Here is a 456,067-nt window from a genome sequence, read left to right as displayed (position 1 = left end):
GACTGCATGCGACCGGACCGCATCGTCATCGGCTCATCGGAGCCAGGGGCGGTCGAACAGTTGCGGCGCCTGTACGGGCCATTCGTGCGCAACCACGATCGTTTCGTGGTGATGGACGTGCGCTCGGCCGAGCTGACCAAGTACGCGGCCAACGCGATGCTTGCCACCAAGATCAGTTTCATGAACGAGATCGCCAACATTGCCGAGCAGGTCGGGGCGGACGTGGAGATGGTGCGCCTGGGCATCGGCTCGGACCCGCGCATCGGCTGGCATTTCATCTATCCAGGTGCCGGTTATGGGGGCTCGTGCTTCCCCAAGGACGTGCAGGCCCTGGCGAGGATCGCCCAGGCACACGGCGTGGAGCCGGAGCTGCTGACCGCCGTGGAATCGGTCAACCATCGCCAGAAGGGCCACCTGTTCGACCTGGTGCAGCGGCATTACGAGGGGCCAGTGGCCGGCAAGACGTTTGCGGTATGGGGCCTGGCCTTCAAGCCCAATACCGACGACATGCGCGAAGCCTCCAGCCGCCGCCTGCTGGAGCAACTCTGGGATGCAGGGGCGAACGTGCGTGCGTACGATCCCGAGGCGATGGACGAGGTGCGTCGCATCTACGGGCGCCGCGAGGAACTGGTGCTGTGCGAGTCCGAGTACGAGGCCGCCGAAGGCGCCGATGCACTGGTGATCGTCACCGAATGGAAGCAGTTCCGAAGCCCCGATTTCGGGCGATTGCGGAAACTGCTGGGTGACCGCGTGGTCTTCGACGGGCGAAACCTGTATCCCCCCGGCCAGGTCGAAGACGCGGGCCTGGCGTACTACGGCATCGGTCGCGGACGATCAATCGCGAGGGGCCGGTAGTGATGTCGATAGATGCAATGCAGGCCTCGTTCGAGGCGCGCCTGACCGAGCTGGAAACCCGGCTGTCCTTCCAGGAGCATGCGATCGCCGCGCTCAGCGACGCCCTGGCCCAGTCGCGCGACGAGGAGGGCCGCAACGCGCTGGCGCTGCATCGTGCGCTGGAAGAGTTACGGCAGCTGCGGCTGGCCGTTTCCAGCAATCCGCTGTCGGCCGATCCGGCCAGCGAACCCCCACCCCCGCACTACTGAGCCGATGACCGACACACTCCGAAACCAGCTGCTGGGGCTGGGCTTCAAGCCCGCCCCCAAGCCTGAGCGTCCGGCCGACAAGGCCAATCGCGGTGGAAAGCCCAGGCGCGACCGCGCGGCGAACCCGCGCAAGTCGGCGCCGCCGGGCACGCCAACCGGGGGCCCGGCAAAGCCGCGCAGCCGCGAGGACATCGACCTGGCGAAGGCCTACGCGATCCGCGCGCAGAGGGAAAAGGACGAGCGCGTGCGGGCGGAACAGGCGCGCCAGGAGGCCGCCCGCCAGCGGCGCGAGGGGCGCGCCAGGGTCGAGTCGATGGTCAAGGACGGCGTGCTCAACGTCGCCGATGCCGACATTGCCCGGCATTTCCAGTACGGCGGCAAGATCAAGCGCGTCTACGTGACGGCCGACCAGCTGAAGGCGCTCAATGCCGGCGAACTGGGCGTTTTGCAGCTCAACGGCCACTACAAGGTGGTGACGGCGGGGCTGCTGGCCCAGGCCGAGGCCATCTTCCCGGAATGCGTGGCGCTGAAGGTCGACCCGGATGCACCCGCCGGCGACGACCCCTACGCGGATCCCCGCTACCAGGTGCCCGACGACCTGGTCTGGTAATCGCGGCGCCACGGACGTGCCCGGCGCCCGGGTGGCTCACTCGGGGTCGTAATCCAGGTTGGACGCCAGCCAGCGTTCGGCCTGCAGCAGGTCCACGCCCTTGCGCCGGGCGTAATCGGCGACCTGTTCCCTGGTTACCCGACCGACCACGAAGTACTGGCTGCGAGGGTGGCTGAAGTAGTAGCCCGACACCGCCGCCGCCGGATACATCGCAAAGCTCTCGGTCAGTTCCAGTCCCGTGTTGCGTTCTGCATCGAGCATCGCGAAGAGCGTCGACTTCTCGCTGTGCTCGGGACAGGCCGGGTAGCCCGGCGCCGGCCGGATGCCGCGGTAGGACTCTTCGATCAATGCGGCGTTGTCCAGGCCTTCGTCGGACGCATAGCCCCAGTGCTCGCGGCGTACCCGGGCGTGCAGCCACTCTGCCTGCGCCTCGGCCAGGCGATCGGCCAGTGACTTGAGCAGGATGGCGTTGTAGTCGTCGTGGTCGGCTTCGAACCGGGCGACGTGCTCTTCGATCCCGAGGCCCGCGGTGACCGCGAACGCGCCGATCCAGTCCTGCTTGCCCGTGGACCTGGGCGCGATGAAATCGGCCAGGCAGAAGTCGGGGCGCTCGGCGGGCTTGTCGACCTGCTGGCGCAGGAAATGCAGCATCGTCGATCGCGCGGGACCCGGGTCGCTGGGCTGCAGCTGGACTTCGACGTCGTCGCCGACGCTGTTGGCCGGCCACAGTCCGAACACCGCCCTGGCCTGCAGCCACTTCTCCGAAACGATCCTGGCGAGCATCGCCTGCGCATCGTTGAGCAGCTCGCGCGCCTGCACGCCCACCACGGCGTCGTCCAGGATGGCCGGGTAGCGGCCCGCCAGTTCCCACGTACTGAAGAACGGCGTCCAGTCGATGTACTCGAGCAACTCCCCGAGTGGCACGTCGTCGAAGGCATGCAGCCCGGGCGAGCGCGGTGCCGGCGGGTCGTACGCATCCCAGCCCCCGTCGAACCGTTGTGCGCGCGCCTTCGCCAACGGGACCAGGCGCTTGCCGTCGCCGCGGTTGCGGTGGCGCTCGCGGATCTCGGCATAGTCCGCATCGTTGGCGGCCACGAACGCCGCACGCGAAGACGCCCCCAGCAGGGTCTGGGCGACGCCCACCGCGCGCGAGGCGTCCTTCACCCAGACGGTGGGCGAGGCGTAGTGCGGGTGGATCTTCAACGCGGTATGGGCACGTGACGTGGTGGCGCCGCCGATCAGCAACGGCATGCCCAGCCCCTGCCGCTGCATCTCGCGCGCAACGTGGCTCATCTCCTCCAGCGAGGGCGTGATCAGCCCCGACAGGCCCACCAGGTCCGCGCCTTCGGCTTTCGCCCGGTCCAGGATGGCCTGGGCGGGCACCATCACCCCGAGGTCGATCACGTCGAAGTTGTTGCAGGCCAGCACCACGCCGACGATGTTCTTGCCGATGTCGTGGACGTCGCCCTTGACGGTGGCCAGCACGATCTTGCCCTTGGACCGCCCGGTGTCGCCGGTGCGCAGTTTCTCGGCTTCGATGAACGGCAGCAGGTGGGCCACGGCCTTTTTCATCACCCGGGCGGACTTGACCACCTGCGGCAGGAACATCTTGCCGGCACCGAACAGGTCGCCCACCACGTTCATGCCTTCCATGAGCGGGCCCTCGATGACGTCCAGCGGGCGCTCCGACGCCAATCGCGCGTCCTCGGTGTCGACTTCGATGTACTGGTCGATGCCGTGCACCAGCGAATGGGCCAGCCGTTCGCGGACGGGGCGCTCGCGCCAGGCCAGGTCCTCGACCGCCTGCTCGCCCTTGATGCCCTTGAACCGCTCGGCGGCTTCCAGCAGCCGCTCGGTGCCATCGTGGCGGCGGTTCAGCACCACGTCCTCCACCCGCTCGCGAAGGTCGGGATCCAGGTCGTCGTACAGCGGCATCGCGCCGGCATTGACGATGCCCATGTCCATGCCCGCACGGATGGCGTGGAACAGGAACACCACGTGGATCGCCTGGCGCACCACCTCGTTGCCGCGGAACGAAAAGCTGACGTTGGAGACACCGCCGGAGACGTGGCAGAAGGGGAAGCGCTCGCGCAGTTGCCGGGTCGCCTCGATGAAGTCCACCGCGTAGCCGTCGTGTTCCTCGATGCCGGTGGCGATCGCGAACACGTTGGGGTCGAAGATGATGTCCTCGGGGGGGAAGCCGATGGTGCCGGTCAGCAGGTGGTACGCCCGCGAGCAGATGTCTACCTTTCGCTCCACCGTATCGGCCTGGCCGTCCTCGTCGAAGGCCATGACCACCACGGCCGCGCCGTAGCGGCGAACGAGACGCGCCTGGCGCAGGAATTCGGCCTCGCCTTCCTTGAGCGAGATCGAATTGACGATGCCCTTGCCCTGCAGGCACTTGAGCCCGGCTTCGATCACGCTCCATTTGGAACTGTCCACCATCACCGGCACGCGGGCGATGTCGGGCTCGGCGGCGATCAGGTTGAGGAATTCCACCATCGCCTTTTCCGAATCCAGCAGGCCCTCGTCCATGTTGACGTCCAGCACCTGCGCACCGCCTTCCACCTGCTGGCGCGCAACGGCCACGGCCTCGTCAAGTCGGTCGTCCTTGATCAGCTTGCGGAACCTGGCGCTGCCGGTGACGTTGGTGCGCTCACCGACATTGATGAAGTTCGACTCGGGGGTGATCTGCAGCGGCTCGAGGCCGCTCAGGCGGGTCTGGCGGGGCAGGGTGGTCATCGGGTCCGGGGCCCCTCTCGCTGAACGCCGCGCTGCGACTTCGACGGCGCCCACCCGGCAGGTCCCCGGGGACGGGCTTCATCGTGCATCGGGACACCCGCCCTTCCAGACGTGTCCCTGGGCGGGGCGCGGCGACAGCACCTCATGCGGCATCCGGCATGCGTGGAAGCGTGCGCGGCGGGACGCCGTCGATCGCTGCTGCAATCGCCGAGATATGCGCCGGCGTAGTGCCGCAACAGCCGCCCACGAGGTTGAGCAGCCCGGATTCGGCGAACTCGCGCAGGACGCTGGCCATGTCTTCGGGCGTTTCGTCGTAGCCGCCGAATGCATTGGGGAGGCCCGCATTCGGGTGTGCGCTGACATGGGTGTCGGCGATCTGCGACAACACGTCCACGTGCTGGCGCAGATCGCGCGCGCCGAGCGCGCAGTTCAGGCCGATCGCCAGCGGCGCCGCATGGCGGACTGAAAACCAGAAGGCCTCGGCGGTCTGTCCCGACAGTGTGCGGCCGGAGGCGTCGGTGATCGTGCCTGACACCATGACCGGCAGGCGAGCGCCGAGCACGTCGAATACCTCCTCGATGGCGAAGAGTGCGGCCTTCGCATTGAGGGTGTCGAAGACGGTCTCCACCATCACCACGTCCGCACCGCCCTCGATCAGGCCCCGGGTCGCGTCCCGATAGGCCTCGCGCAGCTCGTCGAAGGAGGTGGCGCGGAATCCGGGACGGTTGACGTCGGGGCTCAGCGATGCGGTCCGGTTGGTCGGTCCCAGCACGCCGATGGCGAAGCGCGGACGTGCAGGGTCGCGCAACGTCGCTTCATCGCAGGCCTGCCGCGCGAGGCGGGCACCGGCCTCGTTGAGTTCGCGCGCAAGGTGCTGCAGTCCGTAGTCGGCCATCGCGATGGACGTGGAGTTGAAGGTGTTGGATTCCACCAGGTCCGCCCCGGCCGCCAGGTACTCGGCATGGATGCAGGAGATCAGTTCCGGCCGGGTCAGGCTGAGCAGGTCGTTGTTGCCGCGCTGGTCAAGGGCTGCGCGTTCCCTGGGCTGCTGGCGGTCATGCCCGTCGGCGAAGCGCTCGCCACGGTAGTCGGCCTCCGACAGGCCGTGCTGCTGGATCATCGTTCCCATTGCGCCATCGATCACCAGGATCCGCTCGCAAAGGGCACGTTGCAGGGCTTCGGCGCGATCCCTACTGTGCCAGGGGAGGGGGGGCATCTGGATCTCCTGCCGGGGGCAATGCCACGGATTGAAGTGGAGGAAGGGCAGCGCGGGCGGTCACTCCGGTCAATCGGTTCGCCGCATGCAACGGCAGCGGCTGCCATCCCCGGAACGACTCGCGAGCGTCGTGTGCCCCGCCCATGTCCGGGGTGCGTCAGACCGCTGCGTTCATGGCTTCCTGCCGATCAGCGCGATGACTTCGAAGTGGGGGGGGCGGCGCTCGCGGGTAACGGTGCCGCAGCTGAGGATGTCCAGCCCCGCCCGGGTCACGAAACGGCGCAGGTCCTTCTCCGAGAAACCCAGGTTCAAGTGGCCGAAGGACTCGACCACCGCACGATGCTCGTGCCGGGCCAGGCTGGTCAGCAGCATCCGGCCGCCGGGACGCAACACGCGGGCGGCTTCGGCCACGGCCTGGGCGGGGTGCGCGGCATAGGTGAGCGCATGCATCAGCGCCACCAGGTCGAAGCTGGCGTCGTCGAGAGGCAATGCATGCATGTCGCCTTCGCGGACTTCGACGTTGGGGAGGCGACGCAGGCGCTCGGTGGCCGCCGCCACCACCTTGGAGCTGGCGTCCAGGCAGACGTAGCGGTTGGAATGTGGCGCCATCAGCTCCGCCAGCACGCCGTCACCGGACGCGATGTCCAGCATGTCGCCCGGCTCCAGCAGTGGCAGCGCCGACCGGGCCATGGCCTCCCATGTGCGGCCGGGCGAATAATGGCGTTCCATGTCGCCGGCCACCGAGTCGGCCCAGTTCTGGTCGGCCGCGCGCATCGCCAGCACACCCGGGACACGCTCGGCGTCCTGGCGCAGCAAGGGGTCGTCGCTGCCTTCGCGCAGGGTCTGCCACAGCGCACGTTGCGCGTTGTCGAGCGCGGCGTCGTCGAACCGGTAGTAGGCCGAGACGCCCGAACGGCGGTCCCGCACCAGCCCGGCTTCCTTCAGCTTGGACAGGTGGGTCGAGACACGCGGCTGGGCAAGCCGGGTGATGGCCGAGAGCTCGGCCACGGTCAGCTCCTCGTGTTCGAGCAGGGCCAGCAGCCGCACGCGGGTGGCGTCGGCGAACACCTTGAGCCGGGACGACCAGCCTTCCAGATCCATGCAGTCCTGCCTTTATCGACGTATCGCGATACAGCGATAAGTCTCTGCCTGCTGCCCGCGGCGGTCAACCCCGGCGCCCTGACGCGCGGGCAGGCAGTGGGGTTCCTTCGCCGCCGGGGCTACAATTCGGGTCTTGTCCGAAACCGACAGACCGAGGGTGCCAACGTGGATTTTCGTTTCACCGAAGAGCAGTTGATGATCCAGGACGTGGCCCGGCGCATTGCGCAGGAAAAGATCGCGCCCAGTGCCGAGCACCACGACCGCACCGGCGAATTCCCCCTGGAGAACATCCGCACCCTGGGTGAGAACGGCCTGATGGGCATCGAGGTGCCGGCCGAGTACGGCGGCGCCGGCATGGACCCGATCAGCTACGTGCTGGCGATGATCGAGATCGCCGCGGCCGACGCCGCCCACTCGACCATCGTGTCGGTGAACAACTCGCTGTTCTGCAACGGCATCCTCAAGTTCGGCACCGAGGAGCAGAAGCAGACCTACGTGCGGGCGATCGCGGAAGGGCGCGAGATCGGGGCCTTCGCACTGACCGAGCCGCAGTCGGGCTCCGACGCCACGGCCATGCGCTGCCGTGCGGTCAAGCGCGACGACGGCGGCTACACGATCAACGGCAAGAAGAGCTGGATCACCTCGGGCCCGGTCGCCAAGTACTTCGTGCTGTTCGCGGTGACCGATCCGGACAAGGGTGCGCGCGGCATCACCGCGTTCCTGGTCGATGGCGACCGCGAGGGCTTCCACCGCGGCAAGACCGAGCCCAAGCTCGGCATCCGCGCCTCGGCCACGTGCGAGATCGAGTTCCAGGACTACGTCGCCCGGGCCGAGGACGTGCTGGGCGAAGAAGGGCAGGGCTTCAAGATCGCCATGGGGGTGCTGGACGCCGGCCGCATCGGCATCGCCAGCCAGGCCATCGGCATCGCCCGCGCCGCCTACGAGGCCACGCTGGACTACGTCAAGGAGCGCAAGGCCTTCGGCCAGCCCATCGGCGCGTTCCAGATGACCCAGGCCAAGATCGCCGACATGAAGTGCAAGCTGGATGCGTCGATGCTGCTGACCCTGCGCGCGGCCTGGCAGAAGGGCGAGGCCGACCGTACCGGGGGCCGGTTCAGCAACGAGGCCGCCATCGCCAAGCTCACCGCATCGGAGGCGGCGATGTGGATTGCCCACCAGGCGGTGCAGATCCACGGTGGCATGGGCTACTCCAAGGAGATGCCGATCGAGCGCTACTTCCGCGACGCCAAGATCACCGAGATCTACGAAGGCACCAGCGAGATCCAGCGCCTGGTCATCGCCCGCAACGAGACCGGCCTGCGCTGAACATGCGCGCACGGCGCGGCCCGCTGCACACCGGAACGCCACGTGGCGTGCCGGTGCCGCGTGGGCCGCTTTGCAACGCGAAGTCCGCCACCTCCCGAATCCCCCCTGGCCCGTGCGAAAGCGCGGGCCTCATTGCATCGGATCCCACGATTCCATGAGCACTGCACGCAAGGCCCCGAACAAGAGCAGCCGCCCGGTCGCCAAGAAAACCGGCAAGGCTGCGTCCGTCAAGAAGGCGCCCGCCCCGAAGAAGGCAGGCAAACCTGCGACCCGCGCGGGTGGCCGCGCGTCGGGCAGCGTTCCGCTGTCGCCCATCGTCGCCGCCATGCGCAAGCGCATGCCGGCCGCACGCCAGGCCGAAGCCGAGGCGTTCGTCCGCGCGTTCTACCAGCGCATGGGCGAAGACGAGTTGCCGCAGCACAGCGCAGAGGCCTGGGCGGCACTGGCGGCCGACTTCCTCGAGTTCGCCCGGACCCGCAAGCCGGGCACGGCCCGGGTGCGCCTGTTCACCCCCGGCCTGAAGAGCCATGGCTGGGAGTCGCCGCACACCGTCCTGCAGATCGTCAACGACGACATGCCGTTCCTGGTCGACTCGGTGACGATGGCCCTTTCCGAGCTGGGCATCGGCGTCCACGTGATGGGCCACCCCGTGGTTGCGATGGAGCGCGACAAGGCCGGCCGGCTGGCGGAAGTCGGACGCGGCGAGGCCGAATCCCTGATGCACCTGGAAATCGACCGGCAGGCGCCCGATGCGATGCCGGAGATCGAACGCGCGGTGCTGGCGGTGCTGGCCGACGTGCGGGCGATCGTGCGCGACTGGGCGGTCATGCGCGGCCGCATGGTCGAAGTGGCCGACGCGCTGGACAGCCAGCCGTTGCCGGGTACCGAAGCCGGTCGCGCCGAGGCCCAGGAGTTCCTGCGCTGGGCCGCGGGCGAACATTTCACCTTCCTGGGCTATCGCGAGTACCGGGTCGCCGAGCGGGACGGAAAGGAAGTGCTGTGCGCGGTGGAGGACACCGGCCTGGGACTGCTGCGCGGCAAGGATGCGGGCAAGCCGCGCCCGCTGACGTCGCTGGCGGCGCATTACATGCCGCAGTCAGGCGCCGTGGACGCGTTGATCCTGACCAAGACCAACGCCCGCTCCACCGTGCACCGCCCGGGCTACATGGACTACATCGGCGTGCTCGAGTTCGACGAGGCCTGCAAGCCGGTGCGCGAGCACCGCTTCCTCGGGCTGTACACCTCCAGCGCGTACAGCCGGCGGCCGTGGGACATCCCGGTGGTGCGCCAGCGGCACGAATTCGTCATGGAACAGTCCGGGTTGCCGGCCAACAGCCACAGCGGCAAGGCGTTGCGCCACATCCTGGAGACGCTGCCGCGCGACGAGCTGTTCCAGTCCAGCGGAGACGAGCTGCTCAGGACCGCTACCGGCATCCTCGGCCTGCAGGAGCGCGTGCGCAGCCGGCTGTTCCTGCGCCGGGACCGCTACGGCCGCTTCTTCTCCGGTCTGGTCTACATCCCGCGCGACCGGTTCAACACCGACGTGCGCCTGCGCATCGAGGCGATGCTCAAGCGCGTGCTGCACGGCGAGCACGTGGACACCACGGTGGTCCTTGGCGAGTCGCCGCTGGCGCAGTTGCACCTGCTGGTCCGGCCCAAGTCCGGCGAGGCCATCCAGGTCGACAACGCCGCGATCGAAGCGGAACTGGCCGAGATCGTGCGCAACTGGCAGGACGACCTTCGCGAACAGCTCGTCGCCCGTAATGGAGAGGAGCGCGGCCTGCAACTGGCCAGCCTGTACGGGAAGGCCCTGCCGGCCGGGTACATCGAGAACATCTCGGCCAAGGTGGCGGCCACCGACGTGGAGCACCTGGCCGCGCTGGCCCAACCCGGAGACCTCGGGCTGAGCCTGTTCCGGGCCCACCACGGCACCGGCGGGCTGCGCTTCAAGTTCTACCGGCAGCAGGACGACATCCCGCTCTCGGACGCGCTGCCGATGATGGAGAACATGGGCCTGCGGGTGATCACCGAGCACCCGTACCGCCTGTATGCCAATGGCATGCTGATGTACATCCAGGACTTCGAGGTCGAGACCACGGTCGAGTTCGACGTGGAGTCGCTGGACGAGAACTTCGAGGAGGCGTTCGAGCGCATCTGGCGCGGCGAGGCCGAGAACGACGGCTTCAACCGGCTGATCATCGCCGCCGGGCTCTCGTGGCGGCAGGTCGCGATGCTGCGTGCCTACTGCAAGTACCTGCAGCAGTTGGGCGTGCCGTTCTCCCAGGCCTACGTCGAGGAAACGCTGACCCGCTATCCGCTGCTGTCGCGGCTGCTGGTGGAACTGTTCGAAGCCCGGTTCGACCCTGCAACGGGCAAGGAAAGCAAGGCCGAGGTCAAGGCCGGGATCGCGGCACTGCAGCAACAGTTCCAGGCGCTGGCGTCGGGCGACGAAGCCACGCAGGCAGCGCTGGACCGGGTCCTCGCCTCGCGTAGCGGCACCCGCGACGAGCAGGTGGAAGCCACCCGCAAGGCCCTGTCCAAGCTGATCGACAACGTCTCCAGCCTGGACGAGGACCGCATCCTGCGCAGCTACATCGGCGTGATCGACGCCACCCTGCGCACCAGCTATTACCAGGCCGGCGCCGGTGGAGCGGGCAAGGGCTACGTCAGCTACAAGTTCGACTCCGCGCAGGTGCCTGACCTGCCCAAGCCGCGCCCCTACCGCGAGATCTTCGTGTACGGCCCGCGGGTGGAAGGCATCCACCTGCGCTTCGGTCCGGTGGCACGTGGTGGCCTGCGCTGGTCGGACCGCCGCGAGGATTTCCGCACCGAGGTGCTGGGCCTGGTCAAGGCGCAGATGGTCAAGAACACGGTCATCGTCCCGGTCGGCTCCAAGGGCGGTTTCATCAGCAAGCGCCCCCCGGTGGGTGGTGACCGAGACGCGATCTGGGCCGAGGGCGTGGCCTGCTACAGGATGTTCATCCACGGCCTGCTGGACATCACCGACAACCTCGTCGATGGCAAGGTCGTGCCGCCGGCGGACGTGGTCCGCCACGACGGCGACGACCCGTACCTGGTGGTGGCCGCCGACAAGGGCACGGCCACCTTCTCGGACATCGCCAACGGCATCGCCCGCGAGCACGGCTACTGGCTCGACGACGCCTTCGCGTCCGGTGGTTCGGTCGGCTACGACCACAAGGGCATGGGCATCACCGCCAAGGGCGCGTGGGAGTCGGTCAAGCGGCACTTCCGCGCCATGGGCCGCGACAGCCAGAAGCAGGACTTCACCGCGGTCGGCATCGGCGACATGTCCGGTGACGTGTTCGGCAACGGGATGTTGCTGAGCCGGCATATCCGCCTGGTGGCGGCGTTCGACCACCGGCACATCTTCCTGGACCCCGATCCGGATGCGGCGCGCACGTTCAAGGAGCGCCAGCGGATGTTCAAGCTGCCGCGATCCAGCTGGGCCGACTACGACACCTCGCTGATCAGCAAGGGCGGCGGCGTGTATGCGAGGTCGCTCAAGTCGATCCCGGTCTCGCCGGAAGTGCGCGAGGTCCTGGGCATCGAAGGCACCGCAAGTGCGTTGAGCCCCAACCAGTTGATGGCGGCCATCCTCAAGGCGCCGGTCGACCTGTTGTGGAACGGCGGCATCGGCACCTACGTGAAGTCCAGCAGTGAGACACATGCCGATGTCGGGGACCGTGCCAACAACGCCCTGCGGGTCGACGGACGCGAGCTTCGCAGCAAGGTGGTGGGCGAGGGTGGCAACCTGGGCCTGACCCAGCTCGGCCGTATCGAAGCGGCCCAGCACGGCGTGCTGCTCAATACCGACTTCATCGACAACTCCGCAGGCGTGGACACCTCCGACCACGAGGTGAACATCAAGATCCTGCTCAACGGCCAGGTACAGAAGAAGAAGCTCGCCATCGAGGCGCGCAACAAACTGCTTGCCGCCATGACCGGCGAGGTCGAGCAACTGGTGCTGGTCGACAACTACCGGCAGAACCAGGCCATCAGCCTGATGGAGCGCATGAGCATCCCGCGGCTGGGCTCCAAGCAGCACTTCATCCGCACGCTGGAGTCCCAGGGGCTGCTGGACCGGCAGATCGAGTTCCTGCCTTCGGATGCCGAACTGGCCGAACGCAAGGCGCGTGGCCAGGGGCTGACCCGGCCGGAGCTGGCGGTGCTGCTGTCCTACGCCAAGCTGGTGCTGTTCGACCAGCTGGTGCAATCGAACGTGCCCGAGGACCCCTACCTGTCCAAGGAACTGGTGCGCTATTTCCCCCAGCCGTTGCAGGAGAAGTATTCCAAGGCCATGGGCGACCACCGCCTGAAGCGCGAGATCATCGCTACCGCGGTCACCAATTCGATGGTCAACCGCATGGGCGCGACGTTCGTCATGCGCATGCAGGAAGACACCGGTCGCAGCCCGGCGGAGATCGCCGAGGCCTACACCATCGCCCGCGAGGCGCTCGACGCACGCGATCTCTGGGCCCAGGTCGATGCGCTGGACGGCAAGGTGGCCGAGGCTGCGCAGATCGATGCCCTGCAGACCATCTGGCAGTTGATGCGCACGATGTCGCGGTGGCTGCTTTCGCGCCCGGGTCCGATGCCGGAGATCGCCACGGCAATGGCGCGCTACGGCGACGGCTTCAAGGCCGTGCGCGCGGCGCTGCCGGCGGTGCTGTCGCAGGTACGCCGGGAAACGTTCGATTCCCGGCTGCAGGAGTGGAAGGACAAGGGCTTTCCGTTCGCACTGTCCAACGAGCTGGCCGCGCTCCCCTTGCTCGAGTTCGGCTGCGACATCGTCGAGATATCGCGTTCGCGCAAGCTGCCACCGGCGGAAGTGGCGCGGGGCTACTTCGCGCTGGGTGCGGCGTTGCACCTGCCCTGGTTGTACGAGCAGGTCGATGCGCTGACCGTCGACGGCCGCTGGCAGGCACTGGCCCGCGGCGCGTTGCGCGATGAGCTGGGCAACCAGCAACGCCTGCTGGTCAGCCAGATCCTGTCCAGCGGAGGCAAGCTGCCGCCGGAGGAGAAAGTCACCGCCTGGCTGCAGCGCGAAAACCCCGCGCTTCGCTTCACCCAGGCGATGCTGGCCGACCTGCTCAGCCAGAAGTCCCTCGACTACCCCACGGTATCGGTGGCGGTCAGGCGGCTGGCGCAGATCGCGGCGGAAGGCGAGTAACGGGTCGGGGCCGGAGGCCGAAGTGCCACCGGCTCTGGATTGCACTCGCGCGGCGCAGGGGGTCGGACCCGATGCCGCGGGAGTCGTCATCCGGAGGGGCGGCTTCAGCCGCGAGCCCGGACCGGTTGGTTTCAATCGTGACGGTCTAGGCTGAAGCCGCTTCGGCAGCCGACCGGGCGCCAGGGCATCCTGGCGCCCCGGGTTATCCTGCGGCCTTCGTCCACGGAGCCGGCCATGACCTCGACCCCGCGCATCGCCTTCCTCGCCAGCCGGACTGGGGAGGCGCAACGCGCCTGCGAAGAGCTGGTCAAGCTGCATGGGGACCACGCCCCGGAGGACGCCGACATGCTCGTCGCGCTGGGCGGCGACGGCTTCATGCTGCAGACCCTCCACCGCCATGGCAGCCTCGGCAAGCCGGTGTACGGCATGAAGCTGGGCACGATCGGCTTCCTGATGAACCAGCAGCGGATGGACCGGCTGGTCGAACGCCTTCACGCGGCCGAGCCGGCGGTGTTGCGCCCGCTGGAAATGGTCGCGCAGACCGAGTCGGGCGCCACCGTCGGCTCCCTGGCGTACAACGAGGTCTCGCTGCTGCGCCAGACCCGCCAGGCCGCCCACTTGTCGATCGAGTTGAACGGGCAGGTCCGCCTTGACGAACTGATCTGCGACGGCGTGATGGTCGCGACGCCTGCCGGCAGCACGGCCTACAACTTCTCGGCCCACGGCCCGATCCTGCCGCTGGGCACCAACGTGGTGGCGCTGACGCCGATCGCCGCCTTCCGGCCGAGGCGCTGGCGCGGCGCGGTGATCAAGGCCGATACCGAAGTCCGCTTCCGCGTACTCGACCCCTACAAGCGCCCGGTCAGTGCGACCGCGGATTCCCACGAAGTGCGCGACGTGGTCGAGGTGATGATCCGCGAGTCCCACGACCGCACCGTCACCCTGCTGTTCGACCCGGAGCACAACCTCGAGGAGCGGATGCTGGCGGAGCAGTTCACCAGCGGGTGAGAGTGAGGCAGGCTCCTGCCGCCGTGCACAGATCAGTCCAGCGGGCGCTCGCTGGTACGGCACCACCGGGCACGCGCAGGCTTGCGGGCTTCGGGCCCGACAGAGACCCTGCGCATGCCGTGCCCGTGTCCCGTCCGTACAGATGGGTGGCAGGAAGATGCGTTCCCGTCGCACGCCCTGCGACCCGCCGGGTGCAGAATGGCGCCATGCCAGACGCCAATGCCGACCCCCTGATCGTCGCGATCTCCTCGCGCACCCTGTTCGACCTGGAGGACAGCCACGCGCTGTTCGAGGCCGAGGGCATCGACGCCTATGCGGCTTTCCAGCGCCAGCGCGAGGACGACCTGCTGACCCCGGGCATCGCCTTCCCGCTGGTGCGCAAGTTGCTGGCGCTCAACGAAGGCTCGCCGGCGGAGGCCCCGCGCGTCGAGGTGATCCTGATCTCGCGCAATTCCGCCGATACCGGACTGCGGATCTTCAACTCCATCGCCCACCACGGGCTGGCGATCAAGCGTGCGGCCTTCAGCAACGGCGCGCCGCCGTTCCCGTACATCCGTCCGTTCAACGCCGACCTGTTCCTGTCGACCCATGCCGAAGACGTGGGCAAGGCACTGGAAGCGGGCGTAGCCGCCGCGACCCTGCTGCCGGCGCGGGCGCCACAGCACCGGTTCGACCAGCTGCGCATCGCCTTCGACGGCGATGCGGTGATCTTCGACGACGAAGGCGAGCGGGTGTCGCGGGAGGGTGGGCTGGCGGCCTTTGCCGAGCACGAGCGCAGCCGCGCCGGCGAGCCTTTGTCGGGCGGTCCGTTCCGGGGCTTCCTGGATGCCTTGCATCGCCTGCAGGCGGCGTTCCCGCCGGGGCTGGACTCGCCGATCCGCACGGCCCTGGTCACCGCCCGATCGGTCCCTGCGCATGAGCGCGTGATCCGGACCCTGCGCGACTGGGGCATCCGCCTGGACGAGGCGCTGTTCCTGGGCGGGCGCCCGAAAGGTCCATTCCTTGAGGCCTTCGGCGCGGACATCTTCTTTGACGATTCAGAGCACAACATCGCGTCGGCGCAGGGCCTGGTCGCCGCCGGACACGTACCCCACGGGATCGCCAACCGGCCCTGAGCGGCCGGGCGCCGTCCGGCAGGCTCAGTCGGCCGTCCGGCCGGCTAGTCGGCTCCGGTCGGCTCGGACAGCGGCAGGCGGATATCGGTCAGGCGCCAGGCCAGGCCGTTCCGGGTCAGCACGAAGACGGTCGGGTTGCCGGCCGGGTCCTGCACCGTGGCGGTGAAACGCGAGGCTGATTCGAAGCCGTAGCTGGCCCCCTCCATCGGGTCGTCCGGGGGCTCATGGGCGACGCTGTCGTTGCGGTCGATGCCGCCGCCGGTGATGCGATGCAGCACTCCGCGGCCCTCCATCATCGCCCCCACGCCCGCCGGGGTGGTCAGTGCGTCGACCGCACCGCCCGCGACGCCGCTGGCGATCTGCACCGCGATCGAGCCGAAGGGATGGGACTGGACGTCGGGCCCCGCCTGGCGGACCACGTAGTCGTCGACCTGGACCTTCAGGTTGCGGCGCAGGACGGGGAAGTCGATGTGCTTGGACAACTCGGCGCTGTTCTGCGTTTCCACCGCCTTGCGCATCGCGTTGATGGTCAGGAACGGACCCGCCGCGAGATAGCCCAGCAACGCCAGGCCCAACACCACCAGCACCACGACGACCTTGTTCATCCACCGCTCCGCTCGGTCAGCAAGGCGGGCAGCTTAGCCAATCGCCGCGCGCCATGGCCATTCCCCGCAGGGCGCGGTAGAGACGCGGGCCGGCGCCATGGCCGGCCCGCGACGCCTGTCAGTCCACGATGCGCGCGGCTCGCTCGCGCCGCTCCACCGGTGCCATCCTCGACTGGTCGTTGAGTTCGAGCTGGCGCAACTCGTAAGGCGCGCCGTAGCCCGGGGGCAGGTGCGCGCGATCGAACGCAAGCACCAGCTCGCCACGACCCGGCGCCATCCACCGGGCCGAGTGGGCCACCGACACCGGACGTGCCACGCCGTCGGGCGCGGTCGCGTAGAGCGTGCCGCGCGCCTCGTAGCGGCCTGGAGCGGCGGCATCCACCGGCAGCGCGAAGCGCAACCGGCGTGCATCGAACCGGTAGCCGCCGTCCAGGCGCGCGGTGGGCAGTGCCACCGAGAAGGCCGTGCGTGCATCGCGCTGGACCTCGCCGTTGCCGGCGAACACCTGCACCTCCCACAACCCCGGCGCGTCGCCCACGTCGGCCGGCACGGGTGCGCGTCCACGCAGGATGCCGTCGCGACCGGGCTTGAGCTGGACCGGCCAGGTGCGGCCGTCCGGCGCCACCAGCAGACCCTCCGCCCGTGTTCCGCGCAATCGCCGCGCGCCTTCCTGCAGGTTGACCGCGATGTCGGCGCGCCCCCCCGCCAGTACCCGGTCACGGCCAAGTGCCGCGAACAGGCGGATATCGCTTTCGGGCTCGTATACATGCACGACGTAGCGGCCGCGGGCATCGGGCGCGCGCAATGCGAATGCCCCGGCGCCCGCGCGGCGTTCCAGCTGCACCGCCGCCGAGCCATCGGGCACGGCCAGGCCGGCGGCCTGCAGCTGGGCGGCAGGCGTGCGGCTCGCCAGCGGCACCGCGCGCCCACCCCGGGTGACCTGCAGCGCCCGGGCATCGACGGGTGTGGCGCCCGCCGCAGGGCTGACGCGCACCAGTGCGCCGGGCGCGCTGGCCTGCAGGGACACCCCGCGCCGCAGCTCGGCGGCGTCCACGGTGCGCCAGTATTCGCGGCTTTCGGTGACGTGGGGACGTGGCGGGGTGATGTCGGTGCCCGGGTCCACGCGCCAGCTGTACTGCACTGGCTCGCGTTCGACCGTGTGGGAGGGCGGGGGTGCCTGGATGGCACGCTGCGGCGTCATGTCGCGGCCACCGCTGGGCAGCATCGGGGTGGTGGGCGCCTGTGCGTGGATGGCTCCGGTGCAGGCGAGCAGGGCAATAGCGCAGAGAGTGGTGGTCGTTCGCATGGTCGGTGTCCTCATTGGCCCAGGTCGTTGCGCAGGACGGTGTTGAGCCCGAAGCACGGTCGTCGGCTCTGGTTGTGGCTGAGCGGTTCGCGCCCGGCCATGCGGGTCTTGTCGGTGAACCACACGGTGCCGGCCGCCGACTGGCTGGCGCACTCCAGGAATCCGTCAGAGCACGAGTCCAGCCACCACTGCGTGGTCTCAAGGCCAACGTTCTCAGCGTATCCCCCGCAATAGCTGTCCGCGTCCCACACCGCGCTATCCACGTCGGTGCCGACGACGCTGCGGAAGGCGCGGGGCAAGGTGGGCCGGCCGGCGGTTCCGTAGAGGTAGTTGCCGTTGTAGTAGGCCATCCAGCTTTCCTGCTGCTGGCGCACCGCGTCGGAGGCGTAGCCCAGCAACCAGCCCAGCGACCGTTCGAAGGTGTTGCCGTTCATCACCGCGTCGGCCAGCGGGGTACCGGCCGAGGAGGGCGCCAGCGCGTTGACGCGAACGACGCGATCGATGATAGCGGGGTAGCGGCTGTCCCAGGTCGGGTTGGACAGGATCCAGCGCATCACGTTGCCGCCATTGGAATGGGTGATCACGACAAGCCGGGTGATCCCCCGTGCCTGGATGAAGCTGCTGAGCTGGCCCGCCAGGCACCCCGCGGCACCCTGGTCCCACATGTAGCGGCTGAAATCGCAATTGACGACGGTGTAGTTGGCCGGGTCCGGCAGGCCCTGGCGGACCGAATCGACCATTTTCGGCGTCCAGTAGTCCTGGTAGGCATTGGACTGCTGACCGGTGCCGTGTACGAACGCGACGCCGGTATTGGCCTGGACGGCCACGGTCGGCAAGGCGGCCAGCGCGGCCGCCCACAGGTACTTGCGCATGATTCCTCTCCCTGAATCCCCAAAGGCGCAGTCCGTTGGCCTCCTGCCATCCGTTGCGCGGTCCCGCGGCGGTCATCCATGCGCCGGCGTATCGAGACGGACTATCGGCGCCGGCGGCGCCGAAGTCATGTCGCAGTGCGGGAAAGGGTCAGGGTGCGCGCGGTGGCGAAGCCGCCTTCAGAACTCCAGGTCCAGGGCCGCACACAGGTAGTCCACGAACGGGGCGAGGGTGGCCAGGTCGCGTTCCAGCGCCTCGAGCAGCCGCGGACCGGTCATTACGACGTCGTCAAGGGATGCGACGGCCACATGGTTCTTTCGGCGCAGGTCGTCGTCGAACCCGGACCCCGCCGGGTAGCCGCGCGGCACCCGCACCAGCATGTTGCCCTGGTCCAGCTCGAACCTCGTTCGGAACGCCTCGCCGCGGCTGGCGGCCTTCCAGCTGTCGGGGTTGTCGAGGATGAACTGCCGGATGCGGCGCAGCGTCGGCGTATCCGGGCGCCACAAGCCCCCGCCGATGAAGCACCGACCCTCCTGCAGGTGCAGGTAGAACGAGGGCGCGGTGACCTGCCGGCTGCGCTCGTGGAACAGCCGCGCGCCCTGCCAGGACTTGTACGGGGTCTTGTCGTTGGCGAAGCGGGTGTCGCGCTGGATCCGGAACAGCGAGCCGCCTACTGTCTTCGGCTCGGCCCGGTAGTGCGTACTGACCCCCGCGAGGAGCGGTTGCAGGTCGCCCAGCAGGCGCTGGAACGGTTCGCGCACATGCGCTTCGTAGTCAGCCTTGTGCGCCTGGAACCAGGGGCGGTTGTTGTTGCCCGCCAGTGCTCGCAGGAAGCCGAAGCTCTTGTCGGTGAAGTACGCGGCCATGGTCGCTCAAGGACGGAAGTCGGCGCCCAGTCTGGCCCGCCTCAGGTCAGACCGGCGTCGAGGTCGCGGCGCCAGGCCTCGATGTGGTCCAGCAGCGCCAGCCCGCGGCCGTCACCGGCGTTCGCGCAGCTGGCGCGAAGCGTGGCAAGTTCCGCGTCGAAGCGTTCGAACGTGTACTCCGAGAGGCCGGCGTCGGTGCGCAGGCGCCGGCGCCGGTATTCGTCCCAGTGGGCCTTTTCGTCGGCAGACAGCGTATCGGGCCAGTTGCGGGCGCGGTAGCGCAGCAGCAGCTCGGGCAGGCGCGTGTCGCGGAAGCCGAACACGCGGCGGGCCAGCGTCCCCGGCGGGGTGGTGCGCACCTCGGCCAGGACACGCCGATCGCCCTCGGCGAGGAAGCCGTCGTAGAGCGCGGCGTCGGGGTCGGACGGCGCGCGGTCGCGCTGGACGCCGAAGACCTGGCGGACCTTCTCAGCCAGGGCCGGGCCGGCAGCACGCAGCTGCCGGGCATGGTCCTCGATCCGCACCGCGTCAATGCCTAGGCGCTCGAAGTCGGTCGGGCGCAAGTGCGTCCAGTCCACGAGGGCGGGGCAGCGGTTGAAGTGGATTTCCTTGAGCGCGATTCGCTCTTCGCCTTCTGGCAGGTCGGCGGCCGGGGTGTACAGCCGGTCGGCGATTTCATCGGGCGCGAGCGCCAGCAGCCGTTCGGGTGATTGCCCCAGGTCGAACACGATCACCCGGCTGTCGATGAAGGGGTGGCGTGCAATGGGCAGGACCGGGGCGGCGCACAGGCGGCTGGCCGGGAAGCGCTGCGAGACGTGGAGTACCGGCTGCATCGCCGTGGGGTCGAGCATCCGCGCAGCGAAGCGCTTGTCGCGCAACTTGAGCGCGTAGTCCCAGAGCCGCGGCTGCGCCTGGCGCAGCTTTCGCGCCAGCCCGATCAACGCCCGCACGTCCGACAGCGCCTCGTGTGCGTCGCCCTCGCGCACCCCGTTGGCCATCGCCAGGTGCTCGAGCTTGAACGAGGTCGCGCCGTCCTCGCGTTTGGGCCACACCAGGCCCTCCGGGCGCAGGGCGTGCGCAAGTCGCATCACGTCCAGAAGGTCCCAGCGCGAGTTGCCGCCGCGCCATTCTCGCTCGTACGGGTCGTGGAAATTGCGGAACAGGCCGTGGCGGATGAACTCGTCGTCGAAGCGCAGCGAGTTGTAGCCCAGCGTGCAGGTTTCCGGCCGCGCCATTTCATCGACGATGCGCGAGAACGCCTCGGCCTCGTTGACGCCCTCGGCCATCGCCCGTTGCGGCGTGATGCCGGTGACCAGGGTGGCGCCGGGCGAGGGCAGCAGGTCATCGGCGGGCTTGACGAAGAAGCTGACCGGCTCGTCCACAGGGTTGAGTCCGGCGTCGGTGCGGATAGCCGCGAACTGCGCGATGCGCGTGGTGCGCGGATCCGCGCCGAAGGTTTCCAGGTCGTAGAAGAGGAAGCTGGCGGGCATTGCTTACGTTCCCTGTTTGCGGGCGCGACGTGGGTCAGGATCTGTTCTGAGACCCGCTGGCGTGTCGTGGTCGCGACTCACGTCGCTGCTACAGGACGTTGTCGGCGGGGAGGGGCGACAGGCGTTCGCGCACCGCCTCATCCACGACGTCCCAATCAAGCGTGTCGAGGCTGGCGTGTCCGCGCGTCAGCTCGACCAGCAGCTCGCGCTGGACCTGGCCGCGCTCGAAAGCCACGCCATACGGGATCCGACTGAACGTGACCATCCAGTAGCGCGGCACGAAGCGGTCCGGGTGGCGCTCGGCGAGGGTCCGCTCCAGCGTGCGTTGCAGCAGGAAGTCGTCGTCATCCACCCGGTCGCGCATCTCCAGGTAGTTCTCGAGCGCCATCGCCTGGATCGCGCGGGAGTCGGGCAGGCGCTCGGCCTGGAACGCAGCGAATGCCCGGCCGCAGTCGTCGGCGTGTTCCAGGTGGTCGGCCAGGGCCACGCAGTCCTCGAACGCGCAGTTCATGCCCTGGCCATGGAACGGCACCATCGCGTGCGCCGCGTCGCCCACCAGCACCGCGCGGCCCTGCAGGTGCCAGCGGTCCAGGTAGAGCGTGGCCAGCAGGCCGGCCGGGTTGCGCTCGAAGTCCTGCTCCAGATCGGGGATGAGCGCGAGCGCGTCGGCGAAGTCGCGTTCGAACAGCTCCCGCGCCGTGGCGCCATCACGGACGGTCTCGAAGCTCGGATCGCCCGGCCGCTCGGACTCGTTGGGCAGGAACAGGGTGACGGTGAAGGTGCGCTCGTCGTTGGGCAGTGCGATGCACATGTACCGGCCGCGCGGCCAGATGTGCAGCGCGTTGGGCTCGATCCGGAACGCGCCGTCTTCCGCGGGCGGGATTTCCAGCTCCTTGTACGAGTGGCCAAGGAAGTCGGTGCGCTCGCCCAGTTCAGTGCAGGCCGCCATCTGGCGACGCAGCGTGGAACCGGCCCCGTCGGCGCCAACCAGCGCCGAGAAGTCGACCGGGTGTTCGCTGCCGTCCCTCGGGTCGAGGAAAGTCGCCGTATCGGTATCGAAGTCGACGCGCTCAAGGCCCCGGTGGAAGTGGATGCGCGCGCCCGCCTGCCCGGCGATATCGAGCAGGGTGATGTTGAGCTCGCCCCGATGGACCGACCAGATCACCTCGCTGTCGTCGCGCCCATAGCGCTGCAGGTCGGTCCGGCCATCGGCGAAGTGCACCATCCGCCCGCGCATCATGACCGCGTGGGCCATGACCGCTTCGTCCGCGCCCGCCAGCTGCAGCGCGTGGCGGCCACGCTCGGCCAGCGCCAGGTTGATCGATCGCCCCCCTTCGTACCCCTTCAAACGCGGGTCACCGCGCTTCTCGTACACGTCGACCGACCACCCCCGCCGGGCGAGCAGGGTGGCCAGCAACGCCCCCGCCAGGCCAGCACCGACGATGGTGATGCGGCGATCAGCCATGGCGCCATTCCCCCACGGTGCGCGCGAACCTGAGGACGTCGGCGTGGGTGTTGTAGAGCGGGGCGGGGGAGATGCGGATGACGTCGGGCTCACGCCAGTCGCCCAGCACGCCGTGCTCGGCGAGGTGGGCGAACAGGGCGCGGCCGTTCTCGCGGCCGCCGGCCACGCGCAGCGAGAGCTGGCAGCCGCGCTGTGCCGGGTCGGCGGGGGTGAGGATCTCCAGCCGGTCGGACAGGCGTTCGCGGATCAGCGTTTCCAGGTAGCCGGTGAGACGCCTGGACTTCGCACGCAGAGCCGGCATGCCGACGCGGTCGAACAACTCGAGCGATGCGCGCAGCGGCGCCAGCCCGAGGATCGGCGGGTTGCTGAGCTGCCATCCCTCGGCGCCGGGCGTGGGCACGAACTCGGGTCCCATGCGGAAGCGGCTGTGCACGTCGTGGCCCCACCAGCCGGCGAAGCGTGGCCGCTCGGTTCGTGCATGTCGCGCGTGGACGAAGCAGCCCGCGACCGCGCCGGGCCCGCTGTTGATGTACTTGTAGTGGCACCACACCGCGAAGTCGGCGTTGCTGTCGTGCAGTGCCAACTCCAGGTTGCCGGCGCCGTGGGCCAGGTCGAAACCGCACACCGCGCCCTGCGCATGCGCCAGGCGGGCGATCTCTTTCAGGTCGAACGCCTGGCCCGTGCGGTATTGCACGCCGGGCCACAGCACCAGCGCCAGCCGCGCGCCGTGCTCGCCTATGGCGTGCGCAATTGCGTCCATCGTGAACGTACCGCCGGGGCCGTCGGGCGCCAGCTCGATGAGGTCGGTCGCCGGGTCGAAGCCGTGGAACCCGACCTGCGAGGCCACCGCGTGGCGGTCCGACGGAAATGCACCGGCTTCGATCAGGATCGCCGGCCGCTCCCGGGTGGGGCGGTAGAAGCTCGCCATCATCAGGTGCAGGTTGGCGGTCAGCGAATTCATCGCGACCACTTCGATCGGCTCGGCGCCGACCAGGCGCGCCAGCGGCTCGCGCACGAGCTCGTGGTAGGTCATCCACTGCGCGTTGCCGGTGAAGTGGCCCTCCACCGCCTCGGTGGCCCACTTGTCCAGCACCTCCTCCACATGCGCGCGTGCGCCCCGCGGCTGCAGGCCAAGCGAGTTGCCGACGAAGTACGCCTGCTCGCTGTCGCCGAGGCGGGGGATGTGGAACTCGCCGCGCAGCGTCGGCAGTGGGTCGCTTGCGTCGAGTGCTTCGGCGTGGGTGTCGGAGAAGGAATCGGTCACGGGTATCGGAGTTCCATCGGTTGCAGCGGGTCTTCCTCGCTCGGCAGGCCCGCAGGCGTACGGGGGCTGCGGAGATCCTTCAGGCGGGTCGGAAGGGCGAATCAGGCGAACCGCGATTTCGGCAGCCCCAGCCACTCCAGGGCAGTGCCGTGGTACAGCCGCGCCTGTGCCTTTTCGTCCAGGCCCAGGGAGGCGATGCCCGCACCGGGCTCCTGTTCGCCCAGCGGGAACGGGTAGTCGGTGCCCAGCATGACCCGGTCCACGCCGCAGGTGTCGAGCAGGTAGCGCAGGGCACGGTCGTCGGCCACCCACGAATCGAAAAAGAACCGGCCCAGGTACTCGCGCGGATTGCGCGGGTTGTCGGTGGCGACAAGGTCGGGGCGCATGTTGAAGCCGTGCTCGATGCGGCCGATCGTGTACGGGAAGCTTCCGCCGCCGTGCGCCATGCACACCTTCAGCTTGGGCAGTCGCTCCATCACGCCGCCGAAGACCAGGCTGCACGCCGCCCGCGACTGTTCGGCCGGCATCCCCACCAGCCACGGCAGCCAGTACTTGGGCATGCTGTCGGTGCCCATCATGTCCCACGGATGGACCAGGATCGCCGCGCCCAGGTCGTTGGCGGCCTGGAAGAACTCGAACAGCTCGGGCGCGTCCAGGTTCCAGTGCTGGCCCGAGGCGCAGTTGACGTGGCTGCCGATCTGCACGCCCTGCAGGCCCAGCTGGTCCATGCACCGCTCAAGCTCCTGCACGGCCAGGCGCGGCGACTGCAGCGGCACCGTACCGATGCCGGCGTAGTGGCGTGGGTGGGCGCGGCAGGTCTCGGCCATGTGGTCGTTGAGCGCCTGGTGCAGTTCCAGCGCGTGGTGCGGCTTGGCCCAGTAGCTGAACATCACGGGCACCGTGCTGATGACCTGTACCTGCACGCCGAACCGCGCGTAATCGTCGATGCGCTCCTGCGCGTCCCAGGTCTTGGACCAGATCTCGCGGAAGAACTTGCCGTCCTTGTAGATGCGGTGCCGCCCGTCCTCGGTGTGGTGGATGACCGGGAAGCGGTCGTCGCCGTACTTGCGCGCGAGGTCGGGCCAGTCGCGCGGCAGGTAATGGGCGTGGATGTCGATCTTCAGCATGGAGTGTCCAGTCGGGGCGCCGGCTCAGGTGATGTCGGCCTGCGAATCGGCCTGCATCTCGTAGCGGCCGGGGCGCGGGTTGAGCGTGCCGCATTCGCTGCAGGTACGCAGTGCGTCGTCGCGGTAGAAGCGCTCGAACACCTGGAAGAAATCGCGCTCGATATCCACCAGGTGGAACTGCTCCTCGTAGAGTTTGTGGTTGCATGCCACGCAGAACCACATCAGCGCGTCGTCCTCGTGGGCCAGGCGCTTGCGCTCGATGACCAGGCCGACCGAGCCGGGCATGCGCTGGGGGCTGTGCGGGATGCGCGGCGGCAGGTAGAACATCTCGCCGGCGCTGATGCGGATGTCGCGCGCGACCGGCTGGCCCGACGCATCGTCCTCCTGGACGCGCAGCACCATTTCGCCCTCCAGCTGGTAGAAGAACTCCGGGCCTTCCTCCCAGTGGTAGTCGGTGCGCGCATTGGGCCCGCCGACGATCATGACGATGTAGTCGCCGTCGACGATGCACTTGTTGCCGACGGGCGGCTTGAGCAGGTGCCGGTGCTCGTCGATCCAGGCCTGGAGGTTGATGGGGGCGGGCAGGGACATGGGGGTGATCCTCCGGGCGGGCGCATGGCCGCCCTTGCTTCAATCGCGCAGCGCGGCCACGCACTTGAGTTCTACGGCGATCTCCGTCGGCAGCGCGGTGATGCCCAGCGTTGTGCGGCACGGCGCGGTTTCGATGTCGGGGAAATATTCGGCCCAGACCGCGTTGTAGGCCTTGAAGTCGTGCTTCATGTCGGTCAGGTAGACGGTGACGTCGACCAGGTCCTCCCAGCGGGCCCCGCTGGCTTCCAGCACGGCCCGCACGTTGGAGAACACGGCGCGGGTCTGCGCATCGACGTCGTAGCTGATCAGCCGGCCCTGCGCGTCATGCACGTTGCCCACGACGGCGTTGGTCAATGCGTCGCGCGGGCCGATCCCCGACAGGAACAGCAGGTTGCCGACGCGCCGGGCGTGCGGGTACCGCCCGACGGGCGCGGGCGCGGAATCAGTGCGGATTGTGTCGGTCATGGTCGGGCTCAGCGGTCTTCGCGGTCCACGCGGATACGTGCGAGGGCCTGGGTGTAGAGCGCCCCGTCGTCGTCGGGCCGGTCGATATCGATTCCGAGGTCGTGCACGCGACCATCGCGCAAGGTATAGACCCAACCATGGACAGCAAGCGATTGCCCGCGCAACCAGGCGTCGCGGACGATGGTGGTCTGGGTGACGTTGACCACCTGCTCGAGTACGTTCAGTTCGCAGAGCCGATCGTGCTGCAGTGCCTCGTCCCCTGCGTCCACCAGGCACCCGGCGTGCTTCTCGGCCACGTCGGTGACATGCCGGATCCAGTTGTCGGCCAGGCCGACGCGGAGGCGGGTCAGGGCGGCATGGACGCCGCCGCATCCGTAGTGCCCGACCACCAGGATGTGCTTGACCTTCAGCACGTCGACGGCGAACTGGATCACCGACAGGCAATTCAGGTCCGTGTGCACGACCACGTTGGCGATGTTGCGGTGGACGAACACCTCGCCCGGCGACATGTCGATGATCTGGTTGGCCGGCACCCGCGAATCCGAGCAGCCGATCCACAGGTATTCGGGCGCCTGCTGGCCCGAAAGCCGCTCGAAGAAGCCGGGGTCTTCAGCACGGACGCGATCGGCCCAGCCACGGTTACGGTCCAGCAAGTCGTTCAGTGCGGTCATTGGGCCTCCTCGAAGGCGGTTTCGAATTTCATTCGGCGCACCAGTGTGCGCGTGGCGGCAGACACCCAGGCCAGTAGCAGTCCAGTGGCTACCAGCAAGACCAGCGGCGCAGCCAGCGGGGTGGTGGCCAAGGGCGCACCGACCCGGGTCAGCACGAAGCCGACCAGGATGATCGCTGCGGCCACCAGCGCCAGTGAATACCCCAAGCGCTGCACCACCCCCAGGACATTCAGGACGTCATGCCGCTTCATCAAAGCTCCAGGTGGATACCGACGTTGGTCGGCTCGGTAAAGAATCGCATCGCTTCCACGCCGCCCTCGCGACCCATGCCGGAGGCGCCGGTGCCGCCGAACGGCGTTCGCAGGTCACGCATCAGCCAGGTGTTGATCCAGACCATGCCCACGCGCAGGTCGGCGGCCATGCGGTGCGCGCGATCGAGGTCGCGGGTCCACACCGACGCGGCCAGTCCGTAATCGCCGGCATTGGCCAGCGCCAGCGCCTCGTCGTCGCTTTCGAACGGCTGCAGCGTCACCACCGGTCCGAAGACCTCTTCGCGGTTGGTGGCGCAGCCAGGGCCGAGGCCTTCTATGACCGTGGGCGGCACGAACCAGCCGGGCCGGTCGAGCGCCTGCCCGCCGCACAGCACCTTGCCGCCCTCGCTGCGCGCGCGCTGGATCGCCGCCACCACCTTGTCGAAATGGGGCTGCGATACCAGCGGGCCGAGACGGTTGTCCTCGTCGATCGGGTCGCCTACCCGCAGCGCGAGCGCGTGCTCGACCAGGGTGTCGCGGAACTCGCAATAGATGCTCTGCTCGACCAGGATCCGCGACCCGCACAGGCAGATCTGGCCCGAGTTCTGGAACGCCGAGCGCACCAGCGTGTCGATATTCTCGCGCCAGCGGCTGTCGGCAAACACCAGCGTGGGGTTCTTGCCGCCCAGTTCCAGGGAGACCTTCCTGAGCAGCGGCGCGGCGACACCGGCGATGTGGCGGCCCACCGTGGTGCTGCCGGTGAACGACACCGCGCGCACGCCCGGGTGCGCCACCAGCGGCTCCCCGGTGGCCGGGCCCGTGCCGTGGACGAGATTGAGGACCCCATCGGGGAAGCCAATCGACGCTGCCAGCTCGGCCAGCATGGTCGCGGTGACTGGCGTGACTTCGGAAGGTTTGGCCACCACGGTGTTGCCGGCAGCCAGCGCCGGCGCGATCTTCCAGGTGAACAGGTAGAGCGGCAGGTTCCAGGGTGAGATCGTCGCGACCACCCCCAGCGGACGGCGCAGGGTGTAGTTGAGCCCTGCCTCGCCGTGGTGCGACTCGCTGGCGAACTGCGTGGCGGCGTGGGCGAAAAACCTCAGGTTGGCGATCGCCCGTGGGATCTCGGCCTCGCGCGCCAGCCGCATCGGCTTGCCGCCGTCGCGCGACTCGGCGCGGGCGAAGTCGTCCAGGCGCGCCTCCAGCGCATCGGCCAGCTTTTCCAGCCATCGGGCACGCTCGCTGTTGGGCAGGGCGGACCAGGCGGGGAAGGCGCGGGTGGCGGCATCAACCGCGAGGTCAACCGCCTCGGCGCTGCCGGCGGGAACCTCGGCGAACGCCCGGGCGGTGGCGGGGTCGTGCACGTCCAGCCATTGGCCGTCCGTGGCGTCCCGGGGTTTGCCGTCGATCCAGTGGGAAAGGCGCATCGGGCAAGCTTAGCGCGCCCGTCGACAGGTTGCGTCCGGTACGCGCTAGATCGACTGCATGCGACCGCCGTCCACCGCCAGGCTCACGCCATTGATGTAACCGGCGGCGGGCGAGCACAGGAACGCGATGGCCGCCGCGACTTCTTCGGGGCGGGCAAACCGGGCGGCCGGCACGGTGGCCTTCATGGCATCGGCGACCTGCTGCTCCGACTGGCCGCTGCTGCGCGCGCGGTCACCGACGATCTGGGCGATGCGACCGGTTTCGGTGAACCCGGGCAGCACGTTGTTGACCGTCACGCCCTGCGCGGCCACCTCGCGCGACAGCGTCTTGGCCCATGCGGCCACGGCGCCCCGGGTGGTGTTGGATACGCCCAGCCCCGGGATCGGTTCGCGCACCGAGGTCGAGACCACGTTGACGATCCGCCCCCAACCCGCCGCCTGCATGCCCGGCAGTGCGGCCTGCGCCAGCCGCTGGTTGGCGAGCAGGTGCCGGGTGAACGCCTGCACGAATGCCTCGGCCGACGCCTCTGCCACCGGTCCGCCCGGGGGGCCGCCGGTGTTGTTGACCAGGATGTCGATCCCGCGGTCGGCCGCCAGGGCGCCGACCTTCGCGGCCAGCGTGTCCAGTTCCGATACATCCGCCGCAATACAGCCGTGGCGCTGGCCGTCGCCGACGGGCAGGGCATCGACGACCGCCTGCAGGGCATCCGCGCGGCGGGCCAGCACGGTCACGCTGGCGCCCAGCAGGGCCAGTTCATGGGCAGCGGCGCGGCCGATGCCCTCGGATGCGCCGCACACCAGCGCGTGCTTGCCGGAAAGGTCGAGGTCCATGCCGTATCTCTATGAAAGTGAAGTAAATGTCTAGTGGCGCGTTGCCAGCTTGCGCACCATCAAGGGTTGCAAGCGGTCGTCGTCCGCGGCCTCGGGCGGGTCCAGTTCGGCCAGCGCGAAGCCGCGCGCCTGCGCGTCGTCTTCGTCCATGCCCGCGTGCTCCACGAACTCCGCATCCATCAATGCCGCGCGGGCGCTGTCTTCGCTGTCGTAGGGCAGGGTGTTGCCATCGCTGTCGAACACCTCGGCCGTGCCCGCATCGCGCACGCGCAGGCGCGCCCACACCACGGTGCGGCCAAGCGTGGCCAGCCACCAGCAATCGTCGGAATCCGGGGTCATGGCAGCACCATCGCGAGAAGCCAGAGCAGGGCGGAACTCGCCAGCGCGCCTATCAGCGTCACCAGCGATAGCCAGGCCGGCGTGGCCAGTCCGTTGAGGTTGTGGTCGCGCGCGGCGCGGTAGTCCTTGCGCAGCAGCCAGGCGATCACTTCCGGCCTGGCGAACGCGCCTTCGCCCAGTTCGGCGGCCAGCGCCGGGTGGCGGTCACGGATGTGCACCAGCGTCAGCGGCCAGAAGATGACGAATGCGGTAAAGCCTGCGATGGCCACGCCAACGAAACACAGGGCGGCGAACAGGATCACGGCAAGATCACCGGTAGCGGTTCAGAGCGCACGCGGGCGGTCAGTATTCGGCGCTGCCGGGCGCGCGCGGGTAGGGGATCGCGTCGCGGATGTTGGACAGCCCGCAGACGTAGACCACCAGCCGCTCGAAACCCAGCCCGAAGCCGGCATGCGGCACGGTGCCGTAGCGGCGGAAGTCGCGGTACCAGCCGTAGTGCTCGGGATCCAGGCCGAACTGCGCCATGCGCGCGTCCAGCACGTCCAGGCGCTCCTCGCGCTGGCTGCCGCCGATGATCTCGCCGATCCCCGGTGCCAGCACGTCCATCGCCGCGACCGTCCGGCCATCATCGTTGAGGCGCATGTAGAACGCCTTGATGTGCTCGGGGTAGTTGTAGACCACCACAGGACGCCCGACGTGCTGCTCCGTCAGCCAGCGCTCGTGCTCGGTCTGCAGGTCCAGGCCCCATTCGACCGGGAACTCGAACGTGTGCCCGGACGCCTGCAGCAGGTCGATGGCGTCGCTGTAGTCGATGCGCTCGAACGGTGCGTTGATGAAGGCCTCCAGCCGGGTGACCGCATCCTTCTGCACGCGTTCGGCGATGAAGGCCATGTCGTCTTCGCGCTCGTCGAGCACCGCCCGGAACAGGTACTTGAGGAAGTCTTCCGCTACCTGCGCGTTCTCCATCAGGTCGGCGAAGGCGATCTCCGGCTCCACCATCCAGAACTCGGCCAGGTGGCGGGTGGTGTGGCTGTTCTCGGCGCGGAAGGTCGGACCGAAGGTGTAGACCTTGCTCAGCGCGAGGCAATAGGCCTCGACGTTGAGCTGGCCCGACACCGTCAGGAAGGTTTCCTTGCCGAAGAAGTCGCGGCTGAAGTCGACGTTGCCGGCCTTGTCGCGCGGCAGGTTGGCCAGGTCCAGGGTGGACACGCGGAACATCTGGCCGGCGCCTTCAGCATCGGAGGTGGTCACGATCGGCGTGCTGATCCAGTAGTAGCCACGCTCGTGGAAGAACCGGTGCACCGCCTGCGACAGGCAGTGGCGGATGCGGGTGACCGCGCCGAACAGGTTGGTGCGCGGGCGCAGGTGCGCGACCTCGCGAAGGAACTCGAGCGAATGCGCCTTGGGCTGGATCGGGTAGGTTTCCGGGTCCTCGACCCAGCCGACCACCTCGATGTGCGACGCCTGGATCTCGAACGACTGGCCCTGGCCCTGGGAGGCCACCAGTTCGCCGCGCGCGATGACCGAACAGCCCGCGCTGAGCCGCTTGATCTCGTCCTCGTAGTTGGCCAGTGTGCTGGGCGCCACGACCTGGATCGGGGCGAAACACGAGCCGTCGCTGACATTGACGAAGCTCAGCCCGGCCTTGGAATCGCGTCGGGTGCGCACCCAACCGCGCACCGTGACTTCACCACCGGCGGGCACCTTGCCCGCGAGCGCCTGCTGGACGCTGACCACCGTCATGCCTTGATTCCTCGCCTGTCCGGACCCATTAGGGAAACGCCTGGGAAACGCCGCAGTCTACTTGAACGGGCCGTACCGCAGGCAGCCCGGGCGGACAGCCGGCGTACAATCCCGGCCTGCCGCGCCATCCAACGCCGGAGTTCAGATGAGCATCACCCTCACCCCCGCCGCATTGGCCCGAGTCCAGCGCTACCTGTCCGAAACGCCCGATGCACTCGGCCTCCGGTTCGGGGTGACCCGCACGGGTTGCTCGGGCTGGCAGTACATCGCCGACCTGGCCAAGGAGCAGCGCGACGGTGACACGGTGTTCGAGCAGGACGGCGTGCGCGTGCTGGTCGATGCACTGAGCCTGCCGATTGTCGCCGGGACCACCATCGACCTGGTGCAGCAGCGGCTCGGCGAGCAGTTCGTGTTCCGTAATCCCAATGCCGCCGACGAATGCGGCTGTGGCGAATCGTTCACCACCGACCAGAGCCGAATCGCGCTGGTTTGACCGCTCGGCAGGACGGGCACGTGCGTGCCCGGCAGTCGCGGGCACGGGCCTTGGGCCGGGGTCCGGACGTCGGTCACGGTTAACTGGGGGCAGGGCGGGGATAGACTCGGGGCTTCGTTCCACGGGAGCCCGCCATGATCCGTACCCTTCTGCTGTCCGCCGCCGTCGCCACCGCATTGGCCGCGGCCGGGCTGCCTGCGCCCGCCCACGCGCAGGCCGCCGCCAGCCAGACCCGCGCCACGCTCGCGGACAACACGCCTGCAAGCCGCGCCCTGCATGCCTTGTTCGACTCAGAGTGGGAGCGGGGCATGCGCGAGAGCCCGGAGACCGCGAGCTACCGGGGCGACCACCGTTTCAACGACCGCTGGAGCGACCTCTCCCTCGCAGCCGTCCAGGCGCGCCAGGCCGCCGATCGGCGCGCCCTCGACCAGTTGCATGCGATCGACCGCGATGCACTGTCGGAAGCCGACCGCCTGAGCTACGACGTGTTCGCCTGGCAGCTGGAGCGCTCGGTCGAACGGCAGAAGTACAACGAATGGCAGCGACCGGTGAGCCAGCGTGGCGGCGTACAGACCGCCGAGGGCATCGCCGAGGTGCTGCCGTTCCGCGATGCCGACGACTACCGCGACTGGATCAAGCGGCTGGAGGCAATCCCCGCGCTGGTCGAGCAGACCGCGGACCTGATGCGGGCCGGCATTGCCGCAGGCAACACGCCGCCGCGCGTGCTGATGGAGCGGGTGCCCGGCCAGATCGAGTCCCAGCTGGTCGACGATCCGACCGAAAGCCCGTTCTACAAGCCGTTTACCCGCATGCCCGACAGCATCCCTGCCGCCGAGCGCGCAACCCTGCAGGCCCGCGCACGCAAGGTAATCGGCGAGACCGTCATCCCGGCCTACCGCGGATTCCACGCCTTCTTCAACGACGACTACCTGCCCGGCACCCGCGAAACCATCGCCGCGGCGGACATGCCCGACGGCAAGGCGTACTACGACTTCCTCGTCGGCCAGTTCACCACCACCGACCTGACCGCCGACGAGGTCCACCGGATCGGGCTGAAGGAAGTCGCGCGCATCCGCGGCGAGATGGAGCAGGTGAGGGCGCAGATCGGGTTCGACGGCGACCTGGCCGCGTTCTTCGAACACCTGCGCACCGACCCGGCGCTGTTCTACGACAGCCCGGAAGAGCTGCTCGAGGCCTACCAGGCGATGTCCAAGCGCATCGACCCGGAGCTGGTGAAAGTCTTCAAGACCATCCCGCGCCTGCCATACGGGGTACGGCCGATCCCGGACAACATCGCCCCCGACACCACCACGGCGTACTACCAGCCCGGCGCGGTGGACGGCACGCGCGCCGGCTACTACTACGTCAACCTCTACAAGCCCGAGGTCCGGCCCAAGTGGGAAATGATGGCACTGAGCCTGCACGAGGCGGTGCCGGGCCACCACTTCCAGTTCGCGCGCGGCCAGGAACTGGGGGACGTGCCGATGTTCCGCAGGGTGGGGTACTTCACCGCCTACGGCGAGGGTTGGGGCCTGTACGCCGAGCGGCTCGGTTACGACATGGGCCTGTACGACGACCCGTACGACCGCATGGGCCAGCTGGCCTACGACATGTGGCGCGCGGTCCGGCTGGTGGTCGACACGGGCATCCACAGCAAGGGCTGGGGCCGCCAGAAGGCGATCGACTACTTCATGGCCAACGCACCCAAGACGCTGCAGGACGTCACCAATGAAATCGACCGCTACATTGGCTGGCCTGGCCAGGCGCTGGCTTACAAGATCGGCCAGCTGAAGATCTCCGAGCTGCGCGCCGACGCCGAGCGTGAACTGGGCGAGGACTTCGACCTGCGCGCGTTCAACGACGCGGTGCTGTCAACGGGCTCGGTACCGCTGGAGACGCTTGAGCGGCATATGCGCGAGTGGATCGCCGGGCAGAAAGCCTGACGGTCCGCGGAGCGTTGCGACCAACGGCGGTGCTTATGCAGCGCCGCCGTAGGCGCTGTGAGGCATGCGACTCGTTCTATCCCGTGGTAGCGGGCGAGTACGTGGTCGGGATCGACTCAAGGGGCGGAGGCGGCAGGCGGAGCGCCGCCTGCGTTTCCCGGGAGGACGGGCGAGGGCAGGGCCTGCGTGACCCGCCAGACGGCGTTTCCCACGTCATCGGCGACCAGCAGCCCCCCGCGCCCGTCTGTCAGCACGCCCACGGGCCTTCCGCGCGCATTTCCCTCAGCGTCCAGAAAACCTTCAAGGATCGTCCGGATCCGACCCTCCGGGCGGCCGCCACGAAAGGGGATGAAGACCACTTCGTAGCCGCTGGGCGGACGGCGGTTCCATGAGCCGTGCAGGCCGACGAACGCGCCTTCGCCGTACGCGGGCAGGTTGCCGCGATTGAAGTCCAGGCCGAGCGGAGCGACGTGCGCCCCCAATGCGAAGTCCGGTGCAATGGCACGCTTGACCAGGTCCGGTCTCGGCGGGGTCACCCGGGTGTCCACGTGCTGGCCGTAGTAGCTGTAGGGCCAGCCATAGAATGCGCCCGGAAGGATCGATGTCAGGTAGTCGGGCACCAGGTCGCTGCCCAGTTCGTCGCGTTCGTTGACCACGGCCCACAGGGCGCGCGTGCGGGGTTCCCAGGCAAGGCCAACCGGGTTGCGAAGGCCGGTCGCAAATTCGCGCACGGATCCGCTGTCGGGGTCGACTTCGAGGATCGCCGCGCGCATGTGCTCGGCGTCCATTCCGTTTTCCCCCACGTTGCTGTTGGATCCCACCCCGACGTACAGGCGCTCGCCGTCGGGGCCGGCCAACAGGCTCTTGGTCCAGTGGTGGTTGAGCTCGCCACCCTTGCCGGGCAGGTCGACGACCCTGACGGGCGCCTCATCGATCACGGTCTGTCCCGTGCGGTAAGCGACCCGGACCAGCGCGTCGGCGTTGGCGATGAACAGCGTGTCGCCGACCAGCGCCATGCCGAAGGGCGACGTCAACCCTTGCAGGAAGACGCTGCGCATCTCCGCTTCGCCGTCTCCGTCCGCGTCTCGCAGCAGCGTGATCCTGTCCGCGCTGGGCACGGCTGCGCCCGCGCGTTTCATCACCTGTTTCATGACCAGCCCCTTGAGGCCATCGATACCGCTCTTGCCGGGCGGGGCATTGCTCTCGGCCACCAGCACATCGCCATTGGGCAGCACGTGCATCCAACGCGGATGGTCCAGGCCGCGGGCGAACGCTGTGACCTTCAGCCCGGGGGCGGCAACAGGGGTGGCGCCTTGTGGCCAGCCCACGGCCGGCGCGATGTCCACGGTCGGCAATGGCGAGTCCACGGGCGCCAGTAGCCTGGGATCGGGGCCCGTGCCGGCGACCAACGGTTGTCGAGCCTTCTCCGTGCAACCCGTTGCCGCGGCGATCAGGGCCAGGCTCATCAAGGCGGAGTGCAGGCCGATGCGGGCCAGTCGGGACCGCGGCTTGGCTGGTACCACTTGGGAGTCGGGCAGTGGCATCGCTGGCCTCGAGGCGGGTAGCGGAGTGTCGAATGATGCCGGAGCATGGCCCAATCGGACGGGGAAACGCGAGGTTGCCCGACTCCCTCGGGGTTTGACTTCGCAATCTTCGTATTTGTGAACCAATGGTGCGCAACCTGTAGCCGAGGGCATGCAGTGTTTCGAGCGGGTTGGAGACCACCGGTGCTGCTAGACCCGGCGTCCAGCGCCGAGAGAACCCGCAGCACTCCCCGCCCAGCTCGAGCATCTGCTGCACCCCGTGCGATGCAGACAGGAAGACGCCCACCGAAGTGGGCGCTCCCTTTTGGATCACGGCCTGTTCCCCGTCAGGCGTACTGCTTCAGCACCCACGTGAGCGCCTTGCGGGGGTAGGGCTTCACATTCGCATCGATATCAGCCGAGCACGAGGCTCAGACCGTAGGCGCTGAGTACCGGGTTGATGCGCTCGAAGTACGTCTGGCGCTGCGAGCTCGACAGGCTGCAGTTATCGTTGCTGCCGGCCGGCAGGTTGCCGCCCGAAGTCAGGCCCTGCGCCTGGTTGCTGCCGGTGATCCAGGAGCCGCCGGAATCGCCGCGGCCGGTGCAGACATTGGTCTGTGTGAGGCCGTACACCGCGCCCACCGAATAGTTCACGGTCACGTTCTTGGCGGTGATGGATCCGCACTTCCAGCCGGTGGTCCGACCCGAACGGCACAGCGCGCCGCCGATCCCCGACTCGTAGCTGCCGCGCACCGGCACCCAGTTCTGGGCGCTGTAGTTGTAGACGAGGCCCCACAGCCTGTGGGAGCTGCTGACGCTCACCCACGCGCGGTCGTTGTACGGGAACCGCGAGGCCTTGAACGTGCCCACGGACTGCCCGCTCACGGCCACGCTATCGCCGACGTCGCCGCAGTGACCCGCCGTCGCAAAGCCACGCGTGCCGCTACGCGTCACCGAGAAACCGATCGAGCACAGCGACGAACCATTGACGCGGTACTCGTAGCCTCCGACGATATCGGCAAGCGTTTCGATCGTGCCCGGCACCGTGTTGAAGCGAACGGTCGCGGTGTCGATGCCGCTGACAGCGACGAAGTCGACCGCGTTGTCGGTGCCGTCCGGCGCCACGTTCACGACCACGCTGTTGGTGATCGGGTCGACGTGCCAGGACTGCACGCCACGCAGCATCTGCTGGCGATTGGCCGCAACGCGCTGCAGGTCATCCAGGCGCGACTTCGCGCTGTCGAGCTGCTTCATCGAGAAGCGGACCCGGCGCATTTCCGCGCCCGGGATCGCCGCACCGGCGCGGCTGCTGGCGACGACATAGCGGAAGGTGCCGTCAGACGCGCGCTCAATCCAGCTGCCGGCGAAATTGGCGCCCAATTGACGACGGGCGTTGTGTTCCTGGGCTGCGGCGAGGCGCTCTGTCCGCAGGTACTGCGCCACCTGGTGCGGGAAGATGCCGAGGTCGCGCTGCATGGCGAACTGCAGCTGCGGGTCGAACGAATCCGTGGCTGAAGCGATGCCAGCGGACAGGAGAGTGGATGTCGCCAGCGCAACTGAGGCCAGTGCGGAGCGGGATCGGCGGGGCGATGCGTGCATGCGGTGTTACTCCTTGAGTACGTTGGAGGATGGATACGGCTACGTCTGCACTTCGATGGCTTGCACCCGGGCTCGGAGAGAGCCGCTGCACCGGGCCCGGCGGAGTCAACCGACGGTGGCCATGTAAAAACGTGCGCTCCATCCCACTTGTCATGCATGACCCGTCACATCCAAGCTGAATTGACCCTTTTCTGCCTTTCAAGCGACTGGATCGGCTCCTCACAGGCTGATGTGCGCTGCAGCAGAACGCGGTTTCGCTGCACTGCAGAACGCCGTGGCGCGGCCCGGCTGGTCATCGAGTTGCGATTAAAGGGTGCTGCCCGGCCCGATAGCCATCTCTCAGCGAGGCGGCGCGCTCGTCGGTGTGGGTTGTTCGACCAGGCGCGTTTCGGTGTGGACGGCTCGACGCTAGTGCTGCGCGGCGCAGGTGTTGGGGCAGGCGTGGCCTTCAGGCCAGCAGGGAGGGCGTTGCATGGCGTCGTCCGTGAGGAGGGAGCGGAACGCATGCGACGTGCTCTGCGTCCATTGCAGGACAACCTTTCGCGATCTTGAACTTCGCATAATGCATATTATGTACAGCGAACCTTGATCCGGCACCCTTGCGCGGGCACCCTTGCCGCCTCATCTAATGCTGACGCCATGCATCGCTTCCTCGCCCTGGCTCTACGCGTTTCCCTGATCCTGGCCCTCGTGCTGGCGGGTCCGGGGCTGTCTGCGCGCGCGGTGGCATTGGACTCGGACCATGCGACCCATTCGATGGAACCCACCGGAGAGTATCCGCGGGCAGCGGCATCGGATCTGCAAGACGCCCGCGCCGCCAGGCCATGCCATGACTCCGGTCCGTCCATGGCGTCGAAAGTGACCCCGGAGACCGGTTCCGAGGCCGCATGTTGCGGCGGCGAGCAGGGCTGTGACTGCAGCTGCATGCATGTGGCTGCCCCGATGGTGGTCGCATCCGCTGGAGCCTTGTCCCGTGCATACCGGGCCGCACCTGCGAGTTCCCTCCTGACGTGGGACATTGCGAGCCGCCTCGCGCGGTTGAACCGCCCGCCGATCGCTTGAGCCCTGGGCTGTTGCGGCCCGCTTCACCGAAACGTCCGCCTTCATGGTGAAGGCTCTCCCGGCCTCCGCAGCTGCGATCGGCCTGGGCAGCGACCCGTCTGGTCCGCCTGCCCGCACACCAATCATCGTGGGACCCCCCATGAAATCCGATTTCCGAATTCCGCCCGATATCGGGCGCCGCCGGTTTGTTACCGGCCTCGCAATGGGTGGCGTCACCGCGGGCCTGGGTCTGTGGCGTGGCCCGGCATGGGCGGCCGCGGGCCACTCCCAAGGAAACGCTCCGGTGCTGACGGGTACCGAGTTCGACCTGTCGATCGGCACCTCGCCGGTCAATTTCACCGGCCGCACGCGGCCCGCCCTCACCGTCAACGGGTCGCTGCCGGCGCCTACGTTGCGCTGGCGCGAGGGCGACACGGTCACGCTGCGGGTTGCCAACCGCCTGCGTGATGCCATGAGCTCGATCCACTGGCACGGCATCCTCCTGCCGGCCAACATGGACGGCGTGCCGGGGATGAGTTTCGACGGCATCCATCCCGGCGAGACCTACCAGTACCGCTTCCGCCTGAAGCAGTCCGGCACCTACTGGTACCACAGCCATTCGCTGTTCCAGGAACAGGCGGGGCTGTACGGCGCCATCGTGGTCGACCCCGCCGAGCCCCTGCCCTATGCCTTCGACCGGGAGCACGTGGTGCTGCTCTCGGACTGGACCGACCTGGACCCGGGCGCCCTGTTCCGCCGGCTCAAGAAGTTCTCCGAGTACGACAACTACTACAAGCCGACCGTTGGCGACTTCATCCGCGACGTGCGGCGCATGGGCCTGGCCGAGACGATCGAAGACCGCAAGATGTGGGGCGAGATGCGGATGACGCCGACCGACATCTCGGACGTCAACGCGCACACCTACACCTACCTGATGAACGGGACCGCGCCCGACGGGAACTGGACCGGCCTGTTCCGGTCCGGTGAGAAGGTGCTGCTGCGCTTCATCAACGGCTCGGCCATGACCTACTTCGATGTCCGCATCCCCGGCCTGAAGATGACCGTGGTGGCGGCGGACGGGATGCCCATCCACCCGGTGTCGGTGGACGAATTCCGCATCGCCGTGGCCGAGACGTTCGATGTCCTCGTCGAGCCCAGTGGCCAGGATGCGTTCACCATCTTCGCCCAGGACATGGGCCGCACCGGATACTCGCGAGGCACCCTGGCGGTGCGCCCTGGCCTGCAGGCGCCCGTCCCCCGACCCGACCCCCGACCGCTGCTGACGATGGCCGACATGGGCCACGGCGGCCACGACATGGGTGCGATGAAGGGCACGGAAGCCAGCTGCGGGGCCAGCATGAAGGGCATGGAAGGCGGCTGCGGCGCGGCAATGGGCCACGGTGCCCATGGGGCGCAAGGCAGCGGTGCCATGCAGTCGCACCCGGCCAGCGAGGACGGCAACCCCCTGGTCGACATGCAGACGATGACGCCGGAGCCCAAGCTCCACGACCCCGGCATCGGCCTGCGCGACAACGGCCGCAAGGTACTGACGTACGGTGACATGCGCAGCCTGTTCCCAGATCCCGACGGCCGCGATCCCGGCCGCGAGATCGAGCTGCACCTGACCGGGCACATGGAAAAGTTCGCGTGGTCGTTCGACGGCCGGAAGTTCGTGGACGCCGAACCCCTGCGGCTCAATTACGGCGAACGCATGCGCATCGTTCTGGTCAACGACACGATGATGACCCACCCCATCCACCTGCATGGCGTGTGGAGCGACGTGGAGGACGAGAATGGCGAGTTCATGGTCCGCAAGCACACGGTCGACATGCCGCCCGGTACCCGCCGCAGTTATCGCGTGCGCGCCGATGCACTCGGCCGCTGGGCCTACCACTGCCACCTGCTCTACCACATGGAAGCCGGGATGATGCGCGAAGTGAGGATCGAGGAATGAGCACGCGCCCGGTCATGCGGCCCCTCGCCCTGCTTCTGTTGCTGTCGTCGGCTTCCACCGCCATGGCACAGCAGCACGACCACCATCCACCGTCGCCCGTACCGGAGGCCGACGCGCCGCCCGCCGCCCCCAGCCCGCATGCCGATGCACACGACTCCGCGAGCGGTGTTCCGTCGCGCACCGAGGCAGAGGGTGTGGATCACTCGGGGATGGACCACGGTGGTATGGAGCACTCCGAAATGGCTGCCCCGGAGGCGGAGCAGTCCGGAATAGATCATTCCGGGATGGATCACTCCCGAATGGATCACTCCGGGATGGATCACTCCGGGATGGATCACTCCGGGATGGATCACTCGGGGATGGACGACCCGGAAGTGGATCACCCAGCGATGGATCACTCGGGAATGGATCACCCGCAAGTGGAAGGCCCAAAGCCCCCTGCCCCGTCCCAGCCGATTGAGCCGATTCCCCCGGTCACCGATGCCGACCGCGCCGCTGCTTTCGCGCCGCTTGAGCACAGCATGGAGCACCCCTCGGAATTCAACAGCTTCGTCCTGTTCAACCGCCTGGAAGCCACCAAGGGTGATCACGGCCAGGGCCAGGCGTGGGAGGCGCAGGGGTGGTTCGGCACGGACCTCGACCGCCTGTGGGTACGCAGCGAGGGCGAGCGTGCGGAAGGTCAAGTCGAGTCGGCGGACCTCGAGGTGCTGTACGGCCGCAGCGTGACGCCCTGGTGGGACGTGCTGGCTGGCGTGCGCCATGAGTTCGAGCCCGGGCCGTCGCGGTCGTGGGCCGCGATCGGCGTGCAGGGCCTGGCGCCCTACATGTTCGAAGTGTCGGCCACGGCGTACGTGGGCGAATCGGGCCGGACCGCGGCCCAGGTCGAGGTCGAGTACGAGGTGCTGTTCACCAACCGGCTGATCCTGCAGCCGCTGGTGGAGCTTGAATTCCACGGCCAGGATGACCCCGCCCGGGGCATCGGGTCGGGTCTGTCCAGGGCCGAGGCGGGGTTGCGGCTCCGGTACGAAATCCGTCGCGAGTTCGCCCCCTACATCGGCCTGGTCCGCGAGCGCGCATTCGGCGGTACCGCCGACTATCGTCGAGCAGAAGGCGAGCCGGTCGATGACACCCTGCTGGTCGCCGGCGTGCGCGTCTGGTTCTGAGCGCGATCGCCACCCGTCCCAACTTCCCGAACATTCCGAACAACCTCGAGGACACCGAAATGAAGCACCCAACCACATCGATCGTCGCGCTGGTCCTGGCAGGCGCTGCCATGACGGCTTGCGCACGCGCGCCGGAGACAGCCTGCACCGTCGCCGAACCGGCAACCCCCGTGACCCAGGCCGCGCCCGAGGCTGCGCAGGTCACCGAAGCCAGTGTCGTCCACGTCCACAAGAGCGCCAGTTGCGGTTGCTGCACCTTGTGGGTCGACCACATGCGCGAGGCGGGTTTCACCGTCGAGGTGACCGACAGCGACGACGTCGGTGCGGTCAAGGAGCGGGTCGGCGTGCCGCTGGGCAAGGGCTCGTGCCACACCGCCGAGGTAGGCGGCTACTTCATCGAAGGCCATGTCCCGGCCGGCGACGTGAGGCGGTTGCTTGCAGAGCGTCCCGACGCCAAGGGCTTGGTGCTGCCGGGGATGCCGGCAGGTTCGCCCGGCATGGAAATGCCGGACGGCCGTACCCAGCCCTACACGGTCGAACTGGTGCACCGGGACGGCACCACAACGGAGTTTTCGCGCCACCAGCAGACGCCGGAACCCTCCTCCGCGGCGAACGACGGAACCTGATCTGGCCGCAGACGGGGCCCGTCCGGGTCGCGTCGCACTCGGCCCGCGCACGAAAAAAACGAAGGCCACCCGGAGGTGGCCTTCGTTGCGCTGCGTAAAGTGGCGTCCCCACGGGGATTCGAACCCCGGTCGCAACCGTGAAAGGGTTGTGTCCTAGGCCTCTAGACGATGGGGACGCAGTGGTCGATCGCACCGGGTTCGGCTGCTTTCACTCAGCCGGGCAACGAACAACCTTTGAAGTGGTGGAGCCAGCCGGGATCGAACCGGCGACCTCTACAATGCCATTGTAGCGCTCTCCCAGCTGAGCTATGGCCCCACGTGCTGGAAAGTCGACAAGCTTAGGGACGGTTCCGGTGGCCGTCAAGCGGTCTTTGCGAGTCCTTCGGAAATTTCCCCGGTGCGCTGCAGGGTCCCTGCGCCATGGCCCTGCTCGGCCAGGTATTCCAGCCACTTTCCGAGGAAGGTGTTCATGCGCATGCGATGCCCGATGACCTCCAGCGGCGGCGGATACATGCCGATGGCGTCCTGCCAGCGACGCCCCACGTAGCAGTGGGTCGCCTCTGCCTGGCGGGTGTCGTTGTACAGGCGCAGGTAGGCCGAAGGATCGGGCTCCCCGGTCACCGGGTCGGGCATCGCATACGTCAAGCGCAGCTCGGTGGTGAAGCGATGCTGCTCCAGGATATCGACGCACACGTCCAGCCCGTCGCCGACGCTCGAGTCATGCCGGCCCCGGGCAAGCGATGCGGGGTCGAACAGTGCCTGCAGGCGAGCATGGTTCTCGGCGTACAGCCCCATCAGCCAGCCAAGGCGGCTGAGCCGGGGGATGCGCGCGACGCGTACGGAAGAGATTGAACCCATGCGCCGATGCTACACGCGCGCCACGCGCCGCGGCAGCGTTGACGAAGGCTATCGCGCGCCCTACGTTAAGCGTTCACCCGGCCAGCCCTTGGCGGCTGCGGGCACCCGAGGTGGCTAGAACATTTCCCTGCGCAACCCGAGGGTCGACAGCACCTTGCTGGAGATCTCCTCGATCGACGTATGCGTGGTACTGAGCGTCGGAATGCGCTCGGCGCGGAACATCATTTCGGCTGCCGCCACCTCGCTACGGCACGTTTCCAGGCGAGCGTAGCGCGAGTCCGGGCGACGCTCCTGACGGATCTGCTGCAACCGCACCGGGTCGATGGTGAGCCCGAAGAGCTTGCTGCGATGCGCGCGCAGGCGCGGCGGCAACCGGTCGTGCTCGAGGTCTTCCTCGGTCAGCGGGTAGTTCGCCGCACGCACCCCGTGATGCAGTGCCAGGTAGACGCAGGTTGGCGTCTTTCCGGCGCGTGACACCGCGACCAGGATCAGGTCGGCCTCGTCGTAGTCGATGCTGGCGCCGTCATCGTGGCTGAGTGCGTAGTTCATCGCGTTGATCCGGCGATGGTAGGTCTCGAAGTCCACCAGGCCGTGCGCGCGGCCGACCGTGTGCTGGCGGGTTTCCCCGAGCTCCTGCTCGAGCGGTTCGATGAAAGGCGCGAACACGTCCAGCATCAGCGCTCCGCTTTCCGCCAATGCCGACCCCACCGTGACGTCCATGCAGGAGTTGATGACCACGGGACGCACGCCATGCAGTTCGGCGGCGGCGCGGATCCGGTCGGCCGCCTCGTGGGCCCGCTCGACGCTGTCCACGAAGGAGATCCGGTCGCTGACGAAACGCGTGGTCGTGAACTGGGTCAACAGGCTGTGGCCAATGGTTTCGGCGGTAATGCCGGTGCCGTCGGATACATAGAACACCGGGCGCAATCCGGTCATCGGAAACCTCCGCCATGCCCGCCGCGCGGGCCGCTCCATACGAAAAACCCCGTCGAATCAACCTTGTATGCATTCGACGCCCGGGCGATCATAGCGGCTTGGCCGCGTCCGCTGTCGGCGCCAACCCATTCCACCCCCTGCCCTCGCCCCGAACCCCCGGGAGATCGACGCCTTGAACGAAAACATCCTCTGGCTGCACGCGCTGCGCCTCAACGACCTGGCCCGCGTGGGCGGCAAGAACTCGTCGCTCGGCGAGATGATCGGCCACCTCGCAGGGCTGGGCGTATCGGTGCCCGGCGGGTTTGCCACCACGGCCGAGGCGTTCAAGGACTTCATCGCCCACAACGACCTGCATCACCGCATCTTCGACCGGCTTGCCACGCTGGACGTGGAGGACGTCGCGGCCCTGACCGCGGCAGGCGGCGAGATCCGCGGCTGGGTGATCGATGCCCCGCTGCAACCGGGGCTGGATGCCGACATCCGCACGGCCTACCGTCAACTGTGCGCCGAGAACGGCGGCGGCGAGGTCGCGGTGGCGGTACGGTCGTCGGCGACCGCCGAGGACCTGCCGGATGCGTCGTTCGCCGGCCAGCAGGAGACGTTCCTCAACGTCACCGGCGAGGACGACGTCGTCCGCAAGGTCAAGGAGGTTTTCGCCAGCCTCTACAACGACCGCGCCATTGCGTATCGCGTGCACCATGGCTTCAAGCACGAAGACGTGTTCCTGTCGGCGGGCGTGCAGTTGATGGTGCGCTCCGACGTGGGCGCGTCGGGCGTGCTGTTTACCCTGGACACCGAGTCCGGCTTCCGCGAGGTGGTCTTCATCACCGGCAGCTACGGTCTTGGCGAAATGGTCGTCCAGGGCGCGGTCAACCCGGACGAGTTCTATGTCTACAAGCCGACCCTGGCGCAAGGAAAGCCGGCCATCCTTCGCCGCTCCATCGGAGCCAAGCAGCTGCGCATGGTCTATTCGGACGCGCCGGGCGAGCGCGTCCGTACCGAGGAGACGCCACTCGCCCTGCGCAACGCGTTCTCCATCACCGATGAGGACGTGCACGAACTGGCGCGGCAGGCCATCACCATCGAGAAGCACTACGGCCGTCCGATGGACATCGAATGGGCGAAGGATGGCGTCAGCGGCAAGCTGTTCATCGTCCAGGCCCGCCCGGAGACGGTGAAGTCGCGCGGCAAGCCCACCCAGCTCGAGCGGTTCCAGCTGGGTGAGCGCGGCCCGGTGATTTGCGAAGGGCGCGCCATCGGCCAGAGGATCGGCAGCGGCGTGGCGCGCGTGGTGCGGTCGCTGGCGGACATGAGCCGCGTGCAGCCGGGCGACGTCCTGGTGGCCGACATGACCGACCCCGACTGGGAGCCGGTGATGAAGCGCTCGGCCGCGATCGTCACCAACCGTGGCGGCCGCACCTGCCACGCCGCGATCATCGCGCGCGAGCTGGGCGTACCGGCGGTGGTCGGGACGGGCAACGGGCTGGACACCATCAAGGACGGGCAGACCGTCACCATCAGCTGCGCCGAAGGCGACACAGGCTTCATCTACGACGGTGCCCTGCCCTTCGAGCGCCACGTGGCGGACCTGGAGAAGATGCCCGAGGCGCCGCTCAAGGTGATGATGAACGTCGCCAACCCCGAGCGCGCATTCGACTTCGCCATGCTGCCCAACGCGGGCGTCGGGCTGGCGCGGCTGGAGATGATCATCGCCAGCCACATCGGCATCCATCCCAAGGCGCTGCTCGAGTACGCGAGCCAGGACGCGGCGACGAAGAAGCAGATCGATGAGCGCATCGTCGGATACGGCGACCCGGTCGACTTCTACGTGGACCGGCTGGCCGAGGGCATCGCGACGATCACCGCATCCTTCGCACCCAACCCGGTCATCGTCAGGTTGTCCGACTTCAAGTCCAACGAGTACGCCAACCTGATCGGCGGCAGCCGTTACGAGCCGCACGAGGAGAACCCGATGATCGGCTTCCGCGGCGCCAGCCGCTACGTCGACCCGAGCTTCACCGAAGCCTTCGCGCTTGAGTGCCGCGCGGTGCTGAAGGTGCGGCAGGAGATGGGCCTCACCAACTGCTGGGTGATGATCCCGTTCGTGCGCACCCTGGACGAAGGCCGCAAGGTGGTCGACGTGCTGCGTGCAAACGGTCTGGAGCAGGGTAAGGACGGCCTGAAGATCATCATGATGTGCGAGCTGCCGTCCAACGCGCTGCTGGCCGACGAGTTCCTGGAAATTTTCGACGGCTTCTCGATCGGTTCAAACGACCTCACCCAGCTGACGCTGGGGCTGGATCGTGATTCGGCGCTGGTCGCGCACCTGTTCGACGAACGCGACGCGGCGGTCAAGAAGCTGTTGTCGATGGCGATCCAGACCGCGCGCGCCAAGGGCAAGTACGTGGGCATCTGCGGACAGGGCCCGAGCGACCACCCCGACCTGGCCGAGTGGTTGATGGACCAGGGCATCGAGTCGGTGTCGCTGAATCCCGACACCGTGGTCGACACCTGGCTCCGGCTGGCCAAGGCCAAGGCCAGATCCGGTGCGAAGGACGCCTGATGCAGGCCTCGTGACACCGCGATGACCCGTGCCCCGCCTGCGGGCGGCGCACGACCCACGCCCCGCCCTGTGCGGGGCGTCGTTTTTCAAGAGACTGGCTCGAACGGGAGGTGAGACGTGCAGGCATGGTGGAGTACGGCGCAGGACGCCGGTTGGACCGCGGCAGCGGCCTCGATTGGATTGCGCGTGCTGGGCGCGCTGGTGCTGCTCGCGATCGGCATCCGCATCGCCAAGTGGATCGCCGGGCTGGCCGAGCGGGGCCTTGCCCGGGCGGAAGTGGAGCCCACCGCGGTACTGTTCCTGCGCAAGGCCGCCTACATCGCGTTGCTGGTCGTGCTGGTGCTGGCGGCGCTGCAGGTGGTCGGGGTGCCGATGACCTCGATGATCGCAGTGCTGGGTGCGGCGGGCCTTGCGATCGGCCTGGCGCTGAAGGACTCCCTGTCCAATATCGCATCGGGCGTAATGCTGGTTTCGCTGAAGCCGTTCCGGGTCGGCCACGTGGTCACCATTGGCGGGGAGACCGGCAAGGTCGAATCGGTCAGCATCTTCCAGACCGTGCTGCGCGGGCCGGACAACCAGACCATCGTGCTTCCCAACAGCCTGATCACCACCGACTCGATCATCAACCTGACGCCGGACGTTATGCGCCGTATCGAGCTGGTCATCGGCATCGGCTACGGCGACGACATCGATGCCGCCCGGGGCGTGGCCCTGGGAATCATGCGTGAGGACGAACGGGTGCTGTCGGAACCGGAGCCCGACGTGCTGGTCTATGCGCTGGGCGATAACAGCGTCAACCTCGGCATCCGCTGCCACGTGGCGAATGCCGACTTCTTCGTGGCCAAGTGCGAGTTGACCGAGCGCATCAAGAAGGGCTTCGATGCAATCGGCGTGAGCATCCCTTTCCCGCAGCGCGACGTGCACATGTACCACCATGTCGCGGCCAACGCGGCAGCCGGCGGTGCCTACAGGCTGGTGGAGGATGCGACGGCCCGGCCGGCAGCGGCCGACCAGGCGCCGGGACGACGGGCCGTCGGGGTCGACGACCCGGGGCACATACCCAGCGAAGACCCGAAGTAGCCTGCCTACCCCTGCGGCAGGCCGCTCAAGCGCCCCATGAAATAGCGGTAGTGGCGCAACTCGGCGATGGAGTCCTGCACGTCGCTGAGCGCGGTGTGCTTGGCCTCCTTGCCGACCCCGGCCATCACCTCGGGCGCCCACCTGCGCGCCAGCTCCTTGAGCGTGCTGACGTCGAGGTTGCGATAGTGGAAGTGGCGCTCGAGCGCCGGCATCTCGCGATGCAGGAAGCGCCGGTCCTGGCAGATCGAGTTGCCGCACATCGGCGAGGCGCTGGCCGGCACCCACTCGTTGAGGAACGCCAGCGTGCGCGCCTCCGCTTCCTCCGCGGAAACCCCCTGCTCCAGCGAACGGTTCCACAGCCCGGACTTGCGGTGCTGGTTGCGGTTCCACTCGTCCATGGCCTCCAGCCGCTGCAGCGGGTGGCGGATCGCCAGCTCCGGCCCCTCGGCCAGCACGTTGAGGTCGGGGTCGGTCACCACCGTCGCGATCTCGAGGATCGAGTCGTTGACCGTGTCCAGCCCGGTCATCTCCAGGTCGATCCAGATCAGCCGCTGATCGTTTGCATTCTTCCCAGCCATGGGCTCCCCGCCGTGTCCGTGTAGCGGCATGATAGCCGAGCCCCGACCCCGCAAGAGCCGCCACGGATGTTCCAGAACACCCATTACGCAATCCTGACCGCCATGCTGGCACCGGCCTTCTTCCTGACCGCGACCGCATCGCTGCTGATGTCCGCCAACAACCGCCTTGCGCGGGTGGTGGACCGGCTGCGCGCCCTGCTGCGAGAGCTGGATGAGGGCGACATGGACGCCACGGCGGCGCGTCGGATGGATCGCCTGATAGAACTGCAGCGCCGTCGGTCCAACCTGGTACTGCGGGGGAGCCAGCTGCTGTACGCGGCGATCAGCTTCTTCGTCGGCACCAGCCTGTCGGTTGCGATCGACGCGTTCCTGGACTACCGGCTGGGGAGCCTGCCCACGATCCTGGCGGTGCTGGGCGTATTGGCGATGTTCGCCGCCAGCATCAACCTCTCGCGCGAGTCGGCGATGGCCGTGTCCGCGCTCAACGAGGAGATGGACCATGCCCACGGGCTCGCGCGGGCGAAGCGACGGGACCTGGCGGAGTAAGCGTCGTACCTCGCGGGACGGGATCGGCGGTGGTTCGCCGCCGCCGGGGGCGGCGCAGTCGCGCTCGACGCATGGCTGGCGATGCCGGATCCGTAACAGACGGGCGCCTTCGGCCGCGAACGTGACCTGGACGTGCGTCCACCGCGCCGATCGCCGCCGAAGCCGCGCCTACAGGTCAACGCACTGGCCGCGGTCAGGCGCCGCCTTGCCCCGCGGCCGGCTTCCGTCGCTTGCGCCGGAAGTATGCCGTGAGCTTGCCCCCGGCTTCCTCGCCCAGCACGCCGCCGACCACTTCGACACGGTGGTTGTGGCGTGGGTCGGCCAGCAGGTCGAACACGCTGCCAGCCGCGCCGGTCTTCGGGTCATGGGCGCCGAATACGACACGTGCGATGCGCGCATGCACCATCGCCATGGCGCACATCGCACACGGCTCGAGGGTGACGTAGAGGGTGCTGCACAACAGCCGGTGGTTGCCGAGCCGACGACCGGCCTGCCGCATGGCCACGATCTCGGCATGTGCGGTCGGGTCATGCTCGGTGATATTGCGATTCCAGCCTTCCCCAAGCACCTCTCCATCGGCGGAGACCAGGACGGCTCCGACCGGGATCTCGTCGTCCTCGCGCTCGGCGCGGTCGGCCAGCGCCAGCGCGTGGCGCATCCAGTGCTCGTCGGCAGCGGCTACCGCTCCTGGATTCGACACGCTCACTCCGAAGGGGCTTGGTCAAGTTCGGAACGGCCATCCCTGGCGCTGCACTTTCCTCTTCGGATCGTCCGGCCCGGCCATCCATGGCCGGTCAGTCGTCGGCCTGCGAGCATGTGGCTCGCGAGCAGGCCGACTACTCCCACTCGATCGTCGCGGGCGGCTTGCCGCTGATGTCGTAAACAACGCGAGAAACGCCCCGCAACTCGTTGATAATCCTGTTTGAAACGCGTCCCAGGAATTCGTAAGGAAGGTGTGCCCAGTGGGCGGTCATGAAGTCGATGGTCTCGACCGCGCGCAACGCGATCACCCATTCGTACGCACGGGCATCACCGACCACGCCGACCGAGCGCACCGGCAGGAACACCGCGAACGCCTGGCTGGTCTTGTCGTACAGCCCGGCCCGGCGCAACTCCTCGATGAAGATGTTGTCGGCCTTGGCCAGCAGTTCAGCGTATTCGCGCTTGACCTCGCCGAGGATGCGCACGCCCAGCCCGGGACCCGGGAAGGGATGGCGGTAAACCATCGACTCGGGCAGCCCCAGTTCCACTCCAAGCCGGCGCACCTCGTCCTTGAACAGTTCGCGCAGTGGCTCGACCAGGCCCATCTTCATGTGTTCGGGCAGGCCGCCGACGTTGTGGTGGCTCTTGATGACGTGGGCCTTGCCGGTCTTGCTGCCGGCCGACTCGATCACATCCGGGTAGATGGTGCCTTGCGCCAGCCACCGGGCGTTCTTCAGCCGGCCGGCTTCCTCGTCGAATATCTCGACAAACAGGTTTCCGATGATCTTGCGCTTGGCTTCCGGGTCGGACACGCCCTCAAGGGCCTTGAAGTAGCGGTCGGCGGCGTCGACCCGAATCACGCGAACGCCCATGTGCTCGGCGAACATCGCCATCACCTGGTCGCCCTCCTTCCACCGCAACAGGCCCGTGTCGACGAACACGCAGGTCAGCTTGTCGCCGATGGCCTTGTGCAGGAGCGCGGCGACCACGGACGAGTCCACGCCGCCGGACAGGCCGAGGATGACCTCGTCGCCGCCCACCTGCTCGCGTACGCGGGCGATCTGGTCATCGATGATATGGGCCGCGGTCCAAAGGGTCTGGCATCCACAGATTTCGGTCACGAACCTGCGCAGCAGGGTCTGCCCCTGCAGCGTGTGGGTGACTTCGGGGTGGAACTGCACGCCGTACCAGCGCTTGGCCTCGTTGGCCATCGCAGCCACGGGGATGCGGTCGGTCCGGGCGGTGACGGTGAACCCCGGCGGCGCGGTGGCGACGTGGTCGCCGTGGCTCATCCAGACGTTGAGCCGCGGCTCGCCGCCGTGGTCGCTCAGGCCGCCCAGCAGCGCGTCATGCGCGACCAGCTCGACTTCGGCGTGGCCGAACTCACGTGCATCCGCGGCCTCGGTGGTGCCGCCCAGTTGGGCAGCCAGTGTCTGCATGCCGTAGCAGATGCCCAGGATCGGCAGGCCGCTGTCGAACGCCTGCTGCGGCGCGTGCGGGGCATCGGCCAGGGTCGTGGACTCGGGCCCCCCCGACAGGATGATGCCCTTGGCGCCGAACGCCGCGATCTCGTCCGGGTCGTGGTCCCAGGCCCAGATTTCGCAGTAGACCCCTATCTCGCGCACCCGCCGGGCGATCAGCTGCGTGTACTGCGCGCCGAAGTCGAGGATGAGGATCTTGTCGGAATGGATGTCGGTCATGGGGCTGGTGCAGGAGATGGGGAACAGGGGGGGGAGAAGGAACCAGAAAAGTCCGGCAGGGCGTTTCGGGGGATGGAGGGAATTCCTGCTCCCCGCCCTCGCCTCACCCTGCCCGGTAGTTCGGCGGCTCTTTGGTGATCTGCACGTCGTGCACGTGGCTCTCCCTCGAGCCTGCACCGGTGATGCGGACGAAGCCGGGCTTCTTGCGCATGTCCTCGATCGTGGCGCATCCGACATACCCCATCGTCGCGCGCAGGCCACCGGCCAGCTGGTGGACCACGCTGCGCAACGGGCCGCGATACGGCACGCGGCCCTCGATGCCTTCCGGCACCAGCTTGTCGGCGTCGGATGCGTCCTGGAAGTAGCGGTCCTTGGAGCCCATCTCCATGGCGCCAAGGCTGCCCATGCCGCGGTAGCTCTTGTAGCTGCGGCCCTGGAACAGTTCGGCTTCGCCGGGCGCCTCCTCGGTGCCGGCAAACAGGCCGCCGACCATTACCGTGGAAGCACCGGCGGCCAGCGCCTTGCCGATGTCACCCGAGTACCGGATGCCGCCATCGGCGATCAGCGGAATGCGGTCCTGCAGTGCCTCTGCGACCATCGCTACCGCGGTGACCTGGGGTACGCCCACGCCTGCCACGACGCGGGTCGTGCAGATCGAGCCCGGTCCAACGCCCACCTTGACCGCGTCCGCGCCGTGGTCCATCAGTGCCAGGGCGGCGTCACCGGTGACAATGTTGCCGCCGATCACCTGCAACTGCGGGAAGCGCGCCTTGACCCACTTCACCCGGTCCAGCACGCCCTGCGAGTGGCCGTGGGCGGTATCGACCACCACCACGTCAACGCCCGCCGCGGCGAGTGCTTCCACCCGGGCTTCGGTGTCGCCGCCCACGCCGACCGCCGCACCGACCAGCAGCCGCTCGCTGCTGTCGTACGCGGCGTTGGGGTTGTCCGACTTCTTCTGGATGTCCTTGACGGTGATCAGGCCACGCAGCTCGAAGCCGTCGTTGACCACCAGCACCTTCTCGATACGGTGCTTGTGCAGGAGTTGCACCACCTCCTCGTCGCTGGCGCCTTCGTTGACCGTCACCAGGCGGTCGCGCTTGGTCATGATGTGGCGAACCGGGTCGTCGAGCTTCTTCTCGAAGCGCATGTCGCGGCTGGTGACGATCCCGACCAGTTGCCCCCCGTCCACCACCGGCACGCCGGAGATGTTGCGCGCACGGGTGAGCTTCAGCACTTCGGCGATGGTGGTCTCGGGGCCGACGGTGAACGGCTCCTTGATCACGCCGGCCTCGAACTTCTTGACCTGCGCCACGTGCGCGGCCTGCTGCTCCAGGCCCATGTTCTTGTGGATGATGCTCAGGCCGCCCAGCTGGGCCAGCGCGATGGCGAGGCGAGCCTCGCTGACGGTGTCCATCGCCGCCGAGAGGATCGGCAGGCGGATGACCAGGTCGCGGGTGACGCGGGTTTCGAGCGAGACGTCCTTGGGCAGGACGGTGGAATGCGCGGGGACGAGCGATACGTCGTCGTAGGTCAGCGCTTCAGCCTGGATGCGCAGCATGGGGCGGCCCGGGGAGATGAAGCGCGCCATTGTACGCCGTCCGGGCCCTGCCCTGCTGGCCGTGGCCCACCCCGCGGAAAAGCCGGGCGCGGCGGCGCAGGCTGCCCCCGGCCCATTGCTAGGGGTCCGACGCCTCGGCTGCTTCCAGGGTGTTCTGCATCAGCGTGGCGACGGTCATCGGCCCGACCCCGCCCGGCACGGGCGTTATCCAGCTGGCACGCCCGGCCGCGGCGGCATAGCCCACGTCCCCCACCAGCCGGCCGTCGTCCAGCCGGTTGATGCCCACGTCGATGACCACCGCGCCCGGCTTGACCCACTCGCCGGGGATCAGCTGCGGCCGCCCGACCGCCACCACCAGGATGTCGGCGCCGCGAACGGCGGCTTCGAGTACGTCAGGAGGCGTGAACTTGTGGCAGCTGGTGGTCGTGCAGCCCGCGATCAGCAGCTCCAGCGCCATCGGGCGGCCCACATGGTTGGACACGCCGACGATGGTGGCGCTCTGGCCGCGCACCGGCCGGTCGGTGTAGCCCAGCAGCGTCGTGATGCCGCGCGGCGTGCACGGCCGCAGTCCGAACTGGCGCAGCGCCAGGTGCCCCACGTTCTCGGGGTGGAACCCGTCTACGTCCTTGTCCGGGTCGATGCGATGGATCAGGGCGGTGGCGTCCCGGCGGTCCGGCAGCGGCAATTGCACGAGGATACCGTGGACGTCCGGGTCGGCGTTGAGGCGATCGATCAGCGCGAGCAGCTCGGCGTCGCTGGTGTCGGCCGGCAGGTCGTGGTCGATCGCTCGGATACCCACCTTTTCCGCTGCACGCCGTTTGTTGCGCACGTACACCGACGATGCGGGGTCGTTGCCCACCAGCACCACCGCCAGCCCCGGTGGCCGCTTGCCCGCCGCGAGCCGCTCGTCGACCCGGGCCTTGAGGTTGTCGAGCAGGTCCTCGGCGATGCGCTTGCCGTCGAGGATGCGGGCCGTACCTGTCTGGGTCATTGGGATGGTGGGCGCTGCGCTAGAGTCGGGCCGCGCATTATCGCCCATCCCGCCCGCCCTCCTGGAGACTGCCATTGAACCAGCACGACATTGCCACCACGGCTATCGAGGCCGCCGTCTTCCGACGCCTGCGCCAGCACCTGCTGGAGCAGCGTCCGGACGTCCAGAACATCGACCTGATGATCCTGGCCGGTTTCTGTCGTAATTGCCTTGCCGACTGGTACCGCGAGGCGGCCGAGTCGCAAGGCATCGCCATGAGCCGCGACGATGCCCGCCAGACCGTGTACGGCCAGCCATTCGCGGAATGGAAGGCCAAGCACCAGGCCGAGGCGACGCCTGCGCAGCTGGCCGCGTTCGAGGCCGCCACGCGCGGCCCTGGTGGCTGAGTCCGACCGGGCCGTGACCGCCAGACCCCCAGGGCCGTGGCCGATGCTGATCCCCCTGTTGCTGGTGGTGGCCGTCTACCTGGCGATGTGCGTGCTGGTCGCCCTGCGCCAGCGCGACCTGATGTACTTCCCCGCACTGACCCGTGCACCGGCCAACGAGACCGACCTGACCCTGGTTGTGGAAGACCTGAAGCTGCGTGCCTGGGTCGTCAACCCGGGCCAAGCGCGCGCGATCGTCTATTTCGGGGGGAACGCCGAGTCCGTCCAGTTCAATCGCGAAGCGTTCGCGAAGTGGTTCCCGGGGCACACCGTCTACCTGCCGGCATATCGCGGCTACGGTGCCAGCGAGGGAGAACCCCGCGAGGCCGCATTGCAGGGCGATGCGCTGGTGTTTTTCGACCACGCCGCGTCGCGCCACGCCACCGTCGACCTGATCGGCCGCAGCCTGGGCAGTGGGGTCGCCGCGCACGTGGCCTCCATGCGGCCGGTCCGCAAGCTGGCGCTGGTGACCCCGTTCGACCGCATGGCGTCGGTTGCAGGCCACCACTACCCGTGGCTGCCGGTGGAGCGGCTGCTCACCGAGCGGTACCAGACGGCTGCCGCGCTGACCGGCTTCGGAGGCGAGGTGCTGGTGGTGCGTGCGCAGCGCGACGACGTCGTCCCGGCCGCCAGCACGCGAAATCTCATCGACACCCTACCCGCGTCATCGACCCGCGTCGTCTCGCTGGCCGAGGCCGGGCACAATACGGTGGATCGTGATCCCGCCTACGGCGAGTCGTTGCGGGCCTTCATGGATCGCGACGGCGACACGCGCTAGTCCCCGGTGGCGGGCGCGCTGCAGCGGGGAACGCCCGAGCCCACCACGCAATTCACGCAGCAGGCCTGCGGCAGCGGAGCCGCCTGTGGGACAAACGCGCGCGAAGGCCCCATCGGCAGGCCCGGCTTCAGCTTCAACAACGTCGCCCAATGCTTGCGGTTGAAGTCGCAGGCGGCCGGATTGGCGGGCGAACAGTTGGCCGTGTCGCCTTGCGGAAGTCCCCAGAACCGCCCGTCGCGGTTCAGCGGAAGGATGCGCATGGTGACTGCCTGCAGCACGTTGCCCCCGATGAGGTGCGCTTGGCCGCCGCGACCGGCCTGGACGACCACTTCGCAGTGCATCGCCAACGATGCCCCCGGGTTGCGCGTGAACCATGCTGACAACGCCGGATGGCTGTCGGCGCCGGCGCCGGTGCCCCGCACGTAACACAGCAGGTCACCTACCTCCGGGCGCGCGGTGCGTGGATCCTGGGCCGTGTAAGGACTCGACTCCGGTCGCTGGTACGCCTCACGTACGTAGTCGACGTGGCCCGGGGAGGGGCGGAAGCCCGGCACGCCCGCCTGCACCATCACGTATGACATGAAAGCTGCGGACCATGGCTTGTCCACCACGAACGTCCGGCATCCGGGTATCGGGCCGCCCCCGCGCCGGGCGTATGCGCAGGTGCTGGCGCCTGGCGCGAACGCCATCGAGCCCAACAGCCCGCTGCCCTGCCAGTAGTCCACCACGCGCAGCCACGCCGGGGTGGAACCGTCGGCCAGCCGGGTGTCCTCGGCCTCGGCGACGGTGGTGCTGGCCAGGCGACCCTGCGCATCGATGAAGGGCTGGAACCACAACGCGTGTTCCCGACATGCGACCGAGGCAATGCGCGAGGGCAGGTCCCGAGCCTGGAGCGGATCAGTCGAGGTACACCCGGCGCTCGCAGCTACGGGCCAGAGCGCCAACACCGCCAGGGCCACCGGCAGCCCCAACCAACGCGCGTGCTGCATTGTCCGCTCCTCGTCTATCCGCGTGTCGAAATAGCTTACGGACCGATGGACGCGGGGGTCACTGGCCGGCGCAGAACCGCGCGTAGTCGATATAGCCGGGGAACGGTGTACCGGGCGTGCATACCGGGCACTGCGGGTCGGCGTGCAGGCGGGTTTCCCGGAAGCGCATGGCCAGCGCATCGAAGTGCAGCAGCCGCCCACGCAGCGGATCGCCTAGGCCCAGGATCAGCTTGATCGCCTCGGTGGCCTGCAGCAGCCCGATCACGCCGGGCACCACGCCCAGGACGCCGGCCTCGGCGCAATTGGGCGCGGACTCCGGCGGCGGCGGTTCCGGGAACAGGCAGCGGTAGCAGGGGGCATCGCCTCGGTGGCGCCCCGCATCGAACACGCTGACCTGACCTTCGAACCGGTGCACCGCCCCATACACCAGCGGCTTGCGCAACTGCACGCAGGCATCGTTGAGCAGGTACCGGGCCGGAAAGTTGTCGGCGCCGTCGATGACGACATCGGCCGACGCGATCAGCCGCTCGACGTTGCCGGCGCCAATCCGCTCGGGGAAGGCGTCGACGTCCACCGAGGGGTTCAGTGCGTTGAGAGCGATGCGTGCCGACTCCACCTTGGGCACGCCCACGCGGGCATCGGTATGCAGGATCTGGCGCTGCAGGTTACTTCGGTCGACGACATCGTCGTCGGCCAGTACGAGCGAGCCCACGCCTGCGGCGGCAAGGTAGTAGGCCGCCGGCGAACCCAGTCCGCCGGCCCCGACGATCGCCACCCGCGCGTCGTGGAGTCGCCGCTGCCCCGCTTCGCCCACTTCCGGCAGGCGCAGGTGGCGGGAGTAGCGTTCATGGAAGTCCACGTCGCCCTCCACTGCCGACACCGGCAAGCCTTCGGCGACCCAGCGGTCCGTCCCGCCATCCACCGAACAAACCGCCCGGAACCCGGCTTCCACCAGACTCTGTGCGGCCTGCAGGGATCGGCCACCGACCTGGCAGATCAGCATGACCGGCGTGGACCGGGTCGGGATCACGGCGTCCGGATTGGCCTCCAGCTCTGCCCGCGAGACGCCGGTCGATCCCTCGGCACCGCCCAGTGCCCGCTCGTGCGACTCGCGTACGTCGATCAGCAGGACGCCCTCCGCCTGGCGTCGATGGGCCTGGGCCGGGGTGATGCGGTCCACGGCGCTGGGGGAGGAGTCGTGATCCATGCCGGGACTATCGTGCGGGGCCGTCATGCATACGGCAATACGTCCACCACCGCACCGGCCTGCAGCGACTGCGCGCCTTCCGGCACCACGATCAACGCGTTCGAATCGGCGGCTGCACGCAGGCGATGCGACCCGGTCGCCCCGCTCGGCACCACCTGCAGCCCGCCCTCTCCGTCTGCCATCAAACGGCCCCGCACGAACTCTCGGCGGGGGTGGGTCTTCTCGATGGGCGCCGAAAGGCGGGCACTCCAGCTTTGCCGGGCCTCGGTCCGGCCCTGCAGTCCGTCAACCAATGCCCGGCCAAGGGTCAGCCAGGTCGCCAACACCGACACCGGGTTGCCCGGCAGCGCCAGGATGCGCGCCTGGTCGATGCTGCCAAGCAGGACGGGCATGCCCGGCTTCATGCGCACCTTCCAGAAGTGGATCTCGCCGAACTCCGCAACGACAGCAGGGATGTGGTCTCTTTCCCCGGCCGACACCGCGCCACAGGTCACCACCAGGTCGAAGGCACAGGCGGCGTCGCGCAGCGCGATTTCCACCTGGCGCGAATCGTCGGGCAGTCGCGGCCAGGCGGTGGGCTCCAGGCCTTCTGAGCGCAGCAGGCCCATCAAGAGCTCTCGGTTGCTGTCATGGATCTGGCCCGGTGCCAACGGCATGCCGGGTTCGACAAGCTCGTCGCCGCTGGTGAACACCGCCACGGTCGGGCGACGACTGACCGGGAGCGAGGGAAGACCGAGCGAAGCGGCGAGCGAGACCCGGGCGGGAGTGAGCCACTGGCCGGCCGTGAGCACGAGGTCACCCCGGCGCACGTCTTCGCCAGCGCGGCGCACGTGGCTGCCGGCCGGTTCGTCTTGCGGCACGTGGACCTGCCCGCCTTCCAACCGCGCCCGCTCCTTTATGACCACGGTGTCGGCGCCTCCGGGCAACGGTGCGCCGGTGGTGATTCGCCAGCACTCCCCCGGGCCCAAAACCGCTGAAGCAGCGTCTCCGGCAAACTGCTCGCCCGACAGCCGGAACCCCCCGCGGCAGGCCGCCAGGTCGACATGGCGATAGGCGAAGCCGTCCATCGCGCTGTTGTCGAAAGGCGGCAGCGGCATGGGTGCGACCACGTCCCGGGCAAGAACGCGGCCATGCGTACGGCCAATCGCCTGCACCTCGATTTCCAGGCGATGCGCCTGGGCCAGGTTCGCAGTGACTGCCAACGCCTCCGCGTGGCTGATGGAGGTGGGGTATGTGGCCGTTGTCATCGGTCTTTATCCTTGCGGAAGCACGACGTGGGCCGCGTGCAGGTCGCCCAGCGTATTGAGATTGCCCAAGCGGCGCCCCGGCAGGGGGAGCGTCGCCAGGCCGGCCACCGCAACCAGGTCCCGGACCGCCAGCCGACCGGCATCGAGTGCACGTCGCGCATGCTCTGCGAGGACCTCCCTTCGCCACAGGGCCACCAACGGCTGCAGGCCGCCATCGTCCTGCACGACGATCCCGGGTACGCCCGGGTCCTGACGCGCGGCTGCGAGCAACCACCCGGGCAACTCCGGGGAAGGGTCGAGCACGTCCACCGGCAAGGTCATCAGCCAGGGTGTGCGGCACCGCGCCGCCAGCTCCGAGAGCCCCGCAATCGGGCCCCACCCCACGGCCGCATCCCGCACGGTGTGGAACCCAAGGGCGGCGTATCGAGGGTCATGCGAGTTGCTGCTGACCAGCACCTCGGCGATGCCATCGAATGCGCCTGCCAGGCGCGCCACCTGGGGCTGCCCGTCGCGGAGCAGCCACGCCTTGTCGACACCGCCCAGCCGGGTGCCCCGACCACCGGCGATCAGTCCGAGCGTCACCGGCAGCGCAGCCCTGCCACGCCCCATGCCCACGCCGGGCGCGACCGGGGTCACTTGCCCTTGACGTGCCGGAGCATCCGCCGCTTGCGGGCGACCTGGCGGTCGGTCAGCACGTTCTTCTTGCCTTCGTAGGGGTTGGTGCCTTCCTTGAACACGAACTGCACCGGGGTCCCGACCAGCTTGAAGCGCTTGCGGAAAAAGTTCTCCAGGTAGCGCTTGTAGCTGTCGCTCAACGTGCGCAGCCGGGTGCCGTGCACGGTGAAGGTGGGCGGATTGGTCCCGCTGGGATGGGCGAAGCGCAGCTTGGGCACGTGGCCACGGACCACCGGTGGTGGGTTGGTCTGGTAGGCGATCTCGACCGCCTTGGTCACCTCGGTGGTGCCGAACTCCCGCGTGGCCGATGCGTGGGCCCGGTGGATGGCGTTGAACAGTTCGCGCAGGCCCGATCCGTGCAGGGCGCTGATGCGCACCGCTTCGGCCCACTCCACGAATGCCAGTTTGCGCGACAGCAGGGCTTCGGTCTGCTGGCGCTGGTAGTCGGTCTGGCCGTCCCACTTGTTGACCGCCACCACCAGCGCCCGCCCGGCTTCCAGGGCGTAGCCCAGCACGCTGGCGTCCTGGTCGGTCACGCCCTCGCCCGCGTCCAGCATCACCACGGCCACCTGGCAGTGCTCGATCGCCTGCAGGGTCTTGATGATGGAGAACTTCTCGACCGCCTCGTCCACGCGTGACTTGCGACGTACGCCCGCGGTGTCGACCAACCGGTACAGGCGGCCGTCGCGCTCCATGTCAACCGAAACGGAGTCGCGCGTGGTGCCCGGCACTTCCGAGGCGATCATGCGCTCCTCCCCAAGCAGCCGGTTGACCAGGGTCGACTTGCCGACATTGGGGCGCCCGATGAAGGCGACGCGGATACGGGAGGGGTCGGTATCGAGTTCCGCCGACGTGCCCTCCTCGGGCAACGCCCCCAGGATCTCGTCGATCAGGTCGTCGATGCCCTGCCGGTGCGCGGAAGAGATGGCCAGCATCTCGGCGAAGCCGTAGCGGGCGAACTCGGCGCGAACCGCGTTGGAGTCCAGCCCTTCTGTCTTGTTGATGACCAGCATCGTGGGCCGCGAGGCCTTGCGCAGCCAGCGCAGGATGTCGTCGTCCAGGGCCGAAGCCCCTTCCCGGCCGTCGACGATGAACAGCACCAGGTCCGCTTCTTCGGCGGCGGCACGTGCCTGGCGCGCCGTGGCGCCCGCAAGGCCCTCGTCCTTCCCTGCGATGCCGCCGGTGTCCACGACCGCGAACGCCGGCAGGTCTTCCGGCCGGCACACGCCGTAGTGGCGGTCACGGGTCACGCCCGGCTCGTCATGCACAAGCGCATCGCGCGTGCGCGTCAACGCATTGAACAACGTGGACTTGCCTACGTTGGGACGGCCGACGAGGGCGACGAGGGGCAGCATGGTTGGACCTTGAAGCGGGAACGGAGCTGGATGGGGAACGGGGGTGTCCCGGTCTCCGCGTTCAACGCCCGACGCCCGGCGCGGACGTCAAGGCATGGGTGGCGCGGAGCACCGCGCCACGGGCAACTACTGGCCCAGGCGATAAGCGCTCAGGCGGCCATCGGTGTCCTGCGCCAGAAGGATGCCATCGACCACGACCGGCGCGGCGCGCAGTGCTTTGCCCGACAACCGTGTGCGGGCAGCAAACGAACCGTCCTGCAGGTCCAGCCAGTGCAGGTAGCCGTCGAAATCGCCGACTACGGCATAGCTCCCCTGGACGGCAGGCGCAGTCAGGTTGCGCCGCGCCAGGCCGGGTTGCTGCCACAACGCGCTGCCGCCGGCCTTGTCCAGCGCATAGACGGTACCGTCAGGTGCGGATACGACCAGCCGGTCCGGCCCCAGTCCGATCCGACCCGCGCCGCCGTGCTGGCTGGCCCACATCGGACGCCCCGTGGGGCCATCGATCGCGATGGTCTGCTGCTGGAAGCTGCTGGCATAGATGGCGGCGCCGTCCAGGACCGGAGCGCCGTCGACGTCGGCCATGCGGTCGAGTTCGGTGCGACCCTCCTGCCCGCCGACCACCTGCTCCCACAGCGGCGCGCCATCGGTGGCGCTCAACGCACTCAGGGTGCCGTCATCGTTGCCGACGAACACGTAGCCCGGCCCTAGCAGAACACCGTCGTTGCCGCGGACCGACAATGGCGGGACATCATGGTTCCAGAACCAGCGACGCTGGCCGCTCGTCGCGTCGAACGCGGTCACTCGGCCGTCGTTTGAACGCACGAACACCATGCCCTGCCCGATGACCGGTGGGGCGATGACCTCGTTGCTGACCTTGGCTTCCCACCGCTGGGTACCGGTGGCGGCGTCCAGGGCAATCACTTCGCCATCGAGTCCCCCGGCCACGACCAGGCCTTCGCCCGCACCCGGGCCGCCACTGATTCGGACGTCCGTGGGGTAGTGCCAGAGCTGCCCGCCGGTTTGCAGGTCAAGCGCCCGGACACCCCCGTCAACCGCGGCGGCGTAGACACGCCCGTCCGCTACCACGGGCCCCTGGCGTAGGCCCAGCCGTCCTTCACCCTTGCCTACGTTCGTCGACCAGATCTGCACCGGGGATGCGCTGGCGGCGAAATCGGTCAACGCCACCGGCTCGCCGGCCTTGTCGTCGCGGTCAAACCAGCCACGGACCGTGCTGCAGCCTGAAAGGGTGGCAAGGCACGCCGCGATGGCTGCGGTGCGCAGGAGGATGCGGTGCGATTGCAGTGCTGGCTTCATCAAGACTGGGCCTCGGTACGGTCGACGGACCCACCGGCATCGGTGAGCTTCAATTCAAGGATTCCGCGCTGCGGCGATGCCACGTCCATGCCGGCCAGCGCTTGGGTGTAGGCCTCCCGCGCCAGCTCGGCCTTTCCGAGCGCCAGCTGCGCGTCGCCGCGGATCTCCAGCGCCGCCGGGCTGTCGGCCGTGCCGAGAAGCTCCAGTGCCTGGGTCGGCTCTCCGGCATCGATCAGCAACCGCGCGAGGCGGCGGGCGACCACGTCTTGCAGCGCGGGGTTGTCGCTGCGGATGCCGCGAAGGGTCGTGACCGCCGCTTCCGACTCGCCGGCCTCCACCTGCGCCGCCGCCAGTTGCAGTGCCGCCAGCACCTGGAAGGTGCCAGGCTCGAGCGCCGCGACCTGGCCGGCCGCGGCCGCCTCGCCGGCTTCTATACCGTTGACGACTGCTTGATAGCGGTCGGCGGCGGCCGACTGGCGGGCGTCCTGGTCGCGCTCCCACCACTGCCAGCCGCCGATGGCCGCCAGCCCCAGCAGGACCCCGCCGACCAGTCCTGCACCGTTACGGCGCAACCAGTCCTGTACGCGTTCGCTTTGTTCGTGTTCGTCGAGAATATCGTCTAGCGCCATGCCGGCCTGCCGTGCGGGGGCCCGCGCAATGGCGGGCCGGATCTGGAAATGCAATCGGCCGGACTACGCCGGCCGATGCAGGGCGTGGAGCCGCGGCGTGGTCAGTCGCGAACCGGCGCCAGCGAGCCGTCAGAGGATAGCGTAAAGCGCGCGACGTTGGCTCGGCTGAACGGCTCCAGGTCGATGAGCTCACCCCCCCTGCGCGCTTCCACTGCGGCCGAGTTGCCGAGTACCACGCGACCCACTTCGCCCTTGTCGTAGCTCAGCCGCTGCCCGGATTCCATCATTCCCTGCTCCAGCGCTTCGCCCTGCGCCGAGAACACCTGGACCCAGCTGTCGTCGCTGAAGCGCAGGGACAGGCCGGTCACCGCCGGGGCTGCGGCCTTGCTCCTGGGCGGCAAGGAGGCCATGGAGGCGACTATTGGGGTTCGTTCACGGACGGCCGGAGCGCTATCGGGCTTTGGCGCTGTGCCGGGCGCGGCCTCGATACCCGGTGACGGGTCGAGCGACTCCACCGCCAGTCCTTCCGAAAGGTGGGGGCGCGTGGCAAGCCAAACCGGCAGGGCGATGGCCACCGTCAATACCACGTAGACCGCGCGGCGTGCCATTTGCTCGCCCATTACCCGGTAGCGCGGGACGTGGGTGTGGCTGACCAGCTCCGGCTGCGCTACAGGCTCGATCGGCGAACGCAGCAGCTCCTGCTCGATGTCCAGCCCCAGCAGTCGGGCGTAACTGCGCAACTGTCCGCGCACGAACACAGGCGCACCCAGTGGTCGCCAGTCGTCGGCTTCCAGCGCACGGACCACGCGCACCGGCATCTTGAGCCGTGCGGCGACGTCCTCGTGCGTGAACCCGGCTGCCTCGCGGGCGGCGCGAAGCCGTGAACCGCAGCCGTCGCAACCGGGTGCGATTTCGTTGGAATTGGTCATCGCCTGCCTTCTTTCCCCGTACCGGAGCCCGATGCATTCGGGAACTCCGCCCTCATTCGCTGAACGTATCGGGCAGCTGCAGCCCTGTCGCCGAGCATTTCCTCGATTTGTGACGCAAGCAGCAATGAATGCGCATCTGCCGGCGCCGCAGTCAGCCGACGTTCAGAAAAGGCGCGAGCCTGCATTCCATCGCCCCGACGGTAAGCGCGCTCGGCCAGGGTCGACAGTGCCACCGGGTCGGCAGGGTCGAGCCGGATCGCCAGGCGCAGGTACGCGTCCGCACGCTTGTCCAGGTTTGCGCGGTCCGCGCAGCGACCCGCGTTCGCCAAAGCGCCGGCGCGCGTGGCATACCCGGGGGTCTTCACCGCCCGCTCGAACCAGGGCAGCGACTCGGCCTCGCGTCCATTGGCACACAACCACGTGCCGTAGTTGTTCAGCGTTCCGCCTCGCGTGGGTGCCAGTTCGGCGGCCTTGCGGTAGTGGTCTCCGGCGCGGGACGCATCGCCCTGACGGTCGTACACCACCGCAAGCAGGGTATGGGCGCCCTCGGAACGGGAGTCGATCTTCAACGCCTCCCGCGCCAGGCGCTCGGCGTTGACTAGGTCTCCCTTTACAAGCGCAGCCCTCGAATTGGACACATGCGGCAGCGCGTCCCGGGCAGCCATGCGCTGGGCCGACTCCCTGACATGGATATCGGGCGCCACCCGCTCGAAGTCACCGCGTCCGGTGTCGGGACGCACGAACGACAACCGGCTGCAGCCCGCCAGCACAGCCAGGCAGGCCACGACCGCAAGTGCGCGGGCCCAGCTTGGCCGGTAGTCGCGTTCCGATACCTGGGAAAGCCTACGCCGCATCGCTCACCCCTCCGTCCTGGGCGCCCTTTTCCTGCAGCGCCCTGTCCTCCAGGCTCTTGCGGAAATCTGCCTGGCGGCGCGTCCGGTCCATGACCTGCCCCTTCAGCTGGCCGCAGGCGGCGTCGATGTCGTCACCTCGGGTGCGTCGCACCGTCGTCAGAACGCGGGCGTCCTGCAGCAGCTTCTGGAAGGCGCGTATGTCGGTTTCCGGCGACCTTTCAAAGCGGGTCCCCGGGAACGGGTTGAACGGGATCAGGTTGACCTTGGCAGCATCCTTCATCTGCACCGCGTTCTCGAACTGCCGCATCAGGCGGGCCAGTTCACGCGCATGCTGGGGCTGGTCGTTGACTCCCTTCATGAGCGTGTACTCGAAGGTGATCGACGAACGGGGCTTGCGGCGTACGTAGCGCTGGCATGCCGCCATGAGATCGGCGATCGGATACTTCTTGTTGAGCGGTACCAGCTCGGTACGCAGCTCATCATTGGCGGCGTGCAGCGACACCGCCAGCGACACATCGCTGACCTCGCCGAGCCTGTCGATCATCGGGACCATGCCGGCGGTGGAAAGCGTGACGCGCTTGTTGGCAAGGCCGTATCCCAGGTCATCGCGCATGATGCTCATCGCCCGCACGACGTTGTCGAAATTGGCCAGCGGCTCGCCCATGCCCATCATCACGACGTTGGTGAGCTTGCGCTGCTGGTGCGGCACGTTGCCCAGCTCACGCGCCGCCACCCACACCTGGCCGATGATCTCGGCGGTGGAGAGGTTGCGGTTGAAGCCCTGGGTCGCGGTGGAGCAGAACTGGCAGTTCAGCGCACAGCCGACCTGGCTCGATACGCAGAGCGTGCCCCGGCCCTTGTCGGGGATATAGACCGTCTCGATCGCGTTCTTCGGGTCCATGCCGAGCAACCACTTGCGGGTGCCGTCGGCCGAAGGCTGGTCGTGCAGCACCATCGGCGCCCGGACCTGGGCATGCTCGTGCAGCTTGGCGCGCAGCGCCTTGCCCAGATCGGTCATGTCGTCGAAATCGGTGACATGCCGGTGGTGGATCCACTTCATGACCTGGTGGGCGCGGTAGCGCTTCTCGCCCAGCGTCTGCTCGAAGAAGTCCTCCAGCGAAACGCGGTCGAGGTCGAAGATGTTGCGCTTCGACCCCGACCCGATGGCCTCCCGCTCCCCCGCGCGCGCGCGCGCCGCGCCGGAGTCCGGTGCAAGCGTGATGTCGATGCGTTGGTTCGGGGTGCTCATGGAAACCTGTAGTGCCTGTTTGGAGCCGCGATCAGCGGGTGTAGACGTCCGTGGCCGGGAAGAAGTAGGCGATCTCGATCGCCGCATTCTCCAGGCTGTCCGAACCGTGCACCGCGTTGGCATCGATGCTGTCGGCGAAGTCCGCGCGGATGGTGCCCGCGTCAGCGTCCTTCGGATTGGTGGCGCCCATGAGGTCACGGTTCTTGAGTACCGCGCCCTCGCCTTCCAGGACCTGGATCATGACGGGGCCGGAGATCATGAACTCCACCAGCGCAGCGAAGAACGGACGCTCGCGGTGGACCGCGTAGAAGCCTTCTGCCTCGCTGCGGGACAGATGCTTCATCTTGGAAGCCGCGACCTTCAGGCCGGCCTTCTCGAAACGGGTGTAGATCTCACCGATGACGTTCTTGGCAACGGCGTCGGGCTTGATGATCGAAAGGGTGCGCTCCAGCGCCATGGGATGTCTCCAGGTAGGCGGGCCGCGGACCCTGAAAGAGCAGGAACCTCGCGCCCGAGGATAACAGAAAAACCCGCGTCGGAACGCGGGTTTAGCCGATATGGCTGAGGTAATGCTATCGGATTGCGGAGCGCTTTTGCAGTGCTTGGTCATATTGGCCGGCGGGAGGCGCGGGTCGCGCGTTGACGTCCAGCACGCCAAGGCATAGGATCAAACAAGCGTTTGAATAACCTCTTCCCGACAGCGGACCGTTCCGATGGCCACCCATTTCTCGACCAAGGACCGCATCCTCGGCGCTGCAGAGGAGCTCTTTGCCCAGTTCGGCTTCAGCGGCACGTCGCTGCGCCAGGTCACCAGCCGCGCCGACGTCAACATCGCCGCGGTCAACTACCACTTCGGCAGCAAGGAGAACCTGGTCAACGAGGTGTTCCGGCGGCGCATGGACGGCATGACGGCCGACCGGCTGACTGCGCTCAAGCGCGCAGTGGAGGAATCACCGGGCGAGCTTGAACCGGTGCTTGCCGCATTCGTCGAGCCCGCCCTGGCCCTCGCGCAGGACCGGCAAGGCGGCGGCGCGTTCGTTCGAGTCGTTGCGCGCGCCTATGCCGAGAAGAACGACAGCCTGCGCAAGTTCCTGTCTGACCACTATGGGCACGTACTGCGGGAGTTCGCCAAGGCCATCTCCGTCTGCGTGCCGTCGCTGAGCAAAGAGGAGCTCTACTGGCGCCTGGACTTCCTGGCAGGGGCGTTGACCTATGCCATGGCGGATTTCGGCCTGATCAAGCGTCCACCCGACGTCAGCGAAAAGGCCCACCGCGAGCGTGCGGCGCGTGAGCTGATTCGCTTTGCGGCGGCCGGTTTCAAAAGCTGATCCACCCACCCCCGGTCTTTGGGGATCGCAATACTCCGCCGGCTAGCGCAAGACGAACCGAATTCAATAGCTACAGAACATCAAGGAGTTACCGAACATGGCTGAGAAATTGCTTGTACGGCGTGCCGCCGTCCTGGGGGCAGGTGTCATGGGGGCCCAGATCGCCGCCCACCTGACCAACGCCGGCGTGGACACGGTGCTGTTCGACCTGGCCGCCAAGGACGGAGACCCCAACGGGATCGTCACCAAGGCCCTCGCCAACCTCGCCAAGCTCAGCCCGGCCCCGCTGGCCGACAAGGCGCTGGCCGAGCGCATCGTGCCGGCCAACTACGAGACGGGCCTGGAGTTGCTCGAGGGATGCGACCTGGTCATCGAGGCGATCGCCGAGCGCATGGACTGGAAGCAGGACCTGTATCGCAGGATTGCGCCCCATGTCGCGGACCACGCGGTCCTCGCCAGCAACACCTCGGGCCTGGGAATCAATGCGCTGGCCGACGTGTTGCCAGAGGGCATGCGGCCGCGTTTCCTGGGCGTCCATTTCTTCAACCCGCCGCGCTACATGCACCTGGCCGAGCTGATCCCCGCCAAATCCACTGATCCTGCCGTGCTTGGCCAGTTGGAGGCGTTCCTGACCACCACCCTGGGCAAGGGCGTGGTGATCGCCAAGGACACGCCGAACTTCATCGGCAATCGCATCGGGGTGTTCTCGATGCTGGCGGCCATGCACCACACCGAGCAGTGCAAGCTCGGCTTCGACACCGTGGACGCGTTGACCGGCCCTGCCATCGGCCGCCCCAAGTCGGCCACCTACCGGACCGCTGACGTGGTCGGCCTGGACACGATGGTGCATGTGATCAAGACCATGGGCGACACGCTGCCCGAGGACCCCTGGCACCGGTACTTCAAGGCGCCCAAGTGGCTGGCCGCGCTGGTCGAGAAGGGCGCGCTGGGGCAGAAGACGGGCGCGGGGTTCTACACCAAGAAGGGCAAGGACATCCTGGTGCTCGACCTGGGGACCCAGGACTACCGGCCCGCCTCCTTCGAACTGGCCCCCGAGGTCGCCGCACTGTTGAAGGAGCGCGACCCGGCCCGGAAATTCGCCGCGCTTCGGGCCAGCGAGCACCCGCAGGCGAAATTCCTCTGGGCCTGCTTCCGCGACACCTTCCACTACACCGCCTACCACCTCGAGAGCGTTGCCGACACCGCGCGCGACGTGGACCTCGCGATCCGATGGGGCTATGGCTGGTCGATGGGTCCGTTCGAGACCTGGCAGTCCGCAGGCTGGACGCAGGTCGCGGAGTGGATCGCGGAGGACATCGTCTCAGGCCACGCGATGAGCAGCGCCGCCCTGCCCGACTGGGTCTTCGACGGACGTGACGGCGTGCACATGTCCGACGGCAGCTACAGCCCCTCCAGGGAAGCCAAGGCGCCGCGTTCTTCCAACCCGGTCTATACCCGCCAACGATTCCCCGACCCGCTGGTGGGCGAGCGTTTCGCGCAGGGGCGGACGGTGTTCGAGAACGAGGGCGTGCGGCTATGGGCCGACGAAGGCGACGACATCGCCGTCGTCAGCTTCAAGACCAAGATGCACACCGTGAACGACCACGTCCTGGACGGCCTGCAGGAGGCCATTGGCGTGGCAGAGCGCGACTTCACCGGACTGGTGGTGTGGCAGCCGAAGGAGCCGTTCTCGGCCGGTGCCGACCTGGCAGGCGCGCTGGGCCTGCTCCAGGCCGGCGACGTCGCCGGTTTCGAGGCGATGGTCGCCAACTTCCAGGCAACCAGCCAGCGGATCAAGTATGCGCTGGTGCCGGTGGTGGCGGCGGTTCGCGGCCTCGCCCTGGGCGGCGGGTGCGAGTTCCAGATGCATGCGGCGCGAACCGTATTCGGGCTGGAAAGCTACGTTGGACTGGTCGAAGCGGGCGTAGGCCTGCTGCCGGCAGGCGGCGGCCTGAAGGAGTTCGCGGTGCGGGCGTCGGAGAGCGCGGGCCCGGGTGGCGATGTCTTCGCCGAGCTGAAGGTTGCATTCGAGAGCGTCGCGATGGGCAAGGTGTCCACCTCGGCAATGGAGGCGCGCAACCTCAAGCTCGCCCGCGACTCGGATCGGATCGCCTTCAACGCGCACGAATTGCTCCACGTCGCCAAGGCAGAGGCCCGTGCCCTCGCCGAGGGCGGGTACCGCCCGCCCTTGCCCGCCCGCAGGATCCAGGTGGCGGGCGACGTGGGTATCGCCACCTTCAAGATGCTGCTCGTCAACATGCTGGAGGGGCGTTTCATCTCACCGCATGACTACGAGATCGCCAGCCGGATCGCGACGGTGATGTGCGGTGGCGAAGTCGACCGGGGCGCGCTGGTGGACGAAGAGTGGCTTTTGCGGCTCGAGCGCGAACACTTCGTCGCCCTGGCGCAGATGCCCAAGACCCAGGAGCGCATCGCGCACATGCTGAAAACCGGCAAGCCGTTGCGGAACTGATAACGGCGCGCCGCCCCTGACCCGGCGCGCTCCACCGCCAAGGTCGAACGACAAATCACCATCCGCCGGGACTTCAGTGACGGATTTCGGCTGCTCGCAACCGACCGTCACCAGCAAGGCCCAGCCTCCGGAGAACACCATGAAGCAGATCCAGGACGCCTACATCGTTGCCGCCACCCGCACCCCCGTGGGCAAGGCGCCGCGTGGCGTGTTCCGCAACACCCGCCCCGACGACATGCTGGCGCACGTGCTCAGGTCCGTTGTCGCCCAGGCGCCGGGAGTCGACGTCAACCGCATCGACGACGCCATCATCGGCTGCGCAATGCCCGAGGGCGAGCAGGGCATGAACGTCGCGCGCATCGGCGTGCTGCTTGCAGGCTTGCCCGATACCGTTGCCGCCCAGACCATCAACCGGTTTTGTTCCTCCGGCCTGCAGGCGGTCGCCCTGGCCGCCGACCAGATCCGGCTCGGCAACGCCGACCTCATGCTGGCCGGTGGAACGGAGTCGATGTCGATGGTGCCCATGATGGGTAACAAGGTTGCCCTTTCGCCGGCGGTGTTCAAGGACGACCACGTCGCGATCGCCTACGGCATGGGGATCACGGCCGAGAAGGTGGCCGAGGAATGGAAGATCTCGCGCGAAGATCAGGACGCATTCGCCCTCGCCTCGCACCGGAAGGCCATCGCCGCGATCCAGGCAGGAGAATTCAAGGACGAGATCAGCCCCTACGAAATTGTCTCCGCCCTGCCGGACCTTGCTGGCAGCAGCGTCCGGACCCGCCAGCGCGTTGTCGACATCGACGAAGGCCCACGCCAGGACAGCTCGCTTGAAGGCTTGGCCAAGCTGCGGCCGGTGTTCCGCAATGGCCAGTTCGGCGGCACGGTGACCGCGGGCAACAGCTCGCAGATGAGCGATGGCGCCGGCGCGGTCCTGCTGGCGTCCGAACAGGCGGTCAAGGACTACGGCCTGACGCCGCTGGCGCGCTTCGTGAGCTTCTCGGTGGCCGGCGTTCGACCCGAGGTGATGGGCATCGGCCCGATCGCCGCTATCCCGAAGGCGCTCAGGCAAGCCGGCCTCACCCGCGACCAGTTGGACTGGATCGAGCTCAATGAGGCCTTTGCCGCCCAGGCTTTGGCCGTTATCCGGGACTGCGAACTGGACCCGGCGAAGGTCAACCCGCTGGGCGGCGCGATCGCCCTGGGCCATCCACTGGGCGCGACGGGCGCGGTGCGCACGGCCACGATCATCCACGGTCTGCGCCGGCGGCAGCAGAAGTACGGCATGGTGACGATGTGCATCGGCACCGGCATGGGCGCTGCTGGCATCTTCGAAGCGCTCTGACCCGGGGCAGGCGATGGCATGCAGCCGCATGCCATCGTCGCGGATCGATAGAGTGCTGCCTTGCGAGTCCCCGCCGCCGTCAGGTTGGGGTCCGGCTCGTGGACTCGCGCCACGCTTTCCAGGCATCGCCGGCCTGGTGCCACCAGTAGCTCGCCTGCGCCCCGACGTAACCGGCCGGCTTCATCGCCGATACCAGGCCGTAATGTTCGAATTCGCGCCACTGTCCGTCGCCCTCGGCAATCGCCGAGGCGAGCACTTCACCGGCGAACGTGGTGGGCGCGACGCCGTGCCCTCCGAACGCCTGCGCCAGCCATAGACCTGGCTCGATCCGCCCGACCTGGGGCATCTGGTGGCGCGCATAGCTCATCAGGCCCGACCAGGCGTGATCGATCCGCACACCGTGCAGCTGGGGAAACACTTTCAGGAGGTCTCGCCGGAGCAGCCGCTCCACGGCATCGGGCGGGCGATCCAGCACCGATATGCGGCCGCCCCACAACAGGCGTGTGTCCGGCAGGGGACGGTAGTAATCGAAGGCGAAACGGGTGTCATAGACCGCTGCCCCTGTCGCCATGGCTGAGCCCAAGCGGCCGCCCAGCGGCTCGGTAACCATCACATAGGTGGCGATGGGCATCACGCCCGCGTCGACGCGGCGGCGCAGCCCCGCCAGGTAGCCCCCACACGACAGCACGACCTGTTCGGCCCGGACCGATCCGCGCGGGGTCTTGACCAGCCAGCCCGACCCCTCCCGCTCGAGCGACAGCGCCGGGCTGTTTTCATGGACCCTGCCGCCACCCGCGACCACCAGCTGGGCCAACCCACGTGCGTAGCGCAATGGGTTGAAGTGGAACCCGCGTACCTCCAGGAGCCCGCCGTGGTACCGATCCGTATGAAGGCGGTCGCGCAGCACGCCGGGCCCGATCCGCTCCCAATGCACTCCGAAGGAATCCGCCAGCAGTCGCTGCCGCTGCAACAGTATGGCCGGGTCGCGGAACCAGTTCGCCCAGAGCACGCCCTCCTCTACCGGTTGGCAGTCGATGTGGTGGGTGTGGATGCGCTGGCGGATCAACTCCACCGCATCCAGCGTCCCCTGGTAGAGCTTGCGGGCGCGGTCGGGCCCGAGTCCATCCAGCAGGGCCTGCTCGCCGCGAGAGAAGCCCCCGAATACGAAACCCCCGTTGCGGCCTGATGCGCCGTGGCCGACGCCATGGGCTTCCAGGGCAACCACATCGTGGACGCCCCGCTCGACCAGGCCCAACGCGGTGTTGAGCCCCGCGAAGCCGCCCCCGATAACGCACACCTGCGCATCAACCGGCTCTTGCAGCTCGGGATGGCCTGCGGCGCTGGCGATCTGGTGGTAGTAGCTACTCATGCGTTTGGCAAAGGGAATCGGATCGCGTCCGACGGCCATCCGGAGCGGCAGTCTTGGCAGGAAATCCGCTACGCCGGTCGCAACGGCAAGGGAGCGACGTCACTCCAGCTCGGTGACGCCGAGCTCCTTCAGTGCATCCTGCATCAGCCGTTGGGCGGCTTCGCTGAGCTTTTCGTGGTCAAGCGCATATCGGATGGTCGCTTCGATGAGGCCCAGGTGCGTTCCGCAGTCGAAGCGCGTCCCGCGGAACCGGAAGGCGTTCACCGTCTCTTCCTTCAACAGGGCGGAGATGGCATCGGTCAGCTGGATTTCGCCGCCCGCACCGGGACGGGTCGCCTCCAACAGGTCGAAGATACGGGGAGTCAGCACATAGCGCCCTACCACCGCCAGTGTGCTCGGCGCCTGGTCGGGGCTGGGCTTCTCGACCATCCTCCGGATGCGACCCTGGCGGTCGGCGAACTCTTCGGTGGCGACGATGCCGTAGCTGCCGGTCTTCTCGCGAGGCACGTCCTGGACCGCGATCATGCTGGCACCCGTGCCGGCCGCGGCGTCGGTCATCTGCTTGAGTGCGCCCGGCCCTCGGTTCCAGATGACGTCGTCGGGCAGGATCACGGCGAAGGGTTCGTTGCCGATTACGGGCTTGGCGCAGAGAACGGCATGGCCCAGACCGAGCGCCTCGGCTTGTGTCACGAATATGGCCCGGACGCCCTCGGGGAGTATGTTGCGCACCAGTTCGAGCTGCTCGTGCTTGCCCGCGCGTTCCAGCTTCTGTTCGAGTTCGTAGGCCTTGTCGAAGTAATCGGCAACGGCATGCTTGTAGCGGTTCGTAACGAATACCAGCGTGTCGCAGCCGGCTTCAATGGCCTCATCGACGGCGTACTGGATCAGGGGACGATCGATGATCGGCAGCATCTCCTTCGGGACGGTTTTTGTCGCGGGGAGGAAACGCGTCCCCAGTCCGGCGACGGGAAAAACGGCCTTCCGTACCCGTGATACGGAGTTTTGCGTGCTGCTTGGGGACATCAAACCTTCCTGGCGGTGCGTGCGGGGAATGCAACGACGGTGGTCGAGTCCAGAGCGGGAAGCGCCATTTCGTTCAAGGGCCTGAAATCGGGCACGGTCGAGCGCAGCAGGCTAGCAAGCACAACGCAGTCGTAGCGTGCAGAGGCTTCGCGCATGGCGAGCAGCGACGCTTCAATTTCCGACGCGTGCACCTGTCTTTGCTCGGCTTGCAGGATCTTGGGGTGTCCCGTTGCGCGATAGCGCTCGTCCGCGTGGAAGAGGGTTTCGTGCAGCTTCTCCCCTGCCCTCAAACCGGTGTAGACGATCGCGATGTCACGTCCTGGCTGCTTGCCCGCAAGTCGGATCATCTGCTCGGCCAGCAAGCGGATCGGCACCGCCTCGCCCATGTCGAGGGTGTAGATGGCCTCGTGGGTTCCGATCGCCGATGCCTGCAGGATCAGCTGGCACGCTTCCGGAATAGTCATGAAGTAGCGGGTCACGTCGGGGTCCGTCACCGTGACCGGGCCTCCGTTTCGGATCTGCTCGCGGAAGAGCGGCACCACGCTTCCCGCCGAGTCCAGGACGTTGCCGAACCGGACTGTGACGAAGCGGGTAGGACTCCCCTCCGCGAGGGTCTGGCACGCCATTTCGGCCAGTCGCTTGGTGGCGCCCAGCACGTTGACGGGGTCGACCGCCTTGTCGGTCGAGATCAGTACGAACGTACCCACGTCGCTCTTGCGGCAGGCCCGGGCCACCGTCTCGGTCGACAGCACGTTGTTGCGCACGGCCTCGCGCAACTGCGACTCCAGCAACGGGACCTGCTTGTACGCGGCAGCATGGAAAACAGCTTCGGGCCCGGAGAGGCCCAGTGCGTGCCCGATTACCGCAGGATCTCCACAGTCACCCAGGACCGGGATGAATTCGACATCGGGGAAGTCACGCCTCAACAGGGTCTCGGTGGTCGTGAGTGCCAGCTCATCGATTTCGACCAGGGCAATTCGGCGCGCTCCGTGGCGTGCGCACTGGCGGCACAGCTCCGAACCGATGGAGCCGCCCGCACCGGTCACCAGCACAGACCGTGCACCCAGCCAGTCCCGGATCGCCTTCCAGTCCGGCAACACCGGCTTGCGGCCGAGCAGGTCTTCGATCGCCACCTCCTTCAGTTCGCCCGGTAGCGATCGCCCTTCGAGCACGTCGCCCAGGCGCGGCACCATGCGGAAGGGCAGCCCGGTGCGCTCGCAGGCCACTACCACGCGCTGCAGCGCGGTGGCATTCGCCGACGGCATGGCGATCACCAGCAGTCCTGCCGCCGACTCGCGCGCTACGTCAGTGACGTCCGACACCTTGCCCAGCACGGGCACACCCTGCACCTTGGTTCCCCGCAACCGGCTGGCATCGTCGAGAAAGCCGACCGGCTGATACGTCCCAAGCCGACGCAGGTCCCGGACAAGGGCCTCGCCCGCATGGCCCGCACCCAGGATCAGGATGCGCACCGAACGCTCCTGGCTGCGCTCGTTACGACTGTCCTTCCAGGCGCGGTACATCAACCGGGGGGCACCCAACATGCCCATGAGCACCAGCGGATACAGCACCAGCACCAACCGCGAGACCATGTCCATGCGGTTATAGAGGAACAGGCCCACGGCTATCGCCACCATCCCCAGGACACTGGCCTTGAGGATGTTCCAGAGGTCCGGGACGCTGGCGAAGCGCCACAAACCCCGATAAAGGCCGACCTGCCAGAACACCACGCCCTGCGCTGCCAGCACCAGTGCGACTTCGGTGCTCCACAGCGGGATCGAGGGCGGGTTGGGGACGATGCTGTAACGCATCCAGTGCAGGCCAAGCCACACCAGCCAGACCATCGCGAGGTCATGGCCCACCACCGCGATCCGGGGCAATGCGCCACTCCATCGGTCACGCCAGGCAGTCATTCAGAACGGTCCTTTTCCAACTGGAGTGCGCGGGACGCGGAGCCCTTCTGCAGCCAGACCCACGCGAAAGCCGCGGACGTATACCACGCCAAAGCGAAAATCGCGATGAAAATGGCCGTGGTTCCCGTCCCGGCGAGCGCCAGCAGGACGACCGCCCCGCCCGCCGCCGCCGCCCCGTACAGGACGGTTACAAGGGAATGACCCGAGTGCCGTGCCCATCCCTGGTAGGCGTGCTGCAGGTGTGCGGTCCACCACGCCTCGCCGCGGATAACGCGCCTGCCGAGGGTCAAGGAGGCGTCGACCAGGAAGGGCGCCAGCGGTAGAAGCAACAGTGGCGAAAGTGATGGGTCCGGCAGGCCGGCCAACACCAGTAGCGCGCCCACGGCAAAACCCAGCGCCCCGCTCCCCACATCCCCGAGGAAAATGCGGGCGCTGGGGAAGTTGAAGGGAAGGAAGCCCGCGCAACCAGCCACCAGGGCCCACCCCAATGCTGCGGCGGGACCACCCAGCACCAGCGCCAGCGCGGCTCCAGCTATCGCAGCCTGGCTGGCGGCGAGGCCATTGATCCCGTCCATGAAGTTCCAGACGTTGGTCAGGGTCACGACCAGGCCGAAACCGATCAAGGCAAGCAGCGGCCGGTCCGCCCCCAGCGCAATCGGCGCCATCAGCACAGCGGCGGCCACGCAGTGGACACCCAGCCGCACCCAAGGCGAAAGCGGACGGTGGTCGTCCAGCCAGCCAACACCCGCAACGAGGCACAGGCCGATGCCGAATGCCCCGAGCCATGGCAGGTGGCCGGGGTGTCGGAATGCCAGGGCAATGCAGGCGGCCAGCAAGACCGCGACAATGGCCACTCCGCCTCCCCGCGGTGTCGCCACCGCATGGCTGCGCCTCTCTCCCGGCTCGTCCACAAGCGCCCGTTGCAAGGCATAGCGGCGCGCCAACAGGGTGCCGGCCACTGCCATCAGGAAGAACACGGCCACCCAACCCAGCATGCGTCGTCAGACCACGGCGTAGTTGAGCAAAGGCTTGACCGTGCCCCACTCCTTGCAGCTGGGGCACTGCCAATGATGGCTTCGGGCGCCGAAACCGCATCGGTTGCAGCGGTAGCTCGGATTCCTTACGAGCAGCTGGTCGGTGATGTGCTTGAGGTCGTGCAGTGTCGCCATGGGGTCGACGCCCTCGGCCAGCGCCAGATCGATCAGGGCGGCCTCGCCGCGGACGGAGGGCCGGTCCTTGAGCTGCTGGGCCAGGTAGGCACGCGCCGCTGTCACGCCCTCCCCGGCTTCGACCATCCGTGCCAACGCCAGCACCGGGGCAATACCCCGGTAGTGCTCGCACATCTCCGCCAGGAATGCCCGGGCACCGGTACTGTCGCCCGTGTGCCCGTAGCTCTCGAGTAACGCCGGGAGCACCTCGGGCAGGTAGTCCGGATCGCCTCGCGCCACGCGTTCGAACGCACGGATGGCCGCGGCATGGTGGCCCGCTTCCACCTCGATGCGCCCCTCCAGCATTCCGGCGCGAACCGAATTGGCGTCCGCCTGGTATGCGCGACCCACCGCCAGGCGGGCCTCGTCCACTTGACCCGCGGCGCGATGGCGGTCGGCCAGCTCGCACTCGAACTGCGCGATCAGCTTGCCCATGGGTTCCCCGGTGGCGGCCTCGTAACGCCCCGCATTCTCTATGGCCTTGTCCCAGTCGCGTTCGGACTGGTAGATGTGGATCAGGTGACGCAATGCCAGCGGTGCCCGCATGTCCAGGGCCACGAGATCGCTGAATACGGTTTCCGCCCGGTCCAGCAGTCCCGAGCGCATGTAGTCCTCGCCAAGCGCCAGCAACGCCTGGACCTTCTGAGGGTCGCTGAGGCCGGGGCGCTGCACCAGCGCCTGATGCAAGCGGATCGCCCGGTCGACTTCACCCCTGCGTCGGAACAGATGACCCAGAGCGACCTGTGTTTCGAACGTGTCCTTGTCGAGTTCGGCGATGTGCAGGAACAGCTCGATGGCCTTGTCGGGCTGCTCGTTGAGAAGGTAGTTCAATCCCCGGAAATACGTGGTCGACAGCCGGCTGACCTGGGAATCGCTGTGCCGCTCACCGCCGCGGCGACCGACCACCCACCCGCTGACGGCCGCAATCGGCAGCAGCAGGAAAAACCAGAACCATTCACTGATGAAAGCCATCGGGTCAGGCCTCTGGACGCGTCTGCGCCAACGCGCTCGACTCCACCGCAGCGTGATGCGCGCGCTCGACCCTGGACAGGCGACGGCGTAGGGGTAAGACGACCGCAGCGCTTACCGAAAGCCCGCCGATCAGGACGCCCAGGAGAAGCGACACGATCAGCGCAATGCCAAGCGTGGTCGCAATAACCAGGACACCGAAATCGATCTGGACGAGGTCGCGGTTCAACGCACCGACGATGGCGCCCGTCGCGAGACAGGCGAATGCAACCAGAATGCGGATAAGGCGCATGCGGGGTGGTCTCCTTTCAATCCGGCAGGCGCCAGCTTAGACCAGCGCCCCGGTGATGGGTGCTGCTCCGCCGGCAGTCGCGACCGATCAGGCGGCTTCGTCGTCAAGCGGCATGACGGCGCTAACGCGCTCGCGCAGCTCCTTGCCGGGCTTGAAATGCGGCACGTGCTTGCCCTGCAGTGCCACCGATTCACCGGTCTTGGGGTTGCGGCCCATGCGCGGAGGACGGTAGTGCAGGGAGAAGCTGCCGAAACCCCGGATCTCGATGCGGTGCCCGTCCGAAAGCGACGCGCCCATCATGTCCAGCAACGCCTTGACCGCCATGTCCACGTCGTCGCCTTTCAGGTGTGGCTGGCGGTGCGACAGGATTTCGATCAATTCGGACTTGGTCATGGCGTATCGCGACTCCCCCTGCCTGCGACCCCGGCGCTGTCGCCGGGACGCCCGCGGACCTCGATGGGCCGGGCACGGACCGACGCGGATCGGCACGGCGGCCCGCTGGCCCCGTACCGATCCGCGTCAAGCCGCGTACCGGCGCTTGCTACACAGCAAAGGCGGCCCCGCGAAGGGCCGCCTCCGTTCTGCATGAGCCGGATTACTCCGACTTGCCGCCCAGCTGCTCGCGCAGAAGCGCGCCCAGCTTGGTGGTGCCGCTGGCGGCTTCGGAGTGGGCGCGGTTGTAGTCGGCCACGGCCTCCTGCATCTCCGCCTCGTCCTTTGCCTTGATCGACAGCTGCATCGTGCGGCCCTTGCGGTCCATGCCGATGAAGCGGGCTTCCACGTCGTCGCCGACCTTCAGGAACTTGGTCGCGTCGTCCACCCGCTCCTTGGCGATGTCGCGTGCCGCGACGTAGCCCTCGATGCCGTCGGCCAGTTCGATCGACGCGCCCTTGGCGTCGACTTCCTTCACCTTGCCGTTGACGATCGAGCCCTTCGCGTTGGTTGCCATGTACTGGCCGAACGGATCCTGCTCCAGCTGCTTGACGCCCAGGCTGATGCGCTCGCGCTCCGGGTCCACCGCCAGCACCACCGCCTCAAGCGTGTCGCCCTTCTTGAAGTTGCGGGCGATGTCTTCGCCGGTGGAGTTCCAGCTGATGTCCGACAGGTGGATGAGACCGTCGATGCCGCCGTCCAGGCCGATGAAGATGCCGAAGTCGGTGATCGACTTGATCTGGCCTTCGACCTTGTCGCCCTTCTTGTGCAGCACGGCGAAGGTCTCCCACGGATTGGACGTGACCTGCTTCATGCCCAGCGAGATACGGCGACGCTCTTCGTCCACGTCCAGCACCATGACCTGGACGTCGTCGCCCACCTGCACGATCTTGGACGGGTTGACGTTCTTGTTGGTCCAGTCCATTTCCGAGACGTGGACCAGGCCTTCGACACCCGGCTCGATCTCGACGAACGCGCCGTAATCGGTGACGTTGGAAACCTTGCCGAACACGCGGGTCTGCGACGGGTAGCGACGAGCGATGTTGTCCCACGGATCCTCGCCCAGCTGCTTCAGGCCCAGGCTGACGCGGTTGCGCTCGCGGTCGTACTTGAGCACGCGAACGTCGAGCTCGGCACCCACTTCCACCACTTCGGACGGATGGCGAACGCGCTTCCACGCCATGTCGGTGATGTGCAGCAGGCCGTCGATGCCGCCCAGGTCCACGAACGCGCCGTAGTCGGTGAGATTCTTGACCACGCCCTTCAGCACCGCGCCCTCGACCAGCTTCTCCATCAGCTGCTCGCGCTCTTCCGAGTGCTCGCTCTCAACCACTGCGCGGCGGGAGACGACGATGTTGTTGCGCTTGCGGTCCAGCTTGATCAGCTTGAACTCGAGCTCCTTTCCTTCCAGGTAGGTCGAATCGCGCACCGGGCGCACGTCGACCAGCGAACCGGGCAGGAAGCCGCGGACATCCTTGATGTCGACGGTGAAACCACCCTTGACCTTGCCGCTGATGCGGCCGGTGATGGTCTCGTTCTTCTCGAGGGCTTCCTCGAGTTCGTCCCACACCATGGCGCGCTTGGCCTTCTCGCGCGACAGCACGGTCTCGCCGAAGCCGTTCTCGATCGTGTCCAGCGCGACCTTGACCTGGTCGCCCTCTGCCACGTCGATTTCGCCGGCTTCGTTCCGGAACTGTTCAATCGGGACGATGCCCTCGGACTTCAGCCCGGCGTTGATCACCACGACGTCGCCGCGGACTTCGACGACGGTACCGATGACAATGGCGCCCGGCTTCAGCTTGGCCAGGTACTGCTGGCTCTGTTCGAACAGTTCGGCAAATGATTCGGTCATTGGAAAGTTACTCGGTTGATGACACAGACCGGCACCGCGGCCGGTCCACCCGTTGTCGGCCTGCGCGGGATTGCGTATGGCCGTGAGTGTTGTGATGGATGACCCGCCGGGACTTACCGGCAGGAGTTCTTCTGCTACGGGACCTGGCCCTGCATCGTCCCCAGGACGCGCTGGACCACCTCGTCGATGCCGATACCGGTGGTATCGATGCAGACCGCGTCGTGCGCGGGCCGTAACGGAGCCACCGCGCGATTGGCATCGCGGGCGTCGCGGGCCAAAATCTCCCGCAGCAGACCGGCCAATGTAACCGGAACCCCCTTGTCTTTCAACTGCTTATAGCGCCTTTCCGCCCTTTCGTCGGCGCTGGCGGTCAAGAACACCTTGTGGGCTGCGTCGGGGAAGATGACCGTGCCCATGTCGCGGCCGTCGGCGACCAGCCCCGGCGCCTGGCGGAAGTCGCGCTGGCGCGCCTTCAGCGCCGAGCGGACTTCGGGGATCGCGGCGATGGCCGAAGCCGCGGCACCGGCGGTTTCGGTGCGCAATTCGGTCGTGGCGTCGGTGCCGTTCACCAGCACCAGCAGCTCGTCGCCCTGTTCACGGAAGCTGATGTCCGTGTCGAATGCGCACCGCACGAGCGAGGCGGGGTCGGCCAGGTCCAGGTCGGCCCAGCCGGCGGCGACGCCGATGGCGCGGTACAGCGCCCCCGAATCCAGGTAGTGCCAGCCCAGCTCCCGGGCCACGAGCCGGCTGATGGTGCCCTTGCCCGACCCGGAGGGGCCGTCGATGGTCAGAACGGGGATGCTCGCGGGCGTGTTGGCGGAGTCGGTCGACATGTCGTTGCTCATCGCACCATTATGAATGTGCCGACAGCCGGACGTGCCAGCTTGTTGGCAGCAGTCCGGCTGGCGGATTGGGCGGATGCGTGCCCCCTTGCTTCCCCTGTCGCACCGCCGCTATACTCGCGGGCTTGATTTCCCCTATCCGTTGCCGAGGTCTGTCATGAAGGTCCTGTCCTCCCTGAAGTCGGCGAAGGCCCGTCACCGCGACTGCAAGGTCGTTCGCCGCCGTGGCAAGGTCTTCGTGATCTGCAAGTCGAACCCGCGTTTCAAGGCTCGCCAGCGCTGATCCGCCGACGCCCGGTGCTGCCGGGCATCGAAAGAGGGCCGCCGAAAGGCGGCCTTTCTGTTTGCGCCCCCGGTCCTCCGCCCCGTCCGTGCCCTTGGCCGCCATCGGGCCATGCACGCGTCGCATTGCACCGGTGTGCTTAGAATCGGGGCGCGCAAATGGCGCCGACGACGAGGCCGACCCATGATCCTTCGCATTTCCGCCCTTTCGATGGCCGCGCTGTTGGCGCTGCCGATGGCTGCATCCGCCCAGACGCTGCTGATCGAGCGCGTGCATGAGGAAGGTGCCATGGCCCTGCCCGCCCGTGGCCTGAGCATGGCCCAGGTCCAGGCGCGCCACGGCGCTCCCTCCGCACGCATGGATCCCCGCGGTGGCCAGAAGCGCCAGTGGCCGACCATCAACCGCTGGGTCTACCCGCAATTCACTGTCTATTTCGAGAGGGACCGGGTCATCGACGCCGTCCTCAACAAGGCCGATCCGACCGAAGTCGGCCCCAGTCCGCCCATCCGCTGAACCTGCCCACCAGGGCTCACTCCAGACACGCAAGCCAATGACCGAGAGATACCGTTTCCCCGCGGAGTGGGAGCCCCAGTCCGCGGTCCTGATCGCGTGGCCGCACGCCGGCACCGACTGGGCAGACCGGCTGGAACAGGTCGAGGAGACCTACATCGCGTTGGTCGAGGCGATCACCCGCTTCCAGCCTGCGGTCATCTGCGTGGCGGACGACGACGTTCAGGCCTATGCACGTGCCCGACTGGCGTCCGCGCGCATCGACATGGACCGCGTGCATTTTGTCGATGTGGCCTACGACGATACGTGGCTGCGCGACTCCGGCCCCATCACGCTGGCCGGCCCCACCGGCCACCGCCTGCTCGATTTCCGGTTCACGGGTTGGGGCGGCAAATTCGAGGCCGGGCGCGATGACCGCCTGGTGGAACAGTTGCACGCAGGCGGGGTTCTCGGCAGCGCCGAGCACAGCCCGTTCGACTTCGCGCTGGAAGGCGGCGCCATCGAAACCGACGGCCAGGGCACGCTGCTGACGACGTGGCAGTGCCTGCACGAACGCCACCCGGGTGCCACCCGCGACGACCTCACTTCCCGGCTGGCCGGCTGGCTCCACCAGGACCGTGTGCTGTGGCTGGAGCACGGCTACCTGGAGGGCGACGACACCGACGCCCATGTCGACACGCTGGCCCGCTTTGCGGCCGTCGATGCCATCGTCTACCAGGGCTGCGACGACCCCACCGACTCGCACTACGACGAGTTGCAGGCGATGGGGAAGGAACTGGCGGCACTACGGACGACGGATGGCGAGCCGTACCGACTTTTCAAGCTGCCGTGGGCGCAACCCGTCGTCGATGAGGGCCGCCGCCTGGCGGCCAGCTACGCCAATTTCCTGATCATCAACGGTGCCGTGCTGATGCCCGCCTACGGGCAGGACGACGAAGGTCGAAGCGTCGACCAGTCTGCAGCCGACGTGCTGTCATCGGCCTTCCCCGGCCGGGAGGTCGTGCAGGTCCCCTGCCGGCCGCTGATCTGGCAGAACGGAAGCCTCCACTGCATCACCATGCAACTGCCCGCTGGCGCATTCAGCGCACGCGGTTGACCGTCACGCATCCGACGAACTTCCGACCCGGGACGTCATGGCCAACAAGACCCTCACTGTCGCGCTCATCCAGGAGCGCGCCATCATCGACCAGGCGGGCGGCAATGCCGCGGCCAACCTCTCGCTGATCGAGGACCGCGTAGCCGAGGCCGCGGGCAACGGTGCGCGTCTGGTGCTCCTGCAGGAGCTGCATAACGGCGCGTACTTCTGCCAGCACGAGTCGGTGGACGAGTTCGACCTGGCCGAGCCCATCCCCGGGCCGAGCACGGAGCGGTTGTCGAAGCTGGCCAGGGCGCACGGCGTGGTGCTTGTCAGTTCGCTGTTCGAACGCCGCGCAGCCGGGCTTTACCACAACACCGCGGTGGTGTTCGAGGCCGATGGCTCCATTGCCGGCAAGTATCGCAAGATGCACATCCCCGACGACCCGGGGTTCTACGAGAAGTTCTACTTCACCCCGGGCGACCTGGGCTTCGAGCCCATCGACACGTCGGTGGGCCGCCTGGGCGTGCTGGTGTGCTGGGACCAGTGGTATCCGGAAGGCGCGCGCCTGATGGCGCTGGCGGGGGCGGAGATCCTGCTCTATCCCACCGCGATCGGATGGGATCCCGACGACGCGCAGGACGAGAAGGCCCGGCAGCGTGATGCCTGGATCCTCAGCCACCGTGGCCACGCAGTGGCCAACGGGCTGCCCGTGCTCTCGTGCAACCGCGTCGGCCATGAGCCCTCCCCGGTCGGTGCATCGGGCATCGACTTCTGGGGCAGCAGCCATGTGCTGGGGCCGCAAGGCGAGTTCCTGGCCGAAGCCGGTGGCGAGCCGCAGGTCCTGATGGCCGAGGTCGACCTGCAGCGCAGCGAACACGTCCGCCGTATCTGGCCGTTCCTGCGCGACCGGCGGATCGACGCCTACGGCGACCTGCTACGCCGCTACCGCGACTGATCCACGCGTTCCCCTCATCCATCGACCAGAGCCCATGACCGAAGCCGTCGCACCCCAAGCCGCCCTTCCAACCGACTGGCGCAGCCAGCCGCACGAGGTGGTCGAACGCGACGGCGTGCGCTACACCCTGATGGGTACCGCGCACATTTCGCGTGCCAGCGTGGAGGCGGTGCGCGACGCGATCACGGGCGGCAGCTTCGACGTGGTCGCGGTGGAGCTCGACGAAAACCGGCTCAACGCGCTGACCGATCCGGACTCGCTCGCCCGGCTCGACCTGGTGCAGGTGATCCGCAGCGATCGCACCGCGATGTTCGCCGCCAACCTTGCCCTGTCGGCCTACCAGCGTCGCCTCGCCGAGCAGCTGGGGGTGGAGCCGGGCGCGGAGCTGAAGCGCGCGGTGCTGGAGGCACGCCATCGCGACCTCCCGGTGCACCTGATCGACCGCGACGTGGGCCTGACCTTCAGGCGCGCGTCGGCGCGGCTGGGGTTCTGGGGCCGGGCCAAGCTGATGGGTGGGCTGCTGGCATCCCTGCTGGCCGAAGACACCGTGGGCGACGAAGAGATCGAGAAGCTCAAGCAGGGCGACATCCTCGAAGCCAGCTTCAGCGAGTTCGCCAGCGACAGCCCGGCCCTGTATGAGAGCGTGATCGCCGAACGCGACCGGTACATGGCAGCGCGGCTGCGCGAGGTGGGCGAAGGCGTTGGCGGGGAGCCGCTCGCCGCGGGCACCGAGGTCCTTGCGGTAGTCGGTGCCGGCCATCTGCAGGGCATGGCGCGCCACCTGCGGGAAGACACCCGGGACGCCTCCGCCGAGCGCGAGTCGCTTGAGTCGGTGCCCGCCAAGAGCAATATCCCGTGGTTCACCCTGATCCTGGCGGTCTTCGTGCTGGGTGGTTTCGCCTGGGGCTTCTGGCAGGGTGGAATCGACGTGGGCGCCGACCTGCTCTTGCAGTGGGCACTCGCCACTGGCGTACTCGGAGCGATCGGGTGCGCCCTCGCCGGCGGCCACCCTCTGAGCATCCTGGTGGCGTTCCTCGCCTCCCCGATCACCCCGCTCCACCCCGCCCTTGCCTCCGGCACGCTCAGCGCGCTGACCGAAGCATGGCTGCGCAAGCCGACCTATGCCGACTTCATGGCATTGCGCGACGACATCCAGACAGCCCGGGGGTGGTGGCGGAACCGGGTCTCCCGCGTGCTGCTGAACTTCTTCCTGACCAGCATGGGCACCGCCATCGGCGTGTGGACCGGTGGCCTGCGGATGCTCGGCACGCTGTTCGGATGAGAAGGAAACGAAACGGCCCCGTGGGATCACGGGGCCGTCTTCAGATCGAGGCTTGCGAAGTCAGAGTTGCCAGAGCTTGCAGAACCCCGGAGCCGCCTCGCAGATCTTCTCGAGGATGGGACTGCGTTCCTCGGCGACGGCGCTTCCGATTGGCAGCAGGCATGCGAGTGCCACTGCGACCACCGCGACTTTCCTTTTCATGATCAGGCTTCCCTGTGATTGATGTCGACGCAACCGGTGCGGTTGCGAGGGGCAGTCTCGCCCCGCCGGGCCATGGCGTCAAACCGTCGCGGCCACCCCCGTGCGTGGGCGCGAGGCACGGCGTATCACCCGGGTAGTGCCGTTGCTCAGGTCATCGAGGATGGCGTAGATCGTCGGCAGGAACAGCAGGCTGACGACGGTCGAAAACGCCAGACCGCCGGCAACCGCACGGGCCATCGGCGAGTAGGTCAGCCCGCCCAGCAGGACTGTGTCGCTGAAGGAGATCGGCACCATCGCCAGGATCGCGGTGCCCATGGTCATCATGATCGGACGCAGGCGTTCGCGGCTGCCCTCGACCAGCGCGTCGGTACGCGACAGGCCCCGACGACGCAGGTTGTTGATGTGCTCCACCATCACGATGCCGTTGTTCACCACCACCCCCATCAGCACCAGGATGCCGATGAAGGCCATCACCGAGAAGGTCGTGCCGGTCAGCCAGAACAGCCAGAACACCCCGAACACCGAGAACAGCACGCAACTCATGATCGCCGATGGGAACAGCAGCGATTCGAACACCGCCGCCATCACCACGTAGATCATCACCAGCGCGATCAGCAGGTTGAACATCATCTGGCGACTCGCGTCGTCGTCACGCTCGAACGCGCTGCCGTCGAAGCTGTAGCTGTAGCCGGCCGGTAGCGACACCGCCCCGAGCGCTTCTTCCATCGCCTTGCGGGCTTCCGGAACGGTCGTTTCGCCGTTCAGGTTGGCCTGGATGGTGACGGTGGTCTGGCGATCGGTGCGGCTGATCTGCGTCGCGGAGGGCTGTACGTCGAGATCGACCATCGACAGCAGCGGCACCGTCCTGCCGTCGGGCGAGCGCACCATGAAGCCGCCGATGTCCTCAACGCCGTAGTCGTCGGCGCCGGCAAAGCGCACCCAGACCGGCACTTCGGTGTCGCCGCGGTTGAACTCGCGCAGCTGTGCGCCCCTGAGCGCCAGGCCGACGAAGCCCGCCACCTCCTGTGCGCTGAAGCCGAACGAAGCCGCACGCTCGCGGTCAACGCGGATGTTGAGCTCGGTGTTCTGGTCGCCCGCATCGATCCGGACATCACGCAGTTCCGGGCGGCGCGCCAGGATGGGCACGATGTCGGTTGCAAGCGATGTCAGCACCTTCGTGGAGTCGCCCACCAGTTGCACCTGTGCCAACTGTCCCGAGCCTCCCGACTGGTCCCCATCGCCGCGCACGCCGACCTTGGCCCGTGCTGATTTGGGCAGTTCCTTGCTGATCTCGTCGGTGATCGGCTTGGTATCGCCCACCGCGTCGTCGAAGGTGACCAGGGTGCTCGCATCGCCCTGCTCGCTGTACCAGGAATAGACCTGGGAGATGCGGAAGCGCTCGCGGTTCTCGTCCAGGAAGTCTTCGACCCGCAGCACTTCGTCCGACATCTGCTCTTTGGTGTAGCTGCCCTTCCACTCGTAGTAGAGGTTGGTTTCCTTGCCACCCCCACCGCCGCCGAACATGTCGAACTTGGTCTGGGTCATCGGCACGATGCTCAGGCCGATGATCAGGATGATCCCGATGACGCTCCAGCCGCGATGTTCCAACGTCCAGCGCAGGAGCCGTGCGTAGCGATCCTGCAGGCGCCTGATGACGCCGCCCTGGGCGGCCACCGCCGGCGGGGTCTTCATCCTTGCCGACAGCATCGGGATCAGGCTGACGGCCACCAGCCATGACGCCAGCAGCGACACCGAGATGGTGATCGCGATCTGCGCCATGAAGATGCTGATGTTGTTGGTCTCGCCCAGCAGGTTGGGGACGAACACGATGCAATGGCACAGCGTTCCGGCCGAGAGTGCGATCGCCACGTTGCGGGTGCCGATGATCGACGCCTGCACCGGCTGGTCGGGCATGCGCTCGCGTTCCTGGTAGATGCTCTCCACCACCACCACGGCGTTGTCCACCAGCATGCCGACCGCCAGCAGCAGCCCCATCAGCGAAAGGATGTTGAGGGTGACACCGGCGAAGTACATGAAGCCCAGCGTCATCACGAAACAAATCGGGATCGCCAGCGTGACCATCAGGGTCGATGGCCAGTGGCGCAGGAAGAAGAACAGCACCGCGATCGACAGCACCAGGCCGATCCCGCCCGCCTCGGCCAGTTCCAGCAGCGACGTGGTCACCTCCTCGCCCTGGTTCTGGATCACCTTGAAGTCGATGCCACTCAGTTCCGGGTCCTTCTGGATCTCGCCGACTTCGGCAAGGACGGCTTTGGAGACCTCCACCAGGTTGGCGTTGCGCTCCTTGAAAATATCCAGACCGACGGCGGCCCGCCCGTCGAGGCGGCGCCCGTAGTCCATGCGTGCCGGCTTCAGCCGCACCTCGGCGATGTCGCCCAGGCGCAGGCCGCTGTCGGCGATGACCAGCTCGCGCAACTGCTCCAGGCTCTCGAGCTCGCCCACCGGTTGCACGCGCAGCCTGCGCCCTGCGTCGTCGATGCGGCCGGCGGAGACCGAGAAATTGACCGCGCGCAGGCGCTGGGTCAGGTCGTTGAGCACCAGGTTGTGCGCCGACAACCGATCGGGATCGATCGCGATCTCGACCTCGTTGGGCGGTGCCCCGCTGATCTCCACCCGTGCCACGCCGGGGATGCGGTCGAGGCGACGCTTCATCCGGTTGTCGATCAGGTCGTAGGCACCGGTCAGGTCGGTGTCGGCGGCCAGCCGCACGCGCAGGATGGCTTCGTCGCTGGTGGAGAACTTGAAGACGAAATAGCGCTGGAAGTCGTCGGGCAGCTCGTCGCGGATGGCATCGATGCGCTCACGTGCCTCCGAGGCGGTGATCGCGATGTCCTTGTCCCAGTCGGAGAACTCGATCGGCATGCTGGCGCCGTCCGATCGCGCGCGTCCCTGCATGCGCTTGATCCCCGGCATCGTCGCCAGCGCCTCTTCGGTCGGCCGCAGGATCTCGCGCTCGACCTCTTCCGGGGTGGAACCGGCATACGGCATCTGGATGAAGAGGAACGGCGCCGACACGTCCGGGAGCGCTTCCAGCGGCAACCGGACCGCGGCGATCAGGCCGACCACGAACATCGACACGAACAGCATCACCGTGGTGACGGGCCGCCTCAGGCTGAGTTCCGCGATGCTCATGCCGGCTGGTCCCCGATGGTGCCCTCGCCTGCCGGACCGGAGGGCGCGTCCTGCAGCCGGGCGCGTCGCGCACGGGCCAGGTAGTGCTCATCGGGACGACGGTCGAGAAGGTCGTATACGACCGGGATGACGACCAGCGTCAGCAGGGTGGACACCAGCAGGCCGCCGATCACCGTGATCGCCATCGGCGAGCGCACCTCCGCGCCCTCGCCCATCGCGATGGCCAGCGGCAGGAAACCGAACAGGGTGCACAGGGTGGTCATGATGATCGGCCGCAGGCGTGAGCGAGCGCCCTCGACCAGCGCCTCCCGCTTGGCCACGCCGGCTTCGCGCAGCTGGTTGACCTTGTCGATCAGGATGATCGCGTTCTTGGTCACCAGGCCCACAAGCAGGATCAGGCCGATGAAGACCACCACCGAGATCGTGTTGCCGGTCACCAGCAGGGCAAGCACCGCGCCCACCATCGCCAACGGAATGGTGAAGAGGATGACGAACGGATGCAGCAAAGACTCGAACTGCGACGCCATCACCAGGTAGACCAGGAAGATCGCCAGGGCGAAGGCGAACAGCAGCGAGTTGACCGATTGCGCCAGCTCCTCGCCCTGCCCGCCGATGTGCATGCGCACGTCGGTCAACGGATTGGCCGCGACCATCTGTTCGACTTCCTGAACCGCTGCACCCAGGTCGATGTCGCGCAGGTTGGCCGACACGATGGCCACCCGCGTCTGGTCGGCGCGGTGGATCTCGCTGGGGCCCGTGGTCGCGACCACGTCGGCCACGGCAGACAGCCTGACGGGACGGTTGCTGCCGGGGTTCACGATCAACTGGCGGATGTCCTCCACCGAGGCGCGATCGGCTTCCTGTGCCCGCACCAGCACGTCGATCTTGCGGTCACGGAAGCTGTAGCGCGTGGCCACTTCCCCGCGCACCTTCTTGACCACTGCGTCGGCGACCTGGCGCGTGGTCAGGCCCAGCGAGGCCGCACGATCCTGGTCGAAGCGGATCTGGATCTCCGGGAACCCCTGTTCGACGGTGGAGCTGACGTCGGCGTAGTGCGGGTTGTCGCGCAGCATCGCGGCCATCTGCTGGCCCGCCCGCTCCAGCGACGCGAGGTCCTCGCCGCGCAGTTCGATCTCCAGCGGCGTGGAGAACGAGAACAGCTGCGGGCGGCTGAAGTCGACCTGTGCACCGGCCTGGTCGGCCATGCTCTCGCGCAGGCGCTGGGTGGTGGCGGCCTCGACGTCCTCGCTGCCACCGTCGGACATCACCACGGTCAGCTTGCCGATGTTCTCGCCGCTCTCGGTCGGGTTCGCATCCAGGCGCGTGCCGCTGCCGCTGACGCCGTACAGGGCCTGCACGCCAGGCTCGTCGGCATGGCGACGTTGCAGGTCGCGGACCAGGGCGTCGGTGTCGCGCAGCGGGGTGCCCGGTGGCAACTTGACGGTCATCTCGAAGCGGTCCTGCGCCAGCTGCGGGATCAGGTCCGTTCCCAGCAGCGGCACCATCAGCAGCGCCAGTGCGAACGCGCCCGCCGCAGTGCCCAGCACCAGCGTGGGACGGGCCATCGCCGCGGGCAGTACCTTGAGGTAGCCGCGCTCGGCACGCCCGTACGGCGCCATCGCCAGGTCACTGGCCTTGCGCATGACCGGGCTGACCACGGCCACCAGGCCACGCCAGGCCCGCACGAACACCCACGCGAGGCCAAAGAACGCCCCGCGCACGCCGGCCCCGGCGCCGCGGCCGGCGATGGCCACCGGCTTCTGCAGTCTGGAGCGGGGCTCCCAACGGGGGTGCGGCGGCTCTTCGGGGAACGCCATCGGCGGATGGCCCTTGAGCGCGCTCAGCATCGGGATCAGGGTCATCGATACCACCAGCGAGATCGCGATCGCGATCGCCACGGTCAGCGCCTGGTCGCGGAACAGTTCGCCGGCAATGCCCTCCACGAACACCAGCGGCAGGAACACCGCGATGGTGGTCAGGGTCGATGCGACGACGGCCATGCTGACCTCGCGGGTTCCGACGATGGCCGCCTCCAGCACGCCCAGGCCGCGTTCGCGTGCCTTGGCGATGGATTCCAGGACAACGATCGAATCGTCCACCACCAGGCCCGTTGCCAGCGCCAGGCCGCCCAGCGACATCACGTTGAGGCTCAGCCCCAGCTGGCCCATGAAGAAGAACGTGGTGATGATCGAAACCGGGAGCGAGAGCGAGATCACGAACGTGCTCCAGCCGTCGCGCAGGAACAGGAAGATGATCAGGATCGCCAGTGCGCCACCGATCACCGCGTCCTTCTTCACGTCGCTGATGGCGTGGCGGATGAACTCCGACTGGTCGTCGATGACGGTCAGCTCGATGTCTTCAGGCACCTGCTCGCGGATCTGTGCGAGCCGCGCCTCGATGGCATCGGCCGTGGCGACGGTATTGGCATCGCCTTCCTTGTAGATCGCCAGCTCGACCGCCTCGCGGCCACCCAGCCGGATGATCGCCTCGCGTTCCCTGTAGCCCTGGCGCACGTCCGCGACGTCGCGCAGGCGCACCGGCATGCCACCGGCCACGGCATTGCCGCCGGATGACGCGCTCTGCACGGATGCCGCCGCGGCCATCGTATCGGCCGATCCGCTCGCCGCCGCCACCCGGGCCATCTGCTCGGCCGCGCTCTGCGCGGCGCCGCCATCCGGGCCCTGGGTGGTGACCAGCATGTCGCGGATTTCCTCGACGCTGGCGAACTGGTTCACGGTACGCACGAGGTAGCGCTGCGACCCCTCTTCCAGGCGCCCGCCCGACACGTTGACGTTCTCCTGGCCCAGTCGCTGGATCACGGTATCGATGGGCAGGTTCAACTGCGCCAGGCGCTGCTGGTCGATGTCGACGTGTATCTCGTCCTCTAGGCCGCCGCCCACTTTCACCGCGGCCACGCCCTCGACCGGCTCGAGCTTCTTCTTGAGGTCGTCGTCGGCGTAGCGGCGCAGCTCGGTCAGCTGGCGCACGGCCTCGGTCTCCCCCGCGTCCGGCGCACCCCGGGCGGCCAGGGCGATGCGCAGGATCGGCTCGGTGGAGGGATTGAAGCGCAGCAGCACCGGCGAGGCGGCTTCCAGCGGGAGGTTGAGCGACTCCATCTTGTCGCGCACGTCCAGCGTGGCCTGGTCCATGTTGGTGCCCCAGGCGAACTCGAGCACCACGTCGCTTTGCCCGGTGCGCGAAACCGACTTGAGCTTGCGCAGGCCCTTCACCACGCCGACGGCTTCTTCCACCGGTTCACTGATCAGCGTTTCGATTTCGGCCGGGGCCGCGCCGGTGTACTCGGTGCGGACGGTAAGGGTGGGATAGCTCAGGTCGGGTAGCAGGTTGACCTTGAGGTTGCCCAGCGCGAGCAGCCCGAACAGCAGGAAGCTGATGGTCACCATCGCCACGGTGACGCGGCGGCGGGTGGAGAACTCGACCAGGTTGAAAGGCGGTGCCGGGGGATGCAGCGCGGGATCGAACCCGTCCTTCCCGTGCGGCGGCGGGGTGTGCGTGGAATCGCTCACGTGTCGTCCTCGGGATTACTGCTGGTTGTCGTCGTTGTCGGCATCGGCGTCGCTCGCCGGATCCGGGGCGGCCGGCTTGCTCGCGGCCACATTCGCCGCAGCCGGCTGGCCTACCACCTGCACCTTGTTGCCGTCGCGCAGCGCGGCCTTGCCCGCCACCACGACCTGTTCGCCCGGCTTGATGCCCTCGCGCACTTCAACCCATTGGCCGTCGACGTAGCCCAGCTTCACCGGCACGCGCATGGCCTTGCCACCGCGTACGACGAACACTGCCGGGTCACCCTCGCCATCCAGCAAGGCGATTCGCGGCACCGTCAGCGCGTTGGCGCGCTGGTCGTAGGCGATGCTGATGCGGCCGAACATGCCAGGCTGCAACAGGCCACCCCCTTCGAATGCACAGATCACCCGGAAGGTGCCGCTGCCGGCGTCCACGACGGGCGCCACGCGGTCCACGCGCCCGGTGAAGGCCTGGCCCGGCAGCGAATCCACCGCCAGTTGCACCGGCAGCCCCGGCTTGAGGGTCGCCAGTTCGCGCTCGGGCACGTTCAGCACTGCCTCGAGCTGCGAGGTGTCCACGATCCGGAAGATCGGCGTATTGATCTGGACGAAATTGCCCGTCTTGATGGAACGCGACGCGACCACGCCCGAGATCGGTGCGGTCACCGCCGAGTAGGACACCTCGAGGTTGGCCAGGCGATTGGCCGCGCGTGCGTTGGCCAGGTCGTACTTGATCTGGTCGTGGTCGCTGGCGCTGAGCAACTGCTGCTCGGCCAACTTGCGGGAGCGCTCGAAGTTGTTCTGCAGCTTGGCCACCTGCGCCGCCGTCTGCGTCGCCTGGAGGCGGGCACGGTCCGCATCGAGGCGAACCAGTGTCTGGCCCGCCCGCACCATGTCGCCCTCTTCCACCATCACCTGCAGCGCCACGCCCGAGGTCTTGGCGACCACCTGCGATTCACCGATCGCCTCCAGCGGCGCGGTGCCGGTGTAGCTGGCGGCGACAGCGCGAAGCGAGGCCGCGGCGACTTCCACCGGCACGACTTCCTCTTCGGCGGCTTCCCCGGGCTTGGCGTCGGCGGCGCCTTCTCCGCCCTTGCAGGCGGTCAGGGCAAGCGTGCCGGCCAGCGCGAGGGCAAGGGCGCGCACCAGTACAGGCTGGCGGCGGAACGGGATGGAATAACGCATGGTGGGGCCCCGATAGGTAAGTACGTGTTGGAGTGCCTGCCGGCGTGGCCGACCCCGCCGCTGCGGCTTTCGCTGCGCTGGGAGACCGGTCGGACGTCAGGCGTATGTCGGTGTTGTATGAAGGTATATCACCAGCAACGCAGGCAGCATCCGCCGAAGGTCATGGTGACTGCCGGCATCGTGCCCGCCGGCCCGGCCCAGGCCCGCCCCCTGATGCGGGTGTCCGGCGCCCTGGCTGCGTACCTCTTCGTTGGAATCTGCCCGCGGGCTATACTGGGCGACTTGTGCGCTCGGGCAGTCATCGGGTTGCCCCGCAGTACCGCGCAGATGCCAGCCATTATCCTTCGCCAGCCAAAGAGATTGCGGACAACGACATGATGCGACCGCTCACGATCGCCGCCTGCCTCGCCCTGGGTGCCATTGCCCCCGGCGCGATGGCCCAGGACACTCCCGCCGAAGCGACCACCTCCGCGACCGGATCGGCCGAAGCCACCGGTAACAGCGTCGCGAACGGCCGGCTGCTGACGTACACCTGCCAGGGCTGCCACGGGATCGACGGCTACAAGAATGCCTACCCGAACTTCCACGTGCCCAAGATCGGTGGCCAGTCCGCGCAGTACCTGCGCAACGCGCTGACCGACTACAAGAACGGCACGCGGAACCATCCGACGATGCAGGCGCAGGCGCAGAGCTTCTCCGAGCAGGACATCGCCGACATCGCCGCGTTCCTCTCGACCCTGAAGTGAGCACCCGACCATGACGTCCAAGACGACCCCCCGCACCACCCCGGGCGCCGCGATGATCGTGCTGGCCGCGACGCTCGCCCTGTCGGCGTGTTCCTCGCCTGAGACGCCGCCTGAGGGCGCCGCCGCTGCCGCGCCCACCTCGTCCTCGGCCGGCCTGCCTGCCGGCAACGTCGCCGCCGGCGAGCAACTGGCCAACGCCAAGGGCGCCGCCACCGGCCAGTCGTGCGTTGATTGCCACGGAGTCGACGGCAATGCGCCGATCGATGCGACCTACCCGAAACTGGGCGGCCAGTATTACGACTACCTCGCCCACGCGCTGGAGCAGTACCGCGACGGCCAGCGCGCCCACGCGCTGATGTCGAGCCAGGCCGCCGGGCTCACCGACCAGCAGATCTCCGACCTTGCCGTGTACTTCGGTTCACGCGAGTCGCAGCTGACCACGCTGGAAGGCGCGCACAACTGACGCGTGCGTCGTTGACGTGACAGGAACACATGAGCCCGCCCAGTCGCGGGCTTTTTGTTTCCTGGGCATCGGCGATCGTTCATCCGCCGTGGGGCCGCGGGATGCGGATCGGGCGTGGCCGGCAGGTTGCGCGATGCACGGGCTACCCACGCATGCCACGCCACCCTCGACCCGAGGGTGAACTCGGTCAGCGCCTACGGTCCCAGTGTGCACTGGTCAGTCGCCACTCCCCGCCGTCCTCGCGCCAGCCGGTGGTCACGTGCTGCACCCGGGCCGATTCGGGCAACGCACCCGCGCCCCCCGTGAGCACCGCGGTGAACGTCACCGTGGCGTGATCGCCCTGGACCTGGATGTCCGGCGGCCCCAGCGTCATGCCCACGTTGCGGTGGCGGCGAAACAACACCAGTGCCAGCCGCCGTGCGCCGTCACGGTCCATTCCGTCCGGACCCACGAAATCATCCGCCAGGTGCGCGGACAGCCCTGCGGCGTCGCGTTTCTCGATGGCCTGCTGCACACCGCCCATGGCGTCGCGAAGGCGCTGCTCGGGAGGCGGGCTGGAGCACGCGCCGAGCATGACGGCGCAGGCCAGAAGGGCGGCCCACGACACAGCAGCGCCAAACCATTCTTGCGACGTCCCACGCATCACTGCCATTGCTTCCACGCTCCCATCCGACACCGCACCATGCTGCCACGAACACGCGTTGGAGCGCCTTGCCAGCCCATGGAGCCTATGCTCCAATCGAGCGGCTCCGTACGCCGGCGCATCCGGCAGGGGCTGCCGTGTCGGCATTGACCGGCCGCACTTGGAAACGAACTCCAACACGCATTCCGACACGCACTCTAAGGGGATCGCAATGAGCAATGACCGTCCGTGGCTGGCCCAGTATCCGGCCGGAGTACCGTCGCAGATCGATGTTGATGAATACCCGTCGATCGTCTCGGTGCTCGAGAACGCCATTGCCAACTACCGCGACCGCCCGGCGTTTTCGAACCTCGGCAAGACGCTGACCTACGGCGAGATCGACGAACTGAGTGCGCGGTTCGCGGCGTACCTGCTGGGCGAACTACAGCTAAAGAAGGGCGATCGCGTCGCGATCATGCTGCCCAATTGCCTTCAATACCCGATCGCGACCTTCGGCATCCTGCGTGCCGGGCTGACGGTGGTGAACACCAACCCGATGTACACCCCGCGCGAGTTGCGCCACCAGCTGGTGGACTCCGGCACCAGCGCGATCCTGGTGCTCGACAATTTCGGTTCGGTCGTGGAAGAGGTGCTTGCCGACACCCAGATCAAGCAGGTCATCACCACCGGCCTGGGGGACATGCTGGCTTTCCCGAAGGGCGCGATCGTCAATTTCGTACTCAAGCACGTCAAGAAGATGGTGCCGGAACACCGCCTGCCCGGTGCCATCCGCTTCAAGGATGCGCTGGCGCTCGGCGACAAGCACACGCTTCAACCCATGGACATCAAGCCCGCGGACATCGCGTTCCTCCAGTACACCGGGGGCACCACCGGCGTGGCCAAGGGCGCGATGCTGACCCACCGGAACCTGGTCGCCAACATGCAGCAGGCCTCGGCCTGGATCGGCACCAACGTCCGGATGGGTGAAGAGGTCATCATCACCGCGCTGCCGCTGTACCACATCTTCGCGTTGACGGCGAACGGGCTGGTCTTCATGAAGTTCGGCGGCCTCAACCACATGATCACCAACCCGCGCGACATGCCGGCGTTCGTGAAGGAACTCAAGAGCGTCCCGTTCACCGCCATCACCGGCGTCAACACGCTGTTCAACGGCCTGCTCAACACGCCCGGCATCGAAGAGGTCGACTTCTCACGGCTGCACCTCACCCTCGGCGGTGGCATGGCCGTGCAGCGCTCGGTCGCCGAACGCTGGAAGAAGCTGACGGGCAACACCCTGGTGGAAGCCTATGGGCTGACCGAAACCTCGCCGGCCGCCTGCATCAACCCGATGGACCTGGCCGATTACAACGGTGCGATCGGCCTGCCGATCCCGTCCACCGATGCCTGCGTCAAGGATGAGGACGGCCGCATGCTACCCGCGGGCGAAGTGGGCGAGCTGTGCATCAAGGGTCCGCAGGTGATGAAGGGCTACTGGAACCGCCCGGAGGAAACGCAGCAGGTCATGGATGCCGATGGCTGGCTGCATACCGGCGACATGGCACGCATGGACGAGAACGGTTTCTTCTATATCGTCGACCGCAAGAAGGACATGATCCTGGTCTCGGGTTTCAACGTGTACCCCAACGAGGTCGAGGACGTGATCGCGATGATGCCGGGCGTGCTCGAGGTGGCCGCCGTCGGCGTTGCCGACGAGAAGTCCGGCGAAGCGGTGAAGGTGGTGATTGTCAAGAAGGACCCTGCCCTCACCGAAGAGCAGGTCAAGGCCCATGCCCGCGCCAACCTCACCGGCTACAAGCAGCCGCGCACGGTGGAGTTCCGCCAGGAGCTGCCCAAGACCAACGTCGGCAAGATCCTGCGCCGTGAGTTGCGCGACGAACCTGGCGCCTGAGCGATCCGCTTGCATTACCCGGAAGGCCCCTCATCGAGGGGCCTTTTTGTTGGGCGGCCCGTCCTCATGTGTCCTTGACCCCGGGTGTAGCATCGCCGCGTGGGCTTCACCGGCCGGCCGCGCCCACGCAGCATGCGGTCGGCGACTCCGGAGGACCGCACCATGAGCCAGATCGAGAAGCTGCACCGCACCCGTCCCTATCCCACCCTTCGCGTTGAATCGGACCCCCAGTGCGACACGCACTGGCTCTACATGCACGCCGATGCCGGACAGGGAGCCCGGCCCTGCTTCCGCACCGAACTCATGGACGACATGTGGAGTTACCTGTCATCGATCACCCTGCGCGATGGCCAGCGCCAATCAGGTCGGCTCCGGCACGTGGTGCTCGCTTCCGACGCGGGCGCGTTCAACCTGGGCGGCGACCTTGCACTGTTTTCCCGTCTCATCCGCGCGGGCAACCGCGAACACCTGCTGGACTACGCGCGACGGTGCGTCGACGGCGTACACCACCTGCACGGTGGCCTGGGCGGGGACGTCCGGACCATCGCCCTGGTACAGGGCGATGCGCTGGGAGGCGGGTTGGAACTTGCCCTGTCGTGCCACACCATCGTCGCTGAAGAAGGCGTCGACATGGGCCTGCCGGAAGTGCTGTTCGGACTGTTCCCGGGCATGGGCGCGTACTCGTTCCTGTGCAAGCGGGTCACCCCGCAGGTCGCCGAGAAGCTCATCCTGCAGGGCCGCATCCACAGCAGCGACGAGCTGTTCCGGATGGGCGTGGTCGATGTGCTGGTACCCAAGGGGGATGGCCCCGCGGCCGTGAGCGAGATCATCCGGCAGCAGCAACGCACGCCGCACGCCTACCTGGCCCTCAACGCGGTTCGCGGCATCGCGCAGCCGGTCGGCTACGACGAACTGATGGGCATCACCGAGGTCTGGGTTGATACCGCCCTTGCGCTGGGCGAGAAGTCCCTGCGGACCATGGACAGGATCGTCCGCGCGCAGGAGCGTCGCACGATGCCGCTGGCTGGCTGAATTTCCCGGGCGGTGGGTGCCGGGCCGGTCGGCCCGGCGTGCAGCGGCACCCTGCACCGGGCTGTCAGGAGGGCGTTTGCTCGCCGTGGTCACTGGCGCCGCGGGCGCGATCACGTGCCCCAAGCGCCGCCCGCCCCTGCAACAACCGCTCGTGCAAATGGCCCAGGCGGGCCTGCCATTCGCGGGCCAGCTGCCACTCCGGCAGCTGCATCAACTCGCCAGCGACTGCCGCCAGCTTGATCAACCCCAGGTTCCCTGCGACGCCCTTGAGTGCATGTGCGTGCTCGCGCGCCCGCTCGTAATGGCCCGTGCCCGCCGTCTCCGAGAGCGCCTTCAGGCATGCCTCGGCATCGCGCAGGCACTGGCCGATGAACTCGCGCTCGAAGGCCTCACCCATTCCCAGCGATTCCAGCTCGTCGAGTACGCCGGGGTCGAACACCCCGTCGATCGAAACCCGGGCCGTACGCGAACCATCCGGTTTCGCCGTCACGGCCAATGTCGAAGCGGCTTCGATCCGACCGTTGGAAGCGATATCCGCCAACGTGTCCAGCAGCTTCGGCGTCGAAACCGGCTTGGCCAGGAAGGCGCGCGCGCCGGCCTGCTCGCAGGCCTGGATGGAGCCCGGGGTGACGTCGGCACTGAGCACCACCACGGGCGTGCGGCGACCGCCGCCCGCCTCGAGGATGCGAAGCTGGCGCAGCAGGTCCAGGCCGCTGAGGCCGGGCATGTGGAGATCGACGACGACACAGTCGTAGTCCGACACCTCAAGGGCGTCGAGCACCTCTTCGCCACCTTCTACGCATGTCACGCGGTGACCCGCCTTCTGCAACAGCCGTTGCACCACCATGCGGTTGGCGGCATGGTCGTCGGCCACCAGCACGTGCAGGCCGCGCACGCGCGCGCGGTGGCGCAGGAAGGGATCGGAGAACGCGATGACGTTCTCCGCTGCGCTTGCCGGACGCGCCGTGGTGGCGTGGGCCGCGTGGGACGCGTCAATCGCCTCGGCCAGGGCGGCCGGGCGCGCGTCGACCGCTTCCACGACGCGCTCGAACGGCAACTCCACCCAGAACCGGCTGCCGCGGTTTTCGGTGCTCTCGAATCCGATGCTTCCGCCCATCGCTTCGGCCAGGCCCTTGGCGATGGTGGTGCCCAGGCCGGTTCCCCCGTGGCGCCGAGCCAGGCTTACGTCGGCCTGTTCAAAGGCCTCGAACAGCCGGTGCTGCGCTGCGACCGGTACGCCGACGCCGGTATCGGTCACGGTGAAGCGCAGGCGCGGGCGACCGGGCGTGGACTCCGCCAGCTCCACGTCCAGTTGCACCGAGCCCTCGTCGGTGAACTTCACCGCGTTCCCCGCGAGGTTGAGCAGCACCTGCCGCAAGTGGCCGACGTCGCCGCGCAGAAGGGCCGGCACGTCCCCCGCTACTTGGTGCTGGTAGCGCAACTGCTTGGCGCGGGCCTGCGGCTGGAGGATGAGTCCGATGCTCTCGACCAGCTCACGCGGGTCGAACTCCACCAGCCTCAGCTTGAGCTTGCCCGCCTCGATCGCGGAGATGTCGAGCACATCCTCCACCAGCGCCAGCAGGCTGCGGGTGGAGGCCTGGATGGTGTCCAGGCATTCGCGCTGCTCTTCATCCAGGCGCGTGGTGGCCAGCAGTTCGGACATGCCGGCCAGTCCATTCAACGGGGTCCGGAACTCGTGGCTCATGTTGGCCAGGAACCGGCTCTTGGCGAGGTTGGCGCGGTGCGCTTCGTCGGTCGCCCGGGTCAGGGCCCGCAGCAGGCCCGACAGGTACAGCGGAATCGCGACCAGTCCCAGCAGCAGGCCCACCGCCAGTACCCTGTTTTCCAGCCAGTAGCTGTTGAGGCCGATGACGGTGCCGAAACTCGCGACCGCCGCGACGATCGCGATCACCAGATAGCGGTTGCCGAACCTCAGGCCATTGCCGACGGTCACCCACATCAGGATCACGTAGACCCACGCGAGCGGCTCGCCGATGCGGACCATCGCCAGTGCCATCAGGCCGTAGTCGGCCACCATGCCAATGCCGCGCCGGAGGTGCGACCTGGCCGGCTGGGCGACCAACCAGACCAGCAACACGCCCCCGATGGCGAAGCCGGTGGCCACCATCGCCAGTACGTCCGCGTAGGCGGCCGGATCAAGCGTGCCACCCGCCCCGCGCACCAGCATGTAGACCAGCACCACTGCCAGTACGACCAGGCGGATCGTCGCCTGCCCGTGCTCGCTGTCGTCGCGTCCGGACAGGCGCGTCGTCAGCCAGTGCAGCGGACGTGACATGTGCCTACTCGGTTTCCACGCGCGGCGCCCGGGCCGCATGGCGCGTACAGATCTCTTCCAGGCGCGCGCGGTTGCGTACCAGCGCATCCACGCACCTGGGGTCGAACTGACGCCCCTTCTGCGCGTACAGGAAGCCCAGCGCGGCATCGATATCCAACGCCGGCCTGTCGGGCCTCGGGGAAATCAGCGAATTGAACACATCGGCAACGGCGACGATGCGCGCCTCGATCGGGATCTCCTCGCCCACCAGGCCATCGGGATAGCCGCTGCCGTCGAAACGCTCGTGGTGTCGCAGGGCGATCACGGCGCCTGCCTGGATGAAGCGGTTGCGGCTGTCGGCGAGCAGCTCGTAGCCGATGCGCGGGTGCCCGTGCATCGCCGCTGTTTCGACTTCGTCGAGCGGTCCTTGCTTGAACAGCACCGAATCGGGGATCGCGATCTTGCCGATGTCGTGCAGGGGGGCGGCCATTTCGATCAACCGCACTTCGTCTTCGAACATCCCCAGCTGCTCGGCGATCAGTCCGGCGACCTGCGCCATGCGCTCCAGGAAAACGCGGGTGCCGCCGCTGCGGTACTCCGTCGCACGGGCAAGGCGCGCCAGCGTCTCCCGTTCGCGCTCTTCCACCTCGTGCATGCTCGAAAGCAGCCGCTGCTCAAGCGACAGGGCGCGTTGCTTGACGTTCTCGGACTGCTGGCGAAGTTGCAGCAGGTTGCGGCAGCGGGCGCGCAGCTCGCGGGGCCGCACCGGCTTGACCAGGAAATCGATGACCCCGGCATCAAGCGCGGCCTGGCGTATCGGCTCATCGCCCACGACGGTCACCAGGATGATCGGGATGTCACGGTGCAGCGGGCGCCGCCGGAACCGGCGGGCGAACTCCAGTCCATCGATGCCGGGCATCCGGTAATCCAGGAGCAGCAGGTCGGGCTGGTTCGCTTCGCACCAGTTCAATCCGGCCTCGGACTCACCGAAGTCATGCACCGCCAACTCGGGCGCGATGTCCTCGATGATGTGGCGCAGCATGGTGCGCGCCGAAGTCTGGTCGTCGACGATGACGACGTTCACGCGTGCCTGTCCATGGTTGCGGTTCCCCTCGACTGTTCCGTCATGAGCATACCCCTGCCGTCAAATTCTTGACAGCGTCCTGCCCGGCATGTCCCTTGCCGGCAGTGATGCAATCGGCATGCCGTCAGCCGATGGCCTCGGGGCGCATGTACGGGAACAGCAGCACGTCGCGGATGGACGCGGATCCGGTCAGCAACATGACCACCCGGTCGATGCCGATTCCCAGCCCCCCGGTGGGTGGCAGCCCGACCTCCAGTGCCCGGATGTAGTCGGCGTCGAAGTGCATGGCCTCGTCGTCACCCCCTTCCTTTGCATCGACCTGGGCCTGGAAACGGGCGGCCTGGTCTTCGGGGTCGTTGAGCTCGGAAAAGCCGTTGGCCAGCTCCTTCCCGCCCACGAACAGCTCGAAGCGGTCGGTCAGGCCGGCGTCGGCGTCGCTCGCGCGCGCCAGCGGGCTGACCTCCACCGGGTGCTCGGTGATGAACGTCGGCTGGATCAGCGTGTGCTCGACCGTCTTCTCGAACACTTCCAGCAGCAGCTTGCCCCAACCCCACCCGGCCTTGATCGGGATTCTCAACCGCGCGCAGTGGGCGCGCATCGCATCGAGGTCGCGCAGGTCCCCGGTTTTGATCTCCGGGTTGAGTTCCAGCACGGCATCGGTCATCGACCAGCGGCGGAACGCCGGACCCAGGTCGATCGCCATGCCGTCCCATTCCACCGCGGTGGTGCCCAGCACTTCGCGCGCGACGTCGCGGACCACGCCCTCGGTCAGGTCCATGATCTCGGTATAGCTCGCGTAGGCCTCGTAGAGCTCCAGCATGGTGAACTCGGGGTTGTGTCGCGTGGACACGCCCTCGTTGCGGAAATTGCGGTTGATCTCGTAGACCCGCTCGAGCCCGCCCACGACCAGCCGCTTGAGGTAGAGCTCCGGCGCGACGCGCAGGTACAGCTCCAGGTCCAGTGCGTTGTGGTGGGTGACGAAGGGCTTGGCCGTGGCGCCGCCCGGGATGTAATGCATCATCGGCGTTTCGACCTCCAGGAAACGCCGCGCGTCCAGCCAAGCCCGCATCGCGCGGATGATCCGGCTGCGCTTGACGAACACGTCCCGCGCCTCGGGCGAGACGATGAGGTCGACGTACCGCTGCCGGTAGCGCTGCTCGACGTCGGACAGGCCATGCCACTTGTCCGGAAGCGGACGCAGCGACTTGGTCAACAAGCGCAGCGACGCGACCCTGAGCGACAGCTCGCCGGTGCGGGTGCGCGTAAGCTCGCCGGTCGCGCCAACGATGTCACCCACGTCCCAGCCCTTGAACGCATCGTAGGCGTCGCCCAGCGCGTTGGCCTGCAGGAACAACTGGATGCGGCCGGACTCGTCCTGCACCTGCACGAAGCTGGCCTTGCCCATCACCCGCTTGAGCAGGATGCGCCCGGCCAGCGCGACTTCACGGCCCTCGCCCTCCAACGCTTCCGCGGTCCAGCGCCCGGTGTCCGCGAACTCCGCCTGCAGGTCGCCAGCGTATGCGTTGCGGCGGAAATCGTTGGGAAAGGCGATGCCCTGCCCGCGCAGCGCCTGGAGCTTGGCGCGACGCTCGGCGATCAGGTGGTTCTCGTCGGCGTGCTGCGGGGTCGGGGTATCGGTCATGGCTCGTGCTGTCGTAGAAGCGGCTTCAGCCGCGATGGGATGTGCGGAACCTCATGCGCCCGGCACCGCGCCGTAGGATCAGACGGCGTCCGTGCGCCTGGACCCTGCGTCCAGACCGGCCTTCAATGCCGCCTCGACGAACTCGTCGAGGTCGCCGTCCAGGACCTTCTGGGTATCACTGCGCTCCACGCCGGTGCGCAGGTCCTTGATCCGCGACTGGTCGAGCACGTAGTTGCGGATCTGGCTGCCCCACCCGATGTCGGCCTTGGTCGCCTCCAACGCGTCGCGCTCGGCGTTGCGCTTCTGGATCTCCAGCTCGTACAACTTCGCCGCCAGCATTTTCATCGCGGTGTCGCGGTTGGCGTGCTGGCTGCGTCCGTTCTGGCAGGCCGCCACGATGCCGGTGGGCACGTGGGTGATGCGTACCGCCGACTCGGTCTTGTTGACGTGCTGTCCGCCGGCGCCCGATGAGCGATACACGTCGGTGCGCAGGTCCGCGGGATTGATCTCGATATCGATGTTGTCATCGACTTCGGGGCTGACGAACACCGAAGTGAAGCTGGTGTGGCGCCGGTTGTCGGAATCGAACGGCGACTTGCGAACCAGCCGGTGAACGCCGGTCTCGGTCTTCAGCCAGCCATACGCGAAATCTCCCTCAACGCGCAGCGTGGCCGACTTGACGCCCGCCACGTCACCGCCGCTGGCTTCCATCAACTCGGCCTTCCAGCCGCGCGATTCGCACCAGCGCAGGTACATCCGGAGCAGGATCTCGGCCCAGTCCTGGGCCTCGGTGCCGCCGGCGCCGGCCTGGATGTCGACGAACGCGGCGGCGCTGTCCATCTTGCCCGAGAACATTCGCTGGAATTCCAGCTTCTCGACGTCGCGCGCGAGCCGGTCGACGTCTTCGACCACGGCCTGCGCGGTGTCGGCGTCGTCCTCCATTTCGGCCAGCTCCAGCAACTCGGCCGCGCCGGCGAGGCCTTCGTCCATGCTGCGGCTGCCCAGCACGACGCGCTCGAGCGCTGCCCGCTCGCGGCCCAGCGACTGCGCACGCTCGGCGTCGTTCCAGACGTCGGGGCTTTCCAGTTCGCGGTTTACTTCTTCGAGGCGTTCGACCTTGGCATCGAAGTCAAAGGTACCCCCTCAGCGCATCCAGCCGACCTTGCAGGTCGGCGATGCGCTGACGGACGGGATTGGTCTCGATCATCCGTTCTGGTGTCCGTGGTTGCGAAGCGGAAAAGACCGCGGATTCTAGCAGTTGCGCGGCACGCGGGCCGGCCGCGTGACGATGGAACCCGGGTGCACCTGGTGCGCAGCCTCGCGATGCACCACGACCAGTTGTACCGCGTCGCCGCCGCGGTAGTCATCGGGCTCCAGCCGGTAGGCGATGCGTATGCGCGGCGGCGGGGGCTGGCCGTCCCAGCCACCGAAATGGATCGCGTTGACCCGCATCCCGCCCAGCCCAAGTTCCAGCTTCAGATGCCGCTCGCCAACCACCCGGGTCCCCAGCACGTCGAACTCGCCGTCGAACTGCGGCTCCGGGAACCCCTGCCCCCACGGCCCGCCGTCACGAAGGGCCTCGGCATTGCCCCGGCACAGGTCCAGGGCGTCCAGCGGTCCGTCGCTGTGCAGGTTGGCAAGCAGCAGGTCATCGCCCAGGCGCGCCCGGGCGCATTGCGCGAAGGCGGTGCGGAATGCATCCAGCGACTCCGCCGGAAGGGTCAGCCCGGCCGCCATGGCATGCCCCCCGAATCGCTCGATCATGCCCGGGTGCCGCGCCGCCACGTCCGCAAGCGCGTCGCGGATGTGGAAGCCCGGGATCGACCGGGCCGACCCCCTCAGCACCGGGCTACCGGGCCCGGCCGGCGCGAAGGCCACTACCGGCCGGTGCAGCCGGTCCTTGATCCGCGATGCCACCAGGCCGATGACGCCGGGATGCCACTCGGGATCGAACAGGCACGCCACCCTGGGTGCGGCCCCGCCATCCAGGACCACGCGGGAGACGGCAGCCTCCGCTTCGTCGGTCATCTGCTGCTGGAGCGCGCGCCGCTCGCCGTTGATGGCGTCGAGCGTCGCCGCGATATCGCGCGCCTGCGCGGGGTCGTCGGTGAGCAGGCACTCGATGCCCAGCGCCATGTCCTCCAGGCGCCCGGCGGCGTTGAGGCGCGGCCCCACCGCGAACCCGATATCGGCCGCGGTCAGTCGGGACGGCACCCGCCCTGCGATCTCGATCAGCGCCATGAGGCCCGGGCACCCCTGCCCCGCACGCAACCGGCGCAACCCGGCCGCGACCAGTGCGCGGTTGTTGGCATCCAGCGGCACCAGGTCCGCCACCGTGCCCACCGCGACCAGGTCCAGCAGCGACGACAGGTCCGCGCTTGCCTGCGGATGGCCGGAGTCGCGCATCCGCTTTCGCAATGCCAGCAGCACGTAGAACACCACCCCGACACCGGCCAGGGCCTTGCTGCCGAACGCGTCGCCCGGCAGGCTCGGATCCACGATCGCATCCGCGCGTGGCAGGGTTGGACCCGGCAGGTGGTGGTCGGTCACCAGTACCGTCCATCCCCGCGCCTTCGCCGCGTCGATGCCGGCATGGCAGGCGATGCCGTGGTCGACGGTGACCAGCAGGTCGGGCTCCAGGGCGGCCAGCTCGTCCACCAGGGCAGGAGACAGGCCGTACCCGTGGACCATCCGGTTCGGGACGGCATGCGAGACGCGGCGCGCGCCCAGCATCCTCAGCCCGCGCACGCCCACTGCGCACGCGGTCGCGCCGTCGCAGTCGAAGTCGCCCACCACCACGATGTGCCGGTCATCGGCAATGGCATCGGCCAGCAGCGAGGTGGCCGCGTCCATTCCCATCAGGCCGTCAGGCGGCAGCAGCTGCGCGAGGCGCGGCCGGGCGTCGTCGATGCACAACGCGCCTCTCGCAGCGTAGATGCGGCGCAGCAACAGGGGAACATGCTCGGGCCATTCGCCGGCCGCCAATGCCTCCCGGCGACGGATCGCGACCGGACCACCTGCTGGCTGGATCAACCCGTTGCCTCCACCGAAGCCCCGGCGCCCAGGCCCGGGTTGGACCACGGCCGCCGCCAGAAGCGCCAGCGATGCGGACGGGCCAGGCGGACCCGGTGGCCGTCGGCGAAATCCAGGGTGATCCGGGCGAGGCGACCGGCGGCCATCTCGGCCAGCAGCGGCGACAGCCAGTCGCGGTCGAGCGCAGTGAGGTCGCGCGCGTGGCGCACGTCCACCAGCGTTGTTCCACCTGCCGCATCCGCGGCGGTCGGCATGCGTTGCGGAAGCCCGTCGACGCTCGCGCCGCCGAGCGAGAAAAAGGCGGCCAGCGTGTCGTCATCGGTCAACGCACGTTCAACCCGGGCAGTCACGTGGTCGGGCAGCGTGCCCGCCCCCCAGAACCACAGCGAATTCACCGGCGCGAGGCCTTCGGCCTGTCGTTGCGCATTGCGGGGGTGGTTGTGCAGGACCACCTGGGCCTCGCTCAGCAGGGCTCGCCAGCGACGTCCATCGGGGCCCTCGGGCAGGTGGTCGAACACATCCATGCCGACCGCCTCGGCGGGCGAAGCCATCGCCGGGAGCTTGGAACCGGGGGGTGCCTGCAGGTACCACCGGGCCGGGTCGGGTGCATCGATGGGCATCCCCACGTCACCGAACAACGGGCGCAGGGCCGGCAGGAAGGCCGCGGCATCGCCTGCGGTCAGCGCCAAGGACTCGCCATGGGCGAGCAGGCGGGCGCCGTTGATGTCGGGCTGGATGTAGACCGGGTCGGCACGCATCCAGGTCGAGCCGGCGGCATCGCCCGCGTCGCGCTGCCGGGTTACCGCGGCGGCGGGCCAGCCGCGCGGCAGGATGTCCAGCCAGTCGCGCATCCGCTCGCCGCTCGCGCTGCCTTTCGGGAGGTGGTCCGCACGCCCCAGCCAGCGTGCGCTCACCGGCGGCAGCCGTTGCCCCCCGAACCGGGCACGGGGCGGCAGCAGCACGATGGCGGACGGCCCGGACATGCGTCAGCCCGGGTAGCTGACGCCCACGATTTCATACTCGCGGGTGCCGCCGGGTGCCTGGATGGTGACGCTGTCGCCTTCGTGCTTGCCGATGAGCGCACGCGCCACCGGCGAGGACACCGCGATGAGGCCCTGTTTGATGTCGGCCTCCAGGTCGCCGACGATCTGGTAGCGCGTTTCCTCGTCGGTGTCGGTGTCGGCCAGTTCAACCACCGCGCCGAACACCACCCGCGAACCGGCGTTGAGCTTGGACACGTCGATGACCTGCGCGTGCGAAAGCTCGGCTTCCAGCTGCTTGATGCGGCCTTCGATGAAGCCCTGCTGTTCGCGCGCGGCGTGGTACTCCGCGTTTTCCTTGAGGTCGCCGTGCGCGCGGGCTTCGGCGATGGCGCTGATCACCGCGGGTCGCTTGACCGACTTGAGCTCCTCGAGCTCGGCGCGCAGGCGCTTGGCGCCCTGGATCGTCAGGGGTGCTTGCATGGAACGTCCTCTCCCGACCGCTGCCGGGGCTTGGGAATGCGTAAAGCCGGCCAGGGGCCGGCATGGTTCGGGCGCTACTCGCCCGGGCTGATCGATTGTGGCCGATCGACCGGGGGTCGGCGCAACCGGAAGCATGAACGCCCCGGCGCGCCGGCCCGGTCAGGCGCCGGCCAGCTCGGCGTGCAGCTCCTGCAACGACCAGACCGGGCCGGTGCCACGGAACTCCAGCGAATGCAGCAACGCACGCGCCCCGGCAACGGTGGTCGAGTAGGTCACCCGGTGCTGTAGTGCTTCGCGGCGGATCGAGAACGAATCGGAGATCGCCTGGCGCCCTTCCGTGGTGTTGACGATGTAGACGATCTCGCCGTTCTTGATCAGGTCCACGATGTGCGGGCGGCCTTCGGCCACCTTGTTGACCGCCTCGCACGCCAGCCCGGCATCGCGCAGGAACGCAGCGGTGCCGTGGGTGGCCACCAGCGCATAGCCGCGCTGGATCAGGTCGCGCGCGACTGGCAGCACGCGCACCTTGTCCGGATCGCGCACGGAGATGAACACCTTGCCCTCGGGCTTGAGTTCCCGGATGCCGCCTGCTTCCTGGGCACGCGCGAACGCCGCCCCGAAACTGCGGCCGACGCCCATCACCTCGCCGGTGGATCGCATTTCCGGCCCCAGGATCGGGTCCACCCCCTGGAACTTGGCGAACGGGAAGATCGCTTCCTTGACCGAGTAGTAGTCCGGGATCACCTCGGTGGTCGCACCCTGCTCGGCCAGGGTCTTGCCGGCCATGCAGCGCGCGGCGATCTTGGCCAGAGGAACGCCGGTCGCCTTGGACACGAACGGCACCGTGCGCGAGGCACGCGGATTGACTTCTAGCAGGAAGATCGCGTCCTCCATGCCTTCGTTGCCGGTGCTGGCGGCGGTCTGCACCGCGAACTGGGTGTTCATCAGCCCGACCACGTCGAGCGCCTTGGCCAGCGCCACCACCTGCTCGCGAAGGCGGGCCTGGGTTTCCGCGGACAGCGAATACGGCGGCAGCGAGCACGAGGAATCGCCCGAGTGCACGCCGGCTTCTTCGATGTGCTCCATCACGCCGCCGATCAGGACATTGCCATCCTTGTCGGCGATGACGTCCACGTCGACCTCGACCGCGTTGTCCAGGAACCGGTCCAGCAACACCGGCGAGTCGTTGGACACCTTCACCGCGTCGCGCATGTACCTCGCGAGGTCGGCGTCGGCATGGACGACTTCCATTGCCCGGCCGCCCAGCACGTAGCTCGGCCGCACGACCAGCGGATAGCCGATCTCCCTCGCCAGGGCCAGGGCCTCGTCGGGGTTGCGCGCGGTCCGGTTGGGCGGCTGTTTCAGGCCCAGGTCGTTGACCAGCTTCTGGAAGCGCTCGCGGTCCTCGGCCAGGTCGATGCTGTCCGGGCTGGTGCCGATGATCGGCACGCCGTTGGCTTCCAGGGCCTGCGCAAGTTTGAGGGGGGTCTGCCCGCCGTACTGGACGATCACGCCGAACGGCTTCTCCAGGTCGGCGATCTCCAGCACGTCCTCGAGGGTGAGCGGCTCGAAGTACAGCCGGTCGGATGTGTCGTAGTCCGTGGACACGGTTTCCGGGTTGCAGTTGACCATGATGGTCTCGAACCCGTCCTCGCGCAGCGCCAGCGCGGCATGCACGCAGCAGTAGTCGAACTCGATGCCCTGCCCGATCCGGTTCGGCCCGCCGCCCAGCACCATGATCTTGCGCCGGTCGGAGGGCGCGGACTCGCACTCGTCCTCGTAGGTCGAATACATGTACGCGGTTGTGGTGGCGAACTCCGCTGCGCAGGAATCCACACGCTTGTACACGGGGCGCACGCCGAACGCGCGACGCAGCGTGCGCACGGCGGTCTCGTCGGTGCCGGTCAGCTGGGCCAGGCGGGCATCGGAGAAGCCCATCCGCTTGAGCGCGCGCATGCGCGCTGCGTCCAGCGACGCCAGGCCGCCTTCGCCCACCGCCTTCTCCTCGAAGATCAGTTCCTCGATCTGGTCAAGGAACCACGGGTCGACGAATGACATCGCGTGCACGTCTTCCACCGACATGCCCGCGCGGAACGCATCGCCGATGTGGAACATCCGCTCCGGGCCCGGCTCCTTGAGCTCACGGCGAAGGATCGCGAGGTCGTCCTCGCTGGCCAGGTCCAGGCCGGTGGGGTCCAGGCCGACCTTGCCGGTCTCCAGCCCGCGCAGCGCTTTCTGCAACGACTCCTGGAAGGTGCGGCCCATGGCCATGACCTCGCCCACCGACTTCATCTGGGTGGTCAGGCGGGCGTCGGCCTGCGGGAACTTCTCGAATGCAAAGCGCGGGATCTTGGTGACCACGTAATCGATCGTCGGCTCGAACGACGCCGGTGTCGCGCCACCGGTGATCTCGTTGCGCAGTTCGTCCAGGGTGTAGCCCACGGCCAGCTTCGCGGCGATCTTGGCGATCGGGAAACCCGTGGCCTTGGACGCCAGCGCCGAGGACCGCGACACGCGCGGGTTCATCTCGATCACCACCACGCGGCCGTTGCTGGCGTTGATGCCGAACTGCACGTTTGAGCCGCCGGTGTCCACGCCGATCTTGCGCAGCACCGCGATCGACGCGTCGCGCAGCCGCTGGTATTCCTTGTCGGTCAACGTCTGCGCGGGGGCGACCGTGATTGAATCGCCGGTGTGTACGCCCATGGCGTCGAAGTTCTCGATCGAGCACACGATGATGCAGTTGTCCGCGGTGTCGCGGACCACCTCCATCTCGAACTCCTTCCAGCCCAGCACCGATTCCTCGACCAGGATCTCGCTGACCGGCGAGAGCTCCAGGCCTCGCTTGGCGATCTCCTCGAACTCTTCACGGTTGTAGGCAATGCCGCCGCCGCTGCCGCCCAGGGTGAAGCTGGGGCGGATGATGGTGGGATAGCCGACGGTGGCCTGGATCTCCACGGCCTGTTCGAAGGTCTTGGCGACCGCTGCCTTCGGGCATTCCAGGCCGATCTCGGCCATCGCCACGCGGAACAGTTCACGGTCCTCGGCCATCATGATGGCCTCGCGCTTGGCACCGATCAGTTCGACGCCGTGCTTTTCCAGCACGCCGTTGTCGGCCAGGTCCAATGCGCAGTTGAGCGCGGTCTGGCCGCCCATCGTCGGCAACAGCGCGTCGGGCTTTTCCTTGGCGATGATCTTCTCGACCGTCTGCCAGTTGATCGGCTCGATGTAGACCGCGTCGGCCATCTCCGGGTCGGTCATGATCGTGGCCGGGTTGGAGTTGACCAGCACCACGCGGTAACCCTCGTCGCGCAGGGCCTTGCAGGCCTGTGCGCCCGAATAGTCGAACTCGCAGGCCTGGCCGATCACGATCGGGCCGGCGCCGATGATCAGAACGGTCTTGATGTCGGTGCGCTTGGGCATGTCAGTTGGCCTCCATGAGCGCAACGAATCGGTCGAAAAGCGGAGAGACGTCGTGCGGGCCCGGGCTGGCTTCCGGATGGCCCTGGAAGCTGAAGGCCGGCGCGTCCCCAAGCTCGATGCCCTGGTTGGACCCGTCGAACAGCGAGCGGTGGATGACCCGGACGTTGGCCGGCAGCGTGGCCTCGTCGATGGCGAAGCCGTGGTTCTGGCTGGTGATCATCACCCGCCCGCTGTCCAGGTCCTGGACCGGGTGGTTGGCGCCGTGGTGGCCGAACTTCATCTTCACGGTACCGGCGCCGGCTGCCAGGCCCAGCAGCTGGTGACCCAGGCAGATGCCGAAGATCGGCACCCGGGCCGCGATGAGCTCGCGGATCGCGTCGATCGCGTAGTCGCACGGTTCCGGATCGCCCGGGCCGTTGGACAGGAACACGCCGTCGGGCTTCATCGCCAGCACGTCGGCGGCGGGCGTCTGCGCCGGCACCACGGTCACGCGGCAACCCCGCTCGGCGATCATGCGCAGGATGTTGCGCTTCACGCCGTAGTCGTAGGCGACCACGTGACGCCGCGGCTCCACGGTGCCGAATGCGTTGCGGTCCAGGTCGAGCTGGCCCTCGGTCCATTCGTAGATCGACCGGGTGCTGACCTCCCGCGCCAGGTCCATTCCCTTCAGGCCGGGGAACTTGCGCGCCGCCTCGATCGCTTCGTCGCGGTCGATCCGTCCTGCCATGAGCGCGCCGCTCTGGGCGCCACGGTCGCGCAACAGGCGGGTCAGCTTGCGCGTGTCGATCCCGGCAATGGCGACCACGCCCCGCTCGGCCAGCCACTCGGGCAGCGCCTGCTGGCTGCGCCAATTGCTGGGACGACGGGGCACATCGCGCACGATCAGCCCGGCGGACCACACCTTGGAAGCCTCGTCGTCCTGCGGCGTGCAGCCGGTGTTGCCAACGTGCGGATAGGTCAGGGTGACCAGCTGCCGCGCGTACGACGGGTCGGTCACGATCTCCTGGTAGCCGGTGATCGCGGTGTTGAAGACGACTTCGCCGACCGAAAGGCCGGGCGCGCCTACGGAAACGCCCTCGAAACAGGTACCGTCTTCGAGTGCGAGGAGTGCTGGTTGGGTCACGTCGGTCGTCGCCTTGGATGCCGGGGGGCTGACTGACCCCGGCGCAGGCACCGCCAAAAGCGGGCTGCAGCAAGGCACGGACACGGTGCGGGACCGGTCCGGCAGTCGGGGTTCAGGCGAGCGGGAATTCTAGCGACCCGGCGGCGCTCGCGCCAGCGCCGGGTTCATCCGCGGGCAGGATTCCAGGCGCATCCGGGGCTACAGCCGTCCTCCCACCAGAGGATGGGCGCTGCCGGCAACATCAGAGGAAGAGGTCGGCGACCCGGTAGCGGCCCGGCCCACGGCCCGCCAGGCGGCTGGCAGCCAGCAGCGCGCCACGGGCGAACACATCGCGGTCAGTGGCCCGGTGCACCAGTTCCAGCCGCTCCCCGGTACCGGTCATCTGGACCATGTGCTCGCCGACGATGTCCCCGGCGCGCAGGGACGCGTAGCGCGGTTCCAGCCCTCCCGCTTCCGCCCGCATTCCCAGCGCCAGGGCGGTGCCCGAAGGCGCGTCCTTCTTGTGCACGTGGTGGGATTCGACGATGTCACAGTCCCAGCCCGGCAAGGCCGCAGCCGCGCGTTGGACGAGATCCCCCAGCACCGCCACCCCGAGGCTGAAGTTCGCCGCCCACAGCGCTGCGATCCGCTCCCCCGCAGCGTCGAGCGCCTGCTGTTGCCCTTGATCAAGTCCGGTCGTGCCACTCACCAGGGCCGCACCGCGCTGCTGGCACAGCGCCAGGACGGCATCGAACCCGGCAGGCAGGCTGAAGTCGATGGCCACGTCGAAGGCGGGGACGCCATGGGTCTCGGCCACGGCGAACTGCGGCACGCCCTCGACCACGCGCTGGGACGGACGGCTGCGCGAAACCGCGGCGACGACCCGGACGTCCGGGCGCCCGGCGGCCAGCCTCAGCAGGGCCTGTCCCATGCGCCCGCTGGCGCCGTGGATGAGAAGTCGTGCGGGCTCGTTCATCGGCGCAGGCTAATCGCGTCGGCCACCCCGGACAAGCTGCGCTGGTGGCAGCACCGTCGCGGCCAACGGTTGCGTGGCCGCACCGCGCGCATGACGGCAGGCAGCGGCGACCCGCCCGATTCGAGGCAACCGCCAGTGCGTCAGCCGGACGACTTCATCCGGTCCCAGACACCCTTGACGCCATCGATGAAGGTCGACGCGCGTGGGGAGTGCTTGCGTGCGCCGTCGCCCACGAACGTGGCCTCGAACTGGTCGAGCAGCTCGCGCTGCTGGGCGGTCAGGTTGACCGGGGTTTCCACCACCACCTGGCAGTAGAGGTCGCCCGGCCTCCGGCTGCGGACCGATTGCACGCCCTTGTCGCGCAGTCGGAACAGCTTGCCCGTCTGGGTTTCGGCCGGGATGCGCAGTTCGACGTCTCCATCCAGCGTCGGCACCCGGATCGTGTCGCCCAGCGCGGCCTGGGAGATCCGGATCGGCACTTCACAGTGGAGGTCGTCGCCCTCGCGCTTGAAGATCTCGTGCTCACGCACGCGCACGTCGACGTAGAGGTCGCCCGGCGGCGAACCTGACGGCCCGGCCTCGCCCTCGCCCGTCAGGCGGATCCGGTCGCCATTGTCCACGCCCGCCGGGATCTTGACCTGGAGCGTCTTGGTGTCTTCGATGCGGCCCTGCCCGTGGCAGTCGCCGCAGGGGTTGGCGATGGTCTGGCCACGCCCCCCGCAGTGCGGACACGCCTGCTGCATCGAGAAGATGCCGCGCTGGAAACGCACCTGGCCCCGCCCCTGGCAGGTCGAGCAGCTTTCCAGCTTGCCGTCGGCCGAGCCACTGCCGTCGCAACTGTCGCAGGCATCAAGCGTCGGCACCTCGATGGTCTTCTCGACGCCGACCACGGCTTCTTCCAGCGCCAGCTCCATCACGTAGCCGATGTCGGCACCGCGCCGGGGGCCGCGCGCTCCGCCCATGCCGCCGCCGAAGATGTTGCCGAAGATGTCGCCGAAGATGTCGCCCATGTCGGCCTGCCCGAAGCCGGGACCACCGCCGCCCATGCCGTGTTCGAACGCGGCATGGCCGTGCTGGTCGTACATGCGGCGGCGCGATGCGTCGGAGAGCACTTCGTAGGCCTCCTTGCACTCCTTGAACGCGACTTCCGCGGCGGCATCGCCCGGGTTGCGGTCAGGGTGGTGCTTCATCGCACAACGGCGATAAGCCTTCTTCAGCTCGTCTTCGCCGGCGCTTCGGGCCACGCCCAGCACTTCGTAGTAGTCGCGTTTGCTCATGTAGGGCCGCGTAGTAGAGGACTGGAACGGGTGTTGGGGACAGGCACGAGGAGCGCCGGACTGCTGAAACAGGAACGGGGAACCGGGCCTGGAGGCAAGTGGGCAACCACCCCGCCTGCCTGTTCCCGATTCCCCATTCCTTTGCTTTCGCCTTACTTCTTCTCGTCGTCCTTGACTTCGGTGAACTCGGCATCGACCACGTCATCGGCCGCCTGGCTGGCCTGGGCCGGACCCGAGTCGGCTGCCGGCTGGCCTTGCGCGGCCGCCATCAGCGACTGCGCGACGGTCTCGAGCGCGCGGCTCTTGGCCTCGATCTGGCCCTTGTCATCGCCCTTCATGGCCGTTTCCAGCTCGGCAATGGCGCCCTCGGCCGCGCCGATGGTCTCGCCCGGCAGCTTGTCGCCGTGCTCCTTGATCGTGCTGCGGGCCATGTGGATCAGGCCATCGGCCTGGTTGCGCGCCTGCACCAGCTCATGGAACTTCTGGTCTTCCTCGCGGTTGGCTTCCGCGTCGGCGACCATCTTCTGGACTTCCTCGTCCGACAGGCCCGAGCCGGCCTTGATCTCGACCTTCTGTTCCTTGCCGGTCTTCTTGTCCTTGGCGGTGACGTGCACGATGCCGTTGGCGTCGATGTCGAACGACACCTCCACCTGCGGCATGCCGCGCGGCGCCGCCTCGATGCCGGTCAGGTCGAAGCGCGCCAGCGACTTGTTGTAGCGGGCCTGCTCGCGCTCACCCTGCAGCACGTGCACGGTGACGGCGGACTGGTTGTCCTCGGCGGTCGAGAAGGTCTGCGACGCCTTGGTCGGCACCGTGGTGTTCTTCTCGATGATCTTGGTGAACACACCCCCCAGGGTTTCGATGCCCAGGCTCAGCGGAGTCACGTCCAGCAGCAGGACGTCCTTGACGTCGCCGGCCAGCACGCCGCCCTGGATGGCGGCACCGATGGCGACCGCCTCGTCGGGATTGACGTCCTTGCGGGGTTCCTTGCCGAAGAACTCGCCCACCGCCGTCTGCACCTTGGGCATGCGGGTCTGGCCGCCGACCAGGATCACCTCGCTGATCTCGGAGGCACGCAGGCCGGCGTCGTTGAGCGCGATGCGGCACGGCTCGATGGTCTTCTTGACCAGGTCCTCGACCAGCGACTCGAGCTTGGCCCGGGTCAGCTTGATGTTGAGGTGCTTGGGGCCGGATGCGTCGGCGGTCACGTACGGCAGGTTGACCTCGGTCTGCTGGGCGCTCGAGAGCTCGATCTTGGCGCGCTCGGCCGCATCCTTCAGGCGCTGCAGCGCCAGCGGGTCCTTGCGCAGGTCGATGCCGGAATCCTTCTGGAACTCCTCGACCAGGTAATCGATGACGCGCTTGTCGAAGTCCTCGCCACCCAGGAAGGTGTCGCCGTTGGTGGACAGCACCTCGACCTGCATCTCGCCATCGACGGACGCGATCTCGATGATCGACACGTCGAAGGTGCCGCCACCCAGGTCGTAGACCGCGATCTTGCGGTCGCCGCCCTTCTTGTCCATGCCGTAGGCCAGTGCGGCCGCGGTAGGCTCGTTGATGATGCGCTTGACCTCCAGGCCGGCGATCTTGCCCGCGTCCTTGGTGGCCTGGCGCTGCGAGTCGTTGAAGTACGCCGGCACGGTGATGACCGCCTCGGTGACCGTCTCGCCCAGGTAGGCCTCGGCGGTCTTCTTCATCTTCGCCAGCACTTCGGCGGAGATCTGCTGGGGGGCCATCTTCTTGCCGTCCTGGGTCGCGACCCAGGCGTCGCCGTTGTCGTGCTGGACGATGCCGTATGGCACCAGGTCCAGGTCCTTCTGCACTTCCGCGTCAGTGAACTTGCGGCCGATCAGGCGCTTCACCGCGAAGAAGGTGTTGTGGGGGTTGGTGACGGCCTGGCGCTTGGCCGACGCGCCGACCAGCACCTCGCCGTCCTTGGTGTAGGCGACGATGGAGGGGGTCGTGCGGTCGCCCTCGGCGTTCTCGATGACCTTGGCCTTGCCGCCTTCCATGATCGCCACGCACGAGTTGGTCGTGCCCAGGTCGATACCGATGATCTTGCCCATGGTGGTGCTCCCTATGAATTTCTGATGTTCGGGCGGCCACGCCGCCGATGTCCGCTATCTGGGGTTGCCGCCCTCCCCTTCAAGGGGGCGGCCCTGCTGCAGGTGCTCGCCGCAACCCGGAACCGGGCGAGCGCAACCCTTCAGCACCGCCGCCGCGTCCGCGCCGGCGCGGGGCCGTCAGCCCTGCTGGCTGACCACCACCAGCGCGGGCCTCAGCAGCCGGTCGTTCAGCAGCCAACCCTTCTGGTAGACCTGAACCACGTGCCCGGGAGCATGCTCGTCGCTCGGCACCATGCTCATGGCCTGGTGCTGGTCCGGATTGAACGCCTGCCCCACCGGGTCGACCACGACAAGCCCGTGGTCACCGGCGACCTTGAGCAACTGCCTCAGCGTCAGCTCCATGCCCTGGCGCAGGGCGCTGGCGCCCTCGCCCGCCACCCCGAGGCCTGCCTCCAGGCTGTCGATGACCGGCAGCAGGTCCGACAGCAGGCGTTCGTTGGCGAACCGGCGTGCGGAATCGCGCTCCCGCTCGAGGCGCTTGCGCTGGTTGTCCAGGTCGGCGCGCTCGCGCAACGCGTCCTCACGCAGCCGGGTCAGTTCCGCCTCCAGTTCGGCCAGCCGGGCCGCTTCCCCGGCGTCGCCGGGTTGCGCCTGCACGGCATCGCCGGATTGCGTTTCAGGGGAGTCGATCGACGGTTCTTGGTGTGTCATGCCGGGCGGTTCCTGGGCCGTGGATGCATGCGCGGTGCGCGGGTGGCCCAGCTATGGGGGCAGCGCCCCGGCTTTCAACCTCGGGGCCGTGCCCAGGGCGGCGTGGATCAGCGCCCGGGTTGCGGGCCGAACGCTTCGCCCAGCACGCTGGCGGCGGCCTGCACCACCGGGATCACGCGCTGGTAGGCCATGCGGGTGGGCCCGATGACGCCGAGCACTCCCAGCACCTGGCCGTCGGCGCCATAGGGCGCGGTGACCAGCGAGACGCCTTCCAGTGGGGCCAGCCCGGTTTCCTCGCCAATGAAAATCTGCACCCCGGGCGCGGACACGGTGCGCTCCAGCAGTTGCAGGATCTCGCGCTTTCGGGCGAAGGCGTCGAACAGCTCCCGCAGGCGGTCAAGGTCCGACAGCTCGTTCAACCCCATCAGCCGGGTCTGGCCGGCCAGCACCATGTCGTCGCTGCCGGGCGCGAGCACCTGCTCGGCCAGTTCCACCGAGCGTGCCAGCAGCGCCTGCATCTCGGATTGGGCAGAACGCAGGTCATGCAGCAGGGTGGCGCGGATCTCCGATGCCGGACGGCCGGCGAAATGCGCGTTGAGGTAGTTGGCGACCCGCTCCAGCTCCCCCGCCTCGAACTGGCGCCGCGTCTGGATGATCCGGTTCTGCACTTCATTGTCGGCGAATACCACGATCGCCAGAACCCGCTCGCTATCCACCGGAACGAAGTCAATCCGCCGGAACGCGAATTGCTCCCGCCGCGGCACGCTGACCACGCCCACGAAATGGGTCATCGCCGACAGCAACTCCGAGGCGCTGCCCAGCAGTGCCTGCGTACCCGAGCCGGGCGGCAGTTCGCTGCGCAGCCGCACGACCTCGCCCTCCGGCAACGGCTTGACCTGCAACAGCGAATCAACGAACAGCCGGTAGCCCTGGGCGGTCGGCATCCGTCCCGCCGACGTGTGGGGGGCCGTCAGCAGCCCCGCCTCCTCCAGGTCGCCCAGGATGTTGCGGATCGTGGCCGCGCTCACGTCCAGCCCCGCGTGCCGGGCAAGCGTCTGCGAACCGACCGGTTCGCCATCGCGGATGTAGCGACCGATCAACGTGCGCAGCAGCTGGCGCGCGCGCGGGTCCTGGGTGGGGTCGGTCGGGACACGGGCCATAGGCTGGATATAGGGCGGTAACAGGGCCGATGCAAGGCGCGGGACGTGCAGTGGATCGCCTGGTGCGACGGCCGAGCCTTAGAATCGATCCCCATGCTGACCCATCTCGCGCTCAAGGATTTTGCAGTCGTCCAGTCCGCCGAACTCGCGTTCGGGCCCGGCCTGACGGTGATTTCGGGCGAAACCGGCGCCGGCAAGTCGCTGCTGGTCGACGCGCTTGGCCTGCTGTCAGGCCTGCGGGCGGACAGCGGCGTGGTGCGCCACGGTGCAAGCCGGGCGGAACTGGTGGCGCTGTTCTCGCTGGCCGATGCTCCCGCGGCCGTCGACTGGCTGCGCGAGAGCGCACTCGACGAGGACGGTGACGAGGGCCTGCAATGCCAGGTCCGCCGCGTGGTCCGGGCCGACGGCGGCTCGCGCACGTGGGTCAACGGCCGCCCGGTCACGGTCGGGCAGCTGTCGGAACTCGCCGCCCACCTGGTGGAAATCCATGGCCAGCACGAGCACCAGGCGCTGCTCTCGCGCCCCAGCCAGCTGGCTCTGCTCGATGCATATGCGCGCAATGAAACCGAGCGCAGCGAAGTGGCCGTGGCTGCCCGCCACTGGTCCAACCTGTTGGAGGAGCGCGACCGCCTGACCGCCCAGGGCGACGTGAGCGACCGCATCGGCTGGCTCGAACACCAGCATGCCGAGCTGGACCGGGAGACGCTCGACGCCGGAAGCCTGGCGCAACTGCAGGCCGACCACCGCCGCAGCGCGCATGCGGCGGGCCTGATCGAGGCCTGCGATCGCGCGTTCGCGCTGATGGACGGCGACGAAGGCCCGTCCCTGAGCCGGGCGCTGCAACAGGCACGCGACACGTTGCAGCGCGTGGTCGAACACGAACCCCGGCTGGCCGAGGTGGACGCAATGCTCGACAACGCCGCCATCCAGTTGGACGAGGCCACAGTACTGCTGGACCGCGTGCGCGGCGACCTCGACCTGGATCCGCAGGCGCTGGACCTGCTGGAACAGCGCATGGGTCGGCTGCACGAGCTGGCGCGCAAGCACCGCGTGCGCCCCGACCAGCTGGCCGACAAGCGCGACGAGATCACCGCGGAGCTCGATGCCCTTCGCGGGGCGGACCAGCGTCTGCAATCGCTGGATGCCGATATCGCCACAGCCACGGGGCAGTGGCGGGACGCCGCCGACGCGCTAGGCACCACGCGCCGGGAAGCGGCCCGCCGGCTGTCGGACGACACCTCCTCGCTCATCGCCGAGCTGGGGATGGGGGGCGGCGCGTTCGAGGTGGCACTGGAAGCGATCGAGTCGGTCAAACCCGACCCGCAGGGCGGCGAGCGCGTGGAGTTCATGGTGGCCGCCAACCCGGGCCAGCCACAGCGCCCGCTGCGCAAGGTGGCATCGGGGGGTGAACTGTCGCGCATCTCGCTGGCGATCGAAGTCGCCGCACTTGGACTGGACGCCGTGCCCACCATGGTTTTCGACGAGGTCGATTCCGGCATCGGCGGCGCGGTGGCCGACATCGTGGGCCAGAAGCTGCGCGCGCTTGGCGAGCGCCGCCAGGTGCTTTGCGTGACCCACCTTCCGCAGGTCGCCGCGCAGGGCCATGCGCATTACCGGGTCAGCAAGTCGGCCAGTGATGGCGTCACCCAGAGCGAAGTCCAGGCGCTCGGTGCCAGGCAGCGCCAGGACGAACTGGCGCGGATGCTGGGCGGCGTGGAGATGACCCGGGAAGCCCGGGCCGCCGCCCGTCGACTGCTGAGCGACGCGGGCTGAGCCCTCCCGACGGAGTCACCGCGGGCGCCGACGCGTTCCTGGTTTTCCGACGATCAAGCCCACGATTTGCCAGCAAATGCCGGCTGTCCGCCGCTGCCCGCAAACACGGATCCGGTGCACATCCGCTGGCCGGAGCGAACGCCCGACGTCGGCTCAGCGCTTCTTGCGCACGTAGAGCACCAGCGAGTGCTCTTCGATCTCGTAGCCCATGGTGGCGGCAACCTGGCGCTGCAGCTCCTCGATTTCCTGGCTTTCGAACTCGATGATCTTGCCGGTCTCGATGTCCACCATGTGGTCGTGGTGGTGCCCGCGATCCAGCTCGTAGACCGACTGTCCGGATTCGAAGTTGTGCTTGAGCACAAGGCCGGCCGACTCGAACTGGGTCAGCACCCGGTAGACCGTGGCCAGGCCGATGTCCTCGCCCTTCTCCAGCAGTCGGCGGTAGATGTCTTCGGCGGTCATGTGCCGCGGCTTGGCGTGCTCGAGCAACTCCAGGATCCGCAGCCGCGGGTGGGTCACCTTGAGGCCGACGTTGCGAAGGTCTTGGGATTCCATGGCGCGGTTCCTGGGGGTGGCGTCGGGGAGCGCCGGGGCGCCCACCGGCACTATGGCGCCGGCAGCCCCCGGAGCGGCCGGTCGGCAAGGGCGATGCGACGCCCGAATGCCAGGTGAATGCGCGGCCGCCAGCGACCTCGCGAGGGGCTGCCAGTGTATCATCGGCCGGTCTTCGACCCGCCGTGAAAAACAGAATGCGCAAGCTGCTGCTCGTACTAATCGTCGCCGTCGCCACCGCCGGCTGCGGCATCGTCTACCGCCAGCCGATCTACCAGGGCAACCTGCTGGAAAAGGCCAACGTCGACCAGCTCCAGGCCGGCATGGGCAAGCCGCAGGTGATCGCGCTGCTGGGCAGCCCTTCGATCACCGACCCGTTCCACCACGACCGTTGGGACTACACCGCCAGCCAGCGCACCGACCGTCGCGGCCGCACCGAGGTGAAGAACCTCACCCTGTGGTTCGAGAACGATGCACTGGCGCGCTGGGAGGGCGACTACTTCCCCGAACAGGACGAAGAGATCGCGCGCAATGCAGTCAAGCAGTTCGGCCGCAACCTGGCGCGCGAAAAGAGGTAGCAGGCACCGCGCCGGCGACGTTGGCGCATTTGCCGTGCTCGTTCCCTAGCGCTGGCCCCCGTCGCGGGCCCTGCGTCGGCGTGCATCCTTCGGGTCGGTCTGCAGCGCGCGCAGCAGCTCCACCCGGTCCCCGTCGCGCAGCGGCGTGTCCGGTCCCGCGCGCTCCCCGAATACCGCGACTCCAACACACTCGGGGTCGTCCGGGGAATATGCCGCGGCACGCGCATCGGCAACGGTGGCGCCAGCCTGCAGTTCGACCTCGACCTGGTCGAAGCGTCCCGGCCATGCACGGATCACGGTGACCCTCACGCGAGGTCTTCGCGGTCGGCCACGCGGACGAAGTCATCGACCATGCGGTCGGCCAGCGCCTGGAAGCCCAGCGAGAATGCGGGCGACAACAGCTTCACCGAAGGCTCGAAATCCAGGCTCAGCGTGACCTTGCACGCGCACTCGTCCAATGCATGGAACTCCCAGCGGCCGGACAGCCTGCGGAACGGACCGTCGACCAGCTCCAGGTCGATGTGGTGCGGTGGACTCAGCGTGTTTTCAGTGGTGAACCAGGTCCGCAACGCGCCCAACCCCAGGTCAAGTCGGGCGACCATGCGCGACGTGCCCTGCTCCAGCACCGCCGCGTCATGGCACCAGTCGAAACGGCGTGGATAGGCCGCGATGTCGTTGACCAGCGCGAACATGCGTGCAGCGGAGTGTTCGACCAGTGCGGAGCGGCGGATCGTGGGCATCTTGGGCAGGCTGGCGTGCGTGTCGCCGGTGTCGGCAGGGGCTTCGAACGGGTCGCAGCGCGGCGTCGATCGCGCGTGGGCCAGCTTTCGCTATGCCCGGTTCCCGGCATCTGGGACAATGCGGCGATGGCCAAGAACAGCGACAACAAGGGCGGCAAGGATAAAGGAAAGGGCGCTGCGGGCGGGACCATTGCGCTCAACAAGCGTGCCCGCCACGACTACCACCTGGAGCAGCGCTTCGAGGCCGGCCTCGTCCTGCAGGGGTGGGAGATCAAGTCGATCCGCGCCGGCCGCGCCAACATCGGCGAGAGCTACGCGGTCATCCGCAATGGCGAGATGTTCCTTTTCGGCGCGCAGATCACGCCGCTCATCTCCGCCTCCAGCCACGTGGTTGCCGATGAGCGCCGCACCCGCAAGCTGCTCCTGCACCGCGACGAGATCGATACATTGATCGGCAAGGTCCAGCGTGACGGCTACACGGTGGTGCCCACGGCGCTCTACTGGAAGGGCAACCGCATCAAGGCCGAGTTCGCCCTGGCCAAGGGCAAGCAGAGCCATGACAAGCGCGACACCAGCAAACAGCGCGACTGGGCGCGCGAGAAGCAGCGCGTGATGCGCCAGCACAACAAGAACGCATAGCCCCTCGCTCCCTCGCCCCCTGCACGGCCAAGCGCTTACGAAGCGGAAAGCGGCCTGGAATCAGTAGCCCGGCTCCGGCGCCTGGTCGTCCTCGCCCGGCAATGTGAACCAGAACGTGGCGCCCTTCCCTTCGACGCCCTCGGCCCGGATGCTGCCGCCGTGACGCTCGACGATGCGCTTGACAGAAGCCAGGCCGATGCCGTGGCCAGCGAATTCTTCCTGCGCGTGGAGCCGCTGGAACGGGCGGAACAGCTTGTCCACGTATTCCTGCGAGAAGCCCGCGCCGTTGTCCCGGACGTAGAACTCGCGCTCACCGTCCTCGCGCATGGCCGAGCCGAAGACAATTAGAGGACCTTCGGAGCCCCGGGTGAACTTCCACGCATTGCCCAACAGATTGCCCAGCAGGTTGCGCACCAGGGCCGCATCGGCCACGGCCTCAAGGCCCGGTGCGACTTCGATCACCGGCGCATGGTCCGGGCTGCCCGCGCGCAGCTCCTCAACCACCTCCAGCGCCATCCGCGACAGGTCGATGCGCTCGAGCTTGAGCTCACCCCGGGTCACCCGGGTTATCTTCAGCAACGCGTCTATCAGGTCGCCCATCCGCGAGGCGGCCTTGCGCACGCGGGCCAGGTAGTCCCGCCCACCGTCGTCCAGGCGGTCACCGTAGCGCTCCACCAGCACTCGGCTGAATCCGTCGATTGCCCGCAATGGCGCGCGCAGGTCATGCGAAACGCTGTAGGCGAAGGACTCCAGCTCCTGGTTGGCCTGGCTCAGCTCGCGCGTGCGCAGCGCCACCCTCGCCTCCAGCGTCCTGTTGAGCGCGTGCACGCGGGCCTCCGCGCGCAGGCGCTCGGTGATGTCTTCGACCTGCATCAGTCCGGTGACGTCCTGACCCACGTTTCCGGGTACCGGCGCGTAAGTGAGCTGCGCATGGCGCGGCATCCCGCCGCCGTGGTGGTGCAGCCGGCGCGTGGCGCGAAGGGGGCCCTGCCCCGTCCCCGATCCATGGCCGATCGGCAGGGGTTCCTTGTCCTCGAACAACGCCTCCAGGTTCAGGCCGATCAACGCGCCCGGTTCGCTCCCGACGATTTCGCCCAGCGCGGGGTTGGCCTCGACGATGCGCCCTTCGCTGTCCAGCAGCGCCTTGCCGATGGCCGAGTACTGGAGGGCACTGCGGAAACGCTGCTCGCTGCGTCGGAAATCCTCGGTCATGCGGGTGGCCAGGCTCTGCGCGCGTGCCTGCGTCCGCGCCAGTACCCACGCGATGGCGTACATCAGCAGCGAGGTGAACAGGCCCAGGGCAAGCAGCGACTGCAGACCGCTGGGGCCCGACAGCCGGGGCACCGCCTGTGCCAGGGGCGGGGAGTCGAACTCCACCCGCCAGCGCCTGCCGAAATGCTCGACGTCCGCGGAGTGGCGGAACGCCGGCGGCTCCTCCGCCTGCCCCAGCTGCGTGGTGTAGAGCAACTGGTCGCGCCCGTCGGTGGTGTCGTAGATCCGGAAGCGCTGGTTCTCGAACAGGTCGCCCAGCGCCATGTCGACGAAGCCCTCCATGCGGAAGGGCATGTACACCCAGCCCTGCATCGACTCCAGCCGCGCCGCGCGGGTAGCCGGCCGATCGCCCGCACGGTAGACCGGTTTGTAGAGCAGCAGCCCGGTGGCGCTGTCGGAGCCGTCCTGGACCAGGTGGACGGGCGCGGTGAGCCGGGACTCGCCAGTCTCCATGGCCGCCTCCATCGCCGCATGCCGCACCGGCTCGGAGTACATGTCGAACCCCATGGCTGAGAGGTTCTCCGGCGAGCGCGGCTCCAGCAGCAGGATGGGCGCGTAGTGCGAGCGCTGCCCGCGCGGTCGGACCTCGAGCAATCCGAACCCCGACCCCCGCCACTCCACCTGCAGCAGAGACAGGCTCGAGTTGCTGACGTATGGGGCGAACCCGAGCCCCACCAGGGCCGGCAGGCGTTCCTCGCTGTCCAGGCCCGAGGCGTACGCGCGCCACTGTTGCGGACTGGGGCGCGCCACGGTGGCGAACAGGGCCGAGCCGCCCTGCAGCACCAGTTCGAAGTTGCTCATCCGCTCGCGGAGCAGGTACACCACCTCGTCGGTGCGGGCGACGAATCGTGCCTGCGCGGTCGCCACCTCGCGTTCGTAGGCGGCGCGCCAGGTCACGAACACGATCAGCAGGGAGCCGATCAACACGGCAAGCGCCAGCAGGTGGCCCCGCCGCGACGGCGATGCCGTGCCGGGGGCATTGGAGTCGGGGGTATTGGCGGGCGCGGGCATGGCCGTCAAGCATACAAGGCCGGCATGGCGCGGTTGTACATGAACGCCACCCCGGGCGGGGCGTTGCGGGCATTGAGTCGGGGCCGCCAACCCCTATACTGGCCCGGTCAGCGATGACGATCCCGGGGGTGCACTGGATTCGACGGGGGTCGCGAAATCGCCTGGTGCATGCCGAGGGGGTAGCTTTCCTCGTAAATCCAGCTGCAAAACTCTAGTTGCCAACGACGACAACTACGCTCTCGCCGCTTAAGGCGTAAGCCCCGAAACAGCTTGTGTCCGTGCTCGCTGCGTAGGGTCATCATCACGGAATCGCCGGGAGTGGCTGCCTGTCAGCACCCGGTTAACCCAAAGCAGGCTGGTTCCCGGATGCGCTTTGCGCGCCGTGCTGTTCGGGAGCGAGATATAACGGAGCGCTAAGCATGTAGTACCGGGGATGGAGTGCCTTCGGACGGCGGTTCGATTCCGCCCACCTCCACCAATGGAGGGCCCGCAAGGGCCCGGCGAAGGCCGGAAGCCAGCAGGAAAGCTGGCTTCCGGCCTTTTTTGTGGGATGGAGGGCGGCACGTAGCCCATGGACGCGGAGGCGCGGGCGTTCCTCCCGCGAGCGCCCTCCCTCTCGCGCCCGTTGATCCATGCGGAACCGTTGGAACCCGTGGTGCCTGAACGACCTCAATTGCCGAAGGCGTCGCGCACCCTTAGGCTACGGCAGTCATGCCCGTACCCCGCCCCCTTCGCCGGCTGTTCCGCACCGCCCTGCTCACCCTGCTGGTGCTCGGGATGGCGGTGGGCCCTGCATTGGGCGCCGTGGGCCAGTTGCACTCGGCGGCCCATGAGCAGCCCGAATTCGGCCACGGCCACGCGCATGATCATGAAGGCGGGCACGACGGACCGCTCTTGCAAAGCGCTGGCAACCACCCGCACCCGGCGGGTGAGCTCGACCATGGCGATCACGCCACCGGCAGCCACGGGTTGATGCACCAGGCCAGCACGGTCTCCTTTGCAATGCCGCATACGGCGATGGAGATCCCGATGCCGGCCGCGTGCTCGACACACCTGCCCGAGCTGGCCGGTACCCACCTGCCCGGGGATTCGCCCAGCCTCCCCTTCCGTCCGCCGATCGCCTGACCGCCTATCACCTGACCGGTGATCCCGGCCGCACCGCGGCCGTGCCTGCGTGATTGCCAGCCCGATCCGGACGGAGATTCGCCCGTGTTGTATCCACATCGTTGCAAGGCGCGGCGCCTGTTGGCGTTGTCGCTCGCGTGCTGGGCGTTGTCCGGCCACGCCCAGCAGCGCATGACCGCTGATGATGCGGTCGCGCTTGCTTTGTCCCAAGCCCATGTCCGGAAGGAACTGGATTCCAGCGTGGATCTTGCACGCAGCGAAGTCCTGGCAGCACGCACCTGGGCCAACCCCGAGCTGGCGCTGTCGGAGGAACGCGGCAACGGCGGCTCGCCCGGCGGCGACGCACGCGAGACCACCGTGGTGCTGTCGCAGGAGATCGAACTGGGCGGCCGTCGCGGCCTGCGCATCGACGCGGCCGAACTGGGCGTGCGTGCGGCGGAGACGGCCGCCCGGTACGAGCGCGCACGACTGCGAGCCGAGGTGCTGCGCGCCTACTCAAGGGTCGTGGCTACCCAACGCCTCAGGGACGCCAGACAGCGGGCCAGCGCCGGCCTTCAGGAACTGGCCCGCGTAGCCGGCAAACGCCAGCAAGCCGGTGACCTCTCCGGCTACGAAAGTCGCCGCATCGCCCAGGCCAGCACCCAGGCCGGGGCGGAAGCGGCGCTGGCTGATACCGAAGCCCGCGTCGCACGCGCCCGCCTGGCCGGCTGGGTCGGCGAAGCGGCGCTGACCGCTGAGCTCGACCCCGTGCCGCCATTGCCTGCCCTCCCGGCGCCGTCCGATGACGAGGACTCCGCCGAACTGGCGGTGCTCCAGGCACGGCGGGAAGAGGCCGCAGCCCAGGCACGGGCGGAAAGCCGGCTCGCCCTGCCGCTCAGCGTCGGCGTGGGCACCAAGCGCGTCCAGGATGCCGGCTTCAGCGACAACGTGATGATCCTGGAGTTGGGCCTGCCGCTGCCGCTGTTCGACCGCAACCAGGCCGATCGTGCGCGCGCGGCCGCCGAATCCGGGATGGCCGAGGCACGCTACCAGCGGGCACTGCTGCAGACGCGCAGTCGCCGCACGGCCGCACTGGACGAGGCACGCCAGTTGTCCGCATCGGCACGCACGCTGTTCGAGTCCGCGGTGCCCGAGGCCGCGCGCCTCACTGCAATCGCCCGTTCCAGCTTCGCCGAAGGCGAGCTCGATCTCGTCGGCCTGCTCGACGCCCATCGGGCCGAAACCGATGTCGTCCAGCAGGCGATCGAGCAGCAGTCGCGCGCGCTTGACGCGTTGCTTGAACTCCAGTTGCTCAGCCCGATCGATACCGATTCATCCAGCCCCGCCCCACTGAAGGAGTGACCATGAAGACCAGCATCACCGCCACCGCCATCGCAGCCGCACTGCTGTTGGCGGCATGCAGCAGCGACACCACACCGGCCGACGCCACGCCGCAGGCTGATGCCTCGGCCACCGCAGATGCCGCGGCCCAGACCGAAGCCATCTACGGCGACGAAGCCCCGGTGGCCATCGCGGCCGACGACGCGGGCGAGGACGACCACGCGCACAACGCCGACGGCAGCCACCCCACCGGTGCGGACCACGCCGAGGAAGAAGGCGACCACCCGCACGGCGACGACGCCGACCACAGCCATTGATCCACCTGTCCCGCCCGGACGCCGGGCGGGACGCTCCCCCCGATTGACCACGGAACCGCCATGCGCCGCCTTTCGATTTCGCTCGCCACGCTCCGCAACCGCCTGTTGCCTGCCGCCCTGGTCGCCCTCGCCCTGGCAGGCTGCGACCGCACGCGCGGCAACGCGGCGCCCGAAGCGCAGGCGCAGGTCTACACCCATTTCACGCCACGGACCGAGTTGTTCGTCGAGTTCGACCCGCTGGTCGCGGGCGCCAAGTCGACGTTCGTGGCGCACTTCACCCGGCTGTCGGACTACACGCCGGTGGACGCCGGAACGGTCGACGTGATCCTGTCCGGCGGCAACGCGCCCACCGAGCGCTTCCGCGTCAGCGCGCCGCGCGCGCCCGGCATCTTCGCGCCCACCGTGGTGCCGCGCGCCACCGGCCGGCGCAACCTCACCTTCGTCATCGCGGCGCCCGGCCTGGAAGCGCGCCATGACCTCGGGGAGGTCGTGGTGCATGGCGATGCCGCGGCAGCGCTGGAGGCCGGCCCGGCGCCGGGCACGGTCGAAGGAGAGATCGGCTTCTTCAAGGAGCAGCAATGGACCACGGGCTTCGCGCTTGAGCCGGTGCAGCCGCATGCCCTGCGCGAATCAGTGAGTGCCCCGGCGACCATTCGTCCGCCGGCCAACGGCGCCGCCGAAGTGGTGGCCACCATGGCCGGGACCGTGCGCGCCAGCGGGGACTTCCCCACGCTCGGCGACCCGATCGTGCGCGGGCAGACGCTGGCGATGCTGGTGCCGCGCCTGGGCAGTGGCACCGACGTCGCCTCCCTGCAGGCAGACCTGGCCACCGCGCGCAGCCAGGCCGCCCTCGCCCAGGCCGATGCGGCACGCATGGACCGCCTGTACGCCCAGCAGGCGGTATCGCAACGGCGGCTGCAGGAGGCGCGAAGCGCGGGCCAGGTCGCGCAGGCTCAGCTGCGGGCGGCGCAGGATCGGGTCTCGCAACTGGGCGGGGGCAGCGGCGGCATCGCACTCAAGTCGCCGGTGGGCGGGATGCTCGCGCTGGCGCCGATCACCAACGGCGCCGCGGTGCAGGAAGGCGACCTGCTGTTCCACATCGTGGACCGCAGCGAACTGTGGCTGGAGGCGCACGTGGCCGAGGCCGACGCCGCGCGGCTGCAGGAACCCACCGGTGCCGCGTTCGACTTGCCCGGACTGGACGCGCCGGTGGAAATCCGCGTCGGCGACAACGGCCGGCTGGTCGGCGTCGGCGCCATGATCGACCCCGAGAGCCGGAGCGTGCCGGTGATCCTGGCGATGACGGACCCTGATCCGCGCATCGCGCTCAACCAGAACGTGCAGGCGCGGGTGTTCACCGGCGGCACGCGCACGGGCCTGAGCGTGCCAGCCGAAGCCGTCATCGACGACGGCGGCCAGCGGGTCGTCTACGTGATGCGGGGTGGCGAGTCGTTCTCGCGCGTCCCGGTCCGGCTCGGCCTGCGCGACGGCGACCGCTTCGAGGTGCTGGAAGGCCTGCGGGCGGGTGATCGCGTGGTCAGCCGTGGCGCGATGCAGGTCCGGCTGGCGGCAGCGACGCCGGAAGCCATGGGCCACGGCCACGCGCACTGAGGGCGCCGGAATGATCGAGAAGCTGATCGGCTGGTCCCTTCGCAACCGCCTGTTCGTGCTGTTCGGCGGACTGTTGCTGCTGTTCTGGGGCGCGATCGAAGCCCAGCGCATGCCGGTGGACGTGTTCCCCGACCTCACCGCCCCGTCGGTGACCGTGGTGGCCGAGGCGCATGGCATGGCACCGGAGGAGGTCGAGACACTGATCGCCTTCCCACTGGAAACCGCGCTCAACGGGGCCCCCGGCGTGCGCCGCGTGCGCTCCAACAGCAGCATCGGCATCGGCGTGGTCACCGTGGAGTTCGACTGGGGCACCGACGTCTACCAGGCGCGCCAGATCGTGGCCGAGCGCATCGCGACCGTGCGCGGCCAATTGCCGCCGGACCTGCCCGAGCCCACGCTCGCCCCGATCACCTCGATCATGGGCGAGATCATGTTCATCGCCCTGCACTCCGACCGGCACTCGCCGATGGAGCTGAAGACGGCGGCCGACTGGGTACTGCGTCGACGCCTGCTCGCGGTGCCTGGCGTGGCCGAGGTCATCCCCAATGGCGGCGACACCCGCCAGTTCCAGGTGGTGGCCGACCCGCTGCGCATGGCCGCCTTCGACGTCACCCTGGACCAGCTGATGGACGCGGTGGGCCAGAGCAACGAGAACACGTCCGCGGGGTTCTACGTCGAGAACGCGCAGGAGTTCCTGATCCACGGTCGCGGCCGCGTCCTCGAGCCGGCGGACCTCGGTGAGGTCTTCATCACACGCCGTGGCGACCGCCCGGTGCTCGTGCGGGACGTGGCCGAGGTTCGGGTCGGCGCGGCACCCACGCGCGGCACGGCGGCCTTCAACGGGGAGCCTGCGGTCGTCATCGGCATCCAGAAGCAGCCCGGTGCCAACACCCTGGCGCTGACGGGCGAGCTCGACCGCGTGCTGGACGACATCCAGACCACGTTGCCGGCCGGCATGACGATCAGCGCCAACCTGTTCCGGCAGGCGGACTTCATCGAGGTCGGGATCGGCAACCTGGGGCGCGCGATCGTCGAAGGCATGCTGCTGGTGGTCGCGATCGTGTTCGCATTCCTGCTCAGCGTACGCGCGACCGGAATCACCCTGCTGGCGATCCCGCTCTCGCTGGTGGTGGCGGTGCTGGCGATGAAGGCCGCCGGGATCGGCATCAACACCATGACGCTTGGCGGCATGGCGATTGCTCTGGGCGCGCTGGTGGACGACGCCATCATCGTGGTCGAGAACACCGTGCGCCGGCTGCGCGAGAACGCGGTGCTGCCAGAGTCCCGACGGCGCGGCGTGCTGGACCTGGTGTTCGCAGCCACCCGCGAGATCCAGGGCTCGGTGGTGTTCGCCACCATCATCATCGTGCTGGTGTTCCTGCCGATCTTCTTCCTGAGCGGGGTGGAAGGCCGGCTGATGCAGCCGTTGGGGTTCGCCTACGTGGTGTCGCTGCTGGCGTCGCTCGCCGTCGCGGTCACCGTGACGCCGGTGCTGTGCAGCCTGCTGTTGCCGCGTTCGAAGATCGTGCGCGAGGCCCGCGAGTCGGCCCTGTCGCGCTGGTTCAAGGCCCGCTACCGGCCGCTGTTCGACGCCACCGTGTCGCGCTGGCGCGCCATCGGCATCGCTTCGGTGGTCGGCACGGTGCTGACGCTGGTCGCGCTGTTGGGTGCCGGCCGCGCGTTCCTGCCGGACTTCAACGAAGGCAGCCTGACGGTCAACGTGACCACCCTGCCGGGCACCTCGCTGGACCAGTCCGATGCGCTGGCGGGCCGTGTGGAGAAGATCCTGCTCGCGCAGCCCGAGGTCGTCGCAACCGGTCGACGCACCGGACGCGCCGAACTCGACCCCCACGCGCAGGAGATCTACGCCTCCGAGATCGAGGTCACGCTGGCGATGGCCGAGCGCAGCAAGGAGGCCCTGCTGGCGCACCTGCGCGGCGAGTTCTCCGGTATCGCCGGCGCGCAGGTGGTTATCGGACAACCCATATCCCACCGGATCGACCACATGCTTTCGGGCACCCGCGCCAACATCGCGATCAAGCTGTTCGGCAAGGACCTCTACGAACTGCGCCGGCTGGGCCAGCAGGTCGAGGACCAGGTCAAGGCGGTGCCGGGTGCGGTCGACGTGAACCTAGAGCAGCAATCCGAACTGCCCTTCGTGACCGTCAGCTTCGACCGCGGCGCACTGGCCCGATACGGCATGAGCGTGCGCGAGGCCAGCCACGTGATCGAAGCGGCCTTCTTCGGCAGCACCGTCTCGCGCGTGCTGGAAGGCGATGCCAGCATCGACGTCGTGGTGCGCATGCCGGACTCGGCACGCCACAGCGTCGAGACCATGCAGGCCCTGCAGGTCGCAACACCGGAGGGCGCACGCGTCCCGCTGTCGGCCCTGGCCCGCGTGGAGCGCAGCCGCGGCCCCAACCAGATCGGCCGCGAGAACGTGCAGCGGCGCATCGTGGTGATGGCCAATGTGGCGGGGCGCGATCTGACCGGCGTGGTAGACGATGCGCGTCAACGGATCGAACAGAACATCAGCCTCCCGGCCGGCTACCACGTCGAGTACGGCGGCCAGTTCGAGAGTGCCGCGGCCGCCTCGCGCACGCTGCTGCTGCTCGGCAGCGGCGTGGTCGTCGGCATCTTCCTGCTGTTGTACCTGGCCTTCTCCAGCACCCGGGACGCGCTGCTGGTGATGCTCAACCTGCCGCTGGCCCTGCTCGGTGGCGTGGCGGGCGTGTGGTTGTCCGGTGGGATCCTGACGATCGCCTCCATCATCGGGTTCATCACCCTGTTCGGCATCGCCACGCGCAACGGCGTGATGCTGATCTCGCACATCCACCACCTCGCGCGCGACGAAGGCATCGACGACCCGATCGAGCGCGTGCGCAGGGGCGCGGAAGAGCGCCTGGTGCCGATCGCGATGACCGCCCTGGCCACCGCCCTGGCCCTGGTGCCGCTGGCGCTGTCGGCGGGGGAACCGGGCAGCGAGATCCAGGCGCCCATGGCCATCGTGATCCTGGCGGGCCTGCTGAGCTCCACCGTTCTGAACATGCTGGTGCTGCCGGCGCTCTACCTGCGCTTCGGCGAGTTGGGCCGCCGGCGCGCGCACGGCCGGCACCCCGGCGACGGTGCCGCGTCCCTGGCCCGTGGCGGGACGGTGGGCTGACCGACGATGCTCGCGATCCTGCGCCACCGAGGGTTCCGCCATCTGTTTGCCGCTCAGGTGGTGGCATTGCTGGGTACCGGACTGGCAACGGTCGCACTGGCACTGCTGGCCTACGACCTGGCCGGCGACCGCGCCGGTGAGGTGCTGGGGACGGCGCTGGCGATCAAGATGGCGGTCTACGTGGCGCTGGCCCCGGTATCGGCCGCGCTGGTCCCGCCCCGGTGGCGCAAGCGGGCACTGGTCGCGCTGGACCTTGTCCGCGCCGGGGCCGCGCTGACGCTGCCCTTTGTCAGCGAGCTGTGGCAGGTCTACCTGGTCATCGGAGTGCTGCAATCGGCCTCGGCCGGCTTTACGCCGCTTTTCCAGTCGATCATTCCCGAGTTGCTCGCCGACGAACGCGACTACACGCGCGCGCTGTCCCTGTCGCGCCTGGCCTATGACCTGGAAAGCCTGCTGAGCCCTGCAATCGCCGCCGCGCTGCTGACCGTGATCAGTTTCCACGGCCTGTTCGCCGGGACGTCGGCCGGCTTCGTAGTCTCGGCGTTGCTGGTGGTCAGCGCCGCCTTTCCGGTCGCGTCGGCGGTACGCAGCAGCGGCAGCCCCTATGCGCGGGCCATCCGCGGCATGCGCATCTACCTGCGTACGCCGCGGTTGCGGGGCTTGCTGGCCCTGAACCTGGTGGCCGCGGCGGGTGGCGCGATGGCCTTCGTCAACACCGTGGTGATCGTGCGCGACGGGCTCGGCGGCAGCGAACGCGAGGTGGCATGGGCGCTTGCAGCGTTCGGTGCTGGCTCGATGCTGGTCGCGCTGCTGCTTCCGCGGCTGCTCGAGCACGTGTCCGACCGCCGGGTGATGCTGCTGTCGGCCGTCGCCATGGTGCTGTCGCTGGCCGCGACAACGGCGCTATGGACCGCGCCAATGGGCGTGACGTGGCCGGTCCTGCTGGCGAGCTGGGCAGTGCTCGGCATGGCCTACGCCGGACTGGTGACGCCGGGCGGGCGGCTGCTGCGTCGATCATCCCTGCCGGAGGACCTGCCGTTCCTGTTCGCTGCGCAGTTCTCCCTGTCCCACGTGTGCTGGCTGCTGGCTTACCCGCTGGCGGGAGCCCTCGGCGCCCGCTACGGGATGCAGGCCGCGCTCGCGGCGCTCGGCGCGCTGGCGCTGTTGGGGCTGCTGGCGGCGTGGCGTAGCTGGCCGTCGGACGATCCGGAGCAGCTGGCGCATGACCACGCCGGCCTGCCCGACGGCCATCCCCACCTGCGCCAGCACGATGCCGGGAACGGGCTTCACGCGCACCGCTTCGTCATCGATGAACTGCACCAGCGCTGGCCCCGCTGAGCCAGTCCCTACTGGAGCTGGCTCCGGTCACCCGCGGATGCCGAGGCAGGTTTCCCGACCCGCCCCGTCTGCAGCTGGCGCGCACCATCGCGCCCTTTCATGCCGTGTCCTCCTACGCCCTGGCCCTGAACACCACGCTGAGGCGTGGGCCCTGGGGGCGGCGGGTCTTGGGGATGCCGTGCTCGTGGGTGGACTGCGAGGCGTGGCTCATCGACAGGATGCTGCCAGGGGCGAGGTCGACCGCCAGCGTCCCTCGAGCCCCCGCTCGGGCCCGGATCAGCATGCGCCGCGGCGCACCCAGCGATACCAGGGTGATCGGGTGGCCCGCCCGGAGGGTGTGCAGCTTGTCGCCATGCATGGCGACACTGTCGTTGCCGTCGCGATACAGGTTCAAGCCGATGCGCGAATACGGCGCCGGCGCCCTCGCTTGCACCCACGCCAGCAGGTCCGCCAGTGGCAGTTCCGCGGGCAGGTCGTCGACGGCGTAGCTGGCCAGCAGTCGCGGCACGTCGACGACGCGGTCGTACATCGGCCGCTGCAGGTGGGTCCAGGCGGCGCCCGCCCGCAGGGTGTCGAACCAGTCCCGGGCGAGTGCCGGATCGATGGCGGCCGGCCAGTAGCGGATGCCGCCCTCGGCGTCGTCCACCAGCTGCACCACGCCGGGGGCGAACAGGTCGTCGGTCATTGCGTGCAGGGCATGCATCACGGTGGTCAGTGGAAATCGCGCGAACGCGCCTGCAACTCGCCCAGCAGGTGGCTGAGGTCCTGCAGGTCCCGGGCGACCAGGTGGCGGACGTCGTCGATGCACTCCCAGCGCCCGCGCACCGCGAGCAGCCGGGCGCCGAGCACCGCGCGACGGGCGCGTTCGGCCACCTTGGGCCGGATCACGACGTTGACCATGCCGTGCTCGTCCTCGAGGGTGACGAAGATGATCCCGCTGGCGGTGGCCGGGCGCTGGCGCTGGGTGACGATGCCGGCCGCGTGCGCGCCGCGCCCATGGGCCAGCCCGTGCAACTGCCGCGAGTCCATCACCCGTTGCCGCTGCAGCCGCGTGCGCAGCAACGACAGCGGGTGCGCGCCCAGGGTCAGGCCCAGCCCGCGGTAGTCCGACAGCGTCTCCTCGCCCGTCCCGGGCGCGGGCAATTCGATGGCGTCCTCGTCGGGGCTGCCGGGCAGCAGCGGCCGCCGGCGCTCGACCCCCGCCACCGCCCAGCGGGCCGCATGGCGATGGCCGGCCAGGGCCTGCAGGGCGCCGGCCTCGGCCAGGACAGTGCGTGCCTTCCCGTCCAGCCCCGCGCGCAGGGACAGGTCACGCACGTCGGCGAACGGCTGCTGCCGGCGCGCGGCGACGATCGCCCGGCCCATCGCCTCCGACAGCCCCGCCACCTGCCGCAACCCCAGCCGGATCGCCGCCTGGCCGCCGTCGTCCACGCCGCGCCGTGGATGGCCGCCCTCCAGCGTGTTGTCCCAGTCGCTGCAGGTCACGTCCACCGGGTGGAACGCCACGCCCACGCGCCCGCCGTGGCCTCGCCGCGCGTCCTGCACGATCTGGCTGGGCGAGTAGAACCCCATCGGCTGGGCGTTGAGCAGGGCGCAGGCGAAGGCCGCCGGCTCGTGCCGCTTCAGCCAGCAGCTGATGTAGACCAGCTTGGCGAAGGACGCCGCGTGGCTCTGCGGGAAGCCGTAGGAGCCGAAGCCCTTGATCTGCTCGAAGATCTGGTCGATGAAGTCCGACGCATACCCCTTGGCCTCCATCAGCTGGCGGATTTTCAACCGGTGCGGCTCCATGTCGCCGCCGTGCCGCCACGCCGCCATCGAGCGGCGCAGGTTGTCGGCCTCGTACGGCTGGTAGCCGGCATGGATCACCAGCTCCATCACCTGCTCCTGGAACAGCGGGATGCCCAGCGTGCGGCCCAGGATCTGGCGGATGCCTTCGGAGGGATAGGTCACCGGCTCGCGCCCCTGCCGGCGGCGCAGGTAGGGGTGCACCATGCCGCCCTGGATCGGGCCGGGCCGGACGATGGCCACCTCCACCACCAGGTCGTAGAAGTCCCTGGGCTTGAGCCGTGGCAGCATGCTCATCTGCGCACGCGACTCGATCTGGAACACGCCCACGGTGTCGGCGGCCTGGATCATCTCGTAGGTGGGGCGGTCGTCCGTTGGCAGCCGGGCCAGGTCCAGGCGGTGGCCGCGGTGGCACTCGACCAGTTCCACCGCCTTGCGGATGCAGGTCAGCATGCCCAGCGCCAGGCAGTCGACCTTGAGCATCTTCATGGTCTCCAGGTCGTCCTTGTCCCACTGGATGATGGTGCGGTCGGCCATCGCCGCGTTCTCCACCGGCACCACGCTCGACAGCGGCGCATCGCTGATCACGAAGCCGCCCACGTGCTGCGAGAGATGGCGCGGGTGGCCACGCAGCAGCGCGGCCACGCCCAGCACGCGCCGGATGAGCGGGTTGTCCGGGTCGAACCCGGCCTCGCGCAGCCGCTGGTCCATGGGCACCTCGCCGTTGCCCCAGCCGTGGCATTCGGCCAGCAACGCCTCCTGGTCGGGCGGCAGGCCGAAGGCGCGGGCGACGTCGCGCACGGCGCTCTTGCCGCGGTAGCGGATCACGGTGGCGGCCAGCGCCGCGCGCGCCCGGCCGTACTTGGCATAGACGTACTGCAGCACCTCCTCGCGGCGCTCGTGCTCGAAGTCCACGTCGATGTCCGGGGGCTCGTCGCGTTCCTTGGACAGGAAGCGCGCCATCAGCAGGCGGGTCTCGTCGGGGTTGACCACGGTGATGCCCAGCGCGAAGCACACCGCCGAGTTGGCCGACGAGCCGCGCCCCTGGCAGAGGATCCCGCGCGAGCGGGCGAAGCGGACGATGTCCTCCACGGTCAGGAAGAACGCCTCGTACGCCAGGTCCACGATCAGGGCCAGTTCGCCCTCGATGGTCCGCGCCACGGCCGCGGGCACGCCATCGGGCCAGTGCTCGCGCATGCCCGCTTCGGTCAACGCGCGCAGCCAGGTGGTGGGCGTGTGGCCGGCCGGGACCAGCTCGGCCGGGTAGTCGTACTGCACGTCGTCCATGCGGAAGGTGCAGCGCCTCGCCAGCGCGACGGCCGCCTCCAGCAGGTCCGGCCCGCCCTCGGCGGTTGCATGGATGTTGCCCAGCGCCCGCCGCGTGCGCAGGTGGCGTTCGCCGTTGCGGAACAGATGCACGCCGCAGTCGGCCAGCGGCGTGCGGTGGCGGATCGCGGTCATGGTGTCCTGCAGCACGCGCTGCCGGCGCACGGCCATGTGCACGTCACCGCTGGCCAGCGGGGCCATCCGCAGGTGCGTGGCCACGGCCAGAAGCCGCTGCAGTCGAAGGGCATCGTCCTGCTCGCGGTGCAGCTCCACCGCCAGGTGGACGCGATCGCCCAGCACACCCTGCAGCCAGTGGCCCTGCGCCTCGTCCGGCTCCGGTCCCGGGACCCACAGCGCGAACAGGCCCGAAGCGTCCGGCGCGATGCCGCCCAGCACGCGTTCAACGTCCGCCCGTGCCAGCCGGTAGCGGCCCTTGGGCGCGGCGCGCCGCGCGATGGTGACCAGCTCGCACAGCCGGGTGTAGCCGGCGCGGGTTTCCACCAGCAGCACCAGCTTCAGGCCGCACCCCAGGGTGAACTCGCTGCCCACCACCAGCTTCAGCCCGGTCGCCCGCGAAGCCTCCAGCGCACGCACGATGCCGGCCAGCGAGCACTCGTCGGTGATCGCCAGGGCCTCGTAGCCACACTGCACGGCACGCTCGAACAGCGCCTCGGCACTGGCCGCGCCGCGCAGGAACGAGAAGTCCGACAGGCAGTGCAGCTCGGCATAGGCCGGCAGGCCGTCGTCGTGCGCCGCATCGGCGTCGTTGGCGGCCGGCAGTGCCAGGCGCCGGGTGACCTCCCATGCGCGCGGGGGGCGCCCGCCCGGGGTGTCGCGGTCCACGCCGTCGATGGCGTCGTCCCAGCTCATGCGACCACCCCTGCGAGGTGCCGGTTCATGCGAACCAGCCATGCAGCATCCAGCCGCCCTGCTCGCCCGGTGGCGCGAACGCCCACGCCCGCTGCCCCTGCGAGGTTTCCAGCACGTAGTAGTCGCGGCGCGCGTCGTCGCCGTCCCACCAGCCGCTTTCCAGCCGTTCGGGGCCCGACAGCACCCGCAGGCGCGGGTCGCGCAGGGGCACGGGACGCGGCAACAACCACAGCGGGCGCGGTGGCCGCGGGGGCGCGGGGGGCGGCGGGATGCCCTCGCCTTCCACCTTGCGCCAGGCGTGCTCCGGGCGCGGATCGCCTGCCGGTGCCACCCGGTACACCGCCGCGTCGCCGAGCCGCGCCCGCAGGCGCTCGCGCAACTGCGGCCAGGGCAGTGCCTGCTGCGCGCGCGCATCGAACAGGTCGCGCGCGGCCGGCACGAACGGCGGCAGCTCGCGCGCCAGCAGCCGCACCGCCACCACCGGTTTATGCAACTGCACCCGCTCGAGCCGGTTGCGGGTCAGTTCGAACAGCATCGCCGGCTCGCGCTCGGCCGCCAGCAGGCCGACCGGCACGTCGGTGTGCCCGCCTTCGTGCTCCAACCGCAGCACGAAGCGCTGTACCCCGCCGTCGCGTACCGACAGGTAGGTGCACAGGTCGCCCACCAACCGCCGCAGCGGGAACAGCAGCGCGGTGTGGCTCTCGACTTCGTAGCCCAGCTCCACCCGTGCATCGAAATGGTCCGGTGGGGCGTAGTACGCCAGCGGGTCGTCGGCCTGCCCGTAGAGACGGTCCAGGTGCTCCAGCACCGGCATACCGAAACGGCGGCGCAACGCGTCGCGCGGCAGGGCGCGCAGCCTGTGCAGGTCGCGCAGGCCCATGCGCTGCAGGCGCTCGCCGGCATCGCCGGGCAACCGCGCGCGACGTACCGGTACCCGGTCCAGGGCCTCGGCCATCGCCGCGGGGTTCGATACCGCCAGGCCATCACGCAGGCCCGCGAACACGTGGGCGGCGCGTGGCGTGGGTGCCAGCGCGATGCGGTGCTGGAAGCCGAGCGCGTGCAGGTCCTCGCGCAGCCGCGCCTGGATCCGCGGCCACGGCCCCAGCAGGCGGAAGCTGGCCCGCACCTCCAGCACGATGCAGCCTGGCCACTGCACGCTGACCAGTGAGCTGTAGCGGTAGGCCCAGGCGGCCAGGAAACGCTGCCAGCGCGCTTCGGCGGCAGGGTCGTGCTCGACCAGAGCGACTTCCGGCAGCAGCGCGTGCGCCGCGGTCAGCCGCATGCCCGGCCGCAGCCCGGCGTCGGCCGCGCTGGCATTCACCGCCTGCAGGGTGCGCAGCTGCGCCGGCCCGGCCACCAGCGCCAGTGGCGCGTGGGGATCAGGCAGGCGGCGAAGGACGGCGTCCAGCGCCAGCTGCGGCAGGAGTACACAGGCCCAGAGCATGCGCGCGCCTCAACAGGCCACCGGCCGCCTTGCGTCGGCCTCCGGTTCGGGGACGAAGGCCTGCGCGGGCACCGGTCCGCCCCGGCACTTGCGTACCTGCCAGGCGACCCGGCCATCCGCATCGGGTACCGCTTCCAGCCGCAGCGCGGCCGGCGACGGGTTGGCGGCATGGCGGCGGTCACGCAGGGCGAAGCCCAGGCAATCGCCGCTGTCGGCGGCCACCTGCAGGCGTCGCAGCGCCGGGCCGTCGGCCTGCGCGGGCCAGCCCAGCACCGCCGAACACGCACCGCTGCGCAGGCACTGCTCGAACGCCCACAGCGCATCGCGCGGGGCCGCGTCGACGATCTCAAGCAGGCCCAGGTCGATCCCGGCGGCCTGCCAGGCCGGGGCATAGGGCACGTACGGCGGCGCCACCACCGCCACCGTGCCGCCGGCCCGGGTCAGCCGCGACAGCGTGGGTGCCAGCAGCGACAACTCGCCGACACCGTCGGCGGGCAGCAGCAGTTCGGTCAGCGCACCGCGCGGCCAGCCCTGCCGGGGCAACAGGGCATCCAGCGCGCCATGGCCGGTCGGCTCGCCCGCCGCATCCGGGGCGGTGCCGCGCCCGGCATGCCACAGCGTGCGGGTGGCCAGCAGGCTGTCGAGGGCCAGCAGCGCGCCCACGTCAGCCCCGCCGCACCAGGCCGCAGTACACGCCCTCGATGGCGAAGTCCTGCCCGGGCTCCACCTCGATCGGCGCGTGCGCGGGGTTGCGCGGCATCAGCCGCAGGCGTTGGCGCCCACGGCGCAGGCGCTTGATGGTCAGTTCGCCATCGATGCGGGCGACCACGGTCTGGCCATCGCGCGCGTCGGGCGTGCGGTGCACGCCCACCAGGTCACCGTCGAGGATGCCGTCGTCGATCATCGAATCGCCCTGCACCTTCAGCAGGTAGTCCGGCACCGGCGAGAACAGCCGGCGGTCCAGCCACAGCTGCTGGTCCAACCCGATGTCGGCGCCGACCGGAACGCCCGCCGCCACCCGGCCCAGCACCGGCAACGGCAGCAGGTCGGCGGTGCCCTCGGGCAGGCGCAGCCCGCGCGTGCGGCCCGGCACCTGCTCCAGCAGGCCCTGCCCCACCAGTGCCTGCACGTGCTTCCGGGCCGCGTTGCGGGAGGCGAAACCGAAGGCCTGGGCGACCTCCGCCAGGCTGGGCGCGCGCCCGGCCGCCAGCTCCCGACGCAGGAATGCCAGCACCGCGGCGCGCTGGGACGGCAAGGAATCGGAGGGGGCGTCGGATGGGGTCATCAGGTGTACATTTGTACACCCTTGCGTCGCATGGGGCGAGATGCCCGGCCCCATTCAGCCGCTTTTTTTTTCAGCGGCCCCGTTCATTTTTACCGGACCTGCGTGGCTGGTTATTGCTCGACGAAGCGCACCCGTCGGGTGATCGAACAGGTCAGCTCGTAGGCGATGGTGCCCGCGCCTTCGGCAATACGCTCGACCGGCAACTCGGGGCCCCACAGGATGACGGGATCCCCCACCCGGGCCTGCACCCCGCGCAGGTCGATCGCCATCAGGTCCATCGAGACCCGGCCCACCACCTGCGCCGGCTGGCCGTTGACGCGCACCGGCGTGCCCGACGGCGCCGCGCGCGGATAGCCGTCGCCATAGCCGATCGCGGCCACCCCGACGGGCATGTCGTCCGGGCAGGTCCAGGTGCCCGAGTAGCCGATGCGCCCCCCGCGGCAGACCGGGTTGATCGCGATCAGGCGGGTGGCCAGGGTCATCGCCGGGCGCAGCCCGAAGTCGGTGCCGGTGGTGCCGGCGACCACCGACATGCCGTACAGCGCGCCACCCGGGCGGATCCAGTCGGCGTGGGCCTGCGGCCAGCCCAGCACGCCGGCGGAGTTGGCCAGCGACCGCGCACCGGGCAGCCCGGCAGTCGCCTCGGCGAACACCCGCAGCTGCTCGCGGGTCTGCTGGCCGGCGCCGCTGTCGCCCTCGAACTCGTCGGAACTGGCGAAGTGGTTCATCAGCACGATGCCGTCGGCCACCGCCGCGGCCGCTTCCAGCCGGGCATGCGCATCGCGCACGGCCCCGGGCGGGAAGCCCAGCCGGTGCATGCCCGAGTCGACCTTCAACCAGCACCGCACGGCCGGGCCGGCAGGCGCCTGCTCCAGCATCTCCAGCTGGCTGTGGTGGTGCACCACCGACTCCACGCCCAGTTCGCGGACGCGGGCGATGTCGTCGGGCTCGTTGATGCCCGACAGCAGCACGATGGGTTGCGACAAGCCGGCCGCCCGCAGCCGCTCGGCGTCCGACAACGCGGCCACGCCGAAGGCATCGGCCGCGCCCAGCGCACGGGCCACCCGCTCCAGGCCATGGCCGTAGCCGTCGGCCTTGACCACCGCCATCACCCGGCTGGCAGGCGCGCGGGCACGCAACTGGCCCAGGTTGTGGCGCAGCGCGTCGGTGTGGATGGTGGCGGAGGTGGGTCGGGCCATCGGGGGACGTTAGCAGGGCGTCGGGTCAGGGGCTCGGATGCGTGCCGCGCCCCTACTCGAAGCTGCCCACCGCGTCGTGGCTGAGGTTGTCGAAGCGGGTGTACTCGCCGAAGAACTTCAGCTTCACCGACCCGGTCGGGCCGTTTCGCTGCTTGCCGATGATGATCTCGGCCAGCCCCTTGTCCGGCGAATTTTCCTTGTTGTAGTAATCGTCGCGGTAGATGAAGACGATCACGTCCGCGTCCTGCTCGATGGCGCCGGACTCGCGCAGGTCGGCCATCACCGGGCGCTTGTCGGCGCGGGTTTCCAGCGAGCGGTTGAGCTGGGACAGCGCGATCACCGGCACGTTGAGCTCCTTGGCCAGGTGCTTGAGGCCGCGGGAGATCTCGGAGATCTCGGTGGCGCGGTTCTCGCTGTTGCCCGGCACCGACATCAGCTGCAGGTAGTCGATCACCACCAGCCCCAGGTCGTGCTCGCGCTTGAGCCGGCGGGCCTTGGCACGCAGGGCCTCGGGCGACAGGCCGGGCGTGTCGTCGATGAAGATCTTGGCCTCCTTGAGCATCCGGATCGCGCTGGTGACGCGGCTCCAGTCCTCGTCCTCCAACTGGCCGCTGCGCAGGCGCTGGGCGTTGACCCGGCCATTGGAGGAAATCAGGCGCAGCGCAAGCTGGCTGGCCGACATTTCCATCGAGAACACCGCCACCGCCTTCTTGGTGCGAATGGCGGCATGCTCGGCGATGTTGAGCGCGAAGGTGGTCTTGCCCATGGCCGGCCGGGCGGCAAGGATCAGCAGGTCGGTCGGCTGCAGGCCGGCGGTCAGTTCGTCGAACTCGGTGTACCCGGTGGGCAGGCCGGTCACGCTGCCGCCGGCGGCGTAGCGCGTCTGCAGCACGTCGAAGGCCTCCGACAGCGCCTTGTTCATCGCCACGAAATCGGTCTTGCCCTTGGCCCCGGCCTCGGCGATGGCGAACACCTGCTGCTCGGCGCTGGCCAGGATCTCCGTGCTCTCGCGGCCGTCGGGCTGGAAGCCGTCATTGACGATGGTGGTGCCCACTTCGATCAGCTGGCGCAGCACCGCCTTGTCACGGACGATCTCGGCATAGGCCACGATGTTGGCGGCCGAGGGCGTGGTGCTGGCCAGCTCGATCAGGTACGCGCCGCCGGCAACCAGTTCGGACTGCCCCATCGACTCGAACCACTCGCCCAGCGTCACCGCATCGAACGGCTTGCCCTTCTCGGCCAGCTCGCGGATCGCGCGGAAGATCAGCTGGTGGTCGCGGCGGTAGAAGTCCTGGTCGATCAGCTGGTCGGAGACGCGGTCGTAGGCGTCGGGGGCCAGCATCAGGCCGCCCAGCACGGCCTGCTCGGCCTCCACGGACTGCGGCGGCACGCGCAGCTGGTCGACGCGCTGGTCGGCGCGGGTCTCGAAGCGCTTGTCGCCGCGGTATTCCCCCCTCAGTCCCGGACGTGCATTCATCTGTGTGCGCGGTTCCCATGCGCGGCCGGGTCCATGGCCTGTGTTCGACTATCGGACACGCATCCTAGGCACTCCGCCTGTGGGCACGCGACGGAACAACCTGTGGATAACGTCGATATTTGTAGTGCCGCCCGGTCTCACCTGTTGATACCGGGCCCGAAACGGGGTCCCTGGCATCCCCCGAACAGGCGGCATGGCCATCCGAGCGACCGTGGCCCGGCCACAACGAAACGGGCGCCGAGGCGCCCGTTCGCATGCCACATGCGCGTCCGGCCACAGGCCGGGCGCGCGAGGGGGATCAGGCCGCTTCCGGGGCCACGATCACCTTGACGCTGGTCTCCACGTCGGCGTGCAGGTGCAACTGCACCTCGTACTCGCCGGTGTGGCGGATCGCGCCCTCGCCCATGATGACCTCGGACTTCTCGACGTTGTAACCGGCCTTGGTGAGCGCGTCGGAGATGTCACGGTTGGTCACCGAGCCGTAGAGCTTGCCTTCGGTGGCGGCGTTGGCGTGGATCGTGACCTCGGCGCCCTCGAGCTTGGCCTTGCGGGCTTCGGCATCGTCCAGCGAGGCCTTGGCCTTGGCTTCGTAGTCGGCACGCTTGGCCTCGAACTCGGCCAGGTTGGCTTCGGTCGCCGGGACGGCCTTGCCGTGCGGGACCAGGAAGTTGCGTCCGTAGCCCGGCTTGACGGTGACCTTGTCGCCGAGCTTGCCGAGGTTCTGCACGTTCTGCAGGAGGATCAGTTGCATGGTGGTGCTCCAGTGCTCGTGTCGAGCTCGATTCGTTAGCGACGCAGGGCGCCGCAGCGGTAGTCGCTGTCCGAACGGGGGTTCAGCATGGAGCTGGCGTGGCGCCCGCCCCTGCCGCACCGCTTAGACGTTGTGGTTGTCCGTGTACGGGATCAGGGCCAGGAAGCGGGCGCGCTTGATCGCGGTCGCCAGCTGGCGCTGGTACTTGGCCTTGGTGCCGGTCACGCGGCTCGGGACGATCTTGCCGGTCTCGGTCAGGTTCTGGCGCAGGGTGTTGAGATCCTTGTAGTCGATCTCGGTCACGCCCTCGGCGGTGAACTTGCAGAACTTGCGGCGGCGGAAGAACTTGGACATGTCAGTGCTGCTCCTAATGGGCGCGATCAGGCGGCTTCGGCGTTGTCGTCGGACTTGGCGTCGTTCTTGTCGCCGTCGCCGTCGCTGTCGTTGCTGTCGCTGCTGTCGTCGTCACGACGACGGCGCTCGCTGCGCTCGGGCTTGTCGCCCTTCTCGTCCTTGAACTTCATGATCAGCGACTGCTCGGTGTCGGCCTCGTCGCGCTTCATGACCAGGTGGCGCAGGATCGCGTCGTTGAAACGGAACCCGTCGACCAGCTCGTTGAGCACGGTCTGGCTGCACTCGATGTTGAGCAGCACGTAGTGGGCCTTGACCAGGTTCTGGACCGGATAGGCCAGCTGGCGGCGGCCCCAGTCTTCCAGGCGGTGGATCTTGCCTTCGCCGCCTTCGATCAAGCCCTTGTAGCGCTCGATCATGGCCGGCACCTGCTCGCTCTGGTCCGGATGGACCAGGAACACGACTTCGTAATGACGCATGGTGGTTTCCCTGTGGATGAAGGCCGCGCGTGGACGCGCCGGCCGGTTCAGCCCCCCGTCGCCCGGATGGGTGCGGTGGAGCAAGGTTCCCGCGGGCCAGCCGCAGGAAGCCGCGCATTATGGCAGCTTCGAGCCCGCCCGACCAGTTGCCCGAACCCATACGAAGCAATCGCAGCCACGGGCGCCTGAAGCCGTGCCGGGCCCCTGCCCGGCTAGGGATACTGACCGGGACTACCGGCGGATCGGGCTGGGAGTCGAGGGTGAATGTCAGCGCGGCATCCCGGGGTATGGCTCCGCGCTGAATCGACTCCACAAATCGTATAAACATCAATCTCATAGAAGAGCTTTTTAAACCAACTGTTAACTCCTCTTCGTTTACCTGAGCTCAGTCCGTTCCGGGGGCGGTAGCGCGCCGTGCCTGCGAACGCCGCTCCCTCAGCGCATCCAGCTTCTGCTTGAGCTTGATCTCCAGCCCGCGCTCCACCGGCTGGTAGTACACCCGCTCGCCCATCGCATCGGGGAAGCCGGTCTGCTCCAGCGCCACCCCGCCATCATGACCGTGGTCGTACTGGTAACCCTTGGCATAGCCGAGCGACTTCATCAACCGGGTGGGTGCGTTACGCAGGTGCATCGGCACGTCCTGCGTGCCGTGCTCGCGGACATCGCCCTGCGCCTGCTTGAAGGCCGCGTAGGCCGCGTTGGACTTGGCGGTGCTGGCCAGGTACAGGGTCAGTTGGGCCAGCGCCAGCTCGCCCTCGGGCGAGCCCAGGCGCTCGAAGGTGTCCCAGCACTCCAGCGCCATCTGCAGTGCCCTGGGGTCGGCCAGCCCGATGTCTTCGACCGCCATCCGGGTCAACCGACGGGCCAGGTAGGCGGGGTCGCAGCCGCCGTCGAGCATCCGCGCCAGCCAGTAGAGGGCGGCATCGGGATTGGAGCTGCGCACCGACTTGTGCAGGGCGGAAATCTGGTCGTAGAACTGCTCACCGCCCTTGTCGAAGCGCCGGGTGCGATCGGCCAGGACCTGGACCAGCGTCGCCTGGGTGATCTCGCCGCCTTCATCCGCCGCCAGTTCCGCGGCGATCTCCAGCAGCGTCAGGGCCCGGCGCACGTCCCCATCGGCCGCCTGCGCGATCTGCGAAAGCGTGTCGTCGGCCACCCGCAGCCCCTGCAATGCCAGCCCCCGCTCCGCGTCGTCCAGTGCGTGCTGCAGGGAGATCGCGATGTCCTCGGCCGAGACCGCTTCCATCACATGGACCCGGCAGCGGGACAGGAGCGCGGAGTTCAGTTCGAACGAGGGGTTCTCGGTAGTGGCGCCCACGAAGATGATCGTGCCGCGCTCAATGTGCGGCAGGAACGCGTCCTGCTGCGTCTTGTTGAAGCGATGCACCTCGTCGACGAACAACACCGTGCGCCGGCCCTCGGCAAACCGCTGCGCCGCCTCGGCCAGCACCTGGCGAACCTCGGGGAGGCCCGAGAGCACCGCCGATATCGCCCGGAACTCCGCCTGCCCATGACGTGCCAGGAGCAATGCAAGCGTGGTCTTGCCGCAGCCCGGCGGGCCCCAGAGCACCATCGAATGCACCCGGCCCGATTCAACCGCACGCCGCAGGGCCGAGCCCGGCGCCAACAGGCGCCGCTGGCCGACCATCTCGTCGACGCTGCGCGGACGCATGCGTTCGGCCAGGGGTCGCATCGCGTCGCGATCGGCGTCCAGCAGGCCTGGGGCTTCCTTGAGTGAGGTGGGGGCTGGCGAGCGGCGTGGCACGGCGAAGGTTTGCCGGTTGATTGCGGGTGGGCACGATAGCAAGTGGTACGTGCTGCGCCTGCCCACGGGGGCTATTCTCCCGTCACGGCAGGCGGCGCCAACGAGAACGGCGCCCTGAGGGGCGCCGTCTTGGATGTCTGTCCCGCGGTCTGTCGCCGCTGGGGGCTGGCAACGCTCAGCGGCTGGCAACGCGATTGGCAGCCCAAGGTGCTGGCGCCTCACCCAGCTCGTAGCTCACGCGTACCCAGCGGTCCTTCTGCTGGTCGAACAGCCCGTGCACCTGCGCGGCGGCGTTGCCCTCGCGACCGAAATCCGCAGTGCCGGAGGCCTCCACGCGCAGGTAGCGTCCACCCGCGTCAATGCTACGCACGTCTTCCAGGGTCAGGCTGACCGGCTGCTGAGAGAACTCGTTGGTCAACGCCGTTTCGGCACGATCACCGAGCGTCCGGGCAATCGACGCATCCAATGAGACCGGATCGGCGGTAGCGCCTTCACCCACGGTGAGACGCGGATAGCTCACGACCGACTCCACCGTGTCGTACAGGGCCTCGAAGCCGAACGCGATCCATTCGTCACTGTCGCCGAGTCGCAGTTCACCACGGCCGATCAGCTGCCGGTCACGGAGACTCGCGTCCTCGACATCGACGTCGATCAGCCGGACCTCCACATCCTTTTCGTCGAACTGGCCGGCCACCGCGCCGATCAACGCCGCGGCAACGGTCGCATCCAGGGCCTGTTCGGCCTCCACCCGGCTGCCCGGCGCGGTCACGCTGGCCTGGGCGATCACCCCGGCCTGGGGCGGCGTCGCGGCATCGACGTCATCGCTGCGGCCCGCCATCAGGGCGATGGCCAGGCTGAGGGTGGCGACGGGAAGAAGCGTGAGCGGGGTGCGGCGCATGGGATGACCTGCCTTGGGATCGTCGAGCCACCGGAGAGTCCGGGGTTCGAGGCCAGTCTTGCGTGCGCACCGTCGAAATGATGTGAGTCCAAGCGATTGAAAATGAACGATTTAAGACCGCAACAAAATGAGAACGGCGGGCTGGGCCCGCCGTTCAAGTTCCAGTTGTCGTGCGGTCAGCCGCCGATGACGTCCACCCCGGCAGGCGGGGTGTACTTGAAGGTGCTTGCCGGGAAGGCGGGGTTGCGTTCCCACTTTCCGAACTTGATCTCGGTGCGCTGCCCGACCGCGTCCACCACAATCATGCGTTCCAGGCCGCCGTTGCCGAACGCCAGGCGAGCTGACCGGAAGCTGGCGCCACCTTCGTCGCGCGGCACCAGCGACAGCCAGCTCAGGCCGCCCTTCTCGCCCTCTTCCTTGACCACGAACTGGCGGTCCAGCCGACTCGGGTCGATCAGCGCCGTCAGCGGGCTGTTCTGCTCTTCGGCGCCCTGGGGGCGACGCGTGACCTGCTCGAGATCCTCGTCGTAGATCCATACCGTCTTGCCATCGGCAACGATCAACTGCGGATACGGCTTGGCGTACTCCCAACGGAACAGGCGCGGCGCAGACAGCGCCACGTCGCCGCTGGAGGTCTCCTTCAGCCGGCCACCCGCGTCGTACACCTTCTGGTTGAACTTTCCGTCCAGCCCCTTCAGGCCGCGGGTGAACGAGTCGAGGTCGTCACGGGCACCGGCCAGTGCCGGTGCGGCGAAAAGCGCGGAGGCGAGCACGGCTGTGGCGATTGCGGAATAGCGGGAGATACGGGTCATCTGGCTGCTCCTGTAGCGATGCTGCAAGTCTGCCGCGACCGGGATGAACAGGCGCTCACGAGCCGCCGCATGAAGCCCCGTGCCCCGCCCCTCGTTCAGCCCTCCAGCCACCGCGCCCGCCTTGACGAGCCCGCCTCGACCAGCCCGATGCGACCAGCCCGACGCGACCAGCCCGACGCGATCAGCGCAACGCGATCAGCGCGGTGGCGGCGGTGCCAGCACGGAGCGGTCGCCGTTGTGTTCTGGCGGGGTCACGACGCCCGCCGCCTCCATGGCCTCGATCAGGCGGGCGGCCCGGTTGTAGCCGATCTTCAGTCGCCGCTGCACGCCGGAGATCGACGCCCGGCGGGTCTCGGTGACGATGCGTACCGCCTCGTCATACAGCGGGTCGGACTCGTCGCCTCCCCCGCCGGCTTCCGGCAGGCCGGTCGCGCCCACCACCACGCCGTCGCCAAGCGTCTGCACCTCTTCCAGCACGCCCTCGACGTAATCGGGCCCGCCCCCGGCCTGCTTGAGATGGTCCACGACGCGGTGGACCTCTTCGTCGGAGACGAACGCGCCGTGCACGCGCTCGGGCATGGCCGTGCCGGGCGGGAGATAGAGCATGTCGCCATGGCCCAGCAGGGTCTCGGCGCCGGACTGGTCCAGGATCGTGCGCGAGTCGATCTTGCTGGACACCTGGAACGCGATTCGCGTCGGGATGTTGGCCTTGATCAGGCCGGTGATCACGTCCACCGACGGACGCTGGGTGGCCAGGATCAAATGGATGCCGGCAGCCCGCGCCTTCTGCGCCAACCGGGCGATCAGTTCTTCGACCTTCTTGCCGACGATCATCATCATGTCGGCGAATTCGTCGATGAACACCACGATGTACGGCAGCGGCTCCAGCTGCGGCGGTGCCTCGTCGACGTCGGGGTTGGGCTTGAACAGCGGGTCCAGCATCGGCTGGCCGGCATCGGCGGCGTCGCGGACCTTCTTGTTGAACCCGGCCAGGTTGCGCACGCCGACCGCGGACATCAGCTTGTAGCGCCGCTCCATTTCCGCCACGCACCAGCGCAGGCCGTTGGCGGCCTCCTTCATGTCGGTGACCACCGGCGCCAACAGGTGCGGGATGCCTTCGTAGACGCTGAGTTCCAGCATCTTCGGATCGATCATCAGCATCCGGACGTCCTTGGCGGACGCCTTGTAGAGCAGGCTGAGCACCATCGCGTTGACGGCCACCGACTTGCCTGACCCGGTCGTGCCCGCCACCAGCAGGTGCGGCATTCGCGCCAGGTCGGCCACGGTCGGCCGGCCGGCGATGTCCTTGCCCAGCGCCAGGGTCAGCGGGCTGCCTGACTTGTCGTACTCGCGCGATCGCAGCAGCTCGGACAGGTAGATCATCTCGCGCTGCGTGTTGGGCGTCTCCAGGCCGATCACGGACTTGCCCGGGATCACGTCGACCACGCGCACCGACTTCACCGACAGGCCGCGGGCGATGTCCTTGTCCAGCGAACTGATCTGGCTGACCTTCACGCCTGGCGCGGGCTCGATCTCGAACCGTGTGATCACCGGCCCCGGGTACGCACCGACGACGTTGGCATCGATACGGAAGTCCTTGAGCTTGAACTCGATCTGCCGGGAAATGGTCTCCAGCGTCTGCTCGTCGTAGCCCTTGGGCTGCGGCTTGGGATCGTCCAGCAGGGCCAGCGGCGGGATGCCGCTTCCGTCGCCGACGTGGAACAGGGGGATCTGCTGCTCGCGCTTGGCCCGGTCGCTCTTCTCCACCGCGGCCGGTGCGGGTGGCTCGATCCTGACCGGTGCACGCTTGGCACGCAGTTCGCTATCGACCTTGCGGACCTCTTCGCGCTCCCCGCGGTACGCGCGCGCCTGCTGCCACTGGGTGGCCTGCTGGCTGCCACGGCGGAACACGCGGGCCAGCAACGGCCCCAGCGCCAGCACGCCCTGTCCGATCCGGTCCATCACCGCAAGCCACGACAGCCCGGTGGCCAGGGTTATCGACACCAGCAGCAGCGCCAACAGGAACAGGTTTCCGCCGACCGGACCGAACCCGCTGTAAAGCGAGCGGCCCACCAGTTGGCCGAGGATGCCACCGGCACCGGCAGAGAAATCCGGCGCCACGCCGATCCGAAGGTGCAGCAGCCCTGTCGCGGAGACCAGGAAGCCGACGATCCCGACCAGGCGCAGTGCCGGGCCCAGGTCGGCATCGCCATCCCCATCGGCATCCATGCCAAACAGCGCGATCCACGCGATCCCACCCAGTACGACCGGCAGCAGGAACGCGACGTACCCGGTCAGGTACAGCAGCATGTCGGCCAACCAGGCGCCCACCTTGCCGCCGGCGTTCTGGAGCGGCGCGGTGATGCTGCCCGATTGCGACCAGCTCGGGTCCTGCGGGGAATACGTGACCAGGCAAACCAGCAGGTACAGCAGGAACGGTGCGATAGCGATCAGCGCGATGTCGCGCATCAACCGCTGGCGGCGCGGCGACGGCGCGCTGCGCTTGTCTGCGGACGAAGTTTTCCTGCGACTGGGAGCGGCTGCCACCGTGATGTACTGCCTCAGCTAGGTTGCGTTACTCGTTGAATGTACAGGAAACAACCCGCCAGCGAAGGGTGGCCGCAAGCGCGGCCACCGGGGCTCCGGGTCAGAGCGCCATGCCCTTCAGGGCCGGATGCACGAGCTGGCCCGACTCGATATTGATGCCACGGACCAGTGCGTCGTTGCCGCGCCAGTTGCCCGAGGCCAGCTTGCTGACCCACGGCAGGACCGCCGCGCATATGGCCTGGGAGCTGGTCTGGGGCACCGCGCCGGGCATGTTGGTCACGCAGAAGTGGGTCACCCCTTCCTCGACGTAGGTCGGCTCCTTCCAGTTGGTCGGGCGCGAGGTCTCGAAGCAGCCCCCCTGGTCGATGGAGATGTCGACCACCACGCTACCGTCCTCCATCCCCCGGAGCATGTCCCGGGTCAGCACGTGCGGCGCACGGGCCCCGGTCACCAGTACCGCACCAACCACCAGGTCCGCATCGGCGACTTCACGCGTTACCACGTCGTCGTAGGGGTACAGGGCCGTCACGTTGTGGCCCAGCCGCATCATCTCGTCCATGCGGTCCTGGCGCATCTCGAACACCACCACGTTGGCTCCCGCCGAGGCCGCCAGGGCCGCCGAGGCCCCGCCGGCGGCGCCCGCGCCGAACACCACCACCTTGCCACGCGAGGTCGACGGCAGCCCGCCCAACAGCTTGCCCTTGCCGCCCAAGGGCTGGTGCAGCAGCGTCGTGCCCGACTGCACCGCGATCTTGCCGGCGATGATCGACATCGGTGACAGGAGCGGAAGGTCGCCGTTCGGCAGCTCGACGGTTTCGAAGGCGACGCCGGTCAGGCCGATGTCCAGCAGGTGTCGGGTCAGCGCCGGCTCGGCGGCCAGGTGCAGGTAGCAGAACAGCAGGTGGTCGCGACGCAGGTGCGCAAGGTCGCCGGCGATGGGCTCCTTGACCTTCACGATCAGCTCGCCCTTGTCGTACAGCGCGGCGGCATCCGGGGCCACCTTCACCCCGAGCCGGGTGTACTGGTCGTCCTTGAAGCCGCTCTTGATGCCCGCGTCCTTCTCGATCCAGACCTCATGGCCGCGGTTGACGAGGTAACCGGCGGCGGCCGGCACCAGGGCGACGCGGCCCTCGAGGGTCTTGGTTTCCTTGGGTACGCCGATACGCATTGCACTGCTCTCCGGTGATGCCGAAAAAAACGCCGCATGCGCGGCGGGTGCTGGCCGGGTTGGCCTTGTGGAACCGATTGGGATGGAAGCCGGGCCGCGAACCTGCAACGCAGTGTCCGCGGGCCTGCCTTGTCTTGCAGGGATGCGGGCGCCACTCTATGGCCCCCGACGGGTCGTCTTCGCCGCACCGCGGCTGCCTGCACCACGCCCGTATCCGCGCCTGCCCTGGCGCTTCCCAAGAGCCGCGATTATACCCATGAGCCCTTCCAAGCACGCCCGCCTGATCATCCTCGGTTCCGGACCCGCCGGCTGGACCGCCGCCGTCTATGCGGCCCGCGCCAACCTCAAGCCGCTGGTGATCACGGGCCTGCAGATGGGCGGCCAGCTGATGACCACCACCGAGGTCGACAACTGGCCCGGCGATGCCCATGGGCTGATGGGCCCCGACCTGATGGCACGCATGCAGGCGCACGCCGAGCGCTTCGACACCGAGGTGGTCTTCGACCATGTGCATACGGCCGACCTGTCCAGGCGCCCGTTCCGCCTGGTTGGCGACAACGGCGAGTACACCTGCGACGGCCTCGTCATCGCCACCGGCGCCACCGCCAAGTACCTGGGCCTGCCGTCGGAGGAGGCATTCAAGGGCCGTGGCGTGTCGGCCTGCGCGACCTGCGACGGTTTCTTCTACAAGGACCAGGACGTGGCGGTGGTGGGCGGCGGCAACACGGCGGTCGAGGAGGCTCTGTACCTGTCCAACATCGCCCGCAAGGTCTACCTCGTGCACCGTCGCGATACGCTTCGCGCGGAAAAGATCATGCAGGACAAGCTGATGGCCAAGGTGCAGGCGGGCAAGATCGAACCGGTCTGGCACCACGTGGTCGAGGAAGTGCTGGGCAACGACGCCGGCGTGACCGGGCTGCGGGTCAAGTCGGTCCAGGACGACGGGGTGCGCGAGCTCGCGATCCACGGCCTGTTCGTGGCCATCGGCCATACCCCCAACACCAGCCTGTTCGAAGGCCAGCTGGACATGAAGAACGGCTACCTGACGATCCAGACCGGCCTGCATGGCAATGCGACGCAGACGTCGGTGCCCGGGGTATTCGCCGCGGGCGATGTTGCCGACCAGGTGTATCGCCAGGCCATTACCTCGGCCGGATTCGGATGCATGGCGGCGCTGGATGCCGAGAAGTTCCTCGACAAGGGCGAATAGAACTCGCCGACAGCCGCTGGAAAGCCGGCGCTGGCATCGTTCGAATGCCACATCGCGCATTCGCGGTTTGTGCCGTTCGGGGACGAAGGCCGGATTCCGGAAGGTTTCCTACGAAGTCCTGGAAGGACGGAATCGCCATGCCCGGGGGCGCTCCTACAATGCACGATGCCTGACGTCCGGCTCCACCGTCACCTGATGGAGATTCCCGCGGCGCAGTGGGACGCGCTGCACGACGGCCGCAACCCCTTCGTGTGCCACGCCTTTCTTTCCGGCCTGGAAGAGCACGGGTGCCTGCGTTCGGCATGGGGCTGGTCGCCCCGCCACGTCGCGTTATGGGAGGGCGACCGGCTGCTCGCCGCCGCGCCCGCCTACCGCAAGGAGAACTCCCATGGCGAGTTCGTGTTCGACCACGCGTGGGCGCACGCCTACGACCAGCACGGGTTGGACTACTTCCCCAAGCTGCTGTGCGCGGCGCCCTACTCCCCTGTAACCGGCCCGCGGCTCCTGGCGGACGAGCTCCGTCACCGGCAATGGCTTGCTGCCGCGATGCCGCGCGTTGCAGCCGACTCCGGATACTCGTCGGTGCACGTCAACTTCCACCCCGGGAACGAGGATGCCGCTTTCGATGGCGACTGGATGCAGCGCCTGGACGTCCAGTACCACTGGAGCAACGACCCGGGCTGGGCCACGTTCGATGACTTCCTGGCGGCCATGGACCATCGCCACCGCAAGAACATCCGCCAGGAACGGGCCAGGGTAGCCCGCGCCGGGGTGACCTTCCGGATCGTGCACGGAGACGAAGCCAGCCCGGCCGACCTCGGAGCCATCCACGGGTTCTACCAGCGGACGTTTTCCGAGTACGGCAACTCCCCCGCCCTGACCCTGCCCTTCCTCACCCACCTGGCCCAGGCGATGCCCCAAGCACTGGTGCTGATCCTTGCCGAACGGGCCGGCGCCACCGTGGCTGGCGCCCTGTGCCTGCGGGGCGGCGACACCCTGTACGGACGCTACTGGGGTGCCGACGACGCCCTGCCCGGCCTGCATTTCGAGACCTGCTACTACCAGGGCATCGAGTACTGCCTGCGCGAGGGGCTGACGCGGTTCGAACCGGGCGCCCAGGGCGAGCACAAGATCGCCCGCGGCTTCCTGCCCCGCTTCGTGCGCAGCCACCACTGGGTTGCCGACCCCCGCTTCCGCGCGCCGTTGGCAGCCTGGTGCGCGCAGGAGGCGGCCGTCGTGCGCCAGCACGCGGCCCTGCTGGCGGCGCGATCACCCTTCAAGGATGCCGATGCACCTGCACCGCCTGGCGCCTGACCCGGGGGCACCCTTCCCGGATCCGGCCTTCGCCCTGCGCGAGCCCGACGGCTTGCTCGCCGTGGGCGGCGACCTGTCGCCGACCCGTCTTCTAAACGCCTACCGCGCCGGGATCTTTCCCTGGTACTCCGCCGGCCAACCCATCCTGTGGTGGTCGCCCGACCCACGCATGGTCTTCCGCACCGACGCCGTCCGCGTGGGCTCGCGTTTGCGCCGGCAGTTGCGCGGTAGCGGCTGGACGGTTCGGGCCGATACCGCCTTCGACGCCGTCGTCCAGGCCTGTGCCCGGGCGCCCCGCGTGGGCCAGTCGGGCACCTGGATCACGCCTGACATGGCATCGGCCTACGGCGCGCTGCACCGGCTGGGCCATGCCCACAGCGTGGAGGTGTTCGACGGGGACTCGCTGGTGGGCGGCATCTATGGCGTTGCGGTGGGCCGGATGTTCTTCGGCGAAAGCATGTTCAGTGCACGATCCGGTGGCTCCAAGGCGGCGCTGGCCGGGTTGGCCGGCCTGCTTTTCGAGTGGGGCTGGCCCCTGCTCGATGCGCAGGTCGAGAACGCACACCTCGTCCGCATGGGGGCACAGGCGATGGACCGGCGCGAGTTCCTGTCGACGGTGGAGGCGCTGGTCGCCCAGACCTGCGCTGTCGGCCCATGGACCTCCGCCTGCGGCGATCGTCCCGCCTCCCACTTGGCAGCCCCCCGCTAGCGCTGCCGGCCCGCCTTTGCACATCGTGCAGCCGCATGGCACCATATGCGGCTTCGCGGGCGCGCTGCGCCCGTTTTCAATGCAACATCAGGAAACACATGGCAAAAGACGACGTGATCGAATTCGAGGGCACGGTGGCGGAAACACTTCCGAACACCATGTTCCGTGTGCGCCTCGAAAACGGGCACGAGATCATCGCCCACATCTCCGGACGCATGCGGAAGAACTACATCCGCATCCTCACCGGTGACAAGGTGAAGGTGGAGATGACCCCGTACGACCTCACCAAGGGCCGCATCACCTACCGCATGAAGTAACCGCGGCGCAGGCGTTGCCCGAAGGAAAAAAAGGCGGCCAGTGGCCGCCTTTTCCATGCCTGTCCCTTGGGCGGGCTTGCTACACGGTTACCGGCAGCAGCTTTTCCGGCTCGGCCTGGGCATCGACGGTCAGCTCCCCGTCGCGCACATCCACGGTGACCCGGCCGCCCCCTACCAGGCTACCGAACAGCAACTCGTCGGCCAGCGGGCGCTTGATCTTCTCCTGGATGACCCGCGCCATCGGCCGTGCGCCCATCAGCGGATCGAAGCCGTGCTGGGCCAGCCAGTCCCGCGCCGTCGGCGTGGCGGTCAGCGTCACCTGCTTCTCGTGCAGCTGGCTTTCCAGCTCTATGAGGAACTTGTCGACCACGCGAAGGATGTGGTCGAAGCCGAGCGGCTGGAACTGCACGACCGCATCCAGGCGGTTGCGGAATTCCGGGCTGAAACTCTTGCGGATCACTTCCATCGCATCGGTCGCGTGGTCCTGCTTGGTGAAACCGATCGAGCGCCGCGCCGCCTGCGCCGCGCCGGCGTTGGTGGTCATGACGACGATCACGTTCCTGAAGTTCGCCTCGCGGCCGTTGGTATCGGTCAGTGCGCCGCGGTCCATGACCTGCAGCAGGATGTTGAAGATGTCCGGGTGGGCCTTCTCCACCTCGTCCAGCAACAACACGCAATGCGGGGTCTTGACGATCTTCTCGGTCAGCAGGCCACCCTGGTCGAAGCCGACGTAGCCCGGAGGCGCGCCGATCAGGCGGCTGACCGAATGCGGTTCCATGTACTCGGACATGTCGAACCGCACCAGTTCGATGCCCAGTTGCAGCGCCAGCTGCTTGGTCACCTCGGTCTTGCCCACGCCGGTGGGGCCGGCGAAGAGGAAGTTGCCGATCGGCTTGTCGGGGTTGCCCAGGCCGGAACGCGCCAGTTTGATCGCAGCCGTCAGTGAGTCGATCGCCGGGTCCTGCCCGAAGATCACCATCTTGAGGTTGCGCTCGAGGTTGCGCAGCACGTCCTTGTCCGTGGCCGATACCTGCTTGGCGGGGATCCGCGCCATCTTGGCCACGATGGTCTCGATCTCCTCGACATCGATGCTCGACTTGCGCGTTTCCAGCGGCAGCAGCCGTTGGCGGGCGCCGGCCTCATCGATGACGTCGATCGCCTTGTCGGGCAGCAGCCGATCGCCGATGTGCTTCACCGAAAGGTCCACGGCCGCCTGCAACGCGTCGTCCGCATACACCACGCCGTGGTGGGCCTCGTAGCGGGGTTTCAGGCCCTGCAGGATCTCGAACGCCTCGCCCACGGTAGGTTCGACGATGTCGATCTTCTGGAACCGGCGTGCCAGCGCCCGGTCCTTCTCGAAGATGCCGCGGTATTCCTGGAACGTGGTCGAGCCGATGCACCGCAGCTCGCCCGATGACAGCGCCGGCTTGATCAGGTTGCTGGCGTCCATCGTGCCGCCCGATGCCGAGCCGGCCCCGATGATGGTGTGGATCTCGTCGATGAACAGCACCGCCTCCGGGATCTTCTTGAGCTGGGCCAGTACCGCTTTCAGACGCTTCTCGAAGTCGCCGCGATACTTGGTACCCGCCACCAGCGCGCCCAGGTCCAGCGCGTAGATGGTCGCTTCGCCAAGCACCTCCGGCACGTCGCCGTCGATGATGCGCTTGGCCAGGCCCTCGGCGATCGCGGTCTTGCCCACGCCGGCCTCGCCCACGTAAAGCGGGTTGTTCTTGCGACGCCGGCACAGCACCTGGATGGTGCGCTCGACCTCGTCGGCGCGGCCGACCAGCGGATCGATCTTGCCGTCGCGGGCCAACTGGTTGAGGTTGATGGCGAACTCGGCCAGCGGATCGGACTTGGTTTCGCCTTCGGCGCCCTCGCCGGGCTTGGCTTCGCCGTCCTCTGGGGCCGGTTCGCCGCCCTGCTTGGCGATGCCATGGGACAGGTAGTTCACAACGTCCAGCCGGACGATATCCTGCTGGTTGAGGTAATAAACGGCGTGGGAGTCCTTCTCGCCGAAGATGGCCACCAGCACGTTGGCCCCGGTCACCTCCTTCTTGCCCGAGGACTGCACGTGGTAGACCGCGCGCTGCAGCACGCGCTGGAAGCCCAGCGTGGGCTGGGTATCGCGGTCGATTTCGTCGGGCAGCACCGATACGGACGTGGCGATGGCCTGCTCCAGGTCGCCGCGCAGGCGGTTGAAGTCGGCCCCGCACGCCTTGAGTACCCCCTCGGCGGACGGGTTGTCGAGCAGTGCCAGGGCCAGGTGCTCGACCGTCATGTACTCGTGGCGAGCCTCGCGGGCGCGCTTGTAGCACTGGCCAATGCTGTACTCGAGATCCTTGCTGAACATGGGGAGGGTGCCTCCAGAAGCGTCTGCCGTCCTAGATGGGGACACCCACCGCCTTTTCCATGGAGCCCCAACCGCGTTGGACCCGTCTGCTTAGCCGCGATTGCGGAAAGCCGGTGTGCCCATCAAGCCTAAGCCTTGCTGCATGCCACAGGCCCCTATTACGCCCTTTCCATCGTGCACAGCAAGGGATGCTGGTTGAGCCGTGAGTATTCGTTTACCTGTGCCACCTTGGACTCTGCGACTTCGCGGGTGAAGACACCGCAGACTCCGCGACCGCGCGTGTGGACGTGCAGCATGACCTGGGTCGCCTTCTCTGCGGTCATCGGGAAGAAGCGCATGAGCACCTCCACCACGAAGTCCATGGGGGTGTAGTCATCGTTGAGCAGGAACACCGAGTACAGCGGTGGGCGCGCGACTTCGGGTTTTCCGCTCTCTACCAGCACGCCGTGCTGGTGGTCGTGTTCGGTGTGCTTGGGCATTGATCGATTATAAGGGCGCCCCACGGGAAGGCGTCCCGCCCCCCGTGGACGCTCCCGGGGGCCGGGCGTCAGAATGCGGTCTTTCCCGACCCGTGGATCCTCATGCGCGCCAACGCCTTGCTGCTGCCGTTCCTCCTGGCATTCGCACTTCCCGCCGTCGCCGACGAGCGCGCGGCCACCCCCGAGGCCGACCCGCTGGTGCGTGCCCAGTTGGAGGCGCTGGACTACGGGTTCGAGGTCGACGAGGACGGTGACTTCAAGCTGCTGTTCGACCTGGAGGAGGGGCGCAGCCAGCTGGCCTATGTCATCTCCACGACCGAGGAGTACGGCGCGCTGCAGGTGCGCGAAGTCTGGTCGCCCGCCTACCGCTCGGACGACGGTGACTTCCCGGCCGCCCTCGCCAACCGCCTCTTGCAGGCCAGCCACACCGGCAAGCTGGGCGCCTGGGTACGCCAGGACGACATTGCCGTGCTGGTGGTCAAGGTGCCGGCCAGTGCCACCGGGGCCGAGCTGGATGCCGCGATCAACTACGCGATCCACGTCGCCGACGAGATGGAAGTGGAACTGACCGGCGGCAAGGACGCGTTCTGACGTGACCTACCGCGAAGGCCGGTTCTGGCAACCCGACGTCACCGTGGCCACCGTGGTGGTGCACGAGGGCCGCCTGCTGATGGTGGAAGAGACCGTGGGCGGGCGGCTCGTGCTCAACCAGCCCGCCGGCCACCTGGAGCCCGACGAGAGCCTGCAGGACGCCGCATGCCGCGAGACGCTGGAGGAAACCGGCTGGGAGGTCCGCCTGTCGGCCTTCGTGGGTGCCTACCAGTGGACGGCACCCGGTGACGAGGACGGCCGCCCGGGCCGCCACTACCTGCGCTTCGCCTTCGCCGCCGAGCCCGTTCGCCAGCACGCCGGGCGCGCGCTGGACGAGGGCATCGTCCAGGCGCTCTGGATGACCCCCGCGGAACTCCAGGCCCAGGCCGTGCGCCATCGCAGCCCCCTGGTCTGGCAGGCCGCGGCCGATTTCCTCTCCGGGCGCCGCCAACCGCTCGACCTGCTCCAGCAGATGGCGTGAGTCCAGCGGTGGGGACGGCGCGGACCATCGTGGGGATGTCGGGGGGGGTGGACTCCTCGGTGGCGGCACTGCGCCTGCAGGCCAGCGGTGAGCCGATCGCCGGACTGTTCATGCAGAACTGGGCCGATGACGGTTCCGGTGAGTGCCGGGCCGAGGACGACCGCCGGGACGCGGTCGCCGTCTGCGGGCGGCTCGGCATACGCATCCATTTCCGCGACTTCTCGAGTCATTACTGGGCCGACGTGTTCGAGCACTTCCTGTCCGAGTACGCGGCAGGTCGCACGCCCAATCCCGACGTCCTGTGCAACCGCGAAGTGAAGTTCAAGCATTTCCTTGACGCGGCCCGCGACCTTGGCGCCGAGTACATCGCAACCGGTCACTACGCGCGCGTGCGGCGGCACGACAGCGGCCATCTCATGCTCCTTCGCGCGGTCGACCGCAACAAGGACCAGAGCTACTTCCTCCACCAGCTGGGGCAAGCGCAACTGGCTTCGACGCGTTTCCCGCTGGGTGACATGCTCAAGAGCGACGTCCGCGCCCTGGCCGCCAGCAGTGGCCTGCCCACCGCCGCCAAGAAGGATTCCACCGGCATCTGCTTCATAGGAGAGCGTGACTTCCGCGAGTTCCTTGGCCGCTACCTGCCCGCCCAACCAGGCCCGATCCGGACCCCGGACGGCGTGGAGATCGGTACGCACCCCGGCGTCTTCTACTTCACCCTGGGGCAGCGCGAGGGCCTCAATATCGGCGGCGTGCGCGGCTTCGCACAGGCCCCGTGGTACGTCGTGGCAAAGGACGTCGAACGAAACGTGCTGTTCGTCGACCAGGGCATCGACAGCCGCTGGCTGATGTCCACCGGGCTGACCACCGGAGACGCCCACTGGGTAGCGGGTTCGCCGCCTTCAGTCGACTTCGCATGCACCGCCCAGACCCGCTACCGGCAACACGACCAGCCTTGCCGGGTGCAGGTAGGCGACAATGGCACCCTGCAGGTGCGCTTCGATACGCGGCAACGCGCAGTCACGCCCGGGCAATCGCTGGTGCTGTACGACGGTGATACCTGCCTGGGTGGCGCGGTCATCGCCGCTACCGACGCCCCGCTGCCGATCCCTGTCCCGCCCACCTCCAAGGACCCACCTGCTGCATGAGCCAGACCCGCTTCAACCCCATGTCCGATCGAGTACTGGCGCTGGCCGGCCTGGCGCAGGCACTGGCCCAGGTGCGACGCATCGCCGACACCGGGCAGGCGGAGTCCGCCGCGGTCAATCCGGTGCTGGATTCGGTGTTCCGGGTGGACGCAGCCTCCACTGCCGACGTGTATGGCGGGGTGGACAACGTGCGGCCCGGGTTGGCGCTCTTGCGCGACTATTTCGAAAGCCGGATCGCCGACGAACACCTGCCGCGGCTGGCTCTGGCCGTCATGCAGCTGGAACGTCGCTTCAGCGGTGATGGCGAGAAGGTGGACCGCGTGCAGGAGGGCATCCTGGCCCAGGCCGATGCGGCACGTGTATCCGGCAGCAGCCATCCGGACGTGCTGGCGGCATTGGGCCGGCTGTATTCGGAGACGCTCAGCCACCTGCGGCCGCGCGTGCTGGTGCAGGGCAATCCTCACTACCTGGGGCAACCCGATGTCGTCGCCGAAGTACGCGCCGTACTGCTCGGCGCGATGCGCTCGGCCGTGCTGTGGCGCCAGCTGGGAGGCAGCCTCTGGGACCTGCTGCTGCGCCGTTCGCAACTTCTGGCGGCGGTCCGGGCGCACCTGGGCGGCTAGTTCCGCGGCGCCGTCCCTGCGCGAGCGCCGTGGGGCGAAAGCGGGCAATACGCCACCGTTTGCGGCATAATCACGGGGCTTTACGCGGTGTTTTCGCGCTCGCCGGACCGGCGCGGCGTCCCGCCTCCCCCTCAGCTGCAGCCACGGAGCCCCAAATGGCAGACTCCTTCGCCACCCGCGCGCAACTCGACGTAAACGGCAAGTCCTACACCTACTTCAGCCTGCCCAAGCTGGGCCAGCGATTCGACCTGGGCAAGCTGCCCTACTCGATGAAGATCCTGCTCGAGAACCTGCTTCGCCACGAGGACGGCGGGATCACGGTCGGCAAGGAGCACATCGAGGCGGTCGCCCAGTGGGACTGCCGGGACGAGCCGTCCACCGAGATCGCCTTCATGCCCGCACGCGTTGTGCTGCAGGACTTCACCGGCGTGCCTTGCGTGGTGGACTTCGCCGCGATGCGCGACGCGGTGCACAAGCTGGGCGGCAAGGCCAGCCAGATCAACCCGCAGATCCCGTCGGAACTGGTGATCGACCACTCGGTGCAGGTCGATGCATACGGCAGCCACGAAGCGCTGGACCTCAACGCGAAGATCGAGTTCGAGCGCAACCACGAGCGTTACAGCTTCCTGCGCTGGGGCCAGAAGGCGCTGGAGAACTTCAAGGTGGTACCACCGAGCACGGGCATCGTCCACCAGGTGAACCTGGAGAACCTGGCGCGCGTGGTGTGCGACCGCGTCGTCGATGGCGAGCTGCTCGCATTCCCGGACACGGTCTTCGGTACCGACAGCCACACCACGATGATCAACGGCATCGGCGTGCTGGGCTGGGGCGTCGGCGGCATCGAGGCGGAGGCAGCCATGCTCGGCCAGCCCTCGTCGATGCTGATCCCGCAAGTGGTCGGATTCCGGCTGACCGGCAAGCTCCCCGAAGGCACCACCGCGACCGACCTGGTGCTGACCGTTACCCAGATGCTGCGTTCACTGGGGGTAGTGGGCAAGTTCGTCGAGTTCTTCGGTGAAGGCTTGGCGGCACTGCCGCTGGCCGACCGTGCCACGATCGCCAACATGGCGCCCGAGTACGGCGCCACCTGCGGCATTTTCCCCATCGACGCCGAGTCCATCACCTACCTGCGCCTTTCGGGCCGCAGCGAGGAGCAGATCGCCCTGGTGGAGGCGTACGCCAAGGCGCAAGGCCTGTGGCACGAGCCCGGCCAGCCCGATGCGCATTACTCGGCGACCCTGGAATTGGACCTGGCCGAGGTCAAGCCTTCGCTGGCCGGCCCCAAGCGCCCGCAGGACCGCGTGCTGCTGGAGAACATGCAGGAGAACTTCCACGCCAACCTGGAAGGGCTTGTGGCCAACCGCAAGGTCGACTACGAGCGCGTGGTCGAGTTCAAGGAGGAAGGTGGCGCGCAGCCGCAGGCCGCCCATCTCGCCGGCAGGCCCGTGTCGGTCATCAACATCGCCGATGAAGAGCACCACCTCACGGACGGCTCGATCGTGATCGCGGCGATCACGTCCTGCACCAACACGTCGAACCCGGCGGTCATGCTCGGCGCCGGCCTGCTGGCCCGCAACGCAGCGGCCAAGGGCCTGAAGGCCGCGCCGTGGGTGAAGACCTCGCTGGGACCGGGCTCGCTGGTGGTCACCGATTACCTGCAGAAGGCGGGCCTGCTGGACGACCTCGAGAAGCTCGGCTTCTACGTGGTCGGCTACGGCTGCACCACCTGCATCGGCAACTCGGGCCCGTTGCCCGAGGTGGTGTCCAAGGGCATTGCGCAGAACGACCTGGCCGTTGCCGCGGTGCTTTCAGGCAACCGCAACTTCGAAGGCCGCATCCACGCCGAAGTGAAGATGAACTACCTGGCTTCGCCGCCGCTGGTGGTGGCCTATGCGATCGCGGGCACCATCGATATCGACCTGACCAAGGAGCCGCTGGGACATGGCACCGACGGCGCGCCGGTCTACCTGCGCGACATCTGGCCGACCAACAAGGAAATCGGCGACATGATCGCCGCCACGGTCGGCCCGGAGCTGTTCGCGCAGAACTACGCCGACGTGTTCAAGGGTGGCAGCCGCTGGAACCAGATCACCTCGCCGGAAGGCGAGTCGTTCGAGTGGGACGCGGCGTCCACCTATATCAAGAACCCGCCATACTTCGACGGCATGACCATGGACGTCGGCACCATCAGCGACGTACACGGCGCACGCGTGCTGGGCCTGTTCGGCGACTCGATCACCACCGACCACATCTCGCCGGCAGGCAACATCAAGAAGGACAGCCCCGCCGGCGCCTTCCTGCAGTCGCGCGGCGTGCAGCAGGCCGACTTCAACAGCTATGGCAGCCGTCGCGGCAACGACGACGTAATGGTCCGTGGCACCTTCGCCAACATCCGCATCAAGAACCTGATGCTGGGCGGCGAGGAAGGCGGCAACACGCTGCACTACGGGTCCGGCGCTACCGGCGAGCGGATGTCGATCTACGACGCCGCGATGAAGTACAAGGCCGAAGGCGTACCGCTGGTGGTGTTCGCCGGCAAGGAGTACGGCACCGGTTCTTCGCGCGACTGGGCGGCCAAGGGTACAAACCTGCTGGGGGTCAAGGCGGTCATCGCCGAGACCTTCGAACGCATCCACCGCTCCAACCTGGTGGGCATGGGCGTGCTGCCGCTGCAGTTCAAGGACAACGAAGGCGTCCGCTCGCTGGGCCTGGACGGCTCGGAGACGGTGGAGATCACCGGCCTGCAGGACGGTGCTTCGAAGCGCGCAACGGTCATTGCCCGGCACGCAGACGGTAGCGAGAAAACGTTCGAAGTCCAGGTCCTGTTGCTGACGCCGAAGGAAGTCGAGTACTTCCGCCACGGCGGCATCCTGCACTACGTGCTGCGCCAGCTGGCGGCGAAGAAGGCGGCTTAACGCCCAGCCAGGCGCCTTTGGAAACTTCAAAGCCCCGGTGCCTGGCACCGGGGCTTTGAAGTGCCATCTGCGGACGGCGCCACGGCGTGCCGGAAAACGCATCACGGACAAAAAAAGGCCCCGCCGGAGCGGGGCCCTGGAACTGGAGGCCGAGGTCGGAATTGAACCGGCGTACGCGGATTTGCAGTCCGCTGCATAACCACTCTGCCACCCGGCCGGTGACTGGAACCAAGCATACCGCTTGCAACTCGCGTTGTGCGGAAGCCTCAAAAGACAAGACCCCGCTAGCGGGGTCTTGGCGGGCAACCCGGTGGACTGGATCGCCGGAAGAACTGGAGCGGGAAACGAGACTCGAACTCGCGACCCCGACCTTGGCAAGGTCGTGCTCTACCAACTGAGCTATTCCCGCTGAGGAACCGCCATTTTAGGCATGGCGGCGTATCTGTCAACTATCTTTTCTCTTCCCCGACCATCGTCGGCCACGCGGCGCGCAGGTACTCGAAACCCGACCACAACGTCAGCAGCGCCGCCCCCGCCAGCAGCCAGTCGCCGATCACGAAGACCGCCCGGCCCATCCAGGGATCCACGTACACCGGCCGGTCCGGACGCAACGCGTACAGCAGGCAGATCAGCGCCAGCATCTGCACCACCGTCTTCACCTTGCCGACCGTCGCCACCGACACCTTGGCGCGCTGTCCCAACTCGGCCATCCACTCGCGCAGCGCGGAGACCGCGATCTCGCGGCCCACGATCACCGCCGCCCACAACGCCATCCAGGGGGTAGGGTGTGCCTGCACGATGAGGAACAGTGCCGTCGACACCATCAGCTTGTCGGCCACCGGGTCGAGGAATGCGCCGAACGCCGAGTACTGGTTGTAGCGACGCGCGATCCAGCCATCCAGCCAATCGGTGATGGAAGCGAAGGCAAAGATCGCCGCCGCCAGGAAGTTGGTCCACCGGAAGGGAAGGTAGAACACCAGCACCAGCACCGGGATCAGCAGGATCCGGAGCAGCGTCAGCATGGTGGGGACCGTCAACTTCATCATCGCTCCGGGCGCGCGGCTGCATCGCCGCTGGGGGTGGGGGCATCCAGGCCATGAAGGGTGGCATAGATGCGCTCGGCCAGGGCGGCATTGACGCCTTCCACGCGCGAAATCTCCTCGACTCCTGCTGCCTTGAGCCCGCCGAGGCCACCGAAATGCCGCAGCAGGCTGGCGCGTCGGCGCGGCCCGATACCTGGGATATCCTCCAGGCGACTGCTGTTACGCACCTTCTGGCGCTTGCCACGGTGGCCGGTGATCGCGAAGCGGTGCGCCTCGTCGCGCACCTGCTGGACCAGCTGCAGCGCCGGTGACTGGGCCCCGGGTCGCAGCGCACGGCCATCGGGCAACAGCAGTTCCTCGTCGCCCGGCCGTCGGGCCGGCCCCTTGGCGACGCCGACCAGTACGACACCTGGAACCTCAAGCTCATCGAGAACGGCACGTGCCTGGGCGACCTGCCCTGCTCCGCCGTCGATCAACAGCACGTCGGGCAACACGCCCGGGGCGGCCGAGGCGCGGGGATGTACGCGGGGCTTCCCGCTCGATGCGCTCGACCGACCCGCTCCGTCCGCCGCCCCTGCCCGCTCCTCCATCGCCCGCAGGAAGCGCCTGCGCAGGGCCTGGTGCATCGCGGCGTAGTCATCGCCCGGCTCGATGCCGCTGATGTTGTAGCGCCGGTACTGGCCGCGCACCGGGCCCTCGGCGTCGAACACCACGCACGACGCCACGGTCGCCTCTCCCATGGTGTGGCTGATGTCGAAACATTCGATGCGCGACGCCACGCCCGGCAGGCCCAGCAGGTCGCGCAGGCCCTCGGCACGCGCACGCTGCGCGGCGTGGCTGGTACGTTCGTTGGCCAGCGCCAGTTCGGCGTTGCGCCGCGCCATGTCAACGTAGCCGGCGCGCTCGCTTCGCACGTTGCAACGGATCTGCACCTTGTGTTCGCCCGCGGCCGACAGCGCGTGTTCGATCAGCTCGCGGTCCGGGATGTCGCGGTCAAGCACGATCTCGCGGGGCGGCACCTGCTCGCCGTAGTACTGCGAAACGAAGGCGGCGAGCACCTCTTCGGGGTTGTCACTGCCGTTGGTACGCGGGAAGAACGCGCGGGTGCCGAGGTTCCTGCCGTCACGGAACGACAGCAGCATCACGCACGCGGAAACGTCCTGCATCGCCACCGCAAGCACGTCCAGGTCGGCGGCCCGGCCGTCCACATACTGGCGAGCCTGCAGGGTGCGGATCGATCCGACCAGGTCGCGCAGGCGGGCCGCCTGCTCGAAGTCCAGGCGCGCGCTGGCGGCCTCCATCGCGGCGCCCAGTTCCCGCGTCAGCTCGTCACTCTTTCCGTCCAGCAACAGGCTGGAGCGACGCACCGCTTCGGCGTACTCCCGCGCCGGCACCAGCCCCACGCAGGGTGCGCTGCAGCGCCCGATCTGGTGCTGCAGGCACGGCCGCGACCGGTTCCGGAACACGCTGTCCTCGCAGCTGCGCAGCTTGAACAGCTTGTGGATCAGGTTGAGCGTCTCGCGCACCGCGCCAACGCTGGCATAAGGCCCGAAATAGCGACCGGGCACGGAACGCGGCCCCCTGTGCATGGTGATCCGGGGCCACGCCTCCTGGGTCATCAACACGTACGGGTAGCTCTTGTCGTCGCGCAGCAGCACGTTGTAGCGCGGCTTGAGCGACTTGATGAGCTGGTTCTCGAGGATCAGCGCCTCCGCTTCGGTGCGCGTGACGGTGACTTCCATGCGCGCGACCTGGCGCAACATCGAAGTGATGCGTGCTGACTTTGCGGTCGCATTGAAGTAGCTGGCCACGCGGTTCTTCAACGCGCTTGCCTTGCCGACATACAGCACGCTGTCGTCCGCGGCGACCATCCGGTATACGCCGGGTGCGGTGCTGAGTCGGCGGGAGAAGTCCTTGCCGTCGAACTTCGCCGGCTTTGCCGGGGTGCTCACCGGTCGGACTCCCCCGCACGACGCCCGCCGGTACCCGGCGCTCGGCCGGGCTCGGGTCGCGAGGTGGAACGGGGTGGCGGGACGGGGGTTGTCTGCATCGGCGCGGGCATGGGGCCGATTATGGGCGAGGGTCGCCCTCAAGCGCCGGATTCACACCGCAAGGGGTGGACACCGCGGTGCAGCGAGATTCCAACTGCGCGTCTACGCTGCGCTATCGCAACGGGAAAGGTGCTGACCCCATCTGGCGGGAGAGTCGCTCCACGACCCCATCCGCCGCCCGCTCCAATAGTGCCCAGACGCGCTCGAATTCGTTGACATCGCCCGCATAGGGGTCCGGCACCTCGCGCAGCGCGGGTTCCAGTCCTGCCCATTCCAGCAGCAGGGCAACCTCGGCACGCGCCCGCGCCGGGGCGACCTGCTTCACGTCGCGCAGGTTGGCCTTGTCGGCGCACAGGATCCAGTCGAACGCATGGAAATCCTCCGGCTCGACCTGCCGCGCCCGCAGGCCACCGATATCGACGCCGTGCCGCGCGGCGCAGGCCACGCTGCGGCGGTCGGGCGGCTGGCCGGCGTGCCAGTCGCCCGTGCCCGCCGAATCCACCACCACCCGGCCGCGAAGATGCGATGCCTCCAGGCGGTCGCGGATCAGCCCTTCCGCCGTGGGTGAGCGGCAGATGTTTCCCAGGCAGACTACGAGCAGTTTCATGGTTCAGCCACGCTCCGACACCCTGGCCTCGGCGCGGGCCAGGTCCGACGGGGTGTCGACGCCGGGCGGGAACGCCTCGGGCGTATCGGCCACCGCGATGCGGAAGCCGGCTTCAAGCGCCCTGAGTTGTTCGAGCGCCTCGACCTGCTCGAGCCGGCCCGGAGGCAGGGCGGTGAAGCACTTGAGGAAGCCGCACCGGTAGGCATATATCCCGATGTGGCGCCGCCAGTGGCCACCCCCGGGCAGGCGCGTGCGGTCGTTCATGAACGCATCGCGGGGCCACGGCACCGGCGCGCGGCTGAAGTACAGGGCAAGGCCACTGGCATCGACCACCACCTTGACGGCGTTGGGGTCCAGCAGTGTGTCCACGTCTGCGATCGGCGCCGCCAGCGTGGCCATGTCCGCGTCCGACTCGACCAGCAGCGTGGCGACGCGCCGGATACCGGAAGCCGGCGCGAACGGCTCATCGCCCTGCAGGTTCACGACGACGGTGTCATCCGCCCAGCCCGCCTGCGTCGCGCACTCGGCCAGGCGGTCGGTGCCGGAAGCGTGGTCGCGGCCGGTCATCGCCACCCTGACCCCTGCGCCGTCCAGCGCGCGGACAACGCGTTCGTCGTCGGTGGCGACCCAGACCTCGCGCGCACCCGCGGCCAGCGCGCGCCGGGCCACATGCAGCACCAGCGGCTCGCCCGCCAGCAGGCACAGCGGCTTGCCGGGCAGTCGCGACGCATCGTGGCGCGCCGGAATGACGACAACGAAATCACCCGTCACGGCTGCTGCCCTTCCCGCCCGTACCCGTCACGTCCTCGGCGCCTTTCGCGGACTTGCCGCCCAGCCGGTCCAACAACGATATCCAGAACGCCTCCGGCAACTCGGCACGGACCGGCACCGCGTAGTGCGACGGATCGACCCACTGGGCGCACTTCACCGCGTCCTTTTCCGTCATCAGTACCGGCAGGCGGCTGCCGAACTCGAAGTCCGAGGCCCGGTAGCGGTGGTGGTCGGGAAATGCGTGCGGCACGACCGCGATATCCAAGGCCCGCAGCATCGCGAAGAAGCGCTCCGGGTCGCCTATGCCTGCGACCGCATGGACCCGGTGACCGGCGAACGACGCCAGCGCACGTGGGCGGCCGCCCGTCAGCGGGAGCGCGCGATCGCACGCCAACCGCATCGGCCATTCGCCGAATCCCGTCTCCGGCATCGCGTTTCCACCGCTGTTGACCACGCGGAAATCACACCGTCCCCCGCGCCAGACGGGTTCGCGCAGTGGCCCGGCCGGCAGCATCAGGCCATTGCCATAGCGGCGGCGGCCGTCAATCACCTCGATTTCAACATCGCGCGCCAGGCGGTAGTGCTGCAGGCCGTCGTCGCACACCACGATGTCGCACCCCTCACCCACCAGCGCTCTCGCTGCGGCCGCGCGGTCGCGGCCCACGCGTACCCGCGCGCCGGTCTGCCTGGCCACCAGCAGGGGTTCATCCCCGGCCTGGCGAACGGACGTATCCGCCTCGACCCACCGCGGGCCGTCGCCATCGCGACCGTAACCGCGGCTGGCGACCCCGGGCGTCCAGCCCTCGTTGCGCAGGCGCTCGACGAGGGCCACGGTCAGGGGGGTCTTGCCGGCGCCGCCGGCGATCAGGTTGCCGACCACGATCACCGGCACGCCCGGGTGCTTCTTGCGAAGCAGGCCCCGCGCATACAGGCCGCGCCGAAGTCCGGTCACACCGGAATACAGCGCGGCCACCACGCGCGCGTGCAGCGGCGCCTGCCCGGCTTCGTCGAACCAGTAGCTCGGGCCCTGCGCGCGCGGCTTGGCGGGTGCGTTCATTGCGGCTCGCGGAACTGCATGCGGTGCAGGTGCGCGTACAGTCCGTCGCGCCGCAGCAGCTCGGCATGGGTGCCCTGCTCCACGATCCGGCCCTGGTCGAGCACCAGCACCTGGTCGGCGTGCTCGATGGTGGACAGCCGATGGGCGATCACCAGCGTGGTGCGATCCGGCATCAACCGTTCCAGTGCGTCCTGGACCAGCCGCTCCGATTCCGTGTCCAGTGCCGCGGTCGCCTCGTCCAGGATCAGGATGGGTGCATCCTTCAGCATGGCCCGCGCGATGGCGATCCGTTGGCGCTGCCCGCCCGACAGTCGCCCGCCCTTGGCCCCGATCGAAGTATCCATGCCGTCGGGCAGGTGCTCGACGAACTCCATGGCGTTGGCGCCGCGCACCGCCTGCTCCAGCTCCCCCCGGCTCGCGCCCTCCATCTCGCCGTAGGCGACGTTTGCCTCGACGCTGCCGTCGAACAGCATCACCTGCTGGCCGACCAGGGCGATCTGCCTTCGTAGGTCCGCCAGCGGGTAGTCGTCGATCGGCCGGCCGTCGAGCAGGATCTGCCCGGACTCGGACTCGTAGAAGCGCGGGATCAGCTTGATCAGGGTGGACTTGCCACTGCCCGAACGGCCGACGATGGCGGTCACGGTGCCGGGCCTGGCAATGAAACTCACATCGTCAAGCGTGACCCGCTCCTGACCCGGGTAGCGCGCGGAAACACCGCGGAACTCGATTTCGCCACGCGCCCGCCCCAGCGGCTGCGTGCCGGCGTCGCGCTCGTCCGGGGCGTCGATGACCTGGAACAGCCGCTCGGCCGACGCGACGCCACGCTGGAGCATGTTCTGCACGTTGGTCAGCTGCTTGAGCGAGGGCAGGATCGCCATCATCGCCATCATCAGGGAGAAGAAGCCACCCACGGTCAAACGGCCCTGCGAGGCCTGCCAACCGGCCATCACCAGCAACAGCGCCAGGCCGATCGAGCCGATCAGCTGGACCATGGCCGAGGAGATCGCGCGCGTCGCCTCGACTTTCAGGTTGAGCTTCATGTGGTTCTCGGCGATCGCCGCATAGCGCGCATGCTCGACGGCCTGTGCACCGTAGACCTTGACCTCCTGGTGGCCGCTCAGGGTCTGGTCGGCCGCCTGCATCAGCACCGCGCTGCTTTCCTGGATGCGATGGCTGACACGGCGGTAACGCCGCGCCACCCTGTCCATGATCCAGGCCAGTGGTGGCGCGATGACCAGGATCGTCAGCGTCACCTGCCAGCTGGCCAGCAGCATGACCACCAGCGAGGCGATGATCTGCAACGACTGCTGCACCATCACCTTGGCCGCGTCGATCGCCGCCTGCGACACCTGGTCGCTGTCCGAGCCAAGCCGCACCAGCATCGAGGGCACGGGCTCGGCGTCGAAGCGCAGCCCCGGCAGCCGCAGGTACTTGCCCAGCACGCGCACGCGCAGGTCGCGGGCGATGCCGCGGCCGGAACGTGCCATGTAGAAGTCCGCCAGGTAACCGGCGATACCGCGCACCACGAACAGGCCCACGATGGCCGCCGGCATCCACAGCTGCGCGCCCGCCTCCCCGACCACGAAGGTCTGGTCGATGATCGGCTGCATCAGCCAGGTGAAGGCACCCCCTGCCGCCGCTTCAAGCAGCATGCCCAGCGCCGCGATCATCAGCAGCCCGCGGTACCGGGTGGCGAATCCCAGCAGCCGGCGGTAGGTCGGCCAGGCCGGGGCGTCCTGGCTCACGGGGCGGATTCCGTGGCCGCCGGAGCGGTCGCCACCATCACCCGGCGGAAGCCCAGTTGGCCCAGCGCGTCGTACGCCGTCACCACCGCCTGGTGGGGGGTCCGGGCGTCGGCGCGGAGCAGCACCGGGCGCTCGCGGTCATCCCCTGCCACCTCGGCGAGCGTGGCCTTCAGCGATTCGATGTCATCGCTCAGCACCTCACGGTCGGCGACGAAGTAGCGCCCGTCGGCATTGACCAGCACGCTGAGCGCCGTGGCGCTGTCGACGGCCGGCTCGCCGGTCGCACGCGGCAGTTCGAGCCTGAGCATGGAACGCGAATCAAAGGTCGTGGTCACCACGAAGAAGATGATCAGGATCAGGATCACGTCGATCAACGGAACCAGGTTGATCTCCGGCTCGTCGTCGGCGCGGTGGTCGCGAATGCGCATCCGTCGCCTCAGCCGGCCGCTGTTGCCACTGGCCGCGACGCCGCCGGGGACGTACCCGGCTCGATGGTATCCAGCAGCAGCATCGCTTCGTGCTCCATGGCCACGATGTATTCGGCGATCCGGCCCCGGAACCAGCGGTGCGCCATCAGCGCGGGGATGGCCACGATCATGCCGGTGGCCGTGCAGACCAGCGCCTTGCCGATGCCGGCCGCCAACTGGTTCACGTCACCCAGGCCGCCGTCACCGATGGCCAGGAACATCTGGATCATGCCGACCACGGTGCCGAACAGTCCCAGCAGGGGTCCCGATGCCGCGATGGTGCCCAGCGAGTTCAGATAGCGCTCCATCCGGTGCACCAGGTGGCGACCGACGTCCTCGATGCGTTCGCGGACCAGGTCACGCGGCCGCGAACGGACGTCAAGCGCCGCCGCCAGCAATGCGCCCAGCGGCGAGGTGCGACGTAGCGACTCGATGTGGGACGGGTCCAGCTTGCCGCGAGCGGCCCACGCCCGCACTTCGTCGCCCAGCGACGGCGGGATCACCGCGTTGCGCCGCAGGGTCCAGGCCCGCTCCACGATGATCGCGATGGCAACCGCGGACAGCAGCAACAGCGGGATCATCGGCCAACCGCCGGCCTTGACCAGTTCCAGCACGCGAACCTCCGGCCAGTGGCCGTCTCAATCCAGCCGATAGGATAGCCCAGCGGGTTCATCGACCGGACCGACGCGGGTCCCGGACCGCAACTGTGCATCCCACGACCGCCGGTGGGAAAGGCGGCGGCGCACTACCTGAACGCCTTGTTCGTCGAACCGGGCGGTTATCGCCCCACCCGTTGCGGTGTCGTGGAGGGCCGAGCCGGCCTGGCGCCAACGCGCCGCTACCTCGGGTCGGGGGTGTCCGAACCGGTTGTCGTGCCCGGAGGCGACCAGCGCATGGCGCGCCCCGGTGGCCGTGACGAACGCCGGGTCCGACGAGCCGCCACTGCCATGGTGTGCCACGGTCACCACGTCAGCCCGCAGCCGGGCGCCGTGCAGCTTCACCAGCGTGCGCTCCACCACTTCGCCGATATCGCCGGTCAGCAGTGCGTGGCCGTGCGCGCCGCGCACGCTGAGCACGCAACTGGCTTCATTTCCGAAGTATGGGAAGTGCCGTGGCGGGTGCAGGAACTCGAATGCCACGCCATCCCATTCCCATCCACCCCCGGCTTCGCAGGTCACCGATCCCGGGGCATCAAGCAGCCCCGAGCCGGCCGGTGCGAGCGGTGGCGCGGGGAACGACCTGCGAACGGCGTCGAGTCCGCCCGCATGGTCACTGTCGGCGTGGCTCACCACTACGCGGTCCAGCCGGCGCACGCCCAATGCGCGCAGCGCCGGCACCACCACCCTCTCACCCGCGTCGAAGCCGTGGGGCACCGCCGGGCCGGTGTCATACAGCAGGGTGTGGCCCGACGTGCGTACCACCACCGCCAGCCCGTGGCCCACGTCCAGCATCGTCACCTCGAACCCGCCCACGGGCGGCAATTGCCGGGACGGCATCAACAGGGGCAACCAGAGCAGAACGGCAAGCGGCCGGCCCGGCAGGCCCCGCGGCAGCAACAGCCAGAACGCGCCTGCCATCGCCAGCGGCAGCGCGAACCAGCGTGGCTCCGGCAGCCACCACAGGGCCAGCCCGGTATCGGCCAGCCAGCCGAACAGCGGCCACGACGCATCGAACAGCGAGGCTGCCGTGCGCCATGCCCACGCCCCGGCGCCTTCGTGCAGCGCTTCCAGCAGCGTGCCGACCAGTGCGGTGGGCACCACCACCAGGCTCCACCACGGGACGGCCACGAGATTGGCGATGGGTCCGGCCAACGACGCTTCACCGAACAGCACCACGGTGAGCGGCAGCAGGCCGACGCTGGCCACGCCCTGCGCGGACACCAGTTCATGCAAGGGTCGCCGCTCGCGCTCGGGCAGGCACCACAGCAGCCACGCCACGCCGACGAAGCTCAACCACAACCCGGCGGTCAGCAGTGCCAGCGGATCCAGCAAGACCACCACGATGGCGGCCAGTGCAAGCGCGTCTCCCATGCGCAAGGGCCGCCGCTGCCACCTGACGGCGGCCACCACGGCGATCATCAGCACAGTTCGCACGGTGGGCAAGGCAAAGCCGGCGACCGCCGCGTACACCATCGCACCCGCCAGGCCAGCCGCTGCGGCGGCCAGCGGACGCGGGACGACCCTGGCCAGGCTTGGCAGCCCGCGCCAGAGCATGCCGGCGAGAAGTGCGGCGAATCCGGCCACCAGGCCCACGTGGAAGCCGGAGATCGCGACCAGGTGGGTGAGCCCGTTGGCGCGCAGCCGCTCCCAGTCATCGTCTTCCAGCCCCCGGGTATCACCGATCGCCAAGGCCCGTACGAACCGGCTCGACGGGTCGGGGACCGTGTGCGAAATGGCGTCGGACATCGCTTCGCGCCATGCGTGCAGGCCTCGGGGGGGCGCCAGGCGCCGCGCCGCCGAGGGATTCCGCACGTATCCGGTCGCCGCCAGGCGCTTCACCAGCGCGTTGCGCTCGCCATCGAATCCGCCCGGGTTACGCAGGCCGCGTGGGGGTCGCACGCGAAGCTCGAGCTGCCAGCGCTCGCCCGCACGCGGACGCACCGTGGGCGCACGCGCGCGCGCCCCGAATCCCTCGCCGTACCAGGCGACCCGTACGCGGCGGCCGCGCAATCCACTGGGCTGTTCACCGCCCGTGTCGACCCGCAAGGTGAAGACAGTCCGCTGCGGCTCGTGTTCCGGCAACCCCACAACGTGCCCCGACACGGTCACGTCCTGCCGGCCGGATTCCGGCGGCAACTGCAGCGACAGCGCATGCGACGCATGCAGCGCCGCGACGGCGGCCCCTACCAGCGCGGAGCCCAGCCAGCGCAGGGCCCTGCCCCGCCACCACGTCCACGCCCCTGCACCCATCGCGGCGCCGGCCAGGATCGGAGAAGGCAATACCGGGGCCCACAGCACGGCCGATGCACCGGCCATCAGCGCGGCCGCGGCCACGAGTCCAAAGGGCGGCGTCCCTGCCGCATGTTGCATGTCCCTACACCTCGTCGGTTCGCAGTTCCCGGAGCCTGCCCTCGTGGAGCTCCAGCACGCGGTCCAGCCGGCGTGCCAGGCGGCGGTCATGGGTCACCAGCACCAGTGCGGTGTGGTGTTCCCGGTTGAGCGCGAGCATCAGTTCAAACACCCTACCCGCGGTCTTCTCGTCGAGATTGCCGGTCGGTTCGTCACCCAGCACGCAGGCCGGTCGATTGACCAGCGCGCGGGCAACGGCTGCACGCTGGCGCTCGCCGCCCGACAGCTCGCCGGGCTTGTGTTGCAACCGGTGGCCAAGGCCCACCGACTCCAGCAGCGCCCGCGAGCGCCCGGAGGCGTCGGCCACCGAGGTGCCGCTGAGGAGCACCGGCAGCATCACGTTCTCCAGTGCGGTGAATTCCGGCAGCAGGTGGTGGAACTGGTAGACGAACCCGAGCGCGCCGTTGCGCAACGTGCCCCGGGCGGCATCCGACAGTGCGCTCATCTTCTGGCCGGCCACGAAGACCTCGCCCGCGGTGGGCATGTCCAGCCCTCCCAGAAGGTGCAGCAAGGTGCTCTTGCCGGCGCCGGACGCACCGAGGATCGCCACGGTCTCGCCTGCATGGACCTCCAGGTCCAGTCCATCGAACACCGGCGTGCGCAGGTCTCCCTCGGCGTAGGTCTTGCCCAGGCCGGCAGCGCGGATCACCTCCCCGGCGTGCTTGTGCGGCGGCTGGACGGCAGCGGCGTCGGTGGAGTCGCTCATGGGTTCACTCATAACGCAGGGCCTCGGCCGGTGCCGTGCGTGCGGCGCGCCATGCCGGATAGAGCGTGGCAATGAATGCCATCGCCAGCGCGACCAGCGCGATCATCGTCACGTCGCTGGCCTGCAGGTCGGTCGGCAGGCCGGTGATGTAGTAGACGTCCGCCGGCAGCAGCACCACGCCGAAAAGCGACTCGATGCCTTGCAGGATGTGCTCCAGGTTGAGCGTCAGCACGATGCCGCCCACCACCCCCAGCACGGTGCCGATCACGCCGATCAACGATCCCTGGACCATGAACACCTGCATCACTGCCCTGGGCGTCAGGCCCAGGGTGCGCAGGATGGCGATGTCGGCCTGCTTGTCGGTCACCAGCATCACCTGCGAGCTGACCAGGTTGAAGGCGCCCATCGCGATGATCAGCGACAGCAGGATCGCCATGATCGTCTTCTCCATCTTCAGCGCGCGGAACATGTTGGCGTTCTCGCTGGTCCAGTCGCTGACCCGGTAGGGGCCGCCCAACTCGACCGCCAGGTCACGTGCGACATCCCACGATTGGTCCATGTCGTGCAGCTTCAGGCGCACGCCGGTAACGCCGTCGCCCATGCGCATCACGCGCTGCATGTCATGCATGTGGACGAACGCCATGCCCTTGTCGAACTCGTTGTAGCCGACCTCGAACAGCCCGGTGACGGTGAATCGCTTGAGCTGTGGCACCGCGCCGACCGGGGTGCTGCGGAAATCCGCCAGGGTCATCACCACGTCATCGCCGACGCCGACCCCAAGCCACAGCGCAAGCTCGGTCCCGAGCAGTACGTTGAATTCGCCCGGCACCAGCGAAGCCATCTCGCCGGCCTTCATCTTTTCGCCCAGCACGGAGACCTTGGCCTCCTCTTCCGGGACGATGCCGCGCACGAATGCAGGTTGGTTGCGCGCGCCATTGAGCAGTGCTTCCTTCTCGACGTAGGGCGCAGCGCCCGCCACGCGGTCGTCGGCCAGGGCACGCCGCACCGCTTCCGGCCAGTCCGTCAGCGGCTCGCCGTACGCGCTGACGGTGGCGTGGGCGGCCATCTGCAGCATGCGGTCGCGGATCTCCCGCTGGAAGCCGCTCATCACCGCCAGCGTGGTGATCAACGCCGCCACCCCAAGTGCGATGCCCAGGATCGAGGCCAACGATATGAACGAGATGAAGCCGTTGCGGCGCTTGGCGCGCAGGTAGCGCAGCCCGATGGCGACGGGAATGGGTTTGAACATGCGCGGGCCAACCGGAGGAAGCGGCTATGGTGCCATCGAACCGGCATCACGCGCAGTCCCGGGGGCGGGCGCGGCCAGTCGCAGTTCACGCCGTTGGGGCGCGCGCAGGGTGTCAGGCCACCAGGCCAGGCGCTCGCGGCCCGCCGGCCCACGCCAATGCACGAACAGCAGCGGGCCACGCCACTTCAGGACCAGGCCGGGCATCGGCTGTCCATCGATACGCCATTTCGTGCAATCGCCGGGCGCCACCAGCAATCGCGGGGGCCTCCTCAGCTCACTCCGGGAAACACGCAAACCGTACAGCAGGGCCGCGAGCGCCCCGCCCCATGCGACGGTGCGCGGCAGATCGGACGCCAGCAGCGAAACCGCGGCGCCCGCCGTCAACAGGACCAGCGCCAGCAGCAGCCAGCGCGACGGACGCCACTCAAGCCGGCAGGGAGCGGATGCGGTGGACCAGGTCGGCGAGCTCGTCATCGGTTGGCGTGTCATGCCCCATGAACCAGTGCCACAGCCTATCGTCCTCGGTTTCCAGCAGCCGTAGGAAAACCACGCGTTCCGCGGGCGGTGCTTGCCGCCATGCGCGGTCAAGGTAGCGCTCGAACAGCCGGTCCAGTTCGCGCATCCCGCGCCGGCACTTCCAGCGCAGGCGCCGCAGTTCCGCTTCGTCGTCGGCGATTTCCAACCCCGCCTCAGCCCTTCAGCAAGCCGAGGGCCAGGTAGCCCCACAGGAACCACAGCACGAGACCGCCGAGCAGATACGCCGCGAAGCGATGCATGACTTTGTTGTAGGTGCAGTGGATGGCGCTGTGTGCGACGCGAAGCGCGACGAACAGCCACGCCAGCACGTGGACCACGGCGTCGGCGTGGCCCGCCACGGCGGCGACCACGACCGCCATGTAGAAGAGCACCGGGAGTTCGAACAGGTTGCGGAAATTGTCCGCGGCCCGGCTGTCGGTCAGCAACGAGGCGGACTGCGCCGAGGTGGCCACGCGCTGGGGATGGATCCGGTCGCGCTTCATCTGGCCGACGCGCATGAAGTACATGCGCCACCAGACCACGAAGGTCAGCGCGGCCATCGCCAGCGCAGGCAGGAAGATCGACGTGTCGGTCATGTCACAACCCCTCAGGCCTTCGGAAGATCATCCCCCGGGCGCCCCCGCGGGGCCACCCATCGGCGTCCGTTGAACTGTCCGTCCAGCGCCACACCCGCCCCGTTCCGTGCACGGCGGATCCGGGACGCACCTACCCTCACGCGCCGGCGCCTCAGGCGCGGCGCGCCAGCATCAGCTTCTTGATCTCGCTGATCGCCTGCGCCGGGTTGAGGCCCTTGGGGCAGGTCCGCGTGCAGTTCATGATCGTGTGGCAGCGGTACAGCTTGAAGGGGTCTTCGAGGTCGTCCAGGCGTGCGCCGGTGTCCTCGTCGCGGCTGTCCACGATCCAGCGGTGGGCCTGCAGGAGCACGGCCGGGCCCAGGTAACGGTCACCATTCCACCAGTAGCTCGGGCAGCTGGTCGAGCAGCACGCGCAGAGGATGCATTCATAGAGGCCGTCCAGCTTCTTGCGGTCGGCCGGCGACTGCAGGCGCTCGCGATCCGACGGCGTCGGGCTCTGGGTACGCAGCCACGGCTTGATCGACGCGTACTGGGCGTAGAAGTGGGTCAGGTCCGGGACCAGGTCCTTGACCACCTCCATGTGCGGCAGCGGGTAGATCGGCACTTCGCCGTCACCGGCGCAGTCGGCGATCGCCTTGGTGCACGCCAGCGTGTTGGTGCCGTCGATGTTCATCGCGCACGAGCCGCAGATGCCTTCGCGGCAGGAGCGCCGGAACGTCAGCGTCGGGTCGATCTCGTTCTTGATCTTGATCAGCGCGTCCAGAACCATCGGTCCGCACGCGGCCAGGTCGACCTCGTAGGTGTCGACGCGAGGGTTCAGTCCGTCATCCGGGTTCCAGCGGTAGACCTTGAAGGTGCGGGGCTGCCTTGCGCCCGGGGCATCGAAATGCCGGCCCTTCTGGATCTGCGAGTTCTTCGGGAGTGCGAATTCGGCCATGGGCTGGGGTCCGGTCAGTACACGCGCTTCTTCGGCGGGATCACGTCCACATCGCTGGTCAGCGTGTGCATGTGCACCGGGCGATAGTCGATGGTGGTCGTCCCGGCCGGGTCGACCCAGCACAGGGTGTGCTTGAGCCAGCCGCTGTCGTCGCGCTCGGGGTAGTCCTCGCGTGCATGCGCGCCGCGCGACTCGGTGCGGTTCTCGGCAGACACGATGGTGGCCAGCGCCTGGTCGAGCAGGTTGGCCAGTTCGTAGGTTTCCACCAGGTCGGAATTCCAGACCAGAGAACGGTCACTGACCTTGACGTCGGCGAACGACGCGTGGATCTCGCGCATCTTGGCCACGCCTTCGGCCAGCGTCTCGCCGGTGCGGAACACCGCGGCGTCGGCCTGCATGGTGCGCTGCATCTTGTCGCGGATGACCGAGGTGGGCGTGCCACCGTTGGCATTGCGCAACGTGTCCAGTCGCGACAGCGACGCATCCAGGGCATCGCCGGCCAGCGTGGTGGCCTTGCCGTTGGGGGTGATGGTCTCGGCGCAGCGGTTGGCGACCGCGCGGCCGAACACCACCAGGTCAAGCAGCGAGTTCGACCCCAGCCGGTTGGCACCGTGCACCGATACGCAGGCGGCCTCGCCGATGGCGTAAAGCCCGGGCACCACCGCGTCCGGGTCGCCACCGCGCAACTGCACGACTTCGCCGTGGTAGTTGGTCGGGATGCCGCCCATGTTGTAGTGCACGGTGGGAATGACCGGGATCGGCTCCTTCTCCACGTCCACGTTGGCGAAGATGCGGGCCGATTCGGCGATGCCCGGAAGCTTCTCGTGGATGACCTCGGGCCCCAGGTGGGTCAGGTCGAGCAGGATGTGGTCCTTGTGCTCGCCAACGCCGCGGCCTTCGCGGATTTCCATCGTCATCGAACGGCTGACCATGTCGCGCGGCGCCAGGTCCTTCACGCTTGGCGCATAACGCTCCATGAAGCGCTCGCCGTTGCTGTTGCGCAGGATGCCGCCCTCGCCCCGCACGCCTTCGGTGATGAGGCAGCCGGCGCCGTAGATGCCGGTCGGGTGGAACTGCACGAACTCCATGTCCTGCAGCGCCAGGCCGGCGCGCAGCACCATGCCGCCACCGTCGCCGGTGCAGGTGTGGGCCGAGGTCGCAGAGAAGTACGCGCGGCCATAGCCGCCGGTGGCCAGCACGGTGCCCTGGGCCTTGAACAGGTGCAGCTCGCCGGTCGACAGGTCCAGTGCCAGGACGCCGCGGCAGGCGCCGTCCGCGTCCATGATCAGGTCGAGGGCGAAGTACTCGACGAAGAACTGCGCGTCGTGCGCCAGCGACTGCTGGTAGAGCGTGTGCAGGATCGCGTGGCCGGTGCGGTCGGCGGCGGCGCACGTGCGCTGCGCCGGCGGGCCCTCGCCAAAGCGGGTGGTCATGCCGCCGAAGGGACGCTGGTAGATGCGCCCGTCGTCGGTGCGCGAAAACGGCACGCCCTGGTGCTCCAGCTCGATGATCGCGGGGATCGCCTCGCGGCACATGTACTCGATGGCGTCCTGGTCACCCAGCCAGTCCGACCCCTTGACCGTGTCGAAGAAGTGGTAGCGCCAGTCGTCCTCGCCCATGTTCCCCAGCGCCGCCGCCACGCCGCCCTGGGCGGCGACGGTGTGCGAGCGGGTCGGGAACACCTTGGTGATGCAGGCGGTCTTCAGGCCTTTCTGGGCGAGGCCGAAGGTGGCGCGCAGCCCGGCGCCACCGGCACCCACGACGATCATGTCGAAGGTGTGTTCGTGGATCTTGTAAGCGGCACCCATGGATCAGGCTCCCAGCGCGATGCGGATGACGGCGAGCACGCTGGCGATGGCCGCGAGGACGCACACGAAAATGACCAGCAGCTGCGCAGTGGCGGCAAGCCAGGGGGTATGGATGTAGTCCTCGATGATCACCTGCATGCCGAGCTTGGCGTGCCAGAACGAGGTGACCAGGAAGGCGACCAGCAACACCGCGTTGGCCGGATGGGCCACGGCTGCGCGCACTTCGCCGTAGCCCGAACCGGCCAGCCACGCCACCAGGCCGACCAGGTAGAGCGACAGGGCAACCAGCGCGATCGCGGTGATGCGCTGCAGGATCCAATGGTGCGTGCCGTCCTTGGCCGAGCCCAGGCCGCGCGCGGTCTTGATGGGGTGGCGCAGGCGCAGGCTCATGCCTCACCCCGCAGGAACATGGCCGCCAGCCAGATGATCGCGGTCAACACAAGGCTTCCGACCACCGAGATCCAGCTGCTGGTGGTGAACGACTCGATCCGGTACCCCACGCCTGCGTCCTGGACGAGGTGGCGGATGCCATTGACCAGGTGGAAGGCAAGGGCCCAGCTCCAACCGAACAGGACCAGGAAGCCCAGTGGCGAGCCGGCGAACCCGGTGAAGTCACCCCACGCTTCGGGACCCGAGGCCAGCGCGACCAGTGCCCACACGATCAGCAGGCTGCCGACGGTGAGGATCACGCCGGTGGCGCGGTGCAGGATCGAGGTCACCATCTGGATCTGCCACCGGTAGACCTGCAGGTGGGGCGACAAGGGACGTGGGCGACTGGCCATGGGTGGCAGCGGTCTCGGCTGGGCGGCAGGGCCGCGTGGCGGATGGGTAGGACGGAACTGCTACGAGCTGGAACCGGGCCGGGGCCGCATCAGAAGTCGATGCAGCGCCCGTTCTTCTCCCAGTCGCCATACCGCACCGGGTCGGGCCCTTCGCGTCCGCCCCACTCGCTGGGCGGCTGGGCGGGCGGCTGTGTCGGGCGGTCCCCTTTGCGCTCGACACCGGCGTCCCCGGGCGCCGGATCGGGCGTCGCGGTGGGGTCGGCCGGGCCGGTCGAAGTTGGGGATTCGCCTATCATCGGGGCGATGAAGCTTAATTCCCGCCCCCATGCCTGACAACCCGCAAACCCCGGAACCACGCGATTTCCGGCTCGACGGCCACGCCGTGTTGGCACTATCCGGGCCGGATGCGACGGCGTTCGCCCAGGCCCAGTTCATGAACGACGTGGCGGCGCTGGACGTGCTGGACTGGCAGTGGAACGGCTGGTTGACGCCAAAAGGGCGCGTGGTTGCGCTGTTCGCCCTGCTCCGCCGCGACGACCAGACCCTGTGGGCCGTGATGCCCGACGCCGATCCCGCAACGGTCTGTTCCGCGCTCTCGCGCTTCCTCTTTCGCAGCAAGGTCCGGATCGACGTATTGGAGGATGTCGCGGCTGTCGGGCGCTTCGCAGCACCTGCCAGCGCAACCGCAGGCAGAGCGTCGACGGCAGACGGTGAGGTTGTCGAACTCGACATGGGCGGCGATGGCGGTGCGCGCACGCTTCGGCTTGGACCGGCGGACTGCGGCGAACCGCATGCCGCGTCCAACAGGCGCTGGGTGGAGCAGGACCTGCGCCATGGCCTGCCGCGCCTGCCGCCCTCGCAGGCCGGGCACTGGACGCCCCAGCAGCTGTCGCTCCAGCGCCTGCGGGCCTTCAGCGTGAAGAAGGGGTGTTACCCGGGACAGGAGATCGTGGCGCGGACGCATTTCCTGGGGAAGGTGAAACGCGGCCTGGCGCTGCTGGAGGCAGATGCGCCGGTGGAGGTGGGGGCGGACGTGCGATCCGGCGCCACGCCCTTGGGCACGGTCGTGTCCAGCTGCGCCATGCCGCCCGCGGGTGCTGTCGCTCTGGCGGTTCTGCCCTTGGAGCGGCCTGCGACCGGTCTTGACGCAGGCGGCACGCCCGTTCGCGAGGGCGACCTCCTGGACGGACTTGCCCGCCGCCATGACCGGTCCTCGTAGGAGCGGCTTCAGGCGCGATCACGCAACGACCCGCGCCGTGTAGGAACGGCATGGGGGCGGCACCCCTGCGGCACCTGGCCACGCACCCGTTAGCCACTTCTGAAAGCTGCAACCGGCGGGCGCCGATCGCGGCTGAAGTCGCTCCTACAGGGTCAGCGATGTGGCCGCTGCCGGACCTGCAGCCTCAGCCCGCGAGACGGTCCGCCGCCGCCACGATGTCCTGCTCGCCCGGGATCACCAGGAATGCCGCACCGGCCAGCGGGGTATAGGTGTCGACACCCACCACGCGCTGGAAGGGGCGTGCGCCATGGCCCCCTTCCGCGATCGCGGTGATGACGCCCTCGCCCACGCCTGCGCTGTGGCGGCCTTCGTCGACGATGAGGATGCGCTTGGCGGACTTCGCCTGCTCGACGATGTACGCGGCGTTGAGCGGCACCAGCCAGCGCAGGTCCACCACCCTCGCCTTCCAGCCGTGCCTGGCCTCGATCTCGCGGGCGGCGCGCAGGCTCATGGGCACGCCATTGCCGTAGGTGAAGATGACCAGGTCACTGCCCTCACCTCCGCTATCCGGCAGGTAGACCCGGCCCTCGCCCAGCGTCATCGCCTCCTCGGGCGCCGGGTACGCCGTCAACCACCGCCCATCGCCCGGTTCGTACAGGTCCTTGGTCATGTACAACGCAATCGGCTCGAGGAACACACTGACCCGGCCGTCGACCTTGGCCAGCGCGGTCAGGGTGCGAAGCATCGTCGCCGCGTCGTCGCCCCGCGAGGGGCAACCCACGACCAGGCCTGGGATGTCGCGCAGTGCGGTAATCGAGTTGTCGTTGTGGAAATGCCCGCCGAAGCCCCGCTGGTAACCCAGCCCCGCGATGCGCACCACCATCGGGTTGGCGAACTGGTTGTTGCTGAAGAACTGCAGGCTGGCCGCCTCGCCGCGGATCTGGTCGCAGGCGTTGTGGAAGTAGGCCAGGTACTGGATTTCCGGAATAGGCAGCAGGCCCAGGTTGGCGAAGCCCTGCGCCATTCCAAGGATCATCGTCTCGTCCAGCAGCGTGTTGAACACGCGGCGGCGCCCGAATGCCTTCTGCAGGCCCTTGGTGACGGTGTACACGCCGCCTTTCTGCGCCACGTCCTCGCCGAAGAGCAGGGTTTCCGGGTACTTGGCGAACAGGTCATGCAGCGCGTTGTTGATCTGGATGGCCATGTGCCTCGGCGGCTGGCCCTCGGGCAGCCTGGCTTCGGACCCGAACGCCTCCACGCGCCGGCCTGCGTAGTCCACCCGCGTGGCCTCGGCCATGACCGCTTGCGGGGTGTAGGGCGCGAGCGGCGCGATCACGTGCTCCAGCGTTTCGATCTTCGGGCGCCTGTCCGCCTCGCCCGCCGCGGCAAAGCAGCGCTCGCGCGTGGCCTCGTACAGCGCCAGCACTTCGTCGGCCGACATCAGGCCCGATTCCATCGCGATGGCCGCCGAACGCAACAATGGATCGGTGGCCTCGACCGCGCACAGCTCCTCGACGGAGCGCCACTCGATTTCGAAATCGGTGCCGGCGTGGCCCATGATCCGGGTGGTACGCAGGTGCAGGAACGTCGGCCGTCGCGTGCGCCGGCAATGCTCGACCGCGCGCTGCACGTCGCCGTATCCACTCGCCAGGTCCAGGCCATCGGCATGGAAGTAGTCGAGGTCCTGCCGGTTGGCGAAGTTGCGGGCGATCCAACCGCTGGGCGTCTTCACCGAGATGCCGATGCCGTTGTCCTCGCACACGAACAGCACCGGCGCGGGCAGCTTCTGGTAGGCCGACCAGGCCGCGGCATTGAAGGCGGTTTGCGCGGTGGCATGGTTGCTGGAGGCATCGCCGAACGAGCAGATGGCGATGCTGTCGCCCGGGATCGGCAACGGGTGGCCGAGGCGGCGTGCGGTTTCGATCGCCATTGCCGTGCCCAGCGCCTTGGGCAGGTGGGAGGCGATGGTCGAGGTCTGCGGGAGTACCCACAGCGACTTGCTGCCCCAGACCTTGTGGCGACCGCCGCTGGCGGGATCGTCGGAGCTGGCGGCAAAACTCAGCGCCGAATCCATGATCGGGTCCATGCCCGGCAACTTGCGGAAGCGCTCGGCCATGAACCCGCCGCTGCGGTAGTGCAGGAACGCGGGGTCCGTGTGGCGCGTCAGCCGGGCGACCATCGCGTTGCCCTCGTGCCCGCTGGAACCGATCGTGTAGAAGACCTTGTTCTGCACGCGCAGCACGCGGGCCATCAGGTCCAGGTGGCGACTGATCAACTGGGATTCGAACAGCTCCCGGAAGCCCGCGGCGTCCAGCGCGCTGCCGTCGAGCACCGCTTCGTGCGGTGCCGGGGCCACGTCGCGGTGGCCGTTCCAGCCGCGAACGAACTCGGTGAAGTTGACGTCGCAGATCTCGGCGCGGTTGAGGCCGCGCATGCGGGCCGGGACGGGGTTGGGAATCGACGCGGTCATGCAGGTCTCCGCCCCGTGGCCTGGCCACGGGGTCGACGGATGAAGGGGTGAGGTCAGGCAACCGTGTGACGAACGCGACGCGAGCGCCATTCGGCGCGGGATTGGCCCCACAGGTCGGCCTCGATGGCATCCAGCGGCGGCGGCAGCGTGACCGGACCCCTGTTACGGGCACCCAACCTTCGAGCCACCGACTGCGAGCCGGCGTTGTCGCGGGCAATGGTGTGGACGACTTCATCCCAGCCCAACTGGTCGAAGGCGAAATCCATCGCCGCCTCGCAGGCTTCGGTGGCGTAGCCCATGCCCCACGCGTCCGGGTGCAGCGAATAGCCCACTTCGGTACCGGGCCAACCGTCGGGATGCCAGGGGCCCGCGAGGCCGATCCACCGGCCGGTGTCTTTTTCGACCAGCGAGAACATCGCAAAACCCTGCAGCATCCAAGCGCCCGGCATCTGCAGGAACCGGCGCCACGCCTCGCCCCTCACCAGCGGACCGCCGATGGAGCGCAGCTCCTCGCGGGCGAACATGTCCGCGTAACGCTCGAAGTCCTCGATGCGCGGCACACGCAGCACCAGTCGCTCGGTTTCCAGCCGGGTCGCCGCCAAACCATCGGGCACCCTGCCTTCAAAAGGCACCGGGTCGATCGGACCGCCGCCCGTGGCCACGGTCAGAACGCGTTGATGCCGGTCAGCTCACGGCCGACCACCAGCTGGTGCACGGTCTCGGTGCCCTCGTAGGTAATCACAGACTCCAGGTTGAGCGCGTGGCGAATGGCTGCGTGTTCGGTAGTGATGCCGGCGCCGCCGAGCAGGTCGCGGCAGTCGCGGGCGATGTCGATGGCCATGCGGCAGTTGTTCCACTTGGCAAGCGAGACCTGGGTCGGAGCCATCTTGCCGGCATCCTTCAACCGCCCCAGCTGCAGCGACAGCAATTGTGCGCTGGTGATGCGGCGCGCCATGTCGGCCAGGCGCAGCTGTACGGCCTGGTTGGCCGCGAGCGGACGGTCGAACAGGATGCGCTCCTTGCTGTAGTTCAGGGCTTCATCCAGGCAGGCGACGGCCGCGCCGATCGGCCCCCACGTGATGCCGTACCGGGCCTGGGTCAGGCAGCCGAGCGGACCCTTGAGGCCCTTGACGTTGGGCAGGCGGCTGGAGTCGGGGACGCGCACGTTGTCGAAGAACAGCGAGCTGGTCACCGAAGCCCGCAGGCTCATCTTGTGCTTGATCTCCTGGGCGGCGAAACCCGGCGTGCCCTTCTCCACGATGAAGCCCTGGATGCCGTCGTCGGTCTGCGCCCATACGATGGCGATGTCGGCCAGGTTGCCGTTGGTGATCCACATCTTGGCGCCGTTGATCACCCAGTCGCCACCATCCTTCCTGGCGACGGTCTTCATGTTGGCCGGGTCGGAGCCGCCATGCGGCTCGGTCAGCCCGAAGCAGCCGATCACCTTGCCCGCTGCCATGTCGGGCAACCACCGCTTCTTCTGCTCGTCGGTGCCGTAGGCGAAGATCGGGTACATGCACAGCGAGGACTGCACCGAGACGAAACTGCGGATGCCGCTGTCGCCGCGCTCCAGCTCCTGGCAGATCAGGCCGTAGGAGACCGAATTGAGCCCGCCACCGCCGTACTCCTCCGGCAGGGTCGAGCCCAGCAGGCCAAGCTCGGCGATTTCGCCGACCAGTTCCTTGGGGAATCGGCCCTCGTCGAAGGCGTCTCCGATTATCGGCAGCACGCGCTCATCGGTGAACCGGGCGACGGTGTCCTGGACGGCGCACTCCTCTTCACTGAGCAGGGAGCGGACGTCGTAGAGGTCGTAGGGGTGCAGGGCCATGGGGGGACTCGGGCGGTCAAAGATCGCCATTGTATCGGGGCGCCCGCGGCCACGGCACCCCGGGAACGCCTCGAAAGCGGGAGCCCACACATGCAAAGGGGCCGGAAACCCGGCCCCTTTGCCCCACCCGGCCATGCGCGCTCAGCCGCGGTCGTTCTCGCTCACCAGCGCAGTCCGGGTGACGACCTGCCCGTCGATCACCGGCAGGCGCTCGCCCGGCTGGTCGTCCATCCGGATGGTCTGTTGCTGGCCTTCGTAGCGGTAGGTCACGTCGTAGCCCACGACCTCGTCCTCGCTACCGAGGGAGATCCGGCTGCCCGGCTTGCTGCCGGTGCGCATGGTGCCCGTGGTGCCGTCGGGGTTGCGGTAGGTCACGTTGTAGCCCACCACCTTCGAGGATTTCGACGTATCGGACACGGTCCGGCACTGGCGGTCGACGCGCTCGACCACACGCCCACCCACGTGGTTGCGGTCCACGCGGTTGCCGACGTACCCGCCGCCCACCGCACCCGCGACCGTGGCCAGCTTCTTGCCGTTGCCCCCACCCACCTGGTTGCCGACCAGTCCACCGATCAGCGCGCCGGCCACGGTGCCACCGACATTGCCATCGCGCTCGGGCAGCCGTTCCTGCACCACCACGTCCTCACACACCTCGCGGGGGCTGGACACGGTACTGGTTTCGCTGATGGGATCGGTGCCGATGACGGTCGCATAGAGCGCCTGCTTCTCGCTGACCGGCTTGACATTGACCACGTCGGCATACTCGATGTCGTCCATCGCCTCCCCGGCCGGCAGGTCCATGCCGGCATCCAGGCCCAGGGCTCCCAACTCCGCCGCGGTGGCAACACCGTCCGGGCGGTCATCTCCACCGTCGGTGAAACTGTTGTACGCGGCGACGGCAACGCCGCCGACCAGCACCGACGCCAATGCGACTGCGAGCATGTTCTTGTTCATTACCGACCTCCGGGAGCGGGCTCTGGGCCCGACTTGGTGTGAGGCAGGCATTGCACCACCGCGAAGCTGAACCCGTGCCAATTTTTTGACGCGCTGTCTCCGGATCCGTGAATGGGGCCGCACCTGCGTGGTAGCGTCAGCGAATCCTGCGACAGGCACCCGACATGGCCAATCCGCTTCTTCTCCCACTGCTGGGCTGGGCACGCAAACTGCGCTACCCCACGCTGTTCAAGCTGACCGCGGCGCTGTTCGCGATCACTCTGGTGGTTCCCGATCCGTTCCCGTTCGTGGACGAGATCCTGTTGGCATTGGGTACCCTGCTGCTGGCCAACTGGAAGAGCCGCAAGGAACCGATCGACGTTGACCCGCGCAAATGAACCCGCGCGTTGAAGTGTGACGGGCGACGATCCACGAGCTTGGACCTTGTCGATACCCACTGCCACCTGGATGCGCCCGAGTTCGACCCGGACCGGGCCGCGGTGGTTGAACGCGCCCGCGAGCGGGGCGTGGGGCGCCAGGTCGTTCCCGCCGTTACGGAGGCCTCCTGGCCCAAGCTCAGGGACGTGTGCGCCCGCGGACCAGGCCTGTATCCCGCATACGGCCTGCATCCCACCTTCCTCGTCCACCACCGGCGGGAACATCTGGATGAACTGCGCCTCTGGGTCGAGCGCGAGCAGCCCCTCGCAATCGGCGAGTGCGGCCTGGACTACTTCATCGACGGCCTGGACCGCGATGAGCAGTCGCACTACTTCGAAGGCCAATTGCGGGTGGCCCGGGATTTCGACCTGCCCCTGATCGTGCACGCGCGCCGCGCGGTCGACGACGTACTGGCCGCGATCCGGCGCTTCGCGCCACTGCGCGGCGTGGTCCACAGTTTTTCGGGCAGCCGCCAACAGGCCGAGCAGCTGTGGGACCAGGGCTTCCTGCTTGGACTGGGCGGACCGGTGACCTACGAGCGGGCGCAACGGCTGCGCCGCCTGGCCACGACCATGCCACTCGAACACCTGCTGCTTGAGACCGATGCACCCGACCAGCCCGATGCGTCCATCCGCGGGCAGCGCAACGAACCGGCCCGCCTGGGGTACGTGGCGCAGGTCATCGCCGGACTCCGGGGAGTGGAACCCGATGTGGTAGCCGAGGCGACATCTCGCAACGCCGAGCGGCTGTTCAAGCTTCCCGCGCACTGACGGCGTCTGCCTGCACTGGGTCGGCGTCGGCGCGCCCCGTCGGATCCTTATCCTTAAGAAGCATCGGAATGGCCTTGGCGACCATGGCGAAGGCGAATGCCCCGGTGACGTGCGTGGCCGCGCCCAACCCCGCTCCGCAGTCGAGCTTGAACCCCGCGTCACCGTCCATCTTCGGCCGCACTCCGCATACGCGGCCATCGGCCTGCGGGTACTGGACGTTCTCAAGCGAATACACCGCGGGCACACCGAAGTAGCGGCTGGCGTTGCGGGGGAAGTTGAAGTCGGCGCGAAGCTTCTTGCGGATCAACGCGAGCATCGCGTCGTGCTCGGTGCGCGACAGGTCCCGCACCCGCACCTGGGTCGGGTCCGTGCGCCCGCCGGCCGAACCGCAGACGATCACCGGTTGCTTGCGACGACGGCACCACGCCACCAGCTCCACCTTGCTGCGAAAGCTGTCGCATGCGTCCAGCACCAGATCGAACCCGGGCGCCAGCAGTGACTCCATGTTGCCGGAGGTCAGGAAGCAGGGGTGTTCGTCCACTCCGATAGCGGGGTTGATCGCCCGGCAGCGCTCGGCCATCGCCTCGACCTTGGTCCAGCCGTAGCGGCCCTCCAGCGCAGGCAATTGCCGATTGGTGTTGGACACGCAGATCTCGTCGGCATCCACCAGCGCCAGGTGGCCCACGCCACTGCGCGCAAGCGCCTCGGCCACCCACGACCCGACGCCACCCAGGCCGATGATCGCCACCCGCGATGCCGCCAGGCGGTCCAGCGTGCCGCGGCCGTACAGGCGGTCGATGCCGCCAAAGCGGTCGTACCAGTGCGCGTCGAGGGCGCGAGGAGCCGGGTCATCTTTGGACATCGGCATAGTCTATTGCCATTGAGTCGATCGACTTGGCTGGCGATCGGCTTGCAAGGGGCGAACTGGCTGGCAGGCTGGCCGACCGACTGCGTGGTATCGTCCGGCCACACATATTTCGGAGTCCCGGCCATGAGCGATACCCAGCCCCACGACTCCCGGGCCGACGCCTCGACCACGCGCAAGGGCCATGGTGCCCGCTATCTTTTCGTGTTCCTGCTGGGGCTGGTCATCGGCGTGCTGGGCGTGGTGATGTTGATGCGTTCGCTGGAGTCCCGAAAGGACTGGTCCGACCACTATCCCGACGCTGCAATGCGCATGATGCAGGCGCACAGCGCCCGCATGGGCGAAGCGATCGAGGCCAACCGCTGCGCGGCGACCGACATACTCCCGCACCTGCAGGCACTGCGGGTTGTTTCCAACGACCTTGAGCCGGCATTCCCCGACCTGCGCGACGACGCGCGCTTCACCGAGCACGCCCGCCTCCTCCGCGCCACCCTTGACGATGCCCTTGGCAGCCCGCCGCTCAACTGTGAGAGCGCGACGGCCACGTCCGAGAACATCGGCGAGGCATGCAAGGCATGCCACCAGGACTTCCGGGGCTGACCAGGCGTAACGGGCTTCGTGCTGGAGCCTCTGGCTTGATGAATGCACCCCTCGCGGGTTGATCACTCGTTCACGGATCGCTGCCTACGGTGGCGGCGTGTGGCGGTTCCGCCACCCGTCCCACCATTTTAGGAGAGCGGAATGAACACTTTGAACCTTCGATTGCTTGGCGTGGCCACCGCCTCGGTACTGGCACTGGCCGGTTGCGCCACCTCCGGCTACGGTTCGGCCGGCGCCGGCGCGGGCGTCGGGTACGGCAACAGCACCGCCAACTGCTACGACTGCGGCACGGTGACCCGGATCGAGCAGGTGGGTAGCGGCACCAGCAACGCGCCGCGCGCGACGGGTGCCGTGCTCGGCGGTCTTGTGGGTGCGGCCGCGGGCCGTGCGATCGCCAAGGACCAGACCGACAGCGAAGGCCGCCAGAACACCGCCACGGTTGCGGGCGCGGTTGCCGGCGCGGTAGCGGGCAACGCCATCCAGAACCGCACCGGCGGCGCCACCTACAACGTCTATGTCCGCATGCAGGACGGACGCACGACGGTGGTTACGCAGAATGACCTGGGCGGAATCCGCGAGGGATCCTACGTCCGCGTCTACAACGGCCGCGCCTGGACCCGCTGATGCCATCCTGACTTGCTGCAGTTCCTGAACTGGAAGCCCGGCCATCTGGCCGGGCTTTCTCGTATCCGGGACGCACGATGGTTCGGCGGCGCGCGGATCGCGGGATTCGTCTGCACGGCCTTACGGCAGGGTGAGTGCAGGTGAGATCATCGCTGGTGATTTCACCGCAACGGGCCGGGCGCTCGTGCGACTCGAACAACCAACCCCGGCCAAGCCGGACAGGACGATGGATACATGGCACCGGAAACCCTCTACTACCTCCTCTCCGCCTTGCTGATCCTGGTCGGGATCGCCGGAACGGTTCTGCCTGCCCTGCCCGGCCTGCCGCTGGTTTTCGCCGGTATGCTGCTGGCCGCATGGGCCGGCGGCTTCCAGGAAGTGGGCGTGCCGATGCTGGTGCTTCTGGGCCTGCTGACCGCGCTGTCTCTGGTGGTGGACTTCGTCGCGACGATGATGGGTGCCAAGCGGGTGGGAGCAAGCCGGCTGGCACTGGTCGGCTCCGTCATCGGCACCCTGGTCGGCCTGTTCTTTGGGCCCATCGGCCTGTTTGCCGGACCGTTCCTGGGGGCCCTGGCCGGTGAGTTGATCCACGGGCGGAAGGTCCACCATGCCGCTCGCGTAGGACTGGGGACATGGCTCGGGATCCTGGTGGGCACGGTGCTCAAGCTGGGTCTTGCCTTCGCCATGCTGGGCCTGTTCGCGCTGGCGTGGTTCGTATGACCCTCCGTTCACGCGACTTAACGCGCCCCTGAACGAGAGTGCCGGCCATTCAAGGGGACCGCCATGCCACGAAACTGGAGCCGAAGGAAGATGACCTGGACGATCGCGATCACCATTCTGGCCACGATCGTGGTGGCGGCGATCGCCATGAACTTCGCTACGCCGGAAAAGACGCTGGACCGGAAGATCGAGCACCGGTACGCGGTCAGCGACCCGCAGTTCCAGCGCGAGATGGGGGTGATGATGGGCCCGGCCATCCTGCCGGGTAACCGCATCACGCCGCTGCGCAATGGCACCGAAATCTTTCCCGCCATGCTCGAGGCGATCGGCTCGGCCCAGCGGACCGTCACCTTCGAGACCTACATCTACTGGTCGGGTGACATTGGCCAGGCCTTCACCGATACCCTGTCCGAACGTGCCCGGGCCGGCGTGGCGGTCAACGTCACCATCGACTGGGCCGGCAGCGTCAAGATGGAAGAGGCGATGCTGGAGCAACTGGAGGATGCCGGGGTCAAGGTCGAGCGCTACCGCCCGCTGCGCTGGTACAACATCGGCAGGCTCAATAACCGCACCCATCGCAAGATCCTGGTGGTCGACGGACGCGTGGGCTTCACCGGCGGCGTGGGGATCGCCGACCAGTGGTTGGGCAACGCCGAGGACCCGGACCACTGGCGCGAGGAACACTTCCGGATCGAAGGCCCGGCCGTTGCCCAGCTGCAGGCGGCCTTCAACGACAACTGGATCAAGACCACGGGCGAAGTACTCAACGGCCCGGACTATTTCCCGCCGCTGCAGCCCGTCGGCGACAGCCCGGCGCACGTGTTCATCGCCTCACCTGCCAGTGGCAGCGAAAGCATGCACCTGATGTACCTCATGGCCATTGCTGCTGCCGAGCACACCATCGACCTCGCGGCCTCCTACTTCGTCCCCGACGACCTGACGATGCAGGCCCTGGTCTCGGCCCGCCAGCGCGGCGTCCGGGTCCGGATCCTCCTGCCGGGCCCGCACATCGACTCCGAGACCGTGCGCCTGGCCTCCAAGGCCGAATGGGGCGAGCTGCTGCAGGGGGGCATCGAGATCTACGAATACCAGCCCACCATGATCCACGTGAAGCTGCTGGTGATCGACGGCGAGATGACGTCGGTGGGCTCGACCAACTTCGACATCCGGTCGTTCCGGCTCAACGACGAGGCCAGCCTCAACATCTATGACCGCGAGTTCGCGCAACGCATGACCGACGTGTTCGAGTCGGACCTGGAGCACACCCAGCAGTACACCTACGAGCTCTGGGAAGCCCGTCCGTGGAAGGACAAGATCGCCGAGAAGTTCATGCTGCCGATCAAATCGCAGCTTTGACCGCACCGGAAGGAGTCGCGCATGAAGATGCAACGCATCCTGTCGCTGGACGGTGGCGGCATCCGCGGACTGGTAACGAGCCTGTGGATCGAGGGCGTGGAAAATGCGCTGGCCCAGGCGGGTAAGCCCGGCGGCGTGCTCAAGCACTTCGACCTGCTGGCGGGCAGTTCCACCGGCGCGCTGGTGGCGTGCGGGCTGGGGGTGGGCCTTTCGCCCGCGCAGCTGGCGGACCTTTACCGCGACCAGCGCCATGTGATCTTCCCCGGCCTTGCGGGCCGGCTGTGGTCACGGGCCGGCCGGGTTTTAACGCAAGGGCCATCGGCACCCAAGTACGACGGCACCGGTTTGGAGAAAGTGCTCCGGAAGGTGTTCGGCAAGACCACGCTGGGGCAACTGAACGTACCCACGCTGGTCACTGCCTACGACACCGTGACCCGCACCCCGGTGGTGTTCAAGAGCTTCAAGGCCCAGCACCGGGCGCTGCCCGTGTGGGAGGTGTGTCGCGCCTCGACGGCGGCGCCCACCTACTTCCCCGCGCACCCTATGACGGTGGAGGGCTACCCGTGCGCGCTGATCGACGGCGGCGTGGTCGCCAACAACCCGACGGCCTGCGCCATCGCCGAGGCCATGCGCAAGGATGCACGCGTCGACAACAGCCATGACCTGACAGTGCTGTCGGTGGGCACCGGCGAACGCAACCGGCCGATCGACCTCAAGTCCGCGCGCGAATGGGGCGCGCTTGAATGGGCGGTCCCGATCATCGACGTGCTGTTCGACGGCAACACCGACTCGGTGGACTACATCGCCCGCCACCTGGTCGGCGACGGCTACTTCCGCATGCAGGCCGACCTCGTGATCGGCATGGACGACCTGGACGACACCAGCTCGACCAACCTGTTCGCTCTGGAGCGGCTGGCGAAGGACTACCTGCAGGCGCCCGCGACGCGGAAGCGGCTGAAGGCGCTCGTCGCCCGGCTGTAGCCGCACAGGGGCGACGCAGTCGCGACTCCGATCGCGGGCGCCTTGCTGCCTTCTGTTGGTGCGGCTTCAGCCGCGAGAATCCCGCGGCCCGGGTGTGGGAGCGACGTGAGTCGCGATACGTCGCCTACTTGAGTTCCGCGGTCGCGACTTACGTCACTCCTACAGGATGGCATCGCGGCTGGAACAGCTCCTACGGACGCCTACGCAAGCGCTATGCCGTGGGACGAGCGGCCGTCAGGCCGGCTCGACCACCACCGGGATCTTGCCGATCCGCCCTTGCCACTCCCGCGGCCCGGTTTCGTGGACCGACTCGCCGTGGCTGTCGACGGCCACGGTCACCGGCATGTCCTGGACGGTGAACTCGTAGATCGCCTCCATGCCCAGGTCCTCGAACGCCACAACGCGCGCGGCCTTGATCGCCTTCGACACCAGGTACGCCGCACCGCCCACCGCCATCAGGTACGCCGAGCGGTGCTTGCGGATCGCCGCCAGGGCGAGCGGACCGCGTTCGGCCTTGCCGACCATGCCCAGCAGCCCTGTCTGGTCCAGCACCTGCTCGGTGAACTTGTCCATGCGCGTGGCGGTGGTCGGGCCGGCGGGGCCGACGACCTCGTCGCGGACCGGGTCGACCGGGCCCACGTAGTAGATGAAGCGCCCCCGCAGGTCGACGGGCAACGGCTCGCCCGCATCCAGCATGCCGACGATCCGCTTGTGCGCCGCGTCGCGGCCGGTCAGCAGCTTGCCGTTGAGCAGCAACACCTCGCCCGGCTTCCACGACGCCACGTCCTCCCGGGTCACGCTGTCAAGGTCGACCCGGCGCCCCTTGCTGGCGTCGTAGGTCAACTCGGGCCAGTCGGACAATGACGGCGGATCCAGCGACACCGGACCGCTGCCGTCCAGGGTGAAGTGGGCGTGCCGGGTGGCAGCGCAATTGGGGATCATCGCCACCGGCAGGTTGGCGGCGTGGGTCGGGTAGTCCTTGACCTTGATGTCGAGCACCGTGGTCAGGCCGCCCAGGCCCTGGGCGCCGATGCCAAGCGCGTTGACCTTCTCGAACAGCTCCAGCCGCAACTCCTCGGCGCGGTTGGCCGGGCCTCGTGCCTGCAGGTCGGTGATGTCGATCGGCTCCATCAGCGACTCCTTGGCCAGCAGCATCGCCTTCTCGGCGGTGCCTCCGATGCCAATGCCGAGCATGCCGGGCGGGCACCAGCCTGCGCCCATGGTCGGCACCGTCCTGAGCACCCAATCGACGATCGAGTCTGACGGGTTGAGCATGGCGAACTTGCTCTTGGCCTCGCTGCCACCGCCCTTGGCCGCGACGATCACGTCGACCGTGTCGCCGGGAACGACCTTCATGTTCACCACTGCCGGCGTGTTGTCCCGGGTGTTGGTGCGCTTGCCGGCCGGGTCGGCGAGCACGCTGGCACGCAGCTTGTTGTCGGGGTGGTTGTAGGCGCGGCGCACGCCTTCGTTGACCATGTCCTCCACGCCCATCGTGGCGTCGGCCCAGCGCACGTCCATGCCGATTTCCAGGAACACCGTGACGATGCCGGTGTCCTGGCAGATCGGACGATGGCCCTCGGCGCACATGCGCGAGTTGATCAGGATCTGGGCGATCGCGTCCTTGGCCGCAGGCGATTCCTCGCGCTCGTAGGCCGCTGCCAGGTTCCGGATGTAGTCCACCGGGTGGTAGTAGCTGATGTACTGCAGCGCGTCGGCCACGGACTGGATGAAGTCCTCCTGGCGGATCGGCTGGGCGGCGACAGTGCAGGGTGCGGCTGGGCTCACGGCAGGCAACGGGCTGGCGGCGGGCCGCATAGTCTACCGGCCGCTCCAGCCGGAGGCCTTCGTCCCGGCGGCCCTATTCGTCCAGTTCGCGCTGGCGTGGGCGGGCCGGCTGCACCACCCGTTGCGGTGACTGCTGCAACAACCGCCACAGCGAGTCGGCGGGCAGCACCGCCCAAGGCTCGAAGGTGGGAGCGCCTGGCGCGGTCGGGCCGGGAAAATGCCCGTGCGAATCCGTGTGCACTTGATCGACGCGTCCCATAGCGGCTCTCCACCCCGTTCGGAATGCATTAGGTTCTACCGCAGCGTCTTGACCGGGCCATTGCCGAACCATGACAAGCGGCCGGGGTCTCGCCTCCGCCGATTCACCCGCCCTCCCCGGCCTGCGCAAAACAATCCAGCCGATGACGCCCTCCGACACGTCCCGACCCCGCGCCTCCGCCCCCGGCAACCGACCCAGCCTGCGCGAGAGGATGGACGCCCTGCACAACCTGCGGCCGTTCCTGAAGCAGATCTGGGCCACCAGTCCGGCCCTGACGGTCATGAGCCTGGGGTTGCGCATCATCCGCGCCCTGCTGCCGGTCGCCACGCTCTACGTCGGCAAGCTGATCATCGACGAGGCGGTGCGGCTGGTCGCGGCCGACATCGGTTTCGACACGCTGGGCGCGGCGTGGGACAGCGGCGTACTGGACCCGCTGCTGTGGCTGCTGGCCATCGAGTTCGGCCTGGCGATCGTCTCCGACCTGCTGGGCCGGCTGGTGAGTTACGGCGACGGCCTGCTGTCGGAGTTGTTCACCAACGCGACCAGCATCCGGCTGATGGAACACGCCGCCACGCTGGACCTGGAGGATTTCGAGGACCCGGACCTGCAGGACAAGCTGGACCGTGCGCGTCGCCAGACGATGGGCCGGATGAACCTGATGAGCCAGCTGTTCGGGCAGGTGCAGGACAGCATCACCGTGGTCAGTTTCGCCGTCGGCCTGCTGGTGTACGCGCCGTGGCTGATCGTGCTGCTGGCGGTCGCGCTGATCCCCGCCTTCGTCGGCGAGGCGCACTTCAGCGCGTTGGGGTACTCGCTCAACTTCGCCTGGACGCCCGAGCGCCGGCAGCTGGAGTACGTGCGGCAGATGGGTGCCAGCGTCGAGACCGCCAAGGAGGTGAAGATCTTCAACCTCCATACATTCCTGATCGCGCGCTACCGCGAGCTGGCCGACGGGTTCTTCCGCGCCAACCGCGACCTGGCGCGTCGCCGCGCTTTCTGGGGCACGCTGCTGGCCGCGCTGGGTACCGCCGGTTACTACATCGCGTATGGCTACATCGCCTGGCGAACGGTGCGCGGTGACTTCAGCATCGGAGACCTGACCTTCCTGGCCGGCAGCTTCCGTCGCCTGCGCCAGCTGCTGGAGGGGCTGCTGGTCGGCTTCTCGCAGGTGGCCAGCCAGGCGCTGTACCTGGAGGACCTGTTCTCGTTCTTCGATATCCAGCCCGGGATCGCCACCCCCGACAACGCCCTGCCCGTGCCCCGGCCCATCACCCGGGGGTTCGCATTCGAGAACGTGGGCTTCCGGTATCCGGACGCGGAGCACTGGGCGCTGCGCGGGCTGGAGTTCGAACTGCGCGCCGGGGAGGTCCTGGCGCTGGTGGGCGAGAACGGCGCCGGCAAGACCACCCTGGTCAAGCTGCTGGCCCGTCTGTACGACCCTGACGAAGGCCGCATCCTGCTCGACGGCCGCGACCTGCGCGAGTACGACCTGGATGACCTGCGCGCCAACATCGGGGTGATCTTCCAGGACTTCGTGCGCTACCACCTGACGGCGGGCGAGAACATCGGCGTCGGCCAGATCGACGCCATGGACGACACCGCCCGCATCCGCGAAGCCGCGCGCCGGGCGATGGCCGACGAGGTGGTCAGCGGCCTGCCCAAGGGCTACGACCAGCTGATCGGCCGCCGCTTCAAGACCGGCGTGGACCTGTCCGGCGGCCAGTGGCAGAAGATCGCGATCGCCCGCGCCTACATGCGCGATGCGCAGGTGATGATCCTGGACGAACCCACCGCGGCGCTGGACGCGCGCAGCGAGTTCGAAGTCTTCCAGCGCTTCAAGGAACTGTCCGACCAGCGCACCGCGGTGCTGATCTCGCACCGCTTCTCCAGCGTGCGCATGGCCGACCGTATCCTGGTGCTGGCCGAGGGCCGGCTGGAAGCCAGCGGCACCCACGAGGAGCTGATGGCCGCCGGAGGCCGCTATGCGGAGCTGTTCGAGTTGCAGGCGGCGGGATACCGATAGGCCCCACCGCTCCGGACGCGAGCGCCGGACTCCATGCACCGGCTCACCCGAACAGTGCACCTTGCGGCTCCGGTGGCCGCGAATACACCAGGCGCCCTTCCACCAGCCGCGCCGCGCCGGTGTACGGGTGCTCGTCGCTGCGGCCAGCCGCCAGCAGGTGCACCACCTCCCAGCCATCGGCCTTGAAGGCGTCGGCGATCAGCCCGCGATGGCACTGCCACCACAAGGCCTCGGCGCACATCACCGCGGTCCGCCGACCTTCCGCCACCTGCGCCAGCTGCGCTCGTGCCTGCATGAAGTCCGCCGTGGCCATGTAGTCCGCGTAGCCGCGGAAGCTGGCGTTGCGCCAGGCATCGTTGGGCGAGTCCGATGCGGGGGGGCGGCGGCCACCCAGCTCGGGCATCGGCAGGTAGTCGATCCCCGAACGCGGCAATTCAAGGGCCATCGTATCCCCGCTGAACTGCGGGTGGCGACGGGATCCGGCGAAGCGCCGCACATCGGCCACCGCGTCGATGCGGGCCGACGCGAGGATCGCCAGGAAAGCCTCCCAGTCCCGGTTGGAATGCCCCACGGTCCACAGCCTTCGCATTGCGTCCTCCTGTCCTTTGCTTGCCACGCCGGCCCGCTGCCGGGATGCATGAAGCGCCGTTGACGCGGGCACCCGTAGGCTGCGGCCAACCACGGAGCGCTCCCATGACCGACATGACCAGCGGGCTCGCCCGCAGCGCGCAGATCCTGCGCTTCCTGATCAAATATCGCAGCGCAGGCGTGTTCACCGGGTTGGACCTGGATGCGGCGACCCTGGTCGAAGCCGGAGAGGTCGGCACGGAAGGCCGGCCGGAGGCTTTCGTCGACGACCTTGAAGCGCTCGGCCCCACCTTCATCAAGATCGGGCAAGCGCTGTCGACCCGTCCGGACATGGTGCCGCCGCCCTACTTGCTGGCGCTGGAGCGGATGCAGGACGACTGCGAGCCGGTCCCCTTCGACCAGGTGCGCCAGGCGGTCGAGGACGCGCTGGAGACGCGGCTCAACAAGGTGTTCGAGACCTTCGACGAGGTGCCGCTGGGCAGCGCCTCGCTGGCCCAGGTCCACCGCGCGACCCTGCGCGACGGTCGCCTGGTGGCGGTCAAGGTGCAGCGTCCGGGCATCATCGACACGATCCGCGACGACCTGGAGACGCTGGCCGGACTGGCCGGGCGTGTCGACCGCATGACCGACATGGGGCGTCGGATGCACTTCGCCGACTGGGTGCACGAGTTCCGCAAGACGCTGCTCGCGGAGCTGGACTACCGGACCGAGGCCGAGAACCTGGACCGGTTCAACGCCCACTTCGCCCAGTATCCGGAGCTGTTCGTGCCCACCCCGGTGTGGGACCTCACCCGCCCGCGCGTGCTCACCATGGAACTGGTGACCGGCATCAAGGCCACCGATATCACCGGGCTGCAGCGCACCGAGCGCCAACTCGGCCCGCTGGCCACTGCCCTGATGCGGGGCTACCTGGACCAGGTGTTCGTGCATGGCGAGATCCATGCCGACCCGCACCCGGGCAACCTGCTGGTCACCGATGACGGACGGCTGGCGCTGCTGGACCTGGGCATGGTCGCGCACGTGCCGCCCAAGCAGCGCGAGCGCCTGCTCAAGCTGCTGTTCGCCGCGGTTGACGGCCGGGGCGAGGAAGTGGCCACCGAAGCCGTCGACATGGGCACGCGGCTGGAGGACTTCGACGTGGAGCGCTACTACCGCGACGTCGGCCAGATGGTGTCGCGCTACGCCGCCCGGTCGGGTGCGCGGGCGCAATCGGAAGGCCGGCTGATGCTCGAGCTGGTGCGCCTTGCTACTGCCTGCGGCTTGCGGACGCCGCCGGAGATGAGCCTGCTGGGCAAGACCCTGCTCAACCTGGAATCCGTGGCCCAGGCACTGGACCCGGACATGGACATGAAGCGCGTGGTCGAGGAGCACCTGGACCAGGTCATGCGCCAACGGCTGCGCAAGTTGCTTTCGCCGGCCAACCTGGCCAGCGAACTGATGGAGGTGCAGGAACTGGTGCGCGAGTCACCGCGCAAGATCTCCGACGTGCTCTCGCTGCTGGCCGACAACCGCATGCAGGTGCGCGTCACCGGGCTGGAGGAGTCGCACCTGCTGGAAAGCCTGCACAAGATCGCCAACCGCATCAGCGCCGGGGTGGTGACCGCCGCGCTGATCCTGGCCTCGGCGATGATGATGGACACCGAAGGCGGCCCGCGCATGGCCGGGTACCCGGCGATCGCACTGTTGCTGTTCCTGGTGGGCGCGGGCCTGGGTGTCGCGATCGTGGTAAGCGCGCTGGTCGGCGACCGCCCGGTCAAGCCGCGCGAGGAGCGCGGTCCGCGGTGAGCGCGGCCGGGATCCCCGCCGGCTACCGCGCCGCCGCCCGACTCCAGCTGCAGGAGGCGGCCATCGACCTGGACGAACAGCTCGACGCCGCCAAGCGCCGCTTCAACGGCCGGTTCGGCTTTGGACAGCCGCGGCATGTCGCCGCGTACCGCGGCTTCGCCGACACGCGCGGCGTCGAACTGATGGGGCGCGTGCTGGCCGACCCGCCCCACACCGGTCCGCAGGAGGGCGACGCATGGTGGGACAACCTGCTCGACACCTACCGCCGGTTCGCAAGCGACGAAGTACCCGACCAGGCCCTCAAGCTGCGCTTCCGTGACGTCGAAATGGAGGTCCGCACCGACCACGAGGGCTATTACCACGCTGCGTTCGACACCCATGCCACGCCCAGCGACACCCCATGGGACAACGCAATCGTGTCGCTTGCCGACGGGACCCTGGCCACGCCACAGCCGGTGCTGCAGGTTTCACCCACGGCCGCTTTCGGGATCATCTCCGACATCGACGACACCGTGCTGCAGAGCTCCATCGTGGACTGGAAGACCGCCGCGCAACTTGCGTTCCTGCACAACGCCCGCACCCGCAAGCCCCTCGACGGGGTCGCCGCGCTGTACCAGGCGCTGCAACGGGGCGCCGACGGCACCGGGCGCCATCCGCTGTTCTATGTATCCAGCTCTCCTTGGAACCTCTACGACCTGCTTGAGGACTTCATGGAGCTCAATGCCATCCCGTGCGGGCCCATCTTCCTGCGCGACCTTGGCCTGGAGCCGGGCAAGTTCATCAAGGGCCAGGGGCATGGCCACAAGCTGGAGAAGGCGATTGCTCTGATCGAACGCTTCCCGGCGTTGAAATGGGTGCTGCTGGGCGACTCCGGCCAGGCCGATGCGGAGCTCTATGCCGAGGCGGCCCACGCCTTCCCCGACCGCATCGCCGCGATCTACATCCGCGACGTGGACCCGGAGCTGGACAGTCCGCTGGACCGGGGCGTTGATGGCCATATCGAACGCGTATCGGGCACTTCGGTGCCGATGCTGCGGGCGCGCGACAGCCATGCCATTGCCGAGCACGCCGCGCAACTGGGCCTGGTGGGTGCCGGCGACCTGGCCGGCATCGACCGCGAGATTGGACGTGACCGGCAGCGCCCGAGCCTTGCCGAGGCCGCCACGGAAGGTGCGATCGAGGGCGATCCGGACGCGCCCTGACTGCACCGCCGCCGGTTGCAGGCAGCGACCGCGCCAAGCCTCGCCGTCGATGCGACGGCGCCGGCTGCACCGCCTCGCCGCTCGTCCCGCGGGGCAAGAAGCTAGAATGCACGGCCACACGCATCGCCCCATCCCCCGCATGTCCGCAGCCTTCGGCACCGAAACCGTGCTGGACGTCCGCCATTGGACGGACGACTACTTCAGCTTCACCACCACCCGGGACGACGGCTTCCGCTTCGACAACGGCCAGTTCGTGATGATCGGCCTACCGGTCGAACAGGCCGGTGGCAGCGCGCGCCCGCTGTTGCGCGCCTATTCCATCGCCAGCGCAAACTGGGAAGAGCAACTGGAGTTCTTCAGCATCAAGGTTCCCGACGGCCCGCTGACGTCGCGACTCAAGGACATCAAGCCCGGCGACAGCATCCTCATCGGCCGCAAGCCGACGGGCACCCTGCTGATCCACGACCTGCATCCCGGGCGCAACCTCTACCTGCTGGGTACCGGAACCGGCTTCGCGCCCTGGCTGTCGATCATCAAGGACCCGGAAACCTACGAGCGTTTCGAGCGCGTCATCCTGTGCCATGGCGTGCGCCATGCGCGGGACCTCGCATATCGGGACTACGTCGAAAAAGAATTGCCGCGGCACGAGTTCTTGGGCGACACGATCGCCTCCCGACTCCATTACTACCCGGCCGTGACCCGCGAGGCGTTCGAGTACCAGGGCGAAGACCATTGCGGCCGCATGACCGACCTGATGGCGACGGGCCGGATGATGGCCCAGCTTGGAATCCAGGCGCTGGACCCCGACCACGACCGCGCGATGATCTGCGGCAGCCCACAGATGCTGGCCGACTTCCGCGCACTGCTTGACGGCCGTGGCTTCACTGCCGCACCGCGCATCGGCAGCCCCGGGCAGTACGTTTTCGAACGCGCGTTCGTCGAGAAGTAGTCGCGCTCAGCGTTCACCGTGGCGCAGCCACATCTCGGCGTCCATGCGGCTGGCGAACACCCTTGCGACGAATCCCAGCTCGCGGGCGAGTATTTCCCCTACCTCAACCTGTCCGATGCGCTGGGCTATGGCTTCCACATAGGCGATGCGGACCTCGGCCAGGCCTTCCCCCTTCATCGCCTCCATGAACGCGGGCATGTCTTCCGGCGCCAGTGGCGGGCCCTGCAGGTCGTCTTCCACCAACAGCGTCACCGCCCCGGTACGCCGAACCTCGGCGGCGAAGTCTCTCCAGCAGGCAACGGTGGTGGCCAAGTCGTCCTTGTGTCCGACCACGCGTACATGGAGGTGGCGTCTTTCCAGGGTGAAGCGCAGCCCGTAGGCATTGCGCGCCGCGTCTCCGCTCACGCCAACGCCGCCTCGATATCGGCTGCCAGGGACTCGGGCGCCTGGGTGGGCGCGTAGCGTTCAATAACCTGCCCGTCGCGACCCACCAGGAATTTGGTGAAGTTCCACTTGATGGAGTCGATCCCCAGCAGCCCGCCCTTCTCCTGCTTCAACCACGCCCACAGCGGGTGGGCGGCCGCGCCGTTGACCTGGACCTTGGAAAACATCGGGAAAGTGACGTTGTAGTGCGTCGAGCAGAACTCCCGGATCTCAGATTCGCTACCGGGTTCCTGATGGCCGAACTGGTCGCAGGGGAAACCCAGCACCACCAGTCCGCGGGGACCGTATTCCTGCGTCAGTTGCTCCAGGCCGGCGTACTGCGGGGTGAAACCGCATTTCGACGCCACGTTCACTATCAGCAGCACCTTGCCGCGAAACTCCTCCAGCGGGCGCGGCGACCCGTCGATGTCGGTGGCCTTGAAGTCGTATGCCGTCGTCATGGTCTGGAAACCTCGAAGTAAACCGTGTGTGGGGTTGGCGCGGAGGTCTGACCCGCAGCGTGCCGAATGCGCGGGGTCCTGCGCCAGCCAAGCCTACCCGGCTACGAGCGCAGTGAATGCATGCGTCGCGTGCCTTTGCCGGGTGTTCCTGCACACCGCGGCTGACGCGTCTGGTGCAGGTGGCGCGGTGGCAATCGGCCGCTCACCTCTCCCTCCGGCGAGCGTCAACAGCCCGCGAATCGTGTTGCAGCGCACCAGCGCCATGCCTTTCGTCACGCGAGGGTTCAAGGCCCATCGGTTAGCCTTGGTGGTTCCCTACGACGAGGTTCAAGTCCGATGAAGCATCCGCTTGCCCTGGCGCTGGCCGTGGCCATTGCCGCCACCGCCGCGCCCGCCTTCTCACAGACCGCCACCGCCGAGACGTCCGTGACCACTGAAGCCAGCAACCCGTTTTTCGCCGAAAGCACCCTTCCGCTCAAGTACCCGCACTTCGACAAGGTCAAGGACAGCCACTTCGCGCCCGCCTTCGATCGAGGCATGGCCGAGCACCTTGCCGAGGTCGAGGCAATCGCCAACAACCCCGAGCCGGCCACCTTCGACAACACCCTGTTGGCGCTGGAGCAGGCCGGTGACGTGCTGGGCCGCACTGCCACGGTGTTCTTCTCGCTGCTGGGCGCCGACACCAACGACGCCCGCCAGAAGCTGCAGGCCGAGTACGCACCCAAGCTGTCGGCCCACAGCGATGCCATCACCCTGAACCCAAAACTGTTCGCCCGCATCCAGTCGCTGTACGACCGGCGCGAGTCGCTGGGCCTTGACGCCCAGGGCGTCCGCCTGGTCGAGCGTTACCACACCGACTTCGTGCGCGCCGGCGCCAAGCTTGACGAGTCGCAGAAGGCCCGCCTTCGCGAGATCAATGGCGAGCTGGCCAAGCTGGGCACGCAGTTCAGCCAGAACGTGCTGAAGGAAGTGAATGCTTCGGCGATCACCGTGGACACGCTGGAAGAACTGGACGGCCTGTCCGACGGCGCGATCGCCGCTGCACTGGAAGCGGCCAAGTCGCGCGACCTGGACGGCAAGTACGTCATCACCCTGCAGAACACCACCGGCCAACCGCCCAACACCTACCTGACCAACCGTGCGTTGCGCCAGAAGATCCACGAAGCCTCGGTGAGCCGTGGCAGCCGTGGCAACGAGTTCGACAACACCGGCATCGTCTCGCAGGTGCTCAAGCTGCGCGCCGAGCGCGCGAAGATGCTGGGTTACGACACCCACGCCGAGTACGTGCTGGCGGACGAGACCGCAAAGAACCCGGAGGCCGTGAATGCGATGCTGCAGCGATTGGCCCCGGCCGCGGTCGCCAACGCCCGCCGCGAAGGTGCGCTGCTGCAGGCGATGATCGACAAGGAGCAGGCCGCCAAGGGTGAGCCGAGCTTCCAGCTGCAGCCATGGGACTGGGCGTACTACGCCGAGAAGGTCCGCCAGGACCAGTACGCGTTCGACGAGTCCGAGCTCAAGCCCTACTTCGAGATGATGAACGTGCTGGAGAACGGCGTGTTCCATGCCGCCACCGAGCTCTATGGCATCACCTTCAAGCAGCGCACCGACCTGCCCAAGTACCACCCGGACACCTGGACCTACGACGTCTTCGACAAGGACGGCAGCCAGCTGGCGATCTTCATCTTCGACCCGTACGCACGTGACTCCAAGCGCGGCGGTGCGTGGATGAACTCCTACGTCTCGCAGTCCGAGCTGGAAGGCACCAAGCCGGTCGTGGCCAACCACCAGAACATCCCCAAGCCGTCGGAGGGTGAACCCACCCTGCTGACGTGGGACGAGGTGACCACGATGTTCCACGAGTTCGGCCATGGCCTGCACGGCATGTTCTCGGACGTGAAGTACCCGATGTTCTCGGGCACCAGCGTGCCGCGCGACTTCGTGGAGTTCCCCAGCCAGGTCAACGAGATGTGGGCCGACTGGCCGAGCGTCCTGGCCAACTACGCCAAGCACCACGAGACCGGCGAGCCGATGCCGCAGGAGTTGCTCGACAAGGTCGTGGCCGCCGCACAGTTCAACCAGGGCTTTGCCACCACCGAGTACCTGGGCGCGGCGATGATCGACCAGGAGTACCACCAGCTCACGGCCGACCAGCTGCCCGAGCCTGCCAAGGTCATGGACTTCGAGGCCGCCGCCCTTCGCAAGGTCGGCCTGGACTACGCACCGGTGCCGCCGCGCTACCGCACGCCGTACTTCAGCCACATCATGGGCGGCTACTCGGCCGGCTATTACGCCTACATCTGGTCCGAGGTTCTCGACGCCAACACGGTGAAGTGGATCAAGGAGAACGGCGGCCTTACCACCGCCAATGGCGATCGCTTCCGCAGCGCCCTGTTGTCGCAGGGCGGCAGCAAGGATGCACTGCAGTTGTTCAGCGACTTCACCGGTGGCGGGGAGCCGCGCATCGAGCCCCTGCTCGAGCGTCGGGGCCTGGCCACGCCGTCGGTCGATGACAGCGCCGTGCCGGATGCCGACAACGTGACGCCTGCAGTCCCGGGCGCGCCCGGCGGCTGATCCTTGCCGCAGGAACCCGCGTTACACGCGCCGCCCGGTCCAGACCGGGCGGCGTTTTTATTGAAGCCATGCGCCGCGGGTGCGGCCTTCGCGGGGAACGGCGTGCGCCGATCACTTCCCAATCAGCGCCAGAGCCTTATAGTCGCCCCCTCCCAAGAAGCGCGAGGACGCGATGCAGGCAGCGTTTCCTTTACTGACAGGCCTCCTGACCACGGCAATCGTGGGCATCGGCCTGACCTACTACCTGCAGCGCGTGCGTCGCCCACGGCTGGAAATGCACGGTGGTATCGCCGCGCTGGCCGCCATGCGCTGGCGCGAGTTCTCCCATTTCGTCATCGAGGCACTGCAGGCGCAGGGCTTCGAGGTCAGCCGCACCACCCCGATGGCCGAGCGCGGCAAACAGGCCGACCTGCTGCTGCACCGTGAGGGCCGCGATTGGCTGCTCAGTTGCAAGCAGGGCGCCAACTACCGCATCGGCCGCAAGCAGGTCGACGAGCTGGCCGATGCGGTGCGCTTCGACAACGCCGCCGGCGGTGTCCTGGCCACGCTGGGGCGAATCGATCCGGAAGCACGTCGGAATCCGCGCGGCATCGAGCTCATCGACGGTGCCACGCTGTGGAGCCTGATCGACCCCCTGATCCCGCCGAGCCTGCACCAGGACCTGTCGCGCAAGGCGCAGTTGCAGGCACGGCGCGAGCAACGGTTGGGCTGGGCGCTGGCGGTCGCGATGGGCCTCGCCGTCGGCGTCCTGGTGGCGATGCTGCAACCCTCTCCAACGGCCGCAGTCGACCCAACGACGGATCCTCGACCGGCTGCCGCTCCCGCTCCCTCCCGTGCCCCCGTAGCGGAGGAGGCGCCGGCTCAATCGCAAGCCGCTCCCGCGGCGGCCGCGGGGCCGGCGCTGGACGAAGAAGCACAGCGCCGAGCGGTGGCCGAAGGCGTGTCGACGGTACCCGGCGTGGATCGAGCGGTGTGGACGACGCCGTCGACGCTGCTCATCTACCAGTCCGGCCTCGACATCGACTCGCACGTGTCGGCGATCTGCGCGGTGGTCGAACGCTACCCCGACCTGCGTGCATCACGGCTGCAGCTGCAGCCGCCGCCGGGCAGCGGGGGTTCCGTCCGGTTCCGGCAGTGCCGCGCGTTCTAGCCCGCCTCCGGCCTGGTGGCGGCCTTGAATCACCGGCGCGCGCATGCTGTCATGCCGCCTCGCCGGGGGGCGCAGGAGGCCGCCGTGACCGATCTCGATGACCGCTTCGACCAGGCGCTGCAGGACGTCCAGTCGCTGGGCGAGCGCCCGGACAACGAAGTCCTGCTCAAGCTCTACGCGCTGTACAAGCAGGCCACCGAGGGCGATGTCCAGGGCGAGAAGCCGGGCTTCTTCGATTTCGTCGGCTCCGCGAAATACGAAGCCTGGCTGCAGGTGAAAGGCGTGGACGCCAACGAGGCCAAGCAGCGCTATATCGACCTGGTGGCGCAGCTTCACGGCTGATCTGAGGGGTCGCCAGACCCCGGCGGCACCCCTGGTCCCACTGCCGAGCTTCGGCAGGCGCCTGTGGGCCGCGCCGGTCCATCTATCCATTCCGGTGGAGCCGGGGCGCGCCGGCTCACCGCCAGCGCCTTCGGACATCCGACATGGACGCGCGCAACACTCCACCGTTGCATGCTCGGCCCACACGCTGTGCAGGTCGCCGCTACCTCAGTGGCTGAAGAACACCGGCATCGGGTTGCTGAACAACAGCTCGCGGGTTACCCCGCCCATCGCCCATTCGCGCAGGCGTGAGCGGCCGTAGCCGCCGGCGACGATCAAGTGTGCCGGCATGGCGCCGGCATGCTCGAGCAGCAGCGCACTGACGTCGCGCCCCTTCGACTCGCGCACCACGACGTTGGCCTTTACGCCGTGGCGGGCCAGGTGGGTGGCGATGTCGCCACCCGCCTGCGGCCCGTCGCCCTGCTCGCCAGGCGGGGGGTCGACGATCACCACGTCGACGCGCTCGGCTTGCACCAGCAGCGGCAGCGCGTCGTGCAGGGCTCGGGTGGTGCCACTGGACGGCCGCCAGGCAATCAGGATGTTGCGCGGCGGGCGCGGCGAGCGGTTCCGCGGCGGCACCACCAGCACCGGGCGCCCGGAATGCGCCAGCAGCTCCGCGATGAGGTCATGCAGGCGCGCGCCGTCGGCGGTCGAATCCACCGCGCCGGCCACCACGGACAGGTCGGCGTATTGCGCGCAATGCGCGGCCATGTGCGCCGAATCGGTGAACAGCGACTCCACGAGGCGAACCTCCACGGGCACGCCCGCATCGGCCATGTCCCGCCGCCGCTGCTCCGCATTGGCCTCACCCTGGTCACGCAGGCGCCTGTAGAGCCCTTCCATCGCCACGTCCGGGATCATCCCCCAGGGGCTGGCTGCCGGGAGCGGCAGCGCAACGATCTCGAGCAGGGAAAGGTGCGCGTCGAAAGTCTTTGCAATGTCGATACCCACGCGGATCGCATCGGCATCGGCGGGCGTGCCCGAAAGTGGGACGAGCAGGTCCTTGAACATGGCGGGGCACCGCTGCGGGGGACGGCTCCATTGGAGCGCATCGCCGGTCCCGGCGGTTTGACCTGCATCAAAACCGCACTCGCGTCGTGCCCATGGCGCACTTTGATCGGGATCAAGCGCCGGCTCCGACGTTGGCAGCAGAATGGCCACGTACCCCGCCGCTGGCCCGGTTGGCCAGGCGCCATTTGCCAGACCCGTCCAACCCCACACTGGAGCCCACTCGATGAAGATCCTTCTCGCCGTCGACGGCAGCGACATGGCGCTGCGCGCAACCCGGCACGTCGTCGCCCTGGCCAAGGCCATGGCCAAACCACCCTCCATCCACCTGTTGCACGCCGACCCGCCGCTGTTGCCCGACGCCTCCCGCCAGCTGGGCCCGGACGCCACCGCCCGCTACCACCGCGAGAACAGCGAGTACGCGACCCGTCGCGCCCGTACGGCGCTCAGGCGCGCAGGCCTGGCCTTCAACGAGGTCCACGCGATCGCCGAGCCCGCCGAGGCGGTGATCAAACAGGTACGTGCAGGCAAGTGCGACCTGATCGTCATGGGCTCGCATGGCCGTAGCGCGCTCAAGAGCGCCCTGCTGGGCTCGGTGACGGCCAAGGTCCTCGCGCACTGCCAGACACCGGTCACGGTGGTGCGTTGATCCGGTTCGGGCAGATGCGCCCGACGCCGGCACTGCGGGGCCGAATGGTCGGCTTCGCGCTGGCCCTGGTCCTGGCCGCCGCGCCCGCCTTCGCGGCGCCTCCCGCCGCGGATCCGGCCTTCACCTGGACCCCGGAGGTCCCCCCGCGGGTCCCCTGCTGATCGTCATCGGCCTGGACGAGCAACGCGCGGTGGTAGGTCCGAGGGAGGCGGTGGCGGACGGACGTGTTCACATCGATCCCGCGTTTGCCGTTCACGTGCATGCCGCATTGACGCCGGGTAGCACCCTTCTGGTAACCCCCGAACCCATCGCGTCGGTCAGCACCGAGGGCTTCACCATCCTCGAAGCGGCCGGCGCCGCTACGGCTCCACCAACCAGTCAGGAAAGTGAAGAAAAACAAAGGTGAACGACACATTCTTCACGGGTCGACCCGCGAGTTTTTATCACGTAGCCTTCACCCCCATGAGCCGAATCCGCCTGCCGTTGCTTGTACTCGCCGCGACCGTGTCGCTTTCCCTCACCGCATCCCCCGCCGCAGGCGGCCGTGACGCCCCCGTCGGCGCCGTACCCGCAGCTTCGGCCGCGCCGGCATCGCTGGCGCTCGCGCAACCGGTGGTCGCAACCGCCAGCGCCACGCCGACCACGTCGACGACGACCGCCTCCACCGGCAGCGCGGCCATCGCCGCGCCGCTCATGGCGGCGCTGATCGCCCAGGCCCCCACGGTCGATCCGCAGGCGCTCGGCCTGGCGCTGCAAGCCCGCAACTGCGCCGTCGCCAGCGGCCAGGCGCGCGCCGAGGCCAACCTCACCCTGATCGACTACTCGCGTCCGTCCACCGAGCCGCGCCTGTGGGTATTCGACCTGACCGGCCAGCGCGTGCTCTATACCGAGCACGTGGCCCATGGCCGCAATACCGGCCACAACATGGCCACCAGCTTTTCCAACGTGGAAGGCAGCTACCAGTCCAGCCTCGGCCTGTTCGCCACCGCCGAGTCCTATGTCGGCAGCAACGGCTACTCGATGCGGATGGACGGCCTGGAGGCAGGCGTCAACGACGCCGCCCGTGCCCGCGCCATCGTCATCCACGGCGCACCTTACGTGAATCCCGAGCAGGCCAAGCGCCAGGGCCGCCTTGGCCGCAGCCTGGGGTGCCCTGCCCTGCGCCAGCAGGTGGCGCGCGAGGTGATCGACACCATCAAGGACGGCCACCTGGTGTTCGCGTACTACCCGGACCAGGAGTGGCTGGCGTCCTCGCGTTTCCTGGCATGCCCCTCCAGCCAGATGGCCGCCGCCGGCACCACCACGCGGGGCTGATCCGCCCTACTGATTGGCGGTCGGGATCGCCTGGGCTTATCGCTGATGGTTGCATCGCACGCCGTGTCGGCCTGGTCGACACGGCGTTTTCGTTCCTAGGGCGCCCGATTGTTTTTCCCTAGGTCTACGTCGCCGTGCTGATGGGCGTTGGTGGCTCCCGTGCCGAGGTGAGGACCCGTTAACCTTCGCCGCGTATGCTGCATTGCAGCAAACTCAGCGGGGTTCGACCATGAAGTTCCTTTCCCGACTGCTCGGTGATACCCGGCAGTCCACGAGCCACACAACACCCACGCCTCGCGAGCATATCGAGCGCGCACTGGGCGCGGCAGGCCTGGACCCCGCCAACGATCCGGGCGGCATCCGCGCCACCATCGACCGCGCGTTCGCCAATGCGGGTCTGCAGCCACGCGCGGCGCCGGTGCCGCCCGTGGCGCCCGGCGCCGCCCGCGTGGCCGTTGCCAACGAGGCGAGCGCAGCGACATCCCCCGCCGCCGGAGGCCGCTTCCTGAGCGCCACGTATGCCAATGCCCACGGGCGCCGCGACTATCGGCTCTACATCCCCGCCGACTACGACACCGACCGGACGCCCCGCCCGCTGGTCCTGATGCTCCACGGCTGTACGCAGACAGCCGAGGATTTCGCCGCCGGCACGCGCATGAACCGGCTCGCCGACCGCCACGGGTTCCTCGTCGCCTACCCGCAGCAACTGGGCAAGGCCAACCACGCCAAGTGCTGGAACTGGTTTCGCCCCGAAGACCAGCGTGGCGACACGGGTGAGCCGTCGGTCCTTGCCGGGATCGCTGGGCAGGTCGCGCAGGACCATCGCGTGGATGCCGAGCGGATCTTCGTCGCCGGCCTGTCCGCCGGTGCCGCAATGGCGGTCATCCTGGGCCGCACCCACCCGGACCTGGTACGCGCCATCGGCGTGCACTCCGGCCTGCCCTACGCAAGCGCCAAGGACGTGCCGTCGGCGTTCGCGACCATGCAGAACGGCCAGAAGGGGGACGCCACCCCCATGCGTGGCGTGGCGCCGGGCGAAGCAGGCGTGCCCTTGATCCTTTTCCACGGAGACCAGGACCGGACCGTGGCGCTACCCAATGCGGAGGCGATTGCGGCCGATGCCTTGCATCCCCCGCTGTCGACGCGGGTCGAAACCGGCCGCGTACCCGGCGGACACGCCTACACGCGCCAGGTGTCCGTCGACGAAAGCGGCCTGCCGTGGCTGGAGCAGTGGACCGTGCACGGTGCCGGCCATGCCTGGAGTGGTGGCGACCCGGCAGGGTCCTACACCGATCCGGCCGGGCCGGACGCGTCCGCGGAGATGGTCGACTTCTTCCTGCGCCAAGGGCCCCGGCAGGGCTAGGCCTGCACACGCACCAGGGCCGGCGCCGCGGTCACGCGGCCACGCCGAACAGCGAGCCGACCGCTGCGGTCAACGCCATCGCAAGCGTGCCCCAGAACGCGACCCGCAATACCGAACGACCTACCGGGGCGCCCCCTGCCCGCGCCGCCAGCAGGCCCAGCAGCGCGAGGAACAGCAGCGAACTGCCCGCGACGCCCCACATCAGCCCGGTGTGCGGCAGTACCAGCACCATCAACAACGGCAGTGCCGCGCCCAGGGCGAACGTGGCCGCCGACGTGAGCGCGGCTTGCACGGGCCGCGCGGCCAGGGTGTCGGAAATGCCCAACTCATCCCGTGCATGGGCGCCCAATGCATCGTGCGCCGTCAGCCGGGTGGCGACCTGCACCGCCAGCGGCCGGTCAAGCCCGCGCTTCACGTAGATCGCAACCAGCTCGTCGTGCTCCTGCTCGGGCTGTTCGGCCAGCTCCCGGCGCTCCCTGTCCACGTCGGCGCGCTCGGTGTCGGACTGCGAACTGACCGAGACGTACTCGCCTGCAGCCATTGACATGGCCCCGGCGACGAGTCCGGCCACGCCGGCGACGAGCACGGACTGCGTCGCCACGCCCGCGGCCGCCACGCCCAGCACCAGGCTGGCAGTGGATACGATGCCATCGTTCGCCCCGAGTACGGCCGCACGCAGCCAGCCGGTGCGATGGGACCGATGCCGCTCGCGATGTCTCATGGATAACCCTCCGGGAACAACAACGTCAGTCGGCCGGTTGGCCGGTCATGCAGCGGGCGAATCCCGCTCGGCCTGCGTCCTCGTGAAAGCGGAAGACAGCTCGGTGGAATCCAGGAGCGCGCGCTGCCGGTCGGCCGCATCCGCCCACCAGTGCAACTGCCCGATTCCGCGGCCGACGTACCGGGTCCGTTCGTCCGGGTCCTGGTCGGCGCACAGCCGGCCATCTGCCTCGAACACCCGGTCGGCACTCGGGCAATGGAGCATCGCCGAAACCGGCAGGCATCCAAGTTGCGACAGGAAAGGTCCGCATGTTGACCGCCGCCCGGGTGCCGCCCCACTGGCCGCTCGAATAGGTCGCGATCAGGCTGGGCTTGAATGCGAACGCCGAGCCGGGGAAGTGGTTGAGCAGGTCCGACGACGCCGGGCTCATCGAATGGTTGTACTCGGGACTGACCATCACGTGCGCCCCCGCCTGCCTGATCAATGCCTCGAGTCCGGCAAGCGCTTCCGGCGGGGTCCGCGGTGCGTGCGCGAACGCCGGTTTGAATACGTCGGGACGGGTAGTCGAGCGGATCGACCACCGTCACATCGAACTGCTCGCCCAGCTGCGCCGCCAGGTGCAGGCGGACGCGCTCACCCAACCGCGCCGGTAGAGGCGGCGACGACTTCCGACGGGAACCGGGGAAATCCAGGACCTTCAAGGCGAGCTCCACATTGGATGTCGGTCCATCAATCTTCGCCGTGGGCCGGGTTGAAAAAGTACGCTCGACGACGGCGTCCAGCTTCCGTCCCGGGCACATTCAGGGCAATGGCCGGGCCCCGTTATCGCGGGTGCCTTCGAACCCCCTGCGGGTCCTGCATCCCGGACGCCCCTTGCCCGCGTGCCAGCAACATCGCTGCCGCAACGCAACCACCGAAGATCCCGCCTTCCAGCAGGCCCAACGCGGCCTGGGCGGCCATGCCGAGTTGCGGCTCGCCCAAAAGTGCGCCCAGCGGCGCCATGTCGAGCCGGGTTTCATCGAAGGTGGCGGCCACGCGCATCAGGCTGGTGGCCATCAGGCTGCCACCGGCGAGCGTGACCAGGGCACCGGCGATGCCGGTGGATAGCGCCGCAGACCATGCCGGTCGCCAGCCCCGGGGCTGCTCCAGCCCCCCTCCGAGAAATACACCGACCGCAAGCGCGAACCCGATCACCGCGCCTTCCAGCCCACCGGTGATGCCGGTGGGCGCGCGCCCCACCAGCAGGGTGAAGGTGTCCGACCCCAGCAGCCTCACCAGCCCACCTACCACCAGGCCACCCACGGCCCCGCCGGCCAGCATCCCGGCCGCCGAGCCCCGCAGCCGGCCGGCGGCCATGCCCACTCCCACCCCCATGGCGCCGGCCATCCCCACTGCCAGGCTGAGCGCCAGCAGCACCATCAGGATCGACAGCGTGCCGAGCCCCTGCGACTGCGGGGCTACCGCCAACGCCGAGCCGTACAGCAGCCCGCCCAGCAGTCCCGCTGCTGCTCCGCCGGCCGTGGCCGCGGCGCCGTCGCGCATCACGCGCGCCAGCGCCGGCTGCAGGGGTTCGTCGGAATCGGTCGGCGGCTTCCCGACGCTTGATCCGGCTTCCACCGGCGCCGGTGCGTCAGTTGGCACGCCCACCGATTCGGTGTCGTCATGCACCTGCGCGATGAACACGTACCCATGTCCGGCCACCGTCCGTACGAACCGCGGGCGTCCGGCGTCGTCGCCCAGCAGGCGCCGGATCTCCTTGATGCACTGGGTCAACGCGGCGTCGGTCACCACGCTGCCCGCCCAGACCTCGTCGAAGAAGCGCTGCTTGCCGACCAGCTGCCCGTGCTCGCGCACCAGCAACACCAATGCATCGAAATAGCGCGCGTTGAGCGCGACCGGCACGCCGTCGCGGCCCAGGCTGCGATTGGCGGTGTCCAGGACGAAGCCTTCGAAGCGCACGCGGGTGGGCGTGGCCAGTGGCGGGGGGATGTCGTCGCTGGCGCTCACGGAGGACGGGTCGTCACGTGGGAAGTGACCCGCATCCTACCGCGCGGCCCCTTCTGCCCTGCCCCATCACGCACGCTCGCGCGCGGCCACGTGGAACAGGAATGCGGACACCAGCCACAGCGTGGCGAAGAAGCCGTTGAGCGCCAGTTGCCGTAGCGCCTCGATCCAGCCATGCCCGCCCAGCAGGCCGGCCGTGATCGCCACCACCGCCACCAGCCCCTGTGCGGCCGCAGTGGCCAGCAGCGTGACCGCCATTCCCCGGGCGCGGTAGCGGGCCACCAGCGCACCGATGAAGCCGACCGCGTACACGCCCACGTACATCAGGTTGAGCGGATTGTCCTCGGACCCGATGATGCCCACCGCCAGGCTCACCCACGCCATCAGGAACGCCGCCACTACCGACACGCCCACCGCGGCGCGGTAGGCCCGGTTGCCGGACATCCGCGCCGCCAGCTCGTAGGTGCCGCAGGCCGCAGCCAGCATTGCACCCATGACGATGAAGTCCGCGGCGTCCCAGTCCACGCCGCTGCCATCGAACTGCATCGCCACCGCCGGCAACAGCAGCAGGCCGGCGGCCGTGCCCCAGATCGCCCCTCGCAGGCGGTTGCCGCGCCGCCCATTGCCCTTGCCACCCGTAGGATTCGTCGCCATGTGTGCCGCCCCGCCTGGAAGTGGCCTGCACGGTAGAGGCGCGGCGCGTGAGCGGCATGAGGGCCGCCTGAGGATCCGGTGAGCATGCGCAAGCGACTGAGGCACCGGGGGCCAAGCGGAGCCTACTCCGCCTCGAAGCGGCGGATATCGGCCAGCAAGGCCTGCGCACTGCGTACCCCGCAGCCGGCGTTGTCGGCGTCGATGGCATCGGCAAATCGGTGCCCGCGGCGGCGCAGGTGGCGCACGCCCCATAGCGTGCCGACCAATCCGACCACCCCGACGGCAATGTTCGCCCACAGGAACCACCCGGAAACGTCGGCCCCGGTGAAATGCTTCAGCAGTACCGCCACCAGCGGCAGCCACAGCACCCAGAACGCCAGCCCCAGCAGCGGTGCCATTCGCGTGCGCCAGTACTGCAGCACGCCCAGGTACTTCTGGATGGCCAGCACCGGCTGGGCGTAGTTGATGCGCATCACCAGCAGCAGTTCTGTGGCCGCCGACACCACCAGCGCCACGCTCCAGGCGTGCATCAGCACGCCCGACAGCAGCGCCGCGGGCGCGTCCAGGTGTGCCAACCAGAATCGGGCGAAGAACACCGTGCAGGCGATGCCGACGGCGGCCTGTATCACCTGGCCCACCAGCAGCGGGCGCAGCCGGGCCTTGGCCTTGTCGACGCGTGTCTGTGTCGCCAGTTCGGTGTTCAAGGCCTGCTGCGCCTCCAGCCTGCGTTCCAGTGCCTGCCAGCTGCGGCGCAGTTCGATCAGTTCGATATCGGCGTTCATGTCAGCCCTCCTTCGGGCACAGGCGCTCGCGCAGCCGCTGCTTCAGGCGGCCGATGCGGGTGGCGACGTTGGTTTCTGTCAGGCCGAGGATCTCGGCGATCTCGCGGTGGCTGCGTTCGTCCAGGTACAGCAGGAGCAGGGCGCGGTTGAGCGGATCGAATCCGGCGATCAGCCGTTGCAGGGCCTGCAGTTGCAGGCCCTCTTCCGCGCCCTGCCCGCCCGCGATGCCATGGTGGTCTTCATCCAGCGGCACGTGGTGGGCGTCGTGGCGGCTGCGTCCACGCAGGTGGGAAATGCCCACGTTCAACGCAATGCGATACATCCAGGTCGCCAGCGGCCGCCGCGGATCGTACGACGGCCAGGCGCGCCACAGCTGGGCGGCGATCTCCTGCGCCAGGTCGGCGCGGTCCTCTGCGTCACGGCTGTAGCTGTGGGCGACCTTGAACACCAGGCCGCGGTGACGCCCAAGCAGCGCCTCGAACTGCCCGCGCGCGGTGGCATCCTTCATGTGGGCGGCAATCTCCATGTCTCGTCCGGTGGTGGCGCAACGGCGCCCTCTAGCCGCATGATTCGGACGGAGGCGCCGGATATCACAACGGCGTCAGTACCGACGCAGGTGCCACAGGCTGGCGACCAGCGCGGCCAGCACCGCCGCCACCACCGGCAAGGCCGGTACCCACTCCGGCGCGCCCGGCGGCACCAGCCAGACCAGGCCCGCAGCCGCCACCGAGGCCAACGCCAGCGCCTGCCCGGCAAAAACATTGGCCGGGTACCAGATGGCGTCGCTCGACAGCGTCTTGCGCGTGCGCAACCCGTAGAACACGTTGCGCGGCACCCGCCGCAGGATCAGCGGCACGCTGAGCAGGGCCACCAGCGCGCATGCCAGCGAGATCACCACTCGAACGTCCATGCCACCCCTCCCTTGGATTGCAGATGCGTAAGCCCGAACGGCGTCCTCAGTCGTAGCGCTCCAGAGCACCCGACACGCGCACCCACGGGTGCTGAGGGGATTCGTACACCACCACCCGCGTCGGCGGGAACGTGGGGTCGGCAAGGTTCCCGACCGGGATCGCCACCGCGTCGGGCACCGCGTCCTTCGCCTGAGTTAAGCCGATCCGCAACCTGCGAATCGGTGTGTTGTGGCAATGGAGCAACAACACCTTTGAGCCAAGTAACGAAGCGGGTGCGGCTTGAACGAATTGTTAGGCCACAGTCCGGGTGCCCGCCCTCTACGACTTGCTTGCGGAGGAGTTGCCGGGAAGTTTCATTTGAAGCTCGCGGGAAAGGTCGTTGCCACTGGGTGAGACTGGGACTGCCCGGGCGCACATGTCGGTGGCCGAGCCGCCGACCCACTGCTCGTAGGGGTCTGTCTTGATGGTGGCGAAGTCAGCCCAATCCGCCTTGGCACCAGCACCCATACGCACCTGTCCGCAGAGCATGTAACTGCGAGCGCCATGGTCATTTTCACGGTAGCGGAGGTCGACGTTTCGAAAGCTGTCCGGACGCGGGCCGTGGGCTTCGAAGTCCGATGCGGAGAACGCGACGAGTGAGTCCTGCAAGTCCTGGACGTACGCGCTACTTTCGTGCGCGCCCGTTCCTGCGGCGGTGCTGAGTAGCAGAGCGAGTGCAAGAGCGCGGAGAGTGAGAGAAGAGAGCATTTTCAAGCCCTTGAACATGGATCCGGAAGAATAGATGGGGGCAGGTCGGAAGTTTCAATGCTGCCTGACAGGTAGTAGACCGTGTCGCCGCAGTCCGGGCAGAAGTGCAACCGCGCCGTGGTGCCTTCGTCACCGGTCTGCGCGAACTCGCGGCTGGTCCCGTCGAGTGTCACAGCCACCCGAGGGAACCGTCCCTGGGCCGCGAACACGCTACGCGTCAGCTCCCGGCAGGCCAGGCAATGGCAGACCGAAACCCGGAGCGGCTCACCCCGCGTGCGGGCGGTGAGCTTTCCACAGGTGCGGGAGGCGCGGCGGTCGGTCAAGGCAGGGCTCCGGTTCGCACTGATCGTGAGGGTCGATTCTGACGCTTCGCCCTGGCCCGAGGCCGGACGGCACGTCCAACGGGCGCCCGCGCGGGGCCACTGCCATTTCCCCTGGTTCGCCGGCACGGCCAACTCCATCGGCACGTTCCGCGGGCTTGCGCGCGGTGTGGATCGCCACGATGCCGAGCGAGAGGCGTTCGAAAGACACGTCCACGTACCCGTGTCCGGCGAGTTCGCGGGCAAGCGCTTCGGCGCCCGGAAAGTCACGCACCCCTTGCAGCAGGTAGCGGTAGGCCGATGCGTCTCCGCCCGTGGCGAGCCAGCCGAGAAGGGGCATGCACACGCCCATGTAGGCCAGGTACGCGCGGTGCAGCCAGCGCCACCGGATGTTGGAGGCCTCCAGCACGATCAGCCGCCCCCCGGGCCTGAGGACGCGGAACGCCTCCTGCATCGCCAGCTGACGGTCGCAGATCTTCAGGCCAAGGGAGATCGAGTAGGCATCGACGCTGCCGTTGGCAATGGAGGGCATGCGCTCCATATCGAGCTGGCGGAGACTCACGGCGGTCGAGGGGCGCAACCGTTGTGCCGCGATGGCCAGCATCCGGGGACTGATATCCGACGCGATGATCGTGCGCCCCTGGGCCGAGGTGGCGGGCAACAACCGGAGAATGATGTCGCCGGTTCCGGTTGCCCCATCAAGCAGGGTGTTCCAGTCCTCGCGGGCGATGCACCGGGCCACCCGCCGCTTCCACAGCCTGTGGAGACCAAGGCTGAAAACGTCGCACAAGGTGTCGTATCGGGACGCGATCCGGCCGAACACATCGTCGTCCTGCCACGCGAATTCGGCCGCGTTCTGGTGCGTGGACGTTTCCCTGTCGGTCATCTGGATCCTTCGCAGCCGGCTAGGTGGCCCCCCGGGCAGGGGTCGGTTGGATGGCCTCGATGTGCAGACCGCCCACTTCGCACCGCGTAACGCAACGCACCCGGGCGCCCCGTCCCACGTGTCCGTTCCACCTCCCCGAACCCTTACGCTGCGAGAAGCCGGGCTACGCGGGCCGCGGGCTCCGAGGATGCCACAGCAGCGGGTCCGTGGAAGGACGTGGCCACGGCGCCCCACGAAAGCCCCACGGGAGCCCGGCCGGAGCCCACGCATGAAAACGCCCGGCCGCTCCACCTGAAACCAGGGGTGCGTACCGGGCGCGTGCCACCCGTCAGTCAACGGGCCGGCGTTGCGGGCAATCAGTCGCGGTGCTTGTTGTCGCGCACCTCGTCGGCGGCCTTGCCGACTTCGCGTTGCATCTTGCCGGCGTTCTTCTCGATGTTGCCGGCGGCTTCCTTGGAGCGGTCGCCGGTGGCCTTTCCGACGCCTTCCTTCACCGCGCCGCTGACTTCGTGCTTTGCACCTTCGGTTCGATTCTTGTCCATGTCGTACTCCTTCGGTTCCCGCGGGGGCGGGCGTGGGGGGGGTGCGTCACAGCTGGTGATCAGTGCGGCGCACGTTGCTCGTTTCTGCCGGACTCCCTAGGGGTGCTGACTTGGCGGCCGGCTTCGGCGGCGCGGTCGTAACCGCGCTTGGCCAGAGACCTGGCGTCGTCCTTGAGGTCGTCGCTGGTCTCGCCCAGCAGCTCGTCTTCCTTGCGCGTCGAGGGCAGCATCGCCCCCAGCATTGCGCCGACCGCGATGCCCATCGCGCCCACTGCCATCGGGTTGTCTTCGAGCATGTGGTGGAAGCCGTCATTGGCCTGGCGGGCGCGCTGGCGGGCGGTGTCCATTGCACCGTGCGCGGCGTCGCCGACGCGGTCCTTGGCGTGGCCCATTTTCCCGGACATGCCGTCACGGGCCTCGCGGGCACGCTGGCGGATGCCCCCGTCGTCGTCCTCGTAATCGCCGGCATCGGCGTAGCCGCTGGCCTCATAGCCGGTGCTGCCCGGGTACCGCGTGCGAGGGGTGTCGTCCTTGTTGGCATACAGCCACATCAGGCCGGCGGCGGTCATCAGCGTGGGAAGCGGGTTGGCCTTCACGGTGTCGCCGAGGTTGCTGGCGAACTCACGCCCGCCGCCCTTGCCGTAGCCGAGCACGCGGTCGAACATTTCGCCCGGCGAGAGCTTGCTTTCAAGCGCGTCCAGCAGGCCACCGATGTGGTCTCGCTGAAGATTGATATCGCGCTCCAGCTGCGCCTGGGTGGCAGACGGCGAGGTTCGGCCGGATGTCTGGTAGTTGCTGTTGGTGGTGTTGTCCTGGTTGTTCATTCCGTCCTCCCTTGGAGAGCGTTCTTGTCCTTGTGCAGGGCATCCATCGTGCGATCGGGCTTCAGGGCCTGCGCGTCGAATTTCCTCCTGCCGGCATCCACCATCGCCAGGCCAACGGCCAACGTGATGCCACCGACGATCAGCGCGGCCAGCCACGGTGCGACCACGTTGCCCAGCGCGTACACCGCCGCCAGCAACAGGACGATGAAGCCACCCAGGGCGACGGCGCCGCCCACGGAGACCGCGGCCACGCCGCGCTTGGTCGCATCCAGGCTTTCGCGCGCTTCGCTCTTGGCCAGCGCGACCTCCTTGTTGAGGAGCGAAGGCACCTCGTGTGCCAACTCCTTCAGCAGGCTGCCGATCGACGCGTCCTGGTTCTGCTCCGGTTCGGAATCCCCGGGCGTCCTGCGGGGGATGTCGGTATGCACGTACGTGCCATCGCTATGGGCTTTCATCCGGGCGTTCATGAGCGCACCCCCGTTTGCGGCTGGCTGCTGGGGTTGCTGCCGTTGCTGGAGGGCGTGGACATACGGGTCGCGGGCTGCGCGCCGTAGGGCGGCGTAGTGCCCGACCCGGTGGCGGCGGAATATCCGCTACCGACCGAACCCTGCGTGGCGGGGTTGGAGGCCGAGTGTCGGCGGCCAAGCGACGAATCGCGTCCGCTGTCGGACGTGCTCTCCCGCGACGGCGTGGAGGCCTTGGCGAAGCGCGAAAGACCAAAGCCGATCGCGATGCTGCCGGTCACGAACAGCGCCGGGTTGTCGCGTGCCAGCCGGCTGACTTCGTGCAGCAGGTCATCGCCGGTCTTCTCACGCATGTTGGTGGACAGCTGGCCCAGGTTCTGCGCGAGTTCGGACACGTAATCCGACAGGTGGCCCATGTCATCGCCCTTGAGCTCGGCGGCAGCGGCCTTGGCACTGTCTGCCAGCGTGTCGACCTTGCCCGCGGCAGTGCTGCGCGCCTCGTCGACATTCGCCCGGGCTTCGGCCTCGGCTTCTCCGGCCAGCGCACCGGCCTTGTTCTTCAGGTTCTCGTCCCCTGTACGTGGCCGGGGGCTGTCGCCTCGCGTGCCGCGATGGGACGGTGGGCTGCCCTTGTTGGCGCCCGAAATGTTCTGGGTTGGGGTATCCATGGAATGGTTCTCCTGTTGGGTGCCGCGGATCAAGCACCAAACCGGTGTGCGGACCCACTGACTCGGGGCGCCGGTACCGGTGATCCCGCGGCAGGCGGGAGGTGGCAGTGCCGCCCTCATCGGCGATGAGCCCGGGTTGTCGATACGCCCCGGGAGTGGCGGTTGCTTGGCCCGGGATCCGGTGGATCCCTTGGGGCCGCTGGTCGACGGGCTGCGGTATTTCTCTGGCAGCTCATCGAAATGGTTTTTTTGGTTATCCAGACATCGCACGCTCTTTAATTATTGCGATAGCAGGATAATTCAAGAATTGATTCAATATTCATAATCAAATCATTCAATACTTATGAGATTCTCGCGCAAATACTCGCATGTGCGCATGGCCTGGATCATTCCGGAAGATCAGTTCGATACGTCGTGCCTTCGCTTCCAGGCACCTGTCTGGCCGGCATGGACCCGACCAGTGCGTGGGCCGGCCGGCGCAGAGTCTACAAATAGTTGGATCCTGTATTCGTGCATGCGTTTCCAATCGACGCCCGTACATCTCAAAGCCAGTACATCGTAACGACATGGCTGATAATGTTTCGTGAAAACATGTATTTACTTTTGCAGTGCTCGCGTGAGGACCGGGAATGAATAGGAGCAGCGCGACGGTGCTACCGGTCCCGACCGCCGCTCCTCGCCGGGGGGTGGCGAGCGGCAACCCGCAATCCTCCCGGTTTGATCCCGATCAAGGCACGCGTCCCCGGATAGGCGTCCCATGGCCCCACCCCGTGGAGGAGTCCGCATCAATGCAAGCGCATCGCGCAAGTCCGTACGCCCGCCGCCACGCGCGCCGTTGCATCGGGACGGCACGGTGACCGGGGCCGGTCCCGACAGTGGTTTCGCGCTGACCTTCCTGGGTGCGGCGGGCACCGTCACCGGCTCGCGCTACCTGGTGGAGACGCCGCAGAGCCGCGTGCTGGTCGACTGCGGCCTGTTCCAGGGCTACAAGCCGCTACGGCTGAAGAACTGGGCGCCCTTCCCCATCGAACCCGACAGCATCGACGCGGTGGTGCTGACCCATGCCCACCTCGACCACGCCGGCTACCTGCCGCGGCTGGTAGCGGAAGGCTTCTCCGGCCCGGTGTGGTGCAGCCGCGCCACCCGTGATCTCTGCGGGATCATGCTGCCCGACTCCGCCCGCCTTCTGGAGGAAGAGGCCAGCCATGCCAACCGCGTCGGCTCGTCAAAGCACCATCCGGCCAAACCGCTGTACGACGAACGCGACGCGGCGCTGGCGCTGCGACAACTGAAGGTGGTGGAGTTCGGAGCGCATTTCGCTGCGGCGCCGGGTTTGGTGGGGATGTTGCGCCCCCAGGGCCACATCCTGGGCGCGGGCGCGGTCACGCTGGAACACGGAGGCATGCGCGTCACTTTCAGCGGCGACGTCGGCCGCCCGGATGACCCGGTGATGCCGGCGCCAGAGCCGCCCGCCGACAGCGACTGGATCGTCTGCGAGTCGACCTACGGCGACCGTCGGCACCTGCCCGGCTCGCTGCGTGCCGAGCTCAAGCCGATCCTGGCCAAGGTGGTGGCCCGCGGTGGCACCGTGGTGATCCCCGCGTTCGCGGTGGGACGCGCGCAGGCACTGTTGCATGTCGTCTGCGGCCTGGTCGACGACGGCGAGCTGCCGCCGGTGCCCCTCTACCTCAACAGTCCGATGGCCGCGCGCGTAACCGCGCTGTACCGCGACCACCTCGGTGGACATCGACTCGACGCGACGGCACTGGACCGCATGGACCGACTGGTGCGCACGGTGTCCAGCGTGGAGGAATCCAAGGCGCTGAATGCACGCAAGGGCCCCAAGGTGATCGTCTCGGCCAGCGGCATGCTCAGCGGCGGACGCGTGCTGCACCACCTGCTGGCGTTCGCCGGCGACCCGCGCAACGCCATCGTGCTGTGCGGCTACCAGGCCGGAGGCACGCGAGGCGCGGCACTGGCGCGTGGCGAGCGCCGGCTCCGGGTGTACGGTGTGGACCTGGACGTTCGCGCGGAGGTGTTCCAGCTCGACACCGGTTCGGCCCACGCCGACGCCGACGAACTCATCGCCTGGCTCGACGCCGCCCCGCGACAGCCCCGCGGCGTGTTGCTGAGCCACGGCGAACCCGACGCCGCCGACGCACTGCGCCAGCGCGTGGAACGCGAACTCGGCTGGCCGGCATCGGTGCCGGAGTTCCGCGACCGGGTCGACCTGATGGGCGTACCCAGCGTGCCACGCCCACCCGCGAGGCCTCGACCCGCGACGGATTGATACATCCGGCCCCTGTCGCATCGAAGTTCCGTTGCCGCGCGCCGTCGTAGCCTCGGCACCCCCGCTGCCCACCCCAACCCCGGAGAACAACATGAATCGTGTCCAGGACAAGTCCTGCATCGTCACCGGCGGTGCCGTCGGCATCGGCAAGGCATGCGTTGAAAAGCTGGCACAGGAAGGCGCCCGGGTGGCGATTGTGGATGTGCAGGACGGCCCCGGCGAGTCGCTGGCCGCCCAGCTGGTGGCCCGCGGCATGACGGCGCGCTACTGGCACGTTGACGTGGGCGACGAAGCGCAGGTCGAGCGGGCCTGGTCCGGCATCGCCGAGGCATTGGGCGGAATCGACGTGGTAGTCAACAACGCCGGCGTCGCCGGGGCCAACAAGCCGACCGACCAGGTCACCGAGGCCGAGTGGGACCACGTGCAGCGCATCAACGTCAAGGGCGTGTTCTTCTGCACCAAGCATGCGATAGCGCACCTGCGCCGGGCCGGAGGCGGGAGCATCGTCAACCTGTCGTCGATCTACGGGCTGGTCGGCGCGCCGGACCTGCCGCCCTACCACGCATCGAAGGGTGCGGTGCGGCTGATGACCAAGACCGATGCGTTGCTGTTCGCGCCCGATGGGATCCGGGTCAGTTCGATCCACCCGGGTTTCATATGGACGCCGCTGGTCGAACAGCACCTTCGCGACAGCGGCCAGGCGGACATGGAGCAGGGCAAGTCCGACCTCGCCCAGCTGCATCCCCTGGGGCGCGTGGGTGACCCGGACGACATCGCATGGGGGGTGGTGTACCTGGCTTCCGACGAGTCGCGTTTCGTCACCGGATCGGAACTGGTGATCGACGGTGGCTACACCGCCCGCTGAACGGGCGTGGCGGGTGGATCCGATGCGCCCCGCTTCGCTCTGACGCTTCGCCCTGCGCTCCATCGGCGGCTGGCACCGTACAGGGCGCCTACGGACGGGACGGCGTGCATTGCGTGTGAACGGACCGGGAAAACAGCGAACCGCTTGGCTGGTTGCCCGGGAGCGCACGGGCCATACTCCGCGATCGTTTCGCTCGCAAGGCACGCTGCATGTCGGGGACCCTTCTCAAGCACACCGCCCTCGCGGCGGCCCTTGGCTGTGCCATTTCCGGGCCGGCCACCGCCGCGGCCGTGGCCAGCCAGGACGTGGTCCGCCTGGCGAACATGAGCCTGGAAGAGTTGCTGCAGACGGAAGTGACGAGCCTGGCCGGCACCGCCGCCTCCCAGTTCACCACCGCCGCGGCGATGACCGTGCTGACCGGCGAGGACATCCGCCGCTCCGGCCACCGCACCCTTCCCGAGGCACTGCGCTTGGTGCCGGGCATGTACGTGGCGCGTGTCAACGCCAGCAGCTGGACGGTTGGCACGCGCGGCCTCACCGGGTCGTCGCTGACCGCCAACCGATACCTGGTGCTGATCGACGGCCGATTGGTTCACGACCCGCTGACGTCGGGAACGTTCTGGGACGCAGTGGACATACCGCTGGCCGACGTCGACCGGATCGAGGTCATCAGCGGCCCCGGCGCGACGCTGTGGGGCGTCAACGCCATGAATGGCGTGGTCAACGTCATCACCAAGGACGCCCGGACCACCCTGGGTACGCTGCTGCAGGCCGGCGCCGGTACCCAGGGCGAGCGGCGCGCCCTGCTTCGCCATGGCGCCCCGACCGGCGAGAACTCCGCGGTACGGCTGTGGGCCAGTTACGCGTCGCAGGACGAGTTCAAGGACGCTGCGGGTGTCGGCATCGACGATGGATGGTCGACCGTGCGCGCCGGCGTGCGCTGGGACGGCCAGGTCCGAGAGGACGTGGATGCCTCCGTACAGGCCGAGGCCTACGGCCACCCCACCGCCGACTTCACCGTCCGCGTGCCGGTACCGGGCGAGCACAACCAGTTCCAGGTCGTCAGCGGGCAGGATACGGTCAACGGTGCGCATCTCATGGCGCGCGTCGGCCATGCGCCCTCCAGCGAGGCCGGCTGGTCGTTGATGGCCTACGCCGACCAGAGCGAGCGCAGCAACATCCGGTTCGGCGTGGAGCGGGTGAACTCCAATCTCGAGTACCGCCAGTGGACGCCCTGGGGCGAACGCCAGCAACTGATCTGGGGCGGCAACTGGAACTGGACGCGTGACGACACCACGCCCGGGACCACGCTGCTGTTCGATCCGCGATCGCGCTCCTGGTCCACGCTCAACGTGTTCGCCCAGAACACTTCCGAGCTGGTCGAGGACACGTTGTTCCTGATGGTCGGCTCCAAGTTGACCGACCACGAGTTCGTCGGCCTGCAGTTCCAGCCCAGCGTGCGCGCCTGGTGGACCCCGTCGACCAAACAGACCGTGTGGGCGGCGGTATCGAGACCCGTGCGCGTGCCTTCGCGGTTCGAGGAAGACGGCCTGCTGGTGTTTTCCTACGCCGACCTGGGCCTGCTGACCACCGGCCAGGCAAGCGGCGTTATCGTGCCGCTGGGCCTCGCCGGCGACGAGCGGCTGCCGGCCGAGAAGCTGGTCGCCTACGAGCTGGGCCACCGCATCCAGCTCTCTCCACGCGTCGCGCTGGATACCTCGGTCTTCTACAACGATTACCGCCAGTTGCTGGGCGTGCCACCCGCGATCATCGGTGCGTTCTCGGACCAGGCCAGCGGCACGACGTGGGGCGGCGACATCAGCGTCTCGGCGCGGTGGACCGATCGCTGGCGGATGGAAGCCTCCTACAGCCGGCTCAATACCGACATCAGGGGACCGGTGCTGGCCTTCGATGAAACCGCAACTCCCCGGCAGCAGGCCCAGCTGCGCTCCTACCTGGACATCGCCGACACGATGGAACTCAACGTCGCCGCGTACTACGTCGACGAGGTGCCGTTCCGGGACGTACAGGACTACACGCGGCTGGATATCGGGCTGAGCTGGCGACCCTGGCAGAACACCTCGGTGTCGTTGTGGGGACAGAACCTGCTCGACTCCGGGCACTCGGAAGGCAGCGGCGCGCAGGTGCCGCGCGGTCTCTTCGCACAGGTCACGGTGGGCTTCGATGATTGACCTCTTCCGCTTCACCCGCGCAGCCCCCCGTCCGGCACATGCCGCGGGCGCACGCGCCGCCGCTTCGCGCCTGGGCCGCGCGCGTCTGGGAGCGGCCTCACTGATGCTGGGCCTGGCCTTCGCCGGCCGCGTGGACGCCCAGCCGACGGACAGTGCGGAAGTGCAGCTGGAGGCTGCCTTCCTGGTGAACTTCGTGCGCTTCACCCAGTGGCCCCCGCCGCGCTTCCCCTCGCCCGATTCGCCTTACGTGCTGACGGTGCTGGGCGACAGCGAGGTGGTGGACGCGGTGCGCGAGGTCGCCAACGCCGCCGGCGAGATCCAGGGCCGGCGCATCCGCGTGCAACAAGTCACCAGCCTCCGCCAGGCCGATGCCACAGAGGTGCTGCGGCGAAGCCACGTGGTGTTCGTGCACGGCTCGACGTCGATCACGCCCCAACAGCTGCTGCCGCGCATCGATGGTGCCAGCGTGCTGACCGTGGGTGCGGGCCACGACTTCACCCGGCACGGCGGCATGCTCGGCCTGTCCCGATCGGGCCGCCGGATGGGATTCACCGCCAACGTCGCAGCCATCCAGGCCAGTGGCCTGAGCGTCAGCGCGAAGGTCCTCAAGCTGGCGACGCCACAGGGCCGCCGGCAGTGACCCCCACCCCGGCGCGCGAAGGCTCGCTGGCCGACCGGATCACCCTGCTGGTGTTGCTGACCAGCGCCACGGTGATCCTGCTGGTGTCAGCCGCCCTTGCCGCTGCCAACCACGTGCAGGTGCGCGACACCGCGTTCCAGGCACTACGCACCCAGGGCCGGCTGGCGACGATCAACGCCGCCGCGCCGCTGGCCTTCGGCGACGTCGACACCGGGCGCGAGGTGGTGAACGGCTTCAGCGCGCTGCCGGACGTCTCCTCGGCGACGCTGTTCGACACCAGCGGCGCGGTGTTCGCCCGCTTCACCCGCGAAGGCTTCGCCGAGCGCCTGCCTCTCGATACGCCAGCGGGGGAAAACGGTGCGTTGGGCGTGTTCGTGGTCAGCCTGCCGGTAGGCGAACGCCAGGACCAGCTGGGCACCCTGCAGGTGGTCTATGACCTGGCCGGCCTGCGCCAACTGCTGCTGCGCAACCTGCTGTGGGCCGCAGGCACCTGCGTGGTGGCGTTGCTGCTGAGCGCGCTGGCCGCACGCAAGGGCGCGCGCCTGCTGGTGCGCCGGCTCGAGTGGCTGGACCAGACCGCCCACCAGGTCTCGCGTACCCGCGACTACTCGTTGCGCGCCGAGGTCAAGGGCAACGACGAGGTAGCGCGCTTCACCGAGACGTTCAACCAGATGCTCGGCGAGATCCAGCGACAGGACCGCGACCTTCGCGAATCCCGCCAGCAGGCGCTCGCGGCCAGCCGCCTCAAGGACGAGTTCCTCGCCACCGTGTCGCACGAACTGCGCACGCCGATGACACCGATCACCGGCTGGGCGCAGGTCCTGCAACGCATCGCCCCCGACAATCCGCAGGTCACCGATGCCGCGCGCGTCATAGAACGCAGCGCCCGCGCCATGACCCGCATCATCGACGACCTGCTGGACATGAGCCGGATCATCTCCGGCAAGATCCGCTTGAACCCGGAGCCGGTGGTTCTGGAGGACGTCGTGCGCGATGCGATCGGCGCAGTGCAGGTCGCCGCTGACGCCAAGCGCATCCTCCTGGCCACCGCCGTGCCGGCCGGACTGGGGCTGCGGGCCGACCCGCACCGCTTGCAGCAGGTGCTGTGGAACCTGCTGTCGAACGCGGTCAAGTTCACCCCTGCCGGCGGCGTGGTACGCATCGAGGCGCGCACCACCGCCGACCATGTGCTGGTGAGCGTGTCCGACACCGGTCCGGGCATCGACCCGGGCTTCCTTCCATATGTGTTCGACCGTTTCAGGCAGGCCGACAGCAGCGTCACCCGGCCCCACGGCGGGCTTGGCCTGGGGCTGGCGATCGCACGCCAACTGGTCGAGCTTCACGGCGGTGAGATCGAAGCCCAGAGCGCGGGAATCGGCCACGGCTGTTGCCTCACCATCACCTTGCCGCGCGCCGCCAGTGGCGACGCCACCGCGCCCGCCACCCCCGGGTCGAGCACGCTGCCCGAGGAGCCACTGGGTATCACCGGGGTGCCGCTCACCGACGTGCGGGTGCTGTCGGTGGAAGACAACGACGACGCGCGCGAGTACCTGCGCCACGTCTTCGCCAGCCACGGCGCGGAAGTGGTCAGCGCGGCCAGCGCAGACGAGGCGCTGGCGCGGCTGGAGCGTTTCCAGCCGCACGTGCTGGTCAGCGACATCGGCATGCCGGGTCGGGACGGCTACTGGCTGATCGGCCAGGTGCGCGAGCATGCAAACCCGGCACTGCGCGGCCTGCCGGCGATTGCACTGACGGCGTTTGCCGGGGAGGCCGACCGCGAGCGCGCCATCGATGCAGGCTACAACGCCCACGTCGCCAAGCCCGCCACGCACGAGGCGCTGGTCAGTGCGGTCCGGCTGGTGCTGCCGACGGTCTAGGTCGATGGGGGCTGGGGGCTGGGGCCGGGCGCCCATGCGGCGTCCAGCACCGGCACCACGTGTTTCGGCGCCCGCGATACCACTGCGCCGGGTGGCGCGCACCTCGCGCGTCAGCCAGGCAGTGGCCAGACAAGCCTGGTGCGGCGGCAGGGCGCCAGTGGGTGGATCGCGCTCCCCTGCACGAAGTCCGCATCCACGCGCGCCATCGGGACGCGGACCGCGTCCGACCGGTGAAACGAGCCGGACGCACGCGGGCCGGATTTTCCCGATCCCCCATTCGCAATTGGAACCGGCCACCGGACGGCTTATCCGTGCAAGGTGCAACACCGGACACGAACGCATGGACGGGCACGACGCGAGCGGCGGCGTGAGTTCAGGCCGCGGGCCGGAATGCGCAGCCGGGACTGCATCCATCCCGCTCGTCTTGCGTTGTCGCCCCGGCGCTGCTGTATACTGCGCGGCCCGAATTCGGGCGGTTAGCTCAGCGGTAGAGCATTGCCTTCACACGGCAAGGGTCGCAGGTTCGATCCCTGCACCGCCCACCATGTATTCCGACCAGGCCGGCGCAAGCCGGCCTTCGTCGTTCCAGGGAGCCAGCCATGACCATCCACCCTCCCGGCTTGCGGCTGTGGCACAACCCGCGTTGTTCCAAGTCGCGCGCAGCGCTGGCGCTGCTGACGGAACGCGGCATCGAGCCGGACATCGTCGCCTACCTCGACGAGCCGCCCTCGCTGGACGACCTGCGCGAACTGGTCTCGGCCTTGGGGATATCCCCGCGTGGGTTGATGCGCACGGGCGAAACCGAATACTCCAACCTGGGCCTTGCCGATCCGTCGCTGGACGACGATGCCTTGCTGGCTGCGATGCAGGCGCATCCGCGGTTGATCGAACGACCGGTCCTGGTGCGGGGGACCCGGGCAGTCATCGGACGCCCGCCCGAGCGGGTGCTCGAACTGCTCGACTGATCGCCCGCGCCCTGCACGCCGTGTGCAGGCATGGCAGGGCCAGATCGCTCAGACCAGCTTGCTCTCGCGCATGCGCTGGACCTGCGGCGGCGGCGCGAATGAATCACTGCGCGCGCTTTCCCAGAACGAACGGAATACCGAGTGGTCGGGTACCCCCTGCAGCAGCGCTCCGGGCTCCAGGAACCGGTACAGCGCGGCCAGTGACCGCACTTCCGTTGGCGTGACCCGGCGCAGGATGTGCTCGGGCCCGATCTGCCGTGGGTGCTCCAGCCCCGCCGCGCAGATCAGGTCGCGAAGCGCCAGTAGCGTGTTGTGGTGGTAGTTGCGCACCCGTGCGCCCTTGTCCGGCACGTCCAGCGCACGCCAGCGCTTGGGGTCCTGGGTCGCCACGCCGGTCGGGCATTCATCGGTGTGGCAGCTGAGCGACTGGATGCAGCCCAGCGCGAACATGTAGCCGCGCCCGGCATTGCACCAGTCCGCGCCCATCGCCATGGTGCGTGCGATGTCGAAGGCGGTGGTGATGCGCCCTGCCGCGCCCAGGTGGATGCGGTCGCGCAGGCCCAGGCCCACCAGTGTGTTGTGCACCAGCATCAACGCTTCGTGCATGGGCACGCCGACGTGGTCGATGAACTCCGCGGGTGAAGCGCCCGTGCCGCCCTCCGCGCCGTCGACCACGATGAAATCCGGCAGCTGTCCGGTTTCCTGCATCGCCTTGGCGATGCCGAACCATTCCCACGGATGCCCGATCGCCAGCTTGAAGCCGACCGGCTTGCCGCCCGACAGCTCGCGCAACCGCGCGACGAACGCCAACAGGCCACGGGGCGTGTCGAACTCCGCGTGCCGCGCCGGCGAGACGCACTCCACCCACGCCGGCACCCCGCGTGTCACCGCGATCTCCGGCGTGACCTTGGGCGCGGGCAGGACGCCGCCGTGGCCGGGCTTGGCACCCTGCGACAGCTTGATCTCGATCATCCTGACCTGCGGGTCGGTGGCGTTCGCCGCGAAACGCTCTTCGCTGAAGCTGCCGTCGTCGCCACGGCAGCCGAAATAGCCCGAACCGATTTCCCAGACCAGGTCGCCGCCGTTCTCTCGGTGGTAGGGGGAGATCGAGCCCTCGCCGGTGTCGTGGTAGAAGCCGCCGAGCTTTGCGCCCTTGTTCAATGCACGAATCGCATTGGCCGACAGCGAACCGAAGCTCATCGCCGAGATGTTGAACACGCTGGCGGAGTACGGCTGTGCGGTGCCCTCGCCGATGGTGACGCGGAAGTCGTGGGTGCCGTGCGGCGTGGGCGCCATGGAGTGGTTGATCCACTCGTAGTCGACGCTGTACACGTCATGGAGCGTGCCGAACGGGCGCGTGTCGTTGACCGACTTCGCTCGCTGGTACACCAGCGCACGCTGCTGGCGCGAGAACGGTGTCTCGGCGGTATCGGACTCGATGAAGTACTGCCGCATTTCCGGCCCGATCGACTCCAGCCCGTAGCGGAAGTGCGCGAGCAAGGGATACACCCTGCGCAGGGTGCTGCGCTTCTGCGCGAGGTCCCACGTGCCCAGCGCGGCCAGCCCGCCGAACACCAGCACCGCCCACGCCCATCGCGGATCCAGCACTGCCATGCCGATGGAGAGGATCGCCAGCACGACGCTGGCGGCATAGGCGGCGTATCGCATCATGCGTGGGTGGTCCCCGGTCCGATTCGGGCCTCAGGATAGCCGCGCGCGCAGGACGGCACGACTGCAGGGTGCAGCCCACTGGGGCTGATCGGCCTGGCCGACCATGGGGACATCCAGGTCACTTCAGGCGAACTGGCCCGGATGCCCTGAGCGCCTTCAGCATGCGCTGGCCCGCGCGCCCGTCGATCGGTTGCATGCCCATGCGCGCCTGCTCGAGCTTGATTGCCGCGCGCGATGCCTTGCCCAGCATCCCGTCCACTTCGCCGATGTCGTGGCCACGGGCGAGCAGCAGCGTCTGCACCTCGCGGCGTTCGGCGCGGGACAGCCCCGGGTCGGCCGTGGGCCAGCCCTTGGCGAACCCGCCACCGCCGCGCAGCCGGTCCGACAGATGGGCGATGGCAAGCGCATAGCTTTCGGCGGCGTTGTAGCTGTAGATCGCGTCGAAATTCTTGAACACCAGGAACGACGGCCCCGCCGCGCCCGCCGGCTGGAACAGCGCAGCCGGGGTGTTGCCCGACACGGGGATGGCACCGCCATCCACGCGCCGGATGCCCCGATCCGTCCATTCCGACAACGGACGGCGGTTGGTCCGTCCCGCCGGGCCGTCGAACCCCGACGGCAGGCGGATCTCATAACCCCAAGGCTGGCCGCTGCGCCAACCCGAACGCTTCAGGTAGTTCGCGGTGGAGGCGAGCGCGTCTGGGATGCTGCCCACCAGGTCGCGGCGCCCGTCGCCGTCGAAGTCCACCGCGATCCTTCGGTACGTCGATGGCATGAACTGGGTGTGCCCGAACGCACCCGCCCACGAGCCCACCAGGCGTTCGGGCGCCACGTCGCCGGACTGGATGATCCGCAGGGTGTCGATGAGCTCGCCACGGAAGAACGACTGGCGACGCCCCATGCAGGACAGGGTGGTGAGCGAGGTCAGCAACGGACGCTTGCCGAACGTGGCGCCGTAGTCGCTTTCCACGCCCCAGACCGCGACCACGGTGGCCGGATCGACCCCGTACTTCGCTTCCACCCGGGAGAGGACACCGGCATGTTCGGCAAGCATCCGCTGGCCATCCGCCACGCGCTTGTCGTCCACCAGGCCGGCCAGGTAATCCCAGATCGGCGTGCTGAACTCGGGCTGCGAATTGAGCAACGCCAGCAGCGAAGGATCCGGCGTGACGGTACGGACATTGGCATCGAAGACCGACGCGGAGATACCCTCGCCTGCTGCCCGCGACCCCAAAGCGTCAACACAGCGCTCGAACGCCGGGGTGGCGCCCGCCGCCGGCATGGCGATGGCCGATGCGAGCGACACGGCGAGCAGTCTCCAGGCATGGGAAAGCGGGCGGGCGAGGGTCGGCGGCGGTGCAACGGCACGCGGCGCCGAACGGAAGGCGGAGTGCAACGTACTGGTGGCGGTTTTTTTCATCCGGTCACTTTATCGACCGGTGCAGGCAGGTCCGATCACGCGACCGCCACGAAGCTGCATCGCGCCAAACGATTCAGTACGTCACCACCTCGATATGCCGACCGGCGGCGTCCTGCACGCGCTCCAGGTGGGCACGCGGGCCCGGGCCGTGCGGTCCCTCCGGGGTGCGATGCACCGCAAGCCGGCCATCGGTCGCATGGGCGGTGTCCGAGCGGTCCGGACGGGCCAGGGGCTCCACGGCCGCGACGATTCGCAGGCCAACCGCCATCGTTGCATCGGCCGGCTCCGCCCACGACGGCGACGCGCACAGCAACGCGGTGAGAACGGTGGCGACAAGGGCGGGCAACTGGATGGTTCGACGTTGCATGGGCGGGTCCTCCCTGCCCTGTCCAACGCAAGGCGCCGGACGATCCGGCCCTGGTCCGCGAGGAAGCGGTAAGCCGGCTGTGGGGCCCTCAGAACGGGACCCGCCCACTCACCATGCGGGCGTGTGCATCGGCAAACCGAGACGCGGGCCCGATTTCGCGCAGGTGCGCCCGCCTGACCGTGCCTGCGCCATCGAACCGTGACGCAGCCCCTGAAAATACGAGCACTGGAGACAGGGGACACCCGGCCAGGCAGACCTGCCCCGCAGACCCCCGGTCAACTGCAGCCGCGCAGCATCAGGTTCAACACGACGGTCAGGGCCACCGAGACCACGATGGAGATGAGGCAGCCGCTGGTGCGGACCTTGATTGCCATGGACTCGACGCTCCTGCATGCGGGTGGCGGAATGGCGACACCCACGTGGCGCGCGCGGACGCGCGATCTTTGCGAGGAACAATGCCTTTACTGGTGCCCGGAGCCGGACTCCCATCTTGATGTACAACGATTGTTTGTCAATCCCCAACCCTTGCGGCGCCCCGTTTCTACTCACTCCGCTACTCACTTGCCAGCTCTGGTAGGGGCGCGTCCTAGCGAGATCTGTGTTGACCGGTCCGGACTCTGGGCGGAGTCTGCCGACCTTGGACGCGGAGAGCTTGGCAATGGCCAGACGCACCTCTTATCCCATCCTCAGACGGGACCTGGAACTGGAGCGACTTGAGCGCGACCTGAGCCGTGCCCAGATGGTCATCATCGATTTGATGCCAGACCGGTTCCGGCGCGTTCTCAGCAGCTATGTGCATTGCGAAACAGAGCGAGACCTATACGGCTGGTCCTACAAGGCTGCCGAAGAGCTGGTGGAGCTATGCGACCCGATCCCGCCACCATTACTGGACGGGTACCCGCTAGACAGCCCCCGGGCGCCCTGCCCGCTCTGCGGGGCGGTGCCAACCACGATTGGGGCAATGGGTTACGCGTTGCCGGAGGGCCTACTCAGACACCTGCAGGGCACTCACAACGTTTGGCAGTGCGGTGTTTTCTGGGTGGCAGAGAGTATGGCCAGGCAACGAAGGCAGGACATGGCAGCGGGGAGGGTCTGGGCAGTGCCTCGCCCCAAGCTGAACGAAGCATCGGTAGGATCAAGTAAGGGGCCTGCAGGGAACAGAGGGGAGCGCTGAAATGGGGACCAGAGGCAAGTGGGGAATTACGCGAGACGAGGACGGCTCACTCGCTAACATTTACGACTGGCCGTGGTACTGGCGCTACACGGCAGGACTGGCAGTTCTTTTGGCCGCGGTGACGATAGCAACCATGGTCGCTGGATCCGCCTCGGAATGGCGGTTTTGGCTAGTGGCCGGCTTCGGTGTCCTGTTCGCCCTCCTGATCATGGGAGAACTCGGCGGTTTCCTTCTGCTGGCGGCACTCGCCGGCGGCATTTGGTTTGCTATGGACGCGCTTATTCCCGACGTTGAGCTGTCACTGCCCGTACGCATTGGCGGCGCCGGAACCCTTGTCGTTGGCTTCCTGTGGCACCAAGCGATGGAGAAGTTCCGAACGCAGCAGAAGGCCATCGACAATACATGGAAGCGTCTGACCAACGTCGAGGAGGCACGGACTGATCAGTCCGCTGACATCTATCTCCGGCTGGCCTCGCTCGACGCGAAGTTGGCCGAGCTAGAGGCCTTGCAGCGCAAGAACTCGCGGCAAACCCTGTAGACGAGGCGCGAGCATCAGAGGCTGTCTAGTGCACGGTCCGCCTCAGGATTGCCAACATCCAGGCGGCCTTCCGGTCGCCCAAAGCTGCGGCCGCCGCCAGCCGTGCTAATAGCTCTTGCAGGTTCATCCTTGACCGCCCTCCCCTCACGGAGATATGTCATGTCTGTGAGCAACGCTCTGCGCTGCATCGTAGTGGCGTTAACCCTTGTCGCGACACTTGGCTGCGGCGGCACCGATGAAGACCAATACGGCACCGGCTAACGCGACGGCTAGGGCACGGCACAACCCTGCCAGCGGAATCCGAGCAACCATGATTCATAGCACCTGGGACGACTGATGGGCACTCCCTGGCTACGCCGTTGGGCAGAGCGCCCGCAGGTCGTTGCCTGCAACCCTAATCGAGAAAAAGGCAATCTCTAGTAGCTCAGGCCGCCAGCCGATGCTCGTAGTACGGGTGCTGCTCATCGTCGAAGATCGCGCCTAGCGCGGCGAGGTTGCTCGGATTCGGGTTGAACCCTTCGTCGAGATGCTCGGGCTTGCTGTTGATGATGGCAATGTATAAACGGATCCAGATCAACTCATCAAGTCTTTGGGTGACAAAGGCAATGGCTACCGACATTGAAATGTTCAACCAGCATCAGATGGACACTAGGAATCGGCTCAATTTCTTGGTGCAGGTGGTACTGCTCCTCGCAGGTGGCGCACTGACCGCCTCTGTGACCGTCTTCACGGGCTCTCGCTCGATCAAGCTATCGGAACAACTATCCACTGTCCTCGCAACGTCGTGGTGGGGACTCATCGCTTCCATGTGCCTCGCCATCGTTGTGGTAGCCATCGTGCTGCTTCGCGACTACGCGCTAGGAGAGCGGTGGCGCCGATCATTCAGTGATCCGTCGGTTGATGTTGCGGGGGCACCCGGCATTGCGGACGTTGCGATCATCGGCTTCGGCATCGTGTCGCTACTTTCATTTCTGGGTGGCTTCATTGGCATTGGATTTGTGGCAGCCTCTTTGCTTGCCACCTAACAAATAGTTCAAACCGCAACCACTTCGCGGCTCGCATACATCCGGTGCTAGGCCATGAAAAATCGCTACATCCCTCTAGGCGTTATCCTACTGGCCGCAGGTATCGGGGCGATCTGGAGCCTCGTTCAATTTGCAGGCCTGCAGGCATCGTTGTTGTGGACCGCCATTATCGGCGCGGCGGCCTGGGCAATCCGCAGCAGCATCGAGCAAAGGCGTGAATACCAAAGACTTCTGGCGGAACAGAAGCGGAAACACTACTTCGAGTTCCTCGACTTCATGTCGAAGTTCATTGATACGTCTGGCGATGGAAGGCCGCCACAGCTCAAACGAAAGCCAGACCAGCCTGTCTCGTTGAATGAGTTTCGGATGTGGAGTTTGCGACTAACGCTGATCGGTTCTGACGAAGTCGTCAAGGCATGGAACCATGCACGGCTCAACGAGACCGACGCAGAGGATCCCTTGGGCGTGCTGAAGAGGTGGGGCCGCTTGTGGCTTGCGATGCGGAAAGATTGCGGTCACCCAGATACCCAGCTTGGGGTGACAGACGTGCTCGGTTCGTTCGTAAACGACATAGAGAAGAGCCGAGCGCAGCTAGATAGGCCGTAAGCGGCTACGCGAAACCGAGTGCCGGCTTCATTGAACGGCGGCTGCTCCCTGCCCGTCCCCACGCACACCTACCGTCCAGGGCATTGCGCCTCGTGCAGTCCACAACGATGCCAGAACCGGCCTCCGGAGCCAGTGCCATGTCGAGCCAAGTAATTACCCATCCCTAGACGCCCCAACCTCGCTGAACGCGGCCACCGGCAGCACCAGCTGACCGATGGAGAGGGCCGACACTCACCCACCGCTGAAGTGGGCCTGCATTGCTGGTTCTAGCCCCATTGGCATCTCGCCACTTGGGAGCGGCAGCTGAGGGCAGGACAACGAGGGTCTGTCATCTCCGGCACGAAGGGCGGGCGGGATCGCGAAAGCTGGCTTGCGATCCGGTGGCTGCCTTGGAAGCGGTGAGAACGGTCGCGCTGTCGCTGTACAGCGTGGTGGCCGGCTCACCGATAAGCCCACCCCAAGCAAGCGATGACGTTCTATCGGAACCAGAGGGACCGGAAGATCAAGCCAGTGGGCGAAATCTGCGGACATGCCTTGAAGTATGCCTACGCGGGCGACCGTCTAGCAGCTCATGATGCAGCTGGCGCTTTCCATGAAGAGGCATTGGCTCTGACGTCAATTGATCTCGGCCATGGAGACGGACGGGGTACCTACGTGGCAGCCGTATACGGTCGCGCGAGATCCACCATCGATGGCGATACTCAGTCCTCGTCTGCACCAGTACCGCAATTCATTTGAAAGAATGGCAGTGTTATCTGAGGTAGAGAGGCTCTCTTCAGCGTGTCGAACACGTGCTGGCGCCAGAAGGGCCAAGCATTGTGCATGCAGTTGAGTCGAGCAAAGTTCTTGAGATCCTCTGCTGCAGGCTCCTTAGTGATCGCGTAGAGCACCAAGAACGTAGCCTCGATCTCGAAGAGAACGTTCTCGGTAACATCCTCTCGCGACTCTGAGGCCTGTTCGGAGTCGTCGGGCCGATAAACGCCCCGAATGCCGAGCGTTATGAAAGCCCGAAGGAACTTGCCTACACTCCCTTCGGGCGTCTCGCCTTCAGCTACTTGGGCGCGCACACCGTCACGAAAGTAGACGTTTACGTGACCGTCGTGCACGGCCGGCAAGTAATCGAGATATCTCTTGAGAGAGCATTCCCACAAGGCAATATCGACGAGTGCGAAGTGCGCTGCCGCATTGAACATCTTCTGAGCAGCAGGCGCCTTAGGCATGGGCACACCGAGCAGGATGCCAAGTCCGCAGCTCTTCGTTCGCAGCCATCAGCTCATGCGATTTTTCATTCACCATGCGAGCGATGATGTCCACCGGTCGCACTGGGCTCTTAGCCTTGGTCCAGCTCGACGCCTGCTCATCTACGAAAGTCGCACCACACGTTAGGCGAGAGCGATCCTTCAGAAGTGACCTGGCCTCATGTGAGTGCCAAGCGAGGCGCATGAGTAAGTCCATCGCCCGCGACTGTATGACTTGCCCGCGCTCGTACTTGGAAAAGGCATTCGCTCCACCCCCAAGCAATTCAGATGCTTGAGCTTGCGTGAGGTTAAGCGCACGACGCCATTCCCGAATCTGGCTACTGACCAGCAGCCCGTCGTGCTGCCTCTTGGCATCCGCCATCAACAGCTCATTGCTTCTCGCTTGCTCGGGAGAAACGGACTCCGCGCCGCAACCACTGCAGACGGAAAAAGCGTAGCCCTCAAGCTTTAGGGTCGCTTCCCCGTAGCGCATCTCCTCAGTTGCCGTTGACAACTGGAGACTACCTTTCTCACAAATCGGGCAGATGGAAGACATGGTCTAACCCTTTCTCTGCAAATGAAATGACGCAAGCACGACCTGAGGCAACGTCGCCTCAGATCGCTCAAAAAGCTTCACGTAAAGTTCGTCGAGGTGGCCCTGAGGGCCCTGAAAGCGGGGGTGATAGACATCGAAGACCGTGCCGTCGTCGGCCTCAAAAGGCCCTCGGTAGTCCTCAGGGAGCAGAGAGGCCAAGCATTCATGGACATCGTCCAAGCCATACCCCAACACCGCCATATCGATTTGTAATCGGCGTCCAGCAAAGACAACTCGCCCAGCTCTTGCTGCCGCAACAATGCGGTCAAGGGCGTATCTTGGGCCGGTCATGTATGAAAATCAACCATCATGGTTAGTTGACGTACATCTCCCTGACGGACGGCCTTCTGTGAAGACTGGGCGGCTTTTGCCCCAGCGTTCGCCCCCAATAGCCGTGCTGTCTGGAGTCTAGCGCGAGGAGGTCGAGCCGGTCACCTACCTTTTGAGCTCTTGCTCTAAGCTGCGCAACCCGTTGAATTGCTGGATATCTGAGCGCTTAGGTTCGATGTCACCCGCGCCTTACCTTCCGCGGTTCGCGGGCCAGTGCTGCACCCACCGTGCCACTTGCATCGTCTCTTCCCTGGCACGCTGTGAGCCTCACAAGGCTGTCCGTCTCTTCGCCGCTTAGCCCCGCAGACAACTCGAGCCGCCACCAGGCTCCCAAAGTCATTCGCGCGCGCATTGGGGTCACTTAATTCCGGGCGTGGCGTCCGCTTAGGACCCTCTACGGCGGCCGGGTCTGGCCCCAAGCCCTTCAGGAATGCCCACTCCCGGATGATCGCGTCCAACGCGCCGGAGTGGATGTTGAGCGGGTACCTGGGACCCATCCTCCCCTTGACTAGCGCCAAGGTATCCTCGGCCGGCATGTAGTCAATCCGGACCCTCCCAGCCCGCCTTCGCCGCTGTGTCTCGTTGGCGTTCGGGTGCGCCATGGAACCTCCTTGTCTCCCGGCACTTGCCGGCACTTTGGCCTCTACATCTCTCTACTTTGGGGGCCGGCTCGCTTCCGTCCAGAGTGACTGTGAGCGTGCCGAGCCAATATTTGGCCGCTATTTAATTGCGCTCAGAAGCAATCCGGTCCAGAGCGTCGGCTACTTCCCGCAGCTCGCACGCGCCCGGCGTGATGAGCTCGTGCAGTGTGATGCGGTGCATAAACCAGTTCAGACCCACAAGGTCCACCAGAGTCCAGACCCAGCTGAGGCCGCATAAGATGGCCAGACACAACGCCGTCTTGGACAATGCACCCGTCAGCGTCAGCGAACAGACCAACAGAGCGAACGCCACACACAATTGGATGGCCAAGCACCGCTCCTGGCGGACGAAAACCCCCTGTAGCGCGTCGTAAAGCTCATCAACTGTCTCAAACCTATCCCTGACCGATACGTGCGGCATCCTCTCCCCCTTGTCCGTGTTCGGCGCACTTAGTGCGTGGTCGGCTGCGACCATCCGCGTTGCTTGCGCCGCTCTGCCATCTCCCTGCGCAACCGTTCCAGCTCCGCATCGGATTCCGGCGTCCACGCGCCTGGTTGTCCACCCGAGACATCAACCTGCATGCCCTGGTTGATCTGAGCGCCTGCTGTTGCCGCCAAGGCCGGCAGGCGCCCACCTATCAGTTCCGCCAGGCGGCTGGTGGGCCGCCCGCGGCTCTCCCGGGTGAGGAGCTTCGCCAGCGTGTTGCTGTTAGCCGCGCGGCCCAGCGTCGCCCCTCCCGCAGCGGCCTGAAGGATCATCGGTGCCAGTGAAGGGTTGGCAAGACTGCCGCCGCCCATCAGCAGGTTGTAGATCAGGCTACGTTGCGCCGTCCCGCTGTCCGCAATGGGGTCCTTTAGGAGCGTCTGACCCATCCTCGCAAGCTCACGCATCTCTTGCGTGCTGCCATTCCGCACTAGCGGCCACAAGGATGCAGGGCGAATGTCTCCGCCCGCACCGGCCACTTGCTGGAGGGCCTTCTCGGTGGTGCGCATGTTCGCCCAACCCGACCGAAGCGCCTTCAACGTCGCGGCGTCCTGCGGGCCCACTGACTCACTGGCAATGTCATCGAGGGCCATTCGCAGCTCGCGCACGGCGAGCCCCAGCTTGTCGTTACCCTCAGCCTTCCTGAGCTTCGTCCGGACTGCCTGGTACTTCTGGCCCGACAGCACTCCGCCGTCCGCGTTGGACAGGATGTCGTCCATCTGGTTACGCAACACCTGCGCCTGGTCGTTAGTCAGCCGGCGGGAGGCCTCCGTCTCGATAGATAGCAGCTTGCGGGCGGCACGCTCAGTCAGCGGCACCGCGTTGCGGTTGTAGATCTCCTCGAACTGGCCGCTGAGCCCTCGGCGGGCCTTCGTCATCACGTCGTCGGAGAGCCTCGGAGCGTCCGCGCCAAACGTGCGGCCGACAGCGCGATTGAAACCCTCCTGCTGGCGGTGGGCCGCGCGCTGGTAACCGCTAAAGGGCAGATACTTGCCAGCGGATGCAGCAACCTTGACCGGCAGCGACTGAGAGACCTGGGATGCGTGCAGCGGAATGCCCATCTGTTGGGCGCGGCCAGCCAACTGGCGGACTTCCGGCGCCACAGCATTCGCGGCACGACGACCCAAGGCAGAGAGTCCAGCCACAGCGCCGTGAGCGGCGCCACCAGCCAGTCCGCCCACCGCTGCGTTCTGTACCCGACTCTCCCCAGTTGCGACCGGCTGCGTCGCTGAGAAGCCCGCACCCATCGCGACATTCCCCGCTAGGGCTCCAACACCCTTGGTACCTACTGCGCGTGCGACAGCACCGCCAGGCACCGCCATCTGCCCCACATGTCCTGCGATTACTCCCAGTGTGCCGCCGCTCGTGTTCATCAGATCGGCATCTCGGACGCGGCGCTGGTCGATCTCCTGCTGGGTCGCCTGCATCCGCTGTGCGATGGCCTCACGGCCACCCTGCCCCACAAGTGCGGGATTGCTGCGGGCGAAGTAGTCCGCAGCCGATAGACCCAACTGCTGGAAGCCCAGCCCACTGTCCGAGAACGCCTTGCCGAAGCCTGCCGCCATGTTCTGGCCGAAGCTCTGGCCGTCCGTGGCGCTGTACTGGTTGGGGTTGACACCGGCTGCCGCGTAGCGATCTGCGACGCTCATTTGCGAGCGGTCGGGGCGATACTGAGACTGCGCGAACGCTAGGATCTGCTCGTCGGTGGCGCCCTCCGGGACCTCTATCCGCCTGATCGACCCTTCGGGAAACTCGACACGCTTTACGTTGCTACCGCTGGCGGCTTGTCCGTTCTCTCGCGTGTACTGCTGCAGTGCGCGTTCCATCGTCGCCGTGTCCGTTCCAGCCGGGAACTCGACAACTTGGCCGTCGGGTAGCTCAACCTCTATCGGGACTCCGGCCTCCTCGCCCTCTATCACGAAGCCAGGAGGCAGTGGCGGGATCTGTTCTGCCTGCTCGTCTTCAAGGACGAACCCCGGGGGAAGGGGTGGAACCGTATTTCGATCCCGTTCCGCAACGTAGGCCTGAGCCAGCCGGCGAGCATCTTCAACGTTGCCCGCGGCGTCCGCCTTGCGTAAGGCGGCGGCGATCTTTTCGAGACGGGTCATCCCTGCGACCGGCGAGGCAGAGCTCTCCCCCGCATTGGCTTGGGCGTAAGCGAGTACGTCCCGCTCCGATACGCCCTCGGGGGCATTGACTTGGTACTGCCGGCCCTCCGGCGCGGACACGATGTAGTTGGGCATGTGCGTTCCTTGCGGCCGGTCGGCCTAAGTTCGTCCGTGAAAGGCAACCGTCCTGGCGCCCACTCAATAGGGTTGCCGCGCTTACCTGGCGCGGCTCAGGAGGTGACGCCTAGCTGGGGGGCGAGTGTCCCTATCCCTTAAGCCATCGGCGGGGTGAAAAGCGGTCCCCATGTTGCGAGAGAGTGCCCACCGGGGTATTAGTGCCCACTCACGCAAAGCGGGGGGCTGCATGCGAGTTCGACCGGGATTCTTCGCCCATGCGGCGTTTGCCCTAGCGGTTTCAATGTTCTGGCCGTTGGGGGCCATGGCCCAAGACGAATCGACTTTCACTTCGGAGGAGAGCCGCGAGTTCGCGGATCAACTGACTATGTGCGCGGGTTACTACGGCTGGCTTGAGGAGGCCGCGCAGGCCCTAGGTCGCCCAGCCGCCGCTGACCACATTCGGGGGTACCGAAACGGAGCTAAGTCGGCGGCGCTCTACTTGGAGGCCTTGGCTTTTCGACTAGACAACCCGGACGCCCCTGCTAGAACGTACGGCTCCTTCTCGCCGCTCGTGGATGGGCCGATCGAGTCGAGCAAAATACGAATACGGGCTCTACAGGAAGCCGGGAACGAGGAGCAGATTGCTCGCATGGATCAGGAATGTGAGGATCTGAAAGAGGCAACGGGGGGCATCATTACGCTCATCCGGGAGGAAATGGCCGGCACCTGATCGGCCACCACGCTGACTGGTCGCTCTATCGCAACCGACTTAGGAACTCATCTGCAGCCCGGTCTAGCCAAGTCGCCATTAGCACCTGCGCCGCTGCTCTGACGCGTCCGTAGTCAGCCTTGCGGCATCGAAGTGATTTCGCGCGCTGGTCTAAGGGCATCGCTGGTCGCCGGTACATGAGGCGAGCCATCCCGTCCTGAGCGGCTTCTTTTCCGTAGGGATGCAGGAGCGATTCCACGGCGTGCCGCTCAACTACCGGCCACTTGGAAAAGTCTTCACAGGCGTACAGCAGCAGGATGGCCTCTAGGGGGCCATCCAGCTGCGCCATCGCAAGTGCGCCGCTCACGTCTTGGGCGGATCGGTGGCAAGGCATCACAGCGACGCCGGCAGATCGCACCCAGCGCCGTTGCTGCCGAACCGATGCGCAGCCTGCGATCGAACGAGCCGCACCCTCTTCCAAGCGCCCTCGCCATGCAACCGTGAGGCGGTCGCCCACGGCGTTCTCGGCGTCATCAGGCGGGACCCATTCCAGATCCGCATGCCAGGACATGCCTGAGCCCGACCAGCGGGTGAGATGGCGCGCAGCCGCTTCGACTGCCGAGCTCAGCACGGGTCACCGTCATGGCAAACACTGCCGATTCCGGAAGGACTGTAAGAACGGGAATCCCGGGCGTCTGCGCCTAAAGCGCCGACCACCCCAAGCACAACATCAGGGGCTACAGGAGCCACAGCCTGTAAAGCTTCAGGGGTGGCGGAAAACGGACCTATTTGCGCGGTTGAATAGGTGGCGGAAAACGGACCTATTGCAAGTTGGTAGAAGGTCGGCTTGGGACCGCGCCCCTTCCGCGGCATTGCCTTTGTCGCCGGCTTGGCCACAGTCAGCAGGCCGGAAGCGGCCGCGCGTGCCCGGGCCGCTAAGAACGTCTTCTTGCGTGGGAACCACTCGACCAATTCCGAGTGGGGCAACGTCACGCACCCGGCGTTGAAGCCATCGGCTCGGCGGTAGGCCAGCACCACGACTAGCCGGGCAGTGTCATCCAGCGCCTTGAAAGCGGGGGCGTCGAACAGCTCCAGCGGAATCGACAACGCGCCCGAGAGCTCGCTCCGGTATGCGCTAACTACAACCGCGCGCACCTCGGCATCGTGCAAGGGCGGCTTGCATCGCTCGGCGTTGACTGTGAGCGCCTTCGCTAGCTGTGCGGACTGGGGCACACCCGTTCGCTTGGCGCGTGCCGCCAGCTTGAACAACTCTGCATTCCTACCGCCCTCTCGAATCACATGGGGCAGTCGAAAGCGGGTTTGCAGACCGAATGCTTCGGCCAACTCGCCCCACGTGAGCGGACCGCCCTCGCACTCGACCAACCGCGTAGTGAACGGTGCGGCCTTGCGGTGCAGGAACCCAGGAAGCCGCATCACGCGAGGCTTGTCGTGAACCTTGGGGTCGGCACCGAACCGGGCGGCCAGTACCTTCTGCGCCGCGCTGAAATGGTCCGTCGGAATGTCCACCACGGGCCAGTAGGCATGCCACTTGCCGGGCGAAGACTCCACCACGATGCGAGGGCGGATCGGGGCGGCCAGAACTGGCTCAATCGACGCACCATCCAGATCCACGAAGAGCGCACGAATGCCAGTTACGTTCGATGCCTTGCGGCCATAGCCATCGCCCCGGTTGACCATGACGAACACCCCAGCGCCCTCGAGGTTCAAAGCCTCAAGCGTCCGGACACGCTGCTCCAGCGATCCATGAAGGATGCGGCTCAGCCCTCGCACGCCCCGCTTGGAGTCTTCGAAGGTCTGGAACGTGTGCAGGTTGTCGCTCGACAGCGCGGTGAGAAACCGCGCCGCCTGTGCGGTGTCGATGTGGTCCACGTCGCCCCCCGGCGTCGGTTGCCTCAACTGGAAGCGATCTGGGTTCCGTCGATGCCTCTAGAGCGCGCCGGAGACGCCCCTTCGCGGGGTGCTTGGGGTACGGGTGGCATTGGGGTAGCGGGTGGGGCTAGTGGAGTTGCATCTACCCCGGCTCCGGCGCGCCTGGGATCAGGCGTAAGCCAGAAATCGCGCGCGTCCTGCGCCCATCCGTCAGCAGCGAGCTCGCTAGTCGAAAGGCAACGGCGGTCAGGTTGGCCAACCACCCCGATCCGGTGGCGGTCAAATGCTCGCTCGCTGCCAAATCCGAGTCCGCAGACCGTGCACTGGCATCTCGATCCACGGAGCCTCACGACTGCACCGCCTCGGCGATTACACGCCGCAGCTCTGCATCTGAGATGAGCGTTCGCCGCCCAAGCTTTACCGCCTTGATGCGCCCTGCGGAGATCTCCTCATAGAGCCAAGTACGGCCCATGCTGAGGGCGCCACACACGGCGTTGATCGAGTGCAGCTGCGGAATCTGGGCAACACTTTCCCGCCCCGCGTGCTGCGGGTTTTTTTCTTCCGGATTCATCACTTTTCCCTTCGATTGAAGGGTCTTGAGGCTTGCGCCAGGCTTTCGCCCTCACCACAATCGGCGCTGTCCCAGACCCACGCTTATTGCTTTTCTCAGCGCGTCGCGGCCTCACCCGCTAGCGCACCAATCAGTCCTCTCCAGACTCGTCCGCTCCCGTCCGGCCCCGTGCCGGTGTGTCCCGAAGGAGCGAGATCGACTCTACCGGCGCGCTTCGCTCAATAGGTCGCGTAACCGGCCCTATTTCGGGGCCGGTTGGCCGACGATTTGTTAAACGAGGGCGGGATTTGACGCGCCCACGCAGCGGCACGTGTCGCCAAGTAGTGCCATCTCGGGCCGACCTGATCGTGCGGGGATCGACCTCCAGCTCCCTCGCCCACTGCTTCACCGGCTTGTCGCCGCAGCGAATTGCCAGAACATGCGCCTCTGTGAGCTTCGCGTCTGACCTTTGCTCGCCTACAGGAGCAAGGCCCGAGGCGACGGCCCGACGCACGTTCTCGCCCCTGGTCACAAGCTCCAGGTTACGGATGCGGTTGTCGGTCTTGCGGCCGTTGAGGTGATCGATCTCCATGCCGGCCGGGATCGCACCATGGACGCACTCCCAGATGATCCGGTGCGCGTACAGACAGGAGCCGCCGCTGAGGGACTGGCCTGCGCCTAGCCGCACGTAGCCATCGCTGCAAACCGTGCCCACCGGCGCACCCTGACGGCCGTAGATGACCCCTTTCGCCGGCCAGCCGAGAAGGCGACTGGGAAAGTGCAGCACGAGATCAGGCACACGCAGCTCTTCGGCGCTAACGCCCAGCATCAAGCCAGGCATCAGTAGTCGCCCCCGGCCGCTTTGTGAGCTTTCAGTCGATCTGGAAGGCTGCGCAGGCTTTCGACGACCACGTAGCGTCGGGCGCCGATCTTGAAGGTTTCTAGTTGCCCGCTGTTGACCAGTTCATACGCAACGGTACGGCTAATACCGTGCTCGCGGCAGGCGTCCATCAGGGGACGGAAGGCCGGAGGGTCTTGCTTCTCGTTCTTCAACTTGTCGCTCCGAATCCCCGCGTGTTCTGCGGGCTCGGAACGAATACTGAGGACCTATCAGCGAGAGTTGTCTAGGCAGACTGCACGTTAGCTAGGCTGCTATCAGACTCGTTATTTCCCATCTCCGCGCCTTGCCTCTTTTCGCCAAGCGGTGGACCACGCCTTGACGTTGCCGATGCTGGTTAGCACTGGCCATCTGCGAATGACCTCCATCGCGAACTGCTCTTCCGTCCTGAGCTTCGGATGCTGGCCCTGCTCGCGCTCAAGCCAAAAAGCCTTGGCCTCATGTTTTGCGGCCGCCTTCGCTGCCGCTTCCGGATTCTTTACGTGCTTTTGAGAACCGCGGGACCTTGCCTCTTCGTGACGGGAAAAGGTGACGGCCTCTGGAATCAGGGTCATTAGGTGGTCAATGACGCTCTGCTGCCGCCGCATTCGATCACTCATCGCGGTGACGAACTTCACCAACGCCGACTCTAGCTCCGCGCTGATAGGCTCCGCTTGTAGCCTCGCATGTAGTTCGCTGCCGGCGGTCGATATTGGATTCGACGCCTCACCTGCCGCAACCTTCTCCGCGATGGCCACTACGCTCAAGCGCGCCTGCCCCAGCGAGGTCGCCGCAACCACCTTCCCCTGCGTTGCCTCCAAAAGGCGCTCCATCGTGAGTTCCGGCGGGAAGCGCACGGTATCCCACGAGGGTTGATCGCTTGACTTCTTCATCTTGATCTTCTCGAGCTACTCCGAAGGGCACGCGTGATTCCTGACGAGCCTACCGCGAAGCGAGCGACAGCTGCTCGCAGAGGAACTCGAATGCGTCCTCGAGGGCATCTAGGCGAACGGCGCCCATCAAATGAAGTCGCTCTTTAGCGCGTGTTCGCTGGACGATCTGATGTTGCCACTCTGCGACCTGCGCCCTCATCGTCGCGTCCGTCGGCCAGACGCCGCTGATCGCGTAGCCCTTGGCGCGGGCCATGGGGAGCTTGGCGCGCCAGTCTGGGTCGTGCCCGACGGTTTCATGTTGGTCCCAGTCCTTATGGTTGGCTTGCAACCAGACCCAGAGGGCCGTTAGCTCGTCGCCCTGTAGCAACGGGAGCCGAACTACATCCGCCAGCGGCCCTCGGGACACCTTAGGGCCGCGCTTCTTCGCTTTCGGTAACTTGATGACAGCGCTCATCTGGACGCTCCTACGAGTAGGGGCCGTCGTTTGCGACCGGCCCCCTGTGATTACTTGAAGCGCTCGTCACGCAGATCGCCCATGAGCTTGTCGACTCGATCGAGCAGCTCACCCATAGCCAGCTGAATCGACTCGCGGTCAGTGGCTGCGAGGCCGTGGTATTCCCGCTCAAGCTGCTCTGCGTCGCTGCGCATGTACGCATCACGCTGAAGCATGTCGAAGAGCCCACGCATCGCCCAGCTACAGCGGTCGATCTTTCTCAGCCGGTTCTTGGCACCCGTGGGGAGGGTCGAGCTGTCCCACGTGATGTCAAGGAAGTGACGGTCATGCAGCACCTGGGTCGGATCTGCGCCTTGCTCCTGCACCCCAGCCTGCTTCGTGTACCCGTTGCCATCAGCCATCGTCATTCTCCTGTCGGTGGTCGAAGCCAACCCTTGGCTGGCCCGGAAACGTGGCGGATTGACCGGACCTCGTTTCTGCAATTACACTAATCCACCTTTTCTGCAATTGCAACTACTATGGGACGACCGCCACTGCCCGACTCCGAGCGCCGCTCGGAGGTGCTTCAGCTACGGCTGACCACGGGGGAGAGAAAGGCACTGGACGACGGCGCGCAGGCGGTCGATCAGAGCACGTCCGACTTCATCAGGACTGCGGCCTTGGACAAGGCAAGAAGGGTCAGTCCGGCCTCCAGCCGAAAGCGCTAGGCAGACCTAGAGCGGATCGGTGTGACGGTGCTTCCCGGCGCCTTCAGGGACATCAGGTAGTCACTCCACGCCTGCATCATCTTCCGGCGTTCGGCCAAGTGCTGAGCGCGGTTGTAGGCCGCCCGCACCTTGTTCCGTTCGACGTGGGCCAACTGGCGCTCGATCACGTCTGGCGACCAACCCATCTCATTGAGCCGCGTACTGGCCAGCGCGCGAAACCCGTGGCCCGACATCTCGTCCTTTTCGAAGCCCATTCGGCGCAGCGCCGAATTGATGGTGTTCTCGCTCATGGGTTTTCTTGGCGAGGCCATGCCGGGGAATACCAAGGTGCGATGGCCGCTGAGCTGGTGCAGCTCCCTGAGCACCGCCACAGCCTGCTCTGACAGCGGTACGAGGTGCTCCTCTCGCATCTTCATGCGCGGGCCGGGTATGCGCCACTCTCCGGATTCTAGATCGACCTCCTCCCAGCGCGCGCCTCGCAGCTCCCCGGGCCGCACAAACACCATCGGCGCCAGCTGCAGGGCCAGCCGCGTCAGGGGCGAGCCGTTGTAGCCATCAATTGCTCGGAGCAGCGCTCCAATCCGCGCGGGGTCCGTCACCGCCGCTCGGGGCGTGCTGACCACTGGGGACAGAGCGCCCTTAAGGCTTGCCGTTGGATCAGCATCGGCCTTACCGCAGGCGATGGCGTAGCGGAACACCTGGCTAATCCGGCCCTTCACCCGGTGAGCCGTTTCGTGTCGCTGATCGACTGCTTCGATTGAGCGTAGGCACGCAAGCGCCTTCTGAGGGGTGATCTCCCTGAGCGGTAGACGGCCAAGATGGGAGTGCGCCAAGCCCAGCATCCACTGCGCCTTCCGATAGGTCGCCGCCGCCATGCTGTGCCGTTGCTTCTCCAGCCACTCGCTTGCGACGGCCTCGAACGTGTTGAGGCTTGCTTCTGCTGCTGCTAGTCGTCGCTCCCGCCGCACGGCGCTCGGGTCAACCTGGTCGCGCACTAACGCTTTTGCGGCATCCCGCGCAGCCCGTGCGGCTGCGAGCCCTGTTTCGGGATAGGCACCCAGTGAGATCATCTTGGGTCGGCCGTGGATCCGATAGCGGAGCCGCCAGAGCTTCGACCCTTGCGGTGTCACTTCCACACAAAGGCCACCCGCATCCGCTACGCGGTAGAGCTTCTCTCTGGGCTTCAGGGTGCGCAGCTTGGCGTCACTCAGCATGGGAAAACCTGCGGGCATGAACGCTTCGTAAGCGCCCATCCTACGCACTTTCCTACTCACATGCAGGGCCGGTTGCTGGCGGACAATGGCGACCGTCAGCGGCCAAACGTCGCCGCTATATGCCTATTAATCAAGGCTTTCGGAGTAGCGTCCGGAAACTCACGGACCTCGACGAACCGCACTTTGGTGCCCGGAGCCGGACTCGAACCGGCATACCCTCGCGGGTGGCGGATTTTAAGTCCGCTGCGTCTACCGATTTCGCCATCCGGGCCGATCGGCGGCGATAGCTTACGCCAGCAGGCTCAGGCCCCGGGCGGACCTGCCGCGCCGCCTTCCTGCAGGTGCGGCTTGAACGGAATGTCCGGTGGCGGACGCGCGGTGGCGGGCTGCTCGTTGAGGTTCGGATCGACGATGCCGCAGCCGCCGCCCAGCGCCAGGAACGCAATGCCGCAGACGATGCGCTTGTTGGTACCCGGGATCGGGATCGCCACTTCCTTGTAGCCCTTGCGCACCCATTCCTCCAGCAGGGTCTCACTGGGGCGCCAGTACTTGTCGAACGTGGTGGGCTCGTAATCCGTCGGGGGCCGGCGCAGCCACGTACCCGCCCGGTCGAGGTTGGCGATTTCCTCGGTCACCGAACCCGGCGGGCGGTTGGGCGATGCCGAGCCGGGCGGCTCGGCGAGGCGGACGCGGCCATCGCTGTCATACAGTCCCGGGGGCTGGCCGGGCGTGCCACTTTGGCCACCGGGTCGAGCCACGTCCGAGCCGCCACTGTCGTCCGCGCGCCTGGGAGAGGGCCAGGCGCCCGGGGCCGGATCCGGACGTGGGCCCTGCCCTGCGAGTGCAGCGGGCCGACCCGAGGCCGCCCCACCCGATTGGGCTGCCTGCGAGGACGCTGGCGACGCCTGCGACGTGCCCTCCTGGCCCTCGACACCATTGCCTGCGGCAACCGGCGTGGCCGGCCCGGCAGCCTGGGCGGGCATGGGAACGCTGCGCTCGGTCACGGCGGGTGCGTCCGCCTTCAGCCTGGGCGGGGCCGGGGTGGCAACGCCGACCTGTGGCAAGGCGCGCGCCCGCAGGGGCGTGGGAATGTCGCGGCGACCGACCTCGGGGGTGCGCATCGGCAACTCGGGGGACGCCAGCTGGCCGACCGGAAGCTCGGGTGGCGCAGGCATCCGCGCCTGCAGCGGGACCGGGATTTCGCGCACCGCCACTTCGGGTGCCTCGGCGGACAGGTCGGGTGCCTGGACGCTCGGCTGCGTGCTGCGGCGGGTGGGCGGAAGAACGAACTCGACCGTGGGCGTAACCGCCACGACCTCGCTGACGGCGATGGGCTGTTCGGCGGGCGTGGGCGTAGGGATGTCGCGTCGTTCGACCTCCGGCACCGGCACTTCCAGCGGTGGCAGCGGCGGGGCCGCGGCCTCGGCAACGCGCGGTGCCCTCGGTGGGGTCGGCTCGGCGGGTGGACTGGCATCCGCCGGTGACACGGCAGCGTCAGGCTGCGCCAACGCGGTGGCGGGCATAGCCGAGGCGGACGGCGGCGCGTCCGTCGCCGAGGGCGATTCGGGGCCTGAGGGTCCGCCGGTCTCGGCAGGGGTGCCCTCCCCCACGAACTCGACCTGCACGACCAGCTCGCCCTCCGCCGGCGGCGGTTCCGGGTGCGGTGGCGCCAGCAGCAGCCAGAGCATGAAGGCCGCCAGCACCAGGTGCACGACCGCCGACCCGCCGGTCGCCACCAGCCGGGTACCGCGCTCATCGGGTGCGGGTGCTTCCCAGTGCTGGCGCCACACCGAGGAGAACGCCTGCCACCGCGTCAACTCCGCCAGGCGTCGGGGTGGCATGAGCGGGGCCCGCGCGGCCAGTACCTGCACCAGGTCGGCGGCCGGCGCGCCAACCACCCGGCCGGGCCGCCGCGCGGCTTCGGCCAGCCAGGCGTTCCAGCTGGACGGGAACTCGCCCGGCGGCGGGCCACGACGCTGCACCAGGCGCAGCCTGCGCTGCACCGCTTCGATCAGTTCGTCGGTTGAATACATCCGCCCCGGTCAGGCCGCGCCGTCGCGGCTGATGTAGGGCGCGGTGCCGGTCTCGTGGTCGGTGGCATCCCGCACCGCCGTCACCCCCGGCACCTTTTCCAGCAGCGTCTTCTCGATGCCCTGCTTGAGCGTCACGTCCGCCATCCCGCAGCCGTGGCACCCGCCACCGAAGCGCAGCCTCACCACGCCATCGCCGGTGACTTCCTCCACGGCGACATGGCCCCGGTGCTGCGCCAGCTGCGGGTTGATCTCGTTGTCCACCACCCAGCGCACGCGCTCCACCAGCGAGGCCGCCGCTTCCGGGGCATGGCCCTTGATGCGCGGCGCGCGGATCTGCAACTGGCCGCCGGTGTCACGCGTTTCGTAGTCGATCTCCGCGCCGTCCAGCCACTGCACGCTGTCCGATTCAAGCCACAGGGTGAAACCTTCGCAATCGATCGCCCACTCGTCACCCGCCAGCTCGGCCGGTTCGGCGAAGGCAAGCCGCACGTCGGCGCGCGATGTGCCGGGATGGACCGCCGACAGGCGCACCCCGAGGCCGGGCAGCCCTTCGCGGTCGAGCAGGCGGCGGAAGTGGGTCTGGGCGGATTCGGAAATCTGGATCATCCCGCTATTCTAACGGGGTCCGCGGCATGCTCCGTGGCCCGGCGCCCGCGCCCAGCCGCCCCGATGCGGGCGGTTCACGTCGTCGCAACCGAGGTAGCCCCCATGTCCGATCTGATCCCGCTCGCCCAGGCCCGCTGCGTTCCGCGGCGCGGCATCGAACACCGCCTGACGCAGGCCCGCATCCGCGAGCTCTTGCCGGAGGTCCCCGGTTGGGAAGTCGGCGAAGGCGGCCACGCGCTGAGCCGTACGTTCACCTTCGATGATTACCACCGGACGATGGCCTTCGTGAACGCGCTGGCCTACATCGCCCACCGCGAGGACCACCATCCCGACCTCGGGGTTCACTACGACCGCTGCGTGGTTCGCTATTCCACCCATGACGTGGGCGGCCTCAGCGAAAACGACTTCATCTGCGCGGCCCGGGCCTCGGCCCTGGCCGACTGACCCGATGCGTTGCCAGGAGTGCCGCATGAACCATCGACTGATCTCCATCGCCATGGCCGCCACCGTGCTCACGGCGTGTGCGCCCGAGCCGCAGGGCCCGCCCGCCGCGCCGCCCACCGAGCTCATGGCGGTGGACACCCCGCCACCGGCCTACCCCGAGGCCCTTGCCTGCGACGACATCGGGGGGCAAACCGTGCTGGCGGTGACGGTGGGCCCGGAAGGCCGGCCTACCAGCGTCCGCGTCAAGCAGAGCAGTGGCCAGCCCGAACTCGACGTGGCCGCGCAGGAAGGTGTCAAGGCGTGGCAGTTCCGCGCCGCAACCCGCAACGGCCAGCCGGTCGCCTCCGACCTGCAGGTGCCGGTCACTTTCAAGCCGCCGACCCTGCGGCCGGACCGCTGCTTCGCGCTCGACGAGGAACGTCGCGACGGGGAGCTCTGAGGCTCAGCCCTGCAGCCGGTCCAGCACGTCGAGCAGTTCCGGCACCAGCGGCGCATTGAGTACGTAGGGCGCGCGTCCGTCGTCCAGGGCGAACTCCAGCGTCGAGGCGTGCAGGAACATGCGCTTCAACCCGACCTGGTCGCGCAGGCGGCGGTTCGCTTCCGGGTCGCCGTACTTGGCATCCCCGGCAACGGGATGGCCGATGTGCTGGGCGTGCACGCGGATCTGGTGGGTACGGCCGGTCTCGATGCGGACTTCGCACCACGACTGCCCACCCCTTCGCTCCAGCAACTTGAAGTGACTCAACGAGGCCTTGCCCGCCGGGCTGGATGCAGCCACCACCTGCACGTGCCGCTCGCCGCCCTGGCGCAGGCCGATGTGCAGCGGCGCATCCACGCTCATGACGCCATCGGGCATGCGCCCGGCCAGCAGCGCCAGGTAGCGCTTGCGGATCGCGCCGCCGGTGCCGGACTCCTCTCGCATGAGCGCCTGCAGTTCGGTCAATGCCGAGCGCTTCTTCGCCACCAGGAGCAGGCCCGACGTGTCGCGGTCCAGGCGGTGGACCAGCTCCAGCGACTGGTTCGGCCGCAGTGCGCGCAGGGTTTCGATCGCGCCGAAACTGATGCCACTGCCTCCGTGGCTGGCCACGCCCGCTGGCTTGTTGAGCGCCAGCAGCCGGGCATCCTCGAACACGATGGCCGCCTCTAGCGCGTCCAGAAAACCCTTCGGCGGCGCCACCGCGTCGCCAGGCTCGCTGAGACGGACCGGCGGAATCCGCACCTCGTCGCCCCCCGCCAGCTTGCGGTCGGCCTTCGCCCGCCCGCCGTTCACCCGGACCTGGCCGGAGCGCACCAGCTTGTAGACCAGCGACCGCGGCGCGCCTTTCAGCTGGCCCAGCAGGAAGTTGTCGAGCCGCTGGCCATCGCGGTCGTCCGGCACCCGCACGGTGCGGGCGCCACCGCGGGGTCCCGGGGAAGCTGAATCGGTCATTCGCAAAGGGTTATCTGATACACTCGCGACGCGAGATAAGGTTTTGATTTCGCAGGAAGTTGCGGGGTCCGGCGCGTGCCTGTCACGCCCCGGTCCCGGAAAGGGGCCGAAAGCCCCGTCCTGCGTTTCCGTACCGTGCCTGACCACTGCCCCCGGGGCAGCCATGTTAGCAGCGACGGTCCGGCGGAACCGGCTCTCGTCCGGCGGGTCCAACCCGCCTGCGATGAACACCCCCCGCGTGACGCCCCGGTGGCTGCCTTCTGGCGCCGGACGTCCGCGGATTGCCCCGAGCGACGTCCGCGTCGCCGGCCCCCGAACCGGTTTCAAGAAAAACGAGAAGCGCTCCCGCGGTCCGCCGTGGTGTCGTAGCGCTGGAAGTTGAGGTCCAGTCGACGCGTGCGGACGCAGTCCACTCCGCACCGCCCCACGGGTGAACAGCCCCGGGCGGGACCCCACGGGGTCACGGCGACCGGACTTGAGTTCCCAGAGAGCGAAACGCCAGGGCGTTCCGCGCGGTAGAGCGCGCGAGGACGCAACAATGAAGCGTATGTTGATCAATGCGACGCAGGCCGAGGAGCTGCGCGTCGCGATCGTCGACGGCCAGAACCTGTACGACATCGATATCGAACAGCCGTCGAAGGAACAGAAGAAGTCCAACATCTACAAGGGCAAGATCACCCGCCTCGAGCCCTCGCTCGAAGCGGCGTTCGTCGAGTACGGCTCTGCCCGCCACGGCTTCCTGCCGCTGAAGGAAATTTCCCGCGACTATTTCCAGGCCGGGGTCGACCCCAACAAGGCCGGGCTCAAGGAGCTGCTGCGCGAAGGCCAGGAAGTGGTCGTGCAGGTCGACAAGGAAGAGCGCGGCAACAAGGGCGCGGCGCTGACCACGTTCATCTCGCTGGCCGGCCGCTACATGGTGCTGATGCCCAACTCGCCGACCGCGGGCGGCGTCTCGCGCCGGATCGAGGGCGAGGACCGCGCCGAGCTCAAGCGGGCGATGGACGCGCTGGAAATCCCCGACGACATGGGCGTGATCATCCGCACCGCCGGCGTCGGGCGCGATGCCGAAGAGCTGCAGTGGGACCTGGATTACCTGCTCAGCGTGTGGAAGGCGGTGACCGACGCCGCCCTCAGCAAGCCCTCGCCGTTCCTGATCTACCAGGAATCGCGCCTGATCATCCGTGCCCTGCGTGACTACATGCGCCCGGACATCGGCGAGATCCTGGTCGACACCGACGAGATGTACGCCGAGGCGCGAGAGTTCGTCGAGCAGGTCATGCCGCACAACATGCGCAAGCTCAAGCACTACGCCGACGACACGCCCCTGTTCAACCGGTTCCAGATCGAGTCGCAGATCGAAAGCGCGTACGAACGGGAGGTGCGCCTGCCCTCCGGCGGCGCGCTGGTGATCGACCAGACCGAGGCGCTGACCGCGATCGACGTCAACTCCGCGCGCGCCACCAAGGGCAGTGACATCGAGGAAACCGCGTTCAACACCAACCTGGAGGCGGCCGACGAGGTCGCGCGCCAGATGCGCCTGCGTGACCTGGGCGGCCTGGTGGTGATCGATTTCATCGACATGTCGTCCAACCGTCACCAGCGCGACGTCGAAAACCGCCTGCAGCAAGCGCTCAAGCAGGACCGGGCGCGCGTGCAGGTCGGCCGCATCTCGCGCTTCGGCCTGCTGGAAATGAGCCGCCAGCGCCTGCGCCCGAGCCTGGGCGAGTCGAGCCAGATCGTCTGCCCCCGCTGCGAAGGCCACGGCCGCATGCGCAGCGTGGAGTCGCTCTCGCTGTCCATCCTGCGCCTGGCCGAGGAGCACGCGATGAAGGACAACACCGGCCAGGTGCTGGTGCAGGCACCGATCGAAATCGCCACGTTCCTTCTCAACGAGAAGCGCCGCGCGTTGAGCGAGATCGAGCAGCGCCATGACGCACCGATCGTGATCGTCGCCGACGACCAGCTGCAGACGCCGCACTTCGAGGTGACCCGCGTTCGCGACAACGAGCTCGGCGAGGAGACCAGCAAGCCCAGCTACCACCGCGGCACCCCGCGCAAGCTGCCGACCCACGCGCTGACCAAGTCCCACCTCAACATCCCGCCGCCGCCGGCGGTGACCAACGTGCGGCCGACCCAGCCCGCCCCGCTGCGCGAACCGCGGGAGGTGCAGGCCGCACCCGTCGCCCCGGCGCCCGCGCCGGTGGTGGCTGCCCCGACCCATTCGGGTGGGGTGGTCGAGCGCATCCTGCGGTTCTTCCGTGGTTCCGCGGCTGCCACCCAGGCAGGCGAACGGCCGGCCCGCGAAGCACGGCGCGAGGATCGCGAGGACCGCAACTCCACTGGCAACTCGCGCCGCGACGGCCGCAACGGCAAGTCGGGTGCGCGTGACGGTCGCGATGCCCGCCGCAGCGAAGGCCGTGGCAACAAGCAGGCCGATGCAAGCGCGGGCCGCCAGCCCAAGCCCAAGACCCCCAAGGGCGAGCCGAGGCAGGAGCCACGCAGCGAATCCAGGCGCGAAGGAAAGCTGGATACCAGGCAGGACGGACGCTCCGGCCGCAAGGGCGGTCGTACGCGGGGCGAGGACCCGCAGCTCGACAGCGGCCGCCCGGCGCCTGCAGCGGCGGCGATGACCGACGACGCACCCGTGACTCGCAACGAAGCGAACCCACCCGCACCCCTGGCCGCTTCCGCGGCGACCGCTGCCGTTCCGGCGGTGGTGGAAAGGGAGCGCGCGGATGGAACGCGTTCGGACCGGGTCCAGGGGGACGCGTCCTCGGCCGAATCCCGGTCCAACGGCACCGAACATCCGTCGGAGGGCGATGACGCCGCCACCAATGCCGAGGGCAGCGCCCGCCGCAGGCGTGGACGCCGGGGTGGACGCCGCCGCCGCCGTGGCGGTGACGCTGCGACCGGCGAAGCTGGTGAGTCCAACGGCAACGACGTGTTCGATGGACACGAGGACGACCACGCCGCCGTCAGCGAACAGGCGACCGGCGAGACGCGTCGCCCGCAGCCCGAGTTCGATTTCGACGACGACGACGACGCCACGCCGGCGCAGCGTGAACGACCCCGCCAGGCCGCCGCACCCGCGGCTGCACCCGGGCTCGTCGCTGCCAGCGATGCCGATGCTGAAGCCGAAACCGAAACCGAAACCGCAGCATCGACAGCGCCCGCTCCGGCTGCCAAGCGCACCCGGGCTCCGCGTCCGTCGCGCAGGAAGGCACCCCCTGTCGACACCGGCGAGTCGGTCGCATCGGGTGAATCCGCTGCGGACGCAGGCGAAACTTCTGCAACGTCCGAAGACGGTGGCACTGCGGCGCCGATTCCCACGCCGGCCACTGTCGCGGCCCGGGCTGTCGCGCCCTCGCACGCCGTCGATGCACCGGCTCAGCCGTCGGGGGAGCCCGCCGCTCCCTCGAACGTTGCGGTTGCCACCGCGCGCCACGCCAGCGGGGACGACAGGGTAGAGGCGGCGGCCCGTGCGCCACGCGAGGGCGGCTCCTACGTCACCACCAACGTGCCGGAAGTGCCGGCCGCCGTGGATGCCGAAGCGACGCCGCAGGCCGATGCCGGCCTCGAGCCCCGCACGGGCGGTCTTTTCGACGCTGCGAACGGCACTGCACGCCGGGCTGCCGAACCGGGGCACAGTGGTGGCCCAGGGACAACGGCGGCCACCACCCCGCAGGCGGCAGCCGTGGAAGGTGACGCGGAGTCCAGCGACGGCACGGACCGCCACGCCTGACCCGGGTTGACCGGAGCATCGGAGGAGGGCCGCCATGTGCGGCCCTTTTCTTTTCCCCAACCCGCCCCAGTCGGCGGCGATGCCCACACCCGATGCAGTTCGCTCCGGGTGGCGGAATACCTAGATCGCCTCGACCGCCGCAACCATGCCGTGGCGCCCGGCCAGGCGCGCGAGCGAGATCGCATCCCGGATGCGCAGCTTCTGGAACAGACGCGACTTGTGGGTGTTGACCGTCTTGGCGCTCAGGCACAGGCGCCGCGCGATCTCTTCCTGGCGCAAGCCGCGCACCAACAGCATCGCCACTTCCGTTTCCCGTGGTGAGAGGGACTCGAACGGGTTGTCGTGCCCGTCCATTCGAGACAACGCCAGGTGCTGCGCGACCGCATTGGCCAGGTACCTGCGCCCCTGCGCGACTTCCCGGACCGCGCGCAACAGTTCGCACGCATCCCCGCCCTTGCCGACGTAGCCCGATGCCCCTGCATCGAGCAGCCGACGCGGCATTGGCCCGTCCTCCAGCACCGACACGATGATGACGCGGATACCCCGCTCGCCCCGGGTGATGCGTTCGGTCACTTCCAGGCCGCTGATGCCTGGCAGGTGGAGGTCGCACAACACCACGTCGGGCGACAGCGTGCGGATGGCGGCAAGTGCCTGTTCGCCGGTGTCGGCCTCGCCAACGACCTCGATGTCATCGCTCGACGACAGGATCATCGACATGCCGGCGCGCACGAGCGCGTGGTCGTCCACGATGAAGACGCGGATGGTCATCCCTTTCCCCTTGACGCGCCGTCCTGGCGCGGGCAGCAGGCTAAACGCCGGGCTTGGCCAGCGCAAGTTGGATGTTGCGACCTGCCTGCGCGCTCACGGCAACTCCCGGGTACGACCTCCGCATTGCACCCGGCCAAGGGCGCCTGCAGCGGCGGCCCGCTCCGCCCCACCCCCACCCCGGTCCCTCCTGGCCATTTCCAGTCGATGTGGCCACCAATTGACCTGGGTCAGGGAGTGACCGGGCGCGAATGCCTAGATTTGCCGCATCGAATTTTCCAACCCTCAGAGAAACGGCAATGAAGAGACTCGCTCTCGCCCTCGCAATGGCAACCGCACTGGGCTTCGTACCCCACGCCATGGCCCAGCATTCCGGGCACCCGTCCACCAACGTGGCACCGGTGGCCGATGTGTCATTCACCCTGCGCACCGAGATCGCCGACGGCAAGCTGGTGTTCGTTGGCGAGGCAGGCCCGATCAAGGGCCAGGTCAACCCGGACCTGCGCGTGCCCGAGGGCGCGGTGGTGCAGATCACGCTGGTCAATGGTGACGGCGCCTTGCACGACATCGCGATCCCCGAGTTCCAGACCAAGTCCGATGAACTGGTGGGCAAGGGCTCGGCCACCTCGATCGTGTTCCGCGCGACCAAGTCCGGCACCTTCGAGTACATCTGCACCATCCCCGGCCACAAGGCCGCCGGCATGGTCGGCAAGCTGATCGTCGGTGACGTCAAGGAAACCGTCAGCACCGCGATGGACATCGCCCAGGACCCGAACGACGTGGGTGGCGAGCCGGTGGGCGACCGTGCACCCAAGCACATCACCTACGACCTGGTGACCACCGAGGTGGAGGGCAAGCTGTCGGATGGCAGCAGCTATCGCTACTGGACGTTCGACAACAAGGTGCCGGGTCCCTTCCTGCGCATCCGCGTCGGCGACACGGTGACGGTCAACCTCAAGAACCGCGAAGACAGCATCAACATCCACTCGATCGACTTCCATTCCGTGACCGGTCCCGGTGGCGGCGCGGCGGTCACCCAGGTGGCGCCCGGCCAGACCAAGAGCTTCACGTTCAAGGCGCTCAACCCGGGCGTGTACGTCTACCACTGCGCCACGCCGATGGTCGCCCACCACATCTCCAACGGCATGTACGGCCTGATCCTGGTCGAGCCCGAGGGAGGGCTGCCCAAGGTCGACAAGGAGTTCTACGTGATGCAGGGCGAGCTCTACACCGCCCAGAAGCATGGCTCCAGCGGCCTGCAGGAGTTCTCGCTGGACAAGCTGCTGGACGAGAAGCCCGAGCACTTGATGTTCAACGGCTCGATGGATGCCCTGACCAAGACGTTCAAGATGGAGGCCGACGTCGGTGAGACGGTGCGCATCTTCTTCGGCGTCGGCGGTCCGAACCTGACCTCCAGCTTCCACGTGATCGGCGAGATCTTCGACCGCGTCTACGACCTGGCGTCGCTGACCAGCCCACCGCTCAAGGACGTGCAGACCACGCTCGTACCCCCGGGTGGCGCGGCCGTGGTGGAGTTCAAGGTGGACTACCCCGGCAAGTACATCCTCGTCGACCATGCGCTCTCGCGCCTGGAGAAGGGCCTGGCCGGCTTCCTGCACGTCAATGGCGAGGCCGACGACGCGATCTTCCAGACCGACGAGCCCAACGACCCGAATTCGGGCCACTGATCCACACCTCCAGGCAACGCCTGGGATACCGCGGGCCCGCACATGCGGGCCCGCTTTCTTTCCGGACCCTGAACAGAACGCGTGCAGAGCCCGGAGCGGTCGGAGATGTCGACCCCAACTGACATGGATCAAGGTGCGACCGGGCGTGCGCAGCGACACTTACCACACCAAGTCAATGTCACCTACCGGAGCAACACCATGACCCGCAACAAACCCCTCGGCCTGCTCGGCGCACTCGCCATCGTCGGTGCCATCGTGTCGGCCCCCGCCGCAGCCGCGGAATGCAAGGCCACCATCGACTCCACCGACGCGATGCAGTTCACCACCAAGAGCCTCACCGTGCCGGCATCGTGCAAGCAGTTCACCGTCACCCTGAAGCACACCGGCAAGCTGCCCAAGGCCGTGATGGGCCACAACTTCGTGCTGGGCAAGACCGCCGACATCGACGGCATCAATGCCGATGGCATGAAAGCCGGTGTTGCCCAGAACTACGTCAAGGCCGGCGATGCCCGGGTCGTGGCGTCCAGCAAGGTCATCGGTGGGGGCGAGTCGACCACCTTCACCATTCCCGTCGCCAAGCTGAAGGCCGGCGAGTCCTACACCTTTATCTGCTCGGTCCCGGGGCATGCCTCGATCATGCGCGGCACCCTGGTCAAGAAGTGATCCAACCCAACCGGCCTACCGGCCGGTATCGGACCCAACGGGCGGCCTTCGGGGCGCCCGTCTTCGTTTGCGTTGCCTCCGGCGACCGGGCGGACACAAGCGGAGCATGTATCCGCGCACGTCCCTTGCCGTCTCCGCAACACCCGTCGCGCGCGACCCTCGCATGTCTGCCGTGATTCGAATCGATCCGGCACGCACGTGACATACATCAAGGGCTCGTCCCGGGCACTGGGCGATCCTGAGTCCGCCCCGCCTCGCGGGACCCATTCCTACCTGGAGCTACTGCCATGCTGTTCGACGTTGAGAAAGTCACCGACAAGTGCACCGATGCCATCGAAGGTGCCATCCGTTCCGTTGATCCCACCGCCCAGGTGACCGTCAACGTGCCCGACCAGCGGGTTCGCATCGAAGGGCTTCTGACCGAGGGCCAGGCGATTTCCACCCTGCAGGGCATCGGCTACAGCGCCAGCACGGCTGCGCCACACAGCGGGGAAGGCAGCGAGTGCTGCGGTGGCTGTTCCTGACGGCCGGGGCTGGTGCAGGCCACCCTGCCCGGCGGCGTCCCACCCGGCGCGCCCTGTGATGGAACCGCTGCGTCGACGGCGCACGTCCCCGTCGACGCCGCTGCCATCGCGCCGGGCCTGGGACTCACCGTCGAGCGCTTCCGGGAGTTGATGGAGCACGGTCGGATCTCCACGCTCTCCGAGAAGGGCACCGGCGAGGACGAGGGCACCTTCCGTTTCACCTTCTACTACCGGAGCGAGCGCGTCCGGCTGCTGACCGACGCGGCAGGCAACCTGCTGCCCGGTCCCACGCCGTAGCCGCCGGGGCCCTCCCGCCGGACGTCATCCGTCCCCGCCCCGCCCCACGCCCCCCGAACCGCCCCCCGCTCGGCTCCTGTGCAACTGCACCGCCACCGGACGCCGGCCTGTGCGAGGGCACTGTCCCGGATTTGATCCAGGTCATCACGCCCACGCCCGCCCCCGCAGATGATGGGCCACCCCCCATCCGCCACGCGTGCCACGTCGCATTCGTGCGCCGAGGCGCCGGGACCCAGTCCGCCGAGGAGATATCCCATGGAGTTCAGGATCGACGCCGCCGGCGCCGTGCCCGACCTCACCGCCATCGAGGACGCCCTGCGCGCCTTCGATCCGGCGGCGATGGTCGACGTCCAGGCGTCCACCTCCGTCATCCGCGTGGCGGCGACCATCAACGAACACGAACTGCTCGGGATGATGCAGAGGCTGGGCCTGCCGGTGACGGCCGCCAGCATCGAGCGCGTTCCTTCGGTGTGTTGCGGAGGTTGCTCTGGCTGAGCCGCGTCACCGCCCGCGGCTGCGCGGACGCCCGTGGCATGGCGCATGCAGCGCCCCGGCCCAGGGGGCCACCCGTGGGCGACGACGACGCGGCTGACCGGAAAGGTGCGACGCAATGAAGATGCCACCCTCGATCAACGCGCTGTTCGCCAATGCCCACTCCGTGCCGGCCGCCTACCGGCCGCACCAGGCGGCGGTCGTGCGCGCGAGGCTGGGCCAACTCGCGCCGATCGTGGCGGGGCTGTCGGCGTTGTGGATCGTGGTGGATGCCACCGGACTGGGCGCGGCGAGCGTCGCGCAGGCCGCACCGGTCCGGTTGCTGATCGCGACTGCGCTGCTGGCCATCTGGCACCTGCGCGGCCGCCTGCCCATGCACGTGTGCATGGCGTCCTTCATCTGGGTGCAGGCCATCGGCTTCGGCACGCTGCAGCACATGCTCGGGCCACGCGAGGCCGGACTCAGCCTCGGCTATGGCCTGTTCCCGTTCGTCATTGCCGCGCAGCTGGCGATCTTTCCGCTGACCTGGGCGCGCAGCCTGCGCCTGGGCCTGGCGCCCGCCGCGCTGCTGTTGTCGCGGGTGCTGACCGGCCACCAGCCGCTGGACGACGCCTTCACCAATGACGTCTGGCTGCTCGTGCTGATCCTGGGGCTGTCGGCCTGGGGTGGGCATATGCAGGTGCGGCTGCTGGTCGACCTGCTGGGCGCCCAGCGCGACGCGACACTCGACCCGCTGACCGGCCTGGCAAACCGCCGCTACGCGGAGAAGCGCCTCCACTCCGATCGCGCGCACGCCCTGCGCCGCGGCGAGCCGCTGTCGGTCGCCATGGTGGACCTGGACCACTTCAAGCGGGTCAACGACACCTGGGGGCATGCCGGCGGCGACCTGGCGCTCGTCGCCGTGGCGGCCGCATTGCAGGGGCAACTGCGTGGGTCCGACCTGGGCGCCCGGTTCGGCGGCGAGGAGTTCCTCGTCGTGCTGCCCGATGCCGAAACGGCCCAGGCGCTGCGGGTCGCCGAGCGCATACGCGAACGCATCGCCGAGCTTGGGATCGAGGCACCGGGCGGAAGCTTCGGCGTGGCGGCCAGCATCGGCATTGCATCGCTGCGCGGGGACGAAAGCATTGGCGAGCTGTTGGCGCGCGCCGATGCCGCCCTGTACCGCTCCAAGGCGGAGGGCCGGAACCGCTGCACCACGGACATCCCCGTTGCGCCTTCCGACGAGCCACTCGCGTCCCCGGCCTGACATGCACCGGACGCGAGCCACGGTGCGTCGCCGCCCCCCTCGCGCCAGTCGGCGAAGCATCCCGACCTCCATCGAATGACAGCGCACGAGGGCTCCGACACCGAAGCAACCGCCGCTGTCAGGAGAATCCTCGACTGCGCCTGCCCACGCCCGCCAGCGCGGCGCTCAACGCCAGGTACGCGCCCATCAGGGCAACCCCTGCAACGCGCGCGCTGGCCGCCTGCGGCCAGGCCGCTGCGACCATCAGCAGGGCGCCGGCGATGCCGAACATCGCGATCACGCCGGATTTGTCCCGGGCCGGCAGCAGCAGGTTCACCCCGGGGATCCGGGTCCCGCGGGGAACGGACCGACGCAACTCGATCCAGCCCAGGAAGGCGACGATCTCCATCTGCATGCCGACCACCAGCAGCGGCACCGCGATGGCGATCACCAGCATCCCCACGGTCACCGCGGGCGCGCGCAGCAGCACGGCCAACGCCGCCGCCACCAGCACGGCCAGGCCCGCGCGCCACGCATTGAGCAGCGGTGTCGTGCCCGGACGGGGCCGGCGAAGCTGACGCCACAGCGCCTCCAGGGCGAACGCCAGCCCGCAAAGCGCCGCCACCCATCGCAGGGTTTCGCCGCCATCGCGCGGCGCGTTCACCGAACCGGCCAGCAGTCCGACGAACACGGCCACCAGCCAGCCCACCAGCCCGGTTTCCTGCAAAGGCGCGGTGCCCTGGAACATCGGCATCACCACCCGGCCGACGCTGGCAAGCAACACCACGGCCCATCCCAGCAGCCCCCAGCTCGCGTGGACGTCGGCCCATGGCAGCAACGGCAGTGCCCAGTCACCATGCCCTGCCAGTCCCAGCGCCATCAGCGCGCCCATTACGGCGGTGACCACCGCGGAGCCGATCGCCAGCGCGATGCCGACCGTAAGCAGCCGCTGCGCATTCGCGCGAAGCAGCGCCGGCAACGTGACCGCTGCCAGCAGCACGAAGGCACCGGTGAGCAGCAGCGCCCCCCCGCTCAACGCCATCGGCTCGGTCCACCAGAATCCGGCCAGCAGTGAAGCCGTGCCGGCATTCAGCAGCGCGTGCAGCAGGTAAGCAGAACCTGCGCCTCCGGCGGGCATGGCGCCGGCGGCCGCGGGGAGGAACTGCAGAAGGCTGCCGATCATGCTGTTGCCGAGCACCCCCAGGGTAAGTGCGTGCACCAGTGCCAGCGTGCCCGGCGCCCATCGGCTGAGCAGCAGCGACTCGCCGCCGACAGCCAGCAGGAACCCCGCGACGACGCCCCACGCCGGCGCGGTCAGCAGGAAGCACAGCGGTACGCGCGGCGACGGTGCCTGCTCAACGCGTATCTTCGCCATCGCCCTTGCCATCGACTGCGTCCCCGTCCGGCCATTGGACGGTCACGCGGGCCGAGCCCTCGTCCAGGCGTTCGGCACTCACATGCAAGCCGCGATCACGCAGCTGCTGGATCAACGGCGCGGGCAGCCTGGGCGTCAACAGTTCCAGCACCCCGCCCGGTGCCAGTGCATCGGCGGCGTCGAGCGCCCGCACCATCGGTTCGGGCGCGGGAAGCGCACGCAGGTCCAGCGATTGGAATGCGGGCGGTGACACCCCGTTGTTCCCAGGCATGTGCCGTCAGCCGGCCCGGTCGGCCTCGGGCTCGACCACGACGCGCAGCGGCGTGCAATCGCAATCCAGGCCTGCCGCGTCCATCGCCTCCAGGATTCCGGTACCGCTGTCGAGCAGCAGCTCGATACATTCGATGTCGTTCATGGGGTTGCTTCCGCATAGCGAGAGTGTAGAAGAACACGCCACGTCCGCGCCTGCCCTGACCTGGGTCAACCCGGGGCTAGCGCTTCCACTCCAGCTGCAGCCAGAGCTTGCGTGTGTCCCGCGAGAACCCGTCGCTCCGGTAGTCGGCGACCTTCACCAACGCCTGGGTTGTGGGAGACAGCGGAACCGCCAGCGAGGCGTTGAGCTCTTGCCCGTAGCGGCCGCCCGTGTCGGCCCGGAAGTCGTGGTAGGCGACCGACCACGACACCTGCCGGTCCCCGGCGACGGGTCCGAGCGTGCCGCCGGCCTTGAGGTAGCGGTCGTCGAGCCCGCCGGCAGGGACCACCAGGAACATGTCCGACCAACCGTTGAATGCGTGGAGGGTTGCCAGCGGCGTCTGCAGGGCGTGCCGGCCGTCGCCGCCCAGGTGCTCCCAGCCGGCGCGGTAGGTCACCCCCCGCAGCGCCAGTGACGGTTCGACCCGCCAGTACGCATGGTCGAACCGGAGCGGGTTGCCCGCATGGTCGCTCTGGTGGGCCGCCTCCAGTGCCAGGCCCCAGCCCTTGCCGTCCCGCGTTCGATCCAGCGTCCAGCGCGCACCCATCGTGCGCGTGGAGGCGGCTGGCTGGTCCTGGTCGTCGTGCAGGTAGAGGTAGCCGCCGATGCGTTGGGACCCCGTCTTGAACTCTCCGTCCAGAAGATGCGTATCGAGGGCGCGCTCGCGCGCCAGCGGCGCCAGCGCCTGGTCGGTGTTGACGCGATGCACGCGATCCAGCCACGCGTAGGTCACGGCTGTTGCGGTCCCGGGCTGCCAATTGACCGCGACCGCGTCGAAGGTCTGCTCGTTCTGCCGCCAGCCGACGTTGCCCACCCAGCGCTGGTTGGCCAGCAGCAGGCGCTGTCGACCTGCGGTGACGCCGGTCGTATCGGTTTTCCAACGCAGCCACGCCTGGTTGAGTTCCACGGCCCGTGGATCGGCGACCACCGGAAACCCGGTCCTACCGTTGGCGGTGCTGTTGTAGTCGTCGTCGAGGGCCGCCGTGCCTTCGGCTTCAACGTAGCCGCTGAGGGTCTCTGATGCCCGGATGCCGACCCCGGCACGTAAGCGCAACGTGGTGGCATCGGCGCGCCTCGCGAAGCCGACGTCGTCCACCTGCTCATGCCGCAGACGCGCATCCGCGCTCCACGAAAACACTTGCCCGGGCACTGCCTCGCCTGAAAATGCCGGGAAAGCGCACAGCGATGCGATGGCGAGGGTGAGCATCGCGGGCTTCTGGTTCATTGCAGGGGTTCCGGAACGGGATGCCGCGCATCCTCCACCTACGCCGGGCAACGGGCACTGATTCAGGTCAAGTGGGCGCTTGCCGTGGAAACCGCGGTCCGGACGCGGGATCCAGGAGATGGCGCAGAGAGTGTCCGCCCGAAGCCCCCCCAAAGGCTCGCGATGCCTCGCAACGCTGACCACGAGCGTCCAGCACCTCGGGGGGCCGACCCGATTCAGCGGGATCGGGGTGCTAGGATTGATGCTAGAAGCGAACGCAATCCCGGTGCGGCAGGCAGCTTGATCACGTGCAACGTCCGACTGCGCTCGATGGATGTGCGGGAACGAGAAGGGCGGCACGCTTTCGGACATGGGTCTAACAACGGTCATGCGCAGGACATGGTTTCAATGCCCCACGCGCTCCACGCGCCCCGATGCCCCAGGTGCCGACCTTGGGCAGCAGCCACGGCGTTTCCGCGACGTGGGGCATCCGGCATGAAGCGCGGGATGTTCCACCGTAGGCGAACCGTCTTCCGTATAGCGCTTGCGGTGCTCCTGACCTTGCTCTTCCAGCATGCCGCGATCGCGGCGTATGCGTGTCCGCTGGATCAAATGCCGGCGCCCGCCGATGCAGCGGTGTTCGACTGCGACGATATGGAGACGAAGGATCGCCCGGCGCTTTGCGAAAAGCATTGCAACCCGGACGACTCGACGACTCCGGAAGTGCGCAGTGCCCAGGTACCGCCCATGGTCCTGCCGCCAGTCCGGTTTGAGCTCGCAAGGACGATTCCATCTGCCTCGTCATTGCATCTCTACGAGAACGTGCCAGTCCTACGGGCCGATCCGCCACCCACCCTGCGTTTCTGCAGTCTCCTGATCTAGGCCTCCGCCCGCTCGCCGTTCGCAGTTGCCTGCCCAGGCAGCGCTTCGTGTTGCGCGTCAGGAGGTCGTCATGCACTTTTATTCCAACTTGCGCCGGTGGCGCATGGTCACGGCCTCCGCGTCGGGCCTCATCATTGGTTTTCTTGCCTTTTTCACCCCGACGACGGGTGCCGCCGAGGGCATCGCCGCCGGACAGCTCAGTTTCGAGGAGGCGGTCGCTCTTGCAGGGCGCAGTGCACCCGTCCTTGACGCGCGGTCCTCCGATGTCACGGCGGCCCAGGCAGAGGCCACCCGAGCGGCCGCATTGCCAGATCCGCAGCTGATCGTAGGCATCGAGAACCTGCCCGTGTCCGGTTCCGGCGCATTCCGCCCGGATGGCAATGACATGACCATGAAGAAGATCGGCCTGATGCAGGAATTTCCTGCCCGGGCCAAGCGCCAGGCGCGTCAGCTGATCGCCGACCGGCAGGTCGATCGTGCCCAGGCCCTCGGCGAAATCGAGCGCCTGGAGGTTCAGGAGCAGGCCGCCCAAGCCTGGCTCGCCGCGTGGGCGGCGCAGCGTGAGCTCGACTCGTATGCCGCCCTTCGCGCGCAGGCTGCCCTGGCAATCAATGTGGCGAAAGCCCGCCTCAGCGGGGGCACCGGCTCCGCGATCGATGCCATGGCGGCACAAGCCGCTGCGCTTGAAATCGAAAACCGCATCGACGGCTCCCAGGCGCGGCTTCAAGCGGCCCGCGCGAGCCTGGCTCGCTGGCTCGGGACATCGCCCGGGCACCTGCCGGCGTTCGGCGCAGCGCCCATCCTCACCGAGCTGCCGTTCCCCGAAGCCGTCCTGCTGTCAACCATCGACCGCCAGCGCGAGCTGCTCGACTGGCGCTATCGCGAAGCGATTGCCGAAGCCGAAATCGGCCTCGCCGCGGCCGACAAACGCCCCGACTGGAGCATTGCCACGGCCTACGCGCAGCGCGACGGCTCGCGCGCGGACATGATCATGGTCGAGCTCCGGATCGGCCTGCCGCTCTTCGCCGGCAATCGCCAGGATCGCGCAGTTGCCGCACGCCGCGCGGAGTTGGCTTCACTCGTCGCCGAACGCGAGGAAGCCCGGCGCGCCCAGAAGGAAGCCATCGAGCGCGCCCTGGCCGAATGGCGCGGACTGAAGCAACAGGTGGTGCGCAAGGAACGGGAAATCCTGCCGCTTGCCCAGGATCGTTCCGAGACTGCAGTCGCGGCGTTCGGCGGGGGTGGTTCGCTCCAGCCCTGGCTGGACGCGCGGCGCGACGAGCTCGAATCCCACGTGCAACATGCCCGCCATCTCGCTGAACTGGGACGCGTCTGGGCCGCACTTGCCTTCCTGATGCCACGCGAGGAGAGCGCACCATGACCACTGTCAGGAAGCAGGCCGTGATGGCCGGCACCGCCGGACTCGTGCTGCTGGCCGCCGGCCTCGGCGGCGGCTACTGGCTCGCGGGTGGCACTGGCAACGCCACGGGCAGCCAAGCACCCAACGCCGCGGGGACTGCAGAACGAAGCGAGCGGGAGGTCCTTTACTGGTACGACCCGATGGTGCCTGACCAGCGTTTCGAGAAGCCCGGGAAGTCGCCCTTCATGGACATGGAACTCGTCCCCAAGTATGCCGACGACGCCAGCACAACGGGGGTGCGCATCGATCCGGGCGTGCAGCAGAACGTCGGGATCCGGACCGAGATCGTTGAGACCGGCACGCTGGCCGGTCACCTTCGCGTGCCGGGCACCCTGACGTGGGATCTACGCAAGGAATCGATCGTCAGCACGCCGGTGGAGGCCATCATCTCCCGGCTGACCGTGAAGACGCCATTCCAGTCGGTGAGGCGCGGACAGCCGCTGGCGACGGTGCTGTCACCCACCTGGGGCAGTGCCCTGGCCGAAAGCCGCGCCCTCGCCGGGGCCAGCTCTTCCCATGCGCGTGAGCTGCAGGGTGCCGCCCAGCGGCGTTTGCGTTATCTCGGCCTGTCCGACACGACGATTACTGGCAACGGCGGCGTGGTGCTGCGCGCCCCGCGCAGTGGCGTGGTCAGCGAGATCATGGTCAGTGAAGGACAGGCTGCGATGCCCGGCACGCCGCTTTTCCGCATCAACGGCACCGACACGATGTGGCTCGAGGCGGCCATCCCGCAGGCGGGTGCCCAGGGAGTGCGGCCGGGGACGCCCGTGACCGCAACGGTCAGTGCCGCACCGGGCAGGACCTTCGAAGGCGAAGTCGAAGCCTTGCTGCCGGATATCGATGCGACCACCCGCACCCAGCGGGCCCGTGTCGTGCTGCGCAATGAAGAAGGGCTGCTGGTGCCGGGGATGTTCGCCCAGCTCACCCTGGCGCCGGAACAAGGGCGCGAAGTGCCCGTGATCCCGAGCGAGGCGCTGATCGTCACTGGCACCGACAGCCGCGTGATCATCGTCGGCCCCGACGGCGACTTCCAGCCCGTCCGCGTGACCACGGGCCGCAGCAGTGGCGGCCGGACGGAGGTTCTTTCTGGGCTGGAGGGCGGCGAACGCGTCGTCACTTCAGGGCAATTCCTCATCGACTCCGAGGCGAGCCTGTCGGGCGCCCTGGGTCGGCTGCAGGGACCTGAAGGGGACGATGCCCATCCGGCACCCCCTGCGCAGCCGGGCCCTGCGGAGGCGTCCGGGCACGAGGGCATGCAAATGCCGCCGCAGGAAGCGGATGCGCCGGACAAGGCTGGTGGGCAATGATCGCCGCGATCATCCGCGCATCAATCGGCAACCGGGTGCTGGTGCTGGTCGCGGCCGCGCTGCTGGCTGTTGCCGGGATCTGGTCAGTCCAGCACACCCCGCTGGACGCGCTGCCGGACCTGTCCGACACGCAGGTCATCATCCGCACCGAATGGCCGGGCCAGACCCCGAGGATCATCGAGGACCAGGTCACCTACCCGCTGACCACTACGATGCTGTCGGTGCCCGGGGTCAAGGCCGTGCGCGGCTATTCGTTCTTCGGCGATTCGTTCGTCTACATCCTGTTCGACGACGACACCGACCTGTACTGGGCCCGCTCGCGCGTGCTCGAGTACTTGAGCCAGGTACGCGACCGCCTGCCCGAAGGGGTCAATCCCGCCCTCGGGCCGGATGCGACCGGGCTGGGCTGGATCTACGAGTACGCGCTGGTCGACCGGACCGGCAGGAATGATCTTGGCCAGTTGCGTGCGCTGCAGGACTGGTTCCTGCGCTACGAGCTCAAGACCATCCCGGACGTGGCCGAGGTCGCCAGCGTGGGCGGCATGGTGCGTGCCTGGCAGGTGGTTCCGGACCCGCAGGCGCTGGCCGCCCGCAACGTGACGGTCTCGCAACTCGTCGATGCGCTCAAGGCCGCCAACGGTGCAACCGGTGGCTCGGTGATCGAGCAGGGCGAAGCCGAACTCATGGTGCGCAGCGAGGGCTACCTCGACAGCGGGGAGGATTTCGAGCAGATCCCGGTCACTTCCATGGACGGCGTCCCCGTCCTGCTCGGCGAAGTGGCGACCGTGCAGCGGGGACCGACCTTCCGTCGTGGCATCGCCGAGCTCGACGGGGAGGGCGAAGTCGCTGGCGGCATCATCGTGCTGCGCAGCGGCAAGGACGCGCTTGCCGCGATCGACGCGGTCAAGGCGCGACTGGAGGAATTGAAGGCGAGCCTGCCGCCGGGCGTCGAGATCGTGCCGGTCTACGACCGCTCGGAGCTGATCCGCGAGGCGGTCAGCAACCTGTCATCCAAGCTGATCGAGGAGTTCATCGTCGTCGCGCTGGTATGCGCGCTGTTCCTGTGGCACCTGCGCTCGGCCCTGGTCGCGGTGATCACGCTGCCACTGGGCATCCTGGCCGCGTTCATCGTCATGCGCTACCAGGGAATCAGCGCGAACGTGCTGTCGCTGGGCGGCATCGCGATCGCAATCGGCGCGATGGTCGATGCGGCAGTGGTCATGATCGAGAATGCGCACAAGCACCTGGAGCACTTCCAGGACGCCCACGGGCGGGAGCCCACGGGAGAAGAGCGCTGGCGGCTCATGGGCGATGCGTCCACGGAAGTAGGCCCGGCGCTGTTCGCAAGCCTGCTGGTGATCACGCTCTCGTTCATCCCGGTCTTTGCGCTGCAGGCACAGGAAGGGCGGCTGTTCTCGCCCCTGGCCTACACCAAGACCTACGCGATGGCCGCCGCTGCAGGCCTGTCGATCACGCTGATCCCGGTGCTCATGGGCTACCTGATCCGCGGAAAGATCAGGCCCGAGACGCACAATCCGGTCAATCGCATGCTGATCGCGGGCTATCGGCCGCTACTGGAGTGGGTGCTTCATTTCCCGCGCCTGACCATGGCCCTGGGCGTTGTCCTGATCGCGGTCACGCTGGTCCCGCTCGCCAGGATTGGAAGCGAGTTCATGCCGCCGCTCAACGAGGGCACGCTGCTGTACATGCCCACCGCCCTGCCCGGCCTGTCGGCGGGCAAGGCCGCGCAGCTGTTGCAGCAGACCGACAGGATGATCAAGACCGTGCCGGAAGTCGCGCACGTGTTCGGCAAGGCCGGACGCGCCGAAACCGCGACCGATCCTGCACCGATCGAAATGTTCGAAACCACGGTTACGTTCAAACCGCGGGACGAGTGGCGCCCGGGCATGACGATGGAAAAGCTGCAGCAGGAGCTCGACGCGGCGGTCAACGTGCCGGGCCTGACGAACCTTTGGGTACCGCCGATCCGCAATCGCATCGACATGCTTGCAACCGGCATCAAGAGCCCGATCGGCATCAAGGTTCTCGGACCCGACACCTCGGTCATCGAAAAGCTCAGCGAGGAAATCGAACGGGTCGCGAAAACCGTGCCAGGGGTCAGTTCCGCGGTGGCCGAGCGCGTCACCGGCGGACGCTACGTCGACGTCGAAATCCATCCCGAAGCGGCCGCCCGGTACGGCCTGAGCCAAGCCGACCTGCAACGCCTGATCGGCACGGTCGTCGGCGGGGATCCCATTGGCGAAACCATCGAGGGCCGTGAGCGATACCCCATCGTGGTGCGCTACCCCCGCGGCGACCGCGACTCCCTGGGCGCGCTGGCGCAGCTGCCGATCATCGCGCCCGGGGGCGTGCAGCTCACGCTCGACCAGGTCGCCGAGCTTTCACTGAGCCCCGGCCCCCCGATGCTGAAGAGCGAGAACGGCCGGCTCGTCGGGTACATCTTCGTGGACGTGGCCGGACGCGACCTCGGTTCGGTGGTCGAGGATCTCCAGCAGGCCGTAGCGCGCGAAGTCCAATTGCCGCCGGGCTATGGGCTTGGCTGGTCGGGGCAGTACGAGTACCTCGAGCGTGCACTGTCGAGTCTCCAGTGGGTCGTGCCGGCCTCGCTGGCGATCATCTTCCTCTTGATCTACCTCGTGTTCCGCGACTTCAGCGAGGCTTTGATCATCATGCTCAGCCTGCCGCTGGCGCTGGTGGGCGGCCTGTGGCTGATCTGGATGCTCGGACATGCGATCTCGATCGCGTCGCTGATCGGCTTCATCGCCCTGGCCGGCGTTGCCGCCGAGTTCGGCGTGATCATGCTGCTGTACCTGCGACAGGCATGGCATCGGCACCTGCGGGACAACCCCGATGCGGGGCCGGACGAGCTCGATGCCGCGATCCGGGAGGGTGCCGTATTGCGCGTTCGGCCCAAGGCGATGACGGTCGCGGTCATCCTGGCCGGCCTGATGCCGCTGTTCATCGGCACTGGGGCAGGCTCGGAGGTCATGCAGCGAATCGCCGCCCCGATGATCGGCGGCATGGTCACTGCCCCGATCCTGTCGATGTTGATCATCCCGGCGGCATATCGACTGCTGTGCCGACGCCGGATTGCCCGCAGTCGCCCAACCCCGACCACTCCCTGAGGAAACCCACATGAAAATTCTCATTGCTCCCTTGTTGTCGGTTGCGCTGCTGGCCGGCTGCTCCAAAGAGTCCGCTGAAGTCGAAACTGCCACCGCCGAGCCGGCCGCCATGCCGAGTGCGGGAACTGACGCCCGGTCGATGGGCATGTCCGAGGCCGATCATCAAGCGATGGCTACCGGCAACGCCGCTGCGGCTGGAACCGCGGCAGCCGCCAGCGGCACGGTGGTATCCATCGAACCCGCCGCCAACAGGATTGTCTTGGCCCATGGGCCTGTCGAGGCTCTGGAATGGCCTGCCATGGAGATGGGATTCATCGCAACGCCCGAGCAGGTCAGTTCGCTGCGGGTCGGCCAGAAGGTCGACTTCGAATTCCTGTCGCAGGGCCCGAACAACACGATCACCAGCATCACGCCTGCCGAGTAGACGCGTGCCACGAGCACGCTGGCGTCCCGGCCAGCACGTCAACAGATTCGCAGGCCATGCGAATACGAGACAGTTGGCGGAGAGAGTGGGATTCGAACCCACGGAAGGTTTGACCCTTCGCCGGTTTTCAAGACCGGTGCCTTAAACCGCTCGGCCATCTCTCCGCATGCAGCGGACCGTCCGCGGCATTGCGCCGCGGCGGGTCATTCTCGCACGGCGGCCGGCGCCGGGGCACGCGGCGGCGCCGGCATCGCGGCGCGTTCGAAGGCCTTCTGCTCATTCTCGCTGCAGGGGCCGCCCTTGATGTCGCGGCAGGACAGGCGCGCGGTTTCGACCAGGCCGGGCACGCGCTCGGCGAGGAAGTCGATGAACACGCGAACCGCCGGCAACAGGCCGCGCCGCGAGGCGAACACGGCGTGGAAGATGCCCTGCGGCAACCGCCATTGCGGAAGCACCACTTCCAGTTCGCCCGCCCGCACCGCCTCCGAACACACGGTTTCGGGCAGCAGGGTGATGCCCACCCCCTGGGTGGCCAAGGACATGAGCATCGGGAAGTCGAACCCCATCACCCGCGGCTTGAGGTCCACGCGCCGCACCTCGCCATCCGGCCCGTGCAGCTCCCAGCGCTGGCGTGCGTCGTCCTCGCTCATGCTGAGCGTGACGTGGTTCTCCAGGTCGTCCGGGCTGGTCGGCCGACCCTGCTTGCGCAGGTAGCCGGGACTGGCCACCAGCAGCTCCTGCACCTGGCCGAAGCTGCGCATCACCAGGCTGCCGTCGTCGTCGAGCTTTGCGCGCACGCGCAGGGCGACATCGATGCCGTCGTTGATGATGTCGACCCGACGGTTGCTGACCTGCAGTTGCACCCGCACCTGCGGGTAGCGCGCCAGGAACTCCGGCAACAACTGCGGCATCTGCTGCTGGGCGATGCCGACCGGCACGCTGACCCGGATCACGCCCCGCGGCTCGGCGCTCAGCCGGTCCACGACCTCACGTGCCGCTTGCGCCTCGGCCAGCATCGACTGCGCGTGGCGGTAGACGCTGTTGCCCACTTCCGTCACCGCGAACCGACGGGTTGAGCGCTGCAGCAGCCGCACGCCCAGGTCGGTCTCCAGCTGGCTGATGCGGCGGCTCAGGCGGGACTTGGGAATTCCCAGCGCCCGCTCGGCCGCGGCGAATCCGGAGTGCTCGACCACCATCGCGAAGTAGTACAGGTCATTGAGGTCATGCATGGCCCAAGTTCCACCATCAGAACAGTGGATGGCATTTGAACAGGTTTATCCCACTCGGGCAACGGCCCAGCTCAAGGCGAACTTGCAGCGCCAGCCACGCCGGCAGGGGCGGCTGGCGTGTGCCTTCGAAGGTGCATTGGAGGGTCGCAGCGGCGATTCAACCGACCCGGTCGATCCCGCCCATGTAGGGCCGCAGCACGTCGGGCACGGTGATCGAGCCGTCGGCGTTCTGGTAGTTCTCCATCACCGCGATCAGGGCGCGACCCACCGCCACGCCCGAGCCGTTGAGGGTGTGCACCGGCTCGGGCTTGCCCGACTCGGGATTGCGCCAGCGCGCCTGCATGCGGCGGGCCTGGAACGCCTCGCAGTTCGAGCACGAGGAGATCTCCCGGTACGTCCCCTGCGAGGGCAGCCAGACCTCCAGGTCGTAGGTGCGGGCGGCGGCAAAGCCCATGTCGCCGGTGCACAGCAGCACGCGCCGGTACGGCAGGCCGAGCTTCTCCAGCACGACCTCGGCGCAGCGGGTCATGCGCTCGTGTTCGTCGTTGCTTTCGGCGGGCCGCGCGATCGAAACCAGCTCGACCTTCTCGAACTGGTGCTGGCGGATCATGCCGCGGGTGTCGCGGCCGTGGCTGCCGGCTTCGGCGCGGAAGCACATCGAAAGGGACGTCATGCGCAGCGGCAGGTCGGCGTCCTCGACGATGGTGTCGCGGACGATATTGGTCAGCGGCACTTCGCTGGTGGGGATCAGGTAGCGCCGGCTGTCCCCTAGCTGGGTGGAGAACAGGTCTTCTTCGAACTTGGGCAGTTGGCCCGTGCCGAGCATGCTTTCGGCATTGACGATGAAGGGCACGCTGGTTTCCTGGAAACCGTGCTCGCCGGTGTGCAGGTCGAGCATGAACTGGGCGAGCGCGCGATGCAGGCGGGCGACGCCACCGCGCAGCACGGTGAAGCGCGCGCCGCTGAGCTTGGCGGCGGTGTCGCCGTCGAGCATGCCGTCGCGCGCGCCCAGCTCGACGTGGTCCTTGACCGGGAAGTCGAATTCGCGCGGCGTGCCCCAGCGGTGCAGCTCGACGTTATCGGCCTCGTCATTGCCATGGGGCACGTCGGCCTGCGGCAGGTTGGGCAGGCCCAGCGCGATCCCGTCCAGTTCGGACTTGATCGATTCCAGCCGGGCCTCGCTGGCCTTGAGTGCATCGCCCATGCCGGCGACTTCGGCCAGCAGCGGTGCCACGTCCTCGCCTTTCGCCTTGGCCTGCCCGATCGCCTTGGATCGTGCGTTGCGGTTGGCCTGGAGTTCCTGCGTCCGCACCTGGATCTGCTTGCGCTCGACTTCAAGCGACTCCATCAGCGCCGCGTCCAGGTCGAAGCCACGCGACTGCTTGAGGCGGGCGGCGAGCTCGACGGGGTTCTGGCGCAGGAGGATGGGATCAAGCATGGCGGGGCCGGTGTCGCGGGAGGGGGCGGCGATTATCGCCCGGCGGCGCCCGCTTTGCCGACCCGTGCCAGAATGCCGATCCCGCCCGGCCTACGGTGTCCGATGCCACGCACCCCGTCCCAACCTCCGCGCCGCAATTTCCAACTGGCCGACTGGACGCCCGCGCGACGCGCGTGGCTGTGGGTGGCGGCGGCCTTCGTCGCCGGACTGCTGCTGTTCGTGATCGTGCGTCCCGATGGCCAGTCGCCGGCTACCGACGACGACGCCCGCCCGACCGCCGCCCGCGCCGAGTACGACCCGCTGCCCGCGCCGCTGCCCGCGGGGGCGGCCGACGCCAGCGGCATGGACGAGGAACGGCTGCGCCCGCCGGAGCCCGAAGAACGCCCGCAACTGGTGGAAGCCCCGCCACCCCCGCCGCCCCCACCGCTTCCGCCCGAGCCGCCGGTTGCACCCGCGACGACGCCCTCCGGCGTGCCGATGGCCCGGGGATCGCGGCCAGAGCCGATCGAAGGCCGCATGCCGCCCCCGTCCTACCCGGCCCAGGCCTTGCGCCGCGGCGAATTCGGCACCGTGGTGGTACGCGCCGAGGTAGGCCCGGACGGCGTGCCCACGTCGGTCTCGGTCGCCCGCAGCAGCGGTTCGCGCACCCTGGACCGCGCCGCGGCCGCGGCGGTCAATCGCTGGCGCTTCCGCCCCGCCCAGCTCGAAGGCCGGCCCACGGTCGGCAGCGTGCTGGTCCCGATTGAATTCAAACCGCGCAGGTAACCCTCGCCATGACGCTACGAAAGCCCGCCCCCCGCGCCGACCGGCCAAGCCGCCTGGTCTGGCTGATGGTCGCAACCGCGCTGGCGCTCATTGCGGCGTGGATGCTGCGTCCGTCCGACGAACACGCCGGCACCGGACCGGGTACGGACGAAATGCAGGCGTCGCCAGACAGTGCGGCCAATCCTGCCACTGGCACGCTTGATGACGTGCGCTCGGCCGCAGCGCCCGACGGGACGGCCGCCGTCATGCGCGCGGCAACGGCGCCGGCAGAACCCGTGCCCGCCAGCGCCATCCCGCCGGCCTTCCCGCTCGAGGCGGTCCGTCGCGGCGAGAGCGGGCGGGTCGTGCTGAAGGTGCCGGTGACCGTCGCCGGCGCCCCGGGCGCGATCTCGGTGGTGACCACCAGTGGTTCGGAGCTGCTGGACCGGACCGCGGTGGAGGCGGTGTCGCGCTGGCGTTTCGTGCCGGCCCGCGACAAGGGTCGCGACGTGGCGTCCACGCTGGAGATCCCGATCGACTTCAGGCCGGCGGACTGACCGCGCGCAGCCCCATCCCCGCACCGGTGGCGAGTGCCACGAAGCCGGGAAACGACGTCGCAACGTTCTCCACGTCGCCCACCACTACCTGCTCCGACGCAACTTGCGCGGCGACGGCGAAGCTCATCGCGATGCGGTGGTCGCCGCGGCTGTCCACTACGCCCCCGCGGATGGATCCACCCTCGATCACCGCACCATCGGGCGCCTCGTCCACGCGAACGCCCAACGCGCGCAGGCCCCGGGACATGGCGGCGATGCGGTCCGATTCCTTGACCCGCAACTCGGCTGCGCCGCGCACCACCGTGCGACCCCGTGCCGCCGCCGCGGCAACGAACAGGGCCGGGAACTCGTCGATCATGTCGGGCACCCAGGCCTCCGGCACCTCGATGCCCGCGAGCGGCGCATGCCGCACCACCAGGTCCACCACCGGTTCACCCCCGGTCGAACGCGGGTTGTCCTCGACGATGTCCGCGCCCATCGCCCGCAGCGCGCGCAGCAGCCCGGTGCGCCGCGGGTTCATGCCCACCGCGCGCAGCCGCAGCTCCGATCCGGGCACGATGCTGGCCGCGACGATGAAGAAGGCCGCCGAGGAAAAGTCCGCCGGGACGTGGACCTCGGTCGCATGCAGCACGTGTCCGCCCGCCAGCGTCGCGCAGCCGGGCGAGAAATCGATCGGCCAACCGAACGCGGCGAGCATCCGCTCGGTGTAGTCGCGGGTCGGGTGCGGTTCGCGCACCCGCGTGGTCCCGCTGGCATACAGGCCGGCCAGCAGCACCGCCGACTTCACCTGCGCGCTGGCCACGGGCAACGCGTACTCGATGCCGCGCAGTGGCTGCCCTCCATGGACGCGCAGCGGCGGACGACCCCCTTCGCGCGCGTCGATTCGTGCGCCCATGCGCTGCAGGGGTTCGATCACCCGCGCCATGGGCCGTGCCGAGAGCGATGCATCGCCGGTGAGGCTGCTGTCGAAAGCCTGTCCGGCCAGCACCCCGGCCAGCAGCCGCATGCCGGTACCCGCGTTTCCACAGTCGATCGGGCCGCCCGGGTGCAGCCCGTGCAGGCCAACGCCATGGACCACGCGCTCGGACGCCGCCGGCGCTTCGATCCGCACCCCCATCTGCTGGAACGCACGCGCGGTCGCCCGCGTGTCCTCGCCTTCCAGGAAACCGTGGATGCGCGTCGTTCCCTCGGCCAGCGCACCGAGCATCACCGCCCGGTGCGAGACGGACTTGTCGCCCGGCACGCAGACCTCTGCGCGCAGCGGCCCGCCCGCCATCGCGTGCCAGGCATCGGAACGGAGGGTGCTCAACGCCGTGGGCTTCGCGGGCGCGGGCGAACCCCGGCCGTGTGGGCCGGCTCAGCCATGCCGCTGCTGGAAGTCGCGCATGAAGCCGGCCAACGCCTCGACGCCCGCTTCCGGCATCGCGTTGTAGATCGACGCGCGCATGCCTCCCAGGGCGCGGTGGCCCTTGAGCGAGATCAGGCCGGCGGCTTTCGCCTCGGACAGGAACGGCTTGTCCAACGCCTCGTCGTGGAGGAAGAACGGCACGTTCATGCGGGAGCGCACCGCAGGTGCAACCTCGTTGCGATAGAAGCCACCCGAGCCGTCGATGGTCGTGTACAGCAGCGCCGACTTGCGCGCGTTGCGTGTGGCGAACTCCTCCACCCCGCCCTCGGCCAGCATCCACTTGAACACCAGCCCGGCCAGGTACCAGTTCCAGGTGGGTGGCGTGTTGAGCATCGACTCCCCTTTCAGGTGGCTTCGATAGTCGAGGATGTCCGCACGCGGCTGTCCCGTGCGCTCGAGCAACTCCTTGCGCACGATCACCACGCTGACGCCCACCGGGCCCAGGTTCTTCTGCGCGCCGGCGTAGATCACCCCGAAGCGCGAGACGTCCAGGGGCTCGGACGCGATCGACGAACTGAAGTCGGCGAACAGCGGGACTTCGCCCACGTCGGGGATGTCGCGGAACTCCACGCCATGGATGGTCTCGTTGGCGGTGACGTGCACGTACGCCGCGCCCGGCGTGAGGCGCCACTCACCGCGCGGCGGGATGTCGCGGAAGCCACCGGCCTCGCCATCGGCGGCGATGTTCGCGGTGACGTAATGCTTCACCTGCTTGAGCGCGGTCTTGCCCCAGTGGCCGGTCACGACGTAGTCGGCGACCTGGCCGGAGTCGGCGAAGTTGAGCGCCAGCAGGGCCTGCTGGGTGGTCGCCCCGCCCTGCAGGAACAGCACTGCGTAGTCGTCCGGGATCGACATCAGTGCGCGCAGGTCGGCTTCGGCCTCCGTCGCCACCTGAATGAACTCGGGTCCGCGGTGGCTGAGTTCGACGATGGACGCGCCCACGCCCCGCCAGTCGAGCATTTCGGCCTGTGCCTGCTCCAGGACGGCCTGCGGCAGGGTGGCGGGGCCGGCACTGAAATTGAAGGCACGGGTCATGGAACGCTCCGGCTGGATGGGGGTCCCACAGTATGCCGCAGCGCAGCACGGTGCCACCCGACGGCCCGGATCGGGGCGTCCCGGCCCCCGTGCGTGCATCCTTTTCACCGCCCCGCCCGTCTACTGGATGACGCCGACGTTTCCCGGAGCCGCCATGTCCCTGCGCGACGCCCTGCGCATTCCCGCCGCCGAGATCACCGACGAGGCGATCTACCGCGACCGTCGCCGCCTGCTGGCGGCCTTTGCGGCCGCCCCCGCGCTGGCCCTGGCCGGCTGTGCCCGGTCCGCCCCGCCGCCTCCGGCCTCCAGCGTCCGCATCAGCCCGCAACAGGCCCGCGCGGGCTTTACCACCGACGAGCCGCTGACCACTTACCAGGACGTCACCAGCTACAACAACTTCTACGAGTTCGGGACCGGCAAGTCCGACCCATCTCGCGCGGCCAAGACGCTGCGCACGTCGCCATGGCCGGTCGCCGTCGGCGGCGAGTGCGCCAAGCCCGGCACGGTGTCGCTGGGCGACCTGGTCGGGGGCCTGGCGCCTACCGAGCGCGTCTACCGCCTGCGCTGCGTGGAGGGCTGGTCGATGGTGATCCCATGGCTGGGCGTGCCGCTGGCCGATGTGCTCAAGCGGTTCGCCCCCACGTCGAAGGCCAGATTCGTGGCCTTCACCACCCTGGCCGACCGCCAGCAGATGCCGGGAATCGCCTACCGCTCGATCAACTGGCCGTACCGCGAAGGCCTGCGCATCGACGAGGCCATGCACCCGCTCGCGTTCCTGGCCACCGGCCTCTACGGCAAGCCGCTGCCCCAGCAGAACGGCGCGCCACTGCGCCTGGTCGTGCCGTGGAAGTACGGGTTCAAGAGCATCAAGTCGATCGTCGCCATCGACTTCGTGGAAAAGCGGCCGCGCACGGCATGGAACGACCTGCAGCCGAGCGAGTACGGGTTCTTCTCAAACGTGAATCCCAACGTCGACCACCCGCGCTGGAGCCAGAAGACCGAGCGGCGCATCGCCGGGACCGGCAGCAAGCTCTTCGCCGACCGCGTCCCGACGCGCCTGTTCAACGGTTATGCCGACCAGGTCGCAGGGCTGTACACCGGCATGGACCTGCGCAAGTGGTTCTGACCCGGACGGCGCGCTGATGGCGGCGCCGGCCCGCCGCAAGACCCCGCCCACTGTGCTGGCGGCCAAGGCCGCGGTGCATGCACTGGCGCTGGTGCCTGCGGCCATCCTGGCCTGGCAGATCCGCCAGGAGTGGTTGACCGGCAGTGGCGGGCTGGGTGCGGACCCGGTGGCCGAGATTGAACATCGCCTGGGGACCTGGGCGCTTCGCCTGCTGCTGCTGACCCTTGCGATCACCCCGCTGCGCCAACTTACCGGGCTGGCTTCGCTGCTGCGCTTGCGCAGGATGCTGGGCCTGTACGCCTTCTTCTACGCGACGCTCCACCTGGCCGCCTATCTGGTGCTGGACCTTCGCGGGTACTGGGCGCTGGTGTTCGAGGAAATCATCGAGCGGCCCTACATCACCGTCGGATTCGCGGCGTGGCTGCTGCTGGTGCCACTCGCCGTGACCTCGACCCAGGCGGCGATGCGGCGGCTGGGCCGGCGCTGGGGGCAGTTGCACCAGCTGGTGTACCTGATTGCCGCCCTTGCCGTGCTGCACTTCTGGTGGATCGTGAAGTCCGATGTCCGCGAGCCGCTGCTGTATGCCGGCATCCTTGCGGTCCTGCTGGGCTGGCGCGCGGCGCGTGCATGGCGGCGGCGTCGCGCGGCGGCGGCCAATGCCCCGGCCAGCCGCGCCGGTGCTCAGCGCGTGCCGTAAAGCAGCAGCAGGCTCAGCGCCCCCGACAGCAGCAACGCTGCGAGCAGCAGCCACGGCAATCGACGGGCGGATTCGACCATCCCCGCGGGTGCCGGCCCTTCCGCCGACAGGACCGGTGGGTCGCGGCCGGGCGCCGCCAACGCCGCGTTTCGCGGCGCAGGACGCGGCGCCTCCAGCACGAAGCGGCACCCCTCGATGGCCAGTTGGTCGCCTGCGCGAAGCACGCCATGCCGCACGGCGTGTCCGTTGACCCGGCTGCCCTGCTCGGAGCCCAGGTCACGCAACACCGCGCCCTGCTCGCAGGGCACCAGGCGGGCATGGCGGTCCGCCAGCCCGGGCTCGTCGAGCCTCACTTCGCAGTCGCGGGCGCGGCCGATGGTGACCGCCTGCTCGAGGGGGTGGCAGCGACCGTGCAACGGCCCGCCCACCCCACGCAGCACCAGCCGTGACTCGGCGTCAACCGGCGCGTCATCGTCGGGCGCCGCTTCCGGCTCATCCCCCAGCAGCACGAGTTCGACGCCTTCCAGGAAGATCGCATCGCCCGGGCGCAACATCGCCATGCGCCGTACCGGTCGGCCGTTGACGTGCACACCGCGCGCGCCCTCGGCCAGTTGCATCCAGATCCCGCGGCGGTCGATGCACAACTGCGCCAGCATGGGCTGGCCTGCCTCGACCAGAGCCATGTCGCCGCGAACATCCCGGCCCACGGCGTGCACGCCCGGTGGCAGCACCAGGTCGGCAAGTTCGCGGTCGGGGCGTCGCAGTCGGAGTTCGTTCACGCCGGCGCAATCTAGCACGCTGCCGCGCCGTGCCATCTGGCGCCGCGCCACGCTTGGAGCGTCACGCGCTCGGCCGCACAATGGGCGTCCGATTCCAAGCGGCCTCCCCCATGTCCAGCATCGACATCCGCCACGCCCACTCCCTGACACCCGCGCGGGCCCGCGTGGCGGTGCAGGAGGTGGCCGACAAGCTTGCAGAGCGCTTCGGCGTCACCTGCGCCTGGCAGGGCGACATCCTGACCTTCAGCCGCAGTGGCGTGGACGGCCGCATCGCGCTGGCCCCGCAGGAGCTGCACGTCACCGCGCAACTGGGTTTCCTGCTCAGCGCCATGAAGGGTCCGATCGAGAGCGAGATCCACCGCGTGCTCGGCGAACGCTTCGGCTGAACTCCCCTGCTGCCGCCGCCGGGATGAAACCCCGGGGCAACCCGTGCGATGGTGCCGTGGCACCCAACCCCCAGGAGGCACCATGGCTACCCGAAACGCCCGTAAACGCCCCGCATCCGCACGCAGCGGTGACGACGCCGCAAGGCCCGGCCCCCAGCGCACCGAATCCCAGGGCGAGCAGCTCTCGCGCTCGCTGACCGAATCCGCGCAGCAGATCTGGCTGGCAGGCATGGGCGCGTTCAACCGTGCGCAGGCCGAGGGCTCGCGCCTGTTCGAAGGCCTGGTCCGCGACGGGATGGGCATCGAACAGCAGACCCGGCGCGTGGCCGGTGAGCAGGCAAAGGCCGCCCTTCGCACGGTCGAGAGCACGGTGGAGACCGCCCGCGACAAGGCGGTCGATGGCTGGGACCGGCTTGAGAAGGGGTTCGAAGAGCGCGTGCACCGGACGCTGGAGCGGATCGGTGTGCCCGACCGGAACGACCTGGCCGAGTTGAGCCGGCGCGTCGACGCCTTGACCGCGGAATTGAGGCGGCAGGCGCCTGCGAAGCCGTCCAAACCGCGCGCCTCCGCCGGCTCCAGGGCTTCCGCGTCCGGGGCCACCCGGGGCAAGGCGAAACCCGTCGGCACCGGTGCCCGCTCCACAGCGAAAACCGCCTCACCCGCCGCGAAGAAGCCGGCGGCGCGGAAGGTCGCATCGAAAGCACCACGGCCCTCCTCGCGCTCTGCGAAGGCACCTGCGCGACCGTCGGCGCCGCGGGGTACCCGCCGCTGACGAACCTGGACGAATCCGCGGACCGGCTGCGCGACTTCCTGTCGACGCACCGGCGCGTGTTCGTCCTGACCGGCGCGGGCTGCAGCACCGCGTCGGGCATTCCCGACTACCGCGGAGAGGACGGGGCCTGGAAGCGGACCGCGCCGGTCACCTACCAGGCATTCACCACCGAGCCGGCCATGCGTTCGCGCTACTGGGCACGCAGCTTCGTGGGTTGGCCGCTGGTCGAGCGCGCGCGGCCCAACACGGCGCACATTGCCCTGGCAGACGCGGGTCGGCGTGGCCGGCTCACGGCGCTGGTGACCCAGAACGTGGACGGCCTGCACCAGCGGGCCGGAAGCCCGGGGGTCACCGACCTGCACGGGCGCATCGATGCCGTTGCCTGCCTTGCGTGCGGGTATCGCTCCAGCCGCGCGGCGCTGCAGCAGCAACTTGCCGCGCTCAACCCCGGCTGGGCCCCTCGCATTGACGGCCCCGCGCCGGACGGCGATGCGGATGTCGACGACGCGGCCATCGCCGGGTTCCGCATACCGGCCTGCGACCGCTGTGGCGGCGTACTCAAGCCCGACGTGGTGTTCTTCGGGGAAAACGTGCCGCGCGACCGGGTGGCCGCCGCTGCCGGGGCACTGCAGCAGGCGGACGCGATGCTGGTGGTGGGTTCTTCGCTGATGGTCTATTCGGGCTATCGCTTCGCCCGCGCGGCGCACGAAGCCGGAAAGCCGCTGGCGATCCTGACCCGCGGCGTGACCCGCGCCGACCCGTTGGCGACGCTCAAGCTGGACGCCGATTGCGGTCCGGTCCTCGCCGCCGCCTGGTAGCTGACGGTCGCTAGCCGGTTGTAATCGACGGTACGTCGGTGCGCGCCGCCACCCGCAGCCGGTCCGTCCCTCGCGCTTGGCGCCGTACAGCGCCGCGTCCGCCCGGCGCAACATCGACGAAAGATCCTCGCCCGGCTGGCACTCGGCCACGCCACCACTGAGCGTGCAGCCGAGCGACGCCTGGGCCAACCGGAGCTGCGGGGTGAAGCCCGGCAGCGGTACCGACATGTCGGTGCGGGCTGCCGGAGCCCGTTCCGCTCGACACGTAGCCCATTGAGTTCGCTGCCTGGATCGGGGGCCCGCTGCGGGCTCGGGACGGGAAGCACGAGAACCGGCCACGCCTCACGGGCACGGACCGCACATGCATCCCGGCGCCAACGGTAACGGCCGGCCGGTCCCCGCCTTTGGCGGGATCCAGCCGTGCCACCGCGGCGATGCGTCAGCGCAGCAGCAGCACCGGGACGGCGCAGGTCCGCAGCATGGTCGTCGTGGTGCTGCCCACGATGAGCCGGCGGATGCGCGATTGGCCGTAGGCGCCCATCACCAGCAGGTCGATGCTGTCCTCGCGCACGGCATCGGCAATGACCGTGTCCGCCTGGCCTTCGCGCAGCGCAATCGACGGATCGAACCCGGCATCCGACAGCACGCCCGTCGCCCAGGCGAGTTGGGACCGTGCCGCGTCGTCGTCCTTCCCCACCATCAGCACGCGTACCTCCAGTCCCCGGAACAGCGGACTGGCGGCGACCATCTCGATGCCCTTTCGCGTGGTCGCGCTGCCGTCGAACGCCACCAGCACGCGGTGGATCGGACGGAACGCGCGCGAGGCCACCAGCAGCGGACGGTGCACTGCCCGCACCACGCGCTCCAGGTTGCCTCCCAGGTGGCCCTTGGCGAAGTCGGCGTGCCCCCCGCGCTTGCCCAGCACGAACAGGCGCACGCCAGGCTCCAGTTCGGTCAGCGTGTCCACCAGCCCCCCATGGCGCTGGCGGATATCGGGGGTGGCTGCACCCATCGCGATGGCGAAGCCGCGAGCCTCCTGCAGCAGCAGGCGCCCCTGTTCCTGCGCCAGCGCGCTGCGGCGCTCATCCAGTTGGGCCAGTTCATCGAGCAGGCTTTCCTGCTCGCCCAGGCCCAGGTTGCCGCTGTAGTCGGCGACCGGCGCGGCCTCGGGATGGCGGTCCAGTACGTGCAGCAGCTCCAGCGACGCACCCAGGCGCGCGGCGGCCCAGCCGGCGTGGCGGGCGACGCTCTCGGTGTAGGTCGACCGATCGATGGCGGCCAGCACGCGGCCTTCGGCGTGGATCAGTGGCGTGGTCATGGCGCTCTCCTCAATGGCCCGACAGGCGTTCGACGGCATCGGGCTTGTCGTGCACGCCCAGCCGATCCACCAGCGTCGCGCTGGCCTCGTTCATGCCGATCAACTCGACCCGGGTGCCCTCACGGCGGAACTTGAGCACCACCTTGTCCAGCGCACCCACTGCGCTGAGATCCCAGAAGTGCGCCCGACTGACGTCGATGCGCACGTGCTGCAGCACCTCCTTGAAGTCGAACGCGGCGATGAAGGTTTCGGCCGAAGCGAAGAACACCTGGCCGGTCACCGTGTAGTGGCGCGCCGCGCCGTCTTCAGCCGACACCGAACCGACGTGCAGCACCTGCCCGACCTTGCGGGCGAAGAACAGCGCCGACAGCAGCACGCCGGTCAGCACGCCCTTGGCGAGGTCGTGGGTCAGCACGGTCACCACGACGGTGGCGACCATGACCAGGCTGGAGGATCTGGGATGCGACCTGAGGTCGCGCACCGAGGCCCAGCTGAAGGTACCGATCGACACCATGATCATCACCGCCACCAGCGCGGCCATCGGGATCTGCCGCACCCAGGGGCTGGCGAACACCACCAGCAGCAGCAGCACCACGCCGGCCACCAGGGTGGACAGGCGCCCGCGACCACCGGATTTCACGTTGATCACCGACTGCCCGATCATCGCGCAGCCGGCCATGCCGCCGAGGAAGCCCGAGGCGATGTTGGCCACGCCCTGCCCGGTCGATTCGCGGTTCTTGTCGCTGGGCGTGTCGGTCAGGTCGTCGACGATCTGCGCGGTCAGCAGCGACTCCAGCAGCCCGACCACCGCCAGCGTCGCCGACACCGGCAGGATGATCCACAGGGTCTCCAGGTTGAGCGGCACGTCGGGCAGCAGGAACACCGGCAGGCTGTCGGGCAGCTGGCCCATGTCGCCGACGGTGCGGATGTCGAGATTGAGCAGCAGGGCGATCACTGTCAGCACCACGATCGCCACCAGCGGCGAGGGTACGGCGCGGGTGAGGTACGGGAACAGGTAGATGATGCCCAGGCCGGCGGCGGTCATCGCGTACACCGTCCACGGCACCCCGGTGAGCTCGGGCAGCTGGGCCATGAAGATCAGGATCGCCAGCGCATTGACGAAGCCGGTGATCACCGAGCGCGAGATGAAGCGCATCAACGTGGCGAGCTTGAGCACGCCGGCCAGGATCTGCAGCACCCCGGTCAGCAGGGTCGCGGCCAGCAGGTACTGCAGGCCGTGGTCGCGCACCAGGGTGACCATGACCAGGGCCATCGCGCCGGTGGCGGCGGAGATCATGCCCGGCCGGCCGCCGGTGAAGGCGATGACCACGGCAATGCAGAACGAGGCGTAGAGGCCGACCTTGGGGTCGACGCCGGCGATGATGGAAAAGGCGATCGCTTCGGGAATCAGCGCGAGCGCGACGACGAGGCCGGCGAGGACGTCGCCACGGATGTTGCCGAGCCAGTCCTGGCGCAGCCGGGTGAGCGTATTCAAGATGCGGTGTCCACAAGTGATGCGAAGGCGCCGGAACGGCCGGCGGCAGGGGCGTGCGGCCGCGGGCGCGGTCCACAGGGCAACGGCATCGGGCGCTAGGGCGGCGTGGACACGTGGGAGGGACTCGCTGGACAGGGCAGGCCGGAAAGACTCGACGGCGCTGCGAAGCCGCGCATTCTACACGTCGGGTCTGGCGCCTTGAACCGGCGCATGCCCGCGCAGCAGCATCAGCTGGCCCTGAACGCAGATAGCCATCGCCTCCCCTGCGCGGCGCTCGATCAAGGCGCCGCCGGTAAACGCGGAGAACGCGGGCAGCATGGTCAGGCCCGGGCGGAGCCAGAACACCGGCCAGCGCCGGCGCATCCCCGGCAGCGAGACGCATGGGTGCAGGTGCCCGCACAGCACGTGCAGGGACGGGTGGTCCTGCGGTGCATGCCGCAGGGCGAACGGGCCGTCATCCACCGCCTCGCCCAGCAGCTCCAACCCGAGCCCGGCGCGGGCCAGCGCCCGGTCATGGTTGCCGACCAGCGCCGCGACGCGCAAACCGACGTGGCGAGCGCGCCAGTCACGCCAGGTACGCTGCCACGCGGTGTCGTTGACGGGGCCGTGCAGGACGTCGCCGAGCATCCACAACTCGCGTGCGCCACTCACTTCAAGCAGCCGATCCAGCCGCCCCAGGTCGTCGGAGGTGCCGCCGGCCGGCAAGCTGATGCCGGCGCGCCGGAACACGTCACCCTTGCCCAGGTGAAGGTCTGCGATGAGCAACCGCTCCCTCTTCGGCCAGTACAGGGCGCGCTCGCCATACAGGCGCATCGACTCGCCGGCGATGGCCAGGTCGAGGGTCGCGGCCGGGCCCGGGTCACCCGCCATGGCGCTGCTCCAGCTGCTGGGCGGCGCGGGCCACCCGGGTGCTCCAGTCCTCGGTGCTGAGCTGGCCACGCATGCTCTCGGCCCACAGCGGGAAGGACAACGGCGTCAGGCTGCGCGGCGTGCGCAGGTCGATGGCGAGCCCCGCCAGTTCGTCCAGCGCGCCCCGCAGGCGGCGGACTTCCAACTGGCTGGAGAACACCTCGCGCTCGGCCTGCTCAAGAAGGAGGTGGCCCGGGTCGTGCTGGCGCAGCACGTCGAACAGCAGGCCACTGGATGCCTGCAACTGGCGCATCGACCGCGGTGCCCTGCCGGGCAGCGACGGCGGCAGGAGCCCGGCGATGCGCGCCACCTCGCGGAACTGGCGGCGTGCCAGCTCGCCCAGGTTGAGGCTTACGCGCAGGTCGTCCTCCAGGCCGTCGGCGGTCAGCATCGCCATCAGTTCGCGCTCGTCGAGCATGTCCTGCCCGGCGGGCGACAGCGCCAGCCCGTAGTCGTTGAACGCCAGGCTGAAGGTGTTGCGGCGCAGCCGTCCCCAACGCAACGCCAACAGCGCCGCCAGACCCTCGTGCACCAGCCGGCCGGCGAACGGGAACAGGAACAGGTGGCGCCCGTCGCGCCGGCGCGTGGTTTCCACAAGCAGCCGCCCGGGCACTGGCAGCGATGACAGCTCGGCCTGAAGCGCCAGCAGCGGCCGCATCGCGCGCATCTCCGGGCTCGCATCGGGGTCGGCGAGTACCGCCTGCACCTCCCGCGCCAGCTCCGAGGACAGCGGCATGCGTCCGCCGGCCCACTTCGGCACGCGGCCATCGCTGGCGGCCGCCCGGCGCACGTAGGCGGTCATGTTCTCAAGCCGTACCAGCACCAGGCTGCGCCCGGCGAACTGGAAGCGATCGCCCGGCCGCAGCCGGGCGATGAAGCTCTCCTCGACGGAGCCAAGTCCGCCGCCTTTCATGTACTTCACCGACACCGCGCCGTCGCTGGTGATGGTGCCGATCGACAGGCGGTGCCGGAACGCGACGCGCCGGTCCTCCACGCGATAGCGCCCCGCGTCATCGCGCACTACGCGCCGGAAATCGGGGTAATGCTCCAGGGCCCGGCCGCCCTGCACGATGAAGTCCAGCACCGCCTGCCAAGCCACCTCGTCCAGCCCCGCGAAGGCGTGCGTACCGCGCACCTCGGCCAGCAGCGCGTCGCCCTCGAAGCCCCCGCCCAGCGCCAGCGTCACGCAATGCTGCGCCAGCACGTCCAGGCTCAGTCGCGGTGGCAGCCGTGCTTCGATCTCGCCCCGCGCGACGACCCGGCGCGCCGCGGCGAACTCCACCAGTTCCAGCGCGTGCGACGGCACGCAGACGATCTCACCCGACTCACCGGGCCGGTGCCGGGCGCGGCCGGCGCGTTGCAGCATCCGCGCCGCGCCTTTGGGGCTGCCCACCTGAAGCACCTGGTCGACGGCCGGGAAGTCGACGCCCAGGTCCAGGCTGGAGGTGGCGACCACGCAACGGATACTGCCGTCGCGCAAGCCGACCTCGGCGGCAGCGCGCAGCTTCGGGTCCAGCGAGCCGTGGTGCAGCGCGAGCGTGTCGGGCATTTCGGGCCACACCGCCGACAGCGCCTGGTGCCAGAGCTCGGCCTGCGCGCGGGTGTTGGTGAACAGCAGGCTGATGCGTTGCTTGAACAGCTGCTCCACCACCCGCGACAGCTGCGACAGACCCAGATGCCCCGCCCAGGGAAACCGCGTACCGGCCGGCGGGATCAGGGTGTGCAGGGTCATGGCGCGCGGCCGCACGCCGGCAACCAAGGGTGCATCCGGCAGGTGGGGCAACAGCACGTCACGTGCCTCCCCGAGGTTGCCCAACGTCGCCGACAGGCCCCAGATCCGCAGCGCGGGCGCCAGCGTGCGCAATCGCGCCAACGACAGCTGCAGCAGCACGCCGCGCTTGTTGCCGAGCAGTTCGTGCCACTCGTCCACCACCACGCTGCGCAGCCCGCTGAAATGCGCGGCAGTGTCGGGATACGACAGCAGCAGGGACAGCGATTCGGGCGTGGTCACCAGTACGTCCAGCCGGCCGGCCCGCGCCAGCCGGCGGTCGCGCGCGGACGCATCGCCCGTTCGCAGCCCGACCTGCCAGTCCAGGCCGAGCGCCTCGATTGGCTCGCGCAGGGCACGCACGGTGTCGGTGGCCAGCGCGCGCAGCGGCGTGATCCACAACACCTCCAGGGATGCCGGGGACGAAGCGCCCCGCAGTGGCTTGGCCGGCGCTTGGGGCTTGAGCGGATCGACCGGCGGCTGGGCTGCGAGTGCCTCGATGAGCGGCCCGCCGAACGCGGCCAGCGTCTTGCCGCTGCCGGTGGGCGTGTGCAGCAGCCCCGATCCGCCCTCCAGGTACAGCCCCCACATACGCCGCTGGAACGGCAGCGGGCGCCAGCCGCGGGTGGCGAACCAGGCCGACAGCCGCTGCCGCGCGGCGACCAGTGCGCGCCCGGAAGGTGGCGTCACGTGGCCAGTTCCCTGAGCGATTCCAGCCGGTCGGCTTCCGCTGCCGGTTTGTCCCGGCGCCACCGCAGGATCCGCGGGAACCGCACCGCGATGCCCGACTTGTGGCGCGTCGAACGGTTCACCGCCTCGAACCCCAGCTCGAATACGTGCACCGGCTGCACCGAACGCACCGGACCGAAGCGCTCCAGGGTGTGGCTGCGGATCCAGCGGTCGAGCCTGGCGATCTCCTTGTCGTCCAGCCCGGAATACGCCTTGGCGACGGGCACCAGGGCATCGCCGTCCCAGAGTCCAAAGGTGTAATCGGTGTACAGGTTGCTGCGGCGCCCGTGCCCGCCCTGGGCATAGATCAGCACCGCATCGATGGTCAGCGGGTCGATCTTCCACTTCCACCAGTCACCACGCCTGCGGCCGGACTGGTAGGCCGAATCGGCGCGCTTGAGCATCAGGCCTTCGACGCCACGCTCGCGGGCGCCGTCGCGCAGCCGGGCCGCGTCGTCCCAACCCGCCGCGGGCACCTGCGGCGACAACGCGATGCGGGGATCCGCGTGCACCGCCAGCACCTCGGCCAACCGCGCGCGACGCTCACGCAGTGGACGCTCGCGCCAGTCCTCGCCGGCGTGCTCGAGCAGGTCGTAGGCCAGCACCCGGACCGGCGTGGATGCCAGCGTCTTCGGGCCGGGCTTGCGCCGCTGGATGCGCGTCTGCAGTGCATTGAACGGCTGCGGCTGATCCCCCTCCCCGTCCCATGCGAGCAGTTCGCCGTCGATCACGCAGTCGTCCGGCAACGTGCTTGCCGCCTCCTCGATCTCGGGAAACCGCCCGTCCAGGCGCTCCTCGCCGCGTGACCACAAGGCGACCTCGCCGTCGCGCCGGATCAGCTGCAGCCGGATCCCGTCCCACTTCCACTCCAGCAGCCAGTCGTCGATGTCACCCAGCGCGGCCACCTGCTGTTCCAGCGGCGAAGCCAGGAAGAACGGGTACGGCTGTTGGCGGTCGCCGGGCAACTCCCCGGGTGACAACAGGTCCTGCAGGAAGCGGGGCGAGGGACGCCAATCGCCCAGCATGCGCTGCGCGATGCGCGCGATGGCGACGCCCGACATTTCCGCCAGCGCCTGCTGCACGGTGCGCTGGGACACGCCGATGCGCAGCGCGCCGGTCAGCAGCTTGTTGAACGCCAGGCGCTCATCGAAGCCCAGGACCCGCCAGCCCGACAGCACCGCCTCGCGGCGCCGCTCCGGGGCGGCACCCGCCACCGGCAACAGGGTGTTCTCGATCCAGTCGTGCAGTGACCGGTCGTCCTGCTCTACCGGGTCGTCCAGCAGCAACGTGGCGGTCTCGGCCAGGTCGCCGACGTGGTGGTAGCTGTCTTCGACCAGCCACGCGGGGTGGCCGCTGGCCTCCACGATCCACTGCCGCAGCTCGGCGCTGCCGACGATCCGCCGCAGCTTGCCGCCCGACAGCAGCCACAACGCCCAGGCCGCGTCAGCCGGCGGCGCCTCGCGGAAGTAGGCGACCAGCGCCGCGCGCTTGTCGAGGGTGCCGGTGGCTTCGCCCAGTTCGCGGTAGAGCGCGGCGAAGCGCTTCACGACTCGTCCCCGTACCCGGTGCGGAACGCCTCGGCGGCGATGCCGTCCTCGTTGAGCGCGCGGATGATGGCGTCGGTGTTTCCGTGCGTCGCGATCACCCTACGCGCGCCGGTCTCGCGGATGGTCCGCATCAGGTCCGGCCAGTCGGCATGATCGGACACCTGGAAGCCGCGATCGTAGTTGCGCCGGCGCCGGTTGCCGCGGAGGCGCATCCAGCCCGATGCAAAGCCGACCTGGGACTTGCGGAAGCGCCGCATCCACGGGCTGCCGGCGGCGGACGGCGGCGCAAGCACCAGGCGCCCTGCGAAGTCGCTGCCCTTGTCGGCATCGGCCACCGTGCGCGTGGCCAGCATTTCGATGCCCGCCTGCCGGTACACCTCCACCCCGGTCGCGACCGCGCCATGCAGCCAGGCGGGCTGGTCGGTGACCCGGCCCAGCTCCGCCAGCAACCGCTGCGCCTTGCCCAGCGCGTAGCACAACAGCACGGCCGCCTCGCCGCGCCCGGCACACTGCTCGCGCCAGCCGACGATGTCGCGCGCGACTTCGGCGGTGTCGGGCCAGCGGTACACCGGCAGCCCGAAGGTCGCCTCGGTGATGAAGACATCGCAGGGCACCACTTCGAACGGCGCGCAGGTGGGGTCGGGCTGGCGCTTGTAGTCGCCCGAGGCGACCCAGACCTGGCCGCCCGCTTCGATGCGCACCTGGGCCGACCCCAGTACGTGTCCCGCGGGATGGAGCGACACCCTCGCCTCGCCCAGCTGGAACGCCTCGCCATGGTCGTGAAGGTGGTAGGCCTGCTCGCCCAGCCGCCACTTCAGGATCGGCAGGCCGGCGCGCGTGGAGTGGTATTCCCCCATGCCGCCACGAGCGTGGTCGCCGTGGCCGTGGGTGATCACCGCGCGCGCCACGGGACGCCACGGGTCGATGAAGAAGTCGCCGGCGGGGCAATACAGGCCCTCTCGCCGAAGTACCACCAGGTCGTCGTCGGACATCCGCGCACCCTACCCGGCGCGGCGTCAGCAGGCCGCCAAGAGGGCATCCTCACCGCCGTCGAACATAATGCGCTGCAGCCTCTGGATGCCCCCGGGGCGACCATCACCCGTGGCCAACCGTCCCACCGCCGAACCTTCGAAAAGGAACGATCCGAATGCAATGGATGGAGCAACTTGCCGTGGTTGGTGGCGTCGCATACGCGATGGTGCTGGGTGGCGTGATCGGCTTCGAGCGGGAACTGCGCGACCGACCGGCCGGGTTCCGTACCCACATGCTGGTAGCCGGCGCGGCCGCCCTGCTGGTCGGCATGGAGCGACTCGTGCTCGAGGATCACCTTGGCCTGGGCGCACTGCTTCAGGTTGATCCGCTGCGCCTGGTGGAGGCGGTGGTGGCGGGCGTGGCGTTCATCGGCGCGGGCACCATCTTCGCCCGACGCGGCAACGGGGCCATCTCGGGGATCACGACCGCCGCTACGCTGTTGATGGTGGCGTCCATCGGCGTCTCGGTCGGCTTCGGGCTGCACGTGCTTGCGGCATCGACCACGGCGCTCACCCTGCTGGTACTGACCCTGCTGCGCATGTTGGAGCGGTGGATGCACCCCGATCGCAACGGGATGCCCCGGGACGACAGCTCTCCCCGGGAGGATGGCTGCGATACCGATTCGCCCGGCCGGCGGTGACGGCGGTGACGCTGGCCGGCAACGCCTGACGCGTCGACCGGACGGCGTCGGGTCGCTGTTACGCACGGCTGGCCACCATGCAAAGAGGCCGCCCCTTTCGGGACGGCCTCCGGTATCGCTTCGGGGTGCAGCAGGCTGGCCTGCTTCAATCACCCCAGTCGTTTACGAGCGCAGCGGCACCAGGGTGATCTCTACGCGACGATTCGCGGCGCGGCCGGCTTCGGTGTCGTTGCTGGCGATCGGGCGGCTCTCACCGGCACCGATGGTGATCATGCGGTCATGCATGACGCCCTTGCCCGAGAGATAGCCCGCAACGGTGGCCGCGCGTCGCTCCGACAGGGCCTGGTTGTACTGGTCGGTACCCTGGCTGTCGGTGTGGCCAGCCACTTCGACGATGGTCTGGCTGTACTCGTTGAGGGTGGCGGCGACGTTGTCGAGCACCGGGTAGAACTGCGGTTGCAGGCGCGACTCGTCGAAACCGAACGTGATGTTGCTGGGCATGTTCAGGGTGATGTTGTCGCCCTGGCGAACGACTTCCACACCGGTGCCCTGCATGCGCTCACGCAGCGCGCGCTCCTGGCGGTCCTGGTAGTTGCCGATGGCACCACCGGCGAGGCCGCCAACACCGGCGCCCACCAGCGCACGCTGGCGACGCTCGGTCGCGTCATCGCCGCTGAGCAGGCCGGCAACAGCACCGACCGCCGCGCCGATGAGGGCGCCACGCTGGGTGCGGTTCACGTCACGCTCCTGCGAGGGATACTGCTCGGGCTGGCCGCCGTAGTAGCCACCACCGGTGGTCGCGCAACCGGCGAGGGCGGTGGACATGACGGCGGCAGCGAGTGCGAGTTTGGTCCGGGTATTCATAGGAAGGTCCTTTGTTTGCTGTGGGCCTGAATGCGACGGTCACCTTAGGATCCGCGTCGTCTTCGGACGGTGATGGGCGCGCGGGCCGTTCAGAATTCGTCATGCCTGGGGTCATGCTTCGCCGCCAGCCCCGTCGCCCCCGGCGCGGCGGCAGAAGCGCTCAGCGAGGGATGCGGCGCGCCACAGCCCCCGCACTACGAAGCCCTGCTCAGGCTCCGGCCGGGCTCCGCTCGCGCTGCAGCCGATACGCCGCGAGCGCCGCATCGCGCCCCTGGGACAGGTCCACCACGGGATGCGTCGGGTAGCCTGGCGCCCGTCGGGCCAGCAGCCCCGGCGTGCGCCACGGAGCGAAGCGCGAAGCCACCGGCAGCGCGGCCAGTTCGGGGACCCACCGCGCGAGATAGGCACCGTCGGGGTCGAACTTTTCGGCCTGCGTAACCGGGTTGAACACACGGAAGTACGGCGCTGCATCCGCGCCGGTACCGGCCACCCACTGCCAGCCCAGCGTGTTGCTGGCCAGGTCGGCGTCCACCAGCGTGTCCCAGAACCACCGCGCGCCATGCCGCCAGTGCATCCGCATGTGCTTGGTCAGGTAGCTGGCCACGATCATCCGCACTCGGTTGTGCATCCAGCCGGTCGCCCAGAGCTCGCGCAGGCCGGCGTCCACGATCGGCACGCCGGTACGTCCCGCCTGCCACGCCTCCAGCTGCGGGCGCGAGGGCGGCGTCCAGTCGAAACCGTCGAAGCGCGGGTTGAAGTTGGACCCCGGCGTTTCCGGGAAATGGTGCAGCAGGTGGTGGGCGAACTCGCGCCAGCCCAGCTCCTTGATCGCGGTATCGACATGCCGATCGGTCGCCGCGGTACGCGCCGCTTCCAGCGCATGCGCCGCCCGCCACGGCGCGATCTCTCCAAAGTGCAGGTGCGGCGAGAGCCGCGAGGTCCCGACCCGGTCCGGTCGGTCACGGTCGTCCGCATATGCATGCAGCGCGCCCTCGACGAAGGTGTCCAGTGCGTCCTGCGCACCTGCCTCACCGGGTTGCCAGTGCGTCCAGAACCCTGCATCCCAATCGCGCGCGGGTTGCAGCTTCAGCGCCTCCAGCGCTACGCCGGCGGGGCCGGCGTCCGTGGCAGGCAATGAAGCGGGGGGCGCCTCCCGGGCCGGCAGGCGCCACTGCGCGAGCGCGGACTTCCAGAACGGCGTGAACACCCGGTACGGGGTCCCCTGCTTGGTCGACAGCGTCCACGGCTCGAACAGCAACGCACTGTTGAAGCTTTCGACGAGCAGGCCCTGCTCCCGCAACGCCTTCTTGATGCGGGTGTCGCGCGTCTCCAGCGCGGGTTCATAGCGACGGTTCCAGAACACCGCCTCGGCACCGGTCGCGGCAACCAGCGTCCTGAGGGTTTCCAGGCTGGGGCCCACGAACAGCCGCAGGCGACTGCCCCGGCTGTCGAGGTCGGCGGACAGGCGCGCGAGCGAGCGGTGCAGCCAGGCGTTGGAGGCCGCGCCGGGCGCCCAGTCGCCGTGTTCGCCCGGCGCATGGATGTAGACGGGGATCGGGACGTAGCCGCCCTCGAGCGCTGCCACCAGCGCCGGATTGTCCGCCAGCCGCAGGTCATTGCGAAGCCAGACCAGTGCGTTGGCCATCGGACCGGCGCCCGGTCAGCTGTCGGCGAACAGCGGCTGGTACTCGCGGGCCACGTGCGGCAGCAACACTGCCGACGGCACCTGCACGCTCTGCGTGCCATCCGAGTACGGGCCCACCTGGTAGGGCGGGAACACGAAGCGCAGCCCGCTCAACGTGCCATCCGGGCGGGCGACGGGCTCGAACTGGCCGAAGTTCCGGGCCGACGCCCCAGTGCCCTCGTCGATCATGCTACCCGCCGTCCGCACCACCTCGGCGCGCTGATCCGACGGCAGCTTGTCGGCGTCCATGCGCTGCGACAGTGCGGTGTGCAATTGCTCGCGAACATGCGCGGAGATCGCCTCCCAACCATCCTCGCTGGGCACCAGGTCCTGGGCGCGCAGCATGCGCTGCTGCCGGGGAAGCCACACGAAGCGCGCCAGGATGGGCGCGGCGTGCGCGCCGCCGGTGTACATGCTGCCGTCGGCGGCGACAGCCACCATCTGCGGCGAATCCAGGACTTCTGTAAACGTCAGGGAAAGGTCGTACAGGCCTTCCGACGACCCTTCGCCCCGCTCGGCGATGGCGTCCAGCAGTTCGGCCCGGGTGTCATCGGCGAAGCGCTTGAGTTCCGCGGCCAGCCCCGGATAACGCTCCGCGCCGGGTGGGTAGCTGATTCCGATGATGTAGTCGGACGTCGTCTCGACCACGTCCTCCAGCTCCACCGGCTCGACCGCCGGAGCGGGTTCGGCGGTGGCCGGGGTGGGCGCGCCCGCCGCCGGGTCAATCGGCTCCGGGTCGCCGGAGCATCCGGGCAGGGCGAATGAAAGCGCGAACACGAGCGACAGGGTCCAGGCAAAGGGGCGGGTCATCGACTGCAATTCCTTATGGCTGCCGGCGACGATAGGGGCGGTGGCGTGACGCCACGATCTACGCCGCGCACATGCCTTGCGCCCCGGGGAACCGAATCGCGCGTCGCGGATTACCAGTCGGTGCGTGCGGGCAGCAGGCGTTGCAATTCGGCGTCGGTGAGGTTGCGCCATTGGCCGGTCTTGAGGCGTGCCAGCTTGACGTTGCCGATGCGCACGCGCACCAGTCGCTTGACCCGGTAGCCGAAGTGCTGGGCCATCAACCGGATCTGACGGTTGAGCCCCTGCACCAGCACGACCCGGAAGCCGAACTTGCCCAGGCGCACGGTCTTGCAGGGGAGCGTCATCTGCCCGTGCACCGGCACCCCTCGCGCCATGCCGCGAAGGAACTCGTCGGTCACCGCGTTGTTGACGCCCACCAGGTACTCCTTCTCCAGCTTGTTCTCCGCGCGAAGGATCTCGTTGACGATGTCGCCGTTGCTGGTCATCAGGATCAGGCCTTCGGAATCCTTGTCCAGTCGACCGATGGGAAAGATGCGCTGCTGGTGGCCTACGAAGTCGACGATGTTGTCCTTGACCGCCGACTCGGTGGTGCACACCACGCCCACCGGCTTGTTCAACGCGATGTAGACATGCCGCCGCTTGCCCTTGGTGGCGGTGCGTGCCCGCAACGCCTGGCCGTCGACCAGCACGGTGTCGCCCTCGCCCACCTCGCTGCCGACGCGGCCCCGCACGCCGTTGACCGTGACCCGCCCCTCGGCGATGTAGCGGTCGGCCTCGCGGCGCGAGCAGGCGCCGGTATCGCTGATGAATTTGTTGAGTCGCATGTCTGGATCAGTACTCGCTGTGCGGCCGGTCGGGCTGGGGCACTTCGCGCAGCACCATGACCGCGCCAAGCTTGTGTCCCTGGGAGGAATGCAGCGGCCTGGCCTCAGCCTCGACCAGGATGTCGGTGCCGTCCCCGCGCCGTATCCGCCAGCGTGCACCGTGGACCGCCTCGTCGCCGGTGATCGCGCGGGCCATCGGCAGCGCGTCTGGAGGACACGGTTCCCCCGAGGCGGTGTAATGGCTGCAGGCCTGGGCGTAACGCTCGGGCGGCGCGTCCAGCAAGGCGCAGCCGTGGAGTGCCTCGGCACGCCGGTTGGCAAAGGTGATGCGCCCGGTCGCATCGGTCATGACCACGCCCTCCGACAGGTTCCCCAGCACGGCCGCGCGCTCGGCGAGCAGCCGTTCGACGTCGCCGCGGGCACGGGCGGACAGGGCCTGGCCCTGCTCCTGCGAGCGCTTGATCGCATCGACGTCGGTGTTGGTTCCAACCCACCCGAGGATCGCGTCATCGCCATCACGGACCGGCAGTGCGCGTGCGAGGTGCCAGCGGTACTGGCGGTCGGCGCCCCTGAGCAGCCGGAACTCGACCTCGTAGGGATCACCGGTCAGGAGCGAGTGCGACCAGCACCGCCCGGCCTCGACCAGGTCGTGGGGGTGGCAGAGGTTCTTCCAGCCGTTGGACAGCAACCGGTCCGGGGTGGCGCAGAAATAGTCGGTCACGGCGCGGTTGACGAAGTCCAACGTGCCATCCGGACGCGAGGTCCAGACCTGCAGCGGTAGTGCGTCAAAGGCGGCTGCATGGAGGGACATCAGCGGATTCTACGCAGGGGCCCGCCTGCTGTCGCCGACACCGCCCCACCCCGTGCGCCTGTCGCACCCGCGCGCCGCAGCGCACGGGGCGGGCGGTCAGGCCGTCTGGACCCTCAGGTCGTCCACGTCGGGGTGCCGGCGCATCCAGCTATCGGCGTACGAGCACGCGGGATCCACGCGCAGCCCCTCGGCCCGGGCATGCTCCAGCGCCCGCTTGACCAGTTTCCCGGCGATCCCGCGGCCCCCGATCGCATCCGGCACCCAGGTGTGGGTGAGGGTCATCACACCCCCGTCGAGCCGGTAGTCGATGTACGCCCGTTCGCCCTCGACGGTGGCGGCAAATCGGTGCACGTCGGAATCGTGCTGGATCGAAAGGTCCTGTTCGCTCATGCAGTACTCCCGGGGCCGCCCCGCGGACGGGTGCGGCCCTTGGTGGTCGGAAAGACGGGCGGTCAGCGGCTGTCGCGCTTGCCCTGGTGGTGGCGGTCCTGGGTGCCGATGCTGCCCTGGATGGCATCCATCCGGCTTTCGGCTGCGTGCAGTTCCTCCGCCTTGGCCGCGGCCTCCGCGGACTGGAAGCCGGCCTCGTTCACGTGCGAGCCCGGGCTGCCAAGTTGCTGCCAGGGCTGGGGCTCGCGGTCGTGGGCCTGCTTGGCGGCCAGGAGCTTGCGGGTATTCGCCAAGGCCTGCTCGGGCGTGATGGCCCGCTTCCGGGACGCCGCGCGCTTGCCCGATGTGGGCTTGCGTGCCGTCGACTGGCTGCTCTTGCCCACCTGCTTGTTGGCGGTTTTCCCCGCGGCTGCTCCCCGGGCGTTGCTGGAAGCGGGGGACCTGACCAACGGTGCCTTCTTCGCCGATGTCTTCTTCGCAGACACCCTGCTTGTCGCAGACGTCTTGACAGTCGACGTCCTGGCAGCCGCCTTCTTGACCGCAGCCTTACTGCCCACGGACGTGCTGGAGGCGGATTTGCGGGCTGGCGTCTTCTGGGCGGCGGCTGTCCTGGCCGTCGTCTTCCCGCTAGCCGGCTTTCTGGTAGCAGCCTTCTTCGCCGTTGCTTTCTTCGCCGTTGCTTTCTTCGCCGTTGCTTTCTTCGCCGTTGCCTTCTTCGCCGCTGTCTTTTTCGCTACCGAGCGGGCAGAAGCCTTCTTGGCAGGCGCTTTCCGGGTCGCGGCCTTCTTGGCTGCCACCTTCTTCGCCGTTGCCTTCTTCGCCGTTGTCTTTTTCGCTACCGTCCGGGCAGAAGCCTTCTTGGCAGGTGCTTTCCGGGTCGCGGCCTTTTTGGCTGCCACCTTCTTCGCTGTCACCTTCCTGGTCGCGACCTTTTTGACCGTCTTGCGCGTGCCGGTGGACGTGCCGGTCGCCTTGGTCTTGCTGGCGTTCTTCTTGGCGGCTTTACGGGTCGCCATGCGTGCCTCCTGGAGTGTCGTGGACGGGCTGGGACGGCTTCGACCGTCACCGTTGCGTGTTAGCACGGCAAACATTCAAGGCGGGTGAGTGCAGGAAGGCGCCAGTCGCCTGCATGACGATCGAGGCAGGCGTCTGCCACTGCATTGCCCACGACCGACCGATCGGCTCCGTACCGGGCCTCCATGCAGGTTCCGGCACGGATCCTGCAGGAAACGGGCAACGGGCCTCGCGCTCTCCTGGGAAAGGTCGATGGACGTGTTGCAGCACCACCCGGTCGATGGCGTCGGCGACTTCGAGCTGATGGAGCGCCTGTTCGAGATCGCCTTCAAGGGCGGCGACGAGGGCGAACTGGTCCGGCTTGACGCGGTCGTCTACGAGCGCCTTGCCGAGGCCTACGCGGAGCCATCGACCGGCCCGGGAGACGCCGGGCCACTGGCTGCCTGACCCGATGCCCCGGGCCGTGACCTGGGGCGCCGGCAATCCGGCGGCACGCGCGGGTCAGCCAAACGAGGGGCTGGCCAGTCGCTCCAGGAACACGCCGGCGATGCGCGGCTCCATCAGCAGCATGAACAGCACGCCGTAGATCGCCCCGGAGAGGTGCGCGCTGTGGTTGGTGTTGTCACCGCCCTGCCGATCCATCCAGAATGAGTAGCCGACGTAGAACACGCCGTAGAGGATCGCCGGCACCGGCAGGAAGAACACGAAGATCAGCGACCACGGCTGCACCAGGATGAAGGCGAACAGCACCGCCGACACCGCACCCGAGGCACCCAGGCTGCGGTACTGCACGTCATGCCGATGGCGCAGGTAGGTCGGCAGGATCGCGATCACGATCGCCGACAGGTAGAACAGCACGTAGCCGACCGGGCCGATCATCGAGCCGATCACCTGCTCGGCAAAGCGACCGAAGAAGAACAGCGTGATCATGTTGAACAGCAGGTGCTGCCAGTCGGCGTGGATGAAGCCGTGGGTCAGCAGCCGGTCGTACTGGTGCTTGCGGTCGATCGCCGGGGGCCAGAGGATCAGTCGTTCAAGCAGGCGCGGATTGTTGAAGGCCAGCCAGGTGACCAGCACGGTCACCGCGATCAGGATCAGGGTCAACATCAGGCAGCGGGTCCGGTAGCGGCAGTGCGACCAGGACGGCCGCGAAGCGAAGCGCGCAGCCTACCCGATGTGCCGCACGCGTTCAGGCTCAGGCCCACTCCTCCAGGCCTTCGCGCTCGTACAGCCGCCGGAAGGTGGGGCGCGCGCGCATCCGTCGGGCGTACGCGGCCAGATGCGGCCACGAGGTTGCCGGTCGCGGCATGTTGCGCGACCAGCGCATCAGCATGGCCAGGTAGAAGTCCGCCACGCTGACCGCGTCCCCCAGCAGGTACGGGCCGTTGGCTCCCAGGTGCGCGTCGATTCGATCCCAGCAGGCCTCGATCCGCGGCCGCACCGAATCGCGCGCAGCATCGGCATGGGCCTGGCCCGCGGCTTCGTGCGGGTACCACCACAGGCGGAACAGCGGCTGCACCGCGTTGGCCAGGTGGAACATCCACTGGTGCAGGCGCGCACGCAGCGGGTCACCGCAAGGAGGCGCCAGGCCGCACCCGGGATGCGCGTCCGCCAGCGTCAGCAACAACGCCGCCGCCTCGGTCATCGGCTGGCCGTCCACCACCAGGGTGGGCACCACGCCGTCGGGGTTGAGCGCGAGGTAATCGGCCTGTTTCTGCTCGCCGGCCTTGAGGTCCAGGGCGCGCAGTTCGTGGTCGATCTCCAGCTCCAGCAGGAGCCAGTGCACCGCGAAACTGGCCGCGCCGGGGGAGTAGTAGAGGACGTGCATGGCGGAGACTCCTGCAGGAACGACAAGTCTAGGGCGTGCGGGCGCGGTCCGGGTGGCGCGGGTGCCCTGCTTTACCATCGCCCCCCTGCCCCTGGAGCCCGCCGATGACGCCTACCCTCCGTCCCGCCCTGCTGGCCGCCGTGCTCGCCCTGCCGGCGACCGCGACCGCACAGCCCTCCGCCCTCGCCACCCATGCCGAGCGGTCCGGGTTCACCCAGACCGGTCGCTACGACGAGGTGACCCGCCTGTGCGGGGCGTTCGCGGCGCACTACCCGGAACGGGTGCGCTGCGAGCAATTCGGCACCACGCCCGAGGGGCGGCCGATGCACCTGCTGGTTGCCACCGACACCGGTGCCTTCACCGCGGTCGAGGCGGCGGCTCGCGGCATCCCGGTGACGCTGATGCAGGGCGGCATCCATGCGGGCGAGATCGACGGCAAGGACGCCGGCTTCCTGGCGCTGCGGCAGATCCTCGACGGCGAGGCTGCCCCGGGCGCACTCGAGCGCCAGGTACTGTTGTTCGTGCCGGTGTTCAACGTCGACGGCCATGAGCGGTTCGGTGCGTGGAACCGGCCCAACCAGCGGGGGCCCGAACAGATGGGCTGGCGTACCACCGCGCAGAACTACAACCTCAACCGCGATTACCTGAAGGCCGATGCGCCCGAAATGCGCGCGATGCTGGGGTTGGTCGGAGCATGGGATCCGCTGGTTTACGTGGACCTGCACGCTACCAACGGCGCGCAGTTCGAGCACGACATCGCCATCCAGGTCGAGCCGCTGCACGGCGGCGACGAGGTACTGCGGGTAATCGGCACGCAGCTGCGCGACGCCACCATCGCGCGGCTCGCCGCGGACGGCGCATTGCCGCTGCCCTTCTACCCCTCGTTCGTCGAGCACGACAACCCCGCTTCCGGCATCGAGGACGGCGCCGCGCCGCCACGGTTCTCGCAGGGCTACATGCAGGTGCGCAACCGCTTCGGGATGCTGGTCGAAACCCACTCGTGGAAGGACTACTCCACCCGCGTGGCCCTGACCCGCAATACGATCGTGGCCGTGGCCGAACTGGTGGCCCAGCACGGCAGCCAGTGGTTGGACGCGACCAGGGCGGCGGACGTTCGCGCCGCCGCGCTGGCCGGCCAGCCGGTGCCACTGGATTACAAGGCCACCGACAAGGCGCGGACGATGCAGTTCCGCGGCTATGCCTACACGCGCACGCCGTCGGACGTATCCGGTGCGCTGGTGACGCGCTATGACGAGACCACGCCACAGGCCTGGACCATCCCGGTACGCGACGAGGTGGTGCCGGGTCGCGTGGTCAAGGCGCCGGGTGCGGGCTATCTGGTGCCCGCGGCGCACGCGGACTGGGTGTCCCGGCGCCTGGACGTGCATGGCGTGCAATACCGCAGCCTCGACAAGGCACCGGGCGAGGTGGCGGCGCAGGCATTCCGTGCGGAAAAGACGGAGTTCGCGCCGCGACCGATGGAAAGCCACCAGCGGCTGACCGTCGAGGGGACGTGGGCGGCGGAGACGCACGACGTAGCCGCGGGCGCTCTGTTCGTGCCCATTGCGCAGCCCCTGTCGCGCCTGGTGATGGCCCTGCTGGAGCCACAGGCACCCGACTCGCTGGCGGCATGGGGCCTGTTCAACAACCACTTCGAACGCAAGGAGTACATGGAGCCGTACGTGGCCGAGGCCGTTGCGCGGGAGATGCTGGCGGCGGATCCCGCGCTGAAAGCGACGTTCGAACGGCGCCTGCGCGAAGACGCCGCCTTCGCCAAGGACCCGTCGGCGCGCCTGGACTTCTTCTACCGTCGCCACAGTGCATGGGACGACCGCTTCAACCTCTACCCTGTACTGCGGGTCGATACCGCACCTCGCTGAGGTGAACAAGGTGGGTCGGTCTTTGCGGGGAATCCGGGCTTGCCCGGGTTCTCCGGGACCGACCCCGCAGGGTGTGGAAGCTTGACCCGCTGTGGCGACGATAGGGGCTGAAGCCGCTCCTGCAGGCCCTGGCCTTGAGGCGCTGATCCGCTGGCAATGCGGCGACCTACGCTTCGCCCGGTGTGAGGTCCACTCCAGGATTGAGGGCGCGCGCATACGGGGAGTGCCGCCACTTCATCAGCCGGCCACGCCTGGTTGCCGACCATGGCTCCCCCACCCAGGAGACGCCCATGGCCACCCGCAAGCAGGCATCCCCCGGCAGCCAGCGATCGATGACGCCGCGACCCGAGACCATCCGCGAGGGCTATCGCGGTTCCGGCAAGCTGGAGGGCAAGGTGGCGCTGGTGACCGGGGGCGACAGCGGCATCGGACGCTCGGTCGCGGTCCACTTCGCCCGCGAAGGCGCGGACGTCGCCATCCTGTATCTCAGCGAGGACGGCGATGCACGCGACACCGCCGACATGGTCGAGGCCGAAGGCCGGCGCTGCCTGCAGATCCGCGGCGACGCCCGGCGCGAGGCGCTGTGCCGCTCGGCCGTGGCACGGACGGTGAAGACGCTGGGCCGGCTGGACGTGCTGGTCAACAACCTCGCCGACCACGTCCCCCAGGACACGCTGGAGGAGATCACGCCCGCGCAGTTGCGCGACACCTTCGAGAACAACGTGTATCCCTTCTTCCACCTGTCACGCCACGCCCTGGCGCACATGCAGGAGGGAAGCGCGATCATCAACACCGGCTCGGTCACCTCCTTCCGTGGCAGCGACCACCTGATCGACTACGCCGCCACCAAGGGTGCGATCGAGACGTTCACCTACTCGCTGGCCAAGAACGTGGTCGACCGCGGCATCCGCGTGAACGGCGTGGCACCCGGCCCGATCTGGACCCCGCTGATCACCTCCAGCTTCAACAAGAAGCAACAGCGCGAGTTCGGTCGCGACACGCCGATGAAGCGCCCCGGCCAGCCCAGCGAGCTGGGCCCGGCCTACGTCTACCTCGCGTGCGACGACAGCAGCTACGTGACCGGCCAGTTCCTGCACGTGAATGGCGGCGGCTTCATCGGCTGAAGTCCCGCGTGGAAGCGCCCGCACCGTTCTCTCAGGGTGCGGCGTCGGCCCCAATCATGGCGAGATGGTCGACCAGGCCCTTGAGCTGGGCCGCCTGCACGCGGTCGACTACCGGGGCGAACGCCCCGATGTGGTCGGGTGCGTAGCCGCCGGCGCGGTAGTGCAACACGATCCGGGTCAGGTCCGGGCGCTCCGCGCCATCCGGGCCCCGGACCGGTTGCAGGCGGAATTCGAGCACGCCGTCCAGGCCCACGCCCTGCAGCGGACCCAGCCCGCCGGTCATGCGCAACGGCGTGCCCGGCTCGGTGAAGACCACTTCGAGGTGACGCGCCTGGCGGTCGCCACCCACCTCGCAGAAGCAGCCGCCTGCGCGCGCATCGATCGACAGCGCCGATTCCACGCCCCACCACGTGTGGTCCTTGGGCCACCAGCGATCGACGCCATTGACCAGCGCGTCCATGCGGTTGCCGCGTCGATGGCGACCACGGCTCCATGCTCGATGGTGAAACCGGCAGACGACTGGTCCTTGACGGCCGCCGCCACCGATCCCCAGGGGCCGGCAAACATGACCGTCCCGGCAACGACGAGGGCAACGACGGGATTTCGCCGGACGGACTCCATCGCGCCGGGAAGTCGATCAGGGCGCGCGCGACGTATCGCAAGCGCCTGTACGCGCTGCCCGGTCGAGCCCAATGCCGGCGCACCACCATCGATCCCCTGGCGCGGAGCCGAAGCTGAAGACCGGGCCCTACCCGTCCAGTTCCGCCCAGCGGGCGAATGCAACCTCGAGCTGCTGCTGTGCCTCGGCCAGGGCGGCATTGTCGGAGGCGACCGCCGCGGGTTCGCGCTGGAAGTAGGCGGGTTCCGCCATCGCCGCTGAAAGCTGCGCGATACGTGTTTCCAGCGCCTCGATCCGCCCGGGAAGCTGCTCCAGTTCGCGCGACTCCTTGAACCCGAGCTTGCGCCGCGGCGCGGAGGGCGTGGTGGCGGCAGCCGCGATCGGGGACACCGGCATCGAAACCGGCCCGGACGGCGCCGGCGCGGTGAATTCGACCCGGCGCTGGCGCAGCCAGTCGCTGTAACCGCCGACGTACTCGCCGACGCGGCCGTCGCCTTCCATCACCAGGGTGGAGGTCACCACGTTGTCCAGGAAGTCTCGGTCGTGGCTGACCAGCAGCAGCGTGCCGGCGTAGTCGCCGAGGATCTCCTCGAGCAGCTCCAGGGTCTCGACGTCCAGGTCGTTGGTCGGTTCGTCCATGACCAGCAGGTTGGACGGCTGTGCGAACAGCTTGGCCAGCAGCAGGCGGTTGCGCTCGCCCCCCGAGAGCCGGGTGATCGGCGCCCGCGCGCGCTCGGGAGTGAACAGGAAGTCCTGCAGGTAGCCGATCACGTGCTTGCTCTTGCCGCCGACCTCCACGAACTCGCGGCCCTCGGACACGTTCTCCAGCGCGTTCCAGTCCTCCCGCAGGGTCGCGCGGTACTGGTCGAAGTACGCCACCTGCAGGTTGCTGCCGAGCCGCACCTCGCCCGAGGTAGGCGCCAGCTCGCCGAGCAGGACCTTGATCAGGGTGGTCTTGCCGCTGCCGTTGGGCCCGATCAGCCCGATCCGGTCGCCCCGGAAGATGGTGGTGGACACGTCACGCAGCAGCGGCTTTCCGCCGTAGTCGAACGACACGTCGCGCGCCTCGACCACCTTCTTGCCCGAGGACTCGGACTGGGCGAAATCCATCCGCACGTTGCCGGTATGCGCACGCCGTTCGGCACGTTCGTTGCGCATCGTCTTCAGCCGGCGCACGCGCCCCTCGTCACGGGTGCGGCGCGCCTTGATGCCCTGCCGGATCCAGACTTCCTCCTGCGCAAGCAGCTTGTCGAAGCGGGCGTTCTCCTGCGCCTCGGCGTTCAAGCGCTCCTCGCGGCGTCGCTCGTAGTTGGCCCAGTCACCCGGCCAGCTGGTGACCTGCCCGCGGTCGATCTCGACGATGCGCGTTGCCAGCGCCTTCAGGAAGCGCCGGTCGTGGGTGACGAACAGCAGCGATCCTGCCCAGCCCTTCAGGAAGGTCTCGAGCCAGTCGATCGCCTCGATGTCGAGGTGGTTGGTCGGTTCGTCCAGCAAGAGCAGGTCGGGGGCCGAAACCAGCGCGCGCGCCAGCAGCACCCGACGCTTCATCCCACCTGACAGACCCGAGAACGCGGCGTCTCCGTCCAGCCCGAGGCGCTCCAGCGTCTCGACCACGCGCTGGTCCAGGCTCCACCCACCGACCGCCTCGATCCGTCCCTGAACCTCCGCCAGGGCGTCGCCATCGAACTCCTCGGCATGGCTCAGGTGGTGGTACTCGGCCAGCCAGGTGCCTACTTCGCCCATGCCGCCGGCGACCACGTCCCATACGTCGCCGGCCGCACCCGCAGGTACTTCCTGCTCCAGGCGCGCCACGCGGGCCGTGGCCTCGCGGCGCACCTCGCCGTCGTCGGGCACCAGCTCGCCGGCGATCAGTTTCATCAGGGTGGACTTGCCGGCGCCATTGCGGCCGATCAGCGCGATGCGCTCGCCGGGTTCGATGGACAGCTGGACGTTCTGGAGCAGCAGCGGGCCGCCGACGCTGTAGTCGACGTCCTGGAGGGTTATCAAAGGCATCCGGCCATTGTACCGGGGCGCGCCACCTCGACGCGCCCCGCCCGGCTGCCTGCGATCAGCGCCTGCGGTCGCGGACGTTCACTTCGACCCAGATCCGCTCGGCGACCCAGTCGTTGCCACGGGGACGGGCCTGGATGCGAAGCACGTCGCCACGCTCGAGCTCATCGGGGCGGTAGAACTGGCCGCGGTACTCGACGGCGGTGCGCTCGTCGTAGTACACGCGCTCCTCGCGGCCGCTGTAGCCGCCGCGGGTCAGGCCGATCACGCGCGATCGCGTATCGACGAACGCGACCGCGCCGTTGAGTTCGCCACCGTAGTAGCTGCCGCCACGGCTGTCGCGCACGTTGTGGACGACCTCGATACGGCGCGCGACCAGGCGGTTGCCCGAACGCACGGTGTCCACGCTGATGCGGTCGCCACGCTCCAGCCCGTCGACCGGCAGCACCCGGCCCTGGTAGACCAGCTGGGTATTGCGGTCGTACATGACCTCGACCTGCCCACCGCCATACCCTCCGCGGCCTTCGGTGCTCAGCACGATCCGGCCGTAGCGGGGATCCACGCCCTGCACGGTGCCCAGCAGGCGCTGGCTGCCGTATTGGCCGCGGTACTGGTCCGGATAACTCTGGCCCTGGCCGTAGCCACCGGGGTATGCCCCGCCCAGCCCGCCCATGCCGGTGGCACAGCCACCCAGGGCAAGCAGCAACGCGGACGCCGCGAGCGCTTTGGGTAGGGCCCGGAACCGGCGCGAGGCCGCTGGGGTCTGGGTGTCGATCTGCTTGGCGTGCATGGCGCTGCTCCACGGCGGAAAACCATGCCAGCATCGGCGCGCCGCGGTGAATGCCGGGTTATCGCCGCCGGGTCCCGTTCAGGCCGCGCGCGCTCCATCCATCATTGCGCTCAAAGGTCCTTCAGGCGCTCGATTGCAGCATCCAGCGTCGCCTCGTTCTTGGCGAAGCACAGCCGGGCCAGGTGCTGTCGCCGCGGCGGCGTGGCATAGAAGGGCGAAAGCGGGATCGCGCACACGCCCTTCTCCACCGTCAGCCAGCGGCAGAACGAGGCGTCGTCCAGGTCGCTCACCGCCGAGTAGTCGACCAGCTGGAAGTAGCCACCGGGCACCTCCAGCGACTTCAGCCGCGTATCCAGCAACTGCTCCTGGAACCGGTCGCGCTTGGCCTGGTAGAACGCGCCCAGTCCTTCGTAATGCGCCGGCTCGGCCTCGATCATCTCGGCGAACGCCGCCTGCGCCGGGGTGAAGGTACAGAAGGTGTTGTACTGGTGGACCTTGCGCAGTTCAGCCGACAGCGCCGGCGGCGCGATGCAGTAGCCGACCTTCCAGCCGGTGCAGTGGTAGGTCTTGCCGAAGCTGGACACCACGAATGCGCGCTCGCGCAGGGCCGGGTAGCGCAGGGCCGACTCGTGGCGCGCGCCATCGAACACGATGTGCTCGTACACCTCGTCCGACAGCAGGTAGATGCCGGTGTCGTGCAGCAACGCGGCCAACTGCGCGATGTCGTCGCCGCTGAACATCGCGCCCGACGGGTTGTGCGGGGTGTTGGTGATGATCATCCGCGTATTCGCAGTGACCGCCGCACGGATGCGGTCCCAGTCGGCGCGGAAGTGCGCCGGGTCCAGCGGCACGTGCACCGCGTGGCCACCGGCCAGGTCGATGGCCGGTTCGTAGCAGTCGTAGCAGGGGTCCAGCACGATCACCTCGTCGCCGGGCCGCACCACGGCGTGTACCGCATCGAAGATGGCCTCGCTGGCGCCCGAGGTCACGGTGATCTCGGCATCCGGGTCGGGGCGATGGCCGTAGCAACGCTCGGTCTTGGCTGCGATCGCCTCGCGCAGCACCGGCAGGCCGGTCATCGGCGCGTACTGGTTCCTGCCTTCGCGCATGGCGCGCCCCAGCGCCTGCACCAGCCGTTCGGGCACGTCGAAGTCGGGGAACCCCTGCCCCAGGTTGACTGCGCCGTGTTCGGCGGCGAGCTGCGACATCACGGTGAAGATCGTGGTGCCGACGTTGGGAAGTTTGGTCGCGGGGGCGGGCACGGGCATGGCGGCGGCTCGATGAAGCGAAACGGCCGCCGAGTCTACGAAACCCGGCGATGGCGGCGTGCGAAACGGTCGGGATGCAGTGCCGATGCCCAGGGAACGCGCCGTCCCACCCTGCCCAGGGTGGGGACGACAGTGCCTTCCGCGTTTGCAACCCGATCGCCCACGCTGGACACTCGCCCCATGCGCACGCTCACCGTGGTTGATGCCGCAGGCCTGGCGGCGGCGTATGCCGGCGCCCGCTACTGCGTGATGATCGATGGCGACACCTTGCCCCTGGCCGTTGGGCAGGTGGCGTCCGACCTGGAGGCGTACTGGCCGGCCGAACGCTATGTCTTCATCACCGCCTGGAACCCGGCGTCGGAAGTCCACTCCGATGCCGCCAACGACACCGCCGATGCGTTGCTTGTAACCCGGCTCGACGCGGCCGGGCTGCAGCGCCACGCCGCCTGGTCGCAGGGCGCGCAGGGCGACTGGCGCGAACCGGGCTGGCTGGTCGCGGGACTGGACGACTGCGCGAGCTCGACCCTGGCGCAGGAGTTCGGGCAGGCCGGCATCCTGTCTTGGGATCGCGGCCAGCCGGTGCGCCTGCAGATGCTGCTGCATCGTCCGCAAGGCGCCCCGATGGCGCCCCACGTCGACTGGGTCGAATGACCCGACACGAGTCACGCGGGTCGACCGCCGGGCGGAAGGTGGCCCGGTAGAATTGCCGGCCCCCAGTTGACTGGCCGCGCCCGTTGCCGACCCCCGACCATCCCGCGCCACCCCTGCTGCACGTCAACGGCCTGCGCTATTCGCGCAACGACCTGCCGGTCTTCGGCCCATTGGATTTCTCCGTGGACGCCGGTGAGGCGCTGCTGGTGCAGGGCGACAACGGGGCCGGCAAGACCACCTTGCTGCGGGTCCTGGTCGGCCTGCTGCGCGCCGATGGCGGCACGGTCGATATCGACGGCGAGCCTGCCCGCCCGGCGCGCCGCGCCAGCGCCATGGCCTACCTGGGGCACCTGCCCGGACTGAAGGCCGACCTCAGCGTCATGGAGAACCTCGACTTCCAGTGCGGCCTGCACGGACGGCGGCGCGCCCAGTTGCCCGAGAACGCACTGGCGATGGTCGGCCTGGCCGGCTATGGGGACGCGTTGCTGCGGCAGCTTTCGGCCGGCCAGAAGAAGCGCCTTGGACTGGCGAGGCTGTGGCTGTCCCCGGCACCGATGTGGCTGCTGGACGAGCCCTACGCCAACCTGGACCTTGACGGCATCGAACTGGTCAACCGGATGGTGCAGGCCCAGCTCCGTGCCGGCGGCGCGGCGCTGGTGACCACGCACGGGGCGTACGCGGCACCGCCGGTACGGACCCGGACGCTGGTGCTGGAGAAGCGGTCATGAGCGCCGCGCCCACGCTCCTCTCCACCGCCCGCGCGCTGGTGGCCCGTGACGCCCGGCTGCTGTGGCGCCGCCGGGGCGATGCGATGCAGCCGGCGCTGTTCGCCTTGCTGGTGGTGGTGCTGTTCGCGCTGGCACTGGGTGGGGAGCGCGAGGCGCTGGCCCCGTCGGCGGGCGCGGTGCTGTGGGTCGCGGTGCTGCTGGCCGGGCTGCTGTCGCTGGATACCCTGTTCCGGGGCGATGCGGAGGACGGCTCGCTGGAGCAGTGGATGCTGGCGCCGGTACCCCTCGCATGGCTGGTGGCCGTGCGGACCTTCATGCACTGGGCCAGCACCTCGCTGCCGCTGCTGGTTGCCACCCCGGTCCTGGGCGAGTTGCTGTACCTGCCCCGCGACCAGCTGGGGCTGCTGCTGGCCGGCCTGGCACTGGGCACGCCCCTGCTCAGCCTGCTGGGCTCGGTGGTGGCCGCGCTGACGGTCGGGATGCGGCGCTCCGGTATACTCGTTGCCCTGCTGGCGCTGCCCCTGTACGTCCCGGTCCTGGTGTTCGGGGCCGGCAGCGTGGCGGCCTCGGCGCAGGGATTGGACCCCACCGGTGCGTTGCTGCTGCTTGCAGCCGGGCTGGTGCTGGCACTGGTGCTGGCACCACTGGCGGCGGCCGCCGCGATCCGGATCGCGCTGAACTGATGGCCGCTGCGCGCGGTCGGACACGGGCCCCCCTCACCAACCCTCCCCTGCCCCGCACGGGAGGGGGCGAAGAGCAATGAATCCAATCGTCCGCTGGTTCCACAAACTCGGATCGCCTCCCTACTTCGACCGCTTCGCCGCGCGCTGGGCGCCCTGGGCCTACGGCCTGGGCTTCCTCGCGATGGCGGTCGGCGTGTACGGGGCGCTGTGGGTGGTGCCGGCGGACTACCAGCAGGGTGACAGCTTCCGCATCCTCTACATCCACGTGCCCAGCGCATGGATGAGCATGGCGGTGTTCGCGCTGATGGCAGTGTATGCAGCGATCGCGCTGGTCTGGCGGATCAAGCTCTGCGAGATACTGGCCATGGCGTGTGCACCGATCGGTGCCGGGTTCACTCTCATCACGCTTGCCACCGGCTCCATCTGGGGCAAGCCGATGTGGGGCACGTGGTGGGACTGGGACCCGCGCCTGACCACGGAGCTGATCCTGCTGTTCCTCTACCTGGGCGTGATCGGTCTCTACAACGCCATCGACGACCGCCGCGCCGCCGCGCGCGCCGCCGGCTTGCTGGCGATCGTGGGCGTGGTGCTGCTGCCGGTGATCCGCTACTCGGTGGTGTGGTGGAACTCGCTGCACCAGGGCCAGACGATCCGGATGTTCGGCGAGTCCTCGATGGACGCCAGCATGGTGTGGCCGCTTGCCTGGATGGTGGTGGGAACCAAACTGTGGTTCATCGGCGCCCTGCTGGCACGATCGCGCGCCGACAACCTGCAGCGCGAAGCGGGCAAGGCGTGGGTCGTGGAACCCGCAGGGACACCGCGATGACCTACCTGGAATACGTGGTCGCCGCCTACGTAGTGTTCGTGCTGGTCATGGCCTACGAGTTGATCGTCCCCCACCTGCAGATCCGCCGTGCCCGTCGCGCCGCGCTGCTGCGTGCCGCCCGCACCGCCCCGCGCCGCGGCCCCCACCCCCCCGAGTTGACCCGATGAACCCGATCCGCCGCCGCCGACTGCTCCTGATACTTGCCCTGGTCGCCGCTGCCGGTATTGCCGCGGGCCTGGTGGCGATGGCGCTGCAGCGCAACGTCGCCTACCTGTACACCCCGAACGAAGTGCTGACCGGCGAGGCCGGCGCGCAGGTCAGCGACGGCACCGCGCGCTTCCGCCTGGGCGGCATGGTCGCCAAGGATTCGTTCCAGCGCCCGGTGGGATCGATGGAGGCGCGCTTCCGTGTGACCGACGGCGATGCGGAAATGCCTGTGTCCTATACCGGCATCCTCCCCGACCTGTTCCGCGAGGACCAGGCCGTGGTCGCTACCGGCCGCATGCAGGGCGACACCTTCGTCGCCGAGGAACTGCTGGCCAAGCACGACGAGAACTACATGCCCAAGGAAGTGGCGGACAAGATGGGCGAGGCCCACCGCAAGCACGACGTGGACGCGCCTGCGACCGACGCGGCGGCGGATGGGGCCGGGTACTGATGGGCGCTCGCATGCGGTGCTTGCGCGGCGCGCTCCAGGGGTCCCCTGCCGATGCTTCCTGAACTCGGCCAGGTCGCACTGGTCCTGGCGCTGCTGGTGGCCCTGTTGCAGGCGGTGCTGCCACTGGCCGGCGCGCACCGCGGCGTGGCCGGCTGGATGGCGGTGGCGCGGCCGGCGGCGTACGCGCAGCTGGCGCTGGTCGCGGTCGCCTACGGCCTGCTGACGCACGCCTTCGTCACGCAGGATTTCTCGGTCCGCTACGTCACCCAGCACAGCAACACCCTGCTACCGACGCTTTACCGGATCACCGCGGTCTGGGGCTCGCACGAAGGCTCGCTGCTGCTGTGGACGCTGGTGATCGCGCTGTGGACCGCGGCGGTCGCGCGCTTCTCGCGTGCGCTCCCGGCCACCGTCATCGCCCGGGTGCTGGGCGTGATGGGCATCGTGGCGACCGGCTTCCTGGCGTTCCTCATCTTCACCAGCAACCCCTTCGCGCGGCTGTTGCCGGCAGCGGTGGAGGGTCGCGACCTCAACCCGTTGTTGCAGGACCCGGGGATGATCATCCACCCGCCGATGCTGTACTTCGGCTACGTGGGGTTCGCGGTGTCGTTCGCCTTCGCCATCGCCGCGCTGCTCGATGGACGCGTGGACGTGCGCTGGCTGCGCTGGACGCGGCCGTGGACCAACATCGCGTGGGGCTTCCTGACCCTGGGCATCATGCTGGGCAGCTGGTGGGCGTACTACGAGCTGGGCTGGGGCGGCTGGTGGTTCTGGGACCCGGTCGAGAACGCCAGCTTCATGCCGTGGCTGGCCGGCGCCGCGCTGATCCATTCCCAGGCCGTCACCGAAAAGCGCGGCTCGTTCCGCAGCTGGACCCTGCTGTTGGCGATCGCCACGTTCTCGCTGTCGCTGCTGGGTGCCTTCCTGGTGCGTTCGGGGGTGCTGACCAGCGTGCACAGCTTCGCCGCCGACCCCTCGCGCGGCCTGTTCATCCTGGTGTTCCTGGGCCTGGTCATCGGCGGCTCGCTGTTGCTCTACGCCTTGCGCGCGCCCACCGCTCTGGACGACGGCAAGCCGTTCGCACCGGCCTCGCGGGAAACCCTGTTGCTGGCCAACAACCTGCTGCTGGCCACGGCCTGCGCGATGGTGCTGATCGGCACGCTCTACCCGTTGCTGGCCGATGCGCTGGGACTGGGCAAGATCTCGGTGGGCCCGCCGTATTTCGCGCTGATGTTCATCCTGCTGATGGCCCCCCTGGTGCTGTTGCTGCCGTTCGGCCCGCTCACGCGCTGGCAACGCGAGCAGCCCTCCCGGCTGGTGGCGATGCTCGCGCCCTGGTTCGTGGTGGCGCTGATCGCCGGCGCCGCGGCGTTCTTCCTGGCACCACAGGGCCCGTGGAAGGTGGCCGCGGGCATCTTCGGCGCGGCCTGGGTAGCGGGCGGCACGTTGCACTTCGTGTGGACGCGTGTGCGCGCCAAAGGCCGCTTCACCCCGGAGATGGTCGGCATGGTGCTCGCGCACCTGGGCGTGGCGGTATTCCTGGTGGGCGCGCTGCTGACCGAAGGGCTCAACCGCCAGCGTGAAGTCGCGGTGGCGCCGGGTAACCAGGTCACCCTGGGCGACTACCGTTTCCGCTTCGATGGCGTGGACACGTACCAGGGCCCGAACTTCCTGGCCGACCGCGGCACCGTCACCGTGTTCGACGGCGAGACCCGCATCGCGGTCATGCATCCGGAGAAGCGCGCCTACGTCGCCGGTGGCCAGATCATGACCGAGGCCGCGCTGGTCCCGGGCGTCACCCGCGACCTGTACGTCGCCCTGGGCGAACCCCTCGGTGACGGCGCCTGGGCACTGCGGGTGCACGTCAAGCCGTACGTCCGCTGGATCTGGGCGGGCGCGCTGCTGATGATGCTGGGCGGGTTCATCACCGCCACCGATCGCCGCTTCCGCAAGCCCATCACCCCCCGTCCAGAGCCCACGCCATGACCGAGCCCCGCGCTGCCCGCCCCTCGCTCGCGCGCTGGCTGCCCCTGGTGGTGGTCGCCGCGCTGGGCGTGCTGCTGGCCGCAGGCGTCTGGATGAGCCGCGACCCCGGCCGCGATGCGCTGCCTTCGGCCCTCATCGACCGCCCTGCGCCGGACTTCGCGCTGCCCCTGCTGCACGACCCGGCCCGCACCGTGACCGGCCAGGAGCTGCGCGGCGCACCCTACCTGCTCAACGTGTGGGGCAGCTGGTGCCCCGAGTGCCGCGTCGAGCATCCGGTGCTCACGCGTTTCGCCGAGACCAAGCGCGTGCGCGTGATCGGCTACAACCTCAAGGACGAGCCCGCCGACGCGCTGCGCTGGCTCGAGCGGTTCGGCAATCCCTACTGGATGGTGCTGGTCGACCTGGAAGGCCGGGCCGCCATCGACTGGGGCATCTACGGCGCGCCGGAGACCTTCCTGGTCGACGCCAACGGCGTGGTGCGCTGGAAGTACGTGGGTACGGTGAGCGACGACATCATCCGCGAGGAGCTGTTGCCTGCGCTGGCGGCCGTCGAGCGCATTCCCACGGAGCAGGCGCTGTGACCGGCGCGCCCGCCATCGCCCGCCTTCGCGTCGCGCTGCTGGCAACGCTGGCGCTGTGGGTGCTGGTGGCGGTGGTCCTGGCGCCGCTGCCAGTGCGCGCGCAGGCCGGCAGCGACCCGGCGCCCCTGCAGTTCACCGACACCGTCGAGGAACGCCGCTTCCACGCGCTGGTCGCCGAACTTCGCTGCGTGATGTGCCAGAACCAGTCGCTGGCCGACTCCGACGCGCAGATCGCACACGACCTGCGGCGCGAAGTGCTCGAACTGATGCAGTCGGGGCGCAGCGACGACGAAATCAAGGACTTCCTGGTGGCGCGTTACGGCGAGTTCGTGCTGTACCGGCCCGCATTCCAGGCCAATACGTGGCTGTTGTGGATCGCGCCCCTGCTGGTTCTGCTGGCGGGCGGCGCAGCCGTGGCGGTGGCGGTACGCAGGCGCGGCGCGCGTCCGGTACCCGAAGACGAGGGACAGGAATGGTGATGGCCACCTTCGTGATCCTGGCCGTCGTGCTGGCGCTGGCCGCGCTGGCGTGGGCGACCACGCCGCTGTGGCGACAGGCACCCGTGCCCGGCGCGGTTGCGGTGGCGACGATGGCGGTCCTGGCCGGGGCGCTGTACCTGGCGGTCGGCAATCCCGACGCGCTGGATCCCGCCAACCGCCGCCCGCCCGAGACGCTGCCGGAAGCCATCGCCGGGCTGGAGGCCGCGCTCGAGCGAGATCCCCGCCAGCCGGAAGGTTGGCGCCTGCTGGCGCGGGCCTACGCGGCCGAGGCACGCATGGTCGATGCGCGCGACGCCTTCAGCAAGGCGGTGGAACTGGCACCGGATGACGCCGACCTGCTGGCCGAAGCCGCCGAATCCAGGGCCCTGGCGCAGCCGGACCGCCGCTTCGACGACGCCGCCGTGGACATGCTGCAGCGAGCGCTGCAGGTGCAACCCATGCACCAGCGCAGCCGCTGGTTCCTCGGCATCGCCCAGCGCCAGCGCGGCCAGCACGCGCAGGCCGCGGCCACGTGGTCGCCGCTGCTGGGCGCGGTCGATGCCAGCACCGCCGGGCCGTTGCGCGAGCAGATCGACCTTGCCCGCGCCCAGGCCGGCCTGCCGCCGCTCCCGGCAGCGGCCACGCCGGTACCCGGGCAGGCGCCCGGACCGGGGGTCACCGTCAGCGTGTCGCTGGATCCCCAACTGGTGATGCGCCTGCCGGAAGGCGCGACGGTCTTCGTGATCGCCCGCCAGCCCGACGGCTCGCCCATGCCCGTCGCCGTCGAGCGCCTGCCGGTATCCGCGCTGCCCACCGTGGTGACGCTGGACGACCGCGACAGCCTGATGCCGACCCTCAAGCTGTCCGAGCTCGACACGGTGGAACTGGTGGCACGTATCTCGGCCAGCGGCGACGCCACCCCGCGACCGGGCGACTTCACCTCCGTCCCCGTGCGCGCCCGGCCCGGCACCGATGCCCGTGCCGCGCTGCTGATCGACCAGGTGGTGCGCTGATCGGACGCACCCGGCAGCCTTGCCGCGCGGCGGTGCCGCGTGCACCGGGACCGGGGGGCGGCTTGCCTGCACAATGCACGGGGCTCTACCCGCCCCGCCGCACGAAAGGACCCGCTCCGGCATGACCGAATTCATTCCCCCCGGCACCCGCTTCATCGCCCTGCCCGATCCGTTCCCGATGCGGCGCGGCGACGCACTGCACGGCGCGCGGGTGGCGTACGAAACCTGGGGCACGCTCAATGCCGCCCGCGACAACGCGGTGCTGGTTCTGACCGGCCTGTCGCCGGACGCGCATGCCGCCGCCAACCGGGCCAATCCCGAGCCGGGCTGGTGGGAGGAGATGCTGGGCCCGGGCAAGCCGATCGACAGCGACCGCTGGTTCGTGGTGTGCGTCAATTCGCTTGGCAGCTGCAAGGGGTCGACCGGCCCGGCATCCATCGACCCGCGCACCGGGACGCCCTATCGGCTGGCTTTCCCCGAACTCTCGATCGAGGACGGCGCCGAAGCCGCGCTGCACGTGCTTCGCGAACTGGGCATCGACCGCCTCGCCTGCGTCATCGGCAACTCGATGGGCGGCATGACCGCACTAGCCCTGCTCGTGCGGCACCCGGGCATCGCCCGCAGCCACGTCAACATCTCCGGCGCCGCGCGCGCGTTGCCCTTCTCCATTGCCATCCGCTCGCTGCAACGCGAAGCGATCCGCCTGGACCCGCTGTGGAACGGCGGCGACTACGACGACGACCACTATCCCGAATCGGGCATGCGGATGGCGCGCAAGCTGGGCGTGATTACCTACCGTTCGGCGCTGGAGTGGGACGGCCGCTTCGGCCGCGTCCGCCTGGACTCGGACCGCGCCGACGACGACCCGTTCGGGCTGGAGTTCGAGGTCGAGAGCTACCTTGAAGCCCATGCGCGGCGGTTCGTACGCCGCTTCGACCCCAACTGCTACCTCTACCTGAGCCGCTCGATGGACTGGTTCGACGTGGGCGACTACTGCGAGCGCCGCGGTGGACCCAGCGAAGGCCAGACGCGGGCCGGGCTGGCGAAGATCGGCATCGAGAAAGCCCTGGCGATCGGCGTGCACACGGACATCCTGTTTCCGCTGCAACAACAGCAGGAGATTGCCGACGGCCTGCGCGATGGCGGGGCCGACGCCCGGTTCCTGCCGCTGGAGTCGCCACAGGGGCACGACGCGTTCCTGGTCGACATCGCCCGGTTCGGGCCGGCGGTGCGCGACTTCCTGGAATCGCTGTAGCCGAGGTGGCGAAACGGGTGCGGCGGACGCTCTGGACACCCACGGCCGGCAGCGGGGACCGCACCGGCGTAAAATCAGCCGCATGAACGCCGCCGCCCTGCCCGACATCGACTTCCCCGGCCACGACAAGCTGGTCCACGCGCTCGACCTGGCCGTCTCCGCGGGCGACCAGCACGCCATCACCTCCGCGCTGCGCAACACCCTGTGCCGGATGATCCGCGACCGCGACGTCCGCCTGCCGGCGTGCGTGTACGACCCGCTCGAGGACCACTACGCACGCCGCGAGATCTACCGCAGCCCCGAACTGGGCTATAGCGTCGTGGCGATGACCTGGGGCCCGGGCCAGGGCACCCCCGTCCACGACCACTGCGGCCTGTGGTGCGTTGAAGGGGTGTGGGACGGGGAACTCGAGATCACCCAGTACGAACTGCTGGAGCGTGATGGGGAGCGTTTCCGCTTCCGCGCCGCCGGCGGCATGGTCGCCGGGCCCGGCAGCGCCGGCAGCCTGATCCCGCCGCACGAGTACCACACCATCCGCAACACCCGCCAGGACGCGGTGGCGGTCTCGGTGCACATCTACAAGGGGCCGATGCAGGCCTGTTCGATGTTCGTCCCCGACGGCGGCGAGTGGTATGCCCGTCTCGACAAGTCGCTGCCCAGCGACCAGGCAGCCTGAGCCTTGCCCGCCTGACGGCGGGGTTTGACCGAGATCAAGGCACCCGCGCAGGCAGCGCCATAGCCTGCACGCATGATCGCTACCGCCCAATTCGACCCCGGCCTGCTCCGTCGCTATGACCGGCCCGGTCCGCGCTACACCTCCTACCCCACCGCGCCGCAGTTCCACGCCGGCTTCGGGGAGCGTGAATTGCGCGATACGGTAGCCGCCAGCAATGGCGACCCCATTCCGCGCCGGCTCTCGCTGTACGTGCACGTGCCGTTCTGCATGAGCCCGTGCTTCTACTGCGGCTGCAACCGGATCATCACCCGTGACCTGGCGCGGGGCGAAACCTACCTGGTCCGCCTGTACCGCGAGATCGCGATGATGGCCGAGCTGTTCGACCGCGACCGCGAGGTGATCCAGCTCCATTTCGGCGGCGGCACGCCCAACTTCCTCTCGCCGGCCCAGCTGGGCGAGGTGGTGGAAACCCTGCGCAGCCAGTTCCACTTCTCCGAGTCGCGCGACCGCGACCTGTCGATCGAGCTGGATCCGCGCTTCATCACGCCGGCCGAGGTGGGTGAACTGGCCGCCATCGGCTTCAATCGCGCCAGCCTTGGCGTGCAGGATTTCGACCCGGTGGTGCAGCAGGCGGTCAACCGCATCCAGAGCGTCGAGGAGACGGTGGCGATCATCGATGCCTGCCGCGAGCATGGCTTCCGATCGGTCAATGTCGACCTGATCTACGGCCTGCCCAAGCAGAACCTCGAAGGGTTCTCGCGCACGCTGGATACCGTGGTCCAGGCCCGCCCGGACCGGCTGGCGGTGTACAGCTACGCCCACCTGCCGGCCATGTTCAAGCCGCAGCGCCAGATAGGGGAAGCTGACCTGCCGGCACCGGAAGTAAAACTGGCGCTGTTGCAACTGGCCATCGAGAAGCTCACCGGCGCGGGCTATTCCTACATCGGCATGGACCACTTCGCGCTGCCGGACGACGACCTCGCCACAGCGCAGGCGCGCGGCGGACTGCACCGCAATTTCATGGGCTATACCACCCACGCCGACACCGACCTGATCGGGCTCGGGGTGAGCGCGATCAGCCATATCGGCGACAGCTTCAGCCAGAACCCGCGCGACCTGCCCAGCTGGCAGATCGCGCTTGACGAGGGCCGCCTGCCGGTCTTCCGCGGCATGCGACTGAGCGAGGACGACCAGCTGCGCGCCGACCTGATCCAGAGCCTGATGTGCCAGGGCCAGATCCCCATCGACGCGCTGGAACGCCGCTACCTGATCAATTTCGGCGAGTACTTCGCCGACGCGCTGGACCGGCTCCACCCGCTCATGGAGGACGGGCTGGTCCGGGTCGAGGAGCGCAGGATCGTCGCCACCTCGCGCGGACGGCTGTTGCTGCGTAACATAGCGATGTGCTTCGACCGATACCTCGACCCGTCCCCCGTCCCGGCCGCGCCCCGCTTCTCCCGAGCGATCTGACATCGCCCCGGGGGCGCGCGTGAAGCCGACCGCGTTTCCCCGCCAGGACGAGCGCACGCTCTCCGACGACGGCGACGAGTTCTCGTTCTGCTCGACCTGCGCGTTTTCCCAGGCCTGCATGGCCGAGGGCATGGACAAGCGCTCGCTGATGGACCTGCACGTGCTGGTCGAGCACGTCGGCCCGTTCCATGCCGGCGACCACATCTTCCGGGTGGGTGATCCCTTCGAGGCGATCGCCGCGGTCCGCGCCGGCACCGTCAAGACCTACGTGATCGACCGCGACGGCCGGGAACACGTGCTGGGCTTCTACCTGCCCGGTGAAGTGATCGGGCTGGATGCGATCGACGGCGAGACCTACCCCTGCAACGCGGTGGCGTTGGACACGGCGATGCTGTGCCGGTTCTCGTTCCCCAAGATCGCGGTGCTTGCATCCCGGTTGCCGGGGCTGCAGAAGCACCTGTTCCGGCTGTTGAGCCGCGACATCGGCAGGGCAGCGCTGCTGGCCGGCGACTGGACGGCCGACCAGCGCATGGCCGCGTTCCTGGTCGGCATGGCACGCCGGCTCGCCGCGCGCGGGTTTTCGCCCAACCGCTTCCAGCTGACCATGGCGCGCACCGACATCGCCAACTACCTCCGATTGGCGCCGGAAACCGTCAGCCGGGTGCTGCGCCGCTTCCAGAAGGACGGCCTGCTGGTCGTGGATCGGCGCGAACTTGAGCTGCTGGACCGCCCGAAGCTCGAAGAACTCGCCGAGCCCGTCCTGCGCGCCTGAGCGCCGGCCGTAACAACGCGGAAGTCACTTTCCCGCTCCCGGGACACGGCCGACCATGGTCCGCGCAGCGCCGCGCTGCGCTGCGATGCACACGGCTGCACGTGGCGCTGGGGCCCGGTTCCTGACAGCGCGGGCCTGGTTGGCAGAATCGTCCTGACGAAACTTGACCTGAGTCAACGCGGTTGACCGCGCCAACCGCGAGCATGATGCAGCCATTCACGGAGATGCCTCGATGGGGAATACAAGAAGGCTTTGGATAGGACTTGCCGTCCTGCTCATTGCATCGTTCAGCGTGCTGCTGTGGTCCGGCGGCGAAATCAACCGGTACAAGCCTCCGATGCCGGAGCAGGTGGTGGCCCAGGACGGCACCGTCATCTACACGCGTGCCGACATGGAGCGGGGTCGCCAGGTCTGGCAGACCACCGGCGGCATGCAGTTGGGTTCCATCTGGGGCCACGGCGCCTACGTCGCCCCGGACTGGAGCGCGGACTGGCTGCACCGCGAGGCCATCGAGATCCTCAACATGTGGGCGCGTGCCGATGGCGGCATGGCGACATACGAGCAGCTTCCGGCCGGTGACCGCGCTTCCCTGCAGGGCCGCCTGCAGGAAATGATGCGCGAGAACACCTACGACCCGGCGACCGGCACGATCACCCTGGACATGGACCGGGTGGTGGCGATGTCCAACGTGTCGGCGCATTACGAGAGCCTGTTCGGCAACGACCCGGCCACCGCGGAGCTGCGCGAAGCCTACGCGATGAAGAACAACACGGTGCCCGATGCCGAGCATCGCCGTGCACTGGCCTCGTTCTTCTGGTGGACCGCATGGGCGGCGACGACCGAGCGCCACGTAGGCGTGTCGGAGACGGTGGCACCGGACCGTCCGGGCATCGCCGAGAAGCGCGTCACCTACACCAACAACTGGCCCGGCGAGCCGCTGGTCGGCAACACGCCGCCGCCGAGCACGTGGGTGTGGTCGGCCTTCAGCGTGCTGTTCCTGATCGCCGGTATCGCGCTGCTGGGTTGGCACCATGCCGTGACCCACGGCCATGACGACGGCCACCGCATCCCCGACCGGGATCCCCTGGCCGCACTCAAGGTCACGCCCTCGATGCGGGCCACGGCCAAGTATTTCTGGCTGGTGCTGGCATTGTTCCTGGTGCAGATCCTGTTCGGCGCGATGACCGCGCATTACCAGATCGAAGGCCAGCAAGCCTACGGGTTCCAGCTTTCGGAAATCCTGCCGTACTCGATCACCCGCACCTGGCACACGCAATTGGCGGTGCTGTGGATCGCGGTTGCGTGGCTGGGCACGGGCCTTTACATCGGACCGGCGCTGTCGGGCCATGAACCGCGCTTCCAGCGGCTGGGCGTCAACTTCCTGTTCGCCTGCCTCGTGATCATCGTCGTCGGCGCGTTCGCCGGGCAATGGTTCGCGGTGATGCAGAAGCTCGGCATCGCCAACAACTTCTGGTTCGGCCACCAGGGCTGGGAGTACGCCGACATCGGCCGCTTCTGGCAGTGGTTCCTGTTCATCGGCCTGTTGCTGTGGCTGACGATGGTGGGCCGTGCGTTGTGGCCGGTGCTGACCGGTCCGAAGACCGACACCAAATCCATCGTCGGGCTGCTGTTCCTGTCCACGGTCGCCATCGGCGTGTTCTTCGCCGCCGGCCTGATGTGGCGCGAACACACCCACATCTCGATCGTCGAGTACTGGCGCTGGTGGCTGGTGCACCTGTGGGTGGAAGGCTTCTTCGAAGTGTTCGCCACCGCGGTGATGGCACTGATCTTCACCAAGCTGGGCCTGCTGCGCGCGTCGACCGCGTCGGTGGCGGTGCTGTTCGCCACCATCGTGTTCATGACCGGCGGCGTGCTGGGCACCCTGCACCACCTGTACTTCGTCGGCAGCCCGACCGCGGTGATTGCGCTGGGCGCGAGCTTCAGTGCCCTGGAAGTGGTGCCGCTGGCCTACATCGGCTTCGAGGCGTACCACACCTACAGGCTTGGCAAGGCCACGCCGTGGATGCAACGCTACCGCTGGCCGATCTTCTTCTTCCTGTCGGTGTCGTTCTGGAACCTGGTGGGTGCGGGCCTGTTCGGCTTCCTCATCAACCCGCCGCTCTCGCTTTACTACATGCAGGGCCTCAACCTGACGCCGCTGCACGGCCACACCGCGCTGTTCGGGGTGTACGGCATGCTCGGCATCGCGCTGGTGCTGTTCTGCATGCGCGGCCTGCGACCCAACCAGGTGTGGAACGAGAAGGCGCTGCGCATCAGCTTCTGGTCGCTCAACATCGGCCTGGCACTGATGGCGGTGCTCACGCTGCTGCCGCTGGGCACGATGCAGCTGCTGGCGGCGATCGAGCATGGCTACTGGTATGCCCGCTCGGCGGAGTTCATGCAGAAGCCCATCGTCGACCTGCTGGTGTGGATGCGGGTGCCCGGCGACACGATCTTCAGCATCGGCGCCCTGGCCCTGATCTACTTCGTGCTGCGCCTCTGGGTGAAGCCGAAGCTGGAGGAGCCCGGGGAGCACGGGTCGGAGATCCAGTCCGGCTGACCGGATGTTGGACAGGAAAAGGGCGGCCACGTGGCCGCCCTTTTTCTTGGGGCCGGCCGCGCCGCCGACCCCGGTCATCCGTGGCACCCGTGATCCAAATCAATGACCTGCACGCCACCAACCTTCATCCTGTCGACATGCAGAACACCACGTCCCCGCCGTCCCGGAAGATTTCGCCCGCCGTGCTTGGCCAGGCTCCACACCGCCTGATGTTCTTCATCGGCGCCACCAACCTGTTGCTGGCCATGGCGTGGTGGGCCGCATGGCTCGCATCGGCACGCTGGCCGGGCATGGCGCTGCCGCAACCTGCGCAGCCCGCGGGCTGGCTGCATGCGTTCGTCATGCAATACCAGATGCTGCCCAGCTTCTTCTTCGGCTTCCTGCTCACCACCTTCCCGAAATGGACCGGCCAGCCGGACTTCGACCGCTGGCGCTACGTGCCCGTCGGGCTTGGTCTGTTCGGCGGACAACTGGCGACGCTGCTGGGTGCGATCGGCTGGGACGCCGGCATCACCGTGGGCCTGCTGATGACCATGGCCGGCTGGCTGGCAGGCCTGCTCACGCTTGCGCCGGTGCTGTGGCGCGAACAGGGCGTGACCTGGCATGCGCGCTCATGCTTCGGCGCGCTGGTGCTCGGCTTCTGCGGTGTCCTCGCATGGACCGCGTTCGTGCTGGGGGCATCCCCGCTGTGGGCGTTCGCCAGCATCAAGATGGGCACGTTCGGGTTGCTTCTCCCGGTCTACATGACCGTGGCACACCGCATGTTCCCGTTCTTTGCCGGCCGCGTGGTGCCCGGATACACGGCGTGGCGGCCGATGTGGCTGCTCGGTGCGTTCTGGCCCCTGTCGCTGGCCCATTTGGTGCTTGAACTCTTCCACGCCTACGGCTGGCTGTGGGTGGTCGACCTGCCGCTGCTGGGCCTGACCGGACTGATGCTGTGGCGCTGGTGGCCGCGTGGTCCCAAGCCGGGGATCCTGGCGGTGCTGTTCGTCGGCATGGCCTGGCTTCCGCTGGCGTTCGCGCTCTATGTCGGCCAGAGCATCGCCTACGAGTTGACCGGCGTGTACTGGCTGGGCCGTGGCCCCGCGCATGCATTGTTCATCGGCTTCTTCGGCAGCGTGCTGGTGGCGATGGTGACCCGTGTCACCCAGGGCCACTCCGGCCGCGCGCTGGAAATGTCGCCGACCGCCTGGTTCGCCTTCGTGGCCATCCAGCTGGTCGCGGTGACGCGCGTGGTGGCCGAAGCCGCGCCCGACGGCATGGCGTGGCAGGCGGCGGCCGCAGTCGGCTGGCTGCTGGCGTTCGCCCCCTGGGTGGTGCGCATCGGCGCCATCTACCTGACCCCCCGCATCGACGGCCGTCCCGGCTGACCGCTCGGCCCGTACTCCAAGGAAGCTTCCCGTGATCGAGTTCTACCCGCAGATCAAGCACGTCCACATCATGATGGCGGTGGCCAGCGGCCTGCTGTTCGCGTTGCGCGGCGGCGCCTCGCTGGCAGGCATGCGTTGGCCCCAGTGGACCGCCGTGCGCTGGACCAGTTACGGCATCGACACCACCCTGCTCACCGCGGCACTGATGCTGCTGACGATCCTGCCCGGCGCGCTGTTCTCCAATGGCTGGCTCGCCGCCAAGCTGGTGCTGCTGGTGGTGTACGTGGTCTTCGGCGTGCTCGCACTTCGCCGTGGCCGCACCCGCGGGGCGCGCGCCGGCTTCTACGTCGCCGCCCTGGCCACCTTCGGCATGGTCTACAGCATCGCCAGGGCCCACCATCCGCTGGGGTTCGGGCATGGCCTGCTCGGCTGACGTCGCGATGTCCGGCCCGCTGCCCCCATCGACGAGCCGCGCCGGGAGCGACCCTGACCGGGGCATGCTGGACGCCCTGTTCCTCGGCCCGTACGGCGAGAACGACACCATGCTGGAGAAGCTGGTGGTGGAGTTCCTGCGCGACCACGTCTACTGGCGCCGCAACTTCCATCCCGAGGATCCGCCGGCGATCCCGACCCACGCCGCGCAACAGCCCGGGTACCAGGCCTTCGAGGCCCGGCTTCGGCGCGAGCTCCACCAGCTGTCGGCCTCGCTCAAGAGGTCGGTGCCGTTCCACAGCCCCCGCTACATCGGCCACATGGCGTCCGACCTGTTGCTGCCCGGGCTGGCCGCACAGATCCTCACCCTGCCCTACAACCCCAACAACGTCAGCGAAGATGCCGCGCCCGTCACGATCGACCTGGAAGTCCAGGTCGGCCTGCAACTGGCGCGCATGCTGGGCTACCCGAACGATCCCGCGCAGCCCGACTGCGCCTTCGGACACCTCACCTCCGGCGGTACCGTCGCCAACTACCAGGCACTGCGGCTGGCGCTCGCGCTGAAGGCGTTCCCGGTCGCGTTGCGGGCGGCAGGCGTACCGGACATCGAGCTTCCCGGCGATGACTGGTCCGTGTTCAACACCGGCCCCGATGCCGGTACCGGGCTGGTGGTGCAGTGGCAGGACTGGCTCGCCGCGCAGTCGCCCCGCGACCGCAGGCGCTGGCGGGAGGCGGTGCAGGCCGAGCGGCTGGAACACCTCGGCATGGTCGGGTTCTTCGCCCGCCACCCGGACCTGCGGGTGCCGAAGGTGCTGGCACCGATCACTGCGCACTATTCCTGGAGCAAGGGATTGAAGCTGCTCGGGCTCGGTCGCGACCAGCTCGAACTGTTGCCCGAGCGCGGCATGCGCCTGGATGCGGACGCACTCGAATCGACGCTGCAGCGATGCGAGCGCGAGCGCCAGCCGGTGCTGCTGGCGGTAGCCGTGCTGGGCACCACCGAGTACGGCACGGTCGATCCCGTCGACGCGGTGGTAGACGCCCGGGAACGCGCGCTGCGTATGGGCCTGGGCTTCAGCGTGCACGTGGACGGTGCATGGGGTGGTTATCTCGCCACGCTGTTCCGCAATCCCGATGGCAGCCTGCGTGGTCTCGACGAGGTGCGCGAGGACTTCGCACGCTTCCCGTTGCCCGAGGTACACGCCGCGTTCGCCGCACTGGGGCGGACCGATTCGGTCACCGTCGATCCGCACAAACTGGGCTACCTGCCCTACGGGGCCGGCGCCTTCATCTGCCGTGACCATCGCGCCACCGCGCTGCTGTCGGAAGCGGCGGACTATGTGTTCCGCGAAGGCCCGGCCGACCCGGATCCGGCCCGGAACTACCTCACCCGCTATCGCCAGCTCGGCCAGTTCGTACCCGAAGGCTCCAAGTCCGGCGCGGCGGCGGCCGCGGTCTATGTCACCCACAAGGTGCTGCCGCTGGACCACCTCAACTTCGGACACCTGCCGCGGCAGACCGTGCTCGCGGCCGAGGCGCTGCACGAAGCGGCACTGGGGCTGGCCCGCGAGCTGGAGGGCGTGGCACGGGTGGCCGTGCCCTTCGCGCCCGACAGCAACCTGGTCTGCCTGGCGATCAACCCGGCGGGCAATGCCGACCTGTCGGTGGCCAATGCGTTCGTGCGCAGGATCCACGACGAGCTGCGTTGCGACCCGCGCCAGCCGCTCCAGCTCAAGCAGTTCTTCGGATCAATGACCACGCTGCGACCCGAGGCGGTGGGCGACGTCGAGATGCGGCGGATCCTGGGCTCGATCGGGCTCGACCCCGGCACCCTGGACCCCGACGGCGGCAATGACAACGACCGGCTGGTGATCCTGCGGCATACGCTGATGAACCCTTACCTGGTCGACCACGCCAACGGCATCAGCTACATCGACATGTACCTGGCCTACCTGGGCCGGCGGATCAGCAGCCTGCTGGAAACCGGCGCGTGAACATCGCGCCTGCCCCGACCGTCGCGGACATGCGCGAGTGGACCGGGCAGTCGCTGGCCCGGCTGCGGCAGGAAGCCGCGCGATCGGCCGACACCCACCTGCTGAAGCTCGGGTTCCCGGGATTCCCCGGCATCGACTTCTACTTCAAGGACGAAGCCGCCCACCCCACCGGCAGCCTCAAGCACCGCCTCGCCCGCTCGCTGTACCTGTATGCGCTGTGCAACGGTCGCCTGCGGCGTGGGCAGCCGGTGGTGGACGCGTCGTCCGGCAGCACCGCGATCTCGGAAGCCTGGTTCGCGCGATTGCTCGGGCTGGAATTCACCGCGGTGATGCCGGCGTGCACCGCACCGCGCAAGATCGCCGACGTGCAGGCGCTCGGGGGCCGTTGCGACCTGGTCGACGACCCCGCGCAGGTGTACGAGCGCGCCGACTGGCATGCCCGCAACGGGGCCTGCCACCTCGACCAGTTCGGCCTGGCCGAACGCGCCACCGACTGGCGCGGCAACAACAACATCGCCGAATCGATCATCGGCCAGCTGGCCGGCGAACCCCACCCCGAGCCCGCCTGGATCGTTTGCGGCGCGGGGACCGGCGGAACCTCGGCCACCATCGGCCGCTACCTGCGCTACCGCAGCCTGCCGACCGGCCTGTGCGTCGCCGACCCCGCCGGCAGCGCGTTCATCCACGGCTGGCGCCAGCGCGACCGCGATGCCACCTGCAGCATGCCGACGGTGATCGAAGGCATCGGCCGACCACGCGTGGAGCCGGGCTTCCTGTTCGACGTGGTCGACGACGTGGTCGAGGTTCCCGACACCGCCTCCATCGCCGCCATGCACTTGTTGGAGGAACACCTTGGCCGGCGTTATGGCGGCTCGTCGGGCACCAACCTGGTCGGATGCCTGCAACTGGCAGCGCGCATGCGAACGGCAGGCATGCAGGGCAGCATCGTCAGCCTGCTGTGCGACCCGGGCGAAAGCTACGACGCAACGCTCTACGACCGGGCGTGGCTGGCACAGCGCGGACTGGACGCCTCCGGCCCGGACGCCGCGCTGCGTGCGATCATTGCCACCGGGGAATGGCGGGGGCTCTAGAAGAAGCGCCTGCCGGGGGACGACCGGGGCTGAGCCCATGTGCCGATTGGGCGAACGAACCGTTCGTCGGCACGCTAGGTGGCCGGGTTGTAAAGTTACATGTAAGAAACTAGGATGCTTACATGAAAGCAGGGAAGCCACGCTCGTCCGCCGATTACGTACGCGAGTTCCGCGCGCGGATGCGCAACGCCGGCCTCGTCAAGAAGGACGTGTGGATCCGCCCCGAGTTCTCGGAGGATCTGGCCGCTGTCGAACAACGCTTTCGCCAGGCGCCCGCGTCCGGCGAAGCCCCGGGGATCGACTGCCTGCGCGAGACTCCGGGCGAACCGGGGTGGACGCTGGCCGCACTGCAGCGCGCCATCGAAGGATCCACCCCCGTTGGATCCGGGAGCATCGAAGTGCACCGCTCCGAGGGTGCCGACCCGACGCTGCGCCTGGTGATGCGCGACTACGGTGACCTTCCGGTCTTCGTCGCCGTCGGCGGCCTGCAGATCGTCGTCCAGGTGTTGATGTGGCCGCTCGACCACGTGTCCGATCCGGCCGCCTTCAATGCCCGCGTCCTGCGCACGCACAAGCTGTGGCCGCTGACCACGATGGGCATCGAGCCGGTCGCCGGCGTGCCGAGCTATGTCATGTTCGGATCGCTCGGCACGCATTCCCCCCTGGCCGACATCCTGTTCGAGATCGAAGCACTTGCGGGCAATGTCATCGCATGTGTCGATGCATACGGGGCCTTCCTGCGTGATGAGGTGTGGCCGCATGACGAGGCAAGCGCATCGTGAAGCGCCGCGACACCCTTCTGGCCCGCCTCGGTGCACAGATCGCCGATATCGGCGACACGGTGCGCGGCGGAGTCCGCGAGTGGAATGCAGGACGTGCCCTGGACGATCGCATCCACCGCGTGGACGAGGAGCTCAAGACGCTCCGGCGCGAACTCGACGTACTGAAAGCGCAGCGCTACACCGCGCAGGAACGGCACGAAGCGACCCTGGAGAAGATCGTGCAGCGCGAGGCCCAGGCGGTGGCTGCGCTGCGGGCCGGCCAGCCAGCCCTTGCCCGCGAAGTCGCCCTGTCGATCGTCGAGCTGGAATCCGAGCGCGATGCGGAACAGGCATTGCTCACGGACAACGCGGACCGGGCCTCCGAGCTGGATGCCATGGTGCGGCACGGACACAACGCCCTCAGGCGCCTCAAGCACGAGCTTGACCTGCTGCGTGCCTCCGAGGCCGTCGCCAGCGCGGAGAAGGCGTTCGCAGGGGGCGCGTCGGGTACCGGCACCGGAATCCCGACGGCGATCGATTCGGCGGAATTGCTGCGTTCCCGCCAGTCGACCCCCCCGACCCGGGCCCGGCCATCGAGCGGCAACGTCCCGCACGATCCGCTCGACGAGAAGCTCCAGGCAGCAGGAATCACCGCCACGCCCCCCGCCGTCGAGAACGTGCTGACCCGGCTGGCCGCCCAGGCCGCTGAGACCGGCGCGGCAGGCAAGGAAGCGACTCCGGCCCGGAAACGGCGCCGCGCCACCATCCGCAAGGAGAGCCCACGTGAGTGAGTTCCTGACAACCGCACTGTCATTCCCCACCCTCGCCTACAGCGTCGTGCTGGCAGTCTGCACGATCTACTGGGCCCTGGCAGCGACCGGACTGGTCGAGATCGATGCACTGGACGGCCTGCTGGGTGGCGACGGCGACAGCCCGGACTCCAGTGGCGCGGCCGCCATGATTTCAAGGCTCGGCCTGTCAGGTGTCCCGTTGATGCTGGTGGCCACCGTGCTGGCGTTCGTGGGTTGGATCGGTACCTATTTCGTGCACCTGCTCGTACTCGCCCACCTGGGCGAGGGCCTGCGGCTGTTCGCCGGCGCGGCCGTCGCGCTGGCCATGCTGGTCCCGGGCATCGTGCTCACCTCCGTCCTGCTGCGCCCCCTGAGCCGGTTGCTGCTCAAGCTGCGCCCACCGCTTGACCCGTCGCTGCTGGGACGCGTGGCGGTGGTCAACTCGCCGGAGGTCGCCACCGACTACGGCACGGCCACCGTCGACGACGGCGGCGCGGGCCTGGTGCTGCAGGTGCGGGACGGAGAGACCGGTCGCTTCAAACGCGGCGACCGCGTCGTGCTTATCGAATACCTCGATGCGCAGCATGCCTATCGCGTGATACCGGAACGGCAGTTCCAGACCCTGTAAGAGCTCGAATCCCAAGGAGAGGTAGCAATGACCATGTCCATGATCCTGCCGTTCGTCGTCGGCGCAGGCGTTCTACTCGTCGTGTTGCTCGGCATCTTCGGCCTGTTCAAGGCGTTCTACATCAAGGTCCCGCAAGGCACCGCACTGATCGTCAACGACCTGAGCGCGACGCCGAAGGTCCGCTTCACCGGCGGCCTGATCATCCCGGTGCTGTACAAGGCCGAGCTGATGCAGATCAGCCTGATCACGCTGCAGGTCGACCGCCGTGGGCGCGAGGGCCTGATCTGCCGCGACAACATGCGCGCGGACATCTCCGTGGCCTTCTACCTGCGGGTGAACGAGACCCAGCAGGACGTGCTGCGCGTAGCCAAGGCCGTCGGTGCCGAACGCGCATCCGACAAGGCGGCCGTGGACGAGCTGTTCAACGCCAAGTTCTCCGAGGCGTTGAAGACCGTCGGCAAGAAGTTCGAGTTCACCGAGCTGTTCGAGAAGCGCCAGGAATTCCGCGACGAGATCATCAAGGTGATCGGCAACGACCTCAATGGCTACGTGCTGGAGGACGTCGCCATCGACTACCTCGAGCAGACCCGGAAGTCCGACCTCGATCCGAACAACATCATGGATTCGGAGGGCATCAAGAAGATCACCCAGATCACGGCGACGCAGAACGTCGTCACCAACGAGCTGGAGCAGAACGAAAAGCTGGCGATCACCAAGAAGAACGTCGAGGCACGCGAGGCGACCCTGGCGCTGGAAAGGCAGCAGGCGGAGGCGGAAGCCCGCCAGCAGCGCGAGATCGAGACCATCCGTGCGCGCGAGGAGGCCGAAACCGCGCGCGTGCGGGAAGAGCAGCGGCTGATCGCCGAGCAGGCCCGGCTCGAGTCGGACGAGAAGATCCAGATCCGCGAGCAGAACGTGAATCGCGAAGTGGAAGTCGCCGGCCAGAACCGCCAGCGCGCGGTTGCGATCGAGGAAGAGCGCGTGGTCCGGGCCCGCGAGCTGGAGAAGGTCACCACCGATCGTGAGGTCCAGTTGCAGGCCGTCGAGCGCGACAAGGTCGTCGAGGTCGGCAAGAAGGACGTAGCCAACATCACCCGCGAGCGCATCGCGATCGACAAGACCGTCGCGATCGAGGAAGAGCGGATCAACGAAGTGCGCGTGGTGTCCGAGGCCGACCGCGAAAAGCAGGCCCGCGTGCTGGCCGCCGAGGCCGCCGCGCAGGAAGCCCTGGTCCACAAGGTCAAGGAAGCCGAGGCCGCGGAGACCGCTGCCAAGCATCGGGCGGTGGAACGCACCACGCTTGCACAGGCGGAACTGGAAGCTGCCAACCGCGAGGCCGAAGCCAAGCGGGTGCTGGCCGACGGCGTCAAGGCCGAGCAGGCCGCCCCGGGACTGGCCGAAGTCCAGGTCCGCGAAGCCGAGGCCCAGGCCATCGAGAAGCACGGTATCGCCGAGGCGCGCGTGATCGAAGCCAAGGCTGCCGCGCGGCTGGTGGAGGGCACCAACGATGCCCGCGTCCTCGCCGAGCGCATGGCCGCCGAGGCCGAGGGCACCACCAAGCTCGGCCACGCCAATGCCGCCTCGGTCGAGGCCATCGGCGGCGCGGAGGCAAACGTGACGGTCAAGAAGCTCATGGCCGAAGCGGAAGGCTTGACGCGCAAGTTCGAGGCGATCGACTCGTTGTCGGTCGATGCGCGCAGCCACGAGGAGTTCCGCATGTCGCTGGACATCCACCTCCAGCAGGCTCTGGCATCGATCTCCGCGGGCAAGGATGTCGCCAAGGAGAACGCGGAAGTCATCGCCGCCGCCCTTCGCAATGCCAACATCGACCTGGTCGGCGGCGACGGCGGCCTGTTCGAAGCGTTCTCCAAGTCGCTCTCGCTGGGCAAGGCCGTCGAAGGCCTGGCAGGCAAGAGTCCGATCGTGCAGGACCTGCTGAGTCGCTATCTCGGCGTCAACGCCGTCACACCTGCGACTGCAACGCTTCCGCAGCCGGGAACCGGCGAACGCGCCGCAGCGGCGACCCCCGAAGCAGGTGCCTGACCCCGGCCTTCTGATGGCTGGCGGCAGCCCTGCCGCCGGCATTGCCCACCCCGCAAGGACACACGAAATGACCGTGAATCGCGACCACCTGGAAATGGCCTTCCACTCCATCACCTGCTTCGCCGACGACGGACGCCTGGAGGCGGCCGAGCTCGACCGGATCGTGGCGATCGCCGAACGCGACGGCACCATCAACGACGACGAGAGCCGTGTCCTCAACAACATCATCTCGCGCATCCAGCCCGACGAGATCGATTCCGCAATGAAGGTGCGCCTGGATGCGCTGCGCCGGAAACTGGGGCCGGTACCGGTCGAGGTTGCCTGAGCGACCGCCTCCGACGCCTGCCCTCCCGATTGCAGCATGGATGGCCCGCCTGCGCGGGCGAGGTTCCACGATGACGTCCAACACGCCCGCCGAATCCAATCCCTCCCCCGCGCCGGGGTCCGACCCGATCGACCAGGCCGTCGCGCAGGGAGGCGCCTACGAGGTGCTGCGTCGGCGCCTGTCCGACCAGGGCCGGCGCCTGCGCGACGCCGCCGAGCGGATGAATGCCCGGCGCGTGGAAGAATTCGGCAGCAGCACCATGGAGGTCATCGGTCGCGTCCGCGTGCGCACCGACAACAACTGCATCGGCCGCGACATCGTCCAGGTCGGCCACCTGATCCTGTTCGGCTACAACGTCTTCATCGGCCTCAAGACCAGCACACGGATCGAGGACGTGTTCGGCCTCTACCAGCTGGTATCCACTGAAGACGGGTTCGACGTGGTGCCGGTTGAACTTGCCGGCAGCTTCCTGGGCGACCCGCAGTTCACTCGGGACTTCACCGAGCTCTACGCCTATTACAAGAACGCCCGCCTCCTGCAGCTGGTCGTTCGCGACGGCAGGTTGCTGGCCTCGTTCCAGATCGGCGAGCGCACCACGGACGTGCGGGTGTTCCGGTGGTCGTTGACGCCCGGCGGCGAGGCGACCTACATCGACGCGCGCGGCGAGCGCGACCTGACGATGCCCCCAGCCTTCGACTTCGAATGGACGCGTGCGACGCGCGAGTTGATGGTCAACGGCCGGCATCCGCACCTGAACGTGCTCGACACCCTGTTCGTGGAGACGACCGGGGGCGACCTCACCATCAAGGTCGAGGACAACACCGAGAGCGGCCAGGGCATCCACTCCGAACCGGTCGAGGACAAGACCCAGTCGCTGGACGACGCCACCTTCGATTTCGCCCGGGTCGGCTCGCTGGTCCTGCTCAAGGTCCTCCCCTACCGCGAGGACCAGTGGCGCGGTTTCATCTACAACACACTCACCGGCCGCGTGCAGCGCAACGACGCGATCATCCAGGCGTGCGTGCAGCTGCCCGAGGACCACGGGATCATCTTCCCCGGCGGCTACTACCTCCAGAACGGCGAGCACAAGGCCTTCGACGCGGCCATGTCCGGCATGCAGTTCAAGCGTGCGATCCGCTCGCCCAATGGCGAGGACGTGCTTTACATCTTCTATGACCAGGTCCCCGGCAGGTCGGCCCTGTTCGTCTACAACATGATCCAGCGGCAACTGCACAACCCGGTGTTCGGCCATGGTTACGCGCGCCTTGCCGACGGCCGGATGGTCATCTTCCACGCCGAAGGCGATGGGCCGACCCGCATCCATCCGATGCAGGCCTGGCAAACGCCGTTCGTGAGCGACGAGTTCGCCGCAAGCCGGCCGGAGAGCAATACCTACCTGGGACGACTGGGCAATGCCGAGCTGGTGCGCGGCATCTCCAACCTGGTGAGCCTCGCCCGTGAGATTGGCAGCGAGGAGGTGTCGCTGCAGCGCTACCAGTTGCTGGTCCGCGACACCCGCAAGCTGTTCGACGCCCACCACTGGATCGATGACGCCCACTGCGATGGCGTGGCCAGCCTGGTTCGCGAGATCGCCGCGACCGGCGAGTCGGTCCTCGACGAGTTCGAGAAGGTCCAGGGCATCCGCCGGCAGTCCGCGCAGGCAATGGCCGATGCGCGCGACGACCACGCCGCCCTGGTGGCCCGGCTGCTCCCGGAAAACTGGACTCAGGTGCAGGAGTTCGTCGATGCGCTCAACGAGATCACGCGCCAGCGCGGCCACCTGCTGACGATCCGCGAACACAGGTATATCGATGTCCCGGCGATCGACGCGCTGGGGGCCGAACTCCAAGTCCAGCATGAGCGGGTTGCAGCCGCCACGGGCGTGTTCCTTGCCTCGGACACCGCACTTGCGCCCTACCTGGACGGTGTCGTGGCGCTGGACGGCCGGGCCCGGAGCGCGGAGACCGCCACGGAGCTGGCCGAAAGCCTCGCCGCGCTCCAGGCGATGTCATCGGACCTGGACATGCTGTCGGAACTGATGGCCACGCTGAAGGTCGACGACCCGGCCCAGCGCACCCGCGTGGTGGAGGCCGTATCGGCGATCTACAGCCGCCTCAACCAGGCACGCGCGCGTGCAGAGCAACGCCGCAGGGCGCTGGGTTCGGCCGAGGCCGTGGCCCAGTTCGGCGCGCAGTTCACGCTGTTCGGGCAGGCGATCACCGGCGCCCTGGGATTGGCGACCGACCCGGAGAAAGCCGACGAGCAGCTGTCCCGGCTGATGGTCCAGCTCGAAGAGCTTGAGAGCCAGTTCGGCGAACACGAGCGGTTCCTGGGCGACATCCTGACCAAGCGCGAAGAGCTGCTGGAGACCTTCGACGCGCACAAGCAGGCGCTGCTCGACGACCGCCACCGCAAGGCCCAGTCGGTGCTGGACGCGGCCGACCGCATCCTTTCCGGACTGGGAAAGCGCACCGAAAAGTTCTCCAGTCCCGACGAACTCAACGCCTTCTTTGCCGGGGATCCCTTGATCCTCAAGGTCCGCGAACTCGCCGAGCGGCTGCGCTCACTGAAGGACTCGGTGAAGGCCGATGACGTCGAAGCCCGGCTGAAGGGCGCGCGCGACCAGGCCGTGCGCGCACTGCGTGATCGCGTGGATCTGTTCGAGGGCGACGGCCAGGTCATCCGGCTGGGCCGCCACCGCTTCAGCGTGAACACCCAGCCGCTGGACCTCACTATCCTGCCGCGCGGTGACCGGCTGGCCCTGCACCTGACCGGCACCGATTTCATGGAGCCCATCGAAGACGCCAGGCTGGCGGAGCTGCGTGAGTACTGGCAGCTGGGGCTGGAGTCGGAATCACCGGCGCTGTACCGCGCGGAGTACCTCGCAGGCGAGCTGGTCGCAGCGGCCTCGGCCGGTAGCGACGGGCTTGACGATGAGACGCTGCAGAAATTGGCGAGCGACCCCGACGCCCTCGCCCGGGCGGTTCGTGAGTTCGCCGCGCCCCGCTACCGCGATGGCTACGAGCGGGGCATCCACGACCATGACGCCGCACTCATCCTCCGGGCCTTCCTGGCCCAGCGCGACGTCGCAGGCAACCTAATCCACGCCCCCGCGCCGCGTGCACTGGCGACCCTGCTGCTGGCATCGCACGGCGACGATGCGGACGTAGCCCAATGGGAGCCGCGTGCCGCCGGTGCGTTGGCCATGCACCGGCTGTTCGGATCGCGCGACAGCCTGGACGCCTTGCGCGCCGACATGGCCACGCGACTGGCCGGGTTCGCGCAGGAGCGGGGGCTGCCATTCGACGCCTCCTGCGCAAGGGCTGCCGCCGACTTCCTGTCCGACCACCTCACCAGCGGCGAACCGGGCCTGGTGCTCTCGCGACAGGGCCGTGAACTGGCCGAAATGCTGGAGTCCCGCTTGGCCAGCGCGAGCTTGCAGGCGCCCTTCCAGCACACCTTGGACCTGCTCGAGGACCGTCCCGACGCCCGCTGGCAGCACGTCCTGCACTGGCTCCAGGCACTGTGCAACACCCCGGCGGCGGCGGCGATGGCGCCGTACGTCCCCGAGTCCGCCGCATGGATCCTGGCGCGGGATGCGCTCTCGTTCCGCGACCACCCGGTGGCCCTCACCACCACGGTCGAGGGCTTGCTGGGCGATCACCCGCGGATTTCAGACGGGCGCATGGAGCTGGCCGTCGACGACCTGCTCGCCCGTCTGCGCGTGCACCGCGAACGGTTCGTTCCCGGGTTCCGGCGCTACCACCAGGTGCGCAACGAAGTCGCCGCACGCGAGCGCACCGCGCTTCGGCTGGGTGAATTCCAGGCGCGTCCGCTGTCCTCGTTCGTGCGCAACAAGCTGATCAACGAGGTCTACCTTCCGATCATCGGCGACAACCTCGCCAAGCAGATGGGTACCGCAGGGGAAGGCAAGCGCAGCGACCTTATGGGCCTGCTGATGATGATTTCGCCCCCCGGCTACGGCAAGACGACGCTCATGGAGTACGTGGCAAGCCGGCTGGGCCTGGTCTTCATGAAGATCAACGGGCCCGCGCTGGGGCACGAGGTCCGTTCGGTCGACCCCGCGCAGGCGCCGGACGCCACGTCGCGACAGGAGCTGGAGAAGCTCAACCTCGCCTTCGAGATGGGCAACAACGTGATGCTCTATGTCGACGACATCCAGCACACGCACCCCGAGTTCCTGCAGAAGTTCATCTCCCTATGCGATGGCACGCGCCGCGTCGAGGGCGTCTGGAAGGGGCGGACGCGCACCTACGACATGCGCGGCAAGAAGTTCTGCGTGGTCATGGCGGGAAACCCGTACACCGAGTCGGGCGAAGTGTTCAAGATCCCCGACATGCTGGCCAACCGCGCCGACATCTACAACCTGGGCGATGTCCTGGGCGGGGTGGAAGACACCTTCACCCTGAGCTACGTCGAGAACAGCCTGACCTCCAGTCCGCTGCTCGCGCCGCTTGCAACGCGCGACCTGGCCGACCTCCATCGCCTCGTCGACAAGGCGCGGGGCGAGCAGGTTTCGGCGACCGACCTGTCCCATGCCTACAGTGCGGCGGAGATCAACGAGTTCGTCGAAACCCTGGTCCGGGTCATGAAGGTGCGCGATGTCGTGTACCGCGTGAACCAGCAGTACATCGCATCCGCCGCGCAGGCCGACAAGTACCGTACCGAACCGGCGTTCAAGCTGCAGGGCAGCTATCGCAACATGAACAAGCTGGTCGAGAAGATTTCGCCGGTGATGAACGAGGGTGAATTGCAGCAACTGATCAGCGACCACTACCAGGGCGAAGCGCAACTTCTGACCGTCGGTGCCGAGGAGAACCTGCTCAAGCTCAAGGAGCTGCGCGGCGTGCTGACCGCCACCGAGCAGGCCCGCTGGGCGCAGATCAAGCACGACTTCCTGCGCAACAAGGCGATGGGCGCCGAGGACGCGGACGTCGGCGGCCGGGTGGTGGCGCAGCTGGCCGACATCGCCGGTGGGCTGCAGGCGATGGGTAGTGCCGTCGCCGGCCCGGCGGGCGATGCCCCGGCGGCGTCCGAGTCGCCGCCCTGGAAAGACGCCCTGGCACTGCTGGAGCGGGTGGTCGCTGACCGCCGCGTGGACGCGCCGCGCCCCGGAACGGACGACGTCGACGCGCTGGTCAAGACTGCAATCCAGCCTCTGGTCGCCGCCATCCATTCAAGCCAGGGCCACCAGGACCAGCTGAGCAACGCGATGCTCCACCTGGCCAGCGCGATCCGTGCCCGCATGACGGCCCGGCCTCCGACCGGCCGCGCGCCGCACACTCCGACACCTGAGGAGCGCCGGCTCGATGAGGCCCTTGCGCGCCTGCATGCCGGCCTTGCGGACGCACCGGCGGCTCGGTGAACGCGCCCGGCGCCGGCAACGCGGCTGCAGACACGCCCGGGGAGATCGACCGCCGGGGTCACGAGATCGCATCGCGTCTCGACTTCGAGGCGATCAGCCGATTGCTCGCCCGCGCGCCGGCGGCCCGCCTGCTCGCCGACCTGGCTGCGATCGTCGAAGTGATCGACGCATCGGATGCGCAACGTACCCGGCGCCGGGCGGGACTCCTGGGCCGCCTGCTCGGCTGGGACCTCGTGGCCCAGGCGCACCCGGACGCAGCCGATGCGCGCCTGCGGGTGCACCTGGCACACGCCAGCGAACACGCAGAACGCGTCCAGCGGCATCTGTCCGACCTCGCGGCGCTACCCGTCCCGGTGGAGCAGCAGATCGCCGCCATGGACGCGTTCGTAACCAGCAGCCGCGAGGCTTGCGCCGCTTCCGGCGCGTCGGCCCATCGTCGCCTTGACTACTTCCAGGCCCTCGGCGACTCGTGGCGCACCACCCGCGCACAGCTGGAGCTGGAAGCCGCACACATCCGCCGGGTACTGGAGCGCTACCACCAGGTACGCGACCTGCTCGTGCCGCTGTGGCACCAGCAGGCGGCAGGGGCGGCGATCAACAAGCGATCCAACGCCGGCACCCCTCGCGGGACCGAACACGACGAGCACGCCCTGCGCCGGCTGATCGCCTCGCTCCAGGCCTCCGCGCCCGCGCCCACACCGCATACTCCGCAACATCCAACCCCGGCCGACAGGGAGCCATCGCCATGACCGAGTCCACCACCCCCCTCGCACCCACGCAACTGCCGCCGGGACTGGATGAGGCGACGCTGCAGAATCTTGGCCTGGTTCCGGCCGACCTGCAGCAGGTGTCCACGATCCATCACGCGCTGGCCGAGCTGCCCGCGACCGAGGTGCAGGGCTTCGGCCGCGACGTCGCGGCCGCGACCACGAAGTTTTCCAGCGACCTGCTCGACCAGGTCCGCAATCGCGACCTCGACGCGACCGGCGACAAGCTGGGCGAAGTCGTACGCATCGCCCGCAACCTCAACCTGCACAAGTTCAGCGGCCGCTCCAAGCTGCCGGTGGTGGGTCCGCTGCTGGACAGGATGCGGGACTCGAAGGGCGAGCTGGTCCAGAAGTTCAGCACCACCAACGAGCAGATCGAACACCTGATGCGCGACCTGACGCGGCAGCAGGACGACCTGGCCAAGCGGGTGCGCGATTTCGACCGCATGCACGACATCGTCGCGGCCGAACGCCACCAGCTCGGCCTGCATGTCGCGGCGGGGAAGATGCGCCTGCAGGCGCTGGGCGACGAACGCGCCGGGCTGGAGGGCGCGGAGGACCCCGCCTCGCGCACCCGGCGCCAGCAGGTTGACATGGCGCTGCGCCTGCTCGACAAGCGCGTCGGGGACCTGCTGCTGATGCAGCACGCGGCCGACCAGTCGTTGCCCATGGTCCGGATGATCCAGGCCAACGCGATGCAGCTGATCGAGAAGTTCACCTCGGTCCGCGACATCACCATCCCGGCATGGAAACGCAGCTTCGCCATCCAGCTTTCGCTCAATGAGCAGAAGCACGCGGTCGAGCTGGCCAACGCGATCGACGACGCCACCAACGAACTCATGCGCCGCAATGCCGACCTCCTGCACGAGAGTTCGGTGGCCACCGCCAAGGCCAACCAGCGCGGCGTGATCGACATGGAGACGCTCCAGCATGTCCACGACAAGTTGATCCAGACGGTCGAGGACGTGCGCGAGATCCACCGCGAAGGCATCGAACAGCGCCGCCAGGCCGAGGCGGACCTCGCCCGCATGCGCGAGGACGTGCAGAAGCGACTCGCCGCGCCGACCGCCACCTGACCGGCGGCGCTGGGCCGGCAGGACCGGCCGCAGCTCATACAGGAGCGACGCAAGTCGCGGCCTGGTACCCCAACGAGCGGCGGGGTCGCGACGGTCCCTTGCCCGTGCACTTCGGTTCGGCAGGGCGTCGCTCGACAAGACGCCTTGTCGCCGCGCAGCGTGCCGCGGCACTGCCATTGAACACGTATGTGCGGCTCCCGCGTCCGCGGATCGTCCCGGTTGGCCGCGCGCCTGCTGCCGCCAACCCGGCCCGCGCCCGGCTTGACTGGCGTCAGGGCACGGCGGATCGCCACCTGCGAGGCTCGGTGTCCCTCCACGCCCCGCCCCGCCCATGGCCCACCACGACCTGCGTTCGTTCCTTGCCCGCCTGGAGGCGACGGGCCAGCTGCGCCGCGTCCCGCAGCCGGTGGACCCGGACCTTGAATCGACTTCGCTGTGCCTGCGCGCACTCAAGGCCGGCGGGCCGGCACTGCTCATGGAGAACCCGACCGGGGCGCGGCATTCGCTGCTGGGCAACCTGTTCGGCCATCGGGACCGGATCGAAGCGGCGCTGGCCGGGAGGCCGTTGGCGAGCCTGCGTGAGCTCGGCGAGCTGCTCGCGGCCATCAAGGAGCCGCGCTGGCCGTCGAGCCTCAAGCAGGCCCTGTCGACCTGGCCGGAGCTGGCACAACTGGCACACGTGGCCCCCAGGCGGGAACGCGAAGCCGCGTTCGGGCACGAAACGCTCGCCGGCAGCGAGATCGACCTCTCGCGGCTTCCGATCCAGCAATGTTGGCCCGGGGACGCGGCGCGGCTGGTCACGTTCGGCCTGGTGATCACCCGCGGCACCCGCAAGCCGCGCCAGAACGTGGCCATCTACCGGATGCAGGTGATCGGCCCGGACAGGGTGATCATGCGTTGGCTGCCGCACCGCGGTGGTGCCCTGGACCATGCCGACTGGATCGCCGACCACCCCGACCGGCCGTTCCCGGTGCTGGTGGCCATCGGCGCCGATCCGGCCACGATGCTCGCGGCAGTGGCGCCGGTGCCCGACACCCTGTCGGAGTACGAGTTCGCGGGCCTGCTGCGGGGTGAGCGCACCCGGCTCTGGCACAGCGAGCGCACCGGCCTGGATGCCCCTGCCGGCGCCGAGATGCTCATCGAAGGCGTCATCCAACCCGGCGACACCGCGCTGGAAGGCCCGTTCGGCGACCACACCGGCTATTACAACGCGGCCGACCACTTCCCGGTGCTGGGCATCGAGCGCATGCACCTCCGGCAGGACGCGATCTACCACGGCAGCTACATGGGCCGGGCGCCCCACGACGAGCCATCGGTGCTGGCGATGGCGCTCAACGACATCTTCGTGCCGATCCTGCGCAAGGTGTTCCCGGAGATCGTCGACTTCTACCTGCCGCCGGAAGCCTGCTCCTACCGGATCGCGGTGGTGTCGATCCGCAAGCAGTACGCCGGCCATGCGCGGCGCATCATGATGGGCGTGTGGTCGTACCTGCGGCAGTTCACCTACACCAAGTTCGTGATCGTCACCGACGACGACATCGACGTGCGCGACTGGTCGCAGGTGATCTGGGCGGTGTCGACGCGGGTCGACCCGGCGCGCGACTCGATGCTGGTCAACGACACGCCGATCGACTACCTGGATTTCGCCAGCCCACGGCCCGGGTTGGGCTCGAAACTGGGCCTGGACGCGACCAACAAGTGGCCGGGCGAGACCAGCCGTACGTGGAGCCGGCCCATCCAGCTGGCACCGGCCATCGAACGCCGGGTTGATGCGCTCTGGGCCGAAGTTCAGTCCGGGAACCCGGGGTCGTCGAACAGCCGGGTGTAGTCGCGTACCGCCGCATCCATGTCATCAAGCGGCGCCAGGTTGGCAGGGTCGGCGTCCAGCGCGCCAGCCCCGGCCATCAGTCGGGCCAGCAAGCCATGCAGCGCCGCATCGGGCTCCGGAGGCAACTGGCATTCGGCAAACATCGCGGCGGCGGCCTGGTTGACGCCGGTGGCGAGCTGCCTGACCTGGTCGGGCCCCAGATGGCCCTGTCGACCGTGTTGAAGCCCTTGCACCAGTTCCGACATGCGCCGCATGCCCTTCATCAGCGGTGCGTCTGCCTGGAAGCGCACGCCGTCGGGCGGGGCGCTGGTCCCTGCACCGCCGGTCGATTGCCCGTGCGCAGGGTCGGCTGCACGCCCGGAATGCCCGGAATGCCCGGAATGCCCGGAATGCCCGGAATGAACGGAATGCCCGGAATGAACGGAATGCCCGGAATGAACGGAATGAACGGAATGACCGGAATGACCGGACTGCGGGGACTGCGGGGACTGCGGGGACTGCGGGGACTGCGGGGACTGCGGGGACTGCGTTGAGTGTTCGCGATGCGCATCCGCATGCGCGTCCTGCGCCGGCGCGGCAAGCGCAAAGGCGGGACACAGCAGCAGCGGCAGGAGGGAAGATCGGGCGATAACGTTCAAGGGTAGCTCCGGATGACCTGGGGGTCTGCCAGCCGATCCTAGACGCCTCAACGGCCTCGGCACCTGACCCAGGTCAACGACACCGCCAGCCGTTCATCGCCACCATCCCTGCACCACTGGACGGGGATCACGCATGCAACTGGTATGTCCTGCCGGCAACCTGCCGGCACTGCAGGCGGCCGTAAACGCCGGGGCCAACGCGGTCTACGCCGGCTTCCGCGACCAGACCAACGCCCGCGCCTTTCCCGGCCTGAACTTCTCCGACCAGGAGCTGCAGGCCGGCATCCGCTATGCGCATGCGAAGGGCGCCAAGGTGTACCTGGCCCTCAACACCTATCCCGACAGCGCGCGCCTGCCGATGTGGCAGGCCGCGGTCGACCGCGCGGCCGCGTTCGGCTGCGACGCGATCATCGCCGCCGAGATCGCGATCCTGGCCTACGCGGCACGGCGCTATCCGGACCTGCCGCGGCACCTGTCCGTGCAAGGCTCGGCGACCTCCGAGCCGGCGCTGCGGTTCGCCTACGAGCGCTTCGGCATTTCCCGCGCGGTGCTGCCGCGCGTGTTGTCCATCCAGCAGGTCGAACGCCTGTGCCAGCGCTCGCCGGTCGCCATCGAGGTGTTCGCCTTCGGCAGCCTGTGCATCATGGTCGAGGGTCGCTGCCAGTTGTCCAGCTACGTCACCGGTGCCTCGCCCAACCGGCACGGGGTGTGCTCGCCGGCCAGGTTCGTCCGCTGGGACGAGCTCGACGACGGCAGCCGCACCGCGCACCTCAATGACGTGCTGATCGACCGCTTCGAACCCAGTGAACCTGCCGGTTATCCCACCGTCTGCAAGGGCCGGTTCGAAGTGGGCGGAGAGACCTTCCATGCGCTGGAGGAGCCCACCAGCCTCAATACGATGGAACTGCTGCCGCGGCTTGCCCGCGCCGGCGTCGCGGCGCTGAAGATCGAAGGCAGGCAGCGGGGCGTGGCCTACGTCGGTGCGGTAACCCGTACATGGCGGGCCGCGCTGGACCGTCACGCCGCCGCGCCGGATGCATGGACCGTGGATCCGCAGTGGCAGCGCTCGCTGTCGAGCCAGGCCGAAGGCCACCAGACCACCCTCGGCCCCTACCACCGCTCGTGGCATTGAGGACCCGTCGATGAAACTCAGCCTTGGCCCCCTGCAGTACTTCTGGCCGCGCGAGCGCACCCTCGCCTTCTACCGCGAGGCCGTCGATTGGCCCCTGGACGTGGTCTACCTGGGCGAGACGGTATGCAGCAAGCGCCGCGAACTGGGCACCCGGGACTGGATCGACCTGGCCGGCGAGCTGTCGGGCAGCGGCAAGCAGGTGGTGCTGTCGAGCCTGGCCCTGATCGAGGCCGAGTCGGAACTGGGCGTGCTCTCGCGGCTGGTCGAGGAAGGCGGCTGCTGGCTGGAAGCCAACGACCTGTCGGCGGTGCAGCTGTGCAGGCAGGCGGGGCTGCCGTTCGTGGCCGGCCCGACGCTCAACATCTACAACCACGAAGCGCTGGCGATGCTGATGGAGGACGGCCTGCGGCGGTGGGTGCCCGGGGTTGAGCAGGGCGAAGTCCTGATCCGTGAACTGCGCGACGCGATGCAGGCCACCGGCCACGCCATGCCCGAGCTGGAAGTGATCGCCTGGGGCCGCCTGCCGCTGTCGTTCTCGGCACGCTGCTTCACCGCACGCGCGCTGGACGTGCCCAAGGACCAGTGCGGCTTCCGCTGCATCGACTATCCGGACGGGATGCTGCTGGCCACCCGCGACGGGCGGCCGTTCCTGCGGATCAACGGGATCCAGGTGCAGGGAGAGGAAACCACCGACCTCGGACCGGAACTGCCGGCACTGCGCGCACTCGGCGTCGACCTGCTCCGGATCTATCCCCAGGCCGAGGGCAGCCGCGAAATCGTGGCGCATTTCGACCGTGCCCGTGCATCCCCCGACGCGGCCCCGATGCTGGGCGAGCGGAACGGCTACTGGCATGGCGAGCCGGGCATGGTGCTGCCGGCGGCCGCCCAATCCCCCTGAGGCCGGGTCCGGGGCTACTTCCACCGACGCCGTCACCCGTGCAGGTGGAACATCGCCTTGGCCAGCAGCACGATCGCCACGACGTGGCCGAACACGCTGTAATGGATGCGCCGGTAGGCGTCCGCGACCGGTCGCTGTCGCCTTCGCAGGGCCATCGCCAGCAGGAAGTGGCCGAACACGCTGAGCGCCAGCACGATCTTGATCGTCAACAGCAGGCTGAAACTGCTCGCCAGCGGATCCGCGAGGGCCGCGCGATAGTGCCAGGCCATCCCCAGGCCACTGCCGTAGAGCAACAGCAACACTCGGGGAATCACCTGCCGGGCGCGCTTTCCGATACCCCCCTCGACGAGCGTCATCACCCGCGCTGGCACGTGCCGGCGCACCCCTTCCAGGATCACCACCTCGAAGAACACCGTGCCGGCGAATGCGATCGCGCCGAACAGGTGCAGCAGCAACAGATACGGATAGGCGGTGGTGGGCATGGCGCAATCGTCGCGCCCGCGGCGGGCACCCCGCCATGACGCGGGTCAAGGGCGACGTCGAACCCGCCGCTCCCGTAGGAGCGGCTTCAGCCGCGATCCGGAACCACCCGCCTGCGCCGGCTCCCGGCCGGGCTGACGCCGATCCAACAAGGGGACCCCGCACGGTTGGCGGGGCGACGCCTCAGGCTTTCGCGAACACCAGCGTGGCGTTGGTGCCGCCAAAGCCGAAGCTGTTGGACATCACCGTCCCGAGCTCTGCATCGCGGCTTTCGCGAAGAATCGGGAACCCCTCGGCCTTGGGGTCGAGCGTCTCGATGTTGGCCGAGCCGGCGACGAAACCCTCCTGCATCATGAGCAGGCAGAAGATCGCCTCGTGCACGCTGGCCGCGCCGAGCGAGTGCCCCGACAGGGCCTTGGTCGAGGACAACGGCGGCACTGCGTCGCCGAATACCTCGCGCACCGCGCCCAGCTCGACCACGTCGCCCACCGGCGTGGACGTGCCGTGGGTATTGAGGTAATCGATGGTGCCGACGCTGTTGCCGTCCAGCCCCTCCAGCGCCATGCGCATGCAACGCACCGCGCCTTCGCCAGAGGGCGCCACCATGTCGACGCCGTCGGAGGTCACGCCGTAGCCGACCAGCTCGGCGATGATGGTCGCGCCGCGCGCCTGGGCGTGCTCGTAGTCTTCCAGCACCAGCATGCCGCCGCCGCCGGCGATGACGAAGCCATCGCGGTCCACGTCATACGGCCGGGAAGCCGACGCCGGGGTGTCGTTGTGCTTGCTGGACAGCGCACCCATGGCATCGAACTGGGCGGTCATGCCCCAGTGCAGCTCCTCGCCGCCACCGGCGAACATCACGTCCTTCCGTCCCAGCCGGATCAGGTCGGCCGCCGCCCCGATGCAATGGGCGGATGTCGCGCAGGCCGCCGATATCGAATAGCTCAGGCCACGGATGCCGAAGGCGGTGGACAGCGCGGCCGACACCGTGGAGCCCATCGTGCGCGGCACCATGTACGGGCCGACCTTGCGCACGCCCTTTTTGCGCAGCAGGTCACCGGTTTCGATCTGCCACTGCGGCGAACCCCCGCCGGACCCGGCAATCAGCCCCGTGCGTGCACTACGGACAAGGTCGTCGGCCAGTCCGGCGTCGGCGATGGCATCGCGCATGGCCACGTAGGCGTAGCCGGCCGCGTCGCCCATGAAGCGCTTGAGCTTGCGGTCGATCTGCTCGGCCAGGTCGATCTGCGGTGCACCGGCCACGTGGCTGCGCAGGCCCAGTTCCGCGTACTCGGGGATGAACGTGATCCCCGCGCGGCCCTCGCGCAGTGAACGGGTCACGCTGCCACGGTCATTGCCCAGGCACGAGACCACGCCCATCCCGGTGACGACCACGCGCCTGCCTTTTCCGGCGGCCATCTCAGAACCCCTCCGTGGAGGTGAACAGCCCGACCCTCAGGTCGCTGGCGGTGTAGATCTCACGACCGTCCACCAGGGTGCGTCCGTCGGCGATCACCAACTCCAGCTTGCCGCGCATCACGCGGCGAATGTCGATCTCGTAGCTCACCCGCTTGGCGTCGGGCAGCACCTGGCCGCTGAACTTGACCTGGCCTACGCCCAGGGCGCGACCGCGGCCGGGGGCGCCCAGCCAGGGCAGGTAGAACCCGCACAACTGCCACATCGCATCCACCCCGAGGCAGCCGGGCATGACCGGATCGCCCTGGAAATGGCAATCGAAGAACCACAGGTCCGGGCGGATATCCAGCTCGGCCCGGACCACGCCCTTGCCGTGGGCACCGCCCTGGGTCGAGATCTCGGTGATGCGATCGAACATCAGCATCGGCGGTAGCGGCAGGCGCGCGTTGCCGGGGCCGAACATCTCGCCACGGCCGCAGGCCAGCAATTGCTCATAGTCGAACGAAGAAGGTCGATCCATGTCATCCAAGCGCTGTCGAAACCCTGATTTTGCACGTTCCTGCGTGCATTTGGCTTGATGACGGTCAATTCGCCCGGTCCGGGCCCCGGCGTATCGCACTGCGCACCCGGACTCCAGGGGCGCCTAGTCCGCCCTGGAGCCGACGGCCTGGCGGCTCGGGACTCCGCTGTCGCCCCGCCAGTGCGCCCCCAGGCTGGTGCCGCGCCGGAGCGCCGCGGCCAGGATCGCTTCGGCCAGTTTCGCCTGCCAGCCTCGACCGGAAAGGACGGCCAGTTGCTCGAGCCCTGCGGTCATCCCCTCGGCCGTACGCACGGGACCCGCGGCGTTCCACAGGGTGGTGCGCAGCCGCACCAGCTCTTCGCCCTCCAGTGGCGGGCCACGTTCGGCCAGGGTGCGCGGGCCGGACGCACCCGTGGGAGCGACCTGCGCCAGGCGCATCCCCAGCCGGCGGCCGAAGACCACGCCCTCCAGCAACGAATTGCTGGCCAGCCGGTTGGCGCCATGGACGCCGTTGCATGCGACTTCGCCGACGGCATGCAGCCCGGGCACGCTGGTGCGGCCGAGGTCGTCGGTCGCCACGCCGCCCATGTGGAAGTGCGCCGCCGCCGTGACCGGTATCGGCTCCCGCCGCGGATCGATCCCGTGGGCACGACAGGCCGCCAGTGCGGTCGGGAAGCGGCGCTCCCAGTCGATCCAGCCTGCCCGCGCATCCAGCACCGCCGCGCCCGTCTCGTGACGCGCCTGCCAGACGCGTCGCGCAACGATGTCGCGCGGTGCAAGGTCGCCCTGTGGGTGAACGCCCTGCATCAGCGCGTTGCCGTTTCCGTCCAGCAGCCTCGCGCCTGCCCCGCGCAGCGCTTCGGTGACCAGCGGGAGTGATCCGGTGCCAACGTCCATCGCGGTGGGGTGGAACTGCATGAACTCCAGGTCGCGTGGCTGCGCGCCCGCGGCCAGCGCCAGCGCCAGCCCGGCGCCATCGGACCCGTCCGGATTGCTGGTGCGGGCGAACAGCGCCCCGATGCCGCCGGTCGCCAATACCACCGTGTCGGCTTTGAGCAGCACGCCCTCCCGCGACAGGCGCACCCCCGTCACCCGGCCACCGCGCATCAGCAGCGCGTCGACATCCCCGTCTCCCTCGTGCCACTCGATATGCGCTGCGCAGCGGGCGGCCCGCGACAATGCCGCCATCACCGCCGCCCCGGTGGCATCCCCGCCGGCGTGCACGATGCGGGCGGCACCGTGCCCCCCCTCGCGACCGAGCCTGGGGCGGCCATGGTCCTGGTCGAACGCAACGCCGATCGACTGCAGCCACGCGATCGCCCCCGGCGCCGCGTCCACCAGCGCCCGCACCCGCGGGGCGTCATTGCGGAACGCGCCCGCCACCAGCGTGTCCCGGGCATGCGCGTCGGCGCAGTCGCCTGCCCCGACGGCGGCCGCGATGCCGCCCTGGGCCAATGCGCTCGCGCTGGCACCCCGGTGGGCACGCCCCAGCAGCAGCACCGCGCGGGGCGCCGCGGCCAACGCGACACACAGGCCGGCGATGCCACTGCCGACCACCACCACGCGCCCTGCGGCCACTCAGACCTGCTCGCGCCGGCCGACCGCCAGCATCCGGTCCAGCGCGCGGCGCGCCCGCTCCGCCACGTCGGGTGCCACGACCACCTCGTGCCTGAGGTCGCGCAGGCAGGCGTGGATGTTCTGCAGGGTGATGCGCTTCATGTGCGGGCACAGGTTGCACGGCTTGATGAACTGCACCTGCGGGAACCGGTTCTTCAGGTTGTCGGCCATCGAGCACTCGGTGATCATCGCCACCCGCGCGGGCTGTTCCTTCTCCAGCCAACGCCCCATGGCGCTGGTGGAACCGACGAAATCCGCCTCGGCCAGCACCTCGGGTGAGCACTCCGGGTGCGCGACCACCCTGGTATCGAACTGCTCGCGGGTATGCCGCACCTGCTGCGCGGTGAAGGTCTCATGTACCTCGCAGGTGCCGTTCCACAGCACCAGTTCGACGCCGGTCTGCGTTGCCACCCAGCTGCCCAGGTAGCGGTCGGGCAGGAAGATGACCTGCCGGGCCCCGGTTTCGGCCGCGATGGCTTCCACCACCTGCACCGCGTTGGCCGACGTGCAGCAGGCGTCCGACTCGGCCTTCACTTCTGCCGAGGTGTTGACGTAGCTGACCACCGGAACACCCGGGTGGCGCTTGCGCAGGGCCCTGACATCGGCGGCGGTGATGGACGCCGCCAGCGAGCAGCCCGCTTCCAGGTCGGGGATGAGTACGGTCTTGGCGGGCGCCAGGATCTTTGCGCTCTCGGCCATGAAGTGCACGCCGCACAGCACGATCAGCCCGCTGTCGCAGTCGGCCGCCGCCTGCGCGAGCGCCAGCGAGTCGCCGGTGACGTCGGCCACCCCGTGGAAAATCTCCGGCGACTGGTAGCTGTGCGCCATGATCACCGCATCGCGGTCCTCCTTGAGCGTGTTGATCGCATCGATCCACGGCAGGTGCATGGGCACCTCCATGCACGGGATCAGTTGTTCGAGCGTCGCCACCAGGGGCGCGTACTCGGTCTCGAGCTCGTCGCGCCAACGTGGCACGGACAGTGCGGCGGTAGCAGTCATGCGGCAGTGGCTTCCATGGGAGCGGCTTCAGCCGCGATCGCAGGTCATGTCAGGCGGTGCGCCCGTGGTGGGCCTCGCGCGCCGCGCTGGCCAGGCGTGCAGCGCGATTCAGGCCGATCCGGATGCCCAATGGCACCGACTCCCAGGGCAACCTTTCCAGCAGGTTGCGCGCCGTCAGCCCGAGCTCCACGTCCCCGGTCAGCACCAGGCGGCGCTGGAAGAACAGCGTGTCGGCGTCTTCCAGCCGGCTGGCGAGCAGCAACAGGTCGGTCGCGGTGCCGCGCACCGTGGCCTCGGCGGCGCCGTCGCCGGCGCGCAGCCCCGCCTCGTCGCACTGGATGACCCAGCGCAGCCCCAGGTCGATGACCTCGATGCCGATCCGCCGGCCCACCATGAACTCGAAGTCGCCGTTCGACACCGGCGTCGCAAGGACCTTTTCCAGCGCGCGTCCCAGCAGCTGATGGCTCGCAGCCGCCGGCAACCGCCGCAGCACCGGCGCCAGGCGAGAGGGAGGCGGGAGCCAGCGCAGCAGGTGCCGCACGGCGGGGTGTGCTTCTACGGGACCGGGCATGACCGCCATCGTGAACGGGCCCCCGGCCCCGGCGCATTGACCCAGATCAGGTCGCAGGCCCTGGCGACGGCAGGCATCGGCGACCGCGACCGCCCGGAAGGCCCGGGCGGTGTCCGGCTCGATCCCAAGGCGTTGGGCCAGGGCCCGGGCCCGCGCGTGCACCCGTGCCTCGCGTGCCGGATCCCGCAGCGGAAGCCCCCGTGCCGTCTTGATTCGGCCCGCAACACGTGCCAGCTGGCCGCGCGTGGCAAGCAGGACCAGCGACGCGTCGTCGATCACATCGATGGCGCGTCGCAGGCCCCGCAGTGTGCCCATCGCGGGGCCGCCCACCGGGTCGGGGGCGGTGCCCACCGTGCCTGCGGCTGCAGTGTTGCCTGCGGTGCGTGCCGTCATGGCCGGGCAGCTCCCATGGGCCCGCGCGCCTGCGAACCGGGGCGATACAAGTAGTGGCCCACGCCTGCCTCCCTGGAGGTGCCCCCATGAGACGCGAGGACGGCGAAGCCGCACATTGACGCAGGTCAAGCGTGAGCCTGGGGCCGACCATCACCCCCGTTCCAAATGCCGGCAGGACCGCCGCCGACTGGCTTTTGCGTTTTTTTGACCACGATCAGGATGGTGGCCAGACCGGTGGGTATGCTGGCCTTCGTGGCTCCGGCCATCGCTTCCACTACCCGACACCAGAAGGGGAGTTCCGCATGATCCGTGCTACCCGATTCATGGCTTCCGCCGCCATCGCCGCACTGCTCCTGGCCGGTTGCGGCCAGGACAATGACGACGCCACCGCCGACGCACCGCGTGCCGGCGCTGCCGATGAAGGAACCGGCGGCTCGCGCAAGGGCGACTTCGGACCACCCCAGGGCAAGCCGATCGATGCGGTGCTGACCAGCCCGCCGCTGGTGCCGCCGCCGACCGGCCGCGACTACCCGGCAAAGGTGGTGGTGGAGCTGGACGTGGTCGAGAAGGTGATGCCGATCTCCGAGGGCGTGGACTACACCTTCTGGACCTTCGGCGGCACCGTGCCCGGCAGCTTCATCCGCGTTCGCCAGGGCGACACGGTGGAATTCCACCTGCGCAACATGCCCGACAGCAAGATGCCCCACAACATCGACCTGCACGGCGTCACCGGCCCGGGCGGCGGCGCGACCTCCAGCTTCACCGCGCCCGGCCACGTGACCCGTTTCACCTTCAAGGCGCTCAACGCCGGCCTCTACGTCTACCACTGCGCCACCGCGCCGGTGGGCATGCACGTGGCCAACGGCATGTACGGCCTGATCCTGGTCGAGCCGCCGGAGGGCCTGCCGCCGGTCGACAAGGAGTACTACGTGATGCAGGGCGACTTCTACACCGCCGGCAAGTACCGGGAGAAGGGCCTGCAGCCGTTCGACATGGAGAAGGCGATCGACGAGAACCCGACCTACGTGCTGTTCAACGGCTCGGAAGGCTCGATGACCGGCGACAAGGTGCTGACCGCCAACACCGGCGAGACCGTCCGCCTGTACGTGGGCAACGGTGGCCCGAACCTGGTGTCGAGCTTCCACGTGATCGGCGAGATCTTCGACAAGGTCTGGTACGAGGGCGGCACGAACTTCCAGGAGAACGTGCAGACCACGCTGATCCCGGCGGGCGGCGCGGCCATGATGGAATTCCACATGGAAGTCCCCGGCAGCTACATCCTGGTCGACCACAGCCTGTTCCGCGCGTTCAACAAGGGCGCCCTGGGCATCCTCCAGGCGAGCGGACCGGAGAACAAGGAAATCTACTCGGGCCTGGAAGTGGACGCGGTCTACATCGGCGACCGCGCCCAGCCCAACCTGGCCGCTGTTGCGGTAGCGGCCGCGTCCGCCAGCACCGGCGAGCTCACCGTCGAGCAGCAGGTCAAGGCCGGCGAGGCGCTCTACCAGGGCACGTGCTCCACCTGCCACCAGGTCAATGGCGCGGGCATGGAAGGCGTGTTCCCGCCGCTGGCCGGTGCCGACTACATCGCCAACGACCCCAAGGCGGTGCCGCGCGTGATCCTGCACGGCCTGCAGGGGCCGGTCACGGTCAACGGCGTCGACTACAACTCGATCATGCCGCCGATGAGCCAGCTGACCGACGACGAGGTTGCCAACATCTCCACCTACGTGCTCAACAGCTGGGGCAACCCCGGCGGCCGCGTGACCAAGGAAGAGGCCGCCCAGATCCGCGCGGTGAAACCCGCCAACGCGTCGGCCGGCCACTGAGATGGACCGGGTGCGTGCACTCGTACTGGCGTCGGCGCTGTTGCTGGCCCTGCCCGTCGCCGGCCAGGTTGCCAGCGGCGGGGGGTACGTGAAGCTGCCGGGCGGCAGCTTCCGCAGCGCACTCGCGTACGAGGACGTGCCCGGGAACGTCCGTATCGCACCGTTCGCGCTGATGAAGCGACCGGTGACGAATGCGGAGTTCCTGGCCTTCGTCAAGGCTGAACCGGAATGGCGCCGCGACCGCGCCGCCACCGTCATGGCCGAACCGCGCTACCTGTCGCACTGGGCGGGCCCGACCGCGCTCGGGACCACCCTGCCCGAGGCGCCGGTCGTCCAGGTCAGCTGGTTTGCCGCCTCGGCCTACTGCGAATCGCAGGGCGCGCGCCTGCCGACCTGGAACGAATGGGAATACGTGGCCGCCGCCGACGAGACCCGCCGCGATGCACGCAAGGACCCTGTCTGGCGCGAGCGCATCCTCGGCTGGTACTCGCGTCCGTCCAACACCGCCCTGCCCCGTGCCGGCCTGCAGACCCCCAACGCCTATGGCGTGCAGGACCTGCACGGACTGGTCTGGGAATGGACCGATGATTTCTCCTCGTTGCTGGTCGATGCCGACAACCGCAACCAGGGCGACCCCGACAACGCGCGCTTCTGCGGTGCCGGTGCGCTGTCGATGGACGACCGCGAGAACTATGCGGTGCTGATGCGGGTGGCCATGCTGTCCTCTCTGGGCGCCGCCGACACCACCGCCAACCTCGGATTCCGCTGCGCCCGGGACCTGCCATGACACCGTTGCGCCACTCCGTCCTCGTCCTCGCCTGCCTGGTCCTGGCCATTGCCACTCCCGGTGCAACGGCCGCCGACGCCGCGCCGCTGCCGCGCGACTCGGTGTACCGGCTCAAGGTCGACCTGACCGACCAGGATGGCCGCCGCCAGCCGTGGTCAGCCCGCCGCGGCAAGCCGCAGGTGGTGGCGATGTTCTATACGTCGTGCCAGTACATCTGCCCGTTGATCGTCGACGCGGGCAAGGCGATCGAACGCGAACTGACGCCGGCGCAGCGCCAGCGCGTGGACATCCTGCTGATCAGCATGGATCCCGCGCACGACACCCCCGTCGCGCTGCGCTCGGTGGTCGACGCCAGGCGCCTCGATACGCAGCGCTGGACGCTGGCCAGCCCCGCACCGTCCCAGGTCCGCGGCGTGGCCGGCGTGCTGGGCATCCGCTACCGGGCACTGGCCGACGGTGACTTCAACCACACCAGCGCCCTGATCCTGCTTGACGCCCAGGGGCGGGTGCTGGCGCGAACCGAGCAGATGGGCAGCCAACCGGATCCGGAGTTCGTCGCCGCGGTCCGCCGGGCCGCCGGTCCGGGCTGAATTGACGCGCCCTGCTGACTGCTAACGTTTTATCCCGCCATGGCGGACGAAGAGGGCTGCATGGGCCGAAGCGGCTTCGCCACCGGTCGCATGCCCATGACATGAAACCCGGAGACATGAATTGACCCAGGTCAAAGAAGCCCCGACGCCCGCAACCGACAATATTCCGAGTTCACCTGGGGTAACCCCATGACCCTGCAACAGGCGGCCCACCCGGCCGATTCCCGTGCCGTGCCCGCGCCTGGCGCAGTGGACGGGTTCTACAACGACAAGGTAGTCCGGCAGTTCGCCATCGCCACCGTGGTCTGGGGCATCGTCGGCATGACGGTGGGCGTGTTGATTGCCGCCCAGCTGTACTGGCCGACCATAGGCGAGGGCATCCCGTGGCTGAGCTATGGCCGCCTGCGCCCGCTGCATACCAACGCGGTGATCTTCGCCTTCGGCGGCAGCGCGCTGTTCGCCACCAGCCTGCACGTGGTGCAGCGCACCTGCCACGTACGGCTGATCTCCGACAAGCTCGCGTCATTCGTGTTCTGGGGTTGGCAGGCGGTGATCGTGGCAGCGGCCATTACGCTGCCCCTGGGCATCACCCAGAGCAAGGAGTACGCCGAGCTCGAGTGGCCCATCGACATCCTGATCACCATCGTGTGGCTGGCCTACGCGTGGCTGTTCTTCGGCACCATCGCCAAGCGCCGGGTCAAGCACATCTACGTCGCGAACTGGTTCTACGGCGCCTACATCATCACCATCGCGCTGCTGCACGTGGTCAACAACCTCGCGCTGCCGGTGGGGCTGGGCAAGTCCTACCAGGTCTATACCGGCGCAGTCGATGCAATGGTGCAGTGGTGGTACGGCCACAACGCGGTCGGTTTCTTCCTGACCGCGGGCTTCCTCGGGATGATGTACTACTTCGTGCCCAAGCAGGCCGGGCGGCCGGTGTACTCCTACCGCCTGTCGATCGTGCACTTCTGGGCGCTGATCGCCGTTTACATGTGGGCCGGCCCGCACCACCTGCAGTACACCGCCCTGCCCGACTGGGCGCAGTCGGTGGGCATGGTGTTCTCGCTGATCCTGCTGGCGCCCAGCTGGGGCGGCGCGATCAACGGCATCCTCACCCTGTCGGGCGTCTGGCACAAACTGCGTACCGACCCGATCCTCAAGTTCCTGATCGTCGCGCTGAGCTTCTACATGATCGCGACCTTCGAGGGACCGATGATGTCGATCAAGACGGTCAACTCGCTGTCCCACTACACCGACTGGACCGTGGGCCACGTCCACGCCGGCGCACTGGGCTGGGTGGCGATGATCTCGATCGGCTCGATCTACGCACTGGTGCCGCGCCTGGTCGGCCAGAGCGCCATGTACTCCACGCGCTGGATCGACCTGCACTTCTGGATCCACACCCTGGGCGTGGTGCTCTACATCGTGGCGATGTGGATCGCCGGCGTGATGCAGGGCCTGATGTGGCGGGCAACCAATGACGACGGCACGCTGACCTACAGCTTCGTCGAGGCGCTCAACGTCACCTACCCCTACTACCTGGTGCGCCTGGGTGGCGGCGTGCTGGTGCTGGCGGGCATGGGCCTGATGGCGGTCAACATGTGGAAGACCTTCGCCCTGTCGCGGACCGTGGCCCAGCCCGTGCTGCCGCCCGAACCCAGCCAGGCGCGTGCCTGAGCCCCGGAGCTACCGATGAGCGAAGAACACAACAAGAACGCGCACGAGAAGGTCGAGAAGAACGTCGGCCTGATGGCGGTGCTGATCGCCGTGGTGGTCTCCTTCGGCGGCCTGGCCGAGATCGTGCCGCTGATGTACCAGGCCGAGGCGATCGAGCCGTTGCCGGGGGTCGAGCCCTACCCCGCCCTGCAGCTGGCCGGGCGCGACGTCTATGTTCGCGAGGGCTGCTACAACTGCCACTCGCAGATGGTCCGCACCCTGCGCTTCGAGACCGAACGCTACGGCCACTACTCGCTGGCCGGTGAGTCGGTCTACGACCGCCCGTTCCAGTGGGGTTCCAAGCGCACCGGGCCGGACCTGGCGCGCGTGGGCGGGCGCTATTCGGATGACTGGCACCGCGTGCACCTGGTCGACCCGCGCGCCGTGGTGCCCGAGTCGAACATGCCGTCGTTCCCGTGGCTGGCCGAGAACTTCGTCGATGGGCAGGAAGTGACCCGCCGCATGCGTGCGCTGAGGACCCTGGGTGATCCCTACTCGCAGCAGGACATCGACGCCGCTGCCGCCGACGTGCGCGGCAAGACCGAACTGGACGCGGTGGTCGCCTACCTGCAGGACCTGGGCCGCCACGTTCCGGGGGGCGGCTGACATGCTGTCGGGCATCGTGACCACCGTCCTGCTGGTGGCGTTCGTGGTCGGCTGGGCCTGGGCCTGGAGCCCCCGCCGCAAGCGCGATTTCGACGAGGCGGCGCAGTTGCCGCTGGATGAAGAGGAGACGCGGCGATGAGCGCGGGATGGTCGTGGTTTGTCATCGCCCTGGTGGTCAGCAACATCCTGGGCTGCGTGTGGCTGCTGTGGTGGACGGCACGGCGCCGCCCCGGCGACCCCGCCCCTACCGAGACCAGCCACGTCTGGGACGGTGACATCACCGAGTACAACAAGCCGCTGCCACGGTGGTGGATCAACCTGTTCTACCTGACGATCATCTTCAGCGTCGGTTACCTGGTCTGGTACCCGGGACTGGGCTCGTTCGCGGGCTACGCCGGCTGGACGTCGCAGGGCGAGCACGACGCTGAGAAGGCCCGGCAGGACGCACGCCTGGACGAGACGTTCGCGGTCTATCGCGACCGGCCCCTGCCGGAGCTCGCGGCCGACCCGGCTGCTCTGGCGCTGGGTCGCGGCATCTTCGCCAACAGCTGCGCCACCTGCCACGGCTCGTCCGCGCAGGGCGCCATCGGCTACCCGAACCTGGCCGACGACATCTGGCACTGGGGCGGCGAACCCGAACAGGTGCTCACCTCCGTGCTGGATGGCCGCGAGGGCGTGATGCCGCCATGGGGCGTGGTGCTGCGCGGCATGGGTGGCGACCAGGCCATCGACCAGACCGCACGCTTCGTGCTGGCAATGGCCAGCCCCGATCCCGCCGCCCTGCGAGACTTCGACGCGGTCCGCGGCAAGAAGTACTACGACGGCGTCTGCGTCGCCTGCCACGCCGCCGACGGCACCGGCAACGCGGCGCTGGGCGCCCCGGACCTGACCGACGACTACTGGATGTACGGCAAGTCCATGGCCAGCCTGCGCGAGACCATCGCCAACGGCCGGCATGGCGTGATGCCGGCCCACCGCGAGTGGCTTGGCGAAACCCGGGGCCGGCTGGTCGCCGCCTATGTGTGGTCGCTGTCGCGGCAACAGGCCGGCGCGGAAACGGCTGCGCAGTGATGCAGGCGCCGGACCCCCGCACGACGTTAGACCATCCGCCGCGGCCGCTGGCGCAACGGCTGGGCGCGATCCTGTGGCCCAGCTTCTTCGCCGCGGGCGTGGCGACGATGGTGTTCTTCGCGTTCGTCGACCCCCTGCAGCTGCGCGACATGACGCTGCCGGGCTGGCAGGTCACCCGGGAGCTGGGCTACACGGTCGGGTTCTTCATGTTCTGGCTGGCGACGGGCGCGTCCAGCCTCTTCACCTGGTGGCTGCTGCGGCCGGCCAGCCGGTTCAACCGGGCGTTGCCCCCGGATGCGTGAGCCGTGACCCGCTCCATTCCCCTGTCGGTGATCGGCGAGGAGCCCACCGGTCCCTACGTCAGCGAAAGCAAGATCTACCCGCGTGAAGTGCGCGGGCCGCTCGACCGGCTGCGCAAGCTGGCGGTGGTCTGGCTGCTGGGCATGTTCTACCTGTTCCCCTGGCTGCGATGGGACGATCGCCAGGCGGTTCTGTTCGACCTGCCCGCGCGCAAGTTCCATGTCTTCGGCCTGACCTTCTGGCCACAGGACTTCCTGTTCCTGGCGCTGCTGCTGATCATCGCCGCGCTGGCGCTGTTCTTCTTCACCGCGCTGGCCGGACGGCTCTGGTGCGGCTACGCATGCCCACAGACGGTCTGGACCGAGGTGTTCCTGTGGATGGAGCGCTGGACGGAGGGTGACCGCAACAAGCGGATGAAGCTCGACGCCGCGCCCTGGTCGGCGCGAAAGCTCGCACGCAAGGGGGCCAAGCACGCGTTGTGGCTGGTGTTCGCGCTGTGGACCGGGTTCACCTTCGTCGGTTTCTTCACCCCCGTCACCGAACTGTGGGCGCGTGCGTGGCCGTTCCAGTGGGGCGGCTGGGAAACGTTCTGGGTGCTGTTTTATGCCCTGGCGACCTGGGGCAACGCGGGTTTCCTGCGCGAGCAGGTATGCAAGTACATGTGTCCGTACGCGCGCTTCCAGAGCGCGATGTTCGACCGCAACACCCTGCTCATCGCCTATGACCCGATGCGCGGCGAGCCCCGCGGGCCCCGCAAGCGCGGCATGCCCAGCGTGTTGCAACGCGCACGCGGGTTGCTGGACAAACTTACCGCGTACGACCTGGTGTTCCGCGCTGCCCAACACCCCACCGCCGCCGACAACCGCGCGCAGGCGCGCGGGACGATCACCTTCGACTGCGAGGCCAGCGAGGCCGCTCCGCTACCGCGCTTCAGCCCCGACGAACTGGGCGACTGCATCGACTGCACCATCTGCGTGCAGGTGTGCCCCACCGGCATCGACATCCGCAACGGCCTGCAGTACGAGTGCATCGCGTGCGATGCGTGTATCGACGCGTGCAACGACGTGATGGACCGGATGGGCTACCCGCACGGGCTGATCCGCTACGCGACCCAGAACGCGATCGACGGCAAGCCCACGCGCGTGCTGAGGCCGCGCATAATCTTCTACGGCGCGGCGCTGCTGGCGCTTCTGGTGGCGTGGGGCTGGGGCGTTACGCATCGCGATCCGCTCATCGCGGAAGTGCTGCGCGACCGCAACGCCCTGTACCGGGAAGTCGCAGGGGGCATCGAGAATGGCTACACCCTCAAGCTGGTCAACAAGACCGACCAGGACGAGGTCTACACCGTATCTATCGAGGCGGGTTCGCCGGGCCTTGTCCTGCAGCCGCTAGAGCCGGTCCGCGTACCGGCCCAGCAGGTGGCCGAGCTTCCGCTTACCGTGAACGGCCCCGCCGGTGCCCGCGGCCGCCATGACCTGCAGGTCGTGGTGCAATCGCAACAGGGCGATGCGCATGCCGACGTCGCCACCACCTGGTTTGGACCGCTGCAATGAGCTCCTTCTTCTCCAATTGGCGCAACCCGGTCATCTGGCTGGTCATCGGCCTGCCGCTGGTGGCGGTCGTCGCCGGCATCGGGCTGATCGTGGTGTCGGTACGCAGCGGCGGCAGCGACGCCGTGCCCGAGGACGTCAGGCGCACCGCGCAGGTGCAGGTCGCCGACATTGGCCCCGATGCCGTTGCCGCGCGCCGCCAGTTGCGGGCGGTGGTGCGGATTGACCCGGAAGGCGGCTTCGTCGAGGTGATTCCGGCTGCCGGTGACTTCGACGGGGCGCAGCTGCTGGTGCTGACGCTGGTGCATCCTGCTTCGCAGGCCGATGACGTCGAGCTGCAGCTCCAGCGCAGCGACGCGGGTTGGCGCGCCCCCCTGCGGTTGGACGCAGGCCCGGCGTGGAACCTGGTGCTGGAAGCCAGCGATGGGAGCTGGCGCCTGCAGGGTCGCCTGGTCGAAGGCACCCTGGCAGCGGTGGTCCAGCCCGCCCTGCGCAGCCCGCCCGCGCCGTGAACGCCACCGCCCGGGATGCGGCGATCGCGGCGGGCGACGCCGACCGGGCCGGGGGGTGCGCACACTGCGGCGACCCCATTGGCAGCGGGCGCGGCGGCTACTGCTGCGACGGTTGCGAGGCCGCCGCGGCCTGGATCCGCGATGCCGGCCTGGACGACTATTACCGGCTTCGCGCGGTGCCGGCCGGCCGCGTCGACGGCGACACCGCCGAGGGCCATTTCGAGCTCTGGGACCGTGCCGAGATCCACGCCGAGCACGTCGTGGCCCGCGACGGGGTGCATGAAACCACCCTGCTGACCGATGCCATGCGATGCGCCGCCTGCGCCTGGCTGGTGGACCGTGCGGTGCAGCGCGAGCCCGGCGTGCACTGGGTGTCGGCCAATGCCGTCACCGGCCGCGTGCGGGTGGCATGGGACCCGTCGCTGGTCTCCCTGTCGGCCATCGTCCGGCGCCTGGCGGGCCTGGGGTACGCGCCCTCGCTGGCGACCGGGAGCGCCAGCGAAGAGGCGCGGCGGCGCGCGCGCAACCGCGACCTGCTGCGACTTGGGATCGCCGGGCTGGGCGCCATGCAGGCCATGATGCTGGCCGAGGCGCTGTACCTGGACTTCAACGCCTCGATGCCGCTGGCCACGCGCGACTTCTTCCGCTGGATCACGCTCCTGGTCTCGACGCCGGTGGTGTTCTATGCCGGCTGGCCCTTCCTGCACGGCGCCTGGCGCGAACTCCGGTTGCGGCGGCTGGGCATGGACACGCTGGTGGCCGGTTCGACCCTTCTTGCGTGGGGCGCCAGCGTGGTGGAGACGCTGCGTGGTGGCCCGCACGTCTGGTACGACGCGGCGGTGATGTTCGTGTTCCTGCTGCTGGGCGCACGCATGCTGGAGCAGCGCGCGCGGCGCATCGCCAGCGCGCAGGTGGATGCCCTGGCGCGCGCGCGCCCCGCATTCGCGCTGCGCGAGCGCGCCGACGGCACCTGCGAGAACGTGCCCACCCCCGCCCTGCAGGTCGGCGACGCGATCCGCGTGTCGGTGGGCACGGTGGTGCCGGCCGATGGCGTGCTGCTGGAGGATGCGCTGGTTGAGGAGGCGCTGCTGACCGGTGAGTCGGCGCCGGTGTCGCGCGCCGCCGGGCAATCGGTCTACGCCGGCAGTTCCGCCCGCCACCATCCGGTTCGGATGCGGGTGACCGGCACCGGCGCCACCACCCGCCTGTCGGAACTCGCGCGCCTGGTCGAACACGCGCAGGCGATGCGTCCGGCGCTTGCGGTGGCCAGCGAGCGCGTGGCGCACCATTTCGTCGCCGGCCTGCTCCTGGCTGCGGTCGTGGTCTACCTGGGCTGGCGCTGGTACATGCCCGAGCGCGCGCTTGAGGTCACCCTGGCGTTGCTGGTCATCAGCTGCCCGTGCGCGCTGGCGCTGGCCGTGCCGACCGCACTGGCCACCGCGCAGGGAAGCTTGTCGCGGCTGGGCGTGCTGACACTGACCGACCGCGCGCTGGAGCGTCTCGCCTCCGCCACCGACATCGTGTTCGACAAGACCGGAACCCTGACCCGCGGCCGACCCACCCTGGCCGGCAGCAGTACGCCGGAAGACAGCGATGCTGCACGCGCATTGGCCCTGGCCGCGGTGCTGGAACATGCCAGCGGTCACCCCCTGGCCGGGGCGTTCCCGCCGCCCCCGCCCGGCCTCACAGCCACGGGCGTCACCCGAGTTGCCGGACAGGGGATAGCCGGTACGGTGGACGGGCAGGCGCTTCGCATCGGGCAGGCGCCGTTCGCGGCCGGTCGCGCCGACGACGGCGCGATCTGGCTCGGGGACGGCCAGCGGGCCTACGGCCGCTTCGAGGTCGTCGACGGCGAGCGCCCGGACGCACGGTTGGCCGTCGACTGGCTCAAGTCGCTGGGCCTGACGGTCCGCATGGCCAGCGGCGACGCCGCCACCACCGTCGACGCGCTGGCCGCGCGGCTGGGCATCGATGCACCGGCCTCGCGGCAGACACCGGAGTGCAAGCTCGCGGCGGTGCGTGCACTGCAGGCGTCGGGACGCGTAGTGGCGATGGTCGGCGACGGGCTCAACGATGCTCCGGTGCTGGCCGGGGCCGACGTGTCGATCGCCATGGGCCGCGGCGCACCGCTGGCCCAGCGCGCCGCCGACCTGGTGCTGCAGGGTGACTCGCTGGTGCGGATCGCGCAGGCCGTGGACGTGGCCCGGCGCACCCGGTCGGTGATCCGGCAGAACCTGGCGTGGGCGTTGGCCTACAACGTGGTTGCCATCCCCCTCGCGGCGGCGGGCCTGGTGACGCCATGGGTAGCGGCGCTGGGCATGGCCGGATCCTCGCTGCTGGTGGTGGGCAACGCGTTGCGCCTGGCGCGGCCCGGTCGCGCCGCCGGGGTGGCGCCATGAGCATCCTGCTGATGCTGGTGCCGATCAGCATGGTGTTGCTGGGCGTCGCCGTGTGGGCGTTCGTGTGGGCGGTGCGTCGGGGCCAGTTCGACGATCTGGATACGCCTTCGCTCGACATCCTCTGCGACGACCCCCGCGAGAAGCCCCTGCCCAATCCGGACAGCGCCCCCGGGCGAGACAGGGCCGGCGGACGCGACGATGCCGATTGACTGGCTGACCCTGATGGCCGCGGCCAGCGCCGGTGCGCTGGGCGGGCTGCACTGCATCGCCATGTGCGGCGGCATCGCCACCGGACTGTCGAGCGTCGGCGGTGGCGGCCTGGCGGCGGCGGTGCAGTCCAACCTGGGGCGGGTGGCCGGCTATTCCGCTGCCGGCGCGATCGCCGGCGGCGTTGGCCACGGGATCGTTGCGGTGGCGCAACTCGAATGGCTGGGGCCGGCCCTGCGTTTCCTGCTGGGCATGGTGATGGTGGCAATCGGTTGGCGGCTCTGGTCCGAGCGCCGCCTGCGCCTGGGCACCGTCCGGCCCGGGGTCGCGCTGTGGAACCGGCTGCGACCCCTTCAACGTGCGCTGATGCCGGCGGACCGGGCGTGGAAGCGCATCGGGCTGGGCGCGCTGTGGGGCTGGATGCCGTGCGGCCTCAGTGGTGCAGTGCTTGCGGCGGCGTGGTTGCAGGCCGACGCGCGCAACGGTGCACTGACGATGGCCGCGTTCGGCCTGGGCACGCTGCCGCTGATGGTGCCGCTGGCCTGGACCGGCGCGCGCGCACTGCAGGGCCGGCATGCCGCCACTACCCGCCGCGCCGGCGGCGCCCTGGTGATGGGCGTGGGACTGGTAACGATGGCCGCGCCATGGCTGGGCGCCCTGCCCGTCATCGGCCCTGCGCTTCATGCCCTGGGCTGCATTCCGGGCGGCTGAGTGGCCGCCGCGCGGTCAGGCGATGCGACCCCGGCGCGGCACGCGCTCCTCAACGCCGTGCGCCAGCCGCGCGAGGAGGGCGGCGTCCACCACTTCCACCTGGCGACCGGTCACTTCGATCACGCCGTCTTCCTGCAGGCGCGAAAACCCGCGGCTGACGGTCTCCAGCGCCAGGCCGAGGTAGCGGGCGATGTCCTCGCGACTCATGGGCAGGCGGATCCGGGTCGCGGACTGGCCTGCGGTGCGCAGTCGCTCGCCCAGGCCGTGCAGGAACAGTGCGACGCGCTCGTTGGCCTGGCGTCGCACCAGCACGCCGAGGTGGACCTGGTCGCGATCCACGCCCTGCCCGATCACGCGCATCAGCTGCTGCTGCAGCGAGGGCAATTGCGCCGCCACCGCGGTCAGCTGCGCGAACGGGATCTCGCACACCTCGGCCGTGGCCAGCGCGACGGCCTCGCAGCGGTGAACACCGGTGCCCATCGCGTCCAGTCCGATCACTTCCCCGGGCAGGTGGAACCCCAGGACCTGCTCCTCGCCCGACTCGTCGATCACCGTGGTCTTGAAGGCACCCTCCCGTGCCACGTACACCCCCGCGAGCGGCGCGCCCGGCCAGAACAGGCGTTCACCCCGCTCGATACGCCGGTTCCGTTGCACGATCCGCTCCAGCTGCCGAAGCTCGTCGGCATTGACCCCCGCCGGCACGCACAGCTCGTGCAGCGAGCACTTGGCACAGCTGCGCCTGAGCCGGGCCAGGTCGATGGGATCGGGGACGGTCATACGCACCATGGTGCCACGTTGCGCGGCGGCACATTGCACTGCATTGCCGTCGACATGGACGGTGCGGCCGGGAGAACCTGCCGGCCCACACGACGGACGGTCGGGGCGAAAGCCCCATCCCGCATACGTATCCGCGTCGCGGTTCGCCGCGCGTGGTCGGGTCGCGACCTGCGCTGGGTACCCGGGGGCTGCATCGTGAGACCTGGTGCCGGAGGTGGGACTCGAACCCACACGCTTTTAAGGGCGGCGGATTTTGAGTCCGCTGCGTCTACCGATTCCGCCACTCCGGCGCGGCCGCGCAGTATATAGCCGCGCCGCGCACTCCCGCCATCGCCGTTTTTTCATGGGCTGGCACGGACGCTGGCCGGGGGCTTGGTGGGTCGGGGCGCCCACGCGGGGGTGAGGACGCTGCACGGAACCGACGCGCAAAAAAGAAGGCTCAGGCTTCGGGGTTTTGAATCCCGGGTGGCTGAGCCTTCCGCGCCAGAGCGGTTCCAGTGGAACGTCCGTCGTTGCGACTTTCGTCCTGCTGGTTTTTCTCTGACGACCCCGACTCTACGCCGGCGGGTGTTAGCGGCGAATCAAGTTTTCGTGAGCCTTCCGGTAGGCCTGCCCATTCAGCCCGGCCAGGGCCACCAACCCGCCCCTGTAGCGGCGTAGCGGTCGGCCGCACGCTCGAAGCGGTTGCGCACGCTGATTCCGCCGCACAGCAGGTAAAGCGGCAGGAACAGCGGCCCCAGCGCCATGTACTGGAAGACGTGGGCCCGCTCGTGGTCGGCCAGGTTGATCGCGTCCTCGCGTGCATGGCCGGCGCGATGCGCGTACGTACTGCAGGGGCAGTCGAGGTCCGGGCCGGTGTGCAGGATGACGTTGCCCAGGGTGATCGCTCCCCCGGGGCCCCACGGCCAGTGTTGGAACACCAGCGCAAGTTCGCGCCGGCTCAGCCGCACCCGCGAGCCCAGCGGCATGCCGGCGATGCCGGCCAGCAGCCCGACGAGGGTATTGGGCACGGTCCAGGCCACGCCGGCGGCAAGCAGCGCGGCGCGGATGGGACTCAGGCGCCCTCTTCGGGCATCAGCAGCCACAGCAGCAGGTACACGATGATCCCCGGGAATGCCGCCGAGGCGATGGACACGATCACGAACAGCACCCGCAGCAACGTGGAACTCCAGCCGAAGCGCCGGGCGAAGCCCCCCACGACGCCACCGATCATGCGGTCGTGGCGGGAACGGACGAAGGGACGGGTTTCGCTCATTGAATGGCTCCTTGCGGGTCAACGCACGAGTCTAGCCACCCGCCGTGATGGCGATGTGGCATGCCGGGCCCACCGGGTGGCACACGGTCAGGCCACTCGCATCGCCTCCCGCCTTCCACGGCGGCGAACATCGCTGTGCACTCGCCTTCCAGCCGCGAGGCGCCCCGCTAGCTGGCGCGCTTTGCCAGCCAGTCGTGGATGGCCTGCGGCACCTCGCGCTGCGCCCGACCCGACACGTAGATGCCGATATGGCCACCACGGAACGAGAGCTCGCTGTAGTCGTCACTGCCGACCAGGCCTCCCAGCGCCTGCGATGACGCGGGCGGCACCAGGTGGTCCTGGAGGGCGAAGATGTTGAGCACCGGCATGCCCACGTGCGCGAGGTCCACCGGGCGCCCGCCGATGTCGATGCCACCCTGCACGAAACCGTTGCCCTGGTAGAACTGCTTGATGAACTGTCGGAACGCTTCGCCGGCCTGGTCGGGTGAATCGAAGATCCACTTCTCCATCCGCAGGAAGTCCTCGACCGCGCCCTTGTCGTCGAGGATGTCCACCAGCCCCACGTACTTCTGCACGAACAGCCGCCAGGGCTTGAGCGTCAGGTAGCACATGTTCATCAGGTCGGCCGGTACGTTGCCCAGGGTGTCCACGAACAGGTCCACGTCCAGCCCGCGCGTCCAGTTGGACAGCATGTTGTCCTCGGTGTGGAAATCCACCGGGGTGACCATGGTGATCAGGTTCCGCACCTTGCCCGGGTTGAGCGCGGCATAGCACAGCGAGAAGGCGCCCCCCTGGCAGATGCCGAGCAGGTTGACCGCGTCCATCCGGTGGCTTCGCCGCAGGTGGTCCACCGCCCCGCCAAGGAAGCGCTGGATGTAGTCCTCCAGCTCCAGGTAGCGGTCGGAACGGTCCGGGTAGCCCCAATCCAGGACATACACATCCTCGCCGCGCTCCAGCAGGCCCCGCACGATCGACTTGTCCGATTGCAGGTCGACCATGTAGGGCCGGTTGACCAGCGCGTAGGCGATCAGCAACGGCACCTTGGCGGTGGGCGCGTGCCCGCCGGGAAGCGTGTCGCCACGGAAGCGGTAGAGCGCGACCTTGCCGTCGCGCCAGACTTCTTCCTTTTCGGTGGCGCCGTAGTCCACATCGTCGACGCGAGCCAGCGTGTCCAGGCCTGCACGCAGCTTGGCCTGCATCGCCATCGCTTCCTGCGCCAGCGTATCCGGGGTGAATCCGATCGGTCCGTTGAGGTCTATTGCGGCCATGTCAGCGTGCCTGCTTGCGGTTGGCGGGGCGCTTGGCCCGTGCGGTCGGGGAGCGCGGCGCGCTGGCTGAGGTCACCGCCGCGCGCTTGGCGGCAGCTCGCGCTGGCTTCGCCTTGGGGGTGGCCGCTGTCGGCCGGGATGCCTTGGATGCGGCCGGTTTGGGGGCTCGCGCGGCCGCCTTCCGCGCCGGACTCTTGGTGCCTGCGGCGCTGGCGCTCTTCTTCGACCCCTTTTTCTTGACCGCCTGCTTGCCGGTCGAGCGGCTGGACTTGGCGGTGCTCGCGCGACGCGTTGCGGGACTGCCTACCGGCTTCGAGTCGCTATCGCCTTTCTTGCCCTTCCCGGCCCGGTTGTCGTCCTTGTCGTCGTTGTCGTCGAGCCGATCACGCACGCGGCGCAATTCGCGCTCCAGCTGCACGATCTTGCGGTGCGCGGCATCGATCTCGGTGCGCGTGGGCATGCCCATCTGGGCGGTTGCATGTTCGATTTCGCCCTGCACCGCCGCACGCAGGCGCATCTGCGCGTTGACGAACCGGCCGTACACCTCGCGGAACCGGGGCGACAGCGCGATTTCCGCGTAGGCCTCTTCGGCCGCATCGATCCACAGGTCGAACAGCGCACGCGCGGAGGTCAGCTGGCGACCGGGTTCGCTGCGCTCGGCCAGCCGGTTCTCGAAGCGCTCGAACGCATCCTGCCCGGCTTCGCCCAGCAGCGCCTGGTAGGCGTCGGTCGCCGCCTGTGCATCGAGCTGCGCCCGGGTCAGCGTCTGCCAGCGTTCCTGGTGTTCGCGGGCGAACCCGAATGCCGGCCCCTGCGCCCACTGCCTCACGGGCTGCTGCAGGGCCTCGACCATCGGCCGCGCCTGTTGCCACCAGGCTTCGGGACCCTGTTGCCCGGGGCCACCCATCTGCGAGAACACTTCGGCAAAGGGATTGCCGCCCATCCCGCCGAGCATCTGCTTCCACGTGCGCGCGACTTCGGCGGCGTCGGCATCACGCCCGGCGAATTGCGCGGCCAACTGCTGCATCTGCCCGAACCAGCCACGCGCCTGCGCATTGAAGCGCTGCACGGCGTCCTCGGCCTCGGCCGCCTGGCTGGCGCCGCGGGCCATCTGCGACCACCATCCCGCGGCCTGGTTCCAGTCCGGCATCGAAGGTGCGGCGGTCGCAGCCGGGGGGGCCGCGCTGCGCATCATCTCGCCCCACTGGCCCCAGTACTGGCGCGCGAGCGCCTCGAAATCACTGCCGCCGGATGCCGCCTTCGCCATCGTGCACTCCCTTGATCGAGCCGTCCGAAACCGGCCGCGATCATAGCAATGCCGATGTTGCACGCCCGCGACGCGCCCCCTTTGGCGCCCGCCCGGCAGCCGTGCGTCAGGGCTTGGGGATGTGCAGCGTCTTGCTGATCATCAGGGTGCCCGACAGCGCGAACATCAGCACCAGCGGGTGGAACTGCCACGGGCCCAGCTGCACCATGCCCAGCCAGACATCGGGCCCCAGCGCGCCCTGCCAGGCGGCGATCGCCAGCACGACCACCAGGAACATGCTGGTCGGGATCGGCGTGCCCTCGAAGTACCTGACCTTGCCCTCCTCCCCGGCAAGTTGTTCGGCGGTGACGTTGTAGCGCGCCAGGCGGCTGACCCCGCAACCGACGAAGAAGCTCAGGACCACCCAGTCCCAACCGCCCTGCAGGCCGCACGCGTACGCCAGCGCGGCGGGTGCGACGCCGAAGGAGATCACGTCGGCCAGCGAGTCCAGCTCGCGGCCCAGGGTGGAGGCGGAGTTGCGCCAACGCGCAACGCGGCCATCGAGCGCATCGAAGATGAAGGCCAGCGGGATGAGCGCCATGCCGATCAGCAGGTCGCGCACCCCGCCCTCCTGCAGGAAGCGCATCGCCGCGAAGATGGCACCCGTCCCGCAGAACGCATTGGCGAGGGTGAACCAGTCGGCGAGGTGGAACTCGCGGAGCATCGTGAAATGACGCGGCATGGTGGCGCTCCGTGCGATGGCGATTGCGGATCGTGGCCACGCAGCGTGCCAAAGAGCGCGTGAAGCGGGCAAGTTCGCGCGCCGGCGTGCTCGTGGACCGTCAGCGCGGCAACGCGAGGTTCGCGGCCTCCAGCGCCTGCCCGTTCGCACGCGGCGTGGCCTCGATGACCGCGTTGGCGGGCAACGTCCCGGTGCCATCGAGGTACGCCTCGACCCGGTCCAGCGCGGCATGCACGTACGGCAGCAGGGGCACGTAGCGGGCGCCGTAGTCGGGCAGCGCCAGGAACGCATCGAAGTGCTGGGCCGGTCCGACCTGCCAGAAGCGCACGTCGCGCCCCGCCTGTCGCGCCATCGCCACGTACGGCGCGCTCGACAATGCCAGAGGGATCAGGCCGTCGTCGCGTCCGTGCACCACCACTACGGGCAGTCCCTCGCGCGGCGGCGCGGCGCGCAACTCCTCGATGCCCGCCCGCACGCGCAGGGCATCGCCGCCGTTTCCCTTCGCCAGGTCGCGCAGGCACACCAGGCCGGGGAAGGTCGGGTCCGTCGGGATGGCATCGGGGCCGGCCATCAAGGGATCGACAATGCCGACGCCGGCGCCGGGTGGGATGCCACTGCCGTCCGACCACCACGCCGCGCGCTCGGCGGGCGTTGCCGCGCGCGGCGCCATGCGCGGGTCGAGTGCCGCGAAGCCGAAGCCGCAGGGATGCGCGCCGACGCCATAGCGCCCATAGGCCGACGCATAGGTGACCGACACCGCACGCCACAGGTCGAACCCGACCGACAGTGCGCCGGCACGCAGGGCCGCGTCAGTCCAGCCGGTTGCGCGCAGTTGCGCCAGCGCCGAAGCCGCCCGGGTCGCCGTGTCCGCGCCTTCGACGAGGCCCGCTGCCGCCAGGCTGGCGCAGCGTGCGGTCCACTGCGGGACGCTTTGCGCGGCGTGCGGCGGTTGCGGCAGCGGGCCCAGGGAGGCGTCCAGCAGCGCACAAGGCATCAGCAGCGCCGCCTGGGTGGCGTAGTCGTACAGACTGGTGGCGCCAGCGTGGATGCTGGGTTCACCGGCAACCACCGCATCCAGCCAGTCGCCTTCCAGTTCTGCCGCGCGCAGCACCGCGCCGCCTCCATTCGAAATACCCACCGCGATGACGCGGGTGTTGTCGAAGGTGAACGGCGCGGCCTGGGGCACCGCCTCGTCCAACGCCTGCAGCGCGAACTGCGCGGCCTGCCGGACGTGCCGTCCCCAATCCGCCTCGGGATTGTCGCCGGAGTGCGCGTGCTTGACCGCCACGCCGCGTACCCCCGCACTACCGGTGGGCGCGTCCGGCGCGAACGCGAGTTCGGCCGCCGTGGCCGCCGCGGTGCGTCCGTCCAGCGACACCCCCTGCCCTGCGTCCAGGTCGAAATAGTCGGTGCCCGCACCCTTGTCGGTGTACGCGACCGCGCAGCCCCGGGGCAGGCCCCAGGCCCCTGCCACCGCGATCGCGCCGTGCACCCCACGCGACCCCGATGCCGGCGCCACCACCACGCAACGGCGATCGTGGTCGAACGCGTCGGGCACCTGCACCAGCACCCGGTGCGGGTATCGCGCCCCCTCCAACCGTGCCAGTGCACTGAACTCCCGGCCGGGGACATTGGCGACGCTGCCGTAGACCGAGCCGTAACCGCCGCCCGGCGACAGGTCGGCGATGCCGCGCCAGTTGCTCCATATCGCGCGCCGCCGCAGTTCGGGTGCAGTCGGCGCGGTTGCATCGGCAAAGGCCGGCGGCGCCATCGACTGCAGGCCGCCGAGGCCCAGGCCGGCCGTCAACAGGTCATCGCCCTCCCGGTGCTCGGTCACGCTCAGTCCATTGAACACGGGGGTGGGCTCCTCTCCGGCAGGGGGCCAGCGCTTTACAACCCGACAGGGCCAGCGCCAGGCCGGTGATCAGCGTGGCCGCGGTCGTGGTGGAAGGCGGCGGCGTGCGGCTGGAGCAGGTGGGTGTGGCAAACGGGGGTGGTCGTCGGCGATCAGCAGCGTCGCCATCCCGGCAGCGTAGCAAGCACGTGCCCCCCGCAGCGACGCCGCGCCTCCCGCACCTTCCCACGCACGTACGGTCCGTTGTCGGCACCGACGATCAACGTCGGCCGCACGCAAGAGCACTGACCGAGGTGCATCGACCTGTCGGCGGCATCGCGCCCGTCAGGCTGGAAACCACGCAGCCCCAGCCGTTCAATACTTGGCGATGGGCTCCAGTGCGGGGGGCGTTGTCCACCGCCAGCACCCGCGCCCACCCCGCGAGCGCGAGCGCCAGTTCCGGTTCGCGGCTAAAGCCGCTCCTGCAGGGAGCCGATGCGCGTTTGCCGGGGAGCGAAGGGGTGCGAAAGCACGGGCCGTGGGCCAAGAGAAATACAGCGACGGCGGGCTGGGCCCGCCGCCGCTGTCCTCCGACCGCTTCGGGGTCGGTCAGAAGTCGTAGCGTACCGACACGCTGTACTAACGTGGCGACCCATAGAACCCGGTCAGTACGCCAAGGGCCGCGTTGATATTGTAACCCGTCGTGCAGTACTCCTTGTCAGCCAGAAGTGTCCTCTTCGGTGGAGCGGGCGTCGAGGCCCAGCGGCAGCCGGTCGGACAGGTTGAACGTCCAGTCCGCGTACAGCGCCATGCTCTCGGTGAACACGGGGCCCTGGTTGCCGCCGAACAGCCGCCCGAAGAACTGTCGAGCCCCTGGCCGCGCGCCTGTCCGTCAAAGGCGTACAGGCCCGTTGCGCCGCGCGTGGGGCCTCCTGCGCCGCAATTGGCCGGCGGTCTGAGCCGCGGGCGCGCCCGACTGGCACCAATCGCCCTGCCGGTCCACACTGGACGCCACGCCGGCCGACCGGGCGTGCAGGGGAAACAGGTGCGGGGGCATTGCCGTGACACAACCATGGGACGCATGCTCCAGGCGGCAGTCGCGCTGGCGGCCTGCCTGCTGGCCGCGCCGTCGCTGGCCGACGATGCCGGCCCGTTCCTCAGCCTGGAGCGCTACACCCCCGACCAGGGCTTGTCACAGCACGCCGTCACCGCGATGGCCGAAGACGACCGCGGCCTGCTCTGGGTGGGCACCCAGGAAGGCCTGAACCGCTTCGACGGGCACCGCTTCACCGTCCTGCGCAGCGTGCCCGGCGACGACAGCGCACTGGCCAGCAGCAGCATCGAGTCGCTCGAGGTGGACAGCCGTTCACGGCTCTGGGTAGGCACCAACGACGCGGGACTGGAGGTCATCGACCTGCGCACCCGCACCCACACCCGGTTGGGCACGGCGCAAGGGCTCGGGCACCCCACCGTGACCGCGATCCTGCTGGACGCGGACGGCGGGGCCTGGCTCGGCACCGCCAACGGCATCGACCACGTCGACCCGGCGCTGCACTCGGCGACCCGCGCCGGCATCACCGCAACCATCGTGGCAATGGAACGCCCCGGGGGCGCGTTGGCCAGCCCCCCCTCCAACACGCCTGCGACGACCGGTTTCGCCCTGGACGCACAGTGCCGCGTATGGCGACTGTCCCTGCCGACCGTGACTTCGGTGCTGGCCGGCCTGCCAGGGAAACCGACCTGCATCGGCATGGCGATCGAGGGCGACACCCTCTGGCTGGGTACCGCATCGCACGGGCTCTTCCAGCTCGACACCAGCGGCAGCGTCCGCCGGCATGTGCGCGCCGGGGCGCTGCGCCCCGACCCGGTTGAACTCACCGCAATGCTTCGCCGTCCCGACGGCGAAGGCTGGTGGCTGGGCTATGCCGATGGCGCGGTGTTCTCCGCGCCGGCCGGGTTGCAATCGCGACCCCTGCGCTTGCGCACCGACACCCCGGTGGAAAGTGCAATCACCCGGATGCACCTGCACCGCTCGGGCGTGTTGTGGCTGGGCAGCGCCACCAGCGGCCTGTACCGCGCCCGGGCGCTCTCGCCGCTGATCCGCCGCGACCGGGTCGATGCCGCGGCGATGGCGCAGTGGCCGTCGCGCAGCTTGCGCAGCATCCATGTGTCCGGAGAGCGGCTGCTGGTAGGCACCGACCTGGGCCTCGTCGTGCAGGACGCACCCGATTCCGCATGGCGCGAGATCCCGGAACTGGACGGCACCGCGGTCCGCGCGATCGCGCCTGCTCGCGGCGGCGGCTGGTGGATCGGCACCCATCGCGGCGTATGGCGACTCTCGCCCGACCTCTTGGCACGCCCCGCGGCCACCCTGCCCAACCCCCTGGTGACCGCGCTGCTGGTCGAAGGCGACACGGTGTGGGTCGCGACCCGCGGCGGCCTGGCGCGGCTGCGCGGGGGCAAGCTGGCCATGGAAGGAATTCCCGAGGTCCTGCAGGGCCCGCTGCTGACCAGCCTGCTGCGCGATGACGAAGGCCGGTTGTGGATGGGCAGCAACGAGAACGGCGCCTACCGCTGGGATCCGGATGGACGCGTGCAGGCCCTGAACACCCGCAACGGCAGGCTGCCGCACGACTCGATCTGGTCGTTGCATGCCGATGCAGATGCCATCTGGATGGGCGCTTTTTCAGGCGGCCTGCTGCGGCTGGACCGCAGCACCGGGCAGGTGCGCGCGATCACCAACCGGGACGGGCTGTCCAACAACGTGGTCTACCGCATCGTGCCCGACGCCGGCGGCCGCCTGTGGCTGACCACCAACTACGGCATCAGCGTGTACGACCCGGCCACCGGCATGGTGCAGGCACTGGACCGCGCCGACGGCCTGTTCAACCTGGAGTACAACAGCGGCGCGGGCTTCGTGGACGAGGAAGGCCTGCTCTACCTGGGCGGCACCGACGGGCTGGATGTGCTCCGGCCCGACAGGCTGGCGTCCGGCAGTGCACCCGCCACGCCGGTCATCACCGGGCTGCGGGTGCTCGGGCGGAAGGGTCCGGAACCCTCGATCGAGCCGGGCGTGACACCCGAGGTCGCCTACGCCGACCTGGTCGAGCTGGGCCACCGCGACCGCGTGTTCTCGCTGGACCTGGTCGCCATGGACCACACCGCGCCCAATGCCGCGCGCCTGCGCTACCGCATTGCCGGCCACTACGACGACTGGGTCTATCCCGACAGCGCGCAGGCCAGCGTCTTGCTGAGTTACCTGCCGCCCGGCGAGTACCCGCTGGAGGTGCAGGCCGCCGGCCGCGACGGGCGCTTCGGACCCAGTCGCCAGCTGCTGCTGGTCATGCAGCCGCCACCGTGGCGGCACCCGCTGGCGTACGCCGGCTACGGCCTGCTGGGCGTGCTCCTGCTGATCGCACTGGTCTGGCGCCTGCGTGCACAGGCGCGCGAGAAGCGGCTGCAGATCGAGCGCCTCAACTGGACCGTTGCCGAGCGCACCGACGCGCTCAAGCAGGCCAACCGGATGCTGGTGCAGAGCAACCAGCAGCTCGAGCAGGCCACGCGCACCGATCCCCTGACCCAGGTGTCCAACCGGCGCGACCTGCAGGAATGGATGGACCGCGAGGGGCCCGGCTTCATTGGCGGCGTGGGACAGCCCGGCCAGGAGGACCACTTCGTGCTGTTCTGCATGATCGACATCGACGATTTCAAGCGCATCAACGACGGGCATGGCCACCAGGTGGGCGACCAGGTGCTGGTGGAGGTCGCGGGGCGGTTGCGCAAGGTCTGCCGCGAGCGCGACATCCTGGTGCGCTGGGGCGGCGAGGAGTTCCTGCTGGTGGTGCGCGATGCCCACCTGCCCGACGCCGCGGGCCTGGCCGAGCGCATCCGCGACGGCATCGCCGGCACCCCCGTCGAGCTGCCCGGCGGCAGCCGGTTGCCCGTTACCGCGTCGATCGGCGTGGCACCGTGGCCGCTTTCGACGCGCTGGCCGGCCGTGGGCGACTGGGAGCAAAGCGTGAGCCTGGCCGACCGCGCCCTCTACGCCGCCAAGGCCGCCGGCAAGAACGCATGGGTGGCGGTGGTACCCGGCCAAGCCGTGGACCGCTCCGGACTGCTGTCGCTGCTGGCGGGCACGGCACCGACCCGCTTGCCGGACGGCTGCGTCGAAGTGCTGCACTCCACGCGCGATGCGCCCGAATTCGATCGTGCCTGACTGACGCCCCACGCCCCCTGCTGGAGCGTCTTCAGCCACCATCCACGCGCGCCACGCCACACCGGTTCCCCTGTACGGGCGACGCAATTCGCGACCGATCCAACCGGGGCAACGGCGCTCCTGCAAGAAAGGGCGGTATTGGATCCCGACCGCGCCGGAAGCCGCCTGCAGGCACGCCGGCATCACTCAGCCGCGGCGCGCCACCCCAGCCCCACCATCACCCCGCGCCCCGGCCCGGGCTCGAAGAAGCGTCCATTGCCATCGTTGACGATCACCGAGCCGACATGGTCGCGATCCAGCAGGTTGTCGACGCGGGCAAATCCGAACCAGCCGCGCGCGAGCGGTCGCCACTCCAGCCGCAGGTCCAGCCGCGCATGGCCGGGCGCCGCATCGGCGTTGCGGTCGTCGACAGGCACCGGGCCACTGGCGCGTACCTCCAGCGCAGCGCCCCACCGGTCGGACACGTCACGCCAGGCCAGCTCCACGAAGCCATCGGCGCGCGGGATCCCCGGCACTCGGTTGCCGGCGCGCACGATGCGCGATTCCGGCCGACCCGCACTCGAGGCGCCGTAGCTGTAGCCGTCGCGGAACGTCGCATCCAGGACATTGGCGGCCACGGCGAACGACCACCCCTCCGCCAGTGGGCCGGACAGCGACAGCTCCAGGCCGTTGCGGCGGGTGCGACCGGCGTTGGCAAAGCTCGATCGCCCGGCGCGGCTGTCGGCGGGCACGATCTCGCCATGCCCCTCGATCCGATACACCGTCGCCCCCAGGCGCACCGCATCCCAGCGCCAGCGCACGCCCAACTCGCCGCTGTCGAACCGCGCCGCGTCCAGCCGGTTGAATCCCGCGCCCCCGTCAGGCCGGTAGGCGAGTTCATTGACGGTCGGCGTCTCGAAACCACGGCCCAGGCTGGCGAATACTTCGCCCTGGACGAAGGCGCGCGCGACGCCGACCGAGCCGGCGGTTTCGCTGAACTCCAGTGATCCGCTGTCGTCGCCGTTGCCGGCCGCGACGTAGCGGTCACGGCTCTCGAAGGCCAGGCGGCTGTGGCGCGCGCCGGCGAGCACGGTCCAGGCGTCGGACACCGCCACGTCCACCACCGCGTGCACGTCGCCACTGTCGACCCGGTTGTCTTCGTTGCGCCGCAACGCGCCGCGCACGCCGAGGCGTTCGCCGACGAAGTTCTCGTAGCCGCGCCGGGCTTCGTCCAGGCGCGCCAGCGACACCCCCAGCGACAACGCGGCACGCGCACCCAGCCAGCGGTGCCCGGCGTCGATACCGGCCGAACGCCGCGAGAGGTCGATCACGCCTCCCGCGCTGGTCGGCGCGGCCTGCGCGCCGGGCGGGATCGACAGGAACTGCTCGATGTCGCGGGCGATGCCATGCCCGTGCACCCACCAGGCGCGCCGGTCGTCCTGCTGGTCCCACTGCAGGCCCGCCTGCCGGTTGTCGATGCGCTTGCGGGTATTGAACCGCAGCGCCACCGGGTCGGTGCCGTGCGGGTCGCGTTCCCACGCCGTGCGGGAAAGGCCCAACGGATCCTGCGTCCACGGCTGTGCCAGCAGATCGGCGACGATTTTGAGGCGCCCGGTGGGCGTGGCCTGCCACTGGGCGACCGCACCCGCATGCAGGCGCTCGGCGCGACTGTGGGGGCGCTCGCCCCCGGTGGCGAACCGGCTGGCGTGCCAGCGACTTCTCCAGCGCCCGTCCGCGGCGGGCAGGTCGGCCCGCACGCCCACGCGGCGGCCGTCGTGGTCGCCCAGCCAGCCCGACGCTTCCCCGGACGGGGTTGCCGACGGCTCGGTATACCCCACGATGGCGCCACCGGCGGCATTGCCGTACTGCAGCGCCAGCGGGCCACGCAGCACTTCGATCCGGTCCAGCGAGGACAGCGCGAAGTTGGCGGCCTGGCCCTGGCCGTCGACCGCCGAGGCGGGGATGCCGTCGACCACAAGTTCCAGTCCGCGGATGCCGAATGTGGAACGCGCGCCGAAGCCGCGGCTCTGTACCTGCAGGTCCTGCGCGTAGTTGCCGCGGTTGCGGACGGTCACGCCGGGCACGCGCGACAGCGCTTCGGACAGGTTGACCTGCGCCTGCCCTTGGCGAAGCGCGGCGCCATCCACCACGTCCACCGATCCGGGAAAGCGCGCCAACGGACGCGAGGCGCCGATCACCTGCACGCGATCAAGCGTTTCCGGCTCCGTGGCGGGTTGCTGCGCGTGGGCCAGCCCAGGCAGGCACAGCAGCAGGCAAGCCGACCAGAGAGAGGGTCGTGGACGTGGAATCGGGCGCACCGACTGGGTCATGCCCCCAGTGTGCCGGCTCCAGCGCCCGCGCCAAAGCGTCGCCGACCCCGCCGCCCCGGAAGCGCGACGGCGAAGCGCACCCCCACGGGCCGCTACCATGCCCGCAGCCCACACTCCCGCCTCCGCGTGCCCGATTCCCGCAAGATCATCCACGTCGACATGGACGCCTTCTACGCGTCGGTCGAACAGCGCGACGACCCCTCGCTGCGCGGGCGCCCCGTGGTGGTGGCGTGGCGGGGTGCGCGTTCGGTGGTGTGCGCGGCCAGCTACGAGGCGCGCACCTTTGGGGTGCGCTCGGCGATGCCGGCGATACGGGCCGAGCGGTTGTGCCCAGAGGCGGTGTTCGTGGCACCCGACTTCGCCCGCTACAAAGCGGTGTCGCGCCAGGTGCGGGAGATCTTCCTGCGCCACACCGCGCTGGTCGAGCCGCTGTCGCTGGACGAGGCCTACCTGGACGCCACCACCACCCTGAGCGGCCTGCCAACCGCCACCGCGACGGCCGAAGCGATCCGGGCCGAAATCCACGCCGAAACCGCGCTGACCGCCTCGGCCGGGGTGGCGCCGAACAAGTTCCTGGCCAAGATCGCCAGCGACTGGAACAAGCCCGACGGCCTGTTCGTGCTGCGGCCGCACCGCGTCGAGCAGTTCCTCACCCCCCTCCCCGTCGGCCGCCTGCCGGGTGTCGGCCAGGTCATGGAGCGGCGCCTGGCCGAGCTGGGCGTGGCCACGGTCGGCGACCTGCGTGCGTTGCCCCCGACGGAACTGGAACGCCGCTTCGGCCGATGGGGTCGGCGCCTGCACGAACTCTCGCAGGGCATCGACGAGCATCCGGTCCGGCCCGAGCGCCCGACCATGCAGATTTCGTCGGAGGACACGTTCACCGGGGACCTGCCGCTGGACGCGCTCGCCCCCGACATCGTGCGGCTGGCGGAAAAGACGTGGGCCGGCTACCAGCGTGAGTTGCAGTCACCACGCGCGCGCCTGGCACGGACGGTGGTGCTCAAGCTCAAGACCTCCGACTTCCGCATCCTGACCCGCAGCCTGACCCCGCCGGCCATGCCGGATTCACCCGCCGCACTGGGCCAGCTCGCGTGCGAGATGCGCAATCGCGTCGACCTCCCGGCCGACACCCGCTACCGCCTGGTCGGCGTGGGGCTGTCGGGCTTCATCGACGCCGACAGCCACGCCATCCAGAGCGGTCTCTTCGAAGCCGACGGCCGATCCCCGTAGGAGCGACGTGGGTCGCGATCGTGACGGGACGTGGGTCGCGACTTACGTCGCTCCTACAAGGAGCCCCGCAATGCGGGACCCGGTCGCAGAGAGCGGCCCCAGCCGCAATCGGGGACATCCACCCGGGACGGCTCCCGACCGAGACCGCTGCCCACCCTGTAGGAGCGACGTAAGTCGCGATCGTGATCGGGACGTGGGTCGCGACTTACGTCGCTCCTACAAGGCTGCAATGCGAGACCCGGTCGCAGAGAGCAGCCCCAACCGTAATCGGGGACATCCACCCGGGACGGCTCCCGACCGAGACCGCTGCCCCCCCTGCAGGGGCGACGTAAGTCGCGATCGTGACGGGACGTGGGTCGCGACTTACGTCGCTCCTACAAGGAGCCCTGCAATGCGGGACCCGGTCGCAGAGAGCGGCCCCAGCCACAATCGGATACATCCACCCGGGACGGCTCCCGACCGCGACCGCTGCCCACCCTGTAGGAGCGACGTAGGTCGCGATCGTGACGGGACGTGGGTCGCGACTTACGTCGCTCCTGCAAGGCACGCGCGGCGCGGCACCTCCGCCTGCTCAGTCCTTGCGCGCCTTGGCGAAGGCGGCCGCCAGGGCGTTGTTGGCCGGTGGGGCAGCGGTTCCGGGGCGCGTCGTCGGGGCCCCGGGGCCACGCGGCGGCGGTCCATTGCGTCCGTGGGCGTCGCGGGACTCGCGTGCCTGGCGTGGGTCCCTGCCCCGGGTGTCGCGACCGTCCCCGGTGCCGGGCGATGTCCGCTCCGGCACGGCGTCGTCCAGGCGACGGGTCAACGCGATGCGCTTGCGGGCCACGTCGACCTCCAGCACCCGGACCTTCACAACGTCCCCGGCCTTGACCACCTCGCGCGGGTCCTTGACGTAGCGGTCCGAAAGCGCGGAGATGTGGACCAGCCCGTCCTGGTGCACGCCGATGTCGACGAACGCGCCGAATGCGGCCACGTTGCTGACCACGCCCTCCAGCACCATCCCGGGCTTGAGGTCCTTGATGTCCTCCACCCCTTCGGCGAAGCGCGCGGCCTTGAACTCCGGTCGTGGATCGCGGCCGGGCTTCTCCAGCTCCCTGAGGATGTCGCGCACGGTGGGCACGCCGAAGGTGTCGTCGGTGTAGGCCTCGGGCCGGATCCCGCGCAGGAACGTGGCATCGCCCATCAGCGATTTCAGCTCGCGGCCGCAGTCGCGCACGATCCGCTCGACGACCGGGTAGGCCTCCGGGTGCACGGACGATGCGTCCAGCGGCTGGCGCCCACCGGCGATCCGCAGGAACCCCGCGCACTGCTCGAACGTCTTCTCGCCGAGCCGGGGCACCTTGAGCAGCGCCTTGCGATCGGGAAAGGCGCCGTGCTCGTCGCGGTACACGACGATGTTCTCGGCCACCGTCGACGACAATCCCGACACGCGTCCCAGCAAGGCGGCCGAGGCCGTATTGAGGTCGACACCGACCGCGTTGACGCAGTCCTCCACGCGCGCGTCCAGCGCCCTCGCCAACCGGTACTGGTCGACATCGTGCTGGTACTGGCCGACGCCGATGGCCTTGGGCTCGATCTTCACCAACTCGGCCAGCGGGTCCTGCAGGCGCCGGGCGATCGACACCGCGCCGCGCAGCGACACGTCCAGGCCGGGGAACTCCCGGGACGCGAACTCCGACGCCGAGTACACGGATGCGCCCGCCTCGCTCACCACGATCTTCTGCATCTTCAGCTCGGGCGCCTGCTTGATCAGGTCGCCGGCCAAGCGGTCGGTCTCGCGCGAGGCGGTGCCATTGCCGATGGCGATCAGCTCCACCCCGTGCTTCGTGCACAGCGCGCGCAGCACATGCAGCGACGGGTCCCACTGCCGCTTGGGCTCGTGCGGGTAGATGGTTGCGGTGTCGACCAGCTTGCCGGTGCGGTCGACCACGGCGACCTTCACCCCGGTGCGCAGGCCCGGGTCCAGCCCGAGTACGGCCTTCGGCCCGGCAGGCGCGGCCAGAAGCAGGTCCTTGAGGTTGTCGCCGAACACGTCGATCGCCTCGGCCTCGGCCTTCTCGCGCGCCTGCGCGAACAGGTCAAGCATCAGGTGCAGGTGCAGCCTGGCCTTCCACGCCAGGCGGCAGGCATCGAGCAGCCACTTGTCGCCCCGACGGCCCTGGTTGCCGATGCCGGCATGGGCGGCGACGCGGCCCTCGGCCTGTGCGTGGCCGGCCTCGGCATCGGTGCCCGGGTCCAGGTCGAGGGTGATGAACTCCTCGCGCCGCGCCCGCAGCAGCGCGAGCAGGCGGTGCGAGGGGATCTTCGAGAGCGACTCGGCATGGTCGAAGTAGTCACGGTACTTCGCGCCGGCGTCCTGCTTGCCGTCGACCACGCGCGCGCGGACCACGCCGACCTCGTGCAGCCAGCTGCGAAGGCCGCCCACCAGCGCCGCGTCCTCGCCCCAGCGCTCCATCAGGATGGCGCGTGCGCCTTCCAGCGCCGCCTTTGCATCGGCCACGCCCCTGTCGGGGTCGACATAGGCCGCGGCGGCCGTCTCCGGTACCTGCGACGGGTCGGCCAGCAGCGCATCGGCCAGCGGCTCCAGCCCCGCCTCGCGTGCGATCTGGGCGCGCGTGCGTCGCCGGGGCTTGTACGGCAGGTAGAGGTCTTCCAGCCGCGCCTTGCTGTCGGCCGCCTCGATGTCGGCGCGCAACCCGTCGCCCAGCTTGCCCTGCTCGTCGATGCTGGCCAGCACCGCAGCGCGGCGGTCCTCCAGTTCGCGCAGGTACGACAGGCGCGTCTCCAGCGCGCGCAGCTGGATGTCGTCCAACCCCCCGGTGACCTCCTTGCGGTAGCGCGCGATGAACGGCACGGTCGCCCCTTCGTCCAGCAGCCCGATGGCAGCCTCCGCCTGCGAGGCCTGCGCGCCGATCTCCCCGGCGATGGTGGAGGCGATGCGGCGGGCGAGTGCGGGGTCGATCCTGGGTGGCATTCGTCTGTGGATCCGGTCGGCCACGCGGGGCGGCGGGACAAGGATTGTGGCAACACGGGGGTAGCGACGTAACCCGTTGACAGACGGTCGGCCTGGCGGTCCCGACCTGCAGGCAAGCGTGCCCACGCGCAAAGAAAAAGCGGGCCGAAGCCCGCTTTTTCCGAAGTGGTGCAATGGCGCCGGCTTACTCGGCCGGAACGCCCTCGCCTTCCTCGACGGCCTTCATCGACAGGCGGATGCGGCCCTGCTTGTCGACTTCCAGCACCTTGACCTTGACCAGGTCGCCTTCCTTGAGCTTGTCGGACACCTTTTCCACGCGCTCTTCGGAAATCTGCGAGACGTGGACCAGCCCGTCCTTGCCCGGGGCGATGGTCACGAAGGCACCGAAGTCCATGATCTTGGCGACCTTGCCCTCGTAGATCCGGCCCGGCTCGACATCGGCGGTGATCTGCTCGATGCGCGACTTGGCGGCCTGCGCCGCGGCGGCGTTGACCGAGGCGATGATGATGGTGCCGTCGTCCTGGATATCGATCTGGGTGCCGGTTTCCTTGGTGATGGCCTGGATGGTCGAACCGCCCTTGCCGATCACTTCGCGGATCTTGTCCGGGTGCACCTTCATGGTGAGCAGGCGCGGGGCGAACTCCGACAGCTCGCCACGCGGCGTGCTGATCGCCTTCTCCATCTCGCCCAGGATGTGCAGGCGACCCTGCTTGGCCTGTGCCAGCGCGACCTGCATGATCTCCTCGGTGATGCCCTGGATCTTGATGTCCATCTGCAGCGCCGAGATGCCATTGGCGGTGCCGGCCACCTTGAAGTCCATGTCGCCCAGGTGGTCCTCGTCACCAAGGATGTCGGACAGCACGACGAACTCGTCGCCTTCCTTCACCAGGCCCATCGCGATGCCCGCCACCGGCGCCTTGATCGGCACGCCCGCGTCCATCAGTGCCAGCGACGAACCGCAGACCGATGCCATCGAGGACGAACCGTTCGACTCGGTGATCTCCGACACCACGCGGATGGTGTAGGGGAACAGCTCCATCGAGGGCATCACGGCCAGCACGCCACGCTTGGCGAGGCGTCCGTGGCCGATTTCGCGGCGCTTGGGACCCATCATCCGGCCGGCTTCGCCCACCGAGTAGGGGGGGAAGTTGTAGTGGAACAGGAAGTGTTCCTTGTACTCGCCGGCAACGGCGTCGATGATCTGGCCATCGCGCGCGGTACCCAGCGTGACCGCGACGATCGCCTGGGTCTCGCCGCGGGTGAACAGCGCCGAGCCATGCACGCGCGGCAGGATCGAGATGCGCGAGGAAATCGGGCGCACGGTGTCCAGGTCACGGCCGTCGATGCGCTTCTTGGTGCGCAGCACCGACTGGCGCATGGTCTGGTATTCCTGCTCGCCGAACTCCTTGGTGAGCTCGGCAGGGTGCCAGCCACCGGCCTCGGCCTTGGGCGTCAGGACCTCGAGGATCTCCTTGCGAAGGGCGCCGATCTTCTCGCGGCGCTCGGCCTTGTTGGTGATCTGGAACGCGTGCGACAGGCGGTCGCCGACCGCGCCGATGAGCTCGCCGACCATGGATTCGTTGCGCGCCGGTGCCGACCACTCCCACTTCGGCTTGCCGGCCTCGGCGACCATCTCGTTGATGGTGCGGATGGCGACCTGCATCTCGCGATGGCCGAACATCACCGCCCCCAGCATCACGTCCTCGGACAGCTCCTGGGCTTCCGACTCGACCATCAGCACCGCCTGCTCGGTACCGGCCACGACCAGTTCAAGCTCCGAGTCGGCCAGCTGCGAGACGGTCGGGTTGAGGATGTACTGGCCGTCCTTGTAGCCGACCTTCGCCGCACCGATGGGACCCTGGAACGGGGCACCGGTCAGGGCAAGCGCAGCCGAGGCACCGATCAACGCCGGGATGTCGCCATCGATCTCCGGGTTCATCGACATCACCGTGGCGACGATCTGGACTTCATTGCGGAAGTCATCCGGGAACAGCGGGCGGATCGGGCGATCGATCAGGCGGGAGATGAGGGTTTCCTTCTCGGTCTGCCGGCCCTCGCGCTTGAAGAAGCCGCCCGGGATGCGTCCGCCGGCGTAGAACTTCTCCTGGTAGTCCACGGTGAGCGGGAAGAAGTCCTGCCCCTCGCGCGCGCTCTTGGCAGCGACCGCAGACACCAGCAGCACGGTGCCCTCGACGGAGACCATGACAGCACCCCCGGCCTGGCGGGCGATCTCGCCGGTCTCGAGGGTGACTTGGTGCTGGCCGTACTGGAAGGTCTTGGTGATTTTCGACACGTGTGTTTTCCCTCTGGGCGGTGCGTGCCGGGGCAGGCCCTTGCCTGGCCCGGTCGGCCGCGGGATCGCGGCCTGGCGGTCGACCCGTCGGGGCCGACCCAAAAAAAACCGCGGCGCATCACTGCGCCGCGGGGGATCTGGTTAGCGGCGCAGACCGAGCTTTTCGATCAGGGCCTTGTAGCGCTCGTTGTCCTTGCGCTTCAGGTAGTCCAGCAGGCTGCGACGGCGGTTGACCATCATCAGCAGGCCGCGGCGGCTGTGGTGGTCCTGCTTGTGCTGCTTGAAGTGGCCCGTGAGCATCTCGATGCGCGCGGTGAGCAGGGCGACCTGGACTTCCGGGGAGCCGGTGTCATTGGTGCCGCGGGAGTGTTCCTGGATGACTTTGCTGGTATCGATGGACATGTTGGCCTCTTGGACGCGAAACCGGCAGAACGCGTGTCGGGAACGGGAAACCCGCCGCACCGACGCACCGCCTGGCCCGCCTGTTGCTGTGAACTCTGGGAATGGGGCCCTGCGGCCGCCGTTGATGCCCGTGGAAATGAGCCCGCAAAGTGTAGCCCCTGCTCGGGGGGCGTACAAGGCGGAAAGCAGGCGGATTCAGGCGCCCGGGTCAATCTGCGTCGCGCTTGGGCCCGGGTCCGGCAGCGCCCATGAGAACAGCCGGCGCGGACGCAGCTGGCCCTGGGCGTCCACGCTGGCCAGGCCCAGCGCACGGCCATCGGGGCCGTACGCCACGGCGGTCTCGGCGGGCTCTCGATCCACCTGTTGAACCTGGCCATGGCCCAGGCGCCCGGCGCCTTCGTGATCCAGGTGCACCGACGGGAAGTCCCCCAGACCCGCCTCCAGTGGCAGCAGGCAGGCGTCCAGCGCGGCCTCGCCCTGCCCTCCCCGCAGCGAGCGCAGGGCGTCCAGGGTGTACATCCGTGGCTGCCTGAACGGCTCGACCCAGAGCCTGCGCAGCTCGGCCACGTGGGCACCGCAGCCGAGCGCCTCGCCCATGTCGCGCACCAGGCTGCGGATGTAGGTGCCCGACCCGCACTCCACATGCAGTGACAGCCGCGGGCCGTCACGGGCCACCAGCGCAAGGGCGTCGACCCGGACTTCCCGCACCGGCGCCTCGATCACCTCACCGCGCCGGGCGCGTGCATACAGCGGCTCACCGCCCTGCTTGAGCGCGGAATACACCGGCGCCCGCTGGCGGATGGCACCGCGCAAGGGCGCCAGCGAGGCCTCGATGTCGGCGTCGGACAGACCCTGCGGCACCGGCCGCTCACGCAGCACCTCGCCGTCGGCGTCATCGGTATCGGTGGTGGTGCCCAGCACGGCAACCGCATCGTAGGCCTTGCGTGCGCCCAGCAGCAGCCCCGCGATCTTGGTGGCCTCCCCGAAGCACAGGGGCAACAGGCCGGTGGCGAGCGGATCCAGGCTGCCGGTGTGGCCGCCCTTGGCAGCGCGGAACAAGTGCCGCGCTTGCTGCAGGGCCTGGTTGGAGCTGATCCCGGTCGGCTTGTCCAGCAACAGGATGCCGTCAAGCGGACGGAACACGGTGCGTGGGCGCTGGGGCTTGCTCATCGATTACCGGCCCGACAGGCCCTGGAGGAATGGCTTGAGTCGCGATCGGACACACCGCTTCGGGCAGGCACCCGTCACCCCGATCCGCGCGGTCCGGCGCGCAGCGCGGACGGTTGGACGGCACGGGCAAGTCACCCGACGACCTATCGACGAACCCGAACGGCGGGCGGCGCCGTTATCGTGCATTACTGCTCGGCGTCACCGTCCGGTACGGGCGGATTGTCGCGCAACAGCGTCTCGATACGTTCGCCCCGGTCGACCGAATCGTCGTAATGGAAGTGCAGCTCCGGGACGTGGCGCATCTTCACCGCGTGGGCAAGCTTGTAGCGGATCTCCGGCGCCAGCGCCTTCAACGACTTGACCGCCTCGGCTGAACGCTCTTCCTGCAATGCGGTCACGAAAACCTTGGCATGGGCCATGTCGCGCGTCACCTCGACGTCGGACACGCTGACGGAAGGCAGCCCGTGCTCGCGCACGGCATCGTGCACGAGGGTGCCCACCTCGCGGCGGAGCTGGGCGGAAACGCGGTCGGTACGGTGGAATGACTTCTTCATGGTGGCTGTGGCTACTGGCGCCTGGGGCTGGAAGCGTGGGATGGGACGCATGCGACCCATCGCCAGTTTCCAGCCCCGGACGTGATCAGAGCGTCCGCTGCACCTCGACGCGTTCGAAGCACTCGATCTGGTCGCCCGGCTTGACGTCGTTGTACTGCTTCACGCCGATGCCGCACTCGGTGTTGACGCGCACCTCGTCGACGTTCTCCTTGAAGCGGCGCAGGGATTCCAGCTCGCCCTCGAAGATGACCGTGTTGTCGCGCAGCACGCGGATCGGCTTGGTGCGCTTGACCACGCCTTCCACCACCATGCAGCCGGCGACAGCACCGAACTTGGAGCTGCGGAACACGTCGCGGACCTCGGCGGTACCGATGATCTCTTCCCGGATCTCCACGCCCAGGATGCCCGAAGCGACCTGCTTCACCTGGTCGATCACATCGTAGATGATCGAGAAGTAGCGCAGGTCCACGCCGTTGGTTTCGATGATCTTGCGTGCGGATGCATCGGCACGGACATTGAAGCCGATGATGGTGGCGCGGGACGTCGACGCCAGCTGGGCGTCGGACTCGGTGATGCCGCCCACGCCCGAACCGATGACATTGATGCGGATCGCCTCGGTCGAAAGCCCGGTGAGCGACTCGCGCAGGGCCTGCACCGAACCCTGCACGTCGGCCTTGACCACCAGGTTGAGCGAGAGCTGGCCTTCGGCCTGGCCCATCTGCGCCATGATGTCTTCCATGCGGTTGCCCGCCTGGGCGACCAGGCGCGACTCGCGGCGCTTGGCGTCGCGCTGTTGCGCGACGTCCTTGGCAAGGCGCTCGTCCTCGACCACCACGAAGTCGTCGCCTGCATCGGGCACGCCCGAGAGTCCCAGCACCTGCACCGGGATGGACGGACCGGCGGCCTCGACCTGGCTCCCGGTCTCGTCGAACAGCGCACGCACGCGGCCGAACTGCACGCCGCACACCAGGTAATCGCCCTTGCGCAGGTGACCCTGCTGCACCAGCACGGTGGCAACCGGGCCCCGGCCCTTGTCCAGCGAGGACTCGATGACCACGCCGGTGGCGCGCCCGTCGACAACGGCCTGCAACTCCAGCACTTCGGCCTGCAGCGAGATGGCATCCAGCAGCCCGTCGATGTTCTGGCCCGTCTTCGCCGACAGCTCGACGAACTGCGTGTCGCCACCGAACTCCTCGGCCACCACCTCGTGCTCGAGCAGCTCGTTCTTGACCTTCTGCGGGTCCGCGTCGGACTTGTCCATCTTGTTGACCGCGACGATCAGCGGCACGCCGGCCGCCTTCGCGTGCTGTACGGCCTCGATGGTCTGCGGCTTGACGCCGTCGTCGGCGGCCACCACCAGCACCACGATGTCGGTGAGCTTGGCCCCGCGTGCGCGCATCGACGAGAACGCCGCATGGCCCGGGGTATCCAGGAAGCTGATGACGCCCCTGCCGGTCTCGACGTGGTAGGCGCCGATGTGCTGGGTAATGCCGCCGGCCTCGCCGGTGGCGACCTTGGTGCGCCGGATGTAGTCCAGCAGCGAGGTCTTGCCGTGGTCGACGTGACCCATGATGGTGACCACGGGCGGACGCGGGGCCTTCTCGCCCTGCGACTCCTCCACGTGCGCCATCAGCGCATTCTCGACGTCGGCCTCGTCGGCCTTCACCACGTTGTGCCCGAGCTCTTCGGTCACCAGCGCGGCGGTGTCGTGGTCGATGGCCTGGTTGATGGTGGCCATGACGCCCATCTTGAACAGCGCCTTGACCAGCTCGCCGCCCTTGAGCGACATCTTCTGCGCCAGCTCGGCCACGGTGATGGTCTCGCCGATGGCGACGTCACGCACGATCGGCGCGGTGGGCTTCATGAAGCCCGTGCCGGTGCGCGACTGGTCCGCGTGGCGGCGCGGCTTGGCCTTGCCGCGGGTGCTGCTAGTGCGGCGGGCGCGTTCGGAGGCGCTCAGGTGCATCTGGCCGGCAAACCGGCGGCTGCGGTCCTCTTCCTCGGCCGACCCCTGCGTCCGGCCCTTGCGTGCCGGCGGCTTGGGATGGCCGTGGCCATGGCTGCTGGGCTGGTTGCGCAGCGGATCTTCCACCACAGGCACGGCTTCGGGCGCCGCGGCGGCGCGTTCGGCCTCCTCGGCCTTCACGCGCGCGGCTTCCTCGGCCTCGCGCTTCTCGCGCTCGGCTTCCTCGACCCGGCGGCGATCGGCCTCTTCAAGCGCCTTCTGCTCGGCCGTGTTGCGGGCCCGCGACTCCTCCAGCTTGCGCAGGATCTCCGCGCGCTCGTCGTCGCCGCCGGCCTTCGCGGCCTCGGCGGAGTCCGGGCGCACCAGCGTGACCTTCTTGCGCACGACCACGTCGACGGTGGCACGGCTCTTGCCGCCGCCGACCGTCAGCTCCTGCTTGCGGCTGCGGCTGAGGGTGATCTTCTTGGGCGCATCGGCGGCCTCGGCCTGGTCGGCCTTGCCGTGGGTGCGCCGCAGGAAGCCCAGCAACTTGACCTTCTCGGTGCTCGAGACGACCTGGTCGGGGTCGCTGAAGGGCATGCCGGCGTCTGCCAGCTGCTCCAGCAACTTCTCGACCGGCGTGTTCACCAGGGCGGCCAACTTGCGGATGGTGGTTTGCTGCGACATTCGGTATCCGTTCTCTTCAGGCCGCCGCCAGGGCGGCCAAGTGGGCGATTGTAGGACGGGCCGCGGCCCGCCGCACATTCGGCTGCGACGGGCCGGGGCCCGTCCGATGCGTGGCGCTTATTCGAACCAGTGCTTGCGGGCTTCCATGATCAGCGCCGCGGCGCGCTCCTCGTCCATCCCTTCGATGTCGGTGAGCTCGTCGGTCGCCAGTTCGGCCAGGTCTTCGCGGGTGACCACGCCACGCGCCGCCAGCTGGAAGGCCAGCTCGTCGGTCATCCCTTCCAGCGTCAGCAGGTCCTCGGCCGGCTGGTGCTCGTCGAGTTCCTCCTCGGCCGCCAACGCGTCGTTGAGCAGCGCATCGCGGGCACGGGCGCGCAGTTCCTCGACGATGTCCTCGTCGAACCCCTCCACCGCCAGCAGCTCGCCGACCGGCACGTAGGCGATTTCCTCGACCGTGCTGAAGCCCTCCGACACCAGGATGCCGGCGATTTCCTCGTCGACCTCCAGCTTGGCCTGGAACAGCTCGCGAGCTGCGGTCTGCTCGGCCTCGCTCTTGGCCTGGACCTGGTCGGCGGTCATGACGTTGAGCTGCCAGCCGGTCATGCGGCTGGCGAGGCGGACGTTCTGGCCGCCCTTGCCGATGGCCTGCGCCAGCCGTTCCTCGGCCACCGCCAGGTCCATCGAATGCTTGTCCTCGTCGACGACGATGGACTGCACCTCGGCCGGCGCCATCGCGTTGATCACGAACTGCGCCGGGTTGTCCGACCACAGCACGATGTCCACCCGCTCGCCGTTGAGCTCGTTGCTTACCGCCTGCACACGCGAACCTCGCATGCCGATGCACGCGCCGATCGGATCGGTGCGGTTGTCGTGGGCCAGCACGGCGATCTTGGCGCGGTCGCCCGGGTCGCGTGCACAGGCCTTGATCGAGACCAGGCCCTGGCCGACTTCCGGCACTTCGAGCTTGAACAGCTCCATCATGAATTCCGGTGCGGCGCGGCTGATGAACAGCTGCGGGCCACGCGGCTCGGTGCGCACGTCGTAGAGGAAACCGCGGACGCGGTCGCCGGCGCGCAGCACGTCGCGCGGGATACCCTTGTCCTTGGAGATGATCGCCTCGGCGTTGCCGCCCAGGTCGACATAGATGTTGCCGCGCTCCACGCGCTTGACGATGCCGGTCACGAGCTCGCCGACGCGGTCCTTCCACTGGTCCACCACCTGGGCGCGCTCGGCCTCGCGAACGCGCTGCACGATCACCTGCTTGGCGGCCTGCGCGGCGATGCGCCCGAAGTCCGGGTTCTCGATCTGCTCCTCGATGAAGTCGCCGACTTCGGCGCCTTCGACCTCGTCGACGGCATCCATCAGCCGGATCTGGCGATCGGGCGATTCCATCACCACGTCGTCGGCCACGACCTCCATCCGGCGGAAGCTTTCGTAGCTGCCGTCCTTGCGATCGATGGACACGCGCACCAGTACGTCCTCGTCGTGGTAGCGCTTCTTGGCGGCAGACGCCAGCGCGGCCTCGATGGCATCGAAGATCACGTCGTGCGGTACGCCCTTCTCGTTCGCGACCGCATCGACGACCAGCAAAAGTTCCTTGCTCATCTAGTTACTCCGCCGGGGTCGGCTTGTCGGCCGCCGGCTTGGGGTTGTGGATATCGTTGGAGGCGTCGCCGGACGCCCCGTCAGCCTGTTTGCCTGCACGCGCACCGCGCGCGGGCGGATTCTTGGGACCCTTGCCGGGCTTGGTCGGCGCCAGGCCCAGGGCTGCCCAGTCGGGCACCAGCCGGGCTTTGTCGATGTTCTCGGCAGCCACGTCGACCTGGACGCCCTCGACATCGAGCACCACGGTGTCGCCGCGGACCTCGGCGATCACGCCCTGGAGTCGCCGGCGTCCGTCCTGCGGCAGCTTCAGGCCCAGCTTCACCGAGTCGCCTATGAAGCGCCCGAACTGGCCGGGAGTGAAAAGCGGCCGGTCCACGCCCGGGGACGACACCTCCAGCGTGTAATTGCCGCTGATCGGGTCCTCCACATCCAGCTGCGCCGAAACCTCGCGACTGACCTTTTCGCAGTCCTCGATCGACACCATTCGATCCGGGTCGGCCTGCAGGTCGTCGGCCGCCAGGTCGATGTACAGCCGCACCACCGCGCCGCCGGGCGACGGCAGGTATTCGATGCCCAGCAGCTGCAAGCCCAGCGATGACACCGTCGGGGCAAGCAAGGCGGCGATTTCGTTCGCTTTCTGCGTCACGCGCTCGAACTCCTGCGACTGGTTGACCGGAACTGCGACGGCAATGCCGCGTGGCGGTGGCGAACCGCGTGCCACGTGGTTTACGCGCCGCGACCGCCGGATGGCGGAAACGACAAAGGGCCCATTGGGCCCCTTGTCCGTACCGCTGGATGTCGGCGTGACGCGCGAGCAGAGCGCGTCACCAAGCCCAGGCTGCAGGCCAAAAAGAAAGCCTCCGGGAGGCTTTCCTGCGGACTCCAGAAGTTCCGGAGTCCACGGCCGAAGCTGGTAGCGGGGGCAGGATTTGAACCTGCGACCTTCGGGTTATGAGCCCGACGAGCTGCCAGACTGCTCCACCCCGCATCAGGCCGCCCATTATATGGACGGCGACTTTTTCACGCAAGCCCTTTTTACTGCCGACTGCCTGCCACGCGACCCGCGCGAACTCGACGCAGGTGCGCGTCGCGGGTCCCCGCCCGCTCAGGCTGCAGCGACTTCGAATGCCCGCTGGCACCACGCCATGATCGGGCTCCAGCCCAGGCCGAGCACCAGCAGTGCCAGCGCGTTGAGGGCGAACGTCCAGCGCAGCGGCCGGTGGCCACTGGGTGCCGGCGCATCGCCGTCGGGCTCATCGAAGTACATCGCCTTGATGACGCGCAGGTAGTAGAACGCGCCGATCACGGTGAACACGATGCCGAGGATCGCCAGCCACATCATTCCGCCTTCCAGCGCCGCCTGCAGCACGGCGAGCTTGGCCCAGAATCCAAGGAACGGCGGCACGCCCGCAAGCGAGGCCATCACGAACAGGACCATCAGCGCGAGCAGCGGGCTGCGCACATTCAGGCCCCTGAAATCATCGATGCGGTCGGCCTCGAAGCCCCGGCGCGACAACACCACGATGGCGCCAAAGCCCGCGGCGGTCGTCAGCGCGTAGTTGAGTGCATAGAACATCGCCGCGGCCATGCCCGACTCGCCCCCGGCCAGGCCCATGAACAGGAAGCCGACGTGGGACACGGTCGAGTACGCCAGCATCCGCTTGATGTTGGTCTGGACCAGCGCGCTCAGGTTGCCGATCACCAGCGAGATCGCCGCCAGCCCGCCCAGCATCAGTTGCCAGTGGCCCGAAAGCGGGCCACCCGCCTCCTGCAGCAGTCGATATGCCATGCCGAAGGTGGCAAGGCTCGGAGCGGCGGCAATGAAGATGGTGATGGCCGTCGGGGCGCCGTGGTAAACGTCGGGCAGCCACATGTGGAACGGTGCGGCGCCGAACTTGAAGGCGATGCCCGCCACCATGAACACCACGCCCGTCACCAGCATGGTCGAGGCGTCGCCTTCGGCGGCGGCGGAGATCGTCGCCAGGTCCAGCGAGCCGGTTGCGCCGTAGACCAGCGACATGCCGTAGAGCAGCAGGCCCGACGCCAGTGCACCCAGCACGAAGTACTTGATGCCCGCTTCCGACGCGATCGGGCTGTCGCGATCGGTGACCACCAGCGCATACGAGCACAGCGCCAGCATCTCCAGGCCGACGTACACCATCACCAGCGAGTTGGCCGACACCATCAGCATCATGCCCAGCGTGGCGAACAGCATCAGCACCGCCACCTCGCCCTTGTACAGCCCGCGCTCTCGCAGGTACGGCCAGGCGTACACCATCGAGATCGCGGAAACGATGCCGATGCCGACCTTCAGCACGTCCGAAACGGTGTCACGCACGAACATCCCGCCCAGTACCGTGCCCTGCCCACCCACGCCCATTGCGACCAGGGCCACGGCCACGAGCAGCAGGCCGATCGCGCACACGTGGGTGACCACCCGGCGCCGTTCGTCCAGGAACAGGTCGAGCATCAGCAGCGCGAAGGCACCGATCACCAGCACCAGCTCGGGGAGCAGGGGCATCAGGTCGGCAGCGGATCGTACGGGCATGATCATGGATGAATCTCTTGGTTCGACCCGCCGGCGGCGGGCCAGGCGGCGCTCATGGCGCCAGCTTCGAGACGGCGATGTGGGTGGTCAGTTCACCGATCGCCGGCTCCATCAGGTCGGTCAGTGGCTTGGGCCACAGGCCCAGCAGCAGCACGCCGGCGGCGAACACGCCCAGCACCGTGGCTTCGCGCGCGTTGACATCCTTCAGTGCGGCCACGTTGGCGTTGCCGACCTCGCCCCACAGCACGCGCTTGACCAGCCACAGCGTGTAGCCGGCGCCGATGATCAGCGTGGTGGCCGCGGCGAAGGCGATCAGCGGATGGGTCTGGAAGCTGGCCAGGATGACCATGAATTCGCCCACGAACCCCGAGGTGCCAGGCAGGCCGGCGTTGGCCATCGCGAACAGCACGAAGAACACCGCGAACCACGGCATCACGTTGGCGACGCCGCCGTAGTCCCGGATCATGCGGCTGTGCATGCGGTCGTAGAGCACGCCGACGCAGGTGAACATCGCACCGGAGATGAAGCCGTGGCTGATCATCTGCACCATCGCGCCCTGCAGGCCCAGCCGGGCGGCGTCGACGTTGCCGTAGTCGCGCACCAGCGCGAACGCGATGAAGGTGCCCAGGGTGACGAAGCCCATGTGCGAGATCGACGAATAGGCGATCAGCTTCTTCATGTCGTCCTGCACCAGCGCGACCAGGCCGACGTAGACCACGGCGATCAGGCTCAACGCGATCACCAGCCACGCCCACTCCTGCGATGCGTCCGGCACCACCGGCAAGGTGAATCGGATGAAGCCGTAGCCGCCGATCTTCAGCATGATCGCCGCCAGCACGACAGAACCCGCGGTCGGCGCCTCGACGTGGGCGTCCGGCAGCCAGGTATGCACCGGGAACATCGGCACCTTGACCGCGAACGCCGCCAGGAAGGCGAAGAAGATCCACATCTGTTCGGTTGCCGTCAGCGGTAACTGGTACAGGTCGGCCAGCTGCCAGCTGCCCCCCTTGAGGTACAGGTAGATCAGCCCGACCAGCATGAACACCGAACCCAGGAACGTGTACAGGAAGAACTTAACCGAGGCGTACACCCGGCGCGGACCGCCCCAGACGCCGATGATGATGAACATCGGGATCAGCATGCCCTCGAAGAACACGTAGAACAGGATCGCGTCCAGCGCCGAGAACACGCCGATCATCAGGCCCTCTAGGATCAGGAACGCCGCGTAGTACTGGCTGACCCGCTTGTCGATCGAGGTCCATGCACTGACCAGCACCAGCAGCGAGGTCAGCGTGGTCAGGCCGATCAGCGCCACCGAGATGCCGTCCGCGCCCAGTGCGTAGCGGATGTCGTAGGCCGGGACCCAAGGGAGGTCTTCGGCGAACTGCATGCCGGAATGCGACATGTCGAAGCCGGTGAACAACAGCACGCTGGCCAGCAGCGTCAGCACCGCCACGCCAGTGGCGAACCAGCGCGCCGCATTGGCGCGCGCGTTACCGAAGGCCAGCGTCAGCACGCCACCGAGGATCGGCAGCCAGATCAGCAGGCTCAGCAGGGGGAAGGTGCCGCTCAAGGGCTCGGGGGTCGTCACGTCTCGGTCCTTGTCAGCTCAGGGTACGGATCAGAACGGCCAACAGAACGATCAGGCCGAGGATCATCGCGAAGGCGTAGTGGTAGAGGAAACCGGACTGCAGGCGGCGGGTCAGCCCGGCCAGGAAGTCAACCAGCCGGGCGCTTCCGTTGACGGCCACGCCGTCGATCACCCGGGTGTCGACCGCGCGCGACAGCCGGCCCAACCGCAGGCCGCCGCCTGCGAATCCATCGATCCAGAGTTTGTCGAAGCCGTACTTGTTCTCAAGCACCCGCACCGGGAGGGCGAACGCACGGCGTGCCCGGGTCGCCAGCGCCGGCTTCCACCAGTACATGGCCGTGGCCAGCGCGAAGCCGGCGAACGCAAGCCAGAACGCGGGGGCGACGAAGCCGTGCAGCGCGAACGCCGTCGGGCCGTGCCAAACGGCGTCCTTGACCATGGCCACGGTGTCCCGCGCGGCAGCGACATCGATCGCGCCCAGGAAGTACGGCAACTGCTCCGTGTGCCCGCTCCAGTCGGTGGCGAACAGCATCGGGCCGACCGTGAAGAAGCCGATCAGCACCGACGGGATTGCAAGCAGGATCAACGGCACGGTCACCACCCAGGGCGACTCGTGCGGCTCGTGCGGGCCGTGGTGGCCATGGCCATGGTCGTCGTGCGCGTCGTGGGCATGGCCGTCATCGACCACGTCACGGAAACGCTCCCTGCCGTGGAAGGTCATGTACAGCAGCCGGAAACTGTAGAACGCGGTCACGAACGCACCCAGCAGCACCGCCCAGTAGCCGTACTGCGCCACCCAGCCGCCGCCCTCGGCTGCGTGGTGCGCGGCCTCGATGATGGTGTCCTTGGAATAGAAGCCGCTGAAGAACGGCGTACCCACCAGCGCAAGCGTGCCCAGCAGGCTGGTCCAGTAGGTGATCGGCATGTACTTGCGCAGGCCGCCCATCTTCCGCATGTCCTGCTCGTGGTGCATGCCGATGATCACCGAGCCCGCCGCCAGGAACAGCAGCGCCTTGAAGAAGGCGTGGGTCATCAGGTGGTAGACCGCGGCCGAGTACGCCGAGACGCCGAGCGCGACGGTCATGTAACCCAGCTGCGACAGCGTGGAGTACGCAACCACGCGCTTGATGTCGTTCTGCACGATGCCGATGAGGCCGGTGAACAGCGCGGTGGTCGCGCCGATGAACAGCACGAAGTTCAGCGCGGTCTCGGACATCTCGAACAGCGGCGACATGCGCGCCACCATGAAGATGCCGGCCGTGACCATGGTGGCGGCGTGGATCAGCGCCGAGATCGGGGTCGGGCCCTCCATTGAGTCCGGCAGCCAGACGTGCAGCGGGACCTGGGCCGACTTGCCCATGGCGCCGATGAACAGGCAGATGCAGATCAACGTGGCCACCGACCATTCGTGGCCGGCGAATATCGTGATCGTTGAGCCTTCGATGTTCAGCGCATTGGCGAACACGGTGGCGTAGTCCAGCGTGCCGAACATCAGCAGTACACCGGCGATGCCCAGCAGGAAGCCGAAGTCGCCGACACGGTTGACCAGGAACGCCTTCAGGTTGGCGAACACCGCAGTGGGCTTCTTGAACCAGAAGCCGATCAGCAGGTACGACACCAGGCCGACCGCTTCCCAGCCGAAGAACAGCTGCAGGAAGTTGTTGCTCATCACCAGCATGAGCATCGAGAAGGTGAACAGCGAGATGTAACTGAAGAAGCGCTGGTAGCCGGGATCCTCGGCCATGTAGCCGATGGTGTAGATGTGCACCAGCAGGGCCACGAAGGTCACCACCACCATCATCATCGCGGTGAGCTTGTCGACCATGAAGCCCACGTGCGCCTCGTAATTGCCGACCTGGAACCACGTGTAGAGGTTCTCGTTGAACGGCGAAGCGCCCTGCCCCACCAGCTGCCAGAGCACGTAGAACGACAGCGCGCAGCTGGTCGACACGCCGGCGATGGTCACCCCGTGCGCGCCGGCGCGCCCGACCTGCCGGCCGAACAGGCCGGCGATGATCGAGCCGAGCAGCGGCGCAAGCACGATGATCAGCAGATGGAGTTTGGAGATCGCCATTTCGTTTCCGTTGTGTGCTGCGGGTGCCGGCGGGCCGGCTGCTGCAATTGCATCGATGGGTCGGGCAGTCGTCGCGCGCGCAACCAAGCGCTGCATCGCGCGAGCGTGCCGCGGCGACCGGATTCGCGCGTCCTGCGCTCATCAAATCGCTCCCGCCTTGGGCTCCCGCCCAAGGCGTTCGCAGCCGCGCGAGGCAGTGGCTCGCAAGCGCGGCTGCTCACCCCTTCATCGAATCGATTTCTGCGACGTTGATCGTGCGGCGGTTGCGGAACAGGGTGACCAGGATCGCAAGCCCGATCGCCGCCTCCGCCGCGGCCACCGTCAGGATGAAGAACACGAATACCTGACCCGCCGGATCGCCAAGCTGGCGCGAGAAGGCGATGAAGTTGATGTTCACCGCCAGAAGCAGCAGCTCCAGCGACATCAGCAGGACGATCACGTTCTTCCGGTTGAGGAAGATGCCGGCGACGCTGATGCAGAACAGCGCCGCGCCCAGGGTGAGGAAGTGGCCCAGCGACAGGGCGCCCGTCAGCAGTTCCATCAGCGTACCTCCCCTGCCGGCGCATCATCGGCACCGCCGCGCGGAGCCGGAGCCGGCTCCGGCCGCACCGCATCCATCTTGACCAGGCGCACGCGGTCCACGGCGCGCACGCGCGACTGTGCACCCGGGTCCTGGTGCTTCGCGCCCTCGCGGCGGCGCAGCGTCAGCATGACCGCGGCGATCACCGCCACGGTGAGGATCACCGCCGCGACTTCGAACGGCAGCAGGTAGGTGGTGAACAGCGCGCGCGCGATCCAGACCGTGTTGGACACGCCCTCCACCGCCGCGGCGTCGGCCGCCAGCGGCGTGGCCAGCTGCACCTTCACCCCGATCAGGACCAGCATCTCCACCAGCATCACCACTGCCACCAGCAGCCCGACCGGCAGGTAGCGCACGTAGCCCTCGCGCAGGGGCGCCACGTCGATGTCGAGCATCATCACCACGAACAGGAACAGCACCATCACCGCGCCGACGTACACCAGGATCAGCGCCACGCCGAGGAACTCGGCACCGGCGATCAGCCAGACGCAGGCCACGGAGAAGAACGTCAGCACCAGGCTGAGCGCGGCATGCACCGGGTTCTTGAGGCTGATGACGCCCACCGCCGCGGCAACGGAGGAGAGGGCGAACAACCAGAAAGCGAGGGTCACGGGATCCATGCGGGGTACTCAGCGGAAGGGCGCGTCGGCGGCCCGGCGCTCGGCGATCTCCGCCTCGAGGCGGTCGCCGATCGCCAGCAGCTGCGGCTTGGTGACGATGTTCTGTCCGCGCAGTTCGAAGTGGTATTCGTGGATGTGGGTCTCGACGATCGAATCCACCGGGCACGACTCCTCGCAGAAGCCGCAATAGATGCACTTGAACAGGTCGATGTCGTACCGCGTGGTGCGCCGGGTGCCGTCCTCGCGACGATCCGAGTCGATGGTGATCGCCAGCGCCGGGCAGACCGCCTCGCACAACTTGCACGCGATGCAGCGCTCCTCGCCATTGGGATACCGGCGCAGCGCGTGGATGCCGCGGAAGCGCGGCGACTGCGGCGTCTTCTCCATCGGGTACATCAGCGTGTACTTGGGCTTGAACAGGTACTTCAACGTCAGCCCCAGCCCCTGGAACAGCTCCAGCAGCAGCAGGCTCTTGAAGTAGGAAACGAGTCGGGTCATGCCTTATTGCCCCGGCAGGAAGACGTCGTGGTACGCCATCAGCGCGACGACGACGATCCAGGCGATGGTGATCGGAATGAAGACCTTCCAGCCCAGCCGCATGATCTGGTCATAGCGGTAGCGCGGGAACGAGGCGCGGAACCAGATGAAGCAACTGGCGAAGAAGAACACCTTGGCCAGCAGCCACCACCAGCCGTCAACCGACAGGAACGGGATGCCCATCCCCTGGAACGGGCTGAGCCAGCCGCCCAGGAAGAAGATCGCGGTCAGGAAGCTGATCAGGATCATGTTGGCGTATTCGGCGAGGAAGAACAGCGCGAACGCCGAACCCGAGTACTCGACCATGTGCCCGGCGACGATTTCCGACTCGCCTTCCACCACGTCGAACGGCGCGCGGTTGGTCTCGGCCACGCCGGAGATGAAATAGACCACGAACAGCGGCAGCAACGGCAGCCAGAACCACTCCAGGAACCCGGCGTTGCCCGACTGTGCCATCACGATCCGGGACAGGTTGAGGCTGCCCGCGGCAACCATGACGCCCACCATCGCGAAGCCCATCGCGATTTCGTAGGACACCACCTGCGCCGCGGCGCGCATCGCGCCCAGGAATGCGTACTTGGAGTTGGAGGCCCAGCCGGCCAGGATGATGCCGTACACGCCCAGCGAGGTCATCGCCAGCAGGTACAGCAGGCCCGCGTTGGCGTTCGACAGCACCAGTTGTGCATCGAACGGGACCACCGCCCATGCCGCGAAGGCCGGTGCCAGGGCCAGCAGGGGGGCCAGCTTGTAGAGGAACGGCTCCGCCCGCGTGGGCTGGATGACTTCCTTGAACAGCAGCTTGAACACGTCGGCGAAGGCCTGCAGCACCCCCATGCCGACGTACATCGGGCCACGGCGGACGTGCATCCAGCCGATCAGCTTGCGTTCCCAGACCACGTAGAACGCGACGCTGATGATCACCGGCATGGCGATGGCAAGGATCTTCAGCACGATCCATGCGACCGCGCCGACATTGCCGAACGACAGCAACCAGTCGCGGAAGGGATCGACCACGGCACCCATCATGCTCAACCCCTCCCTGCCTGGATGCGGGCCGAAGCCAGCGGCGCGGTTGCACCGTGCCCGCCTTCGACCCACGCCGTGCCCGGGGCGACCTTGTCGCTCAGGATCACCGGCACGGTGGCAGTGCCCATCGCGGTGCTGAAGCGCCCGACCGTGGCCTCGCCGATCGTCGACCCGGCATCGGCGGGGTTCAACACCACCCGCGGCCCATGGTTCAACGGGTGCGCCTGCAACGCGGCAGCGCGCCGGACCGTGGCGTCGGTGCGGTAGATGCCGATGCTCACCGCCACTTCCAGGCCCTCGTCCGCGTTGCCGGGCGCGTCCGAGCGCGACACCGTGACCTCACGCTTGGCAATGCCCGCGCGCAGACCGGCCAGGTCGGTGAAATCGAAGCCCGGGGCGTCCATCCCGCCGGCCAGTGCACGCAGCACCTTCCAGCCCGGGCGCGCCTGGCCGGGCAATGCGCCCGCCGGGACCGCCCGTTGCTCGCGTCCGTCGAGGTTGGTGAGCGTCGCGTCGATCTCGGGCAGCAGGCCGATCGGCAGGATCACGTCGGCCACGGCCAGCGTCGACTCGCAGGCGAAGTGGCTGAAGGCCACCACCGCCGCCGCACCCAGCGCCTGCATCGCGCCCGCGCTGTCAGCGAAATCAAGGCCGGGTTCGATGCCGTAGAGCACGTACGCCGAACGGGGCTGGGCCAGCATTGCACGGGCATCCAGGCCCGTCGGCAGGACACCGTGGTCGGACAGCCCGAGCGCGTTGGCGCCCTGCGGGATCCGGCACACGGCGGCGCCGCTGGCTTGCGCGAGCGTGCGTGCGGCTTCGCGGATGGACGCGGCGTGTGGGCCGCTCTCCGCGAGTGCGCCGACGATGATCACCGCGCTGTTAGCACCCGTCACCGCCTCGCGCAGCGCAACGTCGCCCAGCGCGTTCACGATCCCCGACGGGGCCACGATCTGCTTGGATGCCAGGTCGAAGGTCTGGTCGAACTCGACCGGGTTGATCGCATGCACCTTGGCGCCGCGGGTCCAGGCCTTGCGAACGCGGTGGTTGACGAGCGGCAGTTCGTGCCGGAGGTCGGTGCCGACCAGCACCACGCAGTCCGCCTGCTCGATGTCGGCGACGGACATGGCGAAACGCTCCGCCACCGCGCCATCCGACAGGTCGGCCAGGCCGATTCGGTGGTCAAGGTGGCCGGTGTCCAGCGCCTCGGCGAGGCCCGCGAGCAGCGCACCCTCTTCGTTCGACGTGGCCGGGTGGACCAGCATGCCCAGGCCGTCGGCGGCGTTGTCGCGCAGGATCTGCGTCGCCCGCGCCAGCGCCTCGTCCCAGCTTGCCTCGCGCCACTGGCCGGCGTCCTTGACCATGGGCACCATCGCACGGTCGGCGGCATACAGGCCCTGGTGGGCATAGCGATCGCGATCCGACAGCCAGCATTCGTTGACGCCGTCGTTGTCGCGCGGAACGCTGCGGAGCACTTCGCCGCGGCGCGCGTGGTGGAACAGGTTGCTGCCCAGCGCATCGTGGTAGCCCAGCGATTCGCGCGCCATCAGCTCCCACGGGCGGGCGCGGAACTGGAACACCTTGTTGGTCAAAGCGCCCACCGGGCAGACGTCGATGACGTTGCCCGACAACTCGGTGATCAGCGGCTTGCCGTCGTAGGTGCCGATCTGGAGGTTCTCGCCGCGGTACATGCCGCCCAGCTCGTAGGTGCCGGCGACTTCCGCGGTGAAGCGCACGCAGCGCGTGCAGTGGATGCAGCGGGTCATCTCGGTGGCGACCAGCGGGCCGATGTCCTCGTCGGGCACCACGCGCTTGCGCTCGGCGAAGCGACTGACCGATCGGCCGTAGCCCATCGAAAGGTCCTGCAGCTCGCACTCGCCGCCCTGGTCGCACACCGGGCAATCCAGCGGGTGGTTGATCAGCAGGAACTCCATCACGTTGCGCTGCGACTTCAACGCCTTTTCGCTACGCGTGGTGACCTGCATGCCATCCATCACCGGCGTTGCGCACGCCGGCGCCGGCTTGGGCATCTTCTCGACCTCGACCAGGCACATCCGGCAGTTGGCCGCGATGGACAGCTTGTCGTGGTAGCAGAAGCGCGGGATCGGGATGCCCGCCCTGTCGGCGGCCTGGATGATCATCGAGCCCTTGGGCGCGGCCATCTCCACGCCGTCGATGAAGACGGTGACCTGGTCGGGCGGCAGGTTCGGGTTTACCGGTTGGGCGCTCATGCGGCGACACCGTTGTTCATTGCGGCGATGCCCCTCGGGTCGAGGGGCTGGACGCGGGCGCGCCCGGCGCGGACGTGGCCGGGGAGCTGGAGAAGCGCCGTGCTCATGCGGCCACCGCCCTGGTCGCCGGCACCACCGTGCCGTCGCGCTGGTCGTCAACCAGGAACCGCCGGTTCACGATCGCGTACTCGAATTCGTCCCAGAAGTGGCGCAGGAACCCCTGCACCGGCCATGCCGCCGCCTCGCCGAACGCGCAGATGGTGTGTCCCTCGATCTGCCCCGCCGAGGCCCGCAGCATGTGCAGGTCCTCGAGCGTGGCCTGCCTGTCGACGATGCGCGTGAGCATGCGGTACATCCAGCCGGTGCCTTCGCGGCACGGAGTGCACTGGCCGCAGCTTTCCTTGAAGTAGAAGCGCGAGATGCGCTGGCAGGCGCGCACCATGCAGGTGGTCTCGTCCATGACGATGACCGCACCCGAGCCCAGGCCGGAGCCGGCCTTCTGGATCGAGTCGTAGTCCATGGTCAGGCCCATCATCGTCTCGCCCGGCAGCACCGGCATCGAGGAGCCACCGGGGATCACGCCCTTGATCCGGGCGCTGGCACGCATGCCGCCAGCCATCTCCAGCAGGTCGGCGAACGGCGTGCCCAGCCGGACCTCGTAGTTGCCGGGCCTGGCGACATGGCCCGACACCGAGAACACCTTGGGCCCGCCGTTGTTGGGCTTGCCCAGGTTGAGGAACCACTCCGCGCCGTTGCGGATGATCGCCGGCACCGAGGCATACGTCTCGGTGTTGTTGATGGTGGTCGGCTTGCCGAACAGGCCGTAGTTGGCGGGGAACGGCGGCTTGTAGCGCGGCTGGCCCTTCTTGCCCTCCAGCGACTCCATCAATGCCGTTTCCTCGCCGCAGATGTACGCACCCGCGCCCAGGGCACCGTAGATGTCGACGTCGATGCCGCTGCCCAGCACGTCCTTGCCCAGCCAGCCGTGCTCGTAGGCGTCCTTCAGTGCCTGCTCGAAGTGCTCGAACGGCTCGTGGTGGAACTCGCCGCGCAGGTAGTTGTAGGCCACCGTGCTGCCGGTGGCGTAGCAGGCGATGGCCATGCCCTCCACCACCGCATGCGGGTTGTAACGCAGGATGTCGCGGTCCTTCGCGGTGCCCGGTTCGGACTCGTCGGAGTTGCACAGGATGTACTTCTGGGTGCCACTGCCCTTGGGCATGAAGCTCCACTTCAGCCCCGTGGGGAAGCCGGCGCCGCCGCGGCCCCGCAGGCCCGACTGCTTGACCATCTCGATCACGTCGGCCGGCGCGATCTTCTCGCTGAGGATCCTGCGCCAGGCGCTGTAGCCACCGGTCTTGAGGTAGTTGTCGTAGGACCACGGAGTGTCGAAGTGCAGGGTCGTGTAGACGACGCTGTGCTCGGACGGGGCGGGGCCCACCGGGCCGTACCCCCGGGAGTAGTCGTGGTGCGTGTCGTGCGCCATTACTTCAGCCCCTCAAGCAACTCGTCGACCTTCGCCGCGTCGAGGTTTTCGTGGTAATGCCCGTTGACGACCACCACCGGGGCGCCACAGCACGCGGCCAGGCACTCCTCCTCACGCTTCAGGAACACGCGGCCGTCGGCAGTGGACTCGCCCAGCCGGCAGCCCAGCTTCTGTTCGGCTTGCGCGACCAGGTCCTCGGCGCCATTGAGCCAGCAGCTGATGTTGGTGCAGAAAGCCACGTTGTGGCGGCCGACCGGTTGGGTCTCGAACATCGAATAGAACGTGGCGACCTCGTAGGCCCACACCGGCGGGAGGTCCAGGTACTTGGCGACCGCGGCGATGAGCTCGTCGCTCAGCCAGCCGCCGTTCTGCTCCTGCGCCGCGTGCAGGCCCTGCAGCACGGCCGAACGCTTGCGGTCCGGCGGGAACTTGGCCAGCCAGTGGTCGATGTGCGCACGGGTCCTGTCATTCAACGCGACCTGCGGGTCGACGTGCTGACAGGCCTCGAAATTTCCGGTCGCCTTCATTAATCCAGAACCCTCAGCGGTCGATCTCGCCGAACACGACGTCGTAGGTGCCGATCATCGCCACCACGTCGGCCAGCATGTGGCCTTTCACGACCTCGTCCATCGACGACAGGTGGGCGAAGCCGGGCGCGCGCAGCTTGCAGCGGAACGGCTTGTTGGCGCCGTCCGACACCAGGTAGCAGCCGAACTCGCCCTTGGGCGCCTCGACCGCGGCATAGGTTTCGCCGGCAGGCACGCAGTAGCCTTCCGAGAACAGCTTGAAGTGGTGGATGAGCGCTTCCATGTCGTCCTTCATCCCTTCACGGGAGGGAGGCGCGACCTTGAAGTTGTCCACGATTACCGGGCCCGGGTTGGCCTTCAGCCACGCCACGCACTGCTTGACGATGCGGGTGGACTCGCGCATCTCGGCGATACGGACGAGGTAGCGGTCGTAGCAGTCGCCGTTGACGCCGACCGGGATGTCGAAGTCCACCGCGTCGTACCTGGCGTAGGGCTGCTTCTTGCGCAGGTCCCAGGCGATGCCCGAGCCACGGATCATCGGGCCGGTCATTCCCCACGCCAACGCCTTCTCGGGCGGAATCACGCCCACGCCGACGGTTCGCTGCTTCCAGATGCGGTTGTCCGTCAGCAGCGTCTCGTACTCGTCCACGCGCTTGGGGAAGTCGTCGCAGAAGGCATCCAGGTAGTCCAGCAACGAACCTTCGCGCCACTCGTTAAAGCGCTTCAGCGATGCACCCTTGCGCCAGGGGGACTCCTTGTAGCGCGGCATGCGGTCCGGGAGGTCGCGGTAGACGCCGCCGGGACGGTAGTAGGTCGCGTGCATGCGCGCGCCCGACACTGCCTCGTAGCAGTCCATCAGCTCCTCGCGCTCGCGGAACGCGTACAGGAACACCGCCATCGCACCCAGGTCGAGCGCGTTGGAGCCCACCCACATCAGGTGGTTGAGGATGCGGGTGATCTCGTCGAACATCGTGCGGATGTACTGCGCGCGCTCGGGCGCCTCGATCCCCATCAGGGTCTCGATCGCACGCACGTAGGCGTGCTCGTTGCACATCATCGATACGTAATCGAGCCGGTCCATGTAGCCGATCGACTGGTTGAACGGCTTCGACTCGACCAGCTTCTCGGTGCCGCGGTGCAACAGGCCGATGTGCGGGTCGGCACGCTGCACGACCTCGCCGTCCATCTCCAGGATCAAGCGCAGCACGCCGTGCGCGGCCGGGTGCTGCGGGCCGAAGTTGAGCGTGTAGTTGCGGATCTCGGCGGTGTTCAGGCCAGACTGGTTGCCGGCCTGCACGCTGGCGTGCGGCGCGCGCTGCTGCACGTCGCTGGCGGTGGTGCTCATGGCTTCACCTCGCGGGCGGCCGCTTCGTCGGCGGCGGTCAGGTAGCGGGAATCGTCGCGGATCACCCGCGGCACGCCCACGCGAGGTTCGATCGAAACCGGCTCGTACACCACCCGCTTCTTCTCGGCGTCGTAGCGCACCTCGACGTTGCCGATCAACGGGAAGTCCTTGCGGAACGGATGGCCGACGAAGCCGTAGTCGGTGAGGATGCGGCGCAGGTCCGGATGACCCTCGAACACGATGCCGAACAGGTCGAAGGCCTCGCGCTCGAACCAGTTCGACCCCGGCCACACGGAGGTGAGCGAGGCCACGACAGGCAGGTCGTCGTCGGGTGCGAACGTGCGCAGGCGCACGCGCAGGTTGTGCTGGACCGAAAGCAGGTGGGCGACCGCGGCAAAGCGGCGTGCCGGGACGGCAGCCGCGCCGTTGGGCAGCTCGCCCCAGGCGAATCGCCCGGCGCCCTTGCCTTCCACGCCGCGCGAGAAGCCTTCCGAAGACACTTCCGTGTCCCACTCGTCGCTGCCATAGGTCAGGTAGTCGACACCGCTGACGTCCACCAGCTGGTCGAAGCCGAACTCGTCGCGCAGCGCCTGGGCAGCCGCCAGCCAGCCGGCGGCATCGACGTCAAGGGTGACCTCGCCACGAGGCTCGGCCACCCACAGCGCCCCGCCCTGCCCTTCGGCGGCGAAGCGCGCGCGCAACCGCTCGACGAATGCCTGCATCGTCGGGCCCATGTCAGCGCACGCCCTGCTTGCCGTCGCCGAAATTGGTGCCGCGGCGGATCTTCTTCTGGAGCTGCAGGATGCCGTAGACCAGCGCCTCGGCCGTGGGCGGGCAGCCCGGCACGTAGATGTCGACGGGCACCACCCGGTCGCAGCCACGCACGACCGAGTAGGAGTAGTGGTAATACCCGCCGCCGTTGGCGCAGCTGCCCATCGAGATCACCCACTTGGGGTCGGGCATCTGGTCGTAGACCCTGCGCAGCGCCGGGGCCATCTTGTTGACCAGCGTGCCGGCCACGATCATCACGTCGGACTGGCGCGGCGAGGGGCGGAACACGACGCCGTAGCGGTCAAGGTCCAGTCGCGCGGCACCGGCGTGCATCATTTCCACCGCGCAGCACGCCAGGCCGAACGTCATCGGCCACATCGAGCCGGTGCGCGCCCAGTTCCACAGCGTGTCCAGGTTGGTGGTGACGAACCCCTGCTGCATCACCGGGTTGTCCGCTTCCGGCCGCAGGATGTCGTCCAGCCGCCCCTCGGGCAGCGGGTTGTGCATCAGGCCGGAGATGGTCTGGCTCACTCCCATTCCAGCGCTCCCTTCTTCCAGACGTAGATGAAGCCCAGCAGGAGCATGCTGGCAAAGATGCCCATTTCGATCAGGCCGAGCACGCCCAGGTCGCGGAATACGGTGGCCCAGGGCACGATGAAGATGATTTCCAGGTCGAAGATGATGAACTGGATGGCAATCAGGTAATAGCGCACGTCGAACTGCATGCGCGCGTCCTCGAAGGCCTCGAAGCCGCACTCGTAGGCGGAGAGCTTCTCGGCGTTCGGGCTCTTGGGGCCCAGCACGTTGCCCACGATCAGCAGGGCCACGCCAATACCGCCGGCGACGATCAGGAACAACAGGGTCGGCAGGTATTCGGCCAGCACGGTGCTCTCTCGGCTTGTCTTTGGCGACGGCTGCGTTGCCGCGGCCTTGGCTCGGCGCCGGGCGCCGGTGAACGCGAGGGAAGCGCAGTGGACGCGAACCCGCGACACCCGCCTTCACGACGCACGGACGGCCTCCGGGGAGCCGCACCGCCTGTTTCATGCATCACCACTGGAGTGGTGCCCAAGGGGGGACTCGAACCCCCACGACCTAAGCCGCTACCACCTCAAGGTAGTGCGTCTACCAATTCCGCCACCTGGGCAATGGCCATCCAGTTGTGTTGCCGGTCGTCCTGACCACGGGGCCGTGCATGTCGACCGACCTCGCCCCGATCATTGCTGATCCGCACCCCGCGATCCGTGCCGGGCGCCAAGAACTCGCATTATCGCGTAACGCGGCGCCGCTGTGGCGCCTGACCCGCCTACTGCGTATCGCCACCCTCGACCGGCGCTGCCGGCACCTCGGCGGGCACTTCCTGCGCTGGCGCCCGGGGCACCTCGGGCTGGGCCTGCGGCGCCTGCGCGGGGACCGGGCCGTCGACGGCGGGAGCCGTCACGGCGGGCACCTCGGACATCAGGCCCAGGTCCTGGGCCGGCGCATCCACGCCTGCGGCGCGGTTGGTCGCCTGCCATGCCATGAACAGGCTGATGGCAAAGAAGGTGATCGCCAGCCACTTGGTGGCCTTGGACAGGAAGTTGGACGCGCCGCGCGAACCGAATACGGTTGCCGAGGCGCCGCCGCCGAAGCCCGAGCCGGCCTGCGCACCAGCGCCGCGCTGCATCAGGATCAGGGCGACCATCGAAATGGCGACCAGCACGTAGATGACGTTGAGGAACAACAGCATCGGGAAGACTCTGCCTAGCGTTGGAGGCCGCCGGACGTGCCGGTGGCGTCAGGGCGCCGCCGCGGTTGCGATGGCGTTGAAACCGGCCGCATCCAGGGATGCGCCGCCGACCAGCCCGCCGTCGACGTCGGGCTGCGAGAACAGCGCCGCCGCGTTGTCGGGCTTCACGCTGCCCCCGTAGAGGATGGGCAGCGAGCCCGCAATTCTAGCATCGTACGCCGCGATTTCGCCACGGATGAATGCATGCACCGCCTGCGCCTGCTCCGGACTGGCAGTCTTGCCCGTTCCGATTGCCCACACCGGCTCGTAGGCAAGGATCGCGCCATCCAGGGCCCCCGCGCCGCCCTGCTCCAGCACCGGCGCCAGCTGCTTCTGGATCCGCCACTCGGTCTGCCCGTCCTGGTGCTGGCTGAGCGTCTCGCCCACGCAGAGGATGGGGGTCAGGCCGGCCTCGCGCGCAGCGAAGAACTTCGCCGCCACCTGTTCGCTGGTCTCGCCGTGGTACTGCCGCCGCTCGGAGTGGCCCACCAGTCCGTAACGTGCGCCCACGTCCACCAGCATCGCCGCCGACACTTCGCCGGTGTAGGCACCCTGCCGGTTGGCACTGACATCCTGGGCACCGAACGCCAGTCCCCGTTCACCGTAGTGCTCGACCAGCTCGCCCAGGTAGGGCAGCGGCGGCAGGATGATGCGCTCCACCTCCCCGGCGGTAACCGTGGCGACCGCATCGAGCAGTTCGAAGGCGAACGCACGGGTGCCGTGCAGTTTCCAGTTACCGGCGACGATCCTGCGGCGCATGTGGGCTCCCACGTAAGAGGTCGCGAAAGCCTAGCGGCGCGCATCCGGACGGGCAAGCTCGACCCGCATCGCCGCCAGGGCGATCCGGTGCACTTCGCTCATCGACCCACCACCGCAGCCGCCTACCTCAACTTGATCTCGCGCAGCCGTTCTTCCAGGTACCCCTGCGCGGTGATCGGCTCGGCATACCGGCTGGGATTCTCCGCGGTGACGGTCGATGGCAACACGTCGATCACGAAGTCCGGGTTGGGGTGGAGGAAGAACGGGGTGGAGTATCGCGGCTGGCGCGCCTTGCCGCCGGGTGGATTGACCACGCGGTGGGTGGTGGAGGGGTACACGTGGTTGGTCAGGCGCTGCAGCATGTCGCCGATGTTGACCACGATGGTGTCGGCATCGGCGGTGAAGGGCACCCACTCGCCCTTGCGCGAGCGCACTTCCAGGCCCTCGGCGCTGGCCCCGACCAGCAACGTGATCAGGTTGATGTCCTCGTGGGCGCCGGCGCGCACGTTGGGGATGTCGTCGGAGGTGATGGGCGGGTAGTGGATCGGACGCAGGATCGAGTTTCCCGAGTCGGTCTTGTCGGCGAAGTAGTCGGCCGCCAGCCCCATGTGCAGCGCCAGCGCCGACAGCACCTGCGAGCCCAGTGCGTCCAGCGCCTGGTACAGCCCGTAACCGTGCTCGCGGAAGCCCGCGACTTCCTCGGGCCACAGGTTGGGCGGCATCGCATCGGCGTAGCGGGAATCGCGCGGGATCTCCCGGCCGATGTGCCAGAACTCCTTGAGGTCGTGGTGCTTGGCGCCCTTGGCGGTTTCCACGCCGAACGGGGTGTAGCCGCGGGCGCCGCCGCTGCCGGGCACGTGGTATTTCAGCTTGGTCGCCTCCGGCAGCGCGAAGAATGCCTTGAACACGTCGTACGACGCCTGGATCCTGCCGTCCTCGATGCCGTGGCCACGGATCCCGGCGAAGCCCCACTCGCGGTAGGCAGCCCCGAGCTCCTCGACGAACGCGTCCCGGTCGGGGGCGCTGGCGGGCTGGGTGAATCGGCGGATGTCGAGCGTGGGAATGGCGTTCATGGCATCCAGCGGGCCGTTCGTCGACCCGGCAAAGTGGTGGACCAGGGAGTCTCAGGCTGCGGCGGTGCGCACCGCGTCGGCCAGGGTGTCGAGGGTGCCCTGCATCAGGGTGTCGTCATCGGCCTCCACCGTGACGCGCACCACGGGCTCGGTCCCCGACGGGCGCAGGAACGCACGACCGCGCCCCTGCACGGCACGCTGCGCCTCGGCCAGTGCGGCCTGCACCCCGGGTGCCTCGGCCGGCCTGGCGCTGCCTTCGTAACGAACGTTGACGGTCTTCTGCGGCACCCGGGCCAGCCCTGCCAGCGCTTGCCGCAGCGAAAGCCCGCGGCGCTTGAGCACTTCCAGCACCTGCAACGCGCTGATGATGCCGTCGCCGGTGCTGGCGCTGTCCAGGCACAGCAGGTGCCCCGACGCCTCGCCCCCCAGGACGCCACCGTTGGCCACCAGCTGCTGGTGGACGTAGCGGTCGCCCACCTTCGCACGCATGAAACCGATGCCACGCTCGGCGAACGCGCGCTCGAGGCCGTAGTTGGTCATCAGCGTGCCCACCACCGGCCCACGCAGGCGCCCGCTGGCCAGCCAGTCGGTGGCCAGCACGTACAGCAGGTCGTCGCCGTCGCAAACGGCTCCGTCGGCATCGATGAAAAGCACGCGGTCACCGTCGCCGTCGAAGGCGATGCCGACGTCCGCGCCGGTCTGGAGGACGTGGGCAGCCAGGGTTTCCGGATGGGTGGACCCGACGCCGTCATTGATGTTGGTGCCGTCGGGCTCCACGCCGATGGCCTCGACCCGCGCACCCAGTTCGCGCAGGACCAGCGGCCCCACCTGGTAGGTGGCCCCGTTGGCGCAGTCCATCGATACCTTCAGCCCGCCGAGGTCGAAACCCCGGGGCACCGCGTTCTTGCAGGCTTCGACGTAGCGGCCGATTGCATCGCGGGTGCGCAGCGCCTTGCCCAGCCGGTCCGAATCCACCGTCCGGAATGGCTCGTCCAGCGCGGCCTCGATCGCCAGCTCGGTGGCGTCGTCGAGCTTCTCGCCCTGCGCCGAGAAGAACTTGACGCCGTTGTCATGGTGGGGGTTGTGCGAGGCCGAAATCACGATGCCGCCATCGGCGCGCAGCGAGCGCGTGAGGTGGGCGACTGCGGGCGTGGGCATCGGGCCCATCAGCTGGACGTCGACGCCGGCTGCGACCAGCCCGGCCTCCAGCGCGGCCTCGAACATGTAGTTCGAGATGCGCGTGTCCTTGCCGATGATGACCACCGGCTTGCGCCACTCGTTGCGCGCCATCGCATGGCCGTAGGCATTGCCCAGGCGAAGCATGAAGTCGGCCGAAACCGCGCCCTGCCCTACCCGGCCGCGGATGCCGTCGGTGCCGAAGTAGCGCCGGCTCATTCGACCCCCTCTTCGTCCGCAGGCGGCGCCGGCTGCTTCATCATCAGCGCCAGCAGCTGGGCGATGCGCTCGCGCAATTCGCGGCGGTCGCAGATCTGGTCGATCGCGCCGTGCTCGACCAGGAACTCGCTGCGCTGGAACCCTTCCGGCAACGTCTCGCGCACGGTCTGCTCGATCACGCGCGGGCCGGCGAAACCGATCAGTGCTTCGGGCTCGGCCAGGTTGATGTCACCCAGCATCGCCAGCGAGGCCGAGACGCCGCCGGTGGTCGGATGGGTCATCACCGAGATGTACGGCAGGCCGGCCGCGCGCAGGCGACCCAGCGCCGCGGCAGTCTTGGCCATCTGCATCAGCGAGAACAGGCTTTCCTGCATGCGTGCGCCGCCGGTGGCGGAGAAGCACACCATCGGACACCCCAGCTCGAGCGCGGTTTCAGCCCCGCGCGCGAAGCGCTCGCCCACCACCGACCCCATCGAGCCGCCCATGTAGGCGAAATCGAACGAGCACGCCACCAGCGGGCGCTGCTTGAGCGTGCCACGCATGGCGATCAGCGCATCGCGCTCGCCGGTGGACTTCTGCGCCGCCTTGATCCGGTCTCCGTATTTCTTCTGGTCCTTGAACTTGAGCACGTCGGTCGGCCCGAGTTCGGCGGCGATCTCCTGCATGCTGCCGTCGTCGAACAACGACTTGAGCCGCGCCCGTGCACGGATCGCCATGTGGAAGTTGCACTTCGGGCAGACCTCCAGGTTCTCCTCCAGCTCCGGGCGGTACAGAACGGCGCCACAACGGTCGCACTTCTCCCACAGGCCTTCGGGGACGCTGCGCCGCTTGCTGGCGGCGCCCGAGTCGGTGCGGATGCCCGAGGGCATGAGTTTCTTGAGCCAGCTCATCTGGTGTTCTCGCAATCGTGTAGCACTTCAGCGTGGGCCGCAGCAGCGGTGCATCCCGGATCACGGTCGCCAGACCTGCCCGAAGCAACGCCCCTGCCCCGGGGCGGGCGGAGGGGCAACCGTCCTGCATGCCGCCAGACTGACGGGTGACCGCGCGCTGGGGATCGCGCGGCCGGCCTTCCCCGCCCGGCCCGGCAGGCGGCGGCGCCTGCCCGGGTGGACACCATCAGGACGACCGGCCACTCCGTCCCCGCGCACGGGCGGCCGCACAGTTTAATGCGGTCCGGCAGCGCCTGCCCGCCCGCCGCCCCTGGCGGTCCAGCAGGCGCACGCCCCGACGATCCGTTCAGCCGGCGCCGGCCGCATCAAGGGCGGCACGCAGCGGGGCAAGGAAGCTTCCGGCGCGGCGCACCGCGTCGTCTACATCACTGGCGCCTTCCATCGCGGCCACCAGGGCGCTTCCGACCACGACGCCGTCGGCCTGGCGGGCCATCGACACCGCGCTGGCGGCGTCCTTGATTCCGAAACCGGCGACCACCGGCACCCTGCCCTGGCGTCGGATGGCCATCAGCCGGTCGCTCGCGGCACCCGTGTCCAGCCGGTCTGCACCGGTCACGCCGGCAAAGCTGACGTAGTACAGGTACCCGGCGGCCAGCTCGCACAAGTGCGCCGAACGGGCATCGGACGTGGTGGGCGACGCGAGCAGGATCAGTGCCAGCCCCGCGGCATCGAAGGCATTGCGGAACTCGGCCGCCTCCTCCGGGGGCAGGTCCACCAGCAGGACGCCGTCCACGCCGGCATCGACCGCCTCGCGGGCGAACCGCCCGGCACCTCGGATCTCGACCGGATTGAGGTAGCCCATCAACACGACCGGCGTGTCCGCATCCAGGCCCCGGAACGAGCGCACGCAGTCCAACACGTAGCCCAGACCTGCGCCACGCAGGATCGCGCGCTCGGAACTGCGCTGGATCGTCGGACCGTCAGCCATCGGGTCGGAGAACGGCACGCCCAACTCGATGACGTCCGCCCCTGCGGCGACCAGCGCGTGCATGACCGGCACCGTCGCCTCCAGGGCGGGATCGCCGGCGGTGACGAAGGGCACGAGTGCCTTGCGGCGAGCGGACTTGAGTTTCGCGAAACGGGTGTCGATGCGGTTCATTGCGAGGCTTTTCGTGACAGCGGCATGGGCCACCGGGAGGACGGGCCCGGGACGACCCGGACGGACTGGCAGGTTGGCCGCGCTTACAGCGCCAGGCCCTCGCGGGCGGCAATGGTATGCACGTCCTTGTCGCCGCGCCCGGACAGGTTGCACAGCACCAGCGCGTCGGAAGGCAGGTCGCGGGCGAGCTTCATCGCCTGGGCTATCGCGTGGCTGGACTCCAGCGCCGGCAGGATGCCCTCGGTTCGCGACAGGCGGTGGAACGCTGCCAGCGCCTCGTCGTCGGTGACCCCGACGTACTCCGCACGGCCTGTGTCCTTCAGGAAGGCGTGCTCGGGGCCGACGCCCGGGTAGTCCAGGCCCGCCGACACCGAATGGGTCTCGGTGATCTGGCCATCGTCATCGCAGATCACGTAGGTGCGGTTGCCGTGCAGCACGCCGGGCCGGCCGGCGGCAAGCGAGGCCGCGTGGCGCCCCGTGTCCATCCCGTCACCGGCCGCTTCGGCGCCCACCAGGCGCACGCCGGCGTCGTTGAGGAATGCATGGAACACCCCGATCGCGTTGCTTCCGCCACCCACGCATGCCGTCACCACGTCGGGCAACCGGCCATATTCGGCCAGCATCTGCTCGCGTGCTTCGCGGCCGACCACGGCGTTGAAGTCGCGCACCATGCGCGGGTACGGATCGGGACCGGCGACGGTGCCAATGATGTAGAAGGTGCCCTCGACATTGGTGACCCAGTCGCGCATTGCCTCGTTCAGGGCATCCTTGAGCGTGGCCGAGCCGCTCTCCACCGGCACCACCCGTGCACCCAGCAGGTTCATCCGGTAGACGTTGATCTTCTGCCGCTCGATGTCGGTCGCGCCCATGTAGACCACGCATTCCAGCCCCAGCCGGGCGGCAACGGTGGCACTGGCCACGCCGTGCTGGCCGGCGCCGGTCTCGGCAATGATCCGGGTCTTGCCCATGCGGCTTGCCAGCAGGGCCTGGCCGATGGTGTTGTTGATCTTGTGCGCGCCGGTGTGGTTGAGGTCTTCGCGCTTTAGCAGGATGCGCGCGCCACCCACTTCGCGGCTGAGGCGCTCGGCGAAGTAGATCGGGCTGGGCCGGCCCACGTAGTGCGCCAGGTCGCGTTCGAAGGCGGCGATGAACGCCGGGTCCACGCGCGCCGCGTCGTAGGCCGCGGCCAGTTCCTGCAATGGCCCGACCAGGGTTTCGGCGACGAAGCGACCGCCGTAGCGGCCGAAGTGGCCCGCTGCATCCGGGTAGGCGTGGAAGTCCAGGAGCGGCGTGGCGGCCATGCTTGACACCTTGAGGGGGGATTCGGGAACGGCGAAGCCGGCAGCGAGCCGGCCGGCGAGTGTAGGCGATCGGCGGGCCGGCCCTGCCGCGTGTCGACGCGACGAAGCGTTCCGCCGCGGCCGCACTCAGTCGAGCTGGGCGCAGTCCGCCCGACGCACTTCCTCCACGAACCGGCGCATCTTCTCGCCGTCCTTCAGGCCCGGCTCGCCTTCTATGCCGCTGGAAACATCCACGCCCCACGGCAGCGTGCCGATGATCGCGTCGAAGATGTTTCCCGCGTGCAGGCCACCGGCCAGAATGAAAGGCTTCTGCACGCCCGCCGGGATCCGCGACCAGTCGAACACCGCGCCGCTGCCGCCCGACGTCCCCGCGGTGTGGCTGTCGAACAGGAAACCCGATGCGGACGGGTAGCGCACATGGATGTTCGCGGGGTGCTGTTCGGCCAGCTCGCTCCCCATCGGGATGGCCTTGATGTAGGGCACGCCGAAGCCGCGACAGAAGGCATCGTCCTCCCCGCCGTGGAACTGCAACAGGCTGGGCCGCACCTGGCGCACCGCCTCACGGACCTCCTCGACCGGGTTGTCCATGAACAGCGCGACTGCATCCACCAGCGGCGCCAGGGCCTGGCGCATCGCACGTGCCTCCTCGGGGGCGATGCGGCGCGAGCTACCGGGGGCGAACACGAACCCGATCGCATCGGCCCCCAGCTCGCACGCCAGGCGCACGTCGCCGGGCCGGGTAAAACCACAGAACTTGATTCGGGTACGGAACAGGGTTCGGTTCATGGCACGGCGCTCGTCAGGGTGACCGCATCGGGAAGCCCGCAGGCGGCGGGATACAGCGGACCGACGAACACCAGTCCGTCGGGGGGTGCAGTGGGCCCGGCACGGGTGCGGTCGCGGCCTTCGAGCACCTGGGACACCCAGTTCTCGGGTTGCTCGCCACGCCCCACCATCAGCAGGCTGCCCACGATGTTCCGGACCATATGGTGGAGGAACGCGTTGGCCTGGACCTGCACCTGGACCACCTCCCCTTCCCGCGACACTTCGATCGACTGCAGGTCGCGCCGCGCGTGCGGGGCCTGACAGTGGACGGTGCGGAACGCGGAGAAATCATGCTCGCCCACCAGCGCCTGCGCTGCGCGGTGCATCGCGGTGGTATCCAGCGTGCGACGCTCCCAGGTCAGAACGTCGCGACCCAATGCGGGCCGTACCGGTCGGTTGAGGATCCGGTAGCGGTACCTGCGCGCACGCGCGGAAAAGCGCGCATGGAAGCCGTCGCCCACCGGCACGCACCACAGCGCGCAGACCGGGCGCGGCAGTCTCGAGGTAGTCCCCAGTGTCCAGCCCCGGGGGTCGCGCCCGGCCGGACCATCGAAATGGATCACCTGGCAGGCCCCGTGGACGCCCGCATCGGTGCGCCCCGCACAGACCACGTCGGTGCGGCGACCGGCGACGAACGACAGCGCCTGCTCGACCGCCTGCTGCACGGTGGCTTCATTGCGCCGGCCTTCCTCGCCGGGACGGGTCAGCCTCTGCCAGCCGGAAAACGCCGAGCCGTCGTACTCGACCCCCATCGCGAACCGCCGCAGCGGGTTCGATGACGCGTCGCCCGGTGCCGTGCCATCCACGGATCAGGCGAGGTCGCGCAGCATCCGCTCGGCCTGCTGCCGGGCGTCGGCGTCGCCCTGGGCGGCGACCTCCTCCAACAGTTGCCTGGCGCTGCCGTGGTCGCCGAGCGCGATGTAGGCGCGCGCCAGCTCCAGGCGGTCATGGCCCGAGGCCGCCTCGACCGGTGCGCTGGCCGCCGCCACCGCGCCGCCCTCTCTGCCGTCGTGCCACGTCGGTGCGCGCCCACGGGGACGCGGGTCGCGCTCGCGGCGATCCCACAACGCCGGGTCTTCGCGCGATGCCGCCGTCGTAGCAGTGACCGCCGCGGCAGGGAGTTCCGGTGCGGCGTCGCGCGCCTCGGCAGTGGCCGGTTCAACCGCCGGTTCCTCATTGACGGTATCGCCCTCCCTGGCCGACTCCACCGGGTCCGGCGCAACCGGGTCAGCGGCGCGTTGCCCCCCCACGGCTAACGCACCCGACGGGAACGCATCGGCAAGGCTGGACCTGCGCTCAGGTGGGGCCTTGAACACGGGTGTAGCGGCGCGACGACGCCCCCACCACCAGCCCAGCAGGGCGATCAGCAGTACGATGCCGCCGCCCACCAGCCACGGGGTCGCCGACATCGAAGCCTGCGCGTCGTTGGACTGCGCCAGGCGCTGCTGCGCGGCGGCCAGCTCGCTGTCCTTCATTTCCAGCAGCTGCTGTTGCTGTTGCTGGAGCTTTTCCAGCTCGGCCAGCCGGCTTTTCATCTCCACCAGCTCGGCGTCGCGCGCGGCGAGCGTCTCCTGGGTCGTCTGCAGTTCCTGTCGCATGGTGTTGCCCTCGCCCCCGGCACTTGCGCCGGACTGGGTCCCCGCGGTCGACGCGTCGCTTGCGCCGGGCGGACTGATTTCCAAACGCGCATCGGCCGTACGCCGGACGGCGGGTGTGCGCGCACCGGGCGCCGCGCCGGCCTCGCCTGCCGCGGCCACCGCCGGCTGCGGGACCGCGGCGGCCGCCTCGCGCCATTGCCGCGTCTGCGTGCGCACCAGTGCTGCCGCCTCGGTCGCGTCGACCTGCGCCATGTCGGCCGCATCGGGGATCCGCAGCACCGCACCGGCCTTCACCAGGTTGACGTTGCCGTCGATGAAGGCCGCAGGGTTGGCGCGCAGCAGCGCGATCATGGCCTGGTTGATGTTGCCGCCGTCGATTCGCCCGGCGATCGCCGAAAGCGTGTCGCCCGCCTGCACGTCGTAGCGTCCCCCATCGATGCCGGGGACGGGATCGGCCACCGGTGCCGGCGCGGTGGCAATGGGTGCAGCAGCGGCGGCCGGCGCGGGCTCGGCGGGCGTGGCGGCAACGGGCGCCGGGTCCTCGGCGACGACAGGTTCGGGAGCAGGATCGGGCGTGGCCTCCACGGGCACCGTGGGCTCGCGGACGATGGCGTTCGACGGCGCGGCCTGCGGCGCCTGGATCGGCGGTTGCAGGGGCGCGGCGGCCGTGCGGGGGGCATCGACCAGGGTGGAATATTCCCGAACCAGGCGGCCCTGGCCCCAGTCGACCTCGATCAGGAAGGTCAGCAACGGCTGGTTGATCGGCTGCGTGCTGGTCACCCGGATCACCGGGTTGCCGCGGGCGTCCAGCGCCGAGGCGAACTGCAGGTCGGCGACGATTCCCTCCGGAGGCTGCAGCCCGACGCGGGCAAACGTGGCCGGCGAGGCAAGGCCGGCGCGCAGGCGCTCCAGCTCCGTGGGGTCACTGGAGATGATCGGGATTTCCGCCAGCAATGGCTCGCCCAGCCCCGACTTGAGCTGGATCTGGCCCAGGCCGAGCGCGGACGCCGCCCCGCTGGCCAGCGCCAGGGACACCATCAACGCCGACCGCAACAATCGCTTCACGCGCACTCCCGCTGCATTCCCCAAGCCGCGACTCTAGCGACCGCGGTCCATCGCGGCAATGCGCGTGCCCGCCACGCATGGGTGGCGCGAGGGCATCAATCCATCGGACGTTGCCGGGTTCAGCCGGCGCGCTCGGCGATGACGAGCTCGGCCAGCTGCACCGCGTTGAGCGCGGCGCCCTTGCGGATATTGTCGGCCACCACCCACAGCGAAACGCCCCGCGGATGGGAGATGTCGTCGCGGATGCGGCCCACGTACACCGGGTCGTTCCCCGAGGCATGGGTGACCGGGGTCGGGTATCCGCCGCCCTCGCGCTCGTCGACCACTTCCACGCCGGGCGCGGCCCGCAACAGCTCGCGCACCCGCGCCGCGCCGATCTTCTCGCGGGTCTCGATGTGCACCGCCTCCGAGTGCCCGTAGAAGACCGGCACCCGCACCACCGTGGCGTTCACCTGGATCGACTCGTCGCCGAGGATGCGGCGGGTTTCCCAGACCAGCTTCATTTCCTCCGTGGTGTAACCGTTGTCGCAGAACTCGCCACCGTGCGGGATCACGTTGAAGGCGATCTGCACCGGGTACACCTCCGGCTTGGCGTCCTGGAAGCTGAGCATGCCCGCGGTCTGCCGGCCCAGCTCCTCCAGCGCCTTGCGCCCGGTGCCCGACACCGACTGGTAGGTCGCCACGTTGATGCGCTCGATGCCGGCCTCGCGGTGGATGGGCGCCAGCGCCACCAGCATCTGCATCGTCGAGCAGTTGGGGTTGGCGATGATGCCGCGCGGGCGCTGCTTCATCGCGTCGGGGTTGACCTCGGCGACCACCAGCGGCACGTCCTCGTCCTGGCGGAACGCCGAGGAGTTGTCGATCACCACCGCCCCGGCGGCCGCGAATTTCGGCGCATAGGCCCGCGAGACGCTGCCACCCGCGGAGAACAGGGCGATGTCGATGCCGGCCGGATCGAACGTGGCCAGGTCCTGCACCACGACCTGGCGCGCGCCGAACTCGACCTTTTCGCCGGCAGAGCGCTCGCTGGCAAGCAGCACGAGCTTGCCGATCGGGAACTCGCGCTCTGCAAGGATCTTGAGCATCGTCTCGCCGACGGCGCCGGTGGCGCCAACAATGGCGACGTTGTAGGTCTTGCTCATGTGGTTCGTCTCTATGGATTCTTGTAGGAGCGAGGTGAGTCGCGACTCGGAAATGCTGGTCGTTCGAGGGTCGCGACGTACGTCGCTCCCAAAAAAGATCGGCTATTTATCCGGGCACGCGCGGCGACATCGGACCCACGTCGCCGCACTGGGCGCGATGGCGCAGGGCCTGGTCCATCAGCACCAGCGCGACCATCGCCTCGCAGATCGGCACGGCACGGATGCCGACGCACGGGTCGTGGCGCCCGGTGGTGACGATCTCGACCGCCTGCCCGTCCACGTCCAGTCCGGCAACCGGCAGCCGCAGGCTGGAGGTCGGCTTGAATGCCACCGCGCATCGCAGCGACTGCCCGCTGCTGATTCCGCCCAGCACGCCACCGGCGTGGTTGGAGGCGAAGCCCCCCGGGTCCATGCGATCACGGTGGATGCTGCCAGGCTGGGCGACGGCTTCGAAGCCCGCCCCGACCTCCACCCCCTTGGCCGCATTGATCCCCATCAGCGCTGCGGCCAGTTCGGCATCCAGCTTGCCGTAGACCGGCTCGCCCCAGCCGGGCGGCACGCCCTCGGCGATGACCTCCACGCGGGCGCCGGCCGAATCGCCGGACTTGCGCAGCGCGTCCATGGCGGCCTCCAGCGCAGGCACCTGGGCGGCCACGGGCCAGAAGAACGGATTGCCCTCGACCTCGCCCAACGCTTCGATGGTGTCGGGCACCGCTTCGAGGCGCCGCGAGCCGATCTGCGAGACGAAACCCCGGATGTGCACGCCGTGGTGCTCGGCCAGCCATTTGCGGGCGATGACGCCCGCGGCCACCCGCATCGTGGTCTCGCGGGCACTTGATCGCCCCCCGCCGCGGGGATCGCGGATGCCGTACTTGTGCCAGTAGGTGTAGTCGGCATGGCCCGGACGGAACTGCGCGGCGATCGCGGCGTAGTCCTTGCTGCGCGCGTCCGTGTTGCGGATGAGCAGCCCGATCGGGGTGCCGGTGGTCAGTCCCTCGTACACCCCCGAGAGGATTTCCACCTCGTCGGCCTCGCGCCGCTGGGAGGTGTGCCGCGACTTGCCGGTCGCCCGCCGCCCCAGATCATGCGCGAAGTCTTCCGGCGCGATCGGCAGCCCGGGCGGACACCCGTCGACGACGCAGCCGATCGCCGGCCCGTGGCTTTCGCCGAAGGTCGTCACCGCGAACAGCTTTCCGAACGTGTTGCTGGCCATCGCTACTCCGCTTGAGGGCAACCCGGCGAATCGGTACGAACCCATTGTAGGAGCGGCTTCAGCCGCGATGCCCCGCCAAGGGTGCAACGGGTCGCGACCGCCCGGTATGTGTGGATTCGCCGTCGCGACTTACGTCGCTCCTACACCGGTCTGGGGCGTCGTGGGTTCGCGGCTGAAGCCGCTCCCGGCACGGCGCTCAGCGCGCGTCGGCCAGTGCCTTGATGCGGGCGTGGTGTTCGACCAGGTCGCTGCGCTCGACCACGAAGATTCCCATTTGGCCAACCTTGAACTCCACCCAGGCCATCGGCAGCTCCGGCAGCAGCGCCACCAGCGCGCGCTCGGCCTCGCCGACTTCGCAGACCAGCAGGCCGTGCCCGGACAGGTGGTCGGGGGCGTCGCGCAGGATGCGCAGCGCCAGGTCCAGGCCGTCGTCACCGGCGCGCAGGCCCAGTTCGGGTTCGTGCGCGTACTCGGCGGGCAATGCATCGGTCTCGGCGTGGGTGACGTACGGCGGGTTGGTGACGATCAGGTCGAACACCTCGCCCTGCAGGCCCGCGAACAGGTCGGACTGGCGCAGTTCGACGTTGTCGGCGTGCAGCCGCGCCTTGTTCTCCCGCGCCAGCGAGAGCGCGTCCACGTTGATGTCCGCGCCGACCACGTCCCATTCCGGGTGGTAGTGCGCGGTGGCGATGGCGATGCAACCCGAGCCGGTGCACAGGTCCAGGACGCGTCCGACCTCGCGACCCCCCAGCCACGGCTCGTAACCGGTCTCGATGAGTTCGGCGATCGGCGAGCGCGGCACCAGCGCGCGCGGGTCGGACTTGAAGCTGAGGCCCGCGAACCACGCCTCGCCGGTCAGGTATGCCGCCGGGATGCGCTCGTTGATGCGGCGCTCGAACAGCGCCAGCACCCGGGCCTTCTCGGCGGTCGTCACCCGCGAGGCGCCGTAAACCGGGCTCAAGTCATGCGGCATGTGCAGCGCGTGCAGCACCAGCTGCGTGGCCTCGTCCAGCGCGTTGTCGTAGCTGTGGCCGAAGGTCAGGCCGGCCTGGGCGAAGCGGCTGCCGCCATGGCGGATCAGGTCGACGATGGTCAGCTGCTCGAACCGCACGTCGGCGACATCGAAATCGGCGGCATTGGCAGCGGCGCTGCGGGCGGGGCCTGCGGACATGTCGGCGCATTCACTGGAGGGCCGGCGATTATAGCGGCCGGCCGCTATGATGCCGCGGTTGATTCCAGTGGATCCGCCATGTTCAACCGCACCACCGCCTTGATCCTTGTCGCCGCGCTGGCCGCTGCGCTGGGCCTGGTCGTCGCCCAGCGCGTGTTCAACCCCGTCGCGCCGGCCGCCACCGCCTGGCCGCAGACCGAGGCAGTGCGGCTGTTCGAGCCCCCGCGCGAACTGCCCGCCTTCAACCTGCGCCAATCCGACGGCACTCCGCTGGTGCCAGGCGAGCTCAAGGGCCACTGGACGCTGGTGTTCCTGGGGTTCACCTCCTGCCCGGACGTGTGCCCGATGACCCTCACCGAGCTGGCGCAGGCGCAGCGCCAGTGGGAATCGATCCCGGAAGCCAACCGCCCCCGTGTTCTGCTGGTGTCCGTCGACCCGCAGCGCGACACGCCCGATCGCCTGGGCGAATACGCCCACGCCTTCCACAAGGACACCCTGGCCGCCACCGCGGACATCCCGGCGCTGGAAGACTTCGCCAGGTCGATCAGCATGGTGTTCGCCAAGGTCCCGCCCGAGGAGGGCGCTCCGTCCGACCAGTACTCGGTCGACCACAGCGCGTCGCTGGCCGTGCTGGATCCGCAGGGCCGCATGTCCGGCCTGGTGCAGCCGCCGTACGATCCGGCGGCGATCGGGCGCGACATGGCCGCGCTGACCCGGGCAGCCACGCCATGAGCCTGGTCACCTGGCTGACCTACGCCCTGCCCCACCGCGCACTGTCATCGGCTGCGCGGGCACTGGCGTATTCCGACACCCCCCGGCTGAAGGCGTGGCTGATCGACACGGTGACGCGCCGCTTCGGAGTGGACCTGTCGGAGGCCGCCCAGCCCGACCCGGCCAGCTACCCCACGTTCAACAGCTTTTTCACCCGCGCGCTGAAACCCGGCGCGCGCATGGCCGACCCCGATCCCGACGCGCTGCTGATGCCCGCCGACGGGCGCATCAGCCAGTGCGGCGCGATCGAGGGTGACCGGATCTTCCAGGCCAAGGGCCAGTCGTTCACCACCGGCGAGCTGCTGGGTGACGACGAGGCCGCGCGGGCTTTCGAGGGCGGCACCTTCGCCACCGTGTACCTCTCGCCCAAGGACTACCACCGCGTGCACATGCCCTGGGGCGGGCGGCTTCGCGAAACCGTGCACGTGCCGGGCCGCCTTTTCAGCGTGGGCCCGGCCGCCGTGCAGCGCGTGCCGCGGCTGTTTGCGCGCAACGAGCGCCTGGTGTGCCACTTCGATACCGACTTCGGGCCGATGGCGGTGGTGATGGTCGGTGCACTGCTGGTGTCGGGCGTGGAGACGGTCTGGAGCGGCGAGGAGATTCCCGCCTATGGCCGGGTGGTGACGGTCAAGGACTACCGCGGCGAAGCCATCCAATTGGAGCGGTTCGAGGAGATGGCACGCTTCAACTACGGCTCCACCGTGGTCGTGCTGCTGCCGCCGGGGGTGGCCACGCTGGCGCCGGGGCTGGCAGCTGAAACCGCCGTGCGGCTTGGGCAGCGGCTGGCTACGCGGGCAGCCTGACCGCGCCGCAACGGGATCGGGACTTGTGCGTGCCTCCACCCGCGCACCAGCGCTACAGGTCCTTGCACCCCTGCAGCTTCAGCACCTGGCCGGGCTGCACGGCATTGCGCGGCGAACGGACATCGTTGGCCTGGGCCAGCACGCCGGCATCGCAACCGAACTTCCGCGCGATCGACCCCAGCGTTTCGCCGCGTTGCACCTGGTACTCACGCACTACCGCAGGCGGCGGAGGCGGCGCTGGCGTGGGCACCGCCGGTAACGGGGCGCTGCCCCGGACAAGCGCGGCACGCGGATCGCTGTCGACCAGGGTGCGGGCAAGTTCGGCGCGCTCGCCGCGGGTGCACCAGCGGTCGTAAAGCTGCACCATGCGCGCGGTCGCCTTCAGTTGGGTCCCGGCCGGGATGCGGTCATCGGCCTTGTAACGCGGATTGAGGTTGCGCAGCGCGCGCATGTAGCCGTCGCGGGCACGTCCATCGTTGCCCAGGCACACGGTCAGCTGGTAGATCGACGCGTCCTGGGACAGCCGCAGCGGCTGCGGGCGCGCGTCCACGCGCGGGAAGTCCACGCCGTAGTCCTCCGGGTGCAGGTAGATCCACGCCGCAGCGATCACCATCGGTACGTAGTCGCGCGTTTCGGGCGGGAACTGGCTGTAGACCGACTCGTCCCAGAAGCTGCGGCCACCGGTTTCCCGGAACACCCGCAGCGCGCGTCCCTCGCCGCCGTTGTAGGCCGCCAGCGACAACTCGATGTTGCGGTTGAGCTGGCCCAGCCGTTCGTTGAGGTAGTCGACGCTGGCACGGGCGGCCGAATAGGGGTCGTAACGGGTGTCGAAACCGCTGCCGTCGTCGCCCAGGCCGAACCGGCGGCCGGTCGCATGCATGAACTGCATCGGTCCGCCCGCGCCCGCCCGCGACGTGGCATGCACGCGCCCGTGCGACTCCTTGGCCATGATTCCGAACAGCAGTGCCTCGGGCAGCCCTGCGCGCTGGTAGTGCGGCCACATCAGGTGGCGCATGTACTGGTAGTTCTCGTGGCTGGTCATCAGCGCCGGACGCATGTCGGTCAGCCAGCGACGGATGCCTTCCTGCACGGCCGGGTTGAACTCGACCATGCGGTCGAAGTCGTGGCCTTCGCCCAACAGGTGGGCGGCGCGTGCGGCCTCGGGCACGCCGCCGGCCACCACGTTGATCGGGCCCTCGGCGAGGCCGAGGTCATCGTCCTGCAGGTCCCGTGCGTCGGCTTCCTGCTTGAGCAGCCGCTTGTAGCTGGCCAGCAGCGTCGCGACCGGACAGTCCCGCTGTGCAACGCAGGCCGCCATGACGTCTTCCATGTCCTCCAGCGCGGAATCCGCCCGTGCCTGTCCACCCGGATCGGCATTGCCGACCATCACCAGGGCCTCGCGGTAACGGACCTCGGCCGCCTGCATGCGCTGCTCAAGGCCAGCGGCGGCCTCGCGGTCGCGGCGCGACTGGGCGGAGGCGGGGTCGGTGAACAGGGTCGCAACCAGGGCAACCAGCAACGGCAGGGCAACGCGGTACGGAAGGGTCATCGGCACACACACGGCGACTGGGGATGCAGGGTAGTGCCCGCGCGCGGACAGGGGCAACCGCGGGCGGTGCGTCGCATCCCCCGTGGTTCAGCAACGGTCGATGGCTAGAATCGCCGGACGCAACCCCCGCCCTCCCCAACAAGGACGCCCGACCATGGCCCAGCCCACCCCGATCCTGCTCGGCCAGGCCGTCACTGACCCACCCGCCGAGCCCGGACAGGCCCATGTCGTGCTGCAGCCGGCCATGGCCAGCCGCCACGGACTGGTTGCGGGCGCAACAGGCACCGGCAAGACGGTCACCCTGATGGTTCTGGCGGAAGGGTTCTCGCGCATCGGCGTGCCGGTGTTCCTGGCAGACGTGAAGGGCGATGTCGCCGGGCTCGCGGTGCCCGGGACAGAGAGTGAAAAACTGCGTGCGCGGGTCGACCGGATCGGAATCGACGGCTACGCGCCCGAAGGCAGTCCCACGGTGTTCTGGGACATGTTCGGCAAGCTCGGGCACCCGGTGCGCACCACCGTCAGCGAGATGGGCCCCACGCTGCTCTCGCGCATCCTGGAGCTCAACGACACCCAGTCCGGCGTCATGGACATCGTCTTCAAGCTGGCCGACGACCGCGGCCTGTTGCTGATCGACCTGGCCGACCTGCGCGCGCTGCTGTCCCTGGTGGCCGAGGAGCGCAAGGCGGTCTCGACCGAGTACGGGCTGGTCAGCACGCCCTCGATCGGGGCGATCCAGCGGGCCCTGCTGCGGCTGGAATCGGACGGCGGCGACGTGTTCTTCGGCGAGCCGGCGCTGGAACTGTCGGACCTGATGCGCACCACCGTCGATGGCCGCGGCATCGTCAACATCCTGGCCGCCGACCGGCTGGTGCTGAAGCCGCGGCTGTATTCCAGTTTCCTGCTGTGGCTGCTGTCGGAGCTGTTCGAGGAGCTGCCGGAGGTGGGCGACCTGGACAAGCCCAGGCTGGTGTTCGTCTTCGACGAGGCGCACCTGCTGTTCGATGACGCGCCGCCGGCGTTGCGCCAGCGCGTGGAACAGGTGGTGCGGATCATCCGCTCCAAGGGCGTGGGCGTGTACTTCTGCTCGCAGTTCCCCGATGACGTGCCCGACGACATCCTCGGCCAGTTGGGCAACCGCGTGCAGCATGCGCTTCGCGCCTACACCCCGCGCGACCAGAAAGCGGTCCGGACGGCCGCTGAAACGTTCGTGCCCAACCCCCGCCTGGACGTGGCGGCGACCATCGGCACGCTGGGTGTTGGCGAAGCGCTGGTATCGACGCTGCAGGACAAGGGCGTGCCGATGCCGGTGGAGCACACCCTGGTCGCGCCGCCGCGCTGCCGCATGGGCGCGATCACCGACGCGGAGCGCATGCAGGTCCGCGCCGGCAGCCCGGTGGGTGCGAAGTACGACACCCCGCTGGACCGCGAATCGGCCGCCGAGATGCTCGCGCGCAAGGCACAGGCCCGCGCCGACAGCGCCCAGGCGCCCGCTGTGCAGGAGGATGGCGCCGCCGCGGCCAAGGCCGAAGGGGGGCTGGGCCAGTCGGTCAAGGACGCGGTGTTCGGGACCAAGCGACGCCAGGGGATGCTGGAAACCATGGCCAAGCAGGCCTCGCGCACGGTGGGTAACCAGATCGGCCGGCAAATCCTGCGCGGCGTGCTGGGCGGCATTTTCGGCGGGCGTCGTTGACGCAACTTGGCGCTTGGCCGGCCTTCCGAACGCACCGGGAACGGGCGCCTGATTAGAATCGCCTCCCCGGCCCCCGCCGCCCCCCCTTCACATGGAGATGCGTGACATGACCCCGACCGCCCGATTTGCCTGCCTCGCCCTGTCCGCCGTGCTGCTCGCGGCCTGCCAGCAGACCGACCCGGCAGAAGGCGCCGATGCCCAATCCGCGGCGGACGCGGCGCCGGCCGACGCAACCGTGGATGAAGGCACCACGCAGGTGGTCACCGACAACGCGGCGCTTGATGCCGGCGAGCTGGACGTGCGCGCCTTCGCCGGCACGTTCAACGGCACCCTGCCCTGCGCCGGCTGCCCCGGAATCCAGACCGAACTGATCCTGTCGGCGGACGGCACCTTCGCCATGACCGAGACGTCCATTGGCGAGACCGACGGCACGCGGCAGGTGCAGGGCACGTGGGCCCCGGAGGAAGACGGCGCGCGCCTGCGCCTGGACCCGGACAGCAAGTCCGAGAACGACCGCATCTACGAGATCGTCTCCAACGACGAGGTGCGGGTGCTCGAGCGGGGTGCACAGCAGGTCGAACCCGGCCAGGACTACAGCCTGCGTCGCGGCCTGGCCACCCGCTGACCGGCCCGGCCCGCGCGGGCGACGATACCCGCGCGGGCCCTACCCTGACCCGCATCCCACATCCCGAATGGGCCGCTGGCGACCCCCGTCCGAAACCGGCACCGCGCTGATCACCCGCCCGGGCCACGACCGGCTGAAGGCCGAACTCGACGACCTGTGGCGCGTGCAGCGTCCGGAGGTGGTGCGGGCGCTGTCGGCCGCCGCCGCGGAAGGCGACCGCTCGGAAAACGCCGAGTACACCTATCGCAAGAAGCAGCTGGGCGGCATCGACCGCCGGGTGCGCTACCTCAGCAAACGGCTGTCGAGCCTCAAGGTGGTGGACACCCGTCCGTCCGACCCCGCCGCCATCTACTTCGGGGCGACGGTGGAACTGGAGGACCTGGCCAGCGGGGGCACGGTCGCCTACCGCATCGTCGGCCCGGACGAGACCGACGCGCCGCAGGGGTGGATCAGCATCGACTCGCCCCTGGCGCGGGCACTGCTGGGCAAGCGAATGGACGACGAGGTGCGCGCCGCACTGCCGTCCGGTGAAGTGACCTACTGCGTGGTCGCCATCGACTACCCGGCGCACGCAGCGTCAAGCTGAAGGCATCAGGTTGTCATCCGGCGATCGCGCGAATCACAGCCTGGGTGAACGCGGGGATGTCATCGGGTTTGCGGCTGGTGACCAGGCCCCCGTCCTCGACGACTTCGCTGTCCTCCCAGCGGGCACCGGCGTTCTCCAGGTCGGTACGCAGGGACGGCCACGACGTGACCCTGCGACCCTCGACGAGGTCGGCCTCCACCAGCATCCACGGGCCATGGCAGATGGCCGCCACCGGCCGCCCGGCATCAAAGCAGGCCCGCACGAAGTCGACGGCCGCGTCATCCAGCCGCAGCGCATCCGGGTTGATGACCCCGCCGGGCAGCACCAGCGCGTCGTAGCTGTCGGCGTCGGCTTCGGACAGGGTCCTGTCCACCGCGACCTCCTCGCCCCAGTCCTTCTTGTCCCATCCACGGATGGAGCCGGCCTTGGGTGCAACCACGTGCACGGTGGCACCGGCCTCCTGCAGCAGGCGCCGGGGCTCATTGAGTTCGGACTGCTCGAATCCGTCGGTGGCAAGCAGGGCGACGGTCTTTCCTTGGAGGCGCTGGGCCATGGGGAATCTCCATGCGGCGGGCCAGTGCACTGCATGTGGCGCTAAACGGGCGTGAACCGGCCCGGGTTGGCGCGGGCGGCGCGACGCGATCCCGCGGCGAAACCCTTCAGTAGACCGCGCGCTCAGTCCTGTTGGAGGACCGCCTCGCCGTACAGGTCATGCTCGTCACTGCCCATGATCTCCACGTCGACGAACTGGCCGGGGCGGAGTCCCGCCTCCAGTCCGTTCTGGATCTGCACGACACCGTCGATTTCCGGCGCATCGGCCTTCGAACGCGCGATCGCCAGGTCGCCGTCGACCACGTCGACCAGGCATTGCTGGACAGTACCCACCTTGGCTTCCAGTCGTGAGGTGGAGATCTCTGCCTGGCGCTCCATGAAGCGCGCCAACCGCTCCTGCTTGACCTCCTCGGGCACCGGGTCGGGCAGCGCATTGGCAGTGGCGCCCTCGACCGGCGAATAGGCGAATGCGCCGACGCGGTCGAGTTGCGCCTCGTCGAGGAAGTCCAGCAGCGCCTCGAACTCGGCCTCGGTCTCGCCGGGGAAACCGACGATGAAGGTGCTGCGGATGGTCAGGTCCGGGCACATCGCGCGCCAGCGCTGGATGCGCTCCAGGGTCCGGTCGACGGCACCGGGCCGCTTCATCAGCTTGAGGATGCGCGGGCTGGCGTGCTGGAACGGGATATCCAGGTATGGCAGCACCCTGCCTTCGGCCATCAGCGGAATGATGTCGTCGACGTGCGGGTACGGATAGACGTAGTGCAGCCGGTTCCACACGCCCAGCTCGCCCAGCCCTTCGCACAGCGCCTTCATCCGGGTCTGGTACTCGCGGCCGCGCCACTCGCGGGGCTGGTAGCGCACGTCCACGCCATAGGCCGATGTGTCCTGCGAGATCACCAGCAGCTCGCGCACGCCGCCCATCACCAGCTTCTCGGCCTCGCGCAGCACCGCATCGACCGGGCGCGACACCAGGTCGCCGCGCATCGACGGGATGATGCAGAAGCTGCAACGGTGGTTGCACCCCTCGGAAATCTTCAGGTACGCGTAGTGCTTCGGGGTCAGCTTGATGCCGACCTCGTCCTCGCCCACGGCGCGGCGCGGCAGCAGGCTGGTGAACGGGTCGTGCGTGGGCGGCAGTGCCTTGTGCACCGCGCCCAGCACGCTGTCGTAATCCTGCGGACCACTGATGGACAGCACGCCGGGGTGCGCCTCGCGGATCAGGTCGCCGCGCTTGCCCAGGCAGCCGGTGACGATGACCTTGCCGTTCTCGGACATGGCCTCGCCGATGGCATCCAGCGATTCGGCCACGGCCGAGTCGATGAAGCCGCAGGTGTTGACCACCACCACGTCGGCATCGTCGTAGCTGGGCACCAGCTCGTAGCCCTCCACCCGCAGCTGGGTGAGGATGCGTTCGGAGTCGACGAGGGCCTTCGGGCAGCCAAGGCTGACGAAGCCGACCTTGCCGCTGGTGGCGGGCGTGTTGGGCAGTGACATGGGTTCAGGGCGCTACGTGGTGGGCGCGAAGCGGACGCGCTGGCGGCGATTCGGATGCCAGGCCTCGGGGGCCTTGGTGTCGGGGCCGGGACGGGGCCTCCCGGGCCGGCAATTATAGCCTGCCACTAGAATCGGCCGGAGCCGCCCGGACGGGTGCTGCGGACGGGAGGCAATGCGATGGCCGGATGGATCGACATCGAAGGCGAGGCGGGCGCCATCCGTGGCTGGCGCGTCGACCCCGCCGGCCCCCCGAACGGCGCCGTGGTGGTGGTCCAGGAGATCTTCGGGGTCAACCCGCACATCCGCGAAGTCGCCGCGCGCGTCGCCCAGGCCGGCTACGTCGCCCTGGCCCCGTCGCTGATGGATGCCATCGAACGAGGCGTCGAGCTGGACTACGACGACGCCGGCATTGCCCGGGGCCGGGAAATGGTCGCGCGGCTCGGGTTCGACCGCGCCGTCGAGCTGGTGGATGCGGCGGCCGACCTGCTCGCCAAGGAGGGACTGCGGACCGGAGCGGTGGGGTTCTGCTGGGGCGGCACCGTCGCCCTGCTGGCGAATACGCGGCTGGGGTTGCCCGCCACCAGCTACTACGGCGGCCGCAGCGTGCCATTCCTGGGCGAGCCACTGCGCGCGCCCATGCTGTTCCACTTCGGCGCACGCGACGCCATCATCCCCCCCGCGGACGTACAGGCCCACCGTGCTGCATATCCCGCGGCCCGCCTGCACGTGTACGACGCCGGGCATGGGTTCAACTGCGACCGGCGCGCGGATTTCCACGCGGCCAGCGCGGCGCTGGCGTGGACCCGCACCCTCGACTTCCTGGAGGACGCGCTGCGATGAACGCCAATGCATGGCAACTCGACCCTCAACTGGCGCGCGACACCCATCCCGTCGCCCACCTGCCGCTGTGCGAACTTCGGCTGATGGACGATGCCAACCACCCGTGGCTGATCCTGGTCCCGCGCGTGGCCGGGGCGGTGGAGTGGATCGACCTGGATGGGACCGGACAGGCCCAGCTGGGCGGAGAAATCACCCTGGCCAGCCGCGCGCTGCAGGCCGCCTTCAGGCCGCAGAAGCTCAATGTCGCCGCACTGGGCAACATCGTTTCGCAACTGCACGTGCACGTGATCGCCCGCTACCACGACGACATCGCCTGGCCGCGGCCGGTCTGGGGCACCGCCACGGCAAGGCCGTATGGGCCGGAAGCACTGGTGGAACGGGTCGCCGCACTGCAGCGGGTCCTGCCCGCCTGAGGCCCGCAGGACGGCGGCCGGCGGCTGGTCAGGTCCGCGGCAGGGTGACCCCGGTCTGGCCCTGGTACTTGCCGCCGCGGTCCCTGTAGGACGTCTCGCAGACATCGTCCTTGTCGGCCTGGAAGAACAGCATCTGGGCCACGCCCTCGTTGGCGTAGATGCGGGCGGGCAGCGGCGTGGTGTTGGAGAACTCGAGCGTGACGTGGCCTTCCCACTCCGGCTCCAGCGGCGTCACGTTCACGATGATCCCGCAGCGCGCGTAGGTGCTCTTGCCCAGGCACACGACCAGGGTGTCGCGCGGGATGCGGAAGTACTCCACCGTGCGCGCCAGGGCGAAGGAGTTGGGCGGGATGATGCACTGGTCGGCGTCGATGTCGACGAAGCTGCCCGGATCGAAGTGCTTGGGGTCGACGATGGTCGAGTTGATGTTGGTGAACACCTTGAACTCGCGCGAGCAGCGCACGTCGTAACCGTAGCTGGAGGTCCCGAAGCTGACGATCCGCTCGCCCCCGGCCTGCTTGACCTGCCCGGCCTCGAACGGTTCGATCATCCCGTGCCCGGTGGCCATTCGGCGGATCCAGCGGTCGGACTTGATGCTCATGCGTTGATTCCCGGAGTGCGGTGGCAAAGGGGGTCGACGACCCATGGTGGGCGGCGGCAGCGCCGGATTGTAATGGCGGCCGCGCGGGCGCCGGCAGCTACAGCAGGGACGCGCTGATCGATGGCGTGACCCGCGGGCGCTTGTCCAGTTCGATTGCCAGCCGGCGCGCCGCCTCGCGATACGCCTGCGCCGCCGGCGAATCCGGGGCCGATGCCACCACCGGTGTGCCGGCATCGCCCTGCTCGCGGATCGCCAACTCGAGCGGCAGCGAGCCCAGCAGGGGCACGCCGTACTGCGCCGCCATCCGCTCGCCCCCGCCCTGGCCGAAGATGTGCTCGGCATGGCCGCAATTGCCGCACACGTGCACGGCCATGTTCTCGATCAGGCCCAGCACGGGTACCTGCACCTTTTCGAACATCTTCAGCGCCTTGCGGGCATCCAGGGTCGCCACGTCCTGCGGGGTGGTGACGATCACCGCGCCGGCGACCGGGATCTTCTGCGCCATGGTCAGCTGGATGTCACCGGTGCCAGGCGGCAGGTCGACGATCAGGTAGTCAAGCCCGTCCCCGCCACCCCAGCGGGTCTGCTCCAGCAGCTGCGTCAGCGCCGAGGTGGCCATCGGCCCACGCCAGATCATCGGCGTGTCCTGGTCGACCAGCAGCCCGATGGACATCGCCTCGACACCATGTGCCCGCATCGGCTCGATGGTCTTGCCGTCGGGGCTGTCGGGCTTGCCGGAAAGGCCCAGCATCATCGGCACGCTGGGTCCGTACACATCGGCATCCAGCACTCCGACCCGCGCCCCGTCGGCGGCAAGCGCCAGCGCCAGGTTCACTGCGGTCGTGGACTTGCCCACACCGCCCTTGCCCGACCCCACGGCGATGATGTTGCGCACGTTGGGCAGTGGCGAGAGATTGGGTTGGACGGCGCGTGACGCAACGGACGGGCGCATGCACGGGACCCTGGTGGCTGGAAAGGGCGGTAAGTCTAGCGTCGCTGCCGGCACCCGACCTCCGGCCGTCCCCGCCCTTCCCCCCTCGCCCCCCAGCAGCTACCCTGAGGCGGGGGCTTCACCACCGCTTCACATCCGCCGCGCTTGCTGCGCGTCGTGCTGGCGTCGCCTGACCCGATTCCAAGGCCACAGGGAGTACCGGCAATGCCGAGAGTCACCATCGCGCCAGCGGCGCTGGCGTTAGCACTGATGTTTTCCACGGGCGCCGATGCGCGTGAACCCATCCCGGCAGAGAAGTTCGCCAAGGTTCCGGAGATCCAGTCGGTTTCAATGAGCGCCGACGGCAGCAACCTGGTCGCGCTGGTCGCCTCCCCGGGAACCAACAACCGTGAGACGGCACTGGCGACCTGGAACCTGGAGGATCTCCAGGCCGGTCCGGTCATCACCCCGTCGGGCGACCGGATGAAGTTCATCGCCGCCAGCGCACTCAAGGCCGACAGGGTGCTGGTGATGGCCCGGCAGGAATGGACCGGGCGCCTGGCCAATTGCGGCGAGGGCAAGGGCACCGGCGCGACGAAGACCTTCGTGTCCAAGTCCTACCTGACCGACGTCAAGCACAGCGAGTTCGAGGAAGCCTTCGGCGACAACACCCGCCGGATCGGCGTGAGCGAGCAGATCCAGAAGTGCCTCGAGATCGCAGGCTCGGCCAGCCTGGTCCACACCCTGCCGCTCGACCCGGAAAACGTCATCGTCAACCAGCTCAACGAACTGACGCTGTCGGGCAGCTACTACCTGTACAACCTGCGCACCGACGAGACCAAGCTCCTGTTCAAGGCCACCGGTCGCACCTCGCCCGGCCTGTTCGACCCGCGCGACGGCAAGGTCCTGACGCGGACCGAACTGGAAGCCATCAGCGGCGACGAGTTCGAACAGCGCATCTATATCCTCGACGAGGCCACGGGCGAGTTCGACCTCCACGACAAGCTTTCCACCAAGCTCACCAGCCGCCATGCGGTCGACGTCGTGGGCCGGGACGAAACGACGGGCAAGTACTACGTCCTCACCGACCTGTTTTCGGACCGGGTGCAGGCATGGATGTACGACCCGGACGCACGCGCCTTCGACAAGGAGCCGCTGCTGTCGCACCCGCGCTATTCGATCGGCGGCCTGATCCTGGGGCGCATGCCGAGCGACTTCAACAAGGTGCTCGGGTTCACCGTCGAGGACCTCGAGCGGTCGGTGACCTACGTCGACACTGAAATGCGCTCCATCCACGAAGGCCTCAAGAAGGCGTTCCCGGATCGCACCATCAACATCACCGGGTACAACAACGACCGCTCGCGCGTGCTGTTCAGCACCTCCAGCGCACGCCACGCCCCGGCCTACCACCTGCTCTCCGACCGCAAGCAGGTCATGACGCTGGGCAGCCAGAGGCCCGACATCGATCCGGCCAACATCGGCGAGCAGCGGTGGATCACCTACAAGGCACGCGATGGCATGGAGATCCCGGCGATCCTCGACCTGCCGGCGGGCTGGACCCCGTCCGACGGGCGCCTGCCGGCGATCGTGCATCCCCACGGCGGCCCCTGGGGCCGTGACTACGGCGGCTGGGATGGCTCCGGCTGGGTGCCGTTCCTGACGTCTCGGGGTTATGCGGTCCTGCGTCCGCAGTACCGTGGCTCGACCGGCCTGGGCCGTGATCTCTGGCTCGCCGGCGATGCCCAGTGGGGCCTGGCGATGCAGGACGACAAGGACGACGGCGCCAAGTGGCTGGTTGAGCAGGGCATCGCCGCACCTGACCGGCTTGCCATCTTCGGCTACTCGTACGGTGGCTTCGCCGCCGCCGCCGCCGCCGTCCGTCCGGGCGGGCCTTTCCAGTGCGCCATCTCCGGCGCGCCGGTCACCGACCTTGGCCGGCTGGGTGCCAGCTGGAGCACGGACCGCCTCCAGCGCATCCTGCAAGGGCGCACCGTCAAGGGCATGGACCCGATGCGCGAGACCGGCAAGGCCAACATCCCGGTGCTCCTCTACGTGGGTGATCGCGATGTCCGCACGCCGCAGTTCCACGCGAGCGACTTCTATGAAGCGGTTCGGGGCACCGTGCCTGCGCAGTTCGAGCTGATCCCGGACATGCCGCACAGCATGCCGTGGTACTACCGGCACCAAGAGAAGACCCTGGGCCTGATCGAACGCTTCCTTGAAAAGGACTGCGGGCCCGGCGGCCTTTAAGGCCCACGGGGGGCGCGCGGGCCGGCCCGGCCGGCCCGCGCGCACCGAGTTGGCATGCACGGTCTGCGTCTGCTCCAGACCGTGACAGCCGTATCAGAAAAGTGTTTCTCCGTCATGACCGGGAAGTTGCACCGGTAGCCGATAGGCTGATATAAATTTAACGTCGCCTTAACGCGACCATTACAACAGGGGATAGCTGATCATGCGGATTGCTCAAAAGAAGCGGGAGCTCCGGCTCCTGCCACTGACCGTCGCCGTGCTGGCCTGCCTGGGCAGCGCCACCGCCTACGCGCAAAGCGAGGTCGACGACCAGGATACCGAGGCCCAGGAGGAGCAGACTCAGGATGAGGTAGTTGAACTCGACCGCCTGACGGTCACCGGCTCGCTCATCCGTCGCGTTGAATACGATTCCGTATCGCCGGTCCAGGTGATCACGGCCGACACCAACGTCACCCTCGGCCAGGTCGAAGCTGCCGAGTTCCTGCAGACCTCGAGCATCGCTGCGGGCTCGACCCAGATCAACAACCAGTTCAGCGGGTTCGTGATCGAGGGCGGCTCCGGCGTCCAGACCGTGTCGCTGCGTGGCCTCGGTGCCCAGCGTTCGCTGGTGCTGCTCAATGGCCAGCGTCCCGGCCCGGCCGGCACGCGTGGACAGGTCGGCTCCTTCGACCTCAACGTCATCCCGACCTCCATCATCCAGCGTGTCGAACTGCTGAAGGACGGCGGTTCGTCGATCTACGGCTCCGACGCCGTCGCCGGCGTGGCCAACATCATCACCCGCCGCAACATCGACCGCCCCGAGATCACCGTCAATGTCCGCGCGCCGTTCGAAGGCGGCGGCGAGACGTTCACCGTCTCGGGCGCGACCGGTTGGAACTTCGACCGCGGCGGCATCACCCTGGCGGCCGAATGGTTCAAGCGCGAGGCCCTGAAGGTGGGCGACCGCGACTTCTTCGAATGCTCCGAGGACCTGTTCTGGGACGCCGAGGGCAACCGCATCGACCGCGAGGACCGTTCGATCCTGGCCGGCACCGACCTGGCGGGCTGCAACAACCTCTACGCCAACACGGTGATCGACGCCCTGTTCGGCGACCGCTACATCCCGTCCCCGGACGGCACGACGGTCGGCCTGATCCCGGGCTACCGTCCGCGCAACAATCAGAGGTACGACAGCCCGGGTGGGCAGGCCTACTACGAGGACGTGCTGAACTTCGACTTCTTCAAAGACCAGTACATCAGCAATGACCTGGAGCGTTTCAGCGTCTACAGCGGCATGGACTTTGTCTTCGACAATTTCAACTGGAATGCCGAGATCCTGCTGAACCGCCGCGAGAACTCGTCGAATCGCTTCCGCCAGTTCTTCCCGCTGGTAGGCGGTGCGACCTCGCTCATTCCGAGCTTCAGCTACGCCAACGACCCCACCTACATCGCCCCGGTACCCTCCGGCCTGGCCCAGCCCGTCATCCCCTTCCGCTCCAACGGCCGCGAGAGTGTCGACTACTATTACGTCGGCACCGGCGTGGATGGCCTGTTCTCCTGGGCCGACACCTGGGCCTGGGAAGTGGACGGCAGCTACTCGCGTTCGGACGGCGACTACTCCAGCCTGGGCATCGTTGCCTCGCGCTCGGGCGACGTGCGCTTCGACGACGACGCACCGGTCGTGGACTACTTCAATCCGGCGGTGCTCAATGGCGACCGCATGGACGAGCTCGAGTCGGCCATCGGCGAGTGGCACACCGGCAATACGGTCTACGACCAGATGGTATTCCGCGCCATCGCCACCGGTGAGCTGTTCGACCTGCCGGCGGGCGCGGTCGCTGCCGCTTTCGGTGCCGAGTACCGCGAGTACAGCATCGACGACCAGCCCAGCGACCTGTCGGCCAACGGCGACCTGTGGGGCCAGTCGTCCGCCCAGCAGACCAAGGGCAGCGATGCGGTCCGGGAGATCCTCGCCGAAATCGAGGTGCCGCTGATCAGCGGTGTCCCGGGCTTCGAGGAGCTCAAGGCCAACGTGTCGGGCCGCATGTTCAAGTACGACTCGATCGAGGACTCCGACCACATCTGGAAGGTCGGCTTCAGCTGGCAGATGACCCCGTCGTTCCGCATGCGCGCCACCCGCGGCACGTCGTTCCGCGCCCCGGGGCTGTATGAGCTGTACCTGGGCAACCAGACCGCCTTCCTGAGCCAGCTCGCGATCGATCCCTGCATCGACTGGGGCCCGAAGACCAACGAGTTCCTGCGCGCCAATTGTGCCGCCGAAGGCATCCCGTCCGACTATGCAGGCGGATCTTCCTCGGCGACGGTCGTGACGGGGGGCGGAGCTGGCCTTCTCAAGCCCGAGACGTCCTTGGCCCAGACCGTCGGTATCGTGTTCACGCCCGAGTTCGCGGACTTCAGCATCGCGCTGGACTACTGGTCATTCGACATCCGCGACACGATCTCGCAGCTGGGTGGTGGCGCGATCCTGGGGGGCTGCTATGGGGCCCCGGTGTATCCGAACGGCTACTGCAACCTGTTCGACCGCAACCCGGGCGACCACCCCACGGCACCGTTCGCGATCACCGAGGTGCGCGATTCGTACCTCAATGTGAACAAGCTGAAGACGCGCGGTTACGACCTGCTGTTCCGCTACGAGAAGGAGATCGCGTCCGGCAACCTCGACGTCGAGGGCAGCTTCACCTACGTGATGGAGGACTTCGAACAGTTGTTCGACTCGCAGCAGGCCAGCGGATTCGATACCAACGACTTCAACGGCTCTATTGGCCGGCCGAAGGTGGTGGGCAACCTGCGCACGGCATTCCAGCGCAACGACTGGACGCTGTCCTGGTTCGTGGACTACGTCCACGAGACCCGTGCGCTGGACCTGTCGCCGATCACCAGCTACAACGGGATCACCGATGCACGGCGTGACATCGTTGCCGATCGTGCTGTCTACCACGGTGCTTCGGTGCTGTACGACCAGCCCGACTGGTCGGTGCTGGTGGGCGTGCGCAACCTGCTGGACGAGGCTCCGCCGTTCGTGTCCAGCGGCGTGGCGTCGCGCTACGGCAACGTCCCGGCGTTCGCCACCCAGTACGACTGGCTGGGCCGTACCGGCTTCGTGCAGTTCCGCTACAAGTTCTGAAGCCCGTAACCTGATGTGCCCTGGCAGGGGCGACGCTTGCGTCGCCCCTGCTTTTTTTTTGCCCGCGAGCCGCGACGTACCAGACAGCGACGGGCGCTTGGCGGCCGTGCATCCGGCCCAAGCCGGGCCGCCGGAGGCCCGGCATCGGTGGCTCGGAAGCATTCGTTCAGCCGCACCCGGCGGCGGCAGGCCCGGATGCGTTATAAATGCAGCCTCCCGCGACGCATCGCGGGATTGCCGCAATCCCTCGGAGGGGACCAATCCATGCGCAAGACACTGCTCGCCCTGCTGGCGCTGCCGCTGATGGCCGTTTCGGCCCTGGCGATGGCGCAGAACACACCGGTCGGTTCCTGGACGACCATCGATGACAAGACCGGCGCGCCCAAGTCCGTCGTCGAAATCTACGAGACCCGCGACGGCAGCCTGGCCGGTCGCGTCGACCAGATCCTGCAGTCCGCGCGCGGCCCGGACCCGGTCTGCGACAAATGCAGCGGCGCCAACAAGGACAAGCCCGTCAAGGGCATGGTGATCCTCTGGGGAATCAAGCAGAAGGGCGATGTCTGGGAAGGCGGCAAGATCCTGGACCCGGCCACCGGCAAGGTCTATTCGGTCAAGGTCACCCCCACCGACGGCGGGACCAAGCTGGAGGTCCGTGGCTTCATGGGCTTCTCGCTGTTGGGCCGCACCCAGACCTGGGTCCGGCAGTAGTCGTCCGCCACTAGTAGTCGCGCCGTTTCCTCGCGCATCCCGAACGGCCCGCCCTGCGGGCCGTTCGCGTGTCCGCAGGTGCGTGCTTGCGCAATGCTGTAGTGGGGCTACGTGCGATAATCCGCGCCCGTACCGCGCCCACCCGATGCCACGCCCATGTCCCGCGAGCTCGTCGTCACCTGTGCCCTGCCCTATGCCAACGGCCCGCTGCACCTGGGCCACCTGGTGGGCTACATCCAGGGCGACATCTTCACCCGCGCGCACCGCATGGCCGCTCACACGGCCCACTTCGTGTGCGCCGATGACACCCACGGCACGCCGATCATGCTGGCCGCCCAGAAGGCGGGAACGACACCCGAGGCCTTCATAGCGGGGATCCAGGCCAGCCATGAGCATGATTTCGCCGACTTCGGCGTCGCCTTCGACCACTACGACTCGACGCACTCGTCGCGAAACCGGGCGCTGACCGAAGCGATCTACACCAAGCTCAACAACAGTGGCCACATCAGCCGTCGTTCGGTCGAGCAACTGTACGACCCGGCCAAGGGCATGTTCCTGCCCGACCGCTACGTCAAGGGTGCGTGCCCCAACTGTGGCGCCGCCGACCAGTACGGGGACAACTGCGAACAATGCGGCGCGACATACGCGCCCACGGAGCTGAAGGAGCCCCGCTCCGTGCTGTCGGGCGCGATCCCGGAGCTGCGCCAGTCCGAGCACTTCTTCTTCGAGGTCGGGGGGTTCCAGGCTTTCCTGCGCGAGTGGCTGGCGGGCGATGTGGCCCCGGCCGGCGTCAAGGCCAAGCTGCAGGAGTGGCTGGATGCCGAAGGCGGATTGCGCGCATGGGACATCTCCCGCGACGCGCCCTACTTCGGTTTCGAGATTCCCGGGCACCCGGGCAAGTACCTCTATGTCTGGATCGACGCTCCCATCGGCTACCTTTCGAGCTTCCAGGCGCTGTGCGAACGCGAGGGACTGGACTTCTTCGGCTACCTGGCGCGCGACTCCGCCGCCGAGCTCCACCACTTCATCGGCAAGGACATCGTCAACTTCCACGGCCTGTTCTGGCCGGCAGTGCTGCATGGCGCCGGGTTCCGGGCGCCCACCCGGCTGCACGTCAACGGCTACCTGACCGTGGACGGCGCGAAGATGTCCAAGTCGCGCGGCACCTTCGTGATGGCCCGCACCTACCTCGACACCGGGTTGGATCCGGAGGCGCTGCGCTACTACTTCGCCACCAAGACCAGCGGTGGCGTGGACGACCTGGACCTGAACCTGGCCGACTTCACCGCACGCGTCAACGCCGACCTGGTGGGCAAGTTCGTCAATCTCGCCAGTCGCTGCGCGGGCTTTGTCAGCAAGCGCTTCGATGGCCAACTCGCCGCCGCCCTGCCCGATGCCCCCATGTACTCGCGATTCGTCGAGCAGCTGGCGCCGATCAGCGCCGCGTACCAGCGCAACGAGGCGGCCGGCGCATTGCGCATGACGATGGCCCTGGCCGACGAGGCCAACCGGTATATCGATGAGCACAAGCCATGGGTCCTGGCCAAGCAGGAGGGGGCCGACGACCACCTGCATGCGGTCTGCACCCAGGCGCTCAACCTGTTCCGGGTGCTCAACACTGCGCTCAAGCCCGTACTGCCCCGCACCACGGCGCAGGCCGAACGCTTCCTGCAGGCCCCCGTGGCCAGCTGGGACGAGGTCGAGTCGCCCCTGCTCGGCCACCGCATCGGCGCGTACACCCCGCTGTTCACCCGCATCGACCCCAAGCTCCTGGACGCCATGACCGAAGCCAGCAAGGACTCCCTCCAGCCCGCCAAGCCCGCCACCACGACTCCAGCGGCCGCGACGGCGCCCAAGGCGGCCCCGGGGATGGTCGAGGCAACGGCCACCGGCACCATCGGGATCGATGATTTCGCCCGGCTCGACCTGCGCGTCGGCCGCGTCCTCGCATGCGAGTTCGTCGAAGGCTCAGACAAGCTGCTGCGGTTCGAGCTTGACGCGGGCGAGCTGGGCAGGCGGCAGATTTTCTCGGGCATCCGCGCCTCGTATGGCGAGCCGGCATCCCTGGTGGGCCGGAACGTGGTGTTCGTCGCCAACCTCGCGCCGCGCAAGATGCGCTTCGGCCTCAGCGAGGGAATGATCCTGTCGGCCGGCTTCGATGGCGGCGGGCTGTTCCTGCTGGACGCGCACGAGGGCGCGCAGCCGGGCATGCCGGTCCGCTGATCGGTCCGCGCGGTCCGGTACGGGGCGATGGATGGCTCCGTTCGCGCGAAGTCGGCAAGCAGCGCAGTTGCAGCCTGCGGCATGAAAACGAACGAGATGACCGACCGCGCCGAGCTCACCGAACGCCTGGATCGCCTGCTCCCGCAAACCCAGTGCGGGCAGTGTGGCTTTCCCGGCTGCCGCCCCTACGCAGAGGCGATGGCGGGCGGAACGGCAGGCCCGGAGCGGTGCCCACCCGGTGGCGATCGCGGGGCGCGGGCACTGGCGCACCTGCTCGAAGTACCGTCAGCGCCGTATGACCGCTCCCGCGGCCAGCACCTGCCACCGCAGGTAGCGCGCGTGGTGGAGGTCGACTGCATCGGCTGCACCAAGTGCATCCAGGCCTGCCCGGTGGACGCGATCATCGGCGGCAGCAAGCACATGCACGTGGTGATCGAGCCGCTTTGCACCGGATGCGAGCTGTGCGTGCCCGCCTGCCCGGTGGACTGCATCGTGCTGCTTCCCGCCCAGTGAAGTGCTACACCCGCCCGGGCGGCTACCGCTCCGCTGTCTGCATGGAATCCCCCGCCGCGCAGGCGCTGCAGACGCGCTCCATCACGTAGCCCTCGTCGGCCAGCTGCTCGACCAGCCCATCCTCGCCCAGCAGGTGCAGCGCACCGACCACCACCAGCACGTCTTCGCTGGCGCTGTCGTCCAGCAGTGCACGGATGCGGGGCAGCCATGCCTGGTTGCGCGCCACGTTGACCAGCCGGTAGGTCTCGGGGGTCTGCGCCTGCATCTCCTCGCGGGTCATGCGGTCCAGCTCGGGGATATCGCCGTTGCGCCAGGCCGTGTGCAGGTCGGCCAGCATGCCGGGCATCGCCTCCGGCCGTTCGATGAAATCGGAAAGGGACGCGACCTGCTCGTCCATCGGCGTGTTGTCGAGCGCTCCCAGCTGGTCGTCGATGGACTCCAGCCCCGCGGTCGGCTTGCCGGCATCGGCGGCGGCGCGCATCAGGTACTGGTCAAGGCCGTGCTCGCCGCTGAAGCCCATCGACTGCGACAGCCCGAGGGTCAGTGACAGGTTCACGAACCAGGGTTCGTAGGCCTCGAACTGCGCGATGGACGCGCCATTGCCGGCAAGGATGCGATCGAACTTCTCGCGCATGTCCTGCGGCAGGACCTCGCTGAGGCTGCCGCCATCGCCGTAGCCGGCGGCCTGCAGGAACTTGAGCGCGGTGGACGGGTCGTGCAGGTCCTCGGGCGCGACCTCGAACACCAGCCGATCCGCGGCATTGAATGCCGCATCCACGTCGGTCGACACGGGGTAGTCGTCGGGCTTGAGCAGGTGGAAGGAGCCCAGCAGGTACACGCTGTTGTCGGCGTCCGACAGCTTCCAAAGCAGCGGGACGGGCGCCGTGTGCACGTGCTCGCCCACCGTGGCGCTGGCGGATGCCACCGGTGCGGTTTCCGAATCCGGACGCGCGGAGGCCGGCGCCAGAAGGGCCAGGGCGAGGGATGCGGCAAGTGCAAGGCGGCTGAGGCGGCGCATGGGGGTCCAGTCAGGGGGTGGGGGGAGCAACGTAGGCCTTTTCGCCAGCCTCGATACGAAGGTCGAGCCGGTTCGCGTCCGGGGTCAGGCGGCAGGTGGAATAGGCGGAGAACGCGCAGGGGGGATTGTAGGCGCGGTTGAAGTCCAACCGCACCGGGCCCTCGGCGGCGGGCAGGTCGACGTCCAGGTAGCGCCCGATTCCGTAGCTGCCATGGCCGCTGGTGGCGTCAACGAACGCGATGGCGCCGCCCTCGGGTCCGGGCGCAAGCACCTCGATGCGGTGGGTCCGTCCGTCGTGTTCGAATTCGATCACCCCCGGGTTGGCGACCTGTTCGATCGTGCCCACGATGTCGGCCACTTGCACCAGCCGGCGCTCCGGATGCCGGGTATATTGCCCCGCGACGACCCAGTCCGGGCCGCCCGGCCAGTATTCGATGCCGCGAAACGCGGTGCGGGCCAAGGCGGCTTCGTGCCACACGCGGATCGCATGGCGCTTGCCGCGCCTGATGACCACCAGCCGCCCCTTGCCAGCGTCGAAGCCGACCACTGTCGGCCCACCGGTCGCGCTGTCCAGCCCCAGGCGTGCGGTTCCGTTGAGCGGCTCACCGTCAAGCGTCAGCGCGACGCCCGGCTCGGGAACCAGGCGGATGCCGTCCCCGCGCACGTCGACCATCCCCAACTCGGAGGGACCGACCGCCAGGCGAACGCCATTGCCCGCGCCGCTGCCCACGTAATGCGGCCCCGGCCCGATCCAGTGCAGTCCGACGAGGCCGGCCCAGCCATCCGGGGCCGTCAACGCCTCGGCGCGCGCGCGCCGCCACGCGGCCTGCGCTTCGACGAACTCGGCCGGGGGCGCTGCGTCCCGGGCCAAAGATTCGGGTGTCCGTCCACTGTCGCAACCCGACAGGGTGGCGAAGGGCAGCAACCCGATTGCCAGCAATGCCGGTATCGCGCGGATGTTCCACCCCATCTTCAGCGCCCCCGCAGGAACCAGCGGTCGATCTCCGCCAGTGAGAAATGGGCCCACGTGGGCCGCCCGTGGTTGCACTGTCCTGAGCGCTCGGTTGCCTCCATCTCCCGCAGCAGCGCGTTCATTTCCGGCAGGGTCAGGCGACGGTTCGCGCGAACGGCGCCGTGGCAGGCCATCGTCGACAGCAGTTCGTCGCGTGCCTCGGCGACCCGGCGCGACTGCCCGTGTTCGCGCAGGTCGGCCAGCACGTCGCGCAACAGGGCCTCGACGTCGCCCTGCGCCAGCAGCGCGGGCACGGCCCGCAGCGTCAGCGTCTGTGGCCCGCCGCGGGTAACCTCGAAGCCGAGTTCGGCCAGCGTGGCCGATTCACGTTCGGCAACGTCGGCCTCGCGCTCGGAAACGGCGATTGCCGTTGCAACCAGCAGCGGCTGGGTCCGCAGGCCTTCGCCATCGTGTGCACGCTTGAGCTTCTCGTAACCGATACGCTCGTGCGCGGCGTGCATGTCCACCACGACCAGCCCCTGCGTGCTTTCAGCCAGGATGTAGATGCCGTGCAGCTGCGCCAGCGCGTAGCCCAGTGGTGGCAGTGTGGGCTCGTTGCTCTCGGGCAAGGCGGCTGAAGCCAAGGGCGCGGCTGGCGGCGACTCCCCTGCCCCCGGGCCTGCTCCGTACAGCCCTGCGTAGCCGGCCTGTGCATCCCGCGCCCAATCACCGCCAGGCACGCCCTGCCGCAGGCCGAGCGGTGACTGCGAGCGCCCCCAATGCGCCGCCGGGGCCTGCTGCCCGTCCGGCAACGCGCTCGCCACCTGATGCATACCCATGGTGGAGGCCTCGCCCCCCGCACGCGTCTCCGCCAGGGCCTGGTGCAGCGTGCGGTAGACGAAATCGTGGATGAGCCGGCCGTCGCGGAACCGCACCTCGTGCTTGGCGGGGTGGACGTTGACGTCCACCCGTCGGGGATCGACCGACAGGAACAGCACGTAGGCCGGCTGCCGGCCATGGAACAGCACATCGGCGTAGGCCTGCTTGACAGCGTGCGCGACGCTGCGGTCGCGGATGGCGCGGCCATTGACGTAGAGGTATTGCTGGTCGGCGCTGGCACGCGAATAGGTCGGCTTGGCAATCCAGCCGTGCAGGCGCAGCCCCGCCGCTTCGTGCTCGACCCGCAATGCCTGCGATGCAAAACCCTCGCCGAGGGTCTCGTGCAGCCGCGCATCCGACAGCCCGGCCTGCTCCAGGATGCCGGCCTCGCCCTTCCAGCGTCGCGAGGGCTTGCCGTTGTGGGAGACGCGCAGCTCCACGTCGGGACGGGCCAACGCAAGCTGCCGCAACCACTCCTCGATGTGGCCAAGCTCGGTTCTCTCGGCCTTGAGGAACTTGCGCCGCGCGGGCACGTTGAAGAACAGGTCACGCACTTCGACCGTGGTGCCATGCGGATGCGGTCGCGGCGCAGGCGCCGACAAGCGGCCGCCCTCCACTTCCAGTGCCATGGCGTGCTCGGCACCGGCCGGGCGCGATACCAGGGTGAAACGGCTGACCGATGCGATCGACGGCAGCGCCTCGCCTCGGAAGCCCAGGGTCGACACGCCTTCCAGGTCGTCGAGCGATGCGATCTTGCTGGTGGCATGGCGCGCAACCGCCAGCGGGAGCTCCGCGGCCGCAATACCGCCGCCGTCGTCGCGGATCCTGATCAGCCGCGCGCCGCCTTCCTCAAGGTCGATGTCGACCCGACGGGCACCGGCGTCGATCGCGTTCTCCACCAGCTCCTTGACCACGGAAGCAGGCCGCTCCACCACTTCGCCGGCAGCGATCTGGTTGATCAGGATGTCGGGCAGCGCGCGAATGGGCACCGTAGGTTTCGGCCGGTTGCAGCGGGCCGGCCATCATACCGGCGCACGCCCGCGCGCCACGCGCGGCTTCCGGCTGGGCGCACTCTCGGATTCAGTGTGGGACTGCGGCACGCGCCAGAGGCTCGCGCAAGCGGTAATCAGGGGCTGCCGCCCGCTCCACCCGGCAGCGCGTACCGCGCCTCGGCACGCGCCGCGAACATGGTCCCCGGCGGCGGCTGGCGGGTGAAATAGGCGTTGATGCCGTCAAGCACCGCGCGGGCGATGACGCGCTGTTGCGCCGGGTCGCTCAGGCGCTTTTCCTCCTCGGGATTGGAGAGGAACGCCGTTTCCACCAGCATCGCGGGCATGTCGGAGGTGCGCAGCACCGCGAAGTTGGCGCGCTCGACCTGTGGCTTGTGGTTGTGCCCCACCTTCTTGAGACCGGTCAGCACGTGGCCTGCGGCATCCTCGGAGGCACGCATGTGGCCGCTCTGGGTCAAGTCCAGCAACACCGAGGTCAGGGTGTTGTCGGAGGTCGGGAACCGCGCGCCACCGATCAGATCGGCCGAATTCTCCTTGTCGGCCAGCCACCGTGCGCGCTGCGAGGAGGCGCCGCGCAGCGAGAGCACGTACACCGACGAGCCCTTGGCATTGCGGTTTTCCGCCGCGTCGGCGTGGATCGACACGAAGATGTCGGCCCGATTGGCGCGTGCCAGCTGGGTGCGCTTGGGAAGCGGCAGGAAGACGTCGGTGTCGCGGGTCAGGTACGCCTTCAGGCCCGGGGTGGCGTTGACCTGGCGTGCGAGTTCGCGGGCGATCGACAGGGTGATGTCCTTCTCGCGCTTGCCGGCCAGCCCGATCGCACCCGGATCCTGTCCGCCGTGGCCTGCATCGATCGCCACCACCAGCGGGCGGATGGCGGCGCCCTGCATGACCTGTTGCAGCGTCTTGCCGTGGGCCGGTTGGGACGCGGCGCGCGGCACGGTGGCTGGCTGACCGGTGGCGATGCGGGTCGGCACGCCGGTGGCGACGGTGGTCGGCACGGTCGGGGACGGCGCAACCCGGTCGGCGGCGACGGGGCCGGAATGGGTTGCGGCCAGTTGCGAGATCAGACGCGTGGTCGCGGCGGCGGACTCGGCGGCGCGCTCGGCATCGGTTTTCGCGGGGGGCGACGGCGTGGCAGGAACAGCCACGGCGACCGGCGCGACGACGGCCTGGTGGACAGGCGACGAAGCGGGCCCGTCGTGCGGCCATTCCACCACCAGCTTGGGCCCCGCGGCCCCCGGCTCGATACGCGGCGCAATCGCCGTGACCGCCTGGTTGAGGTCGAACACGATGCGCACGGTGCCGGCGACCGGCTGTCCGGCACGGACGGACGTCACCACGCCGTGTCCGCGCGGAAGCGCGACGCCCGGGGCCAGGCGCGAACCGTCAAGGTCGATCGCGAGCCGGTCCGGACCCTTGAGGCTGATGACGCGAAACTCGGTTGTCGAATCCAGCGCGATCTCCGCGCGGGTGCCCGTGGCGCCGGAACTCAGCTGCAGATCCTTGATCTCGCCCGCATTCGCCGGAGCCCAGGCCAGCGCCATGAACAGCGCTATGGCGGGGAATACGGGTCGGAGGGAGGTCGCCTTGGATCGCATGGACCGTAGTCAAGCACTGCAAATGGGAGAATGCAAGCAGTTTTTTCCTTATGAATCCGGAGCATGCCGGACTTTCCTGCAGGATCATTCAGAAATGAGCCGCAAACTACTCTCCCCGGGCAATCTCCTCAAAAGGCTGCCGAGCCAGGTCGCGCCCGTGGGCGACCCGGCCTCGAGGCGGGCAATTCGACCCTCATCCGACTCCTGCAGATGAACTTCGACGTCCGCGCACGGCAGGTGCCCCACGCCCCGAGAGGGCCATTCCACCAGCCACAGCGTGGCCGCACCCTCATCGAGGCCGAGGAAGTCCAGCTCGCTGGCATCCGCGATCCGGTAGAGATCCAGGTGCCAGGCCTCGCCGCCCCCGTCCAGCGGGTAGCGCTCCATCAGCGTGTAGGTCGGGCTGCGGACGGTGCCGGTCACCCCCAGCGCCCGCAGCAGCGCGCGCGCCAACGTCGACTTGCCGGCGCCCAGGTCGCCGTGCAGGTGGACGACCGCGCTGGCGGGCCGGGTCGCCGCCAGGTGCCATCCGAGGCGGTCGGTCGCCTGGGGGTCGGGCAAGTCGATGGTCAGCTCCATACGCCATTGCCCTCGTTTGCCAGCCTGCGCATCCACGGCAGCAGGTCGCTGGGGAGCAAGCCGCGCGGGCCGCCGTCGGCGGCTGCGCTGTCCCCTGCGAGTGCGTGCAGCAGCGCGCCGGTGGAGGCGGCTTCGAACGCATCCAGGCCCTGTGCCCGAAGCGAGGCGATCGCGCCGGTCAGCAGGTCGCCCATGCCGCCGACCGCCATGCCCGGGTTACCCGCTTCCAGCAGGCGCGGCGTGTGCCCTGGCGCAGCGACCACGGTGCCAGCGCCCTTGAGCACCACCGCGGCCTGGTAACGGGTGGCCAGCGCCCGCGCCGCGCCCAGCCTGTCGCGCTGGATGTCGGCGGTGGTGCTGTCCAGCAGGGTCGCGGCCTCGCCAGGGTGCGGGGTCAGCACGGAGCCCGCGGGCGCTGGCGCACCGGTCAATGCAAGCAACTTCAAGGCGTCGGCATCGATGACGCATGGCCGATCCGAATCGATCACGCATCCGAACCACGAACGACCCCATTCGTCCTGTCCCAGGCCCGGGCCCAACGCGATGGCCCCGGCACGCTCGATCAAACGAGGCTCGCCGTCCGACACCGCGTCCGCACCGCGCACCATCGCCTCGGGGCACCGCGCCAGGAGCGCTGCCACGTGCGCGGGACGTGTCACCACGTCGACCAGCCCCGCGCCGCAGCGCAGCGCGGCCTCGGCCGCCAGCATGATCGCGCCGCCGTGTCCGTGATCGCCGCCGATGCAGGCCACGCGACCGTGCACGCCCTTGTGCGAACTGCGGCTGCGTGGCGGCCATGCGGCATGCAGCACGTCGGCGCACAGGGCGATGGCGACGGGGTCGACGCCCTCGAAATCCGCGGCAGCCACGCCAAGACTTGCGATCGAAAGTGCGCCAACGCAGTCCACGCTGGCGCCGGTCCGTAACCCGGCCTTGGGCGCAATGAACTCAAGGCAGGCATCGGCGCGGACCGCGACGCCCGGCGTGGCACCGGTGTCGGCGTCCACGCCAGTCGGTACATCCAGGGCCAGCACCGGGCGGCCCGCACGGTTGACCGCATCGACCAGGGCGGTGACGAGGGCATCCGGGGCGCGCGACAGCCCGATGCCCAGTATCGCGTCCACGATGACCCCGGGACCTTCCAGCTCGCCCGCAAACCCGATGATTGCCCCACCCGCTTCCCGGTAGCCGTGTTCGGCGCGGCGGGCCTGCTCAGCGATGGGGTCATGGCCGATCGCACGCACAACGCGCACTTCGCGCCCGGACTGCCGTGCAAGCCGCGCCAGTTCGTAGCCGTCGCCGCCGTTGTTGCCCGGGCCGCATACCACCGTGATCGGCATCGCATCGGGCCACCGCTTCAGCAGTTCCTGCCAGGCCGACTGGCCGGCACGCTGCATGAGCTCGAAACCATCACCCAGCCGATGTGTCGCCCGCGCTTCGATCGCGCGCAGTGCCTGGACATCGAAGCGGTCGGCAGCGTTGGGCATCGAGCGATTCTATACTTGGCCCGCCGTGACCCTGCCGCCCCCAACGCCTTCCGACGTCGACCTTGCCGCACTTGCCGCGCGCATCCGTGCACTGGCAATGGAAATGGGATTCCAGCGCTGTGGCATCAGCGACATCGCCTTGGACGAGGACGCCGACCACTTGCGCGACTGGCTGGCCCAGGGCCTGTACGGGACCATGTACTGGATGGCGCGGCACGGCGACCTGCGTGCGAGACCGGCGACACTCACGCCCGGCACCGTCCGGGTGGTGTCGGTCGGGCTCGACTACGGCCAGGACGACGACGCGGCCTGGGCCACGCTGGCAGACGGCTCACGCGCCTACGTCGCCCGCTACGCACTCGGCCGCGATTACCACAAGCTGATGCGCCTTCGCCTGCAACAGCTGGCCGACCGCATCGCGGCGGAGACCGGGCCATTCGGCTACCGCGTCTTCGTCGACTCGGCGCCGGTGCTGGAGCGGGCTCTGGCGCGTAACGCGGGGCTGGGCTGGATCGGAAAGCACACCTGCCTGATCGACAAGGACGGAGGTTCCTGGTTCTTCCTGGGCGAGATCTACGTCGACATCCCGCTGCCGGTCGACGCCCCTGCCAGCGCGCACTGCGGTAGTTGCACCCGCTGCATCGACATCTGCCCGACCGGCGCGATCACCGCGCCGCACCGTCTCGACGCACGCCGCTGCATTTCGTACCTGACCATCGAGCACGACGGCCCGATCCCGCTGGAACTGCGCGCACCTATCGGAAACCGCATTTTCGGCTGCGACGACTGCCAACTGGTCTGTCCATGGAACAAGTTCGCCCGCCGCACCGACGAGCCGGACTTCCGTGCACGCAACGACCTGGACCGCGCAAGCCTCGCCGAACTGTTCGCGTGGAGCGAGGACGAGTTCATGCAACGCACGGAAGGCTCGGCGATCCGCCGCAGCGGGCATGCACGCTGGCTGCGCAACATCGCGGTGGCGCTGGGCAATGCGCCGACATCACCGGAAGTGGTGGCGGCACTGCAGTCGCGTCGTGGACTCGAGGACGCGGTCGTACGCGAGCACGTGGAGTGGGCCTTGGCGCGCCACGGAGTCACGTCCCTGTAGGAGCGGCTTCAGCCGCGAAGGAGTGTTGGCTATCTCACCGGACCGCCATGCGTAACGCGAACCCATTGTAGGAGCGACGCAAGTCGCGATCGCGCACTCGCCGGTAAAGATTGGTCGCGACTTACGTCGCTCCTACTAGGGGAAGATGAGATCGGATTTGGCTGAAGGCTGCCCAGGTTCGCGGCTGAAGCCGCTCCTACAGAGGCAGCGTTTCGGGACTCAACCCCGCAGCCGCCCCACCAGCGCGCGCGTCACCGGGTCATCCGCTTCGCCCTTGCCTTCCAGTGCCGGCAGAAGTCGGCCGGCGACCTGCTTGCCCAGCTCCACGCCGAACTGGTCGAAGGGATTGACGTCCCAGAGCAGCGCCTGCAGGTAGACGCTGTGCTCGAACATGGCCAGCAGCGCGCCCAGTGCACGCGGGGTCAGCGAGTCGAGCAGCCACACGGTGTTGGGACGGTTGCCGGGATATGCCCGGTGCGGGTCGTCGGCGTCCTGGCCGTTGGCCAGGGCCTCCGACTGGGCCAGCAGATGGGCCAGCAGCACGCGCTGGTTTTCCGGGTAGGGGCTGGTCGATCGGGCGATGCCGATGAAGTCGATCGGCACCACCTGCGTGCCCTGGTGCAGCGCCTGGAAGAAGCTGTGCTGGGTGTCGGTACCCACCCCGCCCCACCAGACCGGTACGGTTTCAAGGGCGACGGCACCGCCCCCGAGCGCGGCCGACTTGCCCAGGCTTTCCATCACCAGTTGCTGCAGGTAGGCCGGCAGCAGCCTCAGGCGCTCGTCGTACGGCACCACCGCGTGGCTGCCCAGCCCCAGTCCGTTGCGGTTCCAGACCGCCAGCGCCGCGTGCCATGCGGCGATGTTGCCGCGCACCGGCGTACCCAGCACGTGCGCGTCGAGTTCGGCCGCGCCGGCCAGCAGCGCTTCGAATGCCGGCATTCCCACCGCCAGCGCGATCGGCAGCCCCACCGCCGACCACAGCGAGTAACGCCCGCCGACCCAGTCCCACATGGGCAGGATCCGGTCTTCGGGAATGTCGAAGGCGTCCCGTGCACGCTGTCCGTTCGCCGTCACCGCGAACAGGCGGGCGTCGTCACCCAGCCAGTCGCGCAGGATCGCCCCGTTGAGCAGCGTCTCCTGCGTGCCGAAACTCTTGGAGATCAGCACTGCCGCCGTGTGCGCGGGATCGAGCCCGGCCAGCACGCGCTGCGCGGCACTGCCATCGACATTGGACAGGAAGTGGACCCGGATGCCGGTCGCGGAGGCGTCGCCCGCCAGTGCATCGACCACCAGCCGCGGCCCCAGGTCGGAACCGCCGATGCCGACGCTGACCACGTCGGTGATGTGCGCCGCGCGGATGCGATCAACCAGCGCGGCCATGAGAGAGCGTGCCTGGCGCGCCTGCCCGGCCGCATCACGTGCGGTGGCGGCATCCGACAGGTCGCTGCGCAGCGCCGTGTGCAGCGCCGGACGTGCCTCGGTCGGGTTGACCACCTCGCCGTCGAACAGCGCCTTGATTGACTGCCGTGCGTTCGCCGCGTCCAGCGCGGTGAACATGGCTTCCAGTGCATCACGGTCGATCCGCTCGCGTGCGAAACACGCGTGCAACGGCCCGGCCTGCAGGCTGAAATCGGCAATGCGGTCGGGGTCGCCTGAAACGAGCCCGGTGATGCGGGTGCCGTCCAGTCGCCGCGCGTGGGCGGCCACCGCGTCCTTCAAACCGACGCCCGCCATCGCGGCGTCAGGCGGCCTGCGCGGGGATCGAATGGTTGGTGTGGGTCAGCCGGTTGTCGCGATCGACGTACACCAGGGTCGGCTTGAACCTGGCGGCCTCGGCTTCCTCGCAGGCACCGTAGGCGCAGATGATCACCAGGTCGCCCGGCTGCGCGCAGTGCGCCGCCGCGCCGTTCACCGAGATCACGCCACTGCCTTCCTCGCCACGGATGGCATAGGTCACGAACCGGTGGCCGTTGTTGATGTTGTAGATGTGCACCTGTTCGTACTCGCGGATACCCGAAATATCGAGCAGGCGGCCGTCGATCGCGCACGAGCCCTCGTAATGGAGCTCCGCGTGGGTCACGGTGGCACGGTGGATCTTGGCCTTGAGCAGGTTCAATTGCATGTCTGGCTCCGGTGCGCGGGCACGGGCGTCGGTACGGGAATGGGCAAGTCTATCAGCGCATGGCGCAGCGCAACATGACCTCCGCCAGGCGCGGTCCCTAAGGGCCCGCGCCTGCCCTGCGCGGACCCGGCACCGCTTGGGCGCTTTGGACGTCGAACTCCAGGTTGTCGATCAGCCGGGTCGCCCCCAGGCGGGCCGCGATGAGGGCCACGCGGGGACCCGCGGCATCGCCGGGGACCTCCAGCTGGGGGGTCCGCAGGACCGCGTAGTCCACGTCGAAACCGGCGTCGTGCAGCTGCCGGCGGGCATCGGCCTCCACGTCGGCTGTCGGGGTCCCGGCCTGCGTCGCCTGGCGCATCCACGCAAGGGTCCGGTGGATCTCGGCCGCGACCGGTCTCTGGTCTGGCGTCAGGTACTGGTTGCGGGAACTCATTGCCAGGCCGTCGGCCTCGCGCAGGGTCGCCCCGGCCTCGATCCGTACCGGCATCGCCAGGTCACGCACCAGGTACCGGATGACCGCCAGCTGCTGGTAATCCTTGCGCCCGAACACCGCCACGTCGGGTTGGACCTGGTTGAGCAGCCGCGCGACTACCGTGGCGACGCCGTCGAAGTGGCCCGGCCGGTGTTCGCCCTCCAGCACCCCGGTGATACCCGGCACCCGCACCTGCACCGCAGCGGACGCGCCGTGCGGATACATGGTGTCGAGCGCCGGCATCCACACCGCATCGGCGCCAGCGGCAGCCAACCCCGCGGCGTCGGCCTCGGGGGTCCGCGGGTAGCGGTCGAAATCCTCGCCCGGGCCGAACTGGGTGGGGTTCACGAACACACTCACGACTACCCGCTGCGCGAGCCGGCGGGCGAGCTCGACCAAGGAGAAATGACCGGCGTGCAGGTTGCCCATGGTCGGGACGAAGCCGACCCGCAGGCCTTCGCGCTTCCAACTGGCCACGCGCGTGCGCAGGTCGTCCAGACGGGTGAGGGTTTCAATCATGGGGGCGGGTCTCGCACGCGGCCGCCAGGCCGGTCAGGCGTAGGAGTGCGCTGCGTCCGGGAAATGGCCGCTGCGCACGGCGTCGGCGTAGGCCTCCATCGCCCCTTGCACGGAGCCGCCGTCGGCGAGGAAATCCTTGACGAACTTCGGCCGCCGGTGCCCGCTGCGCAGGCCCAGCATGTCATGCAGGACCAGCACCTGGCCGTCGCACCCGGGACCGGCCCCGATGCCGATGGTCGGGACCGGGCTGTCACGCGTGATCGAGGCCGCCAGGTCCGAGGGCACGCACTCCAGCACCAGCAGGTCGGCCCCGGCGTCGGCCACGGCCAGTGCGTCGTCCTTCAGGCGGCGGGCGGCGTCGGCCTCCCGTCCCTGCACCTTGTAGCCGCCCAGCCGCAGCACCGACTGCGGGGTCAGCCCGAGGTGCGCGCACACCGGCACCTCGCGACTGGACAGGTGGCGGATCGCGTCGAGCTTGTGCGCGGAGGCGCCCTCGAGCTTGACCATCGCCGCCCCGGCCTGCAGCAACTCGATCGACGCCGCCAGCGCGGCCTGGGGCGTTGCATCGGCCTGGTACGGCAGGTCGGCCACCAGCAACGCCCGCGACAGGCCGCGTGCCACGCAGCGCGTGTGGTAGGCCATGTCCGCGACAGTCACCGGGAGCGTGCTGTGGTGCCCCTGTACCACCATGCCGAGGGAGTCACCGACCAGCACCAGGTCGATGCCCGCGGCATCGACCGTGCGGGCAAAGCCGGCGTCATAGCAGGTCAGCATCACCAGCTTGCGGCCGTCGCGCCGGGCCTGCGCCAGCGCCGGGACGGTCCAGGGGGTGTCGCCGGGCGTGGTGGTGTACATCGCCCTAGCCTAGCGCCCGGATGTCGTCGCTGGCTATCGCTGCCAGCGCATCGGCCGCAGGCCCGATGCCGGGGATATCCGCGCCGGGCGCAACCTCCAGCAAGGGCACCAGGGCGAACGCCCGCCGGTGCAGGAGCGGGTGCGGCACGGTCAGGCCCGGGCAGTCGATCCGCTCAGCGCCATACAGAAGCAGGTCCAGGTCCAGGGTCCGGGGACCCCAGCGCTCCGCATCGACGGCGTCGCGGTCGCGGCCGAAGGCGCGTTCGATCTCCAGCAGACCGGCCAGCAACGCCTCGGCCGACAGCGATGTCTCCAGGAGTGCCGCGGCATTCACGAAATCGGCTTGCGCCGTGACGCCCCAGGCCGCGGTCCGGTACAGGGTTGACGCGCTGACCAGCCGCGTGCCCGGCAGCTCATCGAGCGCGAGGAAGGCATGGCGTATCGCGGCCGCAGGGTCGCCCACGTTCCCGCCCAATCCCACGACGCACGCCATCCGATCCGGCGTCGAGCCCCTGGACATCGGCCGTCAGCCGGCCCTGTTGCGACGGCGGCGGCGGCGGCGACGGGGCGCCCCATCCGGATCGAGCTCTTCGTCTTCACCCCCACCGGCATCGCTGCCGGGCAGCGCGCTGGTTGCGGCACCCGGTTGCAGCTGCGCCTCGCGCCAGAACGCGATGTCCTCGGCATGGTCCGGCGACGCGGCTTCACGCAGCGACAGGAAATCGAATGCCGCCCGGAAACGCGGGTGCGACAGCAGCCGCGATACTCGCTTGGGTTGGCGCAGCGAGAAGCGCGTCTGCAGCAGCCAGATTTCCTGCATGGGCAGGGAGAACCGTCGCGGCAGCGCGATCGTTTGCAACTGGTGCACGGTCACGCGGTCAGCGGACCGACGCTGTGCTTCGACCGCGTGCATGCCTTGGGCCTGCAGCGTCGCCAGCGCCCGGCAGTACGCCGGCCACAGCAGCAGCGCGAACAGGAACGCGGGCGATACCGGCTCGTCGTTGGCAACGCGCTCGTCGGTGCCGCGCAGTCCTTCAAGCACCATCGTGCGCAACGCGCCGCTCCGGTTGGCCGCCATGGCCTGGGCGGATTCGGGAAACAGCACCTCCAGCAGGCGGTGGCGCTCGAGCCGCAGGAAACTCTCCTGCGCATGGCCGGACAGGAACAGCTTGAGGCACTCCTCGAACAGCCGTGCCGGCGCGGCCTCGCGCAACAGCCCGGCCAGGCGCGGGAGCGGCTCGGCCGTCGCGGCCTCGATCTCGAAATCCAGCTTCGCGGCCAGGCGCACCGCGCGCAACATCCGCACCGGGTCCTCGCGATAGCGGGTTTCGGGGTCTCCGATCAGGCGCATCAGCCGGTTCTGCGCGTCTTCGAACCCGCCCACGTAGTCGCGCACCGAGAAATCCTCGATCGCGTAGTACAGCGCGTTGACGGTGAAATCGCGGCGGATCGCGTCGTCCTCGATCGAGCCGTACACGTTGTCGCGCAGCAACCGGCCCCCGTCGTGGACCTCGCGGTCACCGCTGCCGTCGTCGACATTGGCGCGGAAGGTGGCGACCTCGATGATCTCGCGGCCGAACACGACATGCGCCAGGCGGAAACGCCGACCGATCAGGCGGCAGTTCCGGAACAGCTGCCGCACCTGGTCGGGCGTGGCGTCGGTGGCCAGGTCGAAATCCTTGGGATGCCCGCCGACGATCAGGTCGCGGACCGCACCTCCGACCAGGTAAGCCGCAAAGCCCGAATCACGCAGGCGGTACAACACCCGCAGCGCGCTGGAGCTGATGTCCTTGCGGGAAACGGCGTGGGCGTCGCGAGGGATGACCCGAAGCTCGGGCACTGGAATGGAGGCGTTTTCGGATCGCATCTGGCGGCCTGGCCGCACCCTTGAATGAGTAGTAGAAAAAGCCGTTGCCGGCGACAACGGAGCCCCCTATACTAGCAGGCCGCGCCGTGCTGGACGCCGTTGCGGAACATTGCTCCCTTCGTCTAGAGGCCTAGGACGTGGCCCTCTCAAGGCTAAAACACGAGTTCGAATCTCGTAGGGAGCGCCAATTCGAAAGCCCGCGCAGCAATGCGCGGGCTTTCTGCTTTTCGGCGCCGGCCAATGGCTGCCTGAGGGTCGGGGCGCGCGCCCGATGCGGGTGCGGCCTTGGGACTACCCGCGCCGACTCGCTAAACTAACGCGCTCGTCCCCGGGATCGAATTCCATGCCCTTCGTCGTCACCGAGAACTGCATCAAGTGCAAGTACACCGACTGCGTCGAGGTGTGCCCGGTCGACTGCTTCCACGAGGGCCCGAACTTCCTGGTGATCGATCCGGACGAGTGCATCGACTGCACGCTCTGCGAGCCCGAATGCCCGATCAATGCGATCTATCCCGAGGACGACGTCCCGGCGGGGCAGGAAGTGTTCGTGGCGCTCAATGCCGAGCTGGCCCCGCAGTGGCCGGTGATCACCGCGCGCAAGGACGGGCTGCCCGACGCCAAGGAGTGGGAAGGCAAGCCCGACAAGCTCAAGTTGCTGGAGCGCTGATGCAGTCACGTCGCGGCCGAGCGGTCGATGACGGGGAAGCAGGAAAGAAAACGGGCGCCCTCGGCGCCCGTTTCCCGTTGGGATGCGGCGATCGCGGTCAGTTGCCGCCGATCGCTGCCCGCAGTGCCTCGATCAACCTGGCCGGCGCGCCGCCGGTTGCGGGCATGCCGCGCGGATCGACCGCGGATACGTAGGCGCCCGCCTGGACTTCGCTGACGCGCACCAGGAAGTTCGACCCCTCGTAATTGACGTCATAGGCGCCCAGCAATTCAGCGCGACTGGCGATCTCGACGCCTTCTATCCCGACCAACAGTTCCCCCACGCGTGCGTAGACGGCGTCGCGCGTGCCCGACGTCGTGAAGCCCTGTGCCTGCGACGCGGACGCGGACGTTGCGGTCGGCGCCTGGGTGGCGATCGCCTGGCCCGATGCGGTGACCGATCCCTGGGTCGACCCGGCACCGGTGGTACGCGGCAGGTCAAGGTCGGGCGGGACTTCCAGCGGGCGCGACTGCGCCGACTGGGCGTACAGCTCGTCTGTCTTGCGGAACCAGCTGCACCCGGAGGTCGCCACCAGGGTTGCGGCGAGGGCCGCTGCAACGGCGAAGTTGAGACGGCGGGAGCGATGTGGCGTGGGGGACATGGGATCTCCTGGGTTCAAGCCGCGAGTTCGCCGCGGGATTCGTGTTCGAGGGTACCGATCAGGGCCAGCGTTGCCGCGGCCGCGGCCTGGTGGACGGGGCTGAGCGGCGTCAGCGGCCGGCGCAGGCCATGGCCGATGCCCTGGAGCGCAAGCAGCGCCTTGACCGGGATGGGATTGGGTTCCACGCCGAGGAAGTCTGCGACGGGTCGCAGGCGGGCGTCGAGCGCCCCGGCCGCATCCGCCTTGCCCGCAAGCGCCAGGTTGCACAGGCGTCGGAAAGAGGCCGGCAGGACGTTGGAAGCCACCGAGATCACGCCATCGGCGCCAGCGAGCATCGCCCGGCACGCGGTCGGGTCGTCGCCGCTCAGCAGCACGAAGCCGGCATCGCGCAGGCACAGCAGCGCCTCCATGCGCTCCGGCTCCGACACGGCTTCCTTCAGCCCGACGATGCGTCCGTGACCTGCCAGCTCGGCCACCGTCTCGGGGACAAGGTCGACGCCGGTCCGGCCGGGCACGTTGTAGAGCATCACCGGCAGGGCACCGTCGTCTGCGACGGCGCGGTAATGCGCCACCAGCCCGGCCTGGGTGGGGCGCACGTAGGGTGGCGTCACGACCAACGCCACGTCGGCGCCCAGGGCGGCCGCGCGGCGGGTCTGCTCGATGGTTTTAGCGGTGTTGGACATGCCCGTGCCGACAAGCACCGGCACGCGGCCGGCCACGTACTCCACTGCGGTGCGCAGCAGGGTGTCGAACTCGATGTCGTAGAGCGCCGCCGCTTCGCCGGTGGAGCCGGCAACCACCACCGCCTGCGTTCCGGCGTCCAGTTGCGCGGCCAACAGCCGGCGCCAGGCGTCGATATCGAGCTCGCCGGCCACGTTGAACGGGGTCGCCAGGGCGGTAATGCTGCCGGAAATTCGCAAGAGCGGGCC

The 456,067-nt window shown here is 68.5% G+C and carries 411 protein-coding genes, 11 tRNA genes, 1 other RNA gene and 3 pseudogenes (1 of these 426 only partly in view); 165 read left to right on the top strand and 261 right to left on the bottom strand.

Annotation, left to right across the window (positions count from 1 at the left end):
- The 3 genes in view from ACJQWL_RS02385 to ACJQWL_RS02375 are tightly spaced (at most 4 nt apart) and all read left to right on the top strand, a layout consistent with a single transcriptional unit that may run on beyond the window.
- Positions 1-855 carry the 3' portion of a UDP-glucose dehydrogenase family protein gene (locus tag ACJQWL_RS02385; protein WP_330967663.1) on the top strand. It extends 489 nt beyond the left edge of the window, so only the last 855 of its 1,344 coding nucleotides appear in the window; its start codon lies beyond the left edge, outside the window; the stop codon is at positions 853-855.
- A 2-nt stretch (positions 856-857) separates the two neighbouring features.
- Positions 858-1,103 (top strand): SlyX family protein, encoded by a 246-nt coding sequence (locus ACJQWL_RS02380; protein WP_330967662.1) that lies wholly within the window; start codon positions 858-860, stop codon positions 1,101-1,103.
- A 4-nt stretch (positions 1,104-1,107) separates the two neighbouring features.
- Positions 1,108-1,713, top strand: a complete 606-nt coding sequence (locus ACJQWL_RS02375) for a DUF2058 domain-containing protein (protein WP_330967661.1) — start codon at positions 1,108-1,110, stop codon at positions 1,711-1,713.
- 36 nt (positions 1,714-1,749) lie between these two features.
- Here the strand turns inward: ACJQWL_RS02375 and metH are convergent, their stop codons facing one another.
- From metH to ACJQWL_RS02360, 3 genes are all read right to left on the bottom strand, one after another.
- A complete protein-coding gene (gene metH / locus ACJQWL_RS02370; protein WP_330967660.1) occupies positions 1,750-4,509 on the bottom strand; it encodes a methionine synthase in 2,760 nt (919 codons plus the stop codon).
- Positions 4,510-4,597: 88 nt separating this feature from the next.
- Positions 4,598-5,671 carry a homocysteine S-methyltransferase family protein gene (locus ACJQWL_RS02365; RefSeq protein ID WP_330967659.1) on the bottom strand — a complete coding sequence of 358 codons (1,074 nt, stop codon included), beginning with the start codon at positions 5,669-5,671 and terminating at the stop codon, positions 4,598-4,600.
- Positions 5,672-5,842: 171 nt separating this feature from the next.
- Complete coding sequence (locus tag ACJQWL_RS02360; RefSeq protein WP_330967658.1) at positions 5,843-6,772, bottom strand: ArsR/SmtB family transcription factor; 930 nt, start codon at positions 6,770-6,772, stop codon at positions 5,843-5,845.
- Positions 6,773-6,868: 96 nt separating this feature from the next.
- Between ACJQWL_RS02360 and ACJQWL_RS02355 the strand changes: the two genes are divergently transcribed.
- The 4 genes from ACJQWL_RS02355 to ACJQWL_RS02340 all read left to right on the top strand — a co-directional run bounded on the left by ACJQWL_RS02355 (position 6,869) and on the right by ACJQWL_RS02340 (position 15,412).
- A complete protein-coding gene (locus tag ACJQWL_RS02355) occupies positions 6,869-8,098 on the top strand; it encodes an acyl-CoA dehydrogenase family protein (protein ID WP_411300681.1) in 1,230 nt (409 codons plus the stop codon).
- A gap of 154 nt (positions 8,099-8,252) precedes the next feature.
- Entirely contained in the window at positions 8,253-13,289 is a 5,037-nt protein-coding gene (locus ACJQWL_RS02350; RefSeq protein WP_330967656.1) for an NAD-glutamate dehydrogenase, read from the top strand.
- A 234-nt stretch (positions 13,290-13,523) separates the two neighbouring features.
- On the top strand, positions 13,524-14,297 hold the full coding sequence (locus ACJQWL_RS02345; protein ID WP_330967655.1) for an NAD kinase: 774 nt from the start codon (positions 13,524-13,526) through the stop codon (positions 14,295-14,297).
- A 206-nt stretch (positions 14,298-14,503) separates the two neighbouring features.
- Entirely contained in the window at positions 14,504-15,412 is a 909-nt protein-coding gene (locus tag ACJQWL_RS02340) for a 5'-nucleotidase (protein ID WP_330967654.1), read from the top strand.
- 44 nt (positions 15,413-15,456) lie between these two features.
- Here the strand turns inward: ACJQWL_RS02340 and ACJQWL_RS02335 are convergent, their stop codons facing one another.
- From ACJQWL_RS02335 to asnS, 17 genes are all read right to left on the bottom strand, one after another.
- Positions 15,457-16,017 carry a DUF2939 domain-containing protein gene (locus tag ACJQWL_RS02335; RefSeq protein WP_330967653.1) on the bottom strand — a complete coding sequence of 187 codons (561 nt, stop codon included), beginning with the start codon at positions 16,015-16,017 and terminating at the stop codon, positions 15,457-15,459.
- A gap of 118 nt (positions 16,018-16,135) precedes the next feature.
- Complete coding sequence (locus ACJQWL_RS02330) at positions 16,136-17,323, bottom strand: DUF4785 domain-containing protein (protein WP_411300680.1); 1,188 nt, start codon at positions 17,321-17,323, stop codon at positions 16,136-16,138.
- Positions 17,324-17,334: 11 nt separating this feature from the next.
- A complete protein-coding gene (locus ACJQWL_RS02325; protein ID WP_330968236.1) occupies positions 17,335-18,195 on the bottom strand; it encodes a hypothetical protein in 861 nt (286 codons plus the stop codon).
- A gap of 177 nt (positions 18,196-18,372) precedes the next feature.
- A complete protein-coding gene (locus ACJQWL_RS02320; RefSeq protein WP_330968235.1) occupies positions 18,373-19,059 on the bottom strand; it encodes a DUF2461 domain-containing protein in 687 nt (228 codons plus the stop codon).
- Between the two features lie 41 nt (positions 19,060-19,100).
- Positions 19,101-20,549, bottom strand: coding sequence for an exodeoxyribonuclease I (gene sbcB / locus ACJQWL_RS02315; RefSeq protein WP_330968234.1), 1,449 nt, complete (start codon positions 20,547-20,549; stop codon positions 19,101-19,103).
- A gap of 88 nt (positions 20,550-20,637) precedes the next feature.
- The gene (locus tag ACJQWL_RS02310; RefSeq protein ID WP_330968233.1) at positions 20,638-22,014 is read right to left on the bottom strand and encodes an FAD-dependent oxidoreductase; all 1,377 of its coding nucleotides are present in this window, start codon (positions 22,012-22,014) and stop codon (positions 20,638-20,640) included.
- On the bottom strand, positions 22,007-23,278 hold the full coding sequence (kynU, locus tag ACJQWL_RS02305) for a kynureninase (protein ID WP_330968232.1): 1,272 nt from the start codon (positions 23,276-23,278) through the stop codon (positions 22,007-22,009). Before kynU ends, ACJQWL_RS02310 begins: the two co-directional genes overlap by 8 nt.
- Positions 23,279-23,379: 101 nt before the next feature.
- Positions 23,380-24,405, bottom strand: a complete 1,026-nt coding sequence (locus ACJQWL_RS02300; protein WP_330968231.1) for an amidohydrolase family protein — start codon at positions 24,403-24,405, stop codon at positions 23,380-23,382.
- Between the two features lie 24 nt (positions 24,406-24,429).
- On the bottom strand, positions 24,430-24,996 hold the full coding sequence (locus ACJQWL_RS02295; RefSeq protein WP_330968230.1) for a 3-hydroxyanthranilate 3,4-dioxygenase: 567 nt from the start codon (positions 24,994-24,996) through the stop codon (positions 24,430-24,432).
- A 39-nt stretch (positions 24,997-25,035) separates the two neighbouring features.
- On the bottom strand, positions 25,036-25,461 hold the full coding sequence (locus ACJQWL_RS02290) for a RidA family protein (RefSeq protein ID WP_330968229.1): 426 nt from the start codon (positions 25,459-25,461) through the stop codon (positions 25,036-25,038).
- Between the two features lie 8 nt (positions 25,462-25,469).
- On the bottom strand, positions 25,470-26,132 hold the full coding sequence (can, locus tag ACJQWL_RS02285; RefSeq protein ID WP_330968228.1) for a carbonate dehydratase: 663 nt from the start codon (positions 26,130-26,132) through the stop codon (positions 25,470-25,472).
- Entirely contained in the window at positions 26,129-26,383 is a 255-nt protein-coding gene (locus tag ACJQWL_RS02280; RefSeq protein ID WP_330968227.1) for a hypothetical protein, read from the bottom strand. The genes can and ACJQWL_RS02280 overlap by 4 nt, the downstream gene beginning before the upstream one ends.
- The gene (locus tag ACJQWL_RS02275) at positions 26,383-27,810 is read right to left on the bottom strand and encodes an aldehyde dehydrogenase (protein WP_330968226.1); all 1,428 of its coding nucleotides are present in this window, start codon (positions 27,808-27,810) and stop codon (positions 26,383-26,385) included. Before ACJQWL_RS02275 ends, ACJQWL_RS02280 begins: the two co-directional genes overlap by 1 nt.
- A 45-nt stretch (positions 27,811-27,855) precedes the next feature.
- Positions 27,856-28,641 carry an SDR family oxidoreductase gene (locus tag ACJQWL_RS02270; protein ID WP_330968225.1) on the bottom strand — a complete coding sequence of 262 codons (786 nt, stop codon included), beginning with the start codon at positions 28,639-28,641 and terminating at the stop codon, positions 27,856-27,858.
- A gap of 30 nt (positions 28,642-28,671) precedes the next feature.
- Positions 28,672-28,980 (bottom strand): hypothetical protein, encoded by a 309-nt coding sequence (locus tag ACJQWL_RS02265; RefSeq protein WP_330968224.1) that lies wholly within the window; start codon positions 28,978-28,980, stop codon positions 28,672-28,674.
- Positions 28,977-29,282: a hypothetical protein gene (locus ACJQWL_RS02260; protein ID WP_330968223.1), complete on the bottom strand. Its 306-nt coding sequence runs from the start codon at positions 29,280-29,282 to the stop codon at positions 28,977-28,979. Before ACJQWL_RS02260 ends, ACJQWL_RS02265 begins: the two co-directional genes overlap by 4 nt.
- Before the next feature lie 40 nt (positions 29,283-29,322).
- Complete coding sequence (asnS, locus tag ACJQWL_RS02255) at positions 29,323-30,723, bottom strand: asparagine--tRNA ligase (protein ID WP_330968222.1); 1,401 nt, start codon at positions 30,721-30,723, stop codon at positions 29,323-29,325.
- Positions 30,724-30,868: 145 nt separating this feature from the next.
- On the opposite strand from asnS, the gene ACJQWL_RS02250 reads away from it, so the two are divergent.
- Both ACJQWL_RS02250 and ACJQWL_RS02245 read left to right on the top strand, forming a co-directional pair.
- Entirely contained in the window at positions 30,869-31,216 is a 348-nt protein-coding gene (locus ACJQWL_RS02250; protein WP_330968221.1) for a HesB/IscA family protein, read from the top strand.
- Positions 31,217-31,350: 134 nt separating this feature from the next.
- Positions 31,351-33,159, top strand: coding sequence for a DUF885 domain-containing protein (locus ACJQWL_RS02245; protein WP_330968220.1), 1,809 nt, complete (start codon positions 31,351-31,353; stop codon positions 33,157-33,159).
- A 116-nt stretch (positions 33,160-33,275) separates the two neighbouring features.
- On the opposite strand, the gene ACJQWL_RS02240 is transcribed toward ACJQWL_RS02245, so the two are convergent.
- Positions 33,276-34,625 (bottom strand): PQQ-dependent sugar dehydrogenase, encoded by a 1,350-nt coding sequence (locus tag ACJQWL_RS02240; RefSeq protein ID WP_330968219.1) that lies wholly within the window; start codon positions 34,623-34,625, stop codon positions 33,276-33,278.
- Positions 34,626-35,096: 471 nt separating this feature from the next.
- Positions 35,097-36,125: a S1 family peptidase gene (locus ACJQWL_RS02235; protein WP_330968218.1), complete on the bottom strand. Its 1,029-nt coding sequence runs from the start codon at positions 36,123-36,125 to the stop codon at positions 35,097-35,099.
- A 795-nt stretch (positions 36,126-36,920) separates the two neighbouring features.
- Here ACJQWL_RS02235 and ACJQWL_RS02230 point away from each other — a divergent pair.
- From ACJQWL_RS02230 to ACJQWL_RS02215, 4 genes are all read left to right on the top strand, one after another.
- On the top strand, positions 36,921-37,343 hold the full coding sequence (locus ACJQWL_RS02230) for a CopL family metal-binding regulatory protein (RefSeq protein ID WP_411300679.1): 423 nt from the start codon (positions 36,921-36,923) through the stop codon (positions 37,341-37,343).
- A gap of 139 nt (positions 37,344-37,482) precedes the next feature.
- On the top strand, positions 37,483-39,276 hold the full coding sequence (locus tag ACJQWL_RS02225; protein ID WP_330968217.1) for a copper resistance system multicopper oxidase: 1,794 nt from the start codon (positions 37,483-37,485) through the stop codon (positions 39,274-39,276).
- Positions 39,277-39,485: 209 nt separating this feature from the next.
- Positions 39,486-40,439 carry a copper resistance protein B gene (locus ACJQWL_RS02220; RefSeq protein WP_411300720.1) on the top strand — a complete coding sequence of 318 codons (954 nt, stop codon included), beginning with the start codon at positions 39,486-39,488 and terminating at the stop codon, positions 40,437-40,439.
- 59 nt (positions 40,440-40,498) lie between these two features.
- Complete coding sequence (locus ACJQWL_RS02215) at positions 40,499-41,065, top strand: DUF411 domain-containing protein (protein ID WP_330968215.1); 567 nt, start codon at positions 40,499-40,501, stop codon at positions 41,063-41,065.
- 100 nt (positions 41,066-41,165) lie between these two features.
- Here the strand turns inward: ACJQWL_RS02215 and ACJQWL_RS02210 are convergent.
- The 4 genes from ACJQWL_RS02210 to ppsR all read right to left on the bottom strand — a co-directional run bounded on the left by ACJQWL_RS02210 (position 41,166) and on the right by ppsR (position 42,859).
- Positions 41,166-41,241, bottom strand: a tRNA-Glu gene (locus ACJQWL_RS02210).
- A gap of 64 nt (positions 41,242-41,305) precedes the next feature.
- Positions 41,306-41,381: transfer RNA gene (locus ACJQWL_RS02205), tRNA-Ala, on the bottom strand.
- A gap of 44 nt (positions 41,382-41,425) precedes the next feature.
- Positions 41,426-41,923, bottom strand: a complete 498-nt coding sequence (locus tag ACJQWL_RS02200; protein WP_330968214.1) for a DUF1249 domain-containing protein — start codon at positions 41,921-41,923, stop codon at positions 41,426-41,428.
- Positions 41,924-42,037: 114 nt separating this feature from the next.
- Positions 42,038-42,859 (bottom strand): posphoenolpyruvate synthetase regulatory kinase/phosphorylase PpsR, encoded by an 822-nt coding sequence (ppsR, locus tag ACJQWL_RS02195; protein ID WP_330968213.1) that lies wholly within the window; start codon positions 42,857-42,859, stop codon positions 42,038-42,040.
- A 172-nt stretch (positions 42,860-43,031) separates the two neighbouring features.
- Here ppsR and ppsA point away from each other — a divergent pair, with 172 nt between their 5' ends.
- Both ppsA and ACJQWL_RS02185 read left to right on the top strand, forming a co-directional pair.
- On the top strand, positions 43,032-45,422 hold the full coding sequence (gene ppsA / locus ACJQWL_RS02190; protein WP_330968212.1) for a phosphoenolpyruvate synthase: 2,391 nt from the start codon (positions 43,032-43,034) through the stop codon (positions 45,420-45,422).
- 117 nt (positions 45,423-45,539) lie between these two features.
- Entirely contained in the window at positions 45,540-46,502 is a 963-nt protein-coding gene (locus tag ACJQWL_RS02185) for a mechanosensitive ion channel family protein (protein ID WP_330968211.1), read from the top strand.
- 5 nt (positions 46,503-46,507) lie between these two features.
- Here ACJQWL_RS02185 and orn read toward each other — a convergent pair whose 3' ends face one another.
- Positions 46,508-47,080, bottom strand: a complete 573-nt coding sequence (orn, locus tag ACJQWL_RS02180) for an oligoribonuclease (RefSeq protein WP_330968210.1) — start codon at positions 47,078-47,080, stop codon at positions 46,508-46,510.
- A 66-nt stretch (positions 47,081-47,146) separates the two neighbouring features.
- On the opposite strand from orn, the gene ACJQWL_RS02175 reads away from it, so the two are divergent.
- A complete protein-coding gene (locus ACJQWL_RS02175) occupies positions 47,147-47,626 on the top strand; it encodes a DUF2721 domain-containing protein (protein WP_330968209.1) in 480 nt (159 codons plus the stop codon).
- Positions 47,627-47,819: 193 nt separating this feature from the next.
- On the opposite strand, the gene tadA is transcribed toward ACJQWL_RS02175, so the two are convergent.
- From tadA to folD, 4 genes are all read right to left on the bottom strand, one after another.
- A complete protein-coding gene (gene tadA / locus ACJQWL_RS02170) occupies positions 47,820-48,326 on the bottom strand; it encodes a tRNA adenosine(34) deaminase TadA (RefSeq protein WP_330968208.1) in 507 nt (168 codons plus the stop codon).
- 136 nt (positions 48,327-48,462) lie between these two features.
- On the bottom strand, positions 48,463-50,028 hold the full coding sequence (gene guaA, locus ACJQWL_RS02165) for a glutamine-hydrolyzing GMP synthase (protein WP_330968207.1): 1,566 nt from the start codon (positions 50,026-50,028) through the stop codon (positions 48,463-48,465).
- 103 nt (positions 50,029-50,131) lie between these two features.
- Positions 50,132-51,589, bottom strand: a complete 1,458-nt coding sequence (gene guaB, locus ACJQWL_RS02160) for an IMP dehydrogenase (protein WP_330968206.1) — start codon at positions 51,587-51,589, stop codon at positions 50,132-50,134.
- Positions 51,590-51,707: 118 nt separating this feature from the next.
- Complete coding sequence (gene folD, locus ACJQWL_RS02155) at positions 51,708-52,580, bottom strand: bifunctional methylenetetrahydrofolate dehydrogenase/methenyltetrahydrofolate cyclohydrolase FolD (RefSeq protein ID WP_330968205.1); 873 nt, start codon at positions 52,578-52,580, stop codon at positions 51,708-51,710.
- 74 nt (positions 52,581-52,654) lie between these two features.
- Between folD and ACJQWL_RS02150 the strand changes: the two genes are divergently transcribed.
- Together ACJQWL_RS02150 and ACJQWL_RS02145 are read left to right on the top strand one after the other, a co-directional pair.
- Positions 52,655-52,966: a DUF1244 domain-containing protein gene (locus ACJQWL_RS02150; protein WP_330968204.1), complete on the top strand. Its 312-nt coding sequence runs from the start codon at positions 52,655-52,657 to the stop codon at positions 52,964-52,966.
- A gap of 43 nt (positions 52,967-53,009) precedes the next feature.
- The gene (locus ACJQWL_RS02145) at positions 53,010-53,783 is read left to right on the top strand and encodes an alpha/beta hydrolase (protein WP_330968203.1); all 774 of its coding nucleotides are present in this window, start codon (positions 53,010-53,012) and stop codon (positions 53,781-53,783) included.
- On the opposite strand, the gene ACJQWL_RS02140 is transcribed toward ACJQWL_RS02145, so the two are convergent.
- From ACJQWL_RS02140 to ndk, 11 genes are all read right to left on the bottom strand, one after another.
- A complete protein-coding gene (locus tag ACJQWL_RS02140; protein ID WP_330968202.1) occupies positions 53,780-54,772 on the bottom strand; it encodes a DUF2272 domain-containing protein in 993 nt (330 codons plus the stop codon). The genes ACJQWL_RS02145 and ACJQWL_RS02140 overlap by 4 nt on opposite strands.
- 58 nt (positions 54,773-54,830) lie before the next feature.
- Positions 54,831-55,979: a molybdopterin-synthase adenylyltransferase MoeB gene (moeB, locus tag ACJQWL_RS02135; protein WP_330968201.1), complete on the bottom strand. Its 1,149-nt coding sequence runs from the start codon at positions 55,977-55,979 to the stop codon at positions 54,831-54,833.
- Positions 55,980-56,002: 23 nt separating this feature from the next.
- On the bottom strand, positions 56,003-57,226 hold the full coding sequence (locus ACJQWL_RS02130) for a molybdopterin molybdotransferase MoeA (RefSeq protein ID WP_330968200.1): 1,224 nt from the start codon (positions 57,224-57,226) through the stop codon (positions 56,003-56,005).
- 6 nt (positions 57,227-57,232) lie between these two features.
- Positions 57,233-57,862: a molybdenum cofactor guanylyltransferase gene (gene mobA, locus ACJQWL_RS02125; protein WP_330968199.1), complete on the bottom strand. Its 630-nt coding sequence runs from the start codon at positions 57,860-57,862 to the stop codon at positions 57,233-57,235.
- Positions 57,859-59,256 carry a ribosome biogenesis GTPase Der gene (gene der, locus ACJQWL_RS02120; protein WP_330968198.1) on the bottom strand — a complete coding sequence of 466 codons (1,398 nt, stop codon included), beginning with the start codon at positions 59,254-59,256 and terminating at the stop codon, positions 57,859-57,861. The genes mobA and der overlap by 4 nt, the downstream gene beginning before the upstream one ends.
- Positions 59,257-59,382: 126 nt before the next feature.
- The gene (gene bamB / locus ACJQWL_RS02115; RefSeq protein WP_330968197.1) at positions 59,383-60,570 is read right to left on the bottom strand and encodes an outer membrane protein assembly factor BamB; all 1,188 of its coding nucleotides are present in this window, start codon (positions 60,568-60,570) and stop codon (positions 59,383-59,385) included.
- Positions 60,570-61,199 (bottom strand): YfgM family protein, encoded by a 630-nt coding sequence (locus ACJQWL_RS02110; protein ID WP_330968196.1) that lies wholly within the window; start codon positions 61,197-61,199, stop codon positions 60,570-60,572. Before ACJQWL_RS02110 ends, bamB begins: the two co-directional genes overlap by 1 nt.
- 101 nt (positions 61,200-61,300) lie before the next feature.
- Complete coding sequence (locus ACJQWL_RS02105) at positions 61,301-62,128, bottom strand: RodZ domain-containing protein (RefSeq protein ID WP_330968195.1); 828 nt, start codon at positions 62,126-62,128, stop codon at positions 61,301-61,303.
- Entirely contained in the window at positions 62,125-62,868 is a 744-nt protein-coding gene (pilW, locus tag ACJQWL_RS02100; protein WP_330968194.1) for a type IV pilus biogenesis/stability protein PilW, read from the bottom strand. The genes ACJQWL_RS02105 and pilW overlap by 4 nt, the downstream gene beginning before the upstream one ends.
- A 103-nt stretch (positions 62,869-62,971) precedes the next feature.
- Entirely contained in the window at positions 62,972-64,231 is a 1,260-nt protein-coding gene (gene rlmN, locus ACJQWL_RS02095) for a dual-specificity RNA methyltransferase RlmN (protein ID WP_330968193.1), read from the bottom strand.
- A gap of 31 nt (positions 64,232-64,262) precedes the next feature.
- A complete protein-coding gene (gene ndk / locus ACJQWL_RS02090; RefSeq protein WP_330968192.1) occupies positions 64,263-64,688 on the bottom strand; it encodes a nucleoside-diphosphate kinase in 426 nt (141 codons plus the stop codon).
- 256 nt (positions 64,689-64,944) lie between these two features.
- Here ndk and ACJQWL_RS02085 point away from each other — a divergent pair, with 256 nt between their 5' ends.
- From ACJQWL_RS02085 to ACJQWL_RS02075, 3 genes are all read left to right on the top strand, one after another.
- Positions 64,945-65,559: a TetR/AcrR family transcriptional regulator gene (locus ACJQWL_RS02085; RefSeq protein ID WP_330968191.1), complete on the top strand. Its 615-nt coding sequence runs from the start codon at positions 64,945-64,947 to the stop codon at positions 65,557-65,559.
- Positions 65,560-65,656: 97 nt separating this feature from the next.
- Positions 65,657-68,032: a 3-hydroxyacyl-CoA dehydrogenase/enoyl-CoA hydratase family protein gene (locus tag ACJQWL_RS02080; RefSeq protein WP_330968190.1), complete on the top strand. Its 2,376-nt coding sequence runs from the start codon at positions 65,657-65,659 to the stop codon at positions 68,030-68,032.
- Positions 68,033-68,171: 139 nt separating this feature from the next.
- Entirely contained in the window at positions 68,172-69,374 is a 1,203-nt protein-coding gene (locus ACJQWL_RS02075) for an acetyl-CoA C-acyltransferase (RefSeq protein ID WP_330968189.1), read from the top strand.
- A 79-nt stretch (positions 69,375-69,453) separates the two neighbouring features.
- Here the strand turns inward: ACJQWL_RS02075 and ACJQWL_RS02070 are convergent, their stop codons facing one another.
- The 9 genes from ACJQWL_RS02070 to cmk form a co-directional block, all read right to left on the bottom strand.
- A complete protein-coding gene (locus ACJQWL_RS02070; RefSeq protein ID WP_411300678.1) occupies positions 69,454-70,743 on the bottom strand; it encodes an NAD(P)/FAD-dependent oxidoreductase in 1,290 nt (429 codons plus the stop codon).
- Positions 70,744-70,842: 99 nt separating this feature from the next.
- Entirely contained in the window at positions 70,843-71,766 is a 924-nt protein-coding gene (gene galU / locus ACJQWL_RS02065; protein WP_330968187.1) for a UTP--glucose-1-phosphate uridylyltransferase GalU, read from the bottom strand.
- Entirely contained in the window at positions 71,766-73,679 is a 1,914-nt protein-coding gene (locus ACJQWL_RS02060; RefSeq protein ID WP_330968186.1) for a polysaccharide biosynthesis protein, read from the bottom strand. Before ACJQWL_RS02060 ends, galU begins: the two co-directional genes overlap by 1 nt.
- The gene (locus ACJQWL_RS02055; protein ID WP_330968185.1) at positions 73,676-74,674 is read right to left on the bottom strand and encodes an MraY family glycosyltransferase; all 999 of its coding nucleotides are present in this window, start codon (positions 74,672-74,674) and stop codon (positions 73,676-73,678) included. Before ACJQWL_RS02055 ends, ACJQWL_RS02060 begins: the two co-directional genes overlap by 4 nt.
- Before the next feature lie 6 nt (positions 74,675-74,680).
- A complete protein-coding gene (gene lapB / locus ACJQWL_RS02050) occupies positions 74,681-75,859 on the bottom strand; it encodes a lipopolysaccharide assembly protein LapB (protein WP_330968184.1) in 1,179 nt (392 codons plus the stop codon).
- A 4-nt stretch (positions 75,860-75,863) separates the two neighbouring features.
- Complete coding sequence (locus ACJQWL_RS02045; protein WP_330968183.1) at positions 75,864-76,148, bottom strand: lipopolysaccharide assembly protein LapA domain-containing protein; 285 nt, start codon at positions 76,146-76,148, stop codon at positions 75,864-75,866.
- Positions 76,149-76,235: 87 nt separating this feature from the next.
- Positions 76,236-76,541, bottom strand: coding sequence for an integration host factor subunit beta (locus tag ACJQWL_RS02040; protein WP_330968182.1), 306 nt, complete (start codon positions 76,539-76,541; stop codon positions 76,236-76,238).
- 202 nt (positions 76,542-76,743) lie between these two features.
- Positions 76,744-78,432, bottom strand: coding sequence for a 30S ribosomal protein S1 (gene rpsA / locus ACJQWL_RS02035; RefSeq protein WP_330968181.1), 1,689 nt, complete (start codon positions 78,430-78,432; stop codon positions 76,744-76,746).
- Between the two features lie 134 nt (positions 78,433-78,566).
- Positions 78,567-79,265: a (d)CMP kinase gene (cmk, locus tag ACJQWL_RS02030; RefSeq protein WP_330968241.1), complete on the bottom strand. Its 699-nt coding sequence runs from the start codon at positions 79,263-79,265 to the stop codon at positions 78,567-78,569.
- A gap of 166 nt (positions 79,266-79,431) precedes the next feature.
- Between cmk and ykgO the strand changes: the two genes are divergently transcribed.
- The 5 genes from ykgO (at position 79,432) to ACJQWL_RS02005 (ending at position 83,382) form a co-directional block, all read left to right on the top strand.
- On the top strand, positions 79,432-79,557 hold the full coding sequence (gene ykgO, locus ACJQWL_RS02025; protein ID WP_010342887.1) for a type B 50S ribosomal protein L36: 126 nt from the start codon (positions 79,432-79,434) through the stop codon (positions 79,555-79,557).
- Between the two features lie 183 nt (positions 79,558-79,740).
- Entirely contained in the window at positions 79,741-80,070 is a 330-nt protein-coding gene (locus tag ACJQWL_RS02020; RefSeq protein ID WP_330968180.1) for a hypothetical protein, read from the top strand.
- Between the two features lie 37 nt (positions 80,071-80,107).
- On the top strand, positions 80,108-81,163 hold the full coding sequence (locus ACJQWL_RS02015) for an agmatine deiminase family protein (protein WP_330968179.1): 1,056 nt from the start codon (positions 80,108-80,110) through the stop codon (positions 81,161-81,163).
- A 37-nt stretch (positions 81,164-81,200) separates the two neighbouring features.
- Positions 81,201-82,100 carry a carbon-nitrogen hydrolase gene (locus tag ACJQWL_RS02010; RefSeq protein WP_330968178.1) on the top strand — a complete coding sequence of 300 codons (900 nt, stop codon included), beginning with the start codon at positions 81,201-81,203 and terminating at the stop codon, positions 82,098-82,100.
- 34 nt (positions 82,101-82,134) lie between these two features.
- Positions 82,135-83,382, top strand: coding sequence for a TraB/GumN family protein (locus ACJQWL_RS02005; RefSeq protein ID WP_330968177.1), 1,248 nt, complete (start codon positions 82,135-82,137; stop codon positions 83,380-83,382).
- Positions 83,383-83,442: 60 nt separating this feature from the next.
- Here ACJQWL_RS02005 and ACJQWL_RS02000 read toward each other — a convergent pair whose 3' ends face one another.
- The 4 genes from ACJQWL_RS02000 to ACJQWL_RS01985 form a co-directional block, all read right to left on the bottom strand.
- Entirely contained in the window at positions 83,443-83,583 is a 141-nt protein-coding gene (locus tag ACJQWL_RS02000; protein ID WP_330968176.1) for a hypothetical protein, read from the bottom strand.
- Positions 83,584-83,661: 78 nt separating this feature from the next.
- Positions 83,662-86,736, bottom strand: a complete 3,075-nt coding sequence (locus tag ACJQWL_RS01995) for an efflux RND transporter permease subunit (RefSeq protein ID WP_330968175.1) — start codon at positions 86,734-86,736, stop codon at positions 83,662-83,664.
- Positions 86,733-90,206 (bottom strand): efflux RND transporter permease subunit, encoded by a 3,474-nt coding sequence (locus tag ACJQWL_RS01990; protein WP_411300719.1) that lies wholly within the window; start codon positions 90,204-90,206, stop codon positions 86,733-86,735. The genes ACJQWL_RS01995 and ACJQWL_RS01990 overlap by 4 nt, the downstream gene beginning before the upstream one ends.
- A 72-nt stretch (positions 90,207-90,278) precedes the next feature.
- The gene (locus ACJQWL_RS01985) at positions 90,279-91,445 is read right to left on the bottom strand and encodes an efflux RND transporter periplasmic adaptor subunit (protein ID WP_330968174.1); all 1,167 of its coding nucleotides are present in this window, start codon (positions 91,443-91,445) and stop codon (positions 90,279-90,281) included.
- A gap of 377 nt (positions 91,446-91,822) precedes the next feature.
- Between ACJQWL_RS01985 and ACJQWL_RS01980 the strand changes: the two genes are divergently transcribed.
- Positions 91,823-92,191 carry a c-type cytochrome gene (locus tag ACJQWL_RS01980; protein ID WP_330968240.1) on the top strand — a complete coding sequence of 123 codons (369 nt, stop codon included), beginning with the start codon at positions 91,823-91,825 and terminating at the stop codon, positions 92,189-92,191.
- 10 nt (positions 92,192-92,201) lie between these two features.
- Positions 92,202-92,654, top strand: a complete 453-nt coding sequence (locus ACJQWL_RS01975) for a c-type cytochrome (protein WP_330968173.1) — start codon at positions 92,202-92,204, stop codon at positions 92,652-92,654.
- 187 nt (positions 92,655-92,841) lie between these two features.
- On the opposite strand, the gene ACJQWL_RS01970 is transcribed toward ACJQWL_RS01975, so the two are convergent.
- A complete protein-coding gene (locus tag ACJQWL_RS01970) occupies positions 92,842-93,261 on the bottom strand; it encodes a YybH family protein (RefSeq protein WP_411300677.1) in 420 nt (139 codons plus the stop codon).
- Between the two features lie 247 nt (positions 93,262-93,508).
- Between ACJQWL_RS01970 and ACJQWL_RS01965 the strand changes: the two genes are divergently transcribed.
- Together ACJQWL_RS01965 and ACJQWL_RS01960 are read left to right on the top strand one after the other, a co-directional pair.
- Positions 93,509-95,185, top strand: a complete 1,677-nt coding sequence (locus ACJQWL_RS01965; RefSeq protein ID WP_330968171.1) for a long-chain fatty acid--CoA ligase — start codon at positions 93,509-93,511, stop codon at positions 95,183-95,185.
- Positions 95,186-95,347: 162 nt separating this feature from the next.
- Positions 95,348-96,217 carry a crotonase/enoyl-CoA hydratase family protein gene (locus tag ACJQWL_RS01960; RefSeq protein ID WP_330968170.1) on the top strand — a complete coding sequence of 290 codons (870 nt, stop codon included), beginning with the start codon at positions 95,348-95,350 and terminating at the stop codon, positions 96,215-96,217.
- Positions 96,218-96,281: 64 nt separating this feature from the next.
- Here ACJQWL_RS01960 and ACJQWL_RS01955 read toward each other — a convergent pair whose 3' ends face one another.
- From ACJQWL_RS01955 to hrcA, 14 genes are all read right to left on the bottom strand, one after another.
- The gene (locus tag ACJQWL_RS01955) at positions 96,282-98,513 is read right to left on the bottom strand and encodes an ATP-binding protein (RefSeq protein WP_330968169.1); all 2,232 of its coding nucleotides are present in this window, start codon (positions 98,511-98,513) and stop codon (positions 96,282-96,284) included.
- Positions 98,514-98,517: 4 nt separating this feature from the next.
- Positions 98,518-99,576 carry an HD domain-containing phosphohydrolase gene (locus tag ACJQWL_RS01950; RefSeq protein ID WP_330968168.1) on the bottom strand — a complete coding sequence of 353 codons (1,059 nt, stop codon included), beginning with the start codon at positions 99,574-99,576 and terminating at the stop codon, positions 98,518-98,520.
- A gap of 124 nt (positions 99,577-99,700) precedes the next feature.
- Positions 99,701-101,218 carry a lysine--tRNA ligase gene (lysS, locus tag ACJQWL_RS01945; protein ID WP_330968167.1) on the bottom strand — a complete coding sequence of 506 codons (1,518 nt, stop codon included), beginning with the start codon at positions 101,216-101,218 and terminating at the stop codon, positions 99,701-99,703.
- Between the two features lie 78 nt (positions 101,219-101,296).
- Positions 101,297-102,425 (bottom strand): peptide chain release factor 2 gene (gene prfB / locus ACJQWL_RS01940; RefSeq protein ID WP_330968166.1). Its coding sequence is split into 2 segments (ribosomal slippage): positions 101,297-102,349 and positions 102,351-102,425, totalling 1,128 coding nucleotides; the frame shifts between segments, so codons are not numbered across the junction.
- 44 nt (positions 102,426-102,469) lie between these two features.
- Positions 102,470-104,251 carry a single-stranded-DNA-specific exonuclease RecJ gene (gene recJ, locus ACJQWL_RS01935; protein WP_411300676.1) on the bottom strand — a complete coding sequence of 594 codons (1,782 nt, stop codon included), beginning with the start codon at positions 104,249-104,251 and terminating at the stop codon, positions 102,470-102,472.
- Positions 104,248-105,234: a phosphoglycerate mutase gene (locus ACJQWL_RS01930; protein ID WP_330968165.1), complete on the bottom strand. Its 987-nt coding sequence runs from the start codon at positions 105,232-105,234 to the stop codon at positions 104,248-104,250. Before ACJQWL_RS01930 ends, recJ begins: the two co-directional genes overlap by 4 nt.
- Before the next feature lie 3 nt (positions 105,235-105,237).
- A complete protein-coding gene (greA, locus tag ACJQWL_RS01925) occupies positions 105,238-105,714 on the bottom strand; it encodes a transcription elongation factor GreA (protein WP_330968164.1) in 477 nt (158 codons plus the stop codon).
- A gap of 159 nt (positions 105,715-105,873) precedes the next feature.
- Entirely contained in the window at positions 105,874-109,137 is a 3,264-nt protein-coding gene (gene carB, locus ACJQWL_RS01920; protein WP_330968163.1) for a carbamoyl-phosphate synthase large subunit, read from the bottom strand.
- A 1-nt stretch (position 109,138) separates the two neighbouring features.
- The gene (gene carA, locus ACJQWL_RS01915) at positions 109,139-110,260 is read right to left on the bottom strand and encodes a glutamine-hydrolyzing carbamoyl-phosphate synthase small subunit (RefSeq protein ID WP_330968162.1); all 1,122 of its coding nucleotides are present in this window, start codon (positions 110,258-110,260) and stop codon (positions 109,139-109,141) included.
- A 241-nt stretch (positions 110,261-110,501) separates the two neighbouring features.
- Entirely contained in the window at positions 110,502-111,215 is a 714-nt protein-coding gene (gene dapB, locus ACJQWL_RS01910) for a 4-hydroxy-tetrahydrodipicolinate reductase (protein WP_330968161.1), read from the bottom strand.
- A 140-nt stretch (positions 111,216-111,355) separates the two neighbouring features.
- Positions 111,356-112,492, bottom strand: coding sequence for a molecular chaperone DnaJ (dnaJ, locus tag ACJQWL_RS01905; RefSeq protein ID WP_330968160.1), 1,137 nt, complete (start codon positions 112,490-112,492; stop codon positions 111,356-111,358).
- A 152-nt stretch (positions 112,493-112,644) separates the two neighbouring features.
- A complete protein-coding gene (gene dnaK, locus ACJQWL_RS01900; protein ID WP_330968159.1) occupies positions 112,645-114,558 on the bottom strand; it encodes a molecular chaperone DnaK in 1,914 nt (637 codons plus the stop codon).
- Positions 114,559-114,735: 177 nt separating this feature from the next.
- A complete protein-coding gene (gene grpE, locus ACJQWL_RS01895) occupies positions 114,736-115,269 on the bottom strand; it encodes a nucleotide exchange factor GrpE (protein ID WP_330968158.1) in 534 nt (177 codons plus the stop codon).
- Positions 115,270-115,376: 107 nt separating this feature from the next.
- Positions 115,377-116,429, bottom strand: coding sequence for a heat-inducible transcriptional repressor HrcA (gene hrcA / locus ACJQWL_RS01890; protein ID WP_330968157.1), 1,053 nt, complete (start codon positions 116,427-116,429; stop codon positions 115,377-115,379).
- 93 nt (positions 116,430-116,522) lie between these two features.
- Between hrcA and recN the strand changes: the two genes are divergently transcribed.
- Positions 116,523-118,202, top strand: coding sequence for a DNA repair protein RecN (gene recN / locus ACJQWL_RS01885; RefSeq protein ID WP_330968156.1), 1,680 nt, complete (start codon positions 116,523-116,525; stop codon positions 118,200-118,202).
- 153 nt (positions 118,203-118,355) lie between these two features.
- Here the strand turns inward: recN and fur are convergent, their stop codons facing one another.
- Complete coding sequence (gene fur, locus ACJQWL_RS01880; RefSeq protein ID WP_330968155.1) at positions 118,356-118,757, bottom strand: ferric iron uptake transcriptional regulator; 402 nt, start codon at positions 118,755-118,757, stop codon at positions 118,356-118,358.
- Positions 118,758-118,951: 194 nt separating this feature from the next.
- Here fur and ACJQWL_RS01875 point away from each other — a divergent pair, with 194 nt between their 5' ends.
- Entirely contained in the window at positions 118,952-119,332 is a 381-nt protein-coding gene (locus tag ACJQWL_RS01875) for an outer membrane protein assembly factor BamE (protein WP_330968154.1), read from the top strand.
- Between the two features lie 45 nt (positions 119,333-119,377).
- Here the strand turns inward: ACJQWL_RS01875 and ACJQWL_RS01870 are convergent, their stop codons facing one another.
- Positions 119,378-119,641, bottom strand: a complete 264-nt coding sequence (locus ACJQWL_RS01870; protein WP_330968153.1) for an RnfH family protein — start codon at positions 119,639-119,641, stop codon at positions 119,378-119,380.
- Positions 119,638-120,072: a type II toxin-antitoxin system RatA family toxin gene (locus ACJQWL_RS01865; RefSeq protein WP_330968152.1), complete on the bottom strand. Its 435-nt coding sequence runs from the start codon at positions 120,070-120,072 to the stop codon at positions 119,638-119,640. The genes ACJQWL_RS01870 and ACJQWL_RS01865 overlap by 4 nt, the downstream gene beginning before the upstream one ends.
- A gap of 126 nt (positions 120,073-120,198) precedes the next feature.
- On the opposite strand from ACJQWL_RS01865, the gene smpB reads away from it, so the two are divergent.
- Positions 120,199-120,711: an SsrA-binding protein SmpB gene (smpB, locus tag ACJQWL_RS01860; protein WP_330968151.1), complete on the top strand. Its 513-nt coding sequence runs from the start codon at positions 120,199-120,201 to the stop codon at positions 120,709-120,711.
- A 60-nt stretch (positions 120,712-120,771) separates the two neighbouring features.
- On the opposite strand, the gene ACJQWL_RS01855 is transcribed toward smpB, so the two are convergent.
- Positions 120,772-122,994 (bottom strand): CHASE domain-containing protein, encoded by a 2,223-nt coding sequence (locus tag ACJQWL_RS01855; protein ID WP_330968150.1) that lies wholly within the window; start codon positions 122,992-122,994, stop codon positions 120,772-120,774.
- Positions 122,995-123,118: 124 nt separating this feature from the next.
- Here ACJQWL_RS01855 and ssrA point away from each other — a divergent pair.
- From ssrA to ACJQWL_RS01820, 7 genes are all read left to right on the top strand, one after another.
- Positions 123,119-123,472, top strand: a transfer-messenger RNA (tmRNA) gene (gene ssrA, locus ACJQWL_RS01850).
- Between the two features lie 233 nt (positions 123,473-123,705).
- Positions 123,706-124,119 (top strand): hypothetical protein, encoded by a 414-nt coding sequence (locus ACJQWL_RS01845; protein WP_330968149.1) that lies wholly within the window; start codon positions 123,706-123,708, stop codon positions 124,117-124,119.
- A gap of 240 nt (positions 124,120-124,359) precedes the next feature.
- Entirely contained in the window at positions 124,360-125,460 is a 1,101-nt protein-coding gene (locus tag ACJQWL_RS01840) for a TolC family protein (RefSeq protein ID WP_502361384.1), read from the top strand.
- A gap of 2 nt (positions 125,461-125,462) precedes the next feature.
- Positions 125,463-125,756: a hypothetical protein gene (locus ACJQWL_RS01835; RefSeq protein WP_330968148.1), complete on the top strand. Its 294-nt coding sequence runs from the start codon at positions 125,463-125,465 to the stop codon at positions 125,754-125,756.
- Positions 125,757-125,816: 60 nt separating this feature from the next.
- Positions 125,817-127,367, top strand: coding sequence for an efflux RND transporter periplasmic adaptor subunit (locus ACJQWL_RS01830; RefSeq protein ID WP_330968147.1), 1,551 nt, complete (start codon positions 125,817-125,819; stop codon positions 127,365-127,367).
- A 10-nt stretch (positions 127,368-127,377) separates the two neighbouring features.
- Positions 127,378-130,530, top strand: a complete 3,153-nt coding sequence (locus ACJQWL_RS01825; protein WP_330968146.1) for an efflux RND transporter permease subunit — start codon at positions 127,378-127,380, stop codon at positions 130,528-130,530.
- Positions 130,531-130,536: 6 nt separating this feature from the next.
- Positions 130,537-131,868, top strand: a complete 1,332-nt coding sequence (locus ACJQWL_RS01820; RefSeq protein WP_330968145.1) for an MFS transporter — start codon at positions 130,537-130,539, stop codon at positions 131,866-131,868.
- A gap of 112 nt (positions 131,869-131,980) precedes the next feature.
- On the opposite strand, the gene ACJQWL_RS01815 is transcribed toward ACJQWL_RS01820, so the two are convergent.
- From ACJQWL_RS01815 to ACJQWL_RS01745, 15 genes are all read right to left on the bottom strand, one after another.
- The gene (locus ACJQWL_RS01815) at positions 131,981-132,571 is read right to left on the bottom strand and encodes an alpha-ketoglutarate-dependent dioxygenase AlkB (protein ID WP_330968144.1); all 591 of its coding nucleotides are present in this window, start codon (positions 132,569-132,571) and stop codon (positions 131,981-131,983) included.
- Positions 132,572-132,579: 8 nt separating this feature from the next.
- Positions 132,580-135,849: an error-prone DNA polymerase gene (locus tag ACJQWL_RS01810; RefSeq protein ID WP_330968143.1), complete on the bottom strand. Its 3,270-nt coding sequence runs from the start codon at positions 135,847-135,849 to the stop codon at positions 132,580-132,582.
- A 25-nt stretch (positions 135,850-135,874) separates the two neighbouring features.
- Positions 135,875-137,293, bottom strand: coding sequence for a Y-family DNA polymerase (locus tag ACJQWL_RS01805; protein ID WP_411300675.1), 1,419 nt, complete (start codon positions 137,291-137,293; stop codon positions 135,875-135,877).
- Between the two features lie 9 nt (positions 137,294-137,302).
- Positions 137,303-137,956, bottom strand: coding sequence for a translesion DNA synthesis-associated protein ImuA (gene imuA, locus ACJQWL_RS01800; RefSeq protein ID WP_330967832.1), 654 nt, complete (start codon positions 137,954-137,956; stop codon positions 137,303-137,305).
- A 1-nt stretch (position 137,957) separates the two neighbouring features.
- Positions 137,958-138,578 carry a transcriptional repressor LexA gene (gene lexA, locus ACJQWL_RS01795; RefSeq protein WP_330967833.1) on the bottom strand — a complete coding sequence of 207 codons (621 nt, stop codon included), beginning with the start codon at positions 138,576-138,578 and terminating at the stop codon, positions 137,958-137,960.
- Between the two features lie 110 nt (positions 138,579-138,688).
- Positions 138,689-139,777, bottom strand: a complete 1,089-nt coding sequence (gene alr / locus ACJQWL_RS01790; RefSeq protein WP_330967834.1) for an alanine racemase — start codon at positions 139,775-139,777, stop codon at positions 138,689-138,691.
- Positions 139,778-139,829: 52 nt separating this feature from the next.
- Positions 139,830-141,254, bottom strand: a complete 1,425-nt coding sequence (locus ACJQWL_RS01785) for a replicative DNA helicase (RefSeq protein WP_330967835.1) — start codon at positions 141,252-141,254, stop codon at positions 139,830-139,832.
- Positions 141,255-141,552: 298 nt separating this feature from the next.
- A complete protein-coding gene (gene rplI, locus ACJQWL_RS01780) occupies positions 141,553-142,005 on the bottom strand; it encodes a 50S ribosomal protein L9 (RefSeq protein ID WP_330967836.1) in 453 nt (150 codons plus the stop codon).
- Positions 142,006-142,128: 123 nt separating this feature from the next.
- Positions 142,129-142,359, bottom strand: a complete 231-nt coding sequence (gene rpsR / locus ACJQWL_RS01775; RefSeq protein ID WP_330967837.1) for a 30S ribosomal protein S18 — start codon at positions 142,357-142,359, stop codon at positions 142,129-142,131.
- A 26-nt stretch (positions 142,360-142,385) separates the two neighbouring features.
- Positions 142,386-142,835, bottom strand: coding sequence for a 30S ribosomal protein S6 (gene rpsF, locus ACJQWL_RS01770; protein WP_330967838.1), 450 nt, complete (start codon positions 142,833-142,835; stop codon positions 142,386-142,388).
- A 385-nt stretch (positions 142,836-143,220) separates the two neighbouring features.
- Positions 143,221-144,528: a replication-associated recombination protein A gene (locus tag ACJQWL_RS01765; protein ID WP_330967839.1), complete on the bottom strand. Its 1,308-nt coding sequence runs from the start codon at positions 144,526-144,528 to the stop codon at positions 143,221-143,223.
- A gap of 247 nt (positions 144,529-144,775) precedes the next feature.
- Positions 144,776-145,498, bottom strand: coding sequence for a hypothetical protein (locus ACJQWL_RS01760; RefSeq protein ID WP_330967840.1), 723 nt, complete (start codon positions 145,496-145,498; stop codon positions 144,776-144,778).
- Positions 145,499-145,674: 176 nt separating this feature from the next.
- The gene (gene lolA / locus ACJQWL_RS01755; RefSeq protein ID WP_330967841.1) at positions 145,675-146,310 is read right to left on the bottom strand and encodes an outer membrane lipoprotein periplasmic chaperone LolA; all 636 of its coding nucleotides are present in this window, start codon (positions 146,308-146,310) and stop codon (positions 145,675-145,677) included.
- Between the two features lie 195 nt (positions 146,311-146,505).
- The gene (locus tag ACJQWL_RS01750) at positions 146,506-148,863 is read right to left on the bottom strand and encodes a DNA translocase FtsK (protein WP_411300718.1); all 2,358 of its coding nucleotides are present in this window, start codon (positions 148,861-148,863) and stop codon (positions 146,506-146,508) included.
- Between the two features lie 94 nt (positions 148,864-148,957).
- Positions 148,958-150,025, bottom strand: coding sequence for an alanine dehydrogenase (locus ACJQWL_RS01745; protein ID WP_330967843.1), 1,068 nt, complete (start codon positions 150,023-150,025; stop codon positions 148,958-148,960).
- Positions 150,026-150,281: 256 nt separating this feature from the next.
- Here ACJQWL_RS01745 and trxB point away from each other — a divergent pair, with 256 nt between their 5' ends.
- The 4 genes from trxB to infA all read left to right on the top strand — a co-directional run bounded on the left by trxB (position 150,282) and on the right by infA (position 153,575).
- On the top strand, positions 150,282-151,235 hold the full coding sequence (gene trxB / locus ACJQWL_RS01740) for a thioredoxin-disulfide reductase (protein ID WP_330967844.1): 954 nt from the start codon (positions 150,282-150,284) through the stop codon (positions 151,233-151,235).
- A 165-nt stretch (positions 151,236-151,400) separates the two neighbouring features.
- Entirely contained in the window at positions 151,401-152,549 is a 1,149-nt protein-coding gene (locus ACJQWL_RS01735; protein WP_330967845.1) for a GNAT family N-acetyltransferase, read from the top strand.
- Positions 152,518-153,258 (top strand): leucyl/phenylalanyl-tRNA--protein transferase, encoded by a 741-nt coding sequence (aat, locus tag ACJQWL_RS01730; protein WP_411300674.1) that lies wholly within the window; start codon positions 152,518-152,520, stop codon positions 153,256-153,258. The genes ACJQWL_RS01735 and aat overlap by 32 nt, the downstream gene beginning before the upstream one ends.
- A 98-nt stretch (positions 153,259-153,356) precedes the next feature.
- A complete protein-coding gene (gene infA, locus ACJQWL_RS01725; protein ID WP_031372296.1) occupies positions 153,357-153,575 on the top strand; it encodes a translation initiation factor IF-1 in 219 nt (72 codons plus the stop codon).
- Between the two features lie 79 nt (positions 153,576-153,654).
- Here infA and clpA read toward each other — a convergent pair whose 3' ends face one another.
- Positions 153,655-155,928: an ATP-dependent Clp protease ATP-binding subunit ClpA gene (gene clpA, locus ACJQWL_RS01720; protein ID WP_330967847.1), complete on the bottom strand. Its 2,274-nt coding sequence runs from the start codon at positions 155,926-155,928 to the stop codon at positions 153,655-153,657.
- A 158-nt stretch (positions 155,929-156,086) separates the two neighbouring features.
- Positions 156,087-156,407, bottom strand: a complete 321-nt coding sequence (gene clpS / locus ACJQWL_RS01715; protein ID WP_330967848.1) for an ATP-dependent Clp protease adapter ClpS — start codon at positions 156,405-156,407, stop codon at positions 156,087-156,089.
- Positions 156,408-156,509: 102 nt separating this feature from the next.
- On the opposite strand from clpS, the gene ACJQWL_RS01710 reads away from it, so the two are divergent.
- The 5 genes from ACJQWL_RS01710 (at position 156,510) to acnA (ending at position 162,162) form a co-directional block, all read left to right on the top strand.
- Positions 156,510-156,998 (top strand): hypothetical protein, encoded by a 489-nt coding sequence (locus tag ACJQWL_RS01710; RefSeq protein WP_330967849.1) that lies wholly within the window; start codon positions 156,510-156,512, stop codon positions 156,996-156,998.
- Position 156,999: 1 nt separating this feature from the next.
- The gene (locus tag ACJQWL_RS01705; protein WP_330967850.1) at positions 157,000-157,479 is read left to right on the top strand and encodes an NUDIX hydrolase; all 480 of its coding nucleotides are present in this window, start codon (positions 157,000-157,002) and stop codon (positions 157,477-157,479) included.
- An 8-nt stretch (positions 157,480-157,487) separates the two neighbouring features.
- The gene (gene mnmA / locus ACJQWL_RS01700; protein ID WP_330967999.1) at positions 157,488-158,624 is read left to right on the top strand and encodes a tRNA 2-thiouridine(34) synthase MnmA; all 1,137 of its coding nucleotides are present in this window, start codon (positions 157,488-157,490) and stop codon (positions 158,622-158,624) included.
- A gap of 20 nt (positions 158,625-158,644) precedes the next feature.
- Positions 158,645-159,247, top strand: a complete 603-nt coding sequence (gene hflD, locus ACJQWL_RS01695; protein ID WP_411300717.1) for a high frequency lysogenization protein HflD — start codon at positions 158,645-158,647, stop codon at positions 159,245-159,247.
- Between the two features lie 155 nt (positions 159,248-159,402).
- On the top strand, positions 159,403-162,162 hold the full coding sequence (acnA, locus tag ACJQWL_RS01690; protein WP_330967852.1) for an aconitate hydratase AcnA: 2,760 nt from the start codon (positions 159,403-159,405) through the stop codon (positions 162,160-162,162).
- Between the two features lie 143 nt (positions 162,163-162,305).
- Here the strand turns inward: acnA and ACJQWL_RS01685 are convergent.
- The 21 genes and pseudogenes from ACJQWL_RS01685 to ACJQWL_RS01585 form a co-directional block, all read right to left on the bottom strand.
- Positions 162,306-162,379: transfer RNA gene (locus tag ACJQWL_RS01685), tRNA-Cys, on the bottom strand.
- 116 nt (positions 162,380-162,495) lie between these two features.
- Positions 162,496-162,571, bottom strand: a tRNA-Gly gene (locus tag ACJQWL_RS01680).
- Between the two features lie 40 nt (positions 162,572-162,611).
- Entirely contained in the window at positions 162,612-163,205 is a 594-nt protein-coding gene (pgsA, locus tag ACJQWL_RS01675) for a CDP-diacylglycerol--glycerol-3-phosphate 3-phosphatidyltransferase (RefSeq protein ID WP_330967853.1), read from the bottom strand.
- Positions 163,205-165,157 carry an excinuclease ABC subunit UvrC gene (uvrC, locus tag ACJQWL_RS01670; RefSeq protein ID WP_330967854.1) on the bottom strand — a complete coding sequence of 651 codons (1,953 nt, stop codon included), beginning with the start codon at positions 165,155-165,157 and terminating at the stop codon, positions 163,205-163,207. Before uvrC ends, pgsA begins: the two co-directional genes overlap by 1 nt.
- 211 nt (positions 165,158-165,368) lie before the next feature.
- Positions 165,369-165,863, bottom strand: a complete 495-nt coding sequence (locus ACJQWL_RS01665) for a low molecular weight protein-tyrosine-phosphatase (RefSeq protein ID WP_330967855.1) — start codon at positions 165,861-165,863, stop codon at positions 165,369-165,371.
- A 3-nt stretch (positions 165,864-165,866) separates the two neighbouring features.
- Positions 165,867-166,634 (bottom strand): 3-deoxy-manno-octulosonate cytidylyltransferase, encoded by a 768-nt coding sequence (kdsB, locus tag ACJQWL_RS01660; protein ID WP_330967856.1) that lies wholly within the window; start codon positions 166,632-166,634, stop codon positions 165,867-165,869.
- Positions 166,624-167,691 (bottom strand): tetraacyldisaccharide 4'-kinase, encoded by a 1,068-nt coding sequence (gene lpxK, locus ACJQWL_RS01655; protein ID WP_330967857.1) that lies wholly within the window; start codon positions 167,689-167,691, stop codon positions 166,624-166,626. The genes kdsB and lpxK overlap by 11 nt, the downstream gene beginning before the upstream one ends.
- Positions 167,688-169,445: a lipid A export permease/ATP-binding protein MsbA gene (msbA, locus tag ACJQWL_RS01650; RefSeq protein WP_330968000.1), complete on the bottom strand. Its 1,758-nt coding sequence runs from the start codon at positions 169,443-169,445 to the stop codon at positions 167,688-167,690. Before msbA ends, lpxK begins: the two co-directional genes overlap by 4 nt.
- On the bottom strand, positions 169,433-169,864 hold the full coding sequence (locus ACJQWL_RS01645; RefSeq protein WP_330967858.1) for an ExbD/TolR family protein: 432 nt from the start codon (positions 169,862-169,864) through the stop codon (positions 169,433-169,435). The genes msbA and ACJQWL_RS01645 overlap by 13 nt, the downstream gene beginning before the upstream one ends.
- Before the next feature lie 8 nt (positions 169,865-169,872).
- Positions 169,873-170,517, bottom strand: a complete 645-nt coding sequence (locus ACJQWL_RS01640; RefSeq protein ID WP_330967859.1) for a MotA/TolQ/ExbB proton channel family protein — start codon at positions 170,515-170,517, stop codon at positions 169,873-169,875.
- A pseudogene (locus tag ACJQWL_RS01635) lies at positions 170,411-172,932 on the bottom strand (DNA internalization-related competence protein ComEC/Rec2); the annotation flags it as partial. The pseudogene ACJQWL_RS01635 and the gene ACJQWL_RS01640, both read right to left, overlap by 107 nt.
- A 4-nt stretch (positions 172,933-172,936) precedes the next feature.
- A complete protein-coding gene (gene lolD / locus ACJQWL_RS01630) occupies positions 172,937-173,677 on the bottom strand; it encodes a lipoprotein-releasing ABC transporter ATP-binding protein LolD (RefSeq protein ID WP_330967861.1) in 741 nt (246 codons plus the stop codon).
- A 4-nt stretch (positions 173,678-173,681) separates the two neighbouring features.
- Complete coding sequence (locus tag ACJQWL_RS01625) at positions 173,682-174,926, bottom strand: lipoprotein-releasing ABC transporter permease subunit (protein WP_330967862.1); 1,245 nt, start codon at positions 174,924-174,926, stop codon at positions 173,682-173,684.
- Between the two features lie 24 nt (positions 174,927-174,950).
- A complete protein-coding gene (locus tag ACJQWL_RS01620; protein WP_330967863.1) occupies positions 174,951-175,400 on the bottom strand; it encodes a hypothetical protein in 450 nt (149 codons plus the stop codon).
- A complete protein-coding gene (locus ACJQWL_RS01615; RefSeq protein WP_330968001.1) occupies positions 175,351-175,548 on the bottom strand; it encodes an FAD assembly factor SdhE in 198 nt (65 codons plus the stop codon). The genes ACJQWL_RS01620 and ACJQWL_RS01615 overlap by 50 nt, the downstream gene beginning before the upstream one ends.
- 67 nt (positions 175,549-175,615) lie before the next feature.
- Entirely contained in the window at positions 175,616-176,038 is a 423-nt protein-coding gene (locus ACJQWL_RS01610; protein ID WP_330967864.1) for an MAPEG family protein, read from the bottom strand.
- A 151-nt stretch (positions 176,039-176,189) separates the two neighbouring features.
- Complete coding sequence (locus ACJQWL_RS01605; RefSeq protein WP_330967865.1) at positions 176,190-176,975, bottom strand: succinate dehydrogenase iron-sulfur subunit; 786 nt, start codon at positions 176,973-176,975, stop codon at positions 176,190-176,192.
- 14 nt (positions 176,976-176,989) lie between these two features.
- Positions 176,990-178,783, bottom strand: a complete 1,794-nt coding sequence (gene sdhA / locus ACJQWL_RS01600; protein ID WP_330967866.1) for a succinate dehydrogenase flavoprotein subunit — start codon at positions 178,781-178,783, stop codon at positions 176,990-176,992.
- A gap of 3 nt (positions 178,784-178,786) precedes the next feature.
- A complete protein-coding gene (gene sdhD, locus ACJQWL_RS01595; protein ID WP_330967867.1) occupies positions 178,787-179,173 on the bottom strand; it encodes a succinate dehydrogenase, hydrophobic membrane anchor protein in 387 nt (128 codons plus the stop codon).
- Entirely contained in the window at positions 179,170-179,565 is a 396-nt protein-coding gene (sdhC, locus tag ACJQWL_RS01590; protein WP_330967868.1) for a succinate dehydrogenase, cytochrome b556 subunit, read from the bottom strand. Before sdhC ends, sdhD begins: the two co-directional genes overlap by 4 nt.
- Positions 179,566-179,654: 89 nt before the next feature.
- On the bottom strand, positions 179,655-179,861 hold the full coding sequence (locus ACJQWL_RS01585) for a DUF1674 domain-containing protein (protein ID WP_330967869.1): 207 nt from the start codon (positions 179,859-179,861) through the stop codon (positions 179,655-179,657).
- A 29-nt stretch (positions 179,862-179,890) separates the two neighbouring features.
- On the opposite strand from ACJQWL_RS01585, the gene ygfZ reads away from it, so the two are divergent.
- Positions 179,891-180,784, top strand: a complete 894-nt coding sequence (gene ygfZ / locus ACJQWL_RS01580) for a CAF17-like 4Fe-4S cluster assembly/insertion protein YgfZ (RefSeq protein WP_330967870.1) — start codon at positions 179,891-179,893, stop codon at positions 180,782-180,784.
- A gap of 184 nt (positions 180,785-180,968) precedes the next feature.
- Here the strand turns inward: ygfZ and ACJQWL_RS01575 are convergent, their stop codons facing one another.
- The 4 genes from ACJQWL_RS01575 to ACJQWL_RS01560 all read right to left on the bottom strand — a co-directional run bounded on the left by ACJQWL_RS01575 (position 180,969) and on the right by ACJQWL_RS01560 (position 186,036).
- Positions 180,969-183,254 (bottom strand): thiamine pyrophosphate-dependent enzyme, encoded by a 2,286-nt coding sequence (locus tag ACJQWL_RS01575; protein WP_330967871.1) that lies wholly within the window; start codon positions 183,252-183,254, stop codon positions 180,969-180,971.
- Between the two features lie 53 nt (positions 183,255-183,307).
- A complete protein-coding gene (locus ACJQWL_RS01570; RefSeq protein ID WP_330967872.1) occupies positions 183,308-183,868 on the bottom strand; it encodes a GNAT family N-acetyltransferase in 561 nt (186 codons plus the stop codon).
- Positions 183,869-183,918: 50 nt separating this feature from the next.
- Complete coding sequence (locus ACJQWL_RS01565) at positions 183,919-185,082, bottom strand: acyl-CoA dehydrogenase family protein (RefSeq protein WP_330967873.1); 1,164 nt, start codon at positions 185,080-185,082, stop codon at positions 183,919-183,921.
- A gap of 141 nt (positions 185,083-185,223) precedes the next feature.
- On the bottom strand, positions 185,224-186,036 hold the full coding sequence (locus tag ACJQWL_RS01560; protein ID WP_330967874.1) for a glycine zipper 2TM domain-containing protein: 813 nt from the start codon (positions 186,034-186,036) through the stop codon (positions 185,224-185,226).
- Positions 186,037-186,200: 164 nt separating this feature from the next.
- Here ACJQWL_RS01560 and ACJQWL_RS01555 point away from each other — a divergent pair, with 164 nt between their 5' ends.
- Complete coding sequence (locus tag ACJQWL_RS01555; RefSeq protein ID WP_330967875.1) at positions 186,201-186,413, top strand: DUF6116 family protein; 213 nt, start codon at positions 186,201-186,203, stop codon at positions 186,411-186,413.
- A 39-nt stretch (positions 186,414-186,452) separates the two neighbouring features.
- On the top strand, positions 186,453-187,223 hold the full coding sequence (locus ACJQWL_RS01550) for a TatD family hydrolase (protein WP_330967876.1): 771 nt from the start codon (positions 186,453-186,455) through the stop codon (positions 187,221-187,223).
- On the opposite strand, the gene ACJQWL_RS01545 is transcribed toward ACJQWL_RS01550, so the two are convergent.
- Entirely contained in the window at positions 187,204-188,085 is an 882-nt protein-coding gene (locus tag ACJQWL_RS01545; protein ID WP_330967877.1) for a tRNA threonylcarbamoyladenosine dehydratase, read from the bottom strand. The genes ACJQWL_RS01550 and ACJQWL_RS01545 overlap by 20 nt on opposite strands.
- Before the next feature lie 129 nt (positions 188,086-188,214).
- Here ACJQWL_RS01545 and ACJQWL_RS01540 point away from each other — a divergent pair, with 129 nt between their 5' ends.
- From ACJQWL_RS01540 to ACJQWL_RS01520, 5 genes are all read left to right on the top strand, one after another.
- Positions 188,215-188,688 (top strand): hypothetical protein, encoded by a 474-nt coding sequence (locus tag ACJQWL_RS01540; protein WP_330967878.1) that lies wholly within the window; start codon positions 188,215-188,217, stop codon positions 188,686-188,688.
- A 150-nt stretch (positions 188,689-188,838) separates the two neighbouring features.
- Positions 188,839-189,312, top strand: coding sequence for a glycine zipper 2TM domain-containing protein (locus tag ACJQWL_RS01535; protein WP_330968002.1), 474 nt, complete (start codon positions 188,839-188,841; stop codon positions 189,310-189,312).
- A 234-nt stretch (positions 189,313-189,546) separates the two neighbouring features.
- Entirely contained in the window at positions 189,547-190,032 is a 486-nt protein-coding gene (locus ACJQWL_RS01530; RefSeq protein WP_330967879.1) for a DUF456 domain-containing protein, read from the top strand.
- Positions 190,033-190,122: 90 nt separating this feature from the next.
- Positions 190,123-191,388 (top strand): phospholipase D-like domain-containing protein, encoded by a 1,266-nt coding sequence (locus ACJQWL_RS01525; RefSeq protein ID WP_330967880.1) that lies wholly within the window; start codon positions 190,123-190,125, stop codon positions 191,386-191,388.
- 21 nt (positions 191,389-191,409) lie between these two features.
- Positions 191,410-192,369, top strand: a complete 960-nt coding sequence (locus ACJQWL_RS01520) for a patatin-like phospholipase family protein (RefSeq protein ID WP_330967881.1) — start codon at positions 191,410-191,412, stop codon at positions 192,367-192,369.
- A gap of 234 nt (positions 192,370-192,603) precedes the next feature.
- Here ACJQWL_RS01520 and ACJQWL_RS01515 read toward each other — a convergent pair whose 3' ends face one another.
- Positions 192,604-194,118, bottom strand: coding sequence for a fumarate hydratase (locus ACJQWL_RS01515; protein WP_330968003.1), 1,515 nt, complete (start codon positions 194,116-194,118; stop codon positions 192,604-192,606).
- Positions 194,119-194,558: 440 nt separating this feature from the next.
- On the opposite strand from ACJQWL_RS01515, the gene ACJQWL_RS01510 reads away from it, so the two are divergent.
- Positions 194,559-196,439, top strand: coding sequence for an ABC transporter ATP-binding protein (locus ACJQWL_RS01510; protein ID WP_330967883.1), 1,881 nt, complete (start codon positions 194,559-194,561; stop codon positions 196,437-196,439).
- 43 nt (positions 196,440-196,482) lie between these two features.
- Here the strand turns inward: ACJQWL_RS01510 and ACJQWL_RS01505 are convergent, their stop codons facing one another.
- Positions 196,483-197,028 (bottom strand): DUF488 domain-containing protein, encoded by a 546-nt coding sequence (locus tag ACJQWL_RS01505; RefSeq protein WP_330967884.1) that lies wholly within the window; start codon positions 197,026-197,028, stop codon positions 196,483-196,485.
- A gap of 104 nt (positions 197,029-197,132) precedes the next feature.
- Here ACJQWL_RS01505 and ACJQWL_RS01500 point away from each other — a divergent pair, with 104 nt between their 5' ends.
- The 3 genes from ACJQWL_RS01500 (at position 197,133) to ACJQWL_RS01490 (ending at position 200,963) form a co-directional block, all read left to right on the top strand.
- Positions 197,133-198,812: an ABC1 kinase family protein gene (locus ACJQWL_RS01500; RefSeq protein WP_330967885.1), complete on the top strand. Its 1,680-nt coding sequence runs from the start codon at positions 197,133-197,135 to the stop codon at positions 198,810-198,812.
- A complete protein-coding gene (locus ACJQWL_RS01495) occupies positions 198,809-200,014 on the top strand; it encodes an App1 family protein phosphatidate phosphatase (RefSeq protein ID WP_330967886.1) in 1,206 nt (401 codons plus the stop codon). The genes ACJQWL_RS01500 and ACJQWL_RS01495 overlap by 4 nt, the downstream gene beginning before the upstream one ends.
- 139 nt (positions 200,015-200,153) lie before the next feature.
- Positions 200,154-200,963 carry a ferredoxin--NADP reductase gene (locus tag ACJQWL_RS01490; RefSeq protein ID WP_330967887.1) on the top strand — a complete coding sequence of 270 codons (810 nt, stop codon included), beginning with the start codon at positions 200,154-200,156 and terminating at the stop codon, positions 200,961-200,963.
- A gap of 6 nt (positions 200,964-200,969) precedes the next feature.
- On the opposite strand, the gene ACJQWL_RS01485 is transcribed toward ACJQWL_RS01490, so the two are convergent.
- Positions 200,970-201,368: a hypothetical protein gene (locus tag ACJQWL_RS01485; RefSeq protein ID WP_330967888.1), complete on the bottom strand. Its 399-nt coding sequence runs from the start codon at positions 201,366-201,368 to the stop codon at positions 200,970-200,972.
- Positions 201,365-201,847: a glutathione peroxidase gene (locus ACJQWL_RS01480; RefSeq protein WP_330967889.1), complete on the bottom strand. Its 483-nt coding sequence runs from the start codon at positions 201,845-201,847 to the stop codon at positions 201,365-201,367. Before ACJQWL_RS01480 ends, ACJQWL_RS01485 begins: the two co-directional genes overlap by 4 nt.
- 336 nt (positions 201,848-202,183) lie before the next feature.
- Between ACJQWL_RS01480 and ACJQWL_RS01475 the strand changes: the two genes are divergently transcribed.
- The 3 genes from ACJQWL_RS01475 (at position 202,184) to ACJQWL_RS01465 (ending at position 205,910) form a co-directional block, all read left to right on the top strand.
- On the top strand, positions 202,184-204,418 hold the full coding sequence (locus ACJQWL_RS01475) for a M3 family metallopeptidase (RefSeq protein ID WP_330967890.1): 2,235 nt from the start codon (positions 202,184-202,186) through the stop codon (positions 204,416-204,418).
- A 172-nt stretch (positions 204,419-204,590) separates the two neighbouring features.
- Complete coding sequence (locus ACJQWL_RS01470; RefSeq protein WP_411300673.1) at positions 204,591-205,568, top strand: restriction endonuclease; 978 nt, start codon at positions 204,591-204,593, stop codon at positions 205,566-205,568.
- 84 nt (positions 205,569-205,652) lie between these two features.
- Complete coding sequence (locus ACJQWL_RS01465; RefSeq protein WP_330967892.1) at positions 205,653-205,910, top strand: acyl-CoA-binding protein; 258 nt, start codon at positions 205,653-205,655, stop codon at positions 205,908-205,910.
- Positions 205,911-206,117: 207 nt separating this feature from the next.
- Here the strand turns inward: ACJQWL_RS01465 and ACJQWL_RS01460 are convergent, their stop codons facing one another.
- On the bottom strand, positions 206,118-206,960 hold the full coding sequence (locus ACJQWL_RS01460) for a universal stress protein (protein ID WP_330967893.1): 843 nt from the start codon (positions 206,958-206,960) through the stop codon (positions 206,118-206,120).
- Positions 206,961-207,183: 223 nt separating this feature from the next.
- Between ACJQWL_RS01460 and ACJQWL_RS01455 the strand changes: the two genes are divergently transcribed.
- From ACJQWL_RS01455 to ACJQWL_RS01445, 3 genes are all read left to right on the top strand, one after another.
- Entirely contained in the window at positions 207,184-207,606 is a 423-nt protein-coding gene (locus ACJQWL_RS01455) for a universal stress protein (RefSeq protein ID WP_330967894.1), read from the top strand.
- Positions 207,607-208,200: 594 nt separating this feature from the next.
- Positions 208,201-208,920 (top strand): murein L,D-transpeptidase catalytic domain family protein, encoded by a 720-nt coding sequence (locus tag ACJQWL_RS01450; RefSeq protein ID WP_411300716.1) that lies wholly within the window; start codon positions 208,201-208,203, stop codon positions 208,918-208,920.
- Positions 208,921-209,149: 229 nt separating this feature from the next.
- Positions 209,150-210,283 (top strand): extracellular catalytic domain type 1 short-chain-length polyhydroxyalkanoate depolymerase, encoded by a 1,134-nt coding sequence (locus ACJQWL_RS01445; protein ID WP_330967896.1) that lies wholly within the window; start codon positions 209,150-209,152, stop codon positions 210,281-210,283.
- A 31-nt stretch (positions 210,284-210,314) separates the two neighbouring features.
- On the opposite strand, the gene ACJQWL_RS01440 is transcribed toward ACJQWL_RS01445, so the two are convergent.
- Complete coding sequence (locus tag ACJQWL_RS01440) at positions 210,315-211,004, bottom strand: VIT1/CCC1 transporter family protein (protein WP_330967897.1); 690 nt, start codon at positions 211,002-211,004, stop codon at positions 210,315-210,317.
- A 25-nt stretch (positions 211,005-211,029) separates the two neighbouring features.
- Positions 211,030-211,464 (bottom strand): NADPH-dependent FMN reductase, encoded by a 435-nt coding sequence (locus ACJQWL_RS01435; protein ID WP_411300672.1) that lies wholly within the window; start codon positions 211,462-211,464, stop codon positions 211,030-211,032.
- On the opposite strand from ACJQWL_RS01435, the gene ACJQWL_RS01430 reads away from it, so the two are divergent.
- Positions 211,376-211,657, top strand: a complete 282-nt coding sequence (locus ACJQWL_RS01430; RefSeq protein ID WP_330967899.1) for a hypothetical protein — start codon at positions 211,376-211,378, stop codon at positions 211,655-211,657. The genes ACJQWL_RS01435 and ACJQWL_RS01430 overlap by 89 nt on opposite strands.
- A 169-nt stretch (positions 211,658-211,826) precedes the next feature.
- Here ACJQWL_RS01430 and ACJQWL_RS01425 read toward each other — a convergent pair whose 3' ends face one another.
- The 13 genes from ACJQWL_RS01425 to ACJQWL_RS01365 all read right to left on the bottom strand — a co-directional run bounded on the left by ACJQWL_RS01425 (position 211,827) and on the right by ACJQWL_RS01365 (position 219,806).
- Positions 211,827-213,011: a winged helix-turn-helix domain-containing protein gene (locus ACJQWL_RS01425; protein ID WP_330967900.1), complete on the bottom strand. Its 1,185-nt coding sequence runs from the start codon at positions 213,009-213,011 to the stop codon at positions 211,827-211,829.
- Positions 213,012-213,077: 66 nt separating this feature from the next.
- Positions 213,078-213,662, bottom strand: a complete 585-nt coding sequence (locus tag ACJQWL_RS01420; RefSeq protein WP_330967901.1) for a hypothetical protein — start codon at positions 213,660-213,662, stop codon at positions 213,078-213,080.
- A gap of 122 nt (positions 213,663-213,784) precedes the next feature.
- Positions 213,785-214,444 (bottom strand): hypothetical protein, encoded by a 660-nt coding sequence (locus tag ACJQWL_RS01415; RefSeq protein WP_330967902.1) that lies wholly within the window; start codon positions 214,442-214,444, stop codon positions 213,785-213,787.
- Between the two features lies 1 nt (position 214,445).
- The gene (locus tag ACJQWL_RS01410) at positions 214,446-214,970 is read right to left on the bottom strand and encodes an RNA polymerase sigma factor (protein ID WP_330967903.1); all 525 of its coding nucleotides are present in this window, start codon (positions 214,968-214,970) and stop codon (positions 214,446-214,448) included.
- A gap of 75 nt (positions 214,971-215,045) precedes the next feature.
- Positions 215,046-215,354 carry an SdpI family protein gene (locus tag ACJQWL_RS01405; protein ID WP_330967904.1) on the bottom strand — a complete coding sequence of 103 codons (309 nt, stop codon included), beginning with the start codon at positions 215,352-215,354 and terminating at the stop codon, positions 215,046-215,048.
- A 46-nt stretch (positions 215,355-215,400) separates the two neighbouring features.
- Positions 215,401-215,532, bottom strand: a complete 132-nt coding sequence (locus ACJQWL_RS01400) for a hypothetical protein (protein WP_330967905.1) — start codon at positions 215,530-215,532, stop codon at positions 215,401-215,403.
- Positions 215,533-215,673: 141 nt separating this feature from the next.
- Positions 215,674-216,120, bottom strand: coding sequence for a hypothetical protein (locus tag ACJQWL_RS01395; RefSeq protein ID WP_330967906.1), 447 nt, complete (start codon positions 216,118-216,120; stop codon positions 215,674-215,676).
- The gene (locus ACJQWL_RS01390) at positions 216,105-216,425 is read right to left on the bottom strand and encodes a GFA family protein (RefSeq protein ID WP_330967907.1); all 321 of its coding nucleotides are present in this window, start codon (positions 216,423-216,425) and stop codon (positions 216,105-216,107) included. The genes ACJQWL_RS01395 and ACJQWL_RS01390 overlap by 16 nt, the downstream gene beginning before the upstream one ends.
- Positions 216,367-217,308 carry a ubiquinone/menaquinone biosynthesis methyltransferase gene (locus tag ACJQWL_RS01385; protein WP_330967908.1) on the bottom strand — a complete coding sequence of 314 codons (942 nt, stop codon included), beginning with the start codon at positions 217,306-217,308 and terminating at the stop codon, positions 216,367-216,369. The genes ACJQWL_RS01390 and ACJQWL_RS01385 overlap by 59 nt, the downstream gene beginning before the upstream one ends.
- A 356-nt stretch (positions 217,309-217,664) precedes the next feature.
- On the bottom strand, positions 217,665-217,850 hold the full coding sequence (locus tag ACJQWL_RS01380) for a CsbD family protein (RefSeq protein WP_330967909.1): 186 nt from the start codon (positions 217,848-217,850) through the stop codon (positions 217,665-217,667).
- A 59-nt stretch (positions 217,851-217,909) separates the two neighbouring features.
- Positions 217,910-218,674, bottom strand: a complete 765-nt coding sequence (locus ACJQWL_RS01375) for a DUF3618 domain-containing protein (RefSeq protein ID WP_330967910.1) — start codon at positions 218,672-218,674, stop codon at positions 217,910-217,912.
- Positions 218,671-219,129, bottom strand: a complete 459-nt coding sequence (locus ACJQWL_RS01370) for a phage holin family protein (protein WP_330967911.1) — start codon at positions 219,127-219,129, stop codon at positions 218,671-218,673. Before ACJQWL_RS01370 ends, ACJQWL_RS01375 begins: the two co-directional genes overlap by 4 nt.
- 8 nt (positions 219,130-219,137) lie before the next feature.
- Positions 219,138-219,806 (bottom strand): hypothetical protein, encoded by a 669-nt coding sequence (locus ACJQWL_RS01365; RefSeq protein ID WP_330967912.1) that lies wholly within the window; start codon positions 219,804-219,806, stop codon positions 219,138-219,140.
- 757 nt (positions 219,807-220,563) lie between these two features.
- Between ACJQWL_RS01365 and ACJQWL_RS01360 the strand changes: the two genes are divergently transcribed.
- The 7 genes from ACJQWL_RS01360 (at position 220,564) to arsC (ending at position 228,635) form a co-directional block, all read left to right on the top strand.
- Positions 220,564-222,096, top strand: coding sequence for an MBL fold metallo-hydrolase (locus tag ACJQWL_RS01360; RefSeq protein ID WP_330967913.1), 1,533 nt, complete (start codon positions 220,564-220,566; stop codon positions 222,094-222,096).
- 91 nt (positions 222,097-222,187) lie between these two features.
- The gene (locus tag ACJQWL_RS01355; protein ID WP_330967914.1) at positions 222,188-222,961 is read left to right on the top strand and encodes an SDR family NAD(P)-dependent oxidoreductase; all 774 of its coding nucleotides are present in this window, start codon (positions 222,188-222,190) and stop codon (positions 222,959-222,961) included.
- Between the two features lie 209 nt (positions 222,962-223,170).
- Positions 223,171-225,153, top strand: a complete 1,983-nt coding sequence (locus ACJQWL_RS01350) for a TonB-dependent receptor plug domain-containing protein (RefSeq protein ID WP_330967915.1) — start codon at positions 223,171-223,173, stop codon at positions 225,151-225,153.
- Positions 225,146-225,793: a YfiR family protein gene (locus ACJQWL_RS01345; protein WP_330967916.1), complete on the top strand. Its 648-nt coding sequence runs from the start codon at positions 225,146-225,148 to the stop codon at positions 225,791-225,793. The genes ACJQWL_RS01350 and ACJQWL_RS01345 overlap by 8 nt, the downstream gene beginning before the upstream one ends.
- Positions 225,790-227,670, top strand: coding sequence for an ATP-binding protein (locus ACJQWL_RS01340; protein ID WP_330967917.1), 1,881 nt, complete (start codon positions 225,790-225,792; stop codon positions 227,668-227,670). Before ACJQWL_RS01345 ends, ACJQWL_RS01340 begins: the two co-directional genes overlap by 4 nt.
- Positions 227,671-228,140: 470 nt before the next feature.
- Positions 228,141-228,215, top strand: a tRNA-Val gene (locus tag ACJQWL_RS01335).
- A gap of 54 nt (positions 228,216-228,269) precedes the next feature.
- On the top strand, positions 228,270-228,635 hold the full coding sequence (gene arsC / locus ACJQWL_RS01330) for an arsenate reductase (glutaredoxin) (RefSeq protein ID WP_330967918.1): 366 nt from the start codon (positions 228,270-228,272) through the stop codon (positions 228,633-228,635).
- A gap of 48 nt (positions 228,636-228,683) precedes the next feature.
- Here arsC and ACJQWL_RS01325 read toward each other — a convergent pair whose 3' ends face one another.
- From ACJQWL_RS01325 to ACJQWL_RS01315, 3 genes are all read right to left on the bottom strand, one after another.
- The gene (locus ACJQWL_RS01325) at positions 228,684-230,306 is read right to left on the bottom strand and encodes an FMN-binding glutamate synthase family protein (protein ID WP_330967919.1); all 1,623 of its coding nucleotides are present in this window, start codon (positions 230,304-230,306) and stop codon (positions 228,684-228,686) included.
- Between the two features lie 118 nt (positions 230,307-230,424).
- Positions 230,425-231,588, bottom strand: a complete 1,164-nt coding sequence (locus tag ACJQWL_RS01320) for a lytic murein transglycosylase (RefSeq protein ID WP_330968004.1) — start codon at positions 231,586-231,588, stop codon at positions 230,425-230,427.
- Between the two features lie 211 nt (positions 231,589-231,799).
- Entirely contained in the window at positions 231,800-232,093 is a 294-nt protein-coding gene (locus ACJQWL_RS01315; protein WP_330967920.1) for a hypothetical protein, read from the bottom strand.
- 1,175 nt (positions 232,094-233,268) lie between these two features.
- On the opposite strand from ACJQWL_RS01315, the gene ACJQWL_RS01310 reads away from it, so the two are divergent.
- The gene (locus ACJQWL_RS01310) at positions 233,269-233,805 is read left to right on the top strand and encodes a hypothetical protein (protein WP_330967921.1); all 537 of its coding nucleotides are present in this window, start codon (positions 233,269-233,271) and stop codon (positions 233,803-233,805) included.
- A 424-nt stretch (positions 233,806-234,229) separates the two neighbouring features.
- Here the strand turns inward: ACJQWL_RS01310 and ACJQWL_RS01305 are convergent, their stop codons facing one another.
- Positions 234,230-234,424 (bottom strand): hypothetical protein, encoded by a 195-nt coding sequence (locus ACJQWL_RS01305; RefSeq protein WP_330968010.1) that lies wholly within the window; start codon positions 234,422-234,424, stop codon positions 234,230-234,232.
- On the opposite strand from ACJQWL_RS01305, the gene ACJQWL_RS01300 reads away from it, so the two are divergent.
- The 3 genes and pseudogenes from ACJQWL_RS01300 to ACJQWL_RS01290 all read left to right on the top strand — a co-directional run.
- Positions 234,411-234,830: a hypothetical protein gene (locus tag ACJQWL_RS01300; RefSeq protein WP_330967922.1), complete on the top strand. Its 420-nt coding sequence runs from the start codon at positions 234,411-234,413 to the stop codon at positions 234,828-234,830. The genes ACJQWL_RS01305 and ACJQWL_RS01300 overlap by 14 nt on opposite strands.
- Positions 234,831-234,884: 54 nt before the next feature.
- Positions 234,885-235,436 (top strand): hypothetical protein, encoded by a 552-nt coding sequence (locus ACJQWL_RS01295; protein ID WP_330967923.1) that lies wholly within the window; start codon positions 234,885-234,887, stop codon positions 235,434-235,436.
- 294 nt (positions 235,437-235,730) lie between these two features.
- Positions 235,731-235,838 (top strand): annotated as a pseudogene (locus ACJQWL_RS01290) (hypothetical protein); the annotation flags it as partial.
- Between the two features lie 299 nt (positions 235,839-236,137).
- Here the strand turns inward: ACJQWL_RS01290 and ACJQWL_RS01285 are convergent.
- The 5 genes from ACJQWL_RS01285 to ACJQWL_RS01265 all read right to left on the bottom strand — a co-directional run bounded on the left by ACJQWL_RS01285 (position 236,138) and on the right by ACJQWL_RS01265 (position 240,967).
- Positions 236,138-236,656 carry a hypothetical protein gene (locus ACJQWL_RS01285; RefSeq protein WP_330967924.1) on the bottom strand — a complete coding sequence of 173 codons (519 nt, stop codon included), beginning with the start codon at positions 236,654-236,656 and terminating at the stop codon, positions 236,138-236,140.
- On the bottom strand, positions 236,649-237,230 hold the full coding sequence (locus ACJQWL_RS01280; RefSeq protein WP_330967925.1) for a type II toxin-antitoxin system MqsA family antitoxin: 582 nt from the start codon (positions 237,228-237,230) through the stop codon (positions 236,649-236,651). Before ACJQWL_RS01280 ends, ACJQWL_RS01285 begins: the two co-directional genes overlap by 8 nt.
- Positions 237,231-237,724: 494 nt before the next feature.
- Entirely contained in the window at positions 237,725-238,096 is a 372-nt protein-coding gene (locus ACJQWL_RS01275) for an HGGxSTG domain-containing protein (protein ID WP_411300715.1), read from the bottom strand.
- Positions 238,097-238,322: 226 nt separating this feature from the next.
- Positions 238,323-238,571, bottom strand: a complete 249-nt coding sequence (locus ACJQWL_RS01270; protein WP_330967926.1) for a hypothetical protein — start codon at positions 238,569-238,571, stop codon at positions 238,323-238,325.
- A 119-nt stretch (positions 238,572-238,690) separates the two neighbouring features.
- Complete coding sequence (locus ACJQWL_RS01265) at positions 238,691-240,967, bottom strand: hypothetical protein (protein WP_330967927.1); 2,277 nt, start codon at positions 240,965-240,967, stop codon at positions 238,691-238,693.
- Between the two features lie 304 nt (positions 240,968-241,271).
- On the opposite strand from ACJQWL_RS01265, the gene ACJQWL_RS01260 reads away from it, so the two are divergent.
- A complete protein-coding gene (locus ACJQWL_RS01260) occupies positions 241,272-241,679 on the top strand; it encodes a hypothetical protein (protein ID WP_330967928.1) in 408 nt (135 codons plus the stop codon).
- Positions 241,680-242,282: 603 nt separating this feature from the next.
- Here ACJQWL_RS01260 and ACJQWL_RS01255 read toward each other — a convergent pair.
- The 7 genes from ACJQWL_RS01255 to ACJQWL_RS01225 all read right to left on the bottom strand — a co-directional run bounded on the left by ACJQWL_RS01255 (position 242,283) and on the right by ACJQWL_RS01225 (position 246,723).
- Positions 242,283-243,548 (bottom strand): DNA-primase RepB domain-containing protein, encoded by a 1,266-nt coding sequence (locus ACJQWL_RS01255; RefSeq protein ID WP_330967929.1) that lies wholly within the window; start codon positions 243,546-243,548, stop codon positions 242,283-242,285.
- A 346-nt stretch (positions 243,549-243,894) separates the two neighbouring features.
- Positions 243,895-244,119: a helix-turn-helix domain-containing protein gene (locus ACJQWL_RS01250; protein WP_330967930.1), complete on the bottom strand. Its 225-nt coding sequence runs from the start codon at positions 244,117-244,119 to the stop codon at positions 243,895-243,897.
- Between the two features lie 130 nt (positions 244,120-244,249).
- Complete coding sequence (locus tag ACJQWL_RS01245) at positions 244,250-244,927, bottom strand: HNH endonuclease signature motif containing protein (RefSeq protein ID WP_411300714.1); 678 nt, start codon at positions 244,925-244,927, stop codon at positions 244,250-244,252.
- A gap of 11 nt (positions 244,928-244,938) precedes the next feature.
- The gene (locus ACJQWL_RS01240; protein ID WP_330967931.1) at positions 244,939-245,151 is read right to left on the bottom strand and encodes a helix-turn-helix domain-containing protein; all 213 of its coding nucleotides are present in this window, start codon (positions 245,149-245,151) and stop codon (positions 244,939-244,941) included.
- A 111-nt stretch (positions 245,152-245,262) separates the two neighbouring features.
- Positions 245,263-245,868: a hypothetical protein gene (locus tag ACJQWL_RS01235; protein WP_330967932.1), complete on the bottom strand. Its 606-nt coding sequence runs from the start codon at positions 245,866-245,868 to the stop codon at positions 245,263-245,265.
- Between the two features lie 49 nt (positions 245,869-245,917).
- Positions 245,918-246,322, bottom strand: coding sequence for a hypothetical protein (locus ACJQWL_RS01230; protein ID WP_330967933.1), 405 nt, complete (start codon positions 246,320-246,322; stop codon positions 245,918-245,920).
- Positions 246,323-246,372: 50 nt separating this feature from the next.
- On the bottom strand, positions 246,373-246,723 hold the full coding sequence (locus tag ACJQWL_RS01225) for a hypothetical protein (protein WP_330967934.1): 351 nt from the start codon (positions 246,721-246,723) through the stop codon (positions 246,373-246,375).
- Positions 246,724-246,840: 117 nt separating this feature from the next.
- On the opposite strand from ACJQWL_RS01225, the gene ACJQWL_RS01220 reads away from it, so the two are divergent.
- The gene (locus ACJQWL_RS01220; protein WP_411300671.1) at positions 246,841-247,029 is read left to right on the top strand and encodes a plasmid mobilization protein; all 189 of its coding nucleotides are present in this window, start codon (positions 246,841-246,843) and stop codon (positions 247,027-247,029) included.
- On the opposite strand, the gene ACJQWL_RS01215 is transcribed toward ACJQWL_RS01220, so the two are convergent.
- The 4 genes from ACJQWL_RS01215 to ACJQWL_RS01200 form a co-directional block, all read right to left on the bottom strand.
- The gene (locus ACJQWL_RS01215; protein WP_330967935.1) at positions 247,026-248,282 is read right to left on the bottom strand and encodes a tyrosine-type recombinase/integrase; all 1,257 of its coding nucleotides are present in this window, start codon (positions 248,280-248,282) and stop codon (positions 247,026-247,028) included. The genes ACJQWL_RS01220 and ACJQWL_RS01215 overlap by 4 nt on opposite strands.
- Before the next feature lie 145 nt (positions 248,283-248,427).
- A tRNA-Leu gene (locus ACJQWL_RS01210) sits at positions 248,428-248,514 on the bottom strand.
- Positions 248,515-248,545: 31 nt separating this feature from the next.
- Positions 248,546-250,276, bottom strand: a complete 1,731-nt coding sequence (locus tag ACJQWL_RS01205) for a hypothetical protein (RefSeq protein WP_330967936.1) — start codon at positions 250,274-250,276, stop codon at positions 248,546-248,548.
- A 9-nt stretch (positions 250,277-250,285) separates the two neighbouring features.
- Positions 250,286-250,882: an NfuA family Fe-S biogenesis protein gene (locus ACJQWL_RS01200; protein WP_330967937.1), complete on the bottom strand. Its 597-nt coding sequence runs from the start codon at positions 250,880-250,882 to the stop codon at positions 250,286-250,288.
- Positions 250,883-250,984: 102 nt separating this feature from the next.
- Between ACJQWL_RS01200 and ACJQWL_RS01195 the strand changes: the two genes are divergently transcribed.
- Both ACJQWL_RS01195 and ACJQWL_RS01190 read left to right on the top strand, forming a co-directional pair.
- A complete protein-coding gene (locus tag ACJQWL_RS01195) occupies positions 250,985-251,326 on the top strand; it encodes a 4a-hydroxytetrahydrobiopterin dehydratase (protein WP_330967938.1) in 342 nt (113 codons plus the stop codon).
- A gap of 25 nt (positions 251,327-251,351) precedes the next feature.
- Positions 251,352-251,765, top strand: coding sequence for an energy transducer TonB (locus ACJQWL_RS01190; RefSeq protein WP_411300670.1), 414 nt, complete (start codon positions 251,352-251,354; stop codon positions 251,763-251,765).
- Positions 251,766-251,768: 3 nt separating this feature from the next.
- On the opposite strand, the gene ACJQWL_RS01185 is transcribed toward ACJQWL_RS01190, so the two are convergent.
- Positions 251,769-252,755: an RluA family pseudouridine synthase gene (locus ACJQWL_RS01185; RefSeq protein WP_330967939.1), complete on the bottom strand. Its 987-nt coding sequence runs from the start codon at positions 252,753-252,755 to the stop codon at positions 251,769-251,771.
- A 547-nt stretch (positions 252,756-253,302) separates the two neighbouring features.
- Here ACJQWL_RS01185 and ACJQWL_RS01180 point away from each other — a divergent pair.
- Positions 253,303-256,497, top strand: coding sequence for an Rne/Rng family ribonuclease (locus ACJQWL_RS01180; RefSeq protein ID WP_330968006.1), 3,195 nt, complete (start codon positions 253,303-253,305; stop codon positions 256,495-256,497).
- Positions 256,498-256,617: 120 nt separating this feature from the next.
- Here the strand turns inward: ACJQWL_RS01180 and ACJQWL_RS01175 are convergent, their stop codons facing one another.
- Complete coding sequence (locus tag ACJQWL_RS01175; RefSeq protein WP_330967940.1) at positions 256,618-257,265, bottom strand: response regulator; 648 nt, start codon at positions 257,263-257,265, stop codon at positions 256,618-256,620.
- A 296-nt stretch (positions 257,266-257,561) separates the two neighbouring features.
- Here ACJQWL_RS01175 and nirK (ACJQWL_RS01170) point away from each other — a divergent pair, with 296 nt between their 5' ends.
- The 6 genes from nirK (ACJQWL_RS01170) to ACJQWL_RS01145 all read left to right on the top strand — a co-directional run bounded on the left by nirK (ACJQWL_RS01170) (position 257,562) and on the right by ACJQWL_RS01145 (position 262,172).
- A complete protein-coding gene (gene nirK / locus ACJQWL_RS01170) occupies positions 257,562-258,950 on the top strand; it encodes a copper-containing nitrite reductase (RefSeq protein ID WP_330967941.1) in 1,389 nt (462 codons plus the stop codon).
- A gap of 198 nt (positions 258,951-259,148) precedes the next feature.
- Positions 259,149-259,613 (top strand): azurin, encoded by a 465-nt coding sequence (azu, locus tag ACJQWL_RS01165; protein ID WP_330967942.1) that lies wholly within the window; start codon positions 259,149-259,151, stop codon positions 259,611-259,613.
- Between the two features lie 287 nt (positions 259,614-259,900).
- Entirely contained in the window at positions 259,901-260,137 is a 237-nt protein-coding gene (locus ACJQWL_RS01160) for a hypothetical protein (RefSeq protein WP_330967943.1), read from the top strand.
- A 12-nt stretch (positions 260,138-260,149) separates the two neighbouring features.
- Entirely contained in the window at positions 260,150-260,434 is a 285-nt protein-coding gene (locus tag ACJQWL_RS01155) for a DUF6522 family protein (RefSeq protein WP_330967944.1), read from the top strand.
- 255 nt (positions 260,435-260,689) lie between these two features.
- Positions 260,690-260,929, top strand: coding sequence for a hypothetical protein (locus tag ACJQWL_RS01150; protein ID WP_330967945.1), 240 nt, complete (start codon positions 260,690-260,692; stop codon positions 260,927-260,929).
- A 115-nt stretch (positions 260,930-261,044) separates the two neighbouring features.
- The gene (locus tag ACJQWL_RS01145; protein ID WP_330967946.1) at positions 261,045-262,172 is read left to right on the top strand and encodes a GGDEF domain-containing protein; all 1,128 of its coding nucleotides are present in this window, start codon (positions 261,045-261,047) and stop codon (positions 262,170-262,172) included.
- Positions 262,173-262,290: 118 nt separating this feature from the next.
- Here the strand turns inward: ACJQWL_RS01145 and ACJQWL_RS01140 are convergent, their stop codons facing one another.
- The 4 genes from ACJQWL_RS01140 to ACJQWL_RS01125 all read right to left on the bottom strand — a co-directional run bounded on the left by ACJQWL_RS01140 (position 262,291) and on the right by ACJQWL_RS01125 (position 265,223).
- Positions 262,291-263,526, bottom strand: a complete 1,236-nt coding sequence (locus ACJQWL_RS01140) for a hypothetical protein (protein ID WP_330967947.1) — start codon at positions 263,524-263,526, stop codon at positions 262,291-262,293.
- Positions 263,507-263,779 (bottom strand): DUF2249 domain-containing protein, encoded by a 273-nt coding sequence (locus tag ACJQWL_RS01135; protein WP_330967948.1) that lies wholly within the window; start codon positions 263,777-263,779, stop codon positions 263,507-263,509. The genes ACJQWL_RS01140 and ACJQWL_RS01135 overlap by 20 nt, the downstream gene beginning before the upstream one ends.
- Positions 263,780-263,803: 24 nt before the next feature.
- Positions 263,804-263,941, bottom strand: a complete 138-nt coding sequence (locus ACJQWL_RS01130) for a hypothetical protein (RefSeq protein ID WP_330967949.1) — start codon at positions 263,939-263,941, stop codon at positions 263,804-263,806.
- A 76-nt stretch (positions 263,942-264,017) separates the two neighbouring features.
- A complete protein-coding gene (locus tag ACJQWL_RS01125) occupies positions 264,018-265,223 on the bottom strand; it encodes an alginate export family protein (protein ID WP_330967950.1) in 1,206 nt (401 codons plus the stop codon).
- Positions 265,224-266,154: 931 nt separating this feature from the next.
- Here ACJQWL_RS01125 and ACJQWL_RS01120 point away from each other — a divergent pair.
- From ACJQWL_RS01120 to ACJQWL_RS01105, 4 genes are read left to right on the top strand one after another with little or no spacing between them, the layout of a single operon-like run.
- Positions 266,155-267,465, top strand: coding sequence for a TolC family protein (locus ACJQWL_RS01120; RefSeq protein ID WP_330967952.1), 1,311 nt, complete (start codon positions 266,155-266,157; stop codon positions 267,463-267,465).
- Positions 267,462-268,811, top strand: coding sequence for an efflux RND transporter periplasmic adaptor subunit (locus tag ACJQWL_RS01115; RefSeq protein ID WP_330967953.1), 1,350 nt, complete (start codon positions 267,462-267,464; stop codon positions 268,809-268,811). The genes ACJQWL_RS01120 and ACJQWL_RS01115 overlap by 4 nt, the downstream gene beginning before the upstream one ends.
- The gene (locus ACJQWL_RS01110; protein WP_330967954.1) at positions 268,808-271,957 is read left to right on the top strand and encodes an efflux RND transporter permease subunit; all 3,150 of its coding nucleotides are present in this window, start codon (positions 268,808-268,810) and stop codon (positions 271,955-271,957) included. The genes ACJQWL_RS01115 and ACJQWL_RS01110 overlap by 4 nt, the downstream gene beginning before the upstream one ends.
- A 10-nt stretch (positions 271,958-271,967) precedes the next feature.
- Positions 271,968-272,381 (top strand): copper-binding protein, encoded by a 414-nt coding sequence (locus tag ACJQWL_RS01105; protein ID WP_330967955.1) that lies wholly within the window; start codon positions 271,968-271,970, stop codon positions 272,379-272,381.
- A gap of 74 nt (positions 272,382-272,455) precedes the next feature.
- Here the strand turns inward: ACJQWL_RS01105 and ACJQWL_RS01100 are convergent.
- From ACJQWL_RS01100 to serS, 3 genes are all read right to left on the bottom strand, one after another.
- Positions 272,456-272,545: transfer RNA gene (locus ACJQWL_RS01100), tRNA-Ser, on the bottom strand.
- A gap of 39 nt (positions 272,546-272,584) precedes the next feature.
- Positions 272,585-273,610: a LysR family transcriptional regulator gene (locus tag ACJQWL_RS01095; protein WP_330967956.1), complete on the bottom strand. Its 1,026-nt coding sequence runs from the start codon at positions 273,608-273,610 to the stop codon at positions 272,585-272,587.
- 157 nt (positions 273,611-273,767) lie between these two features.
- Complete coding sequence (serS, locus tag ACJQWL_RS01090) at positions 273,768-275,048, bottom strand: serine--tRNA ligase (RefSeq protein WP_330967957.1); 1,281 nt, start codon at positions 275,046-275,048, stop codon at positions 273,768-273,770.
- A gap of 102 nt (positions 275,049-275,150) precedes the next feature.
- Here serS and ACJQWL_RS01085 point away from each other — a divergent pair, with 102 nt between their 5' ends.
- Both ACJQWL_RS01085 and ACJQWL_RS01080 read left to right on the top strand, forming a co-directional pair.
- Entirely contained in the window at positions 275,151-275,813 is a 663-nt protein-coding gene (locus ACJQWL_RS01085; protein WP_330967958.1) for an energy transducer TonB, read from the top strand.
- Between the two features lie 8 nt (positions 275,814-275,821).
- The gene (locus ACJQWL_RS01080; RefSeq protein ID WP_330967959.1) at positions 275,822-276,349 is read left to right on the top strand and encodes an energy transducer TonB; all 528 of its coding nucleotides are present in this window, start codon (positions 275,822-275,824) and stop codon (positions 276,347-276,349) included.
- Here the strand turns inward: ACJQWL_RS01080 and aroA are convergent.
- Both aroA and serC read right to left on the bottom strand, forming a co-directional pair.
- The gene (gene aroA / locus ACJQWL_RS01075; protein ID WP_330968007.1) at positions 276,333-277,625 is read right to left on the bottom strand and encodes a 3-phosphoshikimate 1-carboxyvinyltransferase; all 1,293 of its coding nucleotides are present in this window, start codon (positions 277,623-277,625) and stop codon (positions 276,333-276,335) included. The genes ACJQWL_RS01080 and aroA overlap by 17 nt on opposite strands.
- An 81-nt stretch (positions 277,626-277,706) precedes the next feature.
- Positions 277,707-278,792, bottom strand: coding sequence for a 3-phosphoserine/phosphohydroxythreonine transaminase (gene serC, locus ACJQWL_RS01070; RefSeq protein WP_330967960.1), 1,086 nt, complete (start codon positions 278,790-278,792; stop codon positions 277,707-277,709).
- A 154-nt stretch (positions 278,793-278,946) separates the two neighbouring features.
- Here serC and msrP point away from each other — a divergent pair, with 154 nt between their 5' ends.
- Both msrP and msrQ read left to right on the top strand, forming a co-directional pair.
- On the top strand, positions 278,947-279,918 hold the full coding sequence (msrP, locus tag ACJQWL_RS01065; RefSeq protein WP_330967961.1) for a protein-methionine-sulfoxide reductase catalytic subunit MsrP: 972 nt from the start codon (positions 278,947-278,949) through the stop codon (positions 279,916-279,918).
- A 16-nt stretch (positions 279,919-279,934) separates the two neighbouring features.
- Entirely contained in the window at positions 279,935-280,615 is a 681-nt protein-coding gene (gene msrQ / locus ACJQWL_RS01060; RefSeq protein WP_330967962.1) for a protein-methionine-sulfoxide reductase heme-binding subunit MsrQ, read from the top strand.
- On the opposite strand, the gene ACJQWL_RS01055 is transcribed toward msrQ, so the two are convergent.
- Complete coding sequence (locus ACJQWL_RS01055; RefSeq protein WP_330967963.1) at positions 280,600-281,394, bottom strand: FHA domain-containing protein; 795 nt, start codon at positions 281,392-281,394, stop codon at positions 280,600-280,602. The genes msrQ and ACJQWL_RS01055 overlap by 16 nt on opposite strands.
- A 110-nt stretch (positions 281,395-281,504) precedes the next feature.
- Here ACJQWL_RS01055 and ACJQWL_RS01050 point away from each other — a divergent pair, with 110 nt between their 5' ends.
- From ACJQWL_RS01050 to ACJQWL_RS01040, 3 genes are all read left to right on the top strand, one after another.
- Positions 281,505-281,780 carry a polyhydroxyalkanoic acid system family protein gene (locus tag ACJQWL_RS01050; RefSeq protein WP_330967964.1) on the top strand — a complete coding sequence of 92 codons (276 nt, stop codon included), beginning with the start codon at positions 281,505-281,507 and terminating at the stop codon, positions 281,778-281,780.
- An 82-nt stretch (positions 281,781-281,862) separates the two neighbouring features.
- Positions 281,863-282,552, top strand: coding sequence for a phasin family protein (locus ACJQWL_RS01045; RefSeq protein ID WP_330967965.1), 690 nt, complete (start codon positions 281,863-281,865; stop codon positions 282,550-282,552).
- A 5-nt stretch (positions 282,553-282,557) separates the two neighbouring features.
- Positions 282,558-283,370, top strand: coding sequence for an NAD-dependent protein deacetylase (locus ACJQWL_RS01040; RefSeq protein ID WP_330968008.1), 813 nt, complete (start codon positions 282,558-282,560; stop codon positions 283,368-283,370).
- 439 nt (positions 283,371-283,809) lie between these two features.
- On the opposite strand, the gene ACJQWL_RS01035 is transcribed toward ACJQWL_RS01040, so the two are convergent.
- The 6 genes from ACJQWL_RS01035 to ACJQWL_RS01010 all read right to left on the bottom strand — a co-directional run bounded on the left by ACJQWL_RS01035 (position 283,810) and on the right by ACJQWL_RS01010 (position 292,128).
- The gene (locus ACJQWL_RS01035) at positions 283,810-284,688 is read right to left on the bottom strand and encodes a universal stress protein (protein WP_330967966.1); all 879 of its coding nucleotides are present in this window, start codon (positions 284,686-284,688) and stop codon (positions 283,810-283,812) included.
- Positions 284,689-284,698: 10 nt separating this feature from the next.
- Positions 284,699-286,183 carry a SulP family inorganic anion transporter gene (locus ACJQWL_RS01030; protein ID WP_330967967.1) on the bottom strand — a complete coding sequence of 495 codons (1,485 nt, stop codon included), beginning with the start codon at positions 286,181-286,183 and terminating at the stop codon, positions 284,699-284,701.
- Between the two features lie 177 nt (positions 286,184-286,360).
- A complete protein-coding gene (pdeM, locus tag ACJQWL_RS01025; protein ID WP_330967968.1) occupies positions 286,361-287,053 on the bottom strand; it encodes a ligase-associated DNA damage response endonuclease PdeM in 693 nt (230 codons plus the stop codon).
- Positions 287,043-289,526: a ligase-associated DNA damage response DEXH box helicase gene (locus tag ACJQWL_RS01020; RefSeq protein WP_411300713.1), complete on the bottom strand. Its 2,484-nt coding sequence runs from the start codon at positions 289,524-289,526 to the stop codon at positions 287,043-287,045. Before ACJQWL_RS01020 ends, pdeM begins: the two co-directional genes overlap by 11 nt.
- A 20-nt stretch (positions 289,527-289,546) precedes the next feature.
- Positions 289,547-291,136, bottom strand: a complete 1,590-nt coding sequence (locus tag ACJQWL_RS01015) for an ATP-dependent DNA ligase (RefSeq protein WP_330967970.1) — start codon at positions 291,134-291,136, stop codon at positions 289,547-289,549.
- Positions 291,133-292,128 (bottom strand): ligase-associated DNA damage response exonuclease, encoded by a 996-nt coding sequence (locus tag ACJQWL_RS01010; RefSeq protein WP_330967971.1) that lies wholly within the window; start codon positions 292,126-292,128, stop codon positions 291,133-291,135. Before ACJQWL_RS01010 ends, ACJQWL_RS01015 begins: the two co-directional genes overlap by 4 nt.
- A gap of 164 nt (positions 292,129-292,292) precedes the next feature.
- On the opposite strand from ACJQWL_RS01010, the gene ACJQWL_RS01005 reads away from it, so the two are divergent.
- Positions 292,293-292,808, top strand: a complete 516-nt coding sequence (locus tag ACJQWL_RS01005; protein WP_330967972.1) for an MgtC/SapB family protein — start codon at positions 292,293-292,295, stop codon at positions 292,806-292,808.
- Between the two features lie 162 nt (positions 292,809-292,970).
- On the opposite strand, the gene ACJQWL_RS01000 is transcribed toward ACJQWL_RS01005, so the two are convergent.
- From ACJQWL_RS01000 to ACJQWL_RS00965, 8 genes and pseudogenes are all read right to left on the bottom strand, one after another.
- Complete coding sequence (locus ACJQWL_RS01000; protein WP_330967973.1) at positions 292,971-293,672, bottom strand: YiaD family glycine zipper/OmpA-like lipoprotein; 702 nt, start codon at positions 293,670-293,672, stop codon at positions 292,971-292,973.
- A 208-nt stretch (positions 293,673-293,880) separates the two neighbouring features.
- Positions 293,881-295,317, bottom strand: coding sequence for a cryptochrome/photolyase family protein (locus ACJQWL_RS00995; RefSeq protein WP_330967974.1), 1,437 nt, complete (start codon positions 295,315-295,317; stop codon positions 293,881-293,883).
- A gap of 15 nt (positions 295,318-295,332) precedes the next feature.
- Positions 295,333-296,166 (bottom strand): RsiV family protein, encoded by an 834-nt coding sequence (locus ACJQWL_RS00990; RefSeq protein ID WP_330967975.1) that lies wholly within the window; start codon positions 296,164-296,166, stop codon positions 295,333-295,335.
- 110 nt (positions 296,167-296,276) lie between these two features.
- Complete coding sequence (gene rluF / locus ACJQWL_RS00985) at positions 296,277-296,990, bottom strand: 23S rRNA pseudouridine(2604) synthase RluF (protein ID WP_330967976.1); 714 nt, start codon at positions 296,988-296,990, stop codon at positions 296,277-296,279.
- Between the two features lie 7 nt (positions 296,991-296,997).
- Entirely contained in the window at positions 296,998-297,801 is an 804-nt protein-coding gene (locus ACJQWL_RS00980) for a PAS domain-containing protein (RefSeq protein WP_330967977.1), read from the bottom strand.
- 96 nt (positions 297,802-297,897) lie between these two features.
- Positions 297,898-298,191: a GNAT family N-acetyltransferase gene (locus tag ACJQWL_RS00975; RefSeq protein WP_330967978.1), complete on the bottom strand. Its 294-nt coding sequence runs from the start codon at positions 298,189-298,191 to the stop codon at positions 297,898-297,900.
- 62 nt (positions 298,192-298,253) lie between these two features.
- Complete coding sequence (locus ACJQWL_RS00970; protein ID WP_330967979.1) at positions 298,254-298,484, bottom strand: hypothetical protein; 231 nt, start codon at positions 298,482-298,484, stop codon at positions 298,254-298,256.
- Between the two features lie 408 nt (positions 298,485-298,892).
- A pseudogene (locus ACJQWL_RS00965) lies at positions 298,893-299,207 on the bottom strand (hypothetical protein); the annotation flags it as partial.
- 250 nt (positions 299,208-299,457) lie between these two features.
- Between ACJQWL_RS00965 and ACJQWL_RS00960 the strand changes: the two are divergent.
- Positions 299,458-299,652, top strand: coding sequence for a hypothetical protein (locus ACJQWL_RS00960; protein WP_330967981.1), 195 nt, complete (start codon positions 299,458-299,460; stop codon positions 299,650-299,652).
- A gap of 54 nt (positions 299,653-299,706) precedes the next feature.
- Here ACJQWL_RS00960 and ACJQWL_RS00955 read toward each other — a convergent pair whose 3' ends face one another.
- Both ACJQWL_RS00955 and ACJQWL_RS00950 read right to left on the bottom strand, forming a co-directional pair.
- The gene (locus ACJQWL_RS00955) at positions 299,707-300,312 is read right to left on the bottom strand and encodes a rhomboid family intramembrane serine protease (protein WP_330967982.1); all 606 of its coding nucleotides are present in this window, start codon (positions 300,310-300,312) and stop codon (positions 299,707-299,709) included.
- Positions 300,313-300,400: 88 nt separating this feature from the next.
- Positions 300,401-301,033, bottom strand: coding sequence for a glutathione S-transferase family protein (locus ACJQWL_RS00950; RefSeq protein WP_330967983.1), 633 nt, complete (start codon positions 301,031-301,033; stop codon positions 300,401-300,403).
- 104 nt (positions 301,034-301,137) lie between these two features.
- Between ACJQWL_RS00950 and ACJQWL_RS00945 the strand changes: the two genes are divergently transcribed.
- Both ACJQWL_RS00945 and ACJQWL_RS00940 read left to right on the top strand, forming a co-directional pair.
- Complete coding sequence (locus ACJQWL_RS00945) at positions 301,138-302,913, top strand: M14 family metallopeptidase (RefSeq protein WP_330967984.1); 1,776 nt, start codon at positions 301,138-301,140, stop codon at positions 302,911-302,913.
- Positions 302,914-303,203: 290 nt separating this feature from the next.
- Complete coding sequence (locus ACJQWL_RS00940) at positions 303,204-304,037, top strand: SDR family oxidoreductase (RefSeq protein ID WP_330967985.1); 834 nt, start codon at positions 303,204-303,206, stop codon at positions 304,035-304,037.
- Positions 304,038-304,068: 31 nt separating this feature from the next.
- Here ACJQWL_RS00940 and ACJQWL_RS00935 read toward each other — a convergent pair whose 3' ends face one another.
- The 4 genes from ACJQWL_RS00935 to ACJQWL_RS00920 form a co-directional block, all read right to left on the bottom strand.
- Positions 304,069-304,497 carry a hypothetical protein gene (locus ACJQWL_RS00935; RefSeq protein WP_330967986.1) on the bottom strand — a complete coding sequence of 143 codons (429 nt, stop codon included), beginning with the start codon at positions 304,495-304,497 and terminating at the stop codon, positions 304,069-304,071.
- A gap of 288 nt (positions 304,498-304,785) precedes the next feature.
- Positions 304,786-306,669, bottom strand: coding sequence for an ATP-binding cassette domain-containing protein (locus ACJQWL_RS00930; RefSeq protein ID WP_330967987.1), 1,884 nt, complete (start codon positions 306,667-306,669; stop codon positions 304,786-304,788).
- Positions 306,670-306,724: 55 nt separating this feature from the next.
- Complete coding sequence (locus tag ACJQWL_RS00925; RefSeq protein ID WP_330967988.1) at positions 306,725-307,456, bottom strand: DUF5666 domain-containing protein; 732 nt, start codon at positions 307,454-307,456, stop codon at positions 306,725-306,727.
- A gap of 110 nt (positions 307,457-307,566) precedes the next feature.
- On the bottom strand, positions 307,567-308,724 hold the full coding sequence (locus tag ACJQWL_RS00920) for a pyridoxal phosphate-dependent aminotransferase (RefSeq protein ID WP_330967989.1): 1,158 nt from the start codon (positions 308,722-308,724) through the stop codon (positions 307,567-307,569).
- 180 nt (positions 308,725-308,904) lie between these two features.
- Between ACJQWL_RS00920 and ACJQWL_RS00915 the strand changes: the two genes are divergently transcribed.
- The 28 genes from ACJQWL_RS00915 (at position 308,905) to ACJQWL_RS00780 (ending at position 341,554) form a co-directional block, all read left to right on the top strand.
- A complete protein-coding gene (locus tag ACJQWL_RS00915; RefSeq protein WP_330967990.1) occupies positions 308,905-309,375 on the top strand; it encodes a DUF3293 domain-containing protein in 471 nt (156 codons plus the stop codon).
- Positions 309,376-309,458: 83 nt separating this feature from the next.
- Complete coding sequence (gene ccmA / locus ACJQWL_RS00910) at positions 309,459-310,103, top strand: heme ABC exporter ATP-binding protein CcmA (protein ID WP_330967991.1); 645 nt, start codon at positions 309,459-309,461, stop codon at positions 310,101-310,103.
- Positions 310,100-310,786: a heme exporter protein CcmB gene (gene ccmB, locus ACJQWL_RS00905; protein ID WP_330967992.1), complete on the top strand. Its 687-nt coding sequence runs from the start codon at positions 310,100-310,102 to the stop codon at positions 310,784-310,786. Before ccmA ends, ccmB begins: the two co-directional genes overlap by 4 nt.
- Positions 310,787-310,862: 76 nt before the next feature.
- Complete coding sequence (ccmC, locus tag ACJQWL_RS00900; RefSeq protein WP_330967993.1) at positions 310,863-311,612, top strand: heme ABC transporter permease CcmC; 750 nt, start codon at positions 310,863-310,865, stop codon at positions 311,610-311,612.
- Entirely contained in the window at positions 311,609-311,779 is a 171-nt protein-coding gene (gene ccmD / locus ACJQWL_RS00895; protein ID WP_330967994.1) for a heme exporter protein CcmD, read from the top strand. Before ccmC ends, ccmD begins: the two co-directional genes overlap by 4 nt.
- Positions 311,776-312,270: a cytochrome c maturation protein CcmE gene (gene ccmE, locus ACJQWL_RS00890; protein ID WP_411300669.1), complete on the top strand. Its 495-nt coding sequence runs from the start codon at positions 311,776-311,778 to the stop codon at positions 312,268-312,270. Before ccmD ends, ccmE begins: the two co-directional genes overlap by 4 nt.
- A gap of 51 nt (positions 312,271-312,321) precedes the next feature.
- Positions 312,322-314,256, top strand: a complete 1,935-nt coding sequence (locus ACJQWL_RS00885) for a heme lyase CcmF/NrfE family subunit (protein ID WP_330967996.1) — start codon at positions 312,322-312,324, stop codon at positions 314,254-314,256.
- Entirely contained in the window at positions 314,253-314,837 is a 585-nt protein-coding gene (locus ACJQWL_RS00880; RefSeq protein WP_330967997.1) for a DsbE family thiol:disulfide interchange protein, read from the top strand. Before ACJQWL_RS00885 ends, ACJQWL_RS00880 begins: the two co-directional genes overlap by 4 nt.
- Positions 314,838-314,884: 47 nt before the next feature.
- A complete protein-coding gene (locus ACJQWL_RS00875; protein WP_411300712.1) occupies positions 314,885-315,316 on the top strand; it encodes a cytochrome c-type biogenesis protein in 432 nt (143 codons plus the stop codon).
- Positions 315,316-316,329, top strand: a complete 1,014-nt coding sequence (locus ACJQWL_RS00870; RefSeq protein ID WP_411300668.1) for a tetratricopeptide repeat protein — start codon at positions 315,316-315,318, stop codon at positions 316,327-316,329. Before ACJQWL_RS00875 ends, ACJQWL_RS00870 begins: the two co-directional genes overlap by 1 nt.
- A 121-nt stretch (positions 316,330-316,450) precedes the next feature.
- The gene (gene metX, locus ACJQWL_RS00865; protein WP_330968618.1) at positions 316,451-317,584 is read left to right on the top strand and encodes a homoserine O-acetyltransferase MetX; all 1,134 of its coding nucleotides are present in this window, start codon (positions 316,451-316,453) and stop codon (positions 317,582-317,584) included.
- A gap of 82 nt (positions 317,585-317,666) precedes the next feature.
- Complete coding sequence (locus ACJQWL_RS00860; RefSeq protein ID WP_330968617.1) at positions 317,667-318,260, top strand: cysteine dioxygenase family protein; 594 nt, start codon at positions 317,667-317,669, stop codon at positions 318,258-318,260.
- Positions 318,261-318,332: 72 nt separating this feature from the next.
- Positions 318,333-319,730: an oxygen-independent coproporphyrinogen III oxidase gene (gene hemN / locus ACJQWL_RS00855; RefSeq protein WP_330968616.1), complete on the top strand. Its 1,398-nt coding sequence runs from the start codon at positions 318,333-318,335 to the stop codon at positions 319,728-319,730.
- A gap of 19 nt (positions 319,731-319,749) precedes the next feature.
- Complete coding sequence (locus ACJQWL_RS00850) at positions 319,750-320,502, top strand: helix-turn-helix domain-containing protein (protein ID WP_330968615.1); 753 nt, start codon at positions 319,750-319,752, stop codon at positions 320,500-320,502.
- A 232-nt stretch (positions 320,503-320,734) separates the two neighbouring features.
- On the top strand, positions 320,735-323,062 hold the full coding sequence (locus ACJQWL_RS00845) for a nitric-oxide reductase large subunit (RefSeq protein ID WP_330968614.1): 2,328 nt from the start codon (positions 320,735-320,737) through the stop codon (positions 323,060-323,062).
- A gap of 89 nt (positions 323,063-323,151) precedes the next feature.
- Positions 323,152-324,432, top strand: a complete 1,281-nt coding sequence (locus ACJQWL_RS00840) for an NnrS family protein (RefSeq protein ID WP_330968613.1) — start codon at positions 323,152-323,154, stop codon at positions 324,430-324,432.
- Positions 324,433-324,463: 31 nt separating this feature from the next.
- Positions 324,464-324,865, top strand: a complete 402-nt coding sequence (locus ACJQWL_RS00835) for a SirB2 family protein (RefSeq protein ID WP_330968612.1) — start codon at positions 324,464-324,466, stop codon at positions 324,863-324,865.
- A gap of 64 nt (positions 324,866-324,929) precedes the next feature.
- Complete coding sequence (locus tag ACJQWL_RS00830; RefSeq protein ID WP_330968611.1) at positions 324,930-326,858, top strand: pyridoxal phosphate-dependent decarboxylase family protein; 1,929 nt, start codon at positions 324,930-324,932, stop codon at positions 326,856-326,858.
- A 29-nt stretch (positions 326,859-326,887) separates the two neighbouring features.
- A complete protein-coding gene (locus tag ACJQWL_RS00825) occupies positions 326,888-327,949 on the top strand; it encodes a PLP-dependent cysteine synthase family protein (protein ID WP_330968626.1) in 1,062 nt (353 codons plus the stop codon).
- Between the two features lie 179 nt (positions 327,950-328,128).
- Positions 328,129-328,731 carry a YjfI family protein gene (locus ACJQWL_RS00820; protein ID WP_330968610.1) on the top strand — a complete coding sequence of 201 codons (603 nt, stop codon included), beginning with the start codon at positions 328,129-328,131 and terminating at the stop codon, positions 328,729-328,731.
- Positions 328,728-329,501: a PspA/IM30 family protein gene (locus ACJQWL_RS00815; protein WP_330968609.1), complete on the top strand. Its 774-nt coding sequence runs from the start codon at positions 328,728-328,730 to the stop codon at positions 329,499-329,501. Before ACJQWL_RS00820 ends, ACJQWL_RS00815 begins: the two co-directional genes overlap by 4 nt.
- Positions 329,494-330,129, top strand: a complete 636-nt coding sequence (locus ACJQWL_RS00810) for a hypothetical protein (RefSeq protein WP_330968608.1) — start codon at positions 329,494-329,496, stop codon at positions 330,127-330,129. Before ACJQWL_RS00815 ends, ACJQWL_RS00810 begins: the two co-directional genes overlap by 8 nt.
- Before the next feature lie 27 nt (positions 330,130-330,156).
- Positions 330,157-332,172, top strand: coding sequence for a flotillin family protein (locus tag ACJQWL_RS00805; RefSeq protein ID WP_330968607.1), 2,016 nt, complete (start codon positions 330,157-330,159; stop codon positions 332,170-332,172).
- 67 nt (positions 332,173-332,239) lie between these two features.
- Entirely contained in the window at positions 332,240-332,497 is a 258-nt protein-coding gene (locus ACJQWL_RS00800) for a hypothetical protein (RefSeq protein WP_330968606.1), read from the top strand.
- Positions 332,498-332,567: 70 nt separating this feature from the next.
- Positions 332,568-337,883, top strand: coding sequence for a DNA repair ATPase (locus tag ACJQWL_RS00795; RefSeq protein ID WP_330968605.1), 5,316 nt, complete (start codon positions 332,568-332,570; stop codon positions 337,881-337,883).
- Positions 337,880-338,632, top strand: coding sequence for a hypothetical protein (locus ACJQWL_RS00790; RefSeq protein WP_330968604.1), 753 nt, complete (start codon positions 337,880-337,882; stop codon positions 338,630-338,632). The genes ACJQWL_RS00795 and ACJQWL_RS00790 overlap by 4 nt, the downstream gene beginning before the upstream one ends.
- Positions 338,629-339,726, top strand: a complete 1,098-nt coding sequence (locus ACJQWL_RS00785; RefSeq protein ID WP_411300667.1) for a toxic anion resistance protein — start codon at positions 338,629-338,631, stop codon at positions 339,724-339,726. The genes ACJQWL_RS00790 and ACJQWL_RS00785 overlap by 4 nt, the downstream gene beginning before the upstream one ends.
- Positions 339,727-340,057: 331 nt before the next feature.
- Positions 340,058-341,554, top strand: a complete 1,497-nt coding sequence (locus ACJQWL_RS00780; RefSeq protein ID WP_330968603.1) for a UbiD family decarboxylase — start codon at positions 340,058-340,060, stop codon at positions 341,552-341,554.
- On the opposite strand, the gene ACJQWL_RS00775 is transcribed toward ACJQWL_RS00780, so the two are convergent.
- A complete protein-coding gene (locus ACJQWL_RS00775) occupies positions 341,515-341,844 on the bottom strand; it encodes a hypothetical protein (protein WP_330968602.1) in 330 nt (109 codons plus the stop codon). The two genes, ACJQWL_RS00780 and ACJQWL_RS00775, sit on opposite strands and share 40 nt — an antisense overlap.
- A 481-nt stretch (positions 341,845-342,325) precedes the next feature.
- Between ACJQWL_RS00775 and ubiU the strand changes: the two genes are divergently transcribed.
- Positions 342,326-343,324 carry a ubiquinone anaerobic biosynthesis protein UbiU gene (gene ubiU, locus ACJQWL_RS00770; protein WP_330968601.1) on the top strand — a complete coding sequence of 333 codons (999 nt, stop codon included), beginning with the start codon at positions 342,326-342,328 and terminating at the stop codon, positions 343,322-343,324.
- A gap of 10 nt (positions 343,325-343,334) precedes the next feature.
- Positions 343,335-344,222 carry a U32 family peptidase gene (locus ACJQWL_RS00765; RefSeq protein WP_330968600.1) on the top strand — a complete coding sequence of 296 codons (888 nt, stop codon included), beginning with the start codon at positions 343,335-343,337 and terminating at the stop codon, positions 344,220-344,222.
- Positions 344,223-344,254: 32 nt separating this feature from the next.
- Here the strand turns inward: ACJQWL_RS00765 and ACJQWL_RS00760 are convergent, their stop codons facing one another.
- The 6 genes from ACJQWL_RS00760 to ubiT form a co-directional block, all read right to left on the bottom strand.
- Positions 344,255-344,704: a CopD family copper resistance protein gene (locus ACJQWL_RS00760; RefSeq protein WP_330968599.1), complete on the bottom strand. Its 450-nt coding sequence runs from the start codon at positions 344,702-344,704 to the stop codon at positions 344,255-344,257.
- Positions 344,705-344,885: 181 nt separating this feature from the next.
- Positions 344,886-346,121 (bottom strand): beta-ketoacyl-ACP synthase I, encoded by a 1,236-nt coding sequence (fabB, locus tag ACJQWL_RS00755; protein ID WP_330968598.1) that lies wholly within the window; start codon positions 346,119-346,121, stop codon positions 344,886-344,888.
- Between the two features lies 1 nt (position 346,122).
- The gene (gene fabA / locus ACJQWL_RS00750; protein WP_330968597.1) at positions 346,123-346,638 is read right to left on the bottom strand and encodes a 3-hydroxyacyl-[acyl-carrier-protein] dehydratase FabA; all 516 of its coding nucleotides are present in this window, start codon (positions 346,636-346,638) and stop codon (positions 346,123-346,125) included.
- Between the two features lie 123 nt (positions 346,639-346,761).
- Positions 346,762-348,216 (bottom strand): L-aspartate oxidase, encoded by a 1,455-nt coding sequence (locus tag ACJQWL_RS00745; protein WP_411300666.1) that lies wholly within the window; start codon positions 348,214-348,216, stop codon positions 346,762-346,764.
- Positions 348,217-349,254, bottom strand: a complete 1,038-nt coding sequence (gene nadA, locus ACJQWL_RS00740) for a quinolinate synthase NadA (RefSeq protein ID WP_330968596.1) — start codon at positions 349,252-349,254, stop codon at positions 348,217-348,219.
- A 49-nt stretch (positions 349,255-349,303) separates the two neighbouring features.
- Positions 349,304-350,218, bottom strand: coding sequence for a ubiquinone anaerobic biosynthesis accessory factor UbiT (gene ubiT / locus ACJQWL_RS00735; RefSeq protein WP_330968595.1), 915 nt, complete (start codon positions 350,216-350,218; stop codon positions 349,304-349,306).
- Positions 350,219-350,520: 302 nt separating this feature from the next.
- Here ubiT and nirK (ACJQWL_RS00730) point away from each other — a divergent pair, with 302 nt between their 5' ends.
- From nirK (ACJQWL_RS00730) to ACJQWL_RS00670, 13 genes are all read left to right on the top strand, one after another.
- The gene (gene nirK, locus ACJQWL_RS00730; protein ID WP_330968594.1) at positions 350,521-352,047 is read left to right on the top strand and encodes a copper-containing nitrite reductase; all 1,527 of its coding nucleotides are present in this window, start codon (positions 350,521-350,523) and stop codon (positions 352,045-352,047) included.
- 1 nt (position 352,048) lies between these two features.
- Complete coding sequence (locus ACJQWL_RS00725) at positions 352,049-352,834, top strand: formylglycine-generating enzyme family protein (protein WP_411300665.1); 786 nt, start codon at positions 352,049-352,051, stop codon at positions 352,832-352,834.
- Positions 352,831-353,424, top strand: coding sequence for an SCO family protein (locus ACJQWL_RS00720; protein ID WP_330968592.1), 594 nt, complete (start codon positions 352,831-352,833; stop codon positions 353,422-353,424). The genes ACJQWL_RS00725 and ACJQWL_RS00720 overlap by 4 nt, the downstream gene beginning before the upstream one ends.
- A gap of 189 nt (positions 353,425-353,613) precedes the next feature.
- Positions 353,614-355,101 carry a cytochrome-c oxidase, cbb3-type subunit I gene (gene ccoN, locus ACJQWL_RS00715; protein ID WP_330968591.1) on the top strand — a complete coding sequence of 496 codons (1,488 nt, stop codon included), beginning with the start codon at positions 353,614-353,616 and terminating at the stop codon, positions 355,099-355,101.
- A 15-nt stretch (positions 355,102-355,116) separates the two neighbouring features.
- Entirely contained in the window at positions 355,117-355,746 is a 630-nt protein-coding gene (ccoO, locus tag ACJQWL_RS00710; RefSeq protein WP_330968590.1) for a cytochrome-c oxidase, cbb3-type subunit II, read from the top strand.
- A 1-nt stretch (position 355,747) separates the two neighbouring features.
- Positions 355,748-355,885 carry a cbb3-type cytochrome oxidase subunit 3 gene (locus ACJQWL_RS00705; RefSeq protein ID WP_330968589.1) on the top strand — a complete coding sequence of 46 codons (138 nt, stop codon included), beginning with the start codon at positions 355,748-355,750 and terminating at the stop codon, positions 355,883-355,885.
- Entirely contained in the window at positions 355,882-356,817 is a 936-nt protein-coding gene (ccoP, locus tag ACJQWL_RS00700) for a cytochrome-c oxidase, cbb3-type subunit III (protein WP_330968588.1), read from the top strand. Before ACJQWL_RS00705 ends, ccoP begins: the two co-directional genes overlap by 4 nt.
- Positions 356,817-357,119 carry a hypothetical protein gene (locus ACJQWL_RS00695; protein WP_330968587.1) on the top strand — a complete coding sequence of 101 codons (303 nt, stop codon included), beginning with the start codon at positions 356,817-356,819 and terminating at the stop codon, positions 357,117-357,119. The genes ccoP and ACJQWL_RS00695 overlap by 1 nt, the downstream gene beginning before the upstream one ends.
- 3 nt (positions 357,120-357,122) lie before the next feature.
- The gene (locus ACJQWL_RS00690; RefSeq protein WP_330968586.1) at positions 357,123-358,670 is read left to right on the top strand and encodes a 4Fe-4S dicluster domain-containing protein; all 1,548 of its coding nucleotides are present in this window, start codon (positions 357,123-357,125) and stop codon (positions 358,668-358,670) included.
- Positions 358,667-359,179, top strand: coding sequence for a FixH family protein (locus tag ACJQWL_RS00685; RefSeq protein WP_330968585.1), 513 nt, complete (start codon positions 358,667-358,669; stop codon positions 359,177-359,179). The genes ACJQWL_RS00690 and ACJQWL_RS00685 overlap by 4 nt, the downstream gene beginning before the upstream one ends.
- A complete protein-coding gene (locus tag ACJQWL_RS00680) occupies positions 359,176-361,578 on the top strand; it encodes a heavy metal translocating P-type ATPase (protein WP_330968584.1) in 2,403 nt (800 codons plus the stop codon). The genes ACJQWL_RS00685 and ACJQWL_RS00680 overlap by 4 nt, the downstream gene beginning before the upstream one ends.
- Positions 361,575-361,787, top strand: a complete 213-nt coding sequence (gene ccoS, locus ACJQWL_RS00675) for a cbb3-type cytochrome oxidase assembly protein CcoS (RefSeq protein WP_330968583.1) — start codon at positions 361,575-361,577, stop codon at positions 361,785-361,787. Before ACJQWL_RS00680 ends, ccoS begins: the two co-directional genes overlap by 4 nt.
- Positions 361,777-362,496 carry a sulfite exporter TauE/SafE family protein gene (locus ACJQWL_RS00670; RefSeq protein ID WP_330968582.1) on the top strand — a complete coding sequence of 240 codons (720 nt, stop codon included), beginning with the start codon at positions 361,777-361,779 and terminating at the stop codon, positions 362,494-362,496. Before ccoS ends, ACJQWL_RS00670 begins: the two co-directional genes overlap by 11 nt.
- Positions 362,497-362,511: 15 nt before the next feature.
- Here ACJQWL_RS00670 and ACJQWL_RS00665 read toward each other — a convergent pair whose 3' ends face one another.
- From ACJQWL_RS00665 to ACJQWL_RS00630, 8 genes are all read right to left on the bottom strand, one after another.
- Positions 362,512-363,282 carry a helix-turn-helix domain-containing protein gene (locus ACJQWL_RS00665; RefSeq protein WP_411300664.1) on the bottom strand — a complete coding sequence of 257 codons (771 nt, stop codon included), beginning with the start codon at positions 363,280-363,282 and terminating at the stop codon, positions 362,512-362,514.
- A 194-nt stretch (positions 363,283-363,476) separates the two neighbouring features.
- Positions 363,477-363,563: transfer RNA gene (locus tag ACJQWL_RS00660), tRNA-Leu, on the bottom strand.
- A gap of 327 nt (positions 363,564-363,890) precedes the next feature.
- The gene (locus ACJQWL_RS00655) at positions 363,891-364,358 is read right to left on the bottom strand and encodes a hypothetical protein (protein ID WP_411300663.1); all 468 of its coding nucleotides are present in this window, start codon (positions 364,356-364,358) and stop codon (positions 363,891-363,893) included.
- Positions 364,328-364,528: a PspC domain-containing protein gene (locus ACJQWL_RS00650; RefSeq protein WP_330968581.1), complete on the bottom strand. Its 201-nt coding sequence runs from the start codon at positions 364,526-364,528 to the stop codon at positions 364,328-364,330. Before ACJQWL_RS00650 ends, ACJQWL_RS00655 begins: the two co-directional genes overlap by 31 nt.
- Before the next feature lie 167 nt (positions 364,529-364,695).
- On the bottom strand, positions 364,696-365,796 hold the full coding sequence (locus ACJQWL_RS00645) for a class III poly(R)-hydroxyalkanoic acid synthase subunit PhaC (protein ID WP_330968580.1): 1,101 nt from the start codon (positions 365,794-365,796) through the stop codon (positions 364,696-364,698).
- A gap of 1 nt (position 365,797) precedes the next feature.
- Positions 365,798-367,063, bottom strand: a complete 1,266-nt coding sequence (phaE, locus tag ACJQWL_RS00640; protein ID WP_330968579.1) for a class III poly(R)-hydroxyalkanoic acid synthase subunit PhaE — start codon at positions 367,061-367,063, stop codon at positions 365,798-365,800.
- A gap of 106 nt (positions 367,064-367,169) precedes the next feature.
- A complete protein-coding gene (gene pssA / locus ACJQWL_RS00635) occupies positions 367,170-367,784 on the bottom strand; it encodes a CDP-diacylglycerol--serine O-phosphatidyltransferase (RefSeq protein ID WP_330968578.1) in 615 nt (204 codons plus the stop codon).
- 100 nt (positions 367,785-367,884) lie between these two features.
- On the bottom strand, positions 367,885-369,639 hold the full coding sequence (locus ACJQWL_RS00630; protein WP_330968577.1) for a 3-hydroxybutyrate oligomer hydrolase family protein: 1,755 nt from the start codon (positions 369,637-369,639) through the stop codon (positions 367,885-367,887).
- Positions 369,640-370,690: 1,051 nt separating this feature from the next.
- Between ACJQWL_RS00630 and ACJQWL_RS00625 the strand changes: the two genes are divergently transcribed.
- Positions 370,691-373,834: a ligand-binding sensor domain-containing diguanylate cyclase gene (locus tag ACJQWL_RS00625; protein ID WP_330968576.1), complete on the top strand. Its 3,144-nt coding sequence runs from the start codon at positions 370,691-370,693 to the stop codon at positions 373,832-373,834.
- A 182-nt stretch (positions 373,835-374,016) separates the two neighbouring features.
- On the opposite strand, the gene ACJQWL_RS00620 is transcribed toward ACJQWL_RS00625, so the two are convergent.
- Positions 374,017-376,143: a TonB-dependent receptor family protein gene (locus tag ACJQWL_RS00620; RefSeq protein WP_330968575.1), complete on the bottom strand. Its 2,127-nt coding sequence runs from the start codon at positions 376,141-376,143 to the stop codon at positions 374,017-374,019.
- Positions 376,144-376,269: 126 nt separating this feature from the next.
- Between ACJQWL_RS00620 and dinB the strand changes: the two genes are divergently transcribed.
- The gene (dinB, locus tag ACJQWL_RS00615; protein WP_330968574.1) at positions 376,270-377,373 is read left to right on the top strand and encodes a DNA polymerase IV; all 1,104 of its coding nucleotides are present in this window, start codon (positions 376,270-376,272) and stop codon (positions 377,371-377,373) included.
- A gap of 571 nt (positions 377,374-377,944) precedes the next feature.
- On the opposite strand, the gene ACJQWL_RS00610 is transcribed toward dinB, so the two are convergent.
- From ACJQWL_RS00610 to prmB, 37 genes are all read right to left on the bottom strand, one after another.
- Complete coding sequence (locus ACJQWL_RS00610) at positions 377,945-380,344, bottom strand: Tex family protein (RefSeq protein WP_330968573.1); 2,400 nt, start codon at positions 380,342-380,344, stop codon at positions 377,945-377,947.
- A 184-nt stretch (positions 380,345-380,528) separates the two neighbouring features.
- On the bottom strand, positions 380,529-382,637 hold the full coding sequence (gene pnp / locus ACJQWL_RS00605; protein ID WP_330968572.1) for a polyribonucleotide nucleotidyltransferase: 2,109 nt from the start codon (positions 382,635-382,637) through the stop codon (positions 380,529-380,531).
- A gap of 141 nt (positions 382,638-382,778) precedes the next feature.
- Entirely contained in the window at positions 382,779-383,039 is a 261-nt protein-coding gene (rpsO, locus tag ACJQWL_RS00600; RefSeq protein ID WP_330968571.1) for a 30S ribosomal protein S15, read from the bottom strand.
- Positions 383,040-383,234: 195 nt separating this feature from the next.
- Entirely contained in the window at positions 383,235-384,209 is a 975-nt protein-coding gene (gene truB, locus ACJQWL_RS00595; RefSeq protein ID WP_330968570.1) for a tRNA pseudouridine(55) synthase TruB, read from the bottom strand.
- A gap of 185 nt (positions 384,210-384,394) precedes the next feature.
- Positions 384,395-384,763: a 30S ribosome-binding factor RbfA gene (rbfA, locus tag ACJQWL_RS00590; protein WP_330968569.1), complete on the bottom strand. Its 369-nt coding sequence runs from the start codon at positions 384,761-384,763 to the stop codon at positions 384,395-384,397.
- A gap of 85 nt (positions 384,764-384,848) precedes the next feature.
- A complete protein-coding gene (infB, locus tag ACJQWL_RS00585) occupies positions 384,849-387,395 on the bottom strand; it encodes a translation initiation factor IF-2 (protein WP_330968568.1) in 2,547 nt (848 codons plus the stop codon).
- 117 nt (positions 387,396-387,512) lie between these two features.
- Positions 387,513-389,000, bottom strand: coding sequence for a transcription termination factor NusA (gene nusA / locus ACJQWL_RS00580; RefSeq protein WP_330968567.1), 1,488 nt, complete (start codon positions 388,998-389,000; stop codon positions 387,513-387,515).
- 4 nt (positions 389,001-389,004) lie between these two features.
- Complete coding sequence (gene rimP / locus ACJQWL_RS00575; protein ID WP_411300662.1) at positions 389,005-389,646, bottom strand: ribosome maturation factor RimP; 642 nt, start codon at positions 389,644-389,646, stop codon at positions 389,005-389,007.
- 265 nt (positions 389,647-389,911) lie between these two features.
- Positions 389,912-389,988 (bottom strand) — tRNA-Met (locus ACJQWL_RS00570).
- 117 nt (positions 389,989-390,105) lie between these two features.
- Positions 390,106-391,554, bottom strand: a complete 1,449-nt coding sequence (gene nuoN, locus ACJQWL_RS00565) for an NADH-quinone oxidoreductase subunit NuoN (protein WP_330968564.1) — start codon at positions 391,552-391,554, stop codon at positions 390,106-390,108.
- A 46-nt stretch (positions 391,555-391,600) separates the two neighbouring features.
- Entirely contained in the window at positions 391,601-393,121 is a 1,521-nt protein-coding gene (locus ACJQWL_RS00560; RefSeq protein ID WP_330968621.1) for an NADH-quinone oxidoreductase subunit M, read from the bottom strand.
- Positions 393,122-393,152: 31 nt separating this feature from the next.
- Positions 393,153-395,213 (bottom strand): NADH-quinone oxidoreductase subunit L, encoded by a 2,061-nt coding sequence (nuoL, locus tag ACJQWL_RS00555; RefSeq protein ID WP_330968563.1) that lies wholly within the window; start codon positions 395,211-395,213, stop codon positions 393,153-393,155.
- Positions 395,214-395,430: 217 nt separating this feature from the next.
- Positions 395,431-395,754 (bottom strand): NADH-quinone oxidoreductase subunit NuoK, encoded by a 324-nt coding sequence (gene nuoK / locus ACJQWL_RS00550; RefSeq protein WP_330968562.1) that lies wholly within the window; start codon positions 395,752-395,754, stop codon positions 395,431-395,433.
- Positions 395,754-396,413 carry an NADH-quinone oxidoreductase subunit J gene (locus tag ACJQWL_RS00545; RefSeq protein WP_330968561.1) on the bottom strand — a complete coding sequence of 220 codons (660 nt, stop codon included), beginning with the start codon at positions 396,411-396,413 and terminating at the stop codon, positions 395,754-395,756. The genes nuoK and ACJQWL_RS00545 overlap by 1 nt, the downstream gene beginning before the upstream one ends.
- Positions 396,414-396,422: 9 nt before the next feature.
- Positions 396,423-396,911 carry an NADH-quinone oxidoreductase subunit NuoI gene (nuoI, locus tag ACJQWL_RS00540; protein ID WP_330968560.1) on the bottom strand — a complete coding sequence of 163 codons (489 nt, stop codon included), beginning with the start codon at positions 396,909-396,911 and terminating at the stop codon, positions 396,423-396,425.
- A gap of 3 nt (positions 396,912-396,914) precedes the next feature.
- Positions 396,915-397,976: an NADH-quinone oxidoreductase subunit NuoH gene (gene nuoH / locus ACJQWL_RS00535; RefSeq protein ID WP_330968559.1), complete on the bottom strand. Its 1,062-nt coding sequence runs from the start codon at positions 397,974-397,976 to the stop codon at positions 396,915-396,917.
- 2 nt (positions 397,977-397,978) lie between these two features.
- On the bottom strand, positions 397,979-400,207 hold the full coding sequence (gene nuoG, locus ACJQWL_RS00530; RefSeq protein ID WP_330968558.1) for an NADH-quinone oxidoreductase subunit NuoG: 2,229 nt from the start codon (positions 400,205-400,207) through the stop codon (positions 397,979-397,981).
- Positions 400,208-400,310: 103 nt separating this feature from the next.
- Positions 400,311-401,690 carry an NADH-quinone oxidoreductase subunit NuoF gene (gene nuoF / locus ACJQWL_RS00525; RefSeq protein ID WP_330968557.1) on the bottom strand — a complete coding sequence of 460 codons (1,380 nt, stop codon included), beginning with the start codon at positions 401,688-401,690 and terminating at the stop codon, positions 400,311-400,313.
- Positions 401,690-402,217: an NADH-quinone oxidoreductase subunit NuoE gene (gene nuoE, locus ACJQWL_RS00520; RefSeq protein ID WP_330968556.1), complete on the bottom strand. Its 528-nt coding sequence runs from the start codon at positions 402,215-402,217 to the stop codon at positions 401,690-401,692. Before nuoE ends, nuoF begins: the two co-directional genes overlap by 1 nt.
- Positions 402,218-402,230: 13 nt before the next feature.
- Positions 402,231-403,562 carry an NADH-quinone oxidoreductase subunit D gene (locus tag ACJQWL_RS00515; RefSeq protein WP_411300661.1) on the bottom strand — a complete coding sequence of 444 codons (1,332 nt, stop codon included), beginning with the start codon at positions 403,560-403,562 and terminating at the stop codon, positions 402,231-402,233.
- Positions 403,559-404,296 carry an NADH-quinone oxidoreductase subunit C gene (locus ACJQWL_RS00510; RefSeq protein WP_411300660.1) on the bottom strand — a complete coding sequence of 246 codons (738 nt, stop codon included), beginning with the start codon at positions 404,294-404,296 and terminating at the stop codon, positions 403,559-403,561. The genes ACJQWL_RS00515 and ACJQWL_RS00510 overlap by 4 nt, the downstream gene beginning before the upstream one ends.
- Position 404,297: 1 nt before the next feature.
- Positions 404,298-404,870, bottom strand: coding sequence for a NuoB/complex I 20 kDa subunit family protein (locus ACJQWL_RS00505; RefSeq protein WP_330968554.1), 573 nt, complete (start codon positions 404,868-404,870; stop codon positions 404,298-404,300).
- On the bottom strand, positions 404,861-405,217 hold the full coding sequence (locus ACJQWL_RS00500) for an NADH-quinone oxidoreductase subunit A (protein ID WP_330968553.1): 357 nt from the start codon (positions 405,215-405,217) through the stop codon (positions 404,861-404,863). The genes ACJQWL_RS00505 and ACJQWL_RS00500 overlap by 10 nt, the downstream gene beginning before the upstream one ends.
- Positions 405,218-405,392: 175 nt before the next feature.
- Positions 405,393-405,477 (bottom strand) — tRNA-Leu (locus ACJQWL_RS00495).
- 159 nt (positions 405,478-405,636) lie between these two features.
- Positions 405,637-406,059, bottom strand: a complete 423-nt coding sequence (secG, locus tag ACJQWL_RS00490) for a preprotein translocase subunit SecG (protein WP_330968552.1) — start codon at positions 406,057-406,059, stop codon at positions 405,637-405,639.
- Positions 406,060-406,107: 48 nt separating this feature from the next.
- Positions 406,108-406,857: a triose-phosphate isomerase gene (tpiA, locus tag ACJQWL_RS00485; RefSeq protein WP_330968551.1), complete on the bottom strand. Its 750-nt coding sequence runs from the start codon at positions 406,855-406,857 to the stop codon at positions 406,108-406,110.
- A 122-nt stretch (positions 406,858-406,979) separates the two neighbouring features.
- On the bottom strand, positions 406,980-407,930 hold the full coding sequence (locus ACJQWL_RS00480) for an isopenicillin N synthase family dioxygenase (RefSeq protein WP_330968550.1): 951 nt from the start codon (positions 407,928-407,930) through the stop codon (positions 406,980-406,982).
- Between the two features lie 51 nt (positions 407,931-407,981).
- Positions 407,982-409,325, bottom strand: coding sequence for a phosphoglucosamine mutase (gene glmM, locus ACJQWL_RS00475; protein WP_330968549.1), 1,344 nt, complete (start codon positions 409,323-409,325; stop codon positions 407,982-407,984).
- Complete coding sequence (accD, locus tag ACJQWL_RS00470) at positions 409,322-410,215, bottom strand: acetyl-CoA carboxylase, carboxyltransferase subunit beta (RefSeq protein ID WP_330968548.1); 894 nt, start codon at positions 410,213-410,215, stop codon at positions 409,322-409,324. The genes glmM and accD overlap by 4 nt, the downstream gene beginning before the upstream one ends.
- A 346-nt stretch (positions 410,216-410,561) precedes the next feature.
- Positions 410,562-411,374 carry a tryptophan synthase subunit alpha gene (trpA, locus tag ACJQWL_RS00465; protein ID WP_330968547.1) on the bottom strand — a complete coding sequence of 271 codons (813 nt, stop codon included), beginning with the start codon at positions 411,372-411,374 and terminating at the stop codon, positions 410,562-410,564.
- 83 nt (positions 411,375-411,457) lie between these two features.
- Complete coding sequence (gene trpB, locus ACJQWL_RS00460) at positions 411,458-412,675, bottom strand: tryptophan synthase subunit beta (protein ID WP_330968546.1); 1,218 nt, start codon at positions 412,673-412,675, stop codon at positions 411,458-411,460.
- Between the two features lie 126 nt (positions 412,676-412,801).
- On the bottom strand, positions 412,802-413,461 hold the full coding sequence (locus tag ACJQWL_RS00455) for a phosphoribosylanthranilate isomerase (RefSeq protein ID WP_330968545.1): 660 nt from the start codon (positions 413,459-413,461) through the stop codon (positions 412,802-412,804).
- The gene (gene truA / locus ACJQWL_RS00450; RefSeq protein WP_330968619.1) at positions 413,458-414,252 is read right to left on the bottom strand and encodes a tRNA pseudouridine(38-40) synthase TruA; all 795 of its coding nucleotides are present in this window, start codon (positions 414,250-414,252) and stop codon (positions 413,458-413,460) included. The genes ACJQWL_RS00455 and truA overlap by 4 nt, the downstream gene beginning before the upstream one ends.
- Positions 414,253-414,309: 57 nt before the next feature.
- Positions 414,310-416,163, bottom strand: coding sequence for a type IV pilus assembly protein FimV (locus tag ACJQWL_RS00445; RefSeq protein ID WP_411300659.1), 1,854 nt, complete (start codon positions 416,161-416,163; stop codon positions 414,310-414,312).
- Positions 416,164-416,282: 119 nt separating this feature from the next.
- The gene (locus ACJQWL_RS00440) at positions 416,283-417,305 is read right to left on the bottom strand and encodes an aspartate-semialdehyde dehydrogenase (RefSeq protein ID WP_330968628.1); all 1,023 of its coding nucleotides are present in this window, start codon (positions 417,303-417,305) and stop codon (positions 416,283-416,285) included.
- 106 nt (positions 417,306-417,411) lie between these two features.
- A complete protein-coding gene (aroC, locus tag ACJQWL_RS00435) occupies positions 417,412-418,518 on the bottom strand; it encodes a chorismate synthase (RefSeq protein ID WP_330968629.1) in 1,107 nt (368 codons plus the stop codon).
- 196 nt (positions 418,519-418,714) lie between these two features.
- Entirely contained in the window at positions 418,715-419,689 is a 975-nt protein-coding gene (gene prmB / locus ACJQWL_RS00430) for a 50S ribosomal protein L3 N(5)-glutamine methyltransferase (protein ID WP_330968630.1), read from the bottom strand.
- 78 nt (positions 419,690-419,767) lie between these two features.
- Between prmB and ACJQWL_RS00425 the strand changes: the two genes are divergently transcribed.
- Both ACJQWL_RS00425 and asd read left to right on the top strand, forming a co-directional pair.
- Positions 419,768-420,421 (top strand): SCO family protein, encoded by a 654-nt coding sequence (locus ACJQWL_RS00425; protein WP_330968631.1) that lies wholly within the window; start codon positions 419,768-419,770, stop codon positions 420,419-420,421.
- On the top strand, positions 420,418-421,263 hold the full coding sequence (gene asd / locus ACJQWL_RS00420; RefSeq protein ID WP_330968632.1) for an archaetidylserine decarboxylase: 846 nt from the start codon (positions 420,418-420,420) through the stop codon (positions 421,261-421,263). The genes ACJQWL_RS00425 and asd overlap by 4 nt, the downstream gene beginning before the upstream one ends.
- Before the next feature lie 52 nt (positions 421,264-421,315).
- Here asd and ACJQWL_RS00415 read toward each other — a convergent pair whose 3' ends face one another.
- Positions 421,316-422,812 (bottom strand): transglycosylase SLT domain-containing protein, encoded by a 1,497-nt coding sequence (locus ACJQWL_RS00415; RefSeq protein WP_330968633.1) that lies wholly within the window; start codon positions 422,810-422,812, stop codon positions 421,316-421,318.
- Positions 422,813-422,966: 154 nt separating this feature from the next.
- Between ACJQWL_RS00415 and ACJQWL_RS00410 the strand changes: the two genes are divergently transcribed.
- The 3 genes from ACJQWL_RS00410 (at position 422,967) to greB (ending at position 425,713) form a co-directional block, all read left to right on the top strand.
- Complete coding sequence (locus tag ACJQWL_RS00410) at positions 422,967-424,502, top strand: helicase HerA-like domain-containing protein (RefSeq protein ID WP_330968634.1); 1,536 nt, start codon at positions 422,967-422,969, stop codon at positions 424,500-424,502.
- A 106-nt stretch (positions 424,503-424,608) separates the two neighbouring features.
- The gene (locus tag ACJQWL_RS00405; protein WP_330968635.1) at positions 424,609-425,127 is read left to right on the top strand and encodes a copper resistance protein NlpE N-terminal domain-containing protein; all 519 of its coding nucleotides are present in this window, start codon (positions 424,609-424,611) and stop codon (positions 425,125-425,127) included.
- A gap of 67 nt (positions 425,128-425,194) precedes the next feature.
- The gene (gene greB / locus ACJQWL_RS00400) at positions 425,195-425,713 is read left to right on the top strand and encodes a transcription elongation factor GreB (RefSeq protein ID WP_330968636.1); all 519 of its coding nucleotides are present in this window, start codon (positions 425,195-425,197) and stop codon (positions 425,711-425,713) included.
- 13 nt (positions 425,714-425,726) lie between these two features.
- Here greB and ACJQWL_RS00395 read toward each other — a convergent pair whose 3' ends face one another.
- Complete coding sequence (locus tag ACJQWL_RS00395) at positions 425,727-426,266, bottom strand: type 1 glutamine amidotransferase domain-containing protein (RefSeq protein WP_330968637.1); 540 nt, start codon at positions 426,264-426,266, stop codon at positions 425,727-425,729.
- A gap of 122 nt (positions 426,267-426,388) precedes the next feature.
- Positions 426,389-427,759 (bottom strand): 30S ribosomal protein S12 methylthiotransferase RimO, encoded by a 1,371-nt coding sequence (rimO, locus tag ACJQWL_RS00390; protein ID WP_330968638.1) that lies wholly within the window; start codon positions 427,757-427,759, stop codon positions 426,389-426,391.
- A gap of 177 nt (positions 427,760-427,936) precedes the next feature.
- Here rimO and ACJQWL_RS00385 point away from each other — a divergent pair, with 177 nt between their 5' ends.
- A complete protein-coding gene (locus ACJQWL_RS00385) occupies positions 427,937-428,599 on the top strand; it encodes a dienelactone hydrolase family protein (RefSeq protein WP_330968639.1) in 663 nt (220 codons plus the stop codon).
- The gene (locus tag ACJQWL_RS00380) at positions 428,596-429,012 is read left to right on the top strand and encodes an HIT domain-containing protein (protein WP_330968640.1); all 417 of its coding nucleotides are present in this window, start codon (positions 428,596-428,598) and stop codon (positions 429,010-429,012) included. Before ACJQWL_RS00385 ends, ACJQWL_RS00380 begins: the two co-directional genes overlap by 4 nt.
- Positions 429,013-429,040: 28 nt before the next feature.
- Here the strand turns inward: ACJQWL_RS00380 and dcd are convergent, their stop codons facing one another.
- Positions 429,041-429,613 (bottom strand): dCTP deaminase, encoded by a 573-nt coding sequence (dcd, locus tag ACJQWL_RS00375; protein ID WP_330968641.1) that lies wholly within the window; start codon positions 429,611-429,613, stop codon positions 429,041-429,043.
- Positions 429,614-429,710: 97 nt separating this feature from the next.
- Positions 429,711-430,565 (bottom strand): iron-sulfur cluster carrier protein ApbC, encoded by an 855-nt coding sequence (gene apbC, locus ACJQWL_RS00370; protein ID WP_330968642.1) that lies wholly within the window; start codon positions 430,563-430,565, stop codon positions 429,711-429,713.
- A gap of 204 nt (positions 430,566-430,769) precedes the next feature.
- Between apbC and ACJQWL_RS00365 the strand changes: the two genes are divergently transcribed.
- The 5 genes from ACJQWL_RS00365 (at position 430,770) to rnfB (ending at position 439,362) form a co-directional block, all read left to right on the top strand.
- The gene (locus tag ACJQWL_RS00365) at positions 430,770-432,794 is read left to right on the top strand and encodes an alpha/beta hydrolase family protein (RefSeq protein WP_330968643.1); all 2,025 of its coding nucleotides are present in this window, start codon (positions 430,770-430,772) and stop codon (positions 432,792-432,794) included.
- Between the two features lie 202 nt (positions 432,795-432,996).
- A complete protein-coding gene (locus tag ACJQWL_RS00360) occupies positions 432,997-435,918 on the top strand; it encodes a TonB-dependent receptor domain-containing protein (RefSeq protein WP_330968644.1) in 2,922 nt (973 codons plus the stop codon).
- 264 nt (positions 435,919-436,182) lie between these two features.
- Entirely contained in the window at positions 436,183-436,626 is a 444-nt protein-coding gene (locus tag ACJQWL_RS00355) for a DUF2147 domain-containing protein (RefSeq protein WP_330968645.1), read from the top strand.
- Positions 436,627-436,782: 156 nt separating this feature from the next.
- Positions 436,783-438,849, top strand: a complete 2,067-nt coding sequence (metG, locus tag ACJQWL_RS00350) for a methionine--tRNA ligase (RefSeq protein WP_330968646.1) — start codon at positions 436,783-436,785, stop codon at positions 438,847-438,849.
- 81 nt (positions 438,850-438,930) lie between these two features.
- Positions 438,931-439,362 carry an Rnf electron transport complex subunit RnfB gene (gene rnfB / locus ACJQWL_RS00345; protein WP_330968647.1) on the top strand — a complete coding sequence of 144 codons (432 nt, stop codon included), beginning with the start codon at positions 438,931-438,933 and terminating at the stop codon, positions 439,360-439,362.
- A gap of 22 nt (positions 439,363-439,384) precedes the next feature.
- Here the strand turns inward: rnfB and ACJQWL_RS00340 are convergent, their stop codons facing one another.
- The 6 genes from ACJQWL_RS00340 to ACJQWL_RS00315 all read right to left on the bottom strand — a co-directional run bounded on the left by ACJQWL_RS00340 (position 439,385) and on the right by ACJQWL_RS00315 (position 446,888).
- Positions 439,385-440,380 (bottom strand): TraB/GumN family protein, encoded by a 996-nt coding sequence (locus tag ACJQWL_RS00340; protein WP_330968648.1) that lies wholly within the window; start codon positions 440,378-440,380, stop codon positions 439,385-439,387.
- A 10-nt stretch (positions 440,381-440,390) separates the two neighbouring features.
- Positions 440,391-441,350, bottom strand: a complete 960-nt coding sequence (locus ACJQWL_RS00335; RefSeq protein WP_330968649.1) for a DUF1684 domain-containing protein — start codon at positions 441,348-441,350, stop codon at positions 440,391-440,393.
- 2 nt (positions 441,351-441,352) lie between these two features.
- Entirely contained in the window at positions 441,353-443,200 is a 1,848-nt protein-coding gene (gene mutL / locus ACJQWL_RS00330) for a DNA mismatch repair endonuclease MutL (protein WP_330968650.1), read from the bottom strand.
- Between the two features lie 137 nt (positions 443,201-443,337).
- Positions 443,338-444,822 (bottom strand): N-acetylmuramoyl-L-alanine amidase, encoded by a 1,485-nt coding sequence (locus ACJQWL_RS00325; protein ID WP_330968651.1) that lies wholly within the window; start codon positions 444,820-444,822, stop codon positions 443,338-443,340.
- Positions 444,823-444,906: 84 nt separating this feature from the next.
- Positions 444,907-445,401 carry a tRNA (adenosine(37)-N6)-threonylcarbamoyltransferase complex ATPase subunit type 1 TsaE gene (gene tsaE / locus ACJQWL_RS00320; RefSeq protein WP_330968652.1) on the bottom strand — a complete coding sequence of 165 codons (495 nt, stop codon included), beginning with the start codon at positions 445,399-445,401 and terminating at the stop codon, positions 444,907-444,909.
- Entirely contained in the window at positions 445,392-446,888 is a 1,497-nt protein-coding gene (locus ACJQWL_RS00315) for an NAD(P)H-hydrate dehydratase (protein WP_330968653.1), read from the bottom strand. Before ACJQWL_RS00315 ends, tsaE begins: the two co-directional genes overlap by 10 nt.
- Positions 446,889-446,913: 25 nt before the next feature.
- Here ACJQWL_RS00315 and queG point away from each other — a divergent pair, with 25 nt between their 5' ends.
- Entirely contained in the window at positions 446,914-447,996 is a 1,083-nt protein-coding gene (queG, locus tag ACJQWL_RS00310; protein WP_411300658.1) for a tRNA epoxyqueuosine(34) reductase QueG, read from the top strand.
- Between the two features lie 219 nt (positions 447,997-448,215).
- Here the strand turns inward: queG and pgi are convergent, their stop codons facing one another.
- From pgi to pcnB, 6 genes are all read right to left on the bottom strand, one after another.
- Positions 448,216-449,730: a glucose-6-phosphate isomerase gene (gene pgi, locus ACJQWL_RS00305; protein ID WP_330968654.1), complete on the bottom strand. Its 1,515-nt coding sequence runs from the start codon at positions 449,728-449,730 to the stop codon at positions 448,216-448,218.
- Positions 449,731-449,737: 7 nt separating this feature from the next.
- On the bottom strand, positions 449,738-450,118 hold the full coding sequence (gene panD, locus ACJQWL_RS00300; protein ID WP_330968655.1) for an aspartate 1-decarboxylase: 381 nt from the start codon (positions 450,116-450,118) through the stop codon (positions 449,738-449,740).
- Between the two features lie 97 nt (positions 450,119-450,215).
- Complete coding sequence (panC, locus tag ACJQWL_RS00295; protein ID WP_330968656.1) at positions 450,216-451,109, bottom strand: pantoate--beta-alanine ligase; 894 nt, start codon at positions 451,107-451,109, stop codon at positions 450,216-450,218.
- 33 nt (positions 451,110-451,142) lie between these two features.
- Positions 451,143-451,964: a 3-methyl-2-oxobutanoate hydroxymethyltransferase gene (gene panB / locus ACJQWL_RS00290; RefSeq protein ID WP_330968657.1), complete on the bottom strand. Its 822-nt coding sequence runs from the start codon at positions 451,962-451,964 to the stop codon at positions 451,143-451,145.
- Between the two features lie 4 nt (positions 451,965-451,968).
- Positions 451,969-452,484, bottom strand: a complete 516-nt coding sequence (gene folK, locus ACJQWL_RS00285) for a 2-amino-4-hydroxy-6-hydroxymethyldihydropteridine diphosphokinase (protein WP_411300657.1) — start codon at positions 452,482-452,484, stop codon at positions 451,969-451,971.
- A 6-nt stretch (positions 452,485-452,490) separates the two neighbouring features.
- Positions 452,491-453,831, bottom strand: a complete 1,341-nt coding sequence (pcnB, locus tag ACJQWL_RS00280; RefSeq protein ID WP_330968659.1) for a polynucleotide adenylyltransferase PcnB — start codon at positions 453,829-453,831, stop codon at positions 452,491-452,493.
- A 111-nt stretch (positions 453,832-453,942) separates the two neighbouring features.
- Between pcnB and ACJQWL_RS00275 the strand changes: the two genes are divergently transcribed.
- Together ACJQWL_RS00275 and fdxA are read left to right on the top strand one after the other, a co-directional pair.
- Positions 453,943-454,018: transfer RNA gene (locus ACJQWL_RS00275), tRNA-Glu, on the top strand.
- A gap of 156 nt (positions 454,019-454,174) precedes the next feature.
- Positions 454,175-454,498 (top strand): ferredoxin FdxA, encoded by a 324-nt coding sequence (gene fdxA, locus ACJQWL_RS00270; RefSeq protein ID WP_330968660.1) that lies wholly within the window; start codon positions 454,175-454,177, stop codon positions 454,496-454,498.
- Positions 454,499-454,595: 97 nt separating this feature from the next.
- Here fdxA and ACJQWL_RS00265 read toward each other — a convergent pair whose 3' ends face one another.
- The gene (locus ACJQWL_RS00265; RefSeq protein ID WP_330968661.1) at positions 454,596-455,138 is read right to left on the bottom strand and encodes a hypothetical protein; all 543 of its coding nucleotides are present in this window, start codon (positions 455,136-455,138) and stop codon (positions 454,596-454,598) included.
- A gap of 14 nt (positions 455,139-455,152) precedes the next feature.
- Complete coding sequence (dapA, locus tag ACJQWL_RS00260; protein WP_411300656.1) at positions 455,153-456,058, bottom strand: 4-hydroxy-tetrahydrodipicolinate synthase; 906 nt, start codon at positions 456,056-456,058, stop codon at positions 455,153-455,155.
- Positions 456,059-456,067 lie beyond the last annotated feature (9 nt).

Origin of the sequence: Novilysobacter viscosus (assembly GCF_046600715.1) — a bacterium.
GTDB lineage: Bacteria > Pseudomonadota > Gammaproteobacteria > Xanthomonadales > Xanthomonadaceae > Lysobacter_C > Lysobacter_C viscosus.
This window is presented reverse-complemented; position numbering and strand designations above follow the sequence as displayed.

Excerpts from the sequence above, each read along its gene's own strand:
- ACJQWL_RS02380 (WP_330967662.1), top strand. The coding sequence starts at position 858 with ATGTCGATAGATGCAATGCAGGCCTCGTTCGAGGCGCGCCTGACCGAG.
- ACJQWL_RS02375 (WP_330967661.1), top strand. The coding sequence starts at position 1,108 with ATGACCGACACACTCCGAAACCAGCTGCTGGGGCTGGGCTTCAAGCCC.
- ACJQWL_RS02365 (WP_330967659.1), bottom strand. The coding sequence starts at position 5,671 with ATGCCCCCCCTCCCCTGGCACAGTAGGGATCGCGCCGAAGCCCTGCAA.
- ACJQWL_RS02360 (WP_330967658.1), bottom strand. The coding sequence starts at position 6,772 with ATGGATCTGGAAGGCTGGTCGTCCCGGCTCAAGGTGTTCGCCGACGCC.
- ACJQWL_RS02350 (WP_330967656.1), top strand. The coding sequence starts at position 8,253 with ATGAGCACTGCACGCAAGGCCCCGAACAAGAGCAGCCGCCCGGTCGCC.
- ACJQWL_RS02345 (WP_330967655.1), top strand. The coding sequence starts at position 13,524 with ATGACCTCGACCCCGCGCATCGCCTTCCTCGCCAGCCGGACTGGGGAG.
- ACJQWL_RS02340 (WP_330967654.1), top strand. The coding sequence starts at position 14,504 with ATGCCAGACGCCAATGCCGACCCCCTGATCGTCGCGATCTCCTCGCGC.
- ACJQWL_RS02335 (WP_330967653.1), bottom strand. The coding sequence starts at position 16,017 with ATGAACAAGGTCGTCGTGGTGCTGGTGGTGTTGGGCCTGGCGTTGCTG.
- ACJQWL_RS02330 (WP_411300680.1), bottom strand. The coding sequence starts at position 17,323 with ATGCGAACGACCACCACTCTCTGCGCTATTGCCCTGCTCGCCTGCACC.
- ACJQWL_RS02325 (WP_330968236.1), bottom strand. The coding sequence starts at position 18,195 with ATGCGCAAGTACCTGTGGGCGGCCGCGCTGGCCGCCTTGCCGACCGTG.
- ACJQWL_RS02320 (WP_330968235.1), bottom strand. The coding sequence starts at position 19,059 with ATGGCCGCGTACTTCACCGACAAGAGCTTCGGCTTCCTGCGAGCACTG.
- sbcB (WP_330968234.1), bottom strand. The coding sequence starts at position 20,549 with ATGCCCGCCAGCTTCCTCTTCTACGACCTGGAAACCTTCGGCGCGGAT.
- ACJQWL_RS02310 (WP_330968233.1), bottom strand. The coding sequence starts at position 22,014 with ATGGCTGATCGCCGCATCACCATCGTCGGTGCTGGCCTGGCGGGGGCG.
- ACJQWL_RS02300 (WP_330968231.1), bottom strand. The coding sequence starts at position 24,405 with ATGCTGAAGATCGACATCCACGCCCATTACCTGCCGCGCGACTGGCCC.
- ACJQWL_RS02295 (WP_330968230.1), bottom strand. The coding sequence starts at position 24,996 with ATGTCCCTGCCCGCCCCCATCAACCTCCAGGCCTGGATCGACGAGCAC.
- ACJQWL_RS02290 (WP_330968229.1), bottom strand. The coding sequence starts at position 25,461 with ATGACCGACACAATCCGCACTGATTCCGCGCCCGCGCCCGTCGGGCGG.
- can (WP_330968228.1), bottom strand. The coding sequence starts at position 26,132 with ATGACCGCACTGAACGACTTGCTGGACCGTAACCGTGGCTGGGCCGAT.
- ACJQWL_RS02280 (WP_330968227.1), bottom strand. The coding sequence starts at position 26,383 with ATGAAGCGGCATGACGTCCTGAATGTCCTGGGGGTGGTGCAGCGCTTG.
- ACJQWL_RS02275 (WP_330968226.1), bottom strand. The coding sequence starts at position 27,810 with ATGCGCCTTTCCCACTGGATCGACGGCAAACCCCGGGACGCCACGGAC.
- ACJQWL_RS02270 (WP_330968225.1), bottom strand. The coding sequence starts at position 28,641 with ATGGACCTCGACCTTTCCGGCAAGCACGCGCTGGTGTGCGGCGCATCC.
- ACJQWL_RS02265 (WP_330968224.1), bottom strand. The coding sequence starts at position 28,980 with ATGACCCCGGATTCCGACGATTGCTGGTGGCTGGCCACGCTTGGCCGC.
- asnS (WP_330968222.1), bottom strand. The coding sequence starts at position 30,723 with ATGACGGTGGTCAGCGTCCAGCAGGCGCTCGCGGGCAAGGTGCCCGCC.
- ACJQWL_RS02250 (WP_330968221.1), top strand. The coding sequence starts at position 30,869 with ATGAGCATCACCCTCACCCCCGCCGCATTGGCCCGAGTCCAGCGCTAC.
- ACJQWL_RS02245 (WP_330968220.1), top strand. The coding sequence starts at position 31,351 with ATGATCCGTACCCTTCTGCTGTCCGCCGCCGTCGCCACCGCATTGGCC.
- ACJQWL_RS02240 (WP_330968219.1), bottom strand. The coding sequence starts at position 34,625 with ATGAGCCTGGCCCTGATCGCCGCGGCAACGGGTTGCACGGAGAAGGCT.
- ACJQWL_RS02230 (WP_411300679.1), top strand. The coding sequence starts at position 36,921 with ATGCATCGCTTCCTCGCCCTGGCTCTACGCGTTTCCCTGATCCTGGCC.
- ACJQWL_RS02225 (WP_330968217.1), top strand. The coding sequence starts at position 37,483 with ATGAAATCCGATTTCCGAATTCCGCCCGATATCGGGCGCCGCCGGTTT.
- ACJQWL_RS02220 (WP_411300720.1), top strand. The coding sequence starts at position 39,486 with ATGGACCACGGTGGTATGGAGCACTCCGAAATGGCTGCCCCGGAGGCG.
- ACJQWL_RS02215 (WP_330968215.1), top strand. The coding sequence starts at position 40,499 with ATGAAGCACCCAACCACATCGATCGTCGCGCTGGTCCTGGCAGGCGCT.
- ACJQWL_RS02200 (WP_330968214.1), bottom strand. The coding sequence starts at position 41,923 with ATGGGTTCAATCTCTTCCGTACGCGTCGCGCGCATCCCCCGGCTCAGC.
- ppsR (WP_330968213.1), bottom strand. The coding sequence starts at position 42,859 with ATGACCGGATTGCGCCCGGTGTTCTATGTATCCGACGGCACCGGCATT.
- orn (WP_330968210.1), bottom strand. The coding sequence starts at position 47,080 with ATGGCTGGGAAGAATGCAAACGATCAGCGGCTGATCTGGATCGACCTG.
- ACJQWL_RS02175 (WP_330968209.1), top strand. The coding sequence starts at position 47,147 with ATGTTCCAGAACACCCATTACGCAATCCTGACCGCCATGCTGGCACCG.
- guaA (WP_330968207.1), bottom strand. The coding sequence starts at position 50,028 with ATGACCGACATCCATTCCGACAAGATCCTCATCCTCGACTTCGGCGCG.
- guaB (WP_330968206.1), bottom strand. The coding sequence starts at position 51,589 with ATGCTGCGCATCCAGGCTGAAGCGCTGACCTACGACGACGTATCGCTC.
- folD (WP_330968205.1), bottom strand. The coding sequence starts at position 52,580 with ATGACCCAGACAGGTACGGCCCGCATCCTCGACGGCAAGCGCATCGCC.
- ACJQWL_RS02145 (WP_330968203.1), top strand. The coding sequence starts at position 53,010 with ATGCTGATCCCCCTGTTGCTGGTGGTGGCCGTCTACCTGGCGATGTGC.
- ACJQWL_RS02140 (WP_330968202.1), bottom strand. The coding sequence starts at position 54,772 with ATGCAGCACGCGCGTTGGTTGGGGCTGCCGGTGGCCCTGGCGGTGTTG.
- moeB (WP_330968201.1), bottom strand. The coding sequence starts at position 55,979 with ATGGATCACGACTCCTCCCCCAGCGCCGTGGACCGCATCACCCCGGCC.
- ACJQWL_RS02130 (WP_330968200.1), bottom strand. The coding sequence starts at position 57,226 with ATGACAACGGCCACATACCCCACCTCCATCAGCCACGCGGAGGCGTTG.
- der (WP_330968198.1), bottom strand. The coding sequence starts at position 59,256 with ATGCTGCCCCTCGTCGCCCTCGTCGGCCGTCCCAACGTAGGCAAGTCC.
- bamB (WP_330968197.1), bottom strand. The coding sequence starts at position 60,570 with ATGAAGCCAGCACTGCAATCGCACCGCATCCTCCTGCGCACCGCAGCC.
- ACJQWL_RS02110 (WP_330968196.1), bottom strand. The coding sequence starts at position 61,199 with ATGGCGCTAGACGATATTCTCGACGAACACGAACAAAGCGAACGCGTA.
- ACJQWL_RS02105 (WP_330968195.1), bottom strand. The coding sequence starts at position 62,128 with ATGACCAATTCCAACGAAATCGCACCCGGTTGCGACGGCTGCGGTTCA.
- rlmN (WP_330968193.1), bottom strand. The coding sequence starts at position 64,231 with ATGAGCACCCCGAACCAACGCATCGACATCACGCTTGCACCGGACTCC.
- ndk (WP_330968192.1), bottom strand. The coding sequence starts at position 64,688 with ATGGCGCTGGAGCGCACCCTTTCGATCATCAAGCCCGACGCCGTTGCC.
- ACJQWL_RS02085 (WP_330968191.1), top strand. The coding sequence starts at position 64,945 with ATGGCCACCCATTTCTCGACCAAGGACCGCATCCTCGGCGCTGCAGAG.
- ACJQWL_RS02080 (WP_330968190.1), top strand. The coding sequence starts at position 65,657 with ATGGCTGAGAAATTGCTTGTACGGCGTGCCGCCGTCCTGGGGGCAGGT.
- ACJQWL_RS02075 (WP_330968189.1), top strand. The coding sequence starts at position 68,172 with ATGAAGCAGATCCAGGACGCCTACATCGTTGCCGCCACCCGCACCCCC.
- ACJQWL_RS02070 (WP_411300678.1), bottom strand. The coding sequence starts at position 70,743 with ATGAGTAGCTACTACCACCAGATCGCCAGCGCCGCAGGCCATCCCGAG.
- galU (WP_330968187.1), bottom strand. The coding sequence starts at position 71,766 with ATGTCCCCAAGCAGCACGCAAAACTCCGTATCACGGGTACGGAAGGCC.
- ACJQWL_RS02060 (WP_330968186.1), bottom strand. The coding sequence starts at position 73,679 with ATGACTGCCTGGCGTGACCGATGGAGTGGCGCATTGCCCCGGATCGCG.
- ACJQWL_RS02055 (WP_330968185.1), bottom strand. The coding sequence starts at position 74,674 with ATGCTGGGTTGGGTGGCCGTGTTCTTCCTGATGGCAGTGGCCGGCACC.
- lapB (WP_330968184.1), bottom strand. The coding sequence starts at position 75,859 with ATGGCTTTCATCAGTGAATGGTTCTGGTTTTTCCTGCTGCTGCCGATT.
- ACJQWL_RS02045 (WP_330968183.1), bottom strand. The coding sequence starts at position 76,148 with ATGCGCCTTATCCGCATTCTGGTTGCATTCGCCTGTCTCGCGACGGGC.
- ACJQWL_RS02040 (WP_330968182.1), bottom strand. The coding sequence starts at position 76,541 with ATGACCAAGTCCGAATTGATCGAAATCCTGTCGCACCGCCAGCCACAC.
- rpsA (WP_330968181.1), bottom strand. The coding sequence starts at position 78,432 with ATGACCGAATCATTTGCCGAACTGTTCGAACAGAGCCAGCAGTACCTG.
- cmk (WP_330968241.1), bottom strand. The coding sequence starts at position 79,265 with ATGTCGACCGACTCCGCCAACACGCCCGCGAGCATCCCCGTTCTGACC.
- ykgO (WP_010342887.1), top strand. The coding sequence starts at position 79,432 with ATGAAGGTCCTGTCCTCCCTGAAGTCGGCGAAGGCCCGTCACCGCGAC.
- ACJQWL_RS02020 (WP_330968180.1), top strand. The coding sequence starts at position 79,741 with ATGATCCTTCGCATTTCCGCCCTTTCGATGGCCGCGCTGTTGGCGCTG.
- ACJQWL_RS02015 (WP_330968179.1), top strand. The coding sequence starts at position 80,108 with ATGACCGAGAGATACCGTTTCCCCGCGGAGTGGGAGCCCCAGTCCGCG.
- ACJQWL_RS02010 (WP_330968178.1), top strand. The coding sequence starts at position 81,201 with ATGGCCAACAAGACCCTCACTGTCGCGCTCATCCAGGAGCGCGCCATC.
- ACJQWL_RS02005 (WP_330968177.1), top strand. The coding sequence starts at position 82,135 with ATGACCGAAGCCGTCGCACCCCAAGCCGCCCTTCCAACCGACTGGCGC.
- ACJQWL_RS02000 (WP_330968176.1), bottom strand. The coding sequence starts at position 83,583 with ATGAAAAGGAAAGTCGCGGTGGTCGCAGTGGCACTCGCATGCCTGCTG.
- ACJQWL_RS01995 (WP_330968175.1), bottom strand. The coding sequence starts at position 86,736 with ATGAGCATCGCGGAACTCAGCCTGAGGCGGCCCGTCACCACGGTGATG.
- ACJQWL_RS01985 (WP_330968174.1), bottom strand. The coding sequence starts at position 91,445 with ATGCGTTATTCCATCCCGTTCCGCCGCCAGCCTGTACTGGTGCGCGCC.
- ACJQWL_RS01980 (WP_330968240.1), top strand. The coding sequence starts at position 91,823 with ATGCGACCGCTCACGATCGCCGCCTGCCTCGCCCTGGGTGCCATTGCC.
- ACJQWL_RS01975 (WP_330968173.1), top strand. The coding sequence starts at position 92,202 with ATGACGTCCAAGACGACCCCCCGCACCACCCCGGGCGCCGCGATGATC.
- ACJQWL_RS01965 (WP_330968171.1), top strand. The coding sequence starts at position 93,509 with ATGAGCAATGACCGTCCGTGGCTGGCCCAGTATCCGGCCGGAGTACCG.
- ACJQWL_RS01960 (WP_330968170.1), top strand. The coding sequence starts at position 95,348 with ATGAGCCAGATCGAGAAGCTGCACCGCACCCGTCCCTATCCCACCCTT.
- ACJQWL_RS01955 (WP_330968169.1), bottom strand. The coding sequence starts at position 98,513 with ATGTCACGTCCGCTGCACTGGCTGACGACGCGCCTGTCCGGACGCGAC.
- lysS (WP_330968167.1), bottom strand. The coding sequence starts at position 101,218 with ATGACCGATACCCCGACCCCGCAGCACGCCGACGAGAACCACCTGATC.
- ACJQWL_RS01930 (WP_330968165.1), bottom strand. The coding sequence starts at position 105,234 with ATGTCCGGGCCGTCCGCCATCGTGCTGCTGCCGCCCCGTGCCCGGTTC.
- greA (WP_330968164.1), bottom strand. The coding sequence starts at position 105,714 with ATGCAAGCACCCCTGACGATCCAGGGCGCCAAGCGCCTGCGCGCCGAG.
- carB (WP_330968163.1), bottom strand. The coding sequence starts at position 109,137 with ATGCCCAAGCGCACCGACATCAAGACCGTTCTGATCATCGGCGCCGGC.
- dapB (WP_330968161.1), bottom strand. The coding sequence starts at position 111,215 with ATGAACGAGCCCGCACGACTTCTCATCCACGGCGCCAGCGGGCGCATG.
- dnaJ (WP_330968160.1), bottom strand. The coding sequence starts at position 112,492 with ATGAGCAAACGCGACTACTACGAAGTGCTGGGCGTGGCCCGAAGCGCC.
- dnaK (WP_330968159.1), bottom strand. The coding sequence starts at position 114,558 with ATGGGCAAGATCATCGGTATCGACCTGGGCACGACCAACTCGTGCGTG.
- grpE (WP_330968158.1), bottom strand. The coding sequence starts at position 115,269 with ATGACACACCAAGAACCGTCGATCGACTCCCCTGAAACGCAATCCGGC.
- hrcA (WP_330968157.1), bottom strand. The coding sequence starts at position 116,429 with ATGGCCCGTGTCCCGACCGACCCCACCCAGGACCCGCGCGCGCGCCAG.
- recN (WP_330968156.1), top strand. The coding sequence starts at position 116,523 with ATGCTGACCCATCTCGCGCTCAAGGATTTTGCAGTCGTCCAGTCCGCC.
- fur (WP_330968155.1), bottom strand. The coding sequence starts at position 118,757 with ATGGAATCCCAAGACCTTCGCAACGTCGGCCTCAAGGTGACCCACCCG.
- ACJQWL_RS01875 (WP_330968154.1), top strand. The coding sequence starts at position 118,952 with ATGCGCAAGCTGCTGCTCGTACTAATCGTCGCCGTCGCCACCGCCGGC.
- ACJQWL_RS01865 (WP_330968152.1), bottom strand. The coding sequence starts at position 120,072 with ATGCCCACGATCCGCCGCTCCGCACTGGTCGAACACTCCGCTGCACGC.
- smpB (WP_330968151.1), top strand. The coding sequence starts at position 120,199 with ATGGCCAAGAACAGCGACAACAAGGGCGGCAAGGATAAAGGAAAGGGC.
- ACJQWL_RS01855 (WP_330968150.1), bottom strand. The coding sequence starts at position 122,994 with ATGCCCGCGCCCGCCAATACCCCCGACTCCAATGCCCCCGGCACGGCA.
- ACJQWL_RS01845 (WP_330968149.1), top strand. The coding sequence starts at position 123,706 with ATGCCCGTACCCCGCCCCCTTCGCCGGCTGTTCCGCACCGCCCTGCTC.
- ACJQWL_RS01835 (WP_330968148.1), top strand. The coding sequence starts at position 125,463 with ATGAAGACCAGCATCACCGCCACCGCCATCGCAGCCGCACTGCTGTTG.
- ACJQWL_RS01830 (WP_330968147.1), top strand. The coding sequence starts at position 125,817 with ATGCGCCGCCTTTCGATTTCGCTCGCCACGCTCCGCAACCGCCTGTTG.
- ACJQWL_RS01825 (WP_330968146.1), top strand. The coding sequence starts at position 127,378 with ATGATCGAGAAGCTGATCGGCTGGTCCCTTCGCAACCGCCTGTTCGTG.
- ACJQWL_RS01820 (WP_330968145.1), top strand. The coding sequence starts at position 130,537 with ATGCTCGCGATCCTGCGCCACCGAGGGTTCCGCCATCTGTTTGCCGCT.
- ACJQWL_RS01815 (WP_330968144.1), bottom strand. The coding sequence starts at position 132,571 with ATGCATGCCCTGCACGCAATGACCGACGACCTGTTCGCCCCCGGCGTG.
- ACJQWL_RS01810 (WP_330968143.1), bottom strand. The coding sequence starts at position 135,849 with ATGAGCTGGGACGACGCCATCGACGGCGTGGACCGCGACACCCCGGGC.
- ACJQWL_RS01805 (WP_411300675.1), bottom strand. The coding sequence starts at position 137,293 with ATGCTCTGGGCCTGTGTACTCCTGCCGCAGCTGGCGCTGGACGCCGTC.
- lexA (WP_330967833.1), bottom strand. The coding sequence starts at position 138,578 with ATGACCCCATCCGACGCCCCCTCCGATTCCTTGCCGTCCCAGCGCGCC.
- alr (WP_330967834.1), bottom strand. The coding sequence starts at position 139,777 with ATGGCCCGACCCACCTCCGCCACCATCCACACCGACGCGCTGCGCCAC.
- ACJQWL_RS01785 (WP_330967835.1), bottom strand. The coding sequence starts at position 141,254 with ATGAATGCACGTCCGGGACTGAGGGGGGAATACCGCGGCGACAAGCGC.
- rplI (WP_330967836.1), bottom strand. The coding sequence starts at position 142,005 with ATGCAACTGATCCTCCTGCAGAACGTGCAGAACCTCGGCAAGCTCGGC.
- rpsR (WP_330967837.1), bottom strand. The coding sequence starts at position 142,359 with ATGTCCAAGTTCTTCCGCCGCCGCAAGTTCTGCAAGTTCACCGCCGAG.
- rpsF (WP_330967838.1), bottom strand. The coding sequence starts at position 142,835 with ATGCGTCATTACGAAGTCGTGTTCCTGGTCCATCCGGACCAGAGCGAG.
- ACJQWL_RS01765 (WP_330967839.1), bottom strand. The coding sequence starts at position 144,528 with ATGCGACCCCTGGCCGAACGCATGCGTCCGCGCAGCGTCGACGAGATG.
- ACJQWL_RS01760 (WP_330967840.1), bottom strand. The coding sequence starts at position 145,498 with ATGCGCCGCACCCCGCTCACGCTTCTTCCCGTCGCCACCCTCAGCCTG.
- lolA (WP_330967841.1), bottom strand. The coding sequence starts at position 146,310 with ATGACCCGTATCTCCCGCTATTCCGCAATCGCCACAGCCGTGCTCGCC.
- ACJQWL_RS01745 (WP_330967843.1), bottom strand. The coding sequence starts at position 150,025 with ATGCGTATCGGCGTACCCAAGGAAACCAAGACCCTCGAGGGCCGCGTC.
- trxB (WP_330967844.1), top strand. The coding sequence starts at position 150,282 with ATGAGCCCTTCCAAGCACGCCCGCCTGATCATCCTCGGTTCCGGACCC.
- ACJQWL_RS01735 (WP_330967845.1), top strand. The coding sequence starts at position 151,401 with ATGCCTGACGTCCGGCTCCACCGTCACCTGATGGAGATTCCCGCGGCG.
- aat (WP_411300674.1), top strand. The coding sequence starts at position 152,518 with ATGCCGATGCACCTGCACCGCCTGGCGCCTGACCCGGGGGCACCCTTC.
- infA (WP_031372296.1), top strand. The coding sequence starts at position 153,357 with ATGGCAAAAGACGACGTGATCGAATTCGAGGGCACGGTGGCGGAAACA.
- clpA (WP_330967847.1), bottom strand. The coding sequence starts at position 155,928 with ATGTTCAGCAAGGATCTCGAGTACAGCATTGGCCAGTGCTACAAGCGC.
- clpS (WP_330967848.1), bottom strand. The coding sequence starts at position 156,407 with ATGCCCAAGCACACCGAACACGACCACCAGCACGGCGTGCTGGTAGAG.
- ACJQWL_RS01710 (WP_330967849.1), top strand. The coding sequence starts at position 156,510 with ATGCGCGCCAACGCCTTGCTGCTGCCGTTCCTCCTGGCATTCGCACTT.
- hflD (WP_411300717.1), top strand. The coding sequence starts at position 158,645 with ATGTCCGATCGAGTACTGGCGCTGGCCGGCCTGGCGCAGGCACTGGCC.
- acnA (WP_330967852.1), top strand. The coding sequence starts at position 159,403 with ATGGCAGACTCCTTCGCCACCCGCGCGCAACTCGACGTAAACGGCAAG.
- pgsA (WP_330967853.1), bottom strand. The coding sequence starts at position 163,205 with ATGAAGTTGACGGTCCCCACCATGCTGACGCTGCTCCGGATCCTGCTG.
- ACJQWL_RS01665 (WP_330967855.1), bottom strand. The coding sequence starts at position 165,863 with ATGAAACTGCTCGTAGTCTGCCTGGGAAACATCTGCCGCTCACCCACG.
- lpxK (WP_330967857.1), bottom strand. The coding sequence starts at position 167,691 with ATGAACGCACCCGCCAAGCCGCGCGCGCAGGGCCCGAGCTACTGGTTC.
- ACJQWL_RS01645 (WP_330967858.1), bottom strand. The coding sequence starts at position 169,864 with ATGCGCATTCGCGACCACCGCGCCGACGACGAGCCGGAGATCAACCTG.
- lolD (WP_330967861.1), bottom strand. The coding sequence starts at position 173,677 with ATGAGCGACTCCACCGACGCCGCTGCCGTCCAGCCGCCGCACAAGCAC.
- ACJQWL_RS01625 (WP_330967862.1), bottom strand. The coding sequence starts at position 174,926 with ATGTTCAAACCCATTCCCGTCGCCATCGGGCTGCGCTACCTGCGCGCC.
- ACJQWL_RS01620 (WP_330967863.1), bottom strand. The coding sequence starts at position 175,400 with ATGACGAGCTCGCCGACCTGGTCCACCGCATCCGCTCCCTGCCGGCTT.
- ACJQWL_RS01615 (WP_330968001.1), bottom strand. The coding sequence starts at position 175,548 with ATGCGCGAACTGGACCGGCTGTTCGAGCGCTACCTTGACCGCGCATGG.
- ACJQWL_RS01610 (WP_330967864.1), bottom strand. The coding sequence starts at position 176,038 with ATGACCGACACGTCGATCTTCCTGCCTGCGCTGGCGATGGCCGCGCTG.
- ACJQWL_RS01605 (WP_330967865.1), bottom strand. The coding sequence starts at position 176,975 with ATGGCCGAATTCGCACTCCCGAAGAACTCGCAGATCCAGAAGGGCCGG.
- sdhA (WP_330967866.1), bottom strand. The coding sequence starts at position 178,783 with ATGGGTGCCGCTTACAAGATCCACGAACACACCTTCGACATGATCGTC.
- sdhD (WP_330967867.1), bottom strand. The coding sequence starts at position 179,173 with ATGAGCCTGCGCCTGCGCCACCCCATCAAGACCGCGCGCGGCCTGGGC.
- sdhC (WP_330967868.1), bottom strand. The coding sequence starts at position 179,565 with ATGGCCAGTCGCCCACGTCCCTTGTCGCCCCACCTGCAGGTCTACCGG.
- ACJQWL_RS01585 (WP_330967869.1), bottom strand. The coding sequence starts at position 179,861 with ATGATAGGCGAATCCCCAACTTCGACCGGCCCGGCCGACCCCACCGCG.
- ygfZ (WP_330967870.1), top strand. The coding sequence starts at position 179,891 with ATGCCTGACAACCCGCAAACCCCGGAACCACGCGATTTCCGGCTCGAC.
- ACJQWL_RS01575 (WP_330967871.1), bottom strand. The coding sequence starts at position 183,254 with ATGACCGCGTCGATTCCCAACCCCGTCCCGGCCCGCATGCGCGGCCTC.
- ACJQWL_RS01565 (WP_330967873.1), bottom strand. The coding sequence starts at position 185,082 with ATGGCCCTGCACCCCTACGACCTCTACGACGTCCGCTCCCTGCTCAGT.
- ACJQWL_RS01560 (WP_330967874.1), bottom strand. The coding sequence starts at position 186,036 with ATGAACAAGAACATGCTCGCAGTCGCATTGGCGTCGGTGCTGGTCGGC.
- ACJQWL_RS01555 (WP_330967875.1), top strand. The coding sequence starts at position 186,201 with ATGGCCAATCCGCTTCTTCTCCCACTGCTGGGCTGGGCACGCAAACTG.
- ACJQWL_RS01545 (WP_330967877.1), bottom strand. The coding sequence starts at position 188,085 with ATGTCCAAAGATGACCCGGCTCCTCGCGCCCTCGACGCGCACTGGTAC.
- ACJQWL_RS01540 (WP_330967878.1), top strand. The coding sequence starts at position 188,215 with ATGAGCGATACCCAGCCCCACGACTCCCGGGCCGACGCCTCGACCACG.
- ACJQWL_RS01530 (WP_330967879.1), top strand. The coding sequence starts at position 189,547 with ATGGCACCGGAAACCCTCTACTACCTCCTCTCCGCCTTGCTGATCCTG.
- ACJQWL_RS01525 (WP_330967880.1), top strand. The coding sequence starts at position 190,123 with ATGACCTGGACGATCGCGATCACCATTCTGGCCACGATCGTGGTGGCG.
- ACJQWL_RS01520 (WP_330967881.1), top strand. The coding sequence starts at position 191,410 with ATGAAGATGCAACGCATCCTGTCGCTGGACGGTGGCGGCATCCGCGGA.
- ACJQWL_RS01510 (WP_330967883.1), top strand. The coding sequence starts at position 194,559 with ATGACGCCCTCCGACACGTCCCGACCCCGCGCCTCCGCCCCCGGCAAC.
- ACJQWL_RS01505 (WP_330967884.1), bottom strand. The coding sequence starts at position 197,028 with ATGCGAAGGCTGTGGACCGTGGGGCATTCCAACCGGGACTGGGAGGCT.
- ACJQWL_RS01500 (WP_330967885.1), top strand. The coding sequence starts at position 197,133 with ATGACCGACATGACCAGCGGGCTCGCCCGCAGCGCGCAGATCCTGCGC.
- ACJQWL_RS01490 (WP_330967887.1), top strand. The coding sequence starts at position 200,154 with ATGTCCGCAGCCTTCGGCACCGAAACCGTGCTGGACGTCCGCCATTGG.
- ACJQWL_RS01480 (WP_330967889.1), bottom strand. The coding sequence starts at position 201,847 with ATGACGACGGCATACGACTTCAAGGCCACCGACATCGACGGGTCGCCG.
- ACJQWL_RS01475 (WP_330967890.1), top strand. The coding sequence starts at position 202,184 with ATGAAGCATCCGCTTGCCCTGGCGCTGGCCGTGGCCATTGCCGCCACC.
- ACJQWL_RS01470 (WP_411300673.1), top strand. The coding sequence starts at position 204,591 with ATGCAGGCAGCGTTTCCTTTACTGACAGGCCTCCTGACCACGGCAATC.
- ACJQWL_RS01460 (WP_330967893.1), bottom strand. The coding sequence starts at position 206,960 with ATGTTCAAGGACCTGCTCGTCCCACTTTCGGGCACGCCCGCCGATGCC.
- ACJQWL_RS01455 (WP_330967894.1), top strand. The coding sequence starts at position 207,184 with ATGAAGATCCTTCTCGCCGTCGACGGCAGCGACATGGCGCTGCGCGCA.
- ACJQWL_RS01445 (WP_330967896.1), top strand. The coding sequence starts at position 209,150 with ATGAAGTTCCTTTCCCGACTGCTCGGTGATACCCGGCAGTCCACGAGC.
- ACJQWL_RS01440 (WP_330967897.1), bottom strand. The coding sequence starts at position 211,004 with ATGAGACATCGCGAGCGGCATCGGTCCCATCGCACCGGCTGGCTGCGT.
- ACJQWL_RS01420 (WP_330967901.1), bottom strand. The coding sequence starts at position 213,662 with ATGGCGACGAATCCTACGGGTGGCAAGGGCAATGGGCGGCGCGGCAAC.
- ACJQWL_RS01415 (WP_330967902.1), bottom strand. The coding sequence starts at position 214,444 with ATGAACGCCGATATCGAACTGATCGAACTGCGCCGCAGCTGGCAGGCA.
- ACJQWL_RS01410 (WP_330967903.1), bottom strand. The coding sequence starts at position 214,970 with ATGGAGATTGCCGCCCACATGAAGGATGCCACCGCGCGCGGGCAGTTC.
- ACJQWL_RS01405 (WP_330967904.1), bottom strand. The coding sequence starts at position 215,354 with ATGGACGTTCGAGTGGTGATCTCGCTGGCATGCGCGCTGGTGGCCCTG.
- ACJQWL_RS01395 (WP_330967906.1), bottom strand. The coding sequence starts at position 216,120 with ATGTTCAAGGGCTTGAAAATGCTCTCTTCTCTCACTCTCCGCGCTCTT.
- ACJQWL_RS01385 (WP_330967908.1), bottom strand. The coding sequence starts at position 217,308 with ATGACCGACAGGGAAACGTCCACGCACCAGAACGCGGCCGAATTCGCG.
- ACJQWL_RS01380 (WP_330967909.1), bottom strand. The coding sequence starts at position 217,850 with ATGGACAAGAATCGAACCGAAGGTGCAAAGCACGAAGTCAGCGGCGCG.
- ACJQWL_RS01375 (WP_330967910.1), bottom strand. The coding sequence starts at position 218,674 with ATGAACAACCAGGACAACACCACCAACAGCAACTACCAGACATCCGGC.
- ACJQWL_RS01370 (WP_330967911.1), bottom strand. The coding sequence starts at position 219,129 with ATGAAAGCCCATAGCGATGGCACGTACGTGCATACCGACATCCCCCGC.
- ACJQWL_RS01365 (WP_330967912.1), bottom strand. The coding sequence starts at position 219,806 with ATGGATACCCCAACCCAGAACATTTCGGGCGCCAACAAGGGCAGCCCA.
- ACJQWL_RS01360 (WP_330967913.1), top strand. The coding sequence starts at position 220,564 with ATGGCCCCACCCCGTGGAGGAGTCCGCATCAATGCAAGCGCATCGCGC.
- ACJQWL_RS01355 (WP_330967914.1), top strand. The coding sequence starts at position 222,188 with ATGAATCGTGTCCAGGACAAGTCCTGCATCGTCACCGGCGGTGCCGTC.
- ACJQWL_RS01350 (WP_330967915.1), top strand. The coding sequence starts at position 223,171 with ATGTCGGGGACCCTTCTCAAGCACACCGCCCTCGCGGCGGCCCTTGGC.
- ACJQWL_RS01345 (WP_330967916.1), top strand. The coding sequence starts at position 225,146 with ATGATTGACCTCTTCCGCTTCACCCGCGCAGCCCCCCGTCCGGCACAT.
- arsC (WP_330967918.1), top strand. The coding sequence starts at position 228,270 with ATGACCATCCACCCTCCCGGCTTGCGGCTGTGGCACAACCCGCGTTGT.
- ACJQWL_RS01325 (WP_330967919.1), bottom strand. The coding sequence starts at position 230,306 with ATGATGCGATACGCCGCCTATGCCGCCAGCGTCGTGCTGGCGATCCTC.
- ACJQWL_RS01320 (WP_330968004.1), bottom strand. The coding sequence starts at position 231,588 with ATGCCGGCGGCGGGCGCCACCCCGGCGTTCGAGCGCTGTGTTGACGCT.
- ACJQWL_RS01315 (WP_330967920.1), bottom strand. The coding sequence starts at position 232,093 with ATGCAACGTCGAACCATCCAGTTGCCCGCCCTTGTCGCCACCGTTCTC.
- ACJQWL_RS01310 (WP_330967921.1), top strand. The coding sequence starts at position 233,269 with ATGGGGACCAGAGGCAAGTGGGGAATTACGCGAGACGAGGACGGCTCA.
- ACJQWL_RS01300 (WP_330967922.1), top strand. The coding sequence starts at position 234,411 with ATGGCTACCGACATTGAAATGTTCAACCAGCATCAGATGGACACTAGG.
- ACJQWL_RS01305 (WP_330968010.1), bottom strand. The coding sequence starts at position 234,424 with ATGTCGGTAGCCATTGCCTTTGTCACCCAAAGACTTGATGAGTTGATC.
- ACJQWL_RS01295 (WP_330967923.1), top strand. The coding sequence starts at position 234,885 with ATGAAAAATCGCTACATCCCTCTAGGCGTTATCCTACTGGCCGCAGGT.
- ACJQWL_RS01285 (WP_330967924.1), bottom strand. The coding sequence starts at position 236,656 with ATGCCTAAGGCGCCTGCTGCTCAGAAGATGTTCAATGCGGCAGCGCAC.
- ACJQWL_RS01280 (WP_330967925.1), bottom strand. The coding sequence starts at position 237,230 with ATGTCTTCCATCTGCCCGATTTGTGAGAAAGGTAGTCTCCAGTTGTCA.
- ACJQWL_RS01275 (WP_411300715.1), bottom strand. The coding sequence starts at position 238,096 with ATGGGTCCCAGGTACCCGCTCAACATCCACTCCGGCGCGTTGGACGCG.
- ACJQWL_RS01265 (WP_330967927.1), bottom strand. The coding sequence starts at position 240,967 with ATGCCCAACTACATCGTGTCCGCGCCGGAGGGCCGGCAGTACCAAGTC.
- ACJQWL_RS01260 (WP_330967928.1), top strand. The coding sequence starts at position 241,272 with ATGGCCCAAGACGAATCGACTTTCACTTCGGAGGAGAGCCGCGAGTTC.
- ACJQWL_RS01250 (WP_330967930.1), bottom strand. The coding sequence starts at position 244,119 with ATGAATCCGGAAGAAAAAAACCCGCAGCACGCGGGGCGGGAAAGTGTT.
- ACJQWL_RS01245 (WP_411300714.1), bottom strand. The coding sequence starts at position 244,927 with ATGCTGGGCGTTAGCGCCGAAGAGCTGCGTGTGCCTGATCTCGTGCTG.
- ACJQWL_RS01235 (WP_330967932.1), bottom strand. The coding sequence starts at position 245,868 with ATGAAGAAGTCAAGCGATCAACCCTCGTGGGATACCGTGCGCTTCCCG.
- ACJQWL_RS01230 (WP_330967933.1), bottom strand. The coding sequence starts at position 246,322 with ATGAGCGCTGTCATCAAGTTACCGAAAGCGAAGAAGCGCGGCCCTAAG.
- ACJQWL_RS01225 (WP_330967934.1), bottom strand. The coding sequence starts at position 246,723 with ATGGCTGATGGCAACGGGTACACGAAGCAGGCTGGGGTGCAGGAGCAA.
- ACJQWL_RS01220 (WP_411300671.1), top strand. The coding sequence starts at position 246,841 with ATGGGACGACCGCCACTGCCCGACTCCGAGCGCCGCTCGGAGGTGCTT.
- ACJQWL_RS01215 (WP_330967935.1), bottom strand. The coding sequence starts at position 248,282 with ATGGGCGCTTACGAAGCGTTCATGCCCGCAGGTTTTCCCATGCTGAGT.
- ACJQWL_RS01205 (WP_330967936.1), bottom strand. The coding sequence starts at position 250,276 with ATGTATTCAACCGACGAACTGATCGAAGCGGTGCAGCGCAGGCTGCGC.
- ACJQWL_RS01200 (WP_330967937.1), bottom strand. The coding sequence starts at position 250,882 with ATGATCCAGATTTCCGAATCCGCCCAGACCCACTTCCGCCGCCTGCTC.
- ACJQWL_RS01195 (WP_330967938.1), top strand. The coding sequence starts at position 250,985 with ATGTCCGATCTGATCCCGCTCGCCCAGGCCCGCTGCGTTCCGCGGCGC.
- ACJQWL_RS01190 (WP_411300670.1), top strand. The coding sequence starts at position 251,352 with ATGAACCATCGACTGATCTCCATCGCCATGGCCGCCACCGTGCTCACG.
- ACJQWL_RS01185 (WP_330967939.1), bottom strand. The coding sequence starts at position 252,755 with ATGACCGATTCAGCTTCCCCGGGACCCCGCGGTGGCGCCCGCACCGTG.
- ACJQWL_RS01180 (WP_330968006.1), top strand. The coding sequence starts at position 253,303 with ATGTTGATCAATGCGACGCAGGCCGAGGAGCTGCGCGTCGCGATCGTC.
- ACJQWL_RS01175 (WP_330967940.1), bottom strand. The coding sequence starts at position 257,265 with ATGACCATCCGCGTCTTCATCGTGGACGACCACGCGCTCGTGCGCGCC.
- nirK (WP_330967941.1), top strand. The coding sequence starts at position 257,562 with ATGAAGAGACTCGCTCTCGCCCTCGCAATGGCAACCGCACTGGGCTTC.
- azu (WP_330967942.1), top strand. The coding sequence starts at position 259,149 with ATGACCCGCAACAAACCCCTCGGCCTGCTCGGCGCACTCGCCATCGTC.
- ACJQWL_RS01160 (WP_330967943.1), top strand. The coding sequence starts at position 259,901 with ATGCTGTTCGACGTTGAGAAAGTCACCGACAAGTGCACCGATGCCATC.
- ACJQWL_RS01150 (WP_330967945.1), top strand. The coding sequence starts at position 260,690 with ATGGAGTTCAGGATCGACGCCGCCGGCGCCGTGCCCGACCTCACCGCC.
- ACJQWL_RS01145 (WP_330967946.1), top strand. The coding sequence starts at position 261,045 with ATGAAGATGCCACCCTCGATCAACGCGCTGTTCGCCAATGCCCACTCC.
- ACJQWL_RS01140 (WP_330967947.1), bottom strand. The coding sequence starts at position 263,526 with ATGGCGAAGATACGCGTTGAGCAGGCACCGTCGCCGCGCGTACCGCTG.
- ACJQWL_RS01130 (WP_330967949.1), bottom strand. The coding sequence starts at position 263,941 with ATGAACGACATCGAATGTATCGAGCTGCTGCTCGACAGCGGTACCGGA.
- ACJQWL_RS01125 (WP_330967950.1), bottom strand. The coding sequence starts at position 265,223 with ATGAACCAGAAGCCCGCGATGCTCACCCTCGCCATCGCATCGCTGTGC.
- ACJQWL_RS01120 (WP_330967952.1), top strand. The coding sequence starts at position 266,155 with ATGCACTTTTATTCCAACTTGCGCCGGTGGCGCATGGTCACGGCCTCC.
- ACJQWL_RS01115 (WP_330967953.1), top strand. The coding sequence starts at position 267,462 with ATGACCACTGTCAGGAAGCAGGCCGTGATGGCCGGCACCGCCGGACTC.
- ACJQWL_RS01110 (WP_330967954.1), top strand. The coding sequence starts at position 268,808 with ATGATCGCCGCGATCATCCGCGCATCAATCGGCAACCGGGTGCTGGTG.
- ACJQWL_RS01105 (WP_330967955.1), top strand. The coding sequence starts at position 271,968 with ATGAAAATTCTCATTGCTCCCTTGTTGTCGGTTGCGCTGCTGGCCGGC.
- ACJQWL_RS01095 (WP_330967956.1), bottom strand. The coding sequence starts at position 273,610 with ATGCATGACCTCAATGACCTGTACTACTTCGCGATGGTGGTCGAGCAC.
- serS (WP_330967957.1), bottom strand. The coding sequence starts at position 275,048 with ATGCTTGATCCCATCCTCCTGCGCCAGAACCCCGTCGAGCTCGCCGCC.
- ACJQWL_RS01085 (WP_330967958.1), top strand. The coding sequence starts at position 275,151 with ATGCCACGCACCCCGTCCCAACCTCCGCGCCGCAATTTCCAACTGGCC.
- ACJQWL_RS01080 (WP_330967959.1), top strand. The coding sequence starts at position 275,822 with ATGACGCTACGAAAGCCCGCCCCCCGCGCCGACCGGCCAAGCCGCCTG.
- aroA (WP_330968007.1), bottom strand. The coding sequence starts at position 277,625 with ATGGCGGGCGGGCCGCTGCGCGCAGAGGTCTGCGTGCCGGGCGACAAG.
- serC (WP_330967960.1), bottom strand. The coding sequence starts at position 278,792 with ATGACCCGTGCCTTCAATTTCAGTGCCGGCCCCGCCACCCTGCCGCAG.
- msrP (WP_330967961.1), top strand. The coding sequence starts at position 278,947 with ATGTCCCTGCGCGACGCCCTGCGCATTCCCGCCGCCGAGATCACCGAC.
- msrQ (WP_330967962.1), top strand. The coding sequence starts at position 279,935 with ATGGCGGCGCCGGCCCGCCGCAAGACCCCGCCCACTGTGCTGGCGGCC.
- ACJQWL_RS01050 (WP_330967964.1), top strand. The coding sequence starts at position 281,505 with ATGTCCAGCATCGACATCCGCCACGCCCACTCCCTGACACCCGCGCGG.
- ACJQWL_RS01045 (WP_330967965.1), top strand. The coding sequence starts at position 281,863 with ATGGCTACCCGAAACGCCCGTAAACGCCCCGCATCCGCACGCAGCGGT.
- ACJQWL_RS01035 (WP_330967966.1), bottom strand. The coding sequence starts at position 284,688 with ATGACCACGCCACTGATCCACGCCGAAGGCCGCGTGCTGGCCGCCATC.
- pdeM (WP_330967968.1), bottom strand. The coding sequence starts at position 287,053 with ATGGCGGGTGACCCGGGCCCGGCCGCGACCCTCGACCTGGCCATCGCC.
- ACJQWL_RS01010 (WP_330967971.1), bottom strand. The coding sequence starts at position 292,128 with ATGTCCGACGACGACCTGGTGGTACTTCGGCGAGAGGGCCTGTATTGC.
- ACJQWL_RS01005 (WP_330967972.1), top strand. The coding sequence starts at position 292,293 with ATGGAGCAACTTGCCGTGGTTGGTGGCGTCGCATACGCGATGGTGCTG.
- ACJQWL_RS01000 (WP_330967973.1), bottom strand. The coding sequence starts at position 293,672 with ATGAATACCCGGACCAAACTCGCACTCGCTGCCGCCGTCATGTCCACC.
- ACJQWL_RS00995 (WP_330967974.1), bottom strand. The coding sequence starts at position 295,317 with ATGGCCAACGCACTGGTCTGGCTTCGCAATGACCTGCGGCTGGCGGAC.
- ACJQWL_RS00990 (WP_330967975.1), bottom strand. The coding sequence starts at position 296,166 with ATGACCCGCCCCTTTGCCTGGACCCTGTCGCTCGTGTTCGCGCTTTCA.
- rluF (WP_330967976.1), bottom strand. The coding sequence starts at position 296,990 with ATGCGACTCAACAAATTCATCAGCGATACCGGCGCCTGCTCGCGCCGC.
- ACJQWL_RS00980 (WP_330967977.1), bottom strand. The coding sequence starts at position 297,801 with ATGTCCCTCCATGCAGCCGCCTTTGACGCACTACCGCTGCAGGTCTGG.
- ACJQWL_RS00975 (WP_330967978.1), bottom strand. The coding sequence starts at position 298,191 with ATGAGCGAACAGGACCTTTCGATCCAGCACGATTCCGACGTGCACCGA.
- ACJQWL_RS00960 (WP_330967981.1), top strand. The coding sequence starts at position 299,458 with ATGGACGTGTTGCAGCACCACCCGGTCGATGGCGTCGGCGACTTCGAG.
- ACJQWL_RS00955 (WP_330967982.1), bottom strand. The coding sequence starts at position 300,312 with ATGTTGACCCTGATCCTGATCGCGGTGACCGTGCTGGTCACCTGGCTG.
- ACJQWL_RS00950 (WP_330967983.1), bottom strand. The coding sequence starts at position 301,033 with ATGCACGTCCTCTACTACTCCCCCGGCGCGGCCAGTTTCGCGGTGCAC.
- ACJQWL_RS00945 (WP_330967984.1), top strand. The coding sequence starts at position 301,138 with ATGACGCCTACCCTCCGTCCCGCCCTGCTGGCCGCCGTGCTCGCCCTG.
- ACJQWL_RS00940 (WP_330967985.1), top strand. The coding sequence starts at position 303,204 with ATGGCCACCCGCAAGCAGGCATCCCCCGGCAGCCAGCGATCGATGACG.
- ACJQWL_RS00935 (WP_330967986.1), bottom strand. The coding sequence starts at position 304,497 with ATGGACGCGCTGGTCAATGGCGTCGATCGCTGGTGGCCCAAGGACCAC.
- ACJQWL_RS00930 (WP_330967987.1), bottom strand. The coding sequence starts at position 306,669 with ATGCCTTTGATAACCCTCCAGGACGTCGACTACAGCGTCGGCGGCCCG.
- ACJQWL_RS00925 (WP_330967988.1), bottom strand. The coding sequence starts at position 307,456 with ATGCACGCCAAGCAGATCGACACCCAGACCCCAGCGGCCTCGCGCCGG.
- ACJQWL_RS00920 (WP_330967989.1), bottom strand. The coding sequence starts at position 308,724 with ATGCCCGTGCCCGCCCCCGCGACCAAACTTCCCAACGTCGGCACCACG.
- ACJQWL_RS00915 (WP_330967990.1), top strand. The coding sequence starts at position 308,905 with ATGCGCACGCTCACCGTGGTTGATGCCGCAGGCCTGGCGGCGGCGTAT.
- ccmB (WP_330967992.1), top strand. The coding sequence starts at position 310,100 with ATGAGCGCCGCGCCCACGCTCCTCTCCACCGCCCGCGCGCTGGTGGCC.
- ccmC (WP_330967993.1), top strand. The coding sequence starts at position 310,863 with ATGAATCCAATCGTCCGCTGGTTCCACAAACTCGGATCGCCTCCCTAC.
- ccmD (WP_330967994.1), top strand. The coding sequence starts at position 311,609 with ATGACCTACCTGGAATACGTGGTCGCCGCCTACGTAGTGTTCGTGCTG.
- ccmE (WP_411300669.1), top strand. The coding sequence starts at position 311,776 with ATGAACCCGATCCGCCGCCGCCGACTGCTCCTGATACTTGCCCTGGTC.
- ACJQWL_RS00885 (WP_330967996.1), top strand. The coding sequence starts at position 312,322 with ATGCTTCCTGAACTCGGCCAGGTCGCACTGGTCCTGGCGCTGCTGGTG.
- ACJQWL_RS00880 (WP_330967997.1), top strand. The coding sequence starts at position 314,253 with ATGACCGAGCCCCGCGCTGCCCGCCCCTCGCTCGCGCGCTGGCTGCCC.
- ACJQWL_RS00870 (WP_411300668.1), top strand. The coding sequence starts at position 315,316 with ATGGCCACCTTCGTGATCCTGGCCGTCGTGCTGGCGCTGGCCGCGCTG.
- metX (WP_330968618.1), top strand. The coding sequence starts at position 316,451 with ATGACCGAATTCATTCCCCCCGGCACCCGCTTCATCGCCCTGCCCGAT.
- ACJQWL_RS00860 (WP_330968617.1), top strand. The coding sequence starts at position 317,667 with ATGAACGCCGCCGCCCTGCCCGACATCGACTTCCCCGGCCACGACAAG.
- hemN (WP_330968616.1), top strand. The coding sequence starts at position 318,333 with ATGATCGCTACCGCCCAATTCGACCCCGGCCTGCTCCGTCGCTATGAC.
- ACJQWL_RS00845 (WP_330968614.1), top strand. The coding sequence starts at position 320,735 with ATGGGGAATACAAGAAGGCTTTGGATAGGACTTGCCGTCCTGCTCATT.
- ACJQWL_RS00830 (WP_330968611.1), top strand. The coding sequence starts at position 324,930 with ATGCTGGACGCCCTGTTCCTCGGCCCGTACGGCGAGAACGACACCATG.
- ACJQWL_RS00825 (WP_330968626.1), top strand. The coding sequence starts at position 326,888 with ATGCGCGAGTGGACCGGGCAGTCGCTGGCCCGGCTGCGGCAGGAAGCC.
- ACJQWL_RS00820 (WP_330968610.1), top strand. The coding sequence starts at position 328,129 with ATGCGCAACGCCGGCCTCGTCAAGAAGGACGTGTGGATCCGCCCCGAG.
- ACJQWL_RS00805 (WP_330968607.1), top strand. The coding sequence starts at position 330,157 with ATGACCATGTCCATGATCCTGCCGTTCGTCGTCGGCGCAGGCGTTCTA.
- ACJQWL_RS00800 (WP_330968606.1), top strand. The coding sequence starts at position 332,240 with ATGACCGTGAATCGCGACCACCTGGAAATGGCCTTCCACTCCATCACC.
- ACJQWL_RS00795 (WP_330968605.1), top strand. The coding sequence starts at position 332,568 with ATGACGTCCAACACGCCCGCCGAATCCAATCCCTCCCCCGCGCCGGGG.
- ACJQWL_RS00785 (WP_411300667.1), top strand. The coding sequence starts at position 338,629 with ATGACCGAGTCCACCACCCCCCTCGCACCCACGCAACTGCCGCCGGGA.
- ACJQWL_RS00780 (WP_330968603.1), top strand. The coding sequence starts at position 340,058 with ATGGCCCACCACGACCTGCGTTCGTTCCTTGCCCGCCTGGAGGCGACG.
- ubiU (WP_330968601.1), top strand. The coding sequence starts at position 342,326 with ATGCAACTGGTATGTCCTGCCGGCAACCTGCCGGCACTGCAGGCGGCC.
- ACJQWL_RS00765 (WP_330968600.1), top strand. The coding sequence starts at position 343,335 with ATGAAACTCAGCCTTGGCCCCCTGCAGTACTTCTGGCCGCGCGAGCGC.
- ACJQWL_RS00760 (WP_330968599.1), bottom strand. The coding sequence starts at position 344,704 with ATGCCCACCACCGCCTATCCGTATCTGTTGCTGCTGCACCTGTTCGGC.
- fabB (WP_330968598.1), bottom strand. The coding sequence starts at position 346,121 with ATGGCCGCCGGAAAAGGCAGGCGCGTGGTCGTCACCGGGATGGGCGTG.
- fabA (WP_330968597.1), bottom strand. The coding sequence starts at position 346,638 with ATGGATCGACCTTCTTCGTTCGACTATGAGCAATTGCTGGCCTGCGGC.
- nadA (WP_330968596.1), bottom strand. The coding sequence starts at position 349,254 with ATGACTGCTACCGCCGCACTGTCCGTGCCACGTTGGCGCGACGAGCTC.
- ubiT (WP_330968595.1), bottom strand. The coding sequence starts at position 350,218 with ATGACGGCACGCACCGCAGGCAACACTGCAGCCGCAGGCACGGTGGGC.
- nirK (WP_330968594.1), top strand. The coding sequence starts at position 350,521 with ATGATCCGTGCTACCCGATTCATGGCTTCCGCCGCCATCGCCGCACTG.
- ACJQWL_RS00725 (WP_411300665.1), top strand. The coding sequence starts at position 352,049 with ATGGACCGGGTGCGTGCACTCGTACTGGCGTCGGCGCTGTTGCTGGCC.
- ACJQWL_RS00720 (WP_330968592.1), top strand. The coding sequence starts at position 352,831 with ATGACACCGTTGCGCCACTCCGTCCTCGTCCTCGCCTGCCTGGTCCTG.
- ccoN (WP_330968591.1), top strand. The coding sequence starts at position 353,614 with ATGACCCTGCAACAGGCGGCCCACCCGGCCGATTCCCGTGCCGTGCCC.
- ccoO (WP_330968590.1), top strand. The coding sequence starts at position 355,117 with ATGAGCGAAGAACACAACAAGAACGCGCACGAGAAGGTCGAGAAGAAC.
- ACJQWL_RS00705 (WP_330968589.1), top strand. The coding sequence starts at position 355,748 with ATGCTGTCGGGCATCGTGACCACCGTCCTGCTGGTGGCGTTCGTGGTC.
- ccoP (WP_330968588.1), top strand. The coding sequence starts at position 355,882 with ATGAGCGCGGGATGGTCGTGGTTTGTCATCGCCCTGGTGGTCAGCAAC.
- ACJQWL_RS00695 (WP_330968587.1), top strand. The coding sequence starts at position 356,817 with ATGCAGGCGCCGGACCCCCGCACGACGTTAGACCATCCGCCGCGGCCG.
- ACJQWL_RS00685 (WP_330968585.1), top strand. The coding sequence starts at position 358,667 with ATGAGCTCCTTCTTCTCCAATTGGCGCAACCCGGTCATCTGGCTGGTC.
- ccoS (WP_330968583.1), top strand. The coding sequence starts at position 361,575 with ATGAGCATCCTGCTGATGCTGGTGCCGATCAGCATGGTGTTGCTGGGC.
- ACJQWL_RS00670 (WP_330968582.1), top strand. The coding sequence starts at position 361,777 with ATGCCGATTGACTGGCTGACCCTGATGGCCGCGGCCAGCGCCGGTGCG.
- ACJQWL_RS00665 (WP_411300664.1), bottom strand. The coding sequence starts at position 363,282 with ATGGTGCGTATGACCGTCCCCGATCCCATCGACCTGGCCCGGCTCAGG.
- ACJQWL_RS00650 (WP_330968581.1), bottom strand. The coding sequence starts at position 364,528 with ATGAGCGAAACCCGTCCCTTCGTCCGTTCCCGCCACGACCGCATGATC.
- ACJQWL_RS00645 (WP_330968580.1), bottom strand. The coding sequence starts at position 365,796 with ATGGCCGCAATAGACCTCAACGGACCGATCGGATTCACCCCGGATACG.
- phaE (WP_330968579.1), bottom strand. The coding sequence starts at position 367,063 with ATGGCGAAGGCGGCATCCGGCGGCAGTGATTTCGAGGCGCTCGCGCGC.
- pssA (WP_330968578.1), bottom strand. The coding sequence starts at position 367,784 with ATGCCGCGTCATTTCACGATGCTCCGCGAGTTCCACCTCGCCGACTGG.
- ACJQWL_RS00625 (WP_330968576.1), top strand. The coding sequence starts at position 370,691 with ATGGGACGCATGCTCCAGGCGGCAGTCGCGCTGGCGGCCTGCCTGCTG.
- ACJQWL_RS00620 (WP_330968575.1), bottom strand. The coding sequence starts at position 376,143 with ATGACCCAGTCGGTGCGCCCGATTCCACGTCCACGACCCTCTCTCTGG.
- ACJQWL_RS00610 (WP_330968573.1), bottom strand. The coding sequence starts at position 380,344 with ATGCCACCCAGGATCGACCCCGCACTCGCCCGCCGCATCGCCTCCACC.
- rpsO (WP_330968571.1), bottom strand. The coding sequence starts at position 383,039 with ATGTCCATCGATACCAGCAAAGTCATCCAGGAACACTCCCGCGGCACC.
- truB (WP_330968570.1), bottom strand. The coding sequence starts at position 384,209 with ATGAGCAAGCCCCAGCGCCCACGCACCGTGTTCCGTCCGCTTGACGGC.
- rbfA (WP_330968569.1), bottom strand. The coding sequence starts at position 384,763 with ATGAAGAAGTCATTCCACCGTACCGACCGCGTTTCCGCCCAGCTCCGC.
- infB (WP_330968568.1), bottom strand. The coding sequence starts at position 387,395 with ATGTCGCAGCAAACCACCATCCGCAAGTTGGCCGCCCTGGTGAACACG.
- nusA (WP_330968567.1), bottom strand. The coding sequence starts at position 389,000 with ATGAGCAAGGAACTTTTGCTGGTCGTCGATGCGGTCGCGAACGAGAAG.
- nuoN (WP_330968564.1), bottom strand. The coding sequence starts at position 391,554 with ATGATCATGCCCGTACGATCCGCTGCCGACCTGATGCCCCTGCTCCCC.
- nuoL (WP_330968563.1), bottom strand. The coding sequence starts at position 395,213 with ATGGCGATCTCCAAACTCCATCTGCTGATCATCGTGCTTGCGCCGCTG.
- nuoK (WP_330968562.1), bottom strand. The coding sequence starts at position 395,754 with ATGGAACTGCTGACGGGCGCCCTGTCGCTGGGCCACTTCCTCACCCTG.
- ACJQWL_RS00545 (WP_330968561.1), bottom strand. The coding sequence starts at position 396,413 with ATGGATCCCGTGACCCTCGCTTTCTGGTTGTTCGCCCTCTCCTCCGTT.
- nuoI (WP_330968560.1), bottom strand. The coding sequence starts at position 396,911 with ATGACCCGACTCGTTTCCTACTTCAAGAGCCTGCTGCTGCTGGAGCTG.
- nuoH (WP_330968559.1), bottom strand. The coding sequence starts at position 397,976 with ATGATGGGTGCCGTGGTCGATCCCTTCCGCGACTGGTTGCTGTCGTTC.
- nuoG (WP_330968558.1), bottom strand. The coding sequence starts at position 400,207 with ATGAGCGCCCAACCGGTAAACCCGAACCTGCCGCCCGACCAGGTCACC.
- nuoF (WP_330968557.1), bottom strand. The coding sequence starts at position 401,690 with ATGGCGCACGACACGCACCACGACTACTCCCGGGGGTACGGCCCGGTG.
- nuoE (WP_330968556.1), bottom strand. The coding sequence starts at position 402,217 with ATGAAGGCGACCGGAAATTTCGAGGCCTGTCAGCACGTCGACCCGCAG.
- ACJQWL_RS00515 (WP_411300661.1), bottom strand. The coding sequence starts at position 403,562 with ATGAGCACCACCGCCAGCGACGTGCAGCAGCGCGCGCCGCACGCCAGC.
- ACJQWL_RS00510 (WP_411300660.1), bottom strand. The coding sequence starts at position 404,296 with ATGGGCCCGACGATGCAGGCATTCGTCGAGCGGTTGCGCGCGCGCTTC.
- ACJQWL_RS00505 (WP_330968554.1), bottom strand. The coding sequence starts at position 404,870 with ATGGGAGTGAGCCAGACCATCTCCGGCCTGATGCACAACCCGCTGCCC.
- secG (WP_330968552.1), bottom strand. The coding sequence starts at position 406,059 with ATGCTGTTGTTCCTCAACGTCATCTACGTGCTGGTCGCCATTTCGATG.
- tpiA (WP_330968551.1), bottom strand. The coding sequence starts at position 406,857 with ATGCGCCGCAGGATCGTCGCCGGTAACTGGAAACTGCACGGCACCCGT.
- ACJQWL_RS00480 (WP_330968550.1), bottom strand. The coding sequence starts at position 407,930 with ATGAACGCCATTCCCACGCTCGACATCCGCCGATTCACCCAGCCCGCC.
- glmM (WP_330968549.1), bottom strand. The coding sequence starts at position 409,325 with ATGAGCCGGCGCTACTTCGGCACCGACGGCATCCGCGGCCGGGTAGGG.
- accD (WP_330968548.1), bottom strand. The coding sequence starts at position 410,215 with ATGAGCTGGCTCAAGAAACTCATGCCCTCGGGCATCCGCACCGACTCG.
- trpA (WP_330968547.1), bottom strand. The coding sequence starts at position 411,374 with ATGAACCGCATCGACACCCGTTTCGCGAAACTCAAGTCCGCTCGCCGC.
- trpB (WP_330968546.1), bottom strand. The coding sequence starts at position 412,675 with ATGGCCGCCACGCCGCTCCTGGACTTCCACGCCTACCCGGATGCAGCG.
- ACJQWL_RS00455 (WP_330968545.1), bottom strand. The coding sequence starts at position 413,461 with ATGAACCGAACCCTGTTCCGTACCCGAATCAAGTTCTGTGGTTTTACC.
- truA (WP_330968619.1), bottom strand. The coding sequence starts at position 414,252 with ATGGGGGTCGAGTACGACGGCTCGGCGTTTTCCGGCTGGCAGAGGCTG.
- ACJQWL_RS00440 (WP_330968628.1), bottom strand. The coding sequence starts at position 417,305 with ATGAGCAAGACCTACAACGTCGCCATTGTTGGCGCCACCGGCGCCGTC.
- aroC (WP_330968629.1), bottom strand. The coding sequence starts at position 418,518 with ATGGCCAGCAACACGTTCGGAAAGCTGTTCGCGGTGACGACCTTCGGC.
- prmB (WP_330968630.1), bottom strand. The coding sequence starts at position 419,689 with ATGTCCGCAGGCCCCGCCCGCAGCGCCGCTGCCAATGCCGCCGATTTC.
- ACJQWL_RS00425 (WP_330968631.1), top strand. The coding sequence starts at position 419,768 with ATGTTCAACCGCACCACCGCCTTGATCCTTGTCGCCGCGCTGGCCGCT.
- asd (WP_330968632.1), top strand. The coding sequence starts at position 420,418 with ATGAGCCTGGTCACCTGGCTGACCTACGCCCTGCCCCACCGCGCACTG.
- ACJQWL_RS00415 (WP_330968633.1), bottom strand. The coding sequence starts at position 422,812 with ATGACCCTTCCGTACCGCGTTGCCCTGCCGTTGCTGGTTGCCCTGGTT.
- ACJQWL_RS00410 (WP_330968634.1), top strand. The coding sequence starts at position 422,967 with ATGGCCCAGCCCACCCCGATCCTGCTCGGCCAGGCCGTCACTGACCCA.
- ACJQWL_RS00405 (WP_330968635.1), top strand. The coding sequence starts at position 424,609 with ATGACCCCGACCGCCCGATTTGCCTGCCTCGCCCTGTCCGCCGTGCTG.
- greB (WP_330968636.1), top strand. The coding sequence starts at position 425,195 with ATGGGCCGCTGGCGACCCCCGTCCGAAACCGGCACCGCGCTGATCACC.
- ACJQWL_RS00395 (WP_330968637.1), bottom strand. The coding sequence starts at position 426,266 with ATGGCCCAGCGCCTCCAAGGAAAGACCGTCGCCCTGCTTGCCACCGAC.
- rimO (WP_330968638.1), bottom strand. The coding sequence starts at position 427,759 with ATGTCACTGCCCAACACGCCCGCCACCAGCGGCAAGGTCGGCTTCGTC.
- ACJQWL_RS00385 (WP_330968639.1), top strand. The coding sequence starts at position 427,937 with ATGGCCGGATGGATCGACATCGAAGGCGAGGCGGGCGCCATCCGTGGC.
- ACJQWL_RS00380 (WP_330968640.1), top strand. The coding sequence starts at position 428,596 with ATGAACGCCAATGCATGGCAACTCGACCCTCAACTGGCGCGCGACACC.
- dcd (WP_330968641.1), bottom strand. The coding sequence starts at position 429,613 with ATGAGCATCAAGTCCGACCGCTGGATCCGCCGAATGGCCACCGGGCAC.
- apbC (WP_330968642.1), bottom strand. The coding sequence starts at position 430,565 with ATGCGCCCGTCCGTTGCGTCACGCGCCGTCCAACCCAATCTCTCGCCA.
- ACJQWL_RS00365 (WP_330968643.1), top strand. The coding sequence starts at position 430,770 with ATGCCGAGAGTCACCATCGCGCCAGCGGCGCTGGCGTTAGCACTGATG.
- ACJQWL_RS00360 (WP_330968644.1), top strand. The coding sequence starts at position 432,997 with ATGCGGATTGCTCAAAAGAAGCGGGAGCTCCGGCTCCTGCCACTGACC.
- ACJQWL_RS00355 (WP_330968645.1), top strand. The coding sequence starts at position 436,183 with ATGCGCAAGACACTGCTCGCCCTGCTGGCGCTGCCGCTGATGGCCGTT.
- metG (WP_330968646.1), top strand. The coding sequence starts at position 436,783 with ATGTCCCGCGAGCTCGTCGTCACCTGTGCCCTGCCCTATGCCAACGGC.
- rnfB (WP_330968647.1), top strand. The coding sequence starts at position 438,931 with ATGAAAACGAACGAGATGACCGACCGCGCCGAGCTCACCGAACGCCTG.
- ACJQWL_RS00340 (WP_330968648.1), bottom strand. The coding sequence starts at position 440,380 with ATGCGCCGCCTCAGCCGCCTTGCACTTGCCGCATCCCTCGCCCTGGCC.
- ACJQWL_RS00335 (WP_330968649.1), bottom strand. The coding sequence starts at position 441,350 with ATGGGGTGGAACATCCGCGCGATACCGGCATTGCTGGCAATCGGGTTG.
- ACJQWL_RS00325 (WP_330968651.1), bottom strand. The coding sequence starts at position 444,822 with ATGCGATCCAAGGCGACCTCCCTCCGACCCGTATTCCCCGCCATAGCG.
- tsaE (WP_330968652.1), bottom strand. The coding sequence starts at position 445,401 with ATGGAGCTGACCATCGACTTGCCCGACCCCCAGGCGACCGACCGCCTC.
- ACJQWL_RS00315 (WP_330968653.1), bottom strand. The coding sequence starts at position 446,888 with ATGCCCAACGCTGCCGACCGCTTCGATGTCCAGGCACTGCGCGCGATC.
- pgi (WP_330968654.1), bottom strand. The coding sequence starts at position 449,730 with ATGGCGGGCGTCGGTTTGAAGGACGCGGTGGCCGCCCACGCGCGGCGA.
- panD (WP_330968655.1), bottom strand. The coding sequence starts at position 450,118 with ATGCAATTGAACCTGCTCAAGGCCAAGATCCACCGTGCCACCGTGACC.
- panC (WP_330968656.1), bottom strand. The coding sequence starts at position 451,109 with ATGATTGAAACCCTCACCCGTCTGGACGACCTGCGCACGCGCGTGGCC.
- panB (WP_330968657.1), bottom strand. The coding sequence starts at position 451,964 with ATGTACACCACCACGCCCGGCGACACCCCCTGGACCGTCCCGGCGCTG.
- folK (WP_411300657.1), bottom strand. The coding sequence starts at position 452,484 with ATGTCCAGGGGCTCGACGCCGGATCGGATGGCGTGCGTCGTGGGATTG.
- pcnB (WP_330968659.1), bottom strand. The coding sequence starts at position 453,831 with ATGCGATCCGAAAACGCCTCCATTCCAGTGCCCGAGCTTCGGGTCATC.
- fdxA (WP_330968660.1), top strand. The coding sequence starts at position 454,175 with ATGCCCTTCGTCGTCACCGAGAACTGCATCAAGTGCAAGTACACCGAC.
- ACJQWL_RS00265 (WP_330968661.1), bottom strand. The coding sequence starts at position 455,138 with ATGTCCCCCACGCCACATCGCTCCCGCCGTCTCAACTTCGCCGTTGCA.